The organism is Paenibacillus wynnii, from assembly GCF_000757885.1.
GTDB classification, from domain to species: Bacteria; Bacillota; Bacilli; order Paenibacillales; family Paenibacillaceae; genus Paenibacillus_AQ; species Paenibacillus_AQ wynnii.
The window spans coordinates 114,017-575,389 of the sequence record NZ_JQCR01000003.1 but is presented as its reverse complement, the minus strand read 5'-3'; the positions used below and the strand labels follow the sequence as shown (position 1 = coordinate 575,389).

The 461,373-nt window shown below is 43.7% G+C and carries 409 protein-coding genes, 3 tRNA genes, 3 rRNA genes, 1 other RNA gene, 2 pseudogenes, 2 riboswitches and 1 other annotated feature (1 of these 421 running past the window's edge); of the genes and pseudogenes, 127 read left to right on the top strand and 291 right to left on the bottom strand.

What is annotated here, in order from left to right:
- Positions 1–94, bottom strand: partial view of an amidohydrolase gene (locus PWYN_RS17890; RefSeq protein ID WP_036658830.1) — the 5' portion only. It extends 1,079 nt beyond the left edge of the window; the window shows 94 of its 1,173 coding nt (coding positions 1–94); it begins with the start codon at positions 92–94; its stop codon lies beyond the left edge, outside the window.
- 237 nt (positions 95–331) lie between these two features.
- Here PWYN_RS17890 and PWYN_RS17885 point away from each other — a divergent pair, with 237 nt between their 5' ends.
- Together PWYN_RS17885 and ftsW are read left to right on the top strand one after the other, a co-directional pair.
- The gene (locus PWYN_RS17885; protein ID WP_036654825.1) at positions 332–679 is read left to right on the top strand and encodes a YugN family protein; all 348 of its coding nucleotides are present in this window, start codon (positions 332–334) and stop codon (positions 677–679) included.
- 14 nt (positions 680–693) lie between these two features.
- The gene (ftsW, locus tag PWYN_RS17880; protein ID WP_036654822.1) at positions 694–1,902 is read left to right on the top strand and encodes a putative lipid II flippase FtsW; all 1,209 of its coding nucleotides are present in this window, start codon (positions 694–696) and stop codon (positions 1,900–1,902) included.
- 182 nt (positions 1,903–2,084) lie between these two features.
- On the opposite strand, the gene PWYN_RS17875 is transcribed toward ftsW, so the two are convergent.
- Entirely contained in the window at positions 2,085–2,450 is a 366-nt protein-coding gene (locus tag PWYN_RS17875) for an Asp23/Gls24 family envelope stress response protein (RefSeq protein ID WP_036654819.1), read from the bottom strand.
- Positions 2,451–2,604: 154 nt separating this feature from the next.
- Between PWYN_RS17875 and cax the strand changes: the two genes are divergently transcribed.
- A complete protein-coding gene (cax, locus tag PWYN_RS17870; RefSeq protein ID WP_036654817.1) occupies positions 2,605–3,675 on the top strand; it encodes a calcium/proton exchanger in 1,071 nt (356 codons plus the stop codon).
- A gap of 115 nt (positions 3,676–3,790) precedes the next feature.
- Here cax and PWYN_RS17865 read toward each other — a convergent pair whose 3' ends face one another.
- The 5 genes from PWYN_RS17865 to PWYN_RS17845 all read right to left on the bottom strand — a co-directional run bounded on the left by PWYN_RS17865 (position 3,791) and on the right by PWYN_RS17845 (position 8,762).
- A complete protein-coding gene (locus PWYN_RS17865) occupies positions 3,791–4,084 on the bottom strand; it encodes an Fpa/YlaN family protein (protein ID WP_036654814.1) in 294 nt (97 codons plus the stop codon).
- A gap of 146 nt (positions 4,085–4,230) precedes the next feature.
- Entirely contained in the window at positions 4,231–4,476 is a 246-nt protein-coding gene (locus PWYN_RS17860) for an HPr family phosphocarrier protein (RefSeq protein WP_036654812.1), read from the bottom strand.
- 103 nt (positions 4,477–4,579) lie between these two features.
- Positions 4,580–5,695: an aminopeptidase gene (locus PWYN_RS17855; RefSeq protein ID WP_036654809.1), complete on the bottom strand. Its 1,116-nt coding sequence runs from the start codon at positions 5,693–5,695 to the stop codon at positions 4,580–4,582.
- Positions 5,696–5,786: 91 nt separating this feature from the next.
- Entirely contained in the window at positions 5,787–6,650 is an 864-nt protein-coding gene (locus PWYN_RS17850; RefSeq protein WP_036654807.1) for a hypothetical protein, read from the bottom strand.
- Between the two features lie 117 nt (positions 6,651–6,767).
- Positions 6,768–8,762 (bottom strand): sensor domain-containing diguanylate cyclase, encoded by a 1,995-nt coding sequence (locus tag PWYN_RS17845; protein WP_036654804.1) that lies wholly within the window; start codon positions 8,760–8,762, stop codon positions 6,768–6,770.
- Between the two features lie 396 nt (positions 8,763–9,158).
- Between PWYN_RS17845 and rpsD the strand changes: the two genes are divergently transcribed.
- Entirely contained in the window at positions 9,159–9,758 is a 600-nt protein-coding gene (gene rpsD, locus PWYN_RS17840) for a 30S ribosomal protein S4 (RefSeq protein ID WP_036654801.1), read from the top strand.
- Positions 9,759–9,828: 70 nt separating this feature from the next.
- Here the strand turns inward: rpsD and tyrS are convergent, their stop codons facing one another.
- Positions 9,829–11,082, bottom strand: coding sequence for a tyrosine--tRNA ligase (gene tyrS / locus PWYN_RS17835; RefSeq protein ID WP_036654799.1), 1,254 nt, complete (start codon positions 11,080–11,082; stop codon positions 9,829–9,831).
- 109 nt (positions 11,083–11,191) lie between these two features.
- Positions 11,192–11,451: a binding site (T-box leader), on the bottom strand.
- A 136-nt stretch (positions 11,452–11,587) separates the two neighbouring features.
- On the opposite strand from tyrS, the gene PWYN_RS17830 reads away from it, so the two are divergent.
- Positions 11,588–14,518, top strand: coding sequence for a transglycosylase domain-containing protein (locus PWYN_RS17830; RefSeq protein ID WP_052088091.1), 2,931 nt, complete (start codon positions 11,588–11,590; stop codon positions 14,516–14,518).
- Positions 14,519–14,614: 96 nt separating this feature from the next.
- Here the strand turns inward: PWYN_RS17830 and acsA are convergent, their stop codons facing one another.
- Positions 14,615–16,345 (bottom strand): acetate--CoA ligase, encoded by a 1,731-nt coding sequence (acsA, locus tag PWYN_RS17825; RefSeq protein ID WP_036654795.1) that lies wholly within the window; start codon positions 16,343–16,345, stop codon positions 14,615–14,617.
- A gap of 159 nt (positions 16,346–16,504) precedes the next feature.
- Between acsA and PWYN_RS17820 the strand changes: the two genes are divergently transcribed.
- Positions 16,505–17,137 carry a GNAT family N-acetyltransferase gene (locus PWYN_RS17820; RefSeq protein WP_036654793.1) on the top strand — a complete coding sequence of 211 codons (633 nt, stop codon included), beginning with the start codon at positions 16,505–16,507 and terminating at the stop codon, positions 17,135–17,137.
- 23 nt (positions 17,138–17,160) lie between these two features.
- Here the strand turns inward: PWYN_RS17820 and PWYN_RS17815 are convergent, their stop codons facing one another.
- The 3 genes from PWYN_RS17815 to PWYN_RS17805 all read right to left on the bottom strand — a co-directional run bounded on the left by PWYN_RS17815 (position 17,161) and on the right by PWYN_RS17805 (position 19,683).
- Entirely contained in the window at positions 17,161–17,856 is a 696-nt protein-coding gene (locus tag PWYN_RS17815) for a 5'-methylthioadenosine/adenosylhomocysteine nucleosidase (protein WP_084146777.1), read from the bottom strand.
- A gap of 94 nt (positions 17,857–17,950) precedes the next feature.
- Positions 17,951–18,961, bottom strand: a complete 1,011-nt coding sequence (gene ccpA / locus PWYN_RS17810) for a catabolite control protein A (RefSeq protein ID WP_036654790.1) — start codon at positions 18,959–18,961, stop codon at positions 17,951–17,953.
- 272 nt (positions 18,962–19,233) lie between these two features.
- Positions 19,234–19,683 (bottom strand): hypothetical protein, encoded by a 450-nt coding sequence (locus tag PWYN_RS17805; RefSeq protein ID WP_036654786.1) that lies wholly within the window; start codon positions 19,681–19,683, stop codon positions 19,234–19,236.
- A gap of 217 nt (positions 19,684–19,900) precedes the next feature.
- On the opposite strand from PWYN_RS17805, the gene PWYN_RS17800 reads away from it, so the two are divergent.
- Positions 19,901–20,425, top strand: a complete 525-nt coding sequence (locus PWYN_RS17800) for a type 1 glutamine amidotransferase domain-containing protein (RefSeq protein ID WP_036654783.1) — start codon at positions 19,901–19,903, stop codon at positions 20,423–20,425.
- A gap of 49 nt (positions 20,426–20,474) precedes the next feature.
- Here the strand turns inward: PWYN_RS17800 and PWYN_RS17795 are convergent, their stop codons facing one another.
- From PWYN_RS17795 to aroA, 7 genes are all read right to left on the bottom strand, one after another.
- Positions 20,475–21,893: a DUF4179 domain-containing protein gene (locus tag PWYN_RS17795; RefSeq protein WP_036654782.1), complete on the bottom strand. Its 1,419-nt coding sequence runs from the start codon at positions 21,891–21,893 to the stop codon at positions 20,475–20,477.
- The gene (locus PWYN_RS17790) at positions 21,886–22,413 is read right to left on the bottom strand and encodes a sigma-70 family RNA polymerase sigma factor (protein WP_205622773.1); all 528 of its coding nucleotides are present in this window, start codon (positions 22,411–22,413) and stop codon (positions 21,886–21,888) included. The genes PWYN_RS17795 and PWYN_RS17790 overlap by 8 nt, the downstream gene beginning before the upstream one ends.
- A 208-nt stretch (positions 22,414–22,621) precedes the next feature.
- Entirely contained in the window at positions 22,622–24,388 is a 1,767-nt protein-coding gene (gene ptsP / locus PWYN_RS17785) for a phosphoenolpyruvate--protein phosphotransferase (protein WP_052088087.1), read from the bottom strand.
- On the bottom strand, positions 24,385–26,268 hold the full coding sequence (locus PWYN_RS17780; protein WP_036654780.1) for a glucose PTS transporter subunit IIA: 1,884 nt from the start codon (positions 26,266–26,268) through the stop codon (positions 24,385–24,387). The genes ptsP and PWYN_RS17780 overlap by 4 nt, the downstream gene beginning before the upstream one ends.
- Before the next feature lie 833 nt (positions 26,269–27,101).
- Positions 27,102–27,770: a hypothetical protein gene (locus PWYN_RS17775; RefSeq protein WP_036654778.1), complete on the bottom strand. Its 669-nt coding sequence runs from the start codon at positions 27,768–27,770 to the stop codon at positions 27,102–27,104.
- 210 nt (positions 27,771–27,980) lie between these two features.
- Positions 27,981–28,415, bottom strand: a complete 435-nt coding sequence (locus tag PWYN_RS17770; protein ID WP_036654776.1) for a CoA-binding protein — start codon at positions 28,413–28,415, stop codon at positions 27,981–27,983.
- A 42-nt stretch (positions 28,416–28,457) separates the two neighbouring features.
- Positions 28,458–29,750: a 3-phosphoshikimate 1-carboxyvinyltransferase gene (gene aroA, locus PWYN_RS17765; protein ID WP_036654773.1), complete on the bottom strand. Its 1,293-nt coding sequence runs from the start codon at positions 29,748–29,750 to the stop codon at positions 28,458–28,460.
- Between the two features lie 113 nt (positions 29,751–29,863).
- Between aroA and PWYN_RS17760 the strand changes: the two genes are divergently transcribed.
- Positions 29,864–30,163, top strand: coding sequence for a rhodanese-like domain-containing protein (locus PWYN_RS17760; protein WP_036654769.1), 300 nt, complete (start codon positions 29,864–29,866; stop codon positions 30,161–30,163).
- Positions 30,164–30,167: 4 nt separating this feature from the next.
- On the opposite strand, the gene PWYN_RS17755 is transcribed toward PWYN_RS17760, so the two are convergent.
- From PWYN_RS17755 to PWYN_RS17745, 3 genes are all read right to left on the bottom strand, one after another.
- On the bottom strand, positions 30,168–30,719 hold the full coding sequence (locus tag PWYN_RS17755; RefSeq protein ID WP_240479782.1) for a shikimate kinase: 552 nt from the start codon (positions 30,717–30,719) through the stop codon (positions 30,168–30,170).
- A 169-nt stretch (positions 30,720–30,888) separates the two neighbouring features.
- A complete protein-coding gene (gene gndA, locus PWYN_RS17750; protein WP_036654767.1) occupies positions 30,889–32,298 on the bottom strand; it encodes an NADP-dependent phosphogluconate dehydrogenase in 1,410 nt (469 codons plus the stop codon).
- A gap of 255 nt (positions 32,299–32,553) precedes the next feature.
- Positions 32,554–33,162, bottom strand: coding sequence for a hypothetical protein (locus PWYN_RS17745; protein ID WP_036654765.1), 609 nt, complete (start codon positions 33,160–33,162; stop codon positions 32,554–32,556).
- 269 nt (positions 33,163–33,431) lie between these two features.
- Here PWYN_RS17745 and PWYN_RS17740 point away from each other — a divergent pair, with 269 nt between their 5' ends.
- On the top strand, positions 33,432–34,055 hold the full coding sequence (locus PWYN_RS17740) for a DUF1054 domain-containing protein (protein ID WP_036654764.1): 624 nt from the start codon (positions 33,432–33,434) through the stop codon (positions 34,053–34,055).
- A gap of 72 nt (positions 34,056–34,127) precedes the next feature.
- On the opposite strand, the gene PWYN_RS17735 is transcribed toward PWYN_RS17740, so the two are convergent.
- Positions 34,128–35,411 (bottom strand): MFS transporter, encoded by a 1,284-nt coding sequence (locus PWYN_RS17735; protein WP_052088085.1) that lies wholly within the window; start codon positions 35,409–35,411, stop codon positions 34,128–34,130.
- Positions 35,412–35,501: 90 nt separating this feature from the next.
- On the opposite strand from PWYN_RS17735, the gene PWYN_RS17730 reads away from it, so the two are divergent.
- Positions 35,502–36,977, top strand: a complete 1,476-nt coding sequence (locus tag PWYN_RS17730) for an aminotransferase class I/II-fold pyridoxal phosphate-dependent enzyme (RefSeq protein ID WP_036654762.1) — start codon at positions 35,502–35,504, stop codon at positions 36,975–36,977.
- Positions 36,978–37,086: 109 nt separating this feature from the next.
- Here the strand turns inward: PWYN_RS17730 and PWYN_RS17725 are convergent, their stop codons facing one another.
- Both PWYN_RS17725 and PWYN_RS17720 read right to left on the bottom strand, forming a co-directional pair.
- Positions 37,087–37,410 (bottom strand): DUF1292 domain-containing protein, encoded by a 324-nt coding sequence (locus PWYN_RS17725; protein ID WP_036654761.1) that lies wholly within the window; start codon positions 37,408–37,410, stop codon positions 37,087–37,089.
- An 88-nt stretch (positions 37,411–37,498) separates the two neighbouring features.
- On the bottom strand, positions 37,499–38,053 hold the full coding sequence (locus PWYN_RS17720) for a copper amine oxidase (RefSeq protein ID WP_036654759.1): 555 nt from the start codon (positions 38,051–38,053) through the stop codon (positions 37,499–37,501).
- Positions 38,054–38,261: 208 nt separating this feature from the next.
- On the opposite strand from PWYN_RS17720, the gene PWYN_RS17715 reads away from it, so the two are divergent.
- Both PWYN_RS17715 and PWYN_RS17710 read left to right on the top strand, forming a co-directional pair.
- On the top strand, positions 38,262–39,206 hold the full coding sequence (locus PWYN_RS17715; protein ID WP_338049202.1) for a hypothetical protein: 945 nt from the start codon (positions 38,262–38,264) through the stop codon (positions 39,204–39,206).
- On the top strand, positions 39,206–39,664 hold the full coding sequence (locus PWYN_RS17710) for a hypothetical protein (protein WP_036658806.1): 459 nt from the start codon (positions 39,206–39,208) through the stop codon (positions 39,662–39,664). The genes PWYN_RS17715 and PWYN_RS17710 overlap by 1 nt, the downstream gene beginning before the upstream one ends.
- 16 nt (positions 39,665–39,680) lie before the next feature.
- Here PWYN_RS17710 and PWYN_RS30695 read toward each other — a convergent pair whose 3' ends face one another.
- Positions 39,681–40,085, bottom strand: coding sequence for a CBO0543 family protein (locus tag PWYN_RS30695; protein WP_420805816.1), 405 nt, complete (start codon positions 40,083–40,085; stop codon positions 39,681–39,683).
- A gap of 222 nt (positions 40,086–40,307) precedes the next feature.
- Here PWYN_RS30695 and PWYN_RS17700 point away from each other — a divergent pair, with 222 nt between their 5' ends.
- Positions 40,308–40,559: a DUF3892 domain-containing protein gene (locus PWYN_RS17700; protein ID WP_036654754.1), complete on the top strand. Its 252-nt coding sequence runs from the start codon at positions 40,308–40,310 to the stop codon at positions 40,557–40,559.
- 123 nt (positions 40,560–40,682) lie between these two features.
- Here PWYN_RS17700 and PWYN_RS17695 read toward each other — a convergent pair whose 3' ends face one another.
- From PWYN_RS17695 to PWYN_RS17680, 4 genes are all read right to left on the bottom strand, one after another.
- The gene (locus tag PWYN_RS17695; protein ID WP_036654751.1) at positions 40,683–41,129 is read right to left on the bottom strand and encodes a GNAT family N-acetyltransferase; all 447 of its coding nucleotides are present in this window, start codon (positions 41,127–41,129) and stop codon (positions 40,683–40,685) included.
- 128 nt (positions 41,130–41,257) lie between these two features.
- Complete coding sequence (locus PWYN_RS17690; protein WP_036654748.1) at positions 41,258–41,479, bottom strand: hypothetical protein; 222 nt, start codon at positions 41,477–41,479, stop codon at positions 41,258–41,260.
- 92 nt (positions 41,480–41,571) lie between these two features.
- The gene (locus tag PWYN_RS17685) at positions 41,572–42,660 is read right to left on the bottom strand and encodes a site-2 protease family protein (RefSeq protein WP_036654744.1); all 1,089 of its coding nucleotides are present in this window, start codon (positions 42,658–42,660) and stop codon (positions 41,572–41,574) included.
- A gap of 270 nt (positions 42,661–42,930) precedes the next feature.
- Positions 42,931–43,116: a hypothetical protein gene (locus PWYN_RS17680; protein ID WP_036654743.1), complete on the bottom strand. Its 186-nt coding sequence runs from the start codon at positions 43,114–43,116 to the stop codon at positions 42,931–42,933.
- Positions 43,117–43,317: 201 nt separating this feature from the next.
- Between PWYN_RS17680 and PWYN_RS17675 the strand changes: the two genes are divergently transcribed.
- Positions 43,318–44,847: a sensor domain-containing diguanylate cyclase gene (locus PWYN_RS17675; RefSeq protein ID WP_036654740.1), complete on the top strand. Its 1,530-nt coding sequence runs from the start codon at positions 43,318–43,320 to the stop codon at positions 44,845–44,847.
- A gap of 13 nt (positions 44,848–44,860) precedes the next feature.
- On the opposite strand, the gene PWYN_RS17670 is transcribed toward PWYN_RS17675, so the two are convergent.
- Positions 44,861–45,760: an SDR family oxidoreductase gene (locus PWYN_RS17670; RefSeq protein ID WP_036654738.1), complete on the bottom strand. Its 900-nt coding sequence runs from the start codon at positions 45,758–45,760 to the stop codon at positions 44,861–44,863.
- Positions 45,761–45,937: 177 nt separating this feature from the next.
- Here PWYN_RS17670 and PWYN_RS17665 point away from each other — a divergent pair.
- Positions 45,938–46,009: transfer RNA gene (locus PWYN_RS17665), tRNA-Val, on the top strand.
- Positions 46,010–46,348: 339 nt separating this feature from the next.
- Here PWYN_RS17665 and PWYN_RS17660 read toward each other — a convergent pair.
- The 23 genes from PWYN_RS17660 to PWYN_RS17555 all read right to left on the bottom strand — a co-directional run bounded on the left by PWYN_RS17660 (position 46,349) and on the right by PWYN_RS17555 (position 59,139).
- A complete protein-coding gene (locus PWYN_RS17660) occupies positions 46,349–46,591 on the bottom strand; it encodes a hypothetical protein (RefSeq protein WP_036654736.1) in 243 nt (80 codons plus the stop codon).
- A 96-nt stretch (positions 46,592–46,687) separates the two neighbouring features.
- Positions 46,688–46,981 carry a helix-turn-helix transcriptional regulator gene (locus PWYN_RS30060; RefSeq protein WP_036654734.1) on the bottom strand — a complete coding sequence of 98 codons (294 nt, stop codon included), beginning with the start codon at positions 46,979–46,981 and terminating at the stop codon, positions 46,688–46,690.
- A gap of 251 nt (positions 46,982–47,232) precedes the next feature.
- Complete coding sequence (locus PWYN_RS17650) at positions 47,233–47,583, bottom strand: DUF3102 domain-containing protein (protein ID WP_084146775.1); 351 nt, start codon at positions 47,581–47,583, stop codon at positions 47,233–47,235.
- Positions 47,576–47,938 carry a hypothetical protein gene (locus PWYN_RS17645; RefSeq protein ID WP_036654733.1) on the bottom strand — a complete coding sequence of 121 codons (363 nt, stop codon included), beginning with the start codon at positions 47,936–47,938 and terminating at the stop codon, positions 47,576–47,578. Before PWYN_RS17645 ends, PWYN_RS17650 begins: the two co-directional genes overlap by 8 nt.
- Complete coding sequence (locus PWYN_RS29785; RefSeq protein ID WP_157261213.1) at positions 47,935–48,174, bottom strand: MerR family transcriptional regulator; 240 nt, start codon at positions 48,172–48,174, stop codon at positions 47,935–47,937. Before PWYN_RS29785 ends, PWYN_RS17645 begins: the two co-directional genes overlap by 4 nt.
- A gap of 231 nt (positions 48,175–48,405) precedes the next feature.
- Positions 48,406–48,594 (bottom strand): Rha family transcriptional regulator, encoded by a 189-nt coding sequence (locus PWYN_RS29640; RefSeq protein WP_036654729.1) that lies wholly within the window; start codon positions 48,592–48,594, stop codon positions 48,406–48,408.
- Positions 48,591–48,872, bottom strand: a complete 282-nt coding sequence (locus PWYN_RS17630) for a helix-turn-helix domain-containing protein (protein WP_036654726.1) — start codon at positions 48,870–48,872, stop codon at positions 48,591–48,593. The genes PWYN_RS29640 and PWYN_RS17630 overlap by 4 nt, the downstream gene beginning before the upstream one ends.
- A 131-nt stretch (positions 48,873–49,003) precedes the next feature.
- Positions 49,004–49,192, bottom strand: coding sequence for a hypothetical protein (locus PWYN_RS17625; protein ID WP_036654724.1), 189 nt, complete (start codon positions 49,190–49,192; stop codon positions 49,004–49,006).
- A 166-nt stretch (positions 49,193–49,358) separates the two neighbouring features.
- Entirely contained in the window at positions 49,359–49,673 is a 315-nt protein-coding gene (locus PWYN_RS17620; RefSeq protein WP_052088084.1) for a helix-turn-helix domain-containing protein, read from the bottom strand.
- A 71-nt stretch (positions 49,674–49,744) separates the two neighbouring features.
- Positions 49,745–50,263: a hypothetical protein gene (locus PWYN_RS28240; protein WP_157261211.1), complete on the bottom strand. Its 519-nt coding sequence runs from the start codon at positions 50,261–50,263 to the stop codon at positions 49,745–49,747.
- Between the two features lie 54 nt (positions 50,264–50,317).
- Complete coding sequence (locus PWYN_RS17610; RefSeq protein WP_036654722.1) at positions 50,318–50,992, bottom strand: hypothetical protein; 675 nt, start codon at positions 50,990–50,992, stop codon at positions 50,318–50,320.
- Between the two features lie 18 nt (positions 50,993–51,010).
- Positions 51,011–51,571, bottom strand: coding sequence for a hypothetical protein (locus PWYN_RS17605; protein ID WP_036654720.1), 561 nt, complete (start codon positions 51,569–51,571; stop codon positions 51,011–51,013).
- A gap of 1 nt (position 51,572) precedes the next feature.
- A complete protein-coding gene (locus PWYN_RS17600) occupies positions 51,573–52,025 on the bottom strand; it encodes an ArpU family phage packaging/lysis transcriptional regulator (RefSeq protein WP_157261210.1) in 453 nt (150 codons plus the stop codon).
- 608 nt (positions 52,026–52,633) lie between these two features.
- The gene (locus tag PWYN_RS29300) at positions 52,634–52,807 is read right to left on the bottom strand and encodes a hypothetical protein (protein WP_157261209.1); all 174 of its coding nucleotides are present in this window, start codon (positions 52,805–52,807) and stop codon (positions 52,634–52,636) included.
- Between the two features lie 309 nt (positions 52,808–53,116).
- Positions 53,117–55,957, bottom strand: coding sequence for a DUF927 domain-containing protein (locus PWYN_RS28235; protein ID WP_052088082.1), 2,841 nt, complete (start codon positions 55,955–55,957; stop codon positions 53,117–53,119).
- Positions 55,908–56,258, bottom strand: coding sequence for a hypothetical protein (locus PWYN_RS17590; protein WP_036654715.1), 351 nt, complete (start codon positions 56,256–56,258; stop codon positions 55,908–55,910). Before PWYN_RS17590 ends, PWYN_RS28235 begins: the two co-directional genes overlap by 50 nt.
- Before the next feature lie 62 nt (positions 56,259–56,320).
- Positions 56,321–56,536 carry a hypothetical protein gene (locus PWYN_RS17585; RefSeq protein WP_036654713.1) on the bottom strand — a complete coding sequence of 72 codons (216 nt, stop codon included), beginning with the start codon at positions 56,534–56,536 and terminating at the stop codon, positions 56,321–56,323.
- Positions 56,533–56,733: a helix-turn-helix domain-containing protein gene (locus PWYN_RS17580; RefSeq protein WP_036654711.1), complete on the bottom strand. Its 201-nt coding sequence runs from the start codon at positions 56,731–56,733 to the stop codon at positions 56,533–56,535. The genes PWYN_RS17585 and PWYN_RS17580 overlap by 4 nt, the downstream gene beginning before the upstream one ends.
- Entirely contained in the window at positions 56,726–57,373 is a 648-nt protein-coding gene (locus PWYN_RS17575; protein ID WP_036654709.1) for a hypothetical protein, read from the bottom strand. Before PWYN_RS17575 ends, PWYN_RS17580 begins: the two co-directional genes overlap by 8 nt.
- Positions 57,374–57,551: 178 nt before the next feature.
- Positions 57,552–58,163 (bottom strand): hypothetical protein, encoded by a 612-nt coding sequence (locus PWYN_RS17570; protein ID WP_036654707.1) that lies wholly within the window; start codon positions 58,161–58,163, stop codon positions 57,552–57,554.
- Positions 58,164–58,203: 40 nt separating this feature from the next.
- Positions 58,204–58,404 carry a hypothetical protein gene (locus PWYN_RS17565; protein WP_036654706.1) on the bottom strand — a complete coding sequence of 67 codons (201 nt, stop codon included), beginning with the start codon at positions 58,402–58,404 and terminating at the stop codon, positions 58,204–58,206.
- A gap of 16 nt (positions 58,405–58,420) precedes the next feature.
- Positions 58,421–58,750, bottom strand: a complete 330-nt coding sequence (locus PWYN_RS17560; RefSeq protein WP_036654704.1) for a hypothetical protein — start codon at positions 58,748–58,750, stop codon at positions 58,421–58,423.
- Between the two features lie 155 nt (positions 58,751–58,905).
- The gene (locus tag PWYN_RS17555; RefSeq protein ID WP_036654701.1) at positions 58,906–59,139 is read right to left on the bottom strand and encodes a helix-turn-helix transcriptional regulator; all 234 of its coding nucleotides are present in this window, start codon (positions 59,137–59,139) and stop codon (positions 58,906–58,908) included.
- Positions 59,140–59,279: 140 nt separating this feature from the next.
- Between PWYN_RS17555 and PWYN_RS28230 the strand changes: the two genes are divergently transcribed.
- The 3 genes from PWYN_RS28230 (at position 59,280) to PWYN_RS17540 (ending at position 61,633) form a co-directional block, all read left to right on the top strand.
- The gene (locus PWYN_RS28230) at positions 59,280–59,981 is read left to right on the top strand and encodes a helix-turn-helix domain-containing protein (RefSeq protein WP_052088081.1); all 702 of its coding nucleotides are present in this window, start codon (positions 59,280–59,282) and stop codon (positions 59,979–59,981) included.
- A 175-nt stretch (positions 59,982–60,156) separates the two neighbouring features.
- Complete coding sequence (locus PWYN_RS17545; RefSeq protein ID WP_420805815.1) at positions 60,157–60,363, top strand: group-specific protein; 207 nt, start codon at positions 60,157–60,159, stop codon at positions 60,361–60,363.
- 67 nt (positions 60,364–60,430) lie between these two features.
- Positions 60,431–61,633 (top strand): site-specific integrase, encoded by a 1,203-nt coding sequence (locus PWYN_RS17540; protein ID WP_036654696.1) that lies wholly within the window; start codon positions 60,431–60,433, stop codon positions 61,631–61,633.
- A 213-nt stretch (positions 61,634–61,846) separates the two neighbouring features.
- On the opposite strand, the gene PWYN_RS30335 is transcribed toward PWYN_RS17540, so the two are convergent.
- Entirely contained in the window at positions 61,847–61,930 is an 84-nt protein-coding gene (locus PWYN_RS30335; RefSeq protein ID WP_219214875.1) for a putative holin-like toxin, read from the bottom strand.
- A gap of 451 nt (positions 61,931–62,381) precedes the next feature.
- Here PWYN_RS30335 and PWYN_RS17535 point away from each other — a divergent pair, with 451 nt between their 5' ends.
- From PWYN_RS17535 to PWYN_RS30330, 20 genes are all read left to right on the top strand, one after another.
- Positions 62,382–63,311 carry a tyrosine-type recombinase/integrase gene (locus tag PWYN_RS17535; RefSeq protein ID WP_338049240.1) on the top strand — a complete coding sequence of 310 codons (930 nt, stop codon included), beginning with the start codon at positions 62,382–62,384 and terminating at the stop codon, positions 63,309–63,311.
- A gap of 2 nt (positions 63,312–63,313) precedes the next feature.
- Entirely contained in the window at positions 63,314–63,556 is a 243-nt protein-coding gene (locus tag PWYN_RS17530; RefSeq protein ID WP_036654692.1) for a hypothetical protein, read from the top strand.
- The gene (locus PWYN_RS17525; protein WP_036654691.1) at positions 63,543–63,740 is read left to right on the top strand and encodes a hypothetical protein; all 198 of its coding nucleotides are present in this window, start codon (positions 63,543–63,545) and stop codon (positions 63,738–63,740) included. Before PWYN_RS17530 ends, PWYN_RS17525 begins: the two co-directional genes overlap by 14 nt.
- Before the next feature lie 2,097 nt (positions 63,741–65,837).
- The gene (locus tag PWYN_RS17520; protein WP_036654688.1) at positions 65,838–66,263 is read left to right on the top strand and encodes a hypothetical protein; all 426 of its coding nucleotides are present in this window, start codon (positions 65,838–65,840) and stop codon (positions 66,261–66,263) included.
- A 26-nt stretch (positions 66,264–66,289) separates the two neighbouring features.
- Entirely contained in the window at positions 66,290–67,180 is an 891-nt protein-coding gene (locus PWYN_RS17515; RefSeq protein WP_036654685.1) for an SU10 major capsid protein, read from the top strand.
- Positions 67,181–67,254: 74 nt separating this feature from the next.
- The gene (locus PWYN_RS29295; protein WP_157261208.1) at positions 67,255–67,428 is read left to right on the top strand and encodes an XRE family transcriptional regulator; all 174 of its coding nucleotides are present in this window, start codon (positions 67,255–67,257) and stop codon (positions 67,426–67,428) included.
- A gap of 224 nt (positions 67,429–67,652) precedes the next feature.
- Positions 67,653–68,414, top strand: a complete 762-nt coding sequence (locus tag PWYN_RS17510) for a hypothetical protein (protein WP_157261207.1) — start codon at positions 67,653–67,655, stop codon at positions 68,412–68,414.
- A 66-nt stretch (positions 68,415–68,480) separates the two neighbouring features.
- Entirely contained in the window at positions 68,481–68,666 is a 186-nt protein-coding gene (locus tag PWYN_RS17505) for a hypothetical protein (protein WP_036654680.1), read from the top strand.
- Positions 68,667–69,234: 568 nt separating this feature from the next.
- Entirely contained in the window at positions 69,235–70,125 is an 891-nt protein-coding gene (locus tag PWYN_RS17500) for a helix-turn-helix domain-containing protein (RefSeq protein WP_036654679.1), read from the top strand.
- 279 nt (positions 70,126–70,404) lie between these two features.
- Positions 70,405–70,797: a hypothetical protein gene (locus PWYN_RS17490; RefSeq protein ID WP_036654675.1), complete on the top strand. Its 393-nt coding sequence runs from the start codon at positions 70,405–70,407 to the stop codon at positions 70,795–70,797.
- A 167-nt stretch (positions 70,798–70,964) separates the two neighbouring features.
- Positions 70,965–71,378 (top strand): phage holin family protein, encoded by a 414-nt coding sequence (locus PWYN_RS17485; RefSeq protein ID WP_036654673.1) that lies wholly within the window; start codon positions 70,965–70,967, stop codon positions 71,376–71,378.
- Between the two features lie 74 nt (positions 71,379–71,452).
- On the top strand, positions 71,453–73,036 hold the full coding sequence (locus PWYN_RS17480; protein WP_036654671.1) for a terminase large subunit: 1,584 nt from the start codon (positions 71,453–71,455) through the stop codon (positions 73,034–73,036).
- A gap of 15 nt (positions 73,037–73,051) precedes the next feature.
- Positions 73,052–74,368 carry a phage portal protein gene (locus PWYN_RS17475; RefSeq protein ID WP_036654669.1) on the top strand — a complete coding sequence of 439 codons (1,317 nt, stop codon included), beginning with the start codon at positions 73,052–73,054 and terminating at the stop codon, positions 74,366–74,368.
- Between the two features lie 550 nt (positions 74,369–74,918).
- Positions 74,919–75,764, top strand: coding sequence for a hypothetical protein (locus PWYN_RS17470; RefSeq protein ID WP_036654667.1), 846 nt, complete (start codon positions 74,919–74,921; stop codon positions 75,762–75,764).
- Between the two features lie 65 nt (positions 75,765–75,829).
- Complete coding sequence (locus tag PWYN_RS17465) at positions 75,830–76,228, top strand: hypothetical protein (protein WP_036654665.1); 399 nt, start codon at positions 75,830–75,832, stop codon at positions 76,226–76,228.
- Positions 76,229–76,380: 152 nt separating this feature from the next.
- Positions 76,381–77,400, top strand: coding sequence for a hypothetical protein (locus PWYN_RS17460; protein WP_036654662.1), 1,020 nt, complete (start codon positions 76,381–76,383; stop codon positions 77,398–77,400).
- A gap of 75 nt (positions 77,401–77,475) precedes the next feature.
- A complete protein-coding gene (locus PWYN_RS17455) occupies positions 77,476–77,823 on the top strand; it encodes a hypothetical protein (protein ID WP_036654659.1) in 348 nt (115 codons plus the stop codon).
- A gap of 15 nt (positions 77,824–77,838) precedes the next feature.
- Positions 77,839–79,287 (top strand): Ig-like domain-containing protein, encoded by a 1,449-nt coding sequence (locus PWYN_RS28225; protein WP_052088080.1) that lies wholly within the window; start codon positions 77,839–77,841, stop codon positions 79,285–79,287.
- A 740-nt stretch (positions 79,288–80,027) separates the two neighbouring features.
- Entirely contained in the window at positions 80,028–80,315 is a 288-nt protein-coding gene (locus tag PWYN_RS17445; protein ID WP_036654656.1) for a hypothetical protein, read from the top strand.
- Positions 80,287–80,529, top strand: a complete 243-nt coding sequence (locus PWYN_RS30330) for a DUF3951 domain-containing protein (protein ID WP_157261282.1) — start codon at positions 80,287–80,289, stop codon at positions 80,527–80,529. Before PWYN_RS17445 ends, PWYN_RS30330 begins: the two co-directional genes overlap by 29 nt.
- Positions 80,530–80,835: 306 nt before the next feature.
- On the opposite strand, the gene PWYN_RS29280 is transcribed toward PWYN_RS30330, so the two are convergent.
- Positions 80,836–81,012 carry a hypothetical protein gene (locus PWYN_RS29280; RefSeq protein ID WP_157261206.1) on the bottom strand — a complete coding sequence of 59 codons (177 nt, stop codon included), beginning with the start codon at positions 81,010–81,012 and terminating at the stop codon, positions 80,836–80,838.
- A 439-nt stretch (positions 81,013–81,451) separates the two neighbouring features.
- Here PWYN_RS29280 and PWYN_RS17440 point away from each other — a divergent pair, with 439 nt between their 5' ends.
- Positions 81,452–81,673 carry a hypothetical protein gene (locus tag PWYN_RS17440; RefSeq protein ID WP_036654653.1) on the top strand — a complete coding sequence of 74 codons (222 nt, stop codon included), beginning with the start codon at positions 81,452–81,454 and terminating at the stop codon, positions 81,671–81,673.
- A gap of 503 nt (positions 81,674–82,176) precedes the next feature.
- Positions 82,177–82,413: a hypothetical protein gene (locus PWYN_RS17435; protein ID WP_036654650.1), complete on the top strand. Its 237-nt coding sequence runs from the start codon at positions 82,177–82,179 to the stop codon at positions 82,411–82,413.
- A 93-nt stretch (positions 82,414–82,506) separates the two neighbouring features.
- On the opposite strand, the gene PWYN_RS17430 is transcribed toward PWYN_RS17435, so the two are convergent.
- The 9 genes from PWYN_RS17430 to PWYN_RS17390 form a co-directional block, all read right to left on the bottom strand.
- Entirely contained in the window at positions 82,507–83,073 is a 567-nt protein-coding gene (locus tag PWYN_RS17430; RefSeq protein ID WP_036654647.1) for a GNAT family N-acetyltransferase, read from the bottom strand.
- An 18-nt stretch (positions 83,074–83,091) separates the two neighbouring features.
- On the bottom strand, positions 83,092–83,475 hold the full coding sequence (locus PWYN_RS17425; protein ID WP_036654644.1) for a nuclear transport factor 2 family protein: 384 nt from the start codon (positions 83,473–83,475) through the stop codon (positions 83,092–83,094).
- A gap of 2 nt (positions 83,476–83,477) precedes the next feature.
- Positions 83,478–84,167 carry a DUF4386 domain-containing protein gene (locus PWYN_RS17420; RefSeq protein WP_036654642.1) on the bottom strand — a complete coding sequence of 230 codons (690 nt, stop codon included), beginning with the start codon at positions 84,165–84,167 and terminating at the stop codon, positions 83,478–83,480.
- Between the two features lie 44 nt (positions 84,168–84,211).
- Positions 84,212–84,637 carry a hypothetical protein gene (locus tag PWYN_RS17415; RefSeq protein WP_205622772.1) on the bottom strand — a complete coding sequence of 142 codons (426 nt, stop codon included), beginning with the start codon at positions 84,635–84,637 and terminating at the stop codon, positions 84,212–84,214.
- A 23-nt stretch (positions 84,638–84,660) separates the two neighbouring features.
- Complete coding sequence (locus tag PWYN_RS17410) at positions 84,661–85,566, bottom strand: NAD(P)-dependent alcohol dehydrogenase (RefSeq protein WP_036654640.1); 906 nt, start codon at positions 85,564–85,566, stop codon at positions 84,661–84,663.
- A gap of 13 nt (positions 85,567–85,579) precedes the next feature.
- Positions 85,580–86,260, bottom strand: coding sequence for an ABC transporter ATP-binding protein (locus PWYN_RS17405; RefSeq protein WP_338049239.1), 681 nt, complete (start codon positions 86,258–86,260; stop codon positions 85,580–85,582).
- A gap of 25 nt (positions 86,261–86,285) precedes the next feature.
- A complete protein-coding gene (locus PWYN_RS17400; RefSeq protein WP_036654635.1) occupies positions 86,286–86,648 on the bottom strand; it encodes a GntR family transcriptional regulator in 363 nt (120 codons plus the stop codon).
- A gap of 3 nt (positions 86,649–86,651) precedes the next feature.
- Entirely contained in the window at positions 86,652–87,392 is a 741-nt protein-coding gene (locus tag PWYN_RS17395; protein WP_036654633.1) for a hypothetical protein, read from the bottom strand.
- A 142-nt stretch (positions 87,393–87,534) separates the two neighbouring features.
- Entirely contained in the window at positions 87,535–87,741 is a 207-nt protein-coding gene (locus PWYN_RS17390) for a hypothetical protein (RefSeq protein WP_036654631.1), read from the bottom strand.
- Positions 87,742–87,783: 42 nt separating this feature from the next.
- Here PWYN_RS17390 and PWYN_RS30455 point away from each other — a divergent pair, with 42 nt between their 5' ends.
- On the top strand, positions 87,784–88,101 hold the full coding sequence (locus PWYN_RS30455) for a DUF6199 family natural product biosynthesis protein (RefSeq protein ID WP_338049201.1): 318 nt from the start codon (positions 87,784–87,786) through the stop codon (positions 88,099–88,101).
- Between the two features lie 83 nt (positions 88,102–88,184).
- On the opposite strand, the gene PWYN_RS17380 is transcribed toward PWYN_RS30455, so the two are convergent.
- Entirely contained in the window at positions 88,185–89,003 is an 819-nt protein-coding gene (locus tag PWYN_RS17380; protein WP_036654629.1) for a DUF2935 domain-containing protein, read from the bottom strand.
- Positions 89,004–89,390: 387 nt separating this feature from the next.
- Positions 89,391–89,657 carry a hypothetical protein gene (locus PWYN_RS17375; RefSeq protein ID WP_036654627.1) on the bottom strand — a complete coding sequence of 89 codons (267 nt, stop codon included), beginning with the start codon at positions 89,655–89,657 and terminating at the stop codon, positions 89,391–89,393.
- Positions 89,658–89,849: 192 nt separating this feature from the next.
- On the opposite strand from PWYN_RS17375, the gene PWYN_RS17370 reads away from it, so the two are divergent.
- Complete coding sequence (locus PWYN_RS17370; RefSeq protein WP_276203430.1) at positions 89,850–90,923, top strand: LacI family DNA-binding transcriptional regulator; 1,074 nt, start codon at positions 89,850–89,852, stop codon at positions 90,921–90,923.
- A 109-nt stretch (positions 90,924–91,032) separates the two neighbouring features.
- Positions 91,033–93,468, top strand: coding sequence for a glycoside hydrolase family 94 protein (locus tag PWYN_RS17365; protein ID WP_036654624.1), 2,436 nt, complete (start codon positions 91,033–91,035; stop codon positions 93,466–93,468).
- Between the two features lie 96 nt (positions 93,469–93,564).
- Here PWYN_RS17365 and PWYN_RS17360 read toward each other — a convergent pair whose 3' ends face one another.
- Positions 93,565–95,535: a glycoside hydrolase family 127 protein gene (locus PWYN_RS17360; RefSeq protein ID WP_036654622.1), complete on the bottom strand. Its 1,971-nt coding sequence runs from the start codon at positions 95,533–95,535 to the stop codon at positions 93,565–93,567.
- Positions 95,536–95,698: 163 nt separating this feature from the next.
- Here PWYN_RS17360 and PWYN_RS17355 point away from each other — a divergent pair, with 163 nt between their 5' ends.
- The 5 genes from PWYN_RS17355 to PWYN_RS17335 all read left to right on the top strand — a co-directional run bounded on the left by PWYN_RS17355 (position 95,699) and on the right by PWYN_RS17335 (position 100,069).
- Positions 95,699–96,571 (top strand): helix-turn-helix transcriptional regulator, encoded by an 873-nt coding sequence (locus PWYN_RS17355; protein WP_036654620.1) that lies wholly within the window; start codon positions 95,699–95,701, stop codon positions 96,569–96,571.
- 93 nt (positions 96,572–96,664) lie between these two features.
- Positions 96,665–97,180 carry a DUF3231 family protein gene (locus PWYN_RS17350; RefSeq protein ID WP_036654618.1) on the top strand — a complete coding sequence of 172 codons (516 nt, stop codon included), beginning with the start codon at positions 96,665–96,667 and terminating at the stop codon, positions 97,178–97,180.
- Positions 97,181–97,492: 312 nt separating this feature from the next.
- On the top strand, positions 97,493–98,755 hold the full coding sequence (locus PWYN_RS17345) for a DNA polymerase IV (protein WP_036654616.1): 1,263 nt from the start codon (positions 97,493–97,495) through the stop codon (positions 98,753–98,755).
- Positions 98,756–98,850: 95 nt separating this feature from the next.
- On the top strand, positions 98,851–99,618 hold the full coding sequence (locus tag PWYN_RS17340; protein WP_036654613.1) for a threonine/serine exporter family protein: 768 nt from the start codon (positions 98,851–98,853) through the stop codon (positions 99,616–99,618).
- 28 nt (positions 99,619–99,646) lie between these two features.
- Positions 99,647–100,069 (top strand): threonine/serine exporter family protein, encoded by a 423-nt coding sequence (locus PWYN_RS17335; protein WP_036654611.1) that lies wholly within the window; start codon positions 99,647–99,649, stop codon positions 100,067–100,069.
- An 81-nt stretch (positions 100,070–100,150) separates the two neighbouring features.
- On the opposite strand, the gene PWYN_RS17330 is transcribed toward PWYN_RS17335, so the two are convergent.
- Complete coding sequence (locus PWYN_RS17330; protein ID WP_036654609.1) at positions 100,151–101,008, bottom strand: DegV family protein; 858 nt, start codon at positions 101,006–101,008, stop codon at positions 100,151–100,153.
- A gap of 197 nt (positions 101,009–101,205) precedes the next feature.
- Positions 101,206–101,736, bottom strand: coding sequence for a GNAT family N-acetyltransferase (locus PWYN_RS17325; RefSeq protein ID WP_036654607.1), 531 nt, complete (start codon positions 101,734–101,736; stop codon positions 101,206–101,208).
- Between the two features lie 202 nt (positions 101,737–101,938).
- On the opposite strand from PWYN_RS17325, the gene PWYN_RS17320 reads away from it, so the two are divergent.
- Complete coding sequence (locus tag PWYN_RS17320; RefSeq protein ID WP_036654605.1) at positions 101,939–102,703, top strand: MBL fold metallo-hydrolase; 765 nt, start codon at positions 101,939–101,941, stop codon at positions 102,701–102,703.
- Between the two features lie 75 nt (positions 102,704–102,778).
- Here PWYN_RS17320 and PWYN_RS17315 read toward each other — a convergent pair whose 3' ends face one another.
- Together PWYN_RS17315 and PWYN_RS17310 are read right to left on the bottom strand one after the other, a co-directional pair.
- Positions 102,779–103,414, bottom strand: a complete 636-nt coding sequence (locus PWYN_RS17315; RefSeq protein WP_036654603.1) for an NAD(P)-dependent oxidoreductase — start codon at positions 103,412–103,414, stop codon at positions 102,779–102,781.
- A 20-nt stretch (positions 103,415–103,434) separates the two neighbouring features.
- Positions 103,435–104,310: a VOC family protein gene (locus tag PWYN_RS17310; protein WP_036654601.1), complete on the bottom strand. Its 876-nt coding sequence runs from the start codon at positions 104,308–104,310 to the stop codon at positions 103,435–103,437.
- A 584-nt stretch (positions 104,311–104,894) separates the two neighbouring features.
- On the opposite strand from PWYN_RS17310, the gene PWYN_RS17305 reads away from it, so the two are divergent.
- Both PWYN_RS17305 and PWYN_RS17300 read left to right on the top strand, forming a co-directional pair.
- The gene (locus tag PWYN_RS17305; RefSeq protein ID WP_036654599.1) at positions 104,895–106,127 is read left to right on the top strand and encodes a nitrate/nitrite transporter; all 1,233 of its coding nucleotides are present in this window, start codon (positions 104,895–104,897) and stop codon (positions 106,125–106,127) included.
- A 47-nt stretch (positions 106,128–106,174) separates the two neighbouring features.
- Entirely contained in the window at positions 106,175–110,317 is a 4,143-nt protein-coding gene (locus PWYN_RS17300) for a bifunctional nitrate reductase/sulfite reductase flavoprotein subunit alpha (protein ID WP_036654597.1), read from the top strand.
- Here the strand turns inward: PWYN_RS17300 and PWYN_RS17295 are convergent.
- From PWYN_RS17295 to PWYN_RS17275, 5 genes are all read right to left on the bottom strand, one after another.
- Positions 110,314–110,736, bottom strand: a complete 423-nt coding sequence (locus PWYN_RS17295) for an Rrf2 family transcriptional regulator (RefSeq protein WP_036654595.1) — start codon at positions 110,734–110,736, stop codon at positions 110,314–110,316. The two genes, PWYN_RS17300 and PWYN_RS17295, sit on opposite strands and share 4 nt — an antisense overlap.
- A gap of 20 nt (positions 110,737–110,756) precedes the next feature.
- Positions 110,757–111,572: a hypothetical protein gene (locus PWYN_RS17290; protein WP_052088078.1), complete on the bottom strand. Its 816-nt coding sequence runs from the start codon at positions 111,570–111,572 to the stop codon at positions 110,757–110,759.
- A gap of 26 nt (positions 111,573–111,598) precedes the next feature.
- Positions 111,599–112,345: a type I methionyl aminopeptidase gene (map, locus tag PWYN_RS17285; protein ID WP_036654593.1), complete on the bottom strand. Its 747-nt coding sequence runs from the start codon at positions 112,343–112,345 to the stop codon at positions 111,599–111,601.
- Positions 112,346–112,416: 71 nt separating this feature from the next.
- Positions 112,417–112,854 carry a YhfM domain-containing protein gene (locus tag PWYN_RS17280; RefSeq protein ID WP_036654591.1) on the bottom strand — a complete coding sequence of 146 codons (438 nt, stop codon included), beginning with the start codon at positions 112,852–112,854 and terminating at the stop codon, positions 112,417–112,419.
- Between the two features lie 763 nt (positions 112,855–113,617).
- Positions 113,618–114,247, bottom strand: coding sequence for an SGNH/GDSL hydrolase family protein (locus PWYN_RS17275; protein ID WP_036654589.1), 630 nt, complete (start codon positions 114,245–114,247; stop codon positions 113,618–113,620).
- 806 nt (positions 114,248–115,053) lie between these two features.
- On the opposite strand from PWYN_RS17275, the gene PWYN_RS17265 reads away from it, so the two are divergent.
- Entirely contained in the window at positions 115,054–115,677 is a 624-nt protein-coding gene (locus tag PWYN_RS17265; protein ID WP_036654584.1) for a nitroreductase family protein, read from the top strand.
- Between the two features lie 83 nt (positions 115,678–115,760).
- Here the strand turns inward: PWYN_RS17265 and ltrA are convergent, their stop codons facing one another.
- The 13 genes from ltrA to PWYN_RS17200 all read right to left on the bottom strand — a co-directional run bounded on the left by ltrA (position 115,761) and on the right by PWYN_RS17200 (position 135,491).
- Complete coding sequence (ltrA, locus tag PWYN_RS17260) at positions 115,761–117,023, bottom strand: group II intron reverse transcriptase/maturase (protein WP_036654580.1); 1,263 nt, start codon at positions 117,021–117,023, stop codon at positions 115,761–115,763.
- Positions 117,024–117,673: 650 nt separating this feature from the next.
- Positions 117,674–119,863: an alpha-galactosidase gene (locus PWYN_RS17255; protein ID WP_036654577.1), complete on the bottom strand. Its 2,190-nt coding sequence runs from the start codon at positions 119,861–119,863 to the stop codon at positions 117,674–117,676.
- Between the two features lie 100 nt (positions 119,864–119,963).
- Positions 119,964–120,614, bottom strand: a complete 651-nt coding sequence (locus PWYN_RS17250) for a hypothetical protein (RefSeq protein WP_157261205.1) — start codon at positions 120,612–120,614, stop codon at positions 119,964–119,966.
- Positions 120,615–120,631: 17 nt separating this feature from the next.
- The gene (locus PWYN_RS17245) at positions 120,632–121,528 is read right to left on the bottom strand and encodes an EFR1 family ferrodoxin (RefSeq protein WP_036654572.1); all 897 of its coding nucleotides are present in this window, start codon (positions 121,526–121,528) and stop codon (positions 120,632–120,634) included.
- 571 nt (positions 121,529–122,099) lie between these two features.
- Positions 122,100–122,810, bottom strand: a complete 711-nt coding sequence (locus PWYN_RS17240) for a class I SAM-dependent methyltransferase (protein ID WP_036654570.1) — start codon at positions 122,808–122,810, stop codon at positions 122,100–122,102.
- A 173-nt stretch (positions 122,811–122,983) separates the two neighbouring features.
- Positions 122,984–124,129 carry a BclA C-terminal domain-containing protein gene (locus PWYN_RS17235; protein WP_052088076.1) on the bottom strand — a complete coding sequence of 382 codons (1,146 nt, stop codon included), beginning with the start codon at positions 124,127–124,129 and terminating at the stop codon, positions 122,984–122,986.
- Between the two features lie 201 nt (positions 124,130–124,330).
- Complete coding sequence (locus PWYN_RS17230) at positions 124,331–125,275, bottom strand: hypothetical protein (RefSeq protein WP_036654568.1); 945 nt, start codon at positions 125,273–125,275, stop codon at positions 124,331–124,333.
- A gap of 20 nt (positions 125,276–125,295) precedes the next feature.
- On the bottom strand, positions 125,296–126,216 hold the full coding sequence (cysK, locus tag PWYN_RS17225; RefSeq protein WP_036654566.1) for a cysteine synthase A: 921 nt from the start codon (positions 126,214–126,216) through the stop codon (positions 125,296–125,298).
- Positions 126,217–126,349: 133 nt separating this feature from the next.
- Complete coding sequence (locus tag PWYN_RS17220) at positions 126,350–130,147, bottom strand: galactose-binding domain-containing protein (RefSeq protein WP_052088490.1); 3,798 nt, start codon at positions 130,145–130,147, stop codon at positions 126,350–126,352.
- A gap of 467 nt (positions 130,148–130,614) precedes the next feature.
- Positions 130,615–132,129, bottom strand: coding sequence for a methyl-accepting chemotaxis protein (locus PWYN_RS17215; protein WP_052088074.1), 1,515 nt, complete (start codon positions 132,127–132,129; stop codon positions 130,615–130,617).
- A gap of 142 nt (positions 132,130–132,271) precedes the next feature.
- A complete protein-coding gene (locus tag PWYN_RS17210; protein WP_036654562.1) occupies positions 132,272–132,970 on the bottom strand; it encodes a Crp/Fnr family transcriptional regulator in 699 nt (232 codons plus the stop codon).
- 93 nt (positions 132,971–133,063) lie between these two features.
- Complete coding sequence (locus PWYN_RS17205) at positions 133,064–133,861, bottom strand: lipid II flippase Amj family protein (protein WP_036654561.1); 798 nt, start codon at positions 133,859–133,861, stop codon at positions 133,064–133,066.
- A gap of 130 nt (positions 133,862–133,991) precedes the next feature.
- Positions 133,992–135,491: a DUF4153 domain-containing protein gene (locus PWYN_RS17200; protein ID WP_036654559.1), complete on the bottom strand. Its 1,500-nt coding sequence runs from the start codon at positions 135,489–135,491 to the stop codon at positions 133,992–133,994.
- Positions 135,492–135,603: 112 nt separating this feature from the next.
- Here PWYN_RS17200 and PWYN_RS17195 point away from each other — a divergent pair, with 112 nt between their 5' ends.
- Positions 135,604–137,283 (top strand): ABC transporter substrate-binding protein, encoded by a 1,680-nt coding sequence (locus tag PWYN_RS17195; RefSeq protein WP_036654557.1) that lies wholly within the window; start codon positions 135,604–135,606, stop codon positions 137,281–137,283.
- On the opposite strand, the gene PWYN_RS17190 is transcribed toward PWYN_RS17195, so the two are convergent.
- Complete coding sequence (locus tag PWYN_RS17190) at positions 137,278–137,769, bottom strand: DinB family protein (RefSeq protein ID WP_036654555.1); 492 nt, start codon at positions 137,767–137,769, stop codon at positions 137,278–137,280. The two genes, PWYN_RS17195 and PWYN_RS17190, sit on opposite strands and share 6 nt — an antisense overlap.
- 422 nt (positions 137,770–138,191) lie before the next feature.
- Between PWYN_RS17190 and PWYN_RS17185 the strand changes: the two are divergent.
- A pseudogene (locus tag PWYN_RS17185) lies at positions 138,192–138,398 on the top strand (transposase); the annotation flags it as partial.
- Positions 138,399–138,455: 57 nt separating this feature from the next.
- On the opposite strand, the gene lacZ reads toward PWYN_RS17185, so the two are convergent.
- The 7 genes and pseudogenes from lacZ to PWYN_RS30690 all read right to left on the bottom strand — a co-directional run.
- Positions 138,456–141,509 (bottom strand): beta-galactosidase, LacZ type, encoded by a 3,054-nt coding sequence (gene lacZ / locus PWYN_RS17180; protein WP_036658775.1) that lies wholly within the window; start codon positions 141,507–141,509, stop codon positions 138,456–138,458.
- A 378-nt stretch (positions 141,510–141,887) separates the two neighbouring features.
- The gene (locus PWYN_RS17175; RefSeq protein WP_036654553.1) at positions 141,888–142,712 is read right to left on the bottom strand and encodes a carbohydrate ABC transporter permease; all 825 of its coding nucleotides are present in this window, start codon (positions 142,710–142,712) and stop codon (positions 141,888–141,890) included.
- Entirely contained in the window at positions 142,705–143,580 is an 876-nt protein-coding gene (locus PWYN_RS17170) for a carbohydrate ABC transporter permease (RefSeq protein WP_036658772.1), read from the bottom strand. Before PWYN_RS17170 ends, PWYN_RS17175 begins: the two co-directional genes overlap by 8 nt.
- A 138-nt stretch (positions 143,581–143,718) precedes the next feature.
- A complete protein-coding gene (locus tag PWYN_RS17165; RefSeq protein WP_036654550.1) occupies positions 143,719–145,026 on the bottom strand; it encodes an ABC transporter substrate-binding protein in 1,308 nt (435 codons plus the stop codon).
- A gap of 194 nt (positions 145,027–145,220) precedes the next feature.
- Complete coding sequence (locus PWYN_RS17160; RefSeq protein WP_036654547.1) at positions 145,221–146,993, bottom strand: cache domain-containing sensor histidine kinase; 1,773 nt, start codon at positions 146,991–146,993, stop codon at positions 145,221–145,223.
- A gap of 7 nt (positions 146,994–147,000) precedes the next feature.
- Positions 147,001–148,554, bottom strand: coding sequence for a response regulator transcription factor (locus tag PWYN_RS17155; RefSeq protein ID WP_036654545.1), 1,554 nt, complete (start codon positions 148,552–148,554; stop codon positions 147,001–147,003).
- A gap of 605 nt (positions 148,555–149,159) precedes the next feature.
- Positions 149,160–149,304 (bottom strand): annotated as a pseudogene (locus PWYN_RS30690) (IS256 family transposase); the annotation flags it as partial.
- 318 nt (positions 149,305–149,622) lie between these two features.
- Here PWYN_RS30690 and PWYN_RS17150 point away from each other — a divergent pair.
- Complete coding sequence (locus PWYN_RS17150; protein WP_036654543.1) at positions 149,623–150,468, top strand: DUF6544 family protein; 846 nt, start codon at positions 149,623–149,625, stop codon at positions 150,466–150,468.
- 104 nt (positions 150,469–150,572) lie between these two features.
- Here PWYN_RS17150 and PWYN_RS17145 read toward each other — a convergent pair whose 3' ends face one another.
- Both PWYN_RS17145 and PWYN_RS17140 read right to left on the bottom strand, forming a co-directional pair.
- Complete coding sequence (locus PWYN_RS17145; RefSeq protein WP_036654541.1) at positions 150,573–151,016, bottom strand: GNAT family N-acetyltransferase; 444 nt, start codon at positions 151,014–151,016, stop codon at positions 150,573–150,575.
- A 31-nt stretch (positions 151,017–151,047) separates the two neighbouring features.
- Positions 151,048–151,491 carry a hypothetical protein gene (locus PWYN_RS17140; RefSeq protein ID WP_036654539.1) on the bottom strand — a complete coding sequence of 148 codons (444 nt, stop codon included), beginning with the start codon at positions 151,489–151,491 and terminating at the stop codon, positions 151,048–151,050.
- Between the two features lie 220 nt (positions 151,492–151,711).
- Here PWYN_RS17140 and PWYN_RS17135 point away from each other — a divergent pair, with 220 nt between their 5' ends.
- On the top strand, positions 151,712–153,088 hold the full coding sequence (locus PWYN_RS17135) for an MATE family efflux transporter (protein WP_036654537.1): 1,377 nt from the start codon (positions 151,712–151,714) through the stop codon (positions 153,086–153,088).
- Positions 153,089–153,197: 109 nt separating this feature from the next.
- On the top strand, positions 153,198–154,193 hold the full coding sequence (locus tag PWYN_RS17130; protein WP_036654534.1) for an acrylyl-CoA reductase family protein: 996 nt from the start codon (positions 153,198–153,200) through the stop codon (positions 154,191–154,193).
- Positions 154,194–154,236: 43 nt separating this feature from the next.
- Here the strand turns inward: PWYN_RS17130 and PWYN_RS17125 are convergent, their stop codons facing one another.
- The 11 genes from PWYN_RS17125 to PWYN_RS17075 form a co-directional block, all read right to left on the bottom strand.
- A complete protein-coding gene (locus PWYN_RS17125) occupies positions 154,237–154,923 on the bottom strand; it encodes a cupin domain-containing protein (RefSeq protein WP_084146772.1) in 687 nt (228 codons plus the stop codon).
- 165 nt (positions 154,924–155,088) lie between these two features.
- Complete coding sequence (locus PWYN_RS17120; protein WP_036654532.1) at positions 155,089–156,678, bottom strand: sensor domain-containing diguanylate cyclase; 1,590 nt, start codon at positions 156,676–156,678, stop codon at positions 155,089–155,091.
- A gap of 265 nt (positions 156,679–156,943) precedes the next feature.
- On the bottom strand, positions 156,944–158,566 hold the full coding sequence (locus PWYN_RS17115) for a glycoside hydrolase family 9 protein (RefSeq protein WP_036654530.1): 1,623 nt from the start codon (positions 158,564–158,566) through the stop codon (positions 156,944–156,946).
- Between the two features lie 155 nt (positions 158,567–158,721).
- A complete protein-coding gene (locus PWYN_RS17110) occupies positions 158,722–159,756 on the bottom strand; it encodes an HD-GYP domain-containing protein (protein ID WP_036654529.1) in 1,035 nt (344 codons plus the stop codon).
- A gap of 465 nt (positions 159,757–160,221) precedes the next feature.
- Positions 160,222–160,641 carry a ribosomal maturation YjgA family protein gene (locus tag PWYN_RS17105; RefSeq protein ID WP_338049199.1) on the bottom strand — a complete coding sequence of 140 codons (420 nt, stop codon included), beginning with the start codon at positions 160,639–160,641 and terminating at the stop codon, positions 160,222–160,224.
- Between the two features lie 8 nt (positions 160,642–160,649).
- Positions 160,650–161,126 carry an NUDIX domain-containing protein gene (locus tag PWYN_RS17100; RefSeq protein ID WP_052088063.1) on the bottom strand — a complete coding sequence of 159 codons (477 nt, stop codon included), beginning with the start codon at positions 161,124–161,126 and terminating at the stop codon, positions 160,650–160,652.
- 468 nt (positions 161,127–161,594) lie between these two features.
- Positions 161,595–162,167, bottom strand: a complete 573-nt coding sequence (locus PWYN_RS17095) for a putative ABC transporter permease (RefSeq protein ID WP_157261203.1) — start codon at positions 162,165–162,167, stop codon at positions 161,595–161,597.
- 247 nt (positions 162,168–162,414) lie between these two features.
- On the bottom strand, positions 162,415–162,876 hold the full coding sequence (locus PWYN_RS17090; protein ID WP_036654526.1) for a heme-degrading domain-containing protein: 462 nt from the start codon (positions 162,874–162,876) through the stop codon (positions 162,415–162,417).
- Positions 162,877–162,991: 115 nt separating this feature from the next.
- Positions 162,992–163,174 carry a hypothetical protein gene (locus PWYN_RS17085; RefSeq protein ID WP_036654523.1) on the bottom strand — a complete coding sequence of 61 codons (183 nt, stop codon included), beginning with the start codon at positions 163,172–163,174 and terminating at the stop codon, positions 162,992–162,994.
- Positions 163,175–163,267: 93 nt separating this feature from the next.
- Positions 163,268–163,798, bottom strand: coding sequence for a hypothetical protein (locus PWYN_RS17080; RefSeq protein ID WP_157261202.1), 531 nt, complete (start codon positions 163,796–163,798; stop codon positions 163,268–163,270).
- 117 nt (positions 163,799–163,915) lie between these two features.
- Entirely contained in the window at positions 163,916–164,590 is a 675-nt protein-coding gene (locus PWYN_RS17075; RefSeq protein ID WP_036654517.1) for an NAD(P)H-dependent oxidoreductase, read from the bottom strand.
- 359 nt (positions 164,591–164,949) lie between these two features.
- Here PWYN_RS17075 and PWYN_RS17070 point away from each other — a divergent pair, with 359 nt between their 5' ends.
- The 3 genes from PWYN_RS17070 to PWYN_RS17065 all read left to right on the top strand — a co-directional run bounded on the left by PWYN_RS17070 (position 164,950) and on the right by PWYN_RS17065 (position 166,878).
- On the top strand, positions 164,950–166,038 hold the full coding sequence (locus PWYN_RS17070) for a low temperature requirement protein A (protein WP_036654515.1): 1,089 nt from the start codon (positions 164,950–164,952) through the stop codon (positions 166,036–166,038).
- An 88-nt stretch (positions 166,039–166,126) separates the two neighbouring features.
- On the top strand, positions 166,127–166,330 hold the full coding sequence (locus tag PWYN_RS28220; protein WP_052088062.1) for a hypothetical protein: 204 nt from the start codon (positions 166,127–166,129) through the stop codon (positions 166,328–166,330).
- A 14-nt stretch (positions 166,331–166,344) separates the two neighbouring features.
- Complete coding sequence (locus tag PWYN_RS17065; RefSeq protein WP_052088061.1) at positions 166,345–166,878, top strand: helix-turn-helix transcriptional regulator; 534 nt, start codon at positions 166,345–166,347, stop codon at positions 166,876–166,878.
- Positions 166,879–166,917: 39 nt separating this feature from the next.
- Here PWYN_RS17065 and PWYN_RS17060 read toward each other — a convergent pair whose 3' ends face one another.
- Together PWYN_RS17060 and PWYN_RS17055 are read right to left on the bottom strand one after the other, a co-directional pair.
- Positions 166,918–168,459: an alpha-L-rhamnosidase-related protein gene (locus tag PWYN_RS17060; RefSeq protein ID WP_036654511.1), complete on the bottom strand. Its 1,542-nt coding sequence runs from the start codon at positions 168,457–168,459 to the stop codon at positions 166,918–166,920.
- Positions 168,460–168,622: 163 nt separating this feature from the next.
- Entirely contained in the window at positions 168,623–168,991 is a 369-nt protein-coding gene (locus PWYN_RS17055) for a YkvA family protein (protein WP_052088060.1), read from the bottom strand.
- A gap of 81 nt (positions 168,992–169,072) precedes the next feature.
- On the opposite strand from PWYN_RS17055, the gene PWYN_RS17050 reads away from it, so the two are divergent.
- Positions 169,073–169,828, top strand: coding sequence for an SGNH/GDSL hydrolase family protein (locus tag PWYN_RS17050; protein WP_205622771.1), 756 nt, complete (start codon positions 169,073–169,075; stop codon positions 169,826–169,828).
- An 87-nt stretch (positions 169,829–169,915) separates the two neighbouring features.
- Here PWYN_RS17050 and PWYN_RS17045 read toward each other — a convergent pair whose 3' ends face one another.
- Positions 169,916–170,710 carry a helix-turn-helix domain-containing protein gene (locus PWYN_RS17045; RefSeq protein ID WP_036654510.1) on the bottom strand — a complete coding sequence of 265 codons (795 nt, stop codon included), beginning with the start codon at positions 170,708–170,710 and terminating at the stop codon, positions 169,916–169,918.
- A 130-nt stretch (positions 170,711–170,840) separates the two neighbouring features.
- On the opposite strand from PWYN_RS17045, the gene PWYN_RS17040 reads away from it, so the two are divergent.
- Positions 170,841–172,187: a glycoside hydrolase family 30 protein gene (locus PWYN_RS17040; RefSeq protein ID WP_036654508.1), complete on the top strand. Its 1,347-nt coding sequence runs from the start codon at positions 170,841–170,843 to the stop codon at positions 172,185–172,187.
- A 98-nt stretch (positions 172,188–172,285) separates the two neighbouring features.
- On the opposite strand, the gene PWYN_RS17035 is transcribed toward PWYN_RS17040, so the two are convergent.
- Both PWYN_RS17035 and PWYN_RS17030 read right to left on the bottom strand, forming a co-directional pair.
- Positions 172,286–172,975, bottom strand: coding sequence for an LrgB family protein (locus PWYN_RS17035; protein WP_036654506.1), 690 nt, complete (start codon positions 172,973–172,975; stop codon positions 172,286–172,288).
- Positions 172,975–173,424, bottom strand: coding sequence for a CidA/LrgA family protein (locus PWYN_RS17030; protein WP_052088058.1), 450 nt, complete (start codon positions 173,422–173,424; stop codon positions 172,975–172,977). Before PWYN_RS17030 ends, PWYN_RS17035 begins: the two co-directional genes overlap by 1 nt.
- A gap of 576 nt (positions 173,425–174,000) precedes the next feature.
- On the opposite strand from PWYN_RS17030, the gene PWYN_RS17025 reads away from it, so the two are divergent.
- Positions 174,001–175,863, top strand: coding sequence for a glycosyl hydrolase family 18 protein (locus tag PWYN_RS17025; RefSeq protein WP_036654504.1), 1,863 nt, complete (start codon positions 174,001–174,003; stop codon positions 175,861–175,863).
- A 120-nt stretch (positions 175,864–175,983) separates the two neighbouring features.
- On the opposite strand, the gene PWYN_RS17020 is transcribed toward PWYN_RS17025, so the two are convergent.
- The 6 genes from PWYN_RS17020 to PWYN_RS30685 all read right to left on the bottom strand — a co-directional run bounded on the left by PWYN_RS17020 (position 175,984) and on the right by PWYN_RS30685 (position 182,973).
- Positions 175,984–176,178 carry a hypothetical protein gene (locus PWYN_RS17020; protein WP_036654501.1) on the bottom strand — a complete coding sequence of 65 codons (195 nt, stop codon included), beginning with the start codon at positions 176,176–176,178 and terminating at the stop codon, positions 175,984–175,986.
- 153 nt (positions 176,179–176,331) lie between these two features.
- Positions 176,332–176,448: ribosomal RNA gene (rrf, locus tag PWYN_RS17015) — 5S ribosomal RNA — on the bottom strand.
- Positions 176,449–176,502: 54 nt separating this feature from the next.
- Positions 176,503–179,429, bottom strand: a 23S ribosomal RNA gene (locus tag PWYN_RS17010).
- Positions 179,430–179,742: 313 nt separating this feature from the next.
- A 16S ribosomal RNA gene (locus PWYN_RS17005) occupies positions 179,743–181,300 on the bottom strand.
- The 16S, 23S and 5S rRNA genes sit together here, the layout of an rRNA operon.
- A gap of 729 nt (positions 181,301–182,029) precedes the next feature.
- The gene (locus PWYN_RS17000) at positions 182,030–182,713 is read right to left on the bottom strand and encodes an MBL fold metallo-hydrolase (RefSeq protein WP_205622803.1); all 684 of its coding nucleotides are present in this window, start codon (positions 182,711–182,713) and stop codon (positions 182,030–182,032) included.
- Positions 182,713–182,973 carry a phosphotransferase gene (locus PWYN_RS30685; protein ID WP_084146771.1) on the bottom strand — a complete coding sequence of 87 codons (261 nt, stop codon included), beginning with the start codon at positions 182,971–182,973 and terminating at the stop codon, positions 182,713–182,715. The genes PWYN_RS17000 and PWYN_RS30685 overlap by 1 nt, the downstream gene beginning before the upstream one ends.
- Positions 182,974–183,417: 444 nt before the next feature.
- Here PWYN_RS30685 and PWYN_RS16990 point away from each other — a divergent pair, with 444 nt between their 5' ends.
- Together PWYN_RS16990 and PWYN_RS16985 are read left to right on the top strand one after the other, a co-directional pair.
- Entirely contained in the window at positions 183,418–183,708 is a 291-nt protein-coding gene (locus PWYN_RS16990; protein WP_036654493.1) for an ArsR/SmtB family transcription factor, read from the top strand.
- On the top strand, positions 183,705–186,179 hold the full coding sequence (locus tag PWYN_RS16985; protein WP_036654491.1) for an FAD-dependent oxidoreductase: 2,475 nt from the start codon (positions 183,705–183,707) through the stop codon (positions 186,177–186,179). Before PWYN_RS16990 ends, PWYN_RS16985 begins: the two co-directional genes overlap by 4 nt.
- A 136-nt stretch (positions 186,180–186,315) precedes the next feature.
- On the opposite strand, the gene PWYN_RS16980 is transcribed toward PWYN_RS16985, so the two are convergent.
- The gene (locus PWYN_RS16980) at positions 186,316–188,967 is read right to left on the bottom strand and encodes an adenosylcobalamin-dependent ribonucleoside-diphosphate reductase (RefSeq protein ID WP_036654489.1); all 2,652 of its coding nucleotides are present in this window, start codon (positions 188,965–188,967) and stop codon (positions 186,316–186,318) included.
- Between the two features lie 379 nt (positions 188,968–189,346).
- Here PWYN_RS16980 and PWYN_RS16975 point away from each other — a divergent pair, with 379 nt between their 5' ends.
- The 3 genes from PWYN_RS16975 (at position 189,347) to PWYN_RS16965 (ending at position 193,174) form a co-directional block, all read left to right on the top strand.
- Positions 189,347–191,071 carry a DEAD/DEAH box helicase gene (locus tag PWYN_RS16975; protein ID WP_084146770.1) on the top strand — a complete coding sequence of 575 codons (1,725 nt, stop codon included), beginning with the start codon at positions 189,347–189,349 and terminating at the stop codon, positions 191,069–191,071.
- On the top strand, positions 191,068–192,018 hold the full coding sequence (locus tag PWYN_RS16970; RefSeq protein WP_036654487.1) for a YqhG family protein: 951 nt from the start codon (positions 191,068–191,070) through the stop codon (positions 192,016–192,018). The genes PWYN_RS16975 and PWYN_RS16970 overlap by 4 nt, the downstream gene beginning before the upstream one ends.
- Before the next feature lie 142 nt (positions 192,019–192,160).
- Positions 192,161–193,174, top strand: coding sequence for a hypothetical protein (locus tag PWYN_RS16965; RefSeq protein WP_036654485.1), 1,014 nt, complete (start codon positions 192,161–192,163; stop codon positions 193,172–193,174).
- 63 nt (positions 193,175–193,237) lie between these two features.
- Here PWYN_RS16965 and PWYN_RS16960 read toward each other — a convergent pair whose 3' ends face one another.
- A complete protein-coding gene (locus PWYN_RS16960; RefSeq protein WP_036654483.1) occupies positions 193,238–193,423 on the bottom strand; it encodes a YqzE family protein in 186 nt (61 codons plus the stop codon).
- 215 nt (positions 193,424–193,638) lie between these two features.
- Between PWYN_RS16960 and PWYN_RS16955 the strand changes: the two genes are divergently transcribed.
- Complete coding sequence (locus PWYN_RS16955) at positions 193,639–194,295, top strand: N-acetylmuramoyl-L-alanine amidase (RefSeq protein WP_240479781.1); 657 nt, start codon at positions 193,639–193,641, stop codon at positions 194,293–194,295.
- Here the strand turns inward: PWYN_RS16955 and PWYN_RS16950 are convergent.
- Positions 194,282–195,139: a divergent polysaccharide deacetylase family protein gene (locus PWYN_RS16950; RefSeq protein WP_084146768.1), complete on the bottom strand. Its 858-nt coding sequence runs from the start codon at positions 195,137–195,139 to the stop codon at positions 194,282–194,284. The genes PWYN_RS16955 and PWYN_RS16950 overlap by 14 nt on opposite strands.
- 91 nt (positions 195,140–195,230) lie before the next feature.
- Positions 195,231–195,824, bottom strand: coding sequence for a glycoside hydrolase family 2 protein (locus tag PWYN_RS16945; RefSeq protein ID WP_157261201.1), 594 nt, complete (start codon positions 195,822–195,824; stop codon positions 195,231–195,233).
- A gap of 244 nt (positions 195,825–196,068) precedes the next feature.
- Between PWYN_RS16945 and PWYN_RS16940 the strand changes: the two genes are divergently transcribed.
- Positions 196,069–196,353: a hypothetical protein gene (locus tag PWYN_RS16940; protein WP_036654476.1), complete on the top strand. Its 285-nt coding sequence runs from the start codon at positions 196,069–196,071 to the stop codon at positions 196,351–196,353.
- 47 nt (positions 196,354–196,400) lie between these two features.
- Here PWYN_RS16940 and PWYN_RS16935 read toward each other — a convergent pair whose 3' ends face one another.
- The 18 genes from PWYN_RS16935 to PWYN_RS16855 form a co-directional block, all read right to left on the bottom strand.
- On the bottom strand, positions 196,401–197,063 hold the full coding sequence (locus PWYN_RS16935) for an HAD family hydrolase (RefSeq protein ID WP_036654473.1): 663 nt from the start codon (positions 197,061–197,063) through the stop codon (positions 196,401–196,403).
- A 40-nt stretch (positions 197,064–197,103) separates the two neighbouring features.
- On the bottom strand, positions 197,104–197,334 hold the full coding sequence (locus tag PWYN_RS30680) for a DUF1450 domain-containing protein (protein ID WP_169744129.1): 231 nt from the start codon (positions 197,332–197,334) through the stop codon (positions 197,104–197,106).
- Positions 197,309–197,854 (bottom strand): HAD family hydrolase, encoded by a 546-nt coding sequence (locus PWYN_RS16930; RefSeq protein WP_036654469.1) that lies wholly within the window; start codon positions 197,852–197,854, stop codon positions 197,309–197,311. Before PWYN_RS16930 ends, PWYN_RS30680 begins: the two co-directional genes overlap by 26 nt.
- Positions 197,847–198,926, bottom strand: a complete 1,080-nt coding sequence (locus PWYN_RS16925) for a radical SAM family protein (protein ID WP_036654466.1) — start codon at positions 198,924–198,926, stop codon at positions 197,847–197,849. The genes PWYN_RS16930 and PWYN_RS16925 overlap by 8 nt, the downstream gene beginning before the upstream one ends.
- A 17-nt stretch (positions 198,927–198,943) precedes the next feature.
- On the bottom strand, positions 198,944–199,969 hold the full coding sequence (locus PWYN_RS28205) for a hypothetical protein (protein ID WP_052088051.1): 1,026 nt from the start codon (positions 199,967–199,969) through the stop codon (positions 198,944–198,946).
- A gap of 7 nt (positions 199,970–199,976) precedes the next feature.
- Positions 199,977–201,197 (bottom strand): B12-binding domain-containing radical SAM protein, encoded by a 1,221-nt coding sequence (locus PWYN_RS16915; protein ID WP_036654462.1) that lies wholly within the window; start codon positions 201,195–201,197, stop codon positions 199,977–199,979.
- Positions 201,198–201,213: 16 nt separating this feature from the next.
- Positions 201,214–202,188 (bottom strand): methyltransferase domain-containing protein, encoded by a 975-nt coding sequence (locus tag PWYN_RS16910; RefSeq protein WP_036654458.1) that lies wholly within the window; start codon positions 202,186–202,188, stop codon positions 201,214–201,216.
- Positions 202,188–202,649, bottom strand: a complete 462-nt coding sequence (locus PWYN_RS16905; RefSeq protein WP_036654454.1) for a nucleoside-diphosphate kinase — start codon at positions 202,647–202,649, stop codon at positions 202,188–202,190. The genes PWYN_RS16910 and PWYN_RS16905 overlap by 1 nt, the downstream gene beginning before the upstream one ends.
- A gap of 54 nt (positions 202,650–202,703) precedes the next feature.
- Entirely contained in the window at positions 202,704–202,967 is a 264-nt protein-coding gene (locus PWYN_RS16900) for a PqqD family protein (RefSeq protein ID WP_036654452.1), read from the bottom strand.
- Between the two features lie 2 nt (positions 202,968–202,969).
- The gene (locus tag PWYN_RS16895; RefSeq protein WP_036654450.1) at positions 202,970–203,791 is read right to left on the bottom strand and encodes a hypothetical protein; all 822 of its coding nucleotides are present in this window, start codon (positions 203,789–203,791) and stop codon (positions 202,970–202,972) included.
- Positions 203,792–203,810: 19 nt separating this feature from the next.
- The gene (locus PWYN_RS16890) at positions 203,811–204,602 is read right to left on the bottom strand and encodes an ABC transporter permease (protein WP_036654447.1); all 792 of its coding nucleotides are present in this window, start codon (positions 204,600–204,602) and stop codon (positions 203,811–203,813) included.
- Positions 204,602–205,381 carry an ABC transporter permease gene (locus tag PWYN_RS16885; protein ID WP_036654446.1) on the bottom strand — a complete coding sequence of 260 codons (780 nt, stop codon included), beginning with the start codon at positions 205,379–205,381 and terminating at the stop codon, positions 204,602–204,604. The genes PWYN_RS16890 and PWYN_RS16885 overlap by 1 nt, the downstream gene beginning before the upstream one ends.
- A 2-nt stretch (positions 205,382–205,383) precedes the next feature.
- Positions 205,384–206,349 (bottom strand): ABC transporter ATP-binding protein, encoded by a 966-nt coding sequence (locus tag PWYN_RS16880; protein WP_036654444.1) that lies wholly within the window; start codon positions 206,347–206,349, stop codon positions 205,384–205,386.
- Positions 206,349–207,077: a CPBP family intramembrane glutamic endopeptidase gene (locus PWYN_RS30675; protein ID WP_036654442.1), complete on the bottom strand. Its 729-nt coding sequence runs from the start codon at positions 207,075–207,077 to the stop codon at positions 206,349–206,351. The genes PWYN_RS16880 and PWYN_RS30675 overlap by 1 nt, the downstream gene beginning before the upstream one ends.
- Before the next feature lie 547 nt (positions 207,078–207,624).
- On the bottom strand, positions 207,625–208,521 hold the full coding sequence (locus PWYN_RS16870; RefSeq protein WP_036654440.1) for a carbohydrate ABC transporter permease: 897 nt from the start codon (positions 208,519–208,521) through the stop codon (positions 207,625–207,627).
- Positions 208,522–208,535: 14 nt separating this feature from the next.
- Positions 208,536–209,498: an ABC transporter permease gene (locus PWYN_RS16865; protein ID WP_084146766.1), complete on the bottom strand. Its 963-nt coding sequence runs from the start codon at positions 209,496–209,498 to the stop codon at positions 208,536–208,538.
- Between the two features lie 69 nt (positions 209,499–209,567).
- Positions 209,568–211,196, bottom strand: a complete 1,629-nt coding sequence (locus tag PWYN_RS16860; protein ID WP_036654438.1) for an extracellular solute-binding protein — start codon at positions 211,194–211,196, stop codon at positions 209,568–209,570.
- 24 nt (positions 211,197–211,220) lie between these two features.
- Positions 211,221–213,809: a beta-L-arabinofuranosidase domain-containing protein gene (locus PWYN_RS16855; RefSeq protein WP_036654436.1), complete on the bottom strand. Its 2,589-nt coding sequence runs from the start codon at positions 213,807–213,809 to the stop codon at positions 211,221–211,223.
- Positions 213,810–214,075: 266 nt separating this feature from the next.
- On the opposite strand from PWYN_RS16855, the gene PWYN_RS16850 reads away from it, so the two are divergent.
- A complete protein-coding gene (locus PWYN_RS16850) occupies positions 214,076–214,930 on the top strand; it encodes an AraC family transcriptional regulator (RefSeq protein WP_036654431.1) in 855 nt (284 codons plus the stop codon).
- A gap of 90 nt (positions 214,931–215,020) precedes the next feature.
- On the opposite strand, the gene PWYN_RS16845 is transcribed toward PWYN_RS16850, so the two are convergent.
- Positions 215,021–215,104, bottom strand: a tRNA-Leu gene (locus PWYN_RS16845).
- A 180-nt stretch (positions 215,105–215,284) separates the two neighbouring features.
- Between PWYN_RS16845 and PWYN_RS16840 the strand changes: the two genes are divergently transcribed.
- Positions 215,285–215,731, top strand: a complete 447-nt coding sequence (locus tag PWYN_RS16840) for a YhjD family protein (protein WP_052088050.1) — start codon at positions 215,285–215,287, stop codon at positions 215,729–215,731.
- A 79-nt stretch (positions 215,732–215,810) separates the two neighbouring features.
- On the opposite strand, the gene PWYN_RS16835 is transcribed toward PWYN_RS16840, so the two are convergent.
- The 3 genes from PWYN_RS16835 to PWYN_RS16825 all read right to left on the bottom strand — a co-directional run bounded on the left by PWYN_RS16835 (position 215,811) and on the right by PWYN_RS16825 (position 217,162).
- A complete protein-coding gene (locus PWYN_RS16835; protein WP_036654430.1) occupies positions 215,811–216,026 on the bottom strand; it encodes a hypothetical protein in 216 nt (71 codons plus the stop codon).
- A gap of 153 nt (positions 216,027–216,179) precedes the next feature.
- Positions 216,180–216,497 carry a hypothetical protein gene (locus tag PWYN_RS16830; protein ID WP_036654428.1) on the bottom strand — a complete coding sequence of 106 codons (318 nt, stop codon included), beginning with the start codon at positions 216,495–216,497 and terminating at the stop codon, positions 216,180–216,182.
- 92 nt (positions 216,498–216,589) lie between these two features.
- Entirely contained in the window at positions 216,590–217,162 is a 573-nt protein-coding gene (locus PWYN_RS16825; RefSeq protein ID WP_036654426.1) for a xanthine phosphoribosyltransferase, read from the bottom strand.
- A gap of 165 nt (positions 217,163–217,327) precedes the next feature.
- On the opposite strand from PWYN_RS16825, the gene PWYN_RS16820 reads away from it, so the two are divergent.
- On the top strand, positions 217,328–218,443 hold the full coding sequence (locus PWYN_RS16820) for a YkvI family membrane protein (RefSeq protein ID WP_036654424.1): 1,116 nt from the start codon (positions 217,328–217,330) through the stop codon (positions 218,441–218,443).
- Here the strand turns inward: PWYN_RS16820 and PWYN_RS16815 are convergent.
- Genes PWYN_RS16815 through PWYN_RS16805 form a run of 3 tightly spaced genes read right to left on the bottom strand, consistent with a single transcriptional unit; the run spans position 218,430 to position 224,109 of the window.
- Positions 218,430–221,621 (bottom strand): AAA family ATPase, encoded by a 3,192-nt coding sequence (locus PWYN_RS16815; protein ID WP_036654422.1) that lies wholly within the window; start codon positions 221,619–221,621, stop codon positions 218,430–218,432. The two genes, PWYN_RS16820 and PWYN_RS16815, sit on opposite strands and share 14 nt — an antisense overlap.
- Entirely contained in the window at positions 221,618–222,967 is a 1,350-nt protein-coding gene (locus tag PWYN_RS16810) for a metallophosphoesterase family protein (protein WP_052088049.1), read from the bottom strand. Before PWYN_RS16810 ends, PWYN_RS16815 begins: the two co-directional genes overlap by 4 nt.
- 5 nt (positions 222,968–222,972) lie before the next feature.
- Complete coding sequence (locus PWYN_RS16805; RefSeq protein ID WP_036654420.1) at positions 222,973–224,109, bottom strand: glycosyltransferase family 4 protein; 1,137 nt, start codon at positions 224,107–224,109, stop codon at positions 222,973–222,975.
- A gap of 154 nt (positions 224,110–224,263) precedes the next feature.
- On the opposite strand from PWYN_RS16805, the gene PWYN_RS16800 reads away from it, so the two are divergent.
- Both PWYN_RS16800 and PWYN_RS29780 read left to right on the top strand, forming a co-directional pair.
- Positions 224,264–225,649 carry an RsmB/NOP family class I SAM-dependent RNA methyltransferase gene (locus PWYN_RS16800; RefSeq protein ID WP_036654418.1) on the top strand — a complete coding sequence of 462 codons (1,386 nt, stop codon included), beginning with the start codon at positions 224,264–224,266 and terminating at the stop codon, positions 225,647–225,649.
- Between the two features lie 134 nt (positions 225,650–225,783).
- On the top strand, positions 225,784–225,876 hold the full coding sequence (locus PWYN_RS29780; protein WP_205622770.1) for a sporulation protein YjcZ: 93 nt from the start codon (positions 225,784–225,786) through the stop codon (positions 225,874–225,876).
- A 90-nt stretch (positions 225,877–225,966) separates the two neighbouring features.
- On the opposite strand, the gene PWYN_RS16795 is transcribed toward PWYN_RS29780, so the two are convergent.
- From PWYN_RS16795 to PWYN_RS16765, 7 genes are all read right to left on the bottom strand, one after another.
- Positions 225,967–226,557 (bottom strand): class I SAM-dependent methyltransferase, encoded by a 591-nt coding sequence (locus PWYN_RS16795; protein ID WP_036654417.1) that lies wholly within the window; start codon positions 226,555–226,557, stop codon positions 225,967–225,969.
- A gap of 73 nt (positions 226,558–226,630) precedes the next feature.
- Positions 226,631–227,431, bottom strand: a complete 801-nt coding sequence (locus PWYN_RS16790) for a Cof-type HAD-IIB family hydrolase (protein ID WP_036654414.1) — start codon at positions 227,429–227,431, stop codon at positions 226,631–226,633.
- Between the two features lie 284 nt (positions 227,432–227,715).
- A complete protein-coding gene (locus tag PWYN_RS16785) occupies positions 227,716–228,480 on the bottom strand; it encodes a pseudouridine synthase (RefSeq protein WP_036654411.1) in 765 nt (254 codons plus the stop codon).
- Between the two features lie 2 nt (positions 228,481–228,482).
- Positions 228,483–230,027 carry an RsmB/NOP family class I SAM-dependent RNA methyltransferase gene (locus tag PWYN_RS16780; protein WP_036654409.1) on the bottom strand — a complete coding sequence of 515 codons (1,545 nt, stop codon included), beginning with the start codon at positions 230,025–230,027 and terminating at the stop codon, positions 228,483–228,485.
- Positions 230,028–230,128: 101 nt separating this feature from the next.
- Positions 230,129–230,581: a DUF309 domain-containing protein gene (locus tag PWYN_RS16775; RefSeq protein ID WP_036654405.1), complete on the bottom strand. Its 453-nt coding sequence runs from the start codon at positions 230,579–230,581 to the stop codon at positions 230,129–230,131.
- On the bottom strand, positions 230,571–231,383 hold the full coding sequence (gene yjbM / locus PWYN_RS16770) for a GTP diphosphokinase (protein ID WP_036654402.1): 813 nt from the start codon (positions 231,381–231,383) through the stop codon (positions 230,571–230,573). The genes PWYN_RS16775 and yjbM overlap by 11 nt, the downstream gene beginning before the upstream one ends.
- Before the next feature lie 27 nt (positions 231,384–231,410).
- Complete coding sequence (locus PWYN_RS16765; RefSeq protein WP_036654399.1) at positions 231,411–232,505, bottom strand: quinone-dependent dihydroorotate dehydrogenase; 1,095 nt, start codon at positions 232,503–232,505, stop codon at positions 231,411–231,413.
- 207 nt (positions 232,506–232,712) lie between these two features.
- Here PWYN_RS16765 and PWYN_RS29630 point away from each other — a divergent pair, with 207 nt between their 5' ends.
- Positions 232,713–232,850 (top strand): hypothetical protein, encoded by a 138-nt coding sequence (locus PWYN_RS29630; protein ID WP_169744127.1) that lies wholly within the window; start codon positions 232,713–232,715, stop codon positions 232,848–232,850.
- Here PWYN_RS29630 and PWYN_RS16760 read toward each other — a convergent pair.
- From PWYN_RS16760 to PWYN_RS16750, 3 genes are all read right to left on the bottom strand, one after another.
- Positions 232,847–234,286: a L,D-transpeptidase gene (locus PWYN_RS16760; RefSeq protein WP_052088048.1), complete on the bottom strand. Its 1,440-nt coding sequence runs from the start codon at positions 234,284–234,286 to the stop codon at positions 232,847–232,849. The two genes, PWYN_RS29630 and PWYN_RS16760, sit on opposite strands and share 4 nt — an antisense overlap.
- Positions 234,287–234,405: 119 nt before the next feature.
- Positions 234,406–234,648 (bottom strand): ferredoxin, encoded by a 243-nt coding sequence (locus PWYN_RS16755; protein WP_036654397.1) that lies wholly within the window; start codon positions 234,646–234,648, stop codon positions 234,406–234,408.
- Between the two features lie 159 nt (positions 234,649–234,807).
- Complete coding sequence (locus tag PWYN_RS16750) at positions 234,808–236,100, bottom strand: DNA polymerase IV (RefSeq protein ID WP_036654395.1); 1,293 nt, start codon at positions 236,098–236,100, stop codon at positions 234,808–234,810.
- A 156-nt stretch (positions 236,101–236,256) separates the two neighbouring features.
- Between PWYN_RS16750 and cimA the strand changes: the two genes are divergently transcribed.
- Positions 236,257–237,876, top strand: coding sequence for a citramalate synthase (gene cimA / locus PWYN_RS16745; protein WP_036654393.1), 1,620 nt, complete (start codon positions 236,257–236,259; stop codon positions 237,874–237,876).
- 121 nt (positions 237,877–237,997) lie between these two features.
- On the opposite strand, the gene PWYN_RS16740 is transcribed toward cimA, so the two are convergent.
- Complete coding sequence (locus tag PWYN_RS16740; protein ID WP_036654389.1) at positions 237,998–238,561, bottom strand: TlpA family protein disulfide reductase; 564 nt, start codon at positions 238,559–238,561, stop codon at positions 237,998–238,000.
- 133 nt (positions 238,562–238,694) lie between these two features.
- On the opposite strand from PWYN_RS16740, the gene PWYN_RS16735 reads away from it, so the two are divergent.
- Complete coding sequence (locus PWYN_RS16735; RefSeq protein ID WP_036654384.1) at positions 238,695–239,168, top strand: M67 family metallopeptidase; 474 nt, start codon at positions 238,695–238,697, stop codon at positions 239,166–239,168.
- On the opposite strand, the gene PWYN_RS16730 is transcribed toward PWYN_RS16735, so the two are convergent.
- From PWYN_RS16730 to PWYN_RS16720, 3 genes are read right to left on the bottom strand one after another with little or no spacing between them, the layout of a single operon-like run.
- On the bottom strand, positions 239,150–239,899 hold the full coding sequence (locus PWYN_RS16730) for an exonuclease domain-containing protein (RefSeq protein ID WP_036654381.1): 750 nt from the start codon (positions 239,897–239,899) through the stop codon (positions 239,150–239,152). The genes PWYN_RS16735 and PWYN_RS16730 overlap by 19 nt on opposite strands.
- Positions 239,896–240,969: a DUF294 nucleotidyltransferase-like domain-containing protein gene (locus PWYN_RS16725; RefSeq protein WP_036658738.1), complete on the bottom strand. Its 1,074-nt coding sequence runs from the start codon at positions 240,967–240,969 to the stop codon at positions 239,896–239,898. The genes PWYN_RS16730 and PWYN_RS16725 overlap by 4 nt, the downstream gene beginning before the upstream one ends.
- Before the next feature lie 39 nt (positions 240,970–241,008).
- The gene (locus PWYN_RS16720) at positions 241,009–242,406 is read right to left on the bottom strand and encodes an ammonium transporter (RefSeq protein WP_036654379.1); all 1,398 of its coding nucleotides are present in this window, start codon (positions 242,404–242,406) and stop codon (positions 241,009–241,011) included.
- A gap of 327 nt (positions 242,407–242,733) precedes the next feature.
- On the opposite strand from PWYN_RS16720, the gene PWYN_RS16715 reads away from it, so the two are divergent.
- Together PWYN_RS16715 and PWYN_RS16710 are read left to right on the top strand one after the other, a co-directional pair.
- Complete coding sequence (locus tag PWYN_RS16715; protein ID WP_036654375.1) at positions 242,734–243,165, top strand: MerR family transcriptional regulator; 432 nt, start codon at positions 242,734–242,736, stop codon at positions 243,163–243,165.
- A gap of 36 nt (positions 243,166–243,201) precedes the next feature.
- On the top strand, positions 243,202–243,873 hold the full coding sequence (locus PWYN_RS16710) for a zinc metallopeptidase (protein WP_036654372.1): 672 nt from the start codon (positions 243,202–243,204) through the stop codon (positions 243,871–243,873).
- Between the two features lie 60 nt (positions 243,874–243,933).
- Here the strand turns inward: PWYN_RS16710 and gltC are convergent, their stop codons facing one another.
- Positions 243,934–244,845, bottom strand: coding sequence for a glutamate biosynthesis transcriptional regulator GltC (gene gltC, locus PWYN_RS16705; RefSeq protein ID WP_036654370.1), 912 nt, complete (start codon positions 244,843–244,845; stop codon positions 243,934–243,936).
- Positions 244,846–244,858: 13 nt separating this feature from the next.
- Complete coding sequence (locus PWYN_RS16700; RefSeq protein WP_036654365.1) at positions 244,859–245,485, bottom strand: rhomboid family intramembrane serine protease; 627 nt, start codon at positions 245,483–245,485, stop codon at positions 244,859–244,861.
- A 108-nt stretch (positions 245,486–245,593) separates the two neighbouring features.
- On the opposite strand from PWYN_RS16700, the gene tpx reads away from it, so the two are divergent.
- On the top strand, positions 245,594–246,112 hold the full coding sequence (gene tpx, locus PWYN_RS16695) for a thiol peroxidase (RefSeq protein ID WP_036654360.1): 519 nt from the start codon (positions 245,594–245,596) through the stop codon (positions 246,110–246,112).
- 155 nt (positions 246,113–246,267) lie between these two features.
- On the opposite strand, the gene PWYN_RS16690 is transcribed toward tpx, so the two are convergent.
- The 3 genes from PWYN_RS16690 to PWYN_RS16685 all read right to left on the bottom strand — a co-directional run bounded on the left by PWYN_RS16690 (position 246,268) and on the right by PWYN_RS16685 (position 247,947).
- Complete coding sequence (locus PWYN_RS16690; RefSeq protein ID WP_036654357.1) at positions 246,268–246,657, bottom strand: DUF1499 domain-containing protein; 390 nt, start codon at positions 246,655–246,657, stop codon at positions 246,268–246,270.
- Between the two features lie 189 nt (positions 246,658–246,846).
- Positions 246,847–247,038: non-coding RNA, 6S RNA (gene ssrS / locus PWYN_RS28740), on the bottom strand.
- A gap of 102 nt (positions 247,039–247,140) precedes the next feature.
- Positions 247,141–247,947 (bottom strand): YesL family protein, encoded by an 807-nt coding sequence (locus tag PWYN_RS16685; RefSeq protein ID WP_036654355.1) that lies wholly within the window; start codon positions 247,945–247,947, stop codon positions 247,141–247,143.
- 176 nt (positions 247,948–248,123) lie between these two features.
- Between PWYN_RS16685 and PWYN_RS30050 the strand changes: the two genes are divergently transcribed.
- Positions 248,124–248,219, top strand: coding sequence for a hypothetical protein (locus PWYN_RS30050; RefSeq protein ID WP_036654353.1), 96 nt, complete (start codon positions 248,124–248,126; stop codon positions 248,217–248,219).
- 85 nt (positions 248,220–248,304) lie between these two features.
- Here the strand turns inward: PWYN_RS30050 and cshA are convergent, their stop codons facing one another.
- Entirely contained in the window at positions 248,305–249,990 is a 1,686-nt protein-coding gene (cshA, locus tag PWYN_RS16675; protein ID WP_036654350.1) for a degradosome RNA helicase CshA, read from the bottom strand.
- A gap of 333 nt (positions 249,991–250,323) precedes the next feature.
- On the opposite strand from cshA, the gene PWYN_RS16670 reads away from it, so the two are divergent.
- The 4 genes from PWYN_RS16670 to PWYN_RS16655 all read left to right on the top strand — a co-directional run bounded on the left by PWYN_RS16670 (position 250,324) and on the right by PWYN_RS16655 (position 254,473).
- Positions 250,324–251,145: a YitT family protein gene (locus PWYN_RS16670; RefSeq protein WP_036654349.1), complete on the top strand. Its 822-nt coding sequence runs from the start codon at positions 250,324–250,326 to the stop codon at positions 251,143–251,145.
- A 171-nt stretch (positions 251,146–251,316) separates the two neighbouring features.
- Complete coding sequence (locus PWYN_RS16665; RefSeq protein WP_036658735.1) at positions 251,317–251,505, top strand: hypothetical protein; 189 nt, start codon at positions 251,317–251,319, stop codon at positions 251,503–251,505.
- A 243-nt stretch (positions 251,506–251,748) separates the two neighbouring features.
- A complete protein-coding gene (locus PWYN_RS16660; RefSeq protein ID WP_036654346.1) occupies positions 251,749–252,981 on the top strand; it encodes a putative glycoside hydrolase in 1,233 nt (410 codons plus the stop codon).
- 115 nt (positions 252,982–253,096) lie between these two features.
- The gene (locus PWYN_RS16655; protein WP_036654342.1) at positions 253,097–254,473 is read left to right on the top strand and encodes an MATE family efflux transporter; all 1,377 of its coding nucleotides are present in this window, start codon (positions 253,097–253,099) and stop codon (positions 254,471–254,473) included.
- Positions 254,474–255,145: 672 nt separating this feature from the next.
- Here the strand turns inward: PWYN_RS16655 and pfkA are convergent.
- Entirely contained in the window at positions 255,146–256,117 is a 972-nt protein-coding gene (pfkA, locus tag PWYN_RS16650; RefSeq protein WP_036654339.1) for a 6-phosphofructokinase, read from the bottom strand.
- A gap of 64 nt (positions 256,118–256,181) precedes the next feature.
- On the bottom strand, positions 256,182–257,264 hold the full coding sequence (locus tag PWYN_RS16645; protein ID WP_036654334.1) for a tetraprenyl-beta-curcumene synthase family protein: 1,083 nt from the start codon (positions 257,262–257,264) through the stop codon (positions 256,182–256,184).
- 196 nt (positions 257,265–257,460) lie between these two features.
- Here PWYN_RS16645 and PWYN_RS16640 point away from each other — a divergent pair, with 196 nt between their 5' ends.
- Positions 257,461–258,729, top strand: coding sequence for an MFS transporter (locus tag PWYN_RS16640; RefSeq protein ID WP_157261200.1), 1,269 nt, complete (start codon positions 257,461–257,463; stop codon positions 258,727–258,729).
- Positions 258,730–258,784: 55 nt separating this feature from the next.
- Positions 258,785–259,435 carry a nitroreductase family protein gene (locus PWYN_RS16635; RefSeq protein ID WP_036654332.1) on the top strand — a complete coding sequence of 217 codons (651 nt, stop codon included), beginning with the start codon at positions 258,785–258,787 and terminating at the stop codon, positions 259,433–259,435.
- Positions 259,436–259,528: 93 nt separating this feature from the next.
- Here the strand turns inward: PWYN_RS16635 and PWYN_RS16630 are convergent, their stop codons facing one another.
- Both PWYN_RS16630 and PWYN_RS16625 read right to left on the bottom strand, forming a co-directional pair.
- A complete protein-coding gene (locus PWYN_RS16630; protein WP_036654328.1) occupies positions 259,529–260,272 on the bottom strand; it encodes a YebC/PmpR family DNA-binding transcriptional regulator in 744 nt (247 codons plus the stop codon).
- Between the two features lie 261 nt (positions 260,273–260,533).
- Positions 260,534–260,731 carry a cold shock domain-containing protein gene (locus PWYN_RS16625; protein ID WP_036654327.1) on the bottom strand — a complete coding sequence of 66 codons (198 nt, stop codon included), beginning with the start codon at positions 260,729–260,731 and terminating at the stop codon, positions 260,534–260,536.
- Between the two features lie 172 nt (positions 260,732–260,903).
- Here PWYN_RS16625 and PWYN_RS16620 point away from each other — a divergent pair, with 172 nt between their 5' ends.
- The 6 genes from PWYN_RS16620 to PWYN_RS16595 all read left to right on the top strand — a co-directional run bounded on the left by PWYN_RS16620 (position 260,904) and on the right by PWYN_RS16595 (position 265,628).
- The gene (locus PWYN_RS16620) at positions 260,904–261,137 is read left to right on the top strand and encodes a hypothetical protein (RefSeq protein WP_036654325.1); all 234 of its coding nucleotides are present in this window, start codon (positions 260,904–260,906) and stop codon (positions 261,135–261,137) included.
- Between the two features lie 5 nt (positions 261,138–261,142).
- Positions 261,143–261,313: a hypothetical protein gene (locus tag PWYN_RS29625; protein WP_036654323.1), complete on the top strand. Its 171-nt coding sequence runs from the start codon at positions 261,143–261,145 to the stop codon at positions 261,311–261,313.
- Between the two features lie 212 nt (positions 261,314–261,525).
- Entirely contained in the window at positions 261,526–263,316 is a 1,791-nt protein-coding gene (gene pepF / locus PWYN_RS16610; protein WP_036654321.1) for an oligoendopeptidase F, read from the top strand.
- A gap of 103 nt (positions 263,317–263,419) precedes the next feature.
- Complete coding sequence (locus PWYN_RS16605; RefSeq protein WP_036654319.1) at positions 263,420–263,740, top strand: LapA family protein; 321 nt, start codon at positions 263,420–263,422, stop codon at positions 263,738–263,740.
- 36 nt (positions 263,741–263,776) lie between these two features.
- The gene (locus tag PWYN_RS16600; protein ID WP_036654317.1) at positions 263,777–264,820 is read left to right on the top strand and encodes a M42 family metallopeptidase; all 1,044 of its coding nucleotides are present in this window, start codon (positions 263,777–263,779) and stop codon (positions 264,818–264,820) included.
- On the top strand, positions 264,804–265,628 hold the full coding sequence (locus tag PWYN_RS16595; protein WP_052088047.1) for a hypothetical protein: 825 nt from the start codon (positions 264,804–264,806) through the stop codon (positions 265,626–265,628). Before PWYN_RS16600 ends, PWYN_RS16595 begins: the two co-directional genes overlap by 17 nt.
- Position 265,629: 1 nt before the next feature.
- On the opposite strand, the gene PWYN_RS16590 is transcribed toward PWYN_RS16595, so the two are convergent.
- From PWYN_RS16590 to hemE, 10 genes are all read right to left on the bottom strand, one after another.
- Positions 265,630–265,962 (bottom strand): hypothetical protein, encoded by a 333-nt coding sequence (locus tag PWYN_RS16590; RefSeq protein WP_036654316.1) that lies wholly within the window; start codon positions 265,960–265,962, stop codon positions 265,630–265,632.
- A 156-nt stretch (positions 265,963–266,118) separates the two neighbouring features.
- Complete coding sequence (locus PWYN_RS16585) at positions 266,119–268,047, bottom strand: ABC-F family ATP-binding cassette domain-containing protein (protein ID WP_036654314.1); 1,929 nt, start codon at positions 268,045–268,047, stop codon at positions 266,119–266,121.
- A 307-nt stretch (positions 268,048–268,354) separates the two neighbouring features.
- Complete coding sequence (locus tag PWYN_RS16580) at positions 268,355–268,957, bottom strand: TetR/AcrR family transcriptional regulator (RefSeq protein WP_036654312.1); 603 nt, start codon at positions 268,955–268,957, stop codon at positions 268,355–268,357.
- Between the two features lie 55 nt (positions 268,958–269,012).
- Positions 269,013–269,816, bottom strand: coding sequence for a DUF92 domain-containing protein (locus PWYN_RS16575; protein WP_036654310.1), 804 nt, complete (start codon positions 269,814–269,816; stop codon positions 269,013–269,015).
- Positions 269,817–269,857: 41 nt separating this feature from the next.
- A complete protein-coding gene (locus tag PWYN_RS16570) occupies positions 269,858–270,481 on the bottom strand; it encodes a fumarylacetoacetate hydrolase family protein (RefSeq protein ID WP_036654308.1) in 624 nt (207 codons plus the stop codon).
- Between the two features lie 35 nt (positions 270,482–270,516).
- Complete coding sequence (locus tag PWYN_RS16565; protein ID WP_036654306.1) at positions 270,517–271,251, bottom strand: glycerophosphodiester phosphodiesterase; 735 nt, start codon at positions 271,249–271,251, stop codon at positions 270,517–270,519.
- A 25-nt stretch (positions 271,252–271,276) separates the two neighbouring features.
- Positions 271,277–272,626, bottom strand: coding sequence for a CapA family protein (locus tag PWYN_RS16560; RefSeq protein WP_036654304.1), 1,350 nt, complete (start codon positions 272,624–272,626; stop codon positions 271,277–271,279).
- 174 nt (positions 272,627–272,800) lie between these two features.
- Complete coding sequence (gene hemG, locus PWYN_RS16555) at positions 272,801–274,234, bottom strand: protoporphyrinogen oxidase (protein WP_036654302.1); 1,434 nt, start codon at positions 274,232–274,234, stop codon at positions 272,801–272,803.
- Positions 274,231–275,187, bottom strand: coding sequence for a ferrochelatase (hemH, locus tag PWYN_RS16550; protein ID WP_157261199.1), 957 nt, complete (start codon positions 275,185–275,187; stop codon positions 274,231–274,233). Before hemH ends, hemG begins: the two co-directional genes overlap by 4 nt.
- A gap of 36 nt (positions 275,188–275,223) precedes the next feature.
- Complete coding sequence (gene hemE, locus PWYN_RS16545; protein WP_036654296.1) at positions 275,224–276,285, bottom strand: uroporphyrinogen decarboxylase; 1,062 nt, start codon at positions 276,283–276,285, stop codon at positions 275,224–275,226.
- A 223-nt stretch (positions 276,286–276,508) separates the two neighbouring features.
- Here hemE and PWYN_RS16540 point away from each other — a divergent pair, with 223 nt between their 5' ends.
- Positions 276,509–277,729 carry an MFS transporter gene (locus PWYN_RS16540; protein WP_036654292.1) on the top strand — a complete coding sequence of 407 codons (1,221 nt, stop codon included), beginning with the start codon at positions 276,509–276,511 and terminating at the stop codon, positions 277,727–277,729.
- Positions 277,730–277,768: 39 nt separating this feature from the next.
- Here PWYN_RS16540 and PWYN_RS16535 read toward each other — a convergent pair whose 3' ends face one another.
- Complete coding sequence (locus tag PWYN_RS16535; protein WP_036654289.1) at positions 277,769–278,398, bottom strand: O-methyltransferase; 630 nt, start codon at positions 278,396–278,398, stop codon at positions 277,769–277,771.
- Positions 278,399–278,554: 156 nt separating this feature from the next.
- On the opposite strand from PWYN_RS16535, the gene PWYN_RS16530 reads away from it, so the two are divergent.
- The gene (locus PWYN_RS16530) at positions 278,555–279,718 is read left to right on the top strand and encodes a THUMP domain-containing class I SAM-dependent RNA methyltransferase (RefSeq protein ID WP_036654286.1); all 1,164 of its coding nucleotides are present in this window, start codon (positions 278,555–278,557) and stop codon (positions 279,716–279,718) included.
- Positions 279,719–280,212: 494 nt separating this feature from the next.
- Here PWYN_RS16530 and PWYN_RS16520 read toward each other — a convergent pair whose 3' ends face one another.
- The 4 genes from PWYN_RS16520 to PWYN_RS16505 form a co-directional block, all read right to left on the bottom strand.
- Positions 280,213–282,444: an MMPL family transporter gene (locus PWYN_RS16520; RefSeq protein WP_036654282.1), complete on the bottom strand. Its 2,232-nt coding sequence runs from the start codon at positions 282,442–282,444 to the stop codon at positions 280,213–280,215.
- Positions 282,445–282,446: 2 nt separating this feature from the next.
- Positions 282,447–283,139, bottom strand: a complete 693-nt coding sequence (locus PWYN_RS16515; protein ID WP_036654279.1) for a hypothetical protein — start codon at positions 283,137–283,139, stop codon at positions 282,447–282,449.
- 12 nt (positions 283,140–283,151) lie between these two features.
- Positions 283,152–284,375 (bottom strand): nucleotidyl transferase family protein, encoded by a 1,224-nt coding sequence (locus PWYN_RS16510; protein WP_205622769.1) that lies wholly within the window; start codon positions 284,373–284,375, stop codon positions 283,152–283,154.
- Between the two features lie 91 nt (positions 284,376–284,466).
- The gene (locus PWYN_RS16505; RefSeq protein ID WP_052088045.1) at positions 284,467–285,228 is read right to left on the bottom strand and encodes an MBL fold metallo-hydrolase; all 762 of its coding nucleotides are present in this window, start codon (positions 285,226–285,228) and stop codon (positions 284,467–284,469) included.
- Positions 285,229–285,385: 157 nt separating this feature from the next.
- On the opposite strand from PWYN_RS16505, the gene PWYN_RS16500 reads away from it, so the two are divergent.
- Positions 285,386–286,144, top strand: a complete 759-nt coding sequence (locus PWYN_RS16500) for a LytR/AlgR family response regulator transcription factor (protein WP_036654277.1) — start codon at positions 285,386–285,388, stop codon at positions 286,142–286,144.
- 60 nt (positions 286,145–286,204) lie between these two features.
- Here the strand turns inward: PWYN_RS16500 and PWYN_RS16495 are convergent, their stop codons facing one another.
- From PWYN_RS16495 to PWYN_RS16445, 11 genes are all read right to left on the bottom strand, one after another.
- The gene (locus tag PWYN_RS16495; protein WP_169744126.1) at positions 286,205–286,858 is read right to left on the bottom strand and encodes an ATP-binding protein; all 654 of its coding nucleotides are present in this window, start codon (positions 286,856–286,858) and stop codon (positions 286,205–286,207) included.
- A gap of 132 nt (positions 286,859–286,990) precedes the next feature.
- Positions 286,991–290,209: an ATP-binding protein gene (locus PWYN_RS28200; protein ID WP_052088044.1), complete on the bottom strand. Its 3,219-nt coding sequence runs from the start codon at positions 290,207–290,209 to the stop codon at positions 286,991–286,993.
- Between the two features lie 209 nt (positions 290,210–290,418).
- The gene (locus PWYN_RS16485) at positions 290,419–290,658 is read right to left on the bottom strand and encodes a YuzB family protein (RefSeq protein WP_036654274.1); all 240 of its coding nucleotides are present in this window, start codon (positions 290,656–290,658) and stop codon (positions 290,419–290,421) included.
- Between the two features lie 40 nt (positions 290,659–290,698).
- Positions 290,699–291,001 (bottom strand): HesB/IscA family protein, encoded by a 303-nt coding sequence (locus tag PWYN_RS16480; protein ID WP_036654272.1) that lies wholly within the window; start codon positions 290,999–291,001, stop codon positions 290,699–290,701.
- 96 nt (positions 291,002–291,097) lie between these two features.
- The gene (locus PWYN_RS16475; RefSeq protein WP_036654270.1) at positions 291,098–291,349 is read right to left on the bottom strand and encodes a hypothetical protein; all 252 of its coding nucleotides are present in this window, start codon (positions 291,347–291,349) and stop codon (positions 291,098–291,100) included.
- A gap of 130 nt (positions 291,350–291,479) precedes the next feature.
- The gene (locus PWYN_RS16470) at positions 291,480–292,691 is read right to left on the bottom strand and encodes a M14 family metallopeptidase (protein WP_036654269.1); all 1,212 of its coding nucleotides are present in this window, start codon (positions 292,689–292,691) and stop codon (positions 291,480–291,482) included.
- A gap of 207 nt (positions 292,692–292,898) precedes the next feature.
- The gene (racE, locus tag PWYN_RS16465) at positions 292,899–293,705 is read right to left on the bottom strand and encodes a glutamate racemase (RefSeq protein WP_036658720.1); all 807 of its coding nucleotides are present in this window, start codon (positions 293,703–293,705) and stop codon (positions 292,899–292,901) included.
- Between the two features lie 185 nt (positions 293,706–293,890).
- Positions 293,891–294,340, bottom strand: coding sequence for a YtxH domain-containing protein (locus PWYN_RS16460; RefSeq protein WP_052088043.1), 450 nt, complete (start codon positions 294,338–294,340; stop codon positions 293,891–293,893).
- A gap of 182 nt (positions 294,341–294,522) precedes the next feature.
- A complete protein-coding gene (locus tag PWYN_RS16455; RefSeq protein ID WP_036654267.1) occupies positions 294,523–295,155 on the bottom strand; it encodes a helix-turn-helix transcriptional regulator in 633 nt (210 codons plus the stop codon).
- Between the two features lie 19 nt (positions 295,156–295,174).
- A complete protein-coding gene (locus PWYN_RS16450; protein ID WP_036654266.1) occupies positions 295,175–295,615 on the bottom strand; it encodes a DUF86 domain-containing protein in 441 nt (146 codons plus the stop codon).
- Positions 295,616–295,829: 214 nt separating this feature from the next.
- Positions 295,830–296,117: a Dabb family protein gene (locus PWYN_RS16445; protein ID WP_036654264.1), complete on the bottom strand. Its 288-nt coding sequence runs from the start codon at positions 296,115–296,117 to the stop codon at positions 295,830–295,832.
- A gap of 154 nt (positions 296,118–296,271) precedes the next feature.
- Here PWYN_RS16445 and PWYN_RS16440 point away from each other — a divergent pair, with 154 nt between their 5' ends.
- Both PWYN_RS16440 and PWYN_RS16435 read left to right on the top strand, forming a co-directional pair.
- The gene (locus PWYN_RS16440; RefSeq protein WP_036654260.1) at positions 296,272–296,853 is read left to right on the top strand and encodes a helix-turn-helix domain-containing protein; all 582 of its coding nucleotides are present in this window, start codon (positions 296,272–296,274) and stop codon (positions 296,851–296,853) included.
- Between the two features lie 80 nt (positions 296,854–296,933).
- On the top strand, positions 296,934–297,752 hold the full coding sequence (locus tag PWYN_RS16435) for an MBL fold metallo-hydrolase (protein ID WP_036658715.1): 819 nt from the start codon (positions 296,934–296,936) through the stop codon (positions 297,750–297,752).
- On the opposite strand, the gene PWYN_RS16430 is transcribed toward PWYN_RS16435, so the two are convergent.
- The 4 genes from PWYN_RS16430 to rpmG all read right to left on the bottom strand — a co-directional run bounded on the left by PWYN_RS16430 (position 297,749) and on the right by rpmG (position 301,405).
- The gene (locus tag PWYN_RS16430) at positions 297,749–298,375 is read right to left on the bottom strand and encodes a class I SAM-dependent methyltransferase (protein WP_036654257.1); all 627 of its coding nucleotides are present in this window, start codon (positions 298,373–298,375) and stop codon (positions 297,749–297,751) included. The genes PWYN_RS16435 and PWYN_RS16430 overlap by 4 nt on opposite strands.
- A gap of 23 nt (positions 298,376–298,398) precedes the next feature.
- Positions 298,399–299,124, bottom strand: coding sequence for a GNAT family N-acetyltransferase (locus tag PWYN_RS16425; protein ID WP_420805813.1), 726 nt, complete (start codon positions 299,122–299,124; stop codon positions 298,399–298,401).
- A gap of 871 nt (positions 299,125–299,995) precedes the next feature.
- Entirely contained in the window at positions 299,996–301,204 is a 1,209-nt protein-coding gene (locus PWYN_RS16420) for a GTP-binding protein (RefSeq protein WP_036654253.1), read from the bottom strand.
- Between the two features lie 51 nt (positions 301,205–301,255).
- Complete coding sequence (rpmG, locus tag PWYN_RS16415) at positions 301,256–301,405, bottom strand: 50S ribosomal protein L33 (RefSeq protein ID WP_036654252.1); 150 nt, start codon at positions 301,403–301,405, stop codon at positions 301,256–301,258.
- A 198-nt stretch (positions 301,406–301,603) separates the two neighbouring features.
- Between rpmG and PWYN_RS16410 the strand changes: the two genes are divergently transcribed.
- From PWYN_RS16410 to PWYN_RS16400, 3 genes are read left to right on the top strand one after another with little or no spacing between them, the layout of a single operon-like run.
- Positions 301,604–302,632: a CobW family GTP-binding protein gene (locus PWYN_RS16410; protein ID WP_036654250.1), complete on the top strand. Its 1,029-nt coding sequence runs from the start codon at positions 301,604–301,606 to the stop codon at positions 302,630–302,632.
- Entirely contained in the window at positions 302,629–303,618 is a 990-nt protein-coding gene (locus tag PWYN_RS16405; protein ID WP_036654249.1) for a permease, read from the top strand. Before PWYN_RS16410 ends, PWYN_RS16405 begins: the two co-directional genes overlap by 4 nt.
- Before the next feature lie 39 nt (positions 303,619–303,657).
- The gene (locus PWYN_RS16400; protein ID WP_052088042.1) at positions 303,658–304,539 is read left to right on the top strand and encodes a TIGR03943 family putative permease subunit; all 882 of its coding nucleotides are present in this window, start codon (positions 303,658–303,660) and stop codon (positions 304,537–304,539) included.
- Between the two features lie 21 nt (positions 304,540–304,560).
- Here the strand turns inward: PWYN_RS16400 and PWYN_RS16395 are convergent, their stop codons facing one another.
- The 3 genes from PWYN_RS16395 to PWYN_RS16390 all read right to left on the bottom strand — a co-directional run bounded on the left by PWYN_RS16395 (position 304,561) and on the right by PWYN_RS16390 (position 308,417).
- On the bottom strand, positions 304,561–308,025 hold the full coding sequence (locus PWYN_RS16395) for a PAS domain-containing hybrid sensor histidine kinase/response regulator (RefSeq protein ID WP_036654247.1): 3,465 nt from the start codon (positions 308,023–308,025) through the stop codon (positions 304,561–304,563).
- Positions 308,026–308,177: 152 nt separating this feature from the next.
- Positions 308,178–308,303: a hypothetical protein gene (locus PWYN_RS30325; RefSeq protein ID WP_276203429.1), complete on the bottom strand. Its 126-nt coding sequence runs from the start codon at positions 308,301–308,303 to the stop codon at positions 308,178–308,180.
- 30 nt (positions 308,304–308,333) lie between these two features.
- Positions 308,334–308,417: transfer RNA gene (locus tag PWYN_RS16390), tRNA-Leu, on the bottom strand.
- Between the two features lie 212 nt (positions 308,418–308,629).
- Between PWYN_RS16390 and PWYN_RS16385 the strand changes: the two genes are divergently transcribed.
- Positions 308,630–309,388, top strand: a complete 759-nt coding sequence (locus PWYN_RS16385; RefSeq protein WP_036654244.1) for a class I SAM-dependent methyltransferase — start codon at positions 308,630–308,632, stop codon at positions 309,386–309,388.
- 36 nt (positions 309,389–309,424) lie between these two features.
- On the opposite strand, the gene PWYN_RS16380 is transcribed toward PWYN_RS16385, so the two are convergent.
- Positions 309,425–310,645, bottom strand: a complete 1,221-nt coding sequence (locus PWYN_RS16380; RefSeq protein WP_052088041.1) for a CynX/NimT family MFS transporter — start codon at positions 310,643–310,645, stop codon at positions 309,425–309,427.
- Between the two features lie 168 nt (positions 310,646–310,813).
- Between PWYN_RS16380 and PWYN_RS16375 the strand changes: the two genes are divergently transcribed.
- Positions 310,814–312,529 (top strand): ABC transporter ATP-binding protein, encoded by a 1,716-nt coding sequence (locus PWYN_RS16375; protein WP_036654241.1) that lies wholly within the window; start codon positions 310,814–310,816, stop codon positions 312,527–312,529.
- A gap of 795 nt (positions 312,530–313,324) precedes the next feature.
- Here PWYN_RS16375 and PWYN_RS16370 read toward each other — a convergent pair.
- Together PWYN_RS16370 and PWYN_RS16365 are read right to left on the bottom strand one after the other, a co-directional pair.
- A complete protein-coding gene (locus tag PWYN_RS16370) occupies positions 313,325–314,770 on the bottom strand; it encodes a DEAD/DEAH box helicase (protein ID WP_036654238.1) in 1,446 nt (481 codons plus the stop codon).
- 86 nt (positions 314,771–314,856) lie between these two features.
- Positions 314,857–315,519 (bottom strand): HD domain-containing protein, encoded by a 663-nt coding sequence (locus tag PWYN_RS16365; RefSeq protein WP_420805771.1) that lies wholly within the window; start codon positions 315,517–315,519, stop codon positions 314,857–314,859.
- 80 nt (positions 315,520–315,599) lie between these two features.
- Here PWYN_RS16365 and PWYN_RS16360 point away from each other — a divergent pair, with 80 nt between their 5' ends.
- Positions 315,600–315,998, top strand: a complete 399-nt coding sequence (locus tag PWYN_RS16360) for a GNAT family N-acetyltransferase (protein ID WP_036654236.1) — start codon at positions 315,600–315,602, stop codon at positions 315,996–315,998.
- Positions 315,999–316,362: 364 nt separating this feature from the next.
- Here PWYN_RS16360 and PWYN_RS16355 read toward each other — a convergent pair whose 3' ends face one another.
- The 16 genes from PWYN_RS16355 to PWYN_RS16280 all read right to left on the bottom strand — a co-directional run bounded on the left by PWYN_RS16355 (position 316,363) and on the right by PWYN_RS16280 (position 339,077).
- Complete coding sequence (locus PWYN_RS16355; protein WP_205622768.1) at positions 316,363–318,123, bottom strand: glycoside hydrolase family 2 protein; 1,761 nt, start codon at positions 318,121–318,123, stop codon at positions 316,363–316,365.
- Between the two features lie 28 nt (positions 318,124–318,151).
- Positions 318,152–319,783 carry a response regulator gene (locus PWYN_RS16350; RefSeq protein WP_052088040.1) on the bottom strand — a complete coding sequence of 544 codons (1,632 nt, stop codon included), beginning with the start codon at positions 319,781–319,783 and terminating at the stop codon, positions 318,152–318,154.
- The gene (locus PWYN_RS16345) at positions 319,776–321,587 is read right to left on the bottom strand and encodes a sensor histidine kinase (RefSeq protein ID WP_240479780.1); all 1,812 of its coding nucleotides are present in this window, start codon (positions 321,585–321,587) and stop codon (positions 319,776–319,778) included. The genes PWYN_RS16350 and PWYN_RS16345 overlap by 8 nt, the downstream gene beginning before the upstream one ends.
- Before the next feature lie 30 nt (positions 321,588–321,617).
- Complete coding sequence (locus PWYN_RS16340) at positions 321,618–322,934, bottom strand: ABC transporter substrate-binding protein (RefSeq protein WP_084146761.1); 1,317 nt, start codon at positions 322,932–322,934, stop codon at positions 321,618–321,620.
- 997 nt (positions 322,935–323,931) lie between these two features.
- A complete protein-coding gene (locus PWYN_RS16335) occupies positions 323,932–325,677 on the bottom strand; it encodes a family 43 glycosylhydrolase (RefSeq protein ID WP_157261197.1) in 1,746 nt (581 codons plus the stop codon).
- Between the two features lie 11 nt (positions 325,678–325,688).
- Positions 325,689–326,522, bottom strand: coding sequence for a carbohydrate ABC transporter permease (locus PWYN_RS16330; protein ID WP_036654229.1), 834 nt, complete (start codon positions 326,520–326,522; stop codon positions 325,689–325,691).
- Positions 326,523–327,416 (bottom strand): carbohydrate ABC transporter permease, encoded by an 894-nt coding sequence (locus tag PWYN_RS16325; protein ID WP_036654226.1) that lies wholly within the window; start codon positions 327,414–327,416, stop codon positions 326,523–326,525.
- A gap of 110 nt (positions 327,417–327,526) precedes the next feature.
- Positions 327,527–328,840 carry an ABC transporter substrate-binding protein gene (locus tag PWYN_RS16320; RefSeq protein WP_036654222.1) on the bottom strand — a complete coding sequence of 438 codons (1,314 nt, stop codon included), beginning with the start codon at positions 328,838–328,840 and terminating at the stop codon, positions 327,527–327,529.
- Positions 328,841–329,137: 297 nt separating this feature from the next.
- The gene (locus PWYN_RS16315; protein ID WP_036654220.1) at positions 329,138–330,358 is read right to left on the bottom strand and encodes a helix-turn-helix domain-containing protein; all 1,221 of its coding nucleotides are present in this window, start codon (positions 330,356–330,358) and stop codon (positions 329,138–329,140) included.
- Between the two features lie 187 nt (positions 330,359–330,545).
- Positions 330,546–332,579 carry a methyl-accepting chemotaxis protein gene (locus tag PWYN_RS16310; protein WP_036654218.1) on the bottom strand — a complete coding sequence of 678 codons (2,034 nt, stop codon included), beginning with the start codon at positions 332,577–332,579 and terminating at the stop codon, positions 330,546–330,548.
- 266 nt (positions 332,580–332,845) lie between these two features.
- Positions 332,846–333,793 (bottom strand): radical SAM protein, encoded by a 948-nt coding sequence (locus PWYN_RS16305; RefSeq protein WP_036654216.1) that lies wholly within the window; start codon positions 333,791–333,793, stop codon positions 332,846–332,848.
- Positions 333,794–333,900: 107 nt separating this feature from the next.
- Positions 333,901–334,752, bottom strand: a complete 852-nt coding sequence (locus PWYN_RS16300) for an MBL fold metallo-hydrolase (protein WP_036654214.1) — start codon at positions 334,750–334,752, stop codon at positions 333,901–333,903.
- A gap of 302 nt (positions 334,753–335,054) precedes the next feature.
- Positions 335,055–336,305 carry a stalk domain-containing protein gene (locus PWYN_RS16295; protein WP_036654211.1) on the bottom strand — a complete coding sequence of 417 codons (1,251 nt, stop codon included), beginning with the start codon at positions 336,303–336,305 and terminating at the stop codon, positions 335,055–335,057.
- 201 nt (positions 336,306–336,506) lie between these two features.
- Positions 336,507–337,682, bottom strand: coding sequence for a MalY/PatB family protein (locus PWYN_RS16290; RefSeq protein WP_036654208.1), 1,176 nt, complete (start codon positions 337,680–337,682; stop codon positions 336,507–336,509).
- A gap of 118 nt (positions 337,683–337,800) precedes the next feature.
- On the bottom strand, positions 337,801–338,457 hold the full coding sequence (locus tag PWYN_RS16285) for a deoxynucleoside kinase (RefSeq protein ID WP_036654205.1): 657 nt from the start codon (positions 338,455–338,457) through the stop codon (positions 337,801–337,803).
- Complete coding sequence (locus PWYN_RS16280; protein ID WP_036654203.1) at positions 338,454–339,077, bottom strand: deoxynucleoside kinase; 624 nt, start codon at positions 339,075–339,077, stop codon at positions 338,454–338,456. Before PWYN_RS16280 ends, PWYN_RS16285 begins: the two co-directional genes overlap by 4 nt.
- 191 nt (positions 339,078–339,268) lie before the next feature.
- On the opposite strand from PWYN_RS16280, the gene PWYN_RS16275 reads away from it, so the two are divergent.
- Positions 339,269–340,840, top strand: a complete 1,572-nt coding sequence (locus tag PWYN_RS16275) for a stalk domain-containing protein (RefSeq protein WP_036654201.1) — start codon at positions 339,269–339,271, stop codon at positions 340,838–340,840.
- A 324-nt stretch (positions 340,841–341,164) separates the two neighbouring features.
- On the opposite strand, the gene nspC is transcribed toward PWYN_RS16275, so the two are convergent.
- Both nspC and PWYN_RS16265 read right to left on the bottom strand, forming a co-directional pair.
- Positions 341,165–342,301: a carboxynorspermidine decarboxylase gene (gene nspC, locus PWYN_RS16270; RefSeq protein WP_036654200.1), complete on the bottom strand. Its 1,137-nt coding sequence runs from the start codon at positions 342,299–342,301 to the stop codon at positions 341,165–341,167.
- Between the two features lie 10 nt (positions 342,302–342,311).
- Positions 342,312–343,511, bottom strand: a complete 1,200-nt coding sequence (locus PWYN_RS16265; protein WP_036654198.1) for a saccharopine dehydrogenase family protein — start codon at positions 343,509–343,511, stop codon at positions 342,312–342,314.
- A 539-nt stretch (positions 343,512–344,050) separates the two neighbouring features.
- On the opposite strand from PWYN_RS16265, the gene PWYN_RS16260 reads away from it, so the two are divergent.
- The gene (locus PWYN_RS16260) at positions 344,051–345,919 is read left to right on the top strand and encodes an LTA synthase family protein (protein WP_036654195.1); all 1,869 of its coding nucleotides are present in this window, start codon (positions 344,051–344,053) and stop codon (positions 345,917–345,919) included.
- 76 nt (positions 345,920–345,995) lie between these two features.
- On the opposite strand, the gene PWYN_RS16255 is transcribed toward PWYN_RS16260, so the two are convergent.
- On the bottom strand, positions 345,996–347,729 hold the full coding sequence (locus tag PWYN_RS16255) for a glycoside hydrolase family 13 protein (RefSeq protein WP_084146760.1): 1,734 nt from the start codon (positions 347,727–347,729) through the stop codon (positions 345,996–345,998).
- A 241-nt stretch (positions 347,730–347,970) separates the two neighbouring features.
- On the opposite strand from PWYN_RS16255, the gene PWYN_RS16250 reads away from it, so the two are divergent.
- A complete protein-coding gene (locus PWYN_RS16250) occupies positions 347,971–348,987 on the top strand; it encodes a LacI family DNA-binding transcriptional regulator (RefSeq protein WP_052088037.1) in 1,017 nt (338 codons plus the stop codon).
- A gap of 263 nt (positions 348,988–349,250) precedes the next feature.
- On the opposite strand, the gene PWYN_RS16245 is transcribed toward PWYN_RS16250, so the two are convergent.
- From PWYN_RS16245 to PWYN_RS16205, 9 genes are all read right to left on the bottom strand, one after another.
- Entirely contained in the window at positions 349,251–350,024 is a 774-nt protein-coding gene (locus PWYN_RS16245; RefSeq protein WP_036654193.1) for a hypothetical protein, read from the bottom strand.
- A 160-nt stretch (positions 350,025–350,184) separates the two neighbouring features.
- Positions 350,185–352,002, bottom strand: coding sequence for a methyl-accepting chemotaxis protein (locus tag PWYN_RS16240; protein WP_036654191.1), 1,818 nt, complete (start codon positions 352,000–352,002; stop codon positions 350,185–350,187).
- A 171-nt stretch (positions 352,003–352,173) separates the two neighbouring features.
- Positions 352,174–352,659 carry a competence protein ComJ gene (gene comJ / locus PWYN_RS16235; protein WP_036654190.1) on the bottom strand — a complete coding sequence of 162 codons (486 nt, stop codon included), beginning with the start codon at positions 352,657–352,659 and terminating at the stop codon, positions 352,174–352,176.
- Positions 352,660–352,678: 19 nt separating this feature from the next.
- Positions 352,679–353,980, bottom strand: a complete 1,302-nt coding sequence (locus PWYN_RS16230; RefSeq protein ID WP_036654187.1) for an APC family permease — start codon at positions 353,978–353,980, stop codon at positions 352,679–352,681.
- Positions 353,981–354,151: 171 nt separating this feature from the next.
- On the bottom strand, positions 354,152–355,117 hold the full coding sequence (locus tag PWYN_RS16225; RefSeq protein WP_036654184.1) for an NAD(P)H-dependent flavin oxidoreductase: 966 nt from the start codon (positions 355,115–355,117) through the stop codon (positions 354,152–354,154).
- Between the two features lie 213 nt (positions 355,118–355,330).
- Complete coding sequence (locus tag PWYN_RS16220) at positions 355,331–356,056, bottom strand: hypothetical protein (protein WP_036654181.1); 726 nt, start codon at positions 356,054–356,056, stop codon at positions 355,331–355,333.
- Positions 356,053–356,766 (bottom strand): fluoroquinolone export ABC transporter permease subunit, encoded by a 714-nt coding sequence (locus PWYN_RS16215; RefSeq protein WP_036654179.1) that lies wholly within the window; start codon positions 356,764–356,766, stop codon positions 356,053–356,055. Before PWYN_RS16215 ends, PWYN_RS16220 begins: the two co-directional genes overlap by 4 nt.
- A complete protein-coding gene (locus PWYN_RS16210) occupies positions 356,763–357,617 on the bottom strand; it encodes an ABC transporter ATP-binding protein (RefSeq protein WP_036654177.1) in 855 nt (284 codons plus the stop codon). The genes PWYN_RS16215 and PWYN_RS16210 overlap by 4 nt, the downstream gene beginning before the upstream one ends.
- A gap of 23 nt (positions 357,618–357,640) precedes the next feature.
- The gene (locus tag PWYN_RS16205) at positions 357,641–358,243 is read right to left on the bottom strand and encodes a TetR/AcrR family transcriptional regulator (protein ID WP_036654175.1); all 603 of its coding nucleotides are present in this window, start codon (positions 358,241–358,243) and stop codon (positions 357,641–357,643) included.
- A gap of 190 nt (positions 358,244–358,433) precedes the next feature.
- Between PWYN_RS16205 and PWYN_RS16200 the strand changes: the two genes are divergently transcribed.
- The gene (locus PWYN_RS16200) at positions 358,434–359,018 is read left to right on the top strand and encodes a class I SAM-dependent methyltransferase (protein ID WP_036654172.1); all 585 of its coding nucleotides are present in this window, start codon (positions 358,434–358,436) and stop codon (positions 359,016–359,018) included.
- An 88-nt stretch (positions 359,019–359,106) separates the two neighbouring features.
- Positions 359,107–359,535 (top strand): VOC family protein, encoded by a 429-nt coding sequence (locus PWYN_RS16195; RefSeq protein WP_036654170.1) that lies wholly within the window; start codon positions 359,107–359,109, stop codon positions 359,533–359,535.
- 77 nt (positions 359,536–359,612) lie between these two features.
- On the opposite strand, the gene PWYN_RS16190 is transcribed toward PWYN_RS16195, so the two are convergent.
- Complete coding sequence (locus PWYN_RS16190; RefSeq protein ID WP_036654166.1) at positions 359,613–360,074, bottom strand: DUF2798 domain-containing protein; 462 nt, start codon at positions 360,072–360,074, stop codon at positions 359,613–359,615.
- A gap of 143 nt (positions 360,075–360,217) precedes the next feature.
- On the opposite strand from PWYN_RS16190, the gene PWYN_RS16185 reads away from it, so the two are divergent.
- Positions 360,218–360,640, top strand: coding sequence for a MarR family winged helix-turn-helix transcriptional regulator (locus PWYN_RS16185; RefSeq protein WP_036654164.1), 423 nt, complete (start codon positions 360,218–360,220; stop codon positions 360,638–360,640).
- 56 nt (positions 360,641–360,696) lie between these two features.
- Here the strand turns inward: PWYN_RS16185 and PWYN_RS16180 are convergent, their stop codons facing one another.
- The 12 genes from PWYN_RS16180 to PWYN_RS16120 form a co-directional block, all read right to left on the bottom strand.
- On the bottom strand, positions 360,697–361,191 hold the full coding sequence (locus tag PWYN_RS16180) for an SRPBCC family protein (protein WP_036654162.1): 495 nt from the start codon (positions 361,189–361,191) through the stop codon (positions 360,697–360,699).
- A gap of 75 nt (positions 361,192–361,266) precedes the next feature.
- Positions 361,267–362,193, bottom strand: a complete 927-nt coding sequence (locus PWYN_RS16175) for a 1-phosphofructokinase family hexose kinase (RefSeq protein WP_036654160.1) — start codon at positions 362,191–362,193, stop codon at positions 361,267–361,269.
- A 179-nt stretch (positions 362,194–362,372) separates the two neighbouring features.
- A complete protein-coding gene (locus PWYN_RS16170; RefSeq protein ID WP_036654157.1) occupies positions 362,373–364,331 on the bottom strand; it encodes an ATP-dependent DNA helicase in 1,959 nt (652 codons plus the stop codon).
- Positions 364,332–364,501: 170 nt separating this feature from the next.
- Entirely contained in the window at positions 364,502–365,128 is a 627-nt protein-coding gene (locus tag PWYN_RS16165; RefSeq protein WP_036654155.1) for a DUF421 domain-containing protein, read from the bottom strand.
- Between the two features lie 84 nt (positions 365,129–365,212).
- The gene (locus PWYN_RS28195) at positions 365,213–367,786 is read right to left on the bottom strand and encodes an EAL domain-containing protein (protein WP_169744125.1); all 2,574 of its coding nucleotides are present in this window, start codon (positions 367,784–367,786) and stop codon (positions 365,213–365,215) included.
- Between the two features lie 197 nt (positions 367,787–367,983).
- Positions 367,984–368,077, bottom strand: a riboswitch (cyclic di-GMP riboswitch).
- Between the two features lie 61 nt (positions 368,078–368,138).
- The gene (locus PWYN_RS16155) at positions 368,139–369,197 is read right to left on the bottom strand and encodes a glycoside hydrolase family 43 protein (RefSeq protein ID WP_084146758.1); all 1,059 of its coding nucleotides are present in this window, start codon (positions 369,195–369,197) and stop codon (positions 368,139–368,141) included.
- Positions 369,198–369,442: 245 nt separating this feature from the next.
- Positions 369,443–369,856 carry a VOC family protein gene (locus PWYN_RS16150; protein WP_036654153.1) on the bottom strand — a complete coding sequence of 138 codons (414 nt, stop codon included), beginning with the start codon at positions 369,854–369,856 and terminating at the stop codon, positions 369,443–369,445.
- A gap of 103 nt (positions 369,857–369,959) precedes the next feature.
- A complete protein-coding gene (locus PWYN_RS29270) occupies positions 369,960–371,240 on the bottom strand; it encodes an LPXTG cell wall anchor domain-containing protein (protein WP_157261195.1) in 1,281 nt (426 codons plus the stop codon).
- Positions 371,241–371,267: 27 nt separating this feature from the next.
- Positions 371,268–371,352, bottom strand: a riboswitch (cyclic di-GMP riboswitch).
- 805 nt (positions 371,353–372,157) lie between these two features.
- Positions 372,158–375,499 carry a GH36-type glycosyl hydrolase domain-containing protein gene (locus tag PWYN_RS16135; RefSeq protein WP_036654148.1) on the bottom strand — a complete coding sequence of 1,114 codons (3,342 nt, stop codon included), beginning with the start codon at positions 375,497–375,499 and terminating at the stop codon, positions 372,158–372,160.
- A 46-nt stretch (positions 375,500–375,545) separates the two neighbouring features.
- On the bottom strand, positions 375,546–376,319 hold the full coding sequence (locus PWYN_RS16130) for an alpha/beta hydrolase (protein WP_036654144.1): 774 nt from the start codon (positions 376,317–376,319) through the stop codon (positions 375,546–375,548).
- A gap of 297 nt (positions 376,320–376,616) precedes the next feature.
- Positions 376,617–377,489: a carbohydrate ABC transporter permease gene (locus PWYN_RS16125; RefSeq protein WP_036654141.1), complete on the bottom strand. Its 873-nt coding sequence runs from the start codon at positions 377,487–377,489 to the stop codon at positions 376,617–376,619.
- Between the two features lie 19 nt (positions 377,490–377,508).
- Positions 377,509–378,459: an ABC transporter permease gene (locus PWYN_RS16120; protein WP_036654140.1), complete on the bottom strand. Its 951-nt coding sequence runs from the start codon at positions 378,457–378,459 to the stop codon at positions 377,509–377,511.
- A 142-nt stretch (positions 378,460–378,601) separates the two neighbouring features.
- Between PWYN_RS16120 and PWYN_RS16115 the strand changes: the two genes are divergently transcribed.
- The 3 genes from PWYN_RS16115 to PWYN_RS16105 all read left to right on the top strand — a co-directional run bounded on the left by PWYN_RS16115 (position 378,602) and on the right by PWYN_RS16105 (position 383,816).
- Positions 378,602–380,443: a cache domain-containing sensor histidine kinase gene (locus PWYN_RS16115; RefSeq protein WP_052088034.1), complete on the top strand. Its 1,842-nt coding sequence runs from the start codon at positions 378,602–378,604 to the stop codon at positions 380,441–380,443.
- The gene (locus tag PWYN_RS16110; protein WP_036654138.1) at positions 380,421–382,031 is read left to right on the top strand and encodes a response regulator transcription factor; all 1,611 of its coding nucleotides are present in this window, start codon (positions 380,421–380,423) and stop codon (positions 382,029–382,031) included. Before PWYN_RS16115 ends, PWYN_RS16110 begins: the two co-directional genes overlap by 23 nt.
- 105 nt (positions 382,032–382,136) lie before the next feature.
- Positions 382,137–383,816, top strand: coding sequence for a type 2 periplasmic-binding domain-containing protein (locus PWYN_RS16105; protein ID WP_036654136.1), 1,680 nt, complete (start codon positions 382,137–382,139; stop codon positions 383,814–383,816).
- A gap of 509 nt (positions 383,817–384,325) precedes the next feature.
- On the opposite strand, the gene PWYN_RS16100 is transcribed toward PWYN_RS16105, so the two are convergent.
- The 6 genes from PWYN_RS16100 to PWYN_RS16075 all read right to left on the bottom strand — a co-directional run bounded on the left by PWYN_RS16100 (position 384,326) and on the right by PWYN_RS16075 (position 390,898).
- On the bottom strand, positions 384,326–386,176 hold the full coding sequence (locus PWYN_RS16100; RefSeq protein ID WP_036654134.1) for a UbiD family decarboxylase: 1,851 nt from the start codon (positions 386,174–386,176) through the stop codon (positions 384,326–384,328).
- A gap of 44 nt (positions 386,177–386,220) precedes the next feature.
- The gene (locus PWYN_RS16095; protein ID WP_036654132.1) at positions 386,221–386,880 is read right to left on the bottom strand and encodes a serine/threonine protein kinase; all 660 of its coding nucleotides are present in this window, start codon (positions 386,878–386,880) and stop codon (positions 386,221–386,223) included.
- A gap of 140 nt (positions 386,881–387,020) precedes the next feature.
- On the bottom strand, positions 387,021–387,461 hold the full coding sequence (locus tag PWYN_RS16090) for a DUF3021 family protein (protein WP_036654126.1): 441 nt from the start codon (positions 387,459–387,461) through the stop codon (positions 387,021–387,023).
- A 12-nt stretch (positions 387,462–387,473) separates the two neighbouring features.
- Positions 387,474–387,911 carry a LytTR family DNA-binding domain-containing protein gene (locus PWYN_RS16085; protein WP_036654125.1) on the bottom strand — a complete coding sequence of 146 codons (438 nt, stop codon included), beginning with the start codon at positions 387,909–387,911 and terminating at the stop codon, positions 387,474–387,476.
- A 207-nt stretch (positions 387,912–388,118) separates the two neighbouring features.
- A complete protein-coding gene (locus PWYN_RS16080; protein WP_036658686.1) occupies positions 388,119–389,540 on the bottom strand; it encodes a flavin-containing monooxygenase in 1,422 nt (473 codons plus the stop codon).
- A 188-nt stretch (positions 389,541–389,728) separates the two neighbouring features.
- Positions 389,729–390,898 carry an alanyl-tRNA editing protein gene (locus PWYN_RS16075; protein WP_036654123.1) on the bottom strand — a complete coding sequence of 390 codons (1,170 nt, stop codon included), beginning with the start codon at positions 390,896–390,898 and terminating at the stop codon, positions 389,729–389,731.
- A 79-nt stretch (positions 390,899–390,977) separates the two neighbouring features.
- Here PWYN_RS16075 and PWYN_RS16070 point away from each other — a divergent pair, with 79 nt between their 5' ends.
- A complete protein-coding gene (locus PWYN_RS16070; RefSeq protein WP_036654121.1) occupies positions 390,978–391,880 on the top strand; it encodes a PhzF family phenazine biosynthesis protein in 903 nt (300 codons plus the stop codon).
- Between the two features lie 140 nt (positions 391,881–392,020).
- Here PWYN_RS16070 and PWYN_RS16065 read toward each other — a convergent pair whose 3' ends face one another.
- The gene (locus PWYN_RS16065; RefSeq protein WP_036654119.1) at positions 392,021–392,824 is read right to left on the bottom strand and encodes a Nif3-like dinuclear metal center hexameric protein; all 804 of its coding nucleotides are present in this window, start codon (positions 392,822–392,824) and stop codon (positions 392,021–392,023) included.
- 139 nt (positions 392,825–392,963) lie between these two features.
- Between PWYN_RS16065 and PWYN_RS16060 the strand changes: the two genes are divergently transcribed.
- A complete protein-coding gene (locus tag PWYN_RS16060) occupies positions 392,964–394,247 on the top strand; it encodes a S8 family peptidase (protein ID WP_052088033.1) in 1,284 nt (427 codons plus the stop codon).
- A gap of 130 nt (positions 394,248–394,377) precedes the next feature.
- On the opposite strand, the gene PWYN_RS16055 is transcribed toward PWYN_RS16060, so the two are convergent.
- The 3 genes from PWYN_RS16055 to PWYN_RS16045 form a co-directional block, all read right to left on the bottom strand.
- Positions 394,378–394,944: a DUF2812 domain-containing protein gene (locus tag PWYN_RS16055; protein WP_036654117.1), complete on the bottom strand. Its 567-nt coding sequence runs from the start codon at positions 394,942–394,944 to the stop codon at positions 394,378–394,380.
- Positions 394,944–395,270, bottom strand: coding sequence for a PadR family transcriptional regulator (locus PWYN_RS16050; RefSeq protein WP_036654115.1), 327 nt, complete (start codon positions 395,268–395,270; stop codon positions 394,944–394,946). The genes PWYN_RS16055 and PWYN_RS16050 overlap by 1 nt, the downstream gene beginning before the upstream one ends.
- A gap of 176 nt (positions 395,271–395,446) precedes the next feature.
- On the bottom strand, positions 395,447–396,706 hold the full coding sequence (locus PWYN_RS16045) for an MFS transporter (RefSeq protein WP_036654113.1): 1,260 nt from the start codon (positions 396,704–396,706) through the stop codon (positions 395,447–395,449).
- 245 nt (positions 396,707–396,951) lie between these two features.
- Here PWYN_RS16045 and PWYN_RS16040 point away from each other — a divergent pair, with 245 nt between their 5' ends.
- Positions 396,952–397,788, top strand: a complete 837-nt coding sequence (locus PWYN_RS16040; protein ID WP_036654110.1) for a sugar phosphate isomerase/epimerase family protein — start codon at positions 396,952–396,954, stop codon at positions 397,786–397,788.
- A gap of 417 nt (positions 397,789–398,205) precedes the next feature.
- On the opposite strand, the gene dhaK is transcribed toward PWYN_RS16040, so the two are convergent.
- A complete protein-coding gene (gene dhaK, locus PWYN_RS28735; protein WP_084146756.1) occupies positions 398,206–399,969 on the bottom strand; it encodes a dihydroxyacetone kinase subunit DhaK in 1,764 nt (587 codons plus the stop codon).
- Positions 399,970–401,109 carry a glycerol dehydrogenase gene (locus PWYN_RS16030; protein WP_036654108.1) on the bottom strand — a complete coding sequence of 380 codons (1,140 nt, stop codon included), beginning with the start codon at positions 401,107–401,109 and terminating at the stop codon, positions 399,970–399,972.
- A 185-nt stretch (positions 401,110–401,294) separates the two neighbouring features.
- Between PWYN_RS16030 and PWYN_RS16025 the strand changes: the two genes are divergently transcribed.
- Both PWYN_RS16025 and PWYN_RS16020 read left to right on the top strand, forming a co-directional pair.
- Positions 401,295–402,329, top strand: a complete 1,035-nt coding sequence (locus PWYN_RS16025) for a PocR ligand-binding domain-containing protein (RefSeq protein ID WP_036654107.1) — start codon at positions 401,295–401,297, stop codon at positions 402,327–402,329.
- Positions 402,330–402,493: 164 nt separating this feature from the next.
- Positions 402,494–402,724, top strand: a complete 231-nt coding sequence (locus tag PWYN_RS16020; RefSeq protein WP_036654105.1) for a hypothetical protein — start codon at positions 402,494–402,496, stop codon at positions 402,722–402,724.
- Between the two features lie 5 nt (positions 402,725–402,729).
- Here PWYN_RS16020 and PWYN_RS16015 read toward each other — a convergent pair whose 3' ends face one another.
- Entirely contained in the window at positions 402,730–402,981 is a 252-nt protein-coding gene (locus PWYN_RS16015; protein WP_036654104.1) for a zinc-binding dehydrogenase, read from the bottom strand.
- Between the two features lie 121 nt (positions 402,982–403,102).
- On the opposite strand from PWYN_RS16015, the gene PWYN_RS16010 reads away from it, so the two are divergent.
- The 4 genes from PWYN_RS16010 to PWYN_RS15995 all read left to right on the top strand — a co-directional run bounded on the left by PWYN_RS16010 (position 403,103) and on the right by PWYN_RS15995 (position 405,984).
- Complete coding sequence (locus PWYN_RS16010) at positions 403,103–403,393, top strand: hypothetical protein (RefSeq protein ID WP_036654102.1); 291 nt, start codon at positions 403,103–403,105, stop codon at positions 403,391–403,393.
- A gap of 155 nt (positions 403,394–403,548) precedes the next feature.
- Entirely contained in the window at positions 403,549–404,304 is a 756-nt protein-coding gene (locus tag PWYN_RS16005; protein ID WP_036654100.1) for a helix-turn-helix domain-containing protein, read from the top strand.
- Between the two features lie 17 nt (positions 404,305–404,321).
- Positions 404,322–404,963: a GNAT family N-acetyltransferase gene (locus tag PWYN_RS16000; RefSeq protein ID WP_036654099.1), complete on the top strand. Its 642-nt coding sequence runs from the start codon at positions 404,322–404,324 to the stop codon at positions 404,961–404,963.
- 10 nt (positions 404,964–404,973) lie between these two features.
- On the top strand, positions 404,974–405,984 hold the full coding sequence (locus tag PWYN_RS15995; RefSeq protein WP_036654096.1) for an alpha/beta hydrolase family protein: 1,011 nt from the start codon (positions 404,974–404,976) through the stop codon (positions 405,982–405,984).
- A 77-nt stretch (positions 405,985–406,061) separates the two neighbouring features.
- On the opposite strand, the gene PWYN_RS15990 is transcribed toward PWYN_RS15995, so the two are convergent.
- The 24 genes from PWYN_RS15990 to nirB all read right to left on the bottom strand — a co-directional run bounded on the left by PWYN_RS15990 (position 406,062) and on the right by nirB (position 451,507).
- The gene (locus PWYN_RS15990; protein ID WP_036654094.1) at positions 406,062–406,334 is read right to left on the bottom strand and encodes an exotoxin beta-grasp domain-containing protein; all 273 of its coding nucleotides are present in this window, start codon (positions 406,332–406,334) and stop codon (positions 406,062–406,064) included.
- Between the two features lie 368 nt (positions 406,335–406,702).
- A complete protein-coding gene (locus PWYN_RS15985) occupies positions 406,703–408,022 on the bottom strand; it encodes an MFS transporter (protein ID WP_036654091.1) in 1,320 nt (439 codons plus the stop codon).
- A 7-nt stretch (positions 408,023–408,029) separates the two neighbouring features.
- Entirely contained in the window at positions 408,030–408,692 is a 663-nt protein-coding gene (locus PWYN_RS15980) for a TetR/AcrR family transcriptional regulator (protein ID WP_036654088.1), read from the bottom strand.
- Between the two features lie 87 nt (positions 408,693–408,779).
- Positions 408,780–409,547, bottom strand: a complete 768-nt coding sequence (locus tag PWYN_RS15975; RefSeq protein WP_036654087.1) for an ABC transporter ATP-binding protein — start codon at positions 409,545–409,547, stop codon at positions 408,780–408,782.
- 11 nt (positions 409,548–409,558) lie between these two features.
- Positions 409,559–411,898, bottom strand: a complete 2,340-nt coding sequence (locus PWYN_RS15970; RefSeq protein WP_036654085.1) for an ABC transporter permease — start codon at positions 411,896–411,898, stop codon at positions 409,559–409,561.
- A gap of 33 nt (positions 411,899–411,931) precedes the next feature.
- On the bottom strand, positions 411,932–412,678 hold the full coding sequence (locus tag PWYN_RS15965; protein ID WP_036654083.1) for a thioesterase II family protein: 747 nt from the start codon (positions 412,676–412,678) through the stop codon (positions 411,932–411,934).
- Positions 412,679–412,708: 30 nt separating this feature from the next.
- Positions 412,709–413,539 (bottom strand): hypothetical protein, encoded by an 831-nt coding sequence (locus PWYN_RS29775; protein ID WP_205622767.1) that lies wholly within the window; start codon positions 413,537–413,539, stop codon positions 412,709–412,711.
- A 3-nt stretch (positions 413,540–413,542) separates the two neighbouring features.
- A complete protein-coding gene (locus PWYN_RS15955) occupies positions 413,543–413,800 on the bottom strand; it encodes an acyl carrier protein (protein ID WP_036654080.1) in 258 nt (85 codons plus the stop codon).
- Between the two features lie 24 nt (positions 413,801–413,824).
- Positions 413,825–414,862, bottom strand: a complete 1,038-nt coding sequence (locus tag PWYN_RS15950) for an HAD-IIIC family phosphatase (RefSeq protein WP_036654078.1) — start codon at positions 414,860–414,862, stop codon at positions 413,825–413,827.
- A gap of 18 nt (positions 414,863–414,880) precedes the next feature.
- Positions 414,881–415,732, bottom strand: coding sequence for a 3-hydroxyacyl-CoA dehydrogenase family protein (locus tag PWYN_RS15945; protein ID WP_036654070.1), 852 nt, complete (start codon positions 415,730–415,732; stop codon positions 414,881–414,883).
- A gap of 33 nt (positions 415,733–415,765) precedes the next feature.
- Positions 415,766–417,091 carry an aspartate aminotransferase family protein gene (locus PWYN_RS15940; RefSeq protein ID WP_240479778.1) on the bottom strand — a complete coding sequence of 442 codons (1,326 nt, stop codon included), beginning with the start codon at positions 417,089–417,091 and terminating at the stop codon, positions 415,766–415,768.
- Positions 417,088–418,047 (bottom strand): ACP S-malonyltransferase, encoded by a 960-nt coding sequence (locus tag PWYN_RS15935; RefSeq protein ID WP_036654068.1) that lies wholly within the window; start codon positions 418,045–418,047, stop codon positions 417,088–417,090. The genes PWYN_RS15940 and PWYN_RS15935 overlap by 4 nt, the downstream gene beginning before the upstream one ends.
- A complete protein-coding gene (locus PWYN_RS15930; RefSeq protein WP_052088032.1) occupies positions 418,044–419,192 on the bottom strand; it encodes an acyl-CoA dehydrogenase family protein in 1,149 nt (382 codons plus the stop codon). The genes PWYN_RS15935 and PWYN_RS15930 overlap by 4 nt, the downstream gene beginning before the upstream one ends.
- The gene (locus PWYN_RS15925; RefSeq protein ID WP_036654065.1) at positions 419,192–419,443 is read right to left on the bottom strand and encodes an acyl carrier protein; all 252 of its coding nucleotides are present in this window, start codon (positions 419,441–419,443) and stop codon (positions 419,192–419,194) included. Before PWYN_RS15925 ends, PWYN_RS15930 begins: the two co-directional genes overlap by 1 nt.
- Before the next feature lie 2 nt (positions 419,444–419,445).
- Positions 419,446–423,639 (bottom strand): beta-ketoacyl synthase N-terminal-like domain-containing protein, encoded by a 4,194-nt coding sequence (locus PWYN_RS15920; protein WP_036654063.1) that lies wholly within the window; start codon positions 423,637–423,639, stop codon positions 419,446–419,448.
- On the bottom strand, positions 423,632–440,257 hold the full coding sequence (locus PWYN_RS15915) for a hybrid non-ribosomal peptide synthetase/type I polyketide synthase (protein ID WP_036654062.1): 16,626 nt from the start codon (positions 440,255–440,257) through the stop codon (positions 423,632–423,634). The genes PWYN_RS15920 and PWYN_RS15915 overlap by 8 nt, the downstream gene beginning before the upstream one ends.
- 20 nt (positions 440,258–440,277) lie before the next feature.
- Positions 440,278–440,754: a DUF6790 family protein gene (locus PWYN_RS15910; RefSeq protein ID WP_036654060.1), complete on the bottom strand. Its 477-nt coding sequence runs from the start codon at positions 440,752–440,754 to the stop codon at positions 440,278–440,280.
- 416 nt (positions 440,755–441,170) lie between these two features.
- Positions 441,171–441,866, bottom strand: coding sequence for a 4'-phosphopantetheinyl transferase family protein (locus PWYN_RS15905; RefSeq protein ID WP_052088031.1), 696 nt, complete (start codon positions 441,864–441,866; stop codon positions 441,171–441,173).
- 352 nt (positions 441,867–442,218) lie between these two features.
- Positions 442,219–443,457, bottom strand: coding sequence for an RICIN domain-containing protein (locus PWYN_RS15900; protein ID WP_036654058.1), 1,239 nt, complete (start codon positions 443,455–443,457; stop codon positions 442,219–442,221).
- A gap of 633 nt (positions 443,458–444,090) precedes the next feature.
- Complete coding sequence (locus PWYN_RS15895; RefSeq protein WP_052088030.1) at positions 444,091–444,843, bottom strand: ABC transporter permease; 753 nt, start codon at positions 444,841–444,843, stop codon at positions 444,091–444,093.
- Entirely contained in the window at positions 444,804–445,094 is a 291-nt protein-coding gene (locus PWYN_RS15890; protein WP_157261194.1) for a hypothetical protein, read from the bottom strand. The genes PWYN_RS15895 and PWYN_RS15890 overlap by 40 nt, the downstream gene beginning before the upstream one ends.
- Positions 445,095–445,464: 370 nt before the next feature.
- Entirely contained in the window at positions 445,465–446,586 is a 1,122-nt protein-coding gene (gene pyk / locus PWYN_RS15885) for a pyruvate kinase (RefSeq protein ID WP_084146755.1), read from the bottom strand.
- 408 nt (positions 446,587–446,994) lie between these two features.
- Positions 446,995–449,136, bottom strand: coding sequence for an assimilatory nitrate reductase catalytic subunit NasC (nasC, locus tag PWYN_RS15880; protein WP_052088029.1), 2,142 nt, complete (start codon positions 449,134–449,136; stop codon positions 446,995–446,997).
- A 4-nt stretch (positions 449,137–449,140) separates the two neighbouring features.
- Complete coding sequence (gene nirB, locus PWYN_RS15875; RefSeq protein ID WP_052088028.1) at positions 449,141–451,507, bottom strand: nitrite reductase large subunit NirB; 2,367 nt, start codon at positions 451,505–451,507, stop codon at positions 449,141–449,143.
- Between the two features lie 696 nt (positions 451,508–452,203).
- On the opposite strand from nirB, the gene PWYN_RS15870 reads away from it, so the two are divergent.
- The gene (locus tag PWYN_RS15870; RefSeq protein WP_036654053.1) at positions 452,204–453,979 is read left to right on the top strand and encodes an ABC transporter ATP-binding protein; all 1,776 of its coding nucleotides are present in this window, start codon (positions 452,204–452,206) and stop codon (positions 453,977–453,979) included.
- The gene (locus tag PWYN_RS15865; RefSeq protein ID WP_036654051.1) at positions 453,966–455,741 is read left to right on the top strand and encodes an ABC transporter ATP-binding protein; all 1,776 of its coding nucleotides are present in this window, start codon (positions 453,966–453,968) and stop codon (positions 455,739–455,741) included. Before PWYN_RS15870 ends, PWYN_RS15865 begins: the two co-directional genes overlap by 14 nt.
- 418 nt (positions 455,742–456,159) lie before the next feature.
- Here PWYN_RS15865 and PWYN_RS15860 read toward each other — a convergent pair whose 3' ends face one another.
- Entirely contained in the window at positions 456,160–457,716 is a 1,557-nt protein-coding gene (locus PWYN_RS15860) for an ABC-F family ATP-binding cassette domain-containing protein (RefSeq protein WP_036654049.1), read from the bottom strand.
- A 253-nt stretch (positions 457,717–457,969) separates the two neighbouring features.
- Between PWYN_RS15860 and PWYN_RS15855 the strand changes: the two genes are divergently transcribed.
- Together PWYN_RS15855 and PWYN_RS15850 are read left to right on the top strand one after the other, a co-directional pair.
- Positions 457,970–458,530 carry a hypothetical protein gene (locus PWYN_RS15855; RefSeq protein WP_036654043.1) on the top strand — a complete coding sequence of 187 codons (561 nt, stop codon included), beginning with the start codon at positions 457,970–457,972 and terminating at the stop codon, positions 458,528–458,530.
- 54 nt (positions 458,531–458,584) lie between these two features.
- The gene (locus PWYN_RS15850; RefSeq protein WP_036654041.1) at positions 458,585–459,889 is read left to right on the top strand and encodes a TerD family protein; all 1,305 of its coding nucleotides are present in this window, start codon (positions 458,585–458,587) and stop codon (positions 459,887–459,889) included.
- A 384-nt stretch (positions 459,890–460,273) separates the two neighbouring features.
- Here the strand turns inward: PWYN_RS15850 and PWYN_RS15845 are convergent, their stop codons facing one another.
- Positions 460,274–461,224: a DegV family protein gene (locus PWYN_RS15845; protein ID WP_036654039.1), complete on the bottom strand. Its 951-nt coding sequence runs from the start codon at positions 461,222–461,224 to the stop codon at positions 460,274–460,276.
- Positions 461,225–461,373 lie beyond the last annotated feature (149 nt).

Below are 461,373 nucleotides of genomic sequence, written 5' to 3'. Positions count from 1 at the left end.
CCCGTTCCTGATAAGACAACTCCGGATGACGATGCAAATGACGGCGCCATTTCACCATATCCGGCAGCAGCTGTTCAACTGGCACCTGCTCCATATCTTCTCCATTCCCTTCCCTAAAAGTCGCCCCGATAAATATCGGAAGCCGTCCTTTTCTCTCTATACCCGCAAAAATCAATAATATGCCTTTCATTGTAGCAGAAACATGAAAAACTGTGTATTACACACGTCCATCCAGTCTTGCACAACCCATGGAAACATACTATCATGGGGTAGAACGTGAACATTTTGTTAAAAAAATAATCATTATACTCATAAGGGGGATATGTACGCCATGATTTTTGAGAACACGGGCCTCGTGGGACTTCAAAGTGATCTTCTCTACCTGGATGAAAGCGCGGAAAAAGCAGGGTTTATTCGCTGGCAGTGGGAATACTATCGTGCCACTTATGACTGCAAGATTGAAGATAAGCAGAATGGCGGCGAATATTTCCTTCGTGTAAATACCCGTGCTGTCGAAGGTAAACTGGAGAAACCTGACACTGTGCTTGCTATTGAAGCCGTTTACTTGGGCAAGGCAACTTTCCCTCACGGTTTGGATTACGAGTCACCTGTGCCACAACCAGTGCTTGAGATTGCGGGAAAACGCATATTGGAACTAAAGCAGCTGCTTGAGGCTTGAACAGGAGCAGAACAATGAAATCAAAAAGTACTCCCGCTAAAAAAGGAACCCCTGATTTTCAATTATTGATACTTACGCTGCTGCTTGTTGGTTTTGGAGTAATTATGGTGTTCAGCGCAAGTTCCAGCCTTTATTTTAGAGGAGATCCGTTATACTTCTTAAAACGCCAACTGGTTTGGGTAGTCCTTGGCAGTTTCGTCATGTTCACAGTGATGAATATTCATTACAGCAGATTCAAGAAATGGTATGCTCCGATTTTTATTATTACACTTATTTTACTACTTATGGTCGCTTCTTCCGAAAGGATCAACGGCGCGAAGAGCTGGCTCAGTATAGGTACTCTTGGTATTCAACCTACTGAGTTAGCCAAGATTTCTATCATCTTGTACCTTTCCGCTTTAATCACCAAAAAGGGTGAACGGCTAAGGGATTTCCGAACAGGCTATATCCCAGTTATGGTTATTGTCGGCATCGTTGCCGGATTAATCATGATGCAGCCTGACTTAGGCTCATGCCTCATTTTGGTAGCTACAAGCGGTCTTGTGGTGTTTGCAGGGGGAGCGAGCTTGAAGCATATTCTAGCCTCTATTGTGCTGCTTGTGCTAGGCGCGGGTCTTGTCTTGGGAACCAAAACAGTCATTGACTCCTTTTCACCTGCGCAAGAGAAATCTGCAGCGGAGCAAGACTACAAGAAAGGCCGTATTGAAGCTTTTATAAACCCTTATGAAGACCCTAAAGGCACAGGCTACAATATCATCCAATCTCTAACTGCGTTGGGCCAAGGAGGCGTAAATGGTGCCGGTTTCGGTCAAAGCGTACAGAAGCTGAACTATCTAAAAAACCCGGAGACGGATTTCATCTTCGCTGTTATGGGAGAAGAGTTGGGTTTTGCAGGGACTGCACTTTTTCTACTCATCTATTTATATTTTATCTGGAGGGGTATTCTAATTGCACTAAGGTGTCCAGATCCCTTCGGAACACTTGTAGGAATTGGAATCATGGGTTGGATCGCCATTCAAGCTTTTGTTAATATTGGAGGGGTAACGAAGACCATCCCGTTAACAGGTGTCACCTTGCCTTTTATCAGCTACGGGGGATCCTCTATGCTCGTTATGATGCTCTCTATGGGAATTATGCTTAGTATCTCTCGAGAATCTAATCGTCCAGCCAAGGAGGAAGTTACGAAGTCGGTAACGACGGTAAGACAGGTTCGAGCAAGATAGCTAACAATTCAGTTAAACGCAACACCAAACAGCAAGTCTTCGGTAACTCGGAGACCTGCTGTTTTTTACTTTTCGTGATGTGGACAGGAAAAAGGCTACCTTATTCGTAGAAAAACTACAAATAGGATAGCCTTTAGTAAAGCGCTGCCAGAATCTCATATCATTAAGCAGCATTAAGCCGCTTAAGAAAATTCATCATTTTTAAAAGCAACGCCTTCGACCTTAACATTAACTTCTACGATATGAAGTCCTGTCATACTCTCCACAGCTGAACGTACATTCTGCTGCAACATCCGGCATACCTCATGGATAGGTGTTTCATAGAGAACGATAATACGCAGATCTACAGCAGCTTCCAGTTGACCCACTTCAACGGTAACACCTTTTTGCACATTCTTACCGCTTAGACGTTTCGCCCAGCCTTCTGACAAGCCGCCTGACATAGCTGCAATCCCTGGGGTCTCCAAGGCAGCCAATCCGGCGATTTTTGAGACCACATCATTTGATATACGTATATTTCCCATTTCCAGCTGAAGTTGTTCCGCCATGCCAAATCCCCCTTACACTCATTATCAATTATTGTAATTCCTAAACAGGCTAAAAAGCAAATCACTTTCTCGCATCTCGTTTACATACAGGGTTAATTTGGGTATATTAATTAAGAATTCAACATACATAAATTGGACTGGGGTGTGCAAACACATGAAAAAATGGATTTCTCCATCACTATTGATCAGTACCTTTGCGCTTAGTGCTATAGGGCATTATGCAAATTGGGACCATACACTTCAATTTATCCTCTCTGCCGTCGCCGTCGTTTTTGTAGCCGGTTTTCTGGGCAGAGCAACGGAAAGTGTAGCTCATTATGCAGGACAACGTCTAGGTGGTTTTCTTAACGCAACCTTTGGCAATGCTGCCGAGCTGATTATCGCATTCTTCCTCGTTAAGGAAGGATTATACGATATGGTCAAAGCAAGTCTTACAGGTTCCATAATTGGTAACCTGCTCCTCGTATTGGGTCTAAGTCTATTTGCGGGGGGACTAAAGCATAAGATCCAGAATTTTAACGTGACACTTGCAGGCCTTAACGGTTCACTTATGATTGTCGCCGTTATAGCCTTGTTTGTTCCCGCAATGTTTTTCAATACACATTCCATAACAGAAAATGATACAGATCTATTAAGCCTGATCGTTGCCGGACTACTCATCGCATCCTATCTGGCATGGCTGGTCTTCTCCATGATCACACATAAGAAGTTTCTTGATGATGTTACCGCAGACAGTGATGAGGAATTACCTAACGAACATGCGCCTGTGTGGTCCAAAAAAAGAGCTATTCTTTACCTAGTACTCGCAACTGTAATGGTGGGTTTTGTGAGTGAATGGCTGGTTGGGACGCTCGAGACATTAACGGAACGCTTTGGACTCAGTGAATTGTTCGTTGGTGCGTTCCTTGTTGCCATAATTGGTAATGCTGCCGAACATAGTGCAGCCATTTTGCTTGCCATGAAGAATAAAATGGGTGCAGCCGTAGAAATAGCTGTCGGAAGCAGCCTGCAGATCGCCTTGTTCGTAGCCCCCGTGCTTATTTTCGCGAGTTATTTTATGGGCGACACCATGGACATTGTTTTTACAGCAATTGAGTTGGTAGCTATCGGTGTATCTGTCTTTATTGCCAAATCAATTATCCAGGATGGTTCAACCAACTGGTATGAAGGACTGCTACTGTTGGCGGTATACCTCATATTAGGTGTCTCCTTCTATCTAGTATAAAACTTCTTGTAGGATATGCAAAAAGCGCACATGAGCGGCTCCCGGGCTCTCTTGTGCGCTTTTAATTTTGGCAAAGAAAAATCTTGTCCGATAATTCAGCAGTAAGTATCAGACTTTATTGCTTCGCCTTGTTATTTAATGCCTCGTATAAAACCGCCAGATTCCGTTCCAGCTTGCTTAATACCAGCTTGCCTGTAAGTTCAGACACCAGACCCACTCTAACGGCGAAGTCAACTTCCTTAGAGAAACCGTACATTTGGGTATCCAGCACTTCCTCATAGAGAGGGCAGTAACGCGTGGCCAGATTTTCCATCTGCACTTCGATAAGCTTCTCAATTTTATCGGCATCTTCTTGTAGAAGAGTGATTGCTTTAAGATTAAGCTGTTCCTGCAAATCCGATGAAGTCATGCATCTTCCCCCCCAAATATCAAAAATTAAACAGTAATCCATTTAATTTAATATTAGTCGAAATCGGATATCAATACAAGAATACAGTTTTTTAGTATTAAAAAAAACGTCCCGTCAAAATCGACAAGACGTTTCAGGAAAAGAATTTACTCCGCTACAACAGTAAAATTCAAACCGTGTTTGGCGAATACATCGCTCATTGCCTTCTTCGCTTCTTCTGCATCAGTGCCATGTACATGCAGTTCATAGCTTTGACTGGATACCAATGTAGTGAATAACCCAAGGATACTCTTTACATCAATGTACTTGTTTTCTGCTTGAAGAACGATAGAAGAATTGAACTGGCTCGCTGTTTGGGCAATATCAACGATTGCCGCATTGTTACTGGACATATGAATCCCTCCGCAACCTGATTGTGAACATAGATCTACTTGTAATCAATTCCATGATACATTGAATTCGCTTACTCGCGCAAGGTGTTTTCTTATCTTCTTCTTACTTCAGGTTCTCGGGATTAAGACCCTTCAGCTCGGGAAGAACGAAAATACCGTCTTTGCGGATCAGAATATCATCAAAATAAATTTCTCCGCCGCCGTACTCCGGCCGTTGAATCAGGACAAGGTCCCAGTGAATGGATGAGCGGTTGCCATTGTCCGTTACTTCATAAGCTTGGCCCGGTGTGAAATGAAGGCTGCCTGCGATTTTCTCGTCAAACAGAATATCCTTCATCGGATGCAGTATGTACGGATTGAACCCGATCGCAAATTCACCGATATGACGAGCTCCCTCATCCGAATCCAAAATATCATTAAGACGTTCACTATCGTTACTGGAAGCCTCCACGATTTTACCGTTCTCAAAGCTGAATTTCACATTCTCAAAAGTAACTCCGTTATATAAGGTCGCTGCATTGTAGCTGATTGTGCCATTGACGGAATCACGGACAGGTGCGCTGTATACCTCGCCATCCGGAATGTTTTTCTGACCAGAGCATTTCTCGGCTCCTATTCCTTTGATAGAGAACGTAAGCTCTGTGCCGGGACCTGAAATACGTACTTTATCAGTTCTTCTCATCAGATCAGCCAGCGCATCCTGGGCCTTATCCATTTTGGCATAATCCAGATTGCAGACTGCAAAATAGAAATCCTCAAAAGCTTCTGTACTCGTATTAGCGAGCTGCGCCATGCTGGCATTAGGATAACGTAAGACTACCCATTTCGTATGTTTTACCCGTTGTTCACTGTGAATCGGGTGTGAGTACAGGGAGTTATATAGCTTCATTTTCTCTTCAGGTACATCTGACAGGTCATTAACATTCTCACCCGCACGGATTCCGATATAGCAGTCCATTTGTTTCATTCGGTTCAAATCAATCTCAGCCCACGTCTGCAAACTTTCCCGAGTTGCATATTTAAGCATGCTCCGTTGTACCGTCCGGTCTGTCAGTTGGACAAAAGCATGCCCGCCGACCTTGCCGATTTCTTCTACAATCGCATTAATCAAGTCACGCTCACTGCCAATCATTTCGACGAGCACATTCTCGCCTGGCTGTACATTTACGGAGTACCCGACTAGGTTTTCCGCCAGTTTTTGAATTCTGGGATCTTTCATCTTCCTCTTCCTTCCTCTTCCTAAAAATCACACGCTTATCTATTGTAGCACGCTCAATAAAGAGCGCAAGACTACGGCTGCCCTGTGATAATTAACGATAACCGTAGAAATTAACCTGAGCCACATAAGTTTCACTCAAGGCATTCTGAGCATCCTCTGGGTAACTGATCGTTCGTGTCCATGCCAGCCGTTTCGGAAGATTACGCCTGCTGTCCACATTCAAATGGTAAATGGTCTTCACTTGAGCCCGTTCAAGCTTATTTTTAAGTTCTGCATTCTTCTTTTGCCAAAATGTATCCAGTGCTTTTTTAAGCTGCGGTTGGTTGGCCGTTAGTTGTTTCTCCTGTGTTTGTCCCAAGGTACGAAGCGCTGACATCTCTTGCTCCAACTGGTTAGTGAGCTGCTTGCGGGCTTCTGCTGGGGAAAGCTCTATGCGCAATACCCGAACCCCTCTTCCGGCTCCGGCTCCGGCTTCCTCTGTAACTGTCTTATCCAGCCCCTCCAGCTCCTCCAGCTGATGCAAGGGATTAAGGCGCGGTAGAGGATTATCCTCTTGCGAGGAGGATTCTGAAAGCACCTTCCATGCTCCCTCTTTTTTCTCCAGCTTGCTGTAATAGGAGGGTTTGTCAGTCGCACTGGAAGCTTCCTTTACATGATTAGTAGACTCAGATTCAGTAGACCTCTGATCTGGAAGTATCGTGTACAGTGTTACTTTATTGTGGTCCTTCACGTTCCCGCCATAATATACGGACGCATATGGAGTACCTGCACTACCCCGCAGCAATGCCGTAGCACCCTCAAAGGTAACACCGTCGCTACCCGCCATCCCTGACAACGCCAGATCCAAATATTCGCCGGCTGGTTTGTCATTCAACTTATTGCAACCACTGCTATAGATACAGGTTACTAATACGACCCACGTCATTATCCATTTCCGAACCACCGGGCTTGTCATTCATCCCCATACCCTTTCTTACCCAATTTCACTTTAGGGTCTCCTTATAGGCAGGGCTTATACTTAGAATGCTCTAAATCTTTTAATTTCCATAAAAAAATCCTTGAGGATTTAGCCTCAAGGATTCTCCACTCTACTCTCGGTTTGTTTACTATCAATTACAACTCGGTTTCGCCCATTGTTCTTCGCTTCATATAATGCCATATCTGCTCGATAAAATAGTGACTCCACGCTTACTCGTTCGTCCGTCCAGCTCCATTCTGCAATCCCGCAGGACACAGTAACATGCGGCTCTGTCTCCGCCTGAACCCGTGTACGAATGCGTTCGGCTACGAAAGCTGCCTGCTGCACGCCAAGCTGTGGTAAATATACTGCCAGCTCTTCACCGCCCCACCTGGCGGCAATATCTCCCTTTCGGATCGATGACTTTACGATATCACTGACCTGCTTCAGGATTTTATCCCCTTTTTGGTGACCGTAAGTATCGTTAACCAGCTTGAATTGATCAATATCAACTACAATTAATGAACCGCAGAAATCAGTACCCTGTCTGTTCTTGATCTCTTCATCCAGATAATGTCTCGCGTAGAGCCCTGTGAGACTGTCTCTGTTCGCCAAACGGCGAACCTCCGCATGTAAACGCGCATTGCCGACAGCAAGTCCGATATGGCCTGCCATAGCTTGCAGCAGTCGGTAGTTATCATAGGAGAAATAATGGGCATCCCGGTGAGCCAGCATAATGGCTCCACGCACCTCTCCGCCTACACTAAGCGGCGTTGCAATTATAGATTGGGATTTAGTTGCATCCATCAGCTTGGAAGCCGTCTCCGCATGCTGCAAATAATCAGATAATATCAGCGGCTCCCCGGTAGAGTATACCTTTCCGCCTAGCCCTTGTCCGATATCTATGATTTCATTTAGCAGAGCGGGATAGTTGCAGGCTATGACCTCTAGCCCGCCCTTTTCCTCGTCTAAATGAAGAATACAACAGTAATCCGCCTGGAACATTTCCAGCAGTTCCTCAAAGGCATATTGAAAAATGTCACCCAGGCGCAAGCTCTGGTTCAGTCGCTGAGTGAGCTCATTGCTCATGCGCAATTCACGAATCAGCTGATTGGACCGTTCATATAACTTGGCATTCTCAAAGGCAGTACCTGCTGTATCAGCCACCATGGTCAGAAAGCGTAGATCGACATCCGGGAAATCGGGATTAAATATCACCATATGAAAAACACCATAAACCCCTTGTTTTCCACCGAGTGGAAGACCGATTTCCAGATATCTATTGTCTACATTGCTGTTTTGAAGCGCTACCCGCCCATCCTTGAATGCCCGAGCACATACATCATTACTCTCCCATCGAGGGGGGAGCGGCTTCACCTGTGGATGAGCACTTCGGTGATCCTGTGACATAAACAGCACTAACCGGGCTCCCGGGTACATTGCACAAATACTCTCAATAACTTCAATAAGCACAGAATCCACATCAATATTATCGTGCATCCGTTGAACAATTTGGAACAAAACAGAATGCCGCTCGCTCTCTCGTTCGGCATTCAGATGTACACTGGCCAGATCAGATACAAAGACATGCTCGAATCTGCGGTAAAAACAGGTCTTATAATGCAGAGCCATTGCTTCTGCAATCTCCCTGCCGCCCTTCTCATACTGCTCCGTTGACATAGCACAGCCAAGCAGAGCAAAAATATCCCCTTTGGAGCGCGTCAAAATAGGCACACTCAAGAAGGTTATGCTTTTCCCGTCCTCCACCAAGTCTAAGTTGTAGGACTTACGGGAAAGCAAACTTAATCCAGCAGCATCTTCCCAATAGGAATTCCAATGCTGTGGACTCTGATTTATAGGGTCTATTCGTTTACCTTCATAATTAAGGACACACCAACGCCACGATTCGGTGAATGGGAGGGCAGCTTGTCCCTTGCACCATTCATTAAAGCTGGTAGCAATCAGATCGGCGGCATAAGGGAAATCATAGGATACGATATCCGTATCCCGAAGCCATGCGGTAGGATCTTCAGAATCGTCTTTTGTCAACATGGTGTCCTGCACCAGCACTTGGCTGCCTTTATGACCGTAAGCTTCCTGCTCTGACATAAAGAGGATCCCCTTAGTATCTCAATTTAAAAAACATGTTCCGATAACATTTAATGATTTAATCATATTTTACTCTGTTTCTTCCCTTATTGCATTATATTTTCCACAAATCCCGGATTTTTTTTAGGTCCTAAGAACTAACGACAAAGATTGACAAAATCTCTTTAAACATGCGCTTGACTTTGTTAGTAGTTTTCATATAATATTTATTGTTGAACAAGACTGTAACTAGTCTTATATTGGGCGTAACGTTGTGTCACCCTCACGCGAGTTCGTTACTATCAGGGCAGCGGCTGAACTTCCCTAATAGTGTGGATCTATAATCTTCCACGGATACGGCACGCGGCACAAATAGGCCCCACCTGAAATTTCAAATATAAAGGAGTCTACTATAACATGGCACGTTACACAGGACCTAAATTTAAACTCAGCCGCCGTCTAGGCATATCCCTTAGCGGTACAGGTAAAGATTTGAAACGCCCTTTCCCACCGGGACAACACGGCGCTAACCAACGCAGAAAAGTAAGTAACTACGGAATGCAGCTTTTGGAAAAACAAAAACTGCGTCATATGTACGGTTTGGGAGAGAAACAATTTAAAACTCTCTTCACTAAAGCACAAAAAATTCAAGGTATCGCCGGCGAAAACTTTATGTTCTTGCTTGAGAGCCGCCTGGACAACCTCGTTTACCGTCTTGGATTCGCTAACTCCCGCGCTGGTTCGCGTCAGTTGGTATCCCACGGTCACGTAACTGTTAACGGCAAAAAAGTTGACATTGCATCTTACCGTGTTAGCACTGGTGATGTAATTGGTCTTCGCGAAAGAAGCCGCACTATGACTTCTATCAAAGAAGCTCTTACTAACCGTTCACACCTTCCTGCTTACTTGGAATATGCTGATGGATCTTTCGAAGGTAAATATATCCGTTTGCCAGAACGTTCCGAGCTGTCCCAAGATATCGATGAAAAACAAATCGTCGAATTCTACAACCGTTAAGATTTATCTAATCGGTAGTAGTTTAGAACCCCTCCGGATTAATCCGGAGGGGTTCTTTATGTTTTATATATTAGCCCAATGAGAGTCTAGCGAACTTACGTTTACCTACCTGCAGAATATCTCCCTCTTGCGGTGTAAATTCAGCTTTCGGGTCCTCCTGCTTCTCTTCGTTCAGCTTCACAGAACCCTGCTGGATACTCCGCTTCGCCTCACCATTTGAACCTGCAAAACCGACAAGGGTAAGCAGCTTAACAAGCTTAATTGTTCCGTTCTCAAGTTCAACTGCCGGAACAGTATAGACCTCAATGTCTTCCGGAAGCGCCCGTTGCTGAAATACCGTTACGAAATGCTGCTGTGCAGCATCTGCCGCTTCCACACTGTGGTACATTCGTACAAAGGTATGTGCCAATTGCATTTTAGCATCTCTTGGATGAACTATACCCTCCTGCAATCCTTCCTTCAGAACAGTAAGTTCTTGATTGCAGATACCCGTCGCCAATTCGTAGTATTTCAACATTAATTCATCCGGTACAGACATGGCTTTACCGTAAATTTCATTAGGCTCTTCATCAATCCCGATATAGTTCCCAAGACTTTTACTCATTTTTTGAACACCGTCAAGACCTTCGAGCAAAGGAGTCGTAATCGCGACTTGCGCAGCCACACCGTATTCCTTTTGCAGCGTCCTTCCCATAAGCAGGTTGAACTTCTGATCCGTTCCGCCGAGTTCTACATCACTTTTCAAGGCTACAGAATCCATACCCTGCATCAGCGGGTAGAAGAACTCGTGAATACTGATCGGAAGACCACCCTGAAAGCGTTTGGTAAAGTCGTCCCGCTCCATCATTCTAGCTACCGTTACTTTAGCAGACAAGGTAACCACATCGGCGAAGGACATTGGACTGAGCCATTCGGAGTTGTAGTAGACTTTTGTTTTTTCAGGGTCCAGAATCTTGTGAATTTGCTTCTTATAAGTCTCGGCATTTCGTTGTACATCTTCCTCTGTCAATTGTTTCCGAGTTTCTGATTTACCCGTTGGATCTCCAATTCGTCCGGTAAAATCTCCAATAATAAGCTGTACCTGGTGCCCTAACTCTTGGAATTGGCGAAGCTTGTGCATAACGACGGTATGTCCAACATGAATATCCGGTGCTGACGGATCAAGTCCCAGTTTCACATTTAGTGGTACTCCAGTCACTATAGATTTCATAACCTTCTGCTTTAATTCGTCCATCGGTACGATCTCTACCACACCGCGCGATATGACTTCAAGCTGGCGCTCAACTTCCTGCACCTGGGCTGCTGATAATTCTTCCCACTTCATTCTTTTCCCTCCTTGAAATTTGTATAATTTGTGAAATAAAGTCGATTCTTCTAACGTCAACCTAATTATGCCACTCGTTTCTGAAACGCAAAAAAGCCCCTTTATCATCCCAAGGGACGAGAAAGAGACTCGCGGTACCACCCTAATTAAAATCCTTGTTACGCCGCAGCGCAGCCAAAGATTTCCACTTCATTGCCATAACGGGATTGCACCCGGTGCCGGACTACTTAGCAGGAGCGTATGCTTCTAGCCCTTCCCCCGGACAGCTCCAGACTGTAATTCAAAGGGGCCTGTTATCGGTTCGCACCACCCACCGACTCTCTGAAAACATAAGACAGCCCTTCTACTAATGTCTTTCCGCGCCTTTTGGATATCCAATTACTTTCATTTATATCACATGCTCTTAAAAAAGTCACACTCAAAAGATACAGCGCCCAGTTATAAGCGCATTCAAAAACGCCAAATTGTGCTATAATAGTTCCGTTATAAAGGAGGATTATCGTCGATGGCTGAAGAGAACAAGAAAAAGACCGCAAAGAAACATCCCCCAAGGAAAAGAACCTGGCTGAACAGGGTCGGCTCTGTGGTAAAGTGGATGTTTATCCTTGGCATTATGGGCATTCTGTTTGCCGGCGGTGCCGTGACAGGTTATATTACTTCTATCGTAAAAAATGACCCTGTCCGCTCCGAGCAATTAATTCAGCAGCAAGTTAGCCAGAACGCTATAACCGGATTTGCCTATTTCCGTGACGGCGCCCCTATTGGCCAACTCCGTACGGAGGAAGACCGCAGACTCATTGAATACAACAACATTCCACAGATTATTATTGATGCGGTTCTTGCTATAGAGGACAATAATTTCTATGAGCATGATGGCGTTGATGTGAGCGGGACCTTACGTGCGGTTAAGCAAAAGCTGCTTAATGAATCCGTCCAAACCGGCGGCAGTACGCTCACCCAACAACTTGCAAGACGTGTGTTTCTAAATTTGGACCGGACGGAAGATCGGAAGATCAAAGAAATTCTGCTTTCCCTGCGTCTGGAACGCTTTTTAAGCAAACCGGAGATATTAACAGCCTATTTAAACAAGGTTCCATTCGGGAACGGTTCAAATGGGTATAATGTGTTCGGAATTAAAGCTGCATCTAAAGGCGTATTTGGTCAAGATGACTTGGATAAGCTGAATATCGCACAAGCCGCATATTTGGCAGGTCTACCTCAGCTCCCCTCCAAATATTCTGCATTTAACGGATTGGGAGAATTTAATGAGACCGCTTTTAACAGAGCTATTGACCGCCAGCAGCTTGTACTGCGCCGTATGCTGGAGGAGAACAAAATTACAACTTCACAATACGATGAGGCCCTAACCTTTGATATCAAGGGTGCACTTGCTCCACACACTGCCAAAGCTTATACGACTTACCCATATCTAATGTTGGAAACAGAGCGTAAAGCTGCAGAGATCATGCTCTCTATTAACCAAGACAAGGATGGCGAAACCGGTACTGCAGACGATACCAACTCGGGAGATGATCCTGTTTTATTAGAGGAAGCCCGCCAGCAGCTCATGACCGGAGGCTACCGCATATACACTACTATTGATAAAAAAGTATACAGTGCGATGCACACCATCTCTGACAACAATGAAAACTTTACGAAGGACAGCAAGAGCAGGGGCAAGGAACAAACAGCCGGCATTATGATTGATAATAAAACAGGTGCTATACTCGGAATGATTGAAGGTCGTGATTTCAATCTGGAGCAGATGAACTACGCTACTCAAATGGTTCGTCAACCAGGCTCCACTATGAAGCCTATCGCAGCCTATTTACCTGCATTGGATAGTGGATTGATTCAACCGGCAGGGATTTTGGATGATGCTCCGATTATACTGAAGGATGGATCCAAAGGCTTTCATATCCCCAAAAATGCTAATAACCGCTATCAAGGACTTGTTACCGCACGTTATGCTCTGAACAAATCACTCAACCTGCCTGCACTGAAGCTATTTAATGATAAAGTAGGCATCGAAAAATCTTGGGCATTTGCTAAGAAGCTTGGAATTACAACCATTCAGGACGGAGATTATAGCGCTAAGACCGGAGTTCTAGGTGGACTGCGTTACGGTGTATCCGTTGAAGAGCTGGCTAATGCTTATTCTTCTATTGGCAACAAAGGGGCATTTACGGATGCCTATATGATTGAAAAGATTGTGGATTCACAAGGGAAAATTGTTTATCATCACAAAGTTACCCCGGAGCAGGTATACTCCGAACAAACTGCATACCTAATGACGGATATGCTCCGTACTGTTATTACTGAAGGTACAGCCAGCACAGTGAAGAGCAACTACAAACATTTCGGCGACATCCCAATCGTGGGCAAAACAGGTTCGACACAGAATTACGCCGATGTATGGTTTATGGGTCTGACACCCGATGTTACGCTTGGAATGTGGGTAGGTTATAAAGAGCCAGTTAACACGCTCCAAGGGGATACTCAGAAGCGTCAAGCTCAATCGTTATGGACCAAGGTCATGAATGCTGTCATTGAAAAAAGACCGGAACTATTCGTGACACCGAAGTTTACTCAGCCCAAAGGAATAGTTAAGAAGACCGTTTCCGCTTACAGCGGTAAGCTTCCTACGGATCTGACTGATAGATTTACAACCGATTTATTTAACGTTAAGTTTATTCCAAAAGATAGTGATGATGGAATCACAAAAGCTAAATATATTACATTCAATGAAATTAACTACATTCCTCAGGAAGGTACGCCTGATGAGTTCTTGAAAGAAAGAATTGTAGTAACACGGGAGAAACCGATTCAAGATCTCGTCAAAGAGCTTTTGGCAGCTTTTCCTGCTATGAGTGACCATGAGCCTTTAGCTTATTATTTGCCTGAGGATGCCAAAAATGATGTACCCACTGAAGTAGATCCGCGTGTGGATGATGGTCATGCGCCTTCTCCGGCCACTAATATTGCCGTCTCTTATAGTTCAGGCAAAGCTGTCATTACATTTTCACCTAGCGGCTCTCCGGATGTTGTCGGCTATCGTCTATACCGTTCACTAAACGGCGGACCTTTCAAAGTGCAGTCTATACTTATGGCTGGTGAAAAAACGATCTTCCATACAGGCACACCTGCGAGCACGAACGCCGCCTTCTATGTCTCTGCTGTTGATGTAGCCGGACTTGAAACAACCTCCGGCAGTGTGGCTGGGGGGGCAACAGCAACACCTAATCCTACTGTGACACCAATACCTACTGTAGCGCCTACAACGGGCACAGAGGTCATTCCAGAAGCCACTACAGATCCGGGTAGCATTATCATAGATCCCGGTACAGGGGAAGTACCTCTTGCACCCGGCATCGATGGCACTGGCAATAATAGTACTGATCCTAATAATGCTGGTGGTAATAAGAATAAAAAGTAAAAAACTCTATAGGATGCCCACACATCATCCTATAGATGTTTCAGACATCAAAGGCCGCTCCCTTATTTGTAGGGAACGGCCTTTTTGCTATCTATGCTAATCCTCAATCGTCGATAAATCTCCGGCGGGAAGATGCAGCTCCCATGCCTTTAATACACGGCGCATGATTTTACCGGATCGCGTCTTCGGAAGCTTATCCTTGAATTCGATCTCACGCGGTGCTGCATGGGCGGAGAGTCCGGCTTTTACAAAAGCGGCGATCTCTTCTTTCAAAGCGGCTGACGGGAGATATCCCTCCCTTAAGGAAATGAATGCCTTAATAATTTCACCTCGTACAGCGTCTGGCTTGCCGATTACGCCTGCTTCCGCCACAGCTGGATGTTCCACCAGCTTGCTCTCCACCTCAAATGGGCCGATCCGCTCGCCCGAGGTGTTGATGACATCGTCAATTCGTCCTTGAAACCAGTAGTAACCTTCATCATCCATGTAGGCTGAATCTCCAGATATATACCATCCGGGAATTCTGAAATACTCCGAGTATTTAGCCGGGTTATTCCAGATCATCTTCATCATGGAGGGCCAAGGGGTTCGGATCGCCAGATTCCCCATTGTATAAGGCGGGACAACATTTCCCCGGTCATCCAATATGGCTGCTTCGATTCCAGGCAGAGGACGTCCCATGGAGCCTGGTTTGATATCCATTCCTGGATAATTGCAGATCAGCTGTGCACCCGTCTCGGTCATCCACCAGGTATCGTGGATCCGCTGTTGGTATACCTTCTCCCCCCATCTGACCACTTCAGGATTAAGCGGCTCCCCTACTGACATGACATGCCGCAGACTGCTTAGGTCAGCACCTTCGAGACTGTTTTTCCCTGCACCCATCAGCATACGAAACGCTGTAGGCGCACTATACCATACCGTCACGGCATTACGTTCAATAGACTTATACCAGTCAAGCGGACTAAATCTTCCGCCTCGGATCACATTCGCAACCCCGTTCAACCATGGGGCAAAAATCCCATAGGAAGTTCCTGTCACCCATCCGGGATCTGCTGTACACCAATAAATATCCTCCGGCTGTAAATCCAGCACTATTTTTCCTGTATAGTAATGTTGAATCATTGCTCTCTGAACATGGTATACTCCCTTGGGCTTGCCTGTAGATCCTGAAGTATAATGTATAATAAGACCATCATCCAAACCTAACCATTCTAGTTCCATATCCGATGGAGCGGAGGCCATCTCCTCTTCAAAGCTGATCTCTCCTTGATCGGGATCGGGATCGGGATCTCCACCAACCAAGATAATATGCCGCAGTTCGGGGAGCTCTTCGCGCTTCACACGTTTCAGCAGCTCAGGTGTTGTAACCAGCGCTACAGCTCCGCTGTCAGCCAGTCTATCCTTAACAGCAGTCTCCATAAAGGCTTCGAACAGAGGACCTGCTACTGCCCCCACCTTCAGTATCCCAAGCAGACTGAAGTACAGCTCCGGCTGACGAGGCATGAAGATAAATACTCTTTCTCCTTTGCCAATTCCGTATTTCCGCAAGACATTACCGAACCGGTTAGACCGTTCCATAAGATCGGAATACGTATAGACCTCTTCCCGTGATGCGTCGCTGTAGAGCAAAGCTCTAGCGTTTCCACGTCCTTCTAGAACATGGCGATCAACAGCCTCGAAGGCCATATTCACCTTGCCTGTATCGTACCAGGAGAAATGCCGCTCAGCATCCTCCCAGGTAAATTCGGCTACGGCCCGGTCATAATCCGGCATGTTAGAGTTCAGCACGCGGCCCGGTATAATTTCGTTATGGACTTGACCCATTACTGTTGCCTCCCTCACTGATTTAACTTAAGATTAGGTAAGACTCCTTAATAATTAATGATGTCAATGTATCATTTGTGAACTTTTTATGTCAAAATCAGTATATCATAGGGAACGCTTTCATTCCATGTTTTATGAAGATTTGAGAGGAGCCGGGCTATGGAGCATCGCAAAGTACTCAGCACCCATACCGTTGTGTTCGCCGATAAGGTAATCACTGTTCAAGGTCCTCTTTCCCCATGGCTTCTAGAAGGTCTGGACATTGATCCTGATCTGGATGCTTTCCGCAGGCCCAAGGAACAAAAAGAAGCCTTGCTAGAGATAGCAGGACTTCCTGAAGGTCGAATAATTGCGGCAATCGAGAACAATACCATCATAGGCTATGTAACATTCCACTATCCTGATGAGATGGAATTATGGTCACAAGGCGGTATGGAAGATCTCATTGAGCTTGGAGCCATTGAGGTTGCCAATGATTACCGGGGAGCAGGGCTGGCTCGTTTGTTAATCACTACAGCTTTTGAGGAAGAGCAATTAGAGAACTGTATCGTCTTTACAACCGAATATTATTGGCATTGGGACTTAAAGGGCAGCGGATTGGATGTATGGGGCTACCGGCATATGATGGAGAATCTGATGAAAGTCGTGAATATGGTCTGGTATGCTACGGATGATCCCGAAATTTGCTCCCATCCTGCGAATTGTCTTATGGTTCGTATTGGTAAAGAGGTGCCTCTATCCTCTGAGGAATTATTCGACCGCGTACGTTTCAGACAGCGATTTATGTACTAAGTTTTCATCCGAGTTATTTTTTCTTATACGTATGGCAGCATGTGCTCTAAAATCGCATGTGAGTGTTTTGAAGCTTCGACCGTGAACTCCGTAAAGTTAACATGTGCTGAACCATCGGCTTTATCGGACATGGAGCGAATGATAACAAAAGGAGTACTGTTCATATAGCACGCCTGTGCAACAGCTGCTCCCTCCATTTCGGCACAAACACCGTCGAACTCTTCCCTAAGCCGGGTTACGGTCTCCTGACTGGCAATAAACTGATCCCCAGAGAGTACTTTACCTGTCATATATTGTACCTGCAGTTCACGGCAAGCCTTCTGTGCAAGCCTAACCAGTTCCGGATCTGCCGGGAAAGAAGAGACCTCCTGATAGGGTATAATTCCTCGAGCAAATCCCAGGGGTGTAACATCCATATCATGCTGCATGCATTCTGAAGATATTACGATACCACCTATATTCAGTTCAGGATGCAATGCTCCTGCCACCCCTGTGAACAGTACCTGAGAAGCCTTAAATGTATCTATTAATACTTGAGTCGTTACCGCTGCATTCACTTTGCCGACACCAGATTTACATACAACTACAGATCTATCTCCAAAAGTCCCGCTATAAAACGGAATTCCGCATTTCACTTCCGTGCATTTGTTCTCCATACCCCTTAGCAGCAAATTGATTTCTTCATCCATAGCGCCGATGATACCTATAATTTTATCCAAATGTACTCTCGCTCCTCTGCATTAATAATGAAGATAAAAACATAAAAAGCTCCATAAGGAGCTTTCCAAGTTAATAGCTATTAAAGGATGTGAACTACTCATTCACATGACTGACAGACAAGCGAAGAATCGTCTCATGCGGCAAAATAACGCGCGGATTCTCTACGGTTTCTTTCTTCATCAGCTTCGTCAAGAGTCTCATGGCTACCGCACCCAGGTCATACATAGGTTGAGCTACGGTTGTAAGCAATGGACGTACCATGGACGCCATACGAATGTTATCTACACTCATAATTGAGAAATCATCCGGCACTTTCAGACCTTCATCCTGAATACTGTGAATTGCCCCGATAGCCATTTCATCTGTTGCACAGAAGATAGCAGTCGGTTTCTTCTTAAGCCCCAGGAAATATTTCATGGCTTCGACACCGGATTCGTAACGATAGTTACCGATGCGAACAAGATCTTCCTGATACTCAATACCAGCAGCCTCTAAGGCCTTCTTATACCCATGGAAACGAGCATAGCCGTTAGCTGGATCTTGGAGAGTTCCGCTTATCATGGCAATTTCACGGTGCCCGTGACGGATCAGCGTGTTCACTGCATCAAGTGCTGCGGTTTCATGATCAATATCTACGGAAGGATAAGTACCCTTCTCATCACGCGTTGCACACAATACAATGGGAACTGCAGAAGTCTGGAATGCTTGAATATGTTCTTCCGTTACCGTTCCACCCATAAAGAGTAGACCGTCGACCTGTTTCTCCAAAAGAGTATTAATAACGCGAATTTCCTTCTCTTTACGTTTGTCCGCATTACATAAAATAATATTGTAATGATACATATTAGCGATATCTTCAATCCCGCGTGCGATTTCAGCAAAAATCGAGTTGGAGATATCAGGGATAACAACCCCAACGGTTGTCGTTTTCTTACTAGCGAGACCTCTCGCTACAGCATTAGGTCGATAGCCCAAACGCTCAATTGCTTCAAATACTTTCTTCCGAGTCTGCGGTTTCACATTAGGATTATTATTCACAACCCGTGATACCGTAGCCATAGATACGCCGGCTTCTCGCGCTACATCGTAAATGGTTACCGTCAAATTACTCTCTCCATTGCGATAAATTTTATCGTTCGACTAATTAAAATTATGATACGACACTTTGTACTTTTGTGCAATGATAACGCTTCAATTTCCATTTAAAAACTTTCAAACACAAAGCGTAGTGCAGAAAAGTGATCTAAATCGATTTGTATTACCCACTGATTTATATCACCCCCTACTGAATCGTACATCTATTTATATCGTAACAAAATACGACTGAAAAATCCAACATTCGTGAAAAATTTTCATTGATTTTGCAGAAAATCTTTTCATTTCGCTCTTTCGGGGGAGGATTGAGTCAATTGCGACAGTCTATTAGCAGTTTCTTCCATCCACTCTCTATCAAAGCGAGCACTTGCAAATTGATATATATCAAGCAGTAAATCAATTCGTCCTTGAATAGCCGCGTTGATCGCCTCATCTAAATGCGATAAGTCGACGATGTTAAAACTCGCAAGGGTTTCCTTCAGAACATTAGCCCATTCATTTCTTTCGGCAAAGGAGACCTGCCGTTGGTTTGAGGACCCGCCCAGCTCCTTAATCAACATTCCCAGATCACGCTTGATACTTGGCAACGGTTCATAGCGGGAGCACTCACCGCAAGTATATACAGGTACTCCTGTTATTTTCACCTTGGCACTATAGATCAACGTATGCATATGTATAGTCATGCCACCACCGCAGCAGCATAACTTTTTGAGTAGATTATCTTTTTGCATCTCTCACACCTCAAGCATTGAATTGAAAGGATAAGAACAATAATTACGAACAGTTCCCTTTTCAATCTAAATATTCGACCTGTCTTTTCGAAATCCTTCTCATTTGCATATCATGTTTTATTTACCAAATGTTCAAAGTATTACAATTCTCAAGATGACTTCATATTTCAAATTTGCTATAATATATAGGATCATTATCTGGGAGGAGCTAACTGCAATGAGACTTGCCGGTAAAAAGGTTATCGCACTAGTAGACGATGAAGTAGAAGATTTGGAGTTATGGTATCCCGTTTACCGGGTTAGAGAAGAAGGAGCCGAGGTGCACCTCGCTGGACTAACCAAAGATAAGGTCTATACTGGAAAATACGGCGTTCCTGCTAAAGCAGATTATTCTTGGGATGAATTGAATGCTGCTGATTATGATGGAATTCTCGTCCCCGGCGGATGGGCGCCGGACAAGCTTCGCCGTTACCCTAAGGTTCTGGAGCTCGTTCGTGATATGCATGAGGCGAAAAAGCCGATCGGGCAGATCTGCCATGCAGGATGGGTCTTGATATCAGCGAAAATCCTTAAGGGTGTTACAGTAACCTCGACACCGGGTATCCGGGATGACATGGAGAATGCAGGTGCGATCTGGAAGGATGAAGCCGTTGTTGTAGACGGTCACATTATCTCCGCACGTCGTCCACCTGATCTCCCTCCATACGGCAAAGCATTTTGTGATGCGCTAGCTGGAGAATAATAACGAAGCCCTGTGTTCACGATTAAGTGAATTGCAGGGCTTTTTTTGATTATCTAATTCTAAGTCTATCCGTTTCCTTAAATGAATTAGAATAGAAAGTTAGATTGAAGGTAAGAGGTTGAGGAAGCTTTTCAGATCCCACATTATAAAAGAACGTCGTCGTGCTCCCTTTTTCAACTTGGCGATGTTTACCAATGGTTTCATAGTGGGTAAAGCGATCAGGTCGAACCATAAAGTGACCACTGCCTGCTCCATCCACAAAGTTATCGCTAATATTCAAACCATAGCTTAAACTATCCTTACTTTCTTCTTTGGGAGTGAACAACGTCAACGCTAAGACCCCATCTTTTTCTACGGTCTTCTCATCTGAGATAGTGAGACGTTTATCAGGTGCCTTAATTATGGTTGACGTTTCAGTATTTATGACAAGATCGCGTTTGGACTTCTCCAATGCATACATACCTTCCACTTCCAGTGTCATCCTGCTATCTTTGTTTGTGTTGTCATTATAAAAAATAAATTCTTCTGATCCTAGCCCATGCTCAGTAACATTTAACACTTTGGCGTTTTTACCTTTACCTAAATTGATTTTGGGTGAAATCAGGTTATAGATTTGCATCGTATTACCCTTTTTATAAAGTTTTATATCTACATAAATACCTGTAGGTGCAATATATGCCTGTTCAACTAGAATCTCCTGACCTGCAATGTTCAGACTACGGTTAACCATTACAGTACGGGAATTCGCTTCTACTTGATCCGTTTCAAGTGTAAAGGGGATGCTTAATTCGGTTCTAAACTTCTCACTGCTGGAGAGCATGGCCTCAGAAAGTAGAGGGGTAACTGACATATTAGCCACCATCTCCTTAAGACCTTTCTGATCTTCACCCCACATATATTGAACCAACATACGCGTTACACCCGGTTTCCAGATGCCTTCACTACCAGTGAAGAATGCTGATTGATTACTCCTAGTTTTACTTATTGCATTATCAAGATATATTCCATGCAGATGTACATCTTTTTCTGTCATATTCTGAAAGGTATACAATGCGATCATACTTTTTTTATCTGCAAGGACACCATTCAATGTTAACATGTAGCCGTTTTTTTCCTCTGAAGATACGCCTATGGTTTGCACTATTCCTGCATCTAATGCTGACTCCAGAGAAATATTCCCTTTTATTATTGGACGAAAAACCTCAAACTCACCCCAACTCTTGGGAGGAAGCTGCGCGCGCTCGGGCTCAAAACTACTTTGTAGCCAAGGCACAATCACGAATAATGCAACAGCTAGAGCAGTCAATAAAACTGCAGTAAATCCTCTGTTCAGGGAAAATCTCCTCCGGCTACCGCGAAGAATACCGCTGTGGATAACTGCATCGAGCTTTGTATCCGATAATTCATCCGCTTTAGTGGTCACATTGTGAAAATAGTCCCGGAGTAGATTTTCTTCAGGTTCAGCCATGGTACAGATCCCCCTTCCCTTTCAGTTTATCCCTCAGTTGCTTAAGTCCTTTATTCAGCCATGTTTTAATGGTACCCTCCGGTTTCTCAAGCACCTCTGCAATTTGAGTCAGCGTCATATCTCGGTAATACTTAAGTACCAGAACCTGTCGATACTTAGGTTTGACGTTATCCAGCGCCTTTTCCATATCCAGCCTTCGGTCGCTCGCAAGCTCCATGACTCCGTCCTCATACCGCTGTGGCTCAGCTGTAATTTTCCGCTTCCTCCGTTTCAATTCATCCATGCAGCAATTGATTAGAATGCGGATCATCCATGGTGTAAGCCGTTCTGGATCTTTCAGGCTTTTACGCTTGCTCCATGCCCGACAGGTCGCTTCCTGCAATACTTCCAGTGCATCTGCTTCATTTCGCAAATAACTGAAGGCAATGCCGTAAAGATTTCTTTTGTGCTGAGAGACCTGCTCGAAGAACCATTCTTCCTCGGAGACATGCACATCCTCGCCCTTCATAATGTTCTCCATCCCCCTGATTACGCCCCTCCTTGCCGCTCTACACTCATGGCTTTTTATCTTCTGTATATTAAGACTGTACTGTAAGGTAAACGGTTTTATTTTTTGAAGTTGTGACTTTTGCATAAAGAAAAAGCCCGGCAATGAATTGTCGGACTTTCAAGAACAATACCTTGTGCTTTTCGAAGTTCCAATGGATGTATGTCCTTGACCAGCGAATCTAGGAGGTTTTTCCTTTTAGATTTAAGACACTAACTGTTGAATTTCCGCACGAAGTGGCAAAACGGCTTAACTGCTCTTCCGTCTCGGAGCTTGTACGATTTTTTAGACAAACCTTAGCAATAGATATAGCATCAGATGCAACGGTATTCAATGCACGGTGTTTTACCTTAAGCAAAGACTGTGGTGACATGCTAAGCTCGTTGATTCCAAGCTCCAGCCATAACGGTATAGAGCGTTCATCCGCCGCCATTTCACCACAAACACTGACATGAATACCTGCATTCTGTGCAGCCTCCACGGTCATGCGGATCATACGCAGCACAGCGGGATGATACGGATGGTACATGTGAGCAATTTGCTCATTCATCCGGTCAACGGCAAGCACATACTGTACCAGATCATTTGTACCGATACTGAAAAAATCAACTTCCTGAGCCAGGTAATCACTGATCATCACAGCAGCAGGAACCTCAATCATTATTCCTACAGGCATCTTCCGATTGAAGGAAACTTTGCACTGCTCCAAATCAACCAATACCTCATTTAATACAGCCTTTGCCTCCTGGACTTCCTCTATGGAAGAAATCATCGGAAACATTAGTTTGATATTCCCGTAAGCACTGGCACGCAGGATAGCCCTCAGCTGTGTTTTGAACATGTCCTTCCGATCCAGGCTAATCCGTATGGCACGATAACCGAGGAAAGGATTTTGTTCTTCCGGAAGCTGGAAATAATCCAAGTGCTTGTCTCCGCCAATATCAAGGGTTCGAATCACAACAGAGTGTTTCCCGACCTTTTCTGCGACAAGCTTGTACACTTCGAACTGTTCCTCTTCACTAGGAAATGTATCCCGGTCCATGTAGAGAAATTCCGTCCGGAACAAACCTACCCCTTCAGCTCCGTACTTCAGTGCCATGTTCAGTTCCTTGACCGAGCTAATATTGCCTGCCAAACGTATGGTTACGCCATCTCTAGTGACGGACTCAACGGTGGAGAGTAGCTCAAGTTGTTCACGCTTTTTATGTTGTTTTTCACGCATTAAGGCATATTCTCGTACGGTCGACTCATCAGGATGCAGCTGCACCGAACCCGTCTCACCATCCAGAACAATCATATCACCCGTTTGAATGGGATTAGACAGCTTGTTCTCCAGCCCTGCCACTAAAGGAATCCCCAGTGCCCGCGCCATGATGGAGGAATGTGAGGTTTTACTGCCCATCATCGTTACGATGCCTAGTACATAGGCTGGATTCAAATGAGCTAACTGAGAAGGGGACAGCTCTTTGGCGACCAGAATATAAGGCTGGGTATCCGAAGGTAACGTTACTTCAGGGGCACCCAGTAAGTGCTTGAGCAATCGGTTGCCGACATCTTTGATATCAACCGCCCGCTCTTTCATATATTCGTCATCCAGGAGATCAAACATTGCTACAAAATGATCAATGGCTTCTTTTACAGCAACCTCAGCAGCTTTGTACTGCCGTTCTATAATTCCGCGAATTTCGCTCATAAACACCGGATCATCCAGAATCGCCAAATGCGCATCGAAAATGCTCGATTCCTCAGGACCCACAACTTCCCGGAATTCTTTTTTGATAAACTCTATTTCGTCCTTGGAGGTACGGATACCCTCATATAAACGCTCGAATTCTTTAGCTAGATCCACCGGGTTCACTTCATTGTCCGGCAAACTCCATTCCCAGTTCGGCAAGACAAAGGCCTTCCCGATGGCAACACCTGCTGCGGCGCCAATGCCTTGTATCATGGTTCTATCCCTCCAACATTACTCTCATGTAATACAACGGACATCACAGAAGACTGTCCCTTTTTCACGTTCTTAAATGGAGCATAACTCCAAGATTTCACACGGTCTGGATTCGTAATTACCATAGGTGTAGCCAGTGAGGTCGCATGTTCACGCAGATAAGCCAAGTCGAATTTGACAAGCAGTTGACCGGGTTCTACGCTATCGCCTTCCTTCACTAACGCCTCAAAAGGTCCTTTAAGCTGTGACGTATCGATACCGATATGCATCAACACTTCCAGTCCTTCCGGAGTCGCGATACCTATCGCGTGCATCGTTGGGTACACATGCATGATTTTGCCGTAAACGGGAGATACAAGCTCACCTTTATCAGGCAAAAAGGCTACACCGTCACCGACGAGCTTAGCCGCAAAAATATGATCGGGCACTTCTTCAATCGGCATCATCCTACCCTGCATAGGGGCTCCGAACAGCACCTGCGGCAGATCACGCACCAGTAGCTTGTTGATTTCTTCACGAATAAGTTCGGAATACGTACCGAATACCACCTGTACATTCCCGCCTCCAAGCTTAATAATTCCTGCAGAACCAAGACCTTTTAACGCACTCGTGTCGATGTAACGGTCCTTATGCACAGTAAGCCTTAATCGGGTAATACAGGCTTGAACCTGTACAATGTTCTCCTTACCACCCAGCGCCTCTAAAATCAGCGGAGCCTGATAAGGGATATTTCCGGCCCAGTCACCCAGTTCGGAACCTTCCTCCCGTCCGGGAGTAGGGATCTGAAAACGGCGGATCGCCCATCGAAACAGATTGTAATATACAATTCCGTAACCAGCGCCAATAGGAATCAGTAACCAGGCCCTCTGTGATAAGTGCAGGTTCAAGAAGAAATCAATGGCCCCAGCCGAATATGAAAATCCATGGTGAATTCCCAGCCAATAGGTTATAGCCATCGCTAGACCTGACATTACGGTATGAAGAGCAAATAAATAAGGAGAAGCGAACAGAAATGCAAATTCGATTTGTTCCGATACACCTGTCAAAAAGCATACCAAAGCCGCGCGCAAAAAGGTCTTTCGGATCTTTGGCTTCAAATCCTCCCGAGCTTCCTGAATAATTGCAAAAGCTATAGCGGGCAACGCAAACATCATGATGGGGAACAACCCCGCCATAAAGACACCTGCTGTAGGATCTCCGGCAAAAAAGCGCGGTAAATCACCCTGTAGGACTGTGCCGTCAGGTGTAGTAAATGAACCTAACTGAAACCAGAATACATTATTGAGGATATGGTGAAGCCCAAAAGCGGTCAGCACCCTGTATAATACCCCATAAAGAAATAGTGAAAAACCACCGGTCACTTGTACGACTCTAAAAAGGTTATCTAAACCCATCTGTAAAAGTGGTGCAACACCAAGCATTACCCAAGCAAATAATGCCGAAAACATTCCCATGATCAACAAAACAAAACGCGATCCTCCAAAAAACTGGATCGCTTCCGGCAGCTTAATATTCTTAAATCGGTTGTGAGCAATACCGGCGACAATCCCGAGAATAATACCGATCAAGGTAGCGGGCTGGATATCTCCATCGCCCATATGCATAACTATCCGATCATAAATAAACATTCCGGCAAGAGCTGCAAGTCCCGCAGGTCCCGCCTGATTAGACAATCCCCACGCTACACCAATAGCGAATATATAAGGCATATAGTAAATTATCCCTTGCCCCGCATATGTAGCTACTTCGGATACCGAAGAAAGTCCCCATGCAGACCACGATAAACTACCGATACTCAGCAGTATGGCTGCCGCTGGCAGCACCATGGTGGGAAGCATTATGGCTCTGCCTAATTGCTGCAATGATCCGAGCCAATTCAAGGCAACCCTCTCCTTTCTATCTATTATGAATGGTAAGCGCTGGGTTATCTTTTGTCAAAAAGAAAACAGGTTACTCATAGTATCTACACAACTCATAAATAATCCATTTAAACGATACCTTTTTACCAAATACTCAGACATTTATTATACTTAAGTATTCTTATTTGTGCACGGCTATTTCATTTAACTAATCCAAAGCCTCTAAAAGAACATAACCAGATCGCATGATAGTACCTATATGAAGAAAAACTTGCCGAAACTATAGGGTTGGGTTGGGTTGGGTTGGGTTGGGTTGGGTTGGGTTGGGTTGGGTTGGGTTGGGTTGGGTTGGGTTGGGTTGGGTTGGGTTGGGTTGGGTTGGGTTGGGTGTTTGTTACTTTTTTTGGGCTCCAGCCTTTACTGGACTCCTTGAATGTTTTAGTTGTACTTTATGCAGCTAAAAGACCCCTATTTGCCCATAAAAGTAAAATAGTTGCACTTTATACATCTATATATTCCATTTCCAGCTTAAACACCAGCTAGAGCAGGATTTAAGTGCACAAAGTACAACTAAATACTAAATTAGAGCATTTTTGGGTTTATAAGTGTACAAAGTACAACTATTTTTGTTCGATTGCTCTTAACTGCTCTTAATTCCTCTTAATTACTCTTAATTTCTCTCGATTTCTCTTAATTCCTCTTACTATTCCATATTACTTTTTTATTTCATCGATCATTTCCTATTCTTCAAACTTCTCTTTAGCTATCCTTAGCTACTCTTAGTTTCTCTCTTGACTCTTACTTTTGTCACACTCATACCTCCACTTTCAGCCCATCCTCCAGTCCATAAACTTCTAACCCATATGATCCAACTGCATCATCTTCACCTCGTAGTATCGAATCCTTTCTCCCTTCTTAACTGGCTTTAAAAGGCCTTTCTCACAAAGTGTGCTTAGTATCCTGTAAGCTGTCCGGAAGTTAATCTGAAAATGAGTAGTCACATCCTTAGGACGTAGGGGTCTTCCCAGGGACCAGGCGAAACTCAGCACCTCCTTCTCCTCGGACAAAATATCCGAAACGTTCGATTGTCGAGCTAAAAAAGGAGCCAGCACTAATTGTAAAAGCATACGGCATACCTCGGGGCGCTGCTGTACATCATCGAAAGAAAAATGGATCATTTTCCATCCCATCCCTGTGAGAAAAGTTTCCCGATTCACAGCATAGCTGAATTTTTCGCGATCCATATCTTTAATGTGGCTTTGGAAGCCGTCGCATTCGATTCCGAAGCGTCCACCGTTCTGCGGAAGGTATGCAAAATCTAAAAATTGCGATTTGCGATTCCAATCGTAAATTTCGTATTCCGGGTGTAGATGCTCCAATGTGCCAAATAACGGCCACCATACATTTTGCAGCAACTGCTTCTCTGCATAGTTATGTCCTCTAAGTAATCTACCTTTCCTCTCCCCCGCCCGTTGATCCTCGTGGTGGGCGATAAATAAACGGTGTGCTTCTTCGAACTCCATCAATATATTCTCCTCCCCTACATAACAAAAAAAACGCCCTGTATGCCGCAGTTTCTTGCGGATAAAGGACGTTCTTCGTCTAAAGTAAGTATATCAATATTACCCCATAATATCTAGAATCGTTTGCCAAAGGGTTCCGGGCTTCCGGGCTTCCGGGCTTCCGGGCTTCCGGGCTTCCGGGCTTCCGGGCTTCGGCCCCACTCCCCAATCCTATTTCCTGCTGCGGCCATGCATGGTGATCGCTTCATCGACCTTGATGCAGCGATCCATAATGGCGGTCATCCCGTTCTCGGCGCAGATTTCTGCGGCTTCCTCGTTGACAATTCCCTGCTGCAGCCATAGTACGTTGGCGCCGATAGCAGCGGCTTCACGGGCCACCTCTGCGCAGTATTCACTCCGGCGGAACACGTTAACGATATCTACCGGTTCCGGGATATCCGCTAGGGTGTGATAGCACTTTTCACCCAAAATTTCTCCGTCAACGGAGGGGTTGACGGGAATAATACGGTACCCCCGGCTTTGCATCGCTCCCGCAACCATATAGGAGGTGCGGTCTGTCTTGTCAGAGAGACCTACAACTGCGATATTGCCAGCGGAAGCTAGAAGATCGCCGATCTGCTCACGGGTCGGATTCTCAAAGCTCATTTCATTCACCCTTTCAAAGGTTAGATAAATAACAACGTTAGTTTAGTTTACCCATTCTACATTCGCTCCAAGCGCCCGTAAGTGATCAAAATACTGTGGGTAGGACTTAGCAACATGATGTGCGTCCTTTATCACCAGCGGCTGACGAGCTCGTAATCCCACAACTGTCAAAGCCATGATTACGCGGTGATCATAATGTGCATTAATCGTAACGCCGCCTTCTACTCCCTCGGGCATCCCGTGAACGATGATCTCATCACGGCGTTCCTCAACCTTAGCACCTGCCTTAGTCAGCTCTGCTAGGTAATCGGTTATACGGTCACATTCCTTATATCGTAGGTTCTCCACGTTATAAAAACGCGAGGTTCCCTCAGCAAAAACAGCTGCCGCAACCATAGCCAAAACAGCATCTGTAGCGGCATCTCCGTCAAATTCAACGGCCTTCAGGATGCCTGTCCCCTGAACATGTACAATTCCATCTTCATGGGTAAGGGGGACTTCCATCATACGAAGCACATCAACAATCGCTCTCTCACCCTGTTTGCTCTTCTCCGCTAGACGATGGATTTTTACATCTGACTTCGTGACTGCCGCTGCGGCCAAAACTGCCGCAGAACCAGGGTAATCCCCCTGTACAGTATATGATTTGGCTGCATAAGATTGACGACCTGGAACCTTGAAGGACATGTAATCGTCCGCAGCATAAACAATTATTCCGGCCTGCTCAAGAACCTCAAGCGTCTGTCCGACAACCACCTTCGACTTCAGATCATCGAGGACTACAATTTCACTATCTTCATTAAGTAACGGAGTCAAGAAGAGCAAAGCGCTCAGATATTGCGAGCTAACGGCTCCTGATACCGATATCTTGCCGCCTACAGGACTCCCGCCGCGTATGGTAATCGGGAGTCTACCTTGATTGTGATCAACTTCAACTCCAAGCTGGGCTAGAGCTGTAATAAGATCATCATGCGGACGTTTACCGAGCGAGTCGGGGTACGTATTCACGAAAGTTACCTCTGGAGAGAGCGCAGCCACTGCCATAAGAAAGCGAAGTACAGCTCCAGCATTCCCAACATTAAGTTCCTTGATATTCCGTGGGTGGCGTCCAAAACCCTTTATGACAATTTTCTCGTCATCTTCGGTAAGCTCTGCACCCAAATCAGCGATACAACGGCGTATGGCATCGCTGTCCTCACTGTGAGCTGGATGATAAATCGTGCTGACACCTTCAGACAATGCAGCTACAAGCAAATAGCGGGTGGTATAATTTTTGGAAGAGAGGGCTCCGAATTCTCCAAGCAAGGATGGCGTAGGCCTTACAATAACGTCCATAGTTAATAGCTCTCCTTTTAATTGTGAAGTTTGTATGTACGGCTCGGTTTGACAGGGCATTCCGCGCTTGTGGTATTATGGTATCAATCTTCTGACGAAAAGAGGTCACAACCATGAATAATATCCCCCAAATCACAGCTGAAGAATTACGCCAGCGTATTATAGCAGGTGAAGACCTTATTCTTATCGATGTTCGAGAAGATGATGAAGTTGCCCTCGGTATGATACCAGGTGCGCTACACATCCCGATGGGTGAAATTCCCTACCGTACTGATGATATTATAAATGATGCCGAGGTCATCTTCATTTGCCGATCCGGCGCCCGAAGCCAGCGTGTCTGCGAATATCTACAGCAGCAAGGCTACAACAAAACAGCTAATCTAAGCGGCGGCATGATTGAATGGAGCACTTAGAAGCTCAACCGCGGTAGTGCGTTAAAATATGTTGCGACACTTGTGCCGCACTGAGTCCCGTTGTGTCGACTGTGCAATGCGCGAATAGGTAGGCATCCTTACGCTGTTCCATTAAGCGTCTGACCCGTTCCTCCGCGTTGCCAGCGAGCAGTGGTCGATTTCTATCCGCACCCACGCGTGAAATAATATCCTCAGCAGTAGCTGTCAACGTGACTACAAAGCCACTGTTAAGCATTAACGAGGTATTTCCAGGAGCTAATACCGAACCCCCACCAGTCGAAATCACGTTACCCTCCATCTGAAGAACACGTTTTAGAATAGCTGACTCTACTAGCCGAAAGTACTCTTCCCCGCGATCCTTAAAGATTTCAGGTATTGAATGACCTTCTTGTTCTACAATGGCTTGATCCAAATCCACGAACCCATAACCCAGCGTCTCAGCCACGAGAGTGCCTGCCGTTGATTTGCCTGTACCCATCATTCCAACCAGGATGATATTCTTCCTAGCCTGATTACTTACCATGCTCACTTCTTGTTCTTTTGCATCCCCAGTCATGACTACCCTCCAACCGCGACATTTGTCATATCATAACACAGGGTTAAAACTTTAGACAACGTGCATCTCAAGGCTTTTTTAGGCACATGATGGTATAAAAAAAGCCCGAAAGCCCCGCTTTTGGCGGAAGCCTCCAGGCCACTTCTAACGAATTATGTCAGGAAAATTACTAAGACAACCAGTTGTGGTGGAATACGCCTTCTTTGTCCACACGTTTGAAGGTGTGAGCCCCGAAGTAGTCACGTTGTGCCTGAAGCAAATTCGCCGGCAGACGTTCTGTGCGGTAGCTGTCATAGTAAGCAATCGCACTGGAGAAACCAGGAACCGGAATTCCCAAAGTTACAGCAGATGCAATTACTTTACGCCAAGCATCCTGGTAGGAAGTCATGATGTCCTTGAAGAACGGATCCAGCAGCAGGTTTTTCAGATCTGCATTGTTCTCATAAGCATCAGTAATGTTTTGAAGGAAGCGGGAACGAATGATACAACCACCGCGCCAAATCTTAGCCAAGTTGCCATATTTCAAATCCCAGCCGTACTCATCGGAAGCTACGCGAAGCTGTGCAAAGCCTTGAGCGTAAGATACGATTTTGCTTGCGAAAAGCGCCTTGCGAACGTTCTCGATAAACTCAGCCTTATCGCCTTGGAAAGGCACTGATGAAGGTCCGGTTAACACTTTGCTTGCTTCAACACGCTCATCCTTCATTGCTGAGAGGAAACGGGAGAATACGGATTCTGTAATCATGGACAAAGGCACGCCGAGATCAAGGGAGCTTTGGCTGGTCCATTTACCTGTACCTTTTTGGCCGGCAGAATCCAAGATAACGTCAACCATCGGTTTGCCTGTTTCTGCATCATACTGCGCAAAAATATCTGTAGTGATCTCGATCAAATAGCTGTCGAGTTCGCCGTTGTTCCACTCTTTGAAGATGTTGTGCAGCTCTTTAGCATCCAGACCAAGTACATCCTTCAGCAAATGGTAAGCTTCACAAATCAACTGCATGTCGCCGTATTCGATACCGTTATGCACCATTTTCACATAGTGTCCGGCACCATCCGGTCCAATATATGTACAGCAAGGCTCTCCGCCTACCTTGGCTGAAATCGCAGTAAGGATTGGCTCTACGAGCTTATACGCGCTTTCTTGGCCCCCAGGCATAATGGAAGGTCCTTTAAGGGCTCCTTCTTCTCCTCCGGAAACTCCAGTTCCAATGAATCGGAAACCTTGTTCTTCCAACTCTTTGCTGCGGCGAACCGTATCAGGGAAATAAGCGTTACCGCCATCAATAATGATATCTCCTTGGTCTAGAAAAGGAATCAGTTGCTCAATTGTGGAGTCCGTTGCTTTTCCCGCTTGAACCATAATTAGAATCTTGCGCGGTGTTTCCAAAGATTGAACGAATTCTTCGACAGTAAAGGCACCAGTCAAGTTTTTGCCTTGCGCTTCGCTCAGGAGATCATGCGTCTTCTCCGGGGAGCGGTTAAATACCGATACCGAAAATCCTCTGCTCTCGATATTCAGAGCCAAATTTTTGCCCATTACCGCCAGGCCAATAACGCCGATTTGTTGTTTTGCCATCTGGTCCTCCACCCTTTGCACCCTATATTTTTTGTGTGTAATCCATTTCTCACAGAACAAGAATACCATCCTTTACAAGGTACAGCAAAGCTCGTCCTGCATTAAGAGATCAATTTCATTGACAAAGCATCATGTAAGGAAATTGAATCCACAATGTAATCATTTTAACGCTTTTATCAACAGAAGTGAACCCCTGTTACCAACTTATAGTACAAAATTAAGACATCCCGTTGCCAGGATGCCTGTATTGTTCACCTATTCCTCCGCTGACCATTCCAACTTTCTTAATTCATTTGTCAAATAAGCCAGCTTTATCTTACATCGTTGCGTTGCTAGAACATTATCCGATTGCAGGGCTTCATTCAGTAGATCAAGCTGCTCATCTACTTCCATTTTGCGCTGTTGAATCCGCTCTTCACCTTCGCTGGAGTAATATAATTTGGTAAGCTCTTGATCTGTGAGAAGTGGCCCTTTCTGGAACACAATCCGCTGCTGGTAGCCCGTAATCTCTACTAGACGAATCACTTCGCCGAACATAATATTTTCAATGGTGATCTGGCGATCACGGAAACGTTTGACGACTGCATGCCCACGCAAATCGCCTATCAACTTCTCCATCCACTCGGCTAGACGGGCATCACGGATCATATAGTCTCCAACCAGTTTATATCCTTCTTTGATCCGCAGAAAACGCAGCTTCACCAGCTTACGGCCGGTGCGAACCGAGATAATAAATACATTCTCACTCTCGCTCCAATACAGGGAATAGCCATCTTGAATTAAGTCCTTGATCAAGTCCTGAATATGCTGGCGTTCGAACCGGAGCTCCAAATTGCAGTATTCCACTTCAACATTTTTGTTCACGGCACTCCCCCCTAAAAGCTTTGTACCTACACAAAGCCGACTTGGTACGCATCTGCCTATATGAGAGTCAAACGGACTGCCGGACTTCCACTTGAAATAAACTCCTTTTTGCGTTCATCCTGCTCTTATTTTATACTTCAGTTTATGTAGCGGTAACTTGGTTATTGACTATTTTTACCCGCAACGGGTCTTCTCCAAACTTTTTATTTATTCTAACCATCGTTTGGCAAAAAAAGAAGAATACCGATCAAATTTATGAGGTGGCATCTATGGCATTTACCAGTTTTGCAGCAGAAGACTTCGAAGTATTTGACATACCAGGCTTGGAGCCACGAATGAACGCCCTAATCTCAAGAGTACGCCCAAAGCTGACAGAGCTTGGCACGGAAATGGCCCCTGTTCTTTCTGCATTGTGTGGGGTGGAGATGTTCCCTCATGTGGCCAAGCATGCCCGTCGGACCGTTCATGCTCCCCATGATACTTGGGTGGCTTGGGGACCCAACAAACGAGGATATAAGGCTCTGCCCCATTTTCAGGTAGGTATGTTCCATAGTCATTTATTTATTGTCTTTGCAATTATTTATGAAAGTGATAACAAGATTGTTTTTGCCAAGGCTCTCACCGGGCAAATCTCCAGTATTCGCAAGGAACTTCCCGGTAACTTTTTCTGGTCTACAGATCATCTGGATCCCCGGGGTACGCCTCAGGCTGATATGAGTGACGAACAATTTGTCGAGCTAACCCGTAAACTGCGGGAGGTGAAAAAGGGGGAGGTCACCTGTGGTTTGCGCTTGGATAAGAACGACCCGATCCTCGAAGACGGCGAAGCTCTATTGAACGTAATACAGGAGACCTTCGAAACACTGCTTCCCTTGTACCGCATGTCTTTTTAGTCATTAAATGTATAGAGGGTTCACCATTTAAAAAAACCGCTGGTCCACTGTTTATCAGTGACCAGCGGTTTTTTAGTGCAACTCTGCTTTAAGCTTCGTTCTATGGACAATCAGGAGATGCAGTATGAACAGCAGTAGCATTACGAATCCACTAACCAAAAAAGGCACGCCGTGACCGACAGTATCCCACAGCTTACCCGACAACACAGGACCCGCAACCATACCGGAACCTTGAAGTGTCAGAAATAACCCCCACACCGTTCCTCTTTCGCCTTTAGGAATTTGCTTGGCTAGGAAGGCATTCCATGCTGGCAGAATTAGTGCATAGCTTATCCCTACAAGCATTACAGAGACGAAAGCCAGTGGCAGCCAGCGTACTTGCGAGAATAGAGCCATCGAGCCCGCAGCAAGAAGAAAACCAACATTTAGAAATGCTGTTGTTCCAATACGATCGACCCATCTCCCTGCAGGAATTAGAGCCAGAACGGTGATCCCGCCCCCCGCTATTAGAAGCATACTGAATTGGTTAGGTGTTACATGCAGTTCAGTTCGAGCAAACAATGTCACTACAGGAGTCATAAGTCCAATCGCAAAAGCCTGCAGAAACAGTGCAGGATACAAAAGTCGGCTTACCTTCAGGGTAGTCCTGACCTGATGCAGCGTTCTTTTAAGACTCGCCCAAGGCTTGAGCCGCTTACGCCCCCCGTGAGACCCATCCGCAGATCCATGTGAACTCGAATGAACCGTATGACTAATCCGTGAAGGAAGCAGAAGTGAAACCCCCACCACCGCCATAGCGCACCCAAGTAGCACTAGGAACGCCACCCTATAACTCTGACCACCGTGATCCATTAAAAAGTTAACGGTTATAGGACCAATCCCTGTTCCTGCAAGCGAAGCCATTTCTACGGCACCCATTGCCGCACCGCTGCTGCCACTCTTGGTAGAACCAGCGAGATCAGTCACACCAGTCATTACACAAGGCCAGAGCGGAGAAGTTCCGATACCGAGGATAAGACAGGCCACAGAAAGCCATACTGCGTCCGTAACATATATGATCATGGTTACGGCCAGAACGATAAGAACAAGGGCTCCTGTCATAGTCCAGCGATACCCGACCCGCTCCAGAATCCAGCCCGATGGACTGCGAAACAGGTTATCGCCCAAGTATTGCATCGCGAAGGCAAAACCAACTACGGTTACCGACAGCCCGAGGATATTCTCCATATAAACCGGGAGCAGCGCGACGAGCAAAGATCCCTTCACAAACTCAACTAAAAAAATGATAACCCACATCTTGACGATAAACGGTGAAGCCAGATTAATATGCGTACGTTGCTCAGCAGTGCCAGTCATTCCATCACATCCTAGTAAAATGTCGATTGTTTTGTTATACTGATGCTTGCCCTAAAAATTACTCTTCGCGAAAGGTTGTGACAGCATTAAATGGATCAACACCGTACTCCCCTCTTCACAGCTCTTAAAAAGCATGCCGCAGGTAATCCCGTTCAATTTCATATTCCCGGGCATAAGAAGGGGCTAGGAACCGATGCCGAATTCCGTGAGTTTATCGGCGATAACGCTCTATCTATAGATCTGATTAACATCGCACCTCTGGACGATCTTCATCAGCCTACCGGAGTCATTCAGGAAGCACAGAAGTTGGCGGCTAAGGCCTTTGGCGCTGATTATACGTATTTCAGCGTACAAGGCACAAGCAATGCTATCATGACAATGATACTCTCTGTATGCTCACCTGGAGATAAAATTATCGTACCGCGTAACATTCACAAGTCAGTCATGTCAGCGATCATTTTCTCAGGAGCCAAGCCGGTTTTTGTCTCACCTGTACAGGATGAGAATCTCGGGATAGATCACGGTATAACCACCAGCTCGCTGGAACGCGCCTTAAAGCGCCATCCGGATGCCAAAGGCGTCCTCGTAATTAATCCTACGTATTTTGGCGTATGTGCCGACCTGCGTTCGATTGTGGATTTGGCCCATAGCTACGGAATTCCCGTACTGGTAGATGAGGCGCACGGAGTACTGATTCATTTTCATGAGGATTTACCGGTATCAGCCATGCAGGCTGGTGCGGATATGGCAGCAACCAGTGTCCATAAATTGGGCGGCTCCATGACGCAGAGCTCGGTATTGAATCTAAATGCTAAGACCGGTCTTGTCAACCCGCAACGGGTACAAACTATCCTAAGCATGCTAACCACAACTTCAACATCATACATTTTGCTGGCGTCCTTGGATACATCCAGACGCAATCTTGCCCTGAACGGCCATGAGATGGCTGCCAGAACAATTGCATTGTCCAACTATGCCCGCGATACCATTAACAATATAGAAGGCTTGTACAGCTTCGGTAAAGAGATACTGGGTACCGAGGCAACCTTTGATCTAGATCCGACCAAGTTAAACATTCATGTACGCCACCTTGGTATCACCGGATACGAGACAGAGAACTGGCTTCGTCAGAAATATAACATCGAAGTAGAGCTTAGCGACATGTATAACATTCTTTGCCTTATTACCCCAGGTGATACTCAAGAATCAGTAGATAAACTTCTTGCTGCCTTACGGGTACTGTCTGCCATTCACTACAGCAAAGGTGAAATTTATGAATTAAAAGTTCAAGTACCGGAAATTCCACAGCTTGCCCTTATTCCAAGGGACGCATTTTATGCAGATACAGAGCTCGTTCCGTTCCGGGAATCTGCGGGATATATCATCGCAGAATTCATCTATGTATATCCGCCGGGCATTCCTATTCTTCTCCCCGGTGAGATAATTACCCAGGATAACATAGACTACATTATCGACCATGTCGAAATCGGCCTTCCGGTAAAGGGACCCGAGGATCGCAGTATTACTAATGTTAAGGTAATTGTAGAAGCTAATCCTATCTCCTGATCTTGTTATTGGATCAGTAATCATACAAAAACCCGATACCATAGCAGGTATCGGGTTTTTGCATTGACTGCTACTTGTAACAGTAACAGCGTATAATCGTTATCGAAATCTATTCTTGCTTAGCAAGCAGCTCGTTATAAGCAGCTTCAACAGCATTCCACTCAGCTTCGTCTTCGATATTGTATAGTACCATTTCTTCGTTTTCTTCTTCCATACGCAGAATGATACCATCTGCTTCAGGGTTCTCGCGTTCCAGCAGTAATGCGTATAATTTCTCAGCTACGTCGAATGTTTCTACCAGAACCATCTCCACGTCTTCGCCCTGCTCGTTCGTCAAGGTCAGCACAAACTCCTCGTGCTCATGGTCGTGATCATGTCCGCAACCGCATGCTTCACCATGTTCATGGCCATGCTCATGTTTGTGATCGCTCATTGAAATACCTCACTTTTAAGTTGAATTATCTTACGCATAATATCGTACCACGTTAGATTAGTTCAGGTCAATTTGCAAGAGTAACATATTATGGATTGAACGCGGTGATTACTTTTTCAGACACAAGTACGTAATCTCCATTCTTTTCACCCTTGATAAAGAAGCCTATCCGATACTTCCCAGTCTCCTTGAAATCATAGGTAAATTCTGAGGTTGGGAACCAAAAGTTATCTTTACGGGAACCTTCATACTCCTGCGATTGGATATCTTTTACGTTACCCGACGGATCTGTAATGGCTACTTTCACTGCAAAAATCTCATCCGTTAGAGTGTCTACTTGACTGAATACTTTGAACTTTAGTTTCCCTATTTTTACATTGCCAAATACGGTATCACCTTGGAAAAGGAAAATATGAACATTCGGTTTAAGAATCTTCACTTTTCCAGAATCATCCCAAGTTACAACTCCACCCGCTTCCCTAACAGGGATATACGTTTTACCATCAATTAAATAACCACCATCTGCCATTTCTTTACCGTTGCTCCACACCCGAATCTTTTGCGTTACAGCGTCAGCGAATAAAAGTGAGCTTCCCATTAGGGAAAACACAATCACGCATAGAGCAATTTTTTTCCATCTCATATTAGGAACCCTCCAAACAATTCATGCTGTTAATATATACTTCGATCACTCAGGCAAGTTGCGCTGGTTAGAGGCAAAAATTTCATTTTTTTCACCCTGTCCCGCATGTTTGGGCAATTAACGGGTAAAATGAATCCACCCTATTAAAATAAGGAAATTAAAAGGGATATTAGTTACTGAATAACCTATAATAGGAGGATTTTCCCTTATGCCGACCCGCCTTCAGGGACCGGAAATGCTTTTACCAAAAATATTATGCATTACAGTAATGAGAAGCCTGAAAAACCCAAGGTGGATACATCTCCAACAATTGGGCAAAATACAGTTACTATTATTTGCAAAGGTTGGGAATCAGACGGATAACTTTAGAAACAACGACAATAAGTTCCGCCGATACAAAGCCCATGTCAGCATTTTCGGCACCACTCAATTTCACTTGCAGAACCCCTATCTCATCGCTTGGTGGTCAGCTGCATTCCCTGGCTTCGGTCATCTTCTGCTCAACAAATATCTGCGGGGGCTTTCCTTGTTTATATGGGAAGTCATAGTCAACTACAACACTAAAATAAATATTGCTATGGTACATTCATTTTGCGGGGACATTGAATTGGCTAAGGAAGTGTTGGATGTAAGATGGATGCTTATGTACATTCCTGTGTATATCTTCGGAATCTGGGACAGCTATCGTACAAGTGTTGATATGAACAAAGTATATCTGCTGGCGGATAGAGAGAATGCTCCCTTTAATACTTTTTCCATTGGAGCCCTAGAAGTTAACTATATAGATAAAAGAAACCCCATCATGTCCGTTGTATGGTCTTTGTTTATGCCGGGGCTTGGACAATTGTACATCCATCGTATTATATCGGCTTTTTTCTGCCTTGTATGGACGATTCTCTTTCTGTATTTCTCTAAGGCTCTGATTGCAGTACAATACCTTTTCCTTGGAGATATTTCACAGTCAACAGCTGTGCTGGATAAAGAATGGCTGTTATATATACCTTCCATGTGGGGATTTGCCCTTTATGATTCGTATATAAACACTGTAGAAAATAACAAACTGTTCGAAGCGGAGCAGAAAAATTATCTAATCGATCATTTTCAGAATCCACATTTTAAGATTAAAAAAGAGAAAGCGGTGGATAATCCTTGATCCAAATATTTTCCACTTTTGAGCATTCCATGAATTTAGAACTAGTGATTAGTTCTCTTAAAGAGAACGGAATCCGTAAAGAACATATCTTTGCTGTCCCTTTAACCAATCGCAAAAAAGAACGCAGTCTCTTTGACAGCATCCATAATGCAGACGGTATTTCACTGATTAGCACAGGTGCTGCTTTAGGCACTGCTTTTTCGGTTATTGGTGCAAGCATTGGTTTCAGGCTGCAGTGGGGTCCGATTTATTGGGGACTTATCGGTGCCGGATCAGGCTTTTTATTAGGTTTTTTAATTGATTTGTTTTATTACAAAATAATTAGGAGGAACCACCGGATTCTACAGGGAAAAAGACCTGAGGTCATATTGATTATAGAATGCGATGAGGCAAAGGGGGATACCGTGGAACATATTCTTTGGCATCATTTCGCCTTAGGAACAGCACGTATAAGTTAACTTCCCCTTAATTAGTTCATTTACATAACCGTCTATAGATTCTTACAACAATAAGCCTGGTGAATAGCGTGTTGAAATTAACTCCCAAAAATGTGTGATACCCTCTCCAAGCGTTACCCCATTTAATTAATCCGGTATTTCGTTCAGCCCAAGTCTCGACGATTAGAAGGGGAACGGAAAAATATATTGATTTATACAGGATTACTAGAATCTTATCTTTTTTAGCGATTTGATTATAGATAACATTAGCCAATGGATACAGTAGAGTATCAAATAAAATATGTATCCTGAAAATTTTTGGAAAAAGCCGTGTAGGATACGAAATGAGTTCATAATGTGTAAGAATTTTATCCATTATCACATTAGTAACTGCACTATATAGGTAAATAATCATCCATTTTTTTCGGGGGCGTTTGTTCATTACAAAAGGCAATAATGATATCGATACGACCAACAAGGCCTCCAAAAACCGAATTTCGCTTTTTTTACTAATCATCTCCAGAAGCCTCCTTCCTTTTCAGGATTAGTGTACTCCACTCGATATATTTTAATCCGTTAGTAAAGGAGACCTGAAGATAACACAACATAAGATGAATAATTTAACGGCTCTCTTGTGATACTAAGGAATGAGGAGGCGATTACAATGGAACAAGGAAATACACAGCAGAATCAACAAGAAGAGGTTGTTGCCGTAAGAAAAAACGGAGATGGCGATATCGTTGATTTGAAGTTAACTTCCGGAAAAGTTGTTGATTATAAAACCGCCCAGTCGATGGTAAAGAATAATGAAATTCAGAATTTAAACGTTTTTAAGGGTCGGGATAACGAAGAGCATCTTAGATCCAATGCGGATGGACGTAAAGACAACAATCTTGATAACTTGCCCAACTTTTAATTCTCGGAGTCATGTCTCGGGGATTTCAAACCATATCGGTACATCACTAAAAAGACAGAACAAAGGCTCAGCATTCGCTGAGCCTTTGTTCTAGTATATAAAACGCAAGTACCGTAGAGCAGCTTATTTAAGATCTTTTTGCATCCGTACATGAAGAATCCCTGCATCATAGAACGGCTCGGTAGAGATAACTTCATAGCCCAGCTTAGTATAGAACGGTTCTGCCTGGCATTGTCCATCCAATATCGAATTCTCCAGCCCCAACTCACGGGCCATCTCCTCTAGCGCCAGCAGAAGAACACGTCCATACCCCTTCGAGCGATAGTCCTTCAAGACAGCCACACGCTGCATTTTGGCAGCACCCGCTTTGTAATAAATCAATCTCCCCGTGGCGACGGCGATTCCCTCATCCATAAGAAGGATATGATGCGCATTACAGCCAACCACATCATACTCATCAATTTCCTCTTCAGCCGGTACTTGTTGTTCCTCTACGAATACCTTTGTGCGAATATCCAGCCCTATCTGAAGCTGCTCCTCTGTCGTAACACGTACAATTTCCGCTGCCATTACCTTAAACTCCTCTCTCTATATCCAAACGATAATTGACCTATTATACAGAATAATCTTTTTTCTGTATAGCCGTGTCCTCGACCAACATAAGAGAGGTTTCTTCAGCCCTACACGGAAATCCGACCTTAATCGGTGGAGTAGACATCTTCAGGTATGGACCGATCATATACATCCTGCATAACCGGAGTCAACGGTTCGTAACGGGTGTCTGTATGCAAACTTTCTTTCATAGACGGCATCTCTCTTAGTTCTGTATACACCGGGGCCTGCTCCTCTTTGGAACACCCTGCAAGCACCAACATCATAAATACATACGTTGCTAAGAACCATCCTGTTTTGTTCGGCAAAATTATTAACCCCTTTCGTCATCACCTGCTGCAACTTATCGTTAACAGCTTTGACGACTTGGGTCATTCTAAAACATTCGGATGTTTACAAATTACACGTTGCCTACAGTATGCACCAAATACATCATACCGGCTAAGAATCCAGCCAAGAGAAAATAAGCCGTGCCGTACTTCCAGCGTGCGTTGACAGGTACATCGTAGTATTTTTCATTATCAAAGACTGTAAGTTGTACCTCCAAATGCATTTTGAGATGCAAACCATTTTCCAATAACACCTTTTCCAAACCTATAACTTTGACTTTATGGATTAACCCTTGCACCGGAAGAGGCATTGTACCTTCAAACTTCAGGCCTTCCCATTGTGTTGTAACGTACTGCTGTTGATTCATATCACTATAAGTGCTGAAAGGCAGATCTCTTCGATGCTCGGGTCCCGGAATTAGATACCCCTCCGCCAGCAAAGGCTCCACTGGAATTAAAAATCCTCTCGTAATGGACTGCAGCCCACTCTTTTTGCGTCGCCGGATATACTTGTTAAACAGATCATAAGCAAATAGTGCCCAAATGATAAAGAACAAGATGGATTTTAAATAAATAATAACGACCAGACCGCCTACAAGTCCAACCAACCATAACCAGCGTGTAACCGCGATTGCAATACGGCCTCCGTCCAGCGGATGGATCGGCAGCAAATTAATTAAATTCAGAAAGAAACCAATATAAGCAAGTGAAAACAGCAACGGACTATCCATATAATAGGCTGCTCCAAAAACGGCTACTGCCCCCAATGTACCGAGCACAGGACCGCCAAAGGCAATATAAGCTTCCGTCTTGGCATCCAGCGGACGCTTTTTCATAGCAATTAAAGCACCGACGAAAGGTATAAACAGCGGAGCACTGACCGGAAGACCTTTCTGCTTGGCCGCAATGACGTGACCCAACTCATGAACAAGCAGGAGCAGTACAAATCCGGTAGCGAAACCCCACGGATAAATAAGAGCGTAAGCCCAAATCGAAACCATCATTGAAAGAAGAGGGCCGACAATCTTACTGAATTTAAGAATGGATAAAAGAGCCTTTCCTTTAACTAATAAAAAAGCAGCACCGCCGCCTAACCATTTTAGCGGGTTTAGATTATTTTTTTTCGATTCATTTTGCGGCAAGTTCTCTAACTCCTTCATCTTTAAATTTATCTATGAAATCCAAACAAAAACAGGAATCTCAAAACAAGTCTCCACCATTGGGTGCGATCTACCTCCACAGCGACTCCTCCAGTTCAAAGTTAATTGCAACTTTTATTTTAACATAACCACTTAGACTTTTCCTCTTCGGGGAAGGTGCGCGAACCCTGACTAAAATAAACAAGAGACCCCTCAGCAAATTTGCAGTCGAGGTCTCTTGTTTGGCTGAATATTAACGATTGAGCATATGAAAGACAGCCGTTGGACTTATCATCTATGGGGATGTTGATCGTTGTTTTTGAATTTAACAACTTCATCCAGATCCTTGATCATTTCTTTACGGCGATCATTCTTATCCTGCTGCATCTGCTGGGCCTGGTGGCTGTTCACTGGTTCTTGCTCCAGCTCTTTAACAGTATTGATTAAATTTTTATCCGGTATGTTGGTATGCTCCATGGTTTTGCCTCCCTCTATTCAATTTCAATTCCTGTTATATGTTCCTCATGAAGGTACCGAACTATACAAGCTGTCATCTATGATCAAGTATTATTTAAATTTTAAAATCGACAAAACACGACACTTTAATTTAATATACTACTATACGGCTCTGCAGCTTTACTTTCGGCATAAGCGCCCAAATGGAAGGGGACAATAGGAATGAACCTGTCGGAAGTTTTATTAACCTTAGTCGTTTATTTACTCCCTATGCTGTTCTTTTTCTATATGGGTCTTGATGTCCTGGTGCGTAATCCCAAAAAAACTGAACATAGGCTAGTTAGCCTGATTACCGGATGCTATTTCCTGCTATTCCTCGAAGAGTACATCCGATTCTTACTGCCTATTAGTTATAGTCCTCCATTAACTGCAATAATGTTTTCTAGTATAGGTATTATGCTTCCAGGACTTGGATTTCACTTCTTTGCCAAAATAACAAGGATGGACAAGCGCTTACCTAAGCTATTGAACCCGTATATTTTTTATGTCCATCTTCTGATCATTCCCATCAATTTAATCAGTAACAAAAATTACATATCGTCCCAAAAATTCATAACAGCCGGAGTTTGGAAATGGCCAGTCTTTAACTCTGCTTATTATGCGGGGCTGACCGTCAGCATTCTAATTAGCGCTCTAACCTTGTTCATTCTATTCAAAGCTAAGTCGAGTGCAGGCTCACCAGAATATAAAGCGATTTTTAATTTGATGATTGTAGGCACTATTCTGACCCTAGGTTGGACTGCTATATTCGGATACTTCCGATTTGGAGAAAAGATTCCCCCTTTCCCCTATTTATACGCAGGTATTATATGGTGCTTCCTTCTCCAGCTTGCCATGAAAAAATATGAGTTTCTGAACTTCAATAATCAAAGGTACGAGAAGCTGTTCAACCTCAACCCTGCAGCTATATTGCTTATTGAAATTTCGGGCATTATAAAGGAGGCCAATCCCAGCGCCAGATTAATGCTCAATCATATTGATCTGGATCATGCGGTACTGAACGCTTTAGCTAGTGCAGAGCTTAGTAACAGTCTGAAGAAAAGACAGGAAATTAAGGAGCTGGAGACATCCATTCAAAATGGGGACACATTTTTAGACGTTCTAATTGATGGTGATTATGTCTCTGTGGATAATCAGCCCCATGTCATTTTGATCATTCGAAATATAACCTTACAGAAGGAGAATCAGAAACAAATTGTTTTCCTCGCTTACCATGATCCATTGACCCTTCTTCCGAACCGGAGGTACTTCTACGAAAAGCTGGCTGAAGCTATCAATGAGGCTAAGTCGCTTGGTCATCATTTGGCAGTTATCCTTATCGATCTAGATGATTTCAAGGATACGAACGATAGATATGGGCATGAGGCAGGAGATGAGGTGCTGCGGCATACCGCACACTTGATCAAGGAGGTTGTAGGCCAAAAGGGCGTAGCGGCAAGATTAGGCGGAGATGAATTTGTATTTTTCCTAAGTCCCATTCCGTCTATTTCATATATACAGGTTACCCTCCAGCAGTTAGAAACAAAGTTCTTGCACACCGATCTACAATATAAGGATAAAAGCCTCACTGTTAAAATGAGTATGGGTTATAGCTTTTATCCAGATGATGGACAAGACGAAGATACTATTCTGAATAATGCAGATAAAGCCATGTATCGTGCCAAAAGAAATCGAAAGCAGCAGCTTCTGTAGAGGACAACTGCCCCTATGATTCCACCATCTCTCCTCCGCCAACATGAAGAATTTGCCCCGATACATAGGCAGAATCATCTGAGGCCAGGTATACATAAGCCGGTGCTAATTCAAAAGGCTGACCTGCCCGTTTCATCGGCACCTCTGTTCCAAAGGTCTTAACCTTTTCTGCCGGGAAGCTTGCCGGAATTAAGGGTGTCCAAATGGGGCCTGGGGCTACTCCATTCACTCGAATTTTCTGATCTACTAATGAAAGTGAAAGAACTCTAGTAAACGATACGATTGCCCCTTTCGTGGATGAGTAATCAATTAACGTTTTCTCTCCCCGATATGCGGTCACAGATGCCGTATTGATGATAGAACTGCCAGCCTTCATATGGGGCAGAGCCGCTTTAGTCATATAAAAATAGGATAGAACATTCGTCCGAAACGTCATATCCAATTGGGCACTTGTGATATCAAGAATACTCTGCTGAGGAAACTGGACGGCGTGATTATTCACAAGAACATCAATTCTCCCGAAGGCCTCCACTGCTTTTACAACAACGGACTTGCAGTTTTCCTCTTCCTTTAGATCCGTGGCCATGGTTAAGCATTTTCTTCCAAGTTGTTCGATTCGCTGTCTTGTCTCAGCAGCATCCTGATGCTCATCATAATAAACAATAACTATATCTGCCCCTTCTTTAGCGAAGGCGATCGCGACAGCACGGCCTATCCCGCTGTCCCCGCCTGTAATAAGAGCAACTTTGTTACTTAGCTTGCCGCTTCCTATATAACATGGATTCTCCGAGATGGGACGAGGAACCATTAAGTATTCAAAGCCCGGCTGCCTCCTCTGTTCTTGCGGGGGGAATGTAAGCGGAACGTTCTTGCATTGGACCTCCGAACTATAATACGGGTAAGACGGATACATGGCCGTTTCTCTCCTTCTCATTCAATTTCCAATAACGTTCAGGTAATTAAACAGATCGAGAAATCATATGCGGTTAGGCTAGGCCATTATGTACTTATGAAAGTGCATGACATACGGGGACTGACTAAAAAACAATTGCATTCAACATTATTCCTATGGTATTATAAATTTCGTTGCAGGACGGTAGCTCAGCGGGAGAGCACTATCTTGACAGGGTAGGGGTCATGGGTTCGAATCCCATCCGTCCTATATAGTACAGATCATGAAAGCCTTGATATTCAAGGCTTTTTTTGTTGGTACAAAACGTTGGAATTGTATGGTACAGCGTGACAAACGTTCCATTGATGTTATTTTGATGTGAAACTATTTGGCAAGCCCTAATAAAGAACTTGAAAATCCGCTAAAATCTCAATAAGAGATCAACGGATTTTGTTCTGACGGCTTACTAGAAAAATGGTTGAAGTTTCGAAAGCACTCGGATAGTCAGCAACTTAAAATGCTTGAAGTACAAAATCAAATCTTCAGAAAACTAGATGTAATTCCTCCAAAAGAATTAAAAAATCTTCCGGTCGATGGAGAACCAGAAGATCATTCGTAAGGCGAATTTATTTTCACATATTTTCTCACTATAAAATGGGCAATTATTAAGCTTACAAAGAAATATATCGGGAGCCCCAATACCTTAGGTCTTTGAACTAGAGGTATTAATCCGATAGTGAAAATTTGAACCATCCAACAAACGCCTAAGGCAATCAAATAAGAACCAAAACATGATAAAACATGAAGAATTTTTCTTAATAAAGGGCTTAATTTATGAACTTCATTCTCCATGTTTTTCACTCCTTTTTTCTAATCTGTGCCTTCAACACGTATTATACAGAGAAATTTGGTAAAAAGAAACAGCGATCTTATGCGCGTTAACTAGCATTATTTCAGTTGACGCACGTACTCTTCTTCTGCTTGCTTTTTTGCCCATTGCATAACTTCTGACCATATCACCCGGATCTGCCGCTCTCCAAAATTGTAAGAAGGAAAGCCGGTTTGTTTCCTCATCTCATACGCTTTACGCTCACTAATCTGCATGCGCTCTGCCATTTGTGGGATCGTCATTAAGTCTCCATGCTGGTATGATGCGATTTCTGCGAGTACCTGCTTCTTAATCTCCAGTTTCATTAATTCAATGGCCTGGACAAACAACTCGAAGGCCTCTTCCTGGATCAAAGTTAAACCTCCTCTCACAACGGATCTAACCTTCCGATTCAGAAGGTCCGAAAACGCAATATTCCGTTCTCAGACTTGTCATCGTTTCGGCCAATAGTTCCGCTCTTCCTCTTCTCGCTTCCACCGATCAAGGCTGACCGAGCTGAACAAGTATCGGGGATTCTTACTTCCATCTGCACCAACGGTCCGATGCTACGGACAACCGTTCCAATATCCGCTTTTCTGCTTCTGCAACATGCTCGGCTACGATATCAGCAATTGCCTTTTCGATTGACATCACTCTTACACCTCGCTTTCTCATGTATCGCCCAATCATCCGATTCAGGCAGCGCAAGCATTTCGAATATTTTCCCAACCTGCAAAGTTGGCGACATCGCCAGGTTTCCGAATTGTTCGTAGGCGTGAATGAATTTTTGAGCCGTGCTGTGATCGATGTCGATGGATGAAAGCCAGACCATCCATTCTCCATGAGCAAGATCATTTTTCTTAACGTGTTTGAGCCTTTTACCGATTTCAAAAATCGATTGCCCAGCGATCTGCTTAAAGCTATTAATCTCAGCCGTGATGACCTTCAAATCAGATGAAAGAGTTAGCTCATTCATGTACGCTCCCCTTAAGATGAGAATTAATCCAGATGCCGTATGGCGAAGGACTATCATCTGACTCCCCAGGAACGCCTGCGCAAAGAATGGTTTGTGTAGCGGATTGATGAAAACAGAACATGTATGCTTCATCCAGTTCAAGACTTACTGATCCGATTTTAAATGCGATGCAGATCTGATCGTCCGAAATAGACGCAAGATCTGGATTGCTTACGGTTCCGTTCCAATAAGCAAAGATTTCAGAACTGCGGGAGATTTCGACCGAGCATTCAGCATTTAAAATGTGAATCTCCCGCAGCAGATCACGAAAATGTTCAGGTGTGCATTCATCGAGAATTATGGAAGAATTGTTCATTCGGTTGCTCCTTTCGATGGGAAAATCTGCCCTTCGCGTTTGGTTTTTTCCCACCAACAAAGGAAGTCTTCCCTGTCCGCTAGTACAGACTTCGGGCCAACTTTAAAGCTTGGAATGCCACCAATGTCAGGATTTGTGCTCATTAAAACGTATACCTTTCGCTTGGATAAGCTAGTAAATTCGGAAATTTGCTTAGCGGTTAGATGGGGTGGAAGGTACATTTTTTTTACCATCATTTTTTTCACCTCGCTGTTGTGCGATTATCTAACTAACTCATCAACGGTACAGACAAGCTCATTCCCTGACATTTAGCCATTGGTATTGATGATCAATCTCGTGACAGTGACGGCAAGCCAAATGGCGTGTATGGATCGGCTGTGATGTCGACCTTGGCAGCACGCTTATCCTGAGCCCCTTTGATAGCTTGCTGAATACTAGGTTTTCTGAGGTTTTCATAAACTTTGTGTTCAGCTGTCTTGGTACGAACTTTCAATGAAGAAATCACTCAACCGAAAATTCGGTTCAGTTAGCAATGCCTTAATGTAGCCATCAATTTTAGCTAATAGATGACCATGTCTTACGTCTGTCATTTCTGCAACATCGCGGCTGTCAACGAGCAATTGTCCGTTTTGATTTAAAATCGTTAATTGGTTCACTTGACTACCTCCTTTTTAGATATCCAGCGATTTAATGAATTTTGTTGAAAGAAAATTTGACCTCTCTGCCAAAAATGGGGTAGCCCATCTTCTTTGATCATTCTGCGTACGGTTTTGTCAGAAACTTTTAAGTATCGGCAAGCTTCGGAAATATCGAAGATGTTCGAATAGAGCTGCCGTTCAATTTCAGGCTGCAGCACGGCCAATAGTTCCTCACGAAGTTCCTGCTTAATATCAGCGCGAATGGCTTCGAGCAAATCCACCGTTTTGTAATCCATTACATCACTCCGTATTTATACTTCTCCCACTCACTTTTTTTAGGGTAGCCAGAAACTCTATCGCTATTCGCCTAAACAAGCGCACTTACATAAGTTGAATACTAACATTCACTAACAACCCTATAGTAGGTTCAAGGATTAGATTCTCCGTTTTCTTTTTGGGCTGCGGAAACTGCAGGTATTACTTCGGTTATTCTGGTAGCTTCAGCCTCTTGGTGCAAAACCTCTTTCAATATCAGCCGTGCCAAAACGTCGATGAGACGCTGCGGCTTTGTATGCGGAACACAATTTACGGTCACATTGATTACTGCCTTCTTCATCTAGCCACCTCTCAATATACGAATCACATTATTTAATATTGTCAAAAGAGATAGATTTCAGACCTGACTTATTCATCTGTGCGAAGATAGGCCACGACCGAAACTGAAATTTTCTGAGTATCCCCGAATAAACAATGCCAAGATTCTGCAGTTACATGGCACTCTATCAGCAGCCCTTCGGCGCCTCATAATTCAACCGCTCCTGCTCATCCATCCAGTGATCAAGCGAGGACAGCCTAAACCGCATCTGAGGCTTCTGCGACCCCCGGGAGCCAACAGGAAACCACGGGATGCTCCTGGCCTTGGCCATTGCGTACAGGAGCGTCTTGGAAATGCCGATGTACTCAGCGGCTTCTTCAGCCGACAACGTGGCCCGCTTTAGCCGATCCGCATATCTCTGATTCATAACTTCCTGTGTAGCCGGCAGCAGCTCAGCTATAATGCGCTCTTTGATTTCATCGATAAACTCATTGGTGGTCATCTCCTACTACCTTCCTCTCAGATACCCTGTAACGAAAAGAGCCCTCCGAAGAGGGCCCGTTTACATGCACGCTATTTACTTTCCAGCTCCGCCTTTTGCTTCTCCAGATCAATCAATTTCTGTTCAGCTTCGGCGAGCTGCTTCTTGTATGAATCCAGCATTTGCTGATTGTTCGCTTTAGCTTCTTCCGTCTTGGATGCTGAGACATTCAGCTCATAGAGTTGAATTGCTTCCTTGTATCGTTCAATGTCGGATTTAGCCTTATCTATCGCCCAATTTGCATCCTCAAGATTTCGCGGTTTATTCATATTCTCACTGGTTGTTTTCATCGTGTCTTTGACCTCCGATTTCAAAATGATCTTCTTCCCATCAACCGATACAGAGTAACCGGCGGCCTCTCCTATCGACCTGACCGGCGCGTAACTTTTACCGTCAACAATAATCGCCGTGTCCAGCTGCCGGCCGTCTACAATAACCGGCGCTTCTCCTTGAATAGCCTTTCCAACAAGGCTTTTAATATCATCTGCAAATGCTGTAGCAGAAACAGTAAAAATAGCTCCGACAAGGAATCCGACAATGTATTTTTTCAAAGCAATCCCCTTCTCATCCAATTTCCACCAATATACCACAGCGTCTGTTATTCGTTAAGCTCCGCCTTCTTCCAATGCCTCTAATCTATCAAAAATCTCGGAAATATCCTCTCCTAGAGTTCTTCCACTACGGTTTTTCAATTTGTACCAATCGTCCACAATGATATAACCACTACTTTGCAGTTCCAGATCCCCACCATTGGCATACAGCAGCAACCCACCGTTACCTACCAGTTCCATAATTGATGAGATCGTATCCAGCTTTCCTTTAATCACCCCATTCATGTAGAAATCCAGTGAAGGGACACCTGCATAATTGGGATCAATGGCGATTTTATTACCTGCATTTGTATACGCTGCGAAGACATTGCCATTACTGGACATCTCGCACCGTGGGAACGCATTTTCCTTCGTAGCGATGTACGAACCAAATATCTTTATAGACTCAATTAAACCAGCTGTGATATGACCTAAATTTGCATTGATGGCTGACAATTCATCCACTGTTATTTTCTCTGCCGTGACGGCACCTGCGGCCAGCTTCTCCGTTTCAATACTGAGTGCTACCAATTTCTCAGCATGAATCTCATTGATATTCCGGGTATCCAAATGATTCAACACAAAGAGCAACTCTTGAGTCATAATATTGTAGGCATTCAGCAGTTGGCCAACTAGAACCTTCAAATCCGGCTCATTTTGGTTTACACTTTTAAAATTAAAACCAACCATAAGGTCATCTCCTCTGCTTTAGCTTCTCTTAATTGAAAATTTAAAGAGTGTGTTATTCACACCGATATTTCGTTTTGAAATTTGTCCATTCAACTCGGACTGAATGCGCTGTGCCTCAGCTAAGGAAAGAGCACCTTTATTAATCCTCAGCCTCTTTTGTAGGTTGTTAGCTGCTTCTTGATTACCAAGGACTGCGAAGCTAGTTTTCCCATTCACAGGCATATTCTTAGTGAATTTTTTATGTTTGGAATCAATCGTATAGAATGAGATTTTTCCCTGCGGATCAATTCCACCAACAGCAAACAAAAGTGTGAAAGAAGATAATTCTGGAGTATGAAACAAAACATTAACGAATCCCGCTATCTCTGCAAGATTCCCTCTTTCCAGTATCCCTTCTTTTTCAAGTAATGAAATAATGATCTCCGCAGGCTGTTTCACCCCGGCATAAGTAATAAGTACATTTGAGAACTGTTTGCACTTTGGGTAACTCTCCCCTACTACCTCACCATTTCTCATTTCCCTTCCGTCTGTAACAACGGAAAGGAACTTTTCTGTAGCAATAATAGTTACAAGACTCATTTCAAAATCGCCCTTCTTTCAGATTGACTATATTTTTGAAAGCTGACATATGTTGCAATGCTAGGAACTTGATTCTATTAAACTCCCTCTCAGGCATGCCAAGTTCTGCCGCATTGCTTTTATCGTCTCCCTCCATACTGAAGAAAGTCTTACGAATAATCTGCCGCTCACGCCAGTGCAGCATAGCTAGTGCCTTCTCTATCGGCTCCAGTTGGCGATTAATCTGCTCGAGCTTGCCCAACAGCTCTTCCAATTCCTCCTCCCGGCGGATCGCAGCCCCTTCCACACTGGAGCGGGGGATCCCGCCCTGCTGCCGGGGCATGCCGTCAGAGCAAGATCTGCCGGGGCGGATATCCTGATCACGCCCCTTCAAGATGCGCAGCAGCTCGTCACGATCTGCCCGCAGCCCGTTGTATGCCAGTAGCTGCCGACGGACTTCCCACGCATTATTCATTTTTCGATTCAGCTCCAATCAGAGGCTCTCTCAGACTATGTCCTTTTTAAGGCCTCGTAAATCTCGCGATGTTCTCCGAGCAGTGCTTTTTAAGGTGACACAAATGGAACGGTGCCGTTACATCAATCAGATCCACCCGATGCATTTGGACTTTGATTTTCTTGCAGGTTGATCACAGATTCTGTACTGCATAGATACTAAGTTTTGCTAAGTTCTGAGGAAACTAAGTAGTGTACCTCTCCCTAGTATTACTTCACATTGTGCAGCCCCTTCTTTAAGGCCTCCGGAAACTCCGTATTCGTGCGCTTGAATTATTGAATTCAAGGTCAGGTTTTGTCAGGTTCTGAATAGTAACCGTCCTGTTCATCAAGTAGAGTTTTATGCTGTTCTCTCCCCCTTCTTTAAGGGGTCCGAAATGTCCGGATACTCGCATAGAATCTTAACAAAACCTAACCTCTTGTATTTCCCTTTTAGGGCTCGGAAATCTCGGAAAACTCAAGCCTTAATCGCTGCCAGTTCCTTTTTATGGGTGCCGAAACTGCCGATTTTAATGTCCAGTTTTGGCAGGCGGTTTGTGTTGCAATTTTAGGTTTTCTTAGGTTGCCTCACTACATCAGCCCCAGCCGCTCCGCGACATCCCGCCAGTCACGCTCTACCTCATAGTGTGGCCAGCGTTCGTCAATAATCTCCTCGATCTCACGGCTCAGCAGAGAAGCATCCATGCCACGCTCCCAAAGCTCATCAATCGTTTGCTTTACTTCCCTATCCAGTCGTTTACTCATAATTTACTACTCACCTCCTTTCCGGTCATTGTAAATAGATGGGCCGTTCCTAGTCGTTCCATGTTATGTTCCTGCGCTAAACCTATACGGGGCAAGGGTTTCACTTATCTGTTCCCTGTTCCCACTACTTGTGAAATATATGCTTATATGAAATTAAGGCTAATAGGATCGAATAATTTGCCCATGTAGCTATATATATTTATTTACTGAGAACATAGGGAACATAGAGAACTAAAATATAAATACCCTTATGGGGCAAGGAATTTCACGTTCCCACTCTTCTCTTTAGCACTGAGTACAACTGGGAATTTACTCCTTACCAAATTCCGAAAATCGGTCATTCGTATCAAAGGACCATCCAATCTTGGTCATATCAAAGCAATATGTCCATGGATTTCCTCCGCCCAATCTACGCCTCCATTTGGTACGCTGTGGAGCTGTCGTGGTCCAGCCCTTCTCCTTCCAGGCTTTAGCTATGGAAAGAGGGTCATATCCTCGTGATCGCAGATGCTCATCCAGCAGATCATCAATTACAAAAATCTCATCCGCTCTAATCTCACCGAACAGCCTCCCTGAAAAAGGTGACCCTCCATCATTTATGATGAACTGCCGATTATTCGCCGTCACCCAGCTCATTACAACTTCCAAGGCCTCTGCTGCCCGATCTAACTCAGGCGTCTCCCCTGTGATCTTCGTCCAAACCCGTGCCAGCTCATCTGCAGAGTATAGGCAGAGGCCAAAGCAGGAATCAAACATCTGACCAGTAACATCGATCAGTGCCATAATACGTGAAAGCCGCATTGCCACCTCACCAGCCAAACGACCCATTTCAAGGTAACGATCACAAGCGATACTGAACTGCTTTTTCCAATGATCCATATCCGCCATCATCAGGAAACGGATCCATGGTTCTGCCATGTGACCGTAATGTTCGCTGAGCTGCTTGTTCAGCTCCTGAACCAGTCTGGCCGACACAATATCTGCCGTAGTGAATGGGGAGCCTTCCAGCGACAGCACACGTCCCACGGAGCCGCCGTCCTTGGCGAAGGAAGTTAGCTTTTGTTCGCCTGTCGTGAGCATGACAGTCTGCCATCCTGCACTGACCTGAGCCCCCTTAAGTGATCCCCGTCCTTTGCTTTGCCCGCTACTGAACTGGAAGATGATTGGGCGCACTGTTCGCTCGTCTGTCTTCTTTGTATCATCTAGAAATAGCGGCAGATGGTTCATTGTGGAGGCGTAACGCTCAATAGCTACCTTCGTCATATTCCATTGCTTGAATATGCCTGGTTTATCTTCATCGGGACAGCCGAACAAGCTGGCTGCGACCCGCAGCGCTGTGGTTTTCCCTCTGGACGTGCTGCCTGCGAGTTCGAATATATAAGGGCTCTCTCCCCAGAGGTTCAGGAGCGGGGCGGACAGAGCAGCGTAGACTGCCATCTTGACTGGAGCAAACGGTTTAATCCGCTCCAACACTTTCAGCGTACCGGACGACTCCCCACGGGTATGAAATCCTCTAGCCGTCTGGCCGTCCCCCGCATCTTTCGGCATGAACTGAATGTCACCCTCTCCTATGAAGTTGTCTCCAAGCAGGAAGCCACCTGCCACCCAACCGAGCTGATTACTAACCTTCTTCGTTGTCAACCTGTCCTCGTTCTCCGACTCGAAGCGGCTAAGATATGCTGCCAGCTTCCGGGCGTTCTCCGAATGCACTGGCAGACCATAGTCCGAGAGGTTGATGAGCTTCTTACTATCTGCAAAGGAACTGCGTGTGTCTGAAACGGATTTTGTTCCCCTGTGGCTCACCCAGGACACATCCAAACCCTGCGTGTGATCTGTCAGATTCGTGTAACGCCCCGTGACAGCAACCAGACACTCGCATACTGGGGCATGCTTTACTTCACCGTTCTTCATCGTCTTGACCTCAAATATCTTGCCGTTAATAACATCGAAGCCCATAGGAATCTTGATACCGGTCAAGTCAATCGCCTTCACCTTGTCAGGTTCCGCAGCTTCTTCCGAATTCTCCAGAACGGGATCATCATCGAATGCCGCATAAATCTCAGCGCTGCTCTCTTCCTGAACCAGCCGTTGCACTTCCACAAGACCATGTGCGAACTTAACCATCTCTAAATGACTGGGCTTCTGATCAACATCCAATCCTTCGGCAATGTCCTCGTCCAAAGGGCCGAAACGATGAATACGGACCAGATCAAACGCGTTATGGCTGTGGCCGTCAGCCACCGGGTCACTGTCCTGGTGTGAGTACGCCAGTTCCTGACCCGAAAAAACCTCAAGCCCGTTTCCGCTGCTCCCACGGGCATACGTATACCGGTTCGACATGCTGCCCGCGGTATAAACTTCTGACAGAAATTCGTCTATTGCGCTCTCGATCCCATAAACCCGACAAAACTGCCCAACAATACCGCGCTTCTCTCGAGGGTCCTGCGGCTTTCTGCCCGTGAATCGGGTAACCGACTCATTGGGGTGTTTTGGCCAGTTCGCCGGGTCTGTCCAATCTACTTTGTACATTCCCAGCAGATGATCCACACCGAACGCCTTTCCCTCCGATTCCATGAAGAATGGTTTCGCATCCTTGGAACAAGACGGTAAGTACATGAGCCGATTGACATCAAAGGTGGTTTTGTCAAAGCAGTCCATTCCGATCATAAATGCGATCCTCCGCGAAACTGCCGAGCATTCATCCGGTGTCATTTCCCGATCCATCAGAATGATTAGTCGGTACTTCGGCTTTCCGTGACGGTGACTATGTGTAGAGTAAATCACATATGCGTAGCCGCCAATCGTTAAGTCCACCATCATTAGGAAATGTTCGTCCGGAACATCTACATCCAGAGTAATTAAACTACGAACATCAATGTTTTCCTTTCGACGCCGACCGGCTCGGACAAGGCCACCCACAAAGGCGGGACCGTTTTTGACGGCCCCCTTCTCCTCGCGGCTTAGCTTGTCATACTGTGCCATTGTCTCCGTTGTGCGGCGAACGATCCGCAACTGCTTCACAAAATCCGACCATTTCAGATACTCAACTTTCCAGTTGGTATCAGCCGCATTTCGGCCGAAGCTAATCGGCAGCTCCGAATCATGAACGACTGGCTTGGTATCTTGCCCGGTTATACCCTGTTGTTGCATCCGCTCCTGCCCCCTTTGCCGGTTGCCGCATGAAGCGATCTATATCAAGTGTGCCATGCTTAGTCATGAAGGGCTGAATCTGAGCAGCAAATAGAGCAATCGCCCATGGATTATGTGAGTCGAAAGCAAACTCCTGTGTTTTCCCCTTATTGAACACCGACCATAAAACTCCGGCATGCCCTTCTTCCTCGGCTCTATCCATTGCCACATCAAGTGCGGCAATGCGGCGGGCGTAAGGAATGGACCAAGTGTTGATAATTTGCCCCTGCCGGTTTATGAGTGATAATCTTACAGTCTTCAAGCGTTTCAACTCCTTTCTACTTGTTCCAGGCTAACTGCTTGCGACGACTTAATGCTGCGCTCTTAATGGTCTTTCTCAGTTTCGAATCCGAACGCAGTAGATAAGTAAGCCTGTTCACTGTCCCCCATATCAGCTACGACTTCCAGCAGCTTCTGACCCGCTTGTTCACGCGTATAGCTCTGATCAGTCAAGAGGGACATTGCTTCGTTTAAAATCGAATACTTCCAGCCGGTCAGTAACGTCATTTCAATTAAGGCTTTACGTTGTTGGTCATTCATGCTGTCACCCCGCCGCTCCGCAGCCACTCTTCCAAAGCTAAGCGAGTAAAGAAAATACGCGAACGCACCCTCACTGCAGGTATTTGTCCCTGCCTTACCATCGCGTATACTGTCGTTTGGGATACCCCGAGCAGTTCAGCAGCCTCTTTAACAGTTATAGTCTGCCGCTGCACTGGTGCCTGCTGAGTTTCATGCATGGCTCACTTCTCCTTTCTGCTTGTATGCGTCCTCCCGGCCCCAATGAATCTGATCCAGCGAGAAGCAGCGGTACAATTCACAAAATCTCTCTGTCAGATCGAGGCGGGTCTTACTGCAGTCCATTTCCAGCTCCCTCAGCCTCTTGGTTTTGATTCCAAGCAGTTTGGCCGCTGCCACTTCGGTATACCCAGCACGCTCCCGGGCCATACGCAACGTGATATTAGCCCGCGCTGCCCTCTTCGGCACAAATACAGGTTGACGGTCAGGCTTCCCAGGGACGTATCTACGCTCTCCCTGCTCTTCCACATACAACGTACAGCCACAGTCAGTGCAGCGGACCAGCAGTGAATGATGGTCTGTTTTACGGTCATAACCGCCCCGAGCCTCTAGCGGGTATCCGCAGCAGCGAATCGTGCGTTTAGCAGCAATGGCCAAAGCTTGCTTCGTTTCGCCCAATGTGGTATTCAGGACATACCGCTTCTGATCAACGGACTCATAATTGTCATCATCCAGAATGCGCCGGCCTTCAGCCATAACGAGGTTGAACAGCGCATGCAGTTTTCCATTTGCAATAATTCTTGTGAAGCTGGAAGCCAGAAACTCCGCCTTTGATTCTGTTTTAGGTGAGATAGTTGACATGGTGATTCCTCCTGAGATCGGGCCTCACTCTTGACCATTAAAGAAGTATGAAGGTATAATTGACGCCAAGAGCACCCATAGTTTTATTTTGATGATCGTCTTACGCGACCCGGCCAAGGATACTGCGTAAGACGATCTTCCATTTTCTACTGTCCACAAAATCCATCTACAACGCCTCCTACAAATTCCGGAACAGTTCAAGAATCGCGATATCCTCGCCCTTGAGATACTTCGAATAGGTTCTCTCAATCCAACCAGTAGCCTGATCCCTGTTCATCTTCCTGACCTCCTGCTTGATTGCAGCTGCCGTTTTTCCATACCTGCGAGATGCAAGCAACTTGTAATACTGGTCCATGAGCTGACCGCACTTTGGATTCCTATCATCTACCATTCCAAAATAGGCCATTTTCACCGCGCCTTTTCCGCTAATCAGTTCAGTCCCTGCTTCAGTTGTGCTGTAATCGGCCTGGCTATCACGGAGACGACGCATCGTAACGTCTGGTGCATTAACCTGTGCTTCGTAAGAAACGAGCCGCACGGCATCCGTATAATTGACTGACAGCCCGCTTTTCTGGAATTGTTCAAGAATGGTCTTCACACCAAGTGCAGCAAAAGAAATATCCTTTGCTTCCGGATAAACGTGATAATGACCTGCAGCATACACAACCACTGCATATGGAGAATGCGGGTTATTCTCGTGAATTGGATAGCCAAAGATTGTTCCGCCAAGCCGCTCCCGGAGAGTTGCAGCTTTGTCCTGGATCTGATGTTCGCTCAACTTATCTGCCATACTGCCCACCGCCTTCAAACTTAATGATTAACGCCTGCTCCTACCGCAGAACTTCGATGCGGACTAATATAATCTCCCTAGCATCCGCATGGAGATATCTGCCTGATTCCAGAACTAGCAATGCAGGTTCTGGCGGTAATTCTCTTGCCAGTTGCAACTGCTCTCTGGCCAGCTCCAGAAGCTGACCGCCATGCGAACCGGATATGGCCTGAAAAATAGCTTGTTTTCTTGTATCCTGCATGGCTGCTTCTCCTCTCTTAATATGGCGACTTACGATAATGAGCCGCTGCCTCTTCCTGAGTGACCATGTCGAAGCGGTTATGGAGTCTGTTCACCAGGGCTTGAATCTGTCCTTCTGTGAACCCCGCACCCTCCGCAGCCATGATCGTATAACCAGCGGCTGTCTGATTGCTCCACGCTTGCGGCGACAGCTTGTCTGCCGCTTGCTGGCCCGCGTGGTAGGCTTTAATCAGGAACTGCTCTACCTCATCCAGCAATGCGATCATGCCGTACTCCATCCCCTGAGGAAAATACTTTAGTGCCAATTCCCGGCGTCGTTGTGCAGCTGTGTACTCCAGATCATTCAAAGCTATTGACCTCCTCTCTTGGTATAAATGATTTATTTCCTGTCAAAGCTGCATAATGGAGAAATCTGCACTAATAGCTCCAGTGCAATTAAGTTCTGACCGCGCGTCCGAACATACAACCTTCCGTTTACACGAACACCGTAAAGCCTCATGACCTAGGCTCCCTGATCAGCGCGGTCTTCTTGCTCCAGATCAAACAGCTCGGAGAAGTCAACACCAAAGGCATCCGTCAGTTTCTTGACCACGGGGGGGCTGGGGTTGCGCTGCCCGTTGCAGATCTGCTGAGCGGTCACTTCACCGATACCGGCGTTTTTGGCCAACTGCCTGCGGGACCATCCACGGCGGAACATCAACTCTGCAAGCTTTTCCATCTTGATAGTGGCTTTCACGTATCATCACCCCTTTAATCTTATTTGAGATTTATTTAAATCTCTATTGAGACTATACCTTTTTCGAGTTAATCTGTAAAGAAAAAAGTTTCTTTTGAGATCAAAATGATTTACTATTGAGACTAAGGAGGCGAACCACAATGGAAGATAGTGATTTCGGTATTTTTATTAGGGAAAAAAGAAAAGCAAAGAATCTAACCTTAAAACAGCTTGCTAAAATCTCAGGAGTAAGCCAAACGTACATAACTAATGTTGAGAACGGGAAACGTGGCGCCCCTTCTCCCGAGATACTGAAAAAATTATCAGCTCCACTGGGTGTCGATTATGTGGAATTAATGAATAAGGCAGATTATGTATCTGAACACCTAATCCCACAAGATCATTTTTATTACGTGTCATCAAAAATTGGTGCTGCAATAGTTGATGTATTAAAAGAAATAAAACACACGAACAAATTTACACAGGAGGCGGCACAAGAGTTTCACAAAGAACTTATTGATGCAATAAAAGGTGCTGACATCTCCATATCCGATTTAAAGCGGCATCTATATGACGTAGAACCCGACGGAGACGCAATACCTCGAATCGCTGTTTGGGAAGAAACGGGGAAAATTGAAAATCTACTTGCACTTCTTGAAAAAGTAGCTGAGGACGACATAAATTTACGTTTGCTTAAAAGAGAACAAATACTGGCAAAAGAGTTAAGCACATACCTTACTCAAAACAAACTCACCTACAACGGTCATCCTCTCACCGATCAAGACCGACAGCGCGTCCTGGACATGCTGAAGGCTCTCTTTCCGGAATATCAGAAACCTGCCAGCGAACCCGGCGAAGAATAACATAACGCTTTAAAATACTGTTTTGGCAGTCTTCTTCATACATAACCCTTTAACCAAACATACATTCCCTATCTCGTAGCGTATCAAAGAACCCTCAGAAGGATGTGAGCGCCTCTTGTTCAACATTTCAGTTGACTTGGACAAAGCAGCACTACTCAAACTATGCAGTCAACATATTGCTGAGCAAGTCCATGAGATGGATTTCGAATTCGTCTTTTGGGACTCAGCGGAGCTCAAGAAGCGGACTTGCATGAGCTGGGGTACAATTCAGGAAACTTTCTTCTTCGATCCCCGCTTCCCCAAACGCAAGGTAGGTGGCAAATGGTACTATCCAGTCCGCGAGACTCGTGAATTTCTTGAACAGTGGCTCGAAGAACAATAATAGCTTTTCGTAATTTGCAGGGGGTGTAGACTTAACCGACACCCTAATTGAAAGGAGCACATCCACAGTGGCGAACATTCAAAAACGCGGCGACAACTCCTGGTGCTTCACCGTCTATACCGGCGTTCAGGCGAACGGCAAATATGGCCGCCGCACCAAGACATTAACCATAACCGATGAAGCTTTACTGAAGACCAAGAAGCGGCTTCAGGATCACTTAGATACTGAGTTTGCGAAGTTCCGTGAAGAGGTTCAGGCCGGGGAATTTATCGCACCGCAGAAGCTGACCTTTTTAGCCTTTACTGAGGAATGGCGGAGCAAATACGCGGAGAAGCAGTTAGGGAAAGCTACGCTGGAGATATACATGATTCACTTGCACAGCCGAATTATACCCGAACTGGGCCATATGAAACTGGATGCTATAAAGACGCTCCACCTTGTAGACTTGATGGATAGGCTCTCCACCGGGGAGCGAAAAGACGGTAAGGAGGGCACTCTGTCTGCAGGCACTGTTCAATACCTCCACAGGGTGCTTAGGAATATCTTTAGCCGTGCCGTGGACTGGAAGCTGCTCAAAGTCAATCCGATGGATGGCGTGAAGAAGCCTCGAGACGAACCACGAGAATTAAACGTTTATACTCAACAGGAAACAGATCACATCTTCACCCTTCTGGAAGCTGAAAAGGATTCTTGGTGCCTAATGATTACGCTGGCCCTTACAACGGGCTTACGCCGCGGCGAACTGCTGGGTTTGGAATGGAAGAATATCAATCTGGATGCGGGCACAATGGATGTTTTACAGAGCTTGAGTTTCACCAAAAGCGGTTATGAGCTGAAGGAGCCAAAAACCAAAGCCTCTAAACGCCGCATTGAGCTTCCTCTCTCCCTCATTCCGGATCTCCGATCTTACAAGGCCAAATGCAACGAAGAACGATTGGCCTGCGCCGATCTATGGGAAGGCGGCGAACAATTTTTCGTGTTTAATTCTTGGAAAGGAAAGCCGCTGAATCCATACAGCGTCAAAACATGGTGGACCCGCTTTACTAAGCGCCACAATCTCCGGTATGTTAATTTTCACGCCCTGCGCCACACTTCCGCAACGCTTCTGCTGAATCAAGGGTTGCACGCAAAGATCATCCAGGCACGCCTTGGCCATGCCAATATCAGCACAACCTTAAACATCTATACACACGCGCTCCGCGAAGCCGACCAGGCGGCAGCTGGCATATTCGATAAGATGCTGAAGGCCAGCAGGCAGAGTAGCATTTAAAGAAGCTCCATTAGGAGAAATGAGTAATTTTTGAATTGTATATATGTTTATTTAATAAATCCACTTGTGGTATAGTAAAGGTACAAAAGACGTACAATGCAAAGAGAGCCGTGCGCTAACACGACTCCCCGGTGCAATAGCCGCTTTTAAGGGCGGCGGCTTTAAACAGGCACTACCCACAGAAATAGGTCGCTATCCTGGACAGAGGGCGGCCTATTTCTTTTTGAGGTAATTTAGCAGAGCAATAATGAACATGCCAAACATGAACATCAGTGACAACGCTTGATAAACCTCCATGGCATCACCTCCCTTCCGGGAGATTAGCCGGCCACCCTTGCAAGCCTTCTATTGCTTCAGTCATTATATCACGGTGGTAAGCGGACTGGATAGATGAACTATTTAACGCATTTTCGCACTCTTCATCTACATTTGTATTTGATGCGAAATTGATGTGAATCCGATGTGAAAAAATATGTAAATGGATTATATAGCGAGGAAACACAACATACGATAAGCCATAGCCCTCTTATTCTGCGCGGTTTCTTCACACTATAACAGAAGCCGCGATAAGCACCCAATGACTTTGACAGGGTAGGGGTCATGGGTTCGAATCCCATCCGTCCTATACGTTCCACTGTAGCAAGGGTTTGAAGTATATTCATCCCACATCTATAGTTGGTGGTCACACCGTGACCCGTTTATAAAATAAAAGACCATTACTTTTAAGGACACATAATCCTTTAAGGTGGTGGTCTTTTTGCTATTAAAATTTGCTCTCTCCGAATTCAAATCAGACCGAATGTACCGTAATGTTTCTGATCGTACTCTCACCGCTTATATGGGACTAATGAATGAGTTCCATCAATACTGTGTTGAAAATGAGATCATTAATGTTGAAGATTGTACAGCATCCTTCGTTAAACAGTATTTGTTGCAATGCAAGGAAAAAGGTAACAATCCCACAACAGTAAACTCCAAGTTGCACATCCTCAAGATATTCTTCAATTACTTTGAAACTGAAATGGAAGTTTTCACTCCTAAAACCAATCCAACCAAACGAATTATTTTTGCAAAGGAAGATGTTAAGATTGAAGTTTTCACTGATGCTCAAATTAAACAAATGTTACGCTTCTACCAATCCATCAAATATCGTGACAAATCCTTATATGCTTATCGTGATTATTTTCTAATCATATGGCTTTTGGGTTCAGCGTGTCGGCTTGGCGAGACAGTAAGTTTGAAATGGTCAGACGTTGATTTAGTGAATCAAGTTATCACTGTTAATGGTAAAAAGAGAGTTGCCAGTAGCATTCCAATGTCAGATAGATTAAAACGTGAATTTATCGAGTATCGTATATTCGTTGAGAAATACTTTCCAACCATGCCTGAAACAGTGTTCACTGATCGTAATGGAAAGCCTTTAACAGATAACGCCTTGAAAATGGTATTCAAACATTTGAAAGTAATTATGAACTTCAAAAATGTACGTCTCTCCTGTCATACTTTCAGACATACAGCAGCGCATTCCATGATAATGGCTGGTTGTGATATTGGAACAATACAAAAATTGCTTAGACACAGTAACATCTCTATGACCCTGAAATATTTCTCACTTTGGGGAACCGCATTAGCCGAACAGAATGAGAAATTCAATCCTTTAAACAATATGGATATATAGCCATGAATATCCTTAATCGTTTGTTATGGATTTTGGATGATGATACTTATGATCAACTCCTAGCCATTACACAAGCCCATTTGAGGTTGGTAATGGAAGCAATTGAACCATCTTGTGATGCTGATAAGAAAAAGGTAATAGAGGGCGACATACTTGCCCTGACAACGTTGAGAGAAAGCATTATCCACCAGTTTCAGGAAATCTATAATATAACCAATGGAGGTTTCACTAATGGAAACGACTGAGATGATTGAATTGGCTAAATATGCACTTGTATTGACTATACCGTTTGAATTAATAGGAGTATCCGTTGGTAAAACTTATCCAATCCTAACAAATGAATTTGACGGTGAAATGTATTTGATTGACGATGATGGCAAAGAAAATTCAGGTGCGCTCATGATGTGCGAGACAATGCTGTTCGTGTGATTCTATATAGTAAAGTATTGAAACCCTTATATTCTTATAGGGTTTTTTTGGTTTTCACCGATATCTCATTTTCATTGAAAAACGACACACTTTAATATTTTCATCATCATAAACCCCTTGTAAATACCGGCTTTTCTAACAGTGTTCAAGGTTCCCAAGGGGGAAGAGAATACAAGATAAAAGCGAGAAAATGAAAACAGTCAAATTAGCCACATAAAATATATGTTATTTAACACTCTGATATTTTTTATATAGTGAAGGAATAATCAGTGGGTAGGATATAATGTCCGAGGCAAAACGTGTATATTTAGGATTTCCCCATTAAACCGCTAAATCATTGACTCATTTGATGCTCTTACAATTTTGCCTAATAAGGATATAGAAACAGAATAAAAATTAAGACAGTTTAGGATTTCTCTGTATACCGTGAAAACAATGGGTTAAATGTAAGTTGGGGACACGATCTTTGGTCGCCTTGCCATATAAACAAAAGGAATTCTTCAAAATCGTAATGGTGTTTTAAGGAGAGCATAATAAATCGTGTATGTTTAGAAATCATCCGTCATAGTTTAGAAACCCTTGATTCCCCTATGTTTTATAAGGTTAAATTCATCATTGAGTCTATTTTATATATATGATAGAAGAGATAGAAAATCAGATGAACATAATGTTAATCTGAAAACTTTACCATTCAGAAATCAATGTTAAGGGTTCAGAAACCCCTTTATTATTCCTAATTTATAAGGCTCAAACAGGTGTAAAGTAAAAACTGCTAATAAGGGATAAATAGCAGCAAAATTGATGTGAAGTTTTAGGAATTCAATTCAGGAAAATAGAATCCTTTAATAACATAGGGTTTATAACGATCATTGTCATGTCGAGTCTATTTCTTATATATGGAAGAGAAGAAACAGATGATTATAAAACGTGAACATGTAAATTAGCCATATGTATATTGAAGTATTTACCCAAATTTCAAAACTGCTAATAAGGGATAAAGAACAGCAATATTTAGTTTGCTTTGAACAGCAGCATCTCCCTCCTACCCCATGCCCCATAAAACAAGTCTTTCATTACAAGTCTCTAAAAATAGAATGAAAAAATCAATCCGTGGACACTTTTACACACTCAAAATAACCTTATGAACATTTACTTTTTTCGCAATTATTAAAAACACCTAATAGGGAAGAAAGATAGCATCGTTCCCAATGTGTCATTTTCCGAAGTCCAGCCAGCACGTCAGTCACGTCTCAATATCTAATCATTTAGAAATCACCTCAAACCCCACTTACAATAAGCGTTTCTCAAGATTATCTATGAGATGTAATGATGAGGAGTATTGGAGAAAAGATGTAACGCTTCAGACATTTTTCGTTAAACATTGATTTTTCAACGTTAAATGGTTAAGTTCACCCTTGAACTTGACCTCTACAATTTAACAATAACCCTACAAATCAACGTTAGATGCAAAAACCTTAATGGTGTTTTAAGGAGACATGCAATAAATCGTGTTACTTTTCAGGAACGCTGTGTTTGATTCTTGTTTTCTTCGTTAAAGTCAATGTTTATAAGGTTTTTATACTTATGTTCATAACGAAAAAATCCTAAACTTGGACATTGTATTAATTTTAACTCTCATTAAACGTTGATTTATCAAGGTATTTTAACAATATGTAAATATATGGTTGATGGTGTTTTAAGGAGCCATATATAAATAGTGTAATCAAAACAACGGAAACGAGAACAAGTTAAAACCAGCATAAATCCTTGTATAATAAGGGTTTTTATTAACTCACGAAATAAATTAGATGTGTGTTTAAAGGGGATAAATGCTACCGCTTTAGAAAACACTTAAATAACCATATAGTATATAGGTTTTTTGATAGTCTAAGTTTTTTTATATAGTGATAGAATACCCAACTTTTCATTGAATCTATGTTTCAACGTGGGTTGAATGAAGGATTGGTTATCCTTCGTAACAACTTAATATCCTCTCTTTACAAATAGAGTGACGTGCTTAATTTTCAGCATGTCTCTTTTTTTTGTAAAAAATTTTACTGAGGATATACCCAAATCAAATTAGAGAGGATGGAATGAATGGAATTTACACCGGAACAACAGGCTCACATTGATCAGATGTTAGCCGATACAAAGACAACATGGGAGACAGAGGTTTTAACTCCGCTTACTACTGAACGTGATGGCTTGCTTCAATTTAAACCTGTCGATAAGTCTGATGCAGAAAAGGCACTGGAACAACGTGAAGCAGATTTGTTCAAAAAAGAAGTTGGCTTGGAATTAAAAGCCAATAAGATGGATGATTTTGCTGAGTTTTTAAATGTGTCCAATGCTGATGAATTGAAGGTTAAGGTTACTCAACTTAACAAGATTTTAGAAGCCAGAAAGATTAACAATGCCTATGTCCCTGAAGACCACAAACAGACAACCGCCTATGATCAAGCAGCCGCTAAGAATGATGTAAACGGCATGATCGGTGCAAAATTAGCAAAACTGTTCAACTAAACCCAAATAGAAAAGGATGATTAATAATGTTTAAAACTACTAACCTTACTGCCGGAGAAAAAATTTCACTGGTGAATGAAATTACAAAAATCGGAATCCAAGACACTCCTCTTACTTCACTGTTGATGGCGAAAGGACTTGTTGGTAAAGCCAACGGAACTGTTCAGACTTGGAGAGAAAAATCCCTTGATACAACTTCTGATATCGGAGCAATTGAAGGATCTGAAACTCCTGTTTTTTATGAATCTGCTCGTGCTGAGTTAAACAACATTCTAGAAATCTTCAGTAAAGGTGTATCCATCTCTGGTACACAAAATGCTATCAACGTAACTGGTCAAGGTAACGTATTTTCAGGTGAAGTTGCTGACCGTCTACTTGAAATCAAAGTGGCAATGGAAAAAGCCATTACGTCTGGTACACGTAATGATGCTTCTCTAACTCCTTTCATTCGCCGTATGGATGGTCTTGAAAAGTGGGCGCATGCTTCTAACCTGCTTACTGGTGCAGCGAGTGGTATTGTGACTGAGGATGAAGTTAAAAACACAGTTAAGAAACTATGGACGCAAGGAAACCAATCTGGTCAATACTTCGCATTGGTTAATGCTGACCTGAAGGAAAAGATTGATGCCTTGTACAAAGATAAATACAGTTACATCGCACAGCAAAATGTGTTTGGTCTGATTGTTGATACCATTCGCACAAACTACGGTAGCCTGAACCTTGTCCTAAGCAGACATGCTTCTGTTGATAAAATGACTATCTTTGATGCTGGCATGTTGTCCCTGGACTATCTCCGTCAACCTGAGTTTGAAGCACTTGCAAAAGTTGGCGATTCTGTACGTGGTTTGGTTACAGCAGAAGCAACTCTACGTGTAGGTTCCAAGAAAGCCGTTGCCCAATACACATTGAAAGCCTAATACATAATCAATAGGGGAGTAGTTTTAAACTACCCCCTTTTATTTTTATAAATTTATTTAGGGAGATATCAATCATGAATGATCGAATGGAGTGGAAAATTAAAAGGATTCAGCGCCAAATTAAACAGAATACAGTAGCAGCACATTTACAATGTTCCAGTACACTCATATCTCTGTATGAGAATAACAAAGGCGACATGTCAGAATACAGAATCAACCAATATAAGCAATATATTAGCAATAACTAAAATAAAACAAGGTAGGTGTCAAAAATGGATCGACTATTTATTTAACTCCCTTTGTGACTGTGATTGGCTACTGTAAAAGGTAAATCCAAACCAATCGTCATTACATAGGGAGCACCAAAGTAAGAGTTAGGTGATTTTTTATCCATCTAACTATGCAAAAACAACTCAAAGACAAATTTCCACAATGGTGCAATGACTCAGAACAAGGTAATTACAACCTCTACATGTCGAATGATTTAGATTCTCTTCTCTCCTGTTTGTATCTGAAGCATATCAAAGGTTATGAAGTCACACGTTTCTATGATTTCTATAACATATATGAAACTCAGAACAACAATAAAGAGTTCATTGGCATTGATATGGCTCTTGAACAAGGAAAAGTATGGGACAATCATATTACCCGACTTAATAGAATGGATATTGCAAACCCCGAATCAGCAAACATTAACTCCGTTTCAGATATCAATCGCAAGAATTACCGCACAAAGTATGCAGGGTCTACAGTGCTTCAAATCCTCAGTTACTATAACATTCCACTACCTCAGAGTAGAGAAGGTAAACTAATACTCCTATCCATAGACAGTTCATATGCTGGTTACTACAATAGTGATTTTCAACACGTATGTTTGAATTGGCTTGAACAATTAGAGCTATATGAGTTGATAGACATATTAAAATCAGGAATATCAATGAACGAATTCAAACGAGTCAAACAGCAATATAATCTAGGATCAGTAATAAGGGTAAATGAAAATGGAATATTACAAACAGAAATTAACCTTGCAGCCATGCAGGGCTTATTTGAGTTTCCATTAGATTTATCAGAAGAGAAGTTTACAAGGACTCATACGTTTGAAACGACTGGATGCTGGACTATGGGCAAGTTTGATAACAACGGTAAAGATGAGATTAAAGATTTGTACAGTATCGCTTTAACGAGTAAGGATAAATTTAAATGGACATCGGGATGCATGGCTATTAATTAAATTGTTGAGGGTACGTAATAATTTCGTATCCTCTCTTTCTATTCACAACTAAAGGAGATAAATAAAATGGAAAATACACAACGCTATTTTTACTGTTATGACAAACGGCTACGTAATCAGTTAATGAAGAATAAGCAATCATACATCTGTTCAGGACTCCATCAACAAACATTAAATCCATTCTGGCAGTTCCCATTCACGGAAGAATTGGAGCGTGTCATTACAGAGTATAATGACAAAAAGAAATCGTAATAATATCACCCTAAAAATAGTGTGACAAAATGAAACCTAAAAACCGTTGATATATAAGGTTATATGTCATTATATTTGACAAAACACCTAAAAGGGTACACAATTGCCCATAATAGTTTGACAAAATAAAATAAACGGTATACATTTAGGAGATATAAGTTTGACAAAATGACCCAAAAACGGATATATACTGTTTTTGTGAAAATCTCCTAAAAAAGCCTTGTTTCATAAGGGTATTTTAATATTTATACATAATATGTCATTTGACAAAACGACAAAAAGGGTACGCTTATATCTTATAATAGTATGACAAAATGACGCTAAAACGGATATATTATTAATATATATAATAAACTAGATATAAATATATTAATATTTCCTAGTGTAACGCTACGCTTATTCCCTAGTGATTAAATTTCAACTTCGTTTAAGGATTAAGTTCAAAAGAGGTAAACCTTAAAGTTCAAGGTCAAAAGCACTTGAACATGTATTAATTGTATTTTAATTCTCTACTCTTATTCAACTTTATACATTATAGATTTATAAATTAGTCAGGAGATGTTTTATTATGAAATTTGTAGATAGTCACATTAAGGTTAAATCTAATTGGTTTGACAAAGGTAATACTTTTAGCAAGGTTGGTGCAGATGCTTTCCTTCTTTATCTAACACTGTATAGATACCATATTTATAATCAAGATAAATGTACATTTGCAACCAGTATGAAAATGCTGAAGAAAGAAACGGGTTTTACTATTGATAAAACTAAAGAGTTGTTTAAAATTCTTATTCGTTACAAAGTTATTCAATGCTCTGTCACAAGATGGGATAGATATGAAGATGACGGATTTATGCTTGTTACAGCGCTTGATCTCCCCAATACAAAAAGAGAAAAAGGGAACAAGGGAAATGAATACGATGCTCCTGTTACAGATGCAGACCATTATATTAGTATTGATTTGAAATTGATGCAATATTACTTAGATAACGGTTTAGGATGTTCCGAGATTGCCTTTTACTGTTTAATTCGTAAGTATAGTAATAACAACGAGAGAAAATGTTGGATGTCTATTAATAAAATGGCTGACACTTTAGGGTTCTCCAATGATAAGGTACATAAGATGGTTCATACGCTCAACCGTATGAGATTGATGGGTTCAGAGTATAGACAAAACGGAACACGGACGATAAACGGTGTCAAGAAAATGTCTTATCGGTTTGAGCATGTTATTTTCGGTAATATCACTACTTTAGATAGTTTGAGAGAATCATTCAAATCAATTATTGATAAGAATATCAAAAAATGGGATAAACAAAAGGAAAGAAAGAATAAAGTCAAAACAAGTGTTAACCCCTTTATTGATGATGAATTGAACTCCGATGATATCGTCATAGAAGAACAGGAAGATTATGAACCATTGAATGACTACCTGAACATGAGTGACGACAATCCATTCTAAGCATCAATTCATAAGAGTAATTAAACAAATCCGAACGTCAACTATAAAGGTAAGGTAATTGGGAGGGTGAGCAATCGACCCTTCTTTTTGTTATTCAATTATAAGGAAATCAAAGGAGATAATATTTTGAAGAAAATTAAAAAGGTAATGGATAAAGCATTCGTAAAATTGATGTTGGTGATTGTTTATATTTGTTTCGGATATATGCTTTCCAATCTAATATTTAGTATTCGTGATCTAATCAAAGGTGTTTACCATATCTTTACAGGAGGTTAAACTATGACAATTTATGATGTGTTAAAGAAACTACCATATAAAAAACAACTATACATAAAGTACAAATTTAATATCTGGATGCAAAATGAGCGGAATATGACTGAGGAAGAGTTTCTGAAACAGGTTGATTTAAAAGGCATGGGAACATACTACCGTTGGGAGCGGAGTCCTGAATATAAACATATCGTTTCAATTGTATTAGCAGCGAAACAGGCAAATGATTTGTTAACGATATATGAGAATTTGAAAAAGAAAGTTGAATCAGATCCCAATCCTAAAGATATTGAAATGATGCTCAAACTAATGAAAGAAATTAACTTGCATAACAAGGAAGCAGAGAAATTCTTTGCGTCTGATAAGGATGAAAATGATAAGGATGATGATTTGGAGTTGTAGAGCGATGTGATACAAATAATTTTAATAACGAAAAGTAAGTGAGGTGTCTTGTCATTTTGCAAAGATACCTCCTCTACTCCACTTTATCGTTATTGAGTTTAAGAGTCACAGTAGCGATTTGCTATTGAGTATGACTGATCAAAGTCCCATAGAAAGGAGGTGCTAAATTGGAAAGAACAGATATATTTATTAAATCAACAATTGGAGTTGTCACAGGATTAGTGTCGTGGATGATAGGTGGTTTTGGATTAGTTTTCACTGTGCTGATTGGTCTTATGATGATAGATTTCATAACTGGGTTCATGGTCGGTATATATGAAAAGAATATAAACAGTCGAATCGGCACATTAGGATTGATTCGTAAAACATATGTAATTTTATTGATCGGCGCTGTGTTCATGGTTGAATCTGCTGTATTGGGGAGCAATGGAATAATCACAGACGGAATATCAGGTGCATTCGTGGTAGTGGAACTGGTGAGTATTGTTGAAAATGGCGGTAAACTTGGAATTAGATTGCCTGACAAAGTTAAGGATTTGATTCTCGTACTGAAAAATAAGGATAAATCAGAAATTGAATAATAATACACAGGAATGTATGAAGACGCTCTTTCATCTTGACGGAGCCTCTTTTTTGCGTTCAGAAAGGAGTATTCATGGCAGTGGCAGCGGTTAAAAAGAAGAGTAAATTTGATATGGTAATGGATGATTTTAAGGCGTTTGCCAAGAATTTTATTAAGATCGTCGACAATGAAGGTAATACTATCCCCTTCCTGCTAAACAAAGAACAAGCAGAGTTTGTAGATACGATGCAGAAGTTTAATATTATTGCCAAGTCAAGACAGATCGGATTTTCCACAATGTCATTAGGTATCTGTTTATATAATGCAGTCAAATATCCCAATACAAACTATATGATTGTATCGTTATCGGGCGAATCTGTAACTTCACTTTTTGAAAAGTTAAAGTTTATGAATGATAACCTTCCAAGAGAGAAATACCCCTTCCCTAAGACGATGAGAGACAACCGTGGTGAATTAGTATTAGAGAATGGATCGAGGGTTCAAGTAGCAGCCAGTGATGGTAAATCAATTGGGCGTGGTAATACATATCAATACATATTGATTAGTGAGATGGCTTTCTATGGTGGCGACCAAACAAAGGTATTAACCTCTCTAGAGCAAGCACTTGCCAAGAATAATACAAGTAGGCTCGTGATTGAGACAACTGCTAACGGTACAGCAAACTATTATTATGAATTGTTTATGAAGAGTTGGAAAGGTAAAACCAACTATATAGCATTCTTCTATGGGTGGACTTCTGATGCTTACAAGGAACAGTTCAGATTTGAACATGATACTGCTGAGGAATGGTTTAAGTTAAATAACAAGGGTCAACGGTTAATGGCAAAGGATTTAACGGATGAGGAAAAACGAATACATAATATGGGCGCTAATTTAAGAATGTTGATGTGGAGACAGTGGAAACTATCCTCTATGCAATTGATTGACTTTCAAACGGAGTATCCCTCCTATCCAGAAGAAGCATTTAAAACGAGTGGTCAGAATGTATTTGATCAATCTAAGATTCTTGAACGCATTGAGAATCTTCTCCCTCCTCTCTCCAGAGATGAACTGAAAACTGAATTACCTGATACGCTACTCAAATATATCGGCAGAGGTTTGAATGTCTACCATTTGCCTAGACGTAATGTCAAATATTACGGTGGTAGTGACGTTTCTAGTGGTTCAGGTGGTGACTCATCAAGTTTATCGTTAATGGATTCTGATGGAGTTCAGGCGTTAGCATTTGCTAATAATAAAGTGAGCGTATATGAGTTTGCAGAGTTCCTAAATGCAGTTGGACGCTATTATAACTACGCCTTTCTTGCCGTTGAAAAGAACAGTTACGGCTTACCTGTCATAGAGCGACTTAGAAACGATTATCACTACATGAATTTATATAAACATAAGACGTTTGACCAAAAGGGTAATAAGAAATTTATCCTTGGTTGGCTTACTACGGATAAAACTAAAGCAATCATGATAAGTGACTATAAGGAATCATTTGAGAAAGGTTTAATCCTTGTTGAAGATAAGGACACCTTACAACAAATGATTCTTTTTGTTGAGCAAAACGGCAAAATGGGCAACGTCAAAGGGAAAAACAATCATGATGACTTGGTTATCAGTCATTCATTAGCAGTTCAAGCAATGAAAAATAACAAATGGTATGTCTAAAAAGGAGCGTGTGAGATGAGTAAAATTGAAGAATTTATTAATGACTTTGGATATAGCAATCAATGGTTCGTTGAATATGTCAATGAAGTCAACAATCAGATGAGAGTTATGGGGATATTGGATATTAAAGAATACATATCAGGTTTGCACGATATTAATAATCGTCCTAATGAAATGTTTAACGGTAAAGAGTTCATTTCTAGGCGTGTGGTGCTCCAATATGCCAAGCGTTTACTTGAGTATGGGACTGCATTTTTAATCGGTAATAAAGTCACTCTAACAGGCAATGAGAGTGTTGTAGAAGCCGTTAAAAGTGTTTATAAAAACGGATATGATAAACTCGACTTTGATTTAGTACATAGTGTTAATCGGTATGGTAATTCATACGAGTATGTTTATGTTAAGGATGGCAAGATTACAAGCAAACTAATAGATGTGGCTGACTCTTTCCCTGTTGTATCCTCTGAGAATGAGTACATTGCATTTGTTGAGTCATACACGGTTAGCAATGTGACATTTTACAACGTCTACTATGAAGATAGAGTTGAGAAGTATTCTAATAATGGTGGAACATTACAAAGTCGTGGAACATTTGCTAATCTGAGTGGATTACCTGTCCTGTATCGAAATGATAATCCAATTGATGATGTGTATGGACGAAGTGATTTGTTGGACTATAAGAGTATATTGGATTCGATGGAGGACTTGATTAGTAAGAGTACAGATGCTTTCTACAAACATATTACAGGGATTCCTGTGATTAAAGGGCAGCAACTTACAGGTGACAAACTACCTACATCAATAGTTGGTGCTGGATTGGTACTGGATTCAGATGCAGAGTTTACATTTGAACAGAATCAATTTGATCATCAAGCATTTGAGACGTTATATAAACACCTTATGATGAGTCTACTTGATGTGAGTTCAACGCCTGGTGTTGTATTGGGTAAGACAGATATCAGTAATCTGAGTGAGGTTAGTATTAAACTATTGTTTAGTTTGAGCAATCTTAAAGCCATGATCGGTGAGAAGTATATTAAAGAAGGCATGAAGCAACGTAATGATAAGATTAGACGATTGTTAGAGATGCAGGGTGTTGTATTTGTAGATGCTGAGTGGGATACATTGGATATTGTGTTCCAGTATGCTATGCCACAATCTGAGAAGGATGTTATTGATAATCTGAAGGTGTTAAAGGATATGGGAGCAATTAGCGTAGAAAGTATCTTGGGACACTCACCGTATACAACTGATGTGAATAGCGAATTGGTAAGATTAAGTGAAGAAACTGTAAAGAATGATACTGTTGTCGATGATGGAAATAAAGATTAATAATAATGAATACGATTAATAAGATAGGACTTGTAATATATAAGAGTATATATAGCGTGGAACATTCCCCGTGGAACAATAGTGATTCGCGCACACTCGTTATCGTATAATTTTAGGGTGTGTGTCTCTCTATTATATATAGGGAATCCAGAATTTTTTATATCATCAATTTGGATTCAATTTCCATTTAAATTTGATCTATTATCTCCATATTATTCCATTTATAGCCTATTTCCTGTCTAGATGCTACATAACTATACTTGTGTAGCATCTGGGGCTTCTAAATGGTATAGAATATATCTTCCATGCCAAATAGACCATCAACTTGGATAGTTAGCGGTCTAATTATCGACTAATATTATCCAATTGGCTGAATCTGGACGCTGATTTGTACTATTATACATATGATTTACCAATCAATTAGAGTGATTATCAGGTGCGTTACCCCAAACTTTAAAAAGAGTGCTCTAGCATATGGGTTTACACATGAACAAAAAATTGGAACATTTCCCCACCTATCGTATAATGTTTAAAGAAGTGGGGGATAAAATTGCTAAGAATTTTTTTTGATAACGATGTTTTTATTCATTCGATCAGAGAGTATTTAGAATATGATAATGAGTATGAATTATTATCTCTACTTACTATCGTTAAGGTTGAAGCAAGAAATGATTTTAATGATTATGGATTGGATATTAATCCATATAGACACGATCTACTATTAAAAGTCCCTGTAACAAAAATAAAGGAACTTAGTATCCAAACTGAAAAACTTCGTCCATATATTAATGAGATTTGCCAAACTTTTGGAGGCATTTATATTAATCAAATTATGGTCGGATTATTGACATCTAAAGAACAACAAGAAGTTGAAAAAGTTTCATTATTAGATCACCATTTAAACTTTTATCATAATCTAATTAAAGTGGTGTCCAATGCAACTATTGATGACATAGAGAAAACATACATAATCGAATCATGTAATTGCTTGTTGAATGGCAATAATTTAGCAGCAGCAACAATGCTCGGCTGCGCTATTGAACGGGTTGTAATTCTGCTTGCAAATTCTTGTCTTTTATATTTGGAAAATGGAAATGGTTCTGAGCAAGAACTCAAAAACTTTACTGATAAAGTAATAAATAGGAAAAATGCAAATGATAGGTTGAGTGGACTTATTAATTTTGTGAAACCAAAAAAGGATTTATTTGCTGAAAACGGGTTTGAAAATGTCGAGATACATTTATCGCATTTTGATTTTATTAGGCAGTTAAGAAATGAAGCAGGACATCCGACTGGAACAATTATTTCTGAAGAAGATCTATTCAACCACTTAATTTACTATAATGATATATTTAAAAAAACACATAAAATTATCGAATTCCTTCAAAGAACATAAATTCTAAAAAAAAGGGAATTGTCCCCTTCTGTCGAATTGCAAGTTATTAGGAGAGTGATAATAAAATGAATTATAATCAATTTATTAATGAAATTACTGAATCCGATGCAGACGATTGGTTATATGACGATGATTCAGGTAGGTATGTATTTAAAAATAATTTGGCTATCACTATAGTAAACGATAGAGACTTTTCATCTGAATTCTTCGAGGATTGGGTTAATAATTACTCAGATCCCACTGCTTATGCTAAAAGATTTTTATTACAATATCATAATTCAACAATTGAAGCATTTTATGCAGCAGCAGTTGATGGATATAGGATGTATATCCCATACCCTAGAAGACCAGAAATGAGTATTACAAGGACTCAATTTGAAATTGGTAGAATTATCAATGCACTTAATGTTGGTAACCATCTACAGGATTATTTAAGTATGGCTGGAATATCAATCTTGAAGTAGTTTTATAAGACACTCTCCCAAGAGTGCTTTTTATTTTGCCTATTCATCTCCCCCTGCTACTTTCAGACCACTAACCATATAATTTCCTAATTCTATAGACCCACTCATGACTAAATGGTAGAATTTAGGTAAAATGTATGAGGAGGTTTAATGTGTTTAAACCGAGAAAATATATTGTGGGTGGTTTTATTGGATTGATAGTTGTTAGCGGAATTAGTGGATGTGGAGGAAATAATAAAAATAACACTTCTCCCACTAAAAACGAAGTTAAGGCACAGACCGTTGTAGTTACTTCGCCTTTACCTACTACCCCCACTTCTCCAGAACAAACTAAACTATATGAGTACATAACTAATCAAAAATGGGCTGAAGCAAAAAAGTATATGAGTGACAGTGACTTACAAGGTGTTGCGGATTTAGAAATGCTACAATCATATGTTGATATTAGAATAGAATTTTCTATCTTGAGTAATAGCAAAGATGAAGTTAAACTGTATGAACCAATTTTAGGAAGAATCAATAAACTTAATATTGATGAATACACTGGTGAGTTGAAAGATCAGATGAGTGAGTTTGTTGAAGTTTTTCAGAAAGAGCGAAATGATTATTATGATTTGGTTAAAAGAAACAAAGAAGCACATGCAGATAAAAAGAGTAAACAACTTGAACTAGTCAGATGGAATAAAATAAAAAATGCAATTAATCAAGGTGATTTTAATACTGTTATCTCAGAAACTGTGATGATGAAAGATGTTAATGAGGATTTCTCTGCTGTTTATAACTTTGCACAATCAAGTGTTAGTGGGCAAAATGGTGATGATGAAATGATGTTTTATTATTTAAATGAAATCCCAATAAATTATAACGGAAAACTTTCTGATTTAATTCTAAAACAAAAGTTGCAGTTGAAAACAAAAGAAGAATGGGCAAAAGATTATATTAATCAGAGAAAATATAAGTCTGTTAAGTCCTCAAATGAGAAGGAAGCCGAATCTTTATTGACATCCCCATCTATAGGAATGTCTGCAAATGAGTTATTAAACTCAAAATGGGGTAAGCCTAAGGATATTAACAAAACAATCACTGAATACGGCACATCTGAGCAATGGGTTTATTCAGATTATAGGTATGTTTACTTAGAAGATGGAATTGTAACCGCTATTCAAAATTAATAACTATTTCGAAGCCTACTCTAACCCAGTAGGTTTTTTCTATGTCCAAAATAACCTATACAAAGGAGCACTTACATGAAATTCACTGAACGCCTTCAACTAGAAACACAAGGTATCACTCTCTCCCCTGTTGAATTATCTATCTATCTTGCAGAAGAGGGAGTTACCAATCCTGAACTGGATTATGATCCATCATCTAATACCAGTAAACGCCAAATCTATTCAGCAGCGTTGTCCATTCTAAATAGTATTGCAAATAATCCTTCAATGATGAAATCATATAAAAGTGACGATATCACTATCACTGATTTTGCGGATTCAATTCAAAACAGAATAAATCAACTCGAACGGAAGATACGCATGATGTCCGTTACAGAGGATTCATCCAGCAACAGTTCAACATTCATGCTGTTCAATTCATAAGAAAGGAGCAACCCAATGTTTGATTTATTCAGTAAGTCCGATACAGACAATTATGAGTTTATTCAGAGTCAAATTGGTTCTGACGTACTCATTAATGATTCCTCAACAGTCACAAGAGCATTAGTCACCAATACGAATCTTGAACAAAACTATGACGATAAAAAGATATCCTCCCTATCACCTCTTAATCGCGGTGATCTTGTTGTTTATGAAGGCAAAAAATATATGATCATCTCTGAAATCAACACTCAACGCTCTAACAAATTTAAAGGAATAATGCGCCGTTTACCTCATACTGTAATTGTTAATTCGGCATGTCATTTTATTCATGTAGATTGTTATATTACTGTAAGTAATTTAGGTGTGACAGAGGGAAAGGTATTATCTGTACTAGATGGGGAGATTACTGTTTTTACTAAAGAGTATTATAAGGAATTGGGGCTTAAAATTGATTCTAAGTTCTTTGTTGATGGTCAAAAATTCAAGGTCACAGGAATTGATACATTTAGCAAAAAAGGAATTTTAATATTATCCTGTGAAAAGGATTCAATTGATACGGTTGCAGACGATGTGATTAATGGGATTGCAGGAGGATTATCTTGTACTGTAGATATTACAAATGCTTCAACTTCTGTAATGATTGGTAACACGCTTCAATTGGCTTGGACAAGCACAAACAATGTTCCAGTCACATTTACATCATCTAGCAATGCAATTGCCACTGTGAGCGCTACAGGGCTTGTAACTGGTGTTACTGAAGGTAGTTTTACGGTTACAGTTGCAAACAGTACAAATGGATTTATCTATGATACATTAGCCATTTCCGTCTATGCGCCTGAAGTCTATACAATGTCACTCTATAACACAGTTAATAAGCATAACATGGCTTACAATGAGCAAATCATTATCAATAAGAATGTATATTTGAATGGTGCAACTATCACTGATAAGACAGTCACATATTCATTGGTTTATGCTGATCAAATTACAGCCGTTCCTTCTACTGTTGCAACAATCAGTGTTGATTCAGATAATATTGCCACTGTAACAAACCTGAATGCTGGAACAGTAGATGAATCTATTTATGTTAAGGCAGTCCTTGATAATAATAATTCAATTGTTAATTACTACGCTTTGACATTGGCTTATCAGGTGACAGTTACAAAGACAATTACTCTATCTCCAATGAGTGCAACCTATGTTGAAATAACGAGTGGTTCTAGTGTAGGGAAAACATTCACAGCAACGGTATCTAGTGGAGTTGAGAATTGTGGATGGGCAATATTTGCAGATGATAAAGTAAGTTCACCTGACCCAACCGTTTATTCAATTCTGAGTCAGACGACATCAACTATTCAAATTAAAGGATTGAAATATACGTATTATATCCAATTAAAATGCTATTTGTTGAGTGATCCAAGTGTGAGTACTTGGCAGCGGATTAGAATTAAGAGCGCAATCTAAGACCACTATCTTCCTGATTTGGATAGAACACTTTACATTTAGGATAGACCACTTTATAATACAACTATCAAGTTCTTAAATTTGATGGTCGATTAATTATAAACGTTGTCGGAGTAAGGTTGAATCACATTTCCTATCGGTCATTCTTGACAGGGTAGGGGTCATGGGTTCGAATCCCATCCGTCCTATACGTGGAAAGCCTTATTCTATAAGGCTTTTTCTTTTGTCCAGAGACTTACCACATGTTATTAAAATGTAATCTGGTGCCGAAATGGTGCCCTGTATCTAACTAAGGTAAAAGGTGGTGCCGTAAATGGCACCACCTTTTTTTATCCTTCCAACCATTTCAGGAAAACATCCTTTGAAACTTTTATCTTTTATTCAATAACTCATAAACCTGTCTTTCGCCTATACCCAGAATTTGTTGTTTATCCTTAGGTGTAAGAACGGAAGGATATTTATTGGTCCACTAAATTCAAATCAAGAGCCAGCTCATAAAATGCTTTCCACAGGTCCATATCATCACTGGTATCCTCGGTACCTTTGATCTCGAATATAAGGATCTCTTTCTTGTCATCCTACTGCGATTAGAAAAATACGCTCATTGTGGGAATAATTGTAGATATTAATGGAACGCAAAAAGGAAATTTATTTCATCTGGTTCTATTTTACATATAATACATATATGTGTAGTATGTATTGTGTGTATTACTTCTTGATAAATGGAGGGCGATAATGAAATGAGTAAAAAAAGAAGAGTAAATCGACCATATTCAATTTATTCTTTTATAATTGGTGTTTCTGTAGCCTTAATTTTTCTTTTGGATTACTATGCTATAAAAGCTGATCAGTTTGGAGAAGGTATCGGCATTATTTCTCTCTTTTATATTAGTCCTATAGGATTTGTTTTCGGATTAATGGGTCTTATGAATAAAAAAAATAGATATGTCGCTCTTTTGGGGATAGGAATCAGTTTAGCGGACTTTTTGTTTCCTTTATATATCATGTGGATTATTCGCGCTCCATAACAATTTACAAACATCAATATTAGGAATCATCATTGTCAAGATATTACTTACAAGAAAATTACCAAGTAATAATTACACTCCATTTGACTACATCACGGCCCATTCGCTTGTTGAGTTTCACAATATGTGTCAACTTCGCTTTTCACATCGTACTGTTCATCACGATCCTTTTTTTTCGTTTCGGCCTCCCGTACCTGGTATATTATTCCATTAATGAGTGGTATACTCTTCTGAAGATAGAATCCCCTTGTATAATTAATTTTGAAATGAGGACTAAAATGAATAAACTTATTTGGTCGAGAATTCTACTTGGTATTGGAATTATATTATTAGTATGCTATGTGGGCGGGCTAATATATTTCTATAATTTCCATGAGTATAGCCCATATGCTTCCGCCGGAGCAGATGTCGACGCTTTAATTCAGAGTGTTCTATTTCTACCTCTAACCATAATATGTTTGCTATCATCTCTTGTATTGCGTATATCACATAAAAAATCATCTTCCTAATGTGCATGTAACTACGTACCGTAAGCCGCGTCAGGCTGCATAAGCTCGGGCCTCAATCGCAACGCCATAAGTCCGCCCTTTGTCTCGCCTACATACTCAAAGCCACTTTTAATCCAGGTATTTCCCCATGTCTGCTTGCTGTGTACCATCGTCAATTGTACTTTGCGACGGTCAATAAATGTGACCATGCCCGGCTTTGGCGGCTCTCCTGAAATATGCGCGGGTAGCTGCCACGGCTTGCGTAATCATCCCAATGCGACGCCAGCTCCTTCATTCCGGAATGCTGAACACATCCATGCTCCAACCCATTCGTTTTTGACGTATTCAGCAAACGGATAGGGTGTCACCCACAAGGCGCGGCATGCTTCGTTTTCGGTGTAGAGTACATGGAAGCGACCAGGCGGAACAAATTGCGGCGAGCCTATCCTTCTGTCGGTTGTAATGACGATCTGCTATCTCGCGGGATTTTAGGTCCGCCATAGGAGGACACTACCCGCATATCTTACACTGTCCTTCCTGAACAATATGCGTCAACTGTGTAACAGATAAATCAAAACTCACTACATAGACAATTAGTATGTGACAGGCTTTCTTCACATATTTTCTTCTTAAAGGTGTGTGATAATAGTGAAGCTAAAAAAGCGAAGTAAAATCGTTTTTTATGTCATTAAAGGTTCAACAATTAAAAAGTTTTTAATATTAGATTTGGTAACTGGAACTGGTATTTATTATGCACTCAAATTAATTTACTCAAGTGTATTAATTGCCACTGCTGGGAGTGTTATTGGAACTGAAGGGATCAATGAAGGGATCAAGAGATATAAGGGTTTAAAAAAACATAAATCTTAAAACGTCATAGGTTTAGTACCGGCTGAAACTGCTGTCCGCAATTTCGATAATGGCAGGGTTCAATCATCTTTTCAGAGAAGGTGGCAAAGTGTGCTTCTGGAAACGGCTGAGTGGCCACTGACGCTCCTTTCATTCGGCATGCCATTGTACTTTATATCATCCCGATCTGGGCGGTGTCACAATTGTACAGATACGTCGGAAATATCGGAATCATCTACCTCTATTTAGATGTTTTGATTAAAGCAAAAACAAGGTAGTGCCTCGATAACAGAGGAACTACCTCATTTTAGGTTTTTGAGAATAGAAATTTTAGTCCCCACTAGAAACACACCTATAGATTCAAAGTATAAATATTTTTTTCATCTTCTTGGTATTCAAGATTCTTGGTCTCCATAAAGATAGACCTATTTTAGGAAAGACATAAGAATAACCCAACTCAAACTTTATTTTCCCTTTATACTTAAATTAAATCCGGGATCCTTTAACTGATAAGGAGTGAAAATATGCTAAAAGAACTAAAAATAGGGCTTGCAAAGAAACAAGTGGTAAGCTTACATACAAAAGATGGGGAAATAGTAATGGGGATTCCAGAGGACAGTTTTATGGAAACTAAAGTTAAGTTGCGGGATGGGCTTGCTGTTAGATACATACCTTACGAAGACATTGTGCATGTTATGAGGTTGATACCTTTCCCGAAATATAAAAATAAACCAAATGCTGCATACCAACAACTAAAATAACGAACTATCCGCATATAGACGCCTAGCCTATCCGGAGGTTGTTTAAATAAAAAGAAGGACCTGTCGACTCAATGCCGCAGGTCCTTCCTTTAATTATTTTTCTAGTGAATACACCCATTCTTGTTGAAGAATAGCGTAGAGATATTCATCTACCCATTTTCCCTTAGACTTATAATTTTGCAATAAATGTCCTTCTCTCCTCATACCAACTCGCTCTAATAGACGGACTGATGATTCGTTTTCAACATTCGTATATGCAATTACTTTGTGCTTATTAAATATCTCAAACAGATAACCTAACAATCCTTTTACCGCCTCAGTGGCATATCCTTTCCCCTGATATTCTGAAGCAAAAGTAAAACCAATCTCAACAATATCTGACTCCGCTATTGGAGTATGAACAGCACAATCACCAATTAATTGATTTGTAGTCTTTAAAGCTACAGCGTATTGGAGCCAAGACCCAGGTATATTAGGAGAAGATTCTATCTGCTCATTTATAAAAGTTACCGCCTGATTACGTTGGTAGTTATCCCATGATTGAAATCTCGCTATGTCGGGATTAGATCGATATATATAAAAAGACTCTACATCTTCAAGACAAAACGATCTTAGAACAAGTCGATTCGTTTCAGTGTAAATCGTTGCGTTATTCCCCATAGCCCTCACCCTTCACACTCAACTGTAATCTTCAATTAATACTATTTTCCCCTCTTGAATCTCAAATTCAGACTTCCCTTTAAATTGAAGCTTATCTCCAATCTTTAATCCATCAGACAAATCAACAGCCAGTATTGCTTCATAATCGATTCCCACCTCTATTTTGTCGTCAGCACCACTATAGTTAGTTATTGTCTGACAACGACTCGAGAAGATCTTTACCGATTTTCCAGCCAGTTCTCTGAACTCTTGTATTCCTCTGATCTCAGTGTTCAGTTCGCCATTGGAATAATTCCTAAACAGTATCTCTTGATGCAGGAGTTTGACCATACTTTCAATATCAAATGAATTGTAAGCCCCAATATAATTCTCAATGATTTCTTTACTTTTTTCATTTACCATAATCAAACTCCTCCCTTTGGTACCTCATTGAATCCTTTAACTATCAGCCATACCGCTAGAGTCATTTCATACAAGGCTACCGGTACCGCCAAAATGGCTCCCCATGTTGAAAGTTGAAGAATAATACCGAACATTTCTAAGATGGCTGCAATAAAGATTAGTGTTGCTCCGGTAAGACCCATGATGGATATAAATCGGGGAACGAGTTTTGATGTATAGAGTAAATAACTGCACATCATCGTATTGATGCCTAGCATGAAATTAGGGCCTAACATGAAGGTCCAGTCGTGTACGGCTTTTAATAATGAACCTGATGTTTGAAAAGAGGATGCATTCGGTGCTCCTGCTTTTACAAATTCCTGACTTAAGGTCAATAAGGACAATACGCTGATTATACCAACAGTAATAATAACGGCTTCAAGAAACCTGAAGCAAACATACCCAAGAGCTATACTTTCATTTTGCTTTCTTAGTAATGGAAACAATGTAATCGAAGTGCCAATAGCTGAACAGACAAGAATTAATTCGAAAACCGCTCCAAGTATCACTTGGTTTGCATTTTCAGCACCTTGAATAAGGTAATCAGGACCATTTAGAATGGGATCGTACAAAATAAGACCTATTATTGAAGAAACCGCCGCAAGTATAAATAATACGCCCACAATTACTGCTGTCCTCTTGTTTGTATTCATAGTTTTATCTCCTTCTTTCATATTTTAGATATACGCCTTCATCCTCAGCGCCACCGATCTCCGCTCTTCTTCACATAATGCTCAAACACATAACGCCAAGGAATAACGAAAGGTATAATTGCAGCTACCAAAACTTCTGAGGCCGTCGCCCAGGTTGACTCATCCATTTGCCCGGAGAACCACAGTGGAAGCGCAACAACGATCAGCCAAATCGACTTCCACACCAATTCCCATAGAAGTAAAGGCAACATTTGCAGCGGATACCGCAATCCTAGAACTGACAGAGCCGAAAAGGCGGCCAGCATGCAGGCAACCACTCCTTCCATCAGTTCCCACGGCTCTTCTTGGTGAATAACTCCAGGCCATACCACGATACTCAGACCCACAACGATAAGAAGGTACATCGCCCTCAACAAGTAAAGACGAAACAATGAGACCTCGTTCATTCTAACAGCCCTGTTAGTATCCATTTGTCCTCTCTCCTTTTTTGAGTTTATTTCGCTACAGTGATGACCACGTTCCCCTTTTTGTGCTTTTTCTCGACGTACCTATGAGCATCGGGAATCTGTTCCAACGAATAGCATCTATCTATAACCGGTTTGATCTTACCAGCCTCAGTAAGCTCTTTCAGGAGGCTTTCTTCAACACGATCCTTTCGTGTCATTTCCACACTCACATACTTCCCGTTCGAACGAAGTACTTTTTTGCATTTTGATTTTGTGATTTTTGATGTTTTTTCCCCAACGGCATCAAAGATTAGATCATAACGTTCTCCACTTGCTGTGAAATCCTGTTTCGTATAATCAATTACTCTATCAGCTCCTATAGATTTCACCATTTCAAGATTCGTAGTACTGCATACTCCGGTTACATCCGCCCCATAATATTTAGCAAGCTGTACCGCATAAGTACCTACACTTCCAGAAGCTCCAATAACAAGTACCTTCATGCCACTCGCGATATTTCCTTTCCTAAGAAAACTCAGCGCGGTTATTCCCCCAAGAGGAATTGCGGCGGCCTCTTCATAGGTTACATTGGTCGGTTTGATGGCTACGACTCCATCTTCAGGCAGACATTTGTACTCCGCATATGCACCAAAGCCATAACCACAGAATGCAAAAACTTGATCCTCTTTCTTAAATCGATTTACATCCTTGCCTATGGCCACAACTTTCCCAGCTAACTCAAACCCTAATATCTGCACTCTTTTTGGCCTTAGGAGACCGTTGAAAAGTCTTGCTAGGAATGGGTCAGCCTTCCGCATACGCCAGTCCCCTGCGGTTACGGTTGTCGCATATATTTTTACCAATATTTCATTGTCCTTGGGTGTAGGTTTATCTACCTCTTTCAAATGAAGAACGTCGGGAGATCCGTATTTGGTGTATACCATTGCTCTCATAATTGGCCTCCTATTAAAAGTAGTTTTTCTTCATCCAACCCGTAATACCTAGACCCTCAGATTCATGTAATTCATCCACATCGGCCATTCTGAGTAATGAACCCTCCTTGATCGCAATGAAGCTGTCCAGTAATGATTCAATTTCCGTAGTCTCGTGGCACGTCATGATTAATGTCTGAGATTCCAAGTCAACATAAGAGATCATTCCTTTAACGATGGATTCCCGCACCATAGGGTCAAGTCCGGAAAATGGCTCATCCATCAAAAGGTAGGGTACTTCTCTGGCCAAAGTAAGCATGATTTTTAGTCGACCGCGATTTCCTTTGGAGAGATTTTTGATTTTCATATGAGGCTCCAGCTGCATAAACTTCATGATTTCTTCCGCTTTAGCCATGTTAAAGTCACTAAATTGTGAAGCCTGAAAATCCATCGCCTCTCTCACTGTGTATATATGATAAAAGGAACCAAACTCTGATAAATAGGAAACGACTTTGCTGATTCTTCGGTTGGCAGTCTCTCCATTTACTGTTACCTTACCGCTCGTGGGAAGCGATAGTCCGGAAATTAGCCTGAGTAGCGTGGACTTCCCACTGCCGTTCTCACCCACAATGCCGATGATTTTACCTATGGGCAAAGACAATGAAATGTCCTTAAGTGCAGATAGTTTCATATATTTTTTAGAGACATTAGTCATTTGAATCACGCTGCTCATCTCCTATCTAAAATTTGTCTAAGTGGTCTTTCAGCCCTGAAATCATCTCAGATGAGCTGTATCCCATTTCCTGCATGACCTCGACGAATAACTGAATCTGCTCATGTTTCAAATGTTCACGTTGTTGAACCAAGCGATCTTCTTGTTCCGTAACAAATGTACCTTGGCCTCTTCTCGTTTCCAGAATGCCTTCACGCTCCAACTCACTGTAAGTACGCTGAATTGTGTTTGGATTCACGCTGTATTTTATCCCCATGTCACGGACAGAAGGAAGTTTCTCACCTGCTTTCAATTCTTTGCTTACAATCTGTCGATTAATTCGATCCGCTAATTGCAGATAAATAGGCTTTGAAGCATTAAATTCATCCATCGTTTACACCTCAACTTTGTTGTCCATAATCCACGCAGTCAGAAGGAATAATCCAATAATTATAATGAAGTTATAGAGATATTCTCCTGCAAAGGTTTGTATAGGATCTATTGAAAATGTAGGGAAATCATAGGTAATGTTCCCCCATCTAGTTACTAAGCGATATAGATTAGTGGATTCGAATAGGGCAGATGCCCAAGGTGGTATGATAACAGCCCCAATAACTACTAACCAGCTCCAACGCCCGATTGTAAACTTAACGGATTGGGATAGCGCCCAAAGAAATAACACCCAGACGCCAATTGCTAAAGAAATCATAATAATATGGGGGAAGATTATTAATCCCGATATCCAAGTATCCGTCCAATACGCTTCAATTAAGTTGAACTTAGGTACAATCAGCATTCCCGACATCAGATATAACATCAATAGTGAAATAACGATCATTATCAGCCCGTTTACCATTTTACTAATTAACAATGTAGACGCCGGTTGAGGATTATGCAGCCATAAATGCAGCTGATTCGCCTCTATCCTCAAACTGATAAACACAATAATCGGAACATATAAAATATGAAAAACAATAGCTACTACTAAGGGAACGAACATATATAATGAACTACCTGCTACCGTCCCCAGATATATCGTCAACATTACCATCAATACATTTATTACAAGTCCTACGAAAAATACGGTTCTTGTTAATTTAAAATCTTTTTTGAATAAAGCTGCCCATGCTCTCATCCCAATCTCCCCTTCTCCATAAAATTGAACCAATGAATTAGTGTACTACGGCAATAATACACTAGTTCATTGGTTCATGTAAATAGGCAAAATAAAAAAAAGAAGCAACGAAGGAAAAACCTTCATTACTTCATTCATCAATTCAATCCCCCGGTTTTGGCGATTCGTAATGAGTGCGTATTTCGCGATTTTTAGCATATATGTATAAGTCCAAGGCTGCTATTGCTCTAAGGGCCATTTTTACAAATAACACAAACGCGCATAACCCCATTCCTACTGTCACTAACCAGAAAAAAAATGAAAGTAAACCTAAACCTTCAACGAAAAATGTTCCTGGATTTGTTAACATTCTACTTCATCTCCTTAGTATTCTCGGCCTTCTAATAGCAGTATGCATATTCCATATATTACATTAAGTAAATTATTTATGGTGGAACATTCCATGTGGATTTTCGTATTTCTTACTAAAGGGGATGATCTAATGTTTGGTTATATCGCAGTTCTATTCATCGGAGTCCTATTAATCGCATATGGCATATTCGCTATCCGTAACCCTACGTTTGGGTGGCGCCTGAGTGAAGGTTGGAAAGTTAAAGGGGACTCGGAGCCAAGCGAAGGGTATATACTCTCTATGAAATTTGGTGGCCTGATAGTTATTGTGATGGGATCATTTTTCTTAATAGTTAGCCTTCTAAAATTATTACTCTAATTACCATGTCCTCCAGACATTACATCGACAAAAAAACGAGCCGCTGACAGCTCGTTTTTTTCAATTCATATCCTATTAACCCATTAGGAGTGCAATATTTCCCTCTTGTTTACCTTAATGCCCGATAAGGATTGATCAAACATATCGAGGATATATAGAAAACGTTCAGCTTCACGGAATACATGATCCGCCAACAACGGATGAATGATGCTTTTTATCCGACATTCTTCAATTAAGTCACGCGCTGTTTTCTTGAAATCACGTAATGACTTGACAGATACTCGATTCTCATCCACAAACTGACTCAGTAAAGGGACGGTCTGAGACTGCGGCCGCATACTGCTCAAATCAGCAGCTTGGAACATCAGCGTATCAAAGTCATTACTAAACTCCCTGGCTTGATCGACCAATTTCCGTTCCGATGGATCTAGCAAATGCCCGATAAATTTGGCGTGATCGGCCATGATTTTGAGGAAAAAGATATTTTCATCAATAATAGCATCCGGTAATGGTTCTAATGTTCCTGAATTGAGTTCATCCAAGCGGTTCCTGAAATAATTAGCTTCCCTGCTTACATGATCGACCAACAAAGGAAAATTGGTTCCTCCCGGAAGTTTGCACTGCAGAATAAGCCCTAGCACCATTCTTTTAAAAGCCCAAATATTAGTCGCTGCAACACGTACCTCTGTATTAAAGTCTTTAATCGTGTTTGGATCTGCATCCAATTGATACTCATGCGACCTTCTCTCAATATTCTCAAAAATAGTATAAAAACGATTAGCTTCGCTTTTAAGTTGAGTATCCTCAGCTCTAAAGCCCAACCCAAGAAAAAGGGCATGCTCTTTCATGATTCTGGACCAAAACCGTATTTCATCTAATGAACGGGCAACGAAAGCGTCCAATCACACTCCCCCTTATCACAAAAATCACTCGATACAGGTATATGGAGTTATTTTGTCCATTATGTTATACGAATTTGTCAACAGGTTTACCACTCTTCATACTATCTACATATTTTTGGTGTATAAATGAGATATAAAGCTTTGAGGAGGTGACTTAATAATGGGTTCAATTATATCTCAATGCATACATACCTGTGGTGCACATGGTACCGAACTGGCTAACTGTATTTTAATGATGCTGGGATTGAAATAAAATTCTTATTGAAGTCATACAAAAAAGCACCCTGCTTAGGGTGCTTTTTTTACGGGTTCTACTACGCCTCGATTTCCATATGAAAATTCCCTTCAAGAACCCCACCCTTTTCTCCATACACTTGTATGTAAGCCCTAGGAACTTCTGGACTCCTGCATATGAATATAGTTAATTCCCTGCGAAGTCAATTTAGCTTCACTAGTTTGGGCAATAAGTGCTTGATTCTTCTTCCCCTTTCCACGCGAAAAGCTAATATTGTGGGCCAACTTATTCTCAACAATCTGTTGTAAAGCGCTGTGAAATCCATCTAAAGTTGTTCCTTCAAAGTCTCCTAATACCGGTTCTTTACCAACTTCAATGATCTTGAGAATTTGATAGATTAATGTCTTTGTGGCAGCCATATTTGTCACCTCCATGTTTACCATTATATTCGACAATAATGATAGCTTACCTCTTTTTTCCAAAATAACAAAGAAAAGCGTTCTCATTTGATGCTTATTTGTCTAATTTGCTCTGTAAACTCCTAATTCATTCATTTTTCTAATTGATTTCTGTCTCAATATAATCTACAATAGGCTCATAAACGCGCGTTTATGAAAAGAGGGAACACCATGCGCAGCGAAGATATAGCTAAGTTGGCCGGGGTTTCCCGTAGTACGGTATCCCGCGTAATCAACAATTACTCCAATGTCCCTGAAGAGACTCGTGCCAAGGTGTTGAAGGTCATTGAGCAACATCAATACGAGCCGAATAGCTTTGCTCGTGCTCTGGCTGGCAAGAAGACGGATACGATTGGGCTGTTCGCAATCAGTATGAGTGAGAAGGAGAACACGACCCGGATTTATCAGAATAATTACTTCGCTCCCTTCGTCGATGCGGTAGTTGACACGGCGAATGCACGCGGATGTTACGTCCTGATACATACCGTCTACTCTCCCGATGATTTCCTGAAGGTGAAGCAGGCTTTTCTGCAGAAACGGATTGACGGCGGCATCATTGTCGGCACTCAGAAGGATATTGATATCGTTCGGGAAATGGTAGGTTTGAACTCCCCGCTCGTCCTTATTGATTATGACATTTCAGAGATTATGGCCGAGCATCTGGACCGTAATCATCTGGCCATCGTGAACTCTAAAGACTACGAGGGTACGACGGAAGCTATCGAATATTTGATAGGTCTGGGCCATCAAGAGATCGGCATGATCTGCGGACAAATGAATACGTATTCCGGACGGGAACGTTATATGGCTTATGAGGATACGTTGAAGAAACATGGCCTGCCTCTGAACGAAAGGTTCATCCTGAAAGGTGACTTTTTGAAAGAGTTGGCTTATGAGGAGATCAAGAATCTGCTGTCATCAGGAGAATCCTTGCCAACCGCGTTCTTCTCTGCCAACGATGATATGGCCATATCGGTAATGGAAGCGTTATCGGAGCATGGAATCTCTATCCCTGAGGATATGTCCATTGCCGGATTCGATGATATCCAGATGGCATCCCGTATTCAACCCAAGCTGACCTCTGTAAAACTGCCCATTTATGAAATGTCCAAGGCTGCTGTAGAAAAGGTCATTGAGCTGTGCGATTCAGAGCAGCCTACCTTTAGTACAATCAGCTTCCCGGCGCGTCTGGTCGAAAGAGATTCCTGTCAGCGCCCGAAGAAGTAGCAACCTTCCAGAGAGAAATATTTAAATGTATTCACCTTTCCCTTCCCCGAGGGACTTTTTTCCCGCAAGAATAAACGCGCGTTCACAATCGAAAGGAGACTTTTCACTCATGAAATTCGGAACCTTTGACGACACTCGTAAAGAGTATGTAATTAACACCCCTAAAACGCCTTACCCTTGGATTAACTACCTCGGCAACGAGCAGTTTTTCGGCCTGATCTCCAACACTGCCGGGGGTTACACCTTCTACCGGGATGCCCGGATGAGAAGACTTACCCGTTACCGGTATAACAATATTCCGCTGGATACAGGCGGACGCTACTACTATCTGTATGACGACGGTGATTTCTGGACCCCGGGCTGGATGCCGGTTAAGCGCGATCTTGATTTCTACGAGTGCCGCCATGGTCTGGGCTATACCTCCATCACTGGTGAACGTAATGGCATTTCCGTAAACCAGCTCGCTTTCGTACCGATGGGACACAATGCTGAAGTGCACCGTCTCGTGGTGAAGAATACCGGCACAGAGAAGAAATCCGTGAAGCTGTTCTCTTTTGCCGAATTCTGCTTATGGAACGCACAGGACGACATGACCAACTTCCAGCGCAACCTGAGCTGCGGTGAGGTGGAAGTCAAGGATTCCGTCATTTACCACAAAACAGAATACCGCGAGCGCAGAAACCACTACGCTTTCTACTCGGTAAATAAAGAAATCGCCGGCTTCGATACAGACCGCGAATCCTTCGTAGGCATGTACAATGGCCTGGATGCTCCGCAGGCAGTTGCTGCCGGTGAAGCTACCAATTCGGTAGCCAGCGGCTGGTCGCCGATTGGTTCCCATGCCTTGAATATCACGCTGGAACCAGGCGAAGAGCAAAGCTTCATCTTCGTGCTCGGCTATATCGAGAACCCTGAAGATGAGAAATGGGAAGCTCTGAATGTCATCAACAAAAAACCGGCTCTGGCTGTCATCGAACAGTTCGCTACTGACGCTCAAGTAGACGCTGCTCTAGCTGTTCTGGCTGCACACTGGGACAACCTGCTGTCCAAATATCAGATCCAAAGCGGTGACGACAAACTTAACCGTATGGTTAACATCTGGAATCCATATCAATGTATGGTTACCTTCAATATGTCCCGCTCTGCTTCTTACTTCGAATCCGGCATCGGCCGCGGTATGGGCTTCCGCGATTCCAATCAGGACTTGCTCGGCTTTGTACACCAAATTCCTGAACGCGCTAAAGAGCGTATTCTGGATATCGCAGCTACCCAATTTGAAGACGGCAGTGCTTATCACCAGTATCAGCCGCTTACGAAAAAGGGCAACAATGAAGTCGGTACCGGCTTCAACGATGATCCACTTTGGTTGATCTTGGGAACAGCTGCTTATATCAAAGAAACTGGAGATACCTCCATTCTGGATGAGCAAGTTTCGTTCGACAGCGATCCGAATAACACTGCTACCCTGTTCGAGCACTTGAGACTTTCCTTCGAACATGTAACGAATAACCTCGGACCTCATGGCTTGCCGCTGATTGGCCGTGCGGACTGGAATGACTGCCTGAACCTGAACTGCTTCTCCAAAGAGCCGGGTGAATCTTTCCAAACCACTGCCAACATTGAAGGCCGTGTAGCTGAATCCGTCTTTATCGCGGGTCTCTTCGTCTTCGTGGGTCCAGATTATGCTGAAATTTGCCGGATGCGCGGACTTGATCATGTTGCCGTTGATGCGGAAAACAAAATCAAGAACATGAGTGAAATTACTTTGACACATGGCTTCGACGGCGACTGGTTCCTGCGCGCTTATGACCACTACGGCGACAAGATTGGCAGCAAGGAAAATGAAGAAGGCCAAATCTTCATCGAGCCGCAAGGCATTTGTGTTATGGCCGGTATCGGCGTAGAGAACGGTAAAGCTGAAAAAGCCCTTACGTCCGTTCAAGAACGTCTAGATACTAAATACGGTATCGTCTTGCAACAACCTCCTTATTCCAAGTATTATCTGAACCTGGGTGAAATTTCGACGTATCCGCCAGGCTACAAAGAAAACGCCGGTATTTTCTGTCACAACAATCCATGGATCATGATAGCTGAGACCATGCTGGGCCATGGCGACAGAGCATTTGACCTGTATACAAAGATCGCTCCTTCCTACTTGGAGGACATTAGCGAAATCCACCGTATGGAGCCTTATGTATATTCGCAAATGATCGCCGGTAAAGATGCTGTCCGTCACGGTGAAGCGAAAAACTCATGGCTGACCGGTACCGCTGCTTGGAACTATGTAGCGATTACGCAATCCATTCTCGGTATACAAGCGGATTTCAACGGTCTGAAGGTTGATCCTTGTATCCCTACAGAGTGGGACAGCTTCGAAATCACCCGTGTATTCCGCGGAGATACGTATGTTATCCAAATTAAGAACCCGAACCATGTATCTAAAGGCTTAGCAAGTCTCACACTAGACGGTGCAGCTGTTGAAGGCAACATCATCGCTCCTGTGGGCGACGGCGCTGTGCATCAAGTGGTTGCAATCCTTGGCTAAAACTGAAAACTTATACTTTCTTATATTTTAAAAAGCAACCCGGCCCATCGCTAAACAGCGGTAAGGCACGGGTTGCTTTTTTTATGTGAATATAAATTACGCTTTGTCTTCAGGTATCCATACCTTCATCTCTCCGCTGCCGCGGTTTCCCCATAAATAATACGGTACAGCTTTTACAGCAACCGATTCAACCGACGCCTTCACCGTTCCATACAGCCCCCCGGTCCACCCCTGTTGATCTATTCGTGAGCCGCTACCTTCAACCACTACCGCACCTCCTAGCAGCGTCTCGTCAAACGTTTCAGTGAAGGCTCCACCTTCGCTTAAGGAAATGGAGCTTAACGGCTCCCCATTATCGGCACCTTCGAGGCAATACACTAACGGTCCGCGCTGAATGGCGACTTTGTGGGCATCCGCCCTCAGATTGGGATGGGCATATATACGATGCACCTCCATGGGTACCCGAGCCTCGATCACATCCCCCGCCTTCCACGTTCGGCGGATGATTCGGTATCCGTGGCTCACACTTTCATCGATCGAGATCGCCGCTCCATTGACTCTAATCTCCATCCCTTTACTCCAAGACGGAATGCGCAGCGCAATTCCAAACTCCGCTTCGGCTGCGGGATTAACCTTCATCGTGACTGTCCCATCCCACGGAAACTCAGATTGCTGATGAATTGTAACTGCCGTATCTCCTAGCTCCGTTACCACTTCGCTGCCAATATACAAATGGGTGTATAGTGTATCCCCATGGGTCGTGTAGATAAACCGGTTAAGCGAGGTTAACAGACGGGCTACATTAGGCGGGCAGCAGGAGCAGCCGAACCAGCCTTGGCGCTCGGATTTAACATGATGCTTGTCAGGATTGCAACTGCAGGCTTGAGGCCATACTTCAAGTGGATTCACATAGAAATAATGCTTACCGTCCTGAGCCATAGAACCGAGCACATTGTTATATAGAGCCCGTTCCATGACATCCGCATATTGGGCATCCGGGCGCAGTCTCAGCATTCTTTGTGCAAAAAAGATCAGGCCGATCGAAGCGCAAGTCTCTGCATATACCGTATCGTTGGGCAGATCGTAATCAAACGTAAATGCTTCGCCTATATGTGTAGACCCGATTCCTCCAGTGATATACAGCTGCTTGTCAGCCATATTGTTCCACAATCTCACACAAGCATTGTAGAGCTCCTCATCACCTGTAATAGCAGCTAGATCAGCCATAGCCGTGTACATGTAGACAGCGCGGACCGAATGTCCAACTGCCACCGTCTGCTCTCTTACAGGAGCATGGGACTGGTTGTATTTTAAATCCAGGCTGTCCGTCTTCGTCCCACTCCAAAAGCTGCTCCGCCCGCGCTTCTCCCATTCCTGTAAAAGAAAATACGGCGCCTGCCCTCTCTCGTCAATAAAAAAGCTGCTAAGCTTCAGATATTTCTCATCCCCTGTAAGACGGTACAATTTAACGAGCGCCAGCTCGATTTCCTGATGACCATCATAGCCCTTAAGCTTTCCTTCCTCCGGACCAAAAACAGAATCAATATAGTCTACCATTCTGCACATAATGTCCAATAGTTTTCTTTTACCAGTGGCTTCATAGTACGCAATAGCTGCTTCAATAAAATGACCGGCACAATAAAGCTCGTGGCACTCGTTCAAATTGGTCCAGCGTTTCTCCGGCTCTTTAATTGTAAAATAAGTATTCAAATACCCGTCAACCTGCTGAGCCTCGCCAATCAAATCGATAAGTTCATCCGCTTGTCGCTCCAGTTCCGAGTCAGGTTTGATGCTCAAAGAGTAGCCTACGGCTTCCAGCCACTTCGCCAAATCGCTGTCTTGGAAGACCATTCCTCCGAACTCGCCCTTCTTTCGACCTGCTGCAATTTCAAAATTAGATACCGCATAGCTGGGCTCGGCTTCCGGTACTCTGTCATGCAGAGCCTCATATTGATAAGGAATTACCACATCTTGAACCAGTCGAATGTAACGGCCCCAAAAGTCATCCTGAATAGTCACCTGCTGCGGAGAACCTTTTATACCCGATTGAATAGTTTTAGTGTTCATGAAATCTCCCTTTCAAATATCCTATGTTGTACTCGCTAATTGAAATTATAGACTGTAAAATAAATAAAAAATACAATCATAAGCAACCGTATTTTTGTACTATTTCACACAAGTAAAATTTAATTTAGCTTAGTATATTAAGGACCCTCAAAGGAGCTTCGTTATGGAAAATAACCCTTCATACATTCATCTGGCCGCCCCGCCGTTTCCTTATTACCTGGAATGTGACCGCACTGTATATCAGCCTGGAGATCAGCATCCCAATCGGAAACAAATCGGAGTATTTGACCTGCTTATTGTGGAACAGGGATGTTTATTTATCGGGGAAGAGAACAGCCAATGGGAGGTGCCTGCCGGACACACGCTGCTGCTGCTCCCGGATCGTTATCACTATGCGGTTAAACCCTGCGAGGAGATTACCACGTTCATGTGGGTTCACTTTCATACGGTTGGAGATTGGGGTCAGGCGGAGGGTGATCCTGCTTATATCAACCGCGAAGCTCACTTGAGGCAGTTTCTCACACATCCCTATACCATCCGAGTGCCGCAATTCGGACCCCTGCCCGACTTCTTGGAGCGAAAAGCCCAACTGGAGATGCTGCTGCAGTTGTCCAGTGAACGGCGCTCCCATGCGGTGTGGCAGCAGCAGCGGATTTTTGAAGAGTTGCTTCGAATGATGGATCTAGCCCAGCATGATGCTGCCGGAAGCACCACTGCGGAAATAGCCGAGAAAACGGAGGCTTATATCCGCAATCATTATGCGGAGCCGATCACCAACGCCTCTCTTTCAGAAGCCCTCCATTTTCACTACAACTACCTTGCCCGCTGCATGAAACGTGTCTATGGCCTCACACCCATGGAGTATTTAACAGACTACCGTTTGGAGCAAGCCAAATTACTGCTGCTCAAAACAGAGATTGCCATATCCGGGATTGCTGAGCGTATCGGTTATGAGAGCACCGCTTATTTTTCCCGGCGTTTTACCCATAAGACCGGAATATCCCCGCTTCGCTTCCGCAAACGGTACTCCCGTTAACTGGGGGCATTTGGGGTTCCTCGGCGGAATAAGAAAGACTCCTGCGGACAAGCTATAAGTGTTCATAACTTATCTATAAAGGAGTGTGCTAACATGGGTATTCTAGACGGTAATCCGAAGGACGAGCCGATGCATTACGGTGAAATATCGGGTCTGTGGCAGTATTCCACTGCAGCCAAAGCAATGTTCTCCAGCCTGCAGGCATACCGTTACCATGCGGGGGATAAAGATTTAAAAAGAGTCATTGATGACTTTATAGATCTGGCCTACCGGGAAATTAAAGATTGTGACAAACTGCTGAAAGATAACGGAATTCTTCCTTCCCCTGCTCTGCCGGACCGCCCGACCGCTAAGATGGAGGATATCCCCGTGGGTGCACGGTTCTCTGATCCCGAAATCGCAGCTATGTTATCTGCCAACGTTGCCGTGGGACTGGTCCACTGCAGTCAAATCATGGGCATGTCCATCCGAGAGGATATCGCCGCATTCTTCCTAAAAACACATACCCTTAAGGCAAATCTGGGTCTTTCTATTCTTAGACTGACTAAAGAAAAGGGTTGGCTCATCCCTCCACCGCTTCAAGTAAAAAGGGAACTGGTTAATGCCTAAGTTTATTCCCAAATCCTGCGAAAGCAGGATTTTTTATTATCCATAAGACATGGGATAGCTCTTATTCTCAATTATATGACTGGAACCAAAATCGGATTATCCATCTTACTGTGCAGCTTGTTGGCGGTTTACTCATTTCTAAGGAAACTTTCCTGCATTCAATCTTAACCATAGCCTCCGGCGGAGTGGCAACAGGCGTATGCACCCTCGAAACCTGAACGCAATGGAAATAAGTATGCATATACACGATCATATGTTCGTATTATAATGATAACAAATCCGCCGTCTCTACATAACGGGAGAGTGTGAATCATGAAAAAAGAACGTATCATTATGCTGTCCGACTGCCAAAGCTTCTATGCCTCTGTTGAGAAAGCCTCTAATCCCCAGTACAGCAACCAGCCGCTGGTCGTTGCCGGAGATCCGGCCAGACGGAGCGGAATTGTACTGGCGGCTTGCCCTCTAGCCAAAGCCTTTGGCATTACTACGGCCGAGACCTTGAAAGAAGCACTGACCAAATGCCCTGAGCTGATCGTGGCCAGACCCCGAATGCAGCATTATATAGATGTCTCCGCCCAAATCACAGACATTTTGCGCAAGTACAGTGATCTGGTGGAGCCTTATTCCATTGATGAGCAATTTATTGATATTACAGGCAGCCTATCCTTATTCGGTAGCCCGCGGCAAATTGCCGCAGCTATTCAGGATGTAATCCGCAGAGATACAGGTGTCTATACTCGTATCGGCATCAGCTATTCCAAGGTTACCGCCAAGATGGCTTGCGACTTATGGGCGAAGAAGAACGGCAACGGTCTGTTCTCTCTTTCCAAGGAGCAGCTTCCGGCTTTGCTATGGCCGCAGCCCGTTGGTCAGCTCTTCATGGTAGGCCGCCGTATGTCAGCCCATTTCCAAAGCATGGGCTTAACTACCATCGGGCATCTGGCGCAAATGCCTCTAGCTGAGCTAAAGTGGCGGATGCGCGAGAAGTTCCGCAAAAACTGCGATATTGATGCGGAACTGTACTGGCGGATCGCCAATGGTATGGATGACAGCCCTGTGAATCCGGCCACCTATGAGGCAGCACCCAAGAGTGTCGGCCACCAAATGACCCTTCCCCGAGATTACCCCACGCTGCCGGAGATTAAGACTATACTCTTGGAACTATCGGAGTTGGTATGCAGACGGTGCCGTAACCTGAAGGTGAACGGTGCAGTTGTATCCGTCGGCTGCCAAGGCGCCAGCTTCGATCAACCTACTGGTTTCTCGAGGCAGGTCACCATGAGCGACCCGACAAATGCCACTAATCTGGTATATGAAGCTGCTGTAGCTCTATTCCGGGTGCACTGGGATGGTCAGCCCGTGCGCCGGGTTCACCTCAGTCTCTCCAATCTTAGTGATGAGAACCAGTACCAGCTGACGCTATTCGAATCACGCCCCCGCTACCGGGAGCTGGAACGGGCTACCGATGATTTAAAGGATAAATACGGCGACACCATTATTGGGCGGGCCGCTTCATTTACCGGTTCCGGGCAGATCAAGGAACGCGTCGGCAAGATCGGGGGACATTATAAATAAAATTTAATTTATCAATTCATGGATAAGGGTTGATATTTTCGAACAATGAGGCGACAATCGTAAGATATAACATTCTAGGGGAGGATCGAAAGAAGTTGGATAGCACCGGTCACAGCAACAATACTTCTATACATGAGATTATCGACCTATGCCTCCTGGCCGGTAAAATCATGCTGCAAAGCGGAGCGGAGACTTATCGTGTAGAAGATACGATGACACGTATGGCAGCCTCTCTCGGATTCCCGGGTGCGCATAGTTACGTTACGCCAACCGTCATCATGTTTACTACCAGCAGGATCGAGCCAGTGAAGCTGTTCCGAATTGCAGAGCGTACAACGGATTTGCAAAAGGTATCTGAGGTCAATGACATCTCACGCCGACTCAGCGAACGCCAAATTACGGCAGCGGAAGCCCGTGAGCGCCTTGGCGAGGTAGATGACGCTGCCCACGCCTATCCTATTTGGCTGCAAATTGCCGCTGCTGCACTGACGGGTGCCTGCTTCACTGTGATGTTCAAAGGAAGCTTGTGGGATGCTCTTCCGGCATTGTTTATATCAGGATTAGGATATGGTGCGGTAATTTATTTGCATCGGATTGTACAAGTGAGATTCTTTGCAGAATTCTCCGCCGCTTTCATAGTAGGCCTTCTCGCCTTTTATTCTGTCCAGGTTGGCCTAGGACAGGAAATGGATAAAATTATTATCGGTTCTGTCATGCCGTTAGTTCCAGGGCTGCTCATCACAAATGCGGTTCGTGATTTAATGGCCGGCCATTTAGTCTCAGGTCTATCCAAAGGAGCCGATGCTTTTTTGACGGCGTTTGCGATCGGAACCGGAATTGGTCTGGTACTCTCACTTTTTTAATCATCCCTGCGAAAGAGGTTAGTCGTTCATGATTTTGCAACTTATAACCAGTTTTATCGCCGCTGCTACGTTCTGCATTCTGTTCAATGCTCCCAAGCGCGCGCTGCTGCAATGCGGAATTGCCGGTATGGTGGGATGGATGGTTTATCTACAACTGGATCGGGAGTGGGAAGCCGTCATCGCCACTTTCGGCGCTACGGTCGTTGTGGGTGTCATCAGCCAAATTTTTGCCCGTTCCTTCAAAATGCCCGTCATCATTTTTAGTGTTGGCGGCATTATACCGCTAGTACCGGGCGGCCTGGCTTACGACGCTATGCGGAAATTCGTGGAGAACGATAATACCCAAGCTGTACAAATTGCCACGCAGGCTTTATTACTCTCCGGAGCTATCGCTACAGGTCTTGTTCTGAGTGAAGTGCTCGGACAAATGTTTAGCCGGAGAAATAAATAGAGGCTCCCTAAATGAGAAGCCTTGCACACAAAAAATGTCCGCCCACATAAGGATGTAATCCTTATGCCAGGCGGACATTTTTTAAGCCAATATACTGTTGATGTTGTTATTCTTAATCCAAGATAAGGCTAACGTACCTTCTCCCGCATGGATACCTGCGACAGGAACAAAGGTCATAATCTCTGTCCGCAAGGTGGGAGCCATATCCTTGATTTCTTCTTCCAGCTTCAAGGCTTCTTCCATATTGTTAGCATGCATAATGCACACATCTTTAATGAATCCCAGATCCTTTTTCAGAATCTCCAGCAGTCTTTGCTTGGTCTTCTTGAACGTCCGAATTTTCTCATCCACAATAACCTTGCCTTCGTCAAAACGCAGCAGCAGATTAATGCGCAGCAATTGGCCCAATACTAGTTGGGAGCCGGATAGTCGTCCACCGCGGTGAAGATGTGCCAGGCTGGAAGGGATTAGATAAAAGGACATATTTTGAATAATATTCTCAATCTTCTCTTTGATTTCATTCACGGAAAAGCCCATGTTATGCCACTGAATTCCCCGCATAATCATTTCCCGGATAGGATAAGCTCCAACCTTGGAATCAATTCCCACAATTGAAGTTTCGGCGATCTCAGCAGCCTGTAATGAGGTACTAAATGTACCGCTAAGCTCTGACGAGCAGTGCACGGCGATAATTTCCTCGTACTCTCCCTTTAACTTCTCGTACAATTCGATGAACTCACCGATTGGCGGCTGAGAGCTGCTCACCTTTTCCTGCTCACGCATTTTATCATAGAACTGCTCGGGTGTAATTTCTATATTTTCTTTGTAGCTCTCATCGTTAACAATTAGACGCAAAGGCACAATGTACACGTGGTTATTCTTGGCAAATTCGGGATCAAGTGTACTGGTGCTATCCGTTACCCAAGCGATAGGTTTCATAGAGTCACTTCTCTCTTTCGTGAGGAAAATAGTTGTATGAATGGAGAGACTAACGTTCTTAATAAGGCCTTCCACATTCTTATAAAGTATACCTGAAAACCAGCGTCAATACACGGAAAACACTGAATTCTTACGAACTTTTTCCGACATTTTATCGGTTTATATATGACAAATATACCTATGAAACAGGGGACGATTTATGTTATGTAACTCGTGTTTCCGATGATTTTTTGGTAACTGGCGATGTCCAGTCTTCTGCCAAACTTGCTGCCGATTTCCTTGAAATAGGCACTTTGTTCATACCCATTTCTCAGAAACAGCTGACGGCTTCGTTCATTTTCCGAGCATACGGTAGCCACCAGGACATGAAATTCAAGTTCGGCAGCCTTCTTTTCAATAAAATGCAGAGCACTCTCTCCTACCCCTCTACCCGTACAGTCTGGTTTCAAATATACACTGATTTCACCGGAAGTATCGTAGGCTTGTTTGTTCTTGTGGCGTGTAATAAGCACATAACCCTGCATGTCACCGCCTCTCAGGATCGCGAACGATTTGAACCTTGGATCTCCATTCAGCATAGCTTGCCGCATTTCAGTTAAGCTAAGGGGCTCCGTGTGAAAAGAAACCGTAGTGTTCAACACATAATAGTTATAAATATCCAGCACTTCCGGCAGATGCTCTTCTCTAATTTCGGCAAATGAAAGTGCTGTTACGGTTATATCGCTCATTCTTAATCCCCCTTCAAGTGTTTCCAATTCCCTATGTATTTTCGTTATTATAGCGTAAAGATTTCAACGGGGGCAAAGCTCATTTTCTCTATTGACAAAAATATTTATTTGTGTTATAATATTATATTTTTCTATTGAAATTCATAAATCAAATCAGTATGATATGCATTGTCTAATGATACAGCAATAGTGGAGGGATCTAATGCATATTGCCAAAGGAATAGAAATGCTGGAAATAACGGTACAGGTCATGGGTGGAAGTGACACCCTATATCCTACCCTGCTCTGGGATGAGAAATCAGCGGTGTTGGTGGATACCGGCTACCCCGGTCTGCTGGGAAAATTCAAGGAGGCTTTTATAGAGGCTAATGTACCTTGGTCTAAGCTGCGCACTATTATCATCACCCATCAGGATTTGGACCATATCGGAAGCCTGCCCTCTATCCTGACAGAAGGGGCTTCGGGACTTACGGTTCTGTCACATGAAATCGAGCAGCCTTATATTGAGGGTGACAAAATGCTGCTAAAGCATACACCGGAGGCTCTCGCTGCAGCTGAAGCTATGATTCCACCGCATGTACCCGACGAGTGGCGGCGGGCGTTTCTATCCGTACTCGCAAACCCGCCCAAAGGAAGAGTGGATAACACCATTGGGAACAGGGACTTTCTTCCCTATGCAGGTGGAATAACAATTATTCATACACCTGGCCATAGCCCGGGCCATCTTAGCCTGTACCATCATGAGAGTCAGACACTTATAGCCGGCGATGCACTAACTGTCCTGGACGGTGAGCTGTATGGACCCGATCCAAGAGCAACCCCCGATCTGGAAGAAGCCCTTATTTCGTTGACCCATTTCAGCGAATATGAGATTAAGACAGTCATTTGCTATCACGGCGGCCTGTACCAAGGAGATCTACAGAAACGAATTGCCGAACTGACCTCAAAGGGGAAAACAGAAGGTTAATATATTAAAAAGAGGCAAAGCCATAACCGGCTCTGCCTCCCTTGATATGAACATACCCTGCAACCAGAACTATTATCAGGATTCAGAAGCTACTGTAAACCGCTCGCGGATATGCTCCGGCTTCTCCATTTCATCCACAATGGCAACCGCGTAATCTTCGTAGCTGACATAGCTCTCGCCTTTGGAGTTCACAAGCAAGTGATCTTTGCCTTTGATATAAGACCCTGTTCTTTCACCAAGTGCAAACGTGGCGGATGGACTAACGAATGTCCAAGAGAGAACGTCCGTCCCCTGAAGAATTTCCAGGTTTTTAGCCTGATTGGAAGCCGTTGGTTTCACGAAGTCAGGAAATCCGGGTGTATCGATTACTTTCAGCGTCTTCGCTTCATCCACATATAAGCTTCCGGCTCCGCCGACTACAATCAGTCTAGTGCCGGGTAGATTTCTTAGCGCTTCAATAAGGATATTTCCGGCATCTACATGCAGATGTTCCTCCCCCATCGGAGCGGCAAAAGCATTTACTACAACGTCAAAGCCCTTCAAATCTTCAGACGTTAAAGCAAACACATCTTTCTCAAGCACATTAGCGTTTGGGTTAGTCACCTTGGATGAACTCCGTACAATGGATGTTACCTCATGACCTCTATCCAACGCTTCCTGTACAATCCGACTTCCCGCTTTCCCACTGGCACCAATTACTGCAATTTTCATCCTAAATACCCTCCTAATTTTTATAGCGAGTGCTTAACTACTAATTTAATTCCAATGTTCCACGGATCTCTGAGTGCGGGCGCGCCATCCACTTCATCCACTGTGTATCCCGCCTTGCGGACTCGCTCCACTACAACTGCACGTTCCTCTTCACTGGGCAGCAGCAAGGTGAAATAATCGATACCTGCCGCATCTTCTGGAGCTGCCGGAGCGCCTTGGCCGGCCCAAATATTGAGACCGATATGGTGATGATATCCTCCAGCCGAAATGAACATTGCCGCATCTCCATAATAAGCAGTCAACTCAAAGCCGAGCAAATCAACGTAGAAACCCTTGGCTTTGCCCAGATCTCCTACGTGAAAATGGACATGCCCAATCACGGTTCCCTCAGGCAATCCACTCCACGTGAGATCTTCGGAAGCCGCCAGCAGTCCATCCACATCGACCGGATCCGTACTCATGACAACATGCCCTTCAGCGTCGTGTCTCCACGAATCCCTTGGACGGTCACGATAAATCTCAATCCCGTTATTATCCGGGTCCTGAATGTACAGCGCCTCACTCACTAGATGATCACCTTGGCCTACATGGATTCCCGAAGAGATCAAATTACGCAACACCAGCCCTAGACTAGGACGATCCGGAACAAGAATAGCAAAGTGATATAATCCGGCTACCGAATTCCGGCGCAGCACCTTCGCATGCTCAATCTCCCGCAGAATCAATAGAACATTCTGTCCATCCGCAGTCATCTCGACCTCCCGACTCTTCTGCCGCAAAACCTTCAGCCCTACGACATTTTGGTAAAAATCCAGTGAATGCTCCAATTGACTTACTCTAATCTGTACTAGGCCAATCTCGACATCCTGGTGCAGCGTTGTAGTTGTTCCACTCATACATAAACCCTCCCTTAATCTTCTTTGAACATCCTAAAGATAGATAATCAGTATTGTTCACTGCTACTAAATTAAACATTCAACTTGTAACCATCACAGTTACAAAATCACTTCCTTTAGTATAGCTGGTTTCATTAAGTTTGTAAAGATCGGAATAGATGTGTGACAAATGTTATATTATATTACATCAAGGACTAAAATACAGGTGATATTTCATTAAAACTTAATTATTTAGAATTTTTACGTTATGTTTATTGACACAATTCAAAAAGCTATTTATAGTAACAGATAAGATTCATTAGCTCAACGACACAATGATGTGTCTCCGCGAGCAGTATGTATCATTGTGGACAGGTAAGCTTTTCGATTCTGTTGTTCCAACTTCAAAAACTTAATAAGAGTCAGTCACGATGACGTGGCTGCACATGGCAATGAGGCCGATTCACTTAATTCGCATGTTCTGCGGATTCTGTTAGTCGGCCTTTTTTCGCCCAAAGATGAAATGAGAATGGAGGATTTACAGAGAATTACGAAATGTTTCACGAAAAAATTAAGCAGTTTAACTATTAAAGGGGGTTTTTGTGATGGAAGCAAAAAGTTTTCGTAAAGCAGGTCACTCTCCAAGTTTGTTGTCAGCCTTTCTGTATTTTGATGTAAGTTTTATGATTTGGGTGCTTTGTGGGTCCTTATCTCTTTTTATCACTAAGGACTTTGGTTTGTCAGATACTCAGAAAGCAACAATGGTTGCCATTCCAATTCTTGGCGGATCCGTATTCCGGATACCGATGGGAATCTTAGCAGATCGTATCGGTGCTAAAAAGGCAGGACTTATTGGGATGATTCTTACCATTCTCCCTCTGCTCTGGGGCTGGTTAGGCGGAACGAGCTTGCTCCAAATTCAATCCATTGGATTTTTGCTTGGTTTTGCCGGTGCAAGCTTTGCCGTCTCCCTTTCCTTGGCCAGCCGCTGGTACCCTCCTCAATATCAAGGTCTGGCAATGGGGATTGCCGGAGCAGGAAACAGCGGTACTGCGCTTGCTACCTTTTTCGGACCTCAATTAGCAGAGGCTTATGGATGGCACAATGTGTTTGGGCTCGCGATTATTCCTTTGGTCATCGTACTTATCATCTATGCCGTTCTTGCCAAGGATGCTCCTAATGCTCCTGCTCCTAAAACAATGAAGGACTACCTCAGTGTATTCAAATTTGCAGAAACCTGGTGGTTCTCCATTTTCTACGCAATTACCTTCGGCGGTTTTGTCGGGTTTGCCAGCTACTTCAGCATTTTCTTCTATGATGTGTACGGAGACAACGTAAACCCTGGGGGTATTACCAAGGTACAGGTAGGTTACTTGGTGACCATAACAGTCATCGCGGGCAGCTTCTTTAGACCTGTAGGCGGTTGGATTGCAGATAAGATCGGTGGTATGCGCTTCTTGGGCATTTTGTACAGTGTGATTACAGTATCTGCGTTTGCGATCGCTACGATGCCAAGTTCGTTCCTAGTTATGCTCCTCTATACAAGTGTTATGATGGCTTGCCTCGGAATGGGCAACGGATCTGTGTTCCAAATTGTTCCTCAACGTTTTTCTAAGGAAATCGGCGTTGTAACTGGGATTGTGGGAGCTGCTGGTGGTTTGGGAGGATATCTGCTGCCGAAATATATACTGGGTCCTTTAAAAGAATCAACAGGCTCACATGTAACTGGGTTTCTAGTTGTGGGTAGCATTGTTCTAGTAACTACCCTTATCTTCATTGCGGTTACTCGCTCATGGAAAAAGTCGTGGGCCTCCACGGAATCGGGAATTAACTTCTGAAAAATAACTTAATCGGTGTTTGAGCACTACCAAGGCGGTGAATCCACATGACAACAAAAAAAGTAAAAAGTGTCTGCCCCTATTGTGGTGTTGGCTGCGGGATTGTGCTCGAAGTGTCCGATAATCGCGTAGTTAAAGTCACCGGGGATAAAGAGCATCCTGCCAATTTCGGAAGACTATGTACTAAAGGAAGCAGCTGCGCTGAAGCTATCACGGAATCAGGGCGAATGGAATATGCATACAGACGCAACGCTCGCGGACAGAAGCCCAAAAAAGTCGGGATGGATGAAACCATCTCCGAAACTGCACAAAGACTGCGGGCCATTCTAGATAAGCACGGCCCGGATGCACTGTCTTTTTATGTATCCGGTCAGATGTCTCTCGAAGCACAATATCTGATTAACAAGCTGGCCAAGGGCTACGTCCGCACCAACAACATCGAATCTAATTCACGGTTATGCATGGCGAGTGCGGGCACCGGATACAAGCTTTCTCTTGGGTCCGATGGCCCTCCGGGTTCCTATCAGGATATTGAACAGACGAATTTGTTTTTTGTTATCGGGGCAAATATGGCTGACTGTCATCCCATCCTGTTCCTTCGGGTTATGGATCGGCTTAAAGCCGGTGCAAAGATGATCGTGGTGGACCCTCGCCGCAATACTACCGCAGATAAAGCCTCACTTTATTTGCAGATTAAGCCAGGGACAGATCTAGCCCTGCTGAATGGCATCTTGCATTTATTAGTTAAGAACGGTCATACTGACCTGGATTTTATTGCCGAATTCACTTCAGGTTGGGAGAACATGGATGCCTTGCTGGAGGATTACACTCCAGACAAGGTGGCTGAAATCACCGGACTTGCTGAGTCCGATATTCGCCAAGCAGCCCTATGGATCGGCGAGTCGCCAGAATGGATGTCCTGCTGGACGATGGGTCTGAACCAAAGCACTCACGGCACTTGGCATACCAATGCCATCTGCAACTTACATTTGGCTACAGGAAAGATTTGCCGCCCAGGCAGCGGTCCTTTCTCACTCACAGGTCAACCCAATGCCATGGGGGGCAGAGAAATGGGTTATATGGGGCCCGGCTTACCCGGACAACGTTCCGTATTAGTTGAAGCGGATCGTAGATTTATTGAGGATCTATGGAGCGTACCTCAAGGCACTCTCCAGACTGAAGTGGGAAGCGGCACTATATCCATGTTCGAGAGTATGCAAGCCGGAGATATCAAAGCTTGTTGGATTATTTGTACGAACCCTGTTGCCACCGTTCCCAATCGTAAAAACGTCATCGCAGGTTTACAAAAAGCTGAACTGGTCATTACGCAGGACGCATTCTTCGAAACCGAAACGAACTCGTATGCAGATATTATGCTGCCGGGAGCCTTATGGTCTGAAAGTGATGGAGTTATGATTAACTCCGAACGAAATCTTACCTTAGCGCAGAAAGCAGTCGAGCCGCCTGGAGAAATCTTGCCTGACTGGCAGATTATCGCCCGAGTTGCCTGCGAGATGGGCTTCTCCTCCGGCTTTACCTACGCCTCCTCGGCTGAAGTCTATCTGGAAATCCAGCAGGCTTGGAATCCTAAAAGCGGCTATGACATCCGGGGTGCTTCCTACGAACGATTGCGTGAAGCGCCTATCCAATGGCCTTGCGCTCCTGGTAGTCCTAATCAAAATCCAATCCGTTATTTGAATAACGGAATCAGTCAAACCCTTAGAGTAGATGTAGACGGCAGTAGCCCGCGGATTGTTTTCCCCACAGAAAGTGGAAAGGGAATGTTCTGGGCACGCCCCTATTTACCTCCTCATGAAATGCCGGACAACGAATATCCTTTGGTGCTCAACACAGGTCGCTTACAGCATCAATGGCACACCATGACCAAGACAGGAAAGATTCCAAAGCTTAATAAGTTGAATCCGGGCCCTTTCATTGAGATTCATACGGAAGATGCAGCAGCGCTTGGCATACTGAACCAAGATCCTGTGGAGATTAGATCTCGGCGAGGTCTGGCCATCCTGCCGGCGGTTGTCACCGACCGAGTACGCCCCGGAAATTGCTTTGCACCCTTCCATTGGAATGATGTATTTGGTAACCATCTGGCGATAAATGAAGTTACGAGCGATGCGGTCGATCCGATATCCTTTCAGCCCGAATTCAAATTCTGCTCCGTCTCTATTGTCAGAGCTGGCGATCAAAAAGTTGTAGTCCCTATTGCAGCTGTTGAAGCTACTATCAAACAAAAGGAGGCCGTGCATATGGCGCAAATGGATACGCTTGCCAGCATACTTGGAATTGAATCCTATCCCCCACTGACTTTAAATGATCATGAAAAAATATACGTTTCCGGACTCATAACCAGTCTGCGCACCAAGGAATCGCTGCAATCACCCGGCATTCCGGTCCTGCCTCCTACCGCACCCCTTGAACCCGCCAAGCGAATTTGGCTGGATGGCCTGTTAGCAGGATTATTTTCCCGCACTTATCTTCCTGAACCTGTTGCATCGGAAATGACCACTGTGTCTAAGCAAATAAAGAAAGCAACAAAAACACCAGTCACCATTGTTTGGGCCTCACAAACCGGCAATGCGGAAGATGCCGCCCAAGACTGTGCCCATAAACTGCAGGCAGCAGGGCATGATACCCAACTAGTAAATATGAATGACTATCCACTAACTGACCTTTCTCAAGAACGCTTTGTTCTATTCGTGACGAGCACATTTGGCGCTGGGGATCCTCCAGATAACGGTGAATACTTTTGGCGCTCTTTAAATACAGATCATGCCCCCACTTTGTCAAATCTGCATTATGCCGTACTCGCCTTCGGTGATTCCAACTTTGATCAATTTTGCGGGTTTGGCCGAAATCTGGATACACGTCTGGAACAGCTTGGTGCACAGCGGTTCTATGATTGTGTCGATTGCGATACGGATTTCCAGGAGCAGGTGGAATCGTGGATTATTTCCATTGAAACGGCATTAGACGAGTCCGCAAGCCATCCGGTGGCGGTGAAAGCACTCGATCCTATAAAGTCCACAGCAGACGTTGAATCTTCAAAAAAAAACGGTTATGACCGTGATCATCCGCTCCACACACAAATCCTGACCAACCGACTTCTTAGCAGAGACCATTCGGAGAAAGAAACACGCCATTATGTATTTAATCTCAAGGACACCGATTTACAATTTGAACCCGGTGATGCACTGGGGGTCTGGCCGTCCAACTGCCCGGAGCTCATTGATGAGCTTTTAACTGCCATCCAATTACAGCCTTCCGTTACGGTTACGCTAAAAGAGCATGGAGAAATGCCTTTAAATGAGGCGATGCTCCGGCATTTAGACATTACCCGTATAACACCGGCGATGCTCCAGTTCATTCAAGAACATTCAAACAGCAGTTTGTTAGGTGAACTTCTCAAGAAAGAAAATAAAAACCAGCTGCAGAAATGGCTGTGGGGACGGCAATTAATTGATTTACTTCAAGAGTTCCCTGTATCGGCCTGTGCACAGGACTTTATAACCATGCTGAAGCCTATGCAGCCCCGACTATATTCTATTTCATCGAGTCCCAAGGCGAATCCGGGTGAGGTTCACGTAACCGTGTCGACTGTGCGCTATGAATACAACGGTAAAATACGGAAGGGTGTATGCTCCACATTTCTTGCAGATCAAGCGATGCATCATACCGAAATTCCTATCTTTATTCAGAAATCCGCTCATTTCCGCCCGCCGACAAATCCGGATGCACCGATGATTATGGTCGGGCCGGGCACCGGAGTGGGTCCATTCCGAGGTTTCTTGCAAGAACGCCAAGCCATAAGTGCCAAGGGCCGGAACTGGTTAATATTCGGAGAGCAGCGGGAGGATAGCGATTTCTACTTCAAGGAGGAGCTAGACGCCATACAGAAGGACGGCTATCTTCATCGCCTAGACACAGCCTTTTCACGGGATCAGGACGAGAAAATCTATGTTCAGCACCGCATGCTTGAGCATGGAGCTGAACTGTGGTCATGGCTCGCAGAAGGTGCCCACTTCTATGTATGTGGAGATGCCAACAGAATGGCCAAAGAGGTCGATAGCGCACTTAAAAAGGTTATTCAAGTGCATGGCCGAATGAATGCGGATGAGGCCGAAGGGTACGTTAGAGAGATGTCTCAATCGAAGAGATATTCACGGGATGTCTATTAATTTGAAGGGATTTCATTCACAATCTGCTGAAGGGTAACCTCATGAAGAACATGCTCCATGGCTTTCTGCGCCAGTGAGAATACAGGTACAATAGCTCCGGCAATATTCTTACCTACCGGACATGACGGATTGGGGTGCTCATGTATAGAGAACAAGGAATCCTCTTCTACTGCATGAACTGCCTTATAAATCTGAAGAAGAGTAATCTCGGCTGAGCTACGCGCAAGCTTGGCTCCTGCCACTCCAGGGCGAACATGAACCAGACCTGCTTCCTTCAGCATGCCCGTAATACGTCTTATCACGACGGGATTTGTATTTACACTGCCGGCAATCCATTCGGAGGTACTTTTGCCTTCTTTATTTTGATCCAGTAGCGTTAAGATATGGATAGCAACCGCAAACCGAGTGCTGATGTTCATAGGAATCTCTCCTTATTTTCTTAGAGCAAGCTAATTGAATTGAGGATTTCCGCAACCTGAAGGCCATACTTTTTACTAAGCCGCGATTTACCGAGATTACTCTTCACAATCTTGATGATTCGAGCATCTCTGCTCTGAGCAAATTTGCGCAGCATGACAAAACCCTCCACCGGTTCACTCGCAACAAAAACACTGAGACTATACTCCAACCCTTTGGATAATACGCGAAAATGCTCTGGATCACCCTGAACTCCGGCATTGGCAGCTAGTCGATCCATAATTTCTGTCGCCAAGTTCAGGCAATATACAGCATTGTCATGCACCTTAAGCAACGGTGGATGGGCTAATGCTGCAACAAAGGCTCGCTGTTCAAGCTGAGTCGCTCCCGGTCCCCAGCGATCCAACAGTTGGCACAGGAGCGTGAAATCATATTCCCCGACACTTTGCATTCCCATCGCAGCGGCCTCGCGCAGGCGCCACCCAGAATCATTCATTGCTGATTTCAAAATCCCCCGAATAACACCTTGCCGCTCCTCATCCGCATACCCGTAATAGGCACCGGAGGCCCTCACTGCACAGAAAGCCAGAAACTCACGAGGATCGTTCGACTCTATCGCTCCCTCTGATAAGATTGTCCAAAAGTTGAGCAGCTCCCAGGCTGTATCGGTTAGGTCCAATTTGCCAAAGCATTCCGTAAAACGGTCCGACAATCCCAGATTGGCCCTCGGTCCAGGCAGGTGACTTTCTTTTAACATATAATCCGTAAGCTGAGCTCTCTCTGCGATGTCGTTTATCCATTGTTCCAACGGCACTGTCACATTCTTTTGCGGAGTCATGCTTGGTTCCCCCCTGGATTAGTTTATCAAGCACTTGTCAAAATAATCGGCGCATCCTTCGTAACGATAATGGTATGCTCAAACTGCGCTACCCGGCTATTATCCGCTACGCTGAGTGTCCATCCGTCCGACTGCTGCTGCACATAATCTTCCCCGGTAGATAAGAAGGGTTCTATTGTAATCACTTGGCCCTCCTTCAGTACAGCGTTGTCACGCGAATTATAGTAGGGTAGGATTTCAAACGGCTTCTCGTGCAATGACTTGCCGATTCCATGGCTGCACAGGTTCCGCACAATGTTATAGCCTCTTTCACGGGCTTCCCGTTCCATCACTCTGCCGATCTCGTTGACCTTCATCCCTGCTCTAAGATGGTTGATCACGCTCATCATAGTTTCTTCAGTATTACGGCACAGATGCAGAATCTTATCATCGTAGGGCGGAAGCTGAAATGACTCCCCTGCATCCCCAAAGTAACCAAACAGTTCAGCAGATACATCAATATTAATCAGATCTCCCGCTGCAATGACTCTTGATCCCGGAATTCCATGGGCCACCTCTTCATTAATGCTTATACAAGTGCTTCCCGGGAAGTCGTACGTTTTCTTGGGAGCGGATATCGCACCGAATTGCTCCAATATCTTTGCCCCAAACTGATCGAGCTCCGCAGTTGTCATACCTGGCGCTGCTTTCTTCTTCATCTCGGCAATCGTATAGCCTACCACTTTCCCTATGGCTTGTAGACCTTCTAAATCTAGGGGTGTATTGCAAATCATGAACTCACTTTCCTCTCATTACTATGTAGTTCAATTATGTAGTTCAATATCGTATCGGATGTTACAGCCAATCAATACAGTAGTTCTCTTAACTTATCTGAGTATTTCACCGGAATGGAATAACCTTGGCTACTATTTTCAGCAGAAACAAGTAGTCCCCGGTACCCCTTGTCTTTTCTTAAAGTAAGATAATAATCCTCTGCTTTACCATTCTTATAAATAACCTTCATATTAAATTCAATACCGTAATCAAGCTCGCCATTCATCTTCTTGCTCTTATTCATGGCTTCAGCAACTATTTTAATAGACGCCGCTTCTGTGAGCGTTTTGGTCTCAAAGGGAGCCTCTACATTCTCCGGATTAAGGGCATGATAGATCAATAATATTTCTGACACCCTATTGGCATTAATATGTCCAACACCGTTCTGACATCCGCTTAATGCTAAGACACACAGGATAAGAATAAGTAAACCGGATTTTCTGATTATAATAACCACCTCCGAATACATATCAGCCCTCTAATTATAACAGCCTCGGGAAGCTTAATAAATCTAATGTGCTTAATTAAGAAGCTAAAGCTTATAGTTCAAAACTAAAATCAATCGTTGATCGCTTGTGAAACAGGCCGCTACGGGTTCGGAGGGTTCTTGCGATCGCTGTTAAAGCCCGATTTCTGATTGTAAAATGAATTATAGGTTGTCCAGAATCCCTCCGACCCTCCGCTCTGTTCGCTCATAAAACTCTGATTTTAAAGAGTGATACAAGCTCATACTTTATATTAAAAAAAGACTGAACCGTCTTCCAGAGCACGATTCAGTCTTCACTAAGTATATATAAAAAATATATTATATAGATTGTACTTTGAACTACTCCTTGGAAATGTAGTAGGTGTCTTTAGTAAGCGATAATTACAAGTTTGTTTTAGATCTAGTTTGCTACTAGGACTTTTCTGTCCTCTGTCCTCTGTTCCTGTGGTAAATAAAGTTTAGAGGGAAAGCTTCCCTGTAAATCATAAATAAAATTGTTTAATCAACATTTAGAGGGAAAAACCCCCTATAAATTCAACAAAATTATCTGTATTGAGCTAAAACCTGAAATTAGAGGGGAAGATTCCCTCTATAAAACTCTACAAGGGTTGAATCCTTAAATTAGTAGGAGTAATTCCTTCTAAATAAGCTGAAGTTAAAAAATTACAAAAAGCGAGAAAGAACGAAAGGTAATATGAGAAACCATAGGAGCGATAGCAAGCACCTTGTATCCGATTTCACGTATTTAACTAATTACACCAACGGCTCTCAGCCAAGCATCAGCAATAAGGGCATGACCTGCCGGAGAGGGATGAACACCGTCTGGTGCCCAATAGGAGGACTCCGCTTTGACAGAAGCCGCAGCAAATAATCCATCAAGCGGAACAAGGACTGCACCATACTCACGTGCCAGTTCACGCACAATATGTATCTTAGGATCAAGATCCGTACGCCATCCCTTGCGATCCTCTGGTACGGGCAGAACAAACGGTTCAATAAGAACCAGCTTGGCATCGAGAGTTTCCCGTGTGCGCTCAATCAAATCCCGATAGGTAGCTTCGAACTGCTCCGCCGTAGTTTCTTCCCCGGAATCCATGCGGCGCCAGGTATCGTTTATTCCAATATATATAGATACCCATGTCGGTTTCAAATCCAGACAATCCTTGTCCCAGCGCTCTTGCAGATCCACCACACGATTGCCGCCGATACCGCGGTTAATAAAAGTAAGATTCTTCTCAGGATACATATGCCCCATACGCGCGGCAACCATCAGTGCATAACCTACACCCAGGGAGGAAGCGTCTTCATAATTACGTCCCCAATCTGTAATACTGTCTCCTTGAAATAATACAACGTCATTTGGCTTAAAAGTCATACATGGTGTCCTCCTCAATATTCTCTTGGAAATAACCCATCTATTATATCAGAGTTACCTTCAACAACGCATTGTCCCTTATTGTGCAAAATTGTTTAATTTCCTTTCCAATTTCAGTTTCAGATCGTACTCCCCGAGTTTCTTCCACTTTCGTAATTAATTTCGATACCTGCTTAATTTTCAATTCCAACTTCTCCAGCTCTGAGTGTATTTGACATTCCTTGGTCATTAATCCTTTCCTGTTAATCCATAATTAGCTAGTATAATTAATTACAATAAATATTCAAAATTAACTAAACAGGAGCTGAACATTATGGGATTAGCCATGTGGGTGATCGGCTTAATAATTATTGGCGCAATTACTCAGTTCACGATGAAAAGAAAAAGGTGCTTTACATTTAAGAGAAGAAGCAGCTTTATGCTGCTCATTCTCGCTCAGATCCTACTTTTCCGCCCGTAATTTCTGGCCAATCTCATCTGTGATTCCCTGCTCTTCTCCTTCGCTTCCTGATTTTCTTGGTCAAAGAGTAAGACTTGATTCTGATTTCCTCCAGATTCTTAATATTCATGATGACACCTGAATATCAGTAATCACTTGACGGCCAGTAACTTCGAGTGGCCGGTGCTCCTCCTAAAAATACATCATCTATTCACGCTTTCAACTTACTCTGCAAACAGAATAAATTAAATCATTGACGTTCAAATATAACTGTGTTATCTTGAGTTAGTAACTAATAGTTAGTACATTTATTTAGTTCACTTATTGATTAATATTAACCACGATAATAAACCTGGAGGTTTTCAGTATGAGTACTTTTACAGATTTAGTTCAATCCCGCAGATCTGCTAATAATTTTGTGGAGGGCATCAAGATCCCTCGTAATGAGTTGGAAGATATGTTCTCACAAGCACGGCTAGCACCCTCGGCCTATAATCTTCAACATACACATTACAAAGTCATAGCTGACGAGAATGTAAAAGAAGAGATTCGCAACGGAGCTTACGGCCAATATAAAATCCATTCGGCCTCCGCAGTCATTGCAGTGCTCGGGGATAAGCATGCTTATCTGCAAGCACCTGAAATTTACGGCGGACTTAAGATGCTCGGAGCTATGACAGAGGAGCAATTTGATCAAACCATCGAATCCATTAACAACGCCTACATAGGAAATGACACCTTCCAACGTGAAGATGCCATCCGTAATGCCTCGCTCTCTGCCATGCAGTTCATGCTCATTGCCAAGGATAAAGGCTGGGATACTTGCCCGATGATCGGCTTCGATCCGGAAGCCATTAAGGCGACATTACAGCTGCCTGAGAATCTTGTTCCTGTCATGCTTATCACCATCGGCAAAGATAACCAACACAAGATCAGACCCCGCGGATACCGCAAGCCTGTGAATGAATTCGTAGAATTTATAGGTGTATAAGGAAGTAGAAGAAATCGAGTAGGAGGGGGCGGCAAGCCCCCGACCTCTCACACCACCGTACATACCGTTCGGTATACGGCGGTTCATGAAATATTCCGTAAGGAGTGGTATCTGTCCATTAAGCTCTTGAGTCCATTGGCTTCCCAGTATTGGTTATTCAATGCTCGTGACAAAATTGGACTCCCTGCAATTCGCCAATACCCTTTTCGGGTACTCCCCCACTCATAGGCTTTATCCTTGGGCATACCCAAGGATATTAGCCTTTTGACTTTGGTTCTTGGGTTCTTCCATTGCTTCCATAGGCACATTCTTAGCCTTCTTCGAACCCACGCGTCCATCCTTTGAAAGATACTTGGCGTATCCGCAAGCGAGAAGTACCCGCACCATCCCATAAGATAGTGGTTTAGTTCCTTCATTCGCTCTTCCATCTTCATTGATTTCTTTCGGGAGGTTATCTCTCGAATTCTGACCTTTGCTTTCTGTAAGGACTGCTTTGCAATTCTCACTTTCGGCTCTTTGTCTTTGCTATAACTAAACCCTAGAAACTTCCGTTTCCATGGACGGTCTACCGCGCTCTTGGCTTGGTTCACCTTCAATTTTAGCCTCGTCTCGATGAATCGGGTGACGGATGCCTTGACTCGTTCGCCTGCTCTTGACGTTTTCACATAGATATTGCAGTCGTCCGCATAGCGGACGAAGCGGTGTCCACGTTTCTCTAATTCCTTGTCCAATTCGTCCAAGACGATGTTGGATAATAACGGACTCAAAGGACCGCCTTGTGGCGCGCCTTCCGTAGTCGGCTTTACTAACCCGTTTTCCATCACGCCCGACTGAAGGTATTTACGTATAAGCAGAAGAACTTTCTTGTCCTTCACTTTCTCCGAAATCTTCATCATTAGACGGTCATGGTTGACGCGATCAAAGAATTTCTCCAAGTCCAAATCAACTACGAATCGATATCCTTCTTTCATGAATGTTCTGGCTTTACTTACGGCATCATGTCCCCGCCGTTTGGGGCGAAATCCATAACTGTACTCGGAAAACTGTGGATCGAACAATGGAGTTAATATCTGAGCGATCGCTTGCTGGAGCATTCGGTCTGTCACGGTAGGAATGCCTAACTTCCTGACACCTCCGCCATTCGGTTTCGGGATTTCGACCCGACGTACGGGGCTCGGCTCATAGGTTCCCTCTTCTATCGCTTGCCGCAAGTTCTGCCAGTTTTGTACGATGTGTTCGCGTAAGGATTTTACGGACATTCCATCTACACCATGGCTTCCTTTATTAGATTCGACACGCTTTAACGCTTGTAGAAGATTTTCCCGTGACAGCATCTGATCCAACATTTTTTTTACCTCTCTTTACGTGATTTGCACTTTCCTCTTGTGCCGAAGATGAATTCTGCCCTGCCGAAGACCCCCACGGAATTCACCGCTTCCTTCTTCAGTCAGGTCCTTTCGGAAATTCTGCTGTCATGACTCATCTTGAACGCCTGGATGCACAAATACCTATTTCATGTTCAGCCCTTCCGCAGCTGTTGCAACAACTTGCGTACTATGGCGTCTGCTGACTTCTGTACGTTCATCCTGCTTTCACAAACAAGGTTACGGAGTTTGCTCCGCGTTTCGTACAGATCTCCCCAGGTAAGAACGCTATCTTTCCCTCCATCTATCCGCCTCATTTACTCTCGCTCGCCTTCGGCAGTACGGATTTTGACTTGTGTTGCAGCCTTATCCAACGAACGTTAGCCTTATATGAGGTTCGTGTTCCTCGAACCAGAGGTTTGCCGCCGACTTCCTTCAGATTCCACCTCACAGTGGACACCCTTGTCTTAAGCTAATGGCTACTACTGCCTTCACCATTCGGGACTTCCACCCTATAGATAGCGCCCATGCTGGGCGCACAACAAAGAAGCTGTCCGGCGCATATGCCGGACAGCTTCTTTACATTTTAAAGGGAGGTCTGTTCATTCCCTAAGTTTCACTACAGTCTTTACTTACACCTTCTTGAACCGCCACAGTACACTTTGGAAGTCCCCGTGAAGATCCGGGAGCGGAAGTCCGGCATACATCAAGTGATCTCCACCGTAGATGCCTCCCCCTTCAACCCACTCATAGTCAGCTTCCGGGTCGAGACCCTTAAGACGCAAATGATGCAAAGGATCATTAGGCTCAGCCAGTACCCGGGCATATACGACAACGGCTTCCGACTTATCTTCGGAGACAATTAGCCAAGAGGTTTCATTGCCTTCAAATGGACTAAGAAGTCTATACTGATCACCGAATTGAACGAGGCTGCGCAGCTCTTTATACAGTGCTACCTGCCCGCGTACAATTTCTTTCTCCTCTTCGGAGAACTTCGTTAAGTCCAACTCATACCCGAAATTTCCAGACATTGCAATATGGCCCCGCAGCTCAAGGGAAGTATTCCGATGAACCTGATGGTTCGGTATAGCTGATACATGACTGCCCATGGAGCTTAGCGGATAAACAATACTTGTGCCATACTGAATTTTCAGTCGGCTGATTGCATCCGTATTATCACTTGTCCACGTTTGCGGCATATAATACAGCATGCCTGGATCAAAGCGGCCACCGCCTCCCGAACAGCTCTCAAATAACACATTAGGGAATTCAGAAGTGATCCGTTCAAGCACGCCGTAGAGACCTAAAATATAACGATGAGCTGTCTCCCGTTGTCTTTCTGAAGGCAACAGTGCTGAACCAATCTCCGTCATATTCCGGTTCATATCCCATTTCACATAAGTGATCGGTGCGCTGCGCAGAACATCGGCAATACGATCGCCAATTGCTTGACATACATCCTCACGCGAGAAATCAAGAACAAGCTGCATCCGGCCTACCGTTCTGCGGCGGTTAGGGACATGCAAGCACCAATCGGGGTGCTGGCGGTACAACTCACTATCCGGTGAAATCATCTCAGGCTCGAACCAAAGGCCGAACTGCATGTCCAAGTTATTCACCCGTCGTGCCAAATCATCCAATCCGTCCGGTAGTTTCTTAGGATCCACGAACCAGTCACCCAGTGAAGTTTTGTCATCATCTCTGTGACCAAACCAGCCATCGTCGAGAACAAATAACTCCAAGCCGAGCTCACTGCCGGCCCGGGCAATATCCTCTATTTTGTCAGCGTTAAAGTCAAAATAAGTCGCTTCCCAGTTGTTAACCAAGACTGGACGAGTCTGGTCACGGAAGGTGCCGCGGCATAGGCGGGTACGATATAATTTATGATAGGTTCTGGACATAGAGCCGATTCCGTCAGCTGAGAATACCAGAACAGCTTCTGGAGTCTGGAATGACTGTCCCGCTTCGAGCAGCCAGTTGAAATCAAATGGGTTAATTCCGATCGACAGACGGGCAGTTTGATACGGTTCCACCTCTACTTGCGCGGAGAAATTACCGCTATATACAAGACTTACTCCGTACACATCACCATGATCTTCATCAGCACCTTTAGAGAGAAGCGCTACAAACGGATTATGACCATGACTGCTTGCCCCTCTGCGACTTTCAACGCCTTGCATTCCTGAAGCCAGTGCTCTTCGCTCCATATATCTTTCCCGTGCCCATGAACCCGACAAATGTAGCATATCGTAGTTAGAATCACGGAAATCAATGCTCATACTAAGACCACGCAACAATTTCAGGGAATCCGTTCCTTCATTCACAAATCGAACAGAACGAGTGATTGCATTCAATTCATTAAACACAGTATAGGATAAAATAATACGCATCCCTGCCGTAGCATCGAACAACTCCAACTCCAGCGTTTCTGCTTCATCCTCATGCTCAGCATAAGTAGAAGGAAGTCCTTCTAGCGAAGGTTTGCCTTTGTAAATCCGGTGCTTATCGTAAATAGCTTCAGAAGCAGTAGTTCCGTTCTCGGCTTGAATCTGATAGGCGGGGTGACGAAAATCTCCAACGCCGTAAGCAGGGTATTCCTGCGGTAATGTATCATAGGAGATCGTCATATCCTCCGGAAAAGGACTTGGGGAGAATGAGCATCTTTCTGCGCGTTGCAGGATGGTGGACAGTCCTCCTGATCGGATTTTCCTACCCCAATATACATGTACTGGTACTCCCACATGGAGAAGCTGAATAACATAGCTGGTTTCTTTACTTTGTAGATGAAAGATACGTTCCTTAGAGTTATATTGTATTCCCATGATACCCTCCATTTTTCCACTGTTCTGTAATTTTCAAATCAGATTTCATTATATAATGAAATCGCTTCATTATCACTCCAACAATTCCACAAAAAATCTTTCACTTTTTAACATACTTCAGTATTGCAATAGCTGCCCGTTCCCTACGCTCAAAGTCATCACTGTGCAGAGCCTTCTTCAGAATCTCTAGTGCTTCACTGATAGTCTTGTCATCTACATGCACAGTTGTCCTGGAATCCGATGGATTCCCCAGGAGGTTTGAACTCCATTGATCTAACTGCGCCCTAGCTATTGGATGCTGGAATTGAGTTATCATCTGCGGCTGAGCCAGAAGCTCTTGCACCTCTATATTTAGTTCAGCACGCGGGATTCGGGTTAACCAAGTCACACCTCTGCGATGACACAGACCATTATCCGGTGTGTCTGACCATTCATCATAGAAATAATCCCCAAGGTCACCTAAATGAACCGTATCTTCATCCGCAAACAATATATAATCCCCATCCTGCATCGAATGTACAAAAAGTTTAACGGCCTCAAGCCGGTTCATCAGAAATTCGCTGTTAGACCCGTAGGCATTCACTAATCTTTCCATGACTTCGGCTTCATCAAGGTTCTCCATATTTCCTACTCCACGAAGTTCTATACTAACAAAGTTATCATCGAGAAACTTCGAGATATGCTCAACACCATAAGGATCAGCTTTCATTTGATACAGGTTCAACTGTATTCCACCATCTTTCGTTATCAAGTAATAGGTTCCGATAGTTATAAGCTATCATCTTCCTTTATGTAGTCAATAAAATGCTTATAATACCCTGTGGATCGATCATTTACAAATTGACCGTCATTACCCGGATCTTCTAATAATTTATACAGAGCAGGGCCGCCAGTGTAAGGCTCAACTACGCAAGAGCGAATCTTTGTCGCTTGAATGGCTTTGCGTGGACATGAATAGATACAGCGCATGCACCAGATGCATTCTTGTCCGAAGGAAATCCCGTCCTTGCCTTCTGCAATATTAGATGTAGGACAGTCTCTAACACATTTCAGGCATAGTGTACAAGAAGCTGTAATCTTCAATCCTTTTGCAAAAACCTTACCTCCATGAGCATCCTCAAAGTAATATACCATTTTTAGTGTTTTCTCAAGAACTGGATGGATTCGCAATACTTTTGGCGTTCGACATAGGACTTCCTCTGCCAAGATTTCCACCTTATGCAGCGCCGTCTTGTAGAGCTGTTTATTCAACCGATCATCATACTTCATAAAAAAGTTGCAGGGCATCGCAAAGATGGAATTATGAAAGGTATTATAACCTTTATTTCGCAAGCATCGAATAACCGTGTTCGAAGCTCCATGATTAACGTAATGCGGGGAGGAGGCAGTCTTGAACACAAAAGTAGAGGTCCCGGCGCTATCAGGTAATTGCTCTGCAAAACGTTCGACAATACCGGAGGCACCGAATCCAAGGACAGGATGACCTATTCCGATAAGACCATATGCTTCATAGTCTACAGATTGCTGACCCTTAAGAATGTTCTCCATTCTAAACAAATCCGGCCTTTGATCCTTTCGTTCTAATGCATCCGCTATGCGCTTGGCAATGATCTCCGTATTGCCTGTACCTGAGAAATAAAAGATAGCTGCCTTCCGATTCTGCATTCTATCCCCTCCGCATTGTTATTTACATTAAGCATTATATCCTTTGAAGATCTCGGCCTGCTGCGAGATTCTTTTATAAGAAAAACAAAGAAATCCGAAGATATAAAGCGCTTACAAAAGAAATGAGCCGATAACCTCTCCAAATTTGAACTATTTGCGTTTTTACTATTTTGGGCATTCGGGTTATAGTTTAACTATCAACTCAAGGATAAATACTCTACTAGAAGGAAAGCTTGGCGAAAGGTAAAATCTATTCGGTAAGTAATCTTTAGTAGCAGAAGTCCTAGAGGATTGATACTATATCTTTTATCCTAACGATAAAAATTTCAATTTCATCTTTCTAACGAAATGGTATGAGCTTCTTAAAGCTTAAATGATGAATAATCAACCCAATCGTAAATAGAAAATGAAACGACGAAATTTATCGGATAGGATAGGCAGAAGTTATGCCACCTCGGACGATTTCTATCGAAAGAGTGCAAAGGATAGGATAAGGAGTCTGAGAAGAACATGGGTATAGTGATTACAACGTAAACCCCTACTATTGATGAGGTTATCAATAATAGGGGTTTTACGTGTGTGAATTCATCCTTCTAATTCTTAACATGTGATTGGCTCCCTTTTGAAATTCATATGGAACCTCTATTTCTTCAACAGTCCAGCCTTGGCTAACTATATGCTCAATTAAAGGGTCTAAATGTTCATATCTCTGGCTGGATAAATCCACTAAAGGAAAAATACGAATTTCTTCTTTTGTTACACGCATCAGTTCCTTAAGGGTTTGCATATGAAAATCATAATCCAGACGATCCCCGTACATAAATAAAAAATGCGCCGATAGCGTCAAATCGAATTCTTGATCACGGAATGGCAGCTCAGGCAGTACTGCAGGAATATAGCGCTCTGAAGCGGACCTACGATCCTGTATACTGTCCGTTAGTGCTTCTATCCTTATCTTTCTTAAGCCGTCAATCGACTTAAAATACTCCCATACAAAGTTGTCTTGCACCTTATCCAACTGATACATAGCATGCTCTATATCCTGTAAGCCCTTTTGGGCCAGGATTTCCGGAGAATGGAAATAGGCAATGTCAGCGGCGGTTGCATCAGCGCCCAGAGGATTGGCCTTAGCTATGAATGAACAGGCACCCGCCGGACAATCGAGTATTCTTCGTCCCGTCAATTCCTCCTGCCTCAGATCAAACATCCGCATATACTCATCAAAAGTTCTTCCTATGAACACGATCCGGTCTAAATCCAGCTTAGGCTCTGCTCCACTCATAAGATCTCACCTTTCTTAGGTTCCCGTCTCATCTGAGATTTTACAAAGCATAACACATCTTTTCTCTTCAATAACAGGTGACAGTTCCTAACATTAAAAATATGAAAGACCCTTACGAGAATGCTTCGGAAGGGTCTTTCGCTATCGATATCGCAAATCTGATCACACGGAGATTAACTTAGTTTTTTTATAAGAATTGAAGCATTTACGTTTGCTTGGGTTCCTCCAGCCAAAGACTGCAGGGTAACCGCTGCAGATGAGCTATGGTTCCGCAAGGTCAGTACATCCCCGGAAGCTAGAGCAATTATAACCTGCCCCGTGTTTTGCTGAGTACCAGCTCCTGAACCGTATATCGTTCCAGCTACGAGTACCCCATTTTGAAATAATCCAAATTGGTTAGGTTCTACTCCCGATACTGAAAAATTAACCTCATAAATACCCGCATCGGTAACCATTATTTCAGTAGTCCCCGGTGCATGTGTTATTCCGGGTGTAAGAATACCGTTCGTATCAAAAATTACATCAGCCTCGATCGGAACTACTCGGGATGCCAAGTTATAAATGTACCCATACTGGGATAATCCACCTGCTGCTCCCGTTGCTCCCGTTGCTCCGGCTGCTCCTGTGGCACCTGCGGGTCCCGGAGATCCAGTAGCCCCGGTAGGCCCTGCTGCACCCGCTGGTCCGGCAGGACCAGCTAACCCTATAGGTCCGGCAGGACCTACTGGACCTGGAGGACCTGCGATCCCACCAGGTCCTACGACTCCCGCGGGACCTACTGGACCTACAGGGCCTATAGCACCTGCGGGTCCAATAAGTCCGGCTAATCCCGCTAATCCTGCGGGTCCGACCGCCCCCAAGGCTCCGGTGGCACCTAATGCTCCAGCCGCTCCTAAAGCTCCGGCTGCTCCCAAAGCTCCAGCTACACCTGCTGCCCCCAAAGCTCCGGTGGCACCTAATGCTCCGGCTGCTCCCAAAGCTCCAGCTACACCTGCTGCTCCCAAAGCTCCGGTGGCACCTAATGCACCCGCCGCTCCTAAGGCTCCAGCTGCCCCCAAAGCCCCGACAACACCTGCTGCTCCTAATCCTCCGGTGGCGCCAACTACCCCTGCAGCACCTATGGCTCCTGCTGCTCCTATGGCTCCTATTGCACCTGCTGCTATAGCTTCTGGAGTAATATTAACACGTACAATTTGCCTTTTGACGATAATCTCATTACAACCTTTGCTTCTTGCGGAGCACTTTTTCTTGGAAGGCTTTCTTTTCTTCAACGATAAATCGCGTTTTTTGATACTCTTCTTATACTCAGTACGCCCCATATTTGACACCTCCCTATAGACCTTTTGTATACTACTCCATTTACCTACAGGGGGCATGGACTTTTGTCTTGTAGACAAATATCTATTTATTTACAGTTTGAGGGGGGACGAGCGGTTACGAATCCTCAAAAAAGGCTGCCCACCAAAAGGAAGATATCTTCCATGATGAGCAGCCTTGCCAACCCTTTTTATTTTCTCAGCCTAAAGCGGGGATGTATACCGACTGTATTCAATTCCCATTTCCTTGAAGCTATCTCCGACCTGCTCCAATAAAAATGAATTCACACCCTCCGCCCCTAACCAGTGGAGTCCAAGCACCATACCCGCAGAAGTCTCGGCGGCGAATAGGATCGAGAACATATCGGGGCTTATTTTACCGCCGTCATCTACACGCCATACCGAATATTCCTCCTCAGTGGTGGCCGGGTAATTCATGAAGGTAAGCTGATCACCCTCTATAAGCACAAAACTGAATAGCATATTCTTTTCCTGCTTAAGGAATTGAACAAGAAATAGCTGACCCTTATCAGGGATATCAGCAAACTTCCAAATCTCCTCTATATCCCGTTGTTGAGCAGCGGTTATTTCTTTCTTAACACTTGCTTCTACCTCTGTAGAACCTTCGTCTGCATTCAAAGAATGGATAGTCAGCAGTGATTTCGTATTAAAATCTGCTCGATCCACCAGATAATAGGTCTGATCCGGGGCGGCTTTTCCTTCTTCAATGGTAAATAGATATCCGTCAAGATTGTTGAAGTTTTGCGCGGTATCCCTACCGTTGTTCAGCTCATTCACTGTCTGCTTTTTCACAAAATCTATAGAAAGAACATTCCCATTCTCCCCTATAGCACTGTTAAGCTGTACCATGAGTTTCTCCTCACCCTCATTCTGCCCCGTAACCAATAACTGCTTGCCTTCCCCGTCGGTAAATCCAAATATCGCTTTTAACTTTCCTTTATCCAGATATACTTCCGTTTGCTCCGATGAAGTGGGTTCAGGTGATGCCGATAGTTCTGGGGAAGCAGAAGCACTCCCTGCGTTGGGGGAAGGCAATGGACTTTGCTCATTGTTATTTGGATTTTTTCCGGAATCAGAACAGCCAAGCAACAACAGCAGAATCAGCGCGATGCCGGTGAATTTATACATTCTCATACCTCCCTGTGTATTTAAAATATATCCATGCTGAGATAACGTTCCCCTGTATCCGGAGCGATGCAAAGTACCTTTTTACCGGCCCCTATACGCCGTGCTTCCTGTAATGCAGTCCATACAGCGGCTCCACCCGATGGCCCTATCAGGATTCCTTCATGTGCAGCCATTGCTCGGACCGTGTCCAGTGCATCTTGGTCAGTCACTTGAATAATTTCATCATATACGCTTGTATTCAGAATCGCAGGTACAAACCCTGGACTCGTTCCCACAAGCTTATGCGGCCCAGGCTCTCCGCCTGATAGTACCGGTGATCCCTGCGGCTCCACAACCAGAATACGAATCTGCGGCAAATGCTCCCGTAGGACTTCACCCGTTCCTGTTATGGTGCCACCCGTTCCTGAAGTAGCAACGAATACATCCAGCTTCCCCTCCATCTGCTCCAATATCTCTATTGCGGTCGTTGTCCGGTGAATATCAGGGTTAGCTTTATTCTCAAACTGTTGTGGGATAAAACTGTTCTCTACCTCCCGTCCGAGCTCAAGCGCCTTGGCAATTGCCCCGGGCATACGTTCTGCTGCAGGAGTGAGCACGACATCAGCACCGTATGCTTTTAGAATATTAATCCGTTCCTTTGTCATATTGTCAGGCATCACTAAAATGGCCCGGTACCCCTTAGCCGCCGCATTCATAGCCAGCCCTATTCCAGTATTTCCACTTGTCGGTTCAATAATAGTACCGCCCGGCTTTAATAGGCCATCCTTTTCAGCCCGGTGAATCAGATTGTAAGCCGCACGGTCCTTAACGCTGCCACTTGGGTTGAAGTACTCCAGCTTAACATATAGTTCAGCATCACCGGGTCCAGTTAAACGGTTCAAGCGTACGACAGGTGTATCCCCGATCAGCTCCGTAATATTGTTGACTACTTTGTGCTTCATAGAGAGCCTCCTTCATTCCAGTTCACTTCAGAATCATTGTACCTTGGCGGATGTCTCCTGTCGATTCAGCCATGGGCAGTAGAAAAAGCCGTCTCCCCTATAACAGCGGGACACGGCTTCCTAGTTTTGAAGTTTAAGGATTAACGTTAATCGTAAAGGTCGAAGTGTTGTTCTTAATAGCCGTGACCGTGTTTGTAATCTTCAAATTATTGAAGGTTACCGAACCGACTGCCGGGCCTTGACCGGCTTCAGCAGCCTCATTCACCCAGATACCGACACCTGATTTAGCGTCAAAAGCATCCCCGCTCTTCTGTGCGCCGGAAATCGTAATGTTCGTAAAGATCGTATCTGTTACCGGATTCTGCGGAGTAGAGCCGGAGTAGTTAGTTTGGAACATGATCCCATGATAGGTTGGATCGATGATATCCACATCACTGACCCGAATACCTTGGAATACCTTAGAGGCCGAGAATACCCAGATGGCCGGGAATGTCTGCTGGCCCCAGAAATGACCGCCTGCACGGACAATGGTAATGTTCTGGAAGTTCGTAGTCGGAGAAGCTCCAAATCCATTCATCGGATAACCGAAGTCCAGTGAACTGATCGTAATACCCGAATAACAAAGCGTATCTGCAATGTAAATGTTGCGGAAAGTATTAGCATAACCGCCATAAACGGCTACACCCGCCGCGCGCCAAGTTAGAATTGAAGTCAGATTCTCATACACATTATCCTTCATATCTGCTCCACCGGAATCAATCGCAGAGAACAATGCAAAGCTGTCATCCCCAGTGGCTCTAGCTTCCACATTGGATACCAAATTGTTCGTACTGCCGTTAGTCATATTAATACCATCGGCAAAGGTGTTGCGAATACGCGAGTTTGTAATTTTCATGTTGTCTGTGTTAGCTCCCCAGTACATACATACCTGATGTTCTGTCCAAATGTTGTCTATGGTAATGTTAGCTACATTTGAGAAGTCGAATACTTTTCCGGGGCCGTCTATACGTGAAGTGTAATTGCCGAAGTAAGCAAAATTCGCAAAGGTTGATCCGTTTGCCGTATCGCTTGCTCTGAATCCGATATCGGTATTGGCCTGGCTATTCGGAGCTACAAACCGAGTGTACCAAGGTCCGGCGCCAATCACTTTTACCGCTTTGCCATAGACTTGAAATTTGCTTGAAGTCTCATAAGTTCCAGTTGGCAAATATACACCTACGAGATTACCGGTTGTGTCCATACGAACTTTATCCAGTGCATTTTGAACGTCCTGATGTGTGAAACCGGCAGGGACTGCATATTTCGCCGGGTCTGGATTGGCCATCGGTGATACCTGTTCCAAACTGATGAAGTCTATCGCATATTGTGAAGTGTTCACGGAATCTTTCTGTAATTTAATTGTACTTCCGGCTGGGATTGTAGAATCGAACATGATATTTGCTTCATCATAGATATGACGCGGAGAACCGGAACTCGGCGAATTGCCTGGGTTTATCTCCGATCCGTATAACCACGCATATTTGGAGGTAAGGCTAATCGCCTTACTGAAGACTCCATTCACATAGATGTTAAGCGTAGCATTGGTTCCATCCCCGCTGGCTCCATCAGGAATAGAGAAGCGAGTTACAAGGGTGTTAGTGCTCGCTTTAGTCGTGAATTCCACATAACTTCCTGTAGTATTCAGTGTAACCGCCCTTCTACCGGATGCCTCTCCAGCGAGGTCGCCAATATTACGATTGGCAGTAAGCTTAACCGCTCCGCCGCCGACAATGCCATCCTCTGCTTCATACATATCGTAGGGCATATTAGCCCCACGGCCTATAAAGAGAGATTGTGTCGCGATATTATTGGCCCGCTTTACAGGAAGTTCATTTGTATCTACAGCAATTTCACTTTTTACGTTGTATTTGCCGTTCCCAGCAGTCCAGCTTCCCATACTGACAGGGACAGTGGTTGCACCGGCAGCAATGACTCCGTTATAAGAACCCGTTAAGGTCTTAACCACTGCATTAGTCGTAGCATCTGTAATGGTCAGCGTGATGGCATGAGCACCCGTTGCAGAAGCAGCAGTACCTTGGTTCTTGATAGAAACCGAGAAGCTTACCAGATTGCCTCCCGCAGGATTGCCTGGCGTCCAGCTTACGGGGGAGGCAATCAGATCGGAACTTGAAACGGGTGCAACAATAAGTGACGTTGGGTTAGTAAAACTGTTGTTAGCTTCATTTAATTCAATGACGGCATTACTTTCATCGACCTTTGCGCTTAAAGTGTAGGTCGCTGCGTCTTTTGCACCTATGTTAAGAGTTACATTGCTAGTAGCGCCTGCTGCCAGAGAAACAACAGGAGCCGAACCGACAAGTGTAGACCCTAAGTAGAAGCTAACGTTTGTTACACCTGAAGCAGTTGTACCGATATTTTTGACAGTTGAGGTTAATGTAATAGCATCTGTCTCTACCGGAGTAGACGGTGTCCATGACATCGCTGTTACCGTTAAATCCGGATTGGCAGCCGGTGTTCCTATGATTTGAAACTCAGCAATCTGACCCGCACTTGATCCTGAATTTGCTGTGAATTTCAGTTGAACTTCACTGGCAGTAGCAGTGACCGGAATGGTTACAGAGTTTCCACTAGAAGGATTGAAAGTATAAACTGTCGCAGGCACAAGATTGGAGAAGACCGATGTATTCTGAGCATGACCAAGGATTTGAATCGTTTGGGTACGAGTTGCCCAAGTAGAAGCTGGATTCAGCTTCAGGACCACAGAGGAAATGTTGGCATTGCTACCCAAATTTATACTGAGTGAATTCGGATAACTTCCCCCTGCACCTTCCCAATACGTGTTAACATCCCCATCATTGGAGTTGCCGGGTACAAAGGTAAACACTGATGACGAGGCACTAACTGTTTTGTTCAGAGCTAAATTAGTACCGGGCCCTGTTGTCGGTGTAGCCGTTGGTGTTGCTGTTGGTGTTACGGTTGGTGTTGGTGTTGCCGTTGGTGTTGCTGTCGGAGTGACGGTCGGTGTAGGTGTGGGAGTTGCTGTCGGTGTTGTAGATGGGCTGACATTTAAGTTGTCCAAGTTAACATTACCGGTGTCCGTAGAGTCGTATTTATAAGTGATCGTATTGACACCTGCCGTTAAAGCTACTGTCTCGATCTTGGTTGACCAAGTATCCCAGTTTGCTAAATTCACAAGTGAAGTTTGTTTAATTTTAGTGCCATTGACATAAAGGCTAACCGTCTTTGTACTGCCTGAGGCATTAGCGTATCTCAACGCTGCATCATAATTCCCTGCGGAAGCAGCGTTGACGGTGAATGTTGTAGTGGCACCTGATGCCAGATAACCGTCAACAAAACCCGTTCCCGTATACCCGGTATGGTCCGTATTTATTTTGGCACCGCTGGATAATGCTGCCGCTTCCGCTTCATAGGCTCCTGAAGGTATAGAAGTCGTTCCATACACTTCCAGTTCAGACAGCTGTGCTGCCGGCCAAGCCGTATTGGCTGTGAAATTCACTTTTATATATCTCACGCTTGCTGCTGATAAGTTAATGGTAACCGTATTCGATGCACTTGCTGGACTAAACGTATAGTTGGCAGAAGACACTAGATTAGTATAAGTAGAGTCATTACTACTTCCTTGTACAGATAGGGTTTGCGTTCTTGCCTCCCATGTCGGCGGAAGCTTGAGTACAACCTGGTTTACGGAACTGGTTCCGCCCAAATCTACTCTGATCCATTGCGGAAAAGCATTACTGGCACTCTCCCAGTAGGTTCCCTGATTAGAATCGTTCGCGTTCGACGCTACATACACATCCCCTACCGAGCTTGAAGTGATACTTTTGCCTTGAGCCAAATTCCCGGCAGCTGAACTAACAGACGGAAAAAGCGCCAATTGCCCTGCGATTAATGCAATAGTTAATAGATACATAAGTACTGATTTCCTTGCAGAAGATTTACGTTTTATCACTTTAACAACCTCCTCCAAAATTTTGTGGAGCTGCGTCACGGCCAGGATCACTTTCGTCAATCTGTTATTGTATACGCTTTCAAAAATTATCTCCTTATAAAGGACCGCCTCCTAATTATCAATATTCAAGCACCTTATGGAGCCCTAGTGTCTTACTGACAGTCTGTTTTATCAAAACCTCCGAATGACTCTCTAGACTCACATAAAAAAGAACGGTCATCCTTTTGCTTCATCTGCATAGCTGCAATTTCGCAAAAGGTGTGACCGAACCTCGGAGGATGCTTGTACCCTAATTAATGCCCTAACTCTTATTGGTAATAATATAAGAGATAGCATTCTTTAAGGCGATGGCAAATTCTATGATTTGTGTGTGTTATATTACGTTCTTATCCTTATTTTCCATTAATTAGCTCTAAAGTCCTAACTAACTACACATTAAATCTGGCTACCAACCCTTGAAGCCCCTTAGCCATTGTACTTAATGCGCTCGCGGAGGAAGCAATTTGTTCCACAGAGGCCATTTGCTCTTGTGAGGCTGCCGAGATATTTTGGGTATTCCCAGCGGTAGTTTCTGAGATTTGAGTAACCGAACGAATGGATTCAACAATGTCTTCAGTAGCTGCAGAAATTTCCTCTACCGCACCCGACACTTCCTGAACCTCAACCATACTACCTTTCATTTTGCTCATAGCCAGATCAGCATCCGATTGAATAGTCTGAGCCATGTCCGCGATACGGTTAGCAGATTCTGCCGACTGCTCAGCCAACTTCCGCACCTGATCGGCAACCACAGCAAAACCTCTGCCCTGCTCTCCTGCACGGGCGGCCTCTATCGTCGCATTCAGCGCCAGCATATTAGTCTCAGAGGCAATTCCTTTTATAACACCCACAATGGTTCCAATCTCCTGGGAGTGGCTCACGAATCCATTCACCTGTTCGGAGAGGGTCTTAATGGACAAATTGATCGATCCCATCTGATTAATGGCGGCTTGTATGGACTTATCCCCCGTAACCGCGAATTCAGAAGAACGCAGTGATGCCTCGGAAATATCCTGAACACTCGCTGAAATTTGCCCGATACCCACTGAAATCTCCGAAAGTGTTGTCATATTCATCTGCAAATCACTCATCTGCTGGCCTGCTCCTGATGCTACTTCCCCCATAATGTCAGCGATTCTTTCAGTAGCCCGTGCGGTTTGGCCGCTATCTGAAGTTAGCTTGGCAGAGGAAATCGCCAGACCTGCCGCCGATTGGGTAACCTGTCCAATCATGGCTCCAAGATTTTCTGTCATTTTATTAAAGTTGTTAGCCAATTCACCAATCTCGTCCTTTGTACGAACATTCAGCTTGCGCGTTAGATCCGCGTCCCCGGAGGCAATTTCTCTTAGCTGTTTGTTCACATCATGCAGCGGTCTAACAATACGTCCCGAGATTAACAGGGCAAGGATCGCTGCCAATGCAACCGATAAACCCGTCACACCAAGACTGACAATCATAGCGAGTTGACGGTGGGAATCCGCTAGATTTTGATCGCTTTGTATTTCCTTTGTAAGCATCTCCTGAAACACCACCTGAGAGTCAATCAAGGAATCCAAGGATAAACCGGTGAATTTGTTATGCGCACTCGGGAAGTTGCCCTCTTTTGCCAGCGCGAAGGATTCCTTCAGTACATTTAAATACTTATTCCATCGGTCTTCCAAGTCTGTTATTCCGATCTGTTCACCTTCACTCAGTCCATTATTCTTCAACTCTGTGATCGCAACTGTTATCGTAGGAAGAAGTTCGTCATACTTTGTCTGATATGTATTTCTATTCTCTTCCGTATTACTCATAATATAACGCGAGCCCAGTTCGTCTGCTGTCCGAATTTTATCCGTCAGATCCTGAACCATAGATAACTTATTCCAATTACGGTTAACCTGATCTGTCAGCATAGAAGCCATGATCCATTCTTCCGTATCCTTATGCAACTCTATGTATTTTTCTATCCTAAAGGCGAAAGCTTAAATGAATCTGAAAAATCAGCTCAACACAAAAAAACCGCTTACCTGAGCTGTTGCTCCCTAGTAAGCGGTCTTAAAAAAATCACTCATACAAATTTCCACTAGCCAACTCGGCCAGCTTGCCCTCATGGAGCACGATCAAACGACCGCGTTTTCTTTCGATAATGCCTTCTTCTATAAAACGCTTTACAATTCGGTTGAGATGACGGTAGCTTGTGCCCAGCAATTCTGCGGTCTCCGTTAAGGTTGAAGTACGAATCTCCTCTACATACTGTCCTGTCCCTTGATCTGCGAATAGAGAGAGTAGATAGCTGGCAAATCGATTTTCCACAGGATATAGAAGATTCAAGGCGGAAGTCTGGCCTAGGGTATACAGCTTATGGCTTAACTCACCTACCAGAAATCGCAGCAGTGTAGTATTATTCTCAAGCTCTTTGAACATCAGTTTTTTACCAGCAACAAACAGCAGGCTGTCTCCGACAGACTCGACTTGATTTTTAACCGGATACTGCCGAAGCAGCTCTACATCCCCAATAATTGAGGTAGGCCTAGCGAATCTTACCAGCATGGATTTGCCGTTTGGGAGCAGCGTATGGATTTTTAGCTTTCCTTCGACTAGTATGAATAACCCTTCCAGTACATCACCCACAGAGCATATAGCCTCTCGATCCCCATATCGCCGCAGCTCCATCTCCTGAATAACCTCTGAACTAAAAATTTGATCCAGGCCGTTCTTTTCCGCTAATACACGGGCAGCTACCGGATCATAGATTGTCTGCATGTACTCCACCTTCTCTTCTCCCACTCGTTAATCTATAAGATTTCTTGAAGTAATAATGATTACTTCCAATTTCGATTCGATTCGATTAAATGGTTATAAAACCGATACCATCCAATGAATCCAATAAGCAGCTGGTAAAAGTAATACTTGTGCAAGGATAGTTCCCAATAATCGCGACAGCATTAATAATCCAAAAACCTTACTTAGAGCAGAGAACTCTTTTTCTCCTCTTAGTACTTTATCAGTAATTAGACCTATTTGCGGATCAATGAGTAGGGTAAGTAAAATTGTAGCCATTCCATTGATTAAGCCGGAAGATTGTGACGCTGCAATCGAGTTTTCTGTTGTTAATGTTGAAGCAAGCAGAGCAGCTAATACACCGATTGTATAAATTGCGGTAACTACAACATTTAGAACCACGAGCCTTTTGGGGATGCCTCCAATTCTCAACCGAGACAGCATAGATAATTTAGGGAAGCGTAAATGAACTCGTGCATGTTTTATCTTTTGTAGGGAAACGGAAGAAAGAATCATTTGAGGGATGGACCCTGCAACTTCTAAATGGGATATTATCCTAGAGGACAGCAAGACAGCGGATGGAAAAAGTAATAGCGCTGTAAAAGTCCCTAATGTTGCTGCACCGATAATCATCTGAAACGAATCCATTATATTATAACCTGCATTATGTTTTACGAAATCTAAAATATTGCCGGTAAGTGGGCCCTGTAGCATATTAGCTGTTCTCGATATGAGCAATATGACTCCAGATAAGGACAAGGCCACAGCCAATTTCCCTAAACGTACACCCGCTAGACGAAGAGAATAAGTAAGGGTCTCGGATAGGTGAATAATAAAAGTGAACAAAGATACTAGTAAGACTTGCTCCAGCAATTAAACACCCCCTAACGTTCATGATGATCTCACTCCAGATACACCAAAACAAAAACATTTCGACAATCAAGACTCTTTTATTGTGAAAAATTCTCCTCATAGTCGCACCCACTTCTCAGACTTCCTCCGATTATTGTGCAAAATATTTATCCAACTCTCGTTGTGACCGGTACTGCGATAGATTGAAGGACTGCCATTTCGGGTAGGATGTAGCAGTGCTCTTCCATTCCTCCTTTAAATAAGTGTCCAGCATCCCGTTTTCTTCCCGGCTGAATTCAATCAAAATAGGTGTCGCTTCAGGAGAAAGAGTAAGCAAGTAATCCGTATCCAGTTTGCCGCTCACTTGATATCGTTCCATATTATTGTTCGCAATCATAACATCCATTCCTATATAGTTCATCAGGAGATAGGATGTCACACCCAGTAGAATATAACATTTTACCAGTGGAAGCCGTTGATAATGTATCCGTAGACCCGCAATAATCAGCAATATACCCAGAAATAGCATAAAGGCATGCACTAGAAATCGAATATAAGTATATCCGTAAGCTTCCTCATAAAGATCCAAACGTGTATAAGCGGAGTACAGCATTACCGTGGAGCAAGCAACCAATATATACAGAAGAACATTGATCATTTTGTTCTGTAATTCCTTACCCTTTTCGCCCAGTAGCAGTGTACTCATTAAGATCATAAAGTTAATGGATGTCACCATAATCAGCTCAAAAAATCCGTTCCGTGCATAATCTGCGTAAGAACTCCCCTCTGGCAGAATCCCTTCCCATGCCCCGAATAAATACGAGAATTGCACCACAACAAACAGTACATATACGGTATTCACGGCAAACAAAACAGTTGTTGCGATAATGGGATCAAGCTTAATGGAAGGGAAGAGTTCTGAGAAGTCCACAGCTTTCTTATTTGGCTTTTCTTCAGGTACATGAGGCTTCACAAACCCCCACAAATATCCGAAAAAACCCAGGCCGAGAGCAACTACCCAAAACGTGCGGATAAATCCTTCACCGAAAGAAATCTGGTTCAACCCTTGAGAAATCTCTGAAAGCACTTGATTAAAAATCCCATCCGCCGAGGAAAGTAACGATACAACCACCAACAGCAGTGGACAGGAAATCAATAATCCAATTAGAACTTTGCGGTATACATCCTTTTGCCCCTCCTTAACTTTGATTCCTGCTGTTTTTTTCAGAGAACCTAGTAGGTTGGCCCATTGCCTAAAGGTTTGTGGAAAAAGCTGCTCCAGAGCCTTCTTGATTAGAGAAGCAGATGCCCAGGATAATTGGCTTCGATGCAGCATGAAAGTCATATGTAGAATGATAAGCGCCGGAATGGCTATCAGATTAAGACTGAAGAAGAACGGGTTAGAGAACAGCACATAAGTTAAGGAGAGCAAGAGAATAGCACCCAGCCATGCATAACTGAACCACGTCGCCTTCCGAACCCTATCTTTACTGTAATAAAGCATATACATATAGTAAAAGACAACAAATATTGGATAAGAAACCCCGATGGCATTTCCATAAAAGAGATACTGATGTACGGCTGCCAACAGAAACCCAACCATTAATGCTGTATAAGCAGGCTCTTTTTTCGGCGTAATTTCATCTACCATGATTTGATACCCCCATTTTTTTACTTTCTGACCTTTATTTTAGATGATAAAATAAGAAGATAAAGAGAAATATAATTTTATTTATTTCCTATTTTGAAGGGATGCCTGTGCTATGAAGCTGCATGACCAATATTTGAAGCTGCATTCCCAACATGGAAGCTCAAACCAAATCGATGTTACATTGGACGAGTTGGCGCTAACCTTAGGCTGCACCCACCGAAATGCCCTTCATGTTGTGAATAAAATGGTAGCTCAGGACTGGATTTCCTGGACACCTAGTCGTGGGCGTGGACGCCGTTCTTTGCTGAAGTTTCTAATCCCCCCAGAAGATATAGCCGTGCAATCCATGATGCAGGCCATAAGTCGAAAAGATATAGGAAGTGCCATTGCAGGAATCAAAACCCATGCTAAATCCTCGGTGCTGCAGGATACGTTGCAAGGTTGGCTGCTTGCGTATTTTGGACATCATGCTGAGATGAACCATAACCGACAAATTGATACTCTAAGATTGCCTATCACCCAGCAGCTTCACACCTTTGATCCTCTCTATATGAATTTGCTTGCCGAGTCCTTTGTTTCTAGTCATGTGTTCGATGGCCTAGTTAGACGGGGAAGTAACCGGGATGAGATTGTTCCGAATCTCGCTCATGCCTGGGAGACCGATGAAAGCCGAACACTGTGGACTTTTTTCCTGCGAAAAGAAGTCCCTTTTCACCACGGGAAGGTTCTCAGTTCCAAAGACGTTGTATATTCCTTTCAGAGGCTCATTCAAAGTCCGCAGCGAACTCTATACAGCAGTATCTTCAAAGAAATTCAAGAAGTAACAGCCGTGAATCCATCCACCGTAAGAATCCAATTAAAAAGACCCAATGAGCTGTTCCTCCCCTTTCTCTGTACAAGCCGTGCAGCCATTGTCCCGCATGAGCTGGTGCAGTGGGGAGAGAGCGGCTTTGGCAGGAAACCCGTGGGAACAGGACCTTTTAAAGTCAGTGAAATGAATGAGAACCTATGTATCTTGGAGGTATTTCCCTATTACTTCCGTGGAAGAGCGCACTTGGATCGGGTGGAGATTCTGAATATTCCTTGGACGGTTGAAGCAGCTCTGTCCGAGTCCGGTTCTCCTTTTCACGTCATTCAGAATCCAACTCTTGAGGGCGAGGGTACTTGGAGCCGCATCCATTCGGAGTCTTTTATCCGTAAATTCGTCACCTGTAATACGCAAAAAAAAGGGCCGCTAAGCGACCCCGTCATTCGTGCTAACCTTATATCTTGTCTTAAGAATGACGCAACATTACCTGTTCATAAGCAACTGGTATCTATACCATCGATCCCCCTGCAAATTGCAACGATCTCTCAATATCAGGGAGATGCCGAATCTATTGCCGCCACATTGGCTGGACACGGTTATCTCTGCAAGGTTGTAACCTCTTCTCCCGAAGACTTCAAGGGTCCCATTCGCATGGAATCCGATCTGATTGTGTTCTCCTTGTTCCGGGATCAGGATGAGCAGCTCAGGCTATTCGACTTATACCGTACTTTATCACAGCATATAGAACAGCATATAAGAGCGGATGTTGAAGGGTGGCTGAACATCATTGCCCGAGAATCGAACTCTGTGGTAAGAGTACAATCTTTTCAACGCATTGAAGACCTGTTGATTGGACAGAATCACCTGCATATATTGCATGAAAAACCTATAGAAACCGCCTACCTGCCTTCTGTTCGCGGAGTGACTTTCAACAGTCAGGGCTGGGTAGATTTGCGGCATGTGTGGTTCCCGCCACTGTTATAGGCCTTCTGGTAATGTATTCATCAGACCTTTGCCAATGACATTGGCGGAGATGGGCGGCTTGCCAACCTCACGAGCCCACACCGAGAGCTGCCCAACATGATGAATTTCATGGGCAATGACATGGCGCATTACTTCTCCCCATGCATCTGTAACTGTGCTTCCGTCCGCGAGTGTATCCTCAAAAATCCGCCGCTCCAAATCTACATTCCAATCTAATACAAACTGTTCCACTTCCGGGCGGAATGCGGCATCCAGCTCACGTACCTTTTGTAGAGTGTTGTATTTCTCGAAATTTTCTTGAAAATCCGGTTTGCCTTGAATGGATCTAATCCAGCTCCACTCTACATCAGCAATATGGAAGAGCGTCTTCAAAATGCTTCCCACACCCCCGGTACGAGGCTTGAGGAGTTCTTCACTAGAAACATCCTCACACCACTGATACCATTCCTCCCGTACCTTCCAGTTGTATCGAAACAAGGTTTGCATGTAATTCCTCCTGGTTAATGGATTGGTAAAGCTTTCAAACAGTTTACCATCATTTGGGCGATGGCGGCCACGTTGGGCGAATCAAGAGTTGAGTAGGATCAGCGTGGGTGCTGGTGAGGCGCTCCGCGAACGGACCGTTGTTACAATCGCTCTTGTGTCCAGATTTTTTTCATTCCCCCTAAGCGGTGAAAATCCGGACACAAAGGCGACCGCTGACGCTTTTCCACAATCGTTCCGTCCTCTACGCTGTTTTCAGCGGAAAACAATACTCAAAATCTTCAATAACTAAATCAACTCGTTCGTGTGGCTAATGCAGCTGTTAATCGGCTAGACAAAGTCATCCTTGACTCCGCTTACCCTAGCCCCGCCAGTGGCCGTGACAGCTTCTTAAATGCTCTCCAAAGACAGCGTATACATACTCAAACGAAGAAGATTACGCCTTGGACGTACGCCGGATGAAGGAACCGGTAAGTATGTTTGGTCAACTGAAAAACAACCGGGGATTCCGGCAATTCCTGCTTCGTAGCAAGGAGAAAGTGACGCTTGAGGTCGGCTGGCTTTCGCTTGATCATCATTTCCTAAAGCAAGCCTCAGTAGAACAAAAACACAAAGCAGCGATTCTCCAATAAAGGGAGAATCGCTGTTTAAATGAAATTTTACAGTTTTGAGTATATAGAGGATCTGTCTTACACTCTCGAAATTACAAACTCATATTCGATAACTCCGTCAGACGGGATACGATATTCATCAAGAACAGGAGCACCCCAGCTATCATCACCGCCGACACCCATTTGCTTGCCCGCAACGGTAACTACCGTGTAATGTACTGGAGGCAGTTCATATTGGTGATACGCATTTTCCAGCTCAAATGCTGTGTAAGGCGAAATCCGACACTCTACAGGGTTGGCTACAGGAGCCGAAATCTTAATTCCGCTACCTTCATCATTTGTAACGGTTACGTTGCGGACCCCTGTACGATTTCCTGATTCCTGAGGTACGACATAACCGGAGAGACTATCTGCGGACTCGTTACGGAATCGGCCAAGTCTTGCTCCCTGATTACGGTCACTATAATTCTCGTCCGGCCCCAGCGCCAGCCAATCTAGATGGCTGTATTCCATCGGGATTTTGAAGCTCAGTGCATAAATCGGAAGATCGGGAAGACCCGCGGTCCCTTCATAACGGGATTTGACCATAATACTTCCGTCCGAAAGCACGGTATAAACAACAGTAACTTTAACATCCGCGCTAATATTCAAACGATAGCTGAACGTTACCGTCACTTCACCATCGCCTTCAACCAATGCAATATCGGTACACCTAGGCATCAGGCTCGCCGCATACCACGCCCCGGCATGGAATCCCATAGCTGTTCCTTTATCGTTGTCCGTAGCGGCCCGCCAGAATAAAGGAGCCGGAGGATAAGCAATAAGCTCTTTGCCGGAATAGTTCACCGATGTTAAACTGCCGATCCCTCTGGAGAACATGATGCTGAAATGTTTACCTTTGACGCCGATATTCACATCACCGTTGATCACTTTAAAATCATTCCGGTTCTCGGTCAGGCCCACATGTTGAACGCCTTCAACACTACCTTTAGCTTCATTAGTGAACACGGTCTGGCCAAAAGCAATTTCAAAACCTGCTTCTCCCCAAAGCTTGGCTTCCTTCAGCTTCAGTGAGGTATTTATCCAGTACTCACCACAAGCCGGAACTGAAGACCCATCCCATTGAAACGATACAAAAGCTTCACACTGCGGCTCGACCTGAACCTCCAACTTCCCGTTTACTAATTCCCCGGTCTCATTATGGATACTATAGTGCAGCTCGCAGTGGTCGGTTCCCTGGAACAAGCCCTCGTTCCGAATGGTTACTCCCGCAGTAGTGGGAACCAGCTTAATATCCTGATAGAGGAACTTAACTTCCTGCATCTTAGGAGACAGCTTCCGGTCCGCATAGACGATTCCGTCCGTACAGAAATTGTAGTCCGTAGCCCGGTCTCCGTAATCACCGCCGAAAGCCAAAAACTCCTTGCCGTAGCGGTCTTTTTTCATCATAGCCTGATCGATATAGTCCCAGATAAAGCCGCCTTGATACAGGGGATATTTCTGCTCCAGTTCACTGTATTTGCTCATTCCACCGAGTGAATTCCCCATGGCATGCATATATTCGCAGCTGATAAAAGGCTTCTGCGGATCGTTTAGCAGATATTCCTCAATGCTGTCCACCTTCGCGTACATCCGGCTTTCCATATCACTCGTAGCATCAAACCGGCGGTCGTGGAAGACCCCCTCGTAATGCACCAATCTCCCCGGGTCAACTTGCTTGAAATACTGCGACACTTTATAGATTACCTCTCCACCAAACGACTCATTGCCGCAAGACCAGATCAGTATGGACGGATGATTCTTGTCCCGTTCAACCATGGACACCGCTCTATCCATGACAATAGCGAGCCACTCCGGACGGTCGCCAGGAATCACCCATGAAGGCTCAACAGCACCTAGCTTTTGCCAAGATCCGTGGGTTTCGAGATTCATTTCATCGATAACATAGATCCCATATTCATCGCACAGAGCGTACCATTCACTTTGATTCGGATAGTGTGATGTACGGACCGCATTTATGTTGTTCTGTTTCAAGGTCATAATATCCCACAGCATATCTTCCATCGTAACCGCACGGCCTCTTCTACAATTGAACTCATGACGGTTGACGCCTTTGAAAAGAATCCGTTTGCCGTTAATACTCATAACCTTGTTCAGCATTTCAAACTTACGGAAGCCTACCTTTTGCGGAATCACTTCAACCAAAGTCCCCTGATCGTCATACACACTAATATAGAGACTGTACAAGTTAGGAACTTCCGCGCTCCATAGCTCAGCCTTTTGTATTTGAATACTCGCGGCAAGCTGCTCGCCTGTTATTGTTACATCAACTGAACCTGCTGATTGACCCGATGGATCAAGTAAGTTCAGCTTCACACTTCCAGAGAGTTTTCCCACCAAATCCAGACTTACAGATAGAACTCCATCCTGATAAGCTGCATCCAGATCCGTGCGTACGAATAAATCTCTCACATGAATCTGCGGTACGGTATACAAATACACTTCTCTAAAAATACCAGAGAACCGCCAGAAATCCTGATCCTCCAGCCAGCCGCCCGTACTACGTTGATATACTTCTACAGCGAGTTTGTTCTCACCATTCAGCCGCACATAAGAAGACAAATCAAATTCCGATGGAGTAAAGCTGTCCTCACTATAGCCAACAAACTCACCGTTAAGCCACACGTAAAAAGCCGATTCTACCCCTTGAAAAGATACCAACACCGGCTTGTCCTTCATTTGCTCGGGTATAGTAAATGTCTTTACATAGCTTCCCACCGGATTGTGGGTTTTGGATATTTGCGGCGGTCGTAGATACTCATGTCCATCCCACGGATACATCGTATTCACGTACTGAGGATTACCAAATCCTTGCAGCTGAATATGTCCCGGAACCGCAATATCGGCCCACCCCTCAGTAGAGAATTGCTCTTTATAAAAGTCCATAACCCTGCTAGACGGATTCTCAGCATAGCTGAATTTCCAGCTTCCGTTCAGGCTATGACGCAAGGCCATAGCCCCACCCTTCTCTGCCTCTTTCATACTCTCGTAATATTTATGATCCGAATGAGCTTTCAGCCTATTTACTGCAAATATACTTACATCCTCCAGCCAGTCTATGCTGGGTATCATCTCTTTCACTTCATTCACTCCCCCTGCCTAAATATTTGTGAAATCAAGTAACGTCTTTAGAGTGCAGCTAATTTAATAAGATGCGTTCTTATAGATTGTGAGAAAATATGAAACTCACAAATATTATATCTTCCAATAGGTCACAAAGGAACGAAGTGGAAATTTGGAACTGGAGAAGCGTAGTGGTCGCCTTTATCTTCGGATTTCAACCGCTGAGCGGTTGAATCAGGAAATCCGAAGATAACAGCGATCGTAAGTCCAAAGTTTCCCGTAGTGACGATAGTTGACCTATGCTTTAGATGTATTTTTTTGTATTTAGTTTTTTTGAACTTATCTTTTGTTTTACACTAAGTTAAATTCAAACTCTAACAACGTTCATTATTTCACTGATCCCGTCATCCCCGCCACAAACTGCTTCTGCATCAAGAAGAACACAAGAGCGGTTGGAAGCGTTCCGATAACAATGGCGATTAAGATCATGCCAAAATCCGGCGCATAACCTGAACCAAGGATAGAGATAAGCAACGGCATGGTTTTAGTCTCAGGCGATTGCAGAACAATCAAAGGCCAGAGATAGTTATTCCAACTCGACATGAACGTAATAATGGCCGCAGCTGCATAGGTTGTTTTCATAGTAGGGATAAAGATGCGTAAATAGATACTCAGCTCACTTAATCCATCTATTCGTCCAGCCTCAAGCAGCTCCTTTGGGAACATTTTTGTACTCTGGCGGAAGAAGAAAATAAGGAAAGCCGTTGTCACCGTGGGAAGAATGACTGATGTCATTGTGTCTATTCCCATCCAGGGAAGGGTGTCGGAAACATTAGCAAACATCCGGTATAGCGGAACCATCATAGCTGCAAAAGGAATCATCATGGACAACAATAAAATGTTGAAGACAATATCCTTGGAACGGCTTTTAAAAACCTCGAATCCGTAGCCGGCCAAAGAAGCGATAAGTAAAGCCAGCACGGTCGTTGTTATAGAAATTTTAGCCGAGTTAACAAGTGATAATTGAAGGTCTGTCGTATCCAATAGCTTACGGAAATTCTCCATCATATGAGTTCCCGGCAGCAATCTTCCCCCGGTTACATCGACCGACTTATTCGTTGAGCTTATGACCATCCACAGAAACGGGAAGATGGATACGAAAGAAATGATACTCAGGAATAGATATGTGAAAAACCGTTTACTCTTATGCATTTTTATCACCTGCCACTTTGAACTGGAGGAACGAAAGCAATATGATCATAATTACGATGGAATAGGATACTGTAGCCGCATACCCGAAGTCTGCAGAATACTTAAAGGACAAATTATAAATATATTGAGAGATAGTAAGCGTTGAATTTCCGGGTCCGCCTTTAGTAATATTCATAACTTCGTCGAACAATTGCAGGGTACCAATCGTCGAGGTAATAGAGGTAAACAAGATGATCGGCTTCAACAGAGGAATCGTGATTCCAAAGAACTGCCGTACTGCGGAAGCCCCATCAATTTTGGCTGCCTCATAAATGGAATTGTCGATATTTTGCAGAGCAGACAGATAAAAAATCATGTTATATCCGGTCCAACGCCAGGTTATGGCGATTACAATCGTAATTTTTGCCCAGAAAGGATCGGTAATCCATCCGATCGGCGTATCAATCAAGTGCAGATTTAACAAAAAGGTATTCACCAGGCCATTGCCTGCAAACAAATATTTGAAAACGATAGCGTAGGCAACCAATGAAGTTACACAAGGTAGAAAAATGGCTGTCCGGAAAAAGCCTTTGAATTTCAGCTTCTTATCATTCAGCAGCACAGATATAAACAGCGCTAGTACGATCATGATAGGTACTTGCACCAACAAATAAATAAAGGTGTTCTTTACTGCTGTAAAAAACATTGCATCTGAGAATAACCGTTTGTAATTATCCAAACCAGTGAATTCAAGATTGCTTCCTGTCCCGGTCTGAAAGGACATGATTAACGCCTGTATCATAGGATAGAAATAAAAAATGAATATTAGGACTACTGATAACAGGACGAAGGACCATCCGGTTAGTACACTTTTACGACGGATGCTCATGTTTGAATTCGTATTTTTCACAACGGCCCAACCCCTTCGAATTTAGATCTTATAAAAACAACAACCTTGGACGCTCTCTCACACTCCTGACTGCTGGAGTAGCAGATTACGACCAAGGTTATCGGTGAGGACTCTTACTTATTTAATCTGTGATTCTGCCTGAGCTTGTGCATCACTTAATACCTTGTCGATCTCTTTACCGTTCAGATAGTTTTGCATTTCAACGACCAGGATATCTTCAATCGCATAAGTATGGATACCATAGTTTACGCTAGGAATTTGCTCTGTCCAAGCTGCGAAATCACTAACTACTTTTTGACCTCCGAAGAAATCATTGGCTTGGCTGTATGCTTCACCACTTGCTGCTGCTTTAAAAGTTCCGATAACTCCGATATTCGTAAGCAGTTTTTGGTACAGTTCTACATCAGATCCAAAGGTTTTAGCCATAAAGTCTGCTGCTGTGTCTGCTCCATCAACGTTCATTACGTACCATGAGCTACCCCCGAGGTTAGAAGCATGAACCGATTTATCGTTGCCTGGAAGAGTAGGAAGCGGTGCGATTCCCCATTTACCGGATTGTGTTTCCGCAGCTTTAATGGAAGCAGTAATCCAGTTACCTGTAGGAACCGATGCAACATCCCCATTGTTCAATGCGGCTACGAACTGGCTCCAATCCGCATGAACATTAGCCACATTGGAATCCATCAGCTCTTTGTAGATTCCAAAAGCTTGTTTTAACGCTTCATTGTTAGCGAGATTAGGTGTTTTGCCATCCTCTGTTAAATACCAAGAGCCTGCGGATTGAATCATCATACGGATGATACCAAGGTCATTGGGATCCAAAGTAATCAGCGCTTTACCTGTTTTTTCTTTTACTTTTTTACCAATTTCGATGTATTGCTTCCAATCAATATTCTGCAAATCAGAAAGCTTGTAGCCAGCTTGCTCCAAATAGTCTGTTCTCACATATAACCCGGTTACACCAGAGTCAAATGGAATACCATATTGTTTGCCATCCAGGCTGGTTGGGCCACTTTTGTAATCCGCAAAATCAGTGCCTTTAATGGAGTTGCTCAGATCAGTGAACGAATCCTTATAGGATTGTAGAAAACCTTGTGCTCGATAATCTTCGATCAAGACAATGTTCGGTAACCCTTTTGTTGTACCGGAGTTAAGTCCAGTGTTTAGCTTTTGGATAATATCACTTTGCGCATACTCGATGATGTTAACTTTCACATCAGGATTAATAGCGGCGTAAGTCTTCTTAGCTTCTTCTAATGCGGCAATATTAAAGGCTGGGTCCCAGGCCCAAATGGTAATTTCTTTGGCCTCATTGCTTTTCGAACCTGTGTTTCCTGCATCTGTTGTGTTCTTCGAGCCCGAATTGGAGCCGCAGGCTGTGAGTATCACCATACAAATTAACAGTAACGCAAAGCTTTTTTTCAAAGTCTTCATCCCCTTTTGTGTATGTTGCTTTCTTTAGCACTTCAACTGAAAGCGCTTCCTGATCACATATTTATCTTATCATCGCTGCTAAATGGATCGTTAGAAATAACTTTATGATGATTTGTCATTATTTCGCCTCATTGAAAGCGCTATCCATGTTGGATTTGTTCTTTCTTTTGGAATTAGTAGTATTTTTATGTTTTTATTAAAGGCAGCCGGATTTTGATGGTTGTCCCTTCATTCACTTTGCTCAGGATCGTAACTCCATACTCGTCGCCATATAACAAAATAATGCGGTCATGAACATTTTTGATACCAATTCCCGTAAACAACTGGCGCTTACTCTCGTTCGAAAGAGACAATTCCGCCCCCCCGCTTTCCATTCCATCTCCGTTATCAACGACCTCGCACAAGAGAGAACCGGACTCCTGCGAGATAAGCACATGAATATAGCCCTCGCTTTTCTTATTAAAGGCATGAAAAAAGGCATTCTCAATAAAAGGCTGAATGATCAGCTTCGGTACATGATAATCTATAGTGTCAGGTGCGATAAAAAAGTTAACTCTAATCCGCTCCCCATAACGAACGTGGTTGATAAAGACATAGGATTTCAGATTATCCAGTTCTTGCGTTACGGTAATCGTTTCACTGACATTGCTAAGAGCATTCTGTAATAAAGAGATCAAGGCATGAATCGTATGGACCGCCTTCTCCTTACTGCCCTGCTGCACAAGAAATTTAACGGAGGTGAGTGTGTTATACAAAAAATGAGGGTTAATCTGCTGCTGAAGAGCGGCCAGTTCGGCGTTGCGCTGTTCCTTCTGTGTCTGTACTAGCCTATCCACATAGTCATTTAATTCATCCAGCATATAGTTATAGGCATGTCCAAGCTCCTGAAATTCGAAGCTGCCTGTTACGGTGATGTAATTATGGAAATTACGTTCTGTAATTTTGGACATTTGCCGGGTAAGCAAGGTTAGGGAACGGGTAAGCTTTCTAGAAATCAAAAAGACAACAATCAGGGCAACGATAACAATGGCTGAGCAGATCAATGCCACCATTTTGGTATCCACCATTTGTCCCAAAGCTGTCTTCTTATCAATCAAATTCACAATATAGAAATCGTACGAGGATAGATACTCCGCTAAAACAATAACATCTTTGTCACGGAAAGTTACGTTTTTATAATCCAGTCCCTGTTCTTGAATGTCCTTGGCATCATGCAATAAATCATCCGCTTTTTGCCCCAACAGTTCACTCCGGTTACTCGATACGATTAGTCCCTCTTTATTCAAAATAGCCACATCATTCCCGGCGCTGACCATACTTGAGTAGAAAGACTGAAAAGCCTTTTCATGAATCGTAAAATACAATGATCCATAAATATCACCTGTGGTTCGTTCCATTAAAGATTTGCTGGCGACAATTACCGCCTCTTTAGTCGATGTAGCGGTACTGCTTTCCTTAAAGAACTGATACATCAGTCTTTTGGGTTCGGCATGCGTATTTAGTGTTAGTTTGTGATTTCTTAACTCATTATCAGTCAAGAGTAAATTATTCGTGTTAGTGGAGTAGCTGCGTCCATTTTCCCCCATAATCTTAATCCCAACCTGATAAGGGTCTACATTGGACTGAATCCTTTTCATTTGGGTGGTCATGTTGTAATAGGTTCGAAACATCCTGAGAGAATCGGAGTTTTTCTCTGTTAAGAAGGTTTTAATTGTGCCGCTTAGCTGTGTATTATTGGTGGCTGTTACGATCGAATAATGAAAGGATTCAAAATTCGCTTTGATTTGATTAATCACTTTGGAATTCGTAATACTGAAGGTCTCCATGAACAATTTCTCCGACATGCGGACGGTCGTCCACGATGCAGAGATGGCTACAGCAATAATGCTGACCACCATAACAATAAATATTTTGATAAAAAGACTGTAGAATTTGAACCTTTCCATAATAGCTCTCATAGCCATCCTACTCCTGACTGTAATATTGCCTTCTATAGTGGCTAGGCGATAATCCCGTATATTTTTTGAACACTTTGCAGAAGTAACTATGATCCCCGTACCCGACCATACTGCTGATCTCCGAAATGGAGGCCCCGTCCTCCCTAAGAAGCTTCGCCGCTTTATCCGTTCTAACTTTATTCAAATGCTCCTTAAAGCCTTCTTTGTTATGTGAGGTAAAGAGACTCGATAAATAGGACGGATTGAAGTGAAAATGCTTAGCCAGTTCCGTCAGACTCAAAGGTTCAGTATAGTGATCTTCGATATACTCAAGCAGCCGGTTCATATTCGCATTGCTGGCCTGCGGGCCTCCGGGATTAGACGTATGTTGAATAACTTTGCTTATAAAAGATTCCAATACAAGGATCGTCTCCTCCACATCGGGTGCCTCATCAATAGCACGAAACATTGCGTATTTATCTTCTTCCAGTGCTTTGATATGAGCTAATTGGTTGGTGACATTGAAAATGATATTACCTAAAAAAGATTTGAATTCAAAGACATCGCTTTCATAGTGATTGGATAATGAAGTGACATGCTGTCTTAAATCTGTAAAAGCTTCCTCCAGTTGAAGCCTTTTAATTTGCTCTGTAAAATGAGACAAATTGAACTTGTCGGGCTCAGCCTTTGGTTTAGGCAGTTCCTCATGGATTAAAAGTACCTTATCCGGAAGAAAGAAGCGATATTGGAGCAACTTCAAATAGCTGTTGTTATATACATTTGAAGCTTTACTCCACTCATAGAACCGTTCGCTAAGCACCCACCGGAGGTCTGGCTCCGACTCAGCCAACCCTTCTGACATGAGCCTCATCGCCTGGACGGTTTGACTCCATTGCTTCTCCTTCAGATTGATCAGGAATAAGATGGTGTTCTGCTCCCCTGGAACAGGATATGGAATAATATTAGGAACTTGTTTCTCTAATCTGGCTATTATCGTACCCTTAAGCTTGTCTAGTGTTTGTCTATCAGAGATTTTAGGGAGTCCTAGATCACAGCTCAGATAGAAGAACTGCTCATGGGGGAATTTTTGGGATAGTAAATCGGAATCAGGTTCTTCCTCATAGCCGGAAATAATCCTGCTTATAAGAGCATCAACAGACAGAGTTTCCTTATCCGTGGAATCTGCAGTAACTAAGCCAGGAATTTTGTCCTTCGTTTTATTTAACACTTGGAGCAATCCCCCAGCTTCCAGCTTCGGTTTCAATATATAGTCAGCTACACCGCTTTGGAAAGTGGATCGCACATAGTGAAATTCACTGAAACTGCTTAACACAATAACTTCAATCTCCGGATAATCCCGTTTTACGATTCGCGTTAATTCCTCGCCGTCCATAACGGGCATCACAATATCTGTAATCACAATATGGGGTTTAAGCGTTTGGACCAACTCCAATGCTTCCTGCCCGTTGGATGCTTCTCCAACCAACTGAAACCCTTCCCGTTCCCAATCCAACACATATTTAATACCCTGGCGAACCAATATTTCATCATCCACAATGAGCACCTTACACAACTGGTTCACAGTTAATCCCCGCCTCTATATGTTATACTAATGCCTAATAACCCATGTTGGTGATTATAGATTGCTATTGCCAGGAAGGTCAAATGTAGTTTCTGGTCACTATGAAATGAAGAACGAGCCGGAGTCGCCGCTTTCAGACTCGGGGGATAATTCAAGTGTACTTTTACATTTCAAATCGTCCTTTTCAGCCTCGGGGGCTGATTATATTGTACTTTTACATTTCATTTCGTCTTTTCCAGCCTCGGGGGCTGATTATATTGTACTTTTACATTTCATTTCGCTTTCCGGCCTGGGCAGGACGTCAAGAAGTCTACATAGGTTGAACAAAAGAATAAATTCCACAGTTGTCGATCGTAAGTACGGTGAAACTTTGGACTTTCGGCCGCTGTTGTCTCCCGATTTCTTGATTTATACCGCTGTTAGCGGTTGAAGTCCGATACAGCTTATGCTTTCGAAGCGAGCCTTCCTACGGAAAGCTTTTCGGGCGGACACTATCGCTCCTACAGTTCCAAATTCCCCCTTCCTTACTCGTCCTGTTTTTCTTTAAGTCTATAAATCTTCGAGAGCTCCAGATCACCAAAGGTAGCTTAAAACTCATCTCTCTAACCGTTTGAACTCTCTTGGCCGCCCTCATAGAAGCCGAGGATTTGACGGTGTTCGTCTTCGTTGATACCCGAGGCGATATTAATCGACATCACCACTGACCGTGCTCTACGTGGGTTTCACGTACAACCCATCTAGGTAGTTAACCGGTCATCGAGTAGGGTTCCTCCTTGTTGGTTCGCAAACCAGAGGATACCCTACTTTTTGTTCCCTGACTAACTAGGCTCCAAAGCTTGGTACACAGGCTATTGTAAGCCAGCTTGGGCACCTTGCACTCCAACAGCTTCTGTTGAAAGCAACCCGCCCTTAATTCCAAGGTGACATCCACTTTCCAAAAAACTGTAACTTTATAGCCTTGAATACTAATATAATCCCACAAAATATCCCGTATAATTTACCATCATCGTCTACAGATCCCCATAGGTAACTAATCCGTAAGTATCCAAGAAAGGATGATCATTGATTATGTTCTTATTGTATACGTTAATCGTTCTCGTAATTCTTGTTGCCGTAATTGTAGGGGTTGTAGGGGTTGCAGTACTGATGTTCAACAACAGTGTTAGGAAGCAAGTGAATCAGCTGATACATAATATCTCCAACATAAAGACTGAAATCATTCGCAAAGAAGATTTGGCAGGCCTACCGCTTCCCGTTCAGAAATGGCTCATAGGCACCCATATTATCGGGAAAGAAAAGATCATAAATGTTCGTCTAGAACAAATAGGGAAAATGCGCACAAAAGAAGACGGGCATTGGATGCCAGTTCAGGCGGTGCAGTATTTTAGAGTGGATGAACCGGGGTTCGTGTGGAAGGCCTATGTTAAAATGGCTCCCCTACTCCATATGAGCGGATTGGATAACTATCAGGAAGGTAAAGGCAAAATGAACATTAAGCTGCTTTCTTTATTCTCAGTGGTTAAAGCGAAGGGGCCTGAAATGGACTTTAGCACAATGGTTCGATATTTGGCTGAGATGCCATGGTTTCCGACTGCCGCTTTACATTCATATATCCAATGGGAAGTGATTGATGAACACTCGTCACGGGCAACAATGAGCTATCAAGGAGTAAGCGCATCAGGCGTTTTCTCTTTTAATGAGAAGAGCGATCTCATCAGTTTCAACACCAAAAGGTACAAAGAAATAAACGGAAAATATGTGTTAAGCGATTGGGGAGGCATTAATACAGAATTTAAAGAGTTTAATGGAATACGAATTCCTTCAAAGTCAGAGGTTATTTGGAAAGAGAAAAGCGGAGATTTCAACTGGTTTCAGTTAGAGATTAAGGGAATTGAATACAATCAACGATTCTAGGATATACGCAACCTTCACCGCATTACTAATCCTGAAGCGGTTTGGCAAAAACGCGGTGAAGGTTGGACTCTTACCCGGACTCTTACCTCTAAACAAAACAAATTTTAATGTGAAATCAGATGTTTCCGGTATCCTTCGACTTTCTCTTCCCTATAGCCTAAAGCTTCATAAAAAATATGCGCTTCCTTCCGCTGCTCCCCTGAAACTAGGATGATGTACCAGCAATCTTTTTCCCGTGCGATTACTTCTAAGGCGGCCATCAGCTTTTGACCCACTCCCTGACGGCGTGCACGAGAAGAGACTACCACGTTCTCAATCACCATAAAAGGTTTGCACTCACCAACAAGATCCTGGCAAATAATACCCATTACGGAACCCAGAAGCTCCCCTTCGATAAAAGCCCCTAATAATATATAGCGACTGTCCTCTTTAATACTCTTGAACACAGCCTCCAGCTTGCTGAAGTCGGTAGATTTGTTAATCAGCTCGGTATATAATTCACTCAATGCTGGAAGAGACTCTGACTCCATTTCTTTTACAGTTACCATTAAGTTCATCCTACCTTCTATTTGATAATTTTTACTTATGGACCCTCAGATCAAATTGTTCCTTCTGACCATCCCATTCTACTTCAACCCGGATCACCGAATCCTCCCTTTCAAAAGACCCTTCACTGCCAGCGTTTACAAACTTTAGATCTTTTAGATAAACAGGTCCTTCTTGCGATCTGCTTGCTCCACCTGCTGTGCCTTTGTAACTGTATTTCAAAAGCTTTATATTACCCAGGTCCGATTGTTCCCCTTTGTATATCAGCTGAAAAACAGAGCTTTCACGAGTTTCATGCTTAGTTGGCTTACCTTTTTTGCTGATGTATTTTTCTGTCACGTCTTGAACATAACTCGCGGACCATTGGCTTGCCTCACCTTCGAACGTGTAGTGATGTTTGATCGTTTCAGTATTGCAGGCTGTAAGTAAAAAAATCATAGCAACGAACATCATGGTGGTACGCCATATTTTAAGCAAATAAACCCCTCCTTTAATCCAATTCCGCCTCACTCCATCCTGTGTATTATAACACGCTTTTTACAGATAATTGTATATTTTACCCAAACAGTAAATACGCTACTTTGTCAAAATAATGCTACTCCACGGTCAGATTTATCAGAATAGTAAAGACAATTTCGCCTGCGGGCTGTACAATTGGCGAGGTGCAATTTATTAATTCAAGGAGGTATACCTTTCCGTGGCTCCATCAACAACAAAGACCCTAAAAACCATGACCGTTTTCGCCATCACTTGGCCTATTTTCATCGAAATACTGTTTCACATTCTGATGGGAACCGTGGATACCTTTATGCTGAGTCATATATCAGATGAGGTTGTATCAGCCGTGGGCATTTCCCGTCAGCTCATTGAGTTTTCTATTATTCTGTTTAATTTACTCGGTCTTGGTGTTGGGGTTGTCATTTCCCAGCTCATTGGTGCCGGCCGGGTTCAGGATGTTAGCCAAACTGCGGCCTCAGCTTTAACCTTCAACCTTATTTTTGGCCTCCTAATCAGTCTGATTTTCATTACAAGCAGAGACACGTTATTGTCCTTCTATGATGTTCCTCAGAATGTACATAATGATGCTGCACTTTATATGATGCTGGTCGGAGGATCGTTATTTCTCGAAGCTCTGATGCTAACTGCTGGGCCGGTCATCCGATCACACGGATATACGCGGGACACCATGTTTATTGGGATAGGTATGAATATTCTTCATCTAATCGGCAACTCGCTACTAATCTTTGGCTGGCTAGGCTTCCCGCAGCTCGGCATTATGGGGGCAGCAATCTCTACCATAATCAGTCGTATTATCGCATGTATTGGAATTTTCATTCTGCTGTATAAGCGTGTAGGAGAACCCATACATTTCCGTTATTACTTTACAATGAAATGGCAGGAACTTACCGCGATCTTGAAAATCGGCATTCCTTCCGGATTAGAATGGCTGTCGTACCATATCAGTAATATGTTGATCACGCGCTTCGTAACCTTTATGGGATTGACAGCAGTGACTGCTCATGTCTACAGTAATACCATCGTTTATTTCTTCATGATTTTTGGAATGGCAATTGGTGAAGGAACCGAGATTATTGTCGCCCGGCTGATAGGTTCAGGTCAGAAGGAAAAAGCTTACCGGCAGCTGTTATCCAGTCTGAAATGGGCTATGGGAATTACTACAGGTACACTTGTCGTTGGCATTATGTTCCGTACACAGGTGTTCGATTTCTTCACAGATGACCCTGATGTCATTGCCATTGGCGCATCCATTCTGCTGCTGTGCATCCTTCTGGAGCCAGGACGGGTATTCAATCATGTGGTTATTAATTCGCTTCGCGCAGCAGGTGATGTTCAGTTTCCTCTAATGATGGCGATCATTTTTATGTGGGGAATTAAAGTACCTTTAGCCTATTTTCTTGGAATTCATCAGGGTTACGGTGTGCTAGGAGTGTGGATCGCCCACGCCGCCGATGAGTGGGTGCGAGGTGTGTTCCACTACTTTCGGTGGAAGGGACGTAAATGGCAGCAAAAGTCCCTGCTGTCTCCACAAATGTTGGATGCAGACTCTGCATAGTAGGATTTAAATTAATGGACATTATATCATAGACATTAAAAAGTTTACCAGTCAGAATAAGTAATATATTACTTCATATTATTGACTCACAAAAGGAGACTTAACACCTATGTCCGAAACATTCCAAGCATTAGTTGTAGAGAAATCCGAAACCTCATTTTCGGTCGCTGTAAAGCCGGTTACCATGGAGGAATTACCTGCTGGAGAGGTTGTTATCAGAGTATCCTATTCCAGTGTGAATTATAAAGACGGATTAGCTAGCATTCCGAATGGCAATATTATCAGAACCTATCCTTTTATCCCGGGTATTGATTTGTCCGGACATGTTGTCTCTTCTACAGATGACAGGTTTCAAGAAGGACAACCCGTGTTTGCCAGCGGTTATGGTATCGGTGTTTCCCACTTTGGAGGCTATAGCGAATATGCACGTATTCCTGCGGATTGGGTAATGCCTTTGCCGGAGGGAATTACATTAAGAGAAGCTATGATTTATGGTACAGCCGGCTTCACCGCCGCATTGTCCATACAGGCTTTGGAAGAACACGGTATTGGGCCTGATAACGGTAAGATATTAGTGACCGGGGCTACAGGCGGTGTCGGTGGCGCTGCGATTGCTATGCTTAGCAAAAAGGGCTTCCACGTAGTTGCAAGTACGGGTAAGACTGACGAAGAAGAATATCTGAAAACTCTTGGGGCAGAGGAAGTCATCTCCCGCGAAGATGTTACAGGTACCTCCGTTAAACCTCTTGATAAACAGTTATGGCAAGCTGCTGTAGATTCGGTTGGGGGAAGCTCACTTGCAGCAATATTGAGCAAAATTTCCTATAACGGATCCGTTGCCGCCAGCGGCCTAACCGGTGGAACCGCAGTCCCGACATCCGTGTTGCCGTTTATCCTTCGCGGTGTTAACTTACTTGGTATTGATTCCGTATCCTGCAGTACAGAGAAACGGCTTAAGGTATGGCAGCGGATGGCAAGTGATCTAAAGCCTGCGCAGCTTGATACTCTCGTCTACCGGGAAGTCACCCTGGATGAATTGCCATTGGCACTGGAAGATATATTAAAAGGGGCCATCCGCGGCAGAGTGCTTGTCCGTTTGTCCTAATCATGAAACCTCTCGGGATCTTCAGATCCTGAGAGGTTTTTTTTCACTCTTGAGTGCCCGGGTACTGAGAATAAAGGGTCTGCTGCACATAAGGCTGTTGCATATATTGTTGAGTGTATGCCTGATTCTGATAGCCTTGAGTAGTGTACTGCTGAGGAACGTACGAGTGGGAACCGTAACCCTGCTGGGATGGTTGGGGGCAGCAGCCCGGTGGAGGGCCAAGAACCGTAGTCTGTTTTATTGGAGATAAGGTATCCCTAACTTTCGCCTCATCGAGGCAGTACGTGTGGGCAAGCACATTAGGAGGAGTGAGCCGCAAAAGATCTGATCCATAGATTGTATCGGGAAAGGGTGCATCAAAAATCGCCAGAAGATGCGTGTTATCTATAGTAGCCACTTCGTAATGCCACCAGCCCTGTGGCACGTTCACTACTTGACCCGGACATATTGGGAAATGCAGCAATTCCTTGCTAAACGGATTAATAATAGAGACAACCAATGCGCCACAAATACAATAGATGAGTTCTGCAGCATTTTGATGATAGTGGGGTTCTATCACGTTAGCTTTACTAAGATATATATCTAGGATGGATAAATTCTCAAGAGTATTCAATTGGTTAATGGACAGTTCATTGATGAAGTTGTTGGCATCTTTTTTAAAAACCGGGTTCTGGCTCAAATCATAAGTAAACTGTAACTCGGGTGATGAATTCTCTATATAAGAGCTCACTATCTATCCCTACCCTTCTGTTGTTACCCATTTTTCAATCCTTCCTGAGTTTAAGATATGTATTTGCCTATGCCCAGGTGCGGAACTTTCACAATAAATCGCAAAAAAAAGCGACCCGATAAGAGGGATCGCTTGGTTATATTCATCAATCACTGTACTAGAATTCTACTGCAGCTCTGCTATAACGGTTCTATTCCTACCTGATTCCTTCGCCTTGTAAAGGGCTTGATCTGCCAAATGAAATAAATGATCTGAAGACCTTGCCTGGGAGGGAAAGTGAGCGATGCCTTGTGATACGGTAATCGGGAGTCCGTGGTTTACCTCTCCAATAGCGACTGCTTTTCTAACTCGTTCAGCCACAATGTAAGCATCCTTTACAGTAGTCTTAGCTAAAAGAACTACGAATTCCTCGCCCCCATATCTGCAGCATATATCCTTGGGTCTAACGGAAGCAGAAATCACATTGGCAACCTGCCTAAGTACATCGTCTCCCGCTTGATGACCATATGTATCATTCACAAATTTGAATTTATCCACATCCATAACGATTAATGAGAAAGACTTGCCTTCGCCAATCCATTGATCCATTGTATTCTCAAAATTCCTGCGATTCGTAAGTCCGGTTAAGGAATCCGTCAGTGCTTCCTGGGTCAGTTGATCTGTATGTTTTTGAAAATCAGCCAAGGCAAGGAGTACCGTTTTCGTTAACAAATCCGCTTCTCGGTTCCAATGTGGTTTTCTCTCAGGCAGCTCTACTTTTTCTTTCCCTATTTTGTTAACTAAGTTAGCAAGAAATACGAAAGGTCTTGCCAGTTCGTGTGCGATTAGAATAACGGCCATCAACAGTAATACGAACGGCATTAAAATGTACCAAAGAATGTTTTTAATATGGCCGCTCACTTGTTCATTCAGCATAGCGTTTGAGGATTCAACTACCACTCCCCACCCATTGGCTGGAACGTTAGAATAGCCCGCAAGCATCTCTACTCCCCTCGTGTTAATGACTCTTTCCTGTCCACTTTTTCCTTCAAGGAGTTTCTGTACAACCTTATTTGCTCTAACATCTTGCCCAATGCGACTCCTGTCAGGATGGAACAGTATCTTACCGTCCGACCCGACAATGTAATAGTAGGACCCTTCAGTATCAACATTGTTGCTCCCGAAAATCATTGTCAACACGTTGTGATCTTGAAGATTAAGGGTACCTGCAATGACTCCTCTATAGTGACCTTTTCCATCAAAATAGGGCTGGGTCATAATCACTATAAGCCGCCCCGTAGTTGACGCTCGATACGGTTCGGAAAGAAAAGGAGTCTGAGAAATGCTGATATCCACCCCGGCTATGGTATTCACTTCTTTGCCGGCTGTCCCCAATCTCTGAGGGGATACATTTTGGATGATGCCTTTTCCATCGATAATAGCCATCGAATTGAAGTAATTGCTGCTGTTCCTTAACAAATCTAAATATTCATCTCGGTCAGAAATACTCATCTCGTTAGTGCCTGATAAGGCTTTGGCTGAGTATTGCAAGCTCGTACGCATGGATCTGAATAAAGAATCTATCGTCTGGCTCATTTTATTGGCATTGGTATAATTCAATTGAAGTGTTGTGTCGATCAACGATTGCCTTTTAGACTGATAAGAAGCAAGCAAAAGAATCGTTGAGGTTAAAAGGACAGACAGGGATACTAATCCAATAAGCAGTGTAGTCAGACTTAATTTGTTTCTTTGACCCCGGCTTCCCCGCTTAGGCATAACATAACCCCCTTTTCTCTACCTTATCGCTATATTTATCTATATTTCGACAAAAGTCGTCAAACTATAATTGTATTATAAACTAAAGAAGATCGTTAGGACACAAGAAGAAACGGCGTTGCCGTCCTTAATGGGACGGTACCCGTTTCTCGTAGAAATATAAGAAAAGTACGCTTAAGACTTATACTTTCTTTATATTTTGAAAAAACCGCCTTCCATGCTTACGCATAAAAGACGGTTGTGGTTCCTCCTGCTCACTTGGATATTACTGGTTAAAGCGTGCTGTGACGAACAGCGCCGGTGAGTTCCAATATATAGTTACTTCATTTGTAGAATAACTCAGTTCATGATCAGCAAAGCATTGGGCAGCCGGCTTCCCTTGCAAATGCTCAACTACATAATCATCATGCAGTCCACGGTCCGGTCCGCCGGAGACTAACCCCGGTACAGGAGCATCTACATTATCTCCTACCGATGGCCGGTGATGCGGATGCATTACTGATTTATCACCGAATCCGGTAACGTAGCTAATATCCAGTACATTCCTGCCCATTAAATAATGCAGATGATCCAAAGCACAGGCTGCAAAGCTGGAATCCCCGCTTAGATGCTCTGCGAAGAGAAGCAGCATGGCATTGTTCATCACAAGCATATTACTGCCCCAAATATAATCCTCTTCCTTCAATGAGATCAGGTAACCCTCTTGACGGCTCTGATCCAACAGACGTTGGGCTTCAGTCAGTAGCCCTTCTTGTAACGAAAGATATAGCGCACTCTCCTTATCCACTTTATCATTTAACAAGTAAGCTATGGAACCGTAACCGCCCATATCGCCCCAGCCTAACATATACTTGGGAAAGGATTCCTCTGCAAGTTGTTCGAACGCCTTGTGATAAACTTCTTCACCGGTTGCCCGATACATTTCAGCCGCTGCCCAGAAACGCTCATCCAAATCCTGCTCGTCTCCGTATTCCCCCGTTGTAATCTCCGAGGGATTATTAAATCCCGGAACAATAGGATGGGTCTCTAACCAGCCCCACGCTGCTACTGCCGCATCCAGACACTTTTGCGCATACGAATGATTAAATGGCTTATATATTCTGGATGCCAATGCCATCACACCCGCGAAATCTCCAGTTGCTGCTGCCGATACTGGGGAAAAGTATAATGCTGCTGTATCATCCTCAGGCATTACATCAAGACCCGGAAAATTCAACGTAGTTAATTTATGATATACACCGCCGGTTTCGGCTTCCTGCATCTTGAACAACCAATCCAGCTCCACCTTGCATTCCAACAGAACATCCGGTGTATGACCATCACTTTCAGGAAGTGGAATAGGGCTCAGCAATGCGGAAGGATACATTTCATAGGCAAGCAGAAGATCAGCAACGGCCTTGGCACCCGGTCCACTATATTTTCCGTAATCGCCGGCATCATGCCACCCGCCAGAACTATCCAGCTTGAGCTCAGGTTTCCCGTACACAATACCCTCAGCTGTGTGGCAGGCCTTATGGCTCCAAGGTCCGGCATACTCCTCTGTAAGCTCTACTCCGCAACGGTAATAATAAAATGCTTTCAGCAATCCTTGTTGTAAATCATGATAAGGTCTATCTGTGATAATAAATGCGCCGGATCGATGCTTACCCTGCTCTATGCGGTATTGCCCCGGTTGTTGCACCTCTGAGAAATCTCCCTTGCGAACGGTAACCCCGCTGGCTCCATCCTCTACCGAATTCCCAAGCCGCCCTTCAAAAACTACAGCACCAGAAATTACCTCAATGACCTTGAATTCGCTTTCAGAAGATGTAAACAAGGCGATTTTTTGTCCATCCACAGGATAGCCAATCTGATTTAATGTTATCATGCGTGTTCCACACTCGCTCATTCCTAATTCTCCTTTCCTCCACACATCATTAATTCTCTATAGCCCTAGGAAAACCTTCCTCTTTATACCAAAATTATAGGTTCATCGAAATATACTTAGCTAAAAAAAGACACACCCAAGAGGGTGCATCCTTAGCTTATTTATTAAAGTTTAGCTTACATGAATACTTCATCAATGGATAGGTTACGTTCCCGTGACAAATCCCTGAATTGGTCTTCCACCCGAACTAACGGCTTGAATATATCTGTGGGATTATTCATGATGATTATGCCTGTTTCCCCGTTGCTTAATCGAACACTTTTACCGATAAAGTTAGGAAGCATATTCCAGATCAATGTCTGCACAGTTTTCGCATGAAGCTTACCGAACCCCAACTCGTTTATTTTCCGAAGAACGTTCATAAGGCTTTGCTTCAGCTGAAAGTTTCTGGAGGTAATCATACCGATATAGAGATTAGCAACGGTAACGATTCGGGTATAGGGATGAATATCGCTCTGAAGAATACCTTTGGGATACCCTGAACCATCTTCGAACTCATGATGTTGAAGAGCAACCAATGGTGCAGACGCATCAGCCATAGAATTGCTTATCACTTCATAACCGTAGGTGGTATGCCGTTTCAATTCTTCCAATTCTGCATTTGTAAGTACCTTTTTATTCAAAATTGCCTGAGGGACCTGACTTTTACCGATATCGTGCAAATACCCGGCTCGGCTGATTACATAGATCTCCGACTTGGTATGGCCCAGCCATTTCGCTAAGTAATAGGATAATAACCCCACTTGCAAAGAATGATTATAAGTGTTTGCATGATCCTGCTCCAGCATAAGCAGAAGGGATACGACATCCCCTTGATTATCCAGATTCTTTAGAAGCGGCCGCAATGAATCATCGATCATGGACTGTGTAAACTTACCGCTTGTCAAGGATTCGAGAAAGACCGATTCATAGGTTTCGATAGCTTCATCAATACTTCCCTTTAACAAACTCTGACGGAAAGCAGCACTCTCTCGGAGGGCCGACACATTTCGATGCTCAATATCAACGTAATCAATACTATGCCTAATAAGAACTGCGATTTCCTCACTTTTAATAGTAGTACCCTGAGGAAGGACATGCAGACCCACATTATTGAAAGTATCTGTTTTTAGACGATCACCGGGTTTAAGATCCATAACATGGACTTTCATGACACAGCACCTTCTTTATGTATAGGAGTTATTTAGTATAGAACCAACCTGCTTTAAAAGTTTTGCCGATTATGATTTGATCATAACCAAATACCTCCATTGTTACAATAAGATTATAGTCGCACTAATCCAGGAGTACTGGTTCAAAAGATACATCTTTAGAATGCATAATCAAAAAAAATAGGATTTCCCCGATTTTTTTCCGATATATGCTATATTAGATTTAAAATTTTAAATGTTGTTGGAGGGGTACTGTTATGCAGAGGATCAAATTTATGTACACTCAATTCCTTAAGGAACCTTTGTGGTTTAAGCTGATCATTTCGAGCTCTTTATTGGCGTCCATTGTATTTAGCAGTTCATTATTTTCAGAGAACATTAACTATCAGAGCCTTTCCAAATTAACTGCTGCCGTCTTCTTTGCGGCTTATGGCTTTAAAATGCGAAAAAACCTCAGAAATTCAGTTATTCTTTTTGCTTCCGCGGCGATCTGTCTATATCTGTCTTGGTACTATTTAAGATGAAATAATCCAGCGCGAAAGCCATCCCGATCCCTGTGAAATACCTGATCAAGTCGATCCACAAAAAGCCTTTTCCGAGGATCAATCCTCCCAATACCGTAGAACGGACACCGTTAATCCATTCTCCCTGATACAGCTGACTACATTCAATGGCATAGCTAAAAAGCAAGCCAAGAACCAAGGAGAGACGCAATTTATGTTTATTCAGCAGCACCCGAAACCCTAAATAAACCATACTCCCCCATAACGCATCCCCGGCATGACTGGATATAAATAAGGGCAACTTGTCCGAAAAAACTCTCGAACTAATACCAAGCGCAATTACAAGGAGAATGACGCCAATATATCCTAATTTCAGCTTCATATTCTTCATCATTCAAACACGGAGATGGTCGGCATACCTGCATTCTGGGTGAAAATTTCTTTAGGATAAGGAACGGACAGTTCAGGCAGTTCATTCATTTTAAAATATTGAAACGCCTCCACCTCTCCATCCACACTTTGAAGTGTTCCTTTAACAATAGTGCATTCAAATACGATTGCCAGGTACTCCACCTGATGACCGTTACTGTAAACGTATCTAAACTTCTCCCCGCCAAACACACCTAAAATCCTTGCTGGATTGACCATTAATCCCGTCTCTTCAAACACCTCTCTGCGCAGTGCTCTCGCAGGTGACTCACCTGGTTCAATCGCTCCTGCGGGCAGGCCCCACAAGGTGTCTTCAGGCTTGCGGATAAATAGGATCTCATCCTTATCGTTTCTTATGACAGCAGCTACTGAGGGTATCATTAACAGCTCTGAACCCAGCTTCAGTCTTAAACTTTGGTAATACTCAGACATTGGCATAGAGTCGCCTCCTTAGATATATGGATGGGATATATGAATAGGATATATGATTTAAGTTACTACTACATTTCATACTATATTACACATAGTAGCGGTCGAATCCTTTTTCCTACGTGGGGAATGCAACCCAAACGATGGGAAGTACAAACCAAACGAATTACGAAGAAGTGGATATGATTTAGTTGTACTTTTTACACCTATTCCTCCGAATACAAGCCTGTTCCCTTGTTTAGTTGTACTGAATACATCTAAATCCCCTCATACCCACTTGATATGCCTGATTTACAATTAATAAGTGTACAAAGTGCAACTATACGATTATGGATAACTTATATGTTATAAATAGTTGTACGGAGTGCAGCTATTCTGTTCATCATTTTATATATAAAAAAGATGCCTCAAGCCCCTTTGGCTTCAAGACATCTCTACACAATCCCTGTTATTTATTTAAATATACTCCAACTCTTATTAGCTCTCACCCAGCTCCAGCTTCTTTCCCCCTCGACGCCGTGTCCAACTTGTCCACAATAAATCAGCCGTAAAGAAAAATGCGACTGGCGGTAAGAGCAACTCCCATAACGGTTCAACCCGCTGGTATAAAAATTCCATTAGCGGCTGAATCCCATAAATACAGGCTATACACAAAACCCACCAATATAGTGAAAATCGCAGACATATATGTCCTTGCAGATGATATCGCAGACCGGAGTAATCCCACCACTGCCTATGGAACAACGTCTTCAGTAACCATCCGCTTATAAATTCAACAGCTGACGGAATGATCAGCGCGAGCAGCAGAAATACAGGGAGCGGGAGTGCCAGATCTCTTGCTAGCAACAGGAAAAGGGGAGCAAATCCATACATCGGCTTAAAAGGCCCCTTCATAAACCCTTCTTTGCGAAAGCTTCCGTTACTATATAGATTATAGGTTCCCTCCAGTACCCATCCCAGAAAAGAATAAATAATAAAATAGAAGAAATATTGCTGAGCACCAGTCACATGTGTGTATCCATCCAATGAGAAAATCGGCAATATAGTCATTTGTCCCGCCCCCAGTTGTCATTATTTACATCAGGTCTCTAACGGGAGATATTATGCCTTGGTTTGCCTGGAGCTATGCGTAAGCTATAAAATTTAAGAATGCAGCTAAAAAAAGACATAACCCCGAGGGTTATGTCTTTGTAACTAGTGCCCGGATCTTACCTTCCGGTATTAGGTTTTAGATTCTCGTTCCGACTACGCATTTCCCTTTCCTCCCTGCAATCCAAATTGCTTGAGGCCTGAAAAGTTACAAAAAAGTTCTCAATACCTGCACCGCCAGCTCGTGATCTTCTTTTTGCGGAAGACCTGATACTGTAACCGTTCCTACGATTCCAACATTGCGGATAATAATCGGAAAAGCACCGCCATGTGCTGCATAATCAGCACCCGACACCTCAAAAACCTGTTCAAAGGTTGATCCGCTTGCTTGGAGCATATTACTAATATAATAAGAGCTGTGCCCAAATCGGTTGACTACGTTATTTTTCCGGCGAATCCATTGTTCATTATCTGCTGCGGTACCCTCCATGGCCAGATGGAACAATCTATGACCATTACGAGTGATATCAATAGTTATTGCCTTGCCCAGCTCACGGGCGGTTTCGTACAGCTTAAGGCCTATCTCTACCGCCATTTCGTTCGTGAAACGGGAAAATACGATTTCTTCTTCCAACTTCAAAAGCTCTTGCAGCACATTTTCGCTCGACATGGTCCACTCTCCTATGTAGAAGTAAGTTTTCTCTTACTTTACATGAAGCACTATCCCGAAACAAATTAAAAAACAGACCGCCTTATAAAGGGGCGGTCTCTATCATACATTTCATTTAAATATCCTTATTATTCGGGATCGGGTCTGGATGTGCAGTAGGTGCGGGTTTGGCTGTCCATTCATCGGCTTCCGGCTCAATGTCCACACCGTTTTTCATTTTCTTCATTTCTGCCAATGAGTCTCCATCTTTATTTGCTTTGTTCCGAATATCAGCTTCATTTTGAGTTTGATCTGACATGTTACATCCTCCTTCATACGGGCTGCGTTTTGTTGTTCCTTAGTTATAGTTACCCGTTGAAGTGATTTACAAACATGGACGCAAGGACACTTCCTATTTAAAACTCTGTTTTAATTCCACGACATGGTGTTGCATTAATTCATCAAAGGCCCTCAGTGAAGAGTCTCTATCTGTGTCTGGTATACTTAGAATGATATCATCTGTAGTTGTAGAACCTTGGTTTAGTACTGTATATAAGTTATTCTCATTTTGGTCTGACGGTCCTACCTTGAGACTCCATTTGCTGAAATCTTCGTTAGCGACTACCATACCCAGATGGTCACGCGGCGGTTTCTCATTCCCAACCTCAGAACACTGTACCATAGCGAACTTTGGATCCAAACTACAGTTCATATATTCCTTCCCGTTCACTGTTAATTTACCAAGATAGCTTTCCGACTTCTCATCAAATACACCCGATAAAGAGATCAAAACCTTCTTAGAAAAGCTGCGATCCTCCACTTTGTACGCAGTAACTTCAATCTGTTGATTCACATGTATGACCTTGGGAGCACTGATAAAGCCATAGATTATAAACCCTACTACAGATAAGATAGCAACACAGCTATATAGTATCTTTTTCAAAAGCTTCACTTCCCCTGTCAAAATAACAGCACTGGATATTTGCACCATTTTTCAACAATATATGAAATGCTCCCCTTTTGACAATGCTTTAGATTACCATCATTTTACATTTTTTTATTACACCCACTGTATAACTTGGTCCGCCGATTGCCGTGTTTTCTTTCCGGGTTCATACTGACGATATCCAAAAGCCACCATACAGGAGATTCCGAAATGCTCGGGGTCCATTATTCCTTCTTCGATTAGAACCTTTTCAATGTTGTCCCTCTCAAAGCCTTCCATAGGGCAGGAGTCAATGCCTATTAGGGCAGCGGCGGTCATCATATTGCCTAGTGCCAAATACGTTTGCCGGCAGCTCCACTCAAACATAACTCGCTCATTCTCTTGTAATCTAAAGCCGGTTCTTAAGAACTTATCATAAGTTGTACCTTTAGCCAGGACGACTTCCGCAGGCAGCTCTTGAACATTCTCCATCATGTTCTTGATATAATCAGAGTTCGCGACCATATCTTTTGGAAGCCTTGATAAAATAAGTACAAAGTGACTCGCAGTTGCTAGCTGCTTTTGGGCTCCCGAAGCGTAAGGGCGCAGCTTCTCCCGAATCTCTTGGTTTTGCACAACAACAAACCTCCATGGCTCAAAGCCAAAGGAGCTCGGAGACAGACGTCCGGTTTCTAGAATAAACTGAAAGTCGGAATCTGTGATTTTCTTGCTGCTGTTAAATTCTTTAGTGGCATGTCTGAAATTCATAGCAGACAGGATATCTTGCTGAGTCGTTGTCGATTTATCCACGCTTTGTAACTCCCTTTCGTAACACGAATTAAGTTAGATGGTTCACTGAACATATGATTAATAATAGATTAATGTTGTCTATTTTTAAAGCAGGGCCATACACAACAATTAATTAGATGTTATTTCGTCCTACTGTAATATAGACAATCACAGAGAGTTGAAAATCAGATGATGCTACAGAACCATCTGACCTTTATATCAGCTTTCCCGAACGGGGAAGAATGTAGCGATTTCATAAATAATATAAAAAAAATCACAAAAATATCAATTTTGAGGTTAAAATTAAGGATATTAGCCCTATCTTTGTTACAAAATCACGAAATATTATTTTAATCTACGCCGTCCCGGGAGGTAATTACATGGCACCAAAGAAAGTAACTTGGTTGGAGCTTTTTTATGATTTACTATTTGTAGCCGCTGTTTCTAAAGCAAGTCATGTCCTCGTCCATGTAGAGCATGGTGTAATTCCTTTTGAATACTTGGCGAAATTTGTGTTAATCTTCATTCCCATATGGTGGGCTTGGGCAGGCCAGACCCTATTTATGAACCGTTTTGGACAGGACATCCTAAAGCATCGGATCTATTTAATTCTTCAATTATTTTTCGCACTCATTATGACGGCTAGCTTATCGGTAGAATTTGATCAATACTATATTTCATTCCTTGTGGGTTATGTAGGTCTAAGAAGTATGACCGCTCTTCAATATCTTTCTGTTCACCAAAAAGAACATGGCCACAATCAAGCCACAGCGCGTTATCTGGGAACTTATTTTTGGGTGGGCATAGCCATCTCTTGTACGTCGCTATTTTTTGATTCATGGCTTCGTTACACCATTTTGTACGCCGGAATTATTGCCGATATTATGGTACCCATAGTCGGAAGACGGATCTTGAAGAAAACCCCCGTAAATACTCATCATTTGTTAGAACGCTTCGCTTTGTTTACATTGATTCTTCTTGGAGAATCCGTGATAAGTATCCTAGCCGTGTTACAGTCGAGCACCTGGACCTGGCACTCTATTCTATTCGCAGCCATAACCTTTGTGCTAATCATAGCGATGTGGTGGCAGTATTTTGACAATGTAGAAAAGAAGGTCGACAAGACGAAACAAACAGCCGGGCAAGCCATTATCTATGGTCATTTATTCATATTTCTGGCGATGAGTATGCTTGCGGCTTCTATTCAATTATTATTCTTGGAACAGCTGAAGAATCTATTTATTGTGACGTTTATTTATGGATCTGTAGTGCTGTACTTTTTTTCTACGACCTTTGTTTTCCACAAATTCAGAGTTAAAGAGCAGCAGCTGGAGCTCTATCATTTTGTGTTCTTATTAGCGCTACTTGGAGTTTTGTTCGCGGTTAACTTGTTATTCGATGTCCCTAATTATTTATTAGTAGGCGGGTTGGCGTTGTTTTTTATCATATATGCAAAAGTAACGACTTAATGAACTTTCCCTAATCCTCCACGGGCACTATAATAGACTACAAACGGATGAACAAGCTTCATCAGCGCAAGACGTGAGGGGTAATGACATGAATCATCATACACTGGATCAATATTTGCAGCAGTTGGACCCCATCGAAACCGTACAGAAAGAGACGCTGCAGAATATCAATGAGTTTGGTGGTAACGAGTTCAAGGTGCAAACAGGAGAAAACTATCCTCGAATGCCTGAGCATCTTTTTTTTGATAAAGGCCCGGTGTATATTCTTCAGGTATCGTTACCGATTTCTTAATTAATGCCATCTCCATGAATACAAATCATGATCGGTTTATTGTTTTTCAATCCGAGGGCAATGAAAATCTGCATTATATGATTCGAAATATGATGTGCGAATTTTTTGATCCGACGGAGTATTCCCAAGAAATGATTAGCAGTTACTGTCTGATCGTATTTACGGAGCTAATGCGGGTATATGGCAGCACTTATTACAATTCACCTCGGCATTCCAAGAAAACAGAGTTAATAACCGTGCTGAAATACATCGAGAGAAACTATAACCAATGTACCCTTAAGAGTCTCGCCGCCGAATTCAATTTCAACCCCAACTATCTGGGCAATCTGCTTAAAAAAAACACCGGCAAAACGTTTGTAGAATGGGTTCAGTCCCAGCGCATGAACCTTGCGGGGTCGATGCTAGCTCATAGCCATAAAACTATAGATGAAATTTCTGCAGAAGTCGGGTATGAAAGCCTAAGTTTTTTCTATAAAAAATTCGCTGAATACTATAGATGCACTCCGGCCCAATACCGTGATCTACAGAACAAAAGCCTGAATCTCTGAGTAGAGAATTTCAGGCTTTTCTTTATAATTACTAGAGATTTACAACTCGTATTTACGTATAAAATAAGTCGGTGTACAGCTCCAGGCATGACAATAGCTATTGATCAAATAGCTTCCATACGGTGAAAAGTTCTTGTTGTTGGGATCATATAACTCCCAGAAGGTATCCGCTCCGTCTTTTATCATGCTGCCCCAATAACTTTTCATTTCTCCAACCGCCCGTTCCCGCTCCCCAACTTGAATTAGAGCCTCAATCAGATGATGAACCATATAGGGTGTAGTTAGCGGAAGTGCAGATTTCTCATCGAGCATACGAAGCAGAAGATCTTTCGCTTTCTCATTCTCCACTACCCCTGCAAGTACCATCCAAATTTGCGAAGCACATGAGACCTGCTCCTCCCTGCCGCTCACAAAAAACCCCAGCTCATCACTCCATAGATGCTCCAAAGATGCCGATTGGATCTTATCCATTTGTGCCCTCAGCAAGTCCTGTTTCTGATCACCGAGACATTCGGCTAGGACCAAACCCAGCTTCATATTATAGATTAGAACGGCTTGTGAAGCCGTTTGTTTATTCAGTTCCTGATGCCAATCAATAAAGGACCACCAGGTATTTTCATCTTGTAAAACACTCCGTTCATCTAGCTTTTCCAATGATAGCTCGATCTGGCGATAGGCCGTCGGCCATAACTCCTGTAATGTTTTCAAATCTCCGGTCGCTTGATAGTAATCATGTAATGTTGCAACAAAGATAAGCGAATAGTCAAAGAGGTAAGTATCATCAGGAATGATCACCGGCTTCATGAACAAATTTGCGGTGATAAGACCTTTGTCATTAGGAAATGCAGCAAACAGATAGAGACAACGTTTAACCAAACCATTGTTCTTGAAGGTTTCGTAATTGGCGAGTGCTTGAAGCCGCAAATCTCCAAGCCATAACCTCCGGTCCCGTTTCGGTCCGTCCTCGAAAACCTCCTGCATGCAATCCTCTAGTGTTTTGATACTGACCGCGTCAATGGCCATCAATTCAGGATCTTCATGCTCTAAGGGCTGCAGTTGACTCTGATCCGCTGAAGTTACTGCAGTACAGTAAACCTGTTCGAAGCTCACCTTGTATTTAACAGAGGTATCAATAACCTGAAGCTTCACATAACGGAAACTGTATCTTCTCTCCATATGAAGCACAGCAGGTAATACATCCACATGATAGGCTTCCTCTTGCAACCAGGAGCGGCTAAGCCAACCTTCATATTCAGAGAAAGGAACAGCCATTTCCACCGGCATTTCCCCAAAGGTCACCTTAAGGTATAAAGGAGCATCCGGCGGACTTCCCACGGGTTTGATATGCAGAGACAACCTGCCAACGGTATGGTCACCGAAATCCAGAATCACTTCTTCTCCCTTTCCAAGCACTAAATTAGACAGTTCGTCCGAAGCCTGTAGCTGCTCAGCCCTCCATCCATGGATGACTTGATCATCGCTGACGATCTGCACCAGATGCTTAGGATATAACTTATGTTGGTAGATTTCCGGATTAAGTTCTTCGGCAATTGAGGAAAAACGTTGAACATGTTCAGACATGATTAATAATCCTCCTTAAATTTTCTCAGTTAATGTCCTACCTCCATTAGAACGTTTCCCACACGGATACACCATGACTGGATTACGGATAAACTTGCTTGTTTTACAGATTTACCTCTCCCCATCAAAAAAACCGGGGCAGCTCCCCGGTCTTATCGTCGTCCTATTTGAAAAACATCTCGGCTTTATCCAGATGTTCGTCCTTGACTTGGCTCGAAATCGCTCTGAACCCAGCCATTATTACAGCGGCATCATCCGTGAATCCCATAGCAATGAGGGCATCCGGGATGGCATCTATAGGTGTAATAAAGTAAGCTAGTGCACCGAAAGCTATTCCTTTGGCCCACAAAGGGGTTCTGGCATCCATCGCACAATAATACATGGCAACGGCATCCCTCGTAAACGGAACCTTTCCTGCGAATTTCTTTGTTTTAGCCCAAAATCCGCTTTTTACAAGCTCCTCATTTTCCTTGCTGTATTGAATACTGTCCACATTGAGATTCACAGGACTATTTGTATCGTTATTTTTCATGGTTTTCCCCTCCATAGATGTAATCCTTACCTAAATAGATTAAACTGATTATAAGAATATAGAAGCACCCGAGGTGAGGTAATGAATATGAACGGCGATGCCGATAGCAAGATGTCTGTAAATACAGAGCTCAAATACATAGTCAGCGGAGATTCGATCTCCAAAGGTGTCATTTATGATGAAGACCGAAGCAGGTATGTCATCTTGGAAGAGAATTACGTTTCTCTCTTACAGAATAAGCTAAATGGAGCACTGCGCAATACAGCTAAATTCGGCAACACCCTGATGAAAGGCTTAGGGAATCTTAAAAGAGATGTCCTTAAGGAAAAGCCTGATGTGGTTCTAATTGAGTTCGGCGGGAATGATTGTGATTTCCATTGGGGAGAGATTGCCGATAATCCTGAAGCTGAGCATAACCCCAAGACCGACTTCCCTGCTTTTGAAAAGATGCTGTTAGACATGATTGATTTCCTCAGAAATCAGCAGATCATGCCTATTCTTATGAGCCTACCCCCACTGAACGCCGACAGCTATTTCAAATGGGTCAGCCAGAACAATCCGGTGTCGGAAGTGAATATTTTGAAGTGGCTCGGAAGTGTCACTAAGATTTATTGGTGGCAGGAACGGTACAACTCCACAATCATTAAGGTAGCGGAAAGCACTAAGACTAAGATTATAGACGTCAGAGGCGCCTTCCTTCAGCAGCCGGATTTCACGAAGTTCATTTGCATGGACGGTATACATCCCAACAAAGAGGGACACCGTATTATTTTTGACAAGGTCATGGATTTCATCCGGAACAGTGAGCCTCAACTACTGCTGGAAAGCACAAGATAAACTTTACCCAGATGCTAAATTAAACTCAGGCCTGCGGTCACATTCTTTATGTGCAGCGGGCCTTTTTATTTTATTGGAAACTGTGAATCACCCTCTCCTACGGTATGCGCCGGGTGCTACTCCATACCGATCTCTGAATACTCTGTGGAAATAAGTATAGCTTCCAAAGCCGGTTTCCTCTGCAATCCGCTCCAACGTATAGTTGCTTTTGTCCATAAGTTGCAAAGCCAAGGCGAGACGAATCTGCCCCGCATATTGCATAATAGAGTACCCGAACTGAGCTTTGAATAGATGCACGGCTCTTGTAACACTAATACCGGCGTGGCCGGCAACATCCTCCAGCCTGAAGACAGACGTAGCATGCTCCTCAACAAAGCTCTTCATCTTAAAAGCCAACAGTAAGGGGGCAGAGGAAGTTGAGGGAGCCTCTTCAATGGCCCGGTCTAGCAGCAAGCACAACGCCTTAAATAAAGCCTCCACAATATCCTTATTCCCGCCGTCCAGCCTTCTTTTCTCCAGAATTAGCTGCTGCCATATGCTTTGAAGCCGACCGTCATCGGTAATTCTTACTTTCTTAGATCTTACCCTCTTATTCCACCAGCCATCTATCCATTCTCCTGTGCACATTACATAATAGTCCGCACTTAACCCTAAGGGACTTACTTTCTCTCCGATTCTTAAATCATACACTTCCCCGGGTCGGAATAACAGCAGGTCACCGGGCTGAACGTTAACCATCTCCCCATCGATCAGTGCTTCACACTCCCCTTCCGCTTGCAACCGGATAATATAGGTATCTAGACCTTCCCGGAATAAATGCCGAAACGGTTGATTATGCCGCATAAAGGCGGTGAGATGTATATGAATAGGGTTAATTTCCATAGTTGATCCTCTTTTCTTAATACGGTTATGACCAGATTGTTGAGGTTCTTAGCCATATTGTTTCTTCAAAGATAGGCCATTCTCCTTCTATAATGAAATAGAAATATATTGTAGGAGGTTATTAACCGCTATGAATGAAGGCATTGTTCGCGTCATCCAAACCGCAAAAGATACTGAGGACCGCTTAACCGAAAAAACGTCTATATCGTTCAGTCCTGATTCTGCTGAAAAAGAAATGGAACTGATTAATATTTATGAGGATCTGGAATATCAGGAAATCGAAGGCTTTGGCGGAGCTCTCACCGAGGCGTCAGCTGTAACCATCGCAAAGCTTAGTGAAGCTAAACAAAAAGAAATCATCGATGCATACTTCCATCCCGAGCACGGAATTGGCTATACGCTATGCCGCTCACACATCCAGAGCTGTGATTTCTCGTTAGGTAACTATGCCTATGTTGAGGAAGAAAACGCAGAGCTGCGTAATTTCAATATCTCAAGAGATCATGAGGCTATTATCCCGTTGATTCAACGGGCGGCAGCATTAAGCGGTGAGGACTTCCGCCTCTTCTCGTCCCCATGGAGCCCGCCAGCATGGATGAAAACAAATGGTCAAATGAATAATGGCGGGAAGCTAAAACCCGAGTACAGACAAGCTTGGGCCGACATGTTCGTGAAGTACATTCAGGCTTATGCCGCCGAGGGTATTGATATCTGGGCAGTTAGCGTACAGAACGAAGCCAAAGCCGTTCAAATTTGGGATTCTTGTGTGTATACAGCTGAAGAAGAGAAGGACTTTGTCAGAGATTATCTCGGTCCTGCCTTGGAGCAAGCTAACTTGTCTCATGTGAAGGTATTAATTTGGGATCATAACAAGGAACGGGTATATGACCGGGCAAAAGCTGCTTTTGAAGACGAAGCTGCTTCCAAGTATATCTGGGGCATTTGTTTCCACTGGTACTCCGGTGATCACTTTGAAGCACTGTCTGCTGTACATGACCGCTTCCCTGACAAGAAGCTGTTCTTCAGCGAAGGTTGTCAGGAAGGCGGCGTTCATCTCGGCTCCTGGAATACGGGCGAACGTTATGGCCATGACATTATGGGCAACCTGAATAATTGGATGTCCTGCTGGACGGACTGGAATATTGTTTTGGACGAACAAGGCGGTCCTAACCATGTGGGCAACTACTGTGATGCTCCTATCATTGGAGATACCCAGAAGGATGAGGTTATTTTTGAAAGCTCGTTCTATTACATCGGACACTTCAGCAAATTCATTCGTCCGGGAGCCAAGCGGATTGGCAGCTCCAAATATACCGATAAGCTTGAAACTACTGCATTCCGTAATATTGACGGTACAATCGCAGTTATTGTAATGAACCGTACGGAGAGCAAGCTACCGTTTACACTAAGCTACCGTGGACAACTGGCTGAGCATTCGATTCCGGCTCATGCTATTCAGACATTGCTTTTCCAGTAATATTCGAATATAAGAGTAATTTATAAGAGTTATTGCTAATCAAATAGGGTGCCTCTGAAGCCAATCGGCCAAGAGACACCCTTTTTAGGTTGTGATACTTAGTGAGGATACAGCATCCAGACTACCAGAGGGGCTGCACAAGAACCCGCGATAGCACAGACAGTCATCGCTACTGAACTCATGGAGACTGATTCTTCTCCGTATTCGAGCGCTTTGGCTGTACCCAGCGCATGCGAAGCTGTTCCTAGTCCGATCCCGATTCCAACAGCGCCTTTGATTCTAAATAGCTTTAAGATATAAGGACCAGCAATAGCTCCCGTAAACCCGGCAATCATCACAAATACGGAAGTTAGGGAGGATTCCCCGCCTAGATTGGACGATATTTGAATCGCTACAGGGGTAGTAATTGATTTTGGCAGCAAGGACAGAATGTATAATTTGGGAAATCCCGAGACCACAGCCAGCAATATTCCGCTGAACATACCTACAAGTAAGCCAGTAAGAGTTCCACCTAGAATAGCAGGAAGATTACGGCGCAGCACATGACGCTGCCTATATAAGGGATACGCTAAAGAAACAACAGCAGGACCCAGCAATTGATTTATCCACTTCCCGCCGATCATATAGGTGTCATAGGGAATCCGGAAATACAAAAGAATTACTACCACAGTAAACGTAGCAGTCAATGCCGGCATCAATACGGGTAAGCGAAAACGTCTGTAGATTAAGGACATTACGAGATAAATACCTACTGTAACTAAAACAATCACCGCTGCTGTCAAAATCATCAGACTTCTTCCCCCTTTTCCCTTAAATTCCTGCCCCCTGTTAAATTAGCAGTATTTCTTGTGCTTCCAATACTTCTCGTACTTCTTGTACTTCTGGCACCCCAACCTGCCAGCCATTGACTGGAATGTGCTGCTGCTCCAATCGTTAATGCTGTACTAAGGATGAGGATCGCAATTAACAACAACCCTCTTCCGCTGAAAATCCCTAAGTGGTCTACGATCCCAGCTGTTGCAGGTATAAAAAACAAAGGAAGATACGACAGCACTGAGACAGCTCCATTCTCAATCCAACTCTCAGGCACAACCTTGCACAAAAGCAAAATAAAAAGCAGCAGCAGCCCAACAATACTGCCCGGGACCGGTAGGTGGAACAGCTTTTGCACATAGTCACCAGCTAAGTAAAACAAATATAAAAGCCCAACCTGAGCAATGATGCGAATGATCTTCATTTAGATTAAACTCCTTCATCTATTTAAACGTTTCTGTATGTAAAAACTTCAACTCTATCAGAGTAACAGAGTTTTCAGGTTTTTTTCACTATATTTATGAAACTCGTATGAATATTTCATTGGGAAGGGAAATGAAAAGATAAATAGAACTACATAGAGATGACATCTTAAAAAGTGAGTGTTCCTATGAAGCGTGAGTCATTGTACTCTATGCAGCAGCCACGGGTCTGAATCTTTTTTTCACCCCACACAATGAATTAGTAACACTTAATTGATAAGTACTTAAGTAACAGAAAAGCCGCCCTTTTGCGGCTTTTTTTGTTGTTTCCAACGATATTCATTATACACACCAGAAAGTCCCCCGCTCATGGCAACTTGGTGTTGAAGATTTTGCCCCTTCATCTTGAGATTTTCCCCCTAGCCAAATATTGGGATTTACTAGAAAATAGAGGTACCTCCACGCTTCATGTATTTATTCTCCCTCCCTATGCTAATGAGTGAGTCCTAGCAAATACCTGTTAATATTTTTCAAGAGTGTGAGAGGTATTCCGAAAAATCGAAGGAGGCTCAAAAGCAATGCTGTTCACGAAAACCAGAACACGAAGGAATTTCGCGGTAGGGATCGTAGTTGCACTCGTTTTAACTCTATTCTCTTCCTTAGGTACAAACGTCAAATCGGCACATGCAGCTACTGATTACAAGCTGGTGGGTTATTATGCCTCATGGGCTGCTTATGGCAGAGCATTTAATGTAGCGGATATTGACCCCACAAAAATGAATGTCATTAATTACGCCTTTGCAGATATCTGCTGGAATGGGATTCACGGTAATTCAGATCCGACCGGTCCCAACCCGGTAACATGGTCCTGTCAGAATGAACAAGGGCAGACCATTAACGTTCCCAACGGTACGATCGTTTTGGGAGATCCATGGATTGATGCCCAAAAGAGCTTCGGAGATGACAAATGGGACGATCCTATTAAAGGGAACTTGAAGCAGCTTTGGAAGCTTAAAGAGAAAAATCCTAAATTGAAGACAGTAATCTCCGTTGGCGGATGGACTTGGTCGAATCGGTTCTCCGATGTTGCCGCTACGGCAGCAACCCGTGAGGTTTTTGCCAACTCAGCGGTTGATTTTATTCGCAAGTATCAAATGGATGGCGTTGACCTGGACTGGGAATACCCCGTAAGCGGCGGTCTTGCAGGGAACAGCTACCGTCCGGAAGACAAAGGGAACTATGTACTGCTGCTCCAAAAAATCCGTGAGAAGCTGAATGCAGCCGGTACCACTGACGGTAAAACCTACCTGCTAACCATCGCTTCCGGTGCAGGCCCCGCTTACATTCAGAACAATAATCTTGCAGGCATCTCTTCTGTTGTCGATTGGATCAATATTATGACCTATGATTTTAATGGGAGCTGGAACACCACCACTGGACACAACGCGCCTTTATATTATGACCCTGCAACTGCTGGAACAGGTTTAACAGAACCTGCAAATTACAATATCGATAAGGCGGTAACCAGCTATCTGCAAAATGGGGTACCTGCAAGCAAACTCGTTCTAGGAATGCCTTTCTACGGCCGAGGTTGGGGTGGAGCTCCAAGTTCGGGAAATGGACAATATCAAGTATCCTCCGGTTTATCCTCCACGGGAACTTGGGAGAAGGGCAGCTATGATTTCAACGATCTGGAAGCCAATTACATCAATAAAAACGGCTATACCCGGTACTGGAATAATGTATCCAAAGTCCCTTATCTGTATAATCCCGCCACCCAAACCTATATCAGCTATGATGACACAGAATCCTTTGGATATAAGACAAGTTACGTGAAATCCAAGGGATTGGCAGGAGTCATGTTCTGGGAGACCAGCGGCGACCGTAACAGAACCTTGCAGAACAAGCTGAGCAGCGATCTGGGCGGCGGGGTAGTAATTACACCAACTCCTACACCTGCTGCCACAGCGACACCTTCACCAACACCGTCTGCTACTCCAACAGCAACTGCAACTGCGTCTCCAACACCTACACCGACACAAGGAACCACAACAACCTGGAATTCCACAGCTGTGTATACTATTGGACAACGTGTTATCTATAACGGGATCCTTTATGAAGCCAAGTGGTGGACACAAGGGGACCGTCCGGACCTCAGTGGTGCTGACGGTCCTTGGAAGTTCTTAGGTGTAAGCGGAACCGCTACCCCTACGCCTTCAGCAACATCCACACCAACACCAACAACAACGCCAACTCCTACGCTATCTCCAACACCGACCGCTACCGCGACTCCGGGGGTTAATACCTGGACGGCTGGAGTCGCTTATAAAGTAGGCGATACTGTATCCTACAGTGGAAAAACTTATACTTGCCTTCAAACCCATACCTCCCTACAGGGATGGGAACCTGCTACAACTCCGGCCTTATGGAAGTTGAAGTAATCCAAAGTTTTTAAGTCAGCATATTATAGAGCACTAAAAATCAAGTCTTAGTCATATGTCAAAAGCTAAAGGGTATTCCGACACCATTATACATGGGTGATGGAATGCCCTCTTTCTTCTTTAATCTTCTTGGTTTGGGGTGTTCCGATCTGCATTCAAATCAGATTTCTCATTGCCGATTAAAGCCATTTGCACATTATCCATAATGCCTCCAACAACTTCATCCAGGCCCTTAAGTCCTTCACGTCCTTCCTCACTTTTATCCGGTTCTGGAATTGGCTCAACGCCGGGTCCGAGATTGTCATAATTGATCATGTTATTCCCTCCTTCTATATAACTTTCTGTAGCATTAACATATCCACGAAACGTACTATTAATTCAATAAATCAGGGCACTTTAATCCATATCGTCTGATCTTTATACATAAACAAAAAAGCATGACCCATTAGGGTCATGCTTTTTTCCTGTGCTTGGCAACGTCCTACTCTCCCAGGACCCTTCGGTCCAAGTACCATCGGCGCTGGAGGTCTTAACGGTCGTGTTCGGGATGGGTACGCGTGGAACCCCTCCGCTATCGCCACCAAACGGCAGGCTTAATCGCCTGAAAACTGAATCCGAAACAAATCTGCGTTTAGATATTTGGATAAGCCCTCGACCGATTAGTATTGGTCAGCTCCATGCATTGCTGCACTTCCACCTCCAACCTATCTACCTCGTCGTCTTCAAGGGGTCTTACTAATTGGGAAATCTCATCTTGAGGGGGGCTTCACGCTTAGATGCTTTCAGCGCTTATCCCGTCCGTACGTAGCTACTCAGCCATGCTCCTGGCGGAACAACTGATGCACCAGCGGTACGTCCATCCCGGTCCTCTCGTACTAAGGACAGCTCCTCTCAAATTTCCTGCGCCCACGACAGATAGGGACCGAACTGTCTCACGACGTTCTGAACCCAGCTCGCGTACCGCTTTAATGGGCGAACAGCCCAACCCTTGGGACCTACTTCAGCCCCAGGATGCGATGAGCCGACATCGAGGTGCCAAACCTCCCCGTCGATGTGGACTCTTGGGGGAGATAAGCCTGTTATCCCCAGGGTAGCTTTTATCCGTTGAGCGATGGCCCTTCCATGCGGTACCACCGGATCACTAAGTCCGACTTTCGTCCCTGCTCGACTTGTAGGTCTCGCAGTCAAGCTCCCTTATGCCTTTGCACTCTTCGAATGATTTCCAACCATTCTGAGGGAACCTTGGAACGCCTCCGTTACTCTTTAGGAGGCGACCGCCCCAGTCAAACTGCCCGCCTGACACGGTCCCCGTACCCGATTAGGGCACTAGGTTAGAACCTAGATACGATCAGGGTGGTATCCCAACGTCGCCTCTGCAGAAGCTTGCGCTCCTGCTTCTCTGGCTCCCACCTATCCTGTACAGATCGTACCCAAATTCAATATCAAGCTGCAGTAAAGCTCCATGGGGTCTTTCCGTCTTGTCGCGGGTAACCTGCATCTTCACAGGTATTAAAATTTCACCGGATCTCTCGTTGAGACAGCGCCCAAGTCGTTACGCCATTCGTGCGGGTCAGAATTTACCTGACAAGGAATTTCGCTACCTTAGGACCGTTATAGTTACGGCCGCCGTTTACTGGGGCTTCGGTTCACAGCTTCGGATTGCTCCTAACCGCTCCCCTTAACCTTCCAGCACCGGGCAGGCGTCAGCCCGTATACTTCGCCTTGCGGCTTCGCACAGACCTGTGTTTTTGCTAAACAGTCGCTTGGGCCTTTTCACTGCGGCCCCCTCGTGCTATTCACACTACCGGGGCACCCCTTCTCCCGAAGTTACGGGGTCATTTTGCCGAGTTCCTTAACGAGAGTTCTTCCGCGCGCCTTAGAATTCTCTTCTCGCCTACCTGTGTCGGTTTGCGGTACGGGCACCTTCTCCTGGCTAGAGGCTTTTCTTGGCAGTGTGAGATCATGACCTTCGCTACTACAATTTTCGCTCCCCATCACAGCCTGGCCTAATAATGTGCGGATTTGCCTACACATTAGCCTCACTGCTTAGACGGACACTTCCATCAGTCCGCGTCACTACCCTCCTGCGTCACCCCATCGCTCATAGCGGATTACGGTGGTACAGTAATTTCAAACTGTTGTCCTTCGACTACGCCTTTCGGCCTCGCCTTAGGTCCCGACTTACCCTGAGCGGACGAGCCTTCCTCAGGAAACCTTGGGCTTTCGGCGGATCAGATTCTCACTGATCTTTTCGTTACTCATACCGGCATTCTCACTTGTATACGCTCCAGCACTCCTCACGGTATACCTTCAACGTATATACAACGCTCCCCTACCCCAGATACTTAGTATCTAGCCATAGCTTCGGTGGTGTGTTTAGCCCCGTTACATTTTCGGCGCAGAGTCACTCGACCAGTGAGCTATTACGCACTCTTTCAATGGTGGCTGCTTCTAAGCCAACATCCTGGTTGTCTGTGCAACTCCACATCCTTTCCCACTTAACACACACTTGGGGACCTTAGCTGATGGTCTGGGCTGTTTCCCTTTCGACAATGGATCTTAGCACTCACTGTCTGACTCCCGGCAATAAGTATATGGCATTCGGAGTTTGACTGATCTTGGTAACCCTTGCGGGCCCCGCAACCAATCAGTGCTCTACCTCCACTACTCTAATACCGAGGCTAGCCCTAAAGCTATTTCGGGGAGAACCAGCTATCTCCGAGTTCGATTGGAATTTCTCCGCTACCCCCACCTCATCCCCGCATTTTTCAACATGCGTGGGTTCGGGCCTCCAGTGCGTGTTACCGCACCTTCACCCTGGACAGGGGTAGATCACACGGTTTCGGGTCTACGTCCACATACTACATCGCCCTATTCAGACTCGCTTTCGCTGCGGCTCCGTCTTCTCGACTTAACCTTGCATGTTAAACGTAACTCGCCGGTTCATTCTACAAAAGGCACGCCATCACCCATAGATAGGGCTCTGACTTTTTGTAAGCACACGGTTTCAGGTTCTATTTCACTCCCCTTCCGGGGTGCTTTTCACCTTTCCCTCACGGTACTGTTTCACTATCGGTCGCCAGGTAGTATTTAGCCTTAGCAGATGGTCCTGCTGGATTCATACGGGGTTTCACGTGCCCCGCACTACTCGGGATCCGTCTCGGAGAGAATATGGTTTAGGTTACAGGGCTTTTACCTCTATCGCGGGCCTTTCCAGACCTCTTCACCTACCAGATTCCTTTGTAACTCCATGTGAGACGTCCCACAACCCCAAGGGGCAAGCCCCTTGGTTTAGGCTGTTCCGCGTTCGCTCGCCGCTACTGACGGAATCACTATTGTTTTCTCTTCCTCAGGGTACTTAGATGTTTCAGTTCCCCTGGTCTGCCTCTACATACCCTATGTATTCAGGTATGAGTAACTGCGAATTACCACAGCTGGGTTTCCCCATTCGGACACCCCCGGATCAAAGCTTGCTTACAGCTCCCCGAGGCAGTTTCGTTGTTCGCCACGTCCTTCGTCGGCTCCTGGCGCCTAGGCATCCTCCGTGTGCTCTTATTAGCTTAACCAACGCTTCGATGTTTCGTTTGTTTACACAATCGAATATCTCCGCTAAGCCATAATTTCACTTCACTTGTTTGCACAAGTTACAGTAATAAGATGTTCTAAAACGCAAATTCGTTTCGGTATCCAGTTTTCAAGGATCAATCTCGCTTGTTTTCGGGCCAATCACGGATGTGTTGGTCGAAAATAACGAGGATTTTTGAGAGCTTAAACTCTCAAAACTGAGCAACGAGTGAGTGGTTCGAACCTTCAAGGGTCCTTATAGAAGCTTAACGCTTCTGTTCGAATGTTTCCGTTACAGGAAACGATTCTCCATAGAAAGGAGGTGATCCAGCCGCACCTTCCGATACGGCTACCTTGTTACGACTTCACCCCAATCATCTACCCCACCTTCGGCGGCTGGCTCCCTTGCGGGTTACCCCACCGACTTCGGGTGTTGTAAACTCTCGTGGTGTGACGGGCGGTGTGTACAAGACCCGGGAACGTATTCACCGCGGCATGCTGATCCGCGATTACTAGCAATTCCGACTTCATGCAGGCGAGTTGCAGCCTGCAATCCGAACTGAGACCGGCTTTGTTGGGATTCGCTCCACCTTGCGATTTCGCAGCCCGTTGTACCGGCCATTGTAGTACGTGTGTAGCCCAGGTCATAAGGGGCATGATGATTTGACGTCATCCCCACCTTCCTCCGGTTTGTCACCGGCAGTCTGCTTAGAGTGCCCACCATAATGTGCTGGCAACTAAGCATAAGGGTTGCGCTCGTTGCGGGACTTAACCCAACATCTCACGACACGAGCTGACGACAACCATGCACCACCTGTCTCCAATGCTCCGAAGAGGGACACTATCTCTAATGCTTACATCGGGATGTCAAGACCTGGTAAGGTTCTTCGCGTTGCTTCGAATTAAACCACATACTCCACTGCTTGTGCGGGTCCCCGTCAATTCCTTTGAGTTTCAGTCTTGCGACCGTACTCCCCAGGCGGAGTGCTTACTGTGTTAACTTCGGCACCAAGGGTATCGAAACCCCTAACACCTAGCACTCATCGTTTACGGCGTGGACTACCAGGGTATCTAATCCTGTTTGCTCCCCACGCTTTCGCGCCTCAGCGTCAGTTACAGCCCAGAAAGTCGCCTTCGCCACTGGTGTTCCTCCACATATCTACGCATTTCACCGCTACACGTGGAATTCCACTTTCCTCTTCTGTACTCAAGCCACCCAGTTTCCAGTGCGACCTTAGGTTGAGCCCAAGGTTTAAACACCAGACTTAAATAGCCGCCTGCGCGCGCTTTACGCCCAATAATTCCGGACAACGCTTGCCCCCTACGTATTACCGCGGCTGCTGGCACGTAGTTAGCCGGGGCTTTCTTCTCAGGTACCGTCACTCCGATAGCAGTTACTCTACCGGACGTTCTTCCCTGGCAACAGAGCTTTACGATCCGAAAACCTTCATCACTCACGCGGCATTGCTCCGTCAGGCTTTCGCCCATTGCGGAAGATTCCCTACTGCTGCCTCCCGTAGGAGTCTGGGCCGTGTCTCAGTCCCAGTGTGGCCGTTCACCCTCTCAGGTCGGCTACGCATCGTCGCCTTGGTGAGCCGTTACCTCACCAACTAGCTAATGCGCCGCAGGCCCATCCCTCAGTGATAGATTGCTCCATCTTTCATTCTCTCCTCAGGTGAGGAAAGAAATTATCCGGTATTAGCTACCGTTTCCGGTAGTTATCCCAGTCTAAAGGGCAGGTTGCCTACGTGTTACTCACCCGTCCGCCGCTAAATAATTTTGAAAGCAAGCTTTCAAAATTACTCCGCTCGACTTGCATGTATTAGGCATGCCGCCAGCGTTCGTCCTGAGCCAGGATCAAACTCTCCAAATTGTATTTAGAAAGAGCGATTGCTCATTTTGAAACATCTGACGAGAATTAAAAAATTCTCTAATCATGGTCTTCAAGAAGTCCATGATTTTGGATTTTACTTTCGTAAAATCCCACTCACTCGTTGTTCAGTTTTCAAAGATCAAGTTCTCGTTGTCGGCGGTTAATGTCTCACCAGCAACTCTTATAATATATCATATCCAACCGTGTAATGCAAGCTCTTTTATCAACTTCTTTTCGAGCTCGGCATCAACATTTCTTGGCCGGAGTAATAATATATCACGTTTGTCACCATCAAACAAGTTGTAATATATTCCAGCGTGCTCACCAATCAATAGTAATGACTGGATCTGTAATACTACACTCATTAAGTAACAATAACAACACTTAGAATATTCCAGTACTTTAAGTGTTGTAGAGCTAATGCATATATTTCTGGCATCAAGACTCATACAACTTTAGCAGCTGATATTTGAGTGAAGGTCTTTATTAGTAGTATCCCAAATGTCTGGGTCAAACTTTTGCCATAGAAGCTTTATATTACTGGTGGATAAACTCGATTCAGTAGTAATAGTAGATGTAGTGTCTACAGCAGCAGTTTGCGTGTGAAGAAAAGGTGCAAAGATACCGCCAATGAGTAGTACCGCTGAAATTAGGATAGTATTTTGCTTGTCGTTTGATTTTTACATTTAGATAATTTGCTGTTCCTCATGGGATATCTCTCCCTCATTATTACAATATAACTAATCCTCGGAGTTGCTCTTTAACGTTGTTCGTACACAGACCTCCATGAAAACAGATAACAGTATGGATATCAAAATCCAGAAATTTGGATACAGACTTTTGTGCAGCAACTAGGTCAAGTGTAGTCCGGCTTGTAGGGGGTTTTAAGTCGCCCTTATCGCAATACAATGCATCACCTGCAATGAGAATTTTATGTTGTTTTAAGTAAAGACTAATATGACCTGGAGTGTGCCCTGGGGTAAATATCACATGAACGCCGCCAAAAAAGGGGAGCACATCCCCTTCATTCAATATTCGGTCCACTTTTACTATAGGAAGATTATGTACTAAATGTTGCAAGTCTTCAGGTAAATCTAATTTTAGTAGTGGTTGTTTCCCTTCAATAAAAGGCTTGTCCAATTCATGAGCATACACCGTTAAGTTATTTCCTGAATGATCAATTAAGGCTGGCAAACTTCCTATATGATCAATATCCTGGTGGGTAAGTATTACTGATTTCAAACGATCAAAGGGTGTCCCTACTCTTTCAATCCCATCTATAATCTGTTTATCTTGGCCTGGCATTCCTGTATCAATTAATATAGCCATGTTTTCGTCCCAAATTAATGTAGGGTTTAAAGTTATATTACCTATATTTATTGGGATAATCGCAACACCCTCTGCTACTTTCATCATACTCTCTCCCCTTCAAAATCTTTTGAGGTATTATAAATTTCATGTGGAATACAATCCTGCAAACTATCTAGCGTCAGTTCGATATCCATTGCATACCAGTGATACATAGCATCATCAAAATCAATTATATTACATGTTGTGGATTCGTCATCGTAAAATACATTATCAAATTCAAAGTCATAATGAATCAATCCATAATTACTTTTCGATTTGGGGATCGATGCAAAATAATCTCGTAATAATTTCGTTTCATTAATGCTGCTGCCTCATCCGGAATGTCTATTAATTTATCATGGATGCAATCTAAAACATCACTATATGACCATCTTTGAGTGTTATCGGGTGTGTATCGACTAGATAAAAGATGGAGCCTTTCTAGAGCTTTTCCATAGCTGTACAAAATGGTATCACAAAAATCGGTATTGTTAATCTGCTCACCAGAAACACGTTTAAACACAGATGCATAGTATTCTCCCCATGGGGTCTGGATCTCTATAAGCTCCTCGCCACACTTCGATATAACCGATTCTAAAACTCCGTACTGGTTATCACGTAAGTAAGAAATAAAATCAAGGTTTTTCTTTCCATTCTCTATTCCATTAGGTCCAATAATTCGAGCGAAATTATCCTGACTTGTTTTTTAAATCGTTATATCGTAATATTGAGATATAGTGATGTTGAATTAAAGGAGGACGCTCACCGTGGATAATGATTTTGAACAATTTAATGAGGCCTCTGACATTTTGAAGGCCCTAGCTCATCCGGTTCGGTTGTGTATTGTGAAAGGACTTCTGATGAAAGGTTCTTGCAACGTTGGATATATGCAGGAATGTTTGCATCTCCCTCAGTCCACAGTGTCCCAGCATTTGCAAAAACTTCGCAACTTCGGCGTTGTCAAAACCGAACGTAATGGACTCGAAGTCAACTACACCATTGCTGACGTCAGAGTAAAACAACTAATTCAAGTTTTCTTCGGGGAGGATCATTTATGAGTAAGAAAGTTCTGATTGTCGGCGGAGTTGCTGGTGGCGCTTCAGCCGCTGCACGTCTGCGCCGGTTGGATGAAGAAGCACATATTGTGATGTTTGAGCGCGATGAACACATTTCTTTTGCCAATTGCGGGTTACCTTACTATATTGGCGATTCAATTAAGGACCGCTCCAAACTAATCGTACAGACTCCGGAAGCCATGTACAATCGCTTTAATCTTGATATTCGCACAAAAAGTGAAGTCACTCGTATCGACCCTGTTTCCAAAACAGTGCGTGTTAACAGCATTGAACGCGGTATTTACGACGAAAGTTATGATTACCTCATTTTAGCACCCGGCGCAAAACCTATACGTCCTGCGTTACCCGGCATTGATAGTTCCAAGATATACACATTGCGTAACATAGCAGACACGGATCGTATAAAAAAACGCGTAACCGAAACAAATTCGAAATCGGCTATTGTTATAGGCGGTGGATTCATCGGGGTGGAAATGGCAGAAAATCTTAAAGAGGTTGGACTGGATGTCACCTTGGTTCAAGCCGATCCCCAGCTTTTGGCGCCGTTCGATATCGAAATGTCCCATGTGTTGGCCCAAGAACTAGAACAACATGGCGTCAATCTGCTCTTCTCAGAAAGTGCAAAAGCATTCAAGGAAATAGGTGAACAAATTCAAGTCGAGTTAGCCGGCGGAACAACGTTAGATACGGATATGGTTATTTTGGCTATTGGCGTTACGCCTGACACCTCCTTTTTAAAGGATAGCGGAATAGAACTCACTTCTAGAGGTCACATCATCGTGAATGAAAAGTTAGAAACTAATTTAGATGGCGTGTTTGCTGTAGGTGATGCGATACAAGTCGTCGATTTCATTAATGGAAACAAGACCGCTATCCCTTTAGCTGGCCCCGCCAATAAACAAGGGCGAATTGCTGCGGATAATGTATGCGGTTTGGGAGTGACATATAAAGGTTCACTAGGAACATCGATTATTAAAGTATTCGGTTTGACGGGAGCAGCTACTGGTAACAACGAGAAAACTCTTCAGAGATTGGGAATTCCCTACAAGGTAGCTTATGTTCATCCAAATTCTCATGCTTCGTATTATCCAGGTGCTACACCCCTTACAATAAAGCTACTCTTTGATAATACAGGCACTGTACTAGGCGCCCAAGCTGTAGGGTCTGGCGGAGTGGATAAGCGTATTGATGATATTGCAACCGTTATTCACTTCCGGGGAACCGTCCACGATATGACCGAGCTTGAGCTTTCCTACGCCCCACCCTATTCATCTGCAAAAGATCCTGTTAATATGGCCGGCTATACTGCGGAAAATATACTTGCAGGCAGAACGGAAGTGTTTGTTCCCCAAGACTTGAATACCCGTGACCCTCAGAAGACAATTCTGGTGGACGTACGTTCTGAGATTGAGCACAATAATGGCCACATTCCCGGTTCTATACTTATTCCCGTGGATGAACTCCGCTCACGTCTAAGTGAATTGGATTCCACTAAAGAGATTTGGGTATATTGTCAAGTTGGTTTGAGAGGTTATACTGCCTCGCGAATTTTACAGCAAAAGGGATATAATGTTCGAAATTTAACCGGCGGTTATAAGACCTATAAAATGGCCACTTATACGCCAACCAATAATACAAAACCTTTGACGGTGCCGAAGTCTACAGTTTATAGACAAGAATCAGCTGTAGCCGTTGAGCAGCAAGAAAACGAGTTACGTGCTGATTCTGAATTAGATGTTTGTGGATTGTGTTGCCCTGGCCCGCTCATTCAAGTCAAGCAACAGATAGATCGGCTGGAAAACGGTCAAGTGTTACACGTAACAGCATCGGATCCCGGTTTTTATGAAGATATTATACCTTGGGCACGAATGTCGGGGAATCAGTTGATTAATGTAGGTAAGACGAAAAGCGGTATGACTGAGGCTTTTATAAGAAAAGGAACCCCTATTGTTCCTGTTGCCGCGGAATTGACAGCGACCCGCTCGGAGGGCACCTCTATGGTGGTGTTCAGTGGGGATCTCGACAAAGCCATAGCATCCTTTATTATTGCTAACGGAGCTGCATCCAGCGGAAAAAAAGTGACCATGTTCTTCACATTCTGGGGATTAAACGTGATCAGAAAGTCTGAGAAAGTACCTGTATCAAAAAACTTTATTGGGCGTATGTTTGGGGCTATGATGCCCCGCGGCAGTCAAAAGCTGACGATATCGAAGATGAACATGCTGGGACTAGGTACAAAAATGATACGCGGTGTCATGAAGGGTAAAAACATTTCGTCCTTGGAAGAATTAATTCAAACTGCAATTCAACAAGGTGTTGAAGTGGTTGCTTGTTCTATGTCAATGGATGTGATGGGGATTACAGAAGAAGAGTTTATAGAAGGCGTAAAAATCGGCGGTGTTGGCTACTATCTCGGTAAGGCAGATCAATCCGGTATTAATCTGTTTATTTAATCTTTCATTTCGCAGGTGATAAATCAATTATCCTGTACAAGAACACAAGAAGGCTGCCGAGAAGTTTCTCGGCAGCCTTTTTCAGGTTGCACATTAAAAAGTGATACACACTTGCTAACTTACTCCCTAGATAACCTTACCCACACCGGCTATATCCGCAATTACTGCAAGTCTTACAGCCTTCGATATTCACCAGGGATGCGCTGCCGCAGGATGGGCAGAGATCACGTGAAGATGTTGCATGGTTGTGCGAGCCGTGGCCACCATGACCAGCATCTGTAAGAGTTACTGAGTTCAGTTCAGCATTTAAAGCGTCCGTGAAATCCTCAAGTTCCAGAGTTGCAGCTATAGGGGCTGGGATGTGGTCATCTTGCGTGTTGTTCAACACATGGGTTTCCAAGGCCTTGGCAACAGCATCGGCTATGGACTCTACACGATTTGCACCAAATCCAATGGCGCCGGAACCGCCGATCCCCTTCAAGTGTTTGATTAACAGTTCAACCTTTTGACCATGGTCTCCATAACGGAGGAACAAGGAGCAGACACGACCTAAAGCTTCTGCCATAGCGAATACGTCAGAACCAGCCTTGCCTACATTTAGGAAGATCTCTGCCGGAGTTCCATCCAGATCGTTGATTGTTATATAAGCCATACCAAATGGCGTGTTGATCTTATAGGTAGCACCACGAAGAATCTGCGGGCGTTTCTTGTATTGTTTATCCAGCTCGTTAGCGGTAGCTTGCGGTACAGGGCTTGCTACTGCTGCATTTGCAGCTACAGGATCAGTCAGTTCAGCTTCAGAAGCTGCTGATTCAACAACTTCTTCTTTTATAGGAGCATCCTTCTTCTCTTCCTTGTTCTCTGTTTGCAGTACTTGTACGTCACGGCTGCCATCACGGTAGATGGTTACACCTTTACAGCCTAAATCAAAGGCCATTTCGTACAATTCTGCCGTCTCTTCAACAGTGAAATCGGCAGGGCAGTTAGCTGTCTTGGAAATCGAACTGTCCACCCAACGTTGAATAGCAGCTTGGGCACGGATGTGATCTTTGGCTGACAGATCCATTGAAGTTACGAAATATTCAGGAAGTTCTTCACCCGGATGGGCTTCCAGCCATTCTTGCGCAATCGGTACGAACTGCTCATCGAAGCCGAGACGGCTTTGGCGGTAGTATTTAAAGGCAAAATAAGGCTCAATTCCTGTTGAAGTTCCCACCATAGTTCCGGTACTGCCGGTAGGAGCTTGGGTGATTACGGTTACGTTGCGCATTCCGTTCTCACGAATGGCTGCGCCTACTTCCGGATAGGTTTCGGTGATGTTTTTCATAAATCCGCTCAACAGATATTTTTCAGTATCAAAAGCTTGGAAGGAACCCTTCTCGCCGGCAATCTCAGCAGAAGCTAAGTAAGCCTCGCGTGCCATGAAGCCGTACAGCTTGTCCAAAAACTCCAGCGATTCAGGACTTCCGTAACGGATATTGAGCTTGATCATCAGCTCAGCCAATCCCATGGTACCTAGGCCCACACGACGTTCGAGCTTCTGATTGGCTTCATTCTCCGGGAAATGGTAAGGAGTCTTATCAATAACATTGTCCAAGAATCGTACAGAATAACGTGTTGTAGTCGCAAGATCTTCCCAATCTACATCATGTTTCTCTTCGTCATAGAATTTAGAGAGATTCACAGCTGACAAGTTGCAGACACCCCAGCCTGGAAGACCCTGCTCACCGCAAGGGTTTGTACAAATGATAGGATTGAAATACCAGCTGTTGGACATCTGGTTGTAGTATTCCATGAAGACAACACCAGGCTCTGCCGACTTCCATGCCGATTCAATAATGGTCTGCCATACGTCACGTGCTTTGACGGTACGGTAATGGATAACGCTGCGCCCTTCGGCTTTCCATTTGTCGAGGTCTCCGTCCCAAATTTCGTTGTAATCTGGATACGTAGTATCCGGGAATACCAAATCCCAATCCAAATCTTCCTTCACAGCTTTCATGAAGCTGTTGCTCACACATACGGACAGATTGGCATTGGTAACTTGCCCCATGGTTTGCTTCACGGTTATGAAATCCACTACATCCGGGTGCCAATCATTAATCATCAGCATCAGCGCACCGCGACGGCTGCCCCCCTGCTCAATTAGTCCTGTCGTGTAACTGAACAGACCGCCCCAGGATACAGAGCCGCTTGAAGAACCGTTTACACCGCGGACAATTGCTCGTCTTGGACGTAAGGAGGAAAGATTAATTCCAACTCCGCCGCCACGAGCCATAATTTCCGTCATTTCAGATAATGTCTGCATGATACCGCCACGGCTGTCCTTCGGAGAAGGGACTACATAGCAGTTGAAAAGAGTAAGCTCTTCGCTCGCCCCTGCCCCCGCAGCAATACGTCCACCGGGAACCAGCTTCCAGTCATCCAGAATACTGCGGAATTTGCCTGTCCATTCCTGCTGAAGCTCCGGCGTCTTCTCAACAGAAGCCATAGCTCCTGCCAGTCGATCCCACATTTCTTCAGGTGTTTTTTCAATATTAAGAGTCAGCTTCTCAACGTCGGTTTGTACATGCTCGCCTCGGCGAGTCTTTACCGTCACGATTTGACCGCTGCGCTCCACAATTTCGCCGACTTCCTTCGTTGGGAACTTCGGATCGTCCTTGGTAAGAACCAGTACGACATCGCCTACCTTGGCATTGTTACTGTCGGCATCCTTCCAAGCATAACGGTCCAGAAATATTTTCTCGCTCAGGCCCTCTAGACGCTGATTACGTTCCACTGTACTCAATAAAAAAACCTCCCGCAAATGTGATAGTGCTTCCGTTTCAGGTGTGGGTTATCACGTTTTGTGACCCACAACAATAACCTCCCGGCAGATGTCTCTTTCTCTAAAAGCGACATTAGGAAGTTGTTCTTGTCAATAACAAATAACCGTTCTTTGCCACATTTAAACCCAGATTTAAAACAATTGTCACAATATATTGTGTGCGCCCATCTATAAACTATACCACATATTGTATCACAGGTCTTTTCCGAAAAAAGTGTCCATCTGCCTAAATTTCAGCAATTCACCCTGCATTATCTCACTCTAGGTTATGAATTCTCTCTTTTACGAGCATACTACTTCTACGGATCACTATGTAATTCGCACCGGAGGTGGATGATATATGACACAATTATTCCGCAGTTCCATGCCCGAAAAGGGGCTGGAGTCTACACCCGTAATGCCGGTTCCTCTATCCTTTGACCGCAGTTGGCTGATGGATTTGGAGTCTAGACTAGACAAAGGCGGCCCTTGGGGAGACTGGAAATTATCACAGCTAGCTGTTCAAGGTGAGGAATCCGATTTAGTCACAAGCTTCACGGAGCTGCAGTGTATGAAGCATTTATCCGGACTGTCCCCTCTACCCCACCAGATGGATACGGCACATAAAGTGCTGTTTCAAATGTCTGGGCGGGCGATCCTTGCTGATGAAGTGGGATTGGGAAAGACGATCGAAGCAGGGCTTATTTTAAAAGAATATATCGTTCGCGGACTTGTCTCCAAAGTTCTTATCCTCGTGCCTGCTTCTCTAGTTCTACAGTGGGTGCGCGAGTTGAATTCCAAGTTCGGGATCTCGGCTGTTGCCCAGAAAAAATTATATTCTTGGGATAATAATATCGTCGTTGCCTCAATGGACACTGCCAAACGAGATCCCCATAAAGAGATTCTGCTGAATAATGAATACGATTTGTTGATTATCGATGAAGCGCATAAGTTGAAAAATAAAAAAACGACCAATTATATATTTGTACAACAGCTGCGTAAAAAATATTGTTTACTGCTCACTGCCACTCCTGTACAGAATGATCTGGGCGAATTGTTTAACCTAATCACACTGCTGAAGCCGGGTCAACTTGGCAATCAGAGCGATTTCGCCAGCAATTTTGTCGTGGATAAACGGCTGCCTAAAAATGAAGAACAGCTTAAAGGCGCGCTTTCCAAAGTCATGATTCGAAATCGACGGGGAGAGGGTCCGGTAGTCTTTACAAAACGTAAGGTCCGAAATATTCCACTCACTCTGTCAGCCGAGGAAAAAGTATTATATGACGGAGTTACCGCTTTTGTCAAAGACCAATATCAGGAGTCCGGCGGCAATCTTACAAGTATGCTTTCATTGGTTACGCTTCAACGGGAAGTCTGTAGTAGCCGGGATGCTGTATTCCTTACTCTGGTCAATTTGATGAAGAAGCTCCCTCCCGACTCCCCAAAACGCGAGCGTATGATGGATTTACTGCAGATGATCCGTACCGTCAAAACCAATACCAAAGCCGAAACAACCATCGCGCTTATCAAAGAGATGAATGAAAAGGTTATTGTGTTCACCGAATACCGGGCCACTCAAGAGTATTTAATGCAGTATTTTCGGGATCATGGTATCCAATGCGTTCCTTATTCCGGTGGTATGAACCGTGGCAAAAAGGACTGGATGATGGATTTATTCCGCGGGCGTGCTCAGGTGATGATAGCAACGGAAGCCGGAGGCGAAGGTATTAACCTGCAATTTTGCCATCATATGATCAATTTCGATCTTCCCTGGAACCCTATGCGGGTAGAACAGAGAATCGGACGTGTTCATCGGTTGGGCCAAGAGCATGATGTTGTCATCTATAATTTGTCCACTGAAGGCACTATTGAAGAGCATATTCTTCATTTACTTCATGAAAAAATTAATATGTTCGAGATGGTCATTGGCGGGCTGGATGTAATTCTGGAGCGTTTCGAGAAAAAGGAATCACTGGAGAAAAGTCTCTATAAAATTATTCTCGAAGCAGGAAGCGACGAGGAACTTCGAAATAAAGTGGATCTAATCGGTGAATCGTTAAGTGAATTGAAAGATGGTGCAACATGACCCTAACCCCACAGCAAATTAGAACACAAGTCATGGATTACCTGGAAGCTACAGAATGCTCCATTATTGAAAAGTCACCACATCATGTTACGGTGAAGCTCTCACCGCGTGCGGACCGGATGCTGACAGACCGTCCTTATTACTGGGGGTTCGTAGAGCGAACGGGTGTTGTTCCGGAGACTCTATCCTTTAATTTCGTTTTTGATCCAGAGAAATACGATGAAATGACGAATCCAAGCAGTAGTGCACCGGGGACAGCCCCGGCTTCTAATCCACAGGACAGCATTCTATCCCGCTACTTCGGCGTAGCCCCCACAGCCCCGTGGTTGGGACCAGGTATGATTCGCCGGGAGGACATTATCTATGGCAGCAAACGTTTGCGGCAGATTTGGACGGCAGCCCAAGATGAAGGCAAATGCTTATATTTGTTCGAAGAACCTGGGGCCAGACAACGAACCACATTATTCTCGGCGTCCTATGAACCTTGGCTCGGTGTATGTTTTAAGGTTGAAATGACCTGCGATTTAAAATGCGAACAATTGAACTTTATCGGAATATCTCTTGCCAGCGGGGTTATTGTTGATCATTTCGAGAAAAAGCTAACATTGGGATCGCTTCAGCTTACACCCCGCCTCCCGGAAAATGTTCATATAAAACCCTACGAAATGTCTCCAACTGTAGGCACAGAACGGCTGGAGGCCTATCTTACCTCTAAGCTTGCAGAACTGGATTACAGCTGGGCAGAAGAAGCTCGGGAACGTTTGCGGCTGGAGCTGGCCATCATAGACGTGTATTACGAAGAGATGTTGAAGGAGCCGGATGAAGAAAAGCGGTTAGCTGTGGAAGAGCAGTATTCAAGGCGGCATAAAGAAACCGTTTGGCAATACGAACCCAAAGTTACAGTTTCCGCAATAACCTACGGTCTGTTTCATCTGCGAAGTACGTAGGATGTGACCCCTCTCGCTAAAAGCAGGCAAAATAACAAGAGAAATCGCGAGGTCCCGCCCGACAGCAAGTAACACTCTTTTCGGAGCTTGTCCTCTACAATAAAGTTAAGGGCATCCGGAATAGGAAAGGTGAACGATCCACATGAAAAGAAAAGATCGGTGGAGGAATTCTGCCGGGAAAAAGGCTTGCTTCTTCCTGCTAATAAGCATAGGGCTGGCGACGGCGAGCTTTAGTTTCCCTGTACCGCTCGCTGCTACTGGAAATTCGGTTACGGCATATAAGAACGCCACTCCTGATTTGAACATGACAACCGCTCCCGCTCCGGGCACGCTCAAGGACTTCGTCCAGCTTCATATAGACAAGCTGGCTGAAGAAGCAACCTTTAAGGATTGGAAGGGTGCACAAAGCGAGTACTATCCTTTAGGACCTGGAACTCACAGCTGGCTTGTCAATGTGATGAAGGGTAAACAACGCATCGGCTATCTGATTATTACCGCTAAGAATGAAGGCGGGTACATGTTAAGCGAATACGGGGCAGGATATGAAGGTCTGCCATACAGCTTGAAAGAACTGCGCCAGTTACTGGTGCAGGAAGGACTTATTACATCTACTACTTCAGGAAATCTGACATTGACACCACTGTATGCCCCTCTTCTGCCGTTATGGGAAGTTTCGATCTCTGGGAAAAAGCTGTTCATTAATGCTGCTGTGCCCGAAGTTTTGCCGTGGAATTCCAGCAAAGCAGAAGCATTACTTAAAAAGGCAGTAACCGCTGCGAATCATGGCCTTACGGGTGAATCTAACCTGTCACCCCGGGAGGTCTACCAAACCAATCAGTCGTCTGATCCCTATGACAATTTGCTCTGGCTGACGAATCCCAAGCTGCCCATGACTAGCGATAACGACTTTTCTGCTTTGCTGAAACGTAAGGGGAATCTCGTATTTCAGTCCGCTGGTCAAAATGAAAGTGTGGGTGCTCCGCTCATGATTACGGGATATCAGATCTGGACGGCAGAACCTCAGACTGAGGGATCGGGAACAGGTAGTATAAACAAACTGTATACTGCCATCGGGCCACAAGGCAGACGATTCGTTCCGCTATCTCTCCTTCAGCAATACGGAACATTACATCAGGTTTCCACAACGAGTAACTGATACCCAAAGTATACTAAAAGAAAAACAACCTTCGAGCCCAATGCTTCGAAGGTTGTTTTGTACTTATTCCTTGTTTTTGCGGTTCCACTTACTACGCCAAATGGATAGGCCAAGCGGTAGCATCCCAAACCATTTCTGTGACCAGGGCTGCTTGGGCACTTCTGAACGACGGCTGCGCGGGTCTTCCATATATATGACTACCTTTTCGGTAATATATTTCACTAACTCGTCACCACCCTTTGAAGCCATTAGAGCCCACTCCTTTCGAATACTATTAGGATTAAAAAAAGTTATCAGTATTCTTAGTTTGCACCGTTCTCGTACGTTCTAAACAGTGGGTATAAGCTCGAATAGATTTCCCTTGAAAAGCACAATCTAACAAAGTATCTCTTGTGAAGGTTGTGATTCCCTTGGGGATAAAGGTTAAAAGGCTTCTTATTACGTTAATTACGAGTTCCCTATTCTTGGCAACGGGCTTTGACTATACTTACGCTGCTCCTGAACAAAATTCGAAACAGTCGCCATTTATACTCGGGAATGATCAGCGTGTGATTCTGATTGACGCCGGACATGGCGGTGTCGATGGAGGAACCTCTTACGGTTCAACTCTGGAAAAAGACCTTACACTTGCAATATCACGCAAGCTGTATTTAATTTTGCGAAGTAACGGTTTAGATGCTGTTCTAAATCGTTTCGATGATTATGCACTCAGCGATGAGAACCGATGGTTCCCTAGCTCATCTCGTCATCGTCGTGATTTAACCCAGCGGAAAGGACTGGCTGACGCTATTCCCACTTCTGTGGTTGTCAGCATACATGTAAATTGGGCACCTTCTTCAACCAAGAATGGGCCGCTTGTCCTGTATCGTAAGGAAGGGCGCAGCTACATCCTGGCAAAGGCGATTCAAAATCAGCTAAATCAGCTGTATGACGTCAATATCAGACCTGAGCATGGAAAGCCGTTCTTTCTGCTAAATAAAATAACCGCCACAACAGTAATTGTTGAGGCGGGATTTATTAGCAGTCCTATTGATCGGGTCAAGCTCTACAGTCCACAAGGCCAGAAGGAAATAGCAAAAGCCATTGCCAACGGAATTGCTGTATACCTTACGGAAATCTAGGCTCTGTACCCCATTTCCCTTCAGCCTTTAGCAGATCAGATATTCCTATAAATTCTACACTACCCTTCATTTCATCAATACCACTGCGAATGCCTGCGGCAGTTTCTATTCCTTGAATGCCCACATGGCCAATGGTTACACAGTAGTGAGATTTCATTGCTTTTTGTCTCACTAGACGCATTTGCTGTAAAACATACAATGAGCTATGCGTATTATCAAGAAATACTTGATTCTCTATTCGGGGCAATCCCATTTCCTCCGACATTTTGCCGACAACAGATCTAAAATTGGTTTTGCTGTCTACGAAGAATAGACCTCTTTCACGGCATACCGATAACACAATCCTCATCACTCGCTCATCGCTGGTGACTTTAGAGCCCATATGATTATTTATTCCAATTGCATAAGGTACATTATCTAAAGCAGCCTCCACCCGTTCGCGAACCTCATCATCGCTCATGGTTGCTAAGACCGCTCCGGGTCCCAGCCATTCCGGCTTGCCGTTACGAGGCTCCATCGGAAGGTGGAGAAGGACGTCATCCCCCCGATTATGGGCGCGTGTAGCATCTGCTACTGTAGTGGACAAGAAGGGCATCACCGCGACCGTAAGCTTTACCGGAAGGTTAAATATTTCCTCTGTACCTCTCAATCCATTGCCAAGGTCATCAATAATTAGGGCTACTTGACTACGGGCTGAGTTCGTATGGGTTGGAGATACGGCGTGACTCGCGGCCACAGCTACTGGTACAGGAATCATAGCTACTACCCCTGTCACAGCTATTAGCATAACTTTGGTTATTCTGCATCCTAGAGTTCTCCACCCGCAGCGCAATCTTTCTTTCATTAGAATCACTCCCCTGTATTCACCTGTTCTCAGTGTTTGTCGCCTGAAGAACATTTATGTGCAGACAGAGGGACCAACTATTTACAAGCTATTAATTGAATGTACTAACACTCAATTCTGCAAAAAACACATGCGTCCCGTCTCGATGACTGACCTTTATGGTACGTTCCTCCTTAGGAAGCAGATCAAAATAGTTATCACTCAAGCGGATCCTGCCTTGAGGCAAATCGATTTTGACCATTCGGGCTAAAATAGACCCCGCTTTAATCGTTACGGTCTGCAGTTCTTCATCTGCAACAACCTCAAGCTGCGAATTCTGCAGCAACAAATCCTTCGGATCTCGCAGGTAGTAATAATTATCCGGTGCCGCAGATCCCTCCGCTGACACTTTTACGATCACCTGTTCAGGCAGGTTGCCGTTAATTATCTCTCCCTCCTCTGCCTGACCCAGAAATACAGCTTGATTGCTGGTAACCTCAGCAACCCAATCCCTTCGGTATACTTCGGTACCATCAAAAGTAATCACTTGTATGATCACTTTTCCCTGATAAGAATCTAAAGTGTCGTTAACCACCCACAGCTTCAGCGGCTCACCCGGTTCATGGTCAATAGATAACAATATAGGATGAAAGAATTTACGGGCATAATAAAAAGAAGCTTTCGGCAACAGCTCATAATCTATCATCGACCAGCTGGTTCCTCTGTTTACGCTTACAAGTTGTTGAAGAAGTTCATCCTTTATTACATATTTTAATAGGTACGGATATTGGGAATCCAAAAGAATTGGTATTACACAGCCTCTTGCGAGCGGATATACTATTATCGCCGGAGGAGCGGATATTTGGGGACTGACGGATCAGTTTCATTACTCATATTCGAAAGTTCAAGGTGACTTTGATCTAGCAGATTTGTACACAAAGGCAGGACTTATGGCCAGAGAATCACTGGAAGCGGATGGTGCCCATGCGTATTTCATGGTCTTCCCAGATAATAGTCCTCGTAACAAAAATAACGGGGGATATGAATTTCAATTTAGAGAAGTAAGCTCCGGTGATAGTGCAGCTATTTACCCGGAAGATTATACAACAGAGCCTCCGATATTCCCGGTTAATTATCCAAATACATGGGTGCGTTTGCAGAGAGATAAGGATGAATTTCATGCGTGGTACAGCACTGACGGCGTGGAATGGATAATTATGCTGCAACACGATTAGAATAGGCAAACTTCACAACTAGGCTTGGTCGTACCGAAAGTTAGTTATTAATATTTATGACCGTAGATAAAGTCACTCTTTAGCAACTCTGAAAAATCATCTACTATTCTATCTGCTTGTGATAAATTTTGTTTACCCATGGGATTTTGGTATCCAATGCAGAAGATATTCGCCGCTTTGGCGGCAGATATACCGTGAGTTGAATCTTCAATCACCACACACTCACTTGTAGGTACTCCCAACTGTTCTGCAGCTCTCAAAAATATGTCAGGGAATGGTTTTGATTTCTCCACTTCAAAGCCACTTACAATCACATCAAAATAAGGTTCAAGTTCAAACATTTGTAGCACCATTTTAATTTTTTTCCTTGATGCTGAAGAAGCAATTGCAAGTTTGATTCCTTGTCCATATAATGCTTTAATTAGTTGGTCAACTCCCTTGATTGGCTTCTCATTTTTCAATAAAGCTATTTCATGCAGATATTTATTTTGAAATAATTCAACCAATTCCATAACTGAATATTGAACGTTATATATTTCTTTTATTCTTGTGAACAACTCAATGGATGTTATACCTATATAAGTTTCATACTGTTCTGAGGGTATATCCCAATTAAATTCTCGACAGAATTCATTGAACACACGAAAATGAATCGGTTGGGTGTCAATGATAACTCCATCCTTGTCAAATATTACTGCTGAAAATTTCATTTGATTGCACCTCTTAATCAGTCAGTTAAACAACACATTACTACGTTCTGTTGCTAATCTCATTTAATACTTTTGAATACAGCATATCAAGATCCTTATCAAGGATCATTTTTTGATTCACAATAGCGTAAGAAGTATCCGGACAGTCAAAACAATAGCCCATACAATCGTACACTTTGACCAGTTCTCCATTACTCAAACTTAATCTATCTTTGATTCGCCAAGCCCCTGTTACTTGGAGATTATTATGACAAAACTCTATTAGGTTCATTATTATCCGTCCTAACATGGAGATCTTGGATTAATAAATTTAATACTTTCGGATGATGGAAAACGTCCTCTTGTTCGTTGTTCCCTACCATTATTAATAAATCTAATTGCTGCTCTGTAATAATATTATTTATATATGAATAATCCGGCTTTTTCCCATCTTCAAATGTATAGACTTTATCAAATAATTCAACTAAATTAAGTCTATCTAAATCCGCATTAACTCTGTGCAACTTGGCGTTAGAAATAAGAAGAACTGGATAATAAACAGCCTTTAACTGTAAAATTAAATTGAAGACTTTTGGATTTATAGTAAGCCCTTCTCGATAACTCTCTTCAATTTCCACAAAATCCAATTGAAACAATTTTGCTATTTGTTTTCTTGAGACTTTATTTTTTAATAAAAGCGACAAAGATTTCTTATTCTCTTCACTTACAGACTTTGTAAAGGCTTTATCCCATGCAGCTGATGAAAAAACCAACGTATCGTGCAGGTCAAATGCATATCCTATATTAGACAACTTCGATCACACTTTCTGACACCGTCGGCAACTTAATTTCACTGAGAGCTTTAAAACTTAAATTCAGATTAAGATAAGATAAATCCTCTTGGCTCAATGCTCCCATAAACATGATGTGATCCTCACGAATTTCATAATTATTTTTTATTCCAATTCTTAACATCATTTCTCTAATTAACGAATGATCCGGCATTTTCCGCTCTGAACACCGTCTTATATTCGGGCAGTCAAACACTGTACAATTAAAATTCTTACGATCATTATGTAGAAAGTCTGCTTTTTCTAACCAATAACAAGTGATACAAGAAGTATGTCTGAATAATAAATATTCAGGACAAAGCTCCTTTCGAATTTTGTTTATTCGATCAAAAACTTCTTTTTCAACATATTTATGCTTTTTAGTATATTCATTAAATGGTACATTTTTATCCAGATTAACCAGTCGCTCATTTACCGTATCATTAACCCGCAGACCGGATATGACTGAAACATCAAATATCGGCGAAACAAGCTCCAACATATGTTTAATTTGTTCATTGCTATCGTTTTCCCCAGTAATTAAAGGTCTCCAATAATGAATTTTTTTGATATTTTTAGCTTTTTCAAGCTTTTTGATTCTTCTCACTTGATACTCTGCTGTCACCTTCTCAAGATCTGTTTTAAGTCCTGAGAATGAAAAGAAAACATACAAGTTTAACTCCAAGCTGTCTAGAAATTCTATTTCCTTCTCCGTCAACTCTATCTTACTGATTAGGTATATTGGATTTTTTATATTATATTTTTCTAGAATTTTCATTATATTGAAAGTACTGTTTTTAACTTCTCTGAGTAAAGGATCGGATTTATTATTAATGCTAATAGGCGTTATATCTTTTGTGAAATACTTATTTTGAAGTAGTTGCTCTACTACAGATTCTTCGTCAAGAATCTGTAGTGGTCTTTTCGGAAATTCTAATGAGGATAAAATACAATACTCGCACCCCAAATAACATCCAACATGTGTATTAATGGAGATCGACGTCTTTAGATATTCGATAGAGTAATCCCTATCATTCCATAATAGTTTCTCCACTTTGACCCTTCTCCCTACTAATTTTCATTTAAGTTGTTGTACAATAATTCATATAGTTTCCGGCTATTTTTTTCCTCAAATACATCCACGCTCAGTAGATAGCAAGGGACAGACTTCAATAAGTCTTTGATATTTTCTTCAATTTGCTTAACCATAGCTGAAAATAACATGTAGTTTCTATCGCAGTACTCGAAAATATCTTGCTTAAGATTATAAGTTTGAATAGGGGCACCGAAGAACTGTATAACATCAAATGCTGTCTCTGGTTCACATTTGACGCACTCTAACTTTCCATCTGTATTTTTTTGAGTAATAATTATTGCATTTATTTTCATTGAAGCCGCAATATTATCAGACAAATACAATCTAAATGGATCTATATTGAATTCTCCTTTGGAAATTTGGCCTACATTGGCATTCTTAAATTCAAACCTTGTATCTGCTGGTATATTTCGAAAACGGAGATTCGAATGAATACCTTCCGCAACTAAATTCTTATCAATCAATACATGCGTATTTGTCAAAAATTTGGCTCCATGCTCCATCATCTGATGTAATAGAGTCGTCTTCCCTTGACTCCCTGGGCTTACTAATAGATATCCTGAATTTCCACATTGAAATGCACTTGCTTTAAGATGCAGCATGTTCTTTTCATAAGATAAGGTTGTCAGCAGCATTTTAATACAATATCGCCAAACGATTTTATCCAAATTTTTACCAAATAAATAAATCGTTCGATATTGCCTAATCATAATTACAGGTGGACCAAAATACTGTGCAGTATAATAACCTTTCCTCATAACACCGGCTCGCCAATCCTCTTCAACCCTATCAAATAACTCGTTAGGAATGGATGCAGTTTCATTGACATAGATCGTGAAGTCCTCGTTTATGAATTCAGAGGGTTGAAGATACTGATGTTCCGAAAAATATTTTCCAAAGTACTGATCCGGTTGATTAGTAACTAATTTCAGAATGAATGATCCTAGTGTAATATAGTGAGTTTTTTTCACATCGATATAAGCCAAGCATGCATGTTCCATTAAGCAGCTACCTCTCCACAGACAGCAGCCTTATGTATTCCTCTTTGGATAGTCCTGGAATCTCATAGCCGAAATAGTCTGTTCTTTCAAATAGTTCGAATTCTTCTAAAGTTTTGATTTGAGATATTTTTTGAAAAGGCACATATTCTTTCCATCTGTACTCTATATCCAGATCTTCAATAAACTGTTGTGTGTAATGAACATCTTCGGCAGTTTGACCAGGCAATCCTAATATCAAAAAACATCTTGGAATGATCCCGGAATCCTTCACCATAAGCAAAGATTCTTTTAACTTAGACTCATCATATGATTTTCGAATAGACCTTTGTAACGGCTTTGACAGAGTCTCAATACCGAAGCCGATTTTATAGCAGCCGGATTTTTTCATTAATCCAATGATTTCTTGATCAATTCTGTCAATTCGAGTAACAGTTCTCCATTTGCGAAGGGGATTGAGTTCCGATAGTAATTCGCATACTTGTTTAGCCCATTCTCTATCCTGGGTAAACGTTGTAGCATTGATGTAATATATGGCATCCTCCGGATTATTTTTAATAAAATCGCGAATCTGTTCTGGCGGTCTAGAATAAATGACTGATTCTGGAATTAGCGCTTTTTCTGCACAAAAACTACAGTTAAACGTACAGCCAATTTGAACCCCAATATCATATTGAGTAGGAGCGACCTTTAAATAGTGCTTCATAGGCATAATCTCTTGTGGTGGTAATGTCCATTCTTCCGGAGTCATTGGTTCGGCTTTGCAATAGATCCCTTCGTGTAAGTATTTATTGAATTCTTCGGGTTCCTGAACTAACTTTTTAATTGCCCGATACCAGTGTCCTGTAGATATGACAATATCAAAGTGTTCTGCAAACAACTCTGGATTCATTGGTACAATTGTTCCATACACCACTACCTTGGCGTCGCTTGTTTGTTTAATTAAATTTTTAAGCTTCACAGCATTTCGAACAGTATATGCCTCTAGTGGAATACAAACATAATCACTTTTCTTAAAAAGATTTGATATCTCTTTCTTTAGCATCTGTGTAACGCTCAAATCGATAATATGAACATTTGCAATATTATGGATATATCCTGCGGTTTCACATAAATATACAATATGTTTAAAAAGACTAGTTGGATTCCAGGGTTCTTGCGGCCAGACAAATGTCAGAGTTATTAATTTTGGATCAGCTGATACCTTACCGGGGTCTAATGTAAGAGGCATAATCACTCCTCCAAGCTTATAGTTTTTGTAACACAATAAAATGATTCACATAAGTATCTATTCTTTCTGAATTAACCTCTTCACAATAGGGACCTCCAGAAAAATATTCGATTACTTTGATTCTGCTGTTGTTATTGAAAAAATGATAAAAAGCTTTGCCATCAGGAAATTCTCTTCGGGCCTTAGGCCTATTTTCTTTCCAGCCCAATAAATCGGAGATAATTATAAACCCTCCCGTCTTCACCTGATCAATTAGTGATTCGATTACTTGTTTAGGATTGTGCAACAAATTTAGCGCATGGTTTGAAACTACTAAATCATATAGAGCTATTGGTTGTTTCCATTGCAGGCTGGATAAATCGGCTATTATCAAATTGGTATTGGTATTGTTCTTGGCTTTGATATGCAATAATCCAGTATCATCGCCATCTTCTTTCCAATTGTCGTTAAAGATTCGATAAGGAACACTAACATCCTTACCGCTGGAGATGAGCCTCCAAGCAAAAAATAAGTTGATAATGGAATAATCAATTAAATCAATTTGTGCATTGTGAAAAATAGTTGAAAATTCATATGAAAGCCGGGAAGGCCCACAGCCTGCATCCATAATATGCAGCGGGGAATGTACATGCTCATGCATATACCGTAATACTTCAGCTATAAAAGAAGAGTACACAGCCTCCGTATAAGAACGCTTAAACTGTCCATATCTGGAATATTGATATCTCACCAACCTATAGGCTTCAACAAAATCAAGATATTTTGTGGCCCTTCTATCACTGGAAGACAATATCGATTTCTGATTTGAACTCTTGCTGAATAATTTATCTCCGAGATAAGCCTGAAGTTCAGTTGCATACTGCCGTGTAATTTGAAAGTAGATATGGTCGCTATTCTGTTCGCACTCTATTTCCAGTTCATTAAAATATTGTTTCAATGAATGTAGGTATTGTTCATATTCCACTTGTGAAAATCTGTACTCTATATTCATTACTTTTCTCCTTGGGTAGATACATAGTTTTCAATCGGATAGTCTGGAAACCATAATTTTATTTCTCTTATTGAATTATCCAAAGTGTCTGAACCATGTATGAGGTTTCTACAGCTTCGATGTTCATAATCAGCTGCTTCAAATGAATCTATTCCCCAATCTCCACGAATGGTACCAGGAGATGATTTAGCAGGGTCAGTATTACCTATCATTTTTCTAGCCTTGTTAATAGCCCCGTCTCCCTCAAATATTGAAACAAGAACAGGTTTACCAATATAATAGTCATTCATTCTATCTAATGAATGCTGGCCACCAATAACGATTTGCTTATTATAATGCTGAGTTATTATTTTAGAAGTAGCCACTGTAAGATTCAGGGCAGAGAGAATTAATCCACTTTGCAGCAATATATTGAAGATAGGATATACAAGATTTCTTTCTAGGGCATCCGGTTTAAGCATAATAAGTGTAATACTGATCTCGATCTCCTCCTTCCAGATTGATACACAAATTTGTTAATTTGAAATTTTGATTGCATTTATTCCCAACAAAAAATCAAGAAATTCAAGTACATCCTTTTCATAATTTACAGATAAATCTTCATATTGGGATTTTATAGAGTTCAGAATCTCATCAATAGTTTTCACACTATCTAATTCATTCCAGATTAAATTCCCAGTATCATTAAGTTGATAAGCAGAAGATTCACCAAACAACAAAACCTGTTTAGCTATCATTCTGACTCGAAAGTTCAGATTTTTTTTATAAGTTATTTCCATTTTTATACTCCTCCCGCATCATTAATACTTGAAATAATACTGTTAATTAATGAAAGAGCTTGTTCTGAGCTGTTTTCTAAATTACCCTTGGAAAGTGAAACTGGGAAAAGGATTTCATTGCACTTGTTCAAAATTCTTGCTGCTTCCTGGTTTTCAATCGCAATTACTTTCATCATTTTATAAGTCCACTTGGTTCTGTCTATAGTCTGCTTCATGCTAAAAACATAGGCGGTCATTGCTAAAAGCAACGTCTCTCTTGCTATAAGATAAGCTGTTTCATATTCATGTTGCTCTAAGTTCCCTACTACATCATCGTAGGCATTATCAACATGATTCACATAGATTCTTGCCATTAATCTAAAATAATTGTTCTTATTTAGTTTTTCATATAGTTCTTTATATTTTGTGTCATTATATATGTTCTTGCTAATAATAAAACGATGAAGAAAGGATGTCAGCGCGGGACTATTATAGCCTTTAATTTTAAGCTGGTTGAAGGACCTTACATTTATATCTCCAAAATCAATGCTATTAACCTGATCAATTAATTCTTCCACTACATCAAGCAGCCAGTATTCAATGTCACAATTAACTCCCTCTAAGCGATTAAACCCAACTTTAAAATTCAACTGATCATATGTAATATTGATATCTTTTTCATTGAAATCCTGTGTAATAACGAAAAGATCCAAATCCGATTTACCATTTCCTATTCCTTGAACAAGAGAGCCGCTAGCGAAAACTATATCCTCATTTTTATAGGTAATTACATTCAAAATATCAGCTTTATATATAGACTTTGATATGGGAACCAGTTCAATCATTTGCCACACTCCTTAATTACTAATAAATATCCAAAGAAGCTCTTACTATAGATATTTTTTCGAATAATCTCATAAAAAAATACCCTGCGATAAAAAAAATGATACCTAAAAAAAGTTCGCCTATTAACAAGCTGGAAACATCAATAATTCGTGCTCCCTGAACGATCAAGCGAACTGCCTCAATTCCTCTAGTCAAGGGAATGACGTACGATACCTTTTGCAGAATGTCTGGAAGCTGACTGATAGGAAATTGTGCACCGCTAAGTATTAGCAATAAAAAATAGCAAAAATTCATCACTAAATTCAAATCCGGAATTATTGTTCCAACGGAACCAAGCATTAATCCAAAACCAACAGAAGCAAATACAGTAATCAACAAAGCAACAATCAATGCCAGTGGGTTAGTGTTATTAAATTGCACACCGAAAGCAACATAGCCAAAAAGCAATCCAAAACCAACTGTCAAAATAGCATCCACTACATGAATGAACGTTCTGCCTATATAGACAAAAAACTTGTTAGCGGGAGTAATTAAAACTAATTTTAATGTTCCAAATCTTCTTTCTTGAATCATAATAAAACCCACTCCAAATAAAGCATTGCTGCAGCTTAACAAAATTGCGTTGCTTATTACCCAAGGGGATAAATCATCTGTGTTATATATATATCTGGTTAGCAGAACAAAGAAAGTAATTTGAAAGAGTGGGTTTATGAGTTTTATTAAAATGAATGTTTTTATATCCATAATTCCATAAAGAGCTTTATAGGATATTACAGACTGGCGTACAAATCTTAAAAATATCGAGTTCATTAAAACACCCCTAATGTGCCTCTTTTTCTAATCAGAATATCAATATACTTAAAGAGCAGAATGCTAATTAAAAAATAAAAAACAATTAGAACTATCATGAAAATTAAGTCATTTGCAAAAAGTGTATGGGTACCAGACACAATGCTTTCCCTTAATAGTCGTGCAGCCCAAGTAGGAGGTAATATATAAGACAAGAATCGAGTCCACTCAGGAAGAATACTAATGGGAAAAGAGATTCCACATAAAATAAATATTGGATATTCCAGACAATTCATCAAAAGTCCTGAAACGCGGGATAGGGTTAACATGGTTGCTGCAAATAAAGATATGGATATAAACGATAATATTGTAACAACAGACGAAATAATAAAATGGCTATAATTCGCAATCTGAATTTGAATACCAAAAACAAAAACCACACAGATTAAACTTAAGATTACTGAGAACATGCCTAGTATTATATTTCCAAGGATCTTCCCTAAAAAAATAACTCGAAAATCACTCGGAGTTGAATAGATCAATTCTAAAGTTCCCATATATCTTTCTCTATCAATATCTCCTGCAGAAGAAAAAACAACAGAGCTCCATAGATTAATTATTCCTGCGCTTAGAACTATTTGCTCTCCAACGTTCGAACTGGTTGAATTTCGAAACATCATAAATAATAAATAGGAATAAAGTATCGGTTGAACTAACACTACGAATCTAAATGTAGACCTCGACAAACTCTGCTTTTGATGCAAGATTAAGCTGGCAACTATAACTCTTATATTCTCCATTGCTATTCCCTCACATAATTAACATAGACATCTTCCAGGCTTGCTTTTTTTGTTTCTATATTGACTATTATTGTTCCTTTCAAAAAGGGCATCAGATCATTCAATGCGATTGAAGGATTATTGGTTTGAATTCTCAAGATAAGTAAGTTTTCTGAATAGTCTTGCTTGATATAATGAATATGAGCATGGTCAATGAAACTAGAAAAATCCAAACGAACATTATTGACAATGCTTATTTCAATTACAGATAAATCTATATTTACTTTTTTGAGATTATCGGGGCTGTCTAACGCTACCACGCTCCCTTTGTTAACAATGGCTATTCGATTGCACAGCTCATCCGCTTCATACATATAATGAGTGGTTAGTACTATTGTTTTCCCGTTTTTCGAAAGTTTTTTAATGATATCTCTCAAATCTTTGGCACCTAAAGGATCTAATCCTATCGAAGGTTCATCTAAAAAAAGAATCTCTGGATCATTGACTAGCCCGCGGGCAATCTGTAATCGTTGTTTCATTCCTTTAGAATAGTTCTCCACTTTCTCATCTGCTCTGTCCGTCAAGCCAACCATATCGAGGAGTTCTTCAATTCTTTTCTTTTTTTGACGGTGGTCTATTTTATACAAATCGGAGAAATAACTCAAATTATCTCTTGCGGAAACTCTCCAGTATAGATTTCTCTCTCCTCCATAAATAAAGTTAATATAAGGCCTAATTTTCTTCTCTTCCCCAAATGGGCGATACCCTAACACACGTACCTCCCCAGAAGTTGGCGCCAGTAAAGTTGTCAAAATTTTAATTGTAGTAGTTTTCCCAGCTCCATTTGGACCAAGCAATCCGAAGACTTCTCCCCGATAAATATCCAGACTTAAATCATTTACGGCCCTTATCGACTCTTTTTTCTTTCTCAAAAAACCAGAGCTTGTATAATCTCTCACAAGATTTTTAATTTCGATAATCTTATCCATTACGGCTCCTTAATACTTTTATGGGTTTTAAAGTTGTTCAAGATGTTAAGCATGTTATTTATTACATGAGGAGAATTGTAAATTAAATGTGCCAAAATGCTAGGGATTAACGAATGTGAAAAAACGAACAACAAAGCTGATAACAATCCGAAAACAAATTGAATCAAAAAATCATATATGCTGAAACTGGATGATGACCATTTAGTTCCATAGTGTGATAAAAAAAATAAGAAAGCACTAAGAAATATATTGAGTGCTATCCTTGATGAAGGAGCTGTTTCAATGATGAAGTATCTAAAAAAATATTCTTCAGCAAATGGAACCGCACATAAAATAATGATTATATAAACTCTCTTCCACGAACTTTGATAAGTGTTGAAAGGGATAAAATCTTTGGACAAAGCAATTCTCCAGTCTTTCCACTTCGGAAGAATGCATGAAATACCCAGTAGGATGCCCAAAGCCACCCACGACCCACTTGCAGTATTCAGGAAATCAAGTTTTGCTTCTTTAAATAGAGGTAAGAAAAACGGAATAACATAAAGTGATCTTCTAATTACAAATAAATAATTCTCGTAGGGTTTATAGAATAATCTTCTGACATTACCAATAATTAATATAGTAAGCACCCAATAAAATAGAATATCCAAATATTCATAACCTATCGAAAATGAGAAAACCAAAAAAATTAGCACAGTGAGCCATTGTAGCACTTCATTAATTCTCATATAATTATTTGGACTAATCGTTATCACCTATTTGAAGTTAATAATAGTAGGTAGATGACATATACACGGCCATCTACCTCACTATTTATTGCAGCTTATGCTTCATGCGTAAGTGCAGCAGGAATCTGCACTTTAACTGCTTTGGGCTTCGTATACTTTTTCATATTTATCACCTCCTTTCGTATGAACTATGAGTATCATTCGTGAAAACACAAATTGTTTTTTTAAAAATTCATGTATAAATATGTATTTATGATAATATATATTAATCCTTTTCATTGTTTAATACATTGGGATATTTTGTATTTTACTGTCGAAATATATAAAAATTTGTCAAATATTTCGAATACTTAGTGAACATTTAAATTTATTATTTATTATAATTTAACTTAATTTCTATATATTCCCTAATATTCGAAGGATCAACTACGCACTTTTCTAGAGAAAAATTGACTTGCTCTGATATGAAACATAAAAAATAAACCTCCACTTCATTCATGGAGGTTTATGGATATAAGAACTGAAGAGTATCCGAATTTTGCTGTCCTTACCCTTTAACAGAACCGATCATAACCCCTTTTTCAAAATACTTTTGAATAAACGGGTACACGATTAGGATAGGCAAAGTGGATACAATGATAACCGCGTATTTGATCTGGTCTGCATACTGTTGAGCATAACCACCCGCTGCACCGCCGCTGCCCGCACCTTGCGAGAATACCTGGTTAGATAGAAGGATGTCTCTCAGAACAATTTGCAAAGGTTGTAGATCATTGCTACGGATATATACCAGCGCGGTGAAAAAATCATTCCAGTGGCCAACCAGATAATAAAGTCCGATAACAGAGACCACCGCTTTTGACAATGGCAGCGCAACCTTTATGAAAAACTTAAAATGACTGCACCCGTCCATAGAGGCCGCCTCATGCAGTTCCCTGGGAATCGAGTGCTCAAAAAAAGACCGCGTAATAATCAGGTTAAACACATTCACACAAAACGGAAATATAAATACCCACATTGTATCCGTCATATGCAGACCTTTCATCAACAGATAGGTTGGAATGAGTCCACCGTTAAAAAATAAAGTGAGTACAAAAACAAACATCAAAAAACGTCTGGCCCGGAACTCGGGTCTAGATAGAACATATGCGGCCGGTAATGTAAATAACAGGTTAACTGCAGTACCCACAAACGTATAAACGACTGTATTCTTATATCCGGTCCAGATTCGGGCGTCATGGAAGATTTCCTTGTATCCGAAGAAACTAATGTTCTTAGGGAACAAGGTGACTTGGCCGGTGGAGACTAGGGTAGAGTCACTTATAGAGGCAATGATTACGAAATATAGCGGATAGGCTACGATTAAAAATACGAAGGTACATAGTACAATAACAGCAAGGTCAAAGCACAGGTCGCCCAGACTTTTTTTGCTCAATAAAACCATGACGTTCTCCTCCTCTACCACAGGCTAATATCTGAGTACTTTCTGGAAAGAGCATTCACCACATACAGGAAAACAAAATTAATCACTGTATTGAACAGACCAATCGCTGCAGAATAACTGAATTGGTTACTGATGATTCCGATTTTGTATACATAGGTTGAAATTACCTCAGATACAGGAAGGTTCAAGGCGTTTTGCATCAGGAATACTTTCTCAAAGCCTGTACCGAGTACGTTGCCCATGCCCAGCACGAACAAAATCACAATGGTTGGTATAAGGGCAGGAATGTCCACATGCCTAATGGTCTGCCACCGATTCGCCCCATCAATTTTGGAGGAATCATATAATTGTGGATCTACGGTAGACAAGGCCGCCAGATAGATAATGCTGTTCCAGCCGCAATGCTGCCATATATCTGACAGGACATATACACCTACAAAGGTCTTTGTAGAACCCAGCAGGTTCACGTCCCCAAAGCCCGCAGCAGTCAGAATATAACCGATAATCCCCGTATTCGGAGATAGCAGGACATTTAACAACCCGACCATTACAACAATGGAGATAAAATGCGGTAAATATACGGTGGTCTGTAGTGTTTTTTTCGCTCTTTTCCACTTCACCTGATTCAGAAGAAGAGCCAGAATGATAGGTGCAGGAAAACCCAAGATAATGGTTGCTAAACTAATAAAAATGGTGTTTTTCATGAGATCTGCAAACAGGTAGCTGTCAAAAAATTGCTTAAAATAAAAAAGTCCTCGCCACTCCCCGCCTGTCAGCCCCTTCGTGAAATCATAATCACGGAAAGCTAATTGAATCCCGTACATCGGGATATAATTGAAGATAACAATAACAATAATTGCAGGTACAATCATGATCCATAATTGGTAATCTCGTTTGAGTGTACCCAACACCGTTTCTTTTTTCACTGTTTTTAGCTGGATGGTGTTCTTGTTGATTTTTTTGGTTTGTGAAATCATAAGGTACCCTCCTTAATGATCCCGGGGAGATGTTCTGTTCATCCAAGCATCTCCCCGAATCAAAATGCATTACTGTTTAGCTTTATATTCGTCGTAGTATTTTTGCATGATTTCTAAGTTTTGCGTCAACCCGGTTTTTCCAACGTTTTTCACATACTCATCCCACTCGGAATCAATTCCGCCATTTGTGATCCATTGCGACCATTTGGCTAGGGACAGGGACATCAGATTCGTATTATTCAGGCCCATCATACTGTTGTCAGCGGTACTGTATTTAAGGAACATGCTTGGCAATACATCATTTTCCTTATCAATAGCACTCAAAGCGCCTTGCAGCGGTTCCGTTTGTTTGCCTACGGACTGCATGTCGGTTCCCAAAGTAAGCTTTAAAGAGTCTGCAATATACATAGGACCGTTATCCGCCCATGAAGAGGTCCATTTCCATGTACCAGGATCCATTGCGGCATCAGCAGGCGGAAGTATCGTGAAGGAGCCGTCCCCATTATCAGAGATATTCGTACCTATCGAACCGAACAGCACCTGCATACTTACTTCAGGATCATACAACTCATTAATAAATTTCATGGCGGCTTCCTTATTCTTGGAGGATGCTGACATCTGCACCATGTTCATACCGTAATTCAGAGCGTTAAAGTCATAATCCCATGATAAGGTTTCTGACGAACTTGCCGAGACTTTTAAAGGTGACATCGATGTATATTGCGGACTAAGAGTGTTCCCCAAGCGGTCCGTCACTTCCCAGCCCCATGTAAACCCAACAGCGGCATTCTCACCGTTACCCCGAGCTACCGATTGGAATTTAGTGTAGTCCTGAGTAAATACTTCAGGGTTAATAAGTCCGGCGCTGTAGCATTTATTCAAGAAGGTCACCAGCGTTTTATATCGTTCATCGGTGAAGAAGTTTTTCACTACTCCATCTTCCAGGAAATATCCCAGTCCGCTGTTATCCGTTAATGTAATACCCGTGCTACCTAACAATACAGTAGGCATAAATGCACCTAGAGCTACTGTTCCGGTAGGCGCAAAATCCATTGGAATCTCATCGTTCGGATCGCCGTTTCCGTTCGCATCTTTTTCTTTAAACGCTTTCAAAACGTCATATAATTCATCCCAATTCGTCGGCATTTCCAGACCTAGATTATCCAGCCATTTCTGATTAATGAATTGTCTTGTAGTGGTTTCAGGCCAGAATCTTTGATATTTAGGCAGACCGTAAATTTTGCCGTCCGTTTGTGTAGCAATAACTTTGGTCTCCGGCTTTGCATCGAACATCACCTGAACATTGGGTGCATTATCCTTTATTAGTCCGGTTAGATCCTGAAATAATCCCTGAAATTGAGCAAAGTCAGCATCCGTAATCGAGTTAGGTCCGATGATCAGATCCGGAATATCACCGCTCGCAAGCAATGTACCCTTCTTCTGGTCCCAGTCGGCAGTGACCTCCTGCCATTCAATCTCAACGCCGGCACGATCCTCGGCATCCTGCAGCCATTTCATTTTTGAGAATTCTTGAGTTAGAGGATGTTTGGTCATGATTGCCGTTAACTTCACCTTGCCTTCCTTAGGTGTATTTCCCCCGCCAGCTTCATTTTCTTTAGTATTCCCGCCGCCACTGCAGCCTGCTACTGTAAATGCACTTAGACAAAGCACAAGACCCGCGATTAGAACTTTTCTCATTTCTCATTCCTCCAAGTGATCTATTTACCCCTTTGCGATTACAACTTTATAAGAGTTAAACGTGCTGAAATCCTCTGCTTTTACAACTAGGTTCAGTTGAGTCATTTGATCCTGGATCAGAACCTCTCTTGGTATTGATTCATCAATTAAGAGATCATTCAGGAAGATCAGTGCATTTTTATGTTCCGGGACTGCATTGAACTGTACCTGAGATGTTCCTTCGGGAATACGTAAGGTATAATCAGCTACTTTTGGATGGAACTCAGGAGACAGTTGCCCTATATCAAAGCTTAAAGAGGTTAAGTCCGCATTATTGTCATAGCTCTTCATCGTACGAAGTAAATCGTATATTCCATTCATTCCGTCTTTGGCAACGAACTTGACCTCCATCTGCTGTTTACGGTTCAATAACTCTGCCGGGAGTAAATACCGTACTTCATAAAAAGATCTTGTCACATAAGGTTCTTCCGACTCGCTCTCGCACAACCTTCCGTCCACATAAAGCTCGAAGGCCCTTCCTGTATTCCCAGAAAAACATAGGACGGATAAATAATTATCAACGTCAGGGATTACCTTCATTTGATAGCTGAACCATCCCCCTTCATGTGCTCGCCTAAAGGTGTATCCATCCCAAGTACCGACGGTTGTCCGTTCCCCATGTATTTGATGTACCAGCTCATATTGATCATTTCCCACAGGCAAACTGTCTATGGTAGCGTCTGCTGTTCTTTGATTCTTTTTAGTCTGCAAAAGATGCTGCTGGAGCTCCTCAGAATCTGCCTCCACAAGGCTCCAGTAGATTCCGTACCTTTCTTCATGCTGTTTATAATGGGGGGTAAATACCAAGTGTTCATCCTCATCGGTATTCCTCAACTTAAAGGCTAGCTCATCCTCTTTTTTCACAAAATGCTCCGAAAAATGTTCAAGCCACTGTTCTGCACTTATTCCCTTGGTGGTAATAAAATCTTTAATGAGCATGCTTTGGGTTGGGACGCTAACCATAACGCCTGTAGAGGACTTCACCATATCGTCTGCTCCTAGACCTGCACTCAGCACCACCGGACCGTATCGAAAACCTACTACATGCTTGGCATCCGGTAAGCTTTCATAAGAGGCAGCCATTGGAATTCTAACTTCGAGAAGATCTCCATCCCTCCATTGTCTATCCAGCAAGAGGTAATGATCCTGCAGTGAGCCTTGAATCCCTACACCATTTAAAGTGAGCTCGAGCGGACCCGCAGACCAGTAAGGCATACGAAGATGAAGGGCAAACTCCTTATCCAATGAATCTAAGGTATGGATTACAAACTGTACCGTATCTGTGTAAGGAAGGGTTGTAGATTGGATTAGTTGAATGCCGTTCTCTTCCCAAGTTAAGGTCGATCCAACGTATTGATTCACATAGAGGCTGATCCCGCCTTGAAAATAAATACTGTCGTTTAGCTTCGTAAAGCTTTCCATGCCTGTCCCTGTACAGCACCAGAAGTGTTCGAAAGGCGAGCTGTACACCTTGAAATATCCTGTAGCCATCGGTTGAAAATACATCGTCATCCCTGTCTCCGGGTTCTGTGAGGACAAAATGGCATTAATCAGAGTATTTTCGTAAAAATCAGCGTATTTCACGTCCCCCGTGATCTTGAAGAGCTCCCTTGTCAGCTTCAACATGTTGTAGCTATTGCAGGTCTCACACGTAAAGTTGGATCTTTCGCTGTTCAGGATACCGGGTTCACCAAAGTGCTCCCACTCACTGTTCCCGCCTGTGATATAGCTATGCTCATGCACGACCATATCCCAGAATTGTACGCAGGCCTCCAGATAAAAGGACTCACTCTCCCCTAATACCATATATCTGTTCAATGCACCCAGAAATTTCGGGATCGTTGTGTTTGCATGTCTGCCTTTTAGAATGTCATTTCCTTGCTGAACCGGTGTGAATAAGGTTAACTCATCAAAACGATGGGCTGCTTGAAGATGCCTCTCATCACCGGAACTTTTGTATAACTCATATAAACAATCATTCATCCCGCCATATTCAACCGACAATACTCTTGCATGAACTTCCGGGGTCCACCTCTCTGTCCGTTCTGCCACCCAATCTCCAAGCTTCTTTACAATGTCAAAAGCCTTCTGATTGTTTGTAGCCTCATACACGTCCAGAATTCCTGCTATAATCTTGTGCATGGTGTACCAAGGTACCCAGGCAGGTTGATTATTCTCCACATGGTCGAACAGCATTTCCGGAAATGCCGAAATGTATCCGTTTTCAAATTGTGAAGAGGACAACTCCTTGATCAGGTAATCCATCCGTTGTCTGAGTTCTGAATCTCTTGTATTGAGGTATGCCTGCGAACAGGCTGTCAAATAGTGCCCTAAGGTGTGCCCCTTAATTTCTGTACTTTCCCAGCCGGGGTATACAGCAGCCTTCGTATCCAAACCTCGATTTTCTCGAAAACCTGCTACCAGCCGATCCGAATTATAACTTTTTAAATACTCTATTTCTTTCGAAAAAGCATGAATGTGAACCTCGCTTGTCAGTTTAACCTGGTCCATACGAAAATCCTTCAGGCTGTTTTTTCTAATTGGGTTGGTGTAATTATTGTTGTTCTTCTCCATGTCTGATTCTCCAGTCTCCGATACAGTGTTGTTAGTAATCACCCCCGGCTTGTTTTAAGCTTACGCCCTTTTATATATAGAATAAATAGTTCAAAGTTCGAATATGTGTTAAAAGGTTAGTATTAATTTTCACGTACCCGTTCTAACCCGTATTTCAATAAAGTCAATTAATATATAGATTGTTAACGCTTACTATGTTATTTTTATGGTGAGTGATTAAGCTTACTGTGTGTAAAAAGGTTAGAAAAGGTGGTGGAATAATCACAATGATCGCTTATGAGCTTCTAGTTGACACACCTCTCACCATGGAGATTACAGGTAAGTTTATTGCCCCGTCTCCGGAATGGATTCATCTCTCCCGATCTTTGCAGGATTATGAACTAATCGTTGTTACTGAAGGTACCTTGTATATTGCTGGGGATAATAACCACTTTGTGGTGAATAAAGGCGAGTTCCTGCTTCTCCCACCGTTAACGAATCAGCACGGCTACAAAGCTTCTAATTGCAGTTTTTATTGGCTGCATTTTCACTCCAAACAGGCACTCAAAGTGGTTGAAATCTCCAATACAGCTCCCGTTAATAAGCCGGGTCTAATTGTTATTCCGCAGCGAGGGAAGCTCAACAATGTTGAGAAGATCATCGTAATGATGAAACAGCTTCAGGATTCAGTCCGCTGCTATAATGAGAAAACACTTAACGATTACATGTCAACGGTGATCCTATGTGAACTCCATAACCAGCTTACTTCCTCCCGGCTCAGTTCACTCAAACGATCCAAACAGGAGCAGCTCTATAATGATATTGTGGATCATATTAAATGGAATCAGCATGAGCAGATAAAGGTCTCAGAGTTGGCCGATTATTTTGGTTATAACGAAAAGTATCTCTCCCATCTGTTCACGACCATCTCCGGTGTGTCGTTGAAGCAATACATTCTGCAGCAAAAGATGGAGATGGCCAAATTTATACTTACCGACACCAATCAAAACATCAATGAAATCGCCTCACAGCTAGGCTACAAGGATTGCCATAATTTCATGAAATCCTTTAAGAAAATTGTAGGGTTAACAGCGACTGAGTTCAGAAATGCCTACTCCAAACGACTACTTTTCTATAAGTGACGGCACTCCGAGGATGATGTTGCGGTATCCATATGACAACGCAAAAAAAAGCACCTACCGATTAGAATCGATAGGTGCTTTCACTTATTATGCGGTCGAGAGGACTCGAACCTCCACGGTATTGCTACCACACGGACCTGAACCGTGCGCGTCTGCCAATTCCGCCACGACCGCATATTATGATGATTCCGCTCTCGCGGTCACAAGATAGATCATACCATGCTGAAAAATAATCGTCAACATTTTTTTGAATTTTGTTAATTCAGTTTATTTTCTGCATAAATATTGCTATCATAGTTCGGTTTGGGTTATAATGAGAACAAAGGTTCGCATCCTATAAATGAGGTGATTTATATGGCGACTACTAAGATATCTACTCAAGACGCAGCAAGGGATATAACTCAAGAAGAACTGTCACTCGTAAGAAGCTACCTGCTGCTAACTTTCATTCATAAAGTCTTTGAGCGTGATTGCCGTGTCATCGGTAAGAGTGGTCTGTTCAAGACACCACAGCTATATATGGAACTGGTATCCACCGGAGCCAAGAAGACGTCATTAATGCTGAAGGAGGTCAAGCGTGAGCTGGAGCTTCATGATCTAAGAATCGTTACTATTCTTCAGGATGTACAAGGCGTAGTCGCCCGGTACCATTGCAGAGAATGCCCTGGTGAACTTAATATTTTGTGGCCGGGCTTTCGCCGTGAAATGATGCTGCGAATGCGTGCCTATCTAGGCCTCGCCACTGAATTTTCCGTCCTCAACCGTGAGGAACATGCGGAACAGCTGGCAATGATCCTCTAAAGCTCCGTAAGACAAATAAGGCTCCCTACTCATTTTGCTATGAGCGGGGAGCTTTTTTATCGATGTAATATAGACTGTCTTAGGACAAGACATCTGCCCTAGGTTCAGTAAAAGGCTGGAAGATATAATTCCGGTCCAGCTTCACCACCCGACGGTTCGGGCGGCGGATCATGACTTGAGTTTCGTCCCAGGCCAGTACAATCCCCTTAATATCATTACTTTCCAATCCGTCACGTACCACACGAATTTTCTCCCCTGAGATTCGGTATTCATTCAGTTGTTCATCACTAATCATCCTCTATATCCCCCTTCCTTCATACTATGTCCATTTCCTATCCAAAGAAAAACCAGGAGCCGGACACACAGAGTATAAAAAAGACCACAATGATAAATCATTGGGTCTCATGTAAGCAATAAAAAGAGATTATGCCTCTCTCATCCAATTCACCTATATCAGCGCTTCATTCTTCTCAAACCAAAAGTCGAGAACTTTAGCAGACATCACTCGTGTTTCAAGATACTCCACTTGCTTGGCTGTAAACTTCTCCCTCCAGGAGTAGGACAGCTCCTCACAAAGCCCTTTGATGGTCAGCAACTCTGACCAGGCTACATAGCGTTTGTACCAAAAAAACTGAGGATGTTCAATCATATAGGGATAAAGATCATCAAACTCCGTATGTTTGCAATCCAAAGCGCGCTCGAAGTGATCCTTAGCCTCGGTTAATTTATCAATAAAAAATTGCTCTGTCACCGGTTCTTTCCCCATTGTGACGCCTCCTCTCCTATGTCTATTTTTTATTATAAAGGAAAACTCAGAGGGTGAAAAGCAGTTGTTTCAAAATTGGGTACATTTCCCTCTTAATCGTCAAAAACAATCTTACCTTCACTTAGAGACATAATTCTAACCAAAGACTCCAAACGAATGCCTTGCTCTCTGATTGTACGGGCACCTGCTTGAAAGCTCTTTTCAACAACTACGCCCAACCCCACAAGCTCAGCCCCTGAGCGTTGAATGATCTTAATTAGCCCGCGTGCTGCATCACCGTTCGCTATAATATCATCTATGAACAAGATCTTATCCTCTGGCCCTATAAACTGGCGTGATAACATAATGTCGGTAACAATACCTTTGGTGAAGGAAGGTACTCTCTCGCACAATGCATCTGGATCAGCGAGCAAAGTCTTCTTGCGGCGTGCAAATACCAGCGGCACATTCATTACAAACGCGGTGGCAAATGCTACGGCAATACCCGAAGACTCCACGGTAACAATACGGGTAACCCCACTATCCGCAAATCGCTCAGCAAACTCCCGTCCCATATCCATCGTCAACTGGGGATCAACCTGATGATTCAGCAGAGCATCCAGTTTCAATACCTGATCCGAAATGACGATACCCTCTTCCAAAATCCGCTGCTTCAATACTTCCATGATTTCGAACCTCCAATACCTTTATAATTGCAGACCTTCCGCTGTAATAAATACCCACAGTCAGGGACAGGCGGAAGTCATGTCCTTCTGTTCCTCATCATAACCTGTACTATATGGACTGCACAAGGCAATCCTGCTAAAGACACACGGAGGGAGATCCATGAAATGAAAACAAAGGTCCGCACTTTACAGATTGCTTTCACTTATATTGGCACAATAGTCGGTGCCGGTTTTGCTACAGGACAGGAGATTCTTCAGTTTTTTACTCAATACGGCCGCTGGGCAATGCTGACCATTCTGGTATCCACGATGCTATTTATGTGGTTAGGCACCAAAATGATGATCATCGCACAGCGAATCAAAGCCGAATCCTATGAAGACTTCAATCGGCATCTATTCGGAGATTATGCCGGAAGCCTTATAAGTCTCTTTACACTTATCATTTTAATTGGTGTCAACAGTATCATGCTGGCAGGGGCAGGAGCTATCTTCGAAGAGCATCTTGGACTCCATTATCAAACCGGGCTGCTGCTGACAATCGTAGGATCTTATTTTCTTTTAAGACGAGGGATTTCCGGCATTATGCAAATAAACAGTACGGTTGTACCGCTGATGCTTACCCTATCAATCATCATCGTGATTAATACCCTTAAAATACCTGAAGCAGGACATTTCTTATGGCTTGATACAGAACGTAGCCCGATTCGGGCCTGGTTATCACCAATACTGTACACTGCCTTTAATCTAGGGATGGCTCAGGCTGTACTGGTTCCCCTTGCACGCCATACCAAGGATGTCAGAGCACTCAAATGGGGTGGAATCCTCGGTGGTGCTGGTATTGGTTTTATGTTGTTGACTGCACATTTCGCGATGAGTTCACAAATGCCTGGGATCCTACAATTTGAGATTCCAATGGGCAGCATTGCTTTTCAATTGGGCAGTATTGTACAGATCGTATACTTACTGCTTATTTCCCTAGAAATTTTCAGTACCTTTGTTGCTGACATTTATGGGGTCACGGTACAGCTTAAACAGCATTTGGCCATTGCACCAAAGCTTATCACACCGGGCGTGATGATCATCTGTTATGCCCTGAGCCAATTTGGCTTCAGTTCACTGCTATCCCTGTTCTACCCAATATTTGGAGGGTTATCCATTGTGTGGGTATATAAGCTAATCCTCAGTCCGATGACCCCTCCCCCTAAAAATAAAAATGACTCTAAAGATAGTGGCCATATTTACCTACATGCTAAACCTGTAACACGAACTACACGGAAATAATCTTTGCAGCAGGAATCAACGCGGCTGCCGCTTCAGCAACATGCCGATGGCAGGTCATCATCACAACCTGCCTGGAAACGGATAATTTGCCGAGTAATGAAAGGGCTGCATGCAGCCGTTGCTCATCAAAGTTAACGAATAAATCGTCAAACAGCAGTGGTAAAGGAGCCTGATGCGTCATCGTCTCCGCTAGAGCCAGTCTTAGAGCCAGATACAACTGCTCTGCGGTTCCTCTGCTGAGCAGACCGCTGTCCACTAAGCCAGCATCCCTGTGCTCTGCTTTGAGTACCTTGTGTCCTAGTGTCATTACGACCCGCCGATATTCCCCTTCAGTCAAGTGCTCAAAATAAGCGGATGCGAGCAGTAATACCTGTGGTTGCTTCTCCTGCTCATAAATCCGGCGGGTTCTACCTATTAATTCGGCTGCTAGAACAGTAATCGCATATTGCTCCGCAAGGTCCCTTAGTGCAGCGCGCTGCTCCTCCAAGCGCTGAAGCGGGGAATCTTCGAGGCAGCGCTCCTTCAGGTTTGCTTGTTCCTGGAGGAGCTTTCCCCGCTGCTCCAGAAGACGGTTCCGTCTTTGCTCTTCCTCCACTGCAGCAGTCTCCAGTATTAGATATTCTTCATTCAGTACTGAAGAATCCATATGATCCAGAAGCTTCAGGACTTCTTCTGTCCCCTCGGCATCGAGACCGCCGAACATGGCAATCTCCCATTGCCTGATAGACTTGATTAACTCTATACGTTGCTGGGCAGTAGCCGCTCGACGCAGGAAGTCTTCCCCGTTCACGGCCTCCCCTTCAATTAGTAAGTCCCTGCATCGTACTTTCAATTCCTCAAGCTCCCGGCGGCTCTCGACTAGTTCATCTTCTACTTTAATCAAGCTTAGGGTCAGACTTTCACGGCGCAGCATTCTCGCCTTCATCTGATCCCACTCGTTCTTACGTGCCTCTAGCCAACTAAGACGTGTTATGGGATCTATTTCTGTTCCACATTGAATAGCCAGAGCCCGGCACTCCTCTTCGAAGACCGTACACTCCTGCTCCAGCTCCTTCAATCGATGCGATAATTTGCTTTCCTGGCGCAGCAATTCATTACCTTGTTCTACAGTGCTGAATATATCAGGCAGCCCTTCAGGCGATAACCCGTCAGGCAGGTTATGCTCCTGCAGCCATTGTTCATATCGCGCAGCAGTGTCTTGAAAGGATCTCTCCGCTTGGTCCAGCTCGTCCGCAAGCACCTTTTCCTGCCCGGTCAAGGACTCCAATTCTGTTCGGGCAGCATCGCGGTCCTGCGTAAGCTTCACCAAGCGTTGCTGCCAGGCTCCCCAAGCATCCATTAGCTTGCGGAGATCCTTCATACCCGCCTCCAGCCCGCTTGCATCAGGGCTGGCGGCGGTTGGGTTGGCGGTTGACCGGCGCAGCGCCGGTCGGCCGCTTGGGTCGCTCTCCGGCGCAGCGCCGGAGAGCAGCAGCCCCCGCAGCCGAAGCATCTCGGCTGCGCTGCCGTCCCCGCCGAGCTCTGGCGGGGACAGGGACGGCCGGCGCTGCGCAAGCACGCCGGCCCAAAGGGCCAGATCGGCGGCGGCCAGCAGGCCTAGCACGATCCAGGCGCTGACCGGCGGCGCACCGGTCAGCCACAGCGCTGACGGCAGCAGCGCCGTCAGCGCTGCGCCGGCGAGCAGCAGGCGCCGATAGAGCGAAGCCATGCGCTGGCGCAGCATGGCCTCGCTCTCGCCGCCGCGGCTGCTCTGCGGCGTGCGCAGCAGGCCTTCGCGCCAATGTTCGGCGGCCTGCTGCAGCTCATCCCACAGCTGCGCTGTTTCATGCGCGCTTACGGGACGCAGCGCGGTGAACAGCTCTGCACCTGCGGCTTGCTCCCGCGCCAGTGCCCGATCCGCAGCCTGCAGCCCCGCGGCTGAGGCGGCAAGGTGCGAGCGCAGAGCATGCCGCTCCGCACCAAATCCCTCCATGCGGCGGTCATAAGCCGCAAATGTCGCCGCATAACGCCGCGCAGCTTCACGGTCTACTGCCGCTCCAGGAAACGAAGCCAGCTCGGAAGAGCTCCAATCGGTATGGATGGTTCGCAGTAGCCTCCCCAGATGATCCTGTACCGACCGAAGTTCGCCTACAAGCCGCTGCCGTTCCAATCTTCGATCCTCATAGCCTCCTCGACGGCGGTCCAGACTCTCAATTGCCGGCCCTTGTGCGGTAAGAAGCTCATCAGGCTGAGTCTTTTCAAATTCCGCAAGGAGCTCCCTTTGGTTTCGCTCTAATCGGGCAACTAACCCATCCGCATTTCTGATTTCTATTTCTAGACCTTCCCAACGAGCCACGGCATCCTGCGGGAAGGAGTCTAGAATCGGCAGTTCTGTAAGCTCAAGCCGAGCTTCGCTCCATTTCAGCCAAACTTCACGAATTTCCAAAGCCTTCCGCAGCCGATTAAGTCGAATGCTGGTATGAACGCGGCTCATTTCCAACTCCGACAGTTCATTCTCCGTTGCTGCAAGCACAGTAATGTTCTCGTTGTAGCGCGGTAAATAAGATCGACTCTCCGTAATTTGAAGCTCCAGCTTCTCCATATCCTGCAATATTTTAGCCACTTCCTGCAGCTTGCCTCGCGGCTTATACAGCCTTTCGGCCTCCGCAAGAAGTCGCCGCTCCGCGCGCATGATATCACCGCCGCCGCCCATTCCCGCATGGAATAAATAGCTGCTCATTTCTTCCGATTGGAGTGCGCCCAGCTGCTGAAGCTCGTCCAAGGTAACGGCAAACAATTGACGGAACATCGTGCGTGAGATGCCACCAAGTAAATTTCGTTCCAGCTCGGTCTGGCCCAGCTCTTCTATCGTTCCATCCTGACGGCTTAAGGTTACGGTCAGCTTTTCATTCTTGCCCTGTCCTGAAGGACCCGCATTATAACGGTGAATTCTCCAGCTTCCACCCTCCCCGTCAACGGCGGTCATGACACCTCCGTGAAGACCTCCCGTAACCGGCTCATATCTCTCATGCGGATTACTCCGCGAAGGAATGCCAAACAGCATAGAGCGCATGAATTGAAGCATGGTACTTTTGCCCGCCTCATTACGCCCGTAAAGCACCGTTACCCCATCCCCTAATTCGATCTCTACATTACGAAGACGGCCAAAACCGCTAATCTCCAGCCGCTGAATTTTCATATATCCAGACCTCCATCATGACCGTGAAAAGCCGTTTTGTGTTCATCCTTCCCGGACTCTTCCATTCCGCTCAGCAGCGTTGCTCCTAGTTCAGCAGCCCGTTCCAGCCAGTTACGCTTCTCTTCCACTCCGGTCTCAGACAAAAGCCTTCTCAACTCCCGGTTCTCCATCATAGGCGCGAGAGCTGTGCGAAACAAACCATCGAGCTCTTCCGTAGACTCTTTACTGAAATTTGCGAAACGGAGTAGCTCACCCAGAAAACTATCCTCCTGCAAAAGTCGTTCTTGATCCATCTCCACACCGGTTTCTAAGGTGAAACCCTCTGTCCATACTAATCCCTGAAATGCCTTTTGTTCCGCTTTGACCCCTTCACGGCGCTGCAGCTCACTTAATAGATCAGCCACGGCCCCTTTTTCAGTTAGCAGCCTGTGAACTAAACCTCGACCTGTTAACCGAAACCGGACTACGGACATCATCTGAGGATACTCTCCTCTAATTGCCTCTAAGGCCTGTTCAATTGCTTCAATCCACTGAGTTTCATCCTTCAGCCCTTGAATGGATACTTCCCGGACTTGCCAGCGTACAACATCCAGTTCATGGAACTTAAGGGAAGAAGCGCCGTCTTCATCCACATCAACTACGTAACAGCCCTTTGCTCCGGTTTCCTTGATGCTTCGCCCCTGGATATTCCCCGGATAGACAATAAAGGGGCGTTCATGCAAAATACTTCTTGTATGTATATGCCCCAGCGCCCAATAATCATAGCCTTTTTCAATTAGATCCTTTCGGCTGCATGGAGCGTAAGTTTCATGTTGTAGATCGCCGTCGACATTACAATGATGCAGAGCGATGTGGTACAAATCAGATCCCGGCTTACGTTCAAATCTTTGTGCCGTGTTCTCTGTCACCTTCATGGTGGGGTAGGAAAGTCCACTTATAATAGCAACCTCACACCCGTCAGAACGTCGCGTAGCGGTTACATTTTCAGGAGTATCACTGCCAAACACCGTTACATGCTTCGGTGGATTACTGACCAACCGCGGCCCATCCAACGGATCGTGATTTCCATGAATTATGAACACACCAATACCCGCACTTCCCAACTCCTGAAGTGCCTCCTGAAATCTGAGCTGTCCCTGCAGTGAAGAATCAGAGACATCATATACATCTCCGCTAATTACCACAAAATCAACCTGTTCCTTAATGGCCACGCCAACAAGCCGCCCGAGGGCGGCAAAGGTGGACTCCCGTAGCAGCGATCTTACAGCTGGCGGTATATGAGCCAGCCCGGTAAATCGGCTGTCTAAATGTAAATCTGCAGCATGTAGAAAACGGAACGGAATCATAGCTGTCACCCCTTAGTTCCCGGGTGATATTGCAGATAAGTCTTCTTCAGTTCATTGGCGACCCGCGTCAGCGAATACAGGCTTTTTGCTTTCTCCCAGGCTGAACGTGAAAGCTCATATCGGTAGGAAGGATCGGCTATAACCTTTTCCAGAGCATCCGCCAGGGCTATCTCATCGTCAGGATTGACCAGCAATCCGTTCACTCCATCTTCAATCTGTTCCGGAATTCCGCCTACATTCGTACCTACCAAGGCAAGGCAGCTAAGCGCTGCTTCTGCAAATACAGATCCAAACGCCTCCGCTCTTGAAGGTAGAACAAAAATATCAAAGAACGGCATGAACTCCTCCGGGTGCAGCGTATATCCGTAAAAAATAGTCTCATTATATATTCCCAGAGATTGGGCCAGGCTCTCCAGATCCGTCCGTGAAGGTCCGTCTCCGATTATATGCAGGACATATTCATGTCCTCGTTTCTTTAATTCGGCACAAGCCTTAATTAAGGTGTCAATCCCCTTTGCTGGGACAAGGCGGGTTACCGTGACCAACTGTGGAATGCTGTTGTCATGGGAAACAGGCTTGAATCTTTTCTCATCGAAACCGTTCGGAATAACTCCGATTTGAGAGGGCTCAGCTATATAAGGAGACAGATACTCGGCAAATGAGAGCGACACCGTCATTAACCGTTCACTGACATGCTCCATTTCACGGTATAAAGACACTAAGAACTGATGCTCCAATCCATTCTCTACAATTACCCCGTTTAATATCAACTCGCGCTCATAACTAGAGTGCAGGGTTTGAATCAATGGAACGTCTGGGAACACTTTTTTCATGGCTAAACCGGCAATAGGATGATGTGCATGAATAAGATCATATTTCTTGTTTACACGAAGTCTCGTCCACCATAAATAATCACGATACGTCTGAATATATTTTTGCACAATTGGACTTTCGGCGAATGGTGTCCAATCAAATGTCTCAAATAATATCTCCTCGTGACCTTTGTTACGAATCCGCTTAGGCAGCCAGAAGAGGTCCATTTCCCAACGACTTGAACGAAAGCGTTCCTGAAGATATGGGATCATAGAAGAGACTCCACCGGGTTGTTCCGGCGGGAAGAAGAGCGCTTGCAGCAAATTCATTAGGTACATCCCCTTTACTATTGCCCCCGTTACGGTGTAGCCTGGCAATTATGATATAGTTGTGTATATGTACATTTTCAGGTACGCAAAGTTCCATAACTTGATTTTATCGGTATACACCTGAAACAGCAACAGACAAAAAGGAGAATGAATTATGACGGAAGAACGGCTGCCCGCCGCTTTCACCACAACTATGAGAGATATGCTGGGACAAGAGGCGGACGCTTTTCTGGAAAGCTACACGGCCCCGAGAACTCAGGGACTACGCTTTAACCGGTTAAAAAGCTATATGAATGCAGAATATCATACGGTCTCGAATACGATTTCCCTATTCAATTTGGAACCTATCCCTTGGTGTCCTGATGGATATTATTACGAAGAGCCTTCGCGTCCTGGCAGACATCCCTATCATACTGCCGGATTATATTATATTCAGGAGCCATCGGCAATGTCCGCTGCCGAGCTGCTGTCTCCGCTGCCCGGGGAGATCGTATTGGATCTAGCTGCCGCACCAGGTGGAAAAACCACACATCTTGCTGCCTTGATGCAGGGACAAGGACTCCTTGTATCCAACGAAATCCATCCGGAACGAGCGAAAATTCTGGCAGAGAATGTTGAACGACTCGGACATACTTCTACCCTGGTTACTAGCGCAACACCCGGTGAGCTGGCCTTGCGGTTCCCCGAGGCCTTTGACAAGATCATGCTGGATGCACCTTGCTCAGGTGAGGGGATGTTCCGCAAGGACCCCGATGCCATAGCGGAATGGTCACCAGAGCATGTATTGATGTGTGCAGCTCGCCAATGGGATATCCTTCAGGATGCCTATACAATGCTGAAACCGGGTGGAAGCCTGGCTTACTCCACCTGTACTTTTAATCGCAATGAGAACGAAGAGATTATTGCCCGGTTAACGGATAGCTACCCGGATTTGGAACTGATTACCCATAAACGGTTATGGCCGCATTTGGAAAAAGGCGAGGGGCATTTTGTAGCTCTGCTGCGTAAACAAGAAGTTGTGGTGTCGGAGGATAGACAAGTTACTGCTAAACGTAATTCAGGTGGAGGACGCGGCAAAAATGCTGGAAGAGTCAATGCCTCTGTCCGTGATGCTTTTCAACAGTTTCAAGTTTGGGCCTCGACTGAACTGCCAGGGTTTCTTGGGAAGGGCGTACCGCTGCTTTTCGGGGACTCTTTATATCTACTGCCTGAAGCTTTCAATGACCGTATGCATATCGGGTTGCTTGACGGGCTGCGTATCCCTCGTGCTGGTCTTCATATCGCCCATTTGAAGAAAAACAGGATAGAACCTGCACATGCCTTAGCTATGGCACTCCACCCTGACCAAGTCTCCCGCAGATTGGATTTGGCTTCCAGTGGACCCGAAATAAAAGCATGGCTGCGTGGAGAGAGTCTTCCTGTATCCTCCGATCTGCATGGTTGGACGCTTGTAACGGTTGATGGTTTACCCATAGGTTGGGGTAAGGCTAGTTTGGGTCAGCTTAAAAACCATCTACCCAAGGGATTGCGTATTCTATAGCCCATATTGAGCGTATATAGGCTTCCGGCCAGTCCCCGAGGCTCCCTTCTACATATGATGTCATTATCCCAGTAGATACTGCGGCATTAGACGTGGTATTGGGAACTAGACAAGTGACAAGGGAGGAATCAGACATGGGCGCACCAGGAGTAGGCTTCACATCTACCGGAGCAATTTTAGTGCTTTTCATCTTGCTCGTAATCATTTCCCGTTCGTTATTCGTCTAAATTTCACACCTAGTGTAGCACCTACACAAAAGCGGCTGTGTCATCCTTTTTTAGGATGGGCATGGCCGCTTTTTTAATAGAAAATTCACTTCATTTGTATCCCAGATAACATCTCCATTTCTTGTTCTCCCGGATCTCAATTTTTTGAAATCCAGCCTTCTGAAATAGCTGCTCCATTTCTTCGTTTTGCGTATAACTCTGCATATGATAATTAATCTTATAGATTTCTGAGACGATAATAAAAGTTCCTCCAGGTTTAAGTACTCTAAAGATTTCTTTTACATCATTCTTCAGGTCCGGCCAGAAATAATGCGTCTGAACTGCTGTGATCGTCCCAAAGAATTGGTCTGGAAAGGGTAATGACGACACCTCTCCTCTGCTGATGTTCACTGTACCTAAGTCGACTGCCTCCCTGTTCTTAAGGATCGAGGTTTCAACAGCCTGCTGAGAATAATCAACACCGTAAATATCAATCGGCAACTTTAATCGGGAAAGCATATGTATGGTTTGTCCCCCACCGCAGCCAATATCAAGTACAGGGGCATCCTTTCGAATCGTCATTTGTGAAAAAGCCCACGTAGTCATAGTCGAATGAGCCTTATTCATAATCTTGATCATCACATTACCCACAAATCCTCTAGGATTTTTGGCCTGACCAATTAGTGTCTGTAATAGTCCCATTTTCTTCTCCCCTATCTAAAAAAAGCACAAAGCAATCGGTATGGCTTACTTTATGCTTTATGTTTGGAATGTGTTAGGATAAGCAGTATTTAATCAGTGCATCACGTACACCGTGTTCATTATTCGTACCTGTTATAGCATTAGCAGCAGCCTTGACTTCAATGGGTGAGTTATCCATCGCTACTCCCATTCCCGCATAAGTCAGCATGGAGATGTCATTATAATAATTGCCAATTGAGAGTACTTCCTGTTGCGGAATTCCGAGCTGCATGGCCAAATGCTTAAGCGCATTGCCTTTGGAAGCCTCTGGATGCATAAAGTCAACAAAGAACTCACCGCTGCGGAGAATATTATACTCTCCACCCCATGTGCGCCACTCCCGTTCAGCCTCATCTAGAATATCGGATTGGGTAAATACCGTAAACTTCAGAATCGGGTCGCGGAAGTCTTCCCAGGCGGGAAGCGTTGCCGGCAGGATCCGGAAATGCTCGTACATATAATTTGCTTCCTTGGTCAGGTTTTCCACATTATCCACGTACATGTCAAACGCAGTGTTTACATCAAAATGAATGTCCCGTTCTCGGCAGTATTCAATATAGGGATCAAGGCCGCGCGCATCCAAACCATACTGGTGCAGAATCTCACGATCCTTCACTCTTACCGTTGCTGCTCCGTTATGACCAAGCACATATCCCGACAATCCCATTTCCTCCATGAAAGGTATGGAGTTCTGGGGACTCCGCCCCGTACATAAGACGATTTGTCCTCCCTTTTGGGTAACCTCGGCAATTGCTGCTTTGTTCTCATCGCTAAGGTGATGATCATCACTCAACAGTGTTCCATCTACATCAAGCGCTATTAGTTTGTATCTCATACTCCACCATCCCTGTCTATTCCTATTTATCTATTTATATAAGATGAACTTAAGATTTTGCTACATTGGGTTTGGGTCGTAACTACGGTGAATGTTGGACTTCCAGCCGCTGTTGTCTCCGGATTTCTGGATTTTTACCGCTATTAGCGGATGAAATCCGGAGACAGCTTATGCTTTCGAAGCGAGCTTTCCTACGGAAAGCTTTCGGGCGGCCGCTATCGCTCTTCCAGTTCCAAAATTCCCCTCCGTTACTTCAATCCTTTTTGAAGTTTATCAAGTTCAATCTATTTAGTTGAACTATTTAATAAACCTAGCTCCTCGGCAGTCAATTCACGATAAGAACCAAGCGGCAATGTCTCATCCAGCTTCAGTTCTCCCATGGATACTCGCTTCAGAAAAGTTACCTTTTTGCCGACAGCCTGAAACATTCGCTTTACCTGGTGAAATTTTCCTTCGGTAATTACTAGCGATATATGGGAAATTACTTTCGTGCCCCGTTCTCTGCTTAGAATGTTCAACTGAGCGGGTTGAGTGACGTAACCATCCTCTAATTGTACTCCTGCTGCAAAGGCGGCTACATCGTCGGAGTCCACTTCACCTTCTACTGTTGCTTCATAGGTTTTAGGAACATGTTTACGAGGAGACAGTAGCTCATGTGCAAGCTTCCCATCATTGGTCAAGAGAAGCAGCCCCACCGTATCCTTATCCAGTCTGCCTACAGGGAAAGGCTCGAATTGAGCGTATTCCGTAGATAGCAAATCGAGTACCGTGCGGTCCTTCCGATCTTCAGTTGCCGATAATACACCGGGAGGCTTGTTCATCATTAGATAAACATATTCACGGTAGAGAACCCTTTCTCCACCTACTTCAATAGCATCTGTATAAGGATCAACATGTACACTGCTATCCTTAACTACAGCGCCATTCACAGTAATCAACCCTTGCTTCGCCTGCTTTCGAATCTCACTGCGTGAAGCAATTCCTATATGAGACAGCACCTTATCCAGACGTTGTTTCTTTCCTTCTTTGCCAGATGACAGTTTCTTCATCTCTACGTCCACCTCCAACCTGCGGGATATTCATTTTTGAGCATACCGTCCTGCCATTTACCCCAACCTGCACTATACCCATCAATGCAGACCAGAACATACCCCTTATAAGGAATGCCCTCTTGTACATCTAGGCGTTCCGACGGAACAGTCAATGTCTCCCCCTTGAGGTAAGACACCGCTTCACTATTCTCAGTGGAAAGGGACAGGCTGCGGCGGCTTTCTTCTGCACGCAACGCTGTAGCAAATGGATGCCCAGGAATGAACCGACCATTGCGCATGGATCCCATATACCATCCGGGGCGAATCGTCTTCAATCCATCTAAAGCTTCCTTAGGTAATGGGGATATATAGATATGATCTCCGAAGAAAACAGGATAACCCCCCGGCTGAAACATCAACTGTTCCTCAACAAATTGACCGTAGGCCGCTAAGGCCTCCTCCTCAACTAGAGCTGGTAGGTTACGACTGCTGCTCCCATCCATTTTCCCTTGGGGGCGGCCACCCTTTCCCCCACCGTTTTTCTGCCTAGGCGCTAATTTCACGGAAGAATCCTGCCTTCTCTTCTCACGGCTTCTATCCTCGGGCTTCGGCTTCACTTGTTGGGTGTAATTGGATATCACCGTGTCTTCCGCATTCGTCCGATCTGCAGGGATTCCATTATGTCTTAACACAGCCATGAAATGCCCTTCGCCCTTCACTTTATGCGGCCATAGCCGAGCAGTCCCCGGTAACTCTCCATAGCCCTCGGCGAATGGGCCAGTCCCTCCAACCGGGACAACGGAAAACTGCGGATGTCCGGAGAGGAACTTCGCAATGGATCCCTCGTTCTCTTCCATTGCAAAAGTACAGGTTGAATAGACCAGCGTTCCACCGGGAGCCAACGCCGCGGCAGCAGAGCTCAGAATTTCTTGCTGCATTGCAGCATATTTGGCCGGTGTCTCTGAATCCCACTGCTTAACCATGTCTTCATCTTTACGGAACATTCCTTCTCCAGAGCATGGAGCATCGATTAGAATTTTATCAAAAAAAGCAGGGAAAGCTGCAGCGATCCGTTCGGGACTCTCATTCAGGACGATCCCGTTGCGAGTTCCGTACAGTTCCAGGTTTTTAGCCAGCGCTTTGGTTCGTTCAGGGTGAAGATCGTTGCTCACCAGCAGCCCCTTACCTTGCAGCTTGGCTGCAATCTGGGTTGATTTCCCACCGGGAGCAGCGCATAAATCCAATACGCGGTCACCTGGAATAACGCTGAGCAATTCTACCGGTGCCATTGCACTAGGCTCCTGAATGTAATACAACCCTGCATGATAGTAGGGATGCTTGCCCGGTCTGGCACCCTCCGGGGTATAAAACCCTGTAGGGCACCAAGGAATCGGCTCCAACTGAAAAGGTGAAATTTCTTGCAGCTGTTCCGCCGTTATCTTCAGTGTATTAGCACGGATACCGCCATAAGGGATTTCGGTATACGAATTTGCAAATTGCTCATATTCTGTACCGAGCAGCTCCTTCATTCTTTCGATGAAAGAGTGCGGTAATTGCACTGCCATGAATACTGTCCTCCTGAATCCAAACAATAGGTGATGAATGACTCAAGGAACACCCCTGCGGGTGTCCCTCTAGCTGATCCATATTTGCTGCTGGATATTGTTTATTTATGATAAGATGCCTGAGGCTTTTGTGGACCTCGGCGCTGAGGAATATTGGGCTTTATACCGGGGGATGCCGCCTCTACTTCCAAGGCAAGCTGATGATCTACTATTTCGATGGTTAGATCGTAGTAGGGGAATGGCAGTTCCTCATAGATCTCCAAGCGTCCGGCATAATCCATCGCCTCCGACACCAACTTAGCGAGATTGATGCCTAATGTCAATGCCGGATAATCCTTCAGCTTGTTCGTCGCACTTCTTAACAATATAGTCCCACCGCGTACATTCCCGTTACGAAAATGATACAGACCCACTGCCACCTGAAGCAATCCTTTATAAATCGGATCACGCTCCCGTGCAAGCCACAACTCCTCCAACACTTCATGACATTCAAAATAATCGCGGTCACGATTAAAATAGATGAGATAAGCTATATAAAGATTCTCATAAGCCATAGGGCTGGCTGCCCTTCTTCGCCTCGGATAGCAGTTTTCTTACGTGATCTAACAAGTCTTTCATAGCATCCATATCTTGCGCTTGCCAGATCTCGTTAAAACGCCCTTGGCATTCTATAGCTTCGTTAACTAGATGATAGAAATACAATTGGTGGATAGCTTTCAGCACTTGTGTTGTAGCATTGGAATTTTCCTCAAAAGTCTTCTGTGCCTCGAGAATCTCTTCCCGTATACTGGACATCTCACTATCCAATATCGACGCGGCTTCCGCTGCTGTCTTCAAGCGAATCCGCATTTCGTCCGGCAGACTCTCCCGGTATTTATAATTCAAAGAGTGCTCAATGGTGGCCCAGAAATTCATCGCCAGTGTGCGAATTTGAATTTCAGCCAGTACAATCTTTTGTCCCAGAGCCGTTTGTACAGGATATTTTATAATCATATGGAAGCTGCGGTAACCGCTCTCTTTATAATTAGTGATGTAATCCTTCTCGTAAAGAACCTCAAGATCCTTGCGATTTCGGATAAATTCGGCCACTCTGCGGATATCCTCCACAAATTGGCACATGATGCGGATTCCTGCAATATCCTCGATGCCTGTCTCCAGATCTTCCATTTTAACATCTAGCCGCTGTGCTTTTTCCAAAATACTAGACAGCCGTTTGACTCGTCCGGTCACGAATTCGATCGGGGTATATTCCTCTCTCTTTTTCAGTTCCGAACGCATCGTTTTGAATTTAACCTTCAGTTCTTCCACAGCCTGTTCATATGGAAGTAGAAAAGTTCCCCAGTCCCTGACGTCCATCTTCCTGTCCTCCTGTCCTAATCACCTTCAGTGATGATCTGCACCCACTGCTTCCGAAATATTCCGGAATCCATCACGCCGCAGCAATTGCCGCAGTCCGGCATGAATTCTGCGATTAACTTCCGGTCCTTCGTAAATGAGGGCTGTATAAATTTCGACCAGACTTGCGCCTGCCCGGATTTTCTCATAAGCATGTTGGCTTGTAAAAATACCCCCAGAGCCTATAATAGGCAGCTTCCCTTCGGTCTGACGGTAAATCGAGCGGATGATCTCCGTTGAACGATCCCGCAGCGGCCTGCCGCTTAAGCCTCCGGTCTCTCCGGCACTTGAATGCTTCAAGCCTTCACGGCTAATCGTTGTATTGGTAGCAATGATCCCGTCCATTCCGGTTTCTGTCAGCGTATGTACCATGTACTCTAGCTCCGAAGCAGTAACGTCCGGTGCAATCTTGACCAACAGACTCTTACGAATGCCGTTAGCCTGACGCTGAACGTCCATCTCTTCTTTAACCTGGCTTAACAGAAATGACAATTCACTGCCATGCTGAAGACTGCGTAAATCAGGTGTGTTAGGCGAACTGATATTTACCACAAAAAAATCACCGTACGGGTATAGGGTACGGATACACTGTCGATAATCCTCATGAGCCGCATCATTGCTTGTAGCTTTATTTCGCCCTATATTCACCGCAATCGGAATGGGACGTTTTGTGATCTTTTTAAGCCGCTGAGCCATACTCTCCGCACCCTCATTATTGAAGCCCATGCGATTAATAAGCGCTTCGTCCGAGGGAAGACGGAACAACCGCGGGCTCTCATTACCCGGCTGTCCTTTAGGGGTTACCGTCCCAACCTCCATAAACCCAAAGCCAATGGAAGAGAAGCCTTCAACCGCCTGGGCGTTCTTGTCGAGTCCGGCCGCCAGTCCCACCGGGGTCGGAAAATGCTGCCCGAACAGATCTATCGATAGATCAGCCGTTTCAGGAACACCATACATTAAACGTAAAGCTGCGCGACCGCCTGGGAGAGCTGATGATTTCTCCAGACCGCCTACGACGAGATGGTGCGCCTTTTCCGGGTCCATTTTAAAGAAAAAAGGTTTGGCAATATTACGATACAACACCGCTCTCGCTCCTTCAAGGGGTCCATTACTATGTCGTTTCCCCTGGTTCTGTAGGTTTCTTCTTAATTTTAGCCTTTTCCAGTTGAAAAGAAAAGTTTTTTGCCCCTACGATTCTTGGGACCTCTCTACAGAGTATAGTATTTTTCTTACAAACGAATTACAATGTAAGGGTAACCACCGATGAATAGAGAAAGAAGGTAGAGCTGTATGTCAACTAAACGTAAACCTCCCACATTGCAGCAGAAGAAAGAAGATGTGAACCGTAGGGCAATTCTATGGGTAGGAGTAAGCCTTGTATTACTCGTACTTCTAATCATTGTCTTATTAATTGTAGCGGGTAATTAATTCAGCCAATGATATACTTTGCGGGGGTTGGTCTGGTTCTGAGTTGCAGAGGGGGAGAAGCGCTCCTTCGGTACTAACAGCTCAGCGGGCAGAACCCCTTTACTAATTTGCACCTTTGTACCTCTCGGTACTAGCGCAAACAACTCCTCCACATCCTCACGCTTCATCCTTATACAGCCCAGTGATTCATCCTTCCCTACACTTTCAGGCTCATTTGTACCGTGAATGGCATAGTTGCTGTCCGATAATTGTAATCCCCGACTGCCAAATTCACCATTGTCATGACCGTTCGGATTAACGACCTTATCGGATATAACAAAGCTTCCTTCCGGTGTTTTATTGCCGCCAAGACCTACCTCATAGTTTCGTAGAATTATAGAACCGCTGGTCACAGCCAGACGGTATTTTTGTTTATCCACAATGATTGTTAGCGGATCTGACAGAAACGGCAGTCCCGCTTCGCTTATTGCTGCAGATGGAGTGGCAACTGTTCCCCCAGAAGCTCCTTCAGAGGAGAGCGGCTTATCTGGAGTTGCCGGAAGGGTTGAGGTACTGGCTGCAGCAGCTTTCTTAAGCGGCATGAAGGATTTCTTCATCGCAGGAGTGGTACCTGCCAGCCAATTCCCCGGGAAGGGGCCGGCCAGCTCCTTCAGTGAAGCAGGTGGGCGCCCTTTACTGTTATTGAAGGCTCTAATTGAGCTCCACAACGCTGCCTTCTCTACCTGCTGTTCCTGCCACTGTGCTGCCTTTGCCGTCAGCTCTCCATGCTCTGGAGGTTGACATGAACAGGCTGCCGGATCGTAGGTTTGATACGTTGCTTGCCCGTCATCTGTTTTCGCCACTGTAAATTTAAGAGGAAGCTTCTCCTTCCAGAGCAGCCATTTACCAGAACGTTCAAGACCTAACACAGCTATTCGAGAAGGTGTATTTTTATTCTGCAGAATATTCATGAACGCCTTCCCGGAAGCAACCCCATTTACTTCCTCTGCTGTGAATAGAAATTCAGCAGTCTCAGCTTCAGGAGTGAGTTCATTGAGAGTAGGTGTAGATGCCGTATCCGCTGCAAGATTATTTGCCGGTGCCTTCCCAGTTTCTTTATCTATGTATGTATCCGTGGAGACGTATGATGGCATTATGAGCAGAAGTAGTAGCATCAACCCCAGAAGCCATCGGCGGACTTTAAGCTTGCTTAATTGACGCTGTTGGTCCGCTCTCATCAGTCCCTCTTCATATTCCCGCAGGACTTCACCAGGCACCTTGCTATGCTCGAACGCCTCATACACCTCTCCAGCTTCATTGAAACAGTAATTCGCTTTACCTTCCTGGCCATTCTTATAATATTCCTTACCAAGCAAGTACCATGCCATCTTATTATCAGGGTGCATCTGTACATATGCCTTGAGGTGCTGCGAGTTTTTCATCGGAACCTCCGTCATGTAATGATATCTTCCTTAATATATCGGCATAACCGGCTAATAAAAAAAGACATCCCAGCCGAATGAAGCCGGCAAACGGGATGTCTCTCGTAATCTTACAATACTAACTTACAGAATGATTAACCTTCTTTGTTAAAAGGTACATCCGCGATTTTAATGGAATCCGTAGGGCATCCATCAGCGGAATCCTGCAAATCATCAAACAAGTCGTCAGGAATAGCTGTGTTTCCGTGGTTGCCATCATTCTCATAGATGGTTTCCGCTAAACCTTCATCATCATAATCAAAAATATCAGGGGCCGTCGCACCACACGCACCGCAAGCGATGCAAGTATCTTTCTCGACCCAAGTATACTTAGCCATAGTTATCTCTGCCTCCTGTTAAACATACAACGCCTTATAGCAGCGTGTTATTTTTCTCATATTAATATAAATAGACTTCAATTTCAATGGGTTTTCAAGACGTTTGCATTTCTGACGCAATATACGGCAACTTAATTTACACGCTTTAGATCCTGCGTGTCATACATTATCATGATCTATATCCTTTAAATTATCCTTCTGCAGGGAGGTTCCGCGTTCCTTATGATTTCGCAAACGCGCTGAATGTGTGTCACTTAGCATGCCTGCCGTCAATACAGCATTCTCCCCGAACTTGTTGCGAAGCATATCCATAGCCTTGTTTAAGGATTCCTTCTTTGGCTGGCGTTCATAATCAAATAAATCTAATTGGATGGCGGATTCTTCTTTCGCTTTTAGACCCTGCAAAGTCACACCCAGTAATCTTACAGGCTTCTCAGCCTTCCAGTGCTTTATAAACAGATTACAGACTGCTTTATATATATCTTCAGCACTTTCAGATACCGTATCCAGTTGGCAGGAACGAGTTATGGTCTTCATATCCGGAGTACGGATCGTGAGTTGAATCCCTGATGCCATTAGGCTCTGCCGCCGAAGTCTTCGCGCTACTTGATCACACAGATTAAGCAGTATCGGCCGGGCCTCAACAATACCTAATACATCCCTTGGCAGTGTTGTTGTGTGCCCTATAGACTTGCTCTGCTCCCGCTCCGGATTCACTAAGGAGTGATCAACCCCATTGCCAGCTCGCTTCAGCCAAGAACCCAAGACGCCGAAGTTTTGAATCAGCATCCCCTCTTCAGCTGCAGCCAGCTGTCCTATACTGTAGATTCCAAGCTTACGCAGCTTCTCAGCGGTTCTGTCGCCAATCCCGAACATCTCATTACAAGGCTTATCCCATAGGACTTTTGCGACATCCCGTAAACGCAGCACGGAAATACCATTCGGTTTTTTCAGATCAGATGCGATTTTGGCCAGCAGCTTGTTAGGGGCAATCCCGATGGAGCACGGCAGACTAAGCTCTTCCATAATACGTCGCTGAATACTCTCCGCAATCTCTAATGGCGTACCAAACTGCTTCGATCCTGTAATATCCAGATAGCATTCATCAATAGAAACGGCCTCAAGCATGGGTGTATAACTGTATGCTATTTGCATGAACGCATTGGAATATTTACGATATAGATGAAAGTCCGGTTTAATTACCATCAGTGAGGGACAGATCCGGAGCGCTTTCTGCACCTGCATCCCCGTTGAAATCCCCAGTCTCCGCGCAACATAGGAACAGGTTACAATGATCCCCTTCCTCAGTTCAACACTGCCCGCAACCGCAGTTGGTTTCCCCCGGTATTGGTCCGGGTCCTCGGCTTCGTGGACAGAGCAATAAAAAGCGTTCATATCCACATGCAGGATTACCCTGCCGCTCGTGGGATAATATTGATCTACATTCTGCACAATATCTACCTTCTTATCTATGGTTTCTATTGTCCAATTTAGAATACCCCTACCCAACCCTAAGGTCAATATAGAGGAAGTCTGCAAAGTTCTTTGTTACATTCCCGCGTAAAAATGATATAATATAAAAATTCATTTCCCTTAAGGAGGACTCTCATGTCTAAGTCCATCTCCATCTTCGATACAACTCTTCGTGACGGCACCCAAGGCGAAGGTATCAGTCTTTCGGCTGATGATAAGTTAAAAATCGCCAAGAAACTTGATGATCTGGGTGTGCACTATATTGAAGGTGGCATACCGGGAAGCAACAATAAAGACATTGAATTTTTCAAAAGAGTCAAAGACCTGCATTTGAATGCAAAAATCACCGCATTCGGCAGCACCCGCCGCAAAAATTCACTTGCCGAGCAAGATGACAACCTGAAGAGAATGATCGATGCAGGTGTCCCGGCAGTCACGCTAGTCGGCAAATCATGGGACTTCCATGTGCATACGGCACTCCAAACGACCTTGGAAGAAAACCTCGCCATGATCGGCGATTCGATCTCGTACCTTAAGCGCAACGGGCTCGAAGTTATTTTCGATGCTGAACATTTCTTCGACGGCTATAAGCACAATCCGGAGTATGCTGCTGCTGTTCTCGCCAAAGCACGGGAAGCCGGAGCCGATTGGCTTACTATGTGTGATACGAACGGTGGTACATTACCGCAGGAAGTACATGACATTATCTCCACTGTGTCACTTCAGCTTTCAGGAGCACAGTTAGGCATTCATACTCATAACGATTGTGAGCTGGCAGTCGCCAATACGCTAAGCGCTATCAGTGCAGGTGTCCGACAGGTTCAGGGAACGATCAACGGGTACGGTGAACGCTGCGGGAACGCTAATCTATGCTCTATCCTACCCACGCTGCAGCTCAAAATGGGTCTCCAATGCATTCCTGAAGAAGCACTTTCACAACTTACAAATACAGCGCGCTATATTAGCGAAGTAGCAAATGTCAACATGCCTGTAAACCAGCCATACGTGGGTGCGGCAGCTTTTGCTCATAAAGGCGGTATCCATGTATCAGCTATATTACGGGATTCCCGTACCTATGAACATATAGCACCTGAAAAGGTCGGAAACAAGCAACGTGTGCTAGTCTCCGAGCTGGCGGGTCAGAGCAACGTGCTCTCCAAAGCACAGGATATAGGATTGACATTAGACCCAAGCAGCGAACAAGCGCGCAAAGTTATCGACAAGATCAAAGATCTAGAACATCAAGGTTATCAATTCGAGGGCGCAGACGCCTCTCTGGAACTGCTTCTTCGTGAAGCCACCGGTGAAGTGAATGAGCTGTTTGCCTTCGAATCCTTCAAAATGCTTGTAGAGAAAACAGCCGGCAGACCCGTCATCTCCGAAGCCTTCGTGAAAATAAAAGTCGGTGGCGAAAGTCTATATACGGCTGCGGAAGGCAACGGTCCGGTAAATGCTCTGGACAACGCACTACGTAAAGCACTGCTGGCCTATTTCCCTCAACTAAAGGAAATGCATCTATCGGATTACAAGGTGCGGGTCCTTGATGAGAAAGATCAAACTGCTGCTAAGGTGCGAGTACTTATCGAATCCAAGAACTTTGCAGATACTTGGAGCACCGTGGGTGTATCCGGAAATGTTATTGAAGCAAGCTGGGAGGCTCTTGTAGACAGTATGCGCTATGCGCTTCTGGGACAGATCTCTCAGGGAAACGACGCAAACACGGAAAGAGAACCTAGAGGACTGGTCAATCATTAAATAATATCGAGCTTGGTATACAAACACCCCCGATGAGCTGGTTCAACCACATCAGCTCATTGGGGGTGTTATTTGATTCATGATTCACGTTCTCGAGTCATTTATGCTATTCTGATAAAAACTACGGTTCTGTTACAGCCTTGATTTTCTCTTCCAGTTCCTCTGGTGTCAACAATCCCAGAACAATCTCGGAAATGACTCCATTCTTGTCAATTAGCACGTTCGTTGGAAATGCAATGCCATGGTATTGGGCAAAGACGTCACCCTTTAGGTCAAACATGACCGGAAATGTCAGACTATATTTTTTTATAAAACGTTCTGCGTTGGGTTTATAATCATGACTGGTCACATTAATCCCATAAATGTCCAATGAATCCTTGTATTTCTCTGCTAATGCATTGAGTTCCGGAGCCTCCATCTTACAAGGTTCACACCAGGATGCCCAAAAATTCAATAGGACAGCTTTTTCCTTGGGTCCCCCGATGGTGTAGGTTTTGCCACCGTCCCCCTGCAGAGTAGATTCAGGGGCGAGCTGACCAGACTTCACAGCATTCCCTGCTATAGATTCATTCTGCTGTTCAAAAACAGATACAGACTCCGCAGGATTATTACGCCAAAGCGCAAGGACAGCAAGAAAAACAACAAGAGCAATAACCGTTAAATTACGTTTATTAACAGCTTTCATGAGGGTGTCTGTCCTTTGCAAATGGGATAGTTTCTCCTATTGTACCCCCATTGACCGAAGATTCAAACCTAAAAAGGGATAAAAAAAGAGATTCCGTCAGAGACGGAACCCAATGAAGAGAGAGGGGTGAAACATGACAGCATTCCAGGGAAATATCCAGCCCATAGAGCTGGCACATTCCGTACAGCAAGCACTGGGGGAGCACCTGCTGTCCTGTTATCCGCATGAAGCCTGCGGAATCCTGCTGGGAGCTGCCGCAGCGGGGGGCATGCGAATCGAAACGTATGTGCCTCTTCGCAACGTAGCGCCTGACCCGCTGCACGCTTTCATCCCTGATCCCAGGGATTGGGTGGGAGCTCTTTATCTTGAACCGGGCCCAATCGGTCTGTTCCACTCCCACCCTAAATCAGCGCCTAATCCTTCTCTAGCTGATCTAAGGGGATTGCCTGCCCTAGGCCCCGAATTTCTCGTTTACTTAATTGGATCACTTGGAAGAAATACTAACATCCCCCTTGTGAATGGATACCATATCGATCGCCGGAGGGACTCTAACGGAAAGTTGTCCCTTCGTCTTGTACAAGCCCCTATTCATGCTCTGCTTAAATAAGCATAAAGATCTCCCAATGTATCTACTTGACGCCGCTGGGCGATTTCCTTAAGATAAGAAACCCATAATTTAGCTGTCATTTTGGAATCCTCCAGAGCATTGTGTCGCCCGTAGATCGGTATTCCGTGTTCACTAAGCAGTTCATCAAGGTTATAACTTGCACGATGAGGCTCCAGCCAACGGGCAAGCATCATGGTATCCAGTACCCTGTTGGTAAGCTGAACCTTCGATGTTTTCCACAGAGCAGCATTAAGAAATGACTTATCATGGGTACTCGCATGAGCAACCATAACATTTTGCCCTACAAAAGACATAAAGTTATGAAGACAGTCCATTAAGGAAGGAGCTTCCCGTGTCATTTCTCCCGAAATACCGGTTAACTCCGTAATATTCGTAGGGATTTGGGTTTGACAGTTAACCAGTGTATAAAAGCACTCGTCTTCCTTAATTTCTTGCCCGATTACCTTAATAGCTCCAAAGGACATAATCTCATCGCCATGCTGATGTGAAAAACCCGTAGTCTCGAGATCAAATATAACCGTCTCCAGTTCTGACAGCGGAGTATGCAGTACTTCAGGCCGCCGCTTCTCGCGCATCAAGGAACGAATAAAAGCCATCTGCTGAGCGGTTTGTTGAGCAGACTCTCCACCCCTCATAGATGCAATTGCGGACGGCATTCCGCCTTGTCTCAGATTATTCCAGAATCCTCCGCCTTTATTCGGCTCTTTCATAACTGCCTCCTTTCCGCTGATCGGAGCTGGCGTTGCAGGGTACGATGCATTCGCCTTACAATCAGCAGACTATCGCGCAGCTCAGACAGTTGTTGTTTATTCTTTAACACCGTATCAGCGACATAATCACTACTGGATAAGAGCCCGTCCTGACTAATATAAGGTGTATTTACACGCATACGGAGTCCCGTCAAAAATGCCTCCCGAATACCTTCCACTAGATTGTTTTCATCTAATAACTGAAGAGCTTCAAGTCTTTGTAAGGTAGACGTTTCCCAAATACCATGCTGCAAAGATAAATGCCTTACATAATTTACTAGAGGAATATAAACTCCGTACTTAATATCAAATCCACCGGCATGATCTCCGAAACGCTCAGTCAATACCTGTCCCAGCAAATTAAGTGTCGCTTTGTGCCGAACCGTATTCCTTAAAATAGCTGTGGAAAGTCTCTCATTTGAAGAAACACCGGAATGAAAGGATTCCTTCCATTTTTTTGAAAGGTCATCACTTCCGAAGATATGCCTCATATCAGACGATATCAAAAGATACCGTATAGGCTCCCATGCCAACTGTGTTCTCCAATCTTGAAGCTGTCGCTCCCATTCCGGCAGCGTTTTCCGCCACATAGGCTCAGAGCACATGACCTTTCCTTCGCATTTTTCATATCCAACCTCTGATAGCAAATCGGAGAGCATGTTTCCAAAGGGCTCAAAATAATGTGTTTTAGACTCATCTGGATCCCCTTCAATAATTAACCCGTTATCCTGATCACTCCAAAGGGTAGCCTCCCGTCTGCCAGCGCTGCCGAATACTATGAAGGAATAAGCACATGGAGGCGAGCCGTAGCCCGCCTCCTTCATTTGTGCTTCACATATTTGTACCGCTGTCTGAGCAACCCTGTCGTGCATCAAATTCACACGGAACATCCATACCTGGGTAGGAATAAGATTTAACTGTTCTAGAAGTATACTCTGGCAAGCAATACGGCTCTGCCTTAATTCCGTTGGCGAACCGGCTGTTGCGATGGACATGTAGTCCTTATTCTTGCTCCAATCTGCTGTTTCCATCGAAGTCACACGGTCCGCCTCCCTCTAATTGAATTACAATTAATGTTTCAGGGTTTTGGATTCCGATTCAGCAATCAACTTCATTTGTTCAGGGTAACCGTAAGTACCATGCTCGCTGATGTCCAATCCCATTAATTCTTCCTCTTCCGTTACACGAATGCCGATAGCCATTTTCATTACATACAAGATAATGAAGGACAGGACGGCTACGAATGCAAAGGTTCCAGCTACACCAAGCGCCTGTACTCCGAGCTGATGTAATCCACCACCATAGAACAAGCCTGCTTTACCTACACCAACAGCTTCTACTAGTCTAGGTGCTGCGAACAAACCTGTGGATAACGCTCCCCACATTCCTGCGATACCATGAACGGAAAATGCGTAGATCGGATCATCCAAGCCTGCACGTTCCAGCCATTGGGAAGTCATGAATGTAAATGCACCTGCTACCAGACCAATGATAATTGCAGCCCAAGGTTCAACGAATGCACAAGCACCAGTGATGGCAACCAGAGCTGCCAGAACACCATTAAGCATTGCAGGAATATCCGACTTACCAAAGTACAACCAAGAAGCGATAAGAGCTGCTAAGCCACCTGCTGCTGCTGCAATATTTGTTGTCAGAGCTACGTGGCCAAACAATCCGCCCATCGGAGACAAAGCACTACCTGGGTTAAAACCGAACCAACCCACCCAGAGAATGATAACACCCAGAACAGTGAATACTTGGTTATGACCAGGTATGATAACAGGTTTGCCCTCTTTGTTGAATTTACCTAAACGAGGTTTAAGTAAAATTGTAGCAACTACAGCTGCTGTTGCTCCAGTAAGATGGACAACTGTCGAACCTGCATAATCTTGCATTCCTAATTCAGCCAACCAACCACCGCCCCAAACCCAGTGAGCAACTACCGGATAAATGAGGACGGAGAACAAAATTCCGAATATGATATATACACTCAGCTTTGCACGTTCCGCCATACCACCAGATACGATAGCCAACGAAACCGCTGCAAAGGCCATTTGGAACAAAAACTTAACATTCAATGTCACATCTGAGAATGCTAGTGACTCAAATGATGATCCAGTTGAATCTCCACCGAATAAAAATCCTGTGGTACCGAAGAATCCATTACCTCCATCGTTACCAAAACCAATTCCGAAGCCAACAGCCCAGAAACACAGGCTCGCGATAGCTAGCGTCAGTACCGTTTTACCAGCAACGTGACCGGCATTTTTCATCCGGACGGAGCCGGCTTCGAGCATTGCAAATCCAGCTTGCATAAAGAATACTAGGATAAAGGCCAGGAAAGTAAATGTCGTATCCAATCCAATTAATAATTCCGGACTTGTAGGACCCTCTGCCGCAAACGCGCTAACTGGGTAAGCCATGAGTGTAAACATGGCCAACACCATCACCAACCATTTCTTTTTCAATTTCCCCACTCCCCTATGTCATATTTTCTAACAAAGCGTGAAACTCTTAATGTCATTATAATCAGAAGTCAGGTAAATTGACAAGAGTATTTTTTGGAAAGTTGAAATTAATGGGCTAAAACCTTTTTTGGCATTGTCTATAAGAAAATGTTGCATCTTTATGCATAATATCTAGATGTCATGAATATCGGAAATAGGTATATACTTTATGTAAGTGTGACGTTTGACTGTACGGTTTCCTCTTTGTTATCATTATATGTACTACATGAAGTCCGGCAGACTCCTTTCTATTACCGGATATCAACTGCGAGGTGGGAACATGGGGATATGACACTCTACAGAATCGGCGAATTATCCAAGGCAGCTCATATTAGTGAGCGTACGATAGATTATTACACTAAGCTGGGATTGATTACACCAGAATTACGTAGTATAAAGAACTACCGTCTTTACAGCCATGAAACCTTGGTTGCCTTAGAACGTATTAATCAGTTGAAACAAGAAAAATATACATTGGAAGAGATCAAATCCTTGATGAGTAAATGGAATTCAGCCACACCTGAAGCCGACGTAACAGATAAGCTTGTGGAGCTTGAAGTTCATATGCAACAACTTGAACGCGAAGTTAAGGCACTTGAGCCGATAATCAGCCAACTCAAACCGGGACAGGCTCACACAGCTCTATCTAATTTGCTGCCTCAGGGCCTGGCTTGCATGGAAGCGATCCGACTCTTGCTAACCCAAGGGCCGCCAATGTAACAACATTGTTTTACACTTCAATGGAGGTATGCAGATATGATGATGTATTTATTAGTAATTGTCGCCTTTATTTTCTCATTGTGGGCACAATTTAGAGTCAAAGGGACCTTTAAGAAGTGGTCTAAGGTTGCGAACTCGACGGGAATGACAGGTTATGAAGCAGCACGGCATATGCTGGATGCCAACGGATTGAGCGACATTCCTATCGAAGCTGTTAGAGGTTCTCTCTCAGACCACTATGATCCCATACACCGGGTAGTGCGGCTGTCTGAACCCGTATACTACGAAAGCTCCATTGCGGCTGTCTCCGTCGCTTGTCACGAGATAGGCCACGCGATTCAGCATAAGGAGCACTATCCTATGCTAACGCTTCGCCATAGAATGTTCCCGGTCGTCAATTTCGCATCCGGAGTTGCTCCTTTTATGCTGATGGCAGGTTTTATATTCGGTTACCTTAATCTTGTAGGCCTTGGTATTATTTTCTTCTCAGCCGCTGTGGCCTTCCAGCTCGTAACTTTACCTGTAGAGTTCAACGCCAGCAATCGTGCACGCCAGGTCATGGTTGAGCAAGGCTACATTCGTAATGAGGAAGAACGGGGTGTTGCTAAGGTACTAAATGCCGCAGCATTAACTTACGTAGCTGCTGCGCTGGTATCCCTACTCGAACTGCTTCGTCTTGTAACAGTTTTTCTAGGCAACCGTGACTAAGTGGAACACAAATCTCAACAACTCTATACCACAATATACAAACAATACCCCGGTAGGCAATTAGCCTACCGGGGTATCGTTCTCTCGCAATCTAAAATAGCTTAACAGAAACGTACGGAAAGAATGAGCAACCAGCGGGAGCTTCTCATCCGCACGATGAATCAATCCCACTGTCCTTGTTATTGTTGGATCTACGATCCTCACTTGCGCGGGCTGCAATGGATTCGTCTGAAATAACGCCATTTCAGGAAGAAGACTAACTCCCATGCCTGCAGCCACCAAACCTCGAATGGTATCTGTCTCTCCACCTTCAAAGGCAATCTTCGGTTCAAAGCCGGCCTGTAAGCACGCCTGCCACACTATAGGCCTTAGGGAGTAACCTTCACTGAATAGTACGAATTTCTCTTCCTTAAGCTGCTCAAGTCTTATGAGCGACTCTCCTGCGAGAGGGTGATTCTGAGGGAGGATAGCGAACAGCTCCTCTGTCATCACAATATCTCCCGTTACGTGCACATCTGTATCCGGAAAGGGAGAAATGAATGCCAAATCCACCTCTCCCGATACTACATCCTTGATTAAAGAGTGATATGAGCCCTGCTTAAATCGAAACTTCACATGCGGATAATGCTGACGAAATTCCGCCACTATTGTAGGGATCAGATGTGTTCCAAGGCTATGAGGGAAGCCGATGCGAATCTCACCAAGCTCAGGATCGAGAAATTCATGAATCTCAGCAACAGAACGATCCAACTCCTTCAACACGCTTTCCACCCGTTTACAAAAAAGCTGACCCACTGGAGTAAGCTGCAAGTTACGTCCTTTTTGCACAAATAAGTCAACACCAAGTTCCTGCTCCAGTTGATGAATCTGACGGCTTACCGCAGATTGCGCCACATGCAGCTCCTCCGCTGCTCGTGTGACGTGTTCTTTTTGAGCAACTTTAAGGAAATATTGCAGTTGTCTAAGCTCCACGTCAATATCGCCCCTATCTTCTATTTCTTTTGAATAACCGGATAATTAGACCATATATAAAGAATCCGGCAATCATTCCCCCGATGTGCGCCATGTAATCAACATTTGGTATGGCAAACGAAGTTATCAAACCCATCACAAGCAAGCCGTACAACGTTTTACGGGACCCCTCATCCATACTCGCACGCTGAAATAGTGCAATATACAGAAATGCTCCGTATACAGCATAGATCGCCCCAGAAGCACCAACTGAAACGGTACCATCCACCCCCGGAGAAGGAGTGCTAAGAGCCATAGATAGAACGTTAGCTAGAACGCCTCCAAATAAATACAGCACCACGTACCTCCACCAACCTAGCAAACGTTCTAGCGGCGGAGCGAATACCAGCAACGCAAAGCTGTTGAACAGAAAATGGGAAAAACCGTTGTGCAAAAAGATAGCCGTCAAATATCTCCAAAGTTCACTCTTGTATGGTTCGGTATCAACTGTAGCGCCAAAGTCAATCAACGTATAAGGATCTGTAGAACCGCCGTTAAGTGTCAAAATTAGAAACATAACTACGTTTGCCAACAGAAACAAGCAAGTAGCCGGATAAAATTTCAGATAGCTTTTCCAATTCTCATAACGTATGAATATCATAGCACCCATCCTTATGTACCCATCCAGTTGGACATGGTCTTATTAAAAAGATTATAATTTATAATGGCAGTACAATCCATTTTTAAAATATGAGGAGGATTTAATAACATGGCACAAGAAAGAACAGGTGTAGCTACTTTTAAAGGAAGCCCTATCACTCTCATAGGCCCGGAGTTAAAGGTTGGAGATTCTGCTCCCGATTTCGTAATCAGCAAGAACCTACTGGAACAAGCCTCTCTCAGTGATTACGCCGGCAAGATCAAGCTGATCAGTGTTGTACCTTCTCTTGATACCGGAGTATGTGACGCTCAGACCCGCCGCTTCAATAGCGAAGCTGCTGATCTAAGTGATGACGTTGTTATTCTCACAATCAGTATGGATCTGCCTTTTGCCCAAGCCCGTTGGTGCGGAGCTAGCGGCATTGAGAGTGTCATAACATTATCCGATCACAAAGAAGCTTCATTCGGTGAAGCCTACGGCGTACTGATCAAGGAGTTCCGCTTGGACATGCGTTCAATCTTCGTATTAGATAAGAACAACATCATTACTTATGTCGAGTATTTAGGTGAAATGGCCGAGTCTCCCAACTTCGAAGCCGCGGTTTCTGCCGTCAAAAGCTTAATGTAGTTGCAGACAAATATACAATTATAAGCCTGAAATTCTGAAAAAGCGGAAGAAGGAACTCCTTCTCCCGCTTTTTTAACTATATAAACCTTCGAATGCCTGAGGCTGAAGCTGTCGTATTCATCCTAACGAATAATCAACGCCTCAGATTCATCTTGTTAATCCAATTTAAATTTTCCCAGCTTTTTATCAAGGGATTGATATAGACGTTGAATTACACGGTAATTAGCCCCTAAGTCACCCAGGGAGCCTCTTGAAGCAGAATAAATGTCCACACCGCATCTCATCGGCGAAGTATTGAGTACCGATACCGTAATATCAAGCGTGCGGCCAAAGGCCGTTCTTTTCTCCAGTGTAATCTCACCCACAGATTCCACCTCGTGCAATACCTTGTAACCAGGGATTTTCTTCAAGGTCGATGATACTTCCTCCCACGCCTTGTCCCTCATAAGATTGTAATAACGCGTTTTTAATGTCGGGTCTTTTGCACGGTCGCTCGTTCCATCATGACTGCGGAATAAGCCTACCAAAGTTCTCTTTAACGACAAAATTCTTCCCCCTCTACAAATCCCAATTCACTATTATAAGTGTAACACTCTTACACTCGGAACAAAAGAGGAATGCTTCTTCTCTTTTGCATTTGCACTCTCTTACAGTGTCATAAAATTCTTAATTCCTTATAAATTAAGAAAACGCCCTCTTTCCCGGTAAGGGAAATTGAGCGTTTGGATAAAAGTGGAAAACCCGCTTATGCCGTCCGGCTACAGTGTCTTCTGAACCTGCTATAGCAGGTGGGTGATCGCAGAAAACGTTTTTGAATTCCCCACGTCGTATAGACAGGGCTGTTCAGCTGCGTTTCGTGTAGATCTCCCAAGACATTATCATTGGTTCAAAACAACGAGCAACCGTAACGAACATCGCAGGATTTATAACTATTATATTGCGTTTTAACGAAAAAGTAAACCTTGTATGCGCTTTATTTTACATTTGATAATATCTTCCAGATGAAGTTGCGAATGTTGCTGCGCTTCTTAAATCCGTTTTGTTTGTTGCTCACTATCCTCATTCTCACGGTCCGTACCCTCATTCAGCGCCGCTTCTTCAGCCGCCTCTAGTTCTTCCTGTTTCTTCTTCTCCACCTGCAATTGCAGCTTGTTATAGGTAGCATAGAAGTTAAAGAAGGCAACCATAGCTATAAGCGTCGGAATACAAATAAAGTAAAGCACCGGGTACTTCAGACCTATATACACCAGAAATGCACCAGCAATCAATGTTGAGAACACACGAATAGGACGAGCGATCGTCAACAGGATGGAATTACTGACCACTTCTTTAAAGGTCATTTGATAATGCACAATAATGGAGAAGAAATTAAACATCGATACAAAAAGGATAATCATCAGCACAAGCATTAATATGCCCACAATCTTGAAGCTGGTCATCTGAGTCATGTATACCGTTACATCGATATACATAACTACGAACAATAGACTGTAAATCAAACCACCAAGCATACTTTTAACATAATTCTCTTTGTAGCCTTGAAAAAAAGTTCGGAACGTGCTGACATCGGTGTTGCCCATAACCCATTTACGAACTACTGTAAATAATGCTGCTGTAGCGGGGAATACGGTGAACGGTGCGGTAATACCCAGTACCCAGTTCAAAGTAATTTGTTCATTAGGCCCCCCTTGTTCCGATGCCATCATAATGATTTTTAAGACGGCGGTAAACAAGAATGGTATCGAACAAAACGCCCATAAGATGTTGCCGAAGGCGATGCGTGATATCCATTCTGTGATACGGTATAAACCGCCCATTGCTCCTTTAAACTCCAATTTCCTTCCTCCTGTCTATCTAGCGCATACTGCGTAATTTAACTATACCTTATTTGACCCTGTCATTTCCATAGCCCAAGTTTCAGAATATAGGTAAGGTCTACGTTAGATATAAAAATTGGACATATATTATTATTGAAAACAAGACAAAGTTCGCCGATAAAGGAGGTAATTCCATGTCCGCACCTGTTGCCTATTGCGCTTGGACTTCCACCGGTACTATTCTTGTCCTGTTTATCCTCCTCGTAATTATTAGCCGAACATTCATCTAATACCCCTTATCTACAAAAAGAAGACGGGGCCTCTAAAAGGCACCGTCTTCTATATTAGGCGCCTTATACAGCACCCATATTATCTTTACTCGAAGGAATCCTCACGCTTAGCTGGACGGCTAGGTGCGCTGCTGCTTGGACGTGATGAAGGCTTACGCTCTCCAGTACGGTTAGCTCCTGCATCTCTGCTTGCGCCTGCGCCAGCGCCAGCATCACGATTGCCTTTATAGCCGCCGCCATAACCGCCACTGCCACTACCGTAGCCACCACGGCTTCCGCCGCCGCTACTATCACGATTACCACGGTAACCGCCGCTGCTGGATCCGCCAGTACCTGCAGAACCACCACTGCCGCCGCGATATCCGCCGCCGCTACCACCGCTGCTGCTGCCATAGCTTCCGCTTGGTTTACGGCCACTGCGAATGTCATTTTTGCCTCCGCGACGTTTTGCACGAATTGGATCTTCTGGAGTCAATTCGATTTCTGAGTCTTTTTTGTCGCCGGTCAACAATTTCATTGCTGCGGAAAGTAATTGAACAGAATCATATTGCTCAAGCAATTGGATCGCCAAGCTCTTATATTCGTTCAGTTCCTCGCTCTCCACCATTCCAAGGACACGCTCAGCAGTAATGCGTTGCTTGCCTTCAATCGCCTCAGCCATAGTTGGCAAAGGTTTACGTGTAATCCGGTGACGGGTAACACGCTCGATTAGGTGTAAGTGATCCATTTCCCGTGGAGTTACGAAAGACCATGCTGTTCCTTCTCTACCCGCACGACCTGTACGGCCGATACGGTGAACGTAACTTTCCGGATCTTGCGGAAGGTCAAAGTTTATAACGTGGGATACACCAGATACATCGAGACCACGAGCAGCAACGTCTGTCGCTACCAGTACATCAATGCTGCCATCACGGAATTTGCGCATAACTGCATCCCGTTGATTCTGAGACAAGTCACCATGCAATCCATCAGCAGAATAGCCGCGTTTTTGCAAAGCTTCAGCCAATTCATCTACCCGGCGTTTAGTACGGCCGAAGACGATAGCAAGATCAGGAGACTCCATATCGATCAAGCGGCTAAGAGCTTCAAACTTTTGACGCTCAGGTACTTCAACATAAGCCTGATCAATCAAAGGTGCGCTGATTTGTTTTGGAATAACGGATATATGCTGAGGATTCTTCAAAAATTGTTGTGCAAGACGTTGGATGTTAGATGGCATTGTTGCGGAGAACAGCATGGTTTGACGCTCTTCCGGAACAAGCTTCAGGATACTTTGGATATCTTCCATAAAACCCATATCAAGCATTTCGTCTGCTTCATCTAATACAACGGTCTGAACATCGTCAAGACGAATTGTTTTACGGTTAATATGATCGAGCAAACGACCTGGTGTACCGATAATGATTTGTGGTTTCTTCTTCAAACCACGGATTTGACGGCTAATGTCTTGTCCGCCATATATTGCTATGGATCGAAGACCTTTAAATCTGCTTAGTTTTCCAATTTCTTCTGCCACTTGGATCGCAAGTTCGCGTGTAGGTGCCATAATCAGCGCGAGGATTCTTTCGTCTTCACGATCAATTTTAGAAATAAGAGGAATACCGAATGCTGCAGTCTTACCTGTACCTGTTTGTGCTTGACCAATTAAGTCCGATCCGGCCAACGCAAGGGGGATTGCCTGCTCCTGAATCGGTGTCGCTTCCTCAAATCCTAGTTCTGTGATTGCTTGCATAACTTTAGGCTGCAAGCCAAATTCCGCAAATGTTTTCAAATTATTCATGCTCCTTCTATACAGTGGACATTCCACATGCTTGTCTGTATTCTTAAGTAGCGGTAAACACATATATAGGCTGTCCAATCATGCCGGATTCTCTGCATGGTTTAGCGCGTATTGGGACGAAAATTCGTCCTATTATCAGGTACTTCAATTTATACCTGAACAACTGTATTTTACATCTGAATCAATGAAAAAATACCATTGTAACGTCCTACTCAAGAATATCCTATACATTATATCACAAACTCATTGATAAATACCAGTGTATTCCTTTCTTTCATTATTTACATTTCAGACTTTACATTTCAGACTTCGAGGTGAAATCTTTTGTTAAGGAATATTTGGTGTTATTCGGTTGTTTTTTTCGGCTCCGCTTTAATAGCCGCCGGTTTCAACCTTTTTTTAATTCCACATCGTTTGTTAAGTGGAGGCGTATCGGGTCTATCCATGTTAGTAGGTTACTTCACCCCCATTAATATTAGTCTTCTATATCTCTTGTTTAATATCCCTCTGCTTGCCGCTGGCTGGTTCCAGCTTGGACGGAGGTTTATTGTTCTAAGCATTGCTTCCGTTGTGGGCACCACCTGGCTGATGACCCTCATTCCTGTGATTCCCGTGGCTTCCGATATGCTGCTTGCTTCTGTTTTTGGAGGAGTGCTTGTTGGGATTGGCAGCGGGGTTTCCTTCCGCATCGGCGGTTCATCTGGAGGTTTCGATATTGTAGGCTCCATTATTACTCGCTACCGGGATTTCCCTGTAGGTAATGTACTTGTCAGCTTAAATGCGCTCGTGATCTTAGCTGCGGGATATTTCGATAATAACTGGAATTTAGCACTTGCATCCATGGTTTCCATTTATGTCAGTGGAAAAGTCGTGGATATGATTCATATCAGTCACATTAAGGTTACAGTGTTTATTGTCACGAACCGGACGGATGAATTACTCCGTCAGCTGTTGGGTCTTCAACGAGGTGTCACTAAGATCAAAACAGAAGGTGCTTACTCCCATGTGGAGAAGGACATGTTAATGACCGTAACCACCCGATATGAACTGGCAGAGCTGCAGCGCATCATCAAGAAAAGTGATCCTCAAGCTTTTGTGAATATTGTGGAGACGGTTGGAGTCATGGGTTCCTTCCGCAAGCGGTAAACCAAACAATGCACATGCTTTAAAATTATGATATATTAGGATCACGCAGGACCTTAACAATTTCATGAAGATTATGAATTACCCCTCTTTTTTCCAGGCACTTCGCTTTTCCGATGACCCTGAATTTCAGTTCAGTACTATTCGAAAAAGGAAAGGGTGATTTTTGTGGAAATGGAAACGGTAAAACTGTCAGCAATCGTCATGAGGTGGTATCCTGATATGATGCCGTTTCTTAAGCAGAACGAACTGAATTCTGTCATAGTTCTGCGGGACGGTCTGAGTATTCTGGAACCGGCAGATGCAATGGATATCATTCATTACAGCATTTGTGAGCATCAGAATTCTGCGTATCTTCAATGATCTTCAAGCAAGACAAGTCTTGATTGTTGCCGTTCAGGTTCGGCTCTTTGCCGAATTTGAACGGCATTTACTTTTTAGGGGAAGGTTTATAATTTCCGTTTCGCGTTTAAAGAAACAAGTAACCTTTTTTGACCATTTGCTACATGAGCAGATCTGCCACAAGATTGTTACAAACCTGTTCTTTTTGGGAGCAATCGTTCCTATATAATTTAGACAATGTACATAAAGGGAGAGAGAAAACGAATGAACATCACGTGGGCTTTATTGATGATGACCTTGGGAAGCGTAGGCGTACAGCATGATCAGAATGAAGCCGCAGTGGTATCCGCTCTGCAGTCCGCCATGAATCCCCCCGTCGTCTCACAACACAGCAGCAATCCTGAATCAACATCACCTGCAAATCCTTCAGTAACTCCAAGTCCCAGCGCTTCTCCTGGAGCGACAGATCCAAACCAAGTAATTCTCACTGATCCTCAACCGGATGCACCGAAGGTTAAAGGCATTTATGTCACAGCTTACAGCGCAGGGGGAGCCAGAATGGAAACCCTTCTGAATCTCTTGGATCAAACAGAGCTGAATTCAATGGTTATCGATATCAAGGATGATGCAGGTTACATTACGTATAAGACTGATAACGTTAATTTACAAACACTTGGTAAACCTCAACCCTTCATTGGTGATGTTAGCAAGCTTATGGAAAGACTTAAGAAACATGACGTTTACCCAATTGCCCGGATTGTTGTATTCAAGGACACCATACTTGCAAAGAAAAACCCGCAATTATCATTTGTGAATAAAGACGGCTCCGTTTGGAGGAACAAAGGCGGCGACAGCTTTGTTAATCCTTATAATGAAGACGTTTGGAAATATAATATAGAAATTGCAAAGGAAGCTGTTAAATTGGGTTTTAAAGAAATTCAATTTGACTATGTTCGTTTCCCTGAAGGCTTCGAAAAGAGAGCTGATACCCTTAAATACACCAAAAATGATAAATCACGAGTAGAAATCATTTCTGATTTCGTTAAATACGCTAAGTCTGAGCTCAACCCTCTCGGGGTTCGAGTATCTGTCGATATTTTCGGCTATGCCGCCTCTGTTCCAGCCGCTGAAGGAATTGGTCAAGATTTTGTAAAAATATCTAAGAATGTGGATATTATCAGCCCCATGGTTTATCCTAGTCATTACTCGACCGGCTGGTTCGATGTGAAAGATCCTGACAAGAATCCGTACGCAACTATCAAAGGTTCTATGATCGATACGCATAAGAAGCTTAATCCACTCGGCAGCTATAAACCCATCATCCGCCCTTGGATTCAAGACTTTACAGCCAGCTGGCTGGGAAGCGGACACTATGTGAAATACGGCAAGCAACAAGTGGAAGATCAGGTTCGTGCATTGAAGGAAGAAAATGTAGATGAGTTTCTGCTATGGAATGCTAATAATCGGTATACTGCCGGTGTTGATTACGAGAAATAATGCATACTGCTCTTATCCGCCTAATAAATAATCTAAAAGACCCGGCGCCTGCCGGGTCTTTTGCTAGAGTAAGGGAGATAATCCCACGAAAACTTAAGATAACGAGGAATACTTAATGATACAAACCCTATCACTCAGACAAAAAATAAATCAGTTTCTACACATTTTATTCCCGATTCTCGTTACTCAGATCGCGCTGTCAGCAATTACGTTTTTCGATACGAACATGTCTGGTAAATTCGGAACTGCCGATCTGGCCGGAGTAGCAATAGGTACCAGTCTTTGGATTCCTATACAAACTGGCCTTAGTGGGATTCTTATAGGGATAACCCCCATTGTCTCTCACCTCCTTGGAAGTAAAAAGGAGAAAGATGTAGCCTACCAGGTTATGCAGGGTATCTGGCTGTCACTGATCGTATCAGCCCTGGTCCTACTTATTGGTTTTATATTGTTATCCCCTATCCTCAACTTTATGAATTTGGAGAATTCAGTAAGGGATATTGCTTTTAGATTCCTGGGTGCTATTTCATTCGGCATACTGCCTTTGTTCGGATATACTGTGCTTCGCAGTTGTATTGATGCACTCGGACAGACAAGAGTATCCATGTTTATTACACTAATAGCGTTGCCTGTTAATGTAGGTCTGAATTATTTACTAATCTTTGGTCATTTCGGATTCCCCCGTATGGGCGGCGTTGGGGCCGGTGTCGCCTCAGCCATTACTTACTGGGTTATATTCGCAATTGCACTGTTATTTATTTACCGCGCAGAGCCGTTTATCAATCTTCGTCTATTCCGGGATTTCCATTCCCTGTCGCTGAGAAGTATCAAAGAATTACTTATCATTGGAGTGCCTATAGGCTTTTCCATCTTTTTTGAAACAGCCGTCTTTTCAGCTGTTACTCTCCTGATGAGCCGATTTGACACCATGACCATCGCCGCTCATCAAGCTGCCATTAACTTTGCTTCTACTTTATACATGATTCCACTTAGTATATGCATGAGCCTGACGATTCTGGTCGGCTTTGAGATGGGCTCTGGAAGGCTTAAGGATGCCCGCCAATATGGTTGGCTGGGGATAGGCCTTGCTGCGATACTGTCATTAGCTACGGCATTGGTTCTACTCTTTGCCGGAAGTCATGTTGCCAGCCTGTATTCGGCTGATCCGCAGGTGATTTCCTTGATTCAGCACTTCCTCATCTATGCCATATTCTTTCAAATTTCAGATGCCATAGCTACTCCGACTCAAGGTGTTCTGCGAGGATATAAGGATGTGAATCCTTCTTTTATCATTTGCTTCGTGGCGTATTGGATCATCGGCCTGCCAACAGGTTATCTTCTGGCTACTTACACGAACTTGGGAGCTTACGGCTATTGGATAGGGCTTATTACGGGTCTGGCTATCGGTGCTGTACTCCTCCTATCACGGCTAATTACCGTGCAACGCCGTTATGCTGCTAAAGATAAAGCTCAACCCTTGCACCAACTCTAAATTCAGATCTAAGTTTAGAGAAATCACCCAAACTAAAGGAGCGTCAAGAAGTTTGTGTATGAGAGTAGAAAGTAGCTTCTCGGGTATCCGCGACAATATGGAAAATCGTCTACCTACATGAGTTCAATATATATAGTTGCACAACATACACTTATATTTCTCCTTTAGCACACTTTAGGGTGTTTAATTGCAATTTATACACTTATTTTTTCGTATTGCGAGGTTTAATCGGCATATTCGTGTTTTTAGTTGCACAAAGTACATCTATCCATACATCCGTGCGCCAAAAGCTAGAAATAAGTGTATAAAGTACATCTATTCACTGACTGCATCCATTTCCTGGATAGCGTCAAGAAGTTTGTGTAAGAGAGTAGAAAGTAGCTTCCCGGGTTTTTGTTAGTAGTGCTGAATCTCCGCTTACATGATAGATTCCAAGTTATTTTTGACAAATTGAGTGACAAGATTTTCAAATAGATTATTAAGCATGTTTTCGGGTAAAATAGTCATCGAGTAGGGTCCCTTCTTGGTGGTGTCGTAATCCTGTGAATACCCTACTTTTTTGTGCCTTGACTAGGCTCCAAATCTTGGTACACAACTTATTTTACCCCTCCAAACTAAAGAGACTATCCTTCACTTTTAGTGATGGATAGTCTCTTTTTTAATGGTTCCTTCTTATTGGGATAAACGGGATGCCAATTCGTACAACTCGAGGTCGAAGTCTTTTTTCGTGTTAACAACCAGATCAATATCTGTAAGTGTGAGTTCACCTTTGATAATGCCACATGCTTTATCCGATTCACCTTCGATAAGCTTGCGTACCGCAAAGTCAGCAAGACGGCTGGCTAGGTTGCGATCTACTGGAGTTGGAGTGCCTCCACGCTGAATATGTCCAAGAACAGTAACACGTGCATCCAAGGAAGCATGACGATCTTTAAGGGCCAATGCTACATCTTCCCCTTTACCAACGCCTTCAGCAACAATCACAATACTGTGGCGTTTGCCTCGTGCGAAGTTATCACGCATACGGTCAGCTACTTCATTCAGATCATAAGGCATTTCTGGTACCAGAATGGTTTCAGCTCCGGAAGCAAGTCCTGCATGAAGAGCAATGTCTCCGCAGTGACGTCCCATAACCTCTACAATGGAAGAACGTTCATGAGAGGACATTGTGTCACGCAACTTATTAATAGCGTCTACTACAACACCAACTGCTGTATCAAAACCAATGGTGCAATCCGTAAAGGAAATATCGTTATCAATCGTACCTGGCAATGCCATGGTATTGATACCCAATTTGCTAAGTTTGTTAGCCCCTTTATAAGAACCGTCTCCACCAATAACTACTAAGCCGTCGATTCCCATTTCATTCAAAATGTCGGCGCCCTTTTGTTGACCTTCCGGTTTCAGAAAATCCAGACAACGTGCAGATTGCAGAATGGTTCCTCCGCGTTGGATAATATCACCCACGCTGCGCAGATCCATAGGGAAAATATCACGGTTCAACAGGCCTTGATAACCACGTTGAACACCATAAACCTCAATTCCATAAAAAAGGGCGCTGCGGACTACCGCACGTACAGCGGCATTCATGCCCTGGGAATCTCCACCGCTCGTTAATACGGCGATTTTTTTAACTTTTGACATTCTAATGTTCCTCCTTAAAATTGTGTGGAGCTTCCCTTAAATATAAGGTCACCCCACAGCATTACTAATACATGTGCTTGCGTATCCAACGGCTATTGACGAAGAAGAACAGCCTCGTTAGGGGGCTTCCTTTCATCAAACGCTTGGAGATCATACGAACTTCCCGCTGTTCGCTAACTTTCGGATCGGATAAATACAATGCCAGCAATCCTTCGATGACCATTCGATGCATAGAGGTCTCGGGTAGACTCCGGACATCCTTACGGGCCCACTCTACTATGGAAGCAAGACGATTCAGCATGATATCGGTGTTATCATAATAATTGCAAAAGTTGAGGTCACCGCCAGCTAGGTCTTCATCCTGGTCAATTAAATAATCCAGCATAATGTGCAGACCGCACACATTTGGGAAATACGCTGAACGTATCGTCGCTGAGGCTGACGTACTTAACTTGGGATCACAGGCTGCCAAAAAAAGCATAAAAACGCCCAAGGTAGATCCTGTTGCAGCCGCAAATTCGTTCCATTGTAAATGCGGTGCGCGATTCCCCTCAGCCTTCCACCATTCTTGAAGTGCATCTTCTCTAAGCTCTGGTTGAATATGCTTATAGACCTGAAGGTCAGTATAAAGCACTGCCAAATCATGAATCTCGGATGCCGCAGCTGAGTAGCCCGGCAGCTTGGAGATCATTTCTTGACACTTCTGCACCAGACGTTGCAAGTATCCGCCGTCATTCTGTTCACTACGAAGCGCATAATAATTAACCGGTTCAGCAATCGGATTAATAGCATCCAGCATGGATTGATGCAGGAGCCTGAAATCAGCAGGATCAAGTGACGTACTGCGATCACAAAGGTTGTCCAAATAATCACTAATCGTTTGATAAGCAACTATAAGCGGAATCAGTATATGTCTCATGGCCAAATTGCCGGCAGCATAAATTCCACCACCTTCACAATGAAACTGTTTCGTTTCAATGCTGGCAAGCGCTTGCTTTCGAAGCTCGGGATCGGGAATTCCTTCTGCATCTTCGCGCCAGAAATGGAGACATTCTCTCACTTCCGGGAGCACATACTTGTAGACCCTGCTCATAAGCCCAATTGGACCACGCGGGCTAAGGTAACGGCCTTGCTCAAATTCACTCAATGACGTTGCCTCCACATTGTTGTCTCCTTATCCAAATCAACATTATTATAATATGATCATCGTATTTGTACAAACAACAAAATCACTTATCGAACCTATAAAAGATTCTATTACACCGCTGTTTTAACCCACATGTATACTTTACTTATGCTATACTATCCGTATTTCTTAATTGGAGGAGTGCAACTACAAGGTTATGAAAGAGTATCCCCACAGCAGTTATAGTGATCAGAACTGGCTTCGTGCGTTTATGTTCACCATTTTTGGCACCAGTGTTCTAGCGGTCTCCTATTTCCCGCTTTTTTACAGACATCTGGGCTTCAGCAATTCTCAGGTAGGTCTATTGTATTCCTTAGGACCGCTAATTTCCATTCTCTCTAATCTATTTTGGAGTATGATAAGTGATCGGCTGGGTACAATCAAGAAAATTATGATGATTTTATTAGGCGGACAATTGATTTCGGTACTCCTATTATCGAAAGCTACCGAGTTTACATCAGTTATGCTTATATTGTCCTTTTTCTATTTCTTCTATTACCCAGTTTTCCCCCTCGCAGATACAATGGCTATTAAAACCGCACAGAAACATGGCCGCAACTTCATATCTATACGGGTGTTCGGTTCGCTCGGCTATGCGTTCTTTGCTTTAACCATTGGCTATATTCTTAGAGCCTTAGGAACTTCCTGGAGCATGACATTATGTCTCATCATAATTATAACGGCTCTCATCATTACATGGTGGTTGCAGGATGTTAAGAAAATTACCCCTGACACTCCTAATAAAAGAAATGCAAATTCTCAGGTTCCAAAGCCCAAAGAAAACGGGCTGCGGGAGATTCTTTTTCAGAAAGAGGTACTGTGGTTTTTTAGCTGCGTCTTTGTTCTGGCTTTAGGCCACCGCATGAACGAAGCTTTTTTAACTGTCAGCCTTAAGGAGATGGGCGCAGGAGACGAACTCATTGGATGGGCATTGCTTACATCCGCACTCAGTGAGATTCCAGTATTCTTCGCACTTAGTAAGTACGGTGATAGATTTAAAGAATTGCCACTGCTTGCATTTGCCAGCCTTATGTATGCAGTACGCTTCATTCTTATGTCCTGGGCGGATCATCCAGGCTCAGTGATTGCCATTCAAGCTATGCACAGCGTGACCTTTGGAATTTATTATGTGACCGCGGTTCGCTACATTTCTCGGATCATTCCAGACCACTTACGCGCTACAGGTCTTGCTATTTTCACTGTTGTATGGTCAAGCGCTGCAGGTCTGCTAAGCGGTACCTTCGGAGGGATCATATTTGAAGAATCCGGAAGATCCTTCTTCTACACCGTAGCCATGATTTTTTCACTTGCTGCTTGTGCTGGATTTCTTGGCAAACATGCATTGGATTCAGGTATTCATCCGACTATACAGCATACCCCTCTCGAAACAGATGAGACTTCTCAGCCTCCAAAAATTACGTTATAATTAGTTTTAATATCAGCTATTAGTACCTGGTAACAACTGTAGGAGGAAAACAGAAATGCTCTTTGAAGAATTCAGGCAACTAGTACAGTCACGGCGGAGTATTAGAGACTTCAGTGAGGAAAGTGTCACCGTCAGCGACATTCATGATATTATTGATTGCGCCCGTTATGCACCAAGCGATACCAATTCACAAACTTGGGAATTTATTGCCATAATGAATCGCGATAAGATAAAAGAGATTGACACCATTACTTGGAAGCAGCTTCATATTCTAGCAGCTGCAGCTGAAGATATAGGCCTTAAAAAGGAAGCAAAACTACTGCTGAAATCTTTCGGACCTTATGCCACTGCGTTCAATAATGCACCGGTGCTGCTTGTATGTCTCAGTACTCCATATGCATCCAAGTTTCGAGATCGGATCTTTGATCCGCTTGAATTTGGAAGTGCATCTATATGGGCTGAGGAATCTTTAAAGAGCAGCAGTCTTGCTATTCAAAACATGATGCTCGCTGCTCACTCCAAAGGTCTGGCGACTTGTCCATTGACTGGCCCCGTCCTGCTGGCTGAACAAGAGCTTCGTGATTATTTGACTATTCCAGACGATCGGGTTATCAATATGGTCGTTGCTCTTGGCCATCCTGCGATACAGGCGAGAAAAATTATGGCGCGCAAGGAAGTAACAGAAATCTTAACTGTCATTGAGTAAGCGGTAAGCTTAGGTACTGCCTTACTATATAAAAAGACCTTGCTCTACTACTTCAGAGAGCAAGGTCCTTTTAATATTCAAATCATCACCCTATTAGCCGATACGTTCCATTTCCTCATCACTGATTTCAAAATTGTTGTATACATCTTGAACATCATCATTGTCCTCGAAGGCATCCATCATTTTGAGCAGTTTTTCAGCATTTTCACCTTCGACATCAATCGTATTCTGTGGAATCCAGCGGACCTCAGAGCTTGCAAAAGTATAGCCCTGTGCTTCCAGCTCGCTTTTTACGGCCTCAACTTCATGAGGATGTGTAAGAATCTCAAAACTTTCCTCAGATACAGATAAATCCTCCGCACCTGCCTCCAGAGACTGCATCATCACCGTATCTTCATCCAAGTCTGCGAAGGCTTCGCGGTCTATTACCAGAACGCCTTTCTCATCGAACATATAAGAAACGCAGCCGGACTCTCCCATATTGCCGCCCCGTTTATTATAAATGGACCGAACATCAGCAGCCGTACGGTTACGGTTGTCTGTAAGACATTTGACCATAATTGCTACGCCGCCAGGCCCATAACCTTCATAATAAATTTCTTCGTAATCAACTTCTTCTCCACCGCCGATGGCTTTCTTAATCGCTCTATCGATATTATCAACAGGCATATTGATAGATCTTGCGCTGGCGATAGCTGTCTTCAGTCCGAAGTTTGCCTCCGGATTAGGCCCACCCTTACGTGCCTGGACATAAATTTCGCGAGCCAGCTTAACGAATTTGTTATTCTTGGCTTGATCGGCCTTGCCTTTACGATCCTTAAATAATTTAAACTTCATGACGTAACGCTCCCCATCAAAATGACTTTCTACTCTCTTTTCCCAAACAAAGGGTACGATTCTAGTTTATCATTTCCTTATACGTTCGGTCAAAGCCTATACACCAACACATTTCTCAGCCCACTTACTTAGATGAATGCATGAAAAAAACACAGTTCCCAAAAGAGAACTGTGTAATCTATGACTAGTTGGTGGACATGAATCCACGAATCTTACTAGCAGTATATTTATAGCAGACAGATGAGCTGTCTAAGCCGTTTCTTATAATTTCGTTACGTTAGCTGCTTGGGGTCCACGGTTACCGTCAGTAACATCAAATTCAACCGCTTGGCCTTCGTCCAAAGTCTTAAAACCGTCGCCTTGGATTGCTGAAAAGTGAACGAATACATCTTCGCCGCCATCAACTTGAAGGAAACCATAACCTTTTTCTGCATTAAACCATTTAACTGTACCTTTCAAATGAACAACCTCCTAAAAATAGCGCCATATATGGCGTATACTTACATTATACTCCAGCATTTTCTTCAAATCAATTGAGGAACAAGCATAAAGTGGATTTAATTTGCTTTTCCCTTCGTGTGTGCGTTATCATTGACCCAAAAGCCAAAAATAGCCAGGGTGGGAATAAACAATGATTAAAAAACATGAAATATACAAAACAGACAAATGGAACATGATGACCGTTGAAGTACAAGGAAAATATATTGTCCTTCGAGAAATTTCTGATCAATGGGGAGAAGAAACCCATACTTTTCTAAGCCGTCCTGCCATGATGCAGTGGGTAAACAATCGCTTCAACAAAGAGTCATACAAAGACAATGAAGAAGAGTATAAAAACATCATCGCAGCATTCAAACAGGTATAAGCATAATGGACACTGAGAACCTAACCATTTATGTAATTCTTGTCCTTTGCCTAGGTGCAGTACTCATTATGGGTAAGGACAAGATGCCTCCCAAGCTTAAGCGGGGGATGGCTTTGACAGCAGTAATTATGATTGTATTGGCTTTTGTTTTCGTTATCTATAGTTTGTTGGCATAAATTCTGTACAACGCAGGATAAGGATAAATAATCTTGATCTGGTAGGACATACTAGGCTGACCTTTGATTACTAGGAGGCAGCCCATTTGTCCATACCAACCAAGTCACTCCCTATTCTGCTAACGCTTAGCCTGCTTTCGGGTGATTTACTATCCGCCAGGCTTCCGGTAAAGAATATGCCTACTTCATATCATCATTCAAGGAGGATTACAATGGAACAATTATTGAAGAGAAGTGAAGTGCCTGCCGAAAATCGCTGGAAGCTTGAAGACATGTTTTCTTCCCAGTCTGAATGGGATCAAGCATATGAAGAAGCTAAAGAGCTGATTAAAAAAGCTTCCGACTTTCAGGGTAAGCTGGACTCCCCTGATGCCCTAAAGGATTGTTTCCAACTGGATGATAAGCTATCGCTAAATACCGAACGTCTTTATGTATATGCGCACATGCGGCAGGATGAAGATACCGCTGACTCTGTCTACCAAGGTTTGGCTCAGAAATCGAAGCAGCTGAATGTAGAAGCCAGTGAGGCACTCTCTTTTGTAACACCGGAAATTCTAGCATTGCCTGTAGAAACGCTGGATCAATTCATTGCGAATCCTGAGTTATCTGACTACACCTTCACTCTCAAAGAGATGAAACGCGAGAAAGCGCATGTTCTTTCTAAAGCCGAAGAAGCCTTGCTAGCACAAGTAGGCAACCTTTCCCAAGCACCGCAAAGTATATTCAGCATGCTGAATAATGCCGATTTGAAATTCCCTAAGATTAAGGATGAAGACGGCAAAGAAGTTGAATTAACGCATGGCAGCTACATTAAGTTTTTGGAAAGTCCAGACCGCGAGGTTCGGAAGAACGCTTTTAAGGCAGTCTATGAAACCTATGGCAAACAGAAAAACACAATCGCTGCAACACTCAGCGCCAATGTTAATAAAAACGTATTTTACTCACGAGTGCGCAAATATCCTTCTGTACTGGAAATGTCACTATACGGCGACAACATTCCAAAAGAGGTCTACACGAACCTTATTGATACCATTCACGAAAGCTTGCCGTTGATGCATCGTTATATGAAGCTCCGTCAAAAGCTCCTTGGTGTAGATGAGCTACATATGTATGATCTATTTGCACCACTTGTTGATGAATATAAAATGGATATCACCTTTGAAGAAGCCAAGAAGATTACCAAAGAAGGGCTTAAACCGCTGGGTGAAGACTATCTGAGCGTACTTCAGGAAGGCTACGACACAGGCTGGATAGATGTATATGAGAACGAGAACAAACGTACAGGCGCATACAGCTGGGGAGCCTACGGCACCCATCCTTATGTCCTCTTGAACCATAACGATAATCTCAACAGTATGTTCACATTGGCTCATGAAATGGGCCATGCATTGCATTCGTATTATTCAGATAATGCTCTGAAATACCGCGATGCCCAATATACGATTTTCCTGGCAGAGGTGGCTTCTACTACCAACGAGGCTCTTCTGATGGATTACCTGTTGAATAAGTCCACAGATCCGAAGGAAAAAATGTTCTTGCTCACCTACTATGCCGACCAGTTCCGTACTACCGTGTTCCGGCAAACCATGTTCGCTGAATTTGAGAAGATTATTCACGAGCGTGCTGAGAAAGGTGAATCTCTAACTTCCAAGGATCTTTCAGCGATCTATTATGACCTCAACGTGAAGTACTATGGCGAGGGTATGGTTGTAGATAAGGACATCGAGATGGAGTGGGCCAGAATCCCGCATTTCTACAACAGCTTCTACGTGTATAAGTATGCGACTGGATTCTCGGCTGCAACCAGCTTCGCCAAGCAAATTCTTGAAGAGGGCAAACCGGCGGTGGACAAATACCTCGGTTTTCTGAAGAGTGGCGGAAGCGACTACTCCATTAACATTTTGACTAAAGCCGGCGTTGACATGTCTTCTCCAGAACCGATCCGCGAAGCGATGAGTGTTTTTGAAAGTGTAATCGCTCAGATGGAAGAGTTGACCAAGTAACACGGGAAGCGTAGAATTACAATAGTCCCTTGCCCGCTTCGGGCAGGGGATTTTAACATTTAGACCGTATGAAAGTAAAATCACTCTCAAAAAGGGGCTCTTTATGAAAATTCAATGGTCGCTTATTGCCGGTCTTATCTTCGCTCTGCTAACAGCCCTGTTTGCTGTTATCAACGTAGATCCGGTCCAGGTTAATTTCGGTTTCGATGTAGTCAGTATCCCGCTTATTCTAGTGATCCTCGGCTGTGCCCTTATTGGTGGAATCATTGTGGGCTCTTACGGCATATTCCGCCAATACAGGCTGCAAAAACAAATCAAAATTTTGACCGCAGAACTAACTAAACTCCGTGAGGCCAATACTTCTATGGAGTCTATGAATATCGAAGATGATCGGATATCAACTTCCCATTCGACTCAGCTTTAGCTACTATTTTCCAATAATGAACAGGAGGACTAACCCTTGCTTACCATTCAACCTAATGAAGACTACATTCTTTCCATTCTCAAAAAGCTGCTCGATACACCCAGCCCTAGTGGCTTTACTGCACAGGTCATGAACCTTGTTGCCGAAGAGGCTGCAGCGCTCAATGTACCCCTAACTTGGAATGAAAAAGGCGGTGTCATCCTGACCGTTCCAGGTCTTGACCCTTCCCGCACCATTGGAATCAGCGCTCACGTAGACACGCTTGGAGCTATGGTCCGCTCTATTAAATCCAACGGTACGCTTCGTCTTACTTCTGTAGGAGGATTCACAATGCACAGCATAGAGAATGAATACTGCGTAATCCATACCCGTAGCAGTAAAACATACACCGGCACCATTCTGACCAGTCATCCCTCGGTCCATGTATATCCCGATGCACGCGATTTCAAGCGCCAGGAGGAGAACATGGAGGTTCGTATTGACGAGCTGGTCTCTTCTAAGGATGAAGTTATGAAGCTAGGGATCTCTGTTGGTGATTTTATTTCTTTTGATGCCAGAGCGGTTATTACCCCTAGCGGTTATATTAAATCTCGGCACCTGGATGACAAAGCAAGTGTCGCCGCATTACTTGGACTCCTCGAAAGTATGAAGCGCGAGGGCTGGAAGCCGTTGCACAATCTCTCTCTGTTAATCTCCAATTTTGAAGAGGTTGGACACGGAGCTTCGTGGATCCCTGCTGATATCAATGAGATGATCGCCGTGGACATGGGAGCCATGGGAGATGATCTTAGCTGCAAGGAAACGGATGTCTCTATTTGTGCCAAAGACTCATCGGGTCCTTATGATTACGTGATGACAGGCCGCTTAATAGAGCTGGCCGAGGCACTGGCTGTCCCTTACGCTGTCGACATTTACCCGCAATACGGTTCTGATGCTTCTGCCGCCTTAAGAGGCGGTAATAACATACGCGCAGCTCTCATTGGGCCTGGCGTCCACGCTTCCCATTCTATGGAACGGACACACAAGCTGGCCGTGATAAACACAGCCAAGCTGCTGGCCGCTTATGTCGGCGCAAACTGAGGACAGCCGTAGGCTGGGCAAGCTTTGGGTACATAAACAATGGCTGCTAGTCATAATCCCACTGCTGGCCTTAGTGATATGGGTTTCAGCTTCATTTCTGGCTAAAGAGTCGCAACCTAAGGAGGTCTTTGACGGCCTCCCCCTCTCCTATTCCTATCTAGAAAAAGAGAGTCCGGGAAAAATAAGGCTGCACATGATGTCCGTATCTCCTGAGAATATTATTCTACGGGCCGCGGGGTCTCCTCTCAGACAGGTGGCGGCTTACGGAATAAATGGCGGTTTCTTTTACGGTAAAGACCTCTTATCTATTGCAATCATGAACGACATTCCGGTAAGTGGGGACAAGAAAGCCTATGGATCTGGATGGTTCAATGCCAAATACCCGCGGGGAACATTGGTATGGGATGGCGAGACTCGCAAGCTTTCGGTACAGGTTGCCTCTTCAGGGGATGACTTAGAGGTCAGCGACCGTACTCAGTATTGGGCTCAAGGCGGGATCAGCATGAATTTACAGGATCAAGGGCTCTGGCAGTCCTCTGCGATGCAAGAGCACCTGCCCTATGCAGACGAACTGAGAATGCGCTCAGGCTTGGTGTATGACAATACCAGCAAGCTCTGGCTTATAGTTACTCCCAGCCGATGCACCGCCGGTGAGTTCCGTACAGCTATATTGGAGTCTGTTCCAGGTGAAGATCCAGAGGGTATCTTTCTGGACGGAGACGGTTCCTCGCAAATGAATGCAAGTGAGGCCGTGTTAGTCGGAGATAAACGTATGGTTGTACAGATGATTGCTGTGGGTGGTGACTAAATTAGTCGCCATCCACTTTTTTGTCAGGACTAGTCTCCCTTAGTTCAACGGGCTTAAAGTACTGTTCTTCCATGATGTCATATTGTTTCTTTACTTCTCGTAGTTTACCTCCAAAATCTGCCCATATTAAATAACCTGCTCCAATAACCAAAGAAAGCAGGCTGAATATAGTCAGACCCGAGCCTAGGGTATCTAGAGCCGTGACGTACATCTCATGGTTACCGATGAAATTCATATTTGAATTTACGGTCAGCAAGGTTCCGCAAATATATCGTGTGGCATACAAAAAAGCTGCTATTGCGATGAAAATTACTCCTGTGGTTCGCCTGGACATCGTTCACACCTCCCTTATTTCCACTTTTTGAATTCTCTGACTTGTTCGGTATCCAATTTACATAATCCTCCTTTCAAAATCTCCAGCTGCATAAAAAAGCCGGCCTCGGTTACCCGAAGCCAGCTTATAAAAGCATCTGTTAAATTACAACTCATGTTACGCCTTACCCTCAATCTTCTCTGCTAGTTCATTTAAATACGTCCAGCGCTCCATCAGACGCTCCAGTTCAGCTTCCGCTTGCTGTTGCTGCTTGGTTAGCTCTTGCAGCTTCCCAGAGTCGGCAAAAGCCGCCTCCATCTTCGTACTAATATCAACTATAAGATTCTCCGCCTGTTCAATTTGCTGATCAATTCCCTCGTATTCACGTTGTTCTTTGAAGGTGAACTTAGGTTTATCCTTGAGTGATGGTGGAGCAACTGTATCAGGTGTTGACACTGGAGCCGCAATCCGTCGAGGATTCTCGTTTTGCAGCGAAGTACGGACAGGAACATTCTTTGCCATCCATTCCTCGTATTCGGTATAATCGCCGACATGAAGCCGGATCTCTCCGTCCTCGAAAGCAATAAGCTTGTCCATGGTTCGATCCAAGAAATAGCGATCATGAGATACTGTGAATACAACCCCTGGGAATTCATCCAGATAATCCTCCAGTACTGCTAGCGTGCCGATATCCAGATCATTGGTCGGCTCATCCAGCAGCAGCACGTTAGGTGCACCCATCAATACACGGAGCAGATAGAGTCGTCTCTTTTCACCTCCGGAAAGCTTCGCAATCGGAGTCCATTGTGCTGCAGGAGGAAATAGGAAACGTTCCATCATTTGACCGGCTGTAATCGTACTGCCATCCGCAGTTTTGATCACCTCTGCCTCTTCCTTCACATATTCAATAGCCCGCAGGGTGTCATCCATATCCTGATGTTCTTGGGTGAAGTAACCCAACTTCACTGTAGTACCGAGTTGAACCTCTCCGCCATCCGGTTGAAGCCTTCCAGCAATCAGATTCAACAATGTTGATTTGCCGCTACCATTCTTACCGATGATTCCAACCCGATCTTGAGGTACAGCAATATAGGTCAAATCTTTAATGAGCACACGCCCATCAAGAATTTTGGTCAAATCATGAATCTCGATAATCTTACGGCCTAGACGTGTCGAACCAACCGAAATATCTAAAGTACCGTTTGAACTGCTGACCTGCCCATCTTTAAGCTTCTCGTAGCGGTCAATTCGGGCCTTTTGCTTAGTTGTTCGGGCTTTAGCCCCGCGTCGAATCCAGGCCAGTTCCGTCCGGAGCAGGTTTTTACGCTTCTGTTCCGCAGAAGCCTCACGTTCCTCACGGTCAGCCTTTAATTCCAAAAAGCGTGAATAGTTCGCTTCATATCTAAACAAACGCCCTCCGTCGAGTTCCAACATAACGTCTGCCACTCGATCTAGAAAATAACGATCATGCGTAACCATTAACAAGGCACCACGTCGCTTTTTCAAATATTGCTCTAACCAGGATACGGATTCTGTATCAATATGGTTGGTAGGCTCATCCAAGATAAGCAGTTCGGACGGTGTAATTAGTGCTGCTGCAAGAGCAACCCGTTTACGCTGCCCCCCTGAAAGAGTCTCCATAAGTGCATCAAACTGGGTAATGCCAAGCTTAGTGAGTACACTTTTCGCTTCACTCTCCAAATGCCAAATATCCGCCGAACCAATATCATTGCCAATCTGAACAAGCTTGTTCTCCAACTCCTTGTTGCCGGGTTGAGTCTCCAGCAGTGACATCGTCTCCATATACTCACGCATCATCACAAGCTCCGGTTCATCTCCGGCGAAAACTTGCTGAAGCACTGTATTCTCGGGGTTGTAAGGCGGGTTTTGAGCTAAAAATTGTACACGCACCGAATTTCCGATCGCAATTTGTCCTTCATCCGGAGTTTCCAGACCAGCAATGATACGTAGAAAAGTTGATTTTCCGGTTCCATTTACACCGATAACACCGATCTTATCTCGTTCATCCATACCAAATGAAGCATCATTGAATAAAATTTTCTCGCCATAGCTTTTGGAGAGGTGTTCCAGAGTCATAATATTCATACTTGTTCCTCGCTTGCTTTATATTTTAAACTATATAGATTGTACTAAAGACTTACTCGTTGGGAGTGTGGTAGATACTACAGTGAATGTTTGGACTTCCAGCCGCTGTTGTCTCCCGATTTCTTTGATTTGAACCGCTGTCCGCGGATGAAATCCGGAGACAAAGGCGGTCGCTGACGCTCTTCCAGTTCCAAAATCCCCTTTCGTTACTACCACCCCGAGGTTGTTATTTAATACAGTGTATATAGTTGTCTACTCTTCTACTCTCAAAAAACCGCCCGGAAACCGGACGGTCTCTAAATCTATTCTACTCTGCTAACTTGTCACCCTGAAAAGGGTGCAAATTATCCATAGCCCCTCTTATGAAGAGACTTGCGGCAAATTGGGCCCGTTTATGAGCATCTGTCTCCGAAAAGGAAGGATCGAACAAAATATCCATTTTAAGACGATCCAGCATTCCTATATAGGACTGCGCCATCAATTCGGGTTCAGAGCCTCCGCCCTCCACGAGCACCTTCACTACCGCCTGCATGTATTGTTCCATAAAATAGGCCATATAAGCTACCAGCTCCGGGTTATTATTCGGTGCCCGAAAAAAAAGCTTGGTATGCTGCTTGCGTTCATAATAATAAAATAGGTGATGCTCCGCGATCACGGAGAGCTTATCAGCCAAACCCCTTTGAGCCTTAAGCTTTGTCTCCAACTGCTCAAGGTAGCCTTCACAATCTCGACGTGTGACGGCGAGGAATAATTCCTCTTTGCTCTTAAAATATAAGTATACAGTACCCTTGGCGATACCTGCCTGCTCAGCAACGTCCGACATCTTCGTTTCGTAGAACCCGCCTGAACCGAAGAGCGTATACGCGGCATCCAGTATGGCTGTATGTTTGTCGTTGGATACGCTGCTCATCGGTTCACCCCCTTACTATGCCAACCCGTGGCTTTGATATAATCAAATAACATGCTCAACCAAGAATACCGATCAGTAATGCCACGATACCACCGATTATAGAACTGATACAATTAACAGCATCATTATTCATCCACCGCCAGCCGCGTGATTGCACAGTCGCTACACCGCAATGTATGCTCCCCTCTACCTCTCGACCGCAGACCGTACAGCGGTTCATCCTCTGCACGGTTGCACCGAGTATAGAGTCGGCAAAGGCTCCTGCCACCCCACCAAAGAGACCGGCAAGTGTCAGCAGGATGAACGAGCGATCCGGCATACCAGCGGCAAGCTGCAGCAGCCATGAGGCCGCCCCGATGAGTAGACCGCCCCCTGCTGCAGCAATTGAACCCGTAAGCGATACTCCCCCTGACGCCCCAGTAGGCAGAACTTTACCTGTCAGAACAGACCGGGGAGGTCTTCTGCTAAGCGTCCCTATCTCTGTAGCCCATGTGTCTGAGGTTACTGTAGCCATTACTCCTACAAATAGGTACTCCCATATTTCTAGAGGATACAACACATTAAGCAGTACCACAACCATGCCAATGCCTCCGTTAGCGAAGACTTGACCGGCGTCACGACGGCCTGTTTTATCATAAGTCAGTTCCAATTCTGCCTTATCTTCATGATGGAGCTTGGACAGCAGACTGGAGGAGATGAAGAAAAGCAGCAGAATACCGAACCAAAAGGCATTCCCGGCGCCAAAATAAACCGTACCCATAATCACTGCAGCCAACATGCCGGAAAGGCTTAAGGATTGCTTATAATAAGCAGCACCGGCAACAATCAGAGCGCCACAAGCGCCGATTACCCATTGCATACATTCCACTCCCGCTGTTGCTGAAGTTACAGCTATTTTACTTATCCAATCAGACAGGTACCCATCAGAGTATCGCCCCAGAACAGCTCGAATGAATCACCTGATACAGTAGGGCCTACACCTTCCGGTGTCCCTGTAAATATAACATCACCTTTACCAAGCCCGTAACGGGCTGCGATAAAGTCAACTATTTTCTGAAGCGAGAATATCATGTTCTTTACATTTCCGCGTTGAACCTCAACACCGTTTTTCAAAACAATAAAATCAGTTGCCTCAAGCTCTTCCTGATCTGGAAACGCAATATACGGTGTTAACGGTGCAGCATTTTTGAAACCTTTGGCTGCGGTCCAGGGAAGGCCCTTCTTTTGCAGATCATTATGAACATCACGAAGAGTGAAATCAAGCCCCAAGGCCATGACATCAACGAGTTCCTCTACACTAATTCCCGGAACATAATCACGTGCGATGCGCAGAACAAGCTCGCCTTCGTAATGAACCTGACCTGCATCCTTCGGAAGATGAATGATTGCTTTGTCGAGGGGAACAGCCGCATGAGAGGGTTTCATGAAGATTAAGGGTTCTGTCGGCACTTTATTGCCGAGTTCCTCCGCATGCAGTTTGTAGTTACGTCCAACGCAGTATAAGTTATTAACAGTAGCGCACATTGGGCATCAGCCTCTTTCCCGTCGATTTGTAGTTATTATACTCCCAAAAACGTATCGCCCCAAACATCCGGACGGTTCGTACAGATCATTATATCAGAATGCATGTCTGCGAGGCGGCGCATCTCTTTCGCTTTATCCACCGTCCAGGCCATAACCTTCACTCCCTGCTCTGTAAGCAGCTTGGCTAAGTTTGGATTCAGACGCTCAAAGCTTATGGACAGAAAAGAACAACCCAGCTCATGGACAAGCCTCGCAGGATCTCCTGATCTGGAATCAAAGATAAGTCCCGTGCTGACACGCGGATCTACCTCTTTCACTCTTTGTAGGGCACCTGCTTCAAATGAGGTCAGAACCACTTCATCCCGCATGCCTTTGGAGGAGATAAGGTTGATAACTGCCTTTTCGATACCCGGATATACATTCCCTACCGTCTTCAGTTCAATGTTAAGATGCAATCGGCCTTTAGAAAGATCCAACACCTCTTCAAGAGAAGGCATTTTTTCACCTCTAAAAGCACGGCCTTTCCAGCTTCCCGCATCCAGCCGTTTCATTTGCTCCCAATTCATATCCTTGACCTTACCATGGCCATTGGTCGTGCGGTCCAGACTATAATCGTGTATGACGACCGGCACACCATCTTTAGACAATTGAACGTCGATCTCCATCCAGCGGACATAAGGTAATGCAATAGCCATTCGAACGGCTGCTAACGTATTCTCCGGAGCTTTGCCGGAAAACCCGCGATGGGCAACGCACAGATTTTTAAACATAAGGACCCCCCCTTAGCCGTTATCATCACTCTGAGGAATGTACAACCTTACCTTTTCGATCTATTTTGATTAGTCCCCAAGAGATAGATTCAATTTTTCGGAAAAGCTTCTGTCCTTCTTCAGGACTCATCGGAACAGGCTGGGCCAGCTCTGCTGTAAAGGGCTTCAGCTGCATGGAGCATTGCCCCCCTACATTACATTCCGCCTGAAAAACAGCAGTATCCCAAGTAGAAGGGACTGATGATCTTGTAAATATAAAATTCCCAGTACTATAAGCGATCCACTTGCCCCTATAAGGCTCTATACCCTGCAGAACATGAGGATGGCCTCCAATCACCAGATCTGCACCCGCATCTATAAAACTGCGTCCCAAGGACTGCTGTACAGCATCCGCTTGACTCACGCGTTCCTTTCCCCAATGTACGACTACGACAACAATATCCGCTTTCGTTTTGGCTTCGGTAATGGCCTGGAGCCCCTTCTCACTGTCATAGACTGAAGCTAAGCCGGGCTTATTCTTTGTGGCCTGCCAGCTGGATTCCGGCATCACCCGAGTAAAGCCTAACAGAGCAATAGTGATCCCCTTACGTTTAAAATAATGGGCCGAATAAGCTGATTCCTCATCCAATCCAGCTCCGACATAGGGAATGTCTCTTACTTCAAGATTGCTGAGCGTCTCCCTCAAACCTTGTTCACCTTGATCAAGTGTATGATTATTCGCTAGATTAACGGCATCGATTCCAGCTGCTTTAAGTCCATCCAGTGCTTTAGGAGGAGCCTTAAATACAAACTGCTTGTTCGCAGCACTCGTCCCCCCATCAGAAACCGGAGTCTCCAGATTAACAATGGACAAGTCATCCTCTTTGAATAATCCACCCAGACGGACATAGGGAAATTCATAACCCTTTTTATCCAACAATTCTCCAACCTTACCGGAAAAGATTACATCCCCACCAAAACTAAGTTTAACAGTATTCCCTTCGGAATCTGTATCCTGCGGCAAACCGGAAATATCGCCCCCGTCTGTAGCTGCAGGTGGAGAGGGAATATTCACCACTGTATCAGGAGTTTCCACAGGCTCTAGTTCCCCAGTAGATGTAGGCTCTGCAGAAGCTTGGGTTGGTTCTGGAATAGCAGTAGCAGTAGCAGTCATCGTAGGCGGAGCCTCACTGGGATCCGGAGAAGGTGAGGCACTGCTTTGCGCCGCTTGCGGCGGAGTGATTGAGCTATTATTACCGTCTCCATTAAGTACATAAGTTAAAATGGCTATTATCATTAGTAGCAGGATTGCATTGATCCATACCCATGCCCTTTTTGGGCGACGATGACCCGAGGCTTTCCTTTTGTCTCTTCTACGTGATCTCGGCGGGTACATTGGTGTTCTGTAAGCTCCTTTGCCGTTAAATTGGTTTTATTATAGCATATCTGTTACTTATCTCTCCAAAAGAGTAGATTGCAAAATGGATAGATTCTTCCGCCATAAAACAAAGGGTGAAGCAAAAATTGCTTCACCGCTGGAAGGCATATATATATAGAATGCTTGAATTTCTTACATTTGCAAAGTCTTAGCAGCAGCTTCAGCGGTCAGCTTGGCGTGTTTGATACAGTCAGGCATACCGATGCCATCATAACCGGCACCAAATGCATATACACCGGGCATAACCGCACCAAGCTCATCCCGCAGTCTGGCAATATTGCCGGGATGCCCCACGGGGTACTGCGGCATGGAATGCTTCAGTCGGGTAATTTCAGTAAAAAGCGGATTGGCGGTGATGCCCATAATTTCTCGGACATCTTTGCGTACCAGTTCCTCAAGGGCATCATCCGGCAGCTCTACGTTCTGCTCGTCTCCCGACCGCCCCACATAGAAACGCAAGAGTACTTTATCCTCCGGACTGGAATGAAGCCATTTGGTCGATGTCCAAGTGCAGGCCGTAATGTTGCGTCCTTCCTTGCGGGGGACGAGAAACCCTGATCCATCATATTCCGTGGCCGTATCTTTTTTGGAAAAGGCCATTACTACATTGGCTACAGATACATAATTCACAGCGTCCAGTGCGGATACATCCACATGTGGACGCAGCAGATCCGCAGCGGCGAAATTCGGAACCGTGATGTAAATATCATCCGCCGCGATTCTTTCACCGTTATCAAGTTCAACTTCGTAACGCGGCTTGCCCTTATCCTTATTAGCTATATCATCAATGATAGAGGTTACGGTAACCCCCGTACGTTGCTCTACATCTTGGAGTTCATTCATTAGGGCGTGAACCAGACTTTGCAGGCCTTGGCGAAAGGTTAGGAATGCACTCTTTTTGGTTCCCGTATGAGTTTCAGCCGGCTTTCGCCCTGTAGTCATACCGCGAATAAGGCTTCCATATTTGCGCTCCACTTCACCAAATTGGGGGAAGGTAGCTTGCAGGCTAATCTTATTCATATCTCCGGCATAAATACCGGCTAGAAGCGGTTCAGTCATATTCTCCAGCACTTCCGTACCGAGCCGGCGTTCAATTAACTGCCCCAGCGATTCATCTTCCTCGCTTCTGCGTGGCGGGATAATATAATCCATCATCGCACGGACTTTTCCTCCAAAAGAGATCAATCCGCTCTGCAGAAAGGGTCTAATCTCTGTTGGAATACCCAGTACAAGACCGGCAGGCATAGGGTGAAGCTTGTTCCGCTGCAATATGTAGGTCTTCTTGGCATTGGGATTGGTTGTCACCAGTTCATGGTCCAATTCCAATTCCTTGGCTAAGTCAACCATCGCCGTTTTACGGGCTAGGAAGGAATCAGGACCCTTTTCAATGACAAAACCCTCACGGTGCAGCGTTTCAATTTTGCCTCCAAGCGTCTGATCTTTTTCCAATAAAATAATTTCCGGTTTAATTCCGGCCAACTTATAATATTTGCGGACATAGAAGGCGGCACTGAGGCCGCTCAACCCCCCGCCGACAATAATAACTCTTCTTGTTACCTCACTCATATCGAACCCGCCTGCATTTGATTGTACCGTGTACGCACCACACTGCTCAGCACAGACATATACGCAGGGTCACTGTTCAGCGATTCAATTCGCATTAAGCGCATGTCCAATTCCCGTGCGATAGTCTGAGCCTCAATATCCAGATCATATAGCACTTCCAGATGATCAGATACAAATCCGACAGGGGCTACCAGTACATCTTCAACCTGTTCTTTAGAAAGCTCACGAAGAGTATCCAGTACATCGGGTCCCAGCCACGGCTCAGCGGTACGGCCTGCGCTCTGCCAAGTGAACTGCCAGGAAGTGACTCCTGCCTGTTTGGCGACAGCCTCAGAAGTTTCGAGGAGTTGGTCACGGTAAGGATCGCCCATAGATAGTATACGTTCCGGCAGACTATGTGCACTGAACAGCACTCTAACCTCACTTCGTTTCGCTCCAGCTTCTTCAAATTGATCCAATCGGGCAGAGACCCGGCGGCTCAGCACATCGATGAGCTCAGGATGCAGATGGTAGTTATTTACGAATTCCATCCGAATGCCACATTCGTCTGCTTTTGCCTGTGCACGTTTGATATAGGTTCCTACACTCATGACTGAATAATGGGGAGCAAGAACGATTCCTACGGCCTCTGTAATACCATCCCTGGCCATGGCCTCCACACCGTCTTCAATGAAGGGGTGGGCATGCTTCAGTCCTTGGTAGCAGACAAATTGCACAGTTGTCTCTCCGTTGTCCTTATTAAGAGCAGCTCCCAAGGCCGCTACCTGTCGATCCGTATTCTCTCGAAGCGGGAAAACGCCTCCGACAATGGCTTCATAACGGTCTTTCAGTTCTTTAAGCTGCTCCGCAGAAGGCGGGTTGCCCCGCCGGATATGTGTATAATAAGCCTCCACGCCCTCTAAGCTCTCAGGAGTACCGTAGGACATGACAAGAACGCCTACTTTTGTTGTCACAGTTTCCATCCCCTTTTACAGTTAGTCTAGGTATGTTCAGGAACGTGCCTTCACGGATTCTTTCATAAGGTCTTTCGAGTATTCATGAATATATTCTGTTAATTCCCGCAGTTTTTCCAATGAAGCCTCAGGGAATAAACCATGGCCCAAATTGAACACATAGCCAGGTTCAAGTATGCCCTCATCAATCAATTGCTTGGCGCGGTCTTTGATAACATCCATTGGAGCAGTCAACAGATAAGGATCCAGATTACCTTGCATCGCAAACTTACCGCCTGTTCTACGGCGTCCCTCACTGATGCTGACACGCCAATCCAGCCCGATCACATCCGCTTGAAGGTTAGTAAGGGTAGGGAGAAGTTCCCCTGAACTTACGCCCGGGAAGTATATTTTGGGCACATCCAGATCTGATAATTCTCTAAAAATTCTTGAAATAGTCGGCAGGACATAGATTTCAAAATCCTTAGGGGCAAGCGCTCCCACCCAGCTGTCGAACAATTGAAAAGCCTTGCCTCCGCTGCGCACATGGCTGCGAAGATAGGTGATGACCATATCCCCAAGCTTTTCCATCAACATCTCCCACACACGGGGTTCACTGTACATAAGCGTCTTGGTCCGAATATAACTTTTGGAAGGACGTCCCTCAATGAGATAACTGGCAATTGTAAAAGGTGCACCTGCAAACGTAATGAGAGGCACATCTAATTCCTTGTCCAGAAGAGCAATCGTCTCCAAGATGTGGCTAAGATCGCCTTCAACATCAATGGGTCTTAGTTTCTCTACATCTGCGGCAGAACGAATCGGGTTATGTATAACCGGACCGATGTTTTTGACGATATCAAAATCAATTCCAATAGAAGCAACCGGATTCATGATATCTGAATACAAAATAGCTGCGTCCACGCCTAGCTTATGCACAGGCATCATGGTAATCTCAGCCGCCAACTCAGGCTGTTTGCATATTTCCAACAGGGTATACTTCTCCTTGATTGTACGGTAGTCGGGATCATAACGGCCGGCTTGCCGCATATACCAAACGGGAACATGCTCCGTATCCTGCTTGCGGCAGGCGCGGATAAAAGTGTCGTTGTAGGTCATGATAAGATCTCCATTAAATTTGATTAATTTCTTAATATATATTATGCCCCTTTTAAAAGTAAGTAACAACCGTCACACCCATGGAGGCCATGACAATCCTATGACAATACTATGATCTGTATTGCATTAGCCCCTTTAAAAATTATGATATACTGATAGAATGTCAATTTTTCGTGAATAATATGTCCACACATTCTCCAAGCTGAAGGGAAGTGAAAGCACTTTGAAGAAATGGGAGACTTGGAAGGTCAACCTCACGGTGCTTTGGTTTGGCCAATTTTTAGTGAATGCCGGTATGACTATGATTACCCCATTTTTGTCCCTTTATCTTGCAAAAGATCTGGGTGTACAGGGTGAACATGCGATCGGGATTTGGGCCGGATTGATTTTTGCGGCAAACTTCTTGACTTCATTTCTATTCCAGCCATTATGGGGTAAGCTTGCCGACAAATATGGTCGAAAAATCATGCTCCTGCGCTCCAGCTTTGGTATGGCGGTAGTTATTCTTCTTATGGGTTTTGCTCAGACACCGATGCAATTACTGCTGCTGCGTTTGTTAAATGGAACCATAGCCGGATTTAACCCCGCCTCGATTGCACTCATCTCAGGTACAACTCCGAAGTCTCGTATGGGCTTTGCCATGGGTCTAATGCAATCGGGCTCCGTAGCCGGTACAATCTTGGGACCGCTCATCGGCGGACTCCTGGCTGACTCCATCGGGTTTCGACCCATTTTTTATGTAGTGGGCGCCTTATTGTTCGCAGCCTCCCTGTTGGCGCTGTTCCTTGTAAAAGAGAAATTCGACCGTATCGAAGCTGCCCATGCGCCACAAGCGTCTGTAATGGCAGGTTTAAAGGAGCTGCTTAAGGTTCCCCAGCTTCCAGCATTATTCGGAGTAACCTTTCTGTTGCAGTTCGCAATGATCAGCCCCATGACGCTTCTCCCCCTCTATGTGGAGAAGCTGCACGGCTCAGCTGTGAATATCGCCTTCTGGGCCGGTATGGTTACTGCAGTTACAGGAATCTCAAATATGCTGGCATCTCCCGTTCTGGGTAAGCTAAGCGATAAGATTGGTGCTCATCGCATTTTGACCTTTGCCCTAATAGGCGCCTCTGTGTTCCTTATCCCCCAGGCCTTTGTCACCAGTGTATGGCAGCTAATTATTATCCGGTTCATGATGGGTGTCTTTATGGGAGGTCTGCTGCCCAGTGTGAATGCGCTAATCCGTTCCTATACGCCAGACGGCAAGGAAAGCCGTGCATTCGGCTTCAACAGCAGTACGCTTGCGCTAGGCAACATGTTGGGAGCGATTATCGGCGGTTTTTTGTCAGGCTATATCGGAATTGAAGGTTTATTCATTATCTCCGGTGTCTTATTGCTTATTAACACTATATGGGTACGCCTTAAACTATACCAAGAAACTACCCATCGCTCCTATCGATAACGCCACTCCAAACGTTCATAACAATCTAGTCGAACATATTTACTTAACCAATGCTAAGGCAAGCCCATCGTAGGCCGGCAGCAATGTACTTATTAGTCGGTCATCCTTAGCGATCATTTCATTAAATTGACGCACTGCCAGTATGGCGGGGCCGTTCCTGTCTGTATTTAGAGTACGGCCCCGCAGGAATATATTATCTCCAGCAATGATTGCACCGGGATTAGCCATCTGAATGGCATACTCAAGATAGTTCGGATAATTCATCTTGTCAGCATCGATGAAAAAGAAATCAAATTTCCGGCCTTCGGATTCCAGGATCTTCAGGCTATCCATTGCCGGTCCGATTCTGTACTCTACAGAATCTCCGAAGCCAGCCAGTTCCATATTTCGCCGGGCTACCGCAGCGTATTCAGGCTTAAGCTCCAGAGAGGTAAGCTTGCCTCCGTCCGTGAATCCACGGGACAGGCAAATGCCGCTGTATCCCCCAAGAGCACCAATTTCCAGTACGCTTGATGCGCGGGTGAGCTTAACAAGCATGGTCAATAGGCGGCCGTAGCCTGGTTCAACGGAGACTTCAGGCATACCATGAGCCGCTATCGATTGTTTCACTTGAAGCAGAATTTCGTCCTCTGTATAGAGTTGTTCACTATATTGTTCTTGGCTAAGCATGTAATATCTCCTTTTTTTATTCCTTTGGAGCCCACTTGGGTGCTCAAGAGGGGGATTTTCTGGGAATGTCGTACATTGTGAAGTTCACCGCATTCCCCTATACTTGATTGTACTGGCTTTATGTATTTATCTACAAGTAAAACGGAGTTGAGATCAATGAGCAAATTACAATTAATCGCTACTGCCCCTATGGGTTTGGAAGCTGTCGTAGCACGCGAATTAAACGAACTGGGTTATGAGACCACGATCGAGAACGGGCGAGTACTATTCAGCGGTGATTACATCGACATCTGCCGCTGTAATTTATGGCTGCGTACCTCGGACCGCGTACTAATTAAAATGGGGCAATTCCCCGCTAAAACCTTCGATGAACTGTTCGAAGGAGTAAAAGCACTGCCTTGGGCCGACTGGATACCTGAAAATGGTGAGTTCCCTGTGGAAGGCCGCTCGCACAAGTCCCAGCTGACAAGCGTACCTGCTTGTCAGGGAATTGTCAAAAAAGCGGTTGTCGAAAAGCTTAAGCTTTCCTATCAGACGGAATGGTTCCCTGAGGATGGCCCCCGTTATGTCATTGAAGTAATTCTACTGAATGACATCGCGCTAATCACCTTAGACACCACTGGGCCTGCACTCCACAAACGTGGTTACCGCAGACAATCGACTGAAGCGCCGTTGAAGGAAACCATGGCAGCTGCACTAATAAAGCTCAGCCGCTGGAACGGCCATCGCCCCTTGTACGATCCTTGTTGCGGTACGGGCACAATACTGATCGAAGCTGCTATGATTGCCTGGAACATTGCTCCTGGGCTGCGGCGCTCGTTCCCATCCGAACATTGGCCTGTCATTCCGCGCCGGCTGTGGGAGGACGCTCGCGAAGAAGCCTACGATGCTGTTCGCGATGATTATCCACTGCAGCTTGTTGGCAGCGATGTAGATCCTGAAGCTATCGAGCTTGCAGAAGCTGCTGCAAAGAGTGCTGGGTTATCGGGTGAGATTACCTTTAAGGTTATTGCAGCCGCCAAAGCCAGACCTGAAGGTGAGTATGGTTGTATTATAACCAATCCGCCTTATGGAGAACGCATTAGTAATGACAAGGAAGTGGAAAAGCTGACCCGCCAGTTTGGTGAAATGATGCTGTACCTTCCTTCATGGTCATTCTTCGCCATTAGCCCTTCGAAGGAATTCGAACAGTTCTACGGGCGGAAGGCTGATAAACGACGCAAATTGTACAACGGCCGTATTGAATGTCAGTTTTATCAATATTTAGGCCCACTTCCGCCTAGAAATCCGGAAAAAGATAATTCAGAACCCCATAGTTAATATTGAATCGGACATCCTCCTCTTTCGGGTTGGATGTTCTTTTTTTCGCTGTTACAGGTAGAATAAATGTAATAAAGACCCCGCCCACTTTCATTTTAGAAAGTGGGCGAAGCCTTTATTCCCTATCTTTTCCCATTATTATTGAGTACTATAATATATAAAAGAAATCGGTAATAGAAGGGAATGGCACTATTGAAAAGGGTTTACACTTGTAACACTTGTAGTGAATGCTCTCAAATTCTTGATAAAGTTTATGTATTATTCAAAGACCTACAAGTTCTCTTATACGATGATCGTATCTTAAATAACAAGAACAAAATATATTGCCTGAATCACTTTTTAGAAAAAAAATCATGTGCTGTCTGCGATACATCAATCACTGATGAAATAAACTTAACACCAAGACATGTTAAGGATAAATTATACGTCCTTGTATGTGATGAATGTCGTGATGATTTAGACTGGGTTCTCCCTTACGCGGAAGAAGAGAACTCCTAAATATTTTTGTGCCTAGATAAAGAATCCCTACTCTTGCTTTTACTAAATGGAAGCCACCAATTAAGACGTCCAAGTAATTTCATAGATAAAGGAACGACAATTGTACGTACGATCAAAGCATCAATGAGGATAGCAAAGGCAAGCCCCACACCCAGCTCCTGAACGATCTGAATATCGGCGAACATGAATACACCGAATACTGTAATCATAATCGCTGCTCCCCCGTTAATCATTCCTGCAGTTGCTACAAATCCATCCACAATACTTTCGTCATTATTACCGGTTCGTAAATAAGATTCCCGGATTCGCGATACAATGATCACTTCATAATCAATACTCAAACCGAACAAAATGCAGAATAATAAGATAGGCGTATTCACATTAAGGGCTTGAGGATGTGTTCCTGGCATATGACCGTTCTGAAACATGTATATGAGAAATCCGAGCGAACTAACGGTAACCAAGGTGTTCAAAACAATTGCCTTAAGCGGCAATAAGACAGAACGAAAAGCAACTAGTAATAGCAGAAAGGTAAGCGTAACGCTAACCAAAATGATTTTAGGAATCTGATGCATAATTTTATTATCATAATCTAGACCCATAGCGGTTTCTCCGCTTACGTATGTAACCAGCTTTTGATTGGAGCGCCTGGATAAGAGATCTCTGATTTCTACAACTAGGTCTCTAGCTTTTTCTGTATTCGGCGCAATCGATGGTACTACATATAGTAAGGTGCTTTTCTGATCACTGCTAACTAATGATTTAATTGAAGCTTGTACATTTGTTGGTAGTGCGTCAACCTTACTATACAATGCTTCATATTGTTCTACTGAATTGAACTGCTCATTTAGACTCGTTATTCCCATTACTTTCGATACATCACTCAGTGGTTCCACACTGCTTGCGATATCATAAATTTCCTGAAGTGAATCCTTATCGTATACGGAACCGTCCTGACTTTGCAGTAAGATGCGGATCGGAAATGTATTACCAATCCCAAAATCGCTCACCACAGCCTCCATTCCTAATTTCGCATCACTCCCGTCCGGCAATTCATTAAAGGCCGCTACAGGAACATGCATTTGAATCTGTGAAATGAAAGGTAAGAATATATTAACAAGCACTAACCCCAGAATTAGAAAGGAAATGGTTCGCTTCATCATAAAAGTAATGATCTTACGCCAAACATTGTTGTTGTTGCGCTTCAGCTTGAAGACTGGAATTTTGAGTAATTCAACATTTTTACCGAGTAAGAACAGTATGGCCGGTAATAAAGTGATTGCTGCAAAAATAGATACTAATACAACTACAAAGCCCCCTACAGCTACCGAACGAAACAACAGAGTATTCGGTAACAACAACGAAATTAAGCTGATTGCGATCGTTAATCCTGCAAAAAATACGGAGCGCCCTGACGATGCTACAGCATTCACAATTGCTAGGCTTTTATCCTGATGACTATCCATCTCCTCGCGGAACCGCTGTGTAATAAATAAGGCATAGTCAATGGCAACACCAAGCCCAAGCATAGTCACTATGCTGGTAAGTAGCGTTGAAAGTTGCATATAAGGAGTTAGAAAGTAAATGACAGCCATAGTTACCAAAATCGATATTACACCCATTAATAAAGGCAGAAGTGCTGCAACTGCTGAACGAAACACAAACAATAGCAGTAGAAACACAATAGGGAGTCCAATTCGTTCAACGTTGGTTACACTCTTAGTGCTGGCAGCATTAATATCATAATAGATACCCGGCCCGCCACTAATGAGTATATTGAAACCCTCCACTTCCGATTTCATATCTCTCAACTGCTGTTTAAAGCGATCTACGAACTTCATGGAATCGTTATCGCTTCCGTTCAAATTCAGATATACATACGCACGATGTTTTTCCGTTACAAAAGAGATATCATGAGCTGTGAATTCAACCAATTTGTCTTCTTTTGCTTGGTCCTCGATCTTTTGAATTATTGTAGAAAACGGTTGATTATTTTTATTTTTATTTTCCACAACCACAATAACCCTCTGAGCGCTAAGACCGGCAAATTGATTTTTGACAATACCATCGGCCACTCCTGATTCACTTTGAGGATCACTAAAGCCTCCGATACTCAATTCTTCTTTTAGTTTGGTACCAAATAGAAGGCTTAAGACAAGCAATACGGCCCATATGAGAATAACAGTCTTCGGATATACTGATGTGAATCTACCAATTCTATTAAACATTATTATTCTGCCTTTCTTGATAACGTATTCTTGATATGCATATCCTTGACGATATCTGCGAATATCCCGCCAATATGTTCGCCTGCCTTAAGTGCTACAGGACATGTCAATGATCCTAGATAATACTTGGGTTCCTGTAGATCAAACCAGTGGAATCCCATTTTTCGCAAACCTCTCAGAACTCGACTATCCAAGCTGGCTACTGCAAAATCGTTAATCAGGGCATCTTTAAAAAGCTCTCGGAATAACATCATGATCCCCTTCGTTGTATTCACTGTCACCGCGAAACGAGCGATTTCATAAATTCTATCGATCGGTTGATGTCTATGGGTCCAGGGTGAAAGCTGAATCCCAAATTCCCGTTCAAGTGGCAGTTCACAATCTGTCAGCTTCATGATCGTCCGTATAGATCCCACACATGTATTTCTATCATCTACTAATGAATAAATTGTCGTTACCGGCGCTAATATTCGGTCTTCTTCTAACATTTGCTCTAATACTTCTGAATATGAGGTTTCAAAATGATAATCTTTATGACCATAGTAAATGCCCGCCACATATTCCGTTTGTTCTGGACGATAACATCCTCTGCTAATCTCGATCGTGAGATCACCATGCTGCACTCTCTCCAGTGAAAGTCCATCACGACAAATTAGCTCTCTTTCTTGAACTGCTTTTTTTATTAGTAAAGACACTTTATTCACTCCTTATGAAGTCCTTGACAGGTTTTCGTGCTTCTCAAGAGAGAGGAGTCTGCTGTTGCTGTATACATAGGTAACTCCATTAATTTCGATATGCTCGTTCTCCTTTTTGATGTATGAATCTTTTAGGATTTCAATAATTTTGGTTACGGTGGCACTGGTCATGTTCTTGGCTCCTGCACGAATAGCAGTGGCTGAGACATTGTCTTTACGAACAATTGCGTAAGGCCAAACACCGATCGACTCGTCATAGATGGCACGAACAAGCATCCCCCCATGATCACTGCCGTGCAACCCGTGAATACGCTCACCAGGATGCATCTCTTTGATCTTGTTTATAACAGCATAAAAACCATCTGCTTCATACTCATTTGGATAATAAACCACCTCAACCTGATCGTTCATGTCCCAATCATCCACACTTGCTTTGAGCATAGCTAACCGATTTTCAACTTCATAAAATTTATTCCCTGTTGGAAAATAATCAATATGCGCGTCTGCTTTTTCAGTCCGTTCATATATCCGAATACCATTCTCCATCTTGGCGATACGAATAATTCCATTATGTAATAATTTCCCATGCATACGAGGGACAACTGTAGGATGAATATATACCTTCGTAAGCTTACGTTCCTCAATGAATCGCTGAATGATTAACATATGTGTTTTGTGGACTGGATTGAATGTGCCAAAAAATACGCCGATCCCGCCTTTTGGAGCAACTATACACATCACATCGGTGATAAGACTATATAAAGAACCGATAAAACCAAGTACAACGCCCATCACAATAAAAACATACTGAATCCAAACGATTCCCATCGATGCCAATGCACTGATAATTACATTCGAGCCTAATGCAAACGTAACATTCTTATAGTGATTACCATAATCCCGATTTGCCAGTGAGATCGCCAAGTACTGCATACCTTGAGAAGAGAAAGTAGTCAGAGCCACTGCCCCGAATAAACCTCCAATGATATCCAGATCTTCACTCTTAATAATATTTCCTTTCAGCAGCATATAAAGGATAGCCATATTGAAACCATATTGCCAGACAAAACGAATGAATTTACCGATAAACATCTTGCCCGTGTTAAGTACACCATAACGCTCGAACCATTCACTTATTTTAGTATAGTAGGGTAGAAAAGCAGCAACTACGAGCGCAACCGTAATAAGATATGGACTACTCCACCTATTGCTTGCTAATGCATATGTTACATACATGGCCCCCCCTAAAATAATTGCGAGTCTTGTATAAAAACTCTTCATATAAGCTAAAAATGTGCCCACTCCCACAACTCCCTTTCAAATATATTTAACTTACTTTAATCCAAAGACCTTGATCGACTACATTAAACCCCATGCCGGTAACCTGATCCTCAGTTGTTGTATAATGGGAAAAATCATTGATATGAATTGGAATTACAGTTGAAGGCTTCAACTGTTCCACCATCCTGTTAAGCATCACAACGGACATTGTTAAAGGGCCTCCGAATTTATCAGGGGAAACTTCTCCGAGATTAGCAATCATCAAGTCTATGGGCCCAAGTTCGCTGACCATGTTCACAATCCGAGGATGAAATACAGTATCTGAAGTTATGTATATCGTGCGTTTCTCTTCGCCTTTGGTTATCCGTATGAAGTAACCGTTCACTCTGCCTACCATACTGCGCATAATAAAGTTATTCCCGTGATATGCCGGTATTGTAGTTACCTCAATGACATATCCGTCTTTATTCAATACCTTCGTATCATTCCAATCCACAGTTAGCACTTCCTTGTGATTGGCAAATAGCGCTTCTGCTTTCTTATGCGTGACTATAGTCGAGTCTTCTGCGATACTCCGAATGCCACTATCATCAATGTGATCTTCGTGAACATGTGTAATTAGCCAAATATTGACCTGATCCAATAGTTCTTGTTCATAGATAGGCGGTCTGACTCGAACACTTGTAAAAGACTTGAACTGATATTCTGTACCTACAGGACTTAATGCAGGATCGCAGGATATGAGTAGATCTTGATCCATTTTCAGAACAAAACAAGCCCCTCCGACGTGATAAAATTGCATTTCCATACTTGTGTCATCCCTTCTGAGCTCAGCTTAATTTCTATATATAATATATATCTAAATATGGATAAATAACGGGAATTGTCTTCAATAGAAGGAAAATCGCCCTAAACGGTCGAAAGTTGTAACATTGAGGTAATAATGTTTGAAAAGGGGACCAGAAATGAGTAAATATACCTGCATTATTGCTGAGGATCAGTCAACTTACCGAAGCCAACTAATGCTTTATGCCCAGCAGCAAGAATTAGTACTTATGGATGCCGTAGGAACGGGTAAGGCTCTGATAGAAAGTGCAATGGAACATGGACCGGATTTAATCATTACAGATATAAGCTTGCCAAAAATGGATGGTCTGACAGCCTGCAAACAACTTATAAAGCAAGGATTGGATACGCAGATTATAATCATTTCTGCCTCATCCGAACCGGTTCATTACAGTCAGGGATTTGAGATAGGATCTGTTGATTACATCAATAAACCTATTACTCCGGATCGCTTTGAACGCGCCATTCAGCGTGCTAAATATAAAATAGATGAGCAACGTCTGATCAAACGACTTCGGCATGTTGAAGAAAATATAATCCGTGTCAAACAAAGGTACAGAGATATTAGCATTAACGAAGGGAATATCCTGTTCGCAGAAAAAATAGACAAGAGGGTGTTTCAGTTACATTTGGTAGAGAATACGGTTATTGAAACAACTACTAATCTGGAACAAATTAAGTACCAGTGCTCTGAACAAATCTTCCAGCCCCATCGGAGCTATCTGATCAATATTTCTCACATCCAGACGGTTCAGCCTGATCCGATTCTTCCAGGTAATTATGAAATTATTTATATGAAACAAGATAAGACGATACCGCTTACTAGGCGAAACTACCCTGCCTTTATGCAGTTGTGCAAACTTAAGAAAAGACCGTAGTTATATTTATATAAAAAAAAGAGCATAGACCGTTTAGGCGGTCGATATGCTCCTCTTGATTTAACTGATATTCCGTAAGTTGTCTGCGTAACACGGAATTTCAATGTGTAATTGAGAACTTTGTCCAGTTGCAAAGGTTGCCCGAATGGAACCTCCCACAGTGATTAGCGCATCTCTTGCTGCAGCCAACCCCATCCCGTGTCCCGAAAATTCCGTTACGATTGTACTGGTGGTTAACCCTTCTGTAAATATCCAATCCACAACCTCCTCTTCGCTCAGTTCATGAATTTGGTGTTCTGAAGTAATCTTACGTTGCACCATAAGTCTTCGAATGGCTTTCGTATCCATTCCGCGACCATCATCTTGTACACATAATGCCAAATATCCGGGCTTTAAAGATTGTCCCAGCTTGAATTCTATAGTACCCATTGAACTTTTACCGACACGGGAACGTTCATTGGGCAATTCGATTCCATGTTCGATAGCATTGTGTAAAAGGTGAATTAAAACCTCACTTAACACCTGAGTTGCTGTGGAATCCAATGTTATATCCGTCTCTTCCAACGGCAGCAATTGAATGATTTTACCTCTTCTTTCTGCTAACATCATTACATATTCCTTGTATCCAAGAACAAGCGTATGGAGAGGTTGGGATTTCAATCTTCTCATTTCTTCCAGCAGCCAAGCAGCCTGATTAGAGGGAAGCCTCTTCATTACCTGCCTCTCGAGATGTTCGAACTTTACACGATTAATATCAAGCGTCTTTTCTTTTTCAACAAACCATTCACCTAACATAGTTTGGATCCAAGTGAATTCTTCATTCGCCATATGCAATAGTTTTAGGGACTATGCATTGGATCGATATCCGTTTTTTTGTTTCTTAGAACTATGTATCTGTTGATAACAATAAGATTCCATCTCATTTAAATATGCTGAGATACACTCCATATGTAAGAATGTGAAATTCCCTTTTAAGGAATGAATCCGCTTGTACAGACCTTTCACCTCTGAATCAGACGATCCTTCATTCAAAGTCTGGAAATCTAGAAGTATTTGTTCATATTGGCCCATAATCTCCACTACTAAATAGGGACGTGACGACACTTGAGTCATTATTTTCAGTGCGTTCTGCTCATGTTCCAACTGGTGGGATAATTGCTTTTGTTCGGTTATATTCGTTAGAACAATCATACATCTTCTTGCCCTGTCTTTCATTTCACGTATATAAAATCTATAATCAATTCGATACACTTCTTCTTCAAGACGGGTCTCCTGGGGTAGCAAGTCAATGAAAGGGCTCATATCCTCCAAAGATTGACCTGAGGAAAACAGCCGCTGAAGAAGCCACTCAAGCTTGTTGCGCTGCTCCAAATCCATTGGAAATAATAACTCCGTCACATCAGAACCCGCTATATTGATATCAAATATTCGAGTACATTCCGCGCTGAATTCTTCGTCAACCCTTAGACTGGCATTAAACGATAAGAACCCTTGACCTGCATAGTCTAGTAAGTTCTTAATCGCCCCTGTCCGTTCCCGTACCGTCTGTTCTATAATTTTATTGAACCCCGTTAGCTTAATATGCATCTTGATGCGGGATAGCAGTTCATTCTTGGAAAAAGGTTTAATTAAATAATCATTAGCACCCAGATTAAAGCCCGCTACCAAGTCTTGCTCCATATCCCTAGCGGTAAGTAATATAATTGGAAGCTCGTGTATGGCATAGGTTTTGCGGATTTCTTTAATCACCTGAAAGCCGGACATATTGGGCATCATCACATCTAGAAGAATTAGATCTGGTTCTAATCCTCTCTCTAATATTTCTAAAGCCTCCATTCCGCTGCAAGCATGCATAACAGTATAATTCTCAAATGATAGATAGTTAAAAAGCACTTGTATGTTAACCATTTCATCATCGACAACCAGAATATACAAATCTTTTTCTATTTCATTTTCCTCGGAAGTCGAATGGGAAAGTGCCGTTGTGATAAATGGTTCAAGCTGGTTGGAATGATAAGGAATGGATTCTTTGAACAAGGGGACAAATGCGGATGCACCGTCTTCAGATTGGGTCTCTTCATCAACCGATTCATCATTGATATATACAGGAAGTGTGAAAGTGAAGATTGAACCCACACCCACTTTGGATGTTAATCCAATACTCCCACCATGTAATTCAATTAGTTGCTTACTGATGGACAATCCAAGCCCTGTTCCACCGAACTGATAGGAGATAGATTCATCCTCTTGCTGAAAGGGATCAAATATTACCTCCCATTTGTCCTGCTGAATGCCTATTCCTGTATCCGACACAGAAATTTCCATCCAGTCTCCGTTAATCCTAGTATTCACTTGGATGCATCCGGACTCCGTGAATTTAATAGCATTACCAATTAAGTTATATAAGATTTGCTGTACCCTATTGTCATCTGCTCTAACAAGCGGCAAATTGCTACTTGCTTCATTAATGAACACCAAAGACTTCGTGCCTACTAACGACTTACATATACTAATAACAAGATCAATCTCATCTTTCATTCTAACGGGTTTGAACTGCAGCAGTACTTCATTATAACGAAGCTTAGTAAAATCAAGAATATCGTTGACCATTTTGGTCAGCCGTTTTCCGCTAAGTATTATCCAAGCTAAGTTATTGCTGATTTCCTTATTAACAGGTCCACAAACCCCATCCATAAGGGATTCAGAAATACCAACCATACCGTTAAGAGGGGTACGTAGTTCATGAGAGGTACGAGCAAGAAACTCATCTTTCATTTTGTTCATTTGTAAAAGCATTTCATTTTGCTTCTTCAGCTTATTTAAGTAGAGTTTATTATGCTCATATACTTCCTGAAATCTTCCTAACATAATGAGACCAAAAGTAATGACAAGGCAAAACAGCGCCCACTCAATCGATGAAGTCATTAAACTCTCGCCAAAAGGTAATAGATCCGATGGAATAGAGATGAAAGACCACATAAATTCTGCAATACGGCCCTTTATACAAATTAAGGTGAATAATAATATACCGATATATAAAACCCTGTGCTCTTTTTGGTTGTTCTTATGTAAATAATGAAACAAAATAGGCATTACGATTGCGAAGCATAGAAGTATGAACAAAGAATCGATATCGTAAACTTTATAATGAATTAAGTACTTAGGGTTTATACAAGAGACCATTATAACTGCGATAAATATCAGAAGACTGATTCGTTTAAGCCAGCAGATAACTTTACGATAAGGTCCCTCATAAATATATTCAATAAATTGCAAAAATAAAAACATGATGCTGAATACCGCAATGATGTTTAAGTAGTAATCAAAAAATGGTAAATTCCAAATAAACTTTGATTGCACTTGCTGAGTGATAATGATTGCACTCGAGCTCATGGCGAACATGGAAAAGTATAAAAATCCACGCTCCCTCCGATTCTTCCAATATAAAAGCATGGACAGCATACTTAGAAACATAAAAATAATACTAATTATATACTTGTGAGCATCAGCAAGAATAAGACCAAGAATGATACTTTCCCCATTACCAAATAACATTGTTGAACTGAGGCCTATCGGATCATATGTAGAATAGATACGGAAATATATAGTTTTACCCATCATTTCCTGCGGGATCGAAATAAAATGTGATGGATAAGCCATTAATTTATCAGGATGATCCCAATCTCCAAATTGATGGAAAAGCTGATGATCAACATATATTTCAAAAATATCGAGTGAACGGTACAGAAATAAATGCGGATTTTCCCAATCCCCTTTAGGAAGCTTGATCTTCATCCATACATAATTTCTGCCTTGGCGCTCTTTTGCGGATAATTTATCGGTCGTTTTACGATTCCAATCCTTCGATTGTTCTTCAACGGTCCAGTTGGGTTCCCCTTGCTCATTAAATGTCGAATCACCAAATCGGTATTGAAACCCTTTATTTAGATTTACGTATGGCTTGGAATTATCTTGATGATACATGAGAAGATAAATGGAGCTGTCTAACAAGATAACAGCAAAAAAACAAATTGCAATAAATAGGTACATCTTCTGCTTATCCAACCACACGCCCCCATAGTTACAATATTTCTCACAAAACCCATCTTGAATAATGTAAAGATAATATTAACATATATTCAGAATTAGCCTGTGACAAAATACTCTTATAATCTGCGATTTGGTTTCAATCTGTATACCCTTCCACAACAAAAAGGCACCATGCAAAGTAAAATCTTTGCATCGGTGCCTTTTCTTATCCATACTTCCTATAATCATTCCTGAACAGCGGGCTGCTTAACGAAGGGTTCTGCCTTCTTTAGCACTTCATCTTCAGTTGGAGCACTGATATACCGACCATTGATATAGACAAATGGCCGTTTACCGCAAGGACCGCAATAGGATATGCAGCCGGTCTTGATCTCCGCATCAGGGGCCATCTTACGCAGCTTTGGCAGTATAGTTTTCATCTTGATGTGATTGCATTCGTCGCAAATACGTATATCGTTAGCCATGGTGCAAACCTTCTTTATGCCTTAGATTCTTGGGCTGACCTTAATGGTCGCCATGATTTCCTTTGGACGGATTCGTAATTACAAAACCTTCTTTAGGAAAGTACAAATAATCAATCTTGACTCCGTCTAGTAACGGTTGGCCGGGTTCCAGAATAACGTCAATTTCCTTATCTGTAGAAACTACAACGTCATTCTCCTTAGGCGTGTCCAAATCAAGTCCGTAGTGAGCATGGTCGCCATGAGCATGTGTAATAGCGACACGCAATTTAAGTTCGCTGTTTCCTTCCAACTCCATTTGTTTCTTTATCACTTTAGCCGCATTGCGGGTAATTTTAACGTTCATGTTCAGCCCATCTCCCGACACCTATATAATTTAAATACTCAATAATTTATTTTAAAGGAAAGCAACTTGTAAAAGCAACTATTTTATATCCGCTACCTAACGTTTAATCTTCAGAACCGGGTACTTACGCTCCATTCTGGAAACAAACCAGCCCGCCAGCAACATCGTAACCCCGATATCATCGATCGGCATAAATGGAAGAACATCAGGCATTACCCAATATACAATGACCGGTATGGTGAATAACAGCTTGTCCCCTACAGCGACCTCCGGTGAAACAATGTATTGCCAGGAATTGCGGAATATATGGGACCATTGCTTCAAAGACAGCAGTTTTTTAAGTTTCATGGTGGTCCTCCTCGTGCTGTTTTGTATAGTATGCCTAGTTATCTAAAAAAAGGTACAGCTGCGTATGACATATAGTAATGACTGCGGCCATACCTTTTGCTATATAGTACGCAAAATTACTGAAATTGTTTCATTTAACTTTCACAATCGACAGAAGAGCTCCAATAATAAGTCCGGTTTCGAGTGCCATATCTTCAAAGTCAGCTAGCGGCAGCGGGTTTTTGCCCATGCCCAGCTCAACTGTAAATCCCGGCTTGCGAAATTGTTGAATGAACCAATCTTTGAAGCCCGCATCACTTCCCGTTAATTCAACAGCCCGATATCCACAGGCCGATGCCAACCTGGCTGCTAGCTCTGCACTCTCCTGCGGCTCATACCCGCGGTAATTCCAATAAATTTCTCCGCCTTGACTATGCAGCGACACAGCTGCGTCTCCCGGTATCCTCTCCGCAAGGGCAGCAAGAGCAGCGGCTTCCGGTTCACATAACGGAGCATGGCCGCTGTAGTCACGAGGTGCGGGGCCCGTCACCCCTCGGCGTGCGGCCTCCTCTTCCCAATGTGCCGGGAATTGGTCACCTAAATCCACTCCGCGGATATTTGCCTTCCAATGCCGATAGCCCCGGCGGCCTCCGTTCCATTTGAGCAGATCGTTCAAATATAAATGATCGGGACCGGCTCCCTCCTGTACCAGTTCTACACCGTCCGGATTCGCCATGGGGATGGCCCAAAGGGTCCAGTTATTGAACCAATCCTGCACATGATGTCCATTCCAGAGTCCTCCACCGGCATAGGCAGCGGCATACTCCTCTATGAAAGACATTAGACAAGGTGATGTCAGCCATTCATTGGCATGTAGGGCGGCGTTAACATGCAGATGACGGGCTCCTCGGCCTATCTTAATGAGATACAGCGGTTTCCCCATAACGCTGCAGCCGATAGTGTCTTTCTCCAGGAAGGGATATTTGTCCAGGAGTGCCGCAATATCTTCTTCCACGTGAGTTGGACCGTATTCTCCACGTAAAACAACTACACGATTAGGCTTGGGTGTTGGGATGACCACTACTTTTCCAGGATGGAAATGTCCAGATAGAATTCCCGGATTCAGTTTTTCAAGTTCCTCTACACAAATATTGAACAAGGCAGATACCTTTTCTGCGTTATCGCCAGCCTGTAGAGCGTATCGACTTCGCGGAGCAGAGGGTAAATATATGATTTGTCCCGGATGCAAATAAGCTTGCTTCACTACCCATGGATTTCCTTGAATAACATGCTCAGGGGTCAGTCCATAGGCCGCGGCAATCCGACTTACGGTATCTCCTTTATGTGTAACATATTGCAGCATCAATCTCATCCCCCTATGAAAATTACCGTATTTAATCTATTGTATGCGCTCTCTGCTGAGCTTAGCAGATTCCAATCTGCAGGAAATTGGCGTAGGCTAGAAAATAAAAAAAGGAGGTATCTCTCGAGCCATGTAAATGGCTGCCGGAGTACCTTCCTTTTTTATCCATATAGAGAGTTGTCCTGAACGGATACGGGATGATAAGAATTATAAAGATGATACCTGCCACACAACGGGAGTACGCTTGATTTGCTCCCCGAGCCAATCGCGGGCGATTTTTTGAAACATTTCAGCATCTCCACTGCAGAAGAACTGGTGTATCGGACTTTCACTGCCGCTAGCCAGCTTTCCTTTTTCATATAGAATCGTGCTAATCTCCCTTGCTGTCTCATCAGCGGAGCTAATGAGTTTGACACGGTTTCCCATCACCTTCCCTATGGACGACATGAGGAATGGATAATGAGTACAGCCAAGAATTAAGGTGTCAATATTATCGTCTTTAATGCCTTCGAGCGATCGCTCCACAACCTCATAACTTTCCTCCGAGCGGAACATACCCTGTTCAACTAAAGGGACAAGCATTGGGCATGCCTGACTAACCACTTGAACAAAAGGAGATAGCTGTTGAAGCGCCACTGTATAAGCCCCGCTGCTTATCGTTCCAACCGTACCAATCACGCCTACCTGTCCGCTTTGTGTGGCACTGATTGCAGCTCTCGCACCGGGATGAATCACACCTATAACGGGAATCGATACCTTGGCCGAAATATAATCGAGCGCTGCCGCCGTTGCAGTATTACAGGCGATAACAATCATTTTGGGATTAAATTGAATGAGATAATCGACGATTTGCTCCGTGAACCTTTTCACTTCTTCGGTTGAACGGGGTCCGTAGGGCGCGCGGGCAGTGTCTCCGAAATAAATGATCTTCTCCCGCGGGAGCTGCCTCATCACTTCCTTGACAACAGTCAGCCCTCCAACACCTGAATCTAGTATTGCAATAGCTTGCTGCACGAACACACCGCTTCCTTCTACTTGTTTTGTGTAGCTTATGTAAGGCGGAAACAAAGTGTACCTGACTTTCTGCCCCAATTGCAGATATTACTCCTTTTACATCTTCAGTTCAAGACAAGTTTCAGTAAAAAAAGCCGTTCTTCGCCAATAAGCGAAAAACGGCACCGGCTAACAGTTACAATTCTCTACTCGATCTTGCTGCTATCTACGTCCTTTATTCCTGCATTCGCAACAACAGCATCGACTTCATCAGTTACAGCATCTACATTAACTGCATCTACTACAGCATCAACATTAACTGCATCTACTACAGCATCAACATTAACATCGCCGGCAATTTCACCGTCTGTGATGCCGCTGACCCCCACGATTTCCTCAGTCTCTGAACCTAGACGTTGTTTACCCCACTCACGGACCTCTACAACAACATCCTTAGCCTTGTCATACAACTCTACACTCTTGTCACCGGCTTGGGATGCTATTTCCTGAGCTTTCTCCAGTGTTGTCGCTGTTCCATCCGAAATATCCTTACGAAGTTCTTTTCCAGCCTTGGGTGCAAATAGCAATGCTGCTACAGAGCCCACAACACTTCCGACCACAACGCCCCACAATACGTTTTTCTTGTTATTCTTCATCTGTTCATCTCTCCTTCATCTTTACTGTACCCCATTTGGGGAAAGCGAGAAAACGGTTCGGCACTTTCGGCCCTAAGTAGATCTTCTCTTCGCCCGATTGGGCTAATGCCTATATCTGCTACTATCATAAGCGGAGAGAAGCTGTCCTGTGACAATGAAAGAGCTCTTTTCACCTAAAAAATTTAAATAGGCACGATACTGTATCTGCAGCACCTTCCGCCTTCAGCCATACATTCACTGCGCGTTACCTTGGCGCTTAATAACTCTTCGAAAAGATCATGCTCGCATTGACAGGCCTTTCGGAACTGACCGGCTACCTGACGGATTGGGCAGTTATATTCGCGTATTTCATAAGATCCGTCATCGGCCTGGTTCCATTCCGCCATATATCCCCCAGCATTTTGGATGGAAGACAACTCTGCAACCCGCTCCTCCAAGTTCCGGTTTTCCATCATAGGAGAATACTGAGCAAGCATCCGCCTGCGGCGCCCTTCGAATAAAGTATTAACAGCTTCGATCCCGCTACCTTGATCCAGCTCTCGCAATAGGTCTAGGGCTAGGTTGTGATAATTTTTCGGAAAATACTCCTCTGCGAGCTCAGTTAATGAATACATATGTAGGGGCCTACCCATCGCCTGACGCACAACCTTGGTTTTGGCAATGCCCTCCTGCTCCATTTGAAGGACATGGCGCCTGACACCCATCTCTGTAATTTCCAGTTCTGAAGCCAGTGCACCGATAGTAAGCGGTCCCTTTGTTTTCAGGAGCTTCATTATCATACGCCTTGTTGAGCCGCTTTCCTGCTCCTTTTTCATCTCACGGACCCCTTTCTATTTATGGATGTATGTTGGTCCCCAATTCCTGGTTAAGATAGTTGCGGACTTCTAAGGCGAATTGCTCCAAAACCTCTGAAAGGTCCGGAGTTAAAGGATGCAGAGAGCTGCGATCCCACTCAAAATAATCCTGAACAAGCGGCTTTCGAAGAGCCACTAATTCAATAAGTTTGGTATAGATACCACTGTCCCCGAACACGGTTTCTTCATGAATAATGGAAATAATGTCCTCGTAGCTACCCGCATCCCGCATTATAAATCCGTCAATCAGACAGCTCCCTACATCTGTAACGACCTCAATAGCCAAGTGGAGACTCCGTTCCTGCACCAGTCCCATTAATGTACTGCCGTCCCAGTTAGCCGTCGCTGAACGCAGGCCTGCATTGATATCTGGAATTTGGTCCAGAATGAGTTCGATTTGCTTCCGGTTGACATAATACACAGCTATACCCCCAAACGAGTTCTAAGATAAGTTTATCGGTTATTAAGATCTACTTTCCGCGCTTACCCCGCCGTTTCAGCCAGAAAAACATAACCACACAGGCCGCAAGGAAGACCACCAAATAAGTTAACGCTTCCATTGGATATTCTAACTCGCGCATGACTGCCACCACTTTCTTTGATATAATCAGATTCTCGTCTTGCGGAAGACCGTCTTACATTTCATAATCAACAGAATAAGAAAGCTCCTTAACCTCATTAATATGAGCAATAACTTCCTTATGCACTGGATGGACTTGATAGGCCTGCAGATCTTCCAGTGAGGCTACTTCCGTCACAAGAGCAATGTCAAAGGAACGTTCTGAGCGGAGCAAATCAGTACCTACCTCTATCGATAGTAGCTCTGGGATTTTCCCTTCCATGTTACGTAATACAGCCACCGTGGTTGCTACACTTTCGGGTGAACGATCCTTCAGTTTGAAGAATACAATATGCTTAATCATGTTATTTCGCTCCCTGTCTATTTCTTATATTTTAAAATATATCATAACACCACACGTTCTGAAAGAAACTTACACAGGAGTCCGTAGTTACAGGATTATCCATTGATCCATATAGGGAAGTAATGTAGTATTTATTACAAAAATCGGAGGAAGTATGCCTACAATTCAACCAGAACCTCATAAAATTCAGGCGTGGGCCGAAATAAACCGCAAATATCTTGGACAGGGTGTGCGCGTCAAAAGATTTCGCCGACCTAAACGCAGTCAAATTCGCAATCGTGTACTACTCGCCATATTAATGGCTAAGGATGTGAAGCTCTCTCAGTTTGCCGAAGAACTGTCCATCTCTTCACGCAGCGTCAGCGCTTGGGTATACGAAGGCCGTATTCCATCCCGAATCAATATGGACAAGGCCTGCCGTATTTTAGGATATCCTGCCCATATTCTTTTCAATGAAGCGTTAATTAACGATAGTCCAATTCTGTGTCAGCCCTACTCGTCCCGATTCATGAAAAGAGCCCAATCCAACTCGCCCAAACGCAATAAAATCCTGCTTGGACTTTGCATGGTATATGATTTGTCAGTTACCGATGTTAGTCATTGGATCAGCATTCATCCGGGCACCTTCCGCAAATGGCTTCATTATGGTCATCTGCCTTCACCTGTAATGCAGGACAAGGCCGCGGAGTTTTTTAAGGTTCCTCCGACTATTTTGTTTGCGGATTGCGACGCCTGACCTCTTTAATTTTCTGGTAATAGGGCAATGATAGTAAAGATATCATTCCGACCAGAATTGAACAGGAGGAGATTATTATGATGAACCCAAACCACATGCTGACTTCTGGATTTACAGATCTATGGGAGGTAGCCCCCGGGGTTATCGGACTTCGCACCTTATTTGTAAATGTCGCCTATATAAGCTCTTCACCTTCAGATTGGATTCTCGTGGATGCAGGTCTAGGCATGTTTGCTGGCAGTATCCTGAATACGGCGAAGGAGCATTTTGGAAAACCGCCGCTGGCCATCATCCTGACGCACGGACATTTTGACCATGTAGGAACGATTAAGGAGCTCATAGAGGAATGGAAAGTGCCTGTGTACGCCCATCCTCTGGAGCTTCCATATCTAACAGGACAGCGGGACTACCCACCGGCAGATCCATCCGTAGGCGGCGGATTAATGGCAGTGATCTCCCCTTTGTACCCGCATCGCAGTATTGATCTTGGAACTTCGGTACTACCTTTACCTGAGGACGGAAACGTACCCGGTGCGTTGGGTTGGAAATGGATCCACACACCTGGGCATAGTCCGGGACATATTTCGCTGTTTCGTGAGCAGGATCGCGTATTAATTGCGGGAGATGCTTTTATTACTGTAAAACAGGAATCGGCGTTGGCTGTCGTTATGCAGCAGCAGGAAATCCACGGGCCGCCTACTTATTTCACAATCGATTGGGCCAAGGCCGAGGACTCTGTCCGCAAGCTTGCCCATTTGAACCCCCTTGTCGCCCTCACTGGACACGGTTTACCCATGAGAGGCACTGAATTATCTGCGCAACTGGCGCTTTTAAGTAAGAATTTTAAAAAAATGGCTGTACCGGATCAGGGTAAATACGTAGAATCCTCTGATGTTTAGCTCATTGTTCTTGCAACTATGTATCTCAGTATGTATGAATGGCTCTTGCCTTCTGAACTCTTCAGAGTCTCGGGATAGGAACCGGTCTCCAGGATCTCCGTCCCTGCAAAATACTCCCTTAGCTCTCGATCACTAAAGAAATGAGCGAATTTCCCCTCTTTATATTCATAGGTTCCGGGCTCCATTAACTTCCCGCTTCCGTTGTTCGGATCCTCATCAGAGAAACTGGTGAAGAAGATCACTCCGCCGGGACGCAGCTGCTTCAAGCAATTTACGACTAGTCTGCGGCGGTCCTCTTTCAGGAATAAATGAAGCAAATCATAGCAGTAAATAGCATCCATCTGTATATCTAAACGGTGATCCAAGGCTGATCCAAGGGTGAAAGTACTTAAAGGATCCCACTCTGCTGCAATCTCCAAGGCTGCTGGGGTCACTTCAATGCCATAGGTCTCGAACTCCCTCGAGAATACCTTCGTATTACGTCCATAACCTGCTCCCGGAACCAACACAGTCTTCGACTGATGCTGCCGGAATAAATCCTTGGCATGCAGTGCCGTAGGACTGGGATCGCTTCCCCAGATCATCCCTTCCTGCGCGAATCTTTGATTCCAGTAATCGAACATGCAGCTCCCCTCCTGTCACCCGTTCAATTTCTAACCCTGTACCAATATTGATAAATCTCTTCAAAACCTAATTTGTCATACAAAGCACAAGCCCCCCGATTAGCCTGAACCACTTGGAGGAAAGAGGACGAAGCGCCTTGCTGCTTACCCCAATGAAGCATTCCCATAAGCAGTTGCTCTGCCATGCCTTGTCTGCGATGAGCTTGAGCGGTAACAATATCATAGATTCCCATGTACCCGTGTTGAATGATCCCTAGCCCGCATGCGATTGGAACCCCTTCCTTAAGCAACAGGGCATATCCCTGCTTCAAAGTTGAGGCAGAGAGCATTCTGTGAAGTGTTTTACGGTTCTCATGGGACAATTCTGTCAATTCGGCAAAAACATTCAGCCACTCCTCGCTACATTCATTTTGAATCTGTAATGAATATTGCGAATTAGGGGCTGGAAGCCTATTCAGATCCAGCACCCGGACGGAGGAAGGCTCTACTACACTATAGCCGGAGCCTTCAAGGATCTTATCCAGATCCGCAGGCTGAATATAAGGGGTGATTTTAAAAACAGGCTTCAGCCCCGCATCCACATAATACGCCTCTGCCAGCTTGACTTTCTTCCTAATCTCATCGTCAGATTCGTCCGTTCCATATAACGGGTTAACCGAATTAGCCCTTTTCGTGTATCCCGCTGCTGATCGCAAAATCCACCCCTGCAAAAGAATACTCTGCTCCGCGGGCCACGTATTTAATGTGATCTCTTCAATAGATTTATACAGCCTGTCCCTCTCCTCTCACCCGTCATCCCCCGGGGTCTCCTTTATTTGGAAAAAATAACCTTTAGTATATAATAAACTACAGTCTCGTTAAAGGATACATAGATTGTACTTAAGACTTCTCTTTGGGAGTGTGTAATAAATACGGCGAGTACCCGCTTTTAGCGATTGAAATCCGGATACAGCTTATGCTTTCGAAGCGAGCTTTCCTACGGAAAGCTTTCGGGCGGTCGCTATCGCTCCTACAGTTCCCAAATTCCCTTTCGTTACTACCACCCCGAGGTTGTTATTTAATTCAATCTATATAAATTAAGAATTCAACCCCTATGGAGTAATATAGAGCGAATTCTTCACCTTGAATTTCAGATTTTGGCTCAAATTATAGTAGGGTAGTCTGTGGAATAGATGTACTTTGTACACTTATTTCTGGCTTTTGGCGCTCGTATGTAAGGATAGATGTACTTAGTGCAACTAAAAACACGGATATGCCGGATAAAACCCGGAATACCCAAAAATAAGTGTATTAAGTGCAATTAAAAATCATAAAGTGTGCTAAAAGTGAACTACAAGTGTACGTTGTGCAACTATATATGTTGAAACCCATGTAGATAGACGATTTTCCGTAGTTGTCGCGGATCCCTGAGGAGATATAACCACTCTCTTGCACCAACTTATTGACTCTACCTCAATATTTATTATTTCCTTGAATATATAGGGGATTTTCCCCTCTATACTTTATTTATCACATCAATGTCCAAATCTTAAGTTCAGCCTATAGATAGTTAGAAAAAACGGCCCCTCCTCCAATTGCTCAGAGAACTAACCGTCTGTCTTTGGCGCATCAATTCCTCTCCTAGTCCATCGCTGCTGCAAGCCATTCAACCACAGGCCATGGAAGCGGATTCTCAAAGGTACTCCAATCCTGCCCCATCTCTTCCTGTGTGAGGAGACAGCTGTCTAACCGGGCTTCGATTACAGAACGTTCTAAACTTAATCCGATAAAAACAAGCTCATTCAGGCGGTCACCCCACTGCTTGTCCCACTTGGCTTTAACTTCCGGTTCGCTCTCCAGAACCTCAAGCTGCTGATCTTCGGGCATTGTAGCCAGCCAATAGCCTGCAGGTCCAAACTGAATTGAAGGACCCGCCTGACTCAAACTGGCTGCCACATCTCCCTCAGCTGCAAGCCAAACCAGACCTTTGGCCCGTACCACTTCTTCCGGCCAATTGCTGAAGAATTCATTTAATCTTTGGGGGTGGAACGGTGCTCTACGTCTATATACGAAGGAGGTTATACCATACTCCTCGCTCTCAGGTGTATGCCCTTCCTTGCTTAACTCCGTGATCCAGCCAGAAGAGAGGCTGGTTGTCTCAAAATCGAATAATCCGGTGTTGAGGATTTCCTGCGGGTCTACTACTCCTTTTACCGTACGAATGATCTTGGCAGATGGCTGAAGTTTACGCAGTACAACCTCAAGTTTACTTAATTCCTCTTCATCCACCAGATCACATTTGTTAAGCAGCAGCACATCACAGGTTTCAATCTGATCGACCAACAGGTCGGCGATATCACGGAAGTCATCTTCCCCGGCTGTCTGGTTACGATCCAGTAGACTATCTCCAGAGGCAAAATCCTGCCAGAAGCGGTTAGCATCGACAACAGTCACCATCGTATCTAATTGAGTTAACGTAGTTAAATCGATATCTAATTCCGGATTTGCATAGGTGAATGTCTGGGCAACAGGGACCGGCTCGCTGATTCCCGAGGACTCAATCAGAATATAATCAAACTTCCCATCTTCAGCTAGCTTCTGAACCTCCCGCAACAGGTCATCACGCAGTGTACAACAGATACATCCATTAGACATTTCAACCAGCTTCTCCTCCGTACGGGATAGAGAGTTGCCGGATTTGATTAGATTTGCATCCACATTCACTTCACTCATGTCATTTACAATAACTGCTACTTTAAGTCCATCCCGGTTATGCAGAATATGATTCAGTAACGTAGTTTTCCCTGAGCCCAAATACCCGCTTAGCACGGTAACAGGAATTTTTTTCATCTTGTGTGCCTCCTTCTATTTATGCGATTAAAATGTTGAAGCGGTGCTGTTCTACCGGGTCTCACGGTGAAGAGTAACTCTTTTTAGACGGGGGCAGTACTTTTTCATTTCAAGCCGACCCGGCTGATTTCTCTTATTCTTGGTGGTGGTGTAATTGCGGTCACCTGTTTCCGTGCATGCCAAAGTAATGATTACCCGCATTAAGTTCATCTCCTTTTTATTCGTAATTGTTACGATTAACATATTCTACACTTAGTCTACTCTCAGTGTCAACCATAGATAGTTTGTAACCGCTTTTCCAAGATTTGTGGTCTTTCTAGCGGACAAAGTACGTATAGATGGAATTACAAAAATATGATTCTCGTGATTTTGATACCTTTCGCGGAGGAGTGTGTGAATATGAAAATACCAGTGATTATACTTAGCGGGTTCCTCGGGAGTGGTAAAACCACCTTGCTGTTGTCGATGTTGAAGGAAAGTAAGGAAAGAGGCGTTCAGCCGGGTGTCCTGATGAATGAGCTTGGGAAGCGGGATGTAGACGGGTATATCGTACAGGAGCATACGGGAACAAATGTGGAAAAGCTGTTGGATGGATGTGTATGCTGCAGCCGCAAGGAGGAGCTTCTGGACAGTCTGCTGGTGTTGATCAAACGGCGTCCGGATGTCATATATATTGAACTTACCGGTGTGGCAAATCCCGAAGAAATCGAAAAAACACTGCAAGAGGCATCCTTGAGGGAAAAACTGGCATTGCATTATACCGTGACCATGCTTGATGCCGAGAATGCTCTGGAAAATAACAGCCGCTTATCAGCCGATAAACAGCTTATTCGGACGATGCGCAAGCAGCTAACGACGGCCGATCTGATCGTCATAAATAAAAGTGACTTGGTCGAACCCGAAGCATTGTGGAAGATTGAAAAGTTAGTCCGTAAACACAATAGAGAAGCGGAGATTGTATTTACCCATTACAGTAAGATTAATTTGACACCCCTGCTTGCAGGAATTGCTCCGCAACCGCTTTATACTCCCGCTCCACAGCGTGCTCCGCAAGCCTTTAAAGGGGCTACACTGAAGAGATCCTATACTGAGCAGGGAAATGTAGCTGTCAAGGAAACAGAAGAAGCGCAGCATGTATCCTTCTCGCAAGTAGCCGCCGTAACGTTAACTTTTCCACAGGCGGGGTCCAAGGTGCTTACGAGGCAACAGCTGGAGGAGTTCTTTCAGGAGTGGGGCAGCAGTCTGCTGCGGGCTAAGGGGCATGTTCATCTATCCGAACAGGAAACGGTACAGCTTGTTCAATATGCAGGTATGAATACAACCTGGGAAGCCTCACGATATCCCGGTCTGCCTTATGTTGTGTTTATTGGCATGAATCTAAATGAAGCACTTCTGGCGACACGGTGGTCGGCCTTGTTCAATTCTTGAATACCTTTACTCCAATTAAAATCTTGCCGTTGCTCCTTCCCGCTGCGTTTCTGATCATCCTTAGCATCGTCTGGCTGCCAGAGCATCAAGCACTATTGGACAATGCGTACATCGACTCTTTTAAAATAGCCCTTATCGGGATTTTGCTGGAGGCACTTCCGTTTGTCCTAGCAGGAGCTCTGATCTCTTCATTACTTCGGGTATTTATTCCTGATGAGATGATTTCGCGGTGGATTCCCAAGCGGCCGATTCCTGCGATTATATTTGCTTGTCTGCTCGGCGTCATCTTTCCTATATGTGAATGCGGTATGATTCCTCTCGTCCGGCGATTAATCCATAAGGGAATGCCTGTCTACGTAGCTGTTGTATTCATTCTATCCGGACCCATTCTGAATCCGGTCGTGTATGGAGCAACCTTAACAGCATTTCGCAGTCATCCAGACCTGGCCTACTCCCGGATGGGATTAGCTTTTTGCGTAGCCTGCATCATTGGACTGGCGGTTTACGCTACAGTTAAAAAGTCACCCCTCCGCCTGACGGTTAAGCGGGAAACAGAAGAAACACATCAACGCAGCTTTCGCGGGGGCAAGCTGGTTTCCATCTTTGTGCATACATCTGATGAGTTTTTTGAGATGGGAAAATACTTGATCATAGGCTGCCTGTTAACCTCTGCCATTCAGACCTTTATGGTTCATGACAGTCTGGTCGCTATTGGGGAAAAACCGCTTGGATCGTACTTTTTTATGATGGGATTGGCCTTTGTCCTCTCTCTCTGCTCTACTTCGGATGCCTTTGTGGCTTCAACCTTTCTGCACACTTTCCCTCCCGGTTCACTGCTAGCCTTTATGGTACTGGGACCTATGCTGGATTTCAAGAATTCGTTGATGCTAATGGCCTTATTTAAGACCAAATTTGCTTTGTATTTGTTCTTCCTGATCTTCTCCGGCGTTTTTATTGGCTCTGTGCTCTTTTCTATTTGGCTTTGAACACCCGCTTAATAACCTGCTACACGTGGAGGAAAGAACATGAATGACTCTCGCAGCATCCGTATGCATTATTCTCTCAGGGCATTCATCCTGCTGTCCTTCGCCCTTTATATCGGTCATCTGGTCCATCAGGATACTCTTCATTATTATGTAACACCTAAGCTGGCAAGCTTGGTCAAGCTCTGTCCAATACCGTTGGCGGCGATGGCCTTCAGCCTGACTGTTCAGGCCTTGTTCGGCAAAAGCAGCGCTTTATGCAACTGTGATCAGCATCTACCCCGGTCTAACCTAAGGAGCATAACCCTATACAGTTTATTTTTATTCCCATTGCTGCTCGGCTTCTTGCTGCCTGATCGTGCTTTAGGAAGTGTATCTGCCTCCAAAAAAGGAGTTTCCTTATCCTACGTAGCTTCAGAGCAGAAATTCATGTCCTCTGATCCGTATCAGGAGGAATTTGCTAAACTTGCAAAAATCCTATACGAACAGCCCGTTATTTCAGTGTATCCTGAGATTTTCTCTGAAACTTTTGGCGCTATAGATAGATATAGGCAGGCCTTTGAAGGGAAAGAAATCATCGTTTCCGGCTTCTTGTACCCGAATGAAACCGCAGCCCATGATCATTCATTTGCGGTAAGCAGATTTCTGGTGCAGTGCTGCACCGCTGATGCTACCCCATTTGGAATAATGGTAAACCCGGGTACACCAATAAGCCTGCCCGCGGATACCTGGATAGAGGTCCGGGGCAAGCTTCATATCGTACCGTACAAAGGCCAGGAAATCATGCAAATTAATGCCATGTCTATCACACCGATTTCTCAGCCGTCTACGCCTTACATTTATACAAGCCCCGACTCCGTTGAAGCATGGAATAAATTAGAGAATGCTAGCGGCGGCGCTTCAGAACAAGCCTCAGTAAAATAGTAATGGCCGCATAGTTGAAGATTACCTACGGATGCGGGCTGACCACTCATTCAGTACTCGATCGAGCTCCCTGACATGAATCGGTTTGGATATAAAGTCCTGCATACCGGCCTTAAGACACATCTCTTTGTCACCTTTTCTGGCGAAGGCTGTTGCCGCAATAATAACTGGGAAATGCCCCAGCTTCTCACGTATAATTCCTGTAGCCTCTATCCCATCCATTATAGGCATCTGAATATCCATGAATACCAAATCATAGGATCGGCTGAGTACGGCCTGTACCGCCTCTTCCCCGTTTTGGACCATATCCGGTGTATAACCTCTTCTTTGCAAATATACTTGAAGCAGCTGCCTGTTCACGGGATGATCCTCAGCAATCAGAATGGATAGTGGTCCATACTCACCTCCGGCATTTACCTCTTCAACGATATCAGTCCCACCTTCTACATCTGGGGAACTGAGAGTCTTACTCTGAACTCTTTCCTCTCCTGGAAGCGACACCTGCACCGTGAAGTAAAACTCTGAACCCTCACCCTCACGACTGTCCACACCGATAATTCCTCCGAGCAGCTCAGTTAGTTTTTTACTGATAGCCAGTCCTAACCCTGTTCCACCGTATTTCCGATTGATAGAAGGGTGTAATTGAGAGAAAGATTGGAATAGCAGCCCTTGACTCTCGATCGGGATACCGATCCCCGTGTCCTTAACCGTAAACTTAAGAATAGAATTGCCTGAATTCAAGGGTGATAAGAGCTCCACGGAAATGTTGATATCTCCCGCCTCTGTAAATTTCACAGCATTCCCCACTAGATTCACGAGGATTTGCCGCAGCCTGGTTTCATCAGTCACTATTAACGAGGGAAGGAGTGGGTCGATCTCGTTAAGCAGGGTCAACCCTTTCTCCACAACTTTGGGATAAAAGATATCTATAACGCTCTGCATAACATTGCGAATATCCACCATCTGCAGCTCCAGAGTCATCATACCGGCTTCGATTTTGCTGAAATCCAACACTTCATTCAGAATATGCAGCAACGACTCGCCACTCTTATTAATAATCTGCGTGTAATATAACTGCTCATCATCAAGCTCTGTGCCCGAGAGCAAATCCGCCATCCCAATGATCCCGTTCATAGGCGTCCGAAGCTCATGACTCATTATCGCCAGAAACTCTGACTTCGCCCGATCCGCCTGCTCTGCCGACTCCTTGGCCCGTACGATCTCCTTCTCCTCGGTGATATCTCTGAAGACCACCACCGTACCTTTCTGTTCCCCGTTGTCATAAAGAGGGGTCATCCGATACTTAACTAGAAAACTCGAGCCGTCCTGCCTCCAGAATACGCCTTCTCTTTCTTCGTAAGAAGTGTTTTCAGTGAATGACGGGATTAATATTTTCTGTCCTCCCGAATAAGGGGTGCTGTCCAGCCAGGTCTGTTGGATCGTATGAAGCTTATTCGTAACGGACCACTCCCCCCGTTCATATCCCAGCATCTGTTCGGCAGCCGGATTGATGAACATGGTAGCTCCCTCCAGATTCATCCCAAAAATCCCCTCTGAGACGGAGTTCAAAATAAGCGCGTGTTCATAACTAAGCTTCTCGATTTGCTCCAGATGACGTTTCCGCTCGGTGATGTCACTTGTAATGCCGAATACCCCTACCACTTGGTTGTTCACCATAATTGGAACATAAATTACACTAACCTCAACCGCATGTCCTTCCCGGTGGATCAACCTGCTTTCAAAAATTTGGGCAAGTCCGCTCGCGGCCCTTTGAAAACGTTCATTAGCTTTTTCCAATTCTTCCGTATCAATAATTTCGTTGTAATCGGACATTAGCAGGCTCTCTTTAGAGTAGCCCGTCAAATATTGAAGACTGGAATTCACAGAAAGGGTTCGCCCCTGTAAATCCATCGCACTGATCGCAGAAGGGTTATAGTCGAAAAGGGACTTATAGCGATTCTGGCTCTCCTGAAGCTTCAATTCATATTGCTTCCGTTCCGCGATGTCACGGGTTACGCAGATGAGTTCCTGTATTTCCCCTTCACCTGTATAGATATACCTAACGGTAGTTTCCACCCATATATACGAGCCGTCCTTACGTAGAAAACGGAATACAACAGGTTCGTGTTTGGTCTCATCCATAGAGTCACGCAAATAGGTCTGCACTCGATCAGTATCGTCGGGATGAATATATCCGAACCCTTTTGTTCCGACCATTTCTTCGGGTGTGTATCCGAACATCGACAAACAAATAGTTGATGCATATAAAAAGGTTGCGTCCGTATCCGCTGCGTTGCGGGAAATAAAGTCTAGAGAGTTCTCTGAGATTAGGCGATAATTCCGTTCACTCTCCCGGAGTTGTTCCTCCATCTCATAGCGTTCTGTAATATCCTGAACCACACCATTGATTTGAACTGTATTTCCTGCCTCATCCAATACGGCCTCCCAGTGGGCATCAATAAGCTTCTGGACACCCTCTGGGGTTCTAATTCGGAATATCACCTGTCCATGGACTCCATTCTTAAGTGTAGGTAGAACGGCCGCCAGCACAATTGGATAATCATCCGGCTCTATCCAGGCACGAAGAGTCTCTGGACCATACGTTGAATGGTTGCTGTTATCTTCAGTAAACCCAAAAATATGCCGCATTCCCCTAGACACAGTAGAACGTTTATTAGCCACATCCCATTCCCAGGAACCCATCTGGGAGAGAGATTGGGCTTTTGCCAGCATATCCTCATGTTTCTTCCGATCTGTGATATCCCGAGCAATCGTCAGAACCTGTTCCACATCTCCATCGGAATTCCGCATCACCTGAAAGGAGGACTCAATCCATAAATAATGTCCATCTTTATGGCGAATCCTGCGGGTATATACATCTTTATCCGAGTAGAGCTTACCCTTTTCCGTCATTTCAACGGCATCCTCTGCATGGTAAAACTCCGGTCTTTTGCGACCGATCACTTCATGAGCCGGGTAACCTAGAAGCTTCTCAACCGAAGGAGAGACATAGGTAACCGTCCCATCTGGATCCCCAAAGGAAATCATATCTGGCGTATTCCGCGTAATCAAATTATATAAATATTGGTTCTCTTCAACTTTTTTCTCCGCCAGCTTGCGGTCAGTAATATCAGATATTTCAGCAATCATATATTGCGGTTTACCGATGAGTTCATCCAAGATTAAAAAGATATGCAAAGCGACCCAGATAACCTCACCATCCTTGCGCAGAAACTGTTTTTCTACATCTATAGCCTCACCAGGCCTCTGCTCAAAATAGTTCATAATGGTTTCATGGTCACTGGGACGCTTATCTACAGAATAAGCAATATCCAGATAACGAATATTTAAAAGCTCAGCTTCTGTGTAGCCAAGCATTGTGCAAAGTGCTGAGTTGGAACGAATTAAAGACCCATCCGCCGTAGAGACTACCGCATAACCGATGGAAGATCGTAAAAATAACTGTTCATAACTAAAATCAGACAATGATGCAGCCTCCTCAGTAAAAAGTAAGGACAAAGTATATATTAAGAGCATAAAGGAAAGCTTTCAGCGTGAACAGCAAAATCAAAAAAAACATTAAAAAGTGAGCCTCCAATAATTGGAGACTCACCACTAGATGATAATTCTAAGAATGATTATAGATTTAGATAACCCATGGAAGACTCTGGGTAACGTTTACCCGAGGCAGCACCTTGTGGAGCGATTTCCTTAATCAGCTTTAATTCCTCGAGAGTCAGACTGTCTAAAAAAAAACCCTTCATAAATGAAGAGTTCTTCTTGTAGCAACTATATGCGGTCAAGAGGACTCGAACCTCCACGTCATTGCTGACACTAGAACCTGAATCTAGCGCGTCTGCCAATTCCGCCATGACCGCAAATTATGTAACACAGTGAGTAATCACCGATAGATAAGATATTACTTCTTTTCAGTATAAAAAGCAATATCCTTTATAGATAAAAATATAGTTATAGGCATAACCAATCAAGGTCATTCATTCTATATATTTCTCTTATAAGCGACCCTATGATACAACATAAGTAAGAAATATGCGACAGAGCTATTTTATAACAAGGAGGAGTCTAAAGTATGAAACAGCGTTGGAATGCAGGGAATTATGATTCGGATATGGCCTTTGTCTCTCAATATGGGGAATCCCTGATGGATTTACTAAATCCGAAACCGGGAGAGCAAATTCTGGATTGGGGCTGCGGGACTGGAGATTTAGCCGCCGCTATAGATGCTCGAGGCGCAAATGTAACGGGCATAGACACCTCTGCCGAAATGATCCATACAGCTCGCAGTAAATATCCTCAGATAACCTTTGTAGAAGCTGACGGCCAATCTTATGTGTCAGAGACTCCAGTGGATGCAATCTTTAGCAATGCCGCTTTACATTGGCTGCTGGATGATAACGGGACCGCCGCCTCCATCTCTGCAAGCCTACGGACGAACGGTCGTTTTATTGCAGAGTTTGGCGGTCAGGGCAATATTGACTCCATCGTTAACAGTCTGCCGCATGCCTTTGCAGCTATTGGCTGTTTAGATAAACTGCAACTCCCTTGGTATTTTCCGAGCATTGGTGAATATACCACACTGTTGGAGAGCCACGGTCTGACCGTACAGCTGGCCCTCTGCTTCGATCGCCCTACCCCGCTAGAGGCTGGGGTGCAAGGATTCGCGCGGTGGATGAATACTTTTGCAAATGGGATTCTATGTGTACTTACCCCCTCCGAACGCGAAGAGGTTATAGAATATATGGAGAAAGAGCTGAAGCCGTCTCTATACCAGGAAGAACGCTGGTTGATGGACTACCGAAGAATTAGAATAGTCGCTTATAAACGGTAACCCGATATTCTGAGATTATAATTCTATATTATAAATCTATGCATCCCCCACGAATCGGTTTTTTCCAGCTCCAAGTCCAACTAGCAGCAGCATAACACTAGCACCCAGCAGCAATATAAGCGGCAGATCCCAGCTATGCGTGAAATCATGGAGCCATCCGAACAAGGCCGGCCCCGCTGCTGCTAATAAATAACCCACAGATTGAGCCATCCCGGAAAGCTCAGCCGCTTCTTGGGTGGTTTTTGTGCGCAGACTAAAAAACATCATGACCAAACCAAAGGCAAATCCACCCGCTATACCGATGCATATGGCCCATACGGACATCCATGAGCTGCTGCCAAGCCAGATTCCGCTAATCCCGGTAACATAAAGAACGAAAGTTATGACGACCAAGCTGCGTTGATTTTTCATCCGACCTGCAAATAATGGCACAAAAAACGTAAACGGCAGTTGGGCCAGCTGCATCAGTGAAAGAATCCAGCCTGCATGACTGGAACTCATCCCCCGTTCTCCGAGAATAACTGAAAACCAGGCAATTAGAACGTAGTATAACAGCGACTGCAAGCCCATAAAAAAACTAACCTGCCAGGCCAAAGGTGAGCGCCATATATTTTGGGAGGGTAAGGATTTGCTGCTCACACTCGAAATACCTAATACTCGTATCTGAGGGATCCATAACATCGTTGCCAAGGCCACTAATACGAACCACATGGCTAATGTGCCTCGCCAGCCGAAGCTGGTCTGACTTGCCAGCGGCACACTTATTCCGGCGGCAAAGGCAGCGCATAGGTTCATGGACACGGTATAAATACCTGTCATTAAGCCGATTTTCCGGGGGAATTTCCCTTTAATTAAACCCGGCAGGAGCACATTGCATACTGCAATCGAGATTCCAAGCATAGCCGTTCCGATGAACAGCAGTCCAGCTCCCGAACCTGACCTTACCAGAATACCTACACTCAGCAGCAGCATAGCCATTAATAATACATTAGCTATTCCAAAACGTCGGGCCAACTTGGGCGCAAAGGGAGACACCAGTGCGAAAGCCAGTAACGGTAGTGTAGTGATTAATCCAGCCAGAGTATTGGATAACTCCAAATCTTCTTTGATCATTTCTATTAAAGTGCCCACCGACGTAAAGGGAGCTCGCAAAGCCGCCGCGATAACAATAATACCCAGTACGAGCCATAAGCGATTCAGTTTGGGACGTGATGCGCCTATTTTCATAACCTTCTCTTCTTGCTGCCGAACTTTCATTCAATTCTCCTCCAAGCCATAGTAAACAGGCAAACGCAGCGCTTGCCCGAGAAAATTTTCTAAATTTATATATATTTATTTTTAATAATCATCTACCATTATGATAGAAGTTGCAACCTGAAGAGGTTTATCGACCATCCCACACAATAGAAAAGAGTGAAGTAAACGATGCTTCGTCGATTTTTTTCCTATTATCGTCCTTATAGAAAATTATTTATACTGGACTTTACCTGTGCAGTCGGGGCTGGCCTCCTGGAGTTGGCTTTTCCTGTAGCCGTTAACAAGTTCATTGATGATTTATTGCCCGGACAGGATTGGCCGCTGATTCTTATCGCCTGTGTTGCACTCTTGGCCATATACGCCTTGAACACGGTTTTGCAGTATGTAGTCACGTATTGGGGGCATATGCTCGGCATTAATATCGAAACGGATATGCGCAAAAAAATGTTCGAGCACATTCAGAAATTATCCTTCCGCTTCTTCGACAATAACAAAACCGGACATCTGATAGGCCGCATAACCAATGATTTGAATGATATCGGTGAAGTGGCTCACCATGGACCCGAGGATGTTTTTATAGCTATCATGACACTAATCGGTGCCTTTTTGCTCATGGCTCAAATTAATCTGCAATTGGCCATTATCACCTTCGTTATCGTTCCAATCATGGCTTGGGTCATCATTTACTTCGGCCGTAATATGACCACTACCTACCGCCAGCTTTTTGGGAATGTGGGCAGCTTCAATGCACGAATAGAAGATAACGTCGGAGGAATCCGGGTTGTACAATCCTTTGCCAATGAGAATTATGAAAAGAAACTCTTTGCCGTTGATAATCAAATGTTCCGTCAAACCAAACTGCTCGCGTATAAAATTATGGCTAGAAGCTTATCCGTCAGCTACATGATGACTCGGTTAATTACCATATTGGTTATGCTGAGCGGAGCTTGGTTCTTTATTCAAGGTGATCTGCAAATTGGAGAATTTGTGGCATTCATTCTGCTAGCCAATGTTTTCTTTCGACCGATTGAGAAGATTAATGCCGTGATTGAGAGTTATCCCAAGGGGATCGCCGGTTTCAGGCGGTATCTGGAGATTATTGATACGGAACCGGATATCAGTGACCTCCCAAATGCCATTGAAGTGAGCCACCTGCGCGGTGATATTAACTTCGAGAACGTAAACTTCGGCTATGATGAGCATCGTCCGGTCCTGCAGGGCATTAGCTTAACCGTATCGGCCGGGGAAACAATCGCTTTTGTCGGTCCTTCCGGTGCAGGTAAAACAACCATATGCAGTTTACTGCCTCGATTCTACGACGTAACCGGGGGCAGAATTACGATTGACGGAACCGATATCCGTCAGCTTAAGCTGGAGTCACTGCGTAAGCAAATCGGAATTGTGCAGCAGGATGTATTCCTCTTCTCGGGTACGATCCGCGAGAATATCGCTTATGGTAAGCTGGATGCCGAGCTGCCAGAGATATGGGACGCGGCTAAGCGGGCGCATCTGCAGGATTTAATTACAAACCTTCCAGACGGAATGGAGACTGTCATTGGCGAACGCGGTGTGAAGTTGTCCGGTGGACAGAAGCAGCGGTTGGCTATTGCCCGAATGTTCCTCAAGAACCCGCCCATTCTTATTCTAGATGAAGCAACCTCAGCCTTGGATACAGAGACAGAAGCAGCTATCCAGCAATCTCTGGCGGATCTATCGGTAGGCCGAACCACGCTCGTAATCGCTCACCGTCTTACAACGATCAAGAATGCTGATCGCATCATCGTTGTAAATGAAGACGGTATTTCCGAAGAGGGCCGGCATGAAGAACTTGTGAATGCCGGGGGAACTTACAGCCGCCTGTATCAAGCGCAGTATAATGCGTGAGAACATGATATCTAAACTGCATAATGTTAGGACTGCAGCAGCCAAGTGATTGGAATAAGGGGCGAGGACGATTAAGTGTATCCCTCTCATCCAGAATTGCTCCATTTAGCCGCGTTGGACTTCATTTAGGTGTACTTTATACAACTAAAACGGATGATTTTGCCCCGGGCACCGGTTTAGTTGTATTCCATACAATTATTACTTTAAAAATACGCTGTAATCCTTGTTTTGCCGGGATATAGTTGCAGAAAGTACAACTAAACCCCGGCAGAGGCAGCAGCCGGTCCAAATAGCTGCATAAAGTACAACTAAACCGTTTTTCGATTTATGGTACTAGAGGCATTTGATTCATTTACTTCATACGGCACCCTTCGCTTTATCATTTCACGCGCACCTTACGCTTCATTTACTCATTCACTCCATATGTACTTTTCACAACAATTACCTTCTTTTACACTAACTCCATTTACTCCATTTACTCCATTTACTCCATTTACTCTATGTACTCTTCTGACTTTATTCGTACTTTTAAATCCCTTCACTCAGCATCATACAACTCACCCCATTATACTCACATAATTTTATCTAATTCATCCCAGATCCGCCCCACTCAACTCACATAATTCTGGTCACTCGACAGCCCTTAACGCGCCCCGCTTAATTCACAAATATCCATCCACCATCTGCACCATTCCACAACCGATTGCTGCTGCACTGACTTTCGGTATCCTACTCATCGCAAAAAAAAGAACCAATTTCAAGTCTGCCAGCCAGACTTGAAATTGATCCTTTTCATTATTTATTCGCAATATGAACTTTGAGTAGTTTGCCCTTGATGGTCGTTGTCTTCATCGCTTCCAGCACCAGGGAACCTTTACCGTTCAAAATATCCACGTACGACACATTATCCTGTATCGTGATGATCCCGATATCCTCAGCGGTGATCCCTTCGAGCTTGGCAATCGTGCCGACAAAATCCACTGCTCTAAGCTTCTTTTTCTTGCCGCCATTGAAGTACAACTTCATGATCTCTTTATTCAGACTTTCACTCTTGTCCTTTTTACGCACCTGCTGAATATTGATCTTCTGCTCGAACGCTTCCTTCGCATAGGCAACCGCATCAGAAGAAGGAGCTTTCATAACAGGAATACTGAAGCCGATGAATCCTTCAATTTCTTTGACCCACTTGTGCTCATTCGGTGTAGCAAAGGTAATCGCTTTACCTGTCTTGCCCGCACGACCGGTTCTTCCGATCCGGTGCACGTAGCTTTCTTTTTCCAGCGGTATATCGTAATTGATTACATGAGTGATGCTCTCGATATCAATCCCTCGTGCCGCAACGTCGGTGGCAATTAGATAACGGAATTGACCTCTTTTAAAAGCATTCATGACCTCGAAACGTTCATCCTGCATCATACCGCCATGGATTTTATCACAGGGATATTGCAGATCGGCGAGTCCTCTGAATAACGCATCCACCTGATCCTGCGTCCGGCAAAAAATAATACAGCTATCCGGATTCTCCACCGTGATAATATCGGTTAACAGAGGAAACTTCGCAGGTTGTTTCACTTCAATGAGCGCATGTTCGATTTTAGCCGTCGTAATTTCCTCGGAATTAATCTCAATATCCAATGGAGAGCTCATGTACTTGCGGCAAAGATTTTTTACAGCCTCAGGCAATGTTGCCGAAAACAACATCGTCACATGGTCTTTCGGCAGTTTTTTAATGATAGCTTCCACCTGCTCGATAAAGCCCATGTTCAGCATCTCATCCGCTTCATCGATAACTAGATACTTAATTCGGTTCAAGTGAATGGTGCCTCGTTCTATATGGTCTGATACGCGTCCGGGCGTACCCACAACGACATGTGTTTTTTGCGTAAGTTCTGCTTTTTGCGGGGCAAAGGGCTGCTTACCAAATAGGGCTACGGCCTTGACCCTCTTGAAACGACCAATATTCGTGATATCGTCCTTTACTTGCGCGGCTAGCTCACGGGTTGGGGTCAGAATTAAAGCCTGCGGTTTGTTCTCCGCCCAATCCACCAGCTCGCAGATCGGAATGCCGAATGCGGCTGTTTTCCCGCTGCCGGTCTGTGATTTAACTATCAGATCCTCTTCCTGTAAAGCAACAGGAATTACTCTGCTCTGTACCTCGGTCGGCTTCTCATACTTCAAAACATCCAACGCTTTTACGATTTCTTCACTTAACTCATAATCTTTAAATTGTATCTCGCTCATAGTTCAACCTCTTCTATGCTGATTTATCTGGTCAAAAGCGGAATGTCCGCGATACTTCCATATTATGCACTTTAACATTATACCAGCTATTTGTCCCCTTGATTCCATTCCTTGAAGAACTGGTCGAGAAAAGTCAGCATAAACTCATGCCGCTCCTCCGCTAATTGTCGTCCATATGTAGTATTCATTAAAGTTTTTAATTTTAACAGCTTTTCATAAAAATGATTAATTGCTGTTCCTTTAGAATAATTTCGGTACTCTTCTTTTAAGGATTCGTCTCTTGGAGGCAACCCCGGATCATAAATGGGACGGTCTTTCGCCCCTGAAAAAGCAAACACTCTGGCAATACCTATAGCTCCGATTGCATCCAACCGATCCGCGTCCTGCACAATCTGTCCTTCAACCGTACTCATGGGCTCCCCGCCGCCGCCACTATAGGACATCGTTTCTATGATCATCATAATGTGGCTAATTTGTTCCTGATCCGTCAAATGGGACGTTAACCAAGTATGTACTTTTTGTAATCCGGCTTCTTTGGATGGGTTAAGTTTCTCATCAGCAACATCATGCAGCAGTGCAGCCATTGTGCATATAAAAGCATCCGCCTTCTCGATTTCCGCAATGGCACTAGCTGTATTTCTGACTCTGTCGGAGTGCCACCAATCATGTCCGGTTGTATCATGTCCAAGCTGCTCTTTAACGAAAGTTTCGGTTTGAGAAATAATATATGATTTATCCATTTGTTCCATCGAAAAAAACTCCTTTTGCTCCTATTGTTCATCTATTATACTTCCTTTAAGGAAGAAAACCATGAAAAAGGAGTGTAACTATGCACATTACATACAAAATCAATGCCCCGCTGGAGGCGGCAGAAGCCGCAGAAATATTCAAAAGTTCAGGTATTAAGCGCCCTGTTGATGATCTGGAACGTATCGGGAAAATGATTGCTAATGCTGATGTATTTGTCACGGCGTGGGATGGCGAGAAACCGGTTGGGATCGCCCGCGCCATTACGGACTTCGTCTACTGCAGCTATTTATCTGATCTGGCCGTGCGAATGGATTATCAAAAGCTGGGCATCGGCAAGGAACTGGTGAATGTTCTGCAAGGTCATTTGGGCGAGGAGCCGATGCTCCTGCTGCTTGCAGCCCCCTCCGCTATGGAATATTATCCGAAGATTGGGTTCGACAACCTGGATTGTGCGTTCATTATACCTAGAGCGAAATAGGCTGGTTTGTATTAAGAAATTATCGTGGAACATTACGTTCCTTTTCAAAAAGTAATTTAAGGTAATGTTACATTTGAATTGGTGAATTCTGCCTACTGGGGCGGAATCAAGTGTACTTTTACATTTGAACTTGTGAAGTCTGCCTACTCGGGCGGAACTGATCGACTGCAGGCTAGATACTATACGTAATAGACAGAAAAGCTACTCCCACGGTATAAATACCGGAGAATAGCTTTTCTTTAATATTCGTAGACAACACCTTTTAGGTTGTCTTTTAAAGGAGCTAATGTGTTTACTGTCTTTTAATAACGTACTATTTATGTGCTGCTCATTGCCCGCTCATTCCAGCTGCTGGACCTTCCCCTTATTTCCCCTCATTAATCGCCCTGATGACCTCCAGCGGAAGCTTGGGTTGACGGTCATAGGTCAGCAAGCCGTTGATTTCCTGTTCGACATCGGTTAGTTGGGTGTAACAGTAGCCTTGAACTACACCGGATATCAGCATAGGTTTGATTACAGCGCGCAGGCGATCTGCAAAGTCTTCGTCATTCTCGGCGCCGGAGTAGCCCCATCCGTCCCAGTGACTTTTTTTGTAGGCGACACCACCGAATTCCGTGATCAGGATCGGCTGATTTTGATAAGGGAATCCCTCTACCGCCAGCTTACGATTGCCCGACCTTCCGCTTACCGCTTGCTCCACAGAGGAATACCGTTCCTCCAGCACCTCACGCCGCCACTCATAATCGTGGATATTGAACAGATCCGTACCCACCAGCTCCCAGCCGTCATTCGAGACTACCGGACGCATCGGGTCGAGCGATTTGGTCATATGATACATAGCCAATGCATGCTGCTGCTGCTGTTTATCAATTGCGATATTAGGGACACCCCAGCTCTCGTTAAGCGGTACCCACACTACAATGGACGGATGGTTATAATCGCGTTCGATACTCTCCTGCCATTCACTGGTGAACCGGCGGACATATTCTTCGGAATACTCATAGGCGTTAGCAGCTTCCCCCCACACGAGGAGTCCCAGCTTGTCGCACCAATACAGATAACGGGGGTCTTCCAGCTTCTGATGCTTACGGGCACCGTTGAAGCCCATTTCTTTGGTCAACTCTACATCCCGTCTGATCGCATCGTCACTTGGCGGGGTTAAATTACCGTCTGGAAAATATCCCTGATCCAGAACCAGCTTCATATAATAAGCCCTGTTATTCAAACAAAGCTTGCCGCTCTCAATGGATATTTTACGCATTCCGAAATAACTGGTGACTTCATCCAATATCGTATCTCCATCGCGCAATGTAAAGGTTACGTCATAAAGGTTCGGATGCTCAGGCGACCACCATCGGCCAAGGCCATGATCATTAAAATCGCTGAGATTGATACTTCTGCACTCATGTGCATTTCGCACCGAATAAGAATCACTGGTTACCGGTTGGCCTTCGAATGAAATATCCACCTGCAGCTTTAATACATCCGATTCTAGGGTGCCTTTAACAAAGGAACGAATCTCTATACTCTTTTTGTCGATATCCGGTGTGAGTTTGACTTTTTCCAGATACACAGGAGACACAGCCTCCATCCAGACGGTTTGCCAGATTCCCGTTGTTCTCGTATAGAAGATACTGGCCGAATCGCTTTTCCAATACTGCTTCCCCCTCGGAAGGGTTACGTCCTTGCTGTAATCTACCGCTTTGACTACAAGAGTATTCTTCTGTTCCTTAGGCGTTAATGCAGCTGTGATATCTGCACAAAATGGGGTATGACCGCCTTCGTGCTTGGCAACCAAGTTTCCATTGACCCAGACAGAGGCCTCATAGTCGACAGCTCCGAAATGAAGTAATATCTTTTTCCCGGCAAAAGACTCCGGTATTTCCAGCTCCCGCCGATACCATACCGTATCATGAAATTCAGGGTCGCCAATTCCGCTTAAGCTGCTCTGAAAGGCAAAGGGAACTTGAATCCGGCGTTGTAACGCTTGCTCTCCGGTATGCCATTTCTCAGATTCACCTACCTGATCGTCATCGAACTCAAATTCCCATTCTCCATTAAGATTCATCCAAGCCTCCCGAACAAACTGCGGTCGCGGATACTCTGAACGATACTGCTCCGGCATATATAATTCCTCCACTCGTGATTAGGATCTATGAAATTTCATGGATATTGCTGCTATCTCTGATTCGGTCTTTGTATTCCTTAGGGGAAAGTCCACTTAAGGTTCTGAACACTCTATTAAAATGACGAACGTTCGCAAATCCCGTCTCTTCGGCAATTACGCCTATCTTTTCATTCGTAAAGGCCAGCTTCTTCTTAGCTTCCTCGATTCGGATATGTGTCAGATGTTCAATGAAGGTGACGCCTGTTCTCTGCTTGAATAAGGTACTGAAATAGGCTGGGTTCAAAAATACTTCGTCTGCCACATCCTTCAGGGTAAGCGAATGCTGGAAATGCAATTCGACATACCGCTGTGCCGAAGCAATCGGATCTCTGTCCTTCTGCTCCCTGGATTTGGAGATGCATTCGGTTAGACGGCTTAACAGCGACTGACATTGTTCGATTAACTCCTGCCGGGAAGAAAGCGCGCAGATCTCGAACAGAACTTTGCGGATATCCTTAGATCCGAGCCATTTCTCGGTCACTCCCAGCTCCTCAGACAATTCATAGTAATACAGCAGCAGTTTGCATATTTGCTGATGGATACTTTCCGGGGATGGCGCTGAGCTGCACAGCTCGTCAATTAGCTGCTCTACGATCCTGCTTATACTCTCCTGCTTGCCCTCAACAATCGACTTCTCCAGCATCTCCCATGACCACTTTTTGGGTCCGCTGCCCATGTGGGGATTTCCCGTCATGGCAGAGTACTCCAAAAGATTGTCGCCGCCTACAATCAACCGATACAGAAGGGCAATTTCCGCCTCATTATAAGCCTTTGGAATTCCCTGCAATCCTTCTACCGAATTGCTAATCCCAATGGTAACCGTCATATTGGATAAAGCACGAATCTGCCTGCGGATCATATCTCCCAAAGAACCGGAGCCGGCTAAAGATTGCTGCGGCTCCGCTACATTAAGCAGAGCAATGACCTCCGTATCTGACAAGACGAAGCTTAGTCCCTTCGCATGGCGGTCGATCATTTCCTGCACGAACTGCTGAATATATAGCTGGAACAAGGAAGCGTCGTTGCGTTGATAACGCTCCTTCTCCACGGAGTGCTTATCCAGCTTGATCACCATACATACGAAATAGGGATGCTCGAAAGAGATGCCCATTTCACCCAACAGCTTGATTTCACTATCGTTCATCTTGCCTTTCAGCAAGCTTTCGGTCAGATGCTCCGTAACATGACGGCGAACAGTGGGTTGTGCCCCCCAGGCTGCCTCCGGTTTCGGCTTGGCTTTCCGCTGTTGAATTTCCAGCTTGAGCTTTTCTAGCACACGGCCCAACTCATCACGTTCGATCGGCTTCGTTAAGTAATCTCTAGCGCCCTGCCTCATAGATTGCTGCACATAAGCAAATTCGTCATAACCGCTGACTACAACGGTCATTAAATCCTTAAACCGTCCACCCGCCAGCTGCTGCAGCTGGATGCCATCCATCCTAGGCATACGTATGTCGGTCAGGAGTACCTCGGGAGAGAACTCTTCCAGCTTGTCGAGTGCTTCATATCCATCACAGGCTTCACCGACGATCTCCCAGTCCTCATCCAGACTTGCAATCATTTTGCGCAGCCCTTTCCGAAAGATAGACTCATCATCAACGATCAGAATTTTAGGCATTCTCGTATTCCTCCCTTCTTTGACCCGGCAAATACATCACCGGCAATCGAAGTACTGCACGAAAACCTTGAAAGGGCATGCTTTCCAAGGACAGCCCATAGTCTACTCCATAATGAAGCACAATTCGGCGATGAACATTTAACAGACCGTTCCCGGATTGGCCGCCCAAATCGGTTGTATTTCGCAAGTGGGACCGCAAAGACTCCAGCGTCTCCGCATTCATGCCGATGCCATCATCCTCCACAGTAATTGTGAGGACGTTATTTTCTTTTGCCGCAGATAGAGAAATATGCCCTTCCCCTACCCCTTTGTCCAACGCATGGTTAATTGAATTCTCTACCAGAGGTTGAATCATCAGCGGAATGACCTTGCATTCCAGGACGGAAGGCTCAATATTCATCTCAAAAACAATGCGTTCCTCATACCTCATCTGCTGGATTTTCATATAACCGCTTACATGATCCAGCTCATCCTTCAGCGTCACATGCTCTTTACGTCCACTAAGACTGTAGCGCAGTAGCTTGCTTAAATTATTCGCCATGGTAATGATTTCACGGTTACCTTCCATTTCGGCGTACATGCTAATGGAGCCTAGTGTGTTATATAAAAAGTGCGGATTGATTTTACTCTGGAGCGCGGCAATTTGCGCATCTTTTTCCCGAATTTCCGTTTCGTACAGTAAATATCCAAGTTCACTTAATTTGGCTACCATCCCGTTAAAAGAATGACCCAATACCCCAACCTCGTCACTACCCGTTACCGGAAAACTAATACGAATATCCCCGCGCTCCACATTCCGCATCAAACGGCTAAGCTTACGCAGCGGTTGTGTGATCCGGTAAGCTATGAAAACATACAACAGTAGAGCCAGTCCCACACAGGACACACCAATCAGAATAATATAAGTGCGCAAGATGTCTGTGTCTTTCATGAGACTTGCTATGGGAACGATGCCCACTGTAGTCCACCCGGTCACTTCAGAAGTTATATGGGAGACCAAGAGACCTCTTCCCTCTGCCTGAACGTGATTTACGCCTTCACCCGTTTTGCCTAAGTATAGGGAAGGGTCTAATTTCTCCCCGCTGTTATCTTTGCGTATGACTAGGTTACCAGTGTTGTCTGCAATATAAAGCGACTCCTTGGCATCCAGCTTTACACGGGATAAGATTTCACTTATGAATTTAGTATCCACATCTATGACAATGTACCCCAAGGTCTGACCGCTGTCGAAGCTGCGCAGCTCTCTGGCAATTGAGAAGGCTTTATATATATTCCCGCCCGTGGATCTTACATCATGTGTAGCTACAAATATCGGCTGCCCGTAATGTCCCTGAAATTTGTTAAGCCATTCCAGATTCTCGTCCAGCTTATAGGTCGTCACGTATTGGCTCTCGGGAAGCACGACATAGGATGCGCCGCCGGCACCGTATAATGAAACGCCTAGAATATCTACTCTGCCGTTAAGAAATACCTGTGTTACAAAATTGTTCAGTTCGCTGATTTCATCCAGTGTTAAAGGTTGTCCCGGGGTCCTTTTCGTTTCGAGATACGTTGTAACCTTAGGGTATTGATAAGGCATCACCGTCAAACGGTTCAGCTCATTCATGTAGGTATCAATATTCAAGGTAAGCTGCTTCAGCGTCTGAAGCTGGTAATCTCCGACCTTACTTTCGGTGGTTTCGGCAAAGCGGACATAAGCAAAATAGCCCATCAGCCCGAGCGGCAGCATAATAATGACGACATTAATAAGAATAAGCTTACGCGCCAATGCCAGATTCCGAAACCAACTCCCGAATACTCTCAAACGTCTTCTCCCCTTTTTTCCTTGCACACTTTACTTCCTCAGCTGTTCATTGATTCCCAGTACCGCGTTGTCCAAAGCCTGCTTAGGCGTTTGTTGTTTATAGATCATCTTCTCAAACTGACGGATAATTTCTTCGTTAATCGTCCATTGCTTCACATTTCTAGGCCAATACACCACATAGTTCGCGGTGGCCGCATAATCACTGCGGAATTTCAAATCTGTGAACTCCTTGCTGTCCACTACCTTTTTGGAACTTGGGACATGACCGGCCTTCGCCCACATATACCCATGCTCCACCGTCCATTTGGCAAAGGTGACCGCGGCTTTTCTCTTCTCATCATTCATTTCACCCTTGGCGGGTATCGCGAGCGTATGTGAATCTCCCCAAACCGCCGGATGATCATAAATGACTGGAACAGGAACGACACCCAGCTCAAGATTCTTATCCTTTTCAAAAGCGCCCGTACCCCACACACCTGTAATTAAAACAGCAGCCTGACCCTCATAAAACATCTTGAAAGCATCATTAATATTCGGTGGGATTAGCTCTTTCTTGTACAGACTATTAACAAATTCCAGCGCCCTTAGTGAGTTGGAATTATTAAAGTTAGCCTGCGTCCCTTCCGGGTTATAAAAAGCTGCTCCGCCATCCATTTGATTGTATAAGCTCCACCACACCCATACGGAGTCTATACGTGTGCTGGGCATCGCCAGAGGCGCAACCGTAGGAGGAACCGCTTTCTTAACTCTCTCCAAGAATCGGGTAAATCCTTCCTCACCGGGTTCAATGATCGGTTTATCATCGGCATCAAGCAGTCCGGCTTCCCTTAGATACTTCTTGTTGTAATAAAGCACAAGTGCATGCGTGTCTAAAGGAATTGCAAAATGCTTACCGCCATATAAAGTAGACTCTATCACGTTGGTATTGAACAGGCCCCAATCCAGCCCGGACTGTGCAGCCGACGCATCAAGATCCTCAATATATCCGTTCTGCACGAACTGCGGTAGATTGGTGGCATGTATAATCGCCAGATCCGGTGCATTCCCTGCTAAAATTGCCGTACGCAGCCTTGAATAGTAATCATCCAACCGGGAGTTAATCTGATCAATCTTTATGTTCTTATGCTCCTGATTAAATTGTTCGACAAGCTGAGTCATAAATACGTTATCTCCCCCGCTAAAAGGAGTCCAATATTGCAAGGTCACCGTCTGGGAGGCTGCTGGTGTAGGCTCCTTAGCGGATTGAACCGAACACCCGCTCAGGACGAGCAAGACCGATATCATTAATATAGAAAGAGAAATCGGTCTGCGCCAATTCTTTTCTGCAGAGAGTCTAGAATCTCTCATTTGAAATAAGCCTCCCTTCTTTTTAAAATATTTTAGATTAAGGATAGTCGCACTGCGGTGAATGTTTGGACTTCCGGCCGCTGTTGTCTACAGATTTCTTTGATTGATACCGCTCTTTGCGGTAGAAATACGCAGACTGCCTATGCTTTCGAAGCTAGCTTTCCTACGGAAAGCTTTCGGGCGATCGCTAACGCTCCTACAGTTCCAAAAATTCCCCTCCGTTACTGGTTCCTACTCAAAATCAGAGCTTGACATTCCTTTTACGTCACTGACCGGGAACGATTTCGATTTAACTTCGCTTGATGTTTCACTGGGTTTGGGGCGACTACGCCTTACAGGTAGCCGAATCCGGGTTGCGGACTAGCCCTTCGGAGTAGTGGGGAAAATGACCGCTATGCCGACCAAAACGCCATGAGTTTGAGATTAAAGGGAAAATCCACCTATAGTTTTCCCCTTATGGCCCCAAAGAGGTAGCGTCAAGAAGTTTGTATGAGAGAGTAGAAGTAGCTCCCAGGTATCCCCGACAAATACGACAAATCGTCTACCTACATAGGTTTTAATATATAGTTGCACAATGTACACTTATAGTTCTTCCTTAGCACACTTTAGGATGTTTAATTGCACTTTATACATTTATTTTTGGGTATTCCGGGGTTTAACCGACCTATTCGTATTTTTAGTTGCACAAAGTACATCTATCCATACATCCGAGCGCCAAAGGCTAGAAACAAGTGTATAAAGTACACCTATTACTCTGACTACCTCCGAGTTTTCGGTAGCGTCAAGAAGTTTGTGTGAGAGAGTAGAAAGTAGTTTCTCGGGTGTGGTTTGTAGGTGTGAATTGTTCACCAAAACGTTCTATTGGGCGTAACGAATTACTGTCCTTCTCGTCACATGTCAAGCACTGATTTTGGTGTTGAGCCCCGTTACTTTCACCTTTCATCAAATAAAAATTTAAGTTCAATTCGTACAGCAATAAATCTTACTTTCTCTTAACTCATTTACGATCCTGCCACACATCCATATAATCTATACTGAAGCTGCCTTGTCTGTCAAAGATGGATATTTCATTCGCACCGGCCAGCAATTTCAATTCCATGGATACCTCTGAAATCTGGTTCCGTTCTTGTTGCTCTATCGGGTACACCGCTTGCTTTCCACCGTTCACAGAGATAGCGAGTTTGGCATCCACCTGAGTTGAATTCATCACCGCTAACGTGACTGTGTAGACTCCGCTATGAGGCACATGAACATTGGTGAATTGAAGGGAGCTTTCAGAATCATGTAAGGTGGCGATAGCACCTCCTGATGCAAATGGGTTCTCTTCTAATTCACTGTTCCCTTCCATTGCTGCCGCTTCTGCTTCAAAACGAGGGATCTCTATGGCGATGATCTCTGCCTTCTGACCTGACAGATCAAAGGTAACTTCATTCATACCGGCAGTAAAAGGAACGGATACATAGGTGTAAACAACCTTGCCCGCATCTGTTGGAGGTAGAGTCATTGTAAGCTTGGGACCATCATTTACGATTATATTGGCGGAAAGGGTATTTCCGCTCGCATTGGAGTAATGAATAAGTACAGGTACAGTTGTTTCTACTGTTGAGGGTAGTGATGGAAACGTAATGCTGTCACCGGCCCGAACCGCACTTTCTGCCCGGAATACTCCAGTTCCAGAAGGGACCTCTATAGGCACACTCAAGGCCAGTGGGTTCCCGAACACAGGAAGCCCTTCTTCATTCCAGCTTATGGCCTGCGCCCGTGCTTTACGATTATTCCATCCGTCTGCTGCTCCAGATGTCGCATGATACACTATCCATTGCTCACTGCCATCCGGAGAAGTTACAAAGGAGTTATGTCCAGGACCGTAAACTTCCGCCTCCTCATCCATACTAAGCAGCGGCTGCTCTGATTTAACCCATCCTTCCGGGTCAAGCGGATTTGCATCCGGCTTCAACGCAAGCATACCGAGACTATAATAAGGTGTCCAGCTTCCCGCACCTGAATAGACTATAAAAACACGGTCGTCCTTATGGAGTATCGACTGGCCTTCATTAATGTACGGAGGTCCACCAGCCTTTTCCCAATTCAGGAGTGGTTCACTCAGTAGTACCCGGGGGCCGCTTATTGTTAATGGATCACTCATCGGTGCAATGTAAGTATTCTGCGCTGCATTCACGTCACCTTCCCAACCGGACCACACAAAATACAGCTTCTCCTTAACCTCGATGACAAGTCCATCAATCGCCCATTTGTTGCTGTCGTCTTTTATTTGCCCTTTAAATGTATATGTCCCTAGTGGATCATCACTGTCACCTTCCAGAGCAAACATTCTGTGATTCTCGTTATCGCCGTTATCGGCTGCAAAATAGATATACCATTTTCCCTGCAGGTACTGAATTTCAGGTGCCCATATCTCTGCTGAATATGGGGTGTCTGCTGGTGGATACCAGACAACCTTCCGTTCAGCCTGGCGGAAATCCAGTGTTCTGGATTTCATCACCATAATATCAGTTCCTCCATGGGTGAACGTCATGTAATAATAGCCATTCCTGTAAACCACACTGGGATCGGGGGTGTCGATTTCAGCCAAGGTGTTTTTGAAGGTTCCTCCATGACCGTTATAAGGTACATCGGTTTTACTTTCCATCGGGTGCTCCAGCAAATATATGCCTCCTCCTGCTATAACTATAATTAGTACAATGACAAGAGATAACCTGAACTTCTTCATTTTGCTTCTCATGGCTTCCAGCCTCACTTTACACCGGCACTTGTAATGGCTTTGACAAAGGATTTCTGGCCTAATATAAAGATGATCACTACCGGAAGAGTTGCTATCGTTGTCATAGCCATCAGTTTACCGTAGCTTTGGGTATAGCTTCCTGTTGCCATCATGGCAATTCCTGCGGTTATCGTCCGCATTTCCGGGGAAGTTGTAGCATAGAGCGGCCAAACAAAATCATTATAAATGCCCATAAAGGTGAAAATTCCTAGAGTAGCCATAATGGAAACGGCAGAAGGCATCAAAATTCTCGCATATAAGTTCCATTTGTCCACCCCGTCAATCCGGGCAGCTTCTTCAATTTCCTTTGGAAAAGAGATAAAGAACTGGTATAGCAAGAATACACCAAAGGCTCCCGCCGTTGCAGGAAGAATAAGTGCCTGGTAAGTATTAATCAGGCCTAGCGTGTTAAATTCCATATACATCGGCAGGAATGTCAATACACTTGGTATCATTAGCGAAGCTATGAACATAGAAAACAAAGTCCGGCGCAGCGGTAGGTCAGGAAGGCGCGCTAATGCGAATGCGGCCATGGAATCAATAAAGAGAACAATCCCCGTACCCACCGTACCCACCACAAGAGAGTTAACAATCCATCTCAATACCGGAGTATTCATAAGCTCTCCACTCAGACCTTGAACAAAATTATCGACCGTTGGTTTCTTGGGAAGGAAATTCATTCTCCCTGAGAGAGCCTCAAAGTCATTTTTGAAAGCGGTAGAAATCATCCACACCAAAGGCAACAGAATGATTAGGGCAATCAGGACGGCTAAAAGAAGGAGGCCTACTTTTTTTGTTTTTACCATTTACACCTTCTCCTTCCGATTGGTGAGCCGAAATTGAACAACAGAGATAATCATAATAAACAGCGCCATAAGAATGGCCATTGCGGATGCAGAGCCCATGTCCTTACGCACAAAGGCCTGATCTAGCACATTCATTAGCAAGACTCGGGTTGTGGAACCAGGGCCTCCGCGTGTTAACAGAAAAGGTTGAGCATAAATGTTAAAGGAAGCAATAGTAGAGGTGATCATTACGAACAGCATAACCGGACGGATAGATGGAAGTGTAATAGATACAAACTTGCTCCAGACATTTGCACCGTCAATGGAAGCCGCCTCGTAATAATCCTCTGGAACCTCGTTCAGGGCATTCACAAAAATAATCATATTAAATCCAATTGTCCACCAGAGCGTCGTCATTACCAATGCGATCCACACCCACGGAGTAGCCGTCAACCAAGGAATACTAGAGATGCCAAGCTTGGCCAACAGGCTGTTCAGAAACCCGGCATTGGTGTCGAACATCATCAGCCAAATTACGGCCATTACGGACGCCGACAACGCATAAGGGAGGAAATAGAAGGTTCTAAACCAATTGCGTACTCTCCCGGGTAAGGCATTAACCAACATTGCCATCGCCAGCCCTACAAATATAAGCAATGGTACTGAAAAAATCACAAATTGTATGGTCGTCCACAGCCCTCCGAAAAAGACGCTGTTTTCATACGTACCGGGTGTAAAAATAGTCACATAATTGTGTATTCCCACAAATGGATGATCTGTCGATAGAAGCTCAAAATCCTGAAGGCTTATGACAACGCCATAGATAATTGGAAAGAGCAGAAACATACAGAACGCAGCCAAGTAAGGCAGAATAAACAGAAATGAGGTAAGACGGGAAGTCCATGTGGTTTTCAAAGCTAGCTCCTCCATTCTTCTTCACACCCAAAGATGGAAAGAAAGGGCGGGGAAGCGATGTAACGCCTCCCGCCCCTCTTGTCTAAATCCATCCATCTAATAGTGCGATCTTATTTCATGGCCTGACGTGATTTGGCTACTGCATCATCCATGGCTTTCTGGGGTGCCTTCTTACCCAAGATGGCGTTGCTAAGCTCTGACCACACCGGCTCAACAATAGTTCCCCAGTTTAACACATTCGGTGCAAATTGAACGGAAGGGAAGCTTTGGGAAACCGTGCTTTGGAACTCTAATGCTTTGAACTCAGCGCTTTCCATCACTTTATTAGAAGCTACCGCTTGACCGGATTCTGCCCAATCCAGTGAGTTACCGGAAACGTATTTCAGGAAATCACCGATTCCTGCAAGTGTATTCGTATCTGTAACTGCCTTAGGCACCACAAATCCGTGGGAGCCTGCGTAAATAGCTTGTTTTGCTTTACCGATTTGCGGCATAACTGCCACGCCGTAGTTCAAGCCTGCTTCATCAAATTGTGATTTCATCCAAGGACCATTAAATTGAATAGCGTTTTTGCCTTGCAGGAACAATGTGTTTTCCCCATCCTGCTGTACATTGGCAGGAGATACCCCTTTCTCCACCATTCCGCGCAGCCATTGAACCATTTCCACCGCTTCCGGGGAGTTATAAGCTACGTCAGTCCCGTTCCATAATTCTCCGCCGTTCTGCCAAACCAGAGACGGGAAGATAAACTGCTGCGGCCACAAGGTCGGTACTACATAACCATAGACACCTTTAGCTTTATCGGTAAGTTTTTCTACTGCTGCATCAAACTCCGCGCGATTCGTCGGTGGACCTGCGATCCCCGCTTTTTCGAACAAATCTTTATTGTAGTACATAACTGCCGGGTGAATATCGAGTGGAATGGAATACAACTTGCTATCAATCGTTGCGTATTTAATTGGCGCTTCCGCAAAGTCCGCCGGGTTGATTTCCGCAGTGGCTGCCATCTCATCTACTGGTTGCAATTGATCCTTACTCTGATAAGTTGGCACCTGATCCACGTGCATGATCATAAGGTCAGGACGCTCTTTACCTGTGCTAAGCGCTACATCCAATTGCTTGTAATATTCGCCGTTCGGCTGAATAACAAATTTAATTTTGTATTTATCTTGAGAGCTGTTGTACTTGTCGACTATTTTTTTCATGAACGGACCGTCAGAGCCGGAGAAGGGTGACCAGAACAATAATTCAGTCTTCTTACCGCTGGTATTGTTATCCCCTTTCGCTTCGTTAGTAGTGCCGTTTTTACCGGTGTCTCCGTTAGCTTTGGTGTTGTTGTTATTTCCGCCGCAAGCGGTTGCAGCTAACGCAACCAGGATAACCATCAGGATGACTGCCGTTGCCTTTTGCATAGATCGTTTCATCTTTTTGCTCCCCTTTATCCATGATTCAAAGATGAACTCTTTGATAGCTTTATGGTAAGTCATTTGGAGGCCCAAAAAAATGTCGTCAGCCTAGGTAAAGTGGACATTTCTTTAGGTCTGTAAGTGCACACAAGAAGAAACGGCTTTGCCGTCCTTAATGGGACGGTATCCGTTTCTCGTAGAAATATAAGCAAAGTATACTGAAAACTTATACTTTCTGATATTTTAAAAAAAGCCATCCCCTAGATCAATCACGATCTTGTGGACAGCTTCCTTTAGAAATCCTTATTAATCCCCTTAATTCTGGAGCATTTTTTGCAGATAACGCTGACGGTACTCCATCGGGCTTTCGCCGCAGTTTTTTGTGTAATAGGCTGTGAAGGATTCAGGGTCCGAATAACCCACTAGCCGAGCAATATCATTCACCTTGATTTCATGCTGCTGCAAGAGTTGCTCGGCCCCGGTGATTCTCAATCTGGTTACATAATTGCTTACTGAGATCCCTACATGCTGTTTGAATTGATCCGATAAGCGTGGCACATTGACATGAAATAACTCTGCCAGATAGGAAAGGGAGAGCTCGCTGCTGAAGTTCTCCTCCACATGCTTCCTAACCGCTTCTATATGCTGATTATCGGATGTACGCGTCCTCCTAACCTGCTCCATAACGAGTTGTGCCAACTCCTCCATCTTCTTCAGCAGGCCTTCACGTGTGGAATAATCCATAAGTGTCATTTGGCAGTTCCATATATATTTCTGCAGGGAGGTGCTGCCGCACTCGAACTTTCGGGCTATGGAACTGAGTAGCAGCAGGATATGCAGTGATAAATGGAAAAAGACGATGTTTGGCGTATCCTTGTCAGTGGGGTATAGAGCTTCCATTTGATCACGCAAGCTGTTCATATCCGAATTCTCAATGCTCTTCGCCATCTTCCTTCTCGATTCCACCGGGAAATCATAGGTCTGGTCTGAGACAGCGTTATGGCCCCAAGATACCAAGGAGGAAGCATAGCCATTCTTTATGTTATGAAGTCCCTTAACTTCTCTACCCATTCCAAATACACTATCTAACTTCAGTTCGTTGCCAATATTCTGTTGCAATTCCTGAACGAACCCCTCCGTTTTCCCATCCAGCGCTTTATCCTTCTCACCTATTAACAAAAAGTTTGCCATAAAGGGGTTAGCGGCAAGATTTATGGGATAAATGGCTTCATCATGGTCAGCAGTCTCCCAGCAGAGTCCTTGATAGCTATGATGAAGCAAATCTCGCCGCTCCTGCCGTCCATTTCGTCTGCCATGGGGCAATTTGAGTTGGACGGCCACAAACTTCAAGTTCACTTCGTCCTCCGTAAGCGGAGTAAGTTGAATCTGATGCAGTCGCTCCTTAACCATCGTCAGATCCTGCCATTCGTCCCTGATCAATTGCTGCAAATAGCTGACTTGAAGCAGCTTGACCGGATCCTTTTTATCCAGTAGCGGAATTTCAAACAAAGCATTCGCCCCTAACTCTTTTGGCATTCAGTATGCTCCAATCCGGCGAAAAAGAGACTCCATTACTTTCTGAAATCTTAGACAGCCGGACAAAAAAAGGGACCCTGCCATTCGGCAGGGCCAATATCATATATTAAAGGGGGTTGGTGTGTTTAATATAATCCCGAAAGCTTAAAGGCATATGAAGATGGGGTAAAGATTATATTAAAGGCAATTATATTTTAAACTTTTCAACCAAAATTTGCAGTTCTCTGGCGCTCTGTGAGTTTTCATCAGCCATCTTGGCCTCCATGAAGGTCTTGTCTACAATATCCGAAGTTTTCTCTGCGATATCAGTCACCCCTATGGCTCCTTCATTAATCGTGGCAGCTACTTCATTAACCGCAATAGCGATACTAGACACAGTCGTGCTCAAATGATCGGAAGCATTCTCAAATTCAACCATCAGTTCATAGATCATAGATGCATCGTTATTATACTGCTGACTGACCTCTTCCAATCTCTTGTAGTCGCCCAGTACATTCTGATCTACAAAGGAAAGAATAGCTTCTGAATTTTCCTTCATCTGTTCCACGGAATCATATACGCTTTTAACTACTCCTTGTATCCCGGCAGCCGTGGTAGAGGATTTCTCCGCCAGCTTCCTAATCTCTCCGGCAACTACCGCAAATCCGCGTCCCGCTTCTCCCGCTCTCGCCGCTTCAATAGCTGCGTTCAATGCCAACAAATTAGTCTGGCTAGTAATGGAGAGAATGGTATCTGCCAAAACGTTAATTTCGGAGATGGAATTGGATTGTTCAATCGCCCGCTCCATTTTCAACCGAACCGATTCATAGATCTCCTTGGCATTTTTAGAGGATTCAAGCGCATCCTTTTGGAGAGCCAATGCCCGACCGGTGATTTGCTCAGAGACTTCTGCACCCTCTTTTACTTTACCGGAAATCGTGCTCACATTTGAATCAATCTCATGGATAGCCGCAGTCATCTCTTGTGTAGAAGCTGCTGTTTCTTCCATCCCTGCCGAGAGCTGCTCAGTAGTTGCCGCATTATCATGAGCGTTCTCTCTAACATCAATAGACAGTTTCTCAAGCATCTCCGCATTTTCTAATACCTTACTTGAGATCGTAATTAATCCCCCGGCCGTCTCTCTGAGCACTTGCCGTGTCCGGAACATCGCCTTGGCAATTACGCCGGTCTCATCTTTATTTTTCTCCAAGTACTCATATTGATTATCGTATTTAAGATCGAGTTCTGATGTCTTATTAATCAGTTCTGTCAGTTTAACAATCGGTGCCGAAATTCGGTTAGCTACAAACAGGCCGAGAATTAAAGTAACCACTAGACTTGCAAGACCTAATATAAGTATAAAAGAGGTCATTTCGTTGACGGGTTTCATAATTTCATCTACATCACCGGTAAGAACTAGCGTCCACTGGGTACCCGGTAATACAGTATAAGCTGCCTTTTTAACTGCACCTTTAAATGGGTATTCAACTAGATCATCTTTCGGTTTTTCTCCGCTAATAATCTTCTCTACCACAGCTTTGATTTGTTCGTTCTCTACAGGTTTTCCGATCTTTTCTTTATCGGGATGAAATAACATGACTCCGGTCTCATCTACTAGATACGCATAGGAGGAAGGAGCATTAGCCACTTTTGCATCCGCCAAATACTTGATAATACTGTTCGTTGTTACCGCCGAAGCAACAAAACCTACCATCTGGCCGTCACTCATAACCGGCTGCACGAAAGCTATAATGTAGGCTCCTGTAGACTTGGACTTCAAGGTCTCACTAATTACGGGAGTTTTTTTGGCTAATACATTTTTGGTATAATTCCTGTCAATGAAGTTAGCACCCAAAAGCTTGGTATCACTATCTGCGACATCGTTACCTTTCATGTCTACAACAAACATGTGCTCAACGTTACCTGCATCTTTAACCAATCTTGTGAGTTTGTTATTTACCTCCGACTGAAGGGCATCCCCTTTGACAATTCCCCCTTTGCCGGCCTTAATTAGTAAATCTGCAATCTCCGTCTGCTCAGCGATAAGGGCCATATTTCTCGATTCCTTATCAATCATGGATTTAATGGTTTCCGCCTTATTGGTGTTCACCTGAAACATAGCGGTCTCCGTAAGATTCAAGATAGAGCTTGTTGATTTGTTGTACGTGAACGCCCCCATTAGTATAGTTGAAAGCAGGGTCACAGCAATCATGATCATAGCTAGCTTTGTTTTAATTTTCATATTATTTTCATCCTTCCGCTGTTATAGCTGCTTCGCTTCGTTAGTTGAGTTAGTTCTAGATGCAATAGTTTTGCTTTTATTACAATATTATCGGGAAAATGGCGGTCACAGTGTATATTAAAAAAAGAATTATGAAGAAAAATATCGAATCTTGTCGAATGATTAAATTTAAACATAAAAATACTTTTTTTCAATTTTAAAGAACATAATTCCGAAACCTAAATAAACAGCCTGGAAAGATCCCAGACTGTTACTTATCTAAGCCATTATACGCCTTGCGGAAAAAGTGCATCCAATGCCGGGCAAGGCTGTTTGTCCAGAAACTGGGACAGTGGTGCGGGCATGTTGCTATACAGATCTTTAAGTGAGGTTCCATTATATATATTGCCGATGATTACCGGATGACACAGCTCAGAGATCAGGATATCCCCATTCCCGTGTAAATGAAGCTGTTTTTTACCTTCTATACAATGCGGGAAATATACCCCAGGCTGTTCCTCAAAACCAAGCGCCTCCATAAATCGATCCATACAAGTGAAGTATAGAGTGGTATCCTCTTTTTTACCTGCAATCAAATCATTGACCGCTGTCTTCAATTGTTCCCGAGCAGCTATAGACTTCCATCCGCTATGATCCATAATGATGCTATTCTGGATTTCATGTGTTCTGACGCCCATTGCATATACATGGTCGCTAATCTCCTGCATGTTGTCTTGATTTTCACTGAATAGAAGTGTCTCAAGTACAGTATCCACGCTAGTCGCAGCGAACAGGGCAATATTCTCTCTTATTTTGTCATAGATACTTGGGTGTATATTGTAATATCGAGAAAAGGCTTCTGCCGTAGTGAAATTAAAAGAGATATGGATAGTCGTCAGCCCCGCTGCTACCAACTCATCAATCCGTTCCGCATTTAACAGACTGCCGTTAGAATTCAGCTGAGTTTGAATGCCCCGAGAGGAACAATAGGCAACGATCTCCACACAGTCCTGAAATTTTAAGGTAACCTCGCCTCCGGATAACCGCACTCTTTTCAAATGGGGAAGCTCTCCGAGAATACGGATGACCTCTTTGGCGTTAATGCTCTGTCCGTCATTTCTTTGGTAAGCACAGCAATAATCGCAGCGGAAGTTACAATTGGATGTGACTCCTATTTCCAGTCCTTCCAGCTCATAAGTAAGTGGTTTGTCCAGCTCCAGTGATTTATATCTCATGCTCTAAAAGTCCTCCTGAAAAGTATTAGATCTACCCTATATTCAACCTAAGTGATTATAAAGGTTATTTCTTCAGGTTTATGTGACTTTTATAGCATTTCGTTCAATCACTCTTTTTCTAAAAAGGCCTTTGCCGAGACATAAACAAACCGTTCAGCTCTCGCCATAACATGGAATTTCTGCTCAGGAAAATGCTTATACATGTAGTCCACGAAATATCCTGGATTCTCGGCATTTCCGGCGAACAGATCGTAATGTAAAGGAATAACCGTTTCAAAATCAGCTACCGCCGCGAACTCTGCTGCTTCACGGTAACTCATATTTCCCGCTAAATTGCGTGCATTACGGAAGTAATCGCGGCCGTTAATCGGCAGCATGGCCAGGTCAATCTGATGGCTGCTTAAGGCTTCTACCAACTCGGGAAATAACACGGTATCCCCTGCATGGTACAACTTCACTCCATTTAGCTCCAAGATATAACCAACGTAATGAGGATTCCCTTGTTCACCCCTTACCATTTCCTCATGTGCGGCTGCAATCGGCAGCACTCTAAGCTTCGGACCAAAGGATGTCCACTGACCCTCTGCAGCCATCAGGAATTGTTCTGGATTGACACCCAGTTCTTTAAGCTGTGGCTCACACATCGCCGGGGCCATGATTTTAACTGCTGGATTATGGTTCACCAGTTGGGGAATAGTTCCTTTATCCAAATGATCATCATGATCATGTGTAATCAGGCACACATCGGCGTTAGTTATATCTTCAGGTGAGATGGGTGCGGGAAAAGTCCGGTCTAGATTAGGGGATACATAAGGATCTATGTAAACTGTTACGCCATCCCCTTTTATAATCACACTCTCCTGCCCGAGAAACCATACCGCCAGACTGCCGTAAGGCACCTGGGTGCGTCTCACCTCTTCAATAAGATACTTACCTTTGCGTTCTACTTGCTTGTTCATTCGTTCTCCAGCCTTTCTTCTGAGGATGAGATTGAGGTATCAATTCATACATGAAACACGAACACGAATACTTGCTTAACGCTGCATAGAAAACATTGACCCACCCAGGGTCATTTACCACATTTAAGCCTAGTATAATCGTTCCAGGTCATGGATGCCTAATTTAAAGCTGCTTGCGGTGCCAGGAGCGGAATTGTTGTACTCTGTGCAGGAATTCGGGTGCTTCACACAACAAAAGAGCTGCCAATCGGCAGCTCTTCTTGTTGTAATACTTTAAATATGAATCCTTAAGGATCTATACACTAGAACTCTAATGAACCGTTCATTTGAGTCCAAGCAGGCTGGCCAATTATTCCCAACCGCCAGATGGCTATCCCTTTGAGATCATAACGTTTAGCTAAACCTATTTTGGTATTTACAGAGTTCTCGTTCTCACTAGCCAGAGAAATGCCGAGAATTAGCTTGTCTTTCTTAACCTGCTGAAGAGCAAGACGAATGGCTTCATCGACCTTGTCCACCGGCTCAGGACTTTTCTCATCCCCATAAGCGTAAGCCATAATGATCAGATCGTCTGCAAGGATTCCAAGCGTTTTATAATCATATCCTGTATAAGAGCTATTTAATGGATGAAGGACAAGAGTGAGCTTAAGTCCTGCTTGACGTGCCTTTAAAGATAAATTCTTCACAAAGCTGTTATAATCCGAACGGGCTTTTGCTTTATCACCGCTAAGACCCAATCCCTCCAGATCCAGTAAAATTCCTTTAAAACCCTTCTGAACAGCCGTGTCCACAATACCGGAAATTGTCCGTGCCTGTAGCACCTGATCCTCAAGATTCTTAGTGAGTTCCAACTTGCCGTCCACAGAATATACCATCAAGTAAGGAGTTGTTCCATTAGTAGAGGTATCTGAAATCATGAGTTCAGGTGTAAGCTCACCGGCAGGCTTAGGCCACTTATATTCTTCCCCTTGGATGGTAAACTCACCGTTACGATCAATTCTACTCCAGCCAAAAGCTATCGCATCGAAATCCGGCACAAACGAATACTGGTCAAAGGATGATAGTGCATAGAAACCCAATGTGTACATATCCTTCTTCGGGGATGTAATAGAAACGGTCTTTGTTAGCTGATTCCATGATACTGCAGCCCCAAACTGTCCGCTAAAAAAACTCAAGGGAATCATTGTAGTTCCGCGTACGTTTTGCGGCGCTACTGCCAACACTACTTTTCCACCGTTAACCACAGCACTTTTGCTCCCAATAGTAAGCTCCACCTGCTTGTCTACTGTGCCTACTTTCTTAGTTGCAGTAATCTTCTTAGCCGTTTGATTCCAAGCTACCGGGATATTTAGAGCTTCTGCTATAGCCCGAAAAGGCACCATAGTTGTACCCTTCATCATCGCAGGCTCTACCGGAAAGGGCAGTGGATACCCGTCTAGCAAAATAGTAACCCCAGAGGTTGTAGCTGCTGCTTGTGTTGTGTTTCCTAGCAGCGCTGTCATACCACTTAGTGCGATCACGCAGCTTAATAGTATTTTCCCATAACGTTTCATAGCGAATCTCCTTTTTATTAAGATAGTCCATCTATCATACTACCAAAATTGATATTTTTTGCAAATTAATAGATCAAGAAGAAACGGCTTTACCACCAAAGTATACTGAAAACTTATACTTTCTTATATTTTAAAAAAACCGCCAATCACCTAAACTCAGGTAATTAGCGGTTCTATAATGGGTGCCTTATTAGAATCTTTTTATAGACTATGATTTGCAGCCTCTGAGAAACGTTCCAAAGCTTCCTGCAGAATCGATCTAGGACAAGCCAGATTAATACGCAGATAACCTTCACCCTCCGACCCAAATACCGATCCTTCACTAAAAGCTACTTTGGCTTCTTTGAACATAAGTTGTTTGAGGCCATTGATATCCCTATTTAATCCGCGGCAGTCGATCCACAACAGATAAGTAGCTTCTGGGCGCATCACTTTCACCTGTGGCAAATGCTCTGACATATAGCTGATCGCATAATCCACGTTACCCGAAATATACACCAGTAGCTCATCTAACCATTCATCACCTTCATTGTAAGCGGCTTGTACCGCATCCGGTGCAAAGTAGTGAGCCATATGTAGACTCAAAGTTTTTAAGCGCATATCGAATTTCCGTTTCAGATCCGGGTTGGAGGCTACAATGAACGAAGTTTGAATACCCGGCAGATTAAAAGTTTTGGTTGCTGCCAGTGTCGTTAGTGTAATATTAGCCAGCTCCTCGGATAAGGAGGCAAATGGATAATGAGTATGCCCCGATAAAGTTAAATCGCAATGAATTTCATCCGATATAACGGTTACTCCATAAGCAAGGCACAATTCTCCCAGCTTCAGCAGCTCTTCACGCTCCCAGACTCGTCCCCCCGGATTATGCGGACTACAGAGCAGCAGAAGCTTAGCTCCACCCTTCATCAATCCCTCTAACTGGTCATAATCCATCTCGTAGCGGCCATTTTGCAGAATCAACGGATTCTTAGCGACCTTACGGCCATTCATATTAATGACGTCATAGAAAGGATAATAGACTGGCGACTGCACTATTACCTCACCGCCCGGCTCACTATACAGTTCCACTGCCAAACTTAACGAGGTGACAATCCCAGGGGAATCCGTCATCCACTCCGGTTGAATATTCCAATCATGTCTTCTTTTAAACCAGGAGGTGATTGCTTCTTTATAAGGTTCACTACTTACGCTATAACCGTAGACACCTTCCTCCACACGACGAAGGATCGCTTCTTTTACAGCTGGAGGACTTTCGAAATCCATATCGGCTACCCACAAAGGCATAATATCCTTGTCACCGAACAATTTCTCGGACTGATCCCATTTATAAGAACGGGTATTGCGGCGGTTAATGACGGCATCAAAATCATACTTCAACTTCAGTCACCTCGTCCTCTCTGCTTCAACGTATTCATGTATTGTAACATATTGTAACATGCAAAAAACGGCACGCCAAGGTTATCCCTTTAGCTGCCGCTTTGTTAAAAATCTTATATTAAGCTTTATTTACCACGGGCTTCCGAATGGCATTACCAACCTTCATAAGAATGTTAGACATGGAATCTGGATCTTTCACATCATATTCATCAATATTTAGGCGGAGTACCGGACAAGCAGTGAATTGATCAATCCACACGGAGTATCTGCCATGCATCTGTTCCCAGTACGAGACATCGGTCTGAATCTCCATCTCACGTCCGCGCTCGTTAATACGGGTCAGAATGGAAGGCAGACTGCCTTCAATATAAATTAGCACATCGGGATGGGGAAAATAGGGAGTCATAACCATTGCTTCATAAAGACTAGTATAGGTCTCATAATCGGTCTTAGACATCGTGCCTTGATCCGCATGCATTTTAGCAAAAATACCTGTGTCCTCATAGATGGAACGGTCTTGCACGAAGCCACCACCGAGTTCAAACATTTTCTTCTGTTCCTTAAAACGTTCAGCCAGGAAATAGATTTGCAGATGAAAGCTCCATCTATCGAAATCATGATAGAACTTTTCCAGATAGGGGTTATGATCAACCTGTTCAAGTGAGGTCTGAAAGTTCAACCGTTCCGCTAGGGCCGCTGTCAAAGTAGATTTACCCACACCCACTGTTCCTGCTACGGTAATTAATGCGTTGTCCGGGATGTTATATTTATTCATTGCATATGCTCCTTTACTTGTAACGCGATGACGGCGAACTGATCTTTATTTTCTACAAAATCGACCTTATTTCCATCTATCGTGATAATAGGGGTCGACGGTTCCCGAATGGCCAGAGAAGTCATCGCCTCATCATAATCTTCTATTAATTGCTGTAAATACGCGGTGTCCATAGCATCTTCAAAGGATCGGCCGCGTTTATCAATCCGTTTAAGAAGTGTATCGAGATCTGCCCGAATATAAAGAATGACATTAGGCTTCGGTAGGTCATCGGTTAGAACATGGTAAATCTGGCGGTATTTATCCCGCTTCGTCCCCTTCAGAGTACGCTCACTAAAGATAAGATTCTTATAAATATGATAATCCGAAATGACGGGCTTACCCTTATCTATGTACTGCATGACGGTATCTTCAAGCTGCTTGTACCGGTTGCAGAGAAAGAACATCTCCAACTGAAAGCTCCAATCATCCATGTTCCGGTAGAACTTGTCCAGAAAAGGATTCTCCTCGACAATTTCCTTGATAATCGGGAGCTGAAATTCTGTGGAAAGCATAGTAGCCAGTGTAGTCTTCCCGGCCCCTATCGGACCCTCTACGGCAATAAATGGTGCGTGTGTCATTGATTCTGAACTCCTCCTCGAATGCGGGCAATGCCTAAAAACAGACTAAACTATTGTATCATAGGAGGGCATCAAAGGAGCGTATTAATTTCAAGTAACTTATGACTGTTTTCGGCGTCTAATCTTATGTTAAGATATTTGATATATTTAACTTTTTAGGAAAATTACACAAAGAGACGAGGGGTATTTGTATGAAGAAATGGGCAATTTTTTGGGGCACTTTTCTAAGTTTAGTCTGTGCCTTAAATGTCTCCGCTGCGGGGACAGAAGCAACTAATGCAACAGCTTCCAGTATTACATCTTTTGGACCAAATCATCTGATCAAAAATGACGGGAGTCTATGGTTGTGGGGTGGGCTCAGATCCGTTCCTACACAAGTACCGGGCTTGACTGATGTGCAAGCAAGCTATAATTCGCTGGCAGGCTTACTAGTCACTAGAAAGGATCTATCTGTATGGAAACTGGATACTCACTCGACCACTTTGATGATGACAGCAACCTCTGTTGATGAGTTGAACAATGTGACCGGAATCTTCCCCGTGGGAAACCGGACAATTGCGGTTAACGCAGAGGGAGCCGTATTTAGTTCCGTCCTATCTTCTGATGGTACTTCATCTGCCTTTACGCCTATTACCGGGATAGACAATGTTGCCGCAGTGGATTGGTATACTGAGAGTAACAAGCAAGGTTACTGGGAGCGTTTCCTCTTCTTGAAGAAAGATGGAACCGTATGGACAAGCCACGATAAGCTTGCCACCTTTGAGCCTGTGGCAAATCTAACGGACGTCATCCAACTGCAAAAAAACTATGTACTTAAGAAAGACGGAACTGTATGGAGCTGGCCCATTCAATCCATCTATTCGTCTGAGAAGGTAGTGGCATCTGATGCCTCTGTGGTAATCCCCTCTCCTACTTCCACATTATCGAATATTCTTTCGATTAAATACAACGGGTATTCAGCCGTGGCTATTGACGAACAATCCCGCTTGTGGTTCTGGGGATCCACAATAACGGGTTGGTCGGACGGTAAAACGTATAATGAACAAGAAGCTCCTATCCTCTTAACAGGGATCATCGATGTAAAAGAGGCATTCGTTGTAGAACGATCCATTATAGTATTAACCCAGGATGGCAAAGTCTATGAAACCTCTATTGAGCGGGAAACCTTACCTTCCAATGCGAAGTTCATCCCTATCGCTTCGGGAATCAGTATTATTAAAGGTGGTGGACGCCATGTTATTATGCAAAAAAATGACGGAACCCTTTGGGGTTGGGGTATCAATTATCATGCAGAGCTGGGTTATGGGGACTCCGAATTCAGCCTTGAGGGTCTAGTACCTGTACAAAGGCCTATCTCCGTCTCCTTGAACGGCGAGAGTGTAGCTTTTACTAATGGCGTAATTACGCGTAACGGTCAGAACTTCATCCCTCTCCGTTCCCTGTTTGAGAAAATGGGAGCCCTAATTACCTTTAAACAGGATGTTACCACAGTTCCCAACCCTGCAAAACCGGGGACTATGATGAACAAAGTAGATAAAAAAATATCCATCGTTCGCAGCGATGCGAACAAGACGGCCCTTACGATCAGCATCAATGCTGTTACCGGAGAAACTGCTGTGAATAATGAAGCCGTTAACCTTCCAACCCTTCCGTTCATCGTGAACGGCACGATGTATCTGCCTCTGCGTTTTATTAGTGAGAAACTGGGTGCAACCGTCGAATGGTTACCTCAGGAAGAACTTATTTCCATAACGATGAAGTAATTAATGCAAGTGGTTTTAGTATTTCTTTTTGTGAAGAAACTTTCTCGGCTCAAAACAGCGGAGAGAACTGAACGATTGTGGAAAAGCGATAGCGGTCGCCTTTGTCTCCGGATTTTCACCGCTAAGGGGAATAAATAAAATCTGGAGACAACAGCGATTGGAACAACGGTCCGTTCGCGGAGCGTCCATTCCAAACCACTACCGTACTCCTACTCCAAATCGCTTTTTCGCCTCCGAAATTTTGTTCAACTATAATGTACAGCCTCTCTGATTCAAAAAAAAGGTGTCCCATAATTAGGGACACCTTTTTATTACATATAAACTTTAAGACAACCGACCGCTGAAATCCTCATACGCAAATTGACGAATGACCTTGATGCCTTCTTCTTCGTTGTACGAAGCGATGGCCGGCAGGTTCACGCCGTTGAACATATGATTCTTCACCATCGTATAGTGACCCATATCAGTGAATACCAACTTGTCACCGTATTTCAAGGGCTCTTTGAAGGAATAATCTCCGATGACGTCACCTGCCAGGCAGGTCATGCCACCAAGTCTGTACGTATAGGCAAATTCACCTGGCTGACCAGCGTCAATAATACCTGGACGATACGGCATTGCGAGAACGTCCGGCATATGGCATTCGGCAGAGGTATCCAATATCGCGATATCCATACCATTATGCATAGTGTCTAGAACGGTCGCTACCAGATATCCGGTGTTGAGGGCGATCGCCTCTCCCGGTTCCAGATAAATCTGAACATCGTATTTCTCTTGCATATACGTAATGCAGCGAATCAACGTCTCCAGATCATAATCGGGACGAGTGATATGATGACCGCCGCCAAAATTAAGCCATTTCATGCCGTGAAGATACTGTCCGAATTTCTCTTCCACTACCTTAAGCGTACGCTCCAAGGTATCCGAGTTTTGCTCACACATGGTATGGAAATGCAGTCCATTAATGCCTTCAAGACCATCCGGACGGAAGCTCGGCAGTGTTACTCCCATTCTGGAGTAGTTGTAGCATGGATCATATAGAGGAATTTCAATCTCGGAGTATTCCGGATTCACCCGGATCCCGCAACTGATTGTCTTAGGTGCGCTTTGCACCCGATCCTTAAAACGGTTCCATTGATCAAAAGAGTTAAAAACAATATGATCGCTGTACTCCAGCAGCTCGGCGAACTCCGAGTCCACATAAGCTGGCGCATATACATGCACCTCTTTGCCCATTTTTTCAAAGCCCAATCTGGCTTCGAATAAAGAGCTGGAGGTAACACCATGCAAGTATTTAGCGATCAGCGGATACATGGAGTGCATGGAGAAACCCTTTTGCGCGAGCAAAATTTTGGCACCCGTACGCTCCTGTACATAATTCAAAGTCTCTAAATTCTTGATTAACAATCGCTCATCTATAATATAAGCGGGTGACGGCATCGTGCTGATATCAATATCCATCGCTAAGCCCTTAGTCGAGCAGCGTTGGCGAGAAATCTTCCTGCCAAGGCAGCCCTTGTTTATTCAGTTCTTCCATAAATGGATCTGGGTTAAACTCTTCAACGTTGTATACGCCTGGTTTTTTCCAGATGCCTTTGATAATCAACATTGCACCGATCATCGCTGGAACCCCTGTAGTATAGGAAATAGCCTGTGAGCCCACTTCTGCGTAGCATTCTTCATGTACACATACGTTGTAAACATAATATGTTTTAGGCTTGCCGTCTTTGGTTCCTTGAATAATACAGCCGATATTTGTTTTACCCTTAGTTCTAGGTCCCAGAGATGCTGGATCCGGCAAAATAGCTTTCAAGAATTGCAAAGGAACGATCTCTTTACCTTCATATATAATAGGTTCGATAGAAGTCATGCCAACATTCTCAAGAACCTTCAAGTGAGTCAGATAGTTCTGGGAGAACGTCATCCAGAATCTGATTTTCTTCACGCCCTTGATATTCTTAGCCAGGGATTCCAATTCTTCATGGTACAGAAGATAGATATCCTTCGGACCGATTTCCGGAAGGTCATATACTTTTTTCTCGGAAAGAGGAGCGGTTTCAATCCATTCGCCGTTTTCGAAATAGCGGCCGTTTGCTGTAATCTCACGAATATTTATTTCAGGATTGAAGTTGGTTGCAAAAGGGTAACCATGGTCGCCCGCATTAGCATCCACGATATCAATCGTGTGAATTTCATCAAAATAATGTTTTTGAGCGTAAGCCGTGAACACACCCGTAACCCCAGGGTCAAAGCCGCTTCCGAGAAGCGCGGTGATGCCCGCTTTTTCAAATCTTTCCTTATAAGCCCACTGCCAGGAATATTCAAATTTAGCTGTATCCTGTGGTTCGTAGTTGGCAGTATCTACATAGTGCACTCCTGTTGCCAGGCAAGCATCCATAATAGTCAGGTCCTGATATGGGAGAGCAACATTGATAACAACATCCGGCTGGAAGCTCTTAATCAGTGCGATTACTTCATCCGTATTATCAGCATCAAGCTGAGCCGTTTGAATCTTTGTACGGCCTCCATCTAATTTATCTTTCAGAGCGTCGCACTTAGCGACCGTTCTGCTTGCAATACAAATCTCTTCGAATACATCCGGGTTCTGGCAACATTTATGAACAACAACACTAGATACTCCGCCAGCTCCAATAATTAAAGCTTTTCCCAAATTCAAAACCCCCTAATTTCCGTTTGCAAAAAATCAACAAGCCTGATTATACATAATATGCTCCAATAAATCAATAAAAAGCGACAAAAAATGATATTTTTTGTGTAAAATCTTTGATTATCCCTATTCAAACTCTAAAATGCATGATAATACATTAGAATGCTTCATTTTCCTTTAATTCTTTTTAATAGTATCATACCGCAACCATACTTATTATACCTCTTATTATCGATTTCTTTGTGTTCAGAACATTTCACGTAGATTAAATTTTTCTATGCGTTATTTCATTATCCTTTTTAGGATTACTTAATCTCTTATAAGGGACTTTTTTCCAAAAACATGTGTAGAAACGATTGAAGAGGGTTTCATCCATAAAATTGCCTTTTATCGCCATTTGATGCGTTTTATACCCCCTTTTCGCCTTTTGACAGAAGGAAATATCTGGAGCATAATAAGCGTCTGTGCATTTACTTACTAATGCTCAATAGGACTGATGTGTATAGGCTTTAGAGTGTGCTTTAACAGGGGAGATGCAGAATATGAGAAAAGAGTTCGACATTAGAAACAGGCCATTTTTAGGCTTTAGCTTTGTCCTGCTGCTGAAAAGTGCGGTAGCGTGGTTCGTGGTATTTAGCGATGGTCCATCATGGAGTATATTGCTCACTGAGATTCCTTTCTTCTTCATTGTATTTGGACTCATTGAATGGATGGCATCCAAGCGAAAGTTTCTTTATTACATGGTCGCCAACTTATTTATATCAGTGATTTATTTTGCCGTCCTAATGTACTACAAGTATTATGGCGTTATCGTCACTTATCATGCCTTGGAGCAAGCCGATAAGGTAACAAAAGTCGGGGAAAGCACCTACTCCCTACTTGATCCCTATTATTTATTCATTTTTGTAGATATTATTGTATTTATGTTCTATATGTTCCGTCCGAAATATATTACACGCTGGAAGGACCGGGGCATGAAGCGCATGAATAGAACGGTTCTGTTCGGTATCATAAGTGGATCCATTGCCCTTTGTCTTTTCAGCATTTGGCCTAATCATGCCAGTATGAACGAGAACAAAAAGGCAGAAAGCATGGGAATCCTTAATTACGAGCTCTATACACTTTTTGCCGACAGCACAGAGAGTGAAGAAATGATCGATAGCAAGGATATTACTCAAGCCTCCATTAATGAAGCTAAAGGGATTACAGAGCCGGTATCCCCGCAATATTGGGCAGCTGCCAAAGGAAAGAACCTGATTGTAGTGCAGATGGAATCCTTCCAAACCTTCCTGATAGGCCTTAAGATCGATGGGCAAGAAATTACCCCTAACATCAATAAAATGGTGAAGAATGAATTGTATTTCGATAACTTCTATTCTAGCGCAGGGCAAGGAACAACCTCGGATGCGGAATTTGTAGTCAATACTTCCCTTTATATTCCCCACCATGAGGCCGCAACCTCATCCAAGTACATGGATAAGTCGCTTCCCAGCCTGCCCAAGTTAATGAAGGCACAAGGGTATGAGACCGCTACATTTCATACGAATAGCGTAGAGTTCTGGAACCGTGAGGCATTATACAAAACATTAGACTTTGACAAATATTACGATCAAGCCTTTTATGGAGACGATGATCATATCGCATTCGGCTCCTCGGACGAGGTATTGTTCGCAAAAACAGTCCCTGAACTAGTCAGATTAGACGCCGAAGAGAATCCCTTCTATGCTATGGTTATTTCAATGAGTGCCCATCACCCTTATAAACTGCCAGAATCCAAATTCAAGATTAAACTTCCTGAACGGTTCGAAGGTACATTGGTAGGTGATTATATTCAGTCTCAGAATTATGCAGATTACGCGATGGGTCAATTTCTGGACGATTTAAAGACCAGAGGATTGTGGGAGAACAGCGTTGTCGTATTCTATGGGGATCATCAAGGCTTACCCCTCTATTCATTAGGAAGTGACGAGAAGGATTTAATGAAGGAATCGGTAGGCCGAGAGTATGGATATACAGATATGTTCAACCTTCCCTTCATTGTTCATGCTCCGGGCATAGGTCAACCTGCTATTTTTAGCCAAACGGGCGGACAGATCGATATTTTGCCAACGGTAGCTAATCTGCTAGGGGTTTCCCTTGAGGATCAGATCCACTTTGGTGAAGACTTATTCAATCACAAGACCAACCTGCTTCCCGTAAGACATTTTCTGCCAAAGGGATCATTCATTAATGACTCGAGCATGTACTTAACGGGTGTATCTTATGCCGATGGAACCAACTATAATTTGACCGACAACTCCATAACTAAAGAAGGATCTACAGAGGCACAATTCAATGCCGTAAATAAGCTTCTGAATATGTCAAACAGTTATATTTTGCAATTGCCTGACGTTGCCCCGAAGGACGAATAATAGTATCTCTCATTTGAAAATACCTAAAAACAGCCGGACAAAAGGATGAACTCCTTCTGCCCGGCTGTTTCATTATTTATTGTAAGAGTCCGACTTTTTCTACTTCTGCCGTGACGTTTGTATTAATCTCTTCTTCCGCTGCACATTCCAGAAGGTATACTCTGGATTCGTAGGGTCTTAATGCAACGGTCTCTATGCGCTCCGCCGGATCGGTATTATAGTTATGGAGAAGTAGTTCACAGGAAATGTATTCAAGGTCGGCCGGAAGATCAAACAATACCTCTTGGGAGGTAAGATTGGCCATGACAAGTAGCTTCTCATTCTCCAATGTCCTTGTGTACGCATAGATGGACTCGTCCTCAGGCAGAATCAGATCATAAGTTCCGTAGACAACAACGGGATTGGCGGCTCTCAGAGTGATAAGTTTTTTATAATGATGATAAATAGAATCTGGGTCCTGCTGCGCTCGCTCAACATTGATCTCTGTATAATTCGGATTGACCTTCATCCAGGGAGTATCACTGCTGAATCCGGCGTTATTGGAGTCATCCCACTGCATCGGTGTTCTGGAGTTGTCACGTCCATTCTTCCAAATGACCTGCATTATTTCCTCGTGGCTCTTACCGGCCTCACTCTCGATTCGATACATGTTCTTCATAGCCACGTCATCATAATCATCCATCGAGTCAAATTTGACATTCGTCATGCCGATTTCCTGGCCTTGGTAGATAAACGGAGTCCCCTGCATAAGAAAATACATCGTAGCCAATGACTTGGCTGACTCCTTCCAATAAGAATCATCGTTACCCCATGTTGAAACGGAACGCGGCTGGTCGTGATTTTCAATAAACAACGCATTCCAACCTTTACCTTCAAGACCCTTTTGCCAGCGGGACAGTGCGGATTTCAAGGCAATTACATCGAGGCCCCCGGTTGTACTTTTGTTCCAAAGTGCCAAATGCTCAAATTGAAAAATCATATTGAACTTCCCTTGTTCCTCACCTACCCAGAGCTCTGCCTGATCCACATTCACCCCACTCGCTTCGCCAACCGTCATAACATTGTAGCGGTCAAAGGTCTCCTCCTTCAACTCCTGGAGAAAATCATGGATTCCCTCACGGTTCATATGTCCCTCAAAGGAAGGCACATAAGGTAGACTCAATGGATTCGGCATGTCTGGAAAACCAGGTACCTTCTTAATATGCGAAATCGCATCCACTCGGAAGCCGTCTATTCCTTTATCCAGCCACCAGTTAACCATACCGTACAACTCCTTACGAACTTCGGGGTTCTCCCAGTTCAGGTCAGGCTGACGTTTGGAGAACACATGCAAGAAATACTGCCCGGATTGAGGATCCAACTCCCAAGCTGATCCGCTGAATATACTTTCCCAGTTATTCGGCTCTACCCCGTTATTATGATCACTCCAAATATAGTAATCCCTTTTCGGGTGGTTCTTGTCAGAACTTGCCTCAATAAACCATGGATGTTCATCTGAGGTGTGGTTGATGACAAGATCCAGAATCAGCTTCATGCCACGTATATGGACCTCATGCAGCAACTGATCAAAGTCCTCCATACTGCCGAACTCCTCCATGATGTCCTGATAATCCGAAATATCATACCCATTATCATCATTCGGAGATTTATAAATCGGGCAAATCCAAATCACGTTTATTCCTAAATCCTTGAGATAATCAAGCTTAGATATGATTCCTTGCAGATCTCCTATGCCGTCTCCATTGCTGTCCATAAAGCTGCGCGGATAGATCTGATAAGCAGTCGCTTCTTTCCACCATATTCTGTTCACAGTATGCTCTCCTCTAATTGCTATAGTATATTCAGGAAAATATTTTCCCGTTTAGTTGGTTTATTATCCTTATTGAACTTTATTTCCTCAAATTAACTTTGGTTTCAAATGTATATGTGTATTTTATGGGAAATATTTTTCCTGCAGCGCTATTATATGACCTTTTATTTTCCTAGTCAACACATATCTTTTGAATTCTTACAGTTATACGTGATATGCTGAATACATTAGAAAATCGTGATTGAAAGTTCTGGTGATCGTCTTGAAAATAACCATCAAAGATATAGCCAAAATGGCCGACGTTTCCATATCCACCGTATCCCGGGTGGTAAATAACAGCAAACCTGTAAATGAGGATGTACGGAAACGGGTAATGGAGGCCATCAAACAAACCAAATACCGTCCGGATGTACTCGGTGAAGCAGAGACAAGAGGGAATACCCATCTGATCGGCATCATTATTCCGCACAATAGCAATACCGTACTCGATGATTTCAGTATTGGTATTCGAAACATCGCAGAATTGTACGGGTATGACATTATAGTGGGCCTTACCGACGGAACCGTCGAGAGTGAGCTTCATTATTTCAATCTATTTCATGAGCTTAGAACCCTAGGAAATATCTTTGTGGGATCAGTGTTGGAGAAGGAACACACAGAGATGATACACAAGACCGGTACCCCTTGTGTACTTGCCGGGCAGCAATCTCCGAATTCCGCGATCCCTTCCGTTCACTTAGACAATGTCACTGCCTCTTATGAAGCCGTAACTTATCTGATTCAACGGGGGCACCGCCAAATAGCTATGATTCGTGCCTCAGGAGAAAGTGCTGTTGGCGGTGATCGTTATCAGGGATATCGACAAGCCCTTGAGGACGCACAGATTCCCCCGCGGGAGGAATGGGTTGTAGAAAGCGGTTTCTCCGTGGAGGATGGGAGTACCGCCATGCGAAAAATAATGGAGAGAGCGTCTCGGCCTACCGCGGTATTCTGTTCAACAGACTGGATGGCCGTAGGTGCGATGAATTATCTACATGATATCGGTTTACGTGTGCCAGAAGATATCTCCGTGATTGGTTTCGATAACAGCTTCATGGCTTCCATTGTCCGACCTAACCTGACATCGGTAGAGTACTCAGGGACTGAAATTGGCATGACGGCTGCACGTCATCTTATTAAGCTAATTAAAGGTGAAACCGTTACTCCCCACCACTCAAATGTCGCCCATTATTTAATGGTAAGAGAAAGTACAGAATAAAATGTCCCCGCAGCGGATGAAGCTAATTGATTAATGCGTTTCAAGAGCACCCCTTTGGTGGTAAATACTCACATTGAACTGAATTGAACCCACTATAGCCAAAAGGAGGGTTAATTATGTTTCCAGTAATTTACGGGGATGATTGGCCAGAAAGATATTGGTGCTAAATAAAACAGCGGTAGTCTAGGACTGTTTTTCCCGTCCAAGGCTGCCGCTGTTTTATTTAAGGGTGTCAGTCTACAACTTTATGGATATTACTTATGTTAAATCAGTTCGTGGGCCAATCTACGTATTTCAGCACTCATTCTTTCATTTACAGGGTAAAACTCCTCTAAGTAACTTAACAACTCCAAAGCCGAATAAGGAACGCTATCATACCCTTGCATCAAGCTGCCCATACGTTTTGAGAATTCAGGAAATCTCTGTTCAACCCTTCTCTCATTACTGAACTTATCCGGATAACAATCTACCTCCGGCTCCAATAAATGCAGGACAGATAAGATTCCATTTACCGGATAGCTCTCAATAAACCTGGTGGCGGAGAGTTTTTCTCCCCTTGCAAATCTTCCAAGCCCTACATATATATTGGTTAAGGCTTCGTTAACAACATAATCCACCGATTCTGCTTTTAGTTTGGGAAAGTCTACAGTAGATTCAAACTCGGTATTCCATTCATAATTTGAAGCCTTCCACACTACCCTACCTCCGGAAAAGGAGATACCCTTCAGTTCCGACTCTTCAAAAACTGCAAATTCTCCATATATCCCATCCTCGAACATCACCTTATAACCATCTTTAGTATTTTTGAAAGAATACGTTAAAGGGCAGGCATCTTCAAGCCAATCTAATTGATTGATAAATTTGTCCTTAGCACCCGTCGCAACGATCAGGAAGAAATCCAAATCAGAATATTCATCTAATCGATGAGTCTCAACACCAACTGAACCTAGACCTAACAACAGTAACGCCTCCCTTCTCACTTCAAGCGCTATTCCGATTTCATCCAGCCTGAGAAGCAATAACTCTTGTCTGCGCATACTGAACCCCCTTCATCTACATGAATCGACAACAAAAAGGGCCCAACCCCGTTCTGCACGAGGTTGAACCCATAGGTTTCATTGCCTTTTTGTTAGAGCAAAAATAACATAAAGAGGAACTTATCGTCAAGCTGAATTTCAGTGGATTAAAATTAGCTCTCTAAGCTGACTTATATACTTCCTCAGTTCTATACGAACCCGGTGTGTCCTTACTCACATCCGCAATAAGGATTGTTCTCCCCTCGATCTCATCGTCAGCTCCACCATTAATCTTGAACACATTGATTTCACGGAATAGCTTCTGCGAGATTTCATTTATTTCAACAGCTTGGCGGGCAATGTCGCGAATGGCAGTGTCCTGCTGAATACTAGAGGCATTAACCTCCTGAACACCTGCGGCTGTCTTTTCGGCAATAGAAGCCACAGAATGAACGGACTCCGCAAGCTTGGCATTCATAGACTGTGTGGAATCAACCTTTACATGGATCTGTCCAATCTGCTTGCTGATCGCTTCTATGGATTGATCAATGGCTTCAAACGAAGAAAGTGTCTCTGCCACTTTATGATCCTGTTCTTCCAGATTTTTTCTAGTGTCTAACATATAGCTCTGAAAGTCAGCCATCCCGACCAGCCATTCGTTGATAATATCATTGATATGACTCGACGACTCTTTTGTTTGATCAGACAACTGTCTAACTTCATCAGCAATCACAGAAAATCCCTTGCCATATACCCCTGCCCGAGCAGCTTCTATAGCCGCATTCAAGGAAAGAATGTTCGTCTGCGAAGAAATCTCCATAATTGAATTTGTAATTCTAGAAATATCCTTTGATTGCTCTGCCAGCTTGTTCAAAGCTTGATACGCCTTCCCCACAGAATCACGCGAATGCTCAGATACTTCCCGCAAAGCAGTGACTGCCGCCGATCCTTTTCTCGTATTCAAATTAGCTGTATGGCTGGTCTCCAGCATGTCCCCGGTGTAGGCCGTAATCTCTTGGACTTCACGAACCAGTTCCTGAATGAAGCTGGCACTCTGCTCGGTTTGTCCGGCCTGTTGATCCGCTCCCACAGAGATTTCTTGTATGGTTCTAACAATATCCAGATTAGTATGGGCTGTAATGGATGATGAATGTTGAAAAGTCTCCGAATATGCTGCAAGCGACGAAGCCACCGACTGGGTCTGCTGAAGCATGTCCCGCACCTGTTCTACCATGTGATCAAAGTGGTGACTCAATTGTCCCAGTTCATCATTATACGGTGAATTAATTTGTTGTCGCAGGTCACCCTCGGATATTTTGCGTACAGCAGCCTGCAGTCTATTGATGGGAGTTAGGAAAGAACGGATTAGCAACGAAGCAATTACCAGCGTAAGAAGGAATACGAGTACGGCTGCATAAACCGCTGCAGAGGCTGTCCGGTCTAATAATGTAAAAGAGTGGACTTGAGCCTGCTGTGCTTTTTCGGCAGCAGCTTCATATAATTTCTCGTTGTTCACCAGCATTGCTTGATTTAAGGACTGCGCCTTAGTATGTATATCATCTATTTGCTCTAAAACAGTCATGGGATCCAAATCCTCATCTCCCATAGTTTGAACTAAGCCATCAAAATAACCGGTATATTCTCCAACTTGGGCTTCCAGAAGTTGTAGTTCTCCATAACCGGGTGAGCCTTTTTCAAAATCCACCTTGGAGAGCTCATCCAATAACCTCTTTTGTTTTTCCTTGAAGGTAATGACCAACTCCAGATCGCTAGAACTGGCTAGAGAATTCTCCACACCGTTCAACTCTTGCAGGAATTGGGTAATTGTAGAAACGGTAATTCTTTTTTCCATCTCTGTTTTTTGCCTTTCCATAGAACCTTCTACCTGTCCGATTTGATAGCCCTGATAAAGAGCCACTCCCAAAAAAATGAGGGTTACGACAGAAAAGCTTAGAATTAGCTTCCACTTCATGGAAAGATGCATGCGATTTCCCTTCAACTGTATCAACCTCCATAGTATGTATCAAGGCACACTAGTATTGTTGCCATAGCTTAATTATAGAAGTCCGATATTAATGGATATGCACAGTTTTGTATGAGAAGCGTAAATCATGGCACAAAAAAACGCTTGGAATCCCAAGCGTCGGTGTAAATTAATTATTCACTTCACTTACCTATAGCCTTCAACGATTAATTGATCCTCAATTGCACCCCAGTCATCGTTCATAAGGAACTTCGGCTGTATCCGTTCTTCTGTGGCAACAAACGTGAGTCTGCAGTATACTTCTTTATCCACGGCGATCTCAAAATACAGTGCGTAATTCCCATTCTCTAAGGGGAGCTCAATAGGAAAGCTCTTCTGAACCGAAAGAACCTCCAGCCGATCACGCTCCATTACTTCGAAGGGTACAACCAAACGCCGCTGAGCAAGCCCATCTTCCTGAAATTGATCCCTTAAGCTGAGCTTTACACACGCTCCGAAGGTATCCTCCAATAAGGGATCCAGGGTAATGTAACCCGGATGGAGAATGACTCCCTGTGCGACATTTATATCTCCCCACTGGCAAAAGTCCTCATTGAAATCGCGGGAACGAACCTGAAGCTGATGATGAGATAGGATCATGTCTACTTCTTGGGTAACGGGTGTTGAATCCATATATTCAAGCTCCTCCCCATTATTTCTTATTCATATAAAAATAAATCGGGAGCCCCACAAGTGTGATACCAATACCGACAAACGATCGAATCGGATCACTGATAATGGTACTAACCAGAATATACAGACCCCCTACAACACCAATGATTGGTGTGAGTGGATACAGCGGCACTCTGTAGCGTCCTTTTTCTGCCGGCATTTTTTTTCTTAGAATAAAAACGCCGAAGACACCCATGGTAAAGAAAATCCACAATACAAAAACAAGTAAATCCGTCAAAGTATCAAACGTTCCAGAGAAAATATAAATGATAGCCAGTACACTTTGAAAAATAAGAGCATTAGCAGGCGTCTGGAATTTGGGATGAATTTTACTCAATGTCCGCGAAAATGGAATTTGTCCCTTCTCACCCATAGCCTGAGGTACCCGAGCTGCTGTCATTAAATAACCGTTCAGCGCTCCCAAGACCGAAACAATAATTCCCGCAGTAATAAAGGCTCCTCCACCGTTTCCAAATAGAGCTTCTGCCGCATCTGCACCCGGAGTTTTTGAAGAGACAATAGCCTCATAAGGCAGCACCTGGAATATAGCCATATTAAAGAGTACATACACAATAATGACAAAGATAACACCTATGGAAATGACCCTTGGCAGTGTTTTCGCAGGATTCTTTATTTCTCCCGCCATATTAGTCACACCGATCCAGCCGTCATATGCCCATAATGTGCCTAGTATCGCTACGCCAAATCCTGCGCCTGACACGGAGGTGTGTATACCGCTAAAACCCGGGGCCAGATCGGAGAGAAGTCCGAAAGCCACAATCCCAATCACCGGGATAAGTTTGCCTACCGTAGCAATCGTCTGTATGATCCCCCCGCATTTGGTCGAGATGGCATTCATGATCAGAATAAAGATCAGGATCCCTACGGCAAGCAGCTTCTGCTGCAAATCATTCATAGGTAGAAAAAAACTGGAATAGGTTGCGAAGGCAATAGCTAAGGCTGCAACCGAGGCCGGATACGAAATGACCGCTTGTACCCATCCTAATAAATAACCGTACACACCGCCGTATAATTCACTAAGATAGGTGTACAGGCCACCAGATTTAGGTATAGCTGCTGCAATCTCCGCTACCGACAGTGCAGAAGCCAGTGTAATCACACCCCCAACTACCCATGCCAATATACTCATTGTAGGTGTGCCGGCATTGCTAAGAACAATTCCCGGCTTCAAAAAGATCCCCGATCCAATAATCATTCCCACAACGATAGCCATGGCTTCAATAAAGGTTATAGATTTCTTAAGTGTCTTGTTGTTCTGCATAAATAATCATAAATCCTTCCTCTTAATAAGTAATTTCACACTCCAGCGTTAAAGCATTGCATAATTATAATTTATATTTACTCTTTCTTTCAATAGGTTTGTGAAAAAAATAACACCTACGCTTGGGAATCCCAAACGTAGGTGTTCGATAGTTAGCTATCATGAGGATTTTTATCCCGTTGTAATCATAGCCCCTTGATACTCATTCATTAATTTATCCATAATCTGCTGTACAGATAAAATTTCTTTAATTTCATGAACTCTGGACCCGGCAAATACCAGCCCGTTCTGAACATCTCCTCTTAGTGAGGTTAGAAGAGATTCCATGGTGCAGAAGCGATAAGAACAAACCTTTAGACAATCATGACATTTAGCAATTTTCACTTTGCCATCATCACTAATTAGATCTGTGAATTCATTTCGAATGGCTCTTCCTTCCAGTCCCACCGTAGACTTGATTAATACGGTATCACCTTGCTGAGCATCTACATACTTTTGTTTGAAGGACAGGGGAGCATCACATTCATGGCTTGCCACAAAACGAGTACCCATTTGAACACCGGATGCACCGATCCGCAGAGCTTTTGCAATATCATCCCCGGTTAAAATACCACCTGCCGCGATCACCGGAATGGAAACGGCTTCTACCACTTCAGGAAGGATATCGAACATAGATCTATCTGTCCCTAGGTGGCCCCCTGCTTCAAAACCCTCTACTACGACCGCAGAGGCTCCCAGCCTTTCAGAGATTCTGGCTAATTTAGCGGATGAAACAATGGACACCACAGGTGTGTTATATTCTTTGCCCCAAGCATAAATATCTCTGGAAATTCCGGCCCCGGAAATAATAAAGTCCACCTTTTCTTCCAGAGCAGCCTTCATTTTATCAGCGAAATCCTTCATTGCGAAAAGCACGTTTACTCCGATATATCCAATCCCTTGGGAGAGTTCTCTTGTTTTGCGAATATGCATTCTAAGTTCATCAGTAGTGATACCCGTACCGGAAATGGTACCGATCCCGCCTGCCTTGGCTACAGCGGCAGCTAGTCCGCTTAAGGATATGCCTACACCCATTCCACCTTGAATAACAGGAACCTGGGATTTAATATGCCCGAATTGGATTGTTGGAAGTTTCAATGAAGCACCTCTTTCACTATTTGTAGATCATTTTCAAATCTCTAAGGAGTAATAGCTATAAAGGTAACACAGTTAATTGTTTGCCGATGTGACTGAGCGCATGCCAAAACTATGTTAAATGTCATCTTCATCAACGTTTTTCAGCACCCTGTACGTATTCGCTTATTAATAATAATTGGTTAATTATTAAAAGAATATACAACAGAACCACATTCAGTCGACCCTCTTGATAAATTCTCTTACCATTATGGTTAGAAGTGCAACATGAAGGATCAGCCCCACAGCAAAATAACCTAATGCTGCAAGATGCTTGTCATCCGCCCCTACGAGAAGAATCTTGGCTGGCCAATAGGTCGGAACCCATACACCCAGGAGCTGCCAGGCGCCCGGGACAAAATAGACAATCACAGACCCGGCTATAAACAAGCCTCCTATCTTTGACAGAGCCAGACCCTCTACCTTGTTCGCAGCAAAGGCTGACAGGAATAAGGCAAAGCAGGGTGCTTCTAGAGCCAGCAGCGGAATCGCATAGAGACTTTCTAGGTGAATTTCAGCAATCCCGGACAATAATAAATATAAAGATGAAAGCACAGTACACAATATAGAAGGGAGAAATAACCTGTAAATCATATAACCTTGTCGCATTAAAGGAGTGACCGCATAGTAGGCTATAACTTCCTCATCGCGTTCATCCAACATGAGTAGACCCGTCATCATACCGATAAGCATAGGAATCACTGTGACCAGGAAGGACACGGCAAACCCTCTGTACTGAAACAGTTGTAACGAATAACGCTCTTCCAGCCAATGCTCCGCAATGGAAAAGCCGAATCTAGAGAGTAAGAGAAGTGCCAGCGGGCCGAAGATTCCTGCCATAAGAACAGGATCCAGGCCGGCATGACGTATGTCGTTCAGAAGCAGGGCTCTGTATTTCCTCATCTACCTGCACCTCCCGAGCCTACCCGCATCAAAATATGCTCTTCATAGGAACGTCTAGCCCAGACATAAACTGCATAATTCCATACCGATAAAATCGATATAGAATACAAATAATCACGTAATGTCAGGGTAGAATATGCCGATTTTAACAGCCTTAAAGTTCCTTCTGTGGGCAAGAGCAGAAACAGCTTCGATTCCCATACATCAAAATATCCGAGCAAAGGAAGCACGAATGGGAGAGCATAAACCTGTGAAAGCAAAATAAAGCTATTAACCGTTTGACAACGTGCCACTACTCCAATGGATAAGAGGGTCATAAAACTTGAGGTCAGCAGAATACCAGCAGAAAAGCCTAACGGGGATAAGGGCATACCCATGCTCACGAGATGGATCAGCCAAGCCGCTAGTAAGGACAATATAGATAAGGACGCTGCCTTTGCCAGCAGGTACTCCCGAGTTCGAATAGGGGTGACAAATAAGGGGTCATGGATACCCTGATCTCTTTCAAGCAGAATAATTCCTCCAGCAAAAATAAGCCCAAGCGCACTTGGATCGCTGAAGGTTAGCAGAACCATTACCTTTTCCTTGTAAACCTCCGGAACAAAATGAAGCAGTACCCAATAAAAGGCACAGACAAATATATAAATTCCATAAAACCCGTGCCGCCACTGGAAACGGACATCAAGAGCAAAAGCAGCCGATGTTCTCATGTGAGCTGCCTCCCGGTGATATCAATGAATATTTGCTCCAAGCCGGCCTCCATAGAATGAAGAGTCTCAATGGGATTCTCCCTTAAAATTCGCAGGAAATCTGGATTCTCTCCTATAGCCTCAAAAGGAAACTCCGCTGTTATTATTTCACCATGCTGACGATACTCAACAAGGATTCGCTTCTGGCCCTGGCGAAGTTTAAGCTCCCGCGGAGAATCAATCAACTTAATCTGACCGTCGACGATGAACGCAACCCGATCGCAAAGTTCCTCTGCGGCTTGCATATTATGCGTGGTGATAAGCACCGTTGTGCCGGCCGCTTTCTTTTCCAGAATCAGATCCTTCATTCGCTTTGCATTGACTGGGTCCAGCCCGGAGGTAGGTTCATCCAGAAAAAGAATATCCGGATGATTCAATAAGGCCCTGCAAAAATTCAACCGCATCTTCATTCCCTTGGACAAATTGGAAACCCTCATATGGGCAGCATCAGTCAGGTCAACCTGCTGGAGTAAATGCATCGGCTCCGCCGTTGGGCCTGAATACAGAGACTGGAACAGCTTTAAGTTCTCCAGAGCTGTGAATTTCGTATAGAAATTCGGGAATTCGAAGGCTACTCCTATTCGTTCAAAGTAGTCCGGTCCAGTCTCACGTATTTCCTTCCCCATCACCTTTACACTGCCCAGATAAGCCTTCAGCACGCCGATCAATATTTTTTGAGTGGTGCTTTTACCTGCTCCTGAGGGGCCGAGAAAACCAAATACTTCTCCCTTCGGGATTGCAAAGTTAAGCCCGTGGAGTGTACGCTCCTTTTGATTCGGATACGAAAATTGAAGATCTTTGACTTCGATCATGAGACCCATTCCTTTCAGCCCGGTTATCTTGATACCATTCCTTCAGCTAAGAGATCAATCAGAAGTTCCAAGGTAGCTGGAAACAGCTTCCCCCCTATTTCTTCCTTGTGCAGCGTCAACAGGACGAGGGCACGTATTAAACTTACGATTAGATCCGGAGATACTCCGCTCAGGATTCCCTGAGCCTGCCAGGTTTCAATAACAGGCATTAAAGAATCCTTGTCTTCCACAAAATTCTTCTCCTGAATCTCTTGAGGTAGTTTTCGGATAAGCTGCTCCATCTCACCACGAACGGTCATTTGACGCAGCAGAGGACTGTCATCCATCAATTGAAAAGCTTGCAGCAAAAATTGCTTAATCCCATCCTTAGTGATGGCATCTCCTGGTTTAAACGACTCGAGCATGGTGTCTCGAATTCGCTTTTCATCCTCTTGTAATATTTCAAAAAACAACTCCTCCTTCGAACCGAAAAATAGATAAAACGATCCCTGAGAGATGCCAGCCGTCTTTGTAAGGTCTTCTACACTTGTCTTTTTTAGACCTCGAGCTTCAAAGCAGCGGCGGCCTTCTATTAATAATTTTTCATGAATCCAAGTTCGTTCTTGGTCTGTAAATTTCTTGGGCAAGGGAATCAACTCTCTTTTGTGAGTTTGTGAATATTTTTATTTTTTATTCACAGAATACGCCTGAACTTGCATCCTGTCAATAAATGAATGAACTACATTGAGGCATTGAGTCATTTGATGAATATTTGTAGACAGTTTAAGTCACACTAGTCTTCGTTACTTAATAGAAACGGTGGTGAATACGAACACTATGCCTCTTTCTCCGCGAATGTACCATTGGTTTGTTCGTCCACAATGGTTCACCAAAAAATATATCCATGAGCATATTCAGAACGGGTTTCACTTAGAGAATAAGGATATTCTTGATTTTGGATCCGGGACCGGTGCAAATTGTTCTATTTGCAGGCCCGATATTTATCTTGGAATCGAGCCGGATAGAGAACGGGTTAACCTGGCCAAGCGAATTTATCCCAACCATCACTTTATGCATTTTGATGAAAAAACTATTCCAGCTCAAGATCACTCCTTCGACTATATTTTCGTTATAGCGGTTCTTCACCATATACACGATGAGCAAATCAAGGATTATTTGTTGGAATTTGAACGGATATTAAAACCCGGTGGGGAAATCATTGTATTGGAACCCTATCTTTGTGAACGTAAACCCCTAAATAACCGCTTTATGAATTGGTACGATGATGGTGAATATATTCGAAATGAAGACGGCTATTTAGACTTATTTCATGCTGGAAAATATAAATGTCAGGTATTGAAAAAGTTTACAAAATGTTTCCTCTATAATGAAGTCTTTTTTTCGGCCAAGCCAATCGTTTGATTCCCATTTTGTGTGGTTAAATGTTACAATTTTAATGTAAATCATTCCTGGGGTGATTTATAAATGAATAGACTGAGGAGTGTGGCAAATGGCTTTAGATGTATATCTTAATTTCAATGGGAATTGCCGGCAAGCCGTGGAATTTTACGCAGAGGTTTTTGAGGCTGAGAAGTTAAAAATTATGACCTTTGGAGAGGCCCCGCCTAACCCCGAATTTAATCTCCCTGAAGAAGCAAAAGATTTAGTTATGCACACTCATATGAACATTATGGGCAGCACAGTAATGTTCTCTGATGTTTTTCCAGGCATGCCGTTTACAGCCGGAAATAACATAAGCCTTACGATTGTAAGCAAAAACATAGATGAAATTAAATCTCTTTACGGGAAACTAAAAGAAGGCGGCACCGTAAGTATGGAGCTTCAAGAAACCTTCTGGAGCAAATGTTATGGTATGGTAACCGATAAATTCGGCATTCACTGGCAATTGAGCCTTGATAACGGAGAAACGGCAATGTAGCTTTTGAATACACAAAAAGGATATAGATCTTTTCCCTAAAGAAAAGAATCTATATCCTTTTTGCATCCTAACTGTTTTTAAGCAGATACAGCCGGTGTGACTTTTATAAAGATATATCTTGTTAAAGGCCCTACTAATAATAGTTGAAGAGGCAAGGCACAAATAAAGTTTTTACCTACAGCAGACAAATATGCTATGGGCAACGCTGCGGTAAAGCCAACATGGATAACTGCACCATAGAAAGACATGAAGAGGACCATACCAGTAACCATGAAGGAGGATATAAGCAATATTTTTTTAATCATAGGATCCGTGCCCTTTACCAGTCTATGAGCAATTCCTTTGGCGATCTTACCCACTATAAAAATATCTAATACCAGTGCAACTATAAACGCCGGCAAGTAGCCGATAGCAACATGCTTAACGAGAGAGCCCGACAGACCTTCCAATAAAATCATATTGTAAATACTCATCCCCAACACCATTAAAGCACACATAATCGTTGTAAATAATAAAGCTTCTTTCTTGTTGTTCCCCATTTTGATACTCCCTTGTTTTAAGTATTGTCCACTCGGTTTACAATATCACCCCTCTTTTAATACGTCAACCAAGTTGACAATAATCCCAAAAGCCTTATACTAACTATGTAATGCTATTCTTATCTAGATTTCAGGAGGTCCCGATGAATCATTATTTAGAAGATTTGAATCTGATAGATTTACTGAGCGAAAAGCATTTAGCTTTGCGTAAAAAAGTAATTGACTCCATATCAGAGGATCTGAATAAAACTGAGACCCATATTCTAGCCATTCTTGAGGTACATCAGAGACTTTCTATTTCTGAAGTTAGTAGAATCATTAACCTTTCCCGGCAGGGCACACATAAAAGTATTCATGGTCTAATAGATCGGGGTTATGTAAAAAGTGTAGACGTTAAGGATAATCACCGTGACAGACATATCTCCCTTACCGCAAAGGGGCTAGAGTCTAATACCAATATGATGATCATAAAAAAACAACTTGAGCAAGAGATTATCAGTAAGCTTGGAGAAAAAAATGTGGAGCTTATCAAAGCACTTCTTAAAGAAGAATGGCTGCAGGATTAAAAAAACGCGCGCCAATCGAGGATTGGCAGCGCGCTTTAGCTTCAATTAAAAGGTGATTATACTTTCGTCAAATACTCGGCAAGTTGATCAAAGGTACCTCCGAAGCCTTGTTCCATAGACTCGAACATTCCGCTATAAAAGATAAGCTCTTCTTCAGTTGCATTTAGTGGAGCTCCGCGGAGGGTGAGCGTTGTTTTGCCCTCATTTTCGATGAAGCTTACCGTATTTAGTATTTCAATCGGAAACTCCGCACTGAATGGCGCTCGAACAGCATCACCCTCTTCATTGGAAAAGGAATTGATAAATACAATTTTCTCTGGAGCTATGATTTCACGGTAGACAAATCTCCCCCACATAACGTCACCTTCAGGTGAACGCATATTGTAGTGAAAGATACCCCCTGGCCGAAAATCCAGCTTGGCAATTCCCAATTCTAAACCTACGGGTCCCCACCAATTTTTCAGATGCTCAACTTCCGACCATACTTTGAACACAAGCTCTCGCGGTGCGTCTAATACACGTGTGTACACAAATTCATTAGCTTCGGTCATGTTGTACCTCCAGATAATATAATATCCTTGTTTTGAATATACCATTTAAGGAATATTCACGTCAAGGAATATTGGTCAATTCTTGTCCATACTCTTGAATAATCTTTCTGTATCTTCCCGTTCACACAATTCCCGTTCAGGATTCATAACTGCAGCAGCTCCGGCCGCAACTCCAAATTGCACAGATTGCCGTAAGCTTCGGCCTTGGGCCAAGCTATACACCACTCCAGCTACCAAGCTGTCACCTGCGCCCACAACACTTAAGACTGGAACATCAGGCGCAGGAATATGCTCAGTACTCTCCTTAGTAATCAGCAGGGCACCCTCGCCTCCTAAAGAAACGATCACAACCTTGGTTCGGCCTTCATCAATCAGCTGGAGTGCAGCAGCCTTTATTTCATCCTCATTGGCAATTTCTCTTCCGGTTAATTCTTCTAATTCACGTGAATTAGGTTTCAATAAATATACACCGGCATCCGCAGCTAGCTGCAGCGCCTCCCCCGATGTATCTACAATCACACGTGCATTCCACTTCTTGGCTACCTCTACCACTCGGGCATAGAAGTCTTTGGGACATCCCGGAGGGAGGCTGCCGCTTGCTACGATATATGTAGGTTCACCGGTTACTGCCTTTAATTGTTCAAGGCATCGTTCCCAATCACTTTCGATAAAGACTGGCCCCGGCATATCAAACCTAAACTGCTGGCTCGTAGATTCCTCCAGTACAATCAAATTTTCACGGGTTTGGCCTGCAATAGGTATAGATTGGAGAGTAACTCCCTCATGTTCAAGCATTTGCTGCAGCAGCTGCCCGTGTAATCCCCCGCATGTAAATAAGGCTAACGATTCTCCACCTAATTTGTGGATCGCCCGCGATACATTTACCCCGCCGCCGCCCGGCTTGTAGGAGGCTTCACGACAACGCATTTTATGATCGGGTACCACTTGCTTAATACTTGTGCTCGCATCCACGCTAGGGTTAATCGTCAAAGTTACAATCATGTTTTAACATCTCCTTTTTTCTAGTACGATCTATTTTTGACTTTTAGTTTCTTCATCCATTCCTGAGCCCTCATCTTTGTATTTCCAATTCATGTATTTTCTATTAAATCGCTTATATTGTACCATAAACAAAAAACGCCTGGTTTCCCAGACGTTTCGTGATTGCTTACGTAATCATTCTAATGTTTCTGTACTTCAAGCTTCTGTAGCTTTATTCCCTTTGGCATTACCGAAGAGATGTATTCATGCACCGGGTGTTGTCCGTCAGCTTCCGCAAGAACAGTTACAGTCCCTTGGTCCTCTCCTGTTCGAATCAAGCGGCCCATGCCCTGTTTAAGCCGGAGCAGCATGTATGGAAGATCCACATCCTCAAAAGGAGCTGTTGTTTCCGCCCGCTTCGCCATAAAGACAGGGTCAAGCGGAGGATAGGGCAGCGACCAGATAATAACATTAGAAAGTGAGGGACCTGGTATATCCAGACCTTCCCACAAAGTAACCGCACAGAGCACACTATGTTCATCCCGCTGAAAAGCCGAGATCAGATAGCTAATCTCTTGATCGCCTTCATACAGAAAGGTGTACTTACGAAGCTGCGGTCTTTGTCCACATTCCTGCTTGAATTGCTGCAACTCCTCTCGGGTACGGAACAGCACTAAGGCTCTTCCTTCCGACTGCTCGATTAAATTCATGGATATCTCCATTTTTTGAGAAAAGTCCCCAGTAAGCTGCTCTGGCAGATACACCTTCATTTGATTCTCATAATCATACGGTGAATCTACCGAGAAGGAGAGATAATCCTTTACTCCAAGACTATCCTGCAAATAATGAAACGATTTATCGACTGATAATGTGGCAGAAGAGAATATAATTGGCATCTTCTGACTGAACAAGCCTTCCTCAAGCACTTGCTTAACATTACGGGGCATAACAGATAGGGTCATACCGTCACTATCTTCTGACGCCCAGCATATCAATGCACCTGAATCTTCGAACAATTTCAACGCAATCTCCATCATTTCCAGACGTTCTTCCACAATTCGCAGTTGATACTCATCAAGTGTATAGAGCTCACTCTCAAAGACCAGTTCTTCTTCAATTTGCGCAATAATACTACGCATCCGATGCACTTCACGAATCAACAGTGCATTCAGTTCAATGCTCATACGATCTGATCCCGGAATACGACGGCTCTGGCGACGAATCCGATCAAACATAATTTCACTTTGTAGAATGGCTTCATCAATAAGAACAGCGAGCGATTCACGAATTTCATTCTTCAAAAGACGTATCAGCAGTTCTTCAAATACCACATGCTTCATTTTGTAGCCTAAAGCCTTCATTGCCGCCGATTCGAGTAAATGTCCCTCATCAAATACAACCGCACTGTGCTCTGGAAGCAGAGGGATCTGCCCCTCCCGTTTCCGGGCTTCATAGGTCCACACATGCTCCATATAGTAATCATGAGAACAGATAATCAAATCCCCGGATTTCCGGTAATGATCGCGAGATAACGTCTGTCCACATCTTTGGCGCATATCGCAGGTTAAACAGTCCTGAAAGGTATCCCAATTGATCTGGTTCCATTGTTCATCATTTAGATCTGAATAATTCTTACGGTCCCCATATGCATGGAAATGCTGCATCGGCTTATACGAATGGACAAAATCAGGTAATGTATCATACAGTTCCTCAAGCGGCAAACTCTCATCATCACGATTCCGAGCCTGATCCAGCTTCTTCAAGCATAAATATTTATCCGGAGATTTAGCCAGTCTGGCGTCAATAACCATATTCAGGTGCGTTGCAAGCTTCGCAATATCACCCTCCGGCTTCACTAGTTGCTCAATTAAAGACTCGTCTGCGCAGGCGATAATTACCGGCTTTCCGGTATAACGTGCATAACAGATGCTGTACAGTAAATAAACCAGAGTCTTTCCCGTTCCTACTCCGGCCTCGGCAAAAATAGTTGTCTTATCTGCAAAAGCCCGTTCCAGCTGATAGGCCATATATATTTGTTCATCACGGACTTCAAAACCTGCCTCAGGAAGGATTTCATAAAAAACATCCCCAACCCATTCGCCTACTTGCTCTATAAAAGATCTGGTAGGATCATACTCAAAAGGATACCGCTTCGCCACCAAACCTACCTCCAATATTAAATTCCGTTATTTCAAAACTTTATTCTCTCATAAGTTAAAGAAAAATACAAAACTTATTTATTTAATGCGCTATAGCTTAGTGTAGATTCACCCTATAAACAAGGACAGGAGCCTCCCCATAGAGGAAGCTCCTGTCTTTTTTCAGTCTGTTATTGAAGTTCTTCTTCCACAAAGTGCTTCTGCTCTTCATGTATTTCATCAAATAGCGATAGGTTTTCCTTGTTAGTTGAAATGTCTATTTCTGGGGAGCTATTAGTCCGTGAACTTGTCCGAAAATATGAATCAAGAAGTAATGTCATTTGTTGGAATGTGATTGGTTTGGCATGATCCGACAATTCATAACCAATATGTCCATTTGTTTCAATGGTTACTGTCTTTAAGTCCTTTATATGAGTCAACCCATTTTGGCGCAGCTTCATTTCTAGCTGATCTACGGTCAGGCGATGTTTTTTCAATTCTCCAACCTGCAATTCACCATTTTTAATGACAATTACAGAACTACCACGAATAAACTTTTCAATACTATTCGATTTAATTTGCAGAAACTCAACTAAGACTAATATGAATATGAACGTTGTGGCTGCAATAATAGCCATCCAAATACTTTTATTTGCAATAGGTTGAACGATTACCGTCCCAATAGATACCATAATGACTGTAGTTGGAACGGTCATTTGAGAGATAGATTTTCTTCCTGCGAGTCTAAGCAATAACATACCTGCTATTATTAAAACAAACGACTTCCATACTTCGTCCAATATCTCACGAAAATTCATCTCTTATGGTTCTCCTTTAATTGAATATTCGAGATAAGTATTGGACTATGGACCGGAAGTTATTCAAGTTCACGATTAAGGCCACTAAGTACTTTTTATATAAACTTGATTACTAAGCTGCTCCGCTTGATTCGCTGGCAGAGGTTTACTGAAGAAATATCCTTGACCCACATTACATTTAAGTTTCACTAAAGAGTGTAATTGCTGTTCATTTTCAATCCCTTCGGCAACTACATTAATCTTCATATGATGTCCCATGTCTACAATAGTCTGTACTATAGCTTCATCCTTAGAGCAGGTTGTAATATCATTTACGAAGCTCTTGTCTATTTTTAGATAATCAATCGGCAGATATTTTAGGTAACTTAGTGAAGAATATCCCGTCCCGAAATCATCGATGGATATTTGGACACCCAGCATCTTTAATTCCTGAAGCAGCATAGAAGTTTCCTGAATATTTTGCATAACTGTTTCGGTCACTTCAATTTCAAGATACTGTGCAGCAAGTCCGGTTTCCCTAAGAATTTCCGATACATTCTGAATTAGATTCTTATCTCTGAACTGCCGAGGCGATATATTCACAGCGATACTTAGTTCTGACATCCCAGCCTCTTGCCATTTTTTCATTTGCTGACAGGCTTCCTGTAATACCCAGTGTCCAATCGGTATAATTAATCCAGTCTCCTCGGCGATGGGTATGAACTCCAGTGGCGGAACCAGTCCTCTCTCCGGATGCAACCAACGAAGCAATGCTTCCCACCCTATAATTTTTCCCGTTGTCAGGTTCACCTTCGGTTGATAATAAATGACGAACTCATGATTTTCTATAGCTTTACGGAGCTCTTTATCTAATTTCAATTTATTGTAATTCTCACCATCCAACAGTGAAGAATAATATTGATAGGTGTTTCCCCCGTGTTTCTTTGATTTGTACATAGCGATATCCGCAAGTCTGATTAATTCATCAGGCTGACATCCATCCGTAGGATATAAGCTGATTCCAATGCTAGGTGATGTGAAATACTCCCCTTTTTTGATAATAAACGGGACAGATAATTCATCAATGATTAACTGAGCAAGTGTGCTTACCTTTTCCGGAGAAGTCTGAGTGATAATTAGACAAAATTCATCGCCCCCCAGGCGGTAGACCATCCCTTTTAATGCTAAATTCCCGGCTAATCTTTCTGCTACCTTTTTTAGAAACAAATCGCCAAAGCCGTGTCCCATGGTATCATTAATCAGTTTAAACCGGTCCAAGTCCAAAAACAGAACGGCCAACAGATTGTTCTTGCGCTCGGCGAGCTTGATTTGTTTGATCAGCTGTTCATGAAATTTTGCACGGTTAGGCAACCCGGTTAATTCATCATAATAGGCCAGATATTTGATTCTCTCTTCAATTTTTTTACGTTGGGTAATATCTTGCGCCACGAGTAAAAATGCCAGCTCTCCATTGTAATGGATTTCAGTTAAAGAGGATTCTACATATATAGTTTTCCCGTCGAGCCGCAGGATAGGAAACACAAACGGTTTGGCGGCTTTTTTCTCCGTACTCACTTGCTTATGACGTGATTTCATGGTCGCATAGTATTCTTGGGGGACAATCTCTAACACCGATTTGCCGATAATCTCTCCAAGAGAGGTAGCACCCAGCATTTCAAATCCAGCTTTATTCAGATAGACAATCTCGCCATTAACCTCCACACTAATAGCATTCGGCGAAATTTCAACGACTTGACGATATCTTTCCTCGCTTTTTCCCAGTTCTTCATTCTTAGTTTTTAATTCTCTCAGCAGATTTCGATTAGCCACAATAATAAAAACTTGGCGCATGATAATTAACAGCGTAACTACAAATAATCCGATTTTAAGCGCATTCACACTTTCATCCCGTACAAATAACATCACAAATAAGAGAACAACGACACCTATGTAAGGTAGTAAATCCAACTCCTTGTCTTCCGTTGAAATCACTTCAGGTTTAGTACAAGTTTGGGCGGAATAGTGCTGAGCTCGGTTGCCGGCAATTCCTATAAGCAGCAGTGGAACAATCCATAGAGGGTCTATGTAGCTGGCCTGCTCATATGTACCAATCATTAGATAATAGATGTGAAGCGAATCCGCTACAATTTGTATAACAAAGCCGGTTAGGATTAAAAAGATAACCCTTTTATGCTCGTTGTAATGCGATTTATAATACAAACTAACCGTTGCAAAGAGAAACCCTAAATCAAATGTTGGATAGGCTATCGTGGTAATCAGCGCAAGTACGGAGTTATTCCCGGATTTCAAAATAGGATTAAGAAGAAATTGCAGGCTGAAGGTTGTTGCTATGGCCATAAATATAATGATATTAAAAAAAGAATGTATCCCGGGCTTTTCTCGGTTGGCGGTTCTTTTATAGATGAGAGCAACCAGAAAAAGTCCATATTGCAGCAGCCAAAAGAAGTCCGCCCAGCTGGGATAAGGGGCAGCCCGATTATATCTCATCTGGTAATAGAGCCAAATACTTTGAGCAATAATGAAGCATACCGTTCCTAATAATAGAAGCAACCAGAAGTGTCTATCTTTGCCGGAAAAACTTAAAAAAGTCTTAACCAGTATAGCGCAGCAGATCCCCGCTCCAGCAATGGAAAAGAGATTAATGCTCAATATCCGCATAAAAAAATCATCCTGATAAATATAGAGACAACCATAAACGGAAAGCATAAAGATCACCGAAAACATACAAAAACGAATCTGCCGCATATAATCTCCACCTCAAATGAATTTATGACTTTGTAGCGTTAGCATGTTGGAGAATATCAAAAAATCCAGCCCGGTTAGGAAGCTGGATTAATCACAATAAATCCGTCCTATGCGACAACCCGGCTATCGTAGCTTCTGATTAACAGAAGCCTTAGACCCGCGGTTTTGCGTCCTCACCTTTCGGCAAGTTTGCCTTTATCGTTTTGACTCTTCGTAAATTCATTCTATTATTAATGTACTCTTTTATCAATCTAATGTTTTAGTATTATTTCTCAACTCCTGGTCGTCCTAAATTCGGTATTCCGTTATCATCCCAGGTGAAGAATTGTGCCCAGGCATGGCGGTTCGCATCAAACAGCGGATCCCCTTGGATATCTTTGTAGGGACGTGCGTGGTAGATCAAAATATCCTTTTTACCGTCAGGCGTTGTAGTAAAACTATTGTGTCCGGGGCCGTATCTGCCGGTTTCAGGATTACTGAAGAAGATAGGTGCCTCTGATTTTGTCCAAGATTTTGGATTAAGCAGGTTACTCGAATCAGATGCTGTCAATAACCCCATTGCATAGTTATCATCTGTAGCACTGCCCGAATAGGTTATAAATACCTTGTCCTTATGCTTGATTACCGCTGCCCCTTCATTTACTTTGAAGCCAATTCTCTCCCACGGTTGATCTGGCTTGGATAGTAGAGTCTGCTGGCCTTTTAGAGTCCATGGGTTCTCAAGTTCCGCTATATATAAATTCGAGTTGCCTTCAATATCAAATGCTTTTTGTGCCCAAACCAGATACAAAATGTCATTAAATTCAAAAGTGGTGGCATCTAGAGAAAAAGATTCCCAGTTCGTTTTTAACTGACCCTTTTCGATCCATGTTCCTTCAAGCGGGTTAGCAGCATCATTCTCCAAGACATAAATTCGATGATCAAAGGGGGCATCTTCTCTGGCTGCTGCGAAATAGATATACCACTTCCCCTTATAAAAGTGAATTTCCGGTGCCCAAATATGCTTACTTCCCGGGCCGCTCTCCTGTTTGGTCCATACATCTGCTGTTTCAGCTTGTTCCAACTCATTCAGGGTCTTCGCTCGGCGCAGTTCAATACGGTCATATTCAGGAACAGAACCTGTGAAATAATAATAGCCGTCTGAATGCAAATATACCCAAGGATCAGCGCGCTGCTCCACTATTGGATTCCTAAAGTCAGATTGCCCTGCAGCTACTGAGGCATTGCTATTTAGTGTTGACTTCTTTCCTTCGGATTCCTCCGTGCAGCCCAGCAAAGATAAAATTAATATCAGTAGTAAGCTTTTACTCGCAAAACTTCTCATATAGATCCCCTTTTCCGCCAGTATTCTTAAAAGTAAGCGCTATCAACCCGTTCGTTGTATCTCCTCCATTTCTTTTGCATATATATAAATCGTTTCACACTTACTTAAAACAATTAACACTTTTATGATAAATTCCTTCTTTTTGTTTGTCAATCCAATTCCACAATTTCGGTTAAATAATCAAAGCAAAAAGGAAAGCAGTGAAATTACCGCCTCCCTTTGTAAAAGGTAACCCTTCGAGTTGTTTATTGCGTAGGCATCTTGCTAAGATCCATATACAACACATTCCAACGATGACCATCCAAATCTGCGAAACCCGCTCCGCACATCCAGCCTTGATCTGAGGGTTTGCTGTAGATCGTCCCCCCTGCCTGCTCCACTTTGCTGACCAGCTCATCTACTTCTTCTTTGCAATCTGCACCAATGGAGAACAAGACCTCTGATCCTAGCTGGGTATCTGCAATTTTGATACTTGTATATTTTTCAAATGTAGCTTCCGGAAATAGCATGACAATTACATTCTTTTCCCCAACAACCAAGCTAGCCATTTCATCGTTATTTGCATGGCGTGAATTGAGCGGGAAACCCAAAGCGGAGAAAAACTCTCTTGATTTGTTGACATCTTTCACTGGAAGGTTGATCCAAATATCTTTGGTCATAGTAAATCTCCTTTTTTAACATATTGGTTATTTCCCTTAACTAGGACATGAAAAAAAAGAAGTACAGAGATCTTTACTCTATACTTCTCCAATACCTGGACAATTATTTTCTTCTATTATTCGTCTTCCACTTTAAGCTCAATAGAAATCCTACTGCAATCAGTGCAAATCCCATCATATAGGTATTGATTGGACTAGATTCACCCGTTTGCGGTAAGCTGCCCAGAGGTGTTGGATCTTCCAATACCACCTGTTCTTCATCTATTACTTGTTCTTCAACTTTCACTTGATCAGGAGTATCCGTACCTTCTTCGGTGCCAGGGCCAAGAGGAATTGGGTCTTCAATGACTTCGACTGTTCCAGGACCCTGTGGAACCGGGTCTTCAATGACTTCGACTGTTCCAGGACCCTGTGGAACCGGATCTACAATGACTTCGACTGTTCCAGGACCCTGTGGAACCGGATCTACAATGACTTCGACTGTTCCAGGACCCTGTGGAACCGGATCTACAATGACTTCGACTGTTCCAGGACCTAAAGGAATCTGATCATCTACGATGATAATCGGCGATGGCGATGGTGATTGTGATGGTGATTCAGTTTCTGTTGTTGGCGATGGCGATGGCGATGGTGATGGTGATTCAGTTTCTGTTGTTGGCGATGGTGATTGTGATGGTGATTCAGTTTCTGTTGTTGGCGATGGTGATGGTGATGGTGATTCAGTTTCTGTTGTTGGCGATGGTGATGGTGATGGTGATTCAGTTTCTGTTGTTGGCGATGGTGATGGTGATGGTGATGGTGATTCAGTTTCTGTTGTTGGTGATGGTGATGGTGATGGCGATTCAGTTTCTGTTGTTGGCGATGGTGATGGTGATGGTGATTCAGTTTCTGTTGTTGGCGATGGCGATGGTGATGGTGATTCAGTTTCTGTTGTTGGCGATGGTGATGGTGATGGTGATGGTGATGGCGTTGGTGTTACACACTTTACGATCTCTATCATGCCACTCCAAAGCTCACCTGTTCCTGGGTGCCCGGTAATTTGATAAGCCTTGAACATATAATTCCCAACAATATTATTGGGATTGTATGATAACGTTTGTGTTATACCCGAATTAAGCGGACCAACCGTACCTGTCGCAATAATGGCTCCAGCTTTCGGGTTTCCGGTTGTAGCATAATACAATTCCCAAGTCACTTCTCCAATCATATTACCCGATCCATGATTTTGAACATCTGCTTTCACAATAGAACATTCTCCATTAGAAGTGGTAAATACAAGTGAAGATTTATCCCAGCTATCACCCTTATCCTTACCCCCTGCAAAAACGGGCGACCCAATACCCATAACTAACAAACACGCCAGTAAGACACTCAAAATCCTCATGTTATTATCTCCTCTCAGATACACTGCTTCTAAGAGGGCCGGTTACACTACCAGCTCCGTATAACCCAAGTGTCCAAGTAAAGGATTATACATCATCGCTTCCCTAATTTTCTTTCATTACAAAGATTTCGAGCATCATACCCCCTTTAGAAACTGAAGAACATCTCCGAATTGAATTTTCTACAAAATAACTCTTTTTTCGACATTTCGAGATAACAATAAAGGGATAAAACTTTTGCATCACACCTTTCGAGCAAGGTTTGCCTGCATGATAAAAGTCATATCCCAAATTAATTATATGAGCGATATTACCTATTCTTAATGTAAATCTATCGCTCTTTATCTATATCGTCAATATTTTTATTTTTAATTAATTTTTTTTACAATTCAATGATTTTAGTTTTAAATTTTTCCTCAGTTAGTAGAGTTAGATACGCTCCCGACCCTTGATGACACAGGTTTTTTCAATCTTTATATGACCGATATAACTCTAAACATAAGCTCTTTCTCTTCTTAATATCATTACCAAATAAACCATTTAATTAATCTATATCTTCAATTCCCCTAATCTAAAAAACTGATATCTAACAAATCCACAATAGTTTTACATGAAAAATTGCATAATGTTACTTTTTTGTTCACAAAGCCACAATCTTAACAACGTTTTTAAGTTTCATCTAAATCTAGTAATTGATTGGAGAATAAATCCTATATCCCACTTAAATTCGCCATTTTTCGAGCTATGGGGATGGATAGACTCCTGACCCATATGATGCTGCACATTAACCAAAACTCCAGACTTTCCCGTATGAGGTATAAAAGATAACAAAAAATACGGCATTTCTGCCGTTTTTTTGTTCATGATTAAAGTTATGCATAGATTTACTTCGAGACTATGGATCTATTTGCCAACAATCTTACTTATAGATTTCTATGATATTTGTAGTCGTTACACGTACACGCTCGAACTCTTCCCGGCCAATCCGTAATCCACCTTTGCGGTAGCGATTCGTTGTGGTCTCCGAGGCCATATCCTGACCGTTAATGCGAACTCGTGCTTCATCACTATTTAAATGATAGACAAATTGGACTGAAGCTCCCGCAAATTCGTAGTCAAAACGCAGTCCATCTAAGGTTTTCGGTAACACCGGGTCGAGGATCAAGTCGCCTGCCTCTTGGCGGATGCCCAGAGTATTCGTAATTAATTGATTCATATAGATCCCCGGACCGCTCGAATAAATTTTCCAGCCCCCTTTTACCGGCACCGTTCCGCTTCGCAACTCATCAAATCTCTCTTGTGCTTCGTAGCGTGTGTTGAACTTGCCATCGGAGCTGCTAAAGTATGCATTGCTTTGCCTCAGGTCAGCATTGGGAACAACATCCTGAATGCCAATAGGATTGATCTGCGCGAGTCCGCTCCACACTTCTTCACCTTTACCCAGCTTAGCCATGGCTTCAATATATCGAATATGTGCATGCACATATTGCAGTCCGATCTCTCGACCGAAATTTGCAGCTTGTTCCGCTCGTTTAAAGTGGGTGCTTACACCCCCTGCATACTCAGCAGGTCGATTCATCAGCCTTACACCGTCCGGGCAGAACAGTTTATCACGTATGATGTCATAATGTGCCGCCGCTTGTTCAGGTGTCAACAGCTCACTAATCATACTGCGTGTCATAGGCAGCAGCCTATAGTGGATACCTGTCTCTGTATCGCTTGGATGGACCATTAATTTCACCTGATCAGGATTCTCCATGTACAGAAAACCCGGTATAACTTCGGTCTGGAGCATGTAGCGGTTAAAATCCGAGCGGATTCCATCTGCTAGACTACGCAAATCAGCCGCTATAAGAGGATCGACAGCATTCATCATTTCCGAAAATTGATTAAAGCTCTGATAGGTTAACGCTACGGTCCAACTGCTGACCATATACTGCTTCAGTTGAGCATTTGCGGGCTGCAGGGTGTCATCCCAGTCGCCGTCTCCATAGGAAGAAAGATGTGTTCCCTCTAGGAAATGATCCTTGATATACGCTATTTCCTTTAGAGCATGATCTAATATAGTCGCCGTCTCCATCGAAAAATCAAAACCATGTTTGCTTGTATAAGGCACTTCCTCTTTCAATAGACTGTAATCACGGGTAACATTCAAATAATCACCAAGCACCTTCAACGGCCAAACAATAATGTCTCCGTGGCTTTCCTCCTGTTGGACCTTCGTATAGTTATCGAACATGAACCACTGCGGCCAGCTTCCATCCTCTTCATACTGATGCGAAAAGATGGTCAACAATATGGCACGTACCTGATTATATTGTTGCGTGGCCATGAAATATTCGACAGGTCCCTGACAGACATCACGCGTCCCCCATGCAGCTCCGCCGTATTGCTCCAATCCATGCGGCACTGAGTAATGGACAAGCATATTGTGGGTGTACCACCAGGCCAGGCTATTTACCTTAAACAGTTCAGCTTGATTCCCGTCCCCTGCGGTCAGATGGAAGCCCTTCATTACAGAGCTTAAAAAATGACGATAATGCTCTATCTCTTCCTCCGCTTTTCTCTCCACCATAGGCAGTTCTCCGCCATTCAGCAGACCTTGAAACACCATCGTCCAATCATTGCTTGCCGCAAGCTCCAATACAAGCAGCGAAACTTCACCCGGTTCAATATGACCTACCAGTTCACGTTCATCAGAGAGTGTCATTCTTGTTCCTGTAACATGAAGTCTGTACTCCAATTCTGGATACACATTTGCGCTTAATGATGCTCCGTCCGCATGAAAAGAGAGATATTCGCTATGAAGTCTTATTTTATAAGGAAGCTCGTATTCACTAACGTTCATCGTGATTTGATTAGTTACCAAGAAACGGTATGATCTGCCTTGTTCAGAACGTACATTCAATCGTACCTCCGGTGTGTCTACGGTTGTGAAGTTGGTGATAATCAGTAGATCATCCATGGTTTTATAGTACCAGCGTACATAGTTGAAGCCCATTTCGAACAGTGAAGGCATCGTTAACAGCCGATACTCACCATCAATCTCCACATAAATCCGCTGCCCCGAGGTTTTAGGTACATTCAGCGCGTTTCTCGCATTGGTTGTCATTTTATTAAAGTTTGTATTTCCTACAACCAGTTGGGAGTTAAAGATACCGTACATATACGAAGTGGTTGTGATTACCGGGTTCTTCAAGCTCACATTATCGCCGCTCATTAAAATATGTCCGTGCGGACGTTCCACTCGAAGCTCTTTTTCCTTTAAAACTACATGCTCATAACTCTCCGTGAAAAAAGATAGCAACGTACCCCCAACCACTTCCTCTTGATGGCGATTCGGGAACAAACGGTTAATTTCTTCTGTTGTTAAACTTTGCGTGTACAAGGGAACACCTATGGAAGGCAATTTAGATACCTGATCCATAGTTCTCCCCTCCTCGATGCCAAGTGCCTGAACAGCTTTATGGGCCTGCACAACTTCCTCACCATATTCCAGTGTGGTTATCGCAGCAGGATGATCTGCCTTAAATAATCCGTAGAATACGAATCTGGCTTCTCCTTCTAGCTGAACACGTTCTGATTGCAGGGCTGTATAGGCAAATTCATATTGATAGACCTCATTAGCCAACGAGTCTTGCGAGAGACAAAAGGGCTTATTGGTCTCTTTATAGGACAAGCCGTAGAATTGAAAACCATCCGTGGAATAAGAAGTCGCTTTAGTTAATGATCCCTGCTGGAGGTATGGAAAGGCTCCCGCTTGGGGTTGATTTTGCCGGGAACACACGACATAACCCTTACTTCTATCCTCAAAAACGGTATGATCGATATATTGGGATAAGTAAGCCTCGTTGCTGCTGACAGCTCCTGCATCTGCGATCCCGATATCTTGTCCGTATATCAAGTCTACTCGCGTATGATTTCCTGATAACTTCACATCCCAGAACCACATCGCCTGCTCCGTTGGGGTGAATATCACCTGATAACGAACATTTGCGACGAAGCCTTCATATACTAACCGTTGATCCAGCTTGCGGACACGGCTCTGAGATTGAACTCCCAGTAAAGGATAGGCATGAATTCCTTCTTCATCATGAACCCGCAGATATATATTGTTGAACGATCCGTCTATAGAATTGGACAACCATTGGTTAATCATCGTTGTCCCATAAGTAGCCTGATATAAGTCCCCGCTAGGCAAAAATCTAAAAGATAAGTTCCCTGCTGACAATGTAAGCAAATCCTCGTTCTTTAACACCATTTGTATCCACTCCTGCTCTCTCTATTGACCAATCAGTCCTCAGTATTCACTTCTCACCTGATAAGGGTAGCCAATCGATAATATCTTTTATCTTAGGGTCCCAATATTCCCAATTATGCTCGCCCTGTCCATCATGGTACGTCACTTCTAATCCTGAATCTAGCGCATGCTTTCTGAAGGTTTGGTTGTCTGTGTACAAAAAGTCTTCTGTTCCGCAGCATTGATAGAACATCGGCTTAATCCCGTTATATCCCTTCAACCTCGCCAATAAATAAAAAAGGTCATTGGGACTCCCTTCTATTTCAGACACATCACCAAAAATAGCGATCAACTCATTCGGTTGAAAATTGTTGGGACCGCTCATACGGCTGATAATATCCAAGCCTCCCGATAGACTTGCAACTGCTGCATACCGTTCTGGGAAGGTAAGTCCTAACTTGAATGCACCATACCCTCCCATAGACATCCCTGCCACAAAAGTATCCTCCCTGCGGTCCGAAATAGGGAATAAGGCACGTACTATAGTTGGTAATTCATCGCTTAGAAAAGTAAAGTAGGCTGACCCATACTTCATATCTGTATAGTAACTGCGCCCTACGCTTGGCATGACGACAGCAATTCCTTTCTCCTCCGCATACCTTTCAATAAATGAATGCCTGACCCAATCCGTATGATCCGCACTTAGCCCATGCAGCAGGTACAAGACTGGCAACTTACCCGTACCACTGACTTGAATTGCAGAATATTGGGGAATAAAGACGTTGATGCCTGTGGACAAACTTAAAATTTCTGAATAAAACTGACATTGGATAAAAGCCAAATCCTCTACCTCCAAATATGTTGTATAAACGGCTCTTACTTGAAATAGCCTATTCGGACCAGCAGACCGACCTTTCGGCCAATTAGAGGGAAAAGTGCCCGCTAATATCGACTGAAACGCCTTTATTTTGAGATTAAAGGGAAAATACCCCTTTAAATCTTGCCCTTTCTCCCTCTAAAGGCCCTATCCTCAAAATTAGCGGGCGAAATTCCCTCTAATGGCCCAAATAGGGCATCGGGTGCAAGAATAGAGGGAGAAATCCCCTCTATTGGTGTGTGAAAGGCTTTCAACAAAATCTCACTCTTTCACAGCGCCAACCACAATCCCGGTTACAAAATAACGCTGCAAGAAAGGATAGACCAGCAGAATCGGCAGGGCACTGATGAAGATCTGTGAAGCCCGAATGGTGCGTTGAGATAGATTAGCAACCGCTGACGGGTCCAGCTTAGACATATCTGCCTGAACGATAATTGTCTGCATGAAAGTCGCCAATGGAAGCTTATCTGAATCCCGAATGTAGATGATACCGTCGAAATATGCATTCCAATGCCCCACCATAATGAATAAGGAGACTGTCGCGATTACTGGCAGGGATATCGGCAAATATATACTGAAGAAAGTTCGGAACTGGCCTGCTCCATCAATAAAGGCGGCTTCCTCCAAATCTTTTGGCACCGTACGGAAGAAATTCAGGAGCAAAATGATGTTGAAGACGGCGACCAATCCAGGCAGAATCAATGCCATCAAAGAGTTCATCAGTCCCAGCTTCAAAATAAGGATGTAGCCCGGGATCAAGCCGCCGCTGAACAGCATGGTGATCACAAAATACCAGAGGTAGATATTACGGGCTCGAAAGACACGTGATTCTTTGGAGAGTGCATAAGCAGCAATGGTGTTAACAACCAAAGCAAGTCCCGTCCCGATAACGGTTCGCTGCACCGATACCCATAGGGAAGTCAGGAAATTGACATTATTAAACGTCTTTGTATACGCCTCAAAGGTAAAACCTATAGGCCAAAAAGTAACTAATCCCGCATTGGCAGGAGCGGTTGAACTGAGCGATACCATCAGTAAGTGATACATAGGAAGCAAACAAAGAATGGAAACAACCGTCAAAAATACATTGTTGATTACACTAAATGTCCGATAGGAGAGTGTTTTGTGGTACATAAGTTGTCATCCTTCCTTTCTAGAAAATTCTGTACCCGGCAAATCTATATGCGAGTCTGTAAGAAATAACAATTAGAACTAAACTGATCACTGATTTGAATAGATTGACAGCGGTAGCAAAACTGAACTGACCACTTAGGAGACCTTCTCTGTAGACGAATGTATCAATGATATCTCCTTGTTGATAAATCAGCGGGCTATATAGATTGAACACCTGATCAAAGTTCGCATTCAGTACATTGCCCAGTGCCAAAGTAGCAACAACGATAGCGATTGGGATCAAGGAAGGAATGGTTATATACATCGTTTGCTTCCAGCGTCCTGCTCCATCGACCTCGGCAGCTTCATAAAGTGACGGATTAATTCCAGATAATGCGGCTAAAAAGATGATCGTATTGAATCCAAATTCCTTCCAGACATCACTGAAAATGACCGTAAACCGGAACCAATTGCCGTCCCCCAGAAAGAAAATCGGCTTGATGCCAAACGTACTGGATAGGAACTGGTTGATCAGCCCGGTCTGGGCAAGAATATCAATCAGTATTCCGGACAGGGTAACCCAGGATAAAAAGTGAGGCAGGTATACAAGCGTCTGGATGGTTCTTTTAAGCGCCATCTTCCTGACCTCATTCAGTAATAAAGCGAAGAAAAACGGAATGATCAAGTTCATGACCATCTTGGAGCAAGCAAAAAACAGAGTATTTAGAGTAATCTGTATAAAATAGTCGTTTTCCCACATGTATTGAAAATGCTTCAGCCCGACCCAGGGAGAATTGGCTATCCCGAGTGCAGGCTTATAATCCTGAAACGCCATAATGACACCCGACATGGGAATATACGAGAAAATAAAAACCAATATAGCGGCTGGCAGCACCATAAAGTGAAGCATCCATGGTTGCTTATAGCCTTTTTTTCTGTTTATGCGCGGGGTTTTCCCTTGTTTCACCTGCTGTGCAAGTTTAGCTTCCATAGCCCTCTCCCATTCCAAAAAATAGTTTTGTGTGTAATGTGAATCTCTGATATAAATAGTATCAAGCATTTCTGAGCTTTGACTATATAACATTGTTAGGGTTGAATAGGGTTTTATTAGGGGCAGCGTCTGGAGGAGACAAATGATGAATTTTACGAGGTGGTTTCCATTTTACAATGGCAAGCCTTGGTCTGGGTTTAGCCTTTTTGCCAAAATGAACAGCTTGATTATAGTGTTATTTATTCCAATTATTATCCTGTATACGTATTCAAACGACGTCACATACAAGGTGGTAAGCAAGGAACTGCTGAAGTCCAACACCAAACAGCTTACCTTTTTATCCAGTCAAATTGATTCGCGAATTCAGCAAATGATGGATTTCAGCCTTACCTTTTCAAGTGATCCGAATGTCAGGAAATTCAACGGGTTTAACCTCTGGGAGGATCGGTATGATCGGATGCAGACCCGTTATATTATCCAGGAAAAGATGCTCCTTCAATCTGGAGTGACGGATATATGGCCCACCAGATATGCTGTACACTCCGAGCAAAACAAGGATGTCATCTCTAACTACAGTAAATCAGGCGGCTATGATGAGAATGTTTTAAAACGAAATATGAGCGGGAAATGGACTTACGGAGATGGTGGAACGGATTCTCATGACGAACTAAAGGCCTTTTATTGGTTTTATACCGATTCTTTAGCGCAGCCGGGAATGTGGACGGGCAGCAATCTGGTGATTGAAGCTAGCTTCAGCTATGAGAATATTCAGAATATGTTGGATTCCTACAAAGCGGGTGGACAAGGCGACCCATTCTTTTATCACAAAGGAGATACTCCGATCCTAAATCGCAGCGCGGACAAACAGATATCTACTGAATTTGTTCGTTATTTGGATGAGCACCCACCGGAAAACACAACACAGAATGTAGTTAAGCTAGGCGGGGAAAGTTATTTGGTCAGCTCCGTTAAATCCACCAATTTGGATTGGCATCTGGTTGATGTTGTTCCCCTTGATCAGATTCTGGAGCCGATTTCCTTCAGTCGTAATCTATTCTATTTATCTATGTTTCTGCTGTTTGTTGTCGGAATTTCCGCATCTATTCTGCTGTACAGAAATGTTCAGCGCCCCATCAAAAAGCTTATTCACGGCTTGCGGCGCGTACAGCGGGGAGATTATTCGGTAAGACTCCACACAAAGGACCGTAATGAGTTTTCATTCGTGTTCTATCGGTTCAATGACATGTCACATCAAATCCAAGACCTGATAGAGAATGTGTTCAATGAAAAAATCCGAGCACGAGAAGCGACTCTGAAGCAGCTACAAGCCCAAATCAATCCTCATTTTCTCTATAACTGCCTAGGTTATATTATCAATATGGCCCAGATGAAGGATGAGGAAGCCGTCGTATCCATGGCCTATAATTTAAGTGCTTATTACCGCTATACCACCCGGATGGAACGGGAAACAGCTACCCTTGACGAGGAAATCCGTCTGCTCATTAATTATCTGGATATTCAAAAGCTTCGTAATGGCAGAATTGAGTATCATATCGATATTTCCGAGGAAATGAAGACTCAGTACGTACCACGATTAATGCTGCAACCCATTGTTGAGAACTCTGTCATTCATGGAGTTGGAAAGTCTTATACTTCAGGAGAAATCAGGATCAGCGGCGAAATAGCAGATGGATTCTGCAGGATATACATCGATGACGATGGGCAGGGATTGAACCCCGAACAGGAAGATGCATTAAATCGTAAAATGCAGGAACCGTTACAGGAAGAGATGGGTTGCGGACTCTGGAATACAAATCAGCGGATCATACACCAATTCGGAAATCATTCTTCTCTACATTTCAAGAAGTCCCCGCTGGGTGGGCTCCGGACGGAGGTCGTCTGGGAGATTCCTGCTGGACAAGACCCGTACAATTACCCAAGCCAACAAGGAGACAACCAACATGCAAATGATCATAGTAGATGATGAAGCTCATTGGGTAGACAATCTATCCATGAATAAACCCTGGCACACACTGGGAATTGAACAGGTACACAAGGCCTATTCCGCAACTGAAGCGTTACAGATTATCGATACACACCCTATTGATATTGTTATATCCGATGTTCAAATGCCTGAAATGACTGGCTTAGAGCTAATCGAACGGATACGGGTCCATGATAAAAGAATAAAGTGCATTATCTTATCCGGTCATTCTGATTTTGAATTTGCCAAAAAAGCGGTTCAGCATAAAGCTGTGGACTATCTGCTTAAGCCACCAACGGATCAAGAATTATTCGGCGCTGTCAAAACAGCCATCGATCAACTGAATACAGAATGGGAACTCATCAGTTCTCTGGAACGCACCCAATATACCCTTCGGGAGAACCTCCCTCTTCTCCGCGGTCAGCTGCTGCTTGACGCCCTTCAGGGGCAGCGCCTTTCAGCCGACGAATGGGATCGTAAATTGGGCAATTATGAATTGCCGTTCAGCTATGGAGAGTGCTCGTTAATGCTTGTAAGGTTGGAGGAAGAGTTCGGACAGTATAAAAACAACGGACAACCGTTGATAGAATATGCAATCATTAATATGGCCGAGGAGATTCTAGGCGAGTTCATGGAGGTCTGGGGCGTTAAGGAGGAGCATGGGTACCTCGTATTTTTGCTTCAGTTCAAGGGCAAAGGAACGGATATTCCAAAAGAAACCATTCTGGAAAAGCTGTCGTCACAGCTCCAGTATAAGGTCAAACAGTTCCTGAAAGGCTCCATCTCCATTGTAATTACAGAGTGGTTCCGGTTTCCGGAGCAGCTTCAAGATCGTTTTCGTCAGGCTTCTGCCTATTTCCGGCAGATTGTAGGGGACGAACGAGAATTTGTTATGCGTGTTCATGATTTGGAAACCCCCACGGCTCTGGGACCTTTGGACGCACTCTATTCCCCTCCCTCGTTCATAAATCTGCTGGAAGCTGGGCACTGGGATGCGGCTGAAGCCAAGCTGATGACCGTCTTCACGGAGTTGGATGACCAATGGCCCGAATCCTGGGAGCACTGCATGGAAGCCGGGTTTTTAATTTCTGCTTCCTACACGCATCTCGCCCACACCAACGGTCATACTCTGAGCAAATTGCTTGGGACAGATATGGAGCCGTTGCAGAATGGGGAAGCTTTTGCTACCATCAGCAAGCTGCGGAAGTGGTCGATTGGCGCTCTTGGTAAGCTGAAAGAAGGTACCTCCAATGAAGTGAAGGACATCCGTTCTGTGTACGTGAAGAAAATTCAAGAGTTTACGGACAGAAACTTGCATCTTGACGTTTCTTTACGAGTACTCGCCGACCATGTCAATCTGCATCCGACTCACTTATCCAAAATTTATAAGATCGAAACCGGAGAAGGAATAAGCGAATATATCTCCCGTCTGCGCATGGAACGGGCTTGCCATAAGCTGAAAACCACAGCCAAAAAGGTGTATGAAATCGGTATGGAGATTGGGTATATGGATCCAGCTTACTTCATCAAAGTCTTCAAGCGACAGTTCGGAGTCACCCCGCAGGAATATCGGGACGGGAATAAATAGCATGATAGAGTCCTATCAAAACTAACAAACTCATATAGATGCTCTCCCCCAAAGGTTGATAAAGTTACAGATGTAAAGATCATACACAGTAGGGGGAATTGAAAAATGGTCAAGATTAAAAAGTTAGGATTGTTCCTCGTCATCATGGCACTCATCACGATCACTGCTTGCAGCGGAACAACAAACAACAACGCACCTAAAGACAATGCCGCTACAAATGGCGCCACTGCTTCCGAAGCCGAAACGGCCTTCGCCAACGGTAAATATGATCCGCCGATTGAGATCAGTGCTGTACTAATGCCGAAGAAATATGTTCAAGGCGACACGAAGGAAAATAACGTTCACGATCGCTGGATGTTGGAAACCTTAGGTATCAAACATAAAGATACCTGGTACCCAGCCAATGACGATCAGTATAAACAAAAGCTTCAATTGGCTATCGCCTCAGGTGAGAAGCTGCCTGATTTCGTATCTGTACCTACTAACCCGGTTTTAACCAATCAATTGATTGATTCCGGCCAATTCATTGCCATTGACGAACTATTTGATAAATACGCCAACCAAATTCTTAAGGACCACTCGGCCCAGCATCCTGAATTATGGTACCCATTCACAAGAGACGGCAAAAAATACAACATGCCGATCATGGAATACACGGACAATGACGATACGTTGTTATGGTTCCGGGAAGATTGGATGGAAAAGCTGAATCTTGAAGCTCCTAAAACCATCGCCGATCTAGAGAATATTATGGACAAATTCAAGAACCAGAACCCTGACGGATTGGCTCCTAAAGATGTATTTCCACTTGCGATTTCGTTAAAAAATAATACGAATACCTGGATGGGTTCATTGGATTGGCTGTTCGGGGCTTACGGCACTATTCAGGAACAATGGAATAAAGATGCCGATGGTAATCTCGAATATGGTTCCATTAATCCTGGGGCTAAACAAGCTCTTGCAAAGCTGAGTGAATGGATGGATAAAGGATATATTCACACAGACTCCGCTTTGTGGGATGAAGGAAAATCTGCAGAGAGCTGGACCAAAGGAGCCGCAGGTATTTTGCCGGGAGCAAACTGGGTTCCTGACTGGCCGGCACCCGATCTGATTAAGAATGTGAAAGGTGCGAAGATTAAAGCTTATCCCGTTCCAGCTGGACCTGATGGACTCATCGGAACCAAATGGCAAAACTCCGGGGTAAATGCGAGTATCATGATTAATAAGGATGCTAAGCACCCGGAAGCTATCTTCTTGTATTACAACTATTTGCTCGACAACTTGGCTAACCCGGCGGTAGGCAGTGAGTTTGAATATGGATTTGCCAAGGGTTACGATTGGGACATCATTGATGGAAAACCGACCAGTGACAAAGAGAAAATCAAAGATTTCTCGAATGAGTTTCCGTTCTTAACGGGCCCGGCTCGTATCCCTAATCTTTATATGAAAACACTGGTTAAGCTTGCCGATGGCCAAGCACCGGAGACTCCTTATGAGAAACAAATGGCTGAATTCCGCAAACCGGAAAACTGGGCGGCTGCCAAAGTCGTTATGTCACAATTAGACATCCGTAAACAGAATTATTTCACGGGTGCTGCGACAGCAACTATGATTTCCAAGTGGAACCTTCTGCGTCAATCGGAGATGGAAACCTTCAACAAAATCATTTATGGCAATTTGCCTATTGAAGCTTTTGACGAGTTTGTTGCCAACTGGAAAACGAATGGCGGCGAGCAAATCACAAAGGAAGTTAATGATTGGTTCAAGTCTGTGTCTGCTAAATAAAATCAACGAAGGGGTGTCCCCCAGCTATGTGCTGTGGGACACCCCTGTTTTATGAGCATTAATTAAGTTGGTGTTCTAAGTGGCGCTCCGCGAACGGAACGTTGCTACAATCGCTGTTGTCTCCAGATGTATTGAATTACACTTAGCAGTGTACATCCGGAGACAAAGGCGACCGCTGCCGCTTTTCCGCAATCATTCCGTCCCCTCCGCTGGGTTCAGCGGGAGCCTAACTATTCACTTAATAGATTGAACTTAAAAACCAACTTAAAGTTTAGAAGTAACGGAGGGGAATTTTGGAACTGGAAGAGCGGAAGCGTCCGCCTTTGTCTCCGGATTTCATCCGCTAAAAGCGGTATAAATCTAGAAATCTGGAGACAACAGCGGCTGGAAGTCCAACATTCACCGCAGTTACGGCCCAAACCCAAAGTAGATTTTATCTTAATCCTAGAAATCGAAAACGAAAGCTAGCCAGTCTCCAATGACCCGGAGACTAGCTAGCTTTTTAGCTTTTACAGCTTAGAAGTGCGAGTATGAATACCGCCTAAGCTGGCGCCTTTAACAAACAATCGCTCGATGTTCTTCTCCACCTCTGGATCGGGAATTAATGGCGGTGCCTGATGCGGCTTAACACGGGCGTCAATGATCACATTATCACAGCCCCAATGCTTGTTCTCAAAGGAACTGTTCACGCCGTAAATATCATGAGAAGGATTGCTGCGGGTAAAGGTAGCCCACAGAAAATTATCAACCGTCGCACTTATAAAGGAACTATCATCTGCCAGGATAATCATCGGACAAGTGGTAAGTTGCCCTTGCTCCCGAATAGCCTCACTTAGAGCGTCAATTTCCTGCTGTGCTTCCGTGTAATTAGTAAACTTAGGTCCTTGAATCACTACGATCCCCGGCATTACTAATCTAGGATTTGCAACCTCCTTCAGCTCCTTCAACTGATTTGGAACCTCTGTACACAATTCCCTTTTGGGATCACCAACCGCTGCGAAAACAACCTTACTCCCCGTATTTAAGCCTGTACCTGAATAATCAAGGGTATCCAGCGTCGTATTCGTATAAAAGTGAATGTCCCGGCGAAGATCAATCCGCTCCAGAATATAGGTCAGGAAATCCTCCACATGATGTGTACTTATGGCCCGCTTCTCTTCGGCTGTAATGAATAAATATTTGGCTAAGCTCAACTGCCCTGTCCCTAGAATCCGGTTAGCCATGGTCAGAATTTCAGCCGGCTGTTTTATTTGCTGGTACGGGGTATATCTCTCTTTCCCAATCGCAAACAACAAGGGATGTACACCGGCAGCATCTAAGGCGTGGACTTCTTTTACACCCGGAATTTCCTGCTGAATCGCATCACCTGTCAACTCATGAATTAATGCGCCGAATGCCGTATCTTCCTGAGGCGGTCGACCGACCACTGTAAACGGAAATATAGCGCCTTGTCTAGCGTACACTTTATGCACTCTCATTACCGGGAAGGGATGAGTAAGACTGTAATAGCCCAAATGATCCCCGAAAGGTCCCTCCGGCTTGGTCTCTTCAGGATGAATTTCACCTGTGATTACAAAATCGGCATCATTACTGATACAGAAGCCGTCTACATAGCTATAGCGAAAATGGCGTCCGGAAAGCAGTCCCGCAAAGGTCAACTCACTCATCCCTTCCGGGAGCGGCATAATGGCAGACAAGGTATTGGCCGGCGGTCCGCCTATAAAAATGCTTACTTTAAGCGGTTTTCCCTGCTTATTGGCTTTGTCCTGATGGACCCCGATCCCACGGTGGATCTGATAGTGAATGCCAACTTCCCGGTTCATCTCATAGTCGTTCCCACTTAGCTGGACACGGTACATTCCCAGATTGGAATTCATAATGCCCGGCTTGTCCGGATCTTCCGAATACACCTGAGGCAGCGTGATAAAAGCACCGCCGTCCTCTGGCCAATGCTTAATTAACGGAAGATCAGAGATTTGTATTTCCTGAAAAGCAGCAGGCAAACCGCCCATTGATTTCAAAGGCAAAGCCCTTCTTGCTGAGAGACCTATCCCTATGTACTTCAAAGGGTTTTTAAGAGCTTTCATTGGATTATTCCGCAAAGCAATTACGTTCTGTGTACTCTCCCAAGTGTCTCGGAAAATAAACTTGCTCCGTTCAACGGTTCCGAACAGGTTCGATACTGCACGAAACTTCGAACCTTTAACCTTTTCAAACAACAATGCAGGCCCACCAGCCTCAAAAACCTTCATGTGTATAGCAGCCATCTCCAGCTCAGGATCTACCTCTTCATTAATCCGAACCAAATGTCCGTGCTTTTCTAAGTCATTGACGCATTCTTCTATATTACGATAGTTCATTTCACGGCTCCAATCTCAGCTAATTATATTGAATGAGGACAACGTCATCTCTTCCTGTGCCGCCTCCAAATTTGATACCCCTTGCGTACGATCTCAAGCACCCTGCCGGGAACCGGAAACATCCAACGTGAGGCCACTGGCCGGTAGAGTCGGTAGTATGCTTTTTTGAAATCCTTCCACATCCTGCAATCTTCCTGCTTAAGAAAATCAGACACATCTACGATTAGGCCTCGACCGCCCAGAATCATTACATTTTTACCGTGGACATCATGAGGTTGAAGCCCTCTGGTGCGTGCATAATCCAAAGCGAAATCAATATCTTCGATGGCTTGATCGGTTATGGGAATACCCCGCTTGATACAGTTATATATAGTAACGCCATTAAGCCTTTTTAATAAAAGAAAGTTGGGTCCCTCATGATAACATTCGGAGTAAGAATGATGATTGCCTAGCCGTCTGTACACTTCCGCTTCTTCCTCAAGGCCCGGCCTTCCCGGAGCATACACCTTCACCGCATAACCTGCATAACTCGGATGACTGAAGACCGCCGCATAGTTCCCTGCCCCCAAAAGTAACCAAGGCTTGGGAAACTTCCGAACCTTTACAGGTTCATTCTGTTGGATGCTCTCAATCAATAAATGGTCCAGCAGCTCCCCCGTTACCCGTTCCAGCAACTGTTCTATTTCTTCTTTTTCCCTGGGCATCTATTCGACATCTACTCCTCCGAAAAAAAATTACATATACATTTAGTTTACGACATAATGCCAAAAAACACATCATTACCGTATGAATACAAAAAAACCTCCTTGATTTCTCAAGAAGGCCGCAGCAACTCGACAGCTCCCTATTTCCCTTCGTTCAGGCCATCCCTAAATTCACTCAATTTTTCATTGAGCTGTTTTGCCTCATTTTTTCCATCCGTATACATCATGGCATACACCAAACCCTTAACCAGGATAATCACAATAAGATAAGCTACCAGCATACTGCTATCCATATTATTGGTGCTAAAAAACCATAGCCATAATAGCACCATAACATCTGCTAATACAAAACAAGTACAAAAGGTGATCATCTCCGTTCTTTTCCCTAGCTCATGCGTATTCACTAAAGCATTTTTATAAAAAGTATAGGCTGAAGCCCCTAATACAATCTGCCATAACAGCGAGGTGTTAATTGTATCATTAGAATTCAACGTCAAAATTAGTAAGGCAAGGATCATTAAGCTACCACAAGCAACAATAAAATCCTTCAACATATACATCAAATACTTACTGAGTTTCATGTTGAAACCTCCTTATAAGCCTAATTTTTTCTTAAGCACAGGAACATATTGTCTGGAGATGAAGACCTTTTCACCATTCTGCAGCAGCGCCTCAAATCTTCCATAGAGGATTGGACTTATCGATTTTATTTTCCCAATATTCAGAACGGTTGATTTCGAGGCTCTAAAAAAATCCCAGTTCTCATAATCCAGCTCAATCTCGTAGAGCTTAAGCCTTGACTCATAAACCTTCTCCTGGCAATAAATAAAGACTTTATGATCCACGGACTCAAAGTAAAACACATCTTTGGGATTAATAATGTGCGTTTGTAAATCCGTAAAACCGATAAGCTTCCTGTGGGTTGATGTAAGGGAATAGATAAGCTGCAATAAGGAATCGTCCGGTTCATTGCACCTAATAATGATTTCTGGTTCACTTCCGACAGGGATATTCTCAATCGTAATCTTCATCTTGGCACCCCCTTATAATTCATGAGTACGTACCGAGCAACTGCTTACAATTACAGTATATTTTTGGAATTATACTTATACAATAGACACAGCGTAACCTGCATTATTGGACAGATGAGTTGCACTATAAGTCCTGTTATTTGCATTGGCACAAAAAAAATAGACCGCCCTCGTTGAAAGGTTGCGGTCTACTCCCAGTATAAAAAATTACTCTTTTTTGGGCCATTCCCCTACAAATTCAGCTTCACTGTAAGTAAAGAAGTTATTCAGGATTTCTTCACGGTCGTCAATGAATAGCTGGTCGGCTACTGAAGTAACGAGCTTGGGTATAGCATTTTTCATACCTGAAATCGCGGAAGCGGAAAGGCCGCAGCTTGCTAAGGCTGAATAATTAAATACATATAACCCATGCATTAGCTTTCTTCCCTCTTCACTTCGACTTAAAACAGCAAACCCTGGGCTGAGGTAAGGATGCGCATCAAGCAACGGATTGGCCACTTCAGCCGGAGCTTTGTAGTAGTCTCTCCAACGAGCAATATGGCTTGCGACATTGCGGAGTTCTGGACGTAACGCCGGATCGCTGAGAAGACCGGTGCTGATAATCAGGAAGTCGAAGGTGAATTTCCCCTGAGGCGTGGTCACCACCGCTTCCTTGCCAGCTGCCTCCACATCAAGCCATGGTGCACCAAGGTGTAACTGAAACCCCGGCCATGCCGCTGCTCGCTCAAAGGTATCGTTAGTAGGAGGCTGATTGTAGTTAAAGAAATGAGAAATTACAGCATATTTATCCGCATCCGAAAGCACATGAAAACGTTCAATCATACCCGAGCCTTCCATCTGACGAATCGGATTGACGCTTGGCAGCTTCTCCCGACGGACAAAGATATGGGCTTCGGCGACACCTTCAGACAACGCGAAATTGGCATTATCAAAGGCCGATGCCCCTCCCCCCAGAATAGCAATTCTTTTGCCTTTTAGGGCTTCAAAATCAATAACCTCGGAGGTATGGGCATAGAGATCATTAGGTAGTTTCTCGGCAATCATTGGCGGCACATGCCATTCACCCCCTCCCTGAATCCCGGTAGCCAGAACCACTTTACGTGCCAGTAGCATGTTAGCAGGCGGCGCTCCTGCACCTTCAAGATGAAGGCGATGAATCCCCTCTTCCATAGGCTCGATTAGTTTCAGCTTCACTTCATTGAGTACGGGTAGACCCAGAATCCGTCGATACCAACGTAAATAGTTCATCCAATCGCTCCGCGGGATTTTGTCTAGCTCTTCCCAGCCTTGCGATCCGACCTGTGCTTCCCACCATGAACGGAACGTAAGAGAAGGAATTCCAAGATCAATGGAGGTCAAATGCTTGGGCGTTCGCAGAGTCACCATTCGAGCATACGTTTCCCATGGACCTTCCAAGCCTTCACTGTTTTCATCAATGATAAGAATATTAGATATCCGCTCTCGTAAAAGTCCAAAGGCTACTCCTAGTCCACTCTGGCCCCCTCCGACAATAACTACATCATAGACATGCCCTTCAGAAGGGTCACGTGGAAGCACCCAATCTTTACCCCCATATGCCAGATAAGAAAGATCAGCTTTTACTCGTTCGTTTAAGGCTTCTAGGCTCATCATCCTCATACCTTTCGGTGACTCTTTAAGATATATAATTATAATCAGCTATTGGCGCTATTATATCTTGTCGGATGTAGCTTTTAGAAGCTTATGTCATGTTTATTGTCATTATATCTAAAATTCTGTTTTTTGTTTGTTCATAGCAACTAACATATTGCATTTGAAGCTCACATGATATTGACAAATCAATTGAATTGGATCCTTGTGAATTCGTAGAAGGCCAAAGCATCCACCCAGTTCGGGAATCCTGCTTGTGCTTGTTTATCGCTGCCTCCGCCTTTTCCGTTAAATGAACCCAGATTAGCTTTGAAGAACGAACCACAGGAAAGTTCAGATCCGCCACTATAAGCGAATACAACCTTGTTCTCCGCAGAAGTCGCGAGCAGCACGGGAAAATCATTTTCCGCAGTCAGCTTGTTTGCAAGATTCTGTAAATCCTTAAGGGACTTCTCCTCAAAAATATGTGAGATTAAATGACCTTCATTATTAGATAATAGCTCCTGAGCGATATATGCATCGTTCTGTTCTTTCAGAAAGGCCAGCTCAGCCTGAAGCTGTTTTTGCTCTACCTCCCACTTCTCTATCCGGTCGATAATTTCATCTTTTCCTGTATTGAATTTAGTGGACAAGACACCCAAAATCTTCAGGTTATCATTAAATTCCTCCAAGGCACGATATCCGCATTTGAAATAAATCCTCACGTTTCCCTTCTGCTTTTCCGCCTTCAGCAGCTTAATCATGCCGATTTCACCTGTTGATGAGACATGTGTGCCCCCACATGCGTTATATTCCACATCCTTAATTTCTACAATCCGAATATTCTCCGTCACTTTCGGCTGTTTCACAAGCTGCAGCTGAGCTATTTCTTCCCCCGTAACCAAATAACTGACAATACTGCGATTTAGATAGATTTGACGGTTCACTTCATTTTCGATCGAAGCCAATTGATTGATTGTTAACTCGGGCTGATCCACGTCGATGGTGCAATAATCCGTACCCAAATGAAAGCTTACCGTTATAGCCTGATATAGGTTATGGAAAACTGCCGAGAGCAGATGCTGTCCGCTATGCTGCTGCATATGATCGAACCTTTTATTCCAATGGATCTGACCCTTAACCTTATTCTTCTCTGGAAGTCGTTCCAGCTTATGTAGTACCTCATCTTCTTCACTGATCACATCAAGGACGGGAATTCCATCAATAAATCCTTCATCACAAGGCTGCCCGCCCCCATGCGGATAAAAAGCAGTCTCCTTCAGGATGATATAAATTCCATCTTCTCTGTCCAGCGTTTGGATGATTTCTGTTTGCCATTCAGTCATATATGCAGATTCGTAATACAGCTTCGTAGTCATGTCTATTTCCTTTCTATTTTACGTAGAATTAATCTACCTTTATGATGTAACAAACAGGAACGAAGGAGCGAGTGATCTAATGAAAAAGATAAGCGTTTATCATGTCGATGCTTTTACCCAGAATCCGTTCGAAGGCAATCCCGCTGGTGTGGTACCTGATGCCAGTGAATTAACATTAACTCAAATGCAGCAAATTGCCAACGAGTTGAATTTGCCGGAGTCCGCTTTTTTATTGCCGGCTACAGATCCGAAAGCAGACTTTCGCGTTCGTTATTTCACTCCCCAAGAGGAGATTAATTTCTGCGGCCACGCTACAGTGGGTTCTGCCTGGTTGCTTGCAACTGAGTATGGATGGGCAGAAAAAGCTGATCAAGTCGTCTTTGAAACCAACATTGGGCTTATACCCGTGCAGTGGGATTACAAGAACAGAAGCATTAGCAGGGTCACTATGACGCAGGTTTCGCCCCAAGTTCAGGATATTCAGCTTGACCCTCTGGTAATCGCCTCGCTGGTCGGCATTGATCTCGATCAATTGGATGATCGATTTCCCATTAAACTTGCTAGTACAGGGAATTGGCATCTTATTATTCCAGTCAAAACACATGCTGCAATCGATGCCGCCAAACCTAACATGGAGCAATTAGCCTCCTTGAATAAGAAACATAATATCAGTACTACTCATCTTTTCACATTTGACGCAAAACCCGGGTTCGATCTGTACACCAGAGATTTTGCTCCTGCTGTCGGCATTGCCGAAGATCCTGTTACCGGAGCGGCAAATGGCGCTTTGGCCGGTTATCTAGTACTGGAAGGTATTCTAAATGCAGAAGAAACCCATCATTTGACGGTTGGTCAAGGAGATGCCATCGGGCGGCCGGGGAAGCTCTTCATCACTATTATACCAACGGAATTTAGTGCCATGATCAAAGTTGGAGGAGTCGCGCATGTGACGCTTGAAGGAACGCTGCGATTACCAGAATAACAGCAGTGCAGCCTAAATCCAATTCCTCACACAAAAAACTGCTAACACTTGGGTACCCCTTGTGCTTAGCAGTATTTTTTTAGTTATGAATAGTTACTATATTAATTTTGGCTTTCACTAATCCATCCTATATTCAAGTCTCAAACCAACTGGAAGGAATGTTTTCCCGAGATAAAGTGAACTGGAATCATAAGAAAACTAGCTTCGAGATACTTGGCTAGATGCTTCATGCCGGGTTCTTCGCTTTGCGCATGGCCTAGGATAATTAATGCTTTCTCTTTGCCTTGATGATGTGCATCCCTCACATATTCCGGAGTCTCCCACTCGGGCCCTTCACCTGAGATGATCAAGTCCAGATTTTCTTTTTCAAAAAGCGGGATACACATGTCGCCTCCACCTCTATAGCCCGCCAACAATCCAATACGCGTACATGTCATAGATAAGTCTCCAATAATACGGACAAAAGAAATACCCAGCTTCTGCTTTATGTATTCGGCTATCTCCTTAACAGTCATAGCTGGAATGGTTACCATTGCTGCAGCCGGTTGATGTTCATTTATATACGGTTCCCAGCCTAATTCCTTGATTAGTCCTGCCATAATGCCGTCTGGCTGATAACGATGCAAATGGTCATGAAAGCGGTAGATGGCAATTCCAGACTCGTCAATAAGCTTTTGCTTTACCTGATATACCGGATCATTTAATAAAGTGTGCTTAGTGTCTTGGTGGCTGTAAAATGTTCCCTCATGAGTGATAAGCAGGTTCGCGCCAAGAGCAATCGCCTGTTCAATTACGTCCTGTGTCGCCATGAATGCCGTTACTATCCCTTTGACTTCGGAGGAGGAGTCTCCTGATTTCAGACCGTCTACCGTAGTTGCTAATGGGCCAACGGGTCCAACAGATTCCATTAATTTGTTTAAGACGTCATCAATAAGTATCGTCATTGTTAAGCCCCCTTAATTGATAGCTCCAGTGTAATTATACAAAAAGAGTATCCCCTGCGCTATTCAAGTGGCAGATTAATAGGTAGTACCCGCTCCGATCAGTAGTGCATACAATGCACTTGAGAGGTGATCCACAACGATGGACGGACAAATTTGGCTACATAAAAATTCCGATAAATTGAATCAGCCACTACGAAAAAAGATTCGACAATTCACTGTCCGCGGCCGCAAACCAGCTGCAATCCCAGTCATTATTCAGTTCCAACAGAAGCTGACTCCGGCCAGCTTACAGTCTTTACAAAAGCATCTAGGTCAACACACCTGCCCAATCATTCAGCGTCTCCCCCTCTTTAATTCTGTGTCGTCAAAGGTTTCAGTTCAATGTCTGAAACGGATGTGCAGTTGGGATGGAGTTAAGAAAATTTACTTAGACGGAATCAAAAAAACATCGCTCAATATAGCGACGCCTTCCATAGGTTCTGCAGCTGTTCAAAAGAAAAAAGATCTTACTGGAAAAGGGATCAACATCGCCATTATCGATACCGGAGTGTACCCGCATCCAGATCTGACCCGACCTAGTAACCGAATTGTGGCTTTTAAAGATTGGGTCAATCACAAGAAACGGCCCTACGATGACAACGGCCACGGGACACATGTTGCAGGGGATGCGGCAGGCAATGGATGGGTGAGTAAAGGGAAATACAAAGGTCCTGCTCCAGAAGCAGGAATCGTAGGTGTAAAAGTATTGGATAAAGACGGTAACGGGTTCGATTCGACTATTATTAAAGGAATTGAGTGGTGTATTACTAACCGGAAGCGGTTAAACCTGCGGATACTTTCACTGTCGTTTGGCGGTCCGGTCCTGACTTCTTGTGAGGATGATCTCTTGTGCCAAGCTGTAGAAAAAGCCGTCCGGGCCGGGTTAACCGTTGTTGTAGCTGCCGGAAACCGCGGTCCCGGGAGGAGTACTATCGAGTCCCCTGGAAATAGCCCTTTAGCTATTACTGTGGGTGCAGTAGACGATAGGCGTACCCTTACACAGGCGGATGATCGCATCACCGACTTTTCCGGCCGCGGCCCCCTCATTGGCGGACGGAGTAAACCAGACTTAGTAGCACCGGGTGAGAAGATCATCTCCCTTCGAGCCCCCTGCTCACAGTTGGATCGAGAGTTCCCTTTTTTGAGAATCGGCAAACGATATTTTGTGCTATCCGGTACCAGCATGTCTACACCAATCGTCTCAGGTGCTGCTGCCCAATTGCTGCAGCGTAATCCCACTCTTTCTCCCAAGCAGGTGAAGACGATTCTCAAAAGAAATACGTTTCGCCTCAAGCTGGGGCCTAACACAGCGGGGAGCGGGGAGATCAACGTGCGGTTCTTGAAGGGGAAACCATGTAGAAGAAAAAAACCAAAGCAGCGCTGAAGTAATATGCTCCCAGAAATCAGAAGCGGATGAAGTAAGCACTGCATCCGCTTCTTGCCATGTTTCACAAACATCATTTCCAGGAATCATCGATAGTCTTCATTTGGCCTTAAGATATAGTAATACTAGGTTATTCTCTAATTGTACTTTCCTTTTTTAATATTTTAATTTTCTTGCGAATGGAGCGGCTGATAAAAATAACCCAGATCCCCAATCCAATACAAAAAAGTCCAAGTAACATATTTGTTCTATAAATTATATTAGGTAACTCCCCGGGAACATTAACATTTATGATAAATATATTTAAAGCCCCTATTATAAATTCAATCGGAATAATTACATTACATATAGCATTGATACTTCGGTAATGTTTCAGTCTTGAATCAAGGTCAGAGTATAAATCAAACGGCCCATTCGCTGCTTTTTTCCTAAAATATACCCAACGCAGAATTGAACCCACCTGTTCCGCTCCTGTATCTTCCACGAATCTAATGTAATCAACACTTTGGGGATGTGTCGGTATATTTTCTAGCATCTGGAGGCGATATATGTATTCGCCGGGTGTTCCTTTTTCAAAGACATATCTGCAAAAACCAATATCGGTTAGATGCATTCCTTTTGCCGACATTTCATTCAGCCATTGTTCTTCTTTCTCATATGCACCAATCGAAAAAACTTTATACTTAACATATTTCATTATCCATTCCTCCCAACTGTCCTATAACCGTTCTCAATTAATTCTTGCAAACGCAGTAATTCCATATTTATAACTTGTTTTCCGAAATCAGTAATTTCATATTCTTTCTTTCTGGAATTGAGTTCCCCCGGAAGAGCTCTAATCCACTGTCGTTCCAACAAGGTATTGAGGGCTCCGTACAAAGTTCCCGCCGCAAGATTCACTCTGCCATTGCTTAAACCCACAACATTCTGGATAATTCCATAACCGTGCATGGGTTCATATAGGGATAGCAAAATGTAATATACCGCTTCTGTAAGCGCAATTCGTTCATTGTTATCTTGCAAATGTTCTCCTCCTTATCATCGGCATCCGTTGTATCATATGCCGTTATATCGGTTAACGTTATAGTTATTATAACGGTTGCCGATATAGTTGTCAAAAGTTATTTAGTTATAAATTCCCCAAAAAAAAAAACAGCCCAATAGGCTGCCTTAAATAAAGTGTAAATTGATCTAACCGTCTACGTTTCGTTTACGACTTGCGATACATTTAAGTTCTCCGGTGCTTTTTGACTCATGATTGGAATTAAAACCATGGCGCCAAAAAAGAATAAGAAGCCTGCCCCTGTATATATAGATACCAGAGGAAACTCCCCCTTAAGTTTGCCTGCTAAAGACATCGAGATGACCATCATACCGGTGAACATGGGGTTAAGGACCCCATTTACCCGACCCACTATGGATTCATGTGACCATTTTAGAATCATCGTACTGATCCCAATATGAATGCAAGGGAAGGCGAGTCCATTAATAAATTGTGTGGCTAGAGTAACGGTTACATTGGTCGAGTACCCAACGATGACTGTACAAATGGCTCCTATAAGCATTCCCAGACTAAGTAACATCTGCGGAGGAACACGTTTGGAGAATACTGCTACGATACCGCCCCCAACGAGCATAGCTATACCGTTAACCATAAGCATGTATTGTAGAAACTCCTCTGGTTTGCCAAGCCGTTCCGTTACAATGAACAGTCCGAGCGCTTGAGAGAGTCCCACGGCAAGCCCAGCTAAAATAAAAGCGGCTCCAAGCATTCGAAGCACCTGGCTTTGCCAAACATATCGAAAGCCTTCACTCAGTTCCTTCATGAACTGCCCTTTTACTGGTTTTGGTTGCTCATTAACTTTATCCTTAGGAAGACGAAACAATACAGCAGCTGACAGTAGGAACACAACACCCATAACCGCAACAGAAGCTTCAAGTCCCAAGTTGCTGTATGCAAGTGTACCGAGCATCGGCCCAAGAACCATGAATATCGCCATCAGTGACTGGAAAAGCGCCATTCCCTGCTGCAGTTGGTCTTCAGGCACATGCTGCTTAAAGAGACGCATACCGGATGGCTGTGAGAACTGTGAAAGAATAGCCGATATAAAGGTGACAAAATACACGGAATGCCAAGATCCATAATGAATCGTAAGCAATACAACGAACACCGATACGGCTGATAATAAGTCGCACCAAATCATCGTTTTTTTCGGTAACCAGCGATCTGCGAATGTTCCTCCAATAAAAGAAAACACGAAAATTGGAGCAAATTCAGCCACGCTGATAAGCGAAATGGCGTACGGATCATTACCGGTTTTATCCGCCACGTAGAGAAGTATTGCGAAATTACGTACCCAGATTCCGATTTGTAGGAGAACATTTGATAATATAATCGTCTGGATGAACCGATTTGTTAAAAGCTTTGGCGGATTAGCAGCCTTCTGTTGAGAATTCAAATTTTCAACTCACCTTCTTTTTTATTCATATTACCTTTATTCTAGTGTCTTTTTTCCTAATTATATGGTTGAGTATAGTCAGGAAGCTATTCATTGTAAACCTTTTAATTAAAAAAGTCACGACAAAAAGTTAAAATTCGCTCAAACACTCGGGCATTTTTATGATTGCATTTATTCAATACAAGAAGTACCATTTTAAAAACAGGAGTTGTAAGCGATATCAAATTGAAATCGGAGGGAATCTTTTGGGATATGGAACCTTAGCTCATACGGTAGGCTGCTTGCCGCTCAAACAATTGACTACTACCTTACAGCAGTACAATATTGACTTTGTTCAGTTGGCCTTATCGAAGGCTATTCAAGACATCGACACTTCTACCGGTAAGCTTAGTCCCGGTCTAGCCAGTTACATAGGGGAGCAATTTGACAAGGCAGGCATACGCATTGGAGTTCTAGGCTGCTATATTAATCCAATTCACCCTGATCCCGCGATTAGGAGAACTGAGATCAACCGGTTCAAAGAGCACCTTCGATACGCCCGTCAATTCGGTGCGCCTATGGTTGCGACAGAGACCGGTGCTCTAACGAATTGGCTGCAGCAAGAACCGATCCATTACATTGAAAAAGGATGGGAAACGCTTCATGCTACAGTTCAGGAACTAGCTGAGGAAGCTAATAAATGGGGTGTCTCTATCGGACTCGAGGGGGTCAGTAACCATACACTGTCCACACCGGACAGCATGCAACGCATTCTTGAAGAGGTGCCATCCAGTACACTTGGGGTTGTTTTTGACCCTTGCAATATGATCGGAGAAGAAGTTCATCTACAGGATGAAATTGTGGATAGAGCTTTCAAGCTGTACGGGGACCGGATGATTCTTGTCCATTTAAAGGATATCTATTACGAGGACAACCGAGTCAGACATGGGATTGCAGGTAAAGGACTTTTCCACACGGAAGCCTTTATGGCCAAGCTTCAACAATACAAGCCAATGATTGATATCTCTCTGGAGGAGATTACCGGCCCGGAGATTAATGATACGATTGCACTGTTGTCAGGGCTTGTCCCACGTCAAGATTAGAAGGTTATTGGTGGAGAGCGTGGATTGAGGAGAGCATGGATTGATGGAGTGCGAGCTTTGAGGAGTGCGACTTTTGGTGGAGTGCGGCCTTTGGTGGTTAAAACTGTCTTACGGACAGTAATGCAGTCCGCATGGCGAAAACTACGAGAGAATATAGGTAATGTGGTTCGTGGTTCGTGGTTCGTAGTATGTGATATGTGAAATATGGTACGTGGTTCGTGGTACGTAGTATGCGGTATGTGGTATGCGGTAGGCGGTAGGCCGATAAGGAAACCACATCATCCGATTCAATACCACTTTCCATTAACCTGCCACCCTGGGCTACGCTTTTTAATACGAAAGAGGCTGTCCCATTAGCTGTTAAGCTATGTGGCAGCCTTTTATAATTTCTAATCAAATGGTATTCCCAGGTGTAGTCTACTTCATTTGGTCAGAAAGCTCCTTGAAAATCACACCCAGCGCATAGGCTCCCGCATCTGGGTAGCCAAGGCTTCTGTCACCAACGGTACCTGCGCGTCCCATGCGGGCCACGATGTCCTCCGTTTTTTTAGCCCCTTCTATGGCTGCTTCGGCTCCTTTTGCAAAGGCGGTTTTAAAACTATCCCCCTCCTTCGCACTCTTCGACCAGGAATCGGCACAAGGTACAAGCGCATCAATCAATGTCTTATCACCCACCACAGCTCCCCGTCCAAAGGAACGTTCACCGGTAGTTTGAATGCCTTGAACAGCAGCGTGCATCATGTCGGCAAATTCAGATATGCTTAATTCTTTTTTACCACTAACAGCCTTGCTCGCTGTACGGAACGCAGAACCCCAGATCGGACCAGATGCCCCACCGCAATATTCCATGATAACCATTGAACAAGCATTCAAGAAAGTTCCAATATCCGTCATGCTGTCCTCTAGAATGTGATTCCATTCCCGCTTTAACTGACGGAACCCTTTGGCAACACTCATCCCGAAATCACCATCGCCGGCGTGGGAATCCAACTCGCAGAAAGGAATCTCATTTTTAATAATGATTTCACTCATCTTATCTACCAGATAAACGAAATTATTCAATGTAAATGTATTGCCCAGGATATTAGAGTACTCCTCAGAAGTCTCTGTCTCAAAAGAAACGGAGGCTTCTGTTACATTATCCTGAGCGATATCAACATAATCCACGCTTTCCGTAGGGCCTGACACCTTAAATGCAGGTGTATCACTTTCCTTGAATAAAAGCGTTTTAAGTTCTTCGTCCAATTTCATAATGGTTACTGAAGCCCCGGCCATATCAATACTAGTCATATAGTTTCCAACAAAGGTTTTACAGATCTTAATATTGTTCTTCCCGGCTAATTCCCTTGTAACCGCGTTATTTAAAAGATAAAGCTCAAGTAACGGGGTTCCCCCAAATCCGTTAATTAACAAGGCAATCTCTGAGGGGCTATCATTATCTAACTTCAAATCCTTCAGTAGCGCTTCAACCATTCGCTCCGCCATGCTGTCGGCTGTGCCAATTTTTTCGCGACGAATTCCCGGCTCCCCGTGAATACCCACACCATATTCCATTTCATCTTCGGCAATCTCGAAGGTTGGTGTTCCTTTAGCAGGAACCGTACAAGAGGTTAATCCGAAACCAATACTGCGTACGTTAGCTGCCGCTTTTTCCGCAGCAGACTTTACCTCCGCTAAACTCCGTCCCTCTTCTGCAGCCGCTCCGGCAATTTTATGCACCAGTACGGTACCTGCAACTCCCCGGCGTCCAACCGTATATAAACTGTCTTGTACGGAAATATCATCATCCACGCGAACATAATCCACTAGAATTCCGTCTTCTTCTGCTAAATACGCAGCGTTCTTAAAGTTCATCATATCCCCGCTGTAATTCTTAATGATCATTAAGGTACCCTTTTTACTAGCGGTCGCTTTAATCGCCTGATACACCTGAATCTGCGACGGAGAAGCGAAAATATCTCCGCATACCGTGGCGTCAAGCATACCCTTACCAATATAACCTGCATGTGCAGGCTCATGGCCGCTGCCACCCCCACTGATCAAACTGACTTTGTTTTCGTTGATTTCTTTTTTCTTAATAATCTTATATTTCTTCACAAACTCCAGCTCCGGATGTGCCATAGCTATTCCGTTGCACATTTCAATGACAATGTTCTCCGTTTGATTGATGATCTTCTTCATTTACTGGGCCTCCCGGCGTGCTTTATAGTCTTGGCCGATTCTGTCTGCCGTACCAATCGCTGCTGCAACTTCCTTTACTGTAATGGGAAATGGCATAGAATGAATGGATTCTTCAGGAATGCAGGCCTTTTCAGCGACTTGCAGCAATTCCTCTGTAGTAATATGCTCTACGCCGATATCAGCTAAACAGACCGGCAATCCTACCTCTAGGCAGAAATCCAATACTTGATGCAACTCCTCAGTTGGAGCATTCTCAAGTACCAATTGGGCAAGTGTACCAAAGGCGACCTTTTCACCGTGATAGTAGGAATGTGTTCCCTCCAGAATCGTTAAGCCGTCGTGAATCGCATGTGCTCCACCCAAGCCGGCGCTTTCGAAACCAAGACCCGATAATAAAATATTAGTCTCCACTATATTTTCGAGTGCTTGTGTAACCATATTGCAATCACTTGCGATCTTCGCTTTCGCACCGTCTTTGAGCAGCATTTCATAACATAAAGTTGCAAGTGCAAGCGCTGCGTTGGTTCCTAATGCCGGTGCACAGTGTCCTTCTCTGGAGCCCATTGGGAGGCTGGCATTGACTCTGGAATAAGACTTGGATGTCGCTCTTGCCTCGAAATAGGTAGACAAAGCATCACCCATACCCGCCACGAGAAAACGTGTAGGCGCATTGGCTATAACTGTCGTATCTACCAAAACAACACTTGGACTTTGCTTGAAATAGGCATAATCATCAAAAGCTCCGTCCGGTGTATACAGCACTGCGGAATGGCTCGTGGGTGCATCTGTCGCTGCAATCGTCGGACAAATGATCAGTGCTTCCCCTTGTGCCACACATTTCGCCGCATCGATGGCTTTTCCTCCACCAAGTCCGATCGTGCAGGTACAGCCTTTTTCAGCAGCAATTCCTTGCAATCTTGCTACTTCCTCCCGAGAGCATTCCCCCTTAAAACCGCTTTCAACAAAAGTTATATTAAACTTTGCAGCCGTAGCCTCAAGCTTATCCTTTACACGCAATACATCATATGGATGGGCAATTAGTAAGGCAGATGAACCAAAAGAATTTACAAAATACCCAAGGTTCAATAATTCGTCTTCCCCTTGTACATATTTAGTTGGACTAATGAATGCTTTTCTCATAATTCTGATCTCCTCCTGTTTTATAACAAATTTAATACTTTAATTATTTAGAGTATATAGCAGGTTTTTACTCTTGATAGTGGAATATCATAACTAATAATTATAATTCTCAATCGTAATTATTTGCACTAAACTCAAACAATGGTATCCTATTGTTATCAGTCTGGCTCTGGAGGTGTAATATTTTGATACATGAGTCACTACGTATTAACAAAATTTTGGATCTGAAGAAGTGGAAACGTCTTCAAGACTCCTTGGCTACAGTTACTAAACTCGCAATCCTAACTGTTGATTATAAAGGCATACCGGTGACCAGTCACAGCAGCTGTCAATCGTTCTGTCAAAATGTGCGGAAGGATCCCGAACTGCTGCCCTATTGCCAAAAATGTGATTCGCGCGGTGGACTTGAAGCCGTTCGATTAAACGCTCCTTACGTGTATCTGTGCCATTTCAATATCGTGGATATTGCTATTCCGATCACTGTCGATGATAAATACCTCGGAGCTGTTATGGCAGGACAAGTTAAGCTGTCAGACCCTGAGAACGGACATGATCTAGAGCAAATTGTCACTTCGAAGAATAAATCGCTGCATCTCCTTAAAGAAAATGACTTAAAGGCACACTATGATAATATTCCAACCATGACCTATGAAGAAGTCGTTAAAATATCCAACATGCTCTTTCTCTTATGCAACTATATTATCGAAGAAGCACTCAATAAAAATCTGCTGGTCGAGATGTTCGAGAAAGCTTCTGGAAATGATGAGACCTTGAATATTTCTACTATTCTTCCCGGCTACACCATTAAAAATATTGAATCCGTAAAAAAAGAAATGACTAATGCTATCGCGGATGCTTATCTGAAAAATACATCTAATGATACAAGTATTTGTACAAACCCGATTTTCAAACCCGCCTTCGATTATATTTATAACCATAAAAGCGAAAACATATCATTAACTCATATGGCTGAGTTGTGTCATATCAGTTCCAGCTATTTCAGCAGACTGTTTGCGAAAGAAACGGGAGAAAACTTCACCAGTTATTTGGCAAAACTTAAGGTTAAATGGGCAAAGCAGCTGTTAGAAGTAACAGATATGCCTATTTCGCAGATTAGTGATGAACTTGGCTTTAATGAACCAGGTTATTTCATCAAAACCTTCAAAAAAATCGAAGCCATTACGCCTGCCATCTACCGTAAATATTATAGAGAGACTTAGCTTACGTCCTAATAAGTCATCAGGCAAAGAAAAAAACGGCTCTATGCCGTTTTTTTCACTATATAGAGGTATCTTAATGTGATGTTGTTCAATTCTTGCAAGAAAGCGAATTGGAGCACAGTACAAACTTTCAGAACGGCATAACAGAGAGGATGAGAAAATAGTTGAAAAACAGATTTTCGTCTGAAAAAGCAGATTGGTCAGACACAAGAGAAAAGCAGTATAAACAATACTGTTTAGATATCGCATTTCAGTTTGGGGATAAACTAGATGCGATTGAATGCACCGTTTTTTTAACAAAGAACAATGAACGAATTGAGATAGCAACACCCTATAAATCTAAAACCTTTTGGTATGAAACATGGCTACAATTAAAGAATTTCTACAAAATTTAGTCTTTCTAACTCTGCCAATCCCATTCCTTCGAATTCAGATCTAATAATATTCTTCCTTGGCCGTGTCTGCTTTCACTTTGCCTATGGGCTGATTGGACCTCACGAATCGGATAAACATGATCGATCTTTGCGCGAACTTCTCCATCTGCAATGAGTTGAGCGATTTCTTGAAGGTTCTCATAAGTAGGGAATTTCGTGTTGAATTTGGCTGATACACCGTACTGCTTCATTACCATATTTATATGTGTCGGCAACATATTTATTTATTTCTTTGCTGATCGCGGAATTATGGCGCGTTTCTCGCATAAAAGAGAAGCATATAGTAGAATAATATCTGAGCTGTACAATAATTAGTAAGAAGTTAGAGGTGTATTCAAAATGGCTATTAGTTTCACTAAATCTGTCCTTAGTCGGTTAAATCAAGAAATTGCTGATATTGAATCGAAAATATTGGAGCAAAAGAAGAAAAAAGACAAAGCTCTTCTTAAAATAAATCAATTGGAGAAAGACTGTAAACTAAGCTCTTCTGCCAGTGATTTAAGCAGTAAAATGAGTCGAATTAGTAAATTGAAAGAAGACATCAAAAAATTCAGTTATCTCCAACGTGAACTCTCTAAAGAACTGGCTAAGAAGAAATCTACACTAGCTCAGATTCCGCCTGCGGAATAATCCATCTATGAAATAAAGGCTCCCCTAATGGTTCCACTAACTTGGTGGGGCTTTTTTGTTTGAATAATACACTACATAATTCTTTCCTTGACCTTAGGTCAGACCTAAGGTTTATAGTTGGGATATCAAATACTATGTAGATAAGGAGTAGCGAATTGAAAGAGTTCATTACCATAAGCGAGCTGTCGACACTGATGAATGTTTCTGTGCATCAAATACGTTATTTTGAAGAGAAGGAAATTCTGTTTCCCGCTTACACCGACTCCAATAAGTACCGAATGTATGGTATTCCTGAGATTTATCAGTTATCCCATATTTTACTGCTCCGTAAGCTGAACGTCCCTGTTGTTGAGATTAAAGAATGTATGGCCTCCTTCTCTCCCGATGATTATCATCAGCTTTTGAGCAATTCCTTGAAGAAGGTTCAATCTCAGATGGATCAACTGATCATGCTCCAGCAATTTATGCAAAAGATAGTAAAGGAGCATGATGAGTTTGCTTCTCCGGAGAATCATTATCAAATCAAACTTATGGAAGACAGACATTTGAAACAGTGGATTAGATATGAAATACAGCATAACCTCAATGCTAGAAACCTTTATGAAAATAGGCCGAAGCTGCCCGATTTATTTGAAGCTGATCTGCACTATATATATGATTCCAATCAGATAAACCTTTGTTATGAGGTTACCGCTCCCTCCGACATCCTCTTAGAGAAAGGCAATTATCTCTATAAACATCTTCTCGTATCTTCAGAGCAAGATATAGAGGATGAATTCCGGCAACTTGAACACTATCTCATGCAACATCAGGATATGGAGCCGGGGCAAATTATCCTTTTAGAGAAATCTTACCTTTCCATGTTCAATAACCACAAACTACATTATGAAATACAAGTTAGAATCAGTTAAATTTAGGGAGGTGCTTAATGAGCGTAAATCGGTTTGAAGTGAGTACCCGCCAAGATGAAGATCATGAATCAGTATGTGAACTTATAGCAGATTCATTTCAAGGTAAGTTCCGAAGCCTTGTCAATCTGGATAAACATCAACTGATCAAGCTATTGGAGAGCATATGGATTTATGATTCTAATGATTTATCTTCAATACAAGTAGTGGCCAAGGAACACGGGAAAGTGGTCGGTACGCTTAGCCTGAAATGGAAAAGAACCTGTTCTCCCAGTAATGGGGATAGGCAAATTCGCTTCAAACCACTCTTCAAGCAGTTTGGAACCTTCAACGTATGTAAATTGATAGCCGGGACGCACTTTTTAGAGTATCAGCCCCAAGCAAGCGAATGTTATATTGAGCATTTGGCTGTTCACTCAAGCCATCGCAATCAAGGAATTGGCGGACATCTGTTAGCCTGGGCACAACAATATGCCCTTTGCTCTGAATTTAACAAATTATCTCTTCACGTAGCCGGCAAGAACGACCAGGCCATTCACTTATATGAGAAATTGGAATTTGGTATTGAAAGGACTAACTATAATCTGATAAGACATTGTTTATTTCAAACCCCTATTTGGCATTTGATGGCATGGAACGGGAAAGCATTACTCAATCCTTAGGAGTGAAATTATGAGAAGATCTATCAAGCTAACAATCGGGATATCAGCGGCTATATTCATTGCCTTGGTTCTCTTCATATTGAATCAGAACTCATATCAAATGACTGAGGAAAAAATAGAAATTAAAACGCCCCAAGGCCTACTAACGGGAACGTTAGTGCTGCCGGAAAATCACTCAGGAAACGTTGGGCTTGTCGTCTTTGTTCATGGTGATGGCCCAATTAATGACTCCTACGATGGCGGATATAAGCCTTTATGGGAGAAGTTCGCTTCAGTCGGTTACGCTTCATTGTCACTCAATAAACCTGGAGTTAACGGTTCTCCCGGGAACTGGCTAGAGCAAAGTATGGAGGACCGTGCGCAGGAAGCCATCTACGCGATTCACTGGGCTCATTCTTTACCTATGATAGATGACACAAGAATCGGCTTGTGGGGAGCAAGTCAAGCGGGTTGGGTGATACCAAAGATTGTTAGAGAAGAACAGGATATCGCCTTCAGTATCTTAGTATCCCCAGCCATAAATTGGATTTCTCAAGGGAAATATAATACAAAAAAGCAGATGGAACATGAAGGTTACTCCGAACAAGAGATTAAGGAGGAAGAACATTACAACGAACAAGTTCTGAATATCCTTAGAGAACAATCGTCCTATACGGATTACCTGAAGATGACTCACAAGGGAGATATAATTCCCAAAGATAGGTGGGAGTTTATATCCAAGAATTTTCAATCGGATGCTACCGCGGAGTTGACCTTCTTTAAGTCCCCTGTTCACTTGGTTCTAGGGGGGCAAGACATTCATGTTGATGTCAAGGATACTGAACTTATATACCGCCAACAAATACCCTCTTATTTACTCTCTGTATCCCTCTTGCCCAATGCCGATCATTCTATGTTAAAGAAAGAGCTCGCTACATCTGAACTCAGAACCTACCTGACGGCCATATTTTCCCCAAAAACAATGTTTGATGATCAATACTTAACGAATCTATCTCAATTTGTGAGCCAATTCAAGCCATAAATATATCCTGCTTTACCCACTATACAAATAAAAAAAAGTTGGCGGACTCACATCCGACCAACTTCTCTACTTTTAGTCTAGACCGCTCTCAATTTCCACGCTACAAGCTCTTTGAATTTTTCTTTGTAATTCGTATCATTATTTTGATTTAATATTTTTAAAATTTCATCTGAGCTGATAAATACACTCTTACCATAATAGGTTATTTCCCACTCATAATCCGTCTCTGTTTTTTTACACACCGTGACCAAACCCTTGCATACCTTATTCGCCTCGTCGTTATAAGCCTGCATAGCCTTCGAAAAACATTCAAGTCTTTCCATATCAACCGATTGTAAAATAAGACTCACTCATTAAGCCCTCCTATATTTCGTATGTATGCTTTAACATACTACTATTTAATGGGTTAAATTGGAATGGGTGTAAAATGTCGTAAATAAATTGCCGAAGAGGATCATAAAATCATGCAATTTATCGATAAAGAGTGATTATCCATGATTATACCCTTGGACAACATGTTTGCAGCCCGTGAGAAGGCTCGCTATCTGTCTTAATAAGAAGCAAAAAGGTGATTGGCGGATATGCCTAATTAGAAATTATAAATAAAAAATATAATACTTTTGACAACTTGAGGTATTTTAGCCGGATTAATCATAAAAAAGAACGGCATCTCTGCCGTTCTTTCGGGTGAATTATTTAGGGTTTGCAGCTTAGTTTCCTAGCCCTGAACCTCTTGCTCGGACTGGGTAAGTCTACTACTATTCTCCAAACTTTTTATGGATTCGAACCTAGAGGTAATACCGGCCAATATCATCACTAAAACCCCAGCAATAATAAATAACAGTCCAATTCCTCTACCTGGACCTGTGCCGATAATTTCTCCGATGCTGGGGGCAAGAAGTCCCCCTTCTTCTAATAGTGGATTAAATACATGGTCTGCCAGGAAACCCGCTAGACTGTATGCAACAACAAAACCCAGTTGAGAGAGTATTCCGATGATGCCCCATACCCTGCCTTGTTTTTCATTAGAAATATTCTGCCGTACTAACACATCAGCACTGGTGTTGATGAATGGCAGTGCGGATAGGAATAAGAATCCAGCCCCTATTATAAAATAAAGGTTGGTTGTTAGTCCCAATAACGAAAAGGATAATCCGGCAAAAACCATACCCAGTACCAGCATGCGGGAGTACTTCTTGCTTACACTAAATATGCCGATAACTAGACTGCTTATTATCATCCCTATCGCACTTACGGACTGAAAGGTTCCAAGTGTTCTCGCATCCGAAAACGACAGTATCATCGGTCCGATCAGAGTCTGCAAAAAACCGAGATAAAAAGTAACAATTGAGATAATAGTTACAAGAAGTAAGATCCCCTTACTAGACGAAATCGCATTCCAACCCTCTTTTAAATCCGTAAGGAAATTTTGATTCTCAGATTCTTTAGATACGGTCTGTAAATTCTTTTTAACAAACAAAACTGCAAGTATAGCAACCACAAATGTAGAGATATCTATAATTAGAATGTTCTCTATCGTCGTAACGCTGAGTAGAAATCCGGCTATGATTGGCGAGAACAGGAATTTGGCTGATTCAGCCAATTGGACCAACCCGCTTCCCTTTGAAAATTGCTCATCCGTTAATAAGTCAGTAGCCGAAGCTTTGTAAGCCGGACTTTGTAAGGCAGCAAAGATGGAGCTGATTGTAACCCCAACATAGATCTGCCAGAGCTGAACATCCCCGGTCAACATAACAAACAAAATGAATACAAGCCCTAAAGCAGAACCCAGATCTCCTAGAATCATCATAACCCGGCGATCATATCGATCTGCCAATACCCCGCCTACAGGTCTTAATAAAATGGAGGGCAGGAATGAAAATAGGGTAATGAGAGCTGCACTTGTAGCCGTATTTGTCTTCTCAAAGGCGTAAACCCCCAGAGAAAAAGCTGTCAAACCCACCCCGATAGATGATATCATCTGGCCCATCCACACAATAAGAAACTTCTTATATGACTTATTATTTACAACATCCAACTGTTTCTCACTTCCTTTCGCTTGCTGAAACCTGATCCTTCACCATCTGCTCATACATTCTGGGTATATAGCTGAAGCTCCCCTTCTCTGCCCCTAAAGTTGTTTCGATAATATAAGCAAAAGCCTTCGCCTTTTTAATGATTTCCACTGGCTCCCATTGGAAAAGACCTGTATCCAGTAAAAATTGAGAAGATACTAATAAAAACTCAACCACTTCTTTCGGAGCAGGTGTATTGAACGTCCCCTCTTTTATCCCTTGTTCAACAACAGCAGCCAGAATGGGAGTAAGCAACAAGATGGTTTGAACTAAGCTTTTCTGATGCATCTCGGCATTATCTACCCGGTGCAGCTGTTCAATAATTTGGTCCTTTCGACCGCTGTCCTGATTTTGCGCCATGATAATTTGATATATTTTTTCATGGGAGTTAAGTTTGGGATTGGCGGCGATCCCTTTTGCAGCTGCCAACCCAATGTTTATAAAACGCATTACTATTGCGTCCATGACTTCTTCTTTGGATTGAAAATAATAGTAAAAGGTACCTTTGGCGATTCCAATCCTTCGCAGAATGTCATTTACTGTAGTTTTTGAATACCCCTTAGTGCCAAAGAGAAACTCAGCAGCATCCAGGATTTCACTTCTACGTTCTTCCGGCCTTTTTAGAATCCTCATCAGCATACCTCCACCGTTTGTAGACCGACCCCCGGTCTACAACGGTCAAAATAGTTTCCTTTGATTATTATTGTTCCGTCGATTATTTTAGAAGCCCATTTCCATTAGCCATCTTGAAAGTTTGTTTTCTCTCGCTTTAATATCATTTTTCTCTTTGGAGTATTTGCCTAACTGATGCTCGGCAATGATATTGCCGTCCAGCATAAAGAGAACACGTTCTGTTTTTGCAGCAACTTTAACATCATGAGTCACAATCATAATCGTTGTTCCCGCCTGGTTGATATCTGCCAGAATTTCCATGATTTCATTAGCCGACTTGGAATTCAAGGCACCTGTGGGTTCATCACCAAACACAATATCCGGATTATTAATTAGCGCTCTGCAAATGGCTACCCGCTGAAGCTGCCCGCCAGAAGCTTGGGTAATATCATTATTAGCAAGTTCTGAAATTCCAGTCTGCTTCATTAATCTAAGAGCTCTTTGATTGATTTTTTCCCGACTGCTGACCTTCGCCATATATGCAGACAGGATGATATTGTCAAAGATGCTTAGATTCTTTAACAGATGAATGTGCTGAAAAATAAATCCCATTTTATTCAGACGTAATTTAGCCAATTCATTCTCAGAAAAAGCAGAGATTTCATGACCATTAAAGAAAACACTTCCTGAAGTCACATTATCCATTCCGCTAATATTGTAGAGCAATGTTGATTTTCCTGAACCTGAGGGACCCATCACAGAAACGAATTCACCCTTTTTGATTTGCAGGTTCACATTTTTAAGAATGTTATGCTGAGTTTTGTTATTCACAACATATGTTTTATTCAGTTCTTTTGACTCTAATATATTATTCATTGATTTCCTCCCTATTCTACAATCATCTCAGAAATGCTGGATTTTTTGATCGATATAATGCTGATTAATGTTGTAATCGTCACTACAAGCATTAAGACAAGCGGGCAAAGAATGTAGGCCTGAACTGGATCAATAACGAATTTAATTTGTGAAGCGCCAAAGAAGGAAAGGATGATACTTACAATTTTCTGCCCGATCGTGTTTGAAACAATAGTGCCCAGGATAATCCCGATATTGAGTACCAGTAGCGCCATGGTTACATATTTGATTCGGATATCCCTTAGCGTAAATCCAATACTTTTCAAGATAGCAATTTGAGCGTAATCTTTGGCAACCAACATTTTTAAGAACAAAGATGTTATTAAGATGGATACAAAGATAGCAATCAAAATCGCCAGAATAGTGATTAATTTAAGCTGATCAATGGTATTCCCTAGGGTTTGGTCTAAATACCCCTGAAGATGGGTGACTTTTGCCGGATAGAATGCTTCTTCATATTCAGCGATCTTCCCCTTGATGTCGGTATGTTCGGATACATCTAGACTGACTACATACCAAAGTACAGCATCCGCATTGAAGGGCATAAGTGCCTTGGCTGTTCGGCCACCGTTGGTCACGTCTTGGTAAATACCGCTAACCACCATGTTATTTTCGGTTCCGTTGACTACTAGTTGAAGCTGATCGCCCACATTCTTCTCCATGTCTTTACTGTTGGCATAAGAGAGAGCAATCTCATTGTCGCTTGTCGGAGCATTCCCATTAACATAATCCAAGGGGAAAATAGAAAAGTCTCCGGTCTCGATACTGATGTTCTCTAGAGCACCATCATTATTTATCATCTTAAATTGACTGGTTACCAGTGGAGAAAATTTCGCAACATCCTTATCGTTCTTAATATAAGAGTTCATTTCCTTATATCTTTCAACGATATTGTCTGTTAGACGCAAATCGATCCGTATGTCACTTTGGCCTATCCCCATATAGGAGATGAAGCTCGGAGACTGAATCGTGTTCAGGAAATTTACTGGAATGATGATGATAAATGAACTCACTAAGAAAACGATCAGTAACAATCTAAACATCTTAAATCGTTGAAAGACATCCTTTACTCCAAGGAAGATAGGAATATTAAAGAATTTACTTTTGTGTAGAGGCAGAGAACCTGTCTTGACCTTTGCATCACCGATATTTCCAGACCGCAAAGCTTCTATTGTTGAGATCTTTTTGAACCTTCTGAGTACTAAGCTGCAGAATAAGACCACCATTAAAAAGATCAAGACTACAGCAATAAAGGAAATCAAGTGTTGAAAAACACTCTTCGGCGCTGTGCCTATATAAAGCATAATATTAGCGGTGAACAAACGGTTTAGGAATATGGAGGCCAGGAATCCGATTATAGATGCTGCAGCTGCCATAACGACATACTTTGTCAGGTACATCTTTTTAATATAACTCTGACTGATTCCAATCGCCTTCATGACTCCAATTTCTCTGTAATCTTCTTCGATCGTTGCCAATATCGTAAACCTGATGCAAAGGATGGCTATGACATTTAGAAGAATACTCACAAAGATAATAACCGCCGCTACAACACCATCAGTAATTGAATTTAAAGTCTTGAACAAACTGTAGTCAACCGCCGGCCCCTTCTTGGGTAAGTTAGAGGATTGGTACGCATTACTGAACTCGCTAAGCTTACTGAAATCATTTAATTGAAATTCAACCAGGTATTCAATTTCACCGAGATTACTCTTAATCTTTTCGAAATCGCCTTTATGTACTACAAATCGCTTGGAATGAATAATGGAGGGATTCATCTGAACGTCCCGGACAAAATCGACCACAGTGAATTCCATGTCAAAGGATGGCGTGGTGATTTTGACTTTGTCTCCGATATTCATATTTTTCTGCTGCTTATAGTAAATAGGTACAGCAATTTCACCTCGTGAGAGTTGGATCACTTGGCTTTCTAGGTTAAGCAACAAATCGAATGAAGTGTTCTGCCGAACAAAATCAAGATCCATAATGCTGTTCTTCTCTGACTCCGTATCGTTACCCAAATATAGATTTGATCCGTCTATATTGATCATTTCTACAGTCTGCTGAGCTTTCACAAGGTCATTCTTAGAAGTCCAGTCATCAATTTCCGATTGATTTAATTCTCCGGAATGCATCTGGACGAAATGCGGAGCTTTTGATGCAGTAAATAGGTTATTCAAAGAATTAGATAATTCCATGATCATGCTTGAACCCGCCGAGACAAGTAATGCTGATAACAAAATAAAAATAAACAATGCAATCGTTATGCTCTTTTTTCTGGAGAAATCTTTCTTCAGCATGTTTAATAACATCCGGTTACCATTACTCCTTTCAATCGTTCAAATTTATACAGTCTGTCGAAGTAAAAGTTCACCAAGATGTTCTGCAACAACCTTTGCTTTAGCGGATATAAACATATGGGACCCGCCTTCAATAGGGACTAACTTGATTTCATTACTAAAATACTTCATCCACAGGATTACCGATTCCATAGGGACTACTTTGTCATTTTCACCCCAGAGAAAGGAGACAGGGATATCTAACGGTCTAAAATCAAGGTTCGAAGATGTCTCCAATACTCTGAAATCGGCTCGAATAACTGGGAGAAAATATTCTAGCAAGCTTCTCTCATGAATAAGTTCCTCCGGAATTCCATCATAAGAAATGAGGTGATCAATGAGCTTATCGTTGGATAAGTTAAAATAATTAGTCCCCTTAAATTCACAAGGCGTATTGCAAGCAGATAATATTAACTGGAGAGAATTGGATCTATAATCACCGGAATTCAGCAGACGCTGCGCTAAAAAGTAGGCGATGATCCCCCCCATGCTATGACCCAAAAAGATACAGTGAGGTTTGATTATGGCTTGCAATTCCTTGTAATACATGTCCAAAAGAATTCCAATATCCTGTACTGGTTCACTTGTGCTTAACCCATGCCCCGGCGGATTTAACGACCACACTTCAAACCCCTCATCCAAAGCATTCGCCAAGTCTAGATAGGAATTCGCATAACCTCCCAGGTAAGGGAAGCAGATCATCTGCCACTTCCCTGCGCCCGGTTTCAATTGTTGAAATATTTCGGTTTCCATAGGACCTCCTGAATACTCAGATTGTGCACATTAAGCTTTTATAAAATCCGGAAAAACCTGCAAGGGCTGAGCGATGTTCCTTTTCTTAAATACAAAGTGTATTACAACAGCCGCAATAATAAAGTAGGAGATTTGCAGCTTTTGTACATCAGGATTGAAGAAATACAGTTGGATTTGACTGCCTGTCGCAGCAAGCCAGAAAGCAAATAGGTAGAATAGAAGATTCCCTTTGGTGGCGTTGAAAATGTAGCTTTGAAAGACCACAAAAACCATCAGTTGAGCAACATAAAATAAGTAGGATGTCGATGTTCCGAACGAAGAAATAATGTAACCTGGGAGGACCCACAGTCCAAATAGAAAACCGGTTAGTAACGCACTTGTAATGTTATTCTTAAATTTCCCTTGTAAGAACGGTAATAAAAATCCGATCCATCCGAAAACTCCACCGATCAACCCTGTTTCTTTAATGAAGTTTACCAAGGCCGCTATAAACATTTCTGGAACAGTGAAGGTGATATCCGGGACTGGTAATCCAAACAGCAAGGAACCATAATGCATCGTCAAACCAAAGAGTATAAAAATTCCTAAAATGATAGGAAACCAGACCAAGTCTTGCTTTCTCGGAATAAGTTTGGAGAATAGTCCTTTTAAAGCTTCGGTTCCACCCATAACATAATATGTAATAATTCCGGCAATTGAAGGTGAATACAAAGCAATAATAGCCAACGGATGCATTAATGTAAGTTCTCCGGTGAGTGGAACAAGGAAATCTTCAAAGAGAATGAAGGCAATGGCAATTCCCCAACATACGGCAAAGGAAATGCCCAAATATAAATAGAGATACTTATTATTACTTTTCATCGACTAATTCTCCTTTATTAATAGTTTCTTATTCATCAAAGCTGTAAGATTATTTACCGTGCTGAAGTTCTTAAGATCGAGTTCATCATTTTCAATCTCAACCCCAAACCTTTGTTCCACAAAATCTACTAATCTCATGGCAAAAAGGGAATTCACGAATCTGAGTTCAAAATAATTATCATCGTCTGAAAACACAACCTCGTCACTATCAATGGATAAGTTTTCACCAATAAATGTTCTAATTTCGTCTCGATAATTCATAAAATCCTCCTTGGAAAATAAAATTTATTCATTGATGGAGAGTTCTATATAGTCAGGAAAATTCATGATGTTGTTCAGATCATGCTCAAACACAACATTCCCATTCTCATCTGAGGTTTTTTCACGAAACCCGGCAAATCGGAAGCTTACATTCATCATCCGGTTACGTCCGGTATCCCGAAAATCCGCCAGTAGAATTTTGTTTTGCTTCTTAGCTTGTTTCATAATATGAGTGAGTAGAACGGTACCCACTCCTCTTGAAATCACCCTGCATGACATCAGCATCATCTCAAGTCTCCAATATTCTTCTCCCATATGGATTAGGGCCAAGCCGATTTTCCCATAGGTTCCATATTTGTCTTCCAATTCACAGACAAGCAGCTGATAATCATCAGATATTCTCAACGCATTTAATTCATCGTAACTAAACGTTTTACCTGTGGCATTCAACTGATTTGTTCTTATAGTAAGTTCTTCGGACCGTTTCAAATCATCTAATTCAGCAGGGTAGATGGAGAATTTCATGTTGAGTGAAGCCAAAAAAGCGTCTGAGGGTCCTTGGTATTCACTTTCTGCTTGCTTCCTCTTGTAGTCATCTTGATACATTTTGCGCCTACGGGCCGAATCCACAGTTATAAATCTTGGACTCAACCGAGGGTTTGTTAAAAGTGTCAGATATTCGCTTGAATTAAGGCAATTTACCAAGGGATGAACATTTTTCACCTCCTCCAATTCGAATTCTTGATCATCCACAAAGAGAATGGCATCCATCCCAAAGTTGATATTTTTCTGAATTTGTTCCAAGGCAAAAGATTTCGCATTCCAATGAATTTCTGGATATAGAAAGTAATCATTCAAACCAAATTCTTCAAGTTTTGCCATAGCTAGATCATAGTCATTTTTACTCGAAATGGAGTTAAGGATTCCCCTCTCATCCAGTGTTCTGATGATCTGGACAATGTCCGGTTTGAGCTGCACATCATTGGATTCTATGAGGACGCCATCCCATACCGTGTTATCTAGATCCCATACTACACATTTAATCTCCTTATTCTCATCCATATACATGTCCTCTCTGCATTAATATTCATAGAAGCCTTTTCTGCTTTTCCGCCCCCACTGACCTGCGTCCACCATTTTTTGCAATAATGGACAACATCTATACTTGGGATCGTGATAGCTGTTGTACAGAACATCCAGGGAATGGACAACCGTGTCGAGCCCTATTAAATCGGCCGTTTCCAGCGGTCCCATTTTATGATTGAAGCCTTGTTTAATAATGTTATCTACTTGTTCAGCTGTAGCAATTCCATCCTGAACGATAAAGGCGGCCTCATTCATGAATAGATGCGAAAGGCGATTGGATACAAACCCCGGTAAATCACCAATGACAATAGCGCTTTTCCCCATGCTCTTTAAGAAAGAGACCACTTCTTCCTTAGTTTGATCGGAGGTATGATAGCCTCTCACGACTTCAACCATTTCCTTAAGAGGCACTGGGTTCATCAGATGAATACCGATCACTTTTGTGGGGTCCGGTAGAAATGAGGCCAATTTTGTTATAGATATACAACTTGTGTTAAGTGCAAAAAGTGTATTCTTCTTGCACACTTCAGCTAATCTCTTATATTCTGAAGTCTTTTCGTGCAGATTTTCACTAATATTTTCGATAACAATTTCGGCATCCTCAATATTCGAGTAATCATCTTGAAATGTAATCCGACTCAGAATCGTATCCAATTTCACAGCGGAGTACTCTTTATTGAATAGACATGCTGAACGATATTCCTGTTTGATTATTTTAGGGGCCTTTTCCAGAGCGGCAGCAGATATATCCTTCAGAATGACATCATACCCATGTCTTGAGGCTTCCAGTGCAGTGGCACATCCCATGACTCCCGCGCCAATAATAGCAATTGTTTGGTTTTGCATCTGCATTTTTCTCCATTCTGATGATTCTATGGGTTAGATAAGCTCATCATATATTTCTTTTGTATCCAACAATGCCTTGCCCACTCTCTCACGAAACCAATTCACATCACTCATGTTAAGTGAAATATTGGGATATAACCGGGAGATGGATGAGACAAGAATACCGTTCTTAGATAGGTTATTATGCAGAATAATATCTAGCGACATGATTTCAAAAGTGTAATCAGCAGTGGTTTGAAGAATGTCATTGCAGCAATGATAAGATGCACAAGCAGGCGGGCCTTGAATCACAAGTGGAAGCCCTACAGCTTCTGCCTCCGTTTTTAAAATGTCGTGGATCATACTCATTTTTGTGTTCATTTGCGTCATAGCTAATCCATTATCTCTACTTAGGATTTCAAGGGTCGTTTTGACTGCAGCTGTACCTAAGGGATAGCCGTTAAAGGTTCCCGCATGAATCACTTTCTTGTCTACCAATAGCTGCATGATCTCTTTTTTACCGACCAGTGCTGAGACAGGAACCCCTCCCCCAGCAATGGCTTTCCCCAGTGTGGTCAGGTCTGGAGTCACATTGAATTCTTCTTGCGCCCCGCCTAATCCCATTCGAAACCCGGTGATAATCTCATCAAAGATGAGGACAACATTGTATTTATCACACAGTTCTCTCATTTTTTTCAGATACCCGGGAGCAGGCATAACCCCTCCACCATTTACACAGACCGGTTCAGTAATCACTGCTGCGATGTCATCCCCGTTATTGATAAATAGTTCTTCCAAGAGGTCGGCATCATTCCAAGGCAATAGATAGGACTGGCTTTCAAGTGAATCCTTAGCTCGTCCTGCTGTACCTTTTAGATCTCCGAAATAATCAGAAGGTATCGGCTCTCCGGTTCTCGGAACCCGCCCACCCATAATATTGTCTGCGTTTCCGTGATAATGGCCTTCAAATCTGACAAAACGGTTTTTGCCAGTCCAAGCCCTCGCTAACCGAAGTGCATTTTGTACGATTTCAGTTCCCGATAGTCCAAAGCGAATCATTTCAGCAGAAGGTATATATTTTGCGATCAATTCCAAGGCTTCAGCATCCATATCACAGTGACTCACGGAGAGAACCCTATCAATGGTTTCTTTAAGGCTCTCATTGTATTCCTTATTTCCGTGACCCACGATCAGCGCACCGAATCTAGCATACAAATCCAGGTATTCTTCACCATTCATATCCCAAACCCGGCTATCATTTGCTTTCAAAAAATGAATAGGGGTCTCCTCCCACGGGAGATGGAAGTTATAGTGCACACCTCCTGGCAGCAGTCCCTTCACTCGGTGGTTATAATCTTTCATGCTGGTTTTTGTTATCACAGGATCACCTCCATATTCAACATTTCACCCAGTTTCTTCCGGTCTTCTTCATCATCAAAGGCTAAGCTGACCGGCAGCTCCGGATTCTCTTTCATAAGGTTCCTTGTAATTTGCTGCGGCCCGATATCTATGAATAAGTCCACTCCTGAATCTTGGATGCTTGAGAGGACCTGATTCCATTGAACAGGCAAGACTAATTGGTTGCCGAGGATGCTTGGAATGCAATCTGTCGGTTCAATGATTTTGCCAGTTACAGTGGACCATAGATCAAAGCTTGTCTGCTCAAATTTGAGGTTGCGCAAGGCTTCTTCCAACTCAGGTTTTAGATAGGTCATCAAGGCAGTGTGATAAGGGGCATCTGCTTTCATAGGCATCATCCGAAAAGGAATAAACTGCCCTCCATACTTATCTACTTCCTTTTCTAAAGACCGAAGGGCACTTGGATAACCGGCAACAATAAATTGTTTGGGGGAATTATACCCTGATACAGCCACATAATCATTTACCAGAATGGACGCAATGATGTTGTTCAGAACCTCAATATCCAGATCGACCACAATACCGGCTCTGCCCTTTTTTTCTTCAAGAGCACGATGCATGATAGATCCCCTTTGTCTGGCGTATGTGACACCCTCAGAAAAGGACAACGCTCCTGCAGCAATAAGAGCCGAAATCTCACCTAAACTATGACCTGCACTGCAATAAGGTGTTAGTCCGTATTGATCATTGAAGACTCGAAACAACGCATAACTTGCGGTGACAACCGCCGGTTGAGCATTTTCTGAACGTGTTAGTTCTTCCAGACGTCCATTCAAGATTAGAGAACGGATATCAAAATTCAAGCTGCTGTTTGCCTCTTCAAATACCTTAGCCGCTACAGGGAACTTTTCAATCAGATCTTTGCACATGCCAATGTACTGACTGCCTTGCCCCGGGAATAACACCGCAAATCTCATCTCTTTCTACTCCTCTTGTTGTACTGTTTCAATCCGTAATGAGAAATAATTTCTTGCTGCATCTGAGACGATCCTTCAATAATCTCTAATACCTTGGCTTCCCGATACAATCTTTCCACCGGATATTGATTGGTGAATCCATTTGCACCGTGGATCTGCAGGGCATCATTGGTAACCTCCACCGCTACTTTAGATGTGAAGTATTTGGATATCGTCGTTTCAATAGAAGCATCTGAATGTTTTTGCTTGCGTAATTCACCGGCTCTTAAGCAGATTGCCCTCGCAGCATGCACTTTGGTTACAGCGTCCCCGATCATTCCTCTGATCAGCTGGAAGCTGCTTATTTTTTGCTCGAATTGTGTACGGCTGCGGGAGTAAGTAACCATGGCGTCCAATGCTTCCTGCGCAATTCCTAAACCGGCCCAAGCTATGCTGTAACGACCTTGGTCAAGTGCAGCGGAGACCACATATTCGAATGCGAAATTCAATTTCCCGAGTACATTACTCTTAGGAACTTTGACGTTATCAAGGTGGATCTCTGCAAGATAGGTTGCGCGTGCAGCCAGCAGACCTTCGATTCGTTTCGTCTGAACACCGGGAAAGGATCTCTCGACTAAGAATGCTGTACTCTTCCCGTTATTGGAGGCAATAATAATAAATACATCCGCTATATCCCCGAAAGTAATCCATTTCTTAGTACCATTGAGAACATAATAATCATCCTCTTCGTGCCAAGCTGTCTTGATGCTTTTTGCATCCGATCCAATATCCGGCTCCGATAATCCAAAAGCAGATATGACTTCACCACTAGCTAATCTAGGCAACCACGACTCTTTTTGCTCCTCCGAACCAAATCGTAGTAAGGTCTCACTTACAAGGGAAGTATGAACAGTAATTAAACTTCTTGTAGCTGTACATGCCTTACCAAATACCTCAGTAAATAAGCCATAATAGACCGGATCCAGTCCCAAACCTCCATACTCTTTAGGCAGAGATGCCGCTAAATACCCCTTGGAGGCCATTTTCGCAATCAGTTCACGAGGGATGCCTCCTTGTTCTTCAAACTCGTTCACATGTGGGCGAATCTCTGCTTGTACAAAAGACTCCGCTTCCGCAATAATTGTATGCTGTGTCTCTTCGTTCATCAGAGCACCTTCTCATTTAGACATTCGCTAAGGTAGCCTGCAAATTCAGATATTGTTTTGTATTCGAACAAGGCAACAGGGCTGATGTCTATATCCAGGTTTTTTCTCGCCCGGTTGATAATTTTCAGAGCCTGAATGGATGAGACACCGATTTTCAAAAAGTTCACATTCTCATCGATATCATCAGGTTCCTGACCTAGGATGGCAGCAATTTCGGTCTTCATGAGCTCCACAATTTCGTCTCTATTCATAATCATTCTCCTCTCGTTTCATTGATCCAATAGGCCTTCTGCTCAAAGGGGTAGGTCGGTAAGTGAATCATTGTACCCGATCCATCCGGGTGAATATATTCCCAGTCGAAATCGGCACCCGCGGCATACAGTTCCCCTATGACTGATAACATGTTAAGTTCAAAGGAGGTATCCCCTTCAGGCTGCAAACATACTGTTTTTACTTTTCTTTTCAGTTCATCAGGTAAAATACTCAGCAAATCCTCCTCCGTTATACCCAGACCGAGTACAATGTCCGCCGTATTGGACTTAGCTGATTTGTTCTTCTCACCACTTTTTCCATTCAATAAATCAGCGAGAACTTGTCCTGAACCTATTCCACTCATCTCGGTAATATTTACACCCGTTTGTTGTAATTTCGATATAAATGAATGCCAGTAGGCTAAATATATCCATTCATCCGTATTTTGATTGTCGTTCATAACCGCGTGCATCTTCGTACTGCTAACTTCCAAAGCGTATTTCTGGTAAGCAGCATCCGCCTCCCGTTTAAATACGCTGTTGTCCCCACCATAACTGCTTTTCAAATCTCCTAGGATAACTGCTACTTTGGCTGAACGTTTCTTTAGAAATTGTCCTTTACCTATGTGAGTTAATGTATTAGTGTCCTGAGCGGTTGAAATCAGGCATGCGGCACGATAGCTGTAATGTTTTCGATATCGATTACGAGTGAAACATAAATGGTTAAAATCCATATCCGGCGAATCTTTCAGTAAAATTTCAGTGCGGCTGATTATGCTCTCCAGTGCCTTTTCCGTTTTGGCCGACAGGGTTAAAAGATTCAAGCGTTGTTCCTTGGGAACCACCACACTTTTATTCCATTCCTCCAATACGATATGAGCATTCGTTCCTCCTAATCCAAATGAACTTATTCCCGCTTTCCGGGTCTGCTCATCTTTAGGGGACCAGTCCTTCAAATCCTTGACAACATAAAGGGGAGTTTTCTCCAGCTGCAATGCAGGATTAACATCCTCCATATGTAAACTTGGTGCCAACTTTTGGTTTTTCATACTCAGTAATACCTTTGCAAGACTGGCTCCACTGGATGCGGGGAAGAGATGACCAATATTGGTTTTTACAGATCCGATTCCAATATGGGGTTGATCGCCCGGTTCAGGTTTTGAGAATAATTTTGTTAAGGCACTAATCTCAATTGGATCACCAATGGTCGTACCTGATCCGTGTGCTTCAATATAGCTGATTTCATTGGGTGATAGATTGGCGTCCGCATAGGCATCTGCTAGTACCTGATATTGTCCCTTAGGATTAGGTGCCATAATGCCCAGTGAATATCCGTCATTATTAATCGCAGTTCCACGGATGACTCCGTAGATATTTTTATTCGTCTTTACGGCTTGGATAAGGGGTTCCAGATAGACTACGACAGCTCCTTCTCCTAGCACTGATCCATCAGCATTCTTATCGAATACTCTAGTATGATTGGTGGAAGAGCATATTCCCGCTTTCCGTGATAAAGAATGTACGATGGAAGTTGATACAACATTTGCTCCGCCAACCACTGCTCCCGAAATCTGGTTCTGTCTGATCGCTGACACAGCGTGATGTAGGGCAACCAAGAATGATGAACATGCTGTATCAATGGCTAGTGCGGGTCCTGTGAAATTATACAAATGTGAGATCAAGGCCGCACCAATATTGGACATATTGCCAACCATAGCGTTTGGATGAATGTGATCCAGTCCATTCTTTTCGATATGATCAACTACAAGCTGGTAATACGTACTTGGGCTGATCCCAACGTATACACCGATATTACGTTTCTCATCTTCCGAACCCGCAATGACACCCGCATCTTCTAGCGCTTCATATGAAACTTCTAAAAGGAGTCTTTGCTGCGGATCCATAAACATGGCTTCTTCAGCAGAGATTTCGAAAAATTCATTATCAAATTTGTCTGCTTCCTCTAGCTCCCCCAGCCAATCATCCCATTCCGGCTTACCGGCTTGTGCTCTTCGTTTAAAGCTGATCTTAGAGACGCTATCCTTTTTCGAAGCTAGATTGTCCCAGAATTCCTCCTGATTCTTAGCATTTGGAAGTCTCACAGCCAACCCTGTAATGGCGACAGCCTTATGAATATCCAGTTGATTATCCGTCTTCCAACCCTTAGAAGATTCTTCATTCTTGGAAGGCATGGCTTGGAGATAGTCGGCAATTTCTCTAATCGTCTTACAAAAGACTAAGACCTCAGATCCAATCTCCTTATCAAAATGTTTGCCTATCAGGTCTAGTAATTGGTATGCTCGAATGGAATTTCCACCTAGAGATAAAAAGGTATCATCAATAGAAATTCGGTGCGTAGGAATACTCAATATTTCAGACCAGGTGTTGTGAAGGAATATCTCCAACTCATTCTGAGGAAGATTGATGGGTCTCTCGTTATGCCCGCTATCTGCTAGAGTCATTTGAATTTCATTAATAACATCGTTGAAATCCCCATTTTCGAAGCCTTTTCGTAATTGGAACCGTTGCAGCTTCCCGCTTGTGGTCTTGGGTATTAATTTGATAGGGATAACATGGGTGGTCTCAATTCCTAAGGATTCCTGCAGGCGGTCGATGATGCTTTGACGGATAGGCAGGAACTTCTCTACATCTGATTTGTGCTTGACGAAGACAAGCAGTTCTTCCTGTTGTGTTCTACTATTAAAATGTCCAACCAGCATAATATTGCCCCGAGGTATGGTTCCAAGACCGTATATAACTTCCTCTAAATCATGGGCAAAGAAATTTTGACCCCGGACAAAGATAATATCTTTAATTCTGCCGCTTACGATCAAACCATTGTCGACCATAAATCCAAGATCACCCGTATGCAACCACCCGTCAATGAACAGATCTTTGGTTACATGCTCAAGATTATAATAACCTGAGGTAACGGAATCTCCTTTGATCTGAATTTCACCGATCATGTTCTCATCGAGGGTATTCCCTTGTTCATCTGCAATTCGGATACTGATTCCATCCGCTGCGTATCCCTCATGTACAAATTCAACACAGTCTTCGTCGTCAGCATCTTTTACAGGAACGGCCAGGTTCTCGTTCGTCAATTTCGAACGGTAAATCCTCTCAAATCTAGGCAAACCTCCGATTTGAGGCATCGATACACCGACTGTCGCCTCTGCCATACCGTAAGCCGGGAACATCATGTTAGGTTTAAATCCACACTTCGAAAATTTCTCAGTGAAATTCCGGATTACCGTTGCGGATATCGGTTCAGCACCATTTAACGTTAATCTTAGAGAGGACAGATCCAGCGTTGATAATTTGGAGTCAGGTACTTTCTGCACCATCCAGTCGTATCCGAAGTTCGTGCAGCAGAACCATTTCCCTCTGTGTTCGGTAATCTTTTTGAGAAAAATATACGGCGAGCGAATAAAGGTATACGGTGAGAACACCATAATGTCACTTCCGCTCATGACCGGGGTTAAATGCTGTCCAAACAGGCCCATATCATGGGTGTGAGGCAGCCAAGTAAAAGCAACCTCATCGGCCTGTGTACCAAGCCCGTTTTTACAGGAGACCGTGTTAGTAATTATATTTTTGTTCGTAAGTTGCACACCTTTGGGGATTCCTGTACTCCCTGAGGAGAACTGTAAGAATACAATATCCTCCGATTGGGTCCAATGAATGTCTTCCATTTCATCTGGATTTGCACTTAATTCATTTAACGAGATGAACCGAAGCTGTTCATAAGGAGAGACCTCCTGTAAAGTTTGATACCGGGCCCGAAGTTGTTCTTCCACTACTACTACAGGTTTATTTAACACTTCCCATATTTTAGTGAACTTCAATAATCCCGTTGACTGGGGTTCCCATGAGGTCGGCTGACTCACTGGTGCAGCGATGATCCCTCCGAAAATACAAGCCCAAAATGTCCGATAAAAATCTTTGGAGTTGTCGATTTCCAGGATTACGATATCCCCAGACTTCAGTCCCTTGCGATAGAGAACTTTAAGATATTTACGTGCATTTTCGACTAATGCCGGATACGATTCAAAGTCTTCTTTTCCAGAAGCATCCACATACGTAATCCCTTTAAGCGGATAATTCTCAACGGTAGCCATCATCATTCCAGCTAAAGTATCGTACTCTTTCGGAAGTTCAATCGGCTTGCCATGCTGGATCGCTTTCTTAGACATTTCCGGCCTCCATTAATCCATAATTAACGAATACATTTGAATATTGACTTAATTTTGTCTCCATGGTCTCACTGAGCTTATCCAGATTAAAACCCATTGAGCTTTCTAGGATAATTCTTAAATTCTCCTCATTATAATTAACAGTGACTAATACTTTTGCCAGCTTGTTCTGATCCTCAACCTCTGGTGGATTACTAAAGGCTTCCTGTTCTTCTTTAGATACAAATCCTTGGAAATTGAATAGTACAAATGGTTTTGGCTCCTCCAATACTTGATAAGCCGGATTTAAGAGGTCCGCTATCTTAGAGAATTTCTTGGATAACACAGGATCAAATAATAAAGATAGAAAGTTAATAGAATGAAGCTGACACTGCTTAATAAGTTCCATCGGATGTACCTCTGGATTACTTCCCCTTACAACCAAAGGAATGATATCCAGAAACTCACCGACACAGTTATAAAAATCTTGGTTATTGTAGCTTCTGCCGTAATTAACAATTGCTATCGGAATTTCTGGAATTCCCGTGTATTCGCTGAATAAATTCACAATGAAATCAAAGGCTTTCCACCACTGGGCTTGAATATCGGTATCCTTTAACGGGATATGAAACTGGATTTCTTTATCGCACCTATTCGGGATTTGATCCAGCTTTTCCATCAGCATTTGATTGCTTTCATTCCAGACCTCTAAGGAGAAACGGTCAATGATTTCTTGTTCACCGATTCCTTGGGGTCCTGTTGCCAGCAGTGCGACATAATCTTGATACTTTTGCGGAAGTGGTTTTCCAGCGGACTCACCCGAAATACCTTCAGCTTCATTCAGTGAATCATAAACCGCCTGTTCCAACTGATGACGAATCACCTCGGCACTCATCCCGTCAAAGGCTGTATGATCAAAACCCCAAATCACATAATGGGTATCTTGACTTAAGCGGAGGCAGCAAAGTCTCCAAGGTAATTCACCTAACAGATAGTCCGATAATAACAATCTTGAGCACAGCTGCTCTGTAATTTGTTCTTTGGTAAGAGGTGTATATTCCCGTAAGTCTAAGTACGGAATGTTCTGCAGAATCAACGATTGAAGATCTGAGATGTCACACTCGCTCCATCCCAGTGCCTGATCTTTGTTGATCACGCAATGAAGCAGCTGATTGTCGCGAATGGTGTTCATAAATATCTCGCGTATGTTCCGCTCATCCAACTCCCCGATGATCCGGGTGGTAAACCCGCTTATACTTGACCCGAGTGAAGCATGAGCGAACTGAACGGGAGAGAGTGGGAATTCGCCCAACCGGTTCGCAGAAGCAATCATAGTTGAGATCATAGAACAAGTATTTCGTACATGAGCTACGAGACTATCTATTTGTTTTTTATTAAGAGCTACAACATTCAGGTTTATTTCTTGTTCTGGTGTGGCTGACTTGCGTTTCGCATCCAATGCAAATACCTTTCTGACTTCGGGCAGAGCTCCCAGCCCTTCAACCGTAGGATACTGGAAGACCTCATTTACCTTTACCGGAATACCTGACTTTGATAAGGACTGAACCAACGCAATGGCCTTTATGGATTGTCCGCCAAATCTAAAGAAGTCATCTCTAATCCCAATGGTGCTATTGTCGAGAACATCCTGCATTTTTGTAAGGATCATTTGTTCCAGTTCATTTCTAGGTGCAACATAGCTGGATAATTGATCTTTATGTTCTTCAATAACCGGCAGAGACTTGCGATCAATTTTTCCATTTAGAGTCAGTGGGAAGATGTCCATCTTCATCATCCGTGAAGGAATCATATAATCCGGCATCTTGTTCAGAAGAAGTTCTCTAATCTGCTCTGATTCGAGGTGAGTTAGCCCCTCAACAGTATAGTAAGCAGCAATATAGAGACTTCCTGACTTGTCTGTTTGCGGTACAACGATTACATCCTGAATACCCGAGAGATCTTTAATTTGAGCTTCAATTTCACCTAACTCCACTCTAAAACCTCTGATTTTGATTTGGAAATCCGTACGACCAATAAATCCGATATCACCCGAAGGCATACGCCATACCAAATCTCCTGTACGATAGAGCTTTTCAGAGCTGTCAAATGGATTCTCTATGAATTTCTCCCTCGTTAGTTCATCTCTGTTCAGGTAGCCTATACCCACCCCATCGCCTCCGATATATAGTTCACCAGGAACATTAGATGGGACAGGCTGACCTTGTGAATCAAGAATATACAGTGTTGTATTAGACAGGGCTGTACCAATAGGTACGGATTGATCATTGTTCCCTATTTTGTTAATAGGGTAGTAAGTTGCAAAGAACGTTGATTCCGTTGGCCCATAACCGTTAATAATCTTGTTCGGCCCCAGTGCCTCCAAGGCTTTCCGTGCATGAATGAGAGAAGCAGCCTCCCCGCCAAATACAATCTTACGAACATTCTTCAGACAGGTAAGGTCTCCATCTACCAGCATATTGAACAGAGCGGTTGTAACAAAGAACACCGAAATTTCTTGTTGTTCGATGAACTCAGACAATTGGGCGATCTCAATGGCAGCTTGCTTAGCGATCATTACTAGACAAGCTCCGTTAAGCAGGGCACCATAGATATCAAATACTGATCCATCAAATACATAATTGGATAGTTGTAAGAGTCTGTCCGTTGGTTCAATCGTAATAAAGTTAGTTTCTTTGGCTACGCGTATTACATTCCGGTGACTAATGAGAGTTCCCTTTGGCGTGCCTGTCGATCCTGAAGTGTACATAATATATACTGGATCTTCAGCACGAGCAGATGGGAAGGGACGGTTCATTGTTAGCGATAAATCTTCATTGGATTTCAGCAAGTCCGGCTCAATATCTACTAAGAGTGCAGGAATCTCATGAGTTATACCCGATAGAAGCTCTGATTGAGTTAGCAACAAGCAAGAACCGCTATCCTCAAGAATGAAATTAATACGGTTATCCGGGTATTCAGGATCGATCGGCACATAGACACAACCGGATTTCTGTATTCCCAAAATACTAATAATCTGCAATGGACCCCGTTCAAGTAAAATTGCGATTTTATCGCCGCATCTTACATTGTGCATAGCAATCTGCTCTGCGAGTCTATTAGCTCTGTTATTTAAATCCATATAGCTAATTTCCTCGCTCTCCCAGATGATGGCTATTCGATGACCATTTTGTTGTACTTGTTCCTCAAAAAGCTGAATAATGGTTTTGTCCCTTGGAAAGGCTGTTGCAGTCTGGTTTAAATCCAATAGCCACTTTTCCTCATCGGGAGTCATGATGGAGAGTGCTCCTAGCTTACGTTCAGGTTCAGTTGTAATGAGTCTCAACATGTGCAATAGTCTATTCCCGAAAGACTCCATGCTCTCACGTGTAAAGAGAGCGGTGTTATACTCTATATCTGAGTAATAACTTCCATCCTTATCCTGAATGGTCCATGTAATATCAAATTTGCAGTCTATCTTTGCCGTTGGCCAAGGTGAAAGTTCCAAATCTCCTATGGCCAATTCTTCAGTCCCCATATTAATGTAATTAATCACCACATCAAAAAGTGGGTTTCTGGCCATATCTTTTTCAAGCTCCAGCATTTCAACTAACATCTCATATTGACAGTCCTGATTTTCGTAGGCTTTGATCATTTTTTCTTTCATATATTGCAGATATTCAGTAACGGTTAATGCTTCATTGGTTTGTGATCTTATTGCCAGCGTGTTCACAAACATTCCCACTATGGAATCAAGATCCGCATCTCGTCGTCCTGCAATACCTGTCCCTACAACCAGATCATTTTGTCCTGTATACTTCCACAAGACTAACTTCAGTGCTGCCATAAGAAGCATGTACGGAGTTAAACCATATTCTCTCCCTAAGATGTTCATTTGGGCACTGAGCTCTACACCCAGTTCGAGTGGAACAACATCTCCTTCGAAGGTCTGGATACGGGGTCTTCTAAAGTCTGACAGCATGTTAAGCTTTGGAATTTCCCCGGTAAATTCATCCTTCCAGTACGCCATTTGTTTTTCAATTTCTTTACTCTTGAATATTTCATTCTGCCAGGCTGCGAAATCCTTATATTGAAGGTCAAGCGGATTTAACTTTTCTCCACGATATAAGACAGCAAACTCCTGTAACAAGATCGCAATAGAACTTTGGTCAGAGATAATATGATGCATGTCAATGAAGAGCACGTGCTTTTCTGAATGGATGGATATTAACTTTACTCTCAATAAAGGTGCTTTAGACAAATCGAAGGGCCTAATATAACTTTGGACTTCAGCTTCAATCTGATCCTCAGCGGCTGTCCCGAATTCGACGATGGACGCTATATTCTCCTCGATAATTTGTACGACTTCTCCTTCGATCATCTGGAATCTAGTTCTTAACGATTCATGTCTGTGTACCAACTCGTCCATAACCCTCACAAACTTTTCTCGATCAACTAATCCATGTACCAGATAAATAGAAGCAAGATTATAAGGGACAGCATCGCCGATCATTTCATTGACCACGTACATCCGCTTTTGCGCCGATGAGACTTCATATTGGCTTCTCTTCTGAACGGGTAGAATGCTGCTTACTGTTTGTTTTTGAGCGTTGGACAATAACCAATCTACCATTTGATTAAAAACAGGGCGGGCAAATAGTTCTGATAACGGCATTTCAACAGCGAAACTCTTTTGAATTTGTGCAGCTAAGGAAATGGCTTTCAGGGAGTGTCCGCCAAGCACGAAGAAGTCATCCTCGGAACGAACCTCCTCACAGCCCAATATTTCTCGCCAGATACCAGATAACAGATGAATGACCTTTTCCTCAGGGTTCTTCTCAGAACAATCCGCCTCCACTTGTGCCCCGGAGGTTGTGCTATCAAGTGCCCGGTTTGCAAAATTGTATAAAGACACATCGTTCTCATGAAATTTCTTATCAAAAACATAGGTAGGTAAAGGGACCCGTTTTCTGAAGGACTCTCCCTTTAACCTATTCCAATCCAGATCTACACCCTGACACCAGAGTTGTCCAAGTATTTGATTGAGGTATACCAAGTCATCCTGTTCTTCTGCGAAGCAACGAATCAGATGTACTACTTCCCCATCCGAATGTTGTGTAAGTAACTCTTGCAGCCCATTACCAGCGCCTACTTCAATGAATATAGAATTCTTTTCTGCCAATGCCTTCTCTAGGCTTCCATCTCCGTTTGAAAGTAACTGCACCCAAGGCTGATTCAGCTTGTATTGAGAGATATTTTCTAGACATGATATAAGAGTTGATCTTTCACTTACTTCCACATTACCCTCTGCTATAGCAGCAATTAATGAACCTGTCTCCTCGTGTTGCAGCCCTCCGTTGTATTTTCGTACCAGATCAATGGCATCTTCCAGTTCCAGAACTCCTGCAACCGTGAGTGCGCATATTTCTCCGATATTTTGACCCATCACCCCAATAGGAACTACACCTGTCTGAATCAGGGTTTTTCCTAGTGAGTAACCGATCGCAAACGAAAGGAGTTGATTATATCCCGTTGGATTGATCTCCGATTGCTCTACACTGCTGGACAATATTCTTAGGGAATTCACACGTTCATCTTCTTGCAGGAACGACAGAACATGGTCCATATACTGTCCAAACACCTCTGAGATTCTGCTTCTATGATCTGAGAAATATAGGCCGCGAGCCATCCCTTGATAGTAGCTTTTCTCTCCTGAAAACATGAAAAATACAGATTTTTTAATGTCCGGTATTCTCTCTCCGGGATGATTTAAGAACTCGGTTATATTGTTTTCCTGCTTTTTGATTGATGAGTTGTTCACTACCAATACTTTTCTGTATTCGAATGCTTTACGTCCATCCTGTAAGGTCCACGCTACATCTGAAAGATTAAGACCTCCGGTATTCTCCAAGTAGCTCAGTACAGCTTCCGAAGTATTGGCTAGTGCTGTTTGGCTTCTTGCGGAGAACGGCAGCACATGTACTGTATCTGGTAAAATACTCATTTGCTGCTCCAGAGGCGGTTGTTCCAAAATAACATGAACATTGGTTCCTCCTATACCAAAAGAGCTCACTCCGGCTCTTAAGGTTGCATGAGAATCTGTAACATACTTCGCTTCTGTATTGATATAGAACGGGCTGTTGTCAAAATCAATCATCGGATTGGCCTCATTATAATTAATAAGAGGAGGTATCGTTCTGTGGTACAGCGTCAACACAGTCTTAATAAAACCGGCTACACCTGCCGCAGCATCCAAATGACCAATATTCGCCTTAACAGACCCTATGGCACAATATCCTTTTTTGTCGGTATTCCATGACTGCTTGAGTGCTTCAATTTCGATCGGATCACCTAATTTAGTTCCAGTTCCATGAGCTTCGAGATAGTTGATGTCCTCTGGAGACACGCCTGCTTTTTTAAGAGAAGCATCAATTACATAGGCTTGTCCGGCTACACTCGGTGCTGTATACCCGATTTTCTCAATTCCATCATTATTAATGGCAGAACCTTTAATTACGGCATAGACTTTATCTCCATCCCTTACTGCAGCGGTAAGCGGTTTTAGCAATACAATTCCGCAGCCATTTCCTGATACGGTTCCAGAGGAATCTTCGGCAAAAGGTCTGCAATGGCCATCTTTGGATAAAATCATGCCTTCATGCCAGAGATATCCTTCTTTTCGCGGATAAGAAATAGATACTCCACCGGCTATGGCCATATCGGATTCTCCGCTAATTAATGACTGGACAGCTTGGTGAATAGCTACCAAGGATGTGGAGCAAGCCGTTTGAATATTAAAGCTAGGTCCCTTCAAATTAAGCTTATAGGACACCCTTGTTGTCAGATAATCCTTTTCATTTAAGGTCAGGGCTTCAAAAGCACTTAAAAAATCATTCTGATTTCCTAAAAACCGGGTCATCCAAGGCAAGCTGGAACCACTACCGGCGAATAATCCTATTCTTCCTTTATAGGATGAAGAATTATAGCCCGCATGTTCCACAGCCTCCCAGACGCATTGATGAAGAATCCGGATTTGGGGATCCATCATATTGGATTCCTGATATGGATAATCAAAGAATTCAGAATCAAAGTACTCTATTCCCTCTAAAAAACCTTTAGCCTTTACATAATTCGGATTCGACAATAACTCAGGGTCAACGCCGGACTCCAATAATTCTTCTTGATCAAAGTAAGTGATGGATTCCTTCCCGGAAACAATATTCCTCCAAAATGAATCTAAATCATCCGCCCCGGGGAATTTACAGGACATCCCTATAACGGCTATATCCGTTGAATCCGGTTCAGCGTACGAAGTAAGCTGTGGCAACCTATCCTCAGTGGATTGCACTGCTGGAACACCCAGACTCTTAACCAAAGATTCAATGGTTGGATGCTGGAATAGCTGCATTAAAGGAATTGACCTTCCAATAAGCAAGTTCAATTTATTATTTATTAATATTAATCCCAGAGAGTTTCCACCTACATCGAAAAAGTTATCCCGAACACTGAGGCGCTCAACATTTAATACTTCTTTCCAAGCCTCCAGTAATGCTCTTTCCAGCTCTGATGAAGGCGGTATTACTTGCACCTTGGTTGATGTACTTGCTTCCTGCGGTAGAATCAGAGCATTTCTGTTTATTTTCCCATTAGGCAGGACAGGCATTTCATCTAAATGTATGAAGTAGGAAGGTACCATATAATGAGGCAGACATTCTCTCAGCCATCCTTTCAGCCATACGCTGTCTTCACTGGAGAGCTCTACCTCTTTTTTGGTGCAATAATGCAATACAAGCTGTTTGTTATTCCTTTTGTCGTCTATCACGGTAAGTACCGCTTGACGAATATTCTCATGGCTCAGAACCATTTTCTCAATTTCAGTTAATTCGATTCTGTAGCCGCGGATCTTTATCTGAGAGTCCAGTCTGCCTAGGAGTTCTATTTCACCGTTGTCAAGAAGTCTGGCCCGATCACCTGTTTTATAAAGAAGGATTCCTGGAAGATCTGAGACCTCAATAAATTTATCCTTCGTTTCCTCCGGATTATTTAAATAACCACGGGCAAGGCCGTGACCTGCAAGATATAGCTCTCCAAAAACCCCGATTGGCTGTAGTTTGCCGACGGTATTCATGATGTAGGCTTGAGTATTGGCAATAGGCTGTCCGATGTTAATCGAACTTGAATGAGTAAGTTCCTTTGTAGTTGACCAAATTGTTGTTTCTGTCGGACCGTACATATTAAAGATTCTTGCTTGGGATCTCTTTTGCAGATCTTGCAGCAATTGCACCGGGTAATTTTCACCACCGCTTAAGATGCACTTCAGCTGTTTCAAAGCCTGATCAAAATCAGGGTTCTCGACAAAAGCTTTAATCCGGGAGACGGTACTTAAGATATGAGTGACTTTGTGTTCAATGATCTTTTGGTTGGCCAAGGACGGGTCCAGCTGTTCATTTTCGTCAGCCAAATAAACAGAATGACCTGTGCATAACGGAACAATGGATTCAAATCCAAAAATATCGAAAGACAGTGTGGTGACACTGATCATTCTGTCATCGCGACTCCTAAAAATCTCTCTGTTCTTTATGTCATGAATGAAATTAACGATAGATTCTTGGTTAATCATTACTCCCTTCGGTCTGCCTGTTGAACCGGAAGTGAATATGACACAAGCCAAGCTGTTCTTAATTCCCCTTTGTGAGGGATTACTGTATAAGTTGGAGTTCGTATCCAGAGACTCACAATCAATTATTGTACCTTCAAAATGAACCAGATCCCGGTATTCGCCAGAGCAAATTAATGTGCTGATTTCGCATTCCGACAGCATATAAGCAATTCTCTCTTCAGGAAACCCTGGATCAATAGGGACATACGCTCCCCCTGCCTTTAATACGCCAAGTATAGAAATTAACAAGTATTCATCTCTACGGGGCATTATTCCGACAAGAGAGTCTTTGTGAATACCCAATTCAATTAAGCGCCAAGCCAGCGCATTGGATTGATCATTTAGCTCCCGATAAGTCAGCTTCTTGCCGCTTGATACAATTAATGCCGTTTTATCAGGAAAAGCCTGCACATTGTGCTCGAACATCTCCTGGATGAGTAAAGTATCATTAAACTTAAGGGTAGTATTATTGAATTGCTTCAAGATGAATTGTTTCTCTGCTTGAGGAAGAAGGCCGATATCGGCAATTCGAACATCTTTCTCTTGAGTGATATGGACCAAGATTTCCCGGAAGTGCCGAGCCATCCGTTCCACAGTTTCTTTTTTAAATAAACCCGTTGAATATTCGAAAAATCCTGTTATAACCTGATCTTTCTTGTTTTCCTGGCAAGTCAGAACAAGGTCGTAAGCAGCAGAATTCGTCTCGAAGGTATACGGCGTAAAGCGGATGCCGTTAATTTCCAAATCATAAACTTCCATATTCTGAAAATCGAAGCAAACATCAAATAGTGGGTTACGGCTTAATTCCCGTTTGAGGTTCAATTGTTCAACCAACTCATCAAATTGATAATTTTGGTTCTCAAAAGCCTTGAGGGAATTCTCTTTCACCTCATTTAAGAAATCTATAAATCTCTTGCCGTTCTCCGGATGATTTCTCATAGCCAACATGTTAACAAACATACCTACAGTTTCTTCTATCTCCTCCTGAGTCCTGCCTGCTACCGGAGTCCCTACAATGATGTCTTCTTGACCCGTGTATCTGGCTAAAAGGACATTCCAAGCACTTAACATAATCATAAAGAGTGTCGCTTCTGAGGTTTGAGCCAAATCTACGAGTTTAGCAGTTAATTGTCTATCCAGGTCAAAATAAATTCTGCTTCCTGCAAAATCCTTCACAGGAGGTCGCTTAAAGTCTATTGGCAATTCCAGGACAGGCAAATGTTCACCAAGTTGTTGGAGCCAAAACTCCTTTTGTACCTCGATTTCTTGCGACTTAAGGTAGTCCCGCTGCCATACAGCAAAATCCTTGTATTGAATCTTCGCAGGAGCGAGTTCACCGAAATAAAGCTCATTGAAATCTCTCGTTATAATTTCTACTGAAGTACCATCCGCAATAATGTGATGGAGATCGAACAAAAGTAAGTAGCTATCCACACCGGTGTTGATGAGTTCAACTCTGAACAAGGGAGCTTTTTCGAGATCAAAAGGTTTAATAAATTCATAGATAAGATGACGGATATCCTCATGACTGGTGACGGTCTTGTCCGAATAGGTAATCGGAACTTTTGCCGTTGAATGAATAATCTGTACAGGTTGATTGTCTCTGATTCTAAAAGTAGTTCTTAAAGACTCATGCCGTTGTATCAACTTATCCAAGGCCTGTTCTACTCTTACTTTGTCCAACGGACCTCTGATCATTGTGGCTGAAGGAAGATTATAAGCAACATTGTCTTTGTCCAATAATGAAAGGGCAAACATCCGATTTTGGGCCGATGACAGGGTATACCCGTCCATTTTCGCTGCAGGTCTAATGCTCATATCATTTGATGTACTAACTTCAGTTTCACTTAAATAGGATGCTAAAGCGCCGGGAGATGGATATTTGAAAAGGTCAGCGATCTCCACTTTGATGCCCAATACATTTTTAATAGCTGAAGATAGACTTACCGCCTTAAGGGAGTCTCCACCCAGTGTAAAAAAGTTCTGGTCGACACCAATGGTATCAAACCCAAACACCGTTTTGTAAGCATCAACAACCGTACTCTCCAGACCGCCTTTACTTTGAAAAGCAACGGATCTCAAGGGAATAGAAGACTTAGTCTCTGAGATGTCGAGTCTGTTGAATGCCGATTTTTGCACAGCGTCCGTCTGGATATGAATAGGAAAATGGACTTTATCAAATACATAAGTCGGCAGAGAGAGGCGCTTACGGACAGAGGAGCCCTTCAAGGCAACCCAATCCACTTGGATACCTGCACACCAAATCTCTCCGAATTTTTTATTTGTATATACCACATCATTTTCAATTTCTTGCGGATGTCGAATCAAATTAATAAAGTGCTGCCCGTCCGCTCTGGATTCATGTTGTCTAGCGAAGGTGCTTAATGTCCGCCCGGCCCCTACCTCAATAAAAACATCATCTTTATTTTTGAGTACTTCAGACAGATTCTTAGAGAACTTGACCGTCTTTAAAATATGTTTGGACCAATATTCAGGATTTGTCATATCCTTTTCCTGAACCCATGTTCCGCTTGTATTGGAAACGATCGGTATTAGGGGTTCGTTCATAGTGTATTGGGCAAGGAATTGCTGAAACTCTTGGGCTGCTTGTTCCATCATAGGTGTGTGGAAGGCATGAGAGGTCTTGACTCTTACAAATTTCAAGCCAAGCTTCTCTAACTTACTTTCAAAATGAACAATCGCCTGTTCACTTCCTCCAACAACACAACTGCGGGTCGTATTCTCCAAAGCCAGCCAGACATTCGGTTCAAGCTCCTTCTCCACTTCCCCGGCATCGGCCATGACAGCCAGCATAACTCCGGGCTCCTGCTTCTGCATGATTTGACCGCGAGTCCTTACGATTTCAACGGCATCCTTCAGAGCAAATACACCGGCAACCGTAGCTGCAGTAACCTCTCCGATACTATGACCAATCATTCCTGCAGGCTGGATACCTAACTCCATTAATGTCTTAGCTAATGCATAACTGGTAGCAAATAATGCAAATTGGCTGTATTCGGTTTGATTAATTTGATGAGGGTGCTGATCCCCGTAGATTAACTCCTTAAACTCCGCACGTTCCTCTTCTTTCAACAGGTCAAATACTTGGTCGATATGACGTTTGAATATCCTGGACATCGCACTTTGATCCGCTGAATAATAAAGGTCTCGACCCATTCCCTGATATTGGCTCCCCTGACCAGGGAACATAAAGTACACCTTTCTATTTGAAGTTTTCACTTCATATAAGGCAGTATCATTTAGATTCTTAAGCACTCTCTCCGGCTCATTCCGGAATGCATCAGTAATAACCAACGTGCTACGATATGGGAATGGCATTCTGCCCACTTGCAACGTCCAAGCTGCATCAGACAGACGGGTTCCCGGGTTCTCAAGCAGATACTCTACTACTTTTTTTGAAGTTTCCCTTAATGCCTCAGCGCTTTTAGCAGAAAACGGTAGCACATTCACTTGTTCATCAGGACTACTCTCGCTAGTGGCCGGGGGCTCTTCCAGTACCATATGGGCATTGGTTCCACCGACACCGAAAGAGTTGATACCCGCACGTAACAAACCGTTTGTTAACGGCTCCTTACCCCATTCCGTTCCATGTTCTTTAACCATAAAAGGAGTGTTTTTAAAATCGATTTTCGGATTCGGATCTTGGTAATTCACGGTTCCAGGAATATATTTATGCTTTAGACTAAGGGCCACTTTCGCAAGGCCTACCACACCGGCTGCCGTATCCGTATGTCCGACATTTCCTTTGACAGAACCCAAGACACAGAATTGTTTTTTGTCAGAAGCAAAAGCCTTCGATAAGGATTCAACCTCTATCGGGTCGCCGAGTAATGTTCCCGTACCATGAGCTTCAACATAGCTAACGGTCTCCGGATCAATTCCCGCCACACGATAGGCCTCTTGAATGACCTCGGTTTGACCAATCACACTTGGTGCCAGAAAACCTACTTTTTGATTGCCATCATTGTTAATAGCAGAACCTTTAATAACGGCATAGATTTGGTCACCGTCTTCCAAGGCTTCATTCAATCTCTTCAATACAACAAGCCCCATACCATTAGAGAAAACGGTACCTTGAGCTTGGGCATCAAACGGCCGGCAATGTCCATCCGGTGAGAACATCATCCCGTCTTCATACAGGTAACCGCCATCATTGGGAAGTTCAATCGTAATTCCACCTGCTACGGCCAGATCACATTCCCCTAAAATCAAGGATTGGCAGGCTAAGTGCGGTGTAACCAATGTGGTGGAGCAACCGGTAAGTGCTGAGAATACTGGCCCTTTAATATCTAATTTATAAGAGACTCTGCTTGCTAAAAAGTGATTGGTGCTGAGCGTAAAGGCCTGATATTTATTGCTGAAATCGGTGTCTCCGAACAGCACATGCTTGTACCATTCAAAATCATCGGAACCGCCCATAAACATGCCGATTTTGGAGGAATCCGAGTTGGGGAAATAACCGGCATCTTCGAGCGCTTCCCATGTACCTTGATAGAGCAGCCGTAATTGAGGGGACATCATCCGAACTTCCCCCGGTGTGTACCCGAAAAATTGGGGATCAAAAGAGTCTACGCCTTGAAGCCTGCCTTTTGCCTTTACATAATTGGGCGAATTCAAAAGATCAGTATCAATGCCCAGCTCCTTTAATTCATCGTCTTGATAGAAGTGAATGCTTTCCTTTTCGTTTTTCAGATTATCCCAGAAATCAAAAACATTCTCAGCTCCAGGAACATGCACTGACATTCCAATAATCGCTATATCTTGGCGTACGATTTTTTTATTTCTTTTAAAATAGGCTTCTCTATTGCCAATTACTTCTGCCTCCGTCTTAGAAAAGTGCTCTGCTAGTAAACGGACAGTCGGTGCTTGGAAGAATAAAGTGATCGTAAATTCAAGGTTAACCAATTTTCTTAGTTTATTGTGAACCTGGATCAGTGATAAGGAATTCCCTCCGATATCAAAGAAATTATCATCCAACCCAACTAGGGGAACAGACAGCACTTCTTGCCACACGGATGCAATCTGACTCTCTAACTCTGTTCTAGGAGACACATACTCTAAGGATGTTTCTTTGATAAAAGCTAAGTCTGCAATAAGTGCATTCCTATCAATTTTTCCGCTATTATTATGAGGCAACTCTGTTTTATGGACGAAGAATGAGGGGATCATATATGTAGGCAATGAATTCGATAGATGATCTTTGAGCTCTGACACAGGGATTTCATTCTCCGAGAGATAATAGGCACAGAGAACTCCCGGTTTCCCCTCTTGTTTCTTCACAACTACTACGGCCTGAACAATTCCCTCGCACTCAGACAACACATTTTCAATTTCTCCAACTTCCAGACGAACTCCACGTACCTTTACCTGGAAATCAATTCGTCCTAAGTACTCAATAGTCCCGCTAGGAAGCCAGCGTACAAGGTCTCCGGTGCGATACATATATCGATAGTATTCAGGATCTATGCCTTCCTCAAAAAAAGGATTTGGTACAAACTTTTCTTCCGTCAATGCAGTCATATTCAGATATCCGCGGGCTAAACCCACACCGCTTAAACAAAGTTCTCCTGGAATACCAACCGGCTGCAAATGTTCATTGTTCCCAACTACGTACCAACGAGACTCATTAAGCGGCTGACCAATAGGGATATTGGCTGCTCCATTGTAATTTTTGAGAGAATAGTGAGAAACCCAAATGGTACATTCTGTAGGTCCGTATACATTTTCAAGACTGATATTAGTCTGGAGCGCATTAAATTTCTGCAAAATATCCGGTGTTACGGCTTCTCCGCCCACAAAGATCCATTGAAGTGGATCTAACTTTGCCAGATTAGAATTCATATCAAATAACTCCAAGAAGAGCCTAAACATCGTTGGAACAAAATTAATATGGGTTACAGCATGTTTGCTGATCTCATTCAATATTAATTGAGGATTTTTCTCCCCATCCGGCTCTAACACCAATAATGCGCCTTCCCCCATAAACCATCCAAAGAATTCTGTCGCGGACACATCGAAAGTAAAGGAGGTTTTGAGGAGATACACATCATCCTTCCCGAGGGGGAAACGTCTTTCCAAATCCATTAATGTATTCACTACACTATGATTTTCTACCATGACTCCCTTTGGTTTGCCGGTTGAACCGGATGTGTACATAATGTAAGCCAAACTAAAGGGATCCAGTTCCTCTGCGAGATTACTATCATCGCCGCTATAGGTTTCAGGATCATCAATAATAAGAAAATCTATATTCCAGTCTTCCTTAAACTCACACTCTGACGAAGTTATAAGAAGATTAATATCCGCATCTTCAAAAATATACTCTTTTCTTGCTGCGGGATAAGCGGGATCTATAGGCACATACGCACAACCTGCTTTGAGTATCGCCAATAGACTTATTACCAAATTCATCGAACGGTGCATCTGTATGCCTATCGCTTCATTGGCTTTTCTTTTTCTTCCCGCAATTTTTCGAGCTAATTGATTAGCTTTGGCGTTCACGGAAGCATAGGTTTCTTGTTTCTCCCCTTCTATCAGTGCGATATGGTCAGGGTGGTTGATAACCTTAGAATGGAGCACATCCATAATATGCTGTGGCTGGTAGGGGAAATAAGAAGTAGCATTGAAATCTTGTAATATGCATTTCTTTTCATTCTCTAACAACAAGTCAATCTGTCCGATTGGGATATCAACATTTTGTATTACAACTTCAAGGAGCTTCAGAAATCTACGTCCCAGCAGCTCTATCATTTCATCCGAAAAGATTCCAGACTTGTATTGAATTTTAATCATGTCCTGATACGGAGTTTTATTTAAGATGACCATTAAGCTCCCTGGAAAAGTTACGATATCCTGATCGAGAACTTCTATCTTAAGATGGTTATCTTCTGTTTCTTCATATATATCGTAGACAAAAGACACATCAAATATCGAAGGCGAGCCAGGCATAGGTACCAATTGGCTGTCTCGTACAATCAAATTATTAGGGTATCCAATGTTTCTATATACTTGAATTAATTCATGGGAAACCTGCTGCAGAATAGAAGTGAAGTGGCCATCACTCTGAATGTTGAAACGCATAGGTAACATATGGACAAAACAACCCATGGTTTCTTCCAGATCAAAGCTAGGGCGATAGGAAAAGGGGGAAGAGAAGATAATATCATCATTTCGCGTATACTGATTCATAAGTACGGTAAAAGCTGCCATAAAGAACATAAAATCCGTAACTTCTTGATCCATGGACAGATGATGAATGGCCTTAATCATTTCGGAAGGGATTTCAAAACGTTTTTCCTTACCGATGCCTTGATCTTTGTGTCTAACTGAATAATCCGGTTGTAAGGCCAGCGGTTCGGAGCCTCTCATTTTTTGTGACCAATACTCTTTCTGTTTACTATACTTTCCATCTAATAGTTTACTATTTTCACGCTCAATAAATTCAGAGAACCCAGAATCCTGTTTCAAGGTCATTGGTTTCTTATTTACCAAGTAGGAATAATAATTCAGTAATTTCTTCTTAAAAATCTCTAATGATAAACCATCGGAGATTATATGGTGGATGCAGATCAGAAATAGGTGTTTATGCTCCTCCAATTGAATTAGTTTAGTGCGAAATAAAGGAGCCTCGCTAAAATCAAATGTCGTATTGCATTCTTCCTTAGTTATTCCTCTTACTAATTCATCCCTCAGCTCGACATGAGCTGAAAGATCTTGTTTTTCTAATACATAGGGAATTCGGTCATGAATAGCTAGAACCGGCAAATCATCTACCATTTGGAGACTGCTTCGTAAGGCTTCTTGTTCTCCAATTACTAATTTTAAAGCCGACTCAAAGTGTTTCTCCTGTAAGCCCTCAATTAATAAAGTTGCAGATATATTATAGGATATAGGGTTATCGATTTGGCAATCAAAGTAAATACCTTTCTGGGTTTCCGATAATTCCACTCTTTTTGTTATCACAATCCTACCCCCTCGAGTTTTTATCCCAGAACCCAGATTCCCCCTGCTAATATCGACAACACTGTAATGAATGTCTGGTAAACAACGTCCATAATAAGGTTGCTTATACTATCAGCATCGACCTTCTTATTCTTAATCATCACATGTGTATGAGACCACAGACCACTTAGTCCATAGATGTACATGGTTACCAGAACACCGACCCAAAAGGTACCTTGGAACCAAATGGCCAAAATCCCCATTACACCTAAACCCACTTGAGAGAAACCATATTTAACCTGAAACGGTCCACCCGGCCAACCTAACATCTTCGCTGTTTCATCAGCTCTCGCAATATTAACTACGTAACCAATTACGCCAACCAATCCGAACGTGACCACAAATTGATGAAGCAGCAGGATCGTACTTATATCACTTACATTGTTGGGAAATCCTAGGGTATATAAATGTACCAGACCTGAAATAATACCTAACAACCACAGCGCTAAAAACCACACATAAATTCCTCCTTGTTTTTAAGTGTATTTTTATTACTATTGCAATCTCTCAACATACTATCTTGTGACAGACCCTCCCCCTTTCGCTGTAGGCATTACCTTATGAATCAGTTCTATGTAGAGTCTTTGCGTGAGTAATTATGTGAGTAGTTATGTGGAGTTTTATGCAGAAAATATAAAGATATGGGTTAGAGTTTATGCTATTCACTTCGAGGTATATTAAAATTTATTCATTTCCTTATAAAGAATTCATTTGATTAATTTACATTAATTTACTAACGAGTAGATTGTATTATCGATGGTCATTTTTGTCAATCCATGAAATTTATTGGTTAATCCCGGTTTTTTACGTGAAAATAGAGCCATTCAGAATTAGTGACAGCATTCGTGTAAATTAGCGCTCACCGCGTTGTTTTTTATAAAGAAAGTCGATTTATGTTTATGTTATGGATAGTCTGGGTAAAAAGTTGTTCTTTTGCACAAATAGCCACCTTGTAGTCGGCATTCATATTGTACTGTTTCAAAAACCATACATTAGCACTACTCGAATTCTTGCTTATTCTAGCTCGTAATGATTCTCCGTACTCTTGCTGCGCTATCTCAACCTCGAAAGATTGAAGCGGGATGGTCAGGCCTTTTCCAACTGCCTTAATATAACTCTCTTTAAATGTCCAAATCTCATAAAATCTATCTATACGTGTTACCGGATCTCCCCCCCAAATGTACCTATATTCCTGACTAGTAAAGAACCTTCTGGCTATTTCTAGGTCTATATTACCTTTTTGTTCTATATCAATACCTATCGCATCACTATCAACTGCGCAAACTACCCAATCACCTGAATGAGAAACATTAAAGTAACAGGGTGTATCTCCGGAAACTAACGGTTTGCCAAACTCATTGTATTCAAACTCAACGTCCTCCATACTGCAGCACATAGCTTCAGCACACATCATTCTAGCAAGTAGATCAGCAACTAGAGAACGAATAATATCCTGTTGTCTTTTAAATTTCTTTAATCGTTCTTGTTTCTCTTTGGAAAGCCTTACCCATAGAGCTTCAAACGCTATAACATCAATGCTAGCACCTACATATACTGAATTCACTTTCATAAACCGTCACTCCAATTCACAATTTGTAAAATTTTGTCGTTTACTTATGCAGTTATCATTAATGATCCTTGCAAGAATGATTGGATCAGAGAAATCCCATATAAATAGGTCTTTTCAGTATAGAATCAAAGGGACTTAGTACCTAAAATCATAATTAAGACCTAATTTTGAACATTTTGTTACAATTACTATATTGCAGGATATTATATCAATTATACCATATTTATGGGTATTTTTAGTATAAATTGAACTCGTAATTTACTTAAAAATACTCTGAGTTGAGTATATCTATCTAAATATGAAAAACCAAAAAAACCACTCCTAAGTGAAGTGGTTTCATTTAAATAGGACGTTAATTAACTTTGGTAAATAACCACTTTTGGGCATCCGTTCCATTGTCGGTCCACTGCTGGACTGCTGCGCCATCTGCCGTAGAAGATCCGGAAACATCCATGGCCAATCCGCTTGCTTTAGAAACAAGTTTGTAGTAACCGCCTCCCGCATCTACGATTCTCCACCGCTGGGCATTGGAACCATTATCGTCCCATTGCTGCAACTGTATGCCGGTGGAAGTTGATGAGTTGGGCACATCCAATACTTTTCCACTATGCACTGCTGTAAGCTTGTAATATCCGTCTCCCGTACTTTCTACCTTAAATTTTTGGTTATTGGCCGTGTAATTGGTCCACTGCTGCATTTTTGCCCCACTAGCTGTAGAAACGCCTACTACATCCAGCACCTTACCGCTTGCCTTGTCAGCCAAGGTATAAATACTACCGCTCTCGATGTTTGTCGTAGCGGAAGCCTGATACACACGTACATAATCAACCAGCATTTGCGCCGGGAATGGAGTCGAACTGTTAGGACTTCCTGGCCAATTTCCACCCACGGCAAGATTTAGCAGAAGGAAGAATGGCTTTTGGAATTCTTCCGTGTTACCAGTTCCGTTCTCGATATAGAAAGCGTTAAACTGAGTGCCGTCTACAAACCACTTTATATAATTCGCATCCCATTCTACGCTGTACACATGGTATTGGGAAAAATCAAGATTACCAGATACCTGTCCATATTCAGCATGTCCATTGGCATCCCAATGCACAGTGCCGTTAACAAAGGCATTATTGTTTACACGCTCCATAATGTCCGTTTCCCCGGATTTAGGCCAGCCCACCGAATCAATGTTCGATCCAAGCATCCAAAATGCCGGCCATAGTCCCTGTCCTGAGGGCAACTTAATTCTCGCTTCGATTTTACCATACGTAAAACTTTTCAATCCTTGTGACTTTATCCGTGCGGAGGTGTAATTCATTCCACCATAGGCTTCTTTTTGCGCCGTAATGACGAGATTTCCACCCGTCACCTGCAGGTTTTGCGAACGGTTGGTATAGTACTGCAGTTCATTGTTTCCCCAGCCACCGCTACCGGTACCGACTTCAGCCGACCAATTACCAGTATTCAGGGATGTACCATCGAATTCGTCGCTCCATACCTGATTCCAAGTTGAAGCTGCATTTGAATTCCCGACAGGTACTAGAGCAATCAAGAGTGTGAATAGAAGTAATAGACTTAGAACTTTTCCTCTTTTCAACATCATTTTTACCTCCTTTTAATATACAACACACTACCCATCTTCAGCCTAGGGAGATCACCTCACTTCGTTTATTTTTATTTCAATGCACGGCGCGCGCTCGCGCTTTGAAATCAGGTAAAACAAGGTATTGGTAGGGGGGGAATTTCCACAATGTATGTAACAGATGCCTTTGGCGGTGGTTAGTTTCATCCCAACCGGTTTCGTAAATGACACTAGTTATCTTCTTTTCAACGGAACTCCATGGGCTGCTATGTTTTCAAGTTGGAGTATTTAAGCGTGTTGGATGTTCATTTATTGTATTCTTCATATCGCATTCTCAATTGAAAGCGCAACCAATAATTATAAATACATTATAAACCGGTTTCGATTCTAATTTCCACCTAAAATTTGTGCATTTTTCAAAATATAGTATTTTGCTTCATCTTGTTAATAGTGAATATTTTAAAGACTTTCCTTCCACTTAAGAAATTAGATGCTGGAAAGTAGGGATGTTGATCACCGGCGTAATAAAGTGGACTTGGAAGCTCTTATTTGGAGTAAATCACCATTTTAGACTCAGAAACAACAAAAAAACGGCATCTCTGCCGCTTATAGAATTGACTCCCAGGGAATCCAACACAAATAGCCAAACCTCTAAAGTGCTGCCCTCACAATTCGGCGATAATAAACAATAGTAAGCACCGCGAACACGAAGTAAATAAGTGTGTATACAGACATGGCAATAGCGGTCGGAAGGGTGAGGTCAGACAAGGCCAGCTTGGAAGCCGCTTTAACAGCAAACACGGAATGCATAAGCCCGATCCCCAGCGGAATCGCAAATACAAACATCTGCTTGCGAATAATGCCGCCCATAATCTCACGCTCCCCGAACCCGAGTTGCCGTAGAATCGTATAGCTTTTCCTTTCTTGCTCCGCCTCTGTCATCTGCTTGAAATATAGAATACTGCCCGTGGAGATCAGGAAGACAAGACCAAGAAAACCTGCTATAAAAATGATCAGCCCAAATTTACGGAGCGACGCTTTATAAAATGTATCAAAGTCAGGACTAAGCTTATTTACCTTGACTACCTCCGCATAAATGCTGGATGCGGCTGCACGTTCTTTCTTATCCGCAATTTGGTAGGTATCGATGTGGATGGCTTCATATTCGGGGGAGGTAGGCATCTTCTCACGAACAGCCCTTACCACCTCCATCGGCACGACCAGTTGACGGCCATATACACTGTAATTCATGGCATAGCGATCCATTTCACTTGTGATATTGATTTTGACTTGAACCCCGCTTGCGCCAAAATCAACAGCCTGTGGAAAAGCAACCGCGTCCAGCTCCTTGCTTAAGGCCTTTCTCAGACCAGTATACCCAATAGCTTCGCCCGGGCCTGGCACATCAACTTTTGCTTGATGGCATCCTGAGCAAAAAACGAGTCAAGAAATGCCTCGACTTCCTTAGCGTCACGCGGCCCGTCCGTATAATCTCTTGGTGCTGTACTGCCGAGTGCGGCAAGCTGTTTGACCGAAGTAAACCGATCCGACTCAGGTTTCTGTTGCGCGTATGCACTTGTTTCAAAGGCAACAGTCAGCGTCAGCACAGCCGTCAGGATGCCGAACTTGCGGCGGGTTTTCCTATTCTTACTCATATTCTTACTCAACATTTTATTCAACTTAAATCCTCTCCTTATAACAGCTAGTTCCAACACACTTATTGTATGGTTTAGAGCTAGCACTGTCGTTCGATCCAGGTGATAGGCAGGAGGGGGATTGTTACATTATTGTCACGTTGGGGCAGTTATTTGGATATCGTAGGAGGGCAGATTAGGTGGAATTAACTAAAATCCTCCTGTTGAGTATGAGTCAGCTAAGTTAGAACACGATTTCACCAAGCTTTCGGACTCAAGTGCAGTGCACCCATTCTGGGCGCACCAAAAAAACGACATTTCTGCCGTTTTTTTGGTTGATTAGAGTAGATACTCTACCAACTAAGCTAAGAACCCTAAATTTTCACGTATTCTAATCGTTCAATTCATCCGCCCCGTTATCCAAAGCAACTTTCAAATGCAGATTAACAAACGAGGGATGAGTGAATATCTTCTCCAACGAGAAATCGCTCTTCCCTTGCTCGCGCATGTTCTCCGCAAATGTCGCAATAGTATCCAGGACTCTCGTGCTTTTTACTGGATATTTACCGATAGAACTTTCGGCTGATAGCATCACGGCGTCGGTTCCGTCCAGTACAGCCTGAGAGACATCAGTTACCTCAGCGCGCGTTGGAACCGCGTGATCGACCATGGATTGCAGCATTTGGGTGGCAGTGATGACATAAGTCTTTGATCGACTGCACTCGTGAAGGATCGCTTTCTGAATGAACGGGATTTGCTCGAAAGGCAGCTCCACACCAAGATCTCCCCTCGCAATCATAATGCCATCCGACACCTCCATTATAGATTGAAAGTTAAGAACGGCATGAACGGTTTCAATTTTGGAAACGAGGCCTGGTTGTTTATATTTACCCAGAGCAGATATATAACTTCGAATTTCCTTCAAATGAGACGCCTCGCGGATAAAAGAACATGCTATCCAATCGACATTGTTCTCCAACAGAAATTGAAGATCCTGCTTGTCCTTTTCCGTGATGGCTGGTAAGTGAGTTCTCGTTCCCGGAAGATTGACACCCTTTCGGCTACCGATCATTCCGCCTACACTAACCCGTGTGAAGATGCTTCCCTGATTCTTATCCATCACCACAAGCTTAACTTCCCCATCATTGATTAGGATAGCCGCTCCTTTTTGAATATCTTCCATTACACCGGGGTTATCGAGCGCCGCGCGTTCCCTTCCTCCCGGTTCATCAGATTGGTCGAGGATAAACGTTTGGCCCTCTTCTAATTGAACCGCATCCCCTTGCACGCTCTTCAGACGAATTTTTGGTCCTTGCAAGTCACCCAAAATCCGTACGGATTTCCCCAATTCGACGGAACATTCTCTCAAAGCTTCAATTACACGTTTATGTTCTCCATGGTTCCCGTGTGACATATTGAGTCGTGCGATTGTCATACCGCTAAGCAGCAATTCCTTGAGAACGGCAGAAGAAGAACTGGCTGGACCAATTGTGCAGATTAAATCAATACTCATGTTACATCAACTCCAATTACAAATTTGATTACACGCTATCCTCTAATCACGATCTATCTTCTTGACACAAAACTCTGTTTGCATTGTAGGTTTTTTCCATCCAAACTATACACGATTGAAGCCAGATTAACAATTGAAGTGCAGCCGTAAGTATCTCCGGTTCCTTCTACCATTGCTTATCCTTCGATAGCGGAAGAGCCTATGCAATACCAGCAAAGTTATAACGGACCACAGAGACCTTATTTGCGGAAAAACATAATGTTTCGCCAAGCTTGCGGACTCCGTAGTGGGGGATATTCGAATTTTCGAACTATGCTCGTCTGAAGAACATTATTTCACAAAAAAATCCCCAAAGGACTCATGCCTTTGGGGATTTGCCTATTTCAAATTCACTGTTTGTTTCGAACTCTACATCGATTCCACAAGCGGCCTTGCATTCACCGCACATACTTTAAAGCCAGGCATTTTACACGTTGGATCCAGCGCTTGATTCGTAACTTTGTTCACATTCTGAATACCACCCCAATGCATAGGAACAAATACCGTATCCTCGCGAATTTCCCTCGTCAGCTTGCTACGGACTACGATACTTCCCCGCTTCGACTCCAGCCGTATTAATGAGTCATCCTCGATCTGGTACTTTTGTGCCGTCTTCGGGTGAATTTCCATAAAGGATTCAAAGCTGCGTGCCGCCAAGGTATGACTTCTCCGGGTTTGCACACCTGTCAAATAATGCGAGAGTACGCGACCGGTTGTCAAGTATAGCGGAAACTCGCCGCTTACCTGCTCATCAGGGAAATGATTATCCACCGCTATCAACTCTGCCTTACCGCCCGGATGCGCAAACTCCTTCTCGAATAATCGCTTTTCTCCAGGGTGATCCAAGCTTGGACAAGGCCAATACACCCCTTCATCCCGACGCAGCCGGTCATAGGTGATGCCATAATAATCAGCCAGCCCTCCGCGGCTTGCAATACGAAGCTCCTCGAAAATTTGCTCCACATTGGTGTAAGAGAAATAAGACTCTCTTCCAAGGCTTTGGGCAATGCCGCACAATATTTCCCAATCATGCTTCACTTCACCCATAACCGCCCGACTTGCCTCTCTCAACAAAACACGGCCTTCCATGTTGGTTAATGTGCCTTCATTCTCCAAATAAGAGGAAGTAGGCAAAATTAAATCAGCCATCCGTGCTGTTTCAGAGAGGAACATGTCGGCTACCACCAGGAACTTCAGCTTACTCAGGCCCTCTTCCACAAAGTTGGCATTAGGATTAGAGACAAGCGGATTGGAGCCCATGACAAACAGTGCACGAATCTCCTCCTCATGGACTTTTTCCATCATTTCATAGGCGGAAACGCCCTTTCCGGGTAATTCGTCAGGCTTCACACCCCATACCTCTGCGATATAGGCACGATCGATCGGATTTTCAATCGAACGGTATCCTGGAAGCTGATCGGCTTTTTGTCCGTGCTCTCTGCCCCCTTGACCGTTACCTTGGCCCGTAATCGCGCCGTAACCACAGCCCTCTTTCCCAATCTTTCCGGTAATCAGCACCATATTAAGGAAGTTTCGCACGGCCATATATCCATCTGTCTGCTGTTCTACACCTCTTGCAGTAAATACCATACCGGTTGCTGCTTTGCCGAAGGCTTCTGCGGCTTGGCGAATTTGCACCAATGGAACGCCCGTTATTTCTGCGATATCATTAAGGTCAATATTCGCAAGATGCTCCCTTAGCTCTTGAAACCCGTTAGTGCGTTCCCTAGCAAACGACTCATCTACATAAGCTTCATCCACCAACACTTTCAACATGCCGTTGACTAAAGCTGCATCCATCCCCGGCTTTACCTTTAAATGCAAATCCGCCATCTCGGTAGTGCCTGTATTTCTAGGATCAATGGCTATAATGAAAGTTCCGTTCTCCTTTGCCCTTGTAAAATAAGGCATGAGCGTGGGCTGGCATTCTGCAATATTTGTTCCCGCCAAAATGATACACTTTGCCATCGGAATTTCGGACAGCTGGTTGGTCAAGCCACGGTCAATTCCAAATGCCTTATTGCCGGCCGACGCAGCCGCGGACATACAAAACCGTCCATTGTAATCAATATATTTGGTCCGCAGCGCGACCCGTGCAAATTTCCCAAGTAAATACGCGGATTCATTGGTCAGAGATCCCCCGCCGTATACGCCAATCGCATCGTTTCCGAACTGCTGTCCAATTTGAGTGAAATTGGATTGAATAATCCGGTACGCTTCCTCCCAGCTGACTCTCACAAATGCTCCATCCACTTTGGCCATTGGATAGGTGAGTCGATCGCTGCTTAGGGCATGCTGATAGGCATTCATCCCTTTGATACACAATCTGCCTTCTGAAGCCGCGTTGGGCTTTGGTAGAACAGTATAGGTATTCCGCTCCTTGCCAAGATGCTCTACAACCTGCATTTTACATTGCACACTGCAAAAGGGACACTGAGTATCCATAACATGCTCTTGTCCTGCAAAAGCTTCCAAATCCGCTTGATTATTCAGTATCGTTAATGGTTTCATATGATCACCTTATCACTGCAGCTGTAGGCTGCTGATTTACTTGCCCTGATGAATTTAAAAGTGCCTTCTCCATGCGGCTTTCTAATAGTTGAAAAAGATATGGATCGAACAGAGCTTCCCTGATTTGCAGAAGACCCATTCGTTCTATCCATTGCGATACCCGTTCTGCGAAATGCCCTGTCTCCCTGTAATATTGCAGAAAAGCAGCCACAAGTGACATAAGCTCCTCATCCGTTGCAGCTGTATATAATAGTTGACCTGGTTTCACATGCCGTTCCCCATTGCCGCCTACATACATCTCCCATCCACCCGGCACACCCACGATTCCAATATCCTTCGTAAGTGATCCTGCACGGTTGTGCGGACTGGCCGATACCCCAATCTTAATTTCTTGAGGCATTTGCAGCCTCTCTAACTTCATCTCCAAGGTGACACCAAGTCCGATGGAGTCCTGCATCGCATCTACGGAATATCTTATACCGCTGCATGTTCCAACCGTATTCACTGTCTTTCCGTATACCGGTCCGGTAATCGGTATATTCAGATCCGTCATAACGGCCTCTACGTCCGCCGCAGCAATACCGAGCAGACCAAGTTGCGGTCCTTCCAGCAGCTTCATGAGCGGGATTTCGTGTTTCTCAACAATGTCCGCAATTAGCCGCAGCTGTTCCGGGGTTGTTACACCACCATACATTTTAGGCATAACCGCATAGGTGCCATCGGCCTGAATGCCTATTGGCACATCCTCATTCACATGCAGCACCGTTGAGCTATGAACGCCTAAATAATAATTCAGCGCGGGGTGGCAAATTACACACCCTGTTTCCGTCTGCCAATCCAATGCGGACATGATTTCACCCGTATCGGAAAAACGGCGGTTCTGAATCTCCAACATAAGTTCATCATGGCTTAACGTTGTGCAGGCACAGACGGTTTCTTTCTCCACCGACTGATCAAAACCATTAAGGTGAACATAATCCAAAATGCTGCTGACCATCGTTTTGCAACTACCACAAGAACTGGATGCTTTCGTGCATTTTTTTACTTCATCGACCGTTTGTAAGCCATGTTCTTGAATAGCCTGCATAATCGTCCCTTTGGTAACCCCGTTGCAAGCGCACACCAGTTCCTTATCGGGCATGTTCGCGACTCTGTCCCCCGATTCCTGGCCGCGTGCGCCGGCATCATTCATTTCCTTCTCATAAACAGAGATATCCGTCTGTTGCTTGATCATGCCTAGAAGCTTCGTACCCTCACTAATGTCACCAAACAGAACCGCTCCGACAATTTTATTATCACGTATAACAATTTTCTTGTAAGTGTTGCGGAGACCATCAATCCATTTCAACGATTTCACTTCATTGCTATCTGTAAATTCACCAGCAGAGAATACGTCAACGCCCGAAACTTTTAGCTGAGTCGCCAACACCGAACCATGATAGCCTTCATTTTCTACACCGCACAGCGTTTTCGCTAGCACCTTCCCCTGCTCATAGAGCGGTGCCACCAAACCATACACAACACCGCGATGTTCCGCGCATTCTCCTACCGCGAATACATCAGATACACTTGTCTGCATAAAATCGTTAACGACTATAGCGCGGTTTGTTTCGATCTCACTCTCCTTAGCCAACTGAACGTTAGGCCTGACGCCTACTGCCATGACTAGCAGATCGGCATCGGTTCTGGAGCCATCTTTGAACTTCAGCTCTGTCACGCGTTTGCGTCCGAGAATTTCTTCCGATTGTTTCTCCAGTAAAAAGCGCATTCCTTGCTTTTCCAGCTCTGCCTGAAGCATTTTGGCAGCCGTTTGGTCAAGTTGTCTTTCCATAATACTGTCAAAAATATGAACGACATCCACCTTCATACCGAGATTCAATAAGCCCCGAGCCGCTTCGAGCCCAAGTAATCCTCCGCCGATAACCACTGCCTTCTGATAGCTTTTGGAAGCTTCCATCATCGTTTCACAGTCGCTAATATCCCGAAAGGCTGTAACGCCCTGTTTATTCGCACCCGGCAAAGACAGCATAAACGGCAAAGACCCCGTAGCGAAGATAAGTACGTCGTAAACGACGCTTATCCCAGATTCAGTAACAACCCTCTTACGTTCAACGTCTACATTGGTAACTATTTCATTTGTGAACAGTTGGATTTGATTGTCTTCATACCATTGCCAGTCATTAATCGTGATATCTTGGATGGTCGTATCGCCTTGAAGCACCTTCGATAACCATATGCGGTTATAGTTGGGATGGGGCTCTTTGCCGAATATAGTAATTTCAAAAGCATCCCGATCGATATTTAGAATTTCTTCGACGCAGCGTACACCCGCCATACCGTTTCCGATCACAACTAACTTTCTTTTTGCCATCTTTAAACCTCCATTCAAGTGTAAACAGCTGTCACCGCCTCAAGTGAAAAACTCCAGCGTCTATGCTATACCGAGTACAATTGGCGGGAAAAATCCGCCAATTCCTCCTGCAGCACCCACATTCCCTGTAACTGCTCCTGTATTGCCAGAAGATACTTCAGGCACCATTTTGAACATTTCGGCTCAGCTGGTTTCGGAGGGTCCTGATTAAAGATATAAAACACAACAGCCATAACTCCTATCACAATAGCCAAGCTAAAGAATACCTATGAAATACCGTACATGGTTGAAATGGAAGGAATGCCATCGGGATCCGTATAATCGAACCGAGCAGACCCTCAGGATTCTTAATAAGCCAAGTTTATGTTATATAAACTGACATTATTATTTCTTTTCACTAACTTAACGCATATTGAAGAATACTTCAATCATTTCTTGTGAGGTAATTTAACATTTATAAATAAAATAGTGTATAAAATCAATTCCTAATGTATAAACGTTCGTATTTCCTCGTTTCTTCATCTTCAGCACCTAAAGGTAATCGAGTTAAACCTTGGTAAACAAAAGTTCAATCGATTGTAACAAGAAAATAATACAGTAACCGATGCTGGCCGTTTGTTAATGTTATAATCACGTTGATTTATTCATTCTTTAATAGAAGAGTGAAGAACAAACAGAACAGAAACAGGTGATCAGATGTTCGAACTTAAATGGCTATGGCAGAATCTGAAGGGAAACAGGTCGCGTTATATACTGGCTCTCTGTCTCTCTGTGGTGGGTTCGAGTCTTACGATTGTGAATCCGTACATCAGTCAGCGCATTGTCGATACGTTTATAGCCGGTGACAATGCCTCGCAGAATTTGACACAAGAACGGGGACTCTTGATCGCACTCTGCCTGGGTATGATCGGGTTTTCCCTGCTGCGGACGGGTCTGGCTTATGTGACAACCATGCAGTACGAGCGCTCCTCGCAAAACATGCTGTATCGCATACGTATTTATCTCTACAACAAGATTCAAGGACAAGACAGAGAATATTACGATCATAACCGTACCGGCGATCTTATGACCAAGATGACAGGAGATCTGGACATGGTACGGCACTCCATGGCATGGATTTTCAAAACGATCATCGAATCCTTAACGATTTTCGCTGCCGCCGTTATCTATTTTTTTACCATTGATACCGAACTGACGCTGTGGATGCTTACCCTGTCACCGCTGATTTTTATCGTGGCCTACATATTTGCCAAACACGTCCGACCTATGTATGTGGATCTGCGCGAGCGGCTGTCTCAGCTCAACACGACTGCGCAGGAGAATATTTCAGGAAACCGTGTGGTTAAGGCGTTCGCCCGCGAGGAGTACGAGATTGAGAAATTCACAGAAAAGAACGTCAACTATTCTACAGCGAACAAAAAGGCCGCGCTCGTATGGCTCGATTACTTCCCTTATCTGGAAACCTTAGCGCAGGGGTTCAATGTCATCCTGATGTTGGCCGGCGGGCTGTTCCTTATGAATGACCGGATCACCTTCGGCGAATTCGCCGCCTTCTCTTCACTGATCTGGGCTATATCAAACCCCATGCGTAACATCGGCATTATTATCAACGACATCCAGCGTTTTTTTGCCAGCCTGACCAAGATCGTTGAGATCTATTACGCCAAACCCACTATTGTTAACGAGCATCCCCTATTTACCAAACACCGTTACGAGGGGCGCATTACGTTTGAGCATGTCCGCTTTAAATATGACAGCGCTACAGTTCTGGACGATGTCAGCTTTACGGTTGAACCTGGAGAAACTGTTGCAATTATGGGTCCGACAGGTTCGGGCAAAACAACACTCATTAATCTCATCCCCCGTTTCTATGATGTATCCGATGGACGTGTGCTGGTAGACGGTGTTGATGTCCGTGAACTGGAGCTTGATGAACTCCGCGGGAACATCGGCATGGCGACCCAGGACGTCCTTTTGTTCTCCGATACCATCGACGGAAACATCGCCTATGGCGACCCTGATCTCCCGGAGGAAGAGGCTATGGAATATGCCGAGCTCGCGGCCGCGCATGATTTCATCTCCCGGATGCCCGAAAGGTATGATACGGTTGTCGGGGAACGCGGTGTCGGCTTGTCTGGAGGACAGAAGCAGCGCATTGCGTTAGCTCGTGCCTTGGCGGTCCACCGTCCCATCCTGATACTGGATGACACGACTTCTGCCGTCGATCTTGAGACTGAGGAGCATATTCAGCGAAGTCTGCGCGAGCTGGATTATCCGTGTACGAAGCTTATCATTGCCCAGCGAGTATCCACCACAGCAGAGGCAGACCGTATTCTCATCCTGGATGGCGGCCGTTTGATTGAAGAAGGCACTCATACCGAACTGTTGGCAAAACGGGGCTATTACTATGAGGTATTTATGCTGCAGAATGAGGGCATTGGAAGGCAGGTGATCGCTAATGGCAAGAAATAAATTTGACGTTGACGAGAACCTAGAGTCCCCCTTCGATATCAGACACTTCCGGCGTGCGATGGTTTACATTAGACGGAAGAAAACGCCTATGATAGTTGCGTTTGTGCTCAGTGCTCTCTCGGCAGCCATTGCGCTGTCGGCACCGCTGATCATACAGCATGTAATCGACGTGACCATTCCCGCGGAGGCAAAGCTTCCGCTGCTCGGTTGGTCATTGCTGATGCTTTTGACTATCGTGGTCAGCGTTATTTTGGCTACCATCCGCTCGCGCATAATGACAAGCGTCGGACAAGACATTATTTTTGAAATCCGCACGGATTTATTCAAGCATTTACAGGAACTGCCCTTTAAATATTATGACGACCGTCCACAGGGCAAGATTCTGATCCGGGTCGTAAATTACGTCAATTCAGTTTCGGATGTGTTATCTAACGGCATTATCAACTTCATTCTCGAGATCGTAAACTTAATCTTTATCGCCGCTTTCATGTTCGCTTTAGATGTACGGCTTTCGCTCGTCATCCTTGCAGGACTGCCGATTTTCTTAGGCATCATGCTGCTCATCAAGACACGACAACGCCGGGCATGGCAAGCGGTATCCAACAAAAGCTCCAATCTGAACGCTTATTTGCAGGAAAGCATCAGCGGCATTGGTGTGACGCAAATCTTCTCCCGTGAACAACACAATGAGGGAACCTTCACCCGACTTGCCGGCAATTTCCGCAAGGAGTGGTTACGGGCTCTGAATTACAACATGCTTATTCCTTTTACGGTTGATAACTTATCTACTATCGTTACGGCATTGATCTTTCTTGTGGGCTTGTTGACACTTGATCCCAAAGAAGCAACACTGGGTGTCATTCTGGCTATGAGCAGCTACGCAGCCCGATTCTGGCAGCCGATTTTGAACCTCTCTAACCTATACAATAACTTTATCAACGCCGTTGCCTATCTTGAGCGTATCTTCGAAACGCTGGATGAGCCGGTTTCGGTCAGCGATATTCCCGATGCCAAGGAACTTCTGCCTGTTCAGGGTAAAGTCACTTTCGACAACGTGACCTTTGCCTATGATCCAGGGTTGAATATTTTGGAGAACATCTCCTTTGATGTCAAAGAGGGAGAAAGTATTGCCCTAGTTGGACCGACAGGTGCAGGCAAAACAACGGTCGTCAATTTGATCTCACGATTTTATAACCTTACCGGCGGCAGGATTCTTATTGACGGGCAGGATATCTCGCAGATTACGCTGAAGTCCCTTCGCAGCCAAATGGGGATTATGCTGCAGGACAGTTTCATATTCTCCGGCACCATACTGGACAATATTCGTTACGGCAGACTGGATGCCACCGAGGAAGAAGTAATCGCCGCCGCGAAAGCGGTTTGCGCTGACGATTTCATCCGTGAATTTGACCAGGGCTACCAAACGGAGGTCAACGAGCGCGGCTCCAAGCTGTCCCAAGGCCAGCGGCAGCTCATTTCATTCGCAAGGACACTTCTGGCTGATCCGCGCATTCTCATTTTGGATGAAGCCACTTCTTCTATCGACGCCAAGACCGAACGTTTGCTCCAGAAAGGCCTAAATGAATTACTAAAGGGGCGAACCTCGTTCATTATTGCACATCGGCTTTCCACCGTGAAAAACTGTGACCGTATCATGTATGTGTCCAACAAAGGCATTGCGGAAAGTGGAACACATGACGAGCTCATAAGATACCGGGGTCTTTATTACCGGCTCTACACAGCCCAAAAGATGGAAGCTTAACCCTAAGAGCAGCAAGCTGTGATGGTAGTGGTTCTATACCGACACATACACACTTAGAAACTGTCATGTTCCACAGCTGATATTTAGTCAGTTTCAGTTTATACGGACACTAGAAGCCTTATTTCAGCAAAACTTTAGGTTTCATTATCCATACGGACTCAGATGCAGCTATTTACTCAAAATCACTCCAAATATAGACGTTTGAGGTGCAATAAGAGCTCTCAGGTCCGTATGGTTTCTCTAATGGGTTCATTAGCAAAAATAAGAGCTTTACGGTCCGCAGTGGATTAACTGGACTTTCAATTCAATATAATTCATTGGATCCAGCAATCCATGTTTAAATGAACATTAGAAAAGGACCATCCGGATATTTTACCGGACGGTCCTTTTCTATTTCTTTACACTAGTATACGGTTTATTAGAATATTTTCGTAGTCCAGGATTCGCAATTCCAAATATCGGTGGCGATATCACGATAAAACTCCGGTTCGTGGGAAATTAACAGTATGCTTCCTTTGTATGCTTTCAAAGCCCGCTTGAGCTCTTCCTTCGCATCCACATCCAAATGGTTCGTGGGCTCATCCAGCACAAGAATGTTGGTCTCCCGGTTAATGAGCTTGCACAGACGTACCTTGGCTTTCTCCCCACCGCTGAGAACCGAAATTTTACTCTCAATGTGCTTCGTGGTGAGTCCGCATTTCGCTAGTGCAGCACGCACCTCGAATTGAGACAAGGAAGGGAATGTATCCCATATTTCTTCAATACAGGTATTGTTCTTTCCTTCCTTCGATTCCTGTTCGAAATAACCGATCTCTTGGTTGTATCCAAGCTCTACCGACCCGGACAATGCCGGGATTTCGCCCAGAATACTACGTAGCAAAGTCGTCTTTCCGATACCGTTCGCACCGACCAGCGCTACTCTTTGACCACGTTCCATCAGTAAATCCAGAGGCCGAGACAGAGGTTCTTCATACCCAATAACAAGCCCTTTAGCTTCAAAAATAACTTTGCCTGCTGTTTTGGCATCCTTGAAATTAAACTGGGGCTTAGGCTTCTCTTTCGACATTTCGATGATGTCCATCTTGTCGAGCTTTTTCTGTCGGGACATCGCCATATTACGGGTAGCCACGCTGGCTTTATTGCGGGCAACAAAGTCCTTCAACTCAGCAATTTCCTGCTGCTGTCTGTTAAAGGCCGATTCATGCTGCTGCTTGCGCATTTCATAGACCTGCTGGAATTGATTATAATCGCCCACATAACGGGACAACTTCAGGTTTTCCATATGGTAAATCAGGTTGATTACGTTGTTCAGGAACGGAATGTCATGTGAGATAAGGATAAACGCATTCTCATACTCCTGAAGATAACGCTTCAGCCATTCAATATGCTGCTCGTCCAAATAGTTCGTAGGCTCATCGAGGAGCAGAATGTCCGGTTTCTCCAGCAGCAGTTTGGCCAGCAATATCTTCGTGCGTTGTCCCCCGCTAAGCTCAGATACATCTCGATCCAGTCCTATGTCCGTAATTCCTAATCCACGCGCCGTCTCCTGCACCTTCGCATCGATCATATAGAAATCCTGATTCGTCAGAGTATCCTGGATCGTGCCTACTTCCTCAAGCATTTTCTCCAGTTCTTCCGGGGAGACGTCACCCATCCGGCCGTACATATCGTTCATTTCTTGCTCAAGATCAAACAAGTATTGGAATGCACCCCGTAATACATCTTGGATTGTTAACCCTTGGGTCAAAGCAGCATGCTGATCAAGGTAACCAACACGTACCCGCTTGGACCACTCCACCCTACCTTCGTCGGGCTGCAGTTTGCCTGTAACAATGTTCATAAACGTGGATTTACCTTCGCCGTTCGCACCGATCAATCCGATATGCTCGCCTTTGAGCAGGCGGAATGCAACATCCTTGAAGATCGCACGATCCCCAAAGCCATGACTTAATGCTTCAACATTTAATATGCTCATTTATAGACACCTTTTTTTCTGTATTTTATCGTTTATATTATAAGCAGGAATGAGGGGGAATTCAATGGAATACCGTTAATTTGCTTAAACTAATGTTACGCACAAAAAGTATGCGAGTGAAGCTACTGAACATGAGCATTACCACAAGTTATGTAGCTCCTTTCTCGAAAAATCCCCCCTCCTAATAATCCCCATATTCTGCTATGCTAATAGAATCATAAAGAACGATGAAGCAGGAGGTGTTAGTAGAACTATGGAAGCATTTCAATATGAACTCACTTCAGAAACTTCTATTAATTTGAAATATGAATATGGAGGTGAATACTTCACATTCAGCCTGTATCGGGATGAATGGGGATGGGTTCTACACCCATTTGATGGTGTGCTGCTGAGAAATCAGGCAATGTGCGCTCTTGTCGTACAAGAGTTGTTCACGCATAAGCCTTTTCAGGTAATGCTGGCAAAAGAAGATATTCTCTTTTCCAATATACGTTCCACTGTTAACCTCGAAAATGTTAACACTCCGATTGCCGCACGCAATGAGCGGGAGTCCCACGATAATCCGATGGATGACCTGAGGGGATTTGTTGAGCAGCACACGATTGAAGAGGTCATTGATTACGAGAGTGGGCTTATCGGAAGCCGCATCTCCTTTTATAAGGAAATCCTGCAGCGTATGTTCATGGACAATCTGGGTCCCTCCGATCCGGAGTTCCAAAAGGTGCAGGATATAGTACGTATTTACGAACATTCCTTGGATAAGCTATCCAGTCTAAATGGTCCGAATCTCGACGCAGGAAGACGTGGCAGGTGATAACCTCTTCAGGTATTGATCCCACTCTACTAATCTTTTGAAAGGCTGATTCTAATGACATTGGATCTGGTAAAAGGACAAAAATGCAACTTAACGAAAGACTCGCCTCAACTTACCCGAATTATAGTAGGAATGGGCTGGCACAATACGAGATCTGAGGTTGAGGTTGATTTTTCCGCTTTTTTGCTTACTCCGGCCCAGACGGTCTCTAAAGATGAGGACCTTATTTTTTATGCCAACCCTTCTGCTTCGAACTCCTCCGTTGCTGTGTTGCAGTCTGATAAAAAAGCCTATACAGGGTTGACCGATAACACACAAATCGCTGTCGAGCTCAGGCAAATTCCTACAGAATACGAACGCATTGCCTTTGCGCTAACGATTTATGAGGGTGAACAGCGCCAGCAAAACTTCTCGCTACTAGACGATACGTATATACGGATCATCAACGCTACTGATGGAACGGAACTTGTTCGCTACAGACTAGGGAAAGCTTTTTCTGTAGAGACCGCCATTGTCGCCGGAGAAATCTATAGATACAATAATGAATGGAAATTCAGCGCTGTGGGTTCCGGATATGCAGGAGGCTTAGCAGCCCTATGCGAAAGTTATGGGATCAAGGTTAATAACATTTTGTCGTCAGTTGTACCCGCTAGCCCAAAAATCCAATCGCAGCAGTCGCCTATTCCTCTCCCAGAGCTGCGGTCACGGCCTAAGGCGGGCAATGTTCCTCCCTCTTCACCAGCATCACCTCCAGCCCCTCCTTTAAATCTCAATTCCATCTTGCTTAAGAAACGCGGGGAGATGATCAGTCTCCAGAAAGGGAATGAATCCCTGGGCGAGATACAGATCAACCTCAAATGGTATCAAAAAAAATCATCGGGCTGGTTCGGAAGTAAAGGCGTTGACCTGGACCTTGGTTGTCTGTTTGAATTAAAAAATGGTCTTAAGGGCTCTATCCAAGCACTCGGCGAATCCTTCGGAAGTTTGAATAGGGCGCCTTACATCTCCCTTGACGGGGATGACCGCACCGGATCCGTAACTACGGGCGAGAATCTGCGGATAAATGGCCATTATCTTTCGGAAATCAGCAGAATTGTTATCTTTGCTTTCATCTATGAGGGAATCACGAACTGGTCGGAGGCTAACGCCATAGTAACTATCAAGCAGCAGGGCGGACCGGAGATCGAGGTCCGACTGGATGAGCATAACAACAATAAGGGTATGTGCGCCATCGCCATGATTCGTAATCAGAATGATGTGACATTCAGCGTGGAGAGACTCGTAGAATATTTCGGCGGTCACCAAGAATTGGATCAGTATTATAACTGGAATCTGAGATGGCAAGCCGGTAGCAAATAGCAGTATCGTGGGGCATGACTGGGGAATGGCAATTGGTTTGCAGTATGCTATGACTCATCCATACAATGTCAAGGGGGTCGCGATGATCGAACCACAAGGCTTGTATCCTTGCCCAATTGGTCAGAGTTTACGCCCGTGGAGTCTAAAGAGCTCTTCCAGACACTACGCGATCCAGCAACGGGCTGGCCATTCATGAGGGAGAAGAATGTGTTCGTCGAAGGCATGCCGAATATGTACAACGTAGTATCCTGCTTGAATTCATCAACCGCTAATTTTGGTTTGAACAATGGGATGTTTTGGGGTTGGCGGTTCGAGTTTGTTTGTAGTTTTGAGTGTCAAATCTGGAATAGACATCTAAAGAAAGGTTCCTGTGAATGGGTTCGATTATTTACTCCTAAATTTATTCATGAATCCATTCTTCATTTCAGTTATTCCACTAAGTTCATTGAGCAACAATCCATCTCGCTTATGTCCTTTTTCAATGAAATACATAGAAACTGCTCTTAATCCTACATGCGTGCCAACAGCCACACCCATTTGCATTATATATATTTCACCTTTAAAATCAGTTTCTTGCCTGATCTTATCCATCAATCTGTCAGCAATATCCTTTTCCGAAGTATACCCTATGAGAATAAAATCTGTAATTTCCCAATCATTTCGCTTGTTAAATTCTTTCACATAGTGGTTTAATACTCCGTTTAATCCTCTTTCTTTAGCGACTATAGCGCCCTTACCATTTCGCATGGACATAATAGGCTTAATCTTCAGGATTCTACCTATTAGAGCACTAGCATTAGTTAATCTACCGCTTCTTATTAAGTGATTTAAATCATCTACGCAGAGAAAATGCTTCACATTTATTTTATAGGTTTCATTAAAGTCTACTAATTCTTCAAAACTAAATCCTTGTTCTCTTAATAAAGCCGATTTCAAAATTAACCAGCCGCTACCGTGACTCATAGACTTTGAATCTACAACATGGATTTTAATAGAAGAACCAGGATGTTCCTCGTAAAAGATTTCTTTAGCTACTTCAGCAGATTGATAGGTTCCACTGGTACCACTTGACATACAAATACAAAGGAACTCTGTATAACCATTCTCCATAGCATCCTTTATTATATTCAAATATTCTACTGGATTTGGCATGGAAGTTGTAGGATTCTCTTCGAGACTCCCCATCATTGCAAAAAAATCATCAGATTTAATATCTATCCGATCTCTATGTTCTTTGCCATTTATGTTTATCGTTAAAGGGGCTATTCCAATTTTATATTTCTCAATGATCTCATCCGATAAATCACAAGTGGAGTCACCCATAATTTTAATCAACTAAATCTCCTCCAAAGATTAAGAAGTAAGGCACTATTATTCCCTAGTTCTCATATTTTCGCTGTGTTTATATTTTTTGTAATCGTCTACAGACTATCTTATTAGTACCCCTACAGTCAATGAAACTTGTCGCTTATTGTCGTAATATG

What these genes read in the sequence shown, in the direction of transcription:
- PWYN_RS17100 (WP_052088063.1), bottom strand. Translation starts at nt 161,126, where the DNA reads ATGCCAATGTCTGAGTATTACCAAAGTTTAAGACTGAAGCTGGGTTCA.
- PWYN_RS17245 (WP_036654572.1), bottom strand. Translation starts at nt 121,528, where the DNA reads ATGCAGAATCGGAAGGCAGCTATCTTTTATTTCTCAGGTACAGGCAAT.
- PWYN_RS16165 (WP_036654155.1), bottom strand. Translation starts at nt 365,128, where the DNA reads ATGAATTTTCGTGAGATATTGGACGAAGTATGGAAGTCGTTTGTTTTA.
- PWYN_RS17660 (WP_036654736.1), bottom strand. Translation starts at nt 46,591, where the DNA reads ATGGAGAATGAAGTTCATAAATTAAGCCCTTTATTAAGAAAAATTCTT.
- PWYN_RS15850 (WP_036654041.1), top strand. Translation starts at nt 458,585, where the DNA reads ATGACATTGGATCTGGTAAAAGGACAAAAATGCAACTTAACGAAAGAC.
- PWYN_RS17725 (WP_036654761.1), bottom strand. Translation starts at nt 37,410, where the DNA reads ATGAGCGATCACAAACATGAGCATGGCCATGAACATGGTGAAGCATGC.
- PWYN_RS16865 (WP_084146766.1), bottom strand. Translation starts at nt 209,498, where the DNA reads ATGATTTCACAAACCAAAAAAATCAACAAGAACACCATCCAGCTAAAA.
- PWYN_RS16500 (WP_036654277.1), top strand. Translation starts at nt 285,386, where the DNA reads ATGAGTAAATATACCTGCATTATTGCTGAGGATCAGTCAACTTACCGA.
- PWYN_RS17490 (WP_036654675.1), top strand. Translation starts at nt 70,405, where the DNA reads ATGACAATTTATGATGTGTTAAAGAAACTACCATATAAAAAACAACTA.
- PWYN_RS16195 (WP_036654170.1), top strand. Translation starts at nt 359,107, where the DNA reads ATGGCTTTAGATGTATATCTTAATTTCAATGGGAATTGCCGGCAAGCC.
- tyrS (WP_036654799.1), bottom strand. Translation starts at nt 11,082, where the DNA reads ATGAAGTGGGAAGAATTATCAGCAGCCCAGGTGCAGGAAGTTGAGCGC.
- PWYN_RS17675 (WP_036654740.1), top strand. Translation starts at nt 43,318, where the DNA reads ATGAACCTGTCGGAAGTTTTATTAACCTTAGTCGTTTATTTACTCCCT.
- PWYN_RS16915 (WP_036654462.1), bottom strand. Translation starts at nt 201,197, where the DNA reads ATGCCTCTTACATTAGACCCCGGTAAGGTATCAGCTGATCCAAAATTA.
- pyk (WP_084146755.1), bottom strand. Translation starts at nt 446,586, where the DNA reads ATGAGTATTGATTTAATCTGCACAATTGGTCCAGCCAGTTCTTCTTCT.
- PWYN_RS16510 (WP_205622769.1), bottom strand. Translation starts at nt 284,375, where the DNA reads ATGTATGTAACATATGCATTAGCAAGCAATAGGTGGAGTAGTCCATAT.
- PWYN_RS17525 (WP_036654691.1), top strand. Translation starts at nt 63,543, where the DNA reads ATGGAAACGACTGAGATGATTGAATTGGCTAAATATGCACTTGTATTG.
- PWYN_RS16115 (WP_052088034.1), top strand. Translation starts at nt 378,602, where the DNA reads ATGATGAATTTTACGAGGTGGTTTCCATTTTACAATGGCAAGCCTTGG.
- PWYN_RS16725 (WP_036658738.1), bottom strand. Translation starts at nt 240,969, where the DNA reads ATGGAAACAGCAGATTGGAGCAAGAATAAGGACTACATGTCCATCGCA.
- PWYN_RS16295 (WP_036654211.1), bottom strand. Translation starts at nt 336,305, where the DNA reads ATGAAACGTTATGGGAAAATACTATTAAGCTGCGTGATCGCACTAAGT.
- PWYN_RS16315 (WP_036654220.1), bottom strand. Translation starts at nt 330,358, where the DNA reads ATGCCAAAAGAGTTAGGGGCGAATGCTTTGTTTGAAATTCCGCTACTG.
- PWYN_RS16085 (WP_036654125.1), bottom strand. Translation starts at nt 387,911, where the DNA reads ATGAAGATTACGATTGAGAATATCCCTGTCGGAAGTGAACCAGAAATC.
- PWYN_RS17410 (WP_036654640.1), bottom strand. Translation starts at nt 85,566, where the DNA reads ATGAGAGCAATGGTATACACCAAATACGGATCTCCCGACGTTCTTCAT.
- PWYN_RS16890 (WP_036654447.1), bottom strand. Translation starts at nt 204,602, where the DNA reads ATGAACTCGATATTTTTAAGATTTGTACGCCAGTCTGTAATATCCTAT.
- PWYN_RS30695 (WP_420805816.1), bottom strand. Translation starts at nt 40,085, where the DNA reads ATGAACAAACGCCCCCGAAAAAAATGGATGATTATTTACCTATATAGT.
- PWYN_RS17885 (WP_036654825.1), top strand. Translation starts at nt 332, where the DNA reads ATGATTTTTGAGAACACGGGCCTCGTGGGACTTCAAAGTGATCTTCTC.
- PWYN_RS15860 (WP_036654049.1), bottom strand. Translation starts at nt 457,716, where the DNA reads ATGAGCATATTAAATGTTGAAGCATTAAGTCATGGCTTTGGGGATCGT.
- PWYN_RS17090 (WP_036654526.1), bottom strand. Translation starts at nt 162,876, where the DNA reads ATGTCGAGCGAAAATGTGCTGCAAGAGCTTTTGAAGTTGGAAGAAGAA.
- PWYN_RS16475 (WP_036654270.1), bottom strand. Translation starts at nt 291,349, where the DNA reads ATGAAACTTAAAAAACTGCTGTCTTTGAAGCAATGGTCCCATATATTC.
- PWYN_RS17600 (WP_157261210.1), bottom strand. Translation starts at nt 52,025, where the DNA reads ATGAATAATGCGTGGGAAGTCCGTCGGCAGCTACTGGCATACAACGGG.
- PWYN_RS16975 (WP_084146770.1), top strand. Translation starts at nt 189,347, where the DNA reads ATGACACAATTATTCCGCAGTTCCATGCCCGAAAAGGGGCTGGAGTCT.
- PWYN_RS16820 (WP_036654424.1), top strand. Translation starts at nt 217,328, where the DNA reads ATGAAAACAAAGGTCCGCACTTTACAGATTGCTTTCACTTATATTGGC.
- PWYN_RS16605 (WP_036654319.1), top strand. Translation starts at nt 263,420, where the DNA reads ATGAAAATTCAATGGTCGCTTATTGCCGGTCTTATCTTCGCTCTGCTA.
- PWYN_RS17290 (WP_052088078.1), bottom strand. Translation starts at nt 111,572, where the DNA reads ATGACTCCGCAAAAGAATGTGACAGTGCCGTTGGAACAATGGATAAAC.
- PWYN_RS17565 (WP_036654706.1), bottom strand. Translation starts at nt 58,404, where the DNA reads ATGCAGGATACAAGAAAACAAGCTATTTTTCAGGCCATATCCGGTTCG.
- PWYN_RS17475 (WP_036654669.1), top strand. Translation starts at nt 73,052, where the DNA reads ATGAGTAAAATTGAAGAATTTATTAATGACTTTGGATATAGCAATCAA.
- PWYN_RS17370 (WP_276203430.1), top strand. Translation starts at nt 89,850, where the DNA reads ATGAAAAGAGGGAACACCATGCGCAGCGAAGATATAGCTAAGTTGGCC.
- PWYN_RS16810 (WP_052088049.1), bottom strand. Translation starts at nt 222,967, where the DNA reads ATGATTCCGTTCCGTTTTCTACATGCTGCAGATTTACATTTAGACAGC.
- aroA (WP_036654773.1), bottom strand. Translation starts at nt 29,750, where the DNA reads ATGGACGTTATTGTAAGGCCTACGCCATCCTTGCTTGGAGAATTCGGA.
- PWYN_RS17605 (WP_036654720.1), bottom strand. Translation starts at nt 51,571, where the DNA reads ATGAGTCTTGTAACTATTATTGCTACAGAAAAGTTCCTTTCCGTTGTT.
- PWYN_RS17025 (WP_036654504.1), top strand. Translation starts at nt 174,001, where the DNA reads ATGCTGTTCACGAAAACCAGAACACGAAGGAATTTCGCGGTAGGGATC.
- hemE (WP_036654296.1), bottom strand. Translation starts at nt 276,285, where the DNA reads ATGACCTACAACGACACTTTTATCCGCGCCTGCCGCAAGCAGGATACG.
- PWYN_RS16900 (WP_036654452.1), bottom strand. Translation starts at nt 202,967, where the DNA reads ATGGAAATAACTTATAAAAAAAATCTGAACTTTCGAGTCAGAATGATA.
- PWYN_RS16785 (WP_036654411.1), bottom strand. Translation starts at nt 228,480, where the DNA reads ATGAAGAAACTGTCATCTGGCAAAGAAGGAAAGAAACAACGTCTGGAT.
- PWYN_RS17360 (WP_036654622.1), bottom strand. Translation starts at nt 95,535, where the DNA reads ATGAACACTAAAACTATTCAATCGGGTATAAAAGGTTCTCCGCAGCAG.
- PWYN_RS16430 (WP_036654257.1), bottom strand. Translation starts at nt 298,375, where the DNA reads ATGTTCGATTACTGGAATCAAAGATTCGCGCAGGAAGGGATGATCTGG.
- PWYN_RS15995 (WP_036654096.1), top strand. Translation starts at nt 404,974, where the DNA reads ATGAGAAGATCTATCAAGCTAACAATCGGGATATCAGCGGCTATATTC.
- PWYN_RS15945 (WP_036654070.1), bottom strand. Translation starts at nt 415,732, where the DNA reads ATGCAAAACCAAACAATTGCTATTATTGGCGCGGGAGTCATGGGATGT.
- PWYN_RS17150 (WP_036654543.1), top strand. Translation starts at nt 149,623, where the DNA reads ATGTTCTTATTGTATACGTTAATCGTTCTCGTAATTCTTGTTGCCGTA.
- PWYN_RS17200 (WP_036654559.1), bottom strand. Translation starts at nt 135,491, where the DNA reads ATGGTAGATGAAATTACGCCGAAAAAAGAGCCTGCTTATACAGCATTA.
- PWYN_RS16775 (WP_036654405.1), bottom strand. Translation starts at nt 230,581, where the DNA reads ATGGCTTATGAGAATCTTTATATAGCTTATCTCATCTATTTTAATCGT.
- PWYN_RS16825 (WP_036654426.1), bottom strand. Translation starts at nt 217,162, where the DNA reads ATGGAAGTATTGAAGCAGCGGATTTTGGAAGAGGGTATCGTCATTTCG.
- PWYN_RS16445 (WP_036654264.1), bottom strand. Translation starts at nt 296,117, where the DNA reads ATGATTAAGCATATTGTATTCTTCAAACTGAAGGATCGTTCACCCGAA.
- PWYN_RS16410 (WP_036654250.1), top strand. Translation starts at nt 301,604, where the DNA reads ATGAAAATACCAGTGATTATACTTAGCGGGTTCCTCGGGAGTGGTAAA.
- PWYN_RS16185 (WP_036654164.1), top strand. Translation starts at nt 360,218, where the DNA reads ATGAATCATTATTTAGAAGATTTGAATCTGATAGATTTACTGAGCGAA.
- PWYN_RS17215 (WP_052088074.1), bottom strand. Translation starts at nt 132,129, where the DNA reads ATGGCTTCTATGCTGACAGATCAGGTTAACCGTAATTGGAATAAGTTA.
- PWYN_RS17335 (WP_036654611.1), top strand. Translation starts at nt 99,647, where the DNA reads ATGATTTTGCAACTTATAACCAGTTTTATCGCCGCTGCTACGTTCTGC.
- PWYN_RS16895 (WP_036654450.1), bottom strand. Translation starts at nt 203,791, where the DNA reads ATGATTGAACTGGTTCCCATATCAAAGTCTATATATAAAGCTGATATT.
- PWYN_RS17650 (WP_084146775.1), bottom strand. Translation starts at nt 47,583, where the DNA reads ATGAATGAGCTAACTCTTTCATCTGATTTGAAGGTCATCACGGCTGAG.
- PWYN_RS16795 (WP_036654417.1), bottom strand. Translation starts at nt 226,557, where the DNA reads ATGGGACTATTACAGACACTAATTGGTCAGGCCAAAAATCCTAGAGGA.
- PWYN_RS16080 (WP_036658686.1), bottom strand. Translation starts at nt 389,540, where the DNA reads ATGAGCCTAGAAGCCTTAAACGAACGAGTAAAAGCTGATCTTTCTTAT.
- PWYN_RS17105 (WP_338049199.1), bottom strand. Translation starts at nt 160,641, where the DNA reads ATGAAGCTGAAATTAGGATATATTGGCGTCATTCTCCTTGTAATTGCG.
- PWYN_RS29785 (WP_157261213.1), bottom strand. Translation starts at nt 48,174, where the DNA reads ATGATGGTAAAAAAAATGTACCTTCCACCCCATCTAACCGCTAAGCAA.
- PWYN_RS17355 (WP_036654620.1), top strand. Translation starts at nt 95,699, where the DNA reads ATGGAAAATAACCCTTCATACATTCATCTGGCCGCCCCGCCGTTTCCT.
- ptsP (WP_052088087.1), bottom strand. Translation starts at nt 24,388, where the DNA reads ATGATACAAGGCATTGGCGCCGCAGCAGGTGTTGCCATCGGGAAGGCC.
- map (WP_036654593.1), bottom strand. Translation starts at nt 112,345, where the DNA reads ATGATTTGCAATACACCCCTAGATTTAGAAGGTCTACAAGCCATAGGG.
- PWYN_RS16570 (WP_036654308.1), bottom strand. Translation starts at nt 270,481, where the DNA reads ATGTGCGCTACTGTTAATAACTTATACTGCGTTGGACGTAACTACAAA.
- PWYN_RS17220 (WP_052088490.1), bottom strand. Translation starts at nt 130,147, where the DNA reads ATGTATCTATTAACTATTGCATTAATCGCAGGGCAATTGGCGCTTTTT.
- PWYN_RS16120 (WP_036654140.1), bottom strand. Translation starts at nt 378,459, where the DNA reads ATGGAAGCTAAACTTGCACAGCAGGTGAAACAAGGGAAAACCCCGCGC.
- PWYN_RS17505 (WP_036654680.1), top strand. Translation starts at nt 68,481, where the DNA reads ATGGAAAATACACAACGCTATTTTTACTGTTATGACAAACGGCTACGT.
- PWYN_RS16985 (WP_036654491.1), top strand. Translation starts at nt 183,705, where the DNA reads ATGAGTAAGAAAGTTCTGATTGTCGGCGGAGTTGCTGGTGGCGCTTCA.
- PWYN_RS17770 (WP_036654776.1), bottom strand. Translation starts at nt 28,415, where the DNA reads ATGAGCTTTGAGAATCCGACCCGTGAGCAGATCGGCGATCTTCTAGCT.
- PWYN_RS16280 (WP_036654203.1), bottom strand. Translation starts at nt 339,077, where the DNA reads ATGACACACGCACCATTTATTGCCGTAGAGGGTCCGATAGGGGCCGGG.
- PWYN_RS16230 (WP_036654187.1), bottom strand. Translation starts at nt 353,980, where the DNA reads ATGCAGAACAACAAGACACTTAAGAAATCTATAACCTTTATTGAAGCC.
- PWYN_RS16575 (WP_036654310.1), bottom strand. Translation starts at nt 269,816, where the DNA reads ATGCAATGGGTAATCGGCGCTTGTGGCGCTCTGATTGTTGCCGGTGCT.
- PWYN_RS16595 (WP_052088047.1), top strand. Translation starts at nt 264,804, where the DNA reads ATGTCGGCGCAAACTGAGGACAGCCGTAGGCTGGGCAAGCTTTGGGTA.
- PWYN_RS17805 (WP_036654786.1), bottom strand. Translation starts at nt 19,683, where the DNA reads ATGCAAAAAGATAATCTACTCAAAAAGTTATGCTGCTGCGGTGGTGGC.
- PWYN_RS16060 (WP_052088033.1), top strand. Translation starts at nt 392,964, where the DNA reads ATGGACGGACAAATTTGGCTACATAAAAATTCCGATAAATTGAATCAG.
- PWYN_RS17000 (WP_205622803.1), bottom strand. Translation starts at nt 182,713, where the DNA reads ATGAAAGTAGCAGAGGGTGTTGCGATTATCCCAATAAATATAGGTAAT.
- PWYN_RS16320 (WP_036654222.1), bottom strand. Translation starts at nt 328,840, where the DNA reads ATGAAACGATCTATGCAAAAGGCAACGGCAGTCATCCTGATGGTTATC.
- PWYN_RS16945 (WP_157261201.1), bottom strand. Translation starts at nt 195,824, where the DNA reads ATGATAGATTATGAGCTGTTGCCGAAAGCTTCTTTTTATTATGCCCGT.
- PWYN_RS16530 (WP_036654286.1), top strand. Translation starts at nt 278,555, where the DNA reads ATGAGCAAATTACAATTAATCGCTACTGCCCCTATGGGTTTGGAAGCT.
- PWYN_RS16350 (WP_052088040.1), bottom strand. Translation starts at nt 319,783, where the DNA reads ATGCCTAAAATTCTGATCGTTGATGATGAGTCTATCTTTCGGAAAGGG.
- PWYN_RS16380 (WP_052088041.1), bottom strand. Translation starts at nt 310,645, where the DNA reads ATGAAAGTTCGGCAGCAAGAAGAGAAGGTTATGAAAATAGGCGCATCA.
- cax (WP_036654817.1), top strand. Translation starts at nt 2,605, where the DNA reads ATGAAAAAATGGATTTCTCCATCACTATTGATCAGTACCTTTGCGCTT.
- PWYN_RS16370 (WP_036654238.1), bottom strand. Translation starts at nt 314,770, where the DNA reads ATGAGCGAGATACAATTTAAAGATTATGAGTTAAGTGAAGAAATCGTA.
- PWYN_RS16885 (WP_036654446.1), bottom strand. Translation starts at nt 205,381, where the DNA reads ATGGAGAATATAAGAGTTATAGTTGCCAGCTTAATCTTGCATCAAAAG.
- PWYN_RS16815 (WP_036654422.1), bottom strand. Translation starts at nt 221,621, where the DNA reads ATGAAAATTCAGCGGCTGGAGATTAGCGGTTTTGGCCGTCTTCGTAAT.
- ltrA (WP_036654580.1), bottom strand. Translation starts at nt 117,023, where the DNA reads ATGTTGGATCAGATGCTGTCACGGGAAAATCTTCTACAAGCGTTAAAG.
- PWYN_RS15925 (WP_036654065.1), bottom strand. Translation starts at nt 419,443, where the DNA reads ATGAATAGAGACGAAATTGTGGAGCTCATGAAGACCGAAATTGCTGCC.
- PWYN_RS17115 (WP_036654530.1), bottom strand. Translation starts at nt 158,566, where the DNA reads ATGAGCGAGTGTGGAACACGCATGATAACATTAAATCAGATTGGCTAT.
- PWYN_RS16835 (WP_036654430.1), bottom strand. Translation starts at nt 216,026, where the DNA reads ATGATTAGTGATGAACAACTGAATGAATACCGAATCTCAGGGGAGAAA.
- PWYN_RS17195 (WP_036654557.1), top strand. Translation starts at nt 135,604, where the DNA reads ATGAAGCTGCATGACCAATATTTGAAGCTGCATTCCCAACATGGAAGC.
- PWYN_RS17415 (WP_205622772.1), bottom strand. Translation starts at nt 84,637, where the DNA reads ATGGATACTAACAGGGCTGTTAGAATGAACGAGGTCTCATTGTTTCGT.
- PWYN_RS16330 (WP_036654229.1), bottom strand. Translation starts at nt 326,522, where the DNA reads ATGGTAAAAACAAAAAAAGTAGGCCTCCTTCTTTTAGCCGTCCTGATT.
- PWYN_RS16535 (WP_036654289.1), bottom strand. Translation starts at nt 278,398, where the DNA reads ATGCTTAGCCAAGAACAATATAGTGAACAACTCTATACAGAGGACGAA.
- PWYN_RS16110 (WP_036654138.1), top strand. Translation starts at nt 380,421, where the DNA reads ATGCAAATGATCATAGTAGATGATGAAGCTCATTGGGTAGACAATCTA.
- PWYN_RS17625 (WP_036654724.1), bottom strand. Translation starts at nt 49,192, where the DNA reads ATGAAGAAGGCAGTAATCAATGTGACCGTAAATTGTGTTCCGCATACA.
- PWYN_RS16285 (WP_036654205.1), bottom strand. Translation starts at nt 338,457, where the DNA reads ATGAATAAATATAACATCCCGGACAACGCATTAATTACCGTAGCAGGA.
- PWYN_RS16760 (WP_052088048.1), bottom strand. Translation starts at nt 234,286, where the DNA reads ATGACGGAGGTTCCGATGAAAAACTCGCAGCACCTCAAGGCATATGTA.
- PWYN_RS28205 (WP_052088051.1), bottom strand. Translation starts at nt 199,969, where the DNA reads ATGGAACATGCATGCTTGGCTTATATCGATGTGAAAAAAACTCACTAT.
- PWYN_RS17735 (WP_052088085.1), bottom strand. Translation starts at nt 35,411, where the DNA reads ATGACTGGCACTGCTGAGCAACGTACGCATATTAATCTGGCTTCACCG.
- PWYN_RS17175 (WP_036654553.1), bottom strand. Translation starts at nt 142,712, where the DNA reads ATGCATAAGAGTAAACGGTTTTTCACATATCTATTCCTGAGTATCATT.
- PWYN_RS17130 (WP_036654534.1), top strand. Translation starts at nt 153,198, where the DNA reads ATGTCCGAAACATTCCAAGCATTAGTTGTAGAGAAATCCGAAACCTCA.
- PWYN_RS28235 (WP_052088082.1), bottom strand. Translation starts at nt 55,957, where the DNA reads ATGCAACAACAGGGTATAACCGGGCAAGATACCAAGCCAGTCGTTCAT.
- nirB (WP_052088028.1), bottom strand. Translation starts at nt 451,507, where the DNA reads ATGGCAAAAAGAAAGTTAGTTGTGATCGGAAACGGTATGGCGGGTGTA.
- PWYN_RS17850 (WP_036654807.1), bottom strand. Translation starts at nt 6,650, where the DNA reads ATGACAAGCCCGGTGGTTCGGAAATGGATAATGACGTGGGTCGTATTA.
- PWYN_RS16190 (WP_036654166.1), bottom strand. Translation starts at nt 360,074, where the DNA reads ATGGGGAACAACAAGAAAGAAGCTTTATTATTTACAACGATTATGTGT.
- PWYN_RS16905 (WP_036654454.1), bottom strand. Translation starts at nt 202,649, where the DNA reads ATGCTTAAACCGGATGCCCTAGAAAGAAATCTTGTATATCCTATCTTC.
- PWYN_RS16620 (WP_036654325.1), top strand. Translation starts at nt 260,904, where the DNA reads ATGATTAAAAAACATGAAATATACAAAACAGACAAATGGAACATGATG.
- PWYN_RS16880 (WP_036654444.1), bottom strand. Translation starts at nt 206,349, where the DNA reads ATGGATAAGATTATCGAAATTAAAAATCTTGTGAGAGATTATACAAGC.
- PWYN_RS17845 (WP_036654804.1), bottom strand. Translation starts at nt 8,762, where the DNA reads ATGTCAGAGCAGGAAGCTTACGGTCATAAAGGCAGCCAAGTGCTGGTG.
- PWYN_RS16000 (WP_036654099.1), top strand. Translation starts at nt 404,322, where the DNA reads ATGAGCGTAAATCGGTTTGAAGTGAGTACCCGCCAAGATGAAGATCAT.
- PWYN_RS16660 (WP_036654346.1), top strand. Translation starts at nt 251,749, where the DNA reads ATGAACATCACGTGGGCTTTATTGATGATGACCTTGGGAAGCGTAGGC.
- PWYN_RS17170 (WP_036658772.1), bottom strand. Translation starts at nt 143,580, where the DNA reads ATGAGCATCCGTCGTAAAAGTGTACTAACCGGATGGTCCTTCGTCCTG.
- PWYN_RS16485 (WP_036654274.1), bottom strand. Translation starts at nt 290,658, where the DNA reads ATGGCTAACGATATACGTATTTGCGACGAATGCAATCACATCAAGATG.
- PWYN_RS16950 (WP_084146768.1), bottom strand. Translation starts at nt 195,139, where the DNA reads ATGAAAGAAAGATTGCGCTGCGGGTGGAGAACTCTAGGATGCAGAATA.
- PWYN_RS17820 (WP_036654793.1), top strand. Translation starts at nt 16,505, where the DNA reads ATGGAGCATCGCAAAGTACTCAGCACCCATACCGTTGTGTTCGCCGAT.
- PWYN_RS29270 (WP_157261195.1), bottom strand. Translation starts at nt 371,240, where the DNA reads ATGAGGATTTTGAGTGTCTTACTGGCGTGTTTGTTAGTTATGGGTATT.
- PWYN_RS16305 (WP_036654216.1), bottom strand. Translation starts at nt 333,793, where the DNA reads ATGAGATATAAATCACTGGAGCTGGACAAACCACTTACTTATGAGCTG.
- PWYN_RS16630 (WP_036654328.1), bottom strand. Translation starts at nt 260,272, where the DNA reads ATGAAGTTTAAATTATTTAAGGATCGTAAAGGCAAGGCCGATCAAGCC.
- PWYN_RS17315 (WP_036654603.1), bottom strand. Translation starts at nt 103,414, where the DNA reads ATGAAAATTGCAGTAATTGGTGCCAGTGGGAAAGCGGGAAGTCGGATT.
- PWYN_RS17055 (WP_052088060.1), bottom strand. Translation starts at nt 168,991, where the DNA reads ATGAAAAATAACGATACAAATAGTCCTGTGAATCTCAATGTGGACAGT.
- lacZ (WP_036658775.1), bottom strand. Translation starts at nt 141,509, where the DNA reads ATGATACCCAGCATAGACTGGCTGGAGGATGTAAGTATATTTGCAGTA.
- PWYN_RS16180 (WP_036654162.1), bottom strand. Translation starts at nt 361,191, where the DNA reads ATGACCGAAGCTAATGAATTTGTGTACACACGTGTATTAGACGCACCG.
- comJ (WP_036654190.1), bottom strand. Translation starts at nt 352,659, where the DNA reads ATGGATTCAACACCCGTTACCCAAGAAGTAGACATGATCCTATCTCAT.
- PWYN_RS16215 (WP_036654179.1), bottom strand. Translation starts at nt 356,766, where the DNA reads ATGAGAACATCGGCTGCTTTTGCTCTTGATGTCCGTTTCCAGTGGCGG.
- PWYN_RS17295 (WP_036654595.1), bottom strand. Translation starts at nt 110,736, where the DNA reads ATGAACATCAGCACTCGGTTTGCGGTTGCTATCCATATCTTAACGCTA.
- PWYN_RS16030 (WP_036654108.1), bottom strand. Translation starts at nt 401,109, where the DNA reads ATGAGAAAAGCATTCATTAGTCCAACTAAATATGTACAAGGGGAAGAC.
- PWYN_RS17395 (WP_036654633.1), bottom strand. Translation starts at nt 87,392, where the DNA reads ATGAGAGCATGGGCAGCTTTATTCAAAAAAGATTTTAAATTAACAAGA.
- PWYN_RS16075 (WP_036654123.1), bottom strand. Translation starts at nt 390,898, where the DNA reads ATGACTACGAAGCTGTATTACGAATCTGCATATATGACTGAATGGCAA.
- PWYN_RS17775 (WP_036654778.1), bottom strand. Translation starts at nt 27,770, where the DNA reads ATGGAGTTCGAAGAAGCACACCGTTTATTTATCGCCCACCACGAGGAT.
- PWYN_RS17730 (WP_036654762.1), top strand. Translation starts at nt 35,502, where the DNA reads ATGGATCAACACCGTACTCCCCTCTTCACAGCTCTTAAAAAGCATGCC.
- PWYN_RS16125 (WP_036654141.1), bottom strand. Translation starts at nt 377,489, where the DNA reads ATGTACCACAAAACACTCTCCTATCGGACATTTAGTGTAATCAACAAT.
- PWYN_RS17390 (WP_036654631.1), bottom strand. Translation starts at nt 87,741, where the DNA reads ATGTTAACAAATCCAGGAACATTTTTCGTTGAAGGTTTAGGTTTACTT.
- PWYN_RS17575 (WP_036654709.1), bottom strand. Translation starts at nt 57,373, where the DNA reads ATGTCAACTATCTCACCTAAAACAGAATCAAAGGCGGAGTTTCTGGCT.
- PWYN_RS17235 (WP_052088076.1), bottom strand. Translation starts at nt 124,129, where the DNA reads ATGGGGCGTACTGAGTATAAGAAGAGTATCAAAAAACGCGATTTATCG.
- PWYN_RS16375 (WP_036654241.1), top strand. Translation starts at nt 310,814, where the DNA reads ATGCTTCGTCGATTTTTTTCCTATTATCGTCCTTATAGAAAATTATTT.
- PWYN_RS29630 (WP_169744127.1), top strand. Translation starts at nt 232,713, where the DNA reads ATGTCAACTAAACGTAAACCTCCCACATTGCAGCAGAAGAAAGAAGAT.
- PWYN_RS17035 (WP_036654506.1), bottom strand. Translation starts at nt 172,975, where the DNA reads ATGATTTTGACAGCAGCGGTGATTGTTTTAGTTACAGTAGGTATTTAT.
- PWYN_RS17160 (WP_036654547.1), bottom strand. Translation starts at nt 146,993, where the DNA reads ATGAGAGCTATTATGGAAAGGTTCAAATTCTACAGTCTTTTTATCAAA.
- PWYN_RS17860 (WP_036654812.1), bottom strand. Translation starts at nt 4,476, where the DNA reads ATGTCCAGTAACAATGCGGCAATCGTTGATATTGCCCAAACAGCGAGC.
- PWYN_RS16095 (WP_036654132.1), bottom strand. Translation starts at nt 386,880, where the DNA reads ATGCCCAGGGAAAAAGAAGAAATAGAACAGTTGCTGGAACGGGTAACG.
- PWYN_RS16055 (WP_036654117.1), bottom strand. Translation starts at nt 394,944, where the DNA reads ATGAAATATGTTAAGTATAAAGTTTTTTCGATTGGTGCATATGAGAAA.
- PWYN_RS17110 (WP_036654529.1), bottom strand. Translation starts at nt 159,756, where the DNA reads ATGAAAGTCCATGTTATGGATCTTAAACCCGGTGATCGTCTAAAAACA.
- PWYN_RS17310 (WP_036654601.1), bottom strand. Translation starts at nt 104,310, where the DNA reads ATGAGTGGAACAACTACAACGCTGCACCAGGATGTCGAGATTGGCCTA.
- PWYN_RS15975 (WP_036654087.1), bottom strand. Translation starts at nt 409,547, where the DNA reads ATGAATAATATATTAGAGTCAAAAGAACTGAATAAAACATATGTTGTG.
- PWYN_RS17065 (WP_052088061.1), top strand. Translation starts at nt 166,345, where the DNA reads ATGAATACAAATCATGATCGGTTTATTGTTTTTCAATCCGAGGGCAAT.
- acsA (WP_036654795.1), bottom strand. Translation starts at nt 16,345, where the DNA reads ATGGGTCAAGTCCATAACGAAATTATACCGGGCCGCGTGCTGAACTCT.
- PWYN_RS17500 (WP_036654679.1), top strand. Translation starts at nt 69,235, where the DNA reads ATGAAATTTGTAGATAGTCACATTAAGGTTAAATCTAATTGGTTTGAC.
- PWYN_RS17375 (WP_036654627.1), bottom strand. Translation starts at nt 89,657, where the DNA reads ATGGCTGCCACAAAGACATTAATCTATCAAATTCTCAAGATCATTGAA.
- PWYN_RS16210 (WP_036654177.1), bottom strand. Translation starts at nt 357,617, where the DNA reads ATGATCGAAGTCAAAGATCTTCAATTTTCGTATCCGAATCAAAAGGAG.
- PWYN_RS17580 (WP_036654711.1), bottom strand. Translation starts at nt 56,733, where the DNA reads ATGCATGAAACTCAGCAGGCACCAGTGCAGCGGCAGACTATAACTGTT.
- PWYN_RS29780 (WP_205622770.1), top strand. Translation starts at nt 225,784, where the DNA reads ATGGGCGCACCAGGAGTAGGCTTCACATCTACCGGAGCAATTTTAGTG.
- PWYN_RS16755 (WP_036654397.1), bottom strand. Translation starts at nt 234,648, where the DNA reads ATGGCTAAGTATACTTGGGTCGAGAAAGATACTTGCATCGCTTGCGGT.
- gndA (WP_036654767.1), bottom strand. Translation starts at nt 32,298, where the DNA reads ATGGCAAAACAACAAATCGGCGTTATTGGCCTGGCGGTAATGGGCAAA.
- PWYN_RS17585 (WP_036654713.1), bottom strand. Translation starts at nt 56,536, where the DNA reads ATGAATGACCAACAACGTAAAGCCTTAATTGAAATGACGTTACTGACC.
- PWYN_RS17275 (WP_036654589.1), bottom strand. Translation starts at nt 114,247, where the DNA reads ATGACTTTTAAGCCAAATGACGTTGTATTATTTCAAGGAGACAGTATT.
- PWYN_RS15920 (WP_036654063.1), bottom strand. Translation starts at nt 423,639, where the DNA reads ATGTCTAAGAAAGCGATCCAGCATGGCAAGCCGATTGAACTTCCGAAA.
- PWYN_RS16100 (WP_036654134.1), bottom strand. Translation starts at nt 386,176, where the DNA reads ATGAACTATCGTAATATAGAAGAATGCGTCAATGACTTAGAAAAGCAC.
- PWYN_RS16470 (WP_036654269.1), bottom strand. Translation starts at nt 292,691, where the DNA reads ATGCTGCAATATGTTACACATAAAGGAGATACCGTAAGTCGGATTGCC.
- PWYN_RS17320 (WP_036654605.1), top strand. Translation starts at nt 101,939, where the DNA reads ATGCATATTGCCAAAGGAATAGAAATGCTGGAAATAACGGTACAGGTC.
- PWYN_RS16740 (WP_036654389.1), bottom strand. Translation starts at nt 238,561, where the DNA reads ATGAAAGCTGTTAATAAACGTAATTTAACGGTTATTGCTCTTGTTGTT.
- hemG (WP_036654302.1), bottom strand. Translation starts at nt 274,234, where the DNA reads ATGAGTGAGGTAACAAGAAGAGTTATTATTGTCGGCGGGGGGTTGAGC.
- PWYN_RS29300 (WP_157261209.1), bottom strand. Translation starts at nt 52,807, where the DNA reads ATGAGTAAACGACTGGATAGGGAAGTAAAGCAAACGATTGATGAGCTT.
- PWYN_RS17570 (WP_036654707.1), bottom strand. Translation starts at nt 58,163, where the DNA reads ATGGCAGATAAGTTGAGCGAACATCAGATCCAGGACAAAGCTGCAACT.
- PWYN_RS16155 (WP_084146758.1), bottom strand. Translation starts at nt 369,197, where the DNA reads ATGAGAAGTTTTGCGAGTAAAAGCTTACTACTGATATTAATTTTATCT.
- PWYN_RS15970 (WP_036654085.1), bottom strand. Translation starts at nt 411,898, where the DNA reads ATGTTATTAAACATGCTGAAGAAAGATTTCTCCAGAAAAAAGAGCATA.
- PWYN_RS16440 (WP_036654260.1), top strand. Translation starts at nt 296,272, where the DNA reads ATGCCTACAATTCAACCAGAACCTCATAAAATTCAGGCGTGGGCCGAA.
- PWYN_RS16360 (WP_036654236.1), top strand. Translation starts at nt 315,600, where the DNA reads ATGCACATTACATACAAAATCAATGCCCCGCTGGAGGCGGCAGAAGCC.
- PWYN_RS15905 (WP_052088031.1), bottom strand. Translation starts at nt 441,866, where the DNA reads ATGAAAGTGAATTCAGTATATGTAGGTGCTAGCATTGATGTTATAGCG.
- PWYN_RS17510 (WP_157261207.1), top strand. Translation starts at nt 67,653, where the DNA reads ATGTCGAATGATTTAGATTCTCTTCTCTCCTGTTTGTATCTGAAGCAT.
- PWYN_RS17530 (WP_036654692.1), top strand. Translation starts at nt 63,314, where the DNA reads ATGAATATCCTTAATCGTTTGTTATGGATTTTGGATGATGATACTTAT.
- PWYN_RS17520 (WP_036654688.1), top strand. Translation starts at nt 65,838, where the DNA reads ATGGAATTTACACCGGAACAACAGGCTCACATTGATCAGATGTTAGCC.
- PWYN_RS17740 (WP_036654764.1), top strand. Translation starts at nt 33,432, where the DNA reads ATGGCATTTACCAGTTTTGCAGCAGAAGACTTCGAAGTATTTGACATA.
- PWYN_RS16940 (WP_036654476.1), top strand. Translation starts at nt 196,069, where the DNA reads ATGGCCAGAGAATCACTGGAAGCGGATGGTGCCCATGCGTATTTCATG.
- PWYN_RS16935 (WP_036654473.1), bottom strand. Translation starts at nt 197,063, where the DNA reads ATGAAATTTTCAGCAGTAATATTTGACAAGGATGGAGTTATCATTGAC.
- PWYN_RS16970 (WP_036654487.1), top strand. Translation starts at nt 191,068, where the DNA reads ATGACCCTAACCCCACAGCAAATTAGAACACAAGTCATGGATTACCTG.
- PWYN_RS16665 (WP_036658735.1), top strand. Translation starts at nt 251,317, where the DNA reads ATGGAAACGGTAAAACTGTCAGCAATCGTCATGAGGTGGTATCCTGAT.
- PWYN_RS16790 (WP_036654414.1), bottom strand. Translation starts at nt 227,431, where the DNA reads ATGAGATACAAACTAATAGCGCTTGATGTAGATGGAACACTGTTGAGT.
- tpx (WP_036654360.1), top strand. Translation starts at nt 245,594, where the DNA reads ATGGCACAAGAAAGAACAGGTGTAGCTACTTTTAAAGGAAGCCCTATC.
- PWYN_RS17695 (WP_036654751.1), bottom strand. Translation starts at nt 41,129, where the DNA reads ATGGCAGCGGAAATTGTACGTGTTACGACAGAGGAGCAGCTTCAGATA.
- PWYN_RS15980 (WP_036654088.1), bottom strand. Translation starts at nt 408,692, where the DNA reads ATGAGGATTCTAAAAAGGCCGGAAGAACGTAGAAGTGAAATCCTGGAT.
- PWYN_RS17040 (WP_036654508.1), top strand. Translation starts at nt 170,841, where the DNA reads ATGAATGAAGGCATTGTTCGCGTCATCCAAACCGCAAAAGATACTGAG.
- PWYN_RS17350 (WP_036654618.1), top strand. Translation starts at nt 96,665, where the DNA reads ATGGGTATTCTAGACGGTAATCCGAAGGACGAGCCGATGCATTACGGT.
- PWYN_RS17620 (WP_052088084.1), bottom strand. Translation starts at nt 49,673, where the DNA reads ATGACCACCAATGAGTTTATCGATGAAATCAAAGAGCGCATTATAGCT.
- PWYN_RS30680 (WP_169744129.1), bottom strand. Translation starts at nt 197,334, where the DNA reads ATGAACCTAATAGAGTTTTGTCATAATAATCTCCAAGTAACAGGGGCT.
- PWYN_RS17875 (WP_036654819.1), bottom strand. Translation starts at nt 2,450, where the DNA reads ATGGCGGAACAACTTCAGCTGGAAATGGGAAATATACGTATATCAAAT.
- PWYN_RS16870 (WP_036654440.1), bottom strand. Translation starts at nt 208,521, where the DNA reads ATGGTTTTATTGAGCAAAAAAAGTCTGGGCGACCTGTGCTTTGACCTT.
- PWYN_RS16065 (WP_036654119.1), bottom strand. Translation starts at nt 392,824, where the DNA reads ATGACGATACTTATTGATGACGTCTTAAACAAATTAATGGAATCTGTT.
- PWYN_RS17445 (WP_036654656.1), top strand. Translation starts at nt 80,028, where the DNA reads ATGAGTAAAAAAAGAAGAGTAAATCGACCATATTCAATTTATTCTTTT.
- PWYN_RS16010 (WP_036654102.1), top strand. Translation starts at nt 403,103, where the DNA reads ATGGCTATTAGTTTCACTAAATCTGTCCTTAGTCGGTTAAATCAAGAA.
- PWYN_RS30050 (WP_036654353.1), top strand. Translation starts at nt 248,124, where the DNA reads ATGTCCGCACCTGTTGCCTATTGCGCTTGGACTTCCACCGGTACTATT.
- PWYN_RS15865 (WP_036654051.1), top strand. Translation starts at nt 453,966, where the DNA reads ATGGCAAGAAATAAATTTGACGTTGACGAGAACCTAGAGTCCCCCTTC.
- PWYN_RS16700 (WP_036654365.1), bottom strand. Translation starts at nt 245,485, where the DNA reads ATGATATTCATACGTTATGAGAATTGGAAAAGCTATCTGAAATTTTAT.
- PWYN_RS17405 (WP_338049239.1), bottom strand. Translation starts at nt 86,260, where the DNA reads ATGACTAATGTCTCTAAAAAATATATGAAACTATCTGCACTTAAGGAC.
- PWYN_RS29280 (WP_157261206.1), bottom strand. Translation starts at nt 81,012, where the DNA reads ATGGTCACATTTATTGACCGTCGCAAAGTACAATTGACGATGGTACAC.
- PWYN_RS16340 (WP_084146761.1), bottom strand. Translation starts at nt 322,934, where the DNA reads ATGAGAGATTCTAGACTCTCTGCAGAAAAGAATTGGCGCAGACCGATT.
- PWYN_RS17365 (WP_036654624.1), top strand. Translation starts at nt 91,033, where the DNA reads ATGAAATTCGGAACCTTTGACGACACTCGTAAAGAGTATGTAATTAAC.
- PWYN_RS17455 (WP_036654659.1), top strand. Translation starts at nt 77,476, where the DNA reads ATGAAATTCACTGAACGCCTTCAACTAGAAACACAAGGTATCACTCTC.
- PWYN_RS16505 (WP_052088045.1), bottom strand. Translation starts at nt 285,228, where the DNA reads ATGGAAATGCAATTTTATCACGTCGGAGGGGCTTGTTTTGTTCTGAAA.
- PWYN_RS17515 (WP_036654685.1), top strand. Translation starts at nt 66,290, where the DNA reads ATGTTTAAAACTACTAACCTTACTGCCGGAGAAAAAATTTCACTGGTG.
- PWYN_RS17685 (WP_036654744.1), bottom strand. Translation starts at nt 42,660, where the DNA reads ATGAAGGAGTTAGAGAACTTGCCGCAAAATGAATCGAAAAAAAATAAT.
- PWYN_RS17800 (WP_036654783.1), top strand. Translation starts at nt 19,901, where the DNA reads ATGAGACTTGCCGGTAAAAAGGTTATCGCACTAGTAGACGATGAAGTA.
- PWYN_RS16520 (WP_036654282.1), bottom strand. Translation starts at nt 282,444, where the DNA reads ATGTTTAATAGAATTGGTAGATTCACATCAGTATATCCGAAGACTGTT.
- PWYN_RS16640 (WP_157261200.1), top strand. Translation starts at nt 257,461, where the DNA reads ATGAAAGAGTATCCCCACAGCAGTTATAGTGATCAGAACTGGCTTCGT.
- PWYN_RS17300 (WP_036654597.1), top strand. Translation starts at nt 106,175, where the DNA reads ATGACAACAAAAAAAGTAAAAAGTGTCTGCCCCTATTGTGGTGTTGGC.
- PWYN_RS16175 (WP_036654160.1), bottom strand. Translation starts at nt 362,193, where the DNA reads ATGATTGTAACTTTGACGATTAACCCTAGCGTGGATGCGAGCACAAGT.
- PWYN_RS17305 (WP_036654599.1), top strand. Translation starts at nt 104,895, where the DNA reads ATGGAAGCAAAAAGTTTTCGTAAAGCAGGTCACTCTCCAAGTTTGTTG.
- ftsW (WP_036654822.1), top strand. Translation starts at nt 694, where the DNA reads ATGAAATCAAAAAGTACTCCCGCTAAAAAAGGAACCCCTGATTTTCAA.
- PWYN_RS17345 (WP_036654616.1), top strand. Translation starts at nt 97,493, where the DNA reads ATGAAAAAAGAACGTATCATTATGCTGTCCGACTGCCAAAGCTTCTAT.
- PWYN_RS16730 (WP_036654381.1), bottom strand. Translation starts at nt 239,899, where the DNA reads ATGAAAGAGCCGAATAAAGGCGGAGGATTCTGGAATAATCTGAGACAA.
- PWYN_RS17700 (WP_036654754.1), top strand. Translation starts at nt 40,308, where the DNA reads ATGGAACAAGGAAATACACAGCAGAATCAACAAGAAGAGGTTGTTGCC.
- PWYN_RS16710 (WP_036654372.1), top strand. Translation starts at nt 243,202, where the DNA reads ATGATGATGTATTTATTAGTAATTGTCGCCTTTATTTTCTCATTGTGG.
- PWYN_RS17715 (WP_338049202.1), top strand. Translation starts at nt 38,262, where the DNA reads ATGCCGACCCGCCTTCAGGGACCGGAAATGCTTTTACCAAAAATATTA.
- cysK (WP_036654566.1), bottom strand. Translation starts at nt 126,216, where the DNA reads ATGAAGCACAAAGTAGTCAACAATATTACGGAGCTGATCGGGGATACA.
- PWYN_RS17795 (WP_036654782.1), bottom strand. Translation starts at nt 21,893, where the DNA reads ATGGCTGAACCTGAAGAAAATCTACTCCGGGACTATTTTCACAATGTG.
- PWYN_RS17210 (WP_036654562.1), bottom strand. Translation starts at nt 132,970, where the DNA reads ATGCAGACAATCTATGATCCGGTAGCTGCCCGTGTATTAGCGGAAAAG.
- PWYN_RS16385 (WP_036654244.1), top strand. Translation starts at nt 308,630, where the DNA reads ATGAAACAGCGTTGGAATGCAGGGAATTATGATTCGGATATGGCCTTT.
- PWYN_RS16655 (WP_036654342.1), top strand. Translation starts at nt 253,097, where the DNA reads ATGATACAAACCCTATCACTCAGACAAAAAATAAATCAGTTTCTACAC.
- PWYN_RS17060 (WP_036654511.1), bottom strand. Translation starts at nt 168,459, where the DNA reads ATGTCTGAACATGTTCAACGTTTTTCCTCAATTGCCGAAGAACTTAAT.
- PWYN_RS15870 (WP_036654053.1), top strand. Translation starts at nt 452,204, where the DNA reads ATGTTCGAACTTAAATGGCTATGGCAGAATCTGAAGGGAAACAGGTCG.
- PWYN_RS17120 (WP_036654532.1), bottom strand. Translation starts at nt 156,678, where the DNA reads ATGCCTAAGCGGGGAAGCCGGGGTCAAAGAAACAAATTAAGTCTGACT.
- PWYN_RS16830 (WP_036654428.1), bottom strand. Translation starts at nt 216,497, where the DNA reads ATGGGGAAAGAACCGGTGACAGAGCAATTTTTTATTGATAAATTAACC.
- PWYN_RS16070 (WP_036654121.1), top strand. Translation starts at nt 390,978, where the DNA reads ATGAAAAAGATAAGCGTTTATCATGTCGATGCTTTTACCCAGAATCCG.
- PWYN_RS16460 (WP_052088043.1), bottom strand. Translation starts at nt 294,340, where the DNA reads ATGAAGAATAACAAGAAAAACGTATTGTGGGGCGTTGTGGTCGGAAGT.
- PWYN_RS17670 (WP_036654738.1), bottom strand. Translation starts at nt 45,760, where the DNA reads ATGTATCCGTCTTACCCGTATTATAGTTCGGAGGTCCAATGCAAGAAC.
- rpsD (WP_036654801.1), top strand. Translation starts at nt 9,159, where the DNA reads ATGGCACGTTACACAGGACCTAAATTTAAACTCAGCCGCCGTCTAGGC.
- nspC (WP_036654200.1), bottom strand. Translation starts at nt 342,301, where the DNA reads ATGGATATTGATATCAGCACGATGCCGTCACCCGCTTATATTATAGAT.
- PWYN_RS17240 (WP_036654570.1), bottom strand. Translation starts at nt 122,810, where the DNA reads ATGAGTGGAGCAGAGCCTAAGCTGGATTTAGACCGGATCGTGTTCATA.
- PWYN_RS16275 (WP_036654201.1), top strand. Translation starts at nt 339,269, where the DNA reads ATGAAGAAATGGGCAATTTTTTGGGGCACTTTTCTAAGTTTAGTCTGT.
- PWYN_RS16245 (WP_036654193.1), bottom strand. Translation starts at nt 350,024, where the DNA reads ATGCGCAGACAAGAGTTATTGCTTCTCAGGCTGGATGAAATCGGAATA.
- PWYN_RS30335 (WP_219214875.1), bottom strand. Translation starts at nt 61,930, where the DNA reads ATGGAGGTTTATCAAGCGTTGTCACTGATGTTCATGTTTGGCATGTTC.
- PWYN_RS29775 (WP_205622767.1), bottom strand. Translation starts at nt 413,539, where the DNA reads ATGAAAAGTAATAATAAGTATCTCTATTTATATTTGGGCATTTCCTTT.
- cimA (WP_036654393.1), top strand. Translation starts at nt 236,257, where the DNA reads ATGTCTAAGTCCATCTCCATCTTCGATACAACTCTTCGTGACGGCACC.
- PWYN_RS17830 (WP_052088091.1), top strand. Translation starts at nt 11,588, where the DNA reads ATGGCTGAAGAGAACAAGAAAAAGACCGCAAAGAAACATCCCCCAAGG.
- PWYN_RS17230 (WP_036654568.1), bottom strand. Translation starts at nt 125,275, where the DNA reads ATGTATAAATTCACCGGCATCGCGCTGATTCTGCTGTTGTTGCTTGGC.
- PWYN_RS16910 (WP_036654458.1), bottom strand. Translation starts at nt 202,188, where the DNA reads ATGAATATAGAGTACAGATTTTCACAAGTGGAATATGAACAATACCTA.
- PWYN_RS16090 (WP_036654126.1), bottom strand. Translation starts at nt 387,461, where the DNA reads ATGAAACTCAGTAAGTATTTGATGTATATGTTGAAGGATTTTATTGTT.
- PWYN_RS17755 (WP_240479782.1), bottom strand. Translation starts at nt 30,719, where the DNA reads ATGACTGGGGATGCAAAAGAACAAGAAGTGAGCATGGTAAGTAATCAG.
- PWYN_RS16560 (WP_036654304.1), bottom strand. Translation starts at nt 272,626, where the DNA reads ATGTACCCGCCGAGATCACGTAGAAGAGACAAAAGGAAAGCCTCGGGT.
- PWYN_RS16855 (WP_036654436.1), bottom strand. Translation starts at nt 213,809, where the DNA reads ATGGAGAAGAACAACAATAATTACACCAACCCAATTAGAAAAAACAGC.
- PWYN_RS16220 (WP_036654181.1), bottom strand. Translation starts at nt 356,056, where the DNA reads ATGAGGAAATACAGAGCCCTGCTTCTGAACGACATACGTCATGCCGGC.
- PWYN_RS17145 (WP_036654541.1), bottom strand. Translation starts at nt 151,016, where the DNA reads ATGGTAACTGTAAAAGAAATGGAGTCAGAGTCTCTTCCAGCATTGAGT.
- PWYN_RS16780 (WP_036654409.1), bottom strand. Translation starts at nt 230,027, where the DNA reads ATGGCAGTGCAATTACCGCACTCTTTCATCGAAAGAATGAAGGAGCTG.
- PWYN_RS15890 (WP_157261194.1), bottom strand. Translation starts at nt 445,094, where the DNA reads ATGAGTAAGAATAGGAAAACCCGCCGCAAGTTCGGCATCCTGACGGCT.
- PWYN_RS16635 (WP_036654332.1), top strand. Translation starts at nt 258,785, where the DNA reads ATGCTCTTTGAAGAATTCAGGCAACTAGTACAGTCACGGCGGAGTATT.
- PWYN_RS17855 (WP_036654809.1), bottom strand. Translation starts at nt 5,695, where the DNA reads ATGAAAGATCCCAGAATTCAAAAACTGGCGGAAAACCTAGTCGGGTAC.
- PWYN_RS16840 (WP_052088050.1), top strand. Translation starts at nt 215,285, where the DNA reads ATGGCGACTACTAAGATATCTACTCAAGACGCAGCAAGGGATATAACT.
- PWYN_RS17255 (WP_036654577.1), bottom strand. Translation starts at nt 119,863, where the DNA reads ATGGGAATACAATATAACTCTAAGGAACGTATCTTTCATCTACAAAGT.
- PWYN_RS28195 (WP_169744125.1), bottom strand. Translation starts at nt 367,786, where the DNA reads ATGCGGATATTGAGCATTAATCTCTTTTCCATTGCTGGAGCGGGGATC.
- PWYN_RS16965 (WP_036654485.1), top strand. Translation starts at nt 192,161, where the DNA reads ATGAAAAGAAAAGATCGGTGGAGGAATTCTGCCGGGAAAAAGGCTTGC.
- PWYN_RS16585 (WP_036654314.1), bottom strand. Translation starts at nt 268,047, where the DNA reads ATGAATATTATGACTCTGGAACACCTCTCCAAAAGCTATGGCGAGAAA.
- PWYN_RS16960 (WP_036654483.1), bottom strand. Translation starts at nt 193,423, where the DNA reads ATGGCTTCAAAGGGTGGTGACGAGTTAGTGAAATATATTACCGAAAAG.
- PWYN_RS16200 (WP_036654172.1), top strand. Translation starts at nt 358,434, where the DNA reads ATGCCTCTTTCTCCGCGAATGTACCATTGGTTTGTTCGTCCACAATGG.
- PWYN_RS17425 (WP_036654644.1), bottom strand. Translation starts at nt 83,475, where the DNA reads ATGGTAAATGAAAAAAGTAAAGAAATCATTGAGAATTATATTGGGGCT.
- rpmG (WP_036654252.1), bottom strand. Translation starts at nt 301,405, where the DNA reads ATGCGGGTAATCATTACTTTGGCATGCACGGAAACAGGTGACCGCAAT.
- PWYN_RS17630 (WP_036654726.1), bottom strand. Translation starts at nt 48,872, where the DNA reads ATGGATTACAAAACGGTGGATTTGCTCGAAGCCATTCGCGCTGATATT.
- PWYN_RS17085 (WP_036654523.1), bottom strand. Translation starts at nt 163,174, where the DNA reads ATGTCAGATCAAACTCAAAATGAAGCTGATATTCGGAACAAAGCAAAT.
- PWYN_RS17610 (WP_036654722.1), bottom strand. Translation starts at nt 50,992, where the DNA reads ATGGTTGGTTTTAATTTTAAAAGTGTAAACCAAAATGAGCCGGATTTG.
- PWYN_RS16480 (WP_036654272.1), bottom strand. Translation starts at nt 291,001, where the DNA reads ATGAACGTTAAAATTACCCGCAATGCGGCTAAAGTGATAAAGAAACAA.
- PWYN_RS16805 (WP_036654420.1), bottom strand. Translation starts at nt 224,109, where the DNA reads ATGAATTTGCTGCAAGCGCTCTTCTTCCCGCCGGAACAACCCGGTGGA.
- PWYN_RS16105 (WP_036654136.1), top strand. Translation starts at nt 382,137, where the DNA reads ATGGTCAAGATTAAAAAGTTAGGATTGTTCCTCGTCATCATGGCACTC.
- PWYN_RS16150 (WP_036654153.1), bottom strand. Translation starts at nt 369,856, where the DNA reads ATGACCAAAGATATTTGGATCAACCTTCCAGTGAAAGATGTCAACAAA.
- yjbM (WP_036654402.1), bottom strand. Translation starts at nt 231,383, where the DNA reads ATGGACGTCAGGGACTGGGGAACTTTTCTACTTCCATATGAACAGGCT.
- PWYN_RS17760 (WP_036654769.1), top strand. Translation starts at nt 29,864, where the DNA reads ATGAATAATATCCCCCAAATCACAGCTGAAGAATTACGCCAGCGTATT.
- PWYN_RS15955 (WP_036654080.1), bottom strand. Translation starts at nt 413,800, where the DNA reads ATGAATTATCGAGACGAAATTAGAACATTTATTGGTGAAAACTTATCC.
- PWYN_RS15950 (WP_036654078.1), bottom strand. Translation starts at nt 414,862, where the DNA reads ATGGATGAGAATAAGGAGATTAAATGTGTAGTATGGGATCTAGATAAC.
- PWYN_RS15935 (WP_036654068.1), bottom strand. Translation starts at nt 418,047, where the DNA reads ATGAGATTTGCGGTGTTATTCCCGGGGCAAGGCAGTCAGTACATTGGC.
- PWYN_RS17330 (WP_036654609.1), bottom strand. Translation starts at nt 101,008, where the DNA reads ATGAAACCTATCGCTTGGGTAACGGATAGCACCAGTACACTTGATCCC.
- PWYN_RS16735 (WP_036654384.1), top strand. Translation starts at nt 238,695, where the DNA reads ATGACAGCATTCCAGGGAAATATCCAGCCCATAGAGCTGGCACATTCC.
- nasC (WP_052088029.1), bottom strand. Translation starts at nt 449,136, where the DNA reads ATGAAACCATTAACGATACTGAATAATCAAGCGGATTTGGAAGCTTTT.
- PWYN_RS16590 (WP_036654316.1), bottom strand. Translation starts at nt 265,962, where the DNA reads ATGTCCAGGCGAACCACAGGAGTAATTTTCATCGCAATAGCAGCTTTT.
- PWYN_RS30325 (WP_276203429.1), bottom strand. Translation starts at nt 308,303, where the DNA reads ATGAAGGGTTTTTTTTTAGACAGTCTGACTCTCGAGGAATTAAAGCTG.
- PWYN_RS15900 (WP_036654058.1), bottom strand. Translation starts at nt 443,457, where the DNA reads ATGTTGAAAAGAGGAAAAGTTCTAAGTCTATTACTTCTATTCACACTC.
- PWYN_RS17095 (WP_157261203.1), bottom strand. Translation starts at nt 162,167, where the DNA reads ATGACTATATTGCCGATTTTCTCATTGGATGGATACACACATGTGACT.
- PWYN_RS28220 (WP_052088062.1), top strand. Translation starts at nt 166,127, where the DNA reads ATGAATCATCATACACTGGATCAATATTTGCAGCAGTTGGACCCCATC.
- PWYN_RS16300 (WP_036654214.1), bottom strand. Translation starts at nt 334,752, where the DNA reads ATGAACAAGCAAGTAGAACGCAAAGGTAAGTATCTTATTGAAGAGGTG.
- PWYN_RS17070 (WP_036654515.1), top strand. Translation starts at nt 164,950, where the DNA reads ATGGCACCAAAGAAAGTAACTTGGTTGGAGCTTTTTTATGATTTACTA.
- PWYN_RS16400 (WP_052088042.1), top strand. Translation starts at nt 303,658, where the DNA reads ATGAATGACTCTCGCAGCATCCGTATGCATTATTCTCTCAGGGCATTC.
- PWYN_RS16310 (WP_036654218.1), bottom strand. Translation starts at nt 332,579, where the DNA reads ATGAAAATTAAAACAAAGCTAGCTATGATCATGATTGCTGTGACCCTG.
- PWYN_RS28230 (WP_052088081.1), top strand. Translation starts at nt 59,280, where the DNA reads ATGGAAGATAGTGATTTCGGTATTTTTATTAGGGAAAAAAGAAAAGCA.
- PWYN_RS29295 (WP_157261208.1), top strand. Translation starts at nt 67,255, where the DNA reads ATGAATGATCGAATGGAGTGGAAAATTAAAAGGATTCAGCGCCAAATT.
- PWYN_RS16335 (WP_157261197.1), bottom strand. Translation starts at nt 325,677, where the DNA reads ATGAGAAGCAAAATGAAGAAGTTCAGGTTATCTCTTGTCATTGTACTA.
- PWYN_RS16800 (WP_036654418.1), top strand. Translation starts at nt 224,264, where the DNA reads ATGACGGAAGAACGGCTGCCCGCCGCTTTCACCACAACTATGAGAGAT.
- PWYN_RS17865 (WP_036654814.1), bottom strand. Translation starts at nt 4,084, where the DNA reads ATGACTTCATCGGATTTGCAGGAACAGCTTAATCTTAAAGCAATCACT.
- PWYN_RS16495 (WP_169744126.1), bottom strand. Translation starts at nt 286,858, where the DNA reads ATGAAGAGGCTTCCCTCTAATCAGGCTGCTTGGCTGCTGGAAGAAATG.
- PWYN_RS16015 (WP_036654104.1), bottom strand. Translation starts at nt 402,981, where the DNA reads ATGTTGCCGACACATATAAATATGGTAATGAAGCAGTACGGTGTATCA.
- PWYN_RS17050 (WP_205622771.1), top strand. Translation starts at nt 169,073, where the DNA reads ATGAATATGAACGGCGATGCCGATAGCAAGATGTCTGTAAATACAGAG.
- pepF (WP_036654321.1), top strand. Translation starts at nt 261,526, where the DNA reads ATGGAACAATTATTGAAGAGAAGTGAAGTGCCTGCCGAAAATCGCTGG.
- PWYN_RS17190 (WP_036654555.1), bottom strand. Translation starts at nt 137,769, where the DNA reads ATGCAAACCTTGTTTCGATACAACTGGAAGGTACGGGAGGAATGGTAT.
- PWYN_RS17420 (WP_036654642.1), bottom strand. Translation starts at nt 84,167, where the DNA reads ATGAATACAAACAAGAGGACAGCAGTAATTGTGGGCGTATTATTTATA.
- PWYN_RS17790 (WP_205622773.1), bottom strand. Translation starts at nt 22,413, where the DNA reads ATGGAGAACATTATGAAGGGCGAGGATGTGCATGTCTCCGAGGAAGAA.
- PWYN_RS16455 (WP_036654267.1), bottom strand. Translation starts at nt 295,155, where the DNA reads ATGAAAAAGGAGCAGGAAAGCGGCTCAACAAGGCGTATGATAATGAAG.
- PWYN_RS16580 (WP_036654312.1), bottom strand. Translation starts at nt 268,957, where the DNA reads ATGAGCAGCGTATCCAACGACAAACATACAGCCATACTGGATGCCGCG.
- PWYN_RS16260 (WP_036654195.1), top strand. Translation starts at nt 344,051, where the DNA reads ATGAGAAAAGAGTTCGACATTAGAAACAGGCCATTTTTAGGCTTTAGC.
- PWYN_RS30675 (WP_036654442.1), bottom strand. Translation starts at nt 207,077, where the DNA reads ATGAGAATTAATGAAGTGCTACAATGGCTCACTGTGCTAATTTTTTTG.
- PWYN_RS15930 (WP_052088032.1), bottom strand. Translation starts at nt 419,192, where the DNA reads ATGAACGAAGAGACACAGCATACAATTATTGCGGAAGCGGAGTCTTTT.
- PWYN_RS17645 (WP_036654733.1), bottom strand. Translation starts at nt 47,938, where the DNA reads ATGAACAATTCTTCCATAATTCTCGATGAATGCACACCTGAACATTTT.
- PWYN_RS16860 (WP_036654438.1), bottom strand. Translation starts at nt 211,196, where the DNA reads ATGAGAAAAGTTCTAATCGCGGGTCTTGTGCTTTGTCTAAGTGCATTT.
- PWYN_RS17400 (WP_036654635.1), bottom strand. Translation starts at nt 86,648, where the DNA reads ATGGATGAATTTAATGCTTCAAAGCCTATTTATCTGCAATTAGCGGAT.
- PWYN_RS16355 (WP_205622768.1), bottom strand. Translation starts at nt 318,123, where the DNA reads ATGCCGGAGCAGTATCGTTCAGAGTATCCGCGACCGCAGTTTGTTCGG.
- PWYN_RS17280 (WP_036654591.1), bottom strand. Translation starts at nt 112,854, where the DNA reads ATGTATTCGGAGGTGGTTATTATAATCAGAAAATCCGGTTTACTTATT.
- PWYN_RS17020 (WP_036654501.1), bottom strand. Translation starts at nt 176,178, where the DNA reads ATGATCAATTATGACAATCTCGGACCCGGCGTTGAGCCAATTCCAGAA.
- PWYN_RS17680 (WP_036654743.1), bottom strand. Translation starts at nt 43,116, where the DNA reads ATGGAGCATACCAACATACCGGATAAAAATTTAATCAATACTGTTAAA.
- PWYN_RS16135 (WP_036654148.1), bottom strand. Translation starts at nt 375,499, where the DNA reads ATGGTGTTAAAGAACGAGGATTTGCTTACATTGTCAGCAGGGAACTTA.
- pfkA (WP_036654339.1), bottom strand. Translation starts at nt 256,117, where the DNA reads ATGTCAAAAGTTAAAAAAATCGCCGTATTAACGAGCGGTGGAGATTCC.
- PWYN_RS17430 (WP_036654647.1), bottom strand. Translation starts at nt 83,073, where the DNA reads ATGGGGAATAACGCAACGATTTACACTGAAACGAATCGACTTGTTCTA.
- PWYN_RS17045 (WP_036654510.1), bottom strand. Translation starts at nt 170,710, where the DNA reads ATGGAAATTAACCCTATTCATATACATCTCACCGCCTTTATGCGGCAT.
- PWYN_RS17265 (WP_036654584.1), top strand. Translation starts at nt 115,054, where the DNA reads ATGAGTACTTTTACAGATTTAGTTCAATCCCGCAGATCTGCTAATAAT.
- PWYN_RS16565 (WP_036654306.1), bottom strand. Translation starts at nt 271,251, where the DNA reads ATGTTTAAAAATCTGTGCGTTGCCCATCGCGGGTTTTCCGGCAAAGCT.
- PWYN_RS28225 (WP_052088080.1), top strand. Translation starts at nt 77,839, where the DNA reads ATGTTTGATTTATTCAGTAAGTCCGATACAGACAATTATGAGTTTATT.
- PWYN_RS16435 (WP_036658715.1), top strand. Translation starts at nt 296,934, where the DNA reads ATGAACCCAAACCACATGCTGACTTCTGGATTTACAGATCTATGGGAG.
- PWYN_RS17325 (WP_036654607.1), bottom strand. Translation starts at nt 101,736, where the DNA reads ATGAGCGATATAACCGTAACAGCACTTTCATTTGCCGAAATTAGAGAA.
- PWYN_RS16715 (WP_036654375.1), top strand. Translation starts at nt 242,734, where the DNA reads ATGACACTCTACAGAATCGGCGAATTATCCAAGGCAGCTCATATTAGT.
- PWYN_RS17030 (WP_052088058.1), bottom strand. Translation starts at nt 173,424, where the DNA reads ATGAAGATCATTCGCATCATTGCTCAGGTTGGGCTTTTATATTTGTTT.
- PWYN_RS17720 (WP_036654759.1), bottom strand. Translation starts at nt 38,053, where the DNA reads ATGAGATGGAAAAAAATTGCTCTATGCGTGATTGTGTTTTCCCTAATG.
- PWYN_RS15855 (WP_036654043.1), top strand. Translation starts at nt 457,970, where the DNA reads ATGGAAGCATTTCAATATGAACTCACTTCAGAAACTTCTATTAATTTG.
- PWYN_RS16420 (WP_036654253.1), bottom strand. Translation starts at nt 301,204, where the DNA reads ATGAAAAAAATTCCTGTTACCGTGCTAAGCGGGTATTTGGGCTCAGGG.
- PWYN_RS17465 (WP_036654665.1), top strand. Translation starts at nt 75,830, where the DNA reads ATGAATTATAATCAATTTATTAATGAAATTACTGAATCCGATGCAGAC.
- PWYN_RS29625 (WP_036654323.1), top strand. Translation starts at nt 261,143, where the DNA reads ATGGACACTGAGAACCTAACCATTTATGTAATTCTTGTCCTTTGCCTA.
- PWYN_RS17435 (WP_036654650.1), top strand. Translation starts at nt 82,177, where the DNA reads ATGCTAAAAGAACTAAAAATAGGGCTTGCAAAGAAACAAGTGGTAAGC.
- PWYN_RS16365 (WP_420805771.1), bottom strand. Translation starts at nt 315,519, where the DNA reads ATGGAACAAATGGATAAATCATATATTATTTCTCAAACCGAAACTTTC.
- PWYN_RS30455 (WP_338049201.1), top strand. Translation starts at nt 87,784, where the DNA reads ATGCATATTCCATATATTACATTAAGTAAATTATTTATGGTGGAACAT.
- PWYN_RS17480 (WP_036654671.1), top strand. Translation starts at nt 71,453, where the DNA reads ATGGCAGTGGCAGCGGTTAAAAAGAAGAGTAAATTTGATATGGTAATG.
- PWYN_RS16850 (WP_036654431.1), top strand. Translation starts at nt 214,076, where the DNA reads ATGATCGCTTATGAGCTTCTAGTTGACACACCTCTCACCATGGAGATT.
- PWYN_RS15965 (WP_036654083.1), bottom strand. Translation starts at nt 412,678, where the DNA reads ATGGAAACCGAAATATTTCAACAATTGAAACCGGGCGCAGGGAAGTGG.
- dhaK (WP_084146756.1), bottom strand. Translation starts at nt 399,969, where the DNA reads ATGAAGAAGATCATCAATCAAACGGAGAACATTGTCATTGAAATGTGC.